Genomic DNA, 461,373 nt, shown 5'->3' with positions numbered 1-461,373 from the left:
CCAAAAGGATAATAAAGATCTTTGGTATTACGAAAATTACCATAATTTGGCTGTAGAGTATTTAGAAAATAGCGATGATATTGTTGACTTGGAAGGCGAGCAATCTTCTGCTCAGGTGCTATTAACATCAGCCGAAAATAGCAAAGAGATTGATGTTGCTGTTGATACGCTTGAGGGCGCTGTTAGCGGTTGGCAAAAGCTTAATGATAACTTTGCTCATATCGATACGATATTGGACAATGCACAAAAAGTCGATTCTGTTATAAATGAATGGAACAATCATTTAGATAAATATCAAATTCAAAATATACCTAGTTCTCTAAATGAAGCTGACTTACTTAATCAACAAGCAATGGAGTCTATTGCAAAAAGTGAATTTGTAGAAAGTATAGATTTATTAATTCAATCACAGGAAAAGTATCAGCAAGCGATCGATGATACAAATAAAGAAGTAACCGCTACAAAAGCTAAATGGAAAAAAGCGGCAATGGCTAAAGCGGCGAATGAAGCAAGAGAGAAAAGACAAAAGGCAATAGATACCGCTTTAAAAAATTTACCTAAATCTTTTTCTGAAACAGACTATGATTCCGACTCTAAAAGTGTTTATAAAGGAAAGTTAACTTACTCATCATCTTTCAACCAGAACGGCCAATGCGAACTGACAGTAAAAGCTGCAGGAAGTCGGAAATACTATTCGAAATATTATAGTACCTACACTAGAGAGGGAACAACAAGATGTGCATCTGGAGAACAACGATTAGATTGGGAGCCAATTAGACGTGGTGATTATTTTAATAGTCCTGCTTATGCCGAATGTCGACGAACATCATACTCGAGTGATGGTAGTTCCAGTATAAACAACACTATAACTGTACTTGTTTCGAAAAATAATCCGGTAACGGTAAAAAAACAGTCAGACTGGTTAAAGTTAACAGCGAGTATTTGCGGATCAAGGAATTGTAAAAAGGATTCTAAGTCAACTTATTGGGAATCATCTGATTTTTCAACTGTGGACAAAAACTTAGATATGTATGCACAAGCTTGTAATACGGTGAATTAGAATGGAACAAAAATCTGCGTTTAAAATTTTAAGTGTTAAAGAACATGCAAATGAACAAGAAATAGTTAATGCTTACCGTGATAAAAAATCAGACTTAGATAAAAAAATAGCGAATGCTGCAACACCTGCATTAGCTAAGAAATTTGCTATGGTGTTAGATAAAGTTGAACAAGCTTATTTAACCTTAACTAGTTTAACCGCTACAGCATCACAAAATAGTATTGTAACGACAGATCTTAAAAGCGCTTACAAAACATTTAATCTACCAGAAAGCGCACGCTTAGAAGACGTTACGCGAGAATATCAACAAAAGAAAAGCTCTGTTCTAGCCAAAATGGAAGCGGCTGCCACACCAGCGTTACAGAAAAAATTCGCTAAAGTGCTAGATAAAATTGAACAAGCTTACCAAGTACTTAACCAGCAAAGTTCCGACAACAGCAAAACACTAGCTCAACAAATGGATAATTTGGATGATTTGTTTGGTAAAGGAAAAAGCTCACAACCTGAAAAGTCTCAGCCAGAACCAACTAAGGCGAGTGTAAGCAAGTCATCTTCGGTTCTTTCGCAAACTAAACTTGCAGATTTACCTGGCTTATCACCTAGTGATGTTCCTCAGGTTGAATTACAGCCAGGGCAAGTTATTGCAAATCGCTATGAAGTGAAAGAGTTAATTGGTCAGGGCGGAATGGGCGTAGTCTATCGTGCCTTTGACAAAAATCGTGGCGAAGATATAGCGATTAAACTATTACTTCCGAGTTTAACCAAAAATGAGCGAGCGTTAGAACGTTTTTTAAATGAAGCCCGGGTGAGCTCGATGTTGAGCCATCCAAATATTGTAAATGTGTTTGACGTACAAACCCACCAACATGACGATGGTGATACCTTATATTTTCTAACAATGGAGCTGTTAGAAGGGCAAGACTTACGTCAGGTTATGGACAATCAAAGCACAGTAGGTCGACCATTTGATATTGACGATGTAAAAGAATACATCGATGCTATTTGCATTGGCCTAAAGAACGCCCATGAAACAACGGTGCACAGAGACATAAAGCCAGAAAATATCTGGATTGGTAGCGATGGCAAAATTAAGTTGATGGACTTTGGTATCGCTCAGTTACAATCGAGCAGCCAACGCACTCAAACCGGTGCGGCAATGGGCACCGCATACTATATGGCGCCAGAGCAACTAAAAGGCCTAGAAAATATTGACGGCCGAGCTGACCAGTACGCTGTTGCCGTACTTGCATACGAGCTATTAACGGGAGAAGTACCAGCAGGTGCAATTGAACCGATTAGTGAGGTAAGAGCCGATATTCCTGCAGCTATGGCTGATGCCATCATGCAAGCATTATCGCCACGGGCAGAAAAGCGATTTTCAGATATATCAGCGTTTAATCAAGCGATTCAAAATGGAAAGGGCACTTCACCAAAAAGCAAAAAACGAGTTCAGAATAAAGCGAGTTCAAGCAGTAGCCATCTACAAACAAAAGGTCCCAACAAATTTGCCATTGTTATGTTTGTTTTAATGTTCATAGGTGGCTTAGGATATGCCGGTGTAAATGGTCATTTAGACTTTTTGAAGCCAGTAGATAAAGAGCTGATTGCCTCACAAAAAGCAGAAGCAGGAAAGTTACTGGGTAAAATTAAGGTGCTAAGAAAGCGTTTTGATGAATCGATACGACAAGTCAAAGCTAATTATCAACAATCGCAAAGAGACAATGTTGATACCTGGTATCATGAAAGTTACCACGTTTTAGCGGTTGATGGATTAGAAAACGGTCAGCTAATAGTTGATATTGAAGGCGAGCAGTCTTCAGGCGAAACTCTGTTGAAATTAGCTAAATCTGAAAAGGAAATGGAGTCTGCCCTGAATACATTAAGTGAAGTGGTCGATTCTTGGCAGAGTTTAAATTCAGAATTTGAAAATATTGATGTTATTCTTGAATATCTTCCAATAATTCAGGAAGCTCATACCAAATGGGAAGCGCATAAAAATAAATATGGCTTAAAAAACACCCCTAACTCTGTAACACTGGGTTTGTCTCAATATGAGAATGCAACAGCGAAGTTAGATACTGCGGAATATAGTGAGGCCCGAACGTTATATGAACAATCATATGAAAATTATAGTCAGGGCATATCTGATTCATCCCCTGAAGTGAATCAAGTTAAAGCTCGATGGCAACAGGAAGAAAAGGAAAGACAAAAGGCTAAACGCAAAAAAGAAAGGGAAAAGGTAATTGCGAATCGAAAATCTAAAGCTAAAGACTATCTATATGACTTGAATCGAAGTGGTAGAAGTCAAAAGATAGTTAGAACAGACGAAGGGTCAAGAACAACGACAAGATTTAACCGTAACTTTACACATAAACTCGATGAGAACGGTCAGTGCATTTTGGAGGGCTGGGGTGAAACGGGATACGATTATGCCGATAAAAAAATCACATCAGTTTATGACACATGGGACGAAAGGGATGGAACCGCACGAACTTGGCACTGGAAAACGTACAGAACCACCGATTATTTAGTCGGCTACAAAATGTTATTAAAAGAAGGGCGCACTGTTAAATTAGATTATAAAAGTGTTAGAGATAGCCTTCGACTTATATTTGACTATGACGTTTATTCCTATTCTGTCAAAAAGAGCGATGGTAAGCCTAAAAATTATTCTGTAACTAAAAAGATTGATTTCAAAACAAAAGATAACTTCGTTGAAACAGTTCCTTTTCAAAACTACTTAAAAATGTGTGGCATGGTTGTAGTGAAATAGTTTATAAAAAGGTTCAATAAAGTGAGCCAATTATAAGGTTAATGATGTTGACGCGAATTGGTGTCGTATGTGTTATTGAGAATTTATACTGCAACTAATTTTGCCAGAGTGATCCTCGTCAATTTGGGCCAATTTTGAATTGCATTCTTGGCATTGAAAACTTAGCTGGCTTTGCCACTCGTTTTCTTGTTGAAACTGTGGAAAATCATTAATTAGCTGTACCGCTTTGAAAGTATCATTTTTGCAGTTCGGGCAGGTAAGTGAGAAACGAGCGACCATGATTATCCTTAGAAATAAAGTATTTATAAAACTATTTAAACAGAAGTTATGGTTAGTAGTCTAGGAAAATATCGACACAGTATGATGTTGCTCACGAGCAAAGGTTAATTAGCAAAATGTATATGAAGTGCATCGCAATTAAAGCTACAAAGGACACTCAATGAAATTTATTCTGTTATCTTTATTAGTGGTCGTATCATTTGTTACGGAAGCCTCTGGTAGTCGAAGCTTGCATATTAGCATTAAGACAATTGAGAAACTTAAACAAATAGGACCAACTCAACTTACCTCTAATATTCGCTATCTCGGCAGCACAGATCATTGGCATATTTTTAGCAAGACAGAGACTTATCTTAGTAAAGGTTACCCAAACGATCATACCGTCGGCATGAAGATTAAATTTGAGCAATTAGTAGTGGAGAATTATTGGATTTTAGATGTTAATAAGCAAAACTACTTGATCAATACTACCCGTTGCCCTGCATCAAACATAATTAAAGCAAAGCCAGTACCCAAGATTGTCGTATCCGCTGAAGGAGAGGGATTCTGCATAGGTTCAGTAAATGAGCACTAGTTATATAGGATATGTTTATTGCTATTAAAGTTGAACGGGAACAGTAGGTGATATCATGGATAAAGAAAAAACTACTGAAGTAGCCATTCGAAAATATTACGCCAAAATTTCTATAATCATAATTATCTATTGTTTTATCATGACCTTAGTCTTTATTGATGATTTGGTTTTGATAGCCGTATCGTTAATTATTTCGACAATGCTTTGCTTTTTTCTTTACCGGATTAATATAAAAAACAATGGTCATAAAAATAGTAAGAAAAAAAATAATGACGTATCAATCTATAATTCTTTTTGTAACAATATGATTAGAGACCTTTCCGATAGATTTAAACTCCAATATTTAGAAAGTAATACTCCTTGTGACGAGACAAAATACATTGAAATTATAACCTGTCCTTGGCGGGGAACACCGATGTTTAAGTCGCCACATCGTTCAGTATTCGAAGCGATAACATTAGTGATAGCTCGGGTATATCGAAACGTAGGCGAGAGCAATTTATCTGGTCACTCTCCTCGTGGCGCAATTATTAAAGGTAACTTGCGAGTAATATCGACGTTGGAAAAAGTCTCTATCGCTACTTTTCCATTATCGTATATGGAACAATGTTACTTGTCTCTAAAAGCACTCCAAAATAATCAAGGTAGTATTATAGATGATAGGGACGGTTTTGAGTCAGGAGTGTTGACAACATACGTGCTAGCCTTTGAATCATATATTAAAAATATCTGTAAAAATGGAAACTGAACGACAGGATTAACCTTATCTCAAGTCAAGCAGGCTAAAGAATTGATAGGCACTAACTTTTTCCTTAACCCTAAGCATACTAAATCTAATTAAAATAATTCTAAGTAAAACTAGTGCCAAGAGATGATCATCTCAATCTTTAAATAACGTTTATTCGTTCACTAATGTATGGTCGATCCAATCTTTCTGGTTTACTAGTTCATCGTCTAAAGCTGCGCCATTTTCATCCATCACTTGCTTTAGCTGAGTGCCTGTTTTCGGATTACGGGCTGTTGCTGTAACTAATCCTTCTATATCGTAAGCAAGAGTTATATCAACGGCATAACGAATAGCAGCATTTTCGGGTAGCGCAAAAATAAAATAACCTAAGCTTTTCTCATCTTCATTACTGTCTTTTTGCTGTACCACTTCAATAACCATACGTGGCTGATTTTCGCGGGTGGTGTTGAAAGTGACTGTTTTATTGGCTGGCACAGGCTGGTTTTTATCAATCATTACCTGTACACAAGGCTTACCATCTCTGCCTGCGACTCTTATGCCTAGTTGCCAACTAGTAGCCCGTTGTAACTGTTTTTTATTACTCGAATCACTAAATAGTTGGTTGGCAATTAACGCTGCGCCAAAAGCAACAGCTTGATGCGGCTGTTTTAACATTAAACCGTCTTTTGGTCTGTCTGTACGTTGTGCTAGCTTTTCTCGAACCAAGGGTAATAAACTTGAGCCGCCGGTAAGTAGAATATGATCAACAAAATCCCAGTCCATGCTTGCTGCACTTAAACAACGTTCACATACGGTTATGGCTTGTTCTACTAATTTATCTACTAAACGATTGAACTGCGCTTGGGTAAGTAAAAAATCAACAGTACGTTTATTAATCAATAGTGTTTTACGAACTTGGTTAACACCAGGTTTGCACAGTTCTAGCTTTGCTTCGGTAGCAAACTGGCGTAGCTGTACTAGTGCGGTACTGTTTTGCCTTGGATCATCGCCATGCAATCGTTCGTATTCATCAGCTACTTGTTGCATTATTGCTTCATCGACGGTTTTACCGCCTAAGTCATGTTGACCGTCAGTTGCTAGGACAAATAGTCCATCGTCAGCTGCTTGTAAAAGTGTGGCATCGAACGTGCCGCCTCCTAAGTCAAATACGAATAAAGTTTGATCGCCCGAGATATCATTCATACCATAAAATGTAGCAGCGGCAATAGGCTCTTCTATCAATGTCGCTCTAGGAATTCCAGCTAAAAGAGCAGCTTGCTTTGTAGCCTGACGTTGATTGTCTGAAAAATTAGCTGGAACGGTAACAACAGCACCTGCTAGGTTTTCGGGTAGAAAACTAGTGGTATCGTTAATGAGCTTTTTAAGTATCAATGCAGAAATTGCTTCAGGTCGCCATTGGCGTTGTTGATGATCAACAAAATGCTGTTCTTCACCCATAGCTAGTTTTACAAACCGAACATGTTCTGAGCTTGGGTTCTCTTGCAATTGTGCTTCAACTGCATCACCTACAAAGCAGCCATTGCTGCCTATTTGGACAACAGACGGAGTGCGGAAGTTATTGGTGTCATATTTATCTGGTATTAATGCAACTTGGTTGGCCGCATTTATATAAGAGGCTAACGAGAATGTGGTGCCTAAGTCGATCCCTAAATAAAGCATAATGTCTTTGAGTATATTATTAGTTGTTTTATACCATTATCATACTGTATTAGCTAAATACATAGAAGTGGGTACTTTTAATTTTTGCTTAGCTTATATCGATGCATATTGCACTGCAATTATCTAAAGTGTCATTATCAATTGCTTGTGATGTAAGCGCATGCGCCGATATTTTCGCGGCATTCATTAACTGAGCTTGAGCCATATAGCCGTATACACCGTCTGTACACAATATAAGTCGGTCATTTTTTTTAAGTTTGATGGTTTCGATACCAATATGTTTTAAGCTATTGGTGCTACCTCCAAGAGCAGACGTAATTAAGTTTGCTAATGAATGCTCCTCAGCTTCCTTTTCTGTAAATACTCCCTGTGCAACCTTTTCGGCAACAAAACTATGATCTTGACTTAGTTGTATTAATTTGTCATTTCTTAAAAGGTAGGCTCTACTGTCGCCTGCCCAAGCAATGGTGGCATTTTTTTTATGTCGAAAAGCGAGTACAAGCGTTGTTGCCATGCCTTGTGTTTCTTTATGGAGTTGCATGTGTTCAAGTAAATACTTATGGCAACTCTTTAGCATGGATTTAAGTTGAATCTGTTTAAGCTCGGTTTTACTACTTTCGGCTTTATTGGTTAACGCATTAGACAAATATGTACATGCCATTTTTGAAGCAACTTCGCCACAACGATTACCACCCACGCCATCACATACTATTGCGAATTGATGATTATTATCAATTGCAATAGAATCTTCATTGTGTTGTTTATTTGGACCAATTTCAGTACTGCCTGAAAAGGACCAAGTATTTTTGAAAAATAAACTAGATGAAAGTAACAACGTTTCTTTTCCTTTGTGCGCGGTGTTAGTTATTAATGATGGCAGCCAAAACTATTAATATATAAACAATTTCTAGCAAGATTAAAGTACTTTAATCATTTTACTTATAGTTAACTTAGAAACAATCAAAATTATTGTATTAGTGACGTTTTATTACAAATATTTATACCAGTATTTTTTGTAAATTATCTCGGTATTGAATTTATAAATGATAGAAAGGGAGTATATGTAATGTGACAGTGGTGTAGAAAATTTGACATGCAAGCTTATATCATTAGAGTGTTTAATTAATCATTTATTAAGTGTGTTTAAAGAACGTCATAAGTGATTGACGGATTATGATGTAGCGTACCAATATAATTTTTGTCAATTTAACCAAATAAAAATAAGATTTTAAGGATAAAACATTGAAAACATATAAGACATTTGCATTACCTTTGTTATTAATTTTTAGTAGTTTCCAATCAGCAGCTAAACCAACAGAGAACGTACAGGAGCAACTCGATGTCACAAAATACCCAACTAATCCTCACTTTCCAATTGTAAGGGTTCAACCAAACTATCCGGAAGAAGCATATAACGATGGCATAACGGGCGTTGTCATTCTTAGATACTCTATTACCACGACAGGTAAGGTTGAAGATGTACAAGTTGTAGAATCTAGCCCAAAACAAATTTTTGATAAAGCAGCAAAAAAAGCACTATCGAAGTGGAGATACAAACCTTCGATTGAAAACGGACAACCAGTTAAAATTAAAGACCTGTACCAAACAATAGAATTTACAATTGAAGACGATTGTTGATAAACAACGAAGCCTTATTTTTAAAAAATACTCTGTTTAATAAAATTATTAAACAGAGTGGGGAAATTCTAAAACACTTTTTTGGGCCCAAAAAAGAAGTTTTCTTAGACTTTATGTTAACAAGTGCTGCTAAATACTATTTTATGAATTGATTACATCTGAAATGTGTTTTTCTACTTCTTCAACTATGTCTGTAATATTTATATTGGTTTTGTTAGAAGACTTTTCTTATACAATGATCATTGTTTCTATGCTGGTATCACTTGGCTTATGGCTTGGTGCTCGGGACAGTTTCGAAGTGTCGGTTATTAAAGACAGAAATGTGCTCTATCGGACGTTATATTCTGGCGAAACTGAGAATTCATTTACTTTGAAGTTGCTTAATAAAACGAATAAAATTTCACACTTTCATATATCGACAGATTTAGGCGACGGGTTTAAAATTATTGGCACAACTGAAGTATCACTAAAATCCCAAGAACATAAAGAAGTAACAATAACGATAAGATCTCCTAAAAATTACGATAATATTTTTAGAAAATTTCATTTTAATATAAGCGGTGATACTAATGTTATAAACTACAACTCTGTTGTAACCCTCCCTTAAAATCAGAATCGCTTTAATAGAGTTTTCCGTTTATTGTTAAATAAGCGGAGAACAACAAGATGAAAAACAAACGATTTAGTGAAGCCCAAATTTTTGCCATTTTAAAAGAAGGTGAATCAGGTGCAATGACCGTGCCTGAGCTTTGCCGAAAATACAATGTAGGGCAAAGTACCTATTACAAGTGGAAATCCAAATACGGCGGGATGGAGGCATCCGATTTAGCCAAGTTAAAGGCACTTGAAGACGAGAACCGTAAGCTGAAGAAGTTGTTTGCCGATGTCAGTTTGCAAAACATGGCATTGAAAGACATTGTAGAAAAAAAGCTGTAAAGCCATCAGAACGAAAGCAGTTAGCCAAGTATGCCGTGATGGAGCTAGGTCTAGGTGTTGTGCTGGCATGTCAGGCCTTAAACATTAGCCGATGTACGTATTACTATCAGCCCAAATTAGTGGATGACTCGGACATCATTAATGAGCTAGTTCCACTCGCTGAAACACATACTGGCTATGGTTTTCGTAAATTATTTAAAAGACTTCGAAACCAAGGCTTCGGCTGGAACCACAAACGTGTCTATCGCGTGTACTGTGGTTTGAAGCTTAACCTTAAGCGCAAAGGCAAGAAACGTTTACCTAATCGAAACCCTGAGCCATTGGCCGTACCAACCAGTGCCAATGATTGTTGGTCGATGGATTTTATGCACGACAGTTTATATCAAGGCCGACCGTTTCGTACGTTTAACGTAATTGATGATTTCCAACGCGAAGTATTAGCCATTGAAATTGACCACAGTTTGCCGTCTGAGCGCATCATACGCGTGCTTGATCGCATTGCTGCCTATCGAGGTTATCCGAAAGCGATTCGTCAAGATAATGGTCCAGAATTTATCTCACAGGCGTTAGAGTTTTGGGCTGAAGAACATGGCATAAAGTTAGATTTCATTAAGCCAGGTAAACCAACACAAAATGCCTATATTGAACGATTTAATCGCACTTACCGAAACGAAGTGCTAGATTGTTATTTGTTTCAATCATTGACTGAAGTAAGAAATATCACTGAAACTTGGATTGATGATTATAATTATGAGCGACCACATGAATCGCTCAATGATTTACCACTCAAAGTATACGAGAAGTTAGTAATGGAAAACTCTATTAAAAACTGATCTAAGAATGGGAGGGTTACACTGTATTCCATAGAAAGACCTAATAACACTCTACTTTTGAATAGTTTTCTTTGCTATGCTAACAATTTTAAATTTAAGCAAATTGCGAATAGTCGCAGAATTGATAGGCTTTATATGTGTTTTTATATTTCACTCAAAGTGAAAACAGGTAATATGACATGAGAGATCCGATTCCTCATCTAACAAAAAGAAAAAAATTTATTCTCTTTACTAATTCTAAATGTGCGGGGACCGTACTCAAATCTTGGTTTATTTCTAGTTTAGAACCAGAAAAATATTTTACTAGTTTTTTCTCTTCAATAAAACTTTTAGGGTGGCGTTTTTCTATACGTTGGTATAAAAATTACAAAAAGTTTCATGGTAAAGATTTACCTAATGAAGATAACAAGATTTTAAGAAAATTCGTTCGATATCACGGCAAAAGAAACCGCGTAGAGATTGAATAAGCAATTCTTGATGATTCGTATTATAAAATCCTTGTAGTACGAGAGCCGTACTCTCGGTTAGTCAGTGCGTTTGTTGATAAATTCTGTACTGAAGAAATCAAACAAAAATGGGTTCAACATGTAATAAAATCGGTAAGACAAGAAGATGGCTGCGAGCAACCATCAATTACCTTTAGGCAGTTTGTTGATTATTTAAGTACCGTTGAAGTGAGTCAACTTAATCGACATTGGCGCCCACAAAGTCATACAGTACAAGGTATAGATTTAGATATTGTTATTGATTTGAAATATTTGGCACAAGGATTAAAATATTTAGAATCAAAATTTAATTTTGATTCCAGTATTGATAACACTCAACGCCGACAACATCATCAGTATGTAAATGTAGACGAGTCTACTGATTGGTCAGATACTAAAAATATCGACATCATGCAATATAAGAATAAAAATGGTTACTTTCCTGATAAAGAATTATTTTACGATGACGAGATAAGAAAAAAGGTTAAATTATTTTATGCTGAAGATTTCAAATTATGTGAAAAAGCTGCTCAAACTTTTAGCGTTTAACTTTTGAAACATTGCTATTAACAATCGCCAAATAAATCCATTATTGAGAAGCAAAATGACAGGTTTAAATAATAATTCTGAAATAACTAGCGTACTATTCGTCTGTATGGGCAATATATGTCGCTCACCGACAGCGGAAGCTGTTTTTCGTCATAAAGCTAATGAATTGGGACTGGAAATTAAAATAGACTCTGCCGGCACGTTGTCTGCGCATACTGGTGAAAGGCCAGATCGTCGCTCAGAAAAAGAAGGCGTTAAGCGTGGCTATTCCTTTGATGGTTTAAAGGCACGTAAAGTGTTAGTTGAAGATTTTGAGCGGTTCTCGCTTATATTAGCAATGGACGATGACAATGTTAGAAACTTACAAGCGATAGCACCGGATGAACATGCTCATAAAATAAAGCTATTTTTAGAATACTCGGAAAGCTTTGATGAAACACAAGTACCTGATCCATATTACGGTGGAAGCCGGGGTTTCGCATTGGTTCTAGACTTGATAGAAGATGCAAGCGAGGGATTAATAAAAAAATTGCGGTAACTTATTTCTCATTTTCCAGTTAATAAAACAATTAAAGGCACCATATGGTGCCTTTATAATTCGTTCTACTACGTTTAACTATGCTATTGCTTAGCAGTTTGCAGAATATCGAGTATTTGTTCACTCTGTTGTAGGTTCACACAAGCATCAGTAATACTTTGTCCATAAATTAAGTCGTTAACATCAACAACTTTCTGGTTTCCTTCAACCAAGAAACTTTCAATCATTACGCCAAATACATGAGTAGAACCGTCGTTGATTTGTTTGGCTAATTCTTCGGCAACAAGGATCTGTTTATTATGATTCTTCTCACTATTACCATGGCTACAATCAACCATTACGCTTGGGGTTATTTTCGCGTTATCTAACTGCTGACAGGTGCTGTCGATGTCTGATTTTGAGTAGTTTGGCAATTTGCCACCACGTAAAATCACATGCGCATACGGGTTACCTGAGGTTCGGTAGATACACATCTGTCCTGTTTTATCAGGTGAATATAAAACGTGAGGTACACGCGAAGCGTGAATCGCATCAATCGCAATCTTGATGTTACCATCGGTACCGTTTTTAAAACCAACAGGGCAAGATAGAGCGGAAGCTAACTCACGATGTACTTGTGATTCGGTAGTGCGAGCGCCAATTGCGCCCCAGCTAATAAGATCTGAAATGTATTGACCCGTAACCATATCCAAAAACTCAGTCGCTGCTGGCAAGCCCATTTCATTAATTTTAACCAGTAAATCACGGGCTAAATGCAGACCTTTTTCAACATTAAATGACTTATCAAGATCAGGGTCACTGATTAAGCCTTTCCAACCAACGGTTGTTCTTGGCTTTTCAAAATACACACGCATTACAATATAAAGTTCATCTTTATATCTTTCTTGTAAAACCTTAAGCTTTTGCGCGTAGTCAAGCGCTGCTTCAGTGTCATGTATTGAGCAAGGGCCGATCACAACGAGCATGCGTTTATCTTTACCACTAATTATATTTTCAATATCTTTACGAGATTGAATAATAAATTCTGCGGTTTCATCCGACAAAGGGATGTCACGTGCAAGTTGAGCAGGTGATATTAAATGCTCAATTAAGGATGTGCGAAACTCATCTGTTTTCAAGGTCATAGTGTTCTTTAACCGTTTTACGGTAACCGTGTTTATAATGGGGCTAACATAACGAAAAACGGTTCCTAGTGGAACCGTTTTGTTGTAATTATTAGCTATATATTAGTATTTATATCGTTGTAATCCCATTTCTCCTAGTATTTTTGCTGATATTTCTTCGACAGAAAACTTAGTGGTGTTGATAAAAGGTATCTTTTCTTTCTTATACAGCTTCTCAACTTCTCTTATTTCCATGCGACATTGACGCGCAGAAGAATACTTAGAATTTGCCATTCGACCGTCGCGTATTTCATGTAAACGGGTTGGGTCGATGGTTAAGCCAAACAGTTTCTTTTTATGTTTCTTTAAAAAGTTTGGAAGTTTTAATTCGTCCATATCGTCATCAGTAAACGGGTAATTCGCTGCCTTAATGCCGTATTGCAGAGCTAAGTATAATGAAGATGGAGTTTTACCTGAACGCGATACACCAACTAGGATAACATCTGCATGCTCGTAATCGGTAACCTTAGAGCCGTCATCATTGGCAAGGGCAAAGTTAACCGCATCAATACGATAGTCGTAGCTGTTTTCGTGAATCGAGTGCGTACGGTGAGCTTTTGGTTTGGCTTCAATACCGAGTTCTTGTTCTACCGGGTTTATAAAGTGCTCTAAAAAATTATAGATTGTGCCGTCACAACTATCGATGATTTCTTTGATTTCTGAATTTACAAAAGTGTGAAAGACAAATGGCTTTTCGCCTGTTCGCTTATGGGTAAGGTTAATTTGTTGTTTAACTTGTTGTGCTTTCTCAACCGTTTCAACAAATGGAATTGTAATGTGTTCAAATTCCATAGGAAATAACGATAATAACGCATGTCCAAAAACCTCAGAAGTAATGGCTGTACCATCGGAAATGTAAAAAGCTGCACGCATTTTGTAATCTCTTATAAAATAATTCTAAATGGGTTTTAGTTTGATATTACTCAGTGTAGAATATCGAGCAATCATATGGATGTCTAACCTTACATTCATTTATCACAATAAGTTTGTTCTTTTTAGGAGAATAGTGTGCAAGAAAATGTTCTTTGGTATCAAGATCTTGGGATGGGCGATGTAGACCGCGTTGGCGGTAAAAATGCATCACTTGGTGAAATGATTTCTAACCTAGCCAATGTTGGTGTTCAGGTTCCTGGAGGATTCGCTACAACGGCGTTTGCTTTTAATCACTTTCTAGAACAATCCGGCGTTAACGATAAAATTTATGCCGAACTTGATAAGTTAGATGTTGAAGATATTCACGCACTAACTGAATGCGGCGCAAAAATCCGTCAATGGATCATCGATACGCCATTCCTTCCTGAAATGCAAAAAGACATCGAAGACGCATACAACGCTCTTGCAGGAGAATTCGGTGAAGAAGCATCTTTTGCTGTACGTTCTTCTGCAACCGCTGAAGATATGCCTGATGCGTCTTTTGCTGGTCAACAAGAAACTTTCCTAAATGTACGTGGCTTAGACGCAGTAATGACTGCAATCAAACACGTATTTGCTTCGCTATTTAATGACCGAGCTATCTCTTACCGTGTTCATTCAGGTTATGAACACCACGGTGTTGCGCTGTCTGCTGGTATTCAACGCATGGTTCGTTCTGACATCGCATCTTCTGGTGTAATGTTTAGTATTGATACAGAATCAGGCTTTGAAGATGTAGTATTTATCACTTCAAGCTTTGGTTTGGGCGAAATGGTTGTTCAAGGTGCTGTAAACCCTGATGAGTTTTACGTTCATAAGCCAACATTAGCAGCAAACAAACCAAGTGTTGTACGTCGTAACATAGGTTCAAAAGCAATCAAGATGGTTTATGCAGCAAACCAAGAACACGGAAAACAAGTTGAAATTGTTGATGTTGAAGAAAGTGTATCGAATACATTCTCTATTAATGATAAAGAAATTCAAGAACTTGCTAAACAAGCTGTGATAATTGAAAAGCATTACGGTCGTCCGATGGACATCGAATGGGCCAAAGATGGTTTAGACGGTAAGTTATATATTGTTCAAGCTCGTCCAGAAACGGTTAAGAGTCGCGAAAGTGCCAATGTAATGGAACAATTCCAATTACAAGACAAGTCAAAAGTCATTTGTGAAGGTCGCTCTATCGGTCAGAAGATTGGTAAAGGTAAAGTACGAATCCTTGATTCAATCGATGAGATGGATAAAGTTCAAGTTGGTGATGTGTTAGTGACAGATATGACAGATCCTGATTGGGAGCCTATCATGAAGCGTGCATCGGCTATCGTAACCAACCGTGGGGGCCGTACTTGTCATGCTGCAATCATTGCTCGTGAAATGGGGATTCCAGCGGTTGTCGGTTGTGGTAATGCAACAGACTTAATTGCAGATGGTGTTGATGTAACGGTTTCTTGTGCAGAAGGTGATACCGGTTTTATTTATGAAGGTCAGCTGGATTACTCAGTAACGACATCAGAAATCGACAACATGCCTGATATTCCTATGAAAGTTATGATGAATGTTGGTAACCCAGACAGAGCTTTTTCTTTTGCTCGCTTACCACATTCTGGCATTGGGTTGGCCCGTGTTGAATTTGTCATTAACAAAATGATCGGTGTTCATCCAAAAGCACTGTTAAATTTTGAAAATGAATCTGCTGATTTACAAGAAGAAATTAAAGACATTATTGCGGGTTACGAATCTCCTCGTGAATTTTACGTAACTAAGCTTACTGAAGGCGTTTCTACATTAGCTGCAGCGTTTAACCCTGAAAAAGTTATCGTCCGTATGTCTGATTTCAAATCAAATGAATACGCTAACTTAGTAGGCGGTGATATCTACGAACCTGAAGAAGAGAACCCGATGATTGGTTATCGTGGTGCTTCTCGTTATATCTCTGAAGACTTCCGTGCATGTTTTGCGATGGAATGTGAAGCGATTAAACGTGTTCGTAACGACATGGGGCTAACCAACGTAGAAATTATGATCCCATTTGTCCGCACATTAGAGGAAGCTGAGCAGGTTATCGAAATCTTAGCTGAGAATGGCTTAGTTCGTGGCGAAAACGGACTAAGAATCATTATGATGTGTGAATTACCGTCAAATGCACTTTTAGCAGACCAGTTCTTAGATCACTTTGATGGTTTTTCAATCGGATCAAATGATTTAACTCAGTTAACACTTGGTTTAGACCGTGACTCAGGCTTAATCGCTCATTTATTTGATGAACGCAATCCTGCAATCAAGGCGTTATTATCAATGGCAATAAAAGCCTGTAAAGCACGAGGAAAATACGTTGGTATTTGTGGCCAAGGCCCATCTGATCATAAAGACTTTGCGGCTTGGTTAGTTGAACAAGGTATCGATTCTGTTTCATTAAACCCAGATTCAGTGCTTGATACTTGGTTATATCTTGCAGAGCAAAACAACAAGTAATTGCCTTGTATACTGTAGCTAGGTATTAAAATCTAGCTGCGAACAAGAGAAAGTTATTCTTAAACAAAGGATCTATTTTAAATAGATCCTTTTTTATTTGCCCCAGTTTAACCAAAGTCACAAGCTAAAGACTATGTTTCAACCTAAGGGTTAATAGCTACGGTTATTGACAAGTTATTGTTTTACAGTTGATTAATGATTAACTATCCCCATGTTTTATATAAAGATCAAAAATATAAAATGTAGGAGACACTATCTTTAAGCCTTTAAAATATTTATTCATTCCCATCTTCTTAGTATTGGCAGTTTGGTTTTCATTTGATGATGAAGCTTACGTATTCGAAGAAGTTGTCGGTCTTGTAGAGAATAGTGGCGCTGCGTTGCATCAGATGGGACACACAAGTTTTCTGTCAGTAAGGTTATCCGATCTAAAGGTACCTATTAAAATTGAGGTTCCTCGCGGCGCGAAAATCAAAATTGGTAGTAAACTTTTACTGTCGAAAGCAACATTAAAATCTTCAGATAAGTCAACATACACTTTTGTTCGCTATGTAGATCTATGAGTATTGAGTAATAAGTGTCAGTAGCAGGAAAGGTTAGAACACCGTTTGTTGTTTATTTTAAAAGGGTAAAGCGCAGATGAGCTCGAAATTTACTTATTCTAGTTTTTATCCCTTTATGCCAATAAAGCATTTGTTTTTGAAGCCTATTTTTTGCATCATAGGAGTATCTTAATTTTAAATTGTTAAACACTTCATACAAATGACCATGTTACCAGCGCTAGATTACAGCGACGTTGTATCGCCGACCTATAAAAAGTACCTAAAAGCACTACGAAAATCTGCTTATAAGGGCGAAGTTTCATGCCAATATAGCGCTCGTTTAGCGGTTGCTACAGACAACAGTGTATATCAACAAATTCCGCAAGCGGTTTTACATCCAAAGTCGGTTGAAGATATTAAGCTTATTACCAGCATTGCCAGCCAAAGTTTGTTTAATGAAATACAGTTCAGTGCTCGTGGTGGCGGTACTGGTACCAATGGTCAATCGTTAACGCCTGGTATCGTTATTGATTTATCAAAGTTCATGAGAGAAATCATTGAAGTTAATATCGAACAACAATGGGTTCGTGTTCAAGCCGGAGTTGTGAAAGATCAATTAAACGAATTTTTAAAGCCTCTTGGCTACTTTTTCTCACCAGATTTATCCACCAGTAATCGAGCGACAATTGGCGGCATGGTAAATACCGATGCCTCCGGACAAGGCTCTTTAGTTTACGGTAAAACATCGGATCATGTATTAGGGTTACGTTTTGTATTAGCAAACGGCGACGAGCTTAGTACGCAAAAACAACCTGTCGATAAAATACAGGCGCTCATTGAGCAACAAACTAATGAAAGTAAATTATATAAGACGGCTTTTCAAAGTTGTTTTGATAATCGCGATAAGATTCTGGCTAAATTCCCACGATTAAATCGTTTTTTAACCGGTTATGATTTAGAAAATGTCTTTAATGATGACCTTAGCGAGTTTGATTTAACCCGACTGATTACCGGGTCTGAAGGTTCGTTAGCGGTTGTTGCTGAAGCAAAATTAAATATCACGCCAATCCCGAAAGCCCGAGCGTTATTAGTAATTAAGTATGACAGCTTTGAATCGGCTTTGCGTCATTCACCAAAATTGGTTGAAGCAAATGCATTGTCAGTAGAAACAATAGATAGTCGAGTATTGAACTTAGCCAAGCAAGACGTCGTTTGGCATACGGTGAAAAATCTGATCACTGATGTTGAAAACAAAGTAATGGATGGCTTAAATATTGTCGAGTATGCCGGGGACAGTATCGAGCAAAACCAAGAAAAAATTGACCGATTATGTCAGCAGCTAGATAAAGATATCGGCGAGGAAGTAGGCGGTGTCATAGGCTATCAGCTAACCGATCAGTTAAGTGAAATTAACAAACTTTATGGTATGCGCAAAAAAGCAGTGGGCTTATTAGGAAAATCAGAATCAAAAGCTAAACCACTGGCTTTTGCTGAAGATACCGCTGTTCCACCTGAAAATTTGGCCGATTACATTTTAGAGTTCAGAGCATTGCTTGATCGCTATAAATTAGATTATGGCATGTTTGGTCACGTCGATGCCGGTGTTTTGCATGTTAGGCCAGCCTTAGATATGTGTGATCCTAAGCAGGAAGTGATCTTAAGAGAAATATCAGACCAAGTCGTTACTTTAACCGCTAAGTATGGCGGTTTAATGTGGGGTGAACACGGCAAAGGTTATCGCAGTGAATATGGACCGCAATTTTTTGGTGAAGAGCTGTTTAACGAATTACGAAAAATAAAATCAGCTTTTGATCCGAAAAACAAAATGAATCCAGGCAAGATTTGTACACCACTAGATTCTGTTGAAAAGTTAGTTAGTGTCGATGCGAAAAAACGGGGCGGATTTGATAGACAGATCCCGGTTACTGTACAAGACACTTTGCCCTCGGTAGTCAATTGTAATGGTAATGGCCTGTGTTTTAATTTTGATCCTAAATCACCTATGTGTCCATCGAGCAAGATAACAGGGGATAGAAGACATTCACCAAAAGGTCGAGCTGGTTTAATGAGAGAATGGTTGCGCTTGCTAAGTGAGAAGGGCGTTGACTTTGAATCACTTAAGCAACATAAACAAATCAGTGTTAAACAACTTGCTTTGAAAACCATAAATACGGTGAAAGTTAAACTCGGAAGTTATGATTATTCAGTTGAGGTTATGGAAGCAATGAACGGTTGTTTGGCTTGTAAAGCCTGCGCCAGTCAATGTCCTGTAAAAGTTGATGTGCCAGAATTTAAAGCTCAATTTAGTGACATTTATTATTCACGTTATCTCAGACCGCTAAAAGATCATATGGTTGCTAATGTAGAGCGTTTAACGCCGTTATTAGCAAGAACACCATCGTTAACCAATTTTGTGATTAATAACAAAGTCTTTGAAAAGTTCAGTAAATGGGTATTAGGTTATGTTGATACACCATTGCTTTCGTCGCCAAATTTGGCTCAGCGGCTAAAACAACAAACGCTAGAATCATTCGACTTAGAGAAACTATCAGCATTAACTGATGAACAGCGTAAAGACTACATCGTTGTAGTTCAAGACCCATTTACATCATTCTATGAAGCTGAGCTCGTTGAAGATCTTATCTCTTTGATCAGAAAGTTAGACAAGAAACCTTTGTTGTTGCCATTTACGCCTAACGGTAAACCTCAGCATGTTAAAGGATTTTTGGAAAAGTTTGCTAAAACGGCCAAAACGGCAAGTGATTTATTAAATCAGTTAGCTATGCTAAATGTACCAATGGTTGGTGTTGATGCGTCGTTAGTTCTTTGTTATCGAGATGAGTATAAGCAAGTTTTAGGTGAACAACGTGGTGACTTTAATGTGCAATTAGCCCATGAGTGGTTATTATCCGAAATTGCAAACCAAACTCCGACAGAGCCTAAGTATTTACCTGTCTATCAGTTATTCAGTCACTGTACTGAAAAAACTGCATTAGTAGAGTCTGAACAACAATGGCAGCAGATTTTTAAATTCTTTGGATTAAAACTTGAAGGTATCAGTGTAGGTTGTTGTGGTATGGCCGGAACCTATGGTCACGAGAAGCAAAATCAACAAAATTCACAAGGCTTATATGATTTGAGTTGGCGTAAAGCGGTGGATTCTGGCGATGGTGCTTATCAGCTTGCAACAGGGTTCTCCTGTCGTTCGCAAGTCAAACGTTTAGGTCAGAAAAACCTTAAACATCCAATACAGGCGTTAGTAAAGCATATTTAACTATAAGACTTATAAAAAAGCTCGTATTCTATTGTAGAAAACGAGCTTTTTTTAATATTTTTTTATCTAAGCATTTGAAGTAAAAAGATTAAAGCATGCACTTAAAATATAAGACTTAGATTGAAATAGCTTAACCGTGACCGTTAATAATAATCTCTCTCGCCATTTGGTCTGCAACAATACCTGTTGGTAAATTATCATCACCTGCTTTTTCAAACACTTTCATTAATGTGTCATAAATATTATGCACTAAGCGAGTCGCCTCATCTGCATTATAATCCTGAGGATAAATTTCAAGGGCAACATTGATGATACCACCAGCATTAATTACGTAATCTGGTGCATATAAAATGCCTTTATCGTGTAAAACTTGGTCGTGTTTTGCTTGCGCTAATTGATTATTTGCACAACCAGCGACAATAACTGCAGTTAATTGCTCGATTGTTTCATCGTTTATTGAAGCGCCTAGAGCACAAGGAGAAAACACATCGACATCTTGACCGTATATTTCATCTAAACCAACAACAGTCGCGTTAAGCTCAGCTTTTGCTTTGTTTAATGTGTCTTCATTGATATCAGTAACGATAAGCTCTGCGCCTGCGGCATGAAGTTGCTCACATAATGAATAACCAACGCTGCCAAGACCTTGCACTGCAACTTTAATACCCGTTAAGTCATCTTTACCAAGTTTAAATTTTACCGCAGCTTTTATGCCAAGAAATGTTCCTAGAGCGGTAAATGGACCGGGATTACCACTTCGACCTTCCAATCCAGAGACGAACTCAGTTTCTTGATTTACAATGCCCATGTCAGCGGTTGTAATGTTTACGTCTTCTGCTGTGTAATAACGACCACCAAGGTTGTTAACAGCGCGACCAAACGCTTTAAACAGAGCATCCGATTTTAATTCTTTTGGGTCACCAATAATTACTGCTTTACCGCCACCAAGATGTAAGCCAGCCATAGCATTTTTATAGGTCATACCTCGAGATAGTCGCAATACATCCTTTAATGCGTCTTGCTCGTTATCATAATTCCAAAATCGACAGCCGCCTGCTGCAGGGCCTAAATTTGTATTATGTACTGCAATGATTGCTTTTAATCCACTTTGCTCATCTGAGCAGTATACAACTTGTTCGTGGTGGTCGAAGTCGACTAATTCAAATAACGCCACAATTTTCTCCGATATATTCTTTCTTATTGGTAACTGTTCGGTGCCATATTCTAGACGCACGAAACATAGCACTTAAGTGCCAGCTGAGCTAGTGATTTTGACACATTTATCACTGAATATTTGTGAAGAAATAATTACAGTATATATTTCCAAAATGATCAGTAATAGCCTTGTTATTCGAGCTATTTTCAGAGAGTATAGTCTTTTTCGTTCAATAGAGAAGTATGATGTCGACAGAAAATGCAATAACAGAAGAACAGACACAACAGTGGGTTCGCGAACAATACCTTAATGCTACAAAATATTTGGCAGAAAAAGGGGTTGTAACACAATCAGTTGAAGTACAAACCAGTCGTTACTTAGCTCCTATTTTTGCCGTTTGGAAACTTAAAACAATTGATAACGATGCAATTTGGGTGATCAGTGGTGATTTGCCATGTGATCATATACAAGCAGAGGCGGCTGATACTGTTCGCGACTCGTTACGTCATTTCTCTATGAAGTGGCAACTTCAAGCGCAAAATATAGCAGGGACAACAACCGAACAAGCTCAATTTGCTAAATTTTTAGTAGGGCGTGCGGAAGGTTTGTATCAGTTATTTGAAAATGAAAACTTATGGAAAGAAGGTTAAAAAAGACTGGAACTAGTGCGATAGGTAAAAGCGTTTAAAATCTATTTTGGACAAGGAGCACACCATTCTTTGACGTGGTAATCCCGCTTCCATAAAAACGGCACCAACTGGAATAAAGTGGTGCCTTGCAAAATAATCAACCGCATCTAAAGAACTATTTATATAGACTTCTTTTAAATTGTTATTTCTAGCGATGCCTAAGAGTGTTTCAATTACTTGCCTACCAGCAGGAGTCTTTCTCTTTGAAATGACGACAGCGATGCGAGAAATTTCGCCTTGATTCGTTATTCTGCCAGTTGCAATTGGTTCATTACAATTTTCTTCCGTGACTAAGACATGATGCGCTTTGCGATCATGTCTATCAAATTCTACGTCATAAGGAATGCGATATTCACATACGAATACCTTTTCACGTACTGTCTTTAATTGTTGCTTAGCCTGTTGCCAATTTACAACGGTTACTTGATAAGGCAAACCTATCCTCACTCAAAACTCCATAGCCCCTTATTAATAACATTAGTTAATAGTTGTTTATTTTTCAAACAATCAAGTGAACTTTTTAATTGTTCTAAAGTCAAAGGTTGTTTTCTAGCAAGCAGATGTGCCAAGGCTTTGGTGTCATCTTCTAGTAAAAACTCTTCACCATTTGCGAATAACGCTTTGTAATTATTAGTGTTTATAACAACCGCTTTTAATCCAAGCACTGCGTTGATTGAATTTCCGTCTTCTAAAAAGCCATAAATCTGTTTAAATGATAGAGGCTCCATAGGTACAAGTAAATTTAGAGGGTGATGCACTGTCGTTAGATATTTACCCATAAAATGTTTCATTAAAGATTCATCATTTAATGATTCTTTCATTTCATTGGTGAGTAATTGTATATCTTCCATTGAAAGCTCTTCAGGAGAGTTGGTTGCTTTACGATTTTTATCGTCAAAACGGTTTTCAAATAGTTGGTTATCAAGCTGGTGATCGGCAAAAGCGGAATAAAGCTCTTGAGCGTTAGGGGCTTGGAAACCAATAGAATAATTCAATGAATTATCAATAGCGATACCATCATGAGGATGATTAGGTGGGATATACAATAAATCTCCAGGCTCTGTTACTTCATCTATTACTGCTTCAAATTCTGATACTTGTTTAAGATCTTCATGAGGAAGCAATGTTTCTAAACTAGGATCAGGATTACCCACACGCCATCGACGTTTACCTTCACCTTGGATAATAAACACATCGTATTGATCCAAATGCGGACCAACACCACCACCTGGCGTTGAAAAACTAACCATAACGTCATCAATTCGCCAACTAGGGACAAATTTAAATGGTTCAATCAAGGCGTCTACTTCTGCAAACCAATTGTTTACAGCTTGAACTAATAACGTCCAATTAGCTTCACCAAACTCGCTATAGTCTACAAATGGACCGTGTTTTACTTGCCAATTATTTTTAGTTCTATTAACGATCCTTGATTGAATGAATTCCTCCATCGCAAGTCCCGCAAGCTCATCAGCTTCTATAGGATCTTGAAAATCTTTAAAAGCTCCTTTTATTAACAGTGGCTGTTTCTGCCAATATTTTTCTAAAAATTGCTCAGCGGTTAAATCATTAAAGTGTATTTTCATAGGAATCATTATTTTGTTTGATATTCGGATTAGCTCAGCTAGAGATTAGCTTTATCTTAGTTTAAATGAGCCGTATTGCTATATTTGATAAGAAAAAACCAGTGACGTTAACCACTGGCTTTTTGTTGTTAAAGATCTAGCTTGTTAATGCTTAGTCTAGATTTCATTGATAAATTCAATTGCTCGACCGATATAGCTTGCTGGTGTCATTGCTTTTAATTCATCTTTAGCAGATTCAGGCATTTCTAGAGTATCGATGAACGCACGCATTGAATCAGCATCAACGCGCTTACCACGTGTTAACTCTTTTAATTTCTCATATGGTTTTTCGATACCGTAACGACGCATAACTGTTTGGATTGGCTCAGCTAAAACTTCCCAGTTTTTGTCTAGTTCAGCGAGTAACGCTTCTTCGTTCACCTGTAGTTTGCTAATGCCTTTTAATGTCGCTTGGTATGAAATTAATGCATGCGCAAAACCAACACCTAAGTTACGTAAAACTGTAGAGTCTGTTAGGTCACGTTGCCAGCGAGAAACAGGTAGTTTTTGTGCTAAGTGTGAAAATAGGGCGTTTGCAATGCCTAAGTTACCTTCTGAGTTTTCGAAATCAATAGGATTAACTTTATGTGGCATGGTTGAAGAACCAATTTCACCAGCAATAGTTTTTTGCTTGAAGTGACCTAGGGCAATGTAGCCCCAAACGTCACGGTCAAAGTCAATTAGGATAGTGTTAAAACGTGCTACCGCGTCAAATAATTCAGCAATGTAATCGTGTGGCTCAATTTGAGTTGTAAAAGCATTCCATTGAATACCTAATGAGTTTACAAAACTTTCTGAAAATTCATGCCAATTTACTTCTGGGTAAGCAGAGATGTGAGCGTTGTAGTTACCAACGGCACCGTTGATCTTACCAAGCATATCAACTTTAGCAATTTGGTCACGTTGACGTTTCAAACGAATGTAAACGTTAGCCATTTCTTTACCCATTGTACTAGGGCTAGCAGGTTGACCGTGAGTACGACACATCATTGGAATTGTTTGATACTCAAGCGCTAAGTTTTTAATTTCAGTAAGTAATTCATCCATTACCGGTAAAATTACTTGCTCACGACAATCGTTCAACATTAATGCGTGAGACAAGTTATTGATATCTTCTGAAGTACAAGCAAAGTGAATAAATTCAGATACTGCGTTTAGTTCAGCGTTATCTGCAACTTTTTCTTTTAGTAAGTATTCAACCGCTTTAACATCGTGGTTTGTCGTAGCTTCTATTTCTTTAACACGAGCCGCGTCAACTTCTGAAAATTCACTAACAATTGCATCTAACACTGCGTTTGCTTCTGCAGAGAATGCTGGTACTTCTGCAATTTCTGCTGTTTGAGCGAGCTTTTGTAACCAACGAACTTCAACCGTTACACGGTATTTAATTAGACCAAATTCACTGAAGATAGGACGAAGTGCTTTAACTTTGCTGCCGTATCTGCCGTCAACCGGTGAAATAGCACTAATGCTTGAAAGTTCCATAGATATTCCCTAGTAGTATAAATTTTAAGTTTAAGTTTGAATCTTTTGTCAGCTTACTTTAGTCAACTGACTATATTTGTTTCAGTATGGTTTGCGCTGTTTCGACAAACTTTCGTCTGTTAAATAACACGTGTCGGCGCTTTCCACCGACTTGTCGCCAAAGTACTGTTGCTCTTACACCGGCAAGTAATAACGCTCTAATGCGATTTTGATTACCTACCTGTTTTAAAATATTTGGGTCACCAGCAATCTGAATCTTCGCTGATAGTGGACTAATAATATCGGTATAAATACTTGCCAGAGCACTGTGCATATGATCAGAATCAATATCGAAATGCTCAAGCTGTCTTTGACAATCTTCAATACGTTGGCCTAATTGAGCCATTACCTTTGGATTTCGTTTAAGTCTACGCTCAAGATTCATTAAACTAACGATATAGCGTGTGACTTCTGGATCTTTGGTTGCTGTGGTATCACCCAATTGCGCAGTCATGGCCAATAGTCCATCACTTAAATTTGCAATTTCTCCGCCGTACACGTCTATTGTGTTGGCAGGATTGATATTAACGATTGAGTTCATCATCACGTCAAATATCTGTTGATCACATTGGTTTTTGCGCGCGATATTTTGTACCAATTGAGCACATTGGCAAATTCCGGCAAAAGTAATGGTTTGTTCGTTTAAGCTCATTTTTTTAATTGAATCTATATTATTTTGTTATTAATAAATTAACGTGATTGTTAACGGATCAGCGTGTCAATTATGCCGCCACCTAAACAGACTTCATTTAAATAGAATACAACTGACTGTCCTGGCGTTACCGAGCTTTGTTGTTCATTAAACATTATCTGATAATTTTCGTCGTCTAAACGAGTTACTGTACAAGCAACGTCTTCCTGGCGATAACGAGTTTTAACGGTACAGTTAAAAGCTTCATTTATACCAATCTCTTCTCGATTAACCCAATGTAATTGACTAGCAACTAAGCCTTTAGAAAACAGGCGAGGGTGATTATTTCCTTGACCTACAATTAGAACGTTTCGCTTTAAGTCTTTCTCAACTACATACCAAGGCTCTTCACCAGAGTCTTTCATGCCACCAATGTGTAAACCTTTGCGCTGACCTAAAGTGTGATACATCAAACCTTGGTGTTCACCTATGACTTTACCTTCGGCAGTTTCAATAACTCCTGGTTGAGCCGGTAAATATCGACCTAAAAAGTCTTTGAATTTTCGCTCACCAATAAAACATATACCAGTTGAATCTTTTTTGTTTGCTGTAACTAAACCTTCACGTTCGGCAATCGCTCTAACTTCCGGCTTTTCAATGTTACCAACAGGGAATAACGTTTGACCAACTTGCTTATGACTTAACGTATAGAGGAAGTAACTTTGATCTTTGTTTGAATCTAAGCCTCGTAACATTTCAAATTTACCGTTATTTTCCCGTCTTTGAACGTAATGACCGGTAGCAATATAATCTGCGCCCATATCTTCACAAGCAAACTCTAGAAATGCTTTAAACTTTATTTCTTTATTACAAATAATGTCGGGGTTAGGCGTACGACCAGAACGGTATTCTTCTAAGAAATATTCAAATACATTGTCCCAGTATTCGGTAGCAAAGTTGATGGTATGCAATTCGATGCCTAGTTTGTCACAAACCTGTTGAGCATCTTTTAAATCATCTGCAGCGGCGCAATATTCTTCGTCATCGTCTTCTTCCCAGTTTTTCATAAACAGGCCTTCGACCTGATAACCTTGCTCTTTTAACAAGTAAGCAGAAACGGATGAGTCAACACCGCCAGACATGCCGACGATTACTTTAATATCTTGATTAGCTTTAGGATTTGATGCTGTCAACGAAACTTAATTCCATAGAGGTTTAAAAATGGCGCGATTGTAGCACGATTTATAGGCTCTGGCATCTATTTCTAGCGTAGAAATAGCTAAAAATAGTAACAAATGTTTATTCTTTTTTTGTTGGTTATATATTTTAGCAATATTAGGCTGTTAAATTGCTATGCAGGCAAGATAATGGCAGTCGGTTTCCTTTTACAAAATCAGCTATACAGTCTAGTACCAGGGGACTACGAATTTGATTTCCTTTTTGTTTTAGTTCGTCTAAAGTTAGCCAAATTGCATCTATAATGTCGCTATCTTGCGGACTTGTGCTGCTAAATTCTGATAGTTCGGTGACAAAACAAAATCTTAAGTAATACAAATTCAGTTCCGGTTTGTGGTAATAATAAATACCGCTTAGATATTGTGGTTCCACATGTAAGCCAGTTTCTTCTAATACTTCTCGTTGATAGGCACCGATCAAATCTTCACCTGCTTCTATGTGGCCAGCGGGTTGGTTGTAAACGACTTTACCCTCATCAATTTCCTCAACAATAAGAAATTTGTTTTTATGATGGATGATCCCTGCGACAGTAGTATTTGGTTTAAATTGTTCACTCATAATTTACGCTCTCTAGTGGTGAGTTTTGACGTTTCGATATGGTTTTATAAATGCGTCACTATGACTGAAATAGTTTATGCTCGCCGGGTAGTAGGGCACCAATATTATATTCACCAATGGCATATCTGATCAGACGTAAAGTCGGAAAGCCAACATGGGCGGTCATTCTTCTGACTTGCCTGTTTTTACCTTCTGTTATCTCAATTTGCAACCAGGTGGTTGGGATATTTTTGCGCTCTCTTATAGGGGGAGTGCGTTGCCAGACATTAGGTGTTTCGATTACTTTCACTTTTGCAGGTTTGGTTAATCCATCTTTTAGTTCAACACCTTTTTCTAACATGATGATTGCGCTGTCGGTGACTGCACCTTCAACTTGTACCCAGTAAACCTTTGCCTTTTTATGCTTAGGATCAGCTAGTTGGTTTTGTAATTTGCCATCATTAGTTAATAATAATAACCCTTCAGAGTCTTTATCAAGGCGACCTGCTGCGTAAACATGAGGAATATCGATATAATCTTTTAAGGTTTTACGGTGTTGATCATCGGTAAATTGGGTGAGTACATCAAAAGGTTTATTAAATAAAACGATCTTAGTAGGTCCGCTATCAACAGTCTTCTTAACTCTAGGCTTGTAACGAGATTTAGAATTTCCTCGTTGCACCTTTTGGTCGCTGCGCTTCGTTAATTTACCTGGAGTTTTAGCTGAGCCATTTTTCTGTTTGTTAAACTTATTTGCTGACAATTTAAGACCCTTAACGTCTATGTGTTTATTCGTTCTTGTGTGGCGTCGTGATGCGATTATATAAAGAACTACTAGGGGTATTCATCAAATTTATAATGACTATAAAGACAATGGTCATCAAAGTCATCGCTATTCGCTATTTATATGGCCCTAGTGCTGATATACTACGCCGCGATTTAGTACAAAGTAAATCAAAAAATTTTAAGTTATTGATCATTATCTATGTCGAATTAGTGGATTGCAATGATTAGTAACTAATGTGCCATCGACATGCAATTTGCAACGTCGAAATAATTACAAAGCGGACTTTGGTTAAAACCAAAGCTAGCATTAAATTAGGAAAAAATATGACAACTGATAAAGCAAAAATCATATATACAATTACTGATGAAGCTCCAGCATTAGCAACTTACTCTTTATTACCAATCGTTGAAGCTTTTACAGCGACAGCAGGTATTGAAGTTGCGACTAAAGACATTTCATTAGCTGGACGTATCATTGCTAACTTACCTGAGTTTTTAACTGAAGAGCAACGTATCGGTGATGCACTATCTGAGCTAGGTGATCTTGCCAAGACGCCTGAAGCTAACATCATCAAATTACCAAATATCAGTGCATCAATCCCACAATTACAAGCTGCTATCAAAGAATTACAGGCGAAAGGTTACGCACTTCCTGATTACCCAGAAGACGCACAAACTGCTGAAGAAGAAGCAATTAAGGCAAAATACGCAAAAGTATTAGGTAGTGCTGTAAACCCAGTATTACGTGAAGGTAACTCTGACCGTCGTGCTCCAGGTTCTGTTAAGCAATATGCTCGTAACAACCCACATTCAATGGGTGCATGGTCTAGCGAATCAAAATCTCACGTTGCTAGCATGACCGATGGCGATTTCTACAGCAGCGAACAATCAGTAACGATTGGCGATGCAACTTCAGTAAATATCGAACTAACAGCTGAAAACGGCGATGTAACTGTTCTTAAACAAGGCTTAGCGTTACAAGCTGGCGAGATCATCGATTCTTCACGCATGAGTGCATCAAAATTACGTGCATTCTTAGCAGAACAAATTGTTGCAGCGAAAGAGCAGGGAATTTTGTTCTCACTACACATGAAAGCGACAATGATGAAAGTGTCTGACCCAATTATTTTTGGTCACTGTGTATCTGTATTCTACAAAGATGTATTAGAAAAACATGCGGCACTATTCGCTGATTTAGGTGTAGACGTTAATAACGGTATTGGTGATGTATTCGCTAAGATCGGTAGCTTATCAGCTGACAAGCAAGCCGAAATCGAAGCAGATTTCGCCGCAGTTTATGCAAATAGCCCTGATTTAGCTATGGTAAATTCAGATAAAGGTATTACTAACTTACACGTTCCTTCAGACGTTATTATCGATGCTTCAATGCCAGCAATGATTCGTTCTTCAGGTATGATGTGGAACAAAAATGACAAGTTACAAGATGCAATCGCTGTAATTCCAGATCGTTGTTACGCTGGTGTTTACCAAGAAACAATTGACTTCTGTAAGAAAAATGGTGCGTTTGATCCAACAACTATGGGTAGTGTTCCTAACGTTGGTCTTATGGCTCAGAAAGCTGAAGAATATGGATCTCACGATAAAACATTCGAAGTTCCTGCAAACGGCACAATGCGTGTAGTTGATGCTTCAGGTACTGTATTAATGGAACATACAGTTGAAGCGGGCGATATCTGGCGTATGTGTCAGGTTAAAGATGCGCCAATCCAAGATTGGGTTAAGTTAGCTGTTAACCGTGCTCGTGCAACAGGTAGCCCAGCAGTATTCTGGTTAGATTCAAACCGTGCACATGATTCTCAAATCATCAAGAAAGTTGAAGCTTACTTACCTAACCATGATACCAATGGTTTAGAGATCAGTATTCTTTCTCCTGTAGAAGCAACTCGTTTCTCATTAGCGAGAATCATCGAAGGTAAAGACACTATCTCTGTTACAGGTAACGTATTACGTGATTACTTAACAGATTTATTCCCTATTTTAGAATTAGGTACTTCTGCTAAAATGCTTTCAGTTGTTCCTCTAATGAACGGTGGTGGTTTATTCGAAACTGGTGCTGGTGGTTCTGCGCCTAAGCACGTTCAACAGTTTGAACAAGAAAACTACTTACGTTGGGACTCATTAGGTGAATTCTTAGCGTTAGCTGCTTCTTTAGAGCACGTAAGCAATTTTGCTAACAACCCTAAAGCACAAGTTCTTGCTGATACACTAGATGCTGCTACTGCAACATTCCTAGCTGAAAACAAATCACCAGCACGTCGCGTAGGTCAAATTGATAACCGTGGTTCTCACTTCTACCTAGGATTATACTGGGCTCAAGAATTAGCGGCACAAGACGTTGACGCTGAACTGAAAGCTAAGTTCGCTCCATTAGCACAAACTTTAACTGCTAATGAAGAAGTTATTGTAAACGAACTAAACTCAGCTCAAGGTGTTGCTAACGACATTAACGGTTACTATTTAGCGTCTGCTGATTTAGCTGAAAAAGCGATGCGTCCAAGCGCTACGTTAAACTCAGCAATTAGTTCACTTTAATCGTTGACTACTTGCGCTAAAATAATGCAGTAAATTAAAAGCTGCATTGCATATTTAAAGAAAACCACGGCTTGCCGTGGTTTTTTTGTTACATAACTTAGCTTAATCTTTATTCTAAAATCGACTATGCTCTTGATATTAAGGTAGAAACTAAGGGAATATAAATGAAGTTTGAATACAAAATGATTGATACAAGAGACGTAGATGCCGCAGGGATATTTAAAGGGCGTAAACGAGAAGATATAGAAAGCTATTTGAATCAACTTGGAAGTGAAGGCTGGGAGTTGGTTAATGTCGATTATAGAGAGTTAGAGGGTGGTTCTGAGTTTGCAGGCATAATGAAACGCGTGAGTAAATATTAGTCTTAAGCCTTTAAACCTATATCTTTAAACCAATACCCGTAAGCCTATATCCTTAATCAAAGAAGTGAGTTAGCAAATTAAAATCTTTTAGAATCTAATTTGCTAACTCACTTTCTATTTTAGTGCTTAACTAATATTCAATTAGTGCTTTATTGGTGCCTAATTGTTACTTTCGTTAATGCTATTTTATTCGCCGACCGGCTTTACACTAGATGCATGACAGCCCTTAGGACCTTCATGTAGCTCATAATCAACAGGTTGGCCTGCTTTTAATGTGCGATAACCATCCATCTGTATTGTTGAATAGTGAGCGAAGATATCTTCACCACCTTCTTCTGGACAAATGAAACCGAAACCCTTGGCGTTGTTAAACCATTTAACTGTACCGTTAGCCATACTTCTTACTTCCTTCTTTCTGAATCGGTAATTTGTTATATTGTACCTTTGATCATAATGATAGGTTTTAACTACCTAAATCATTATGTAAATTGGTATAATCATCAAATCAATATTTTTACTTCGTATTATTATTTTTATTGAGTATTTTTAATTTTCTAGTGTCTAAAATTTAGTCACATTTAAAAATTTAGATAAATTTATAGAATAGTCAAGGTAAATTATTGGTTTTTTTTACAATTTTTTAACAAAAGAAGTTCTACAGAACGCCAATTAAGGGCTATTATTTTATTATGGGTAAGGTTAAAGACGCGATAGAGAGCGATCAGCAGACAGCGATCGACGATAAAATAAAACGTCCAGCGATGTTTCGCGTGATACTTTTGAACGATGATTACACCCCAATGGACTTTGTTGTTGAGGTTTTATCGAAATTTTTTCAAATGAATACTGATCAAGCGACGCAAATTATGCTAACAATACATTATAAGGGTAAAGCAAGTTGCGGAATTTATACCAGTGACGTTGCCGAAACCAAAGTAGATCAAGTATGTCGATTTGCTCGAGAGCATGAACATCCATTGATGTGTACCATGGAACAGGTCTAAAGGTACAAGGTTGTTAATTAGTAAGTAGTAAGTTTTCCGGAGTGTGCCTATATGTTGAATAAAGATTTAGAAATTTCCTTAAATTTAGCTTTTCGTCAGGCGAAAGATTCTCGCCATGAATTTATGACGGTAGAGCATCTGTTGTTGGCGTTACTAGAAAATCCAGAAGCCATTGATGCCATCCACGCCTGTGGTGGTGATTTAACTAAGTTAAAAATGGAATTACTAAACTTTATCGGTGATACCACACCAGTAATTTCACAAGACGATGAAGAACGGGAAACCCAACCTACGTTAGGTTTTCAACGGGTGCTGCAACGCGCCGTTTTTCACGTACAATCTTCTGGTAAGACAGAAGTTAATGGCGCTAATGTACTGGTCGCCATCTTTAGCGAACAAGAATCACAAGCCGCATACTTTTTGAAAAAATCCGATATCACTCGTCTCGATATCGTCAATTATATATCCCACGGCATCGCGAAAAATGAAGAAACAGAATCTGTACAGCCTTCATTAGAGCAGCCGCAAGCGGCAGAAGAAGAATCTAAAACCGTAGACACTTACGCGACAAACTTAAATAAAGCGGCGTTAAATGGAGAAATAGACCCTATTATTGGTCGAAGCCTTGAAATTGAACGTACCGTTCAGGTTTTGAGTCGTCGTCGCAAAAACAACCCGTTATTAGTTGGTGAAGCCGGTGTTGGTAAAACAGCGATTGCAGAAGGACTAGCGAAGCTTATCGTTGAAGATAAGGCACCAGAGGTTCTTAAAGAAGCAACGATATACTCATTAGATATGGGCGCGTTACTCGCTGGCACAAAATACCGCGGTGATTTTGAAAAACGGTTTAAATCATTATTAAAAGAATTAGAACAAGATAAACAAGCAATCTTATTTATTGATGAAATTCATACCATCATTGGCGCAGGTGCTGCATCAGGCGGCATGATGGATGCTTCAAATCTTATCAAACCTCTATTATCAGGAGGTAAGCTACGTTGCATGGGATCTACGACGTTCCAAGAATTTAAAACAATCTTTGAAAAGGACCGTGCATTAGCGCGTCGTTTCCAAAAGATTGATATCCACGAGCCTAGCATCGATGAAACCACAAAGATCCTACAAGGCTTAAAAGACAAATACGAAGAACATCACAGCATTAAATATACAAACAAAGCGTTAAAGGCTGCTGCCGAATTGTCAGCCAAGTATATTAACGATCGCTTCCTACCGGATAAAGCAATTGACGTGATTGACGAAGCAGGGGCTAAACAACGTTTAGTTGCGCCGTCAAAACGTAAGAAAGTGATTAACATTGGTGAAATTGAGACGGTAGTGGCAAACATTGCCCGTATTCCTGAAAAGTCAGTGTCGTCTACAGAAAAAGATAACTTGATGAATATAGACCGTAACTTGAAGATGGTAGTGTTCGGTCAAGATGAAGCAATTGAAGGATTAACTAGCGTTATTCGTTTATCTCGTGCCGGCCTTGGCACGGAAGATAAGCCAGTAGGTTCATTTATGTTTTCAGGGCCAACAGGTGTTGGTAAGACAGAAGTTACAAAACAGCTTGCTAAACAGTTAGGTATCGAATTATTGCGCTTTGATATGTCTGAGTACATGGAAAAGCACGCTGTAAGTCGATTAATTGGCGCGCCTCCAGGTTACGTTGGATATGAGCAAGGCGGATTGCTGACTGATGCGGTTATTAAACACCCACATGCTGTGGTATTGCTTGATGAAATTGAAAAGGCACATACTGATATTTACAATATTTTGCTGCAAGTAATGGATCACGGTACGTTAACCGATAATAATGGCCGTAAGGCGGACTTTAGAAATGTTATCTTAGTTATGACAACTAACGCCGGTGTGCAAGAAACTGAGCGTAAGTCGATTGGTTTTAAACAACAAGATCACAGTCATGATGCAATGAGTGAAATTAACCGTGTATTCTCACCAGAGTTTCGTAATCGTTTAGATTCAATTGTCTGGTTTAATCATCTGAGTACGCAAGTGATTGAGCAAGTCGTTGATAAGTTTATTGTTGAATTACAAGCACAATTAGATACTAAAGGCGTTTCATTAGAGTTAACGAATGATGCTCGCAGTTGGTTAGCGATTAATGGATATGATAAAACTATGGGCGCTCGTCCAATGTCACGTTTAATTCAAGAGAAACTGAAAAAACCGCTAGCGAGTGAATTGCTGTTTGGTGAATTAATGCAGGGCGGTACAGCAAAAGTAGCGTTGAACAAAAAGAAAGACTGTTTAGCGATTACGTTTGAGAGCAAAGAAGAGTTAGTTTCACAGAGCTAATTATTGCACTCTAATTCTTAAGGACGTGTGTATCGATGCTAAATAAAAAGTGACTTATGGTCACTTTTTTTATGTTTAAAACAATCGTTTTCGGTTACGCGTTACATTCTGATTAAAGATATAGGATTGCCTAAGTTACTGTTATATCAGTACTATATGTTAATTATCTATTACTAGTTTAGAATTAAACCGTTTTAAGTTCCAAATTAGGTAAAGCGGAAAAATTGATAGCATTAACAGTGAAATCTGCTGAATTATAGTAATGTTAAGACTCTGAATTATCAGCACAACTATCGCTGAACCACTCATTTGCATCACACCTAGTAATGCTGACGCAGTACCAGCTTTATTAGCAAAAGGCGCAAGAGCTTGACCAGCTGAGGTTCCCATAATTAATGAAAAACCAATGCTACTAAGCATAATTGGCAACATAAAAGCGGAAGCTGTTGCGACATCTTGAGACACGAACATAAGTAATCCTCCTGCCACTAGAATAGTCATACCAATATTAATTGTCTTAAAGGCGCCATTTTTTTGTAAAATCTTAGGCGCAGATAAACATGCAAAGATATTAACAACGGCGTTTATGCTAAACCAAAAGATAAACTCATCTTGATTTAAACTTAGCGCTACCATTAACCAGGCAGGCGAACTGCTGACATAGGCAATGATCACAGCCATCGATAGCATTACTAATATGCCATGAAATAAGAACACTCGATTAGTAATAATGCTCTTGTATCGACTGAGAGAGACTAATTTGATTTCTTCATCACTACTATGCGGATTTGATTCTTTTAGAAATACGAAGATTATAACGCCAGCGAATAACGAAAAAAGCGACATAAATAAAAAGTTAGATTGCCATCCATAATTGGTCGTTAGCCAACCACCAAGAATCGGTGCGAGGGCAGGTATACAACAGATCACACCATTGAGATAGCTGTACATCATTCCGCTTTGCACGGCGTTGCAGTGGTCTCGTACTACAGCGAAAGCTGCAACAACAATACCACAAGTGCCAAGCCCGGTTAGTAATCGAGAAAACAAATGTAGTTCCACACTATTAGCGTAGGCACAAAGTAACGACGATAATAAGTAAATACAAATGCCGACTAAAGCGACTGGTTTTCGGCCAAACTTATCCGCTAATGGCCCACTAAAAAACTGACCAAAGCCCATCGCTAACAAAAAAATAGTAACACTTGATTGCATGGTTGTCAGAGATGTATCAAGCTGCTCAGCCATTATCGGTAGTGCGGGCAGGAATATATCAATTGCTAATGGGCTGAAGACCACCATTAACATAAGAACTGATAATAATTTAATATTTAACATTAATATATTCCAAGGAAAAATTGATTGTACGAAAAATAAACATTATTTCAGTCGGTATTATACAGACGCTTTAAACAACAGGGTAAGGATAAATTGTATTAAAGCGTACAGCCTATTGTGATAGTTAATAAATATTCAGAGCAAAAAAAAGATCTCATCAGAGATCTTTTAAAAATTTGTTTTGTCGGTATCGAGTTTTGAAACCCGATCACCTATTTAACAACTATCTGGCGCGGAAAATAATGCGACCTTTTGATAAATCATAAGGTGTTAATTCAACAGTTACTTTATCACCAGTTAAAATACGGATGTAGTTTTTACGCATTTTACCGGAAATGTGAGCAGTAACAACGTGACCGTTTTCTAGTTCTACACGGAACATAGTGTTTGGTAAGGTATCTTGAACGACACCTTGCATTTCAATATTTTCTTCTTTCGCCATTGGGCGTTAAACCTCTATAAAATTGTGCATTAAAAATTGCTGCCGAGATAATGCCCAAAAGTAAGCTATTTGTAAAGACAATTTACTGACCAATGGCTAATTATTATGACTTATTGATGCGAATCCACTGATCTTGTATTAAACGCTCGTGGGGATAGTAACTTTTTTTGTAATTCATCTTTTGGCAATCATCAATTTGATAGCCTAAGTACAGGTAATTTTTATTTAATGATTTTGCTACTTGTATTTGCGTTAGAATTGAGAATTTACCTAGGGAGCGTTTACTGAGTTCAGGATCGTAAAACGTGTACAAAGCTGATAATGAATTCGGTAAGTTATCACATACCGCCACCGATACCAGTTGTTTGTCGTGATAAATTTCAATAAATAACTGGTCAATTAATTCATTAAAGATAAAACCTTTATATTGTTCTTTGTTTGCCGGAAACATTGATCCGTCTTGATGCACGGTATTGATGTAACGCTGGTATAAATCATAGTAGCGCTCATCGGCTTCTAAACTTATCTTGATGGTAAGATCTTTATTGGTAGAGATAATACGTTTTTGACTTTTTGAAGGCTTAAACTCGTAAACAGGTAATCTTATCGATTCGCAAGAATTACAATCAATGCAATGAGGTCGATATACCTGGTTACCACTTCGTCTAAACCCAGCCATTAACAATCGCTGATAGTTTTCGTTGGTAATGTCTTCACAATTGGTGACGACAACAAGGCGCTCTTGTTGCTCAGGCAGATAGTTACAAGCAAAGTTATGTGTTAATCCAAATTGGAAATACTTTTTCGACTCACTCATTAAACTGAATTTCTCTTGGTTGCCAAAAATGTTCGCCTAGTTGTTGTTTAATCGCATTGTTTTTTAACTCTATAAAGTCGTCACGTTTGACTTCTACGGCTCCCATACTCGATAAAAAAGGATTTTCAATCTGACAATCTATAAAGTTTATACCATTTAAGTTTAGCAGTTTAGCAATAGAAACAAGTGCTATTTTTGATGCGTTAGGCTTTAGATAAAACATAGATTCGCCGCTGAAATAGCCATTGATAGCAATACCGTAAAGGCCGCCAACTAATGTTGAACCTTGCCAAACTTCAATAGAGTGAGCATATCCAAGAGAGTGCAGCTGCAAATAGGCGTCGATCATTTCTGGTAAAATCCAGGTATCATCCTGTCGAAACGGTGCATCTGAACAAATATTGATTACTCTTTCAAAGCTATTATTAATGGTAACAGTGTAATCACATTTGCGAATGAATTTCGCTAAACTTTTATTGATATAGATTTCATCAGTTTTGATGATGCACCTAGGATCTGGCGACCACCACAAAAAAGGGTCTAGTTCGCTATACCATGGAAATATGCCATTGGCATAAGCGTTTAAAAGTCTTTGAGGGTGTAAATCACCGCCAACAGCGAGTAGGCCATTTGGTTCGGTTAATGCGGTTTTAACTGATGGGAAAGACATGTCACTAGCAAGCTGTAAATCAAGGTTGACTAGTGACAGGTTCATTTTATGCTTTCGAGAGGCTAATTATTTACGCTATTAAACGTTCGAATTTTTAGCATCTAAGTAACGCTCTGCGTCAAGTGCAGCCATACAACCGGCGCCAGCAGAGGTAATCGCTTGACGATAAATATGATCAGCAACATCACCAGCAGCGTAGATACCTTCAACACTTGTTTGTGTTGCATTACCTTCAGTACCACTTTGAATTGTTAAATAACCATCTTTCATGTCTAATTGACCTTTAAAGATATCAGTATTTGGTTTGTGACCAATGGCGATAAAACAACCGGTAACGTCGATTTCTTCAGTCGCATCGCTCTTAGTATCTTTTAAACGCAGACCAGTAACACCCATGTTGTCACCTAATACTTCGTCTAATGTGCGGTCAGTGTGTAAAACGATATTACCGTTTTCAACTTTATCCATTAAGCGTTTCGTTAAGATTTTTTCACTACGGAAAGTATCACGACGGTGTACTAAATGTACTTCAGAGGCAATGTTTGAAAGATACAATGCTTCTTCAACTGCCGTGTTACCACCGCCAACAACCGCAACTTTTTGATTACGATAGAAGAAACCATCACACGTTGCACAAGCTGAAATACCTTTACCCATGAACGCAGTTTCTGATTCTAAACCAAGGTACTGTGCAGAAGCTCCGGTACAAATGATAAGCGCATCACAAGTATATTCATTGCTGCCTTTCAATTTGTAAGGCTTAGAAGAAAAATCTACTTCTTCGATGTGATCGAAAATAATCTCTGTGTCAAAACGTTCTGCATGTTGTTGCATACGAACCATTAAGTCAGGTCCAGTTAAACCTTCTGCATCGCCAGGCCAGTTTTCAACTTCAGTAGTCGTAGTAAGCTGACCGCCTTGTTGCATACCAGTGATCATAACTGGATTTAAGTTTGCGCGAGCAGCGTATACAGCTGCAGTGTAGCCGGCAGGGCCAGAACCCAAGATTAATAAAGGGCAATGTCTTACTTCACTCATGAAGAACTCCTAGAATTTTTGAGGTTACGTCAATAGCCAATAACATGGCACAACAACGTGGAATATTATAATGATTGGGATTCTAAGCAATTAATACAAGGGGAACAATAGATAATTTATTCGATTAAACACTAAAATATATTTATCTGTATTGAAACCGATACATTATTAAAAAGCAGCTTAAACAAAAACTGGGGTCAGAGTCAGATTAGAAAACCTGACTCTGACCCCAGTTTAAAGAGGTGTGTTGAATTTATTACGCTAAAGCAACTTTAGGCTCTACAAATTCAAAACCTAAGTTATCAGCAACTTCACGTACAGTTACTTGACCGTTAATTACGTTAAGACCATTTAAGAAATGCTCATTACTTAATAACGCGTCTTTGTAGCCTTTGTTAGCCAAGTTAATGATAAATGGTAATGTTGCATTGTTAAGTGCAAAGGTAGAAGTGCGTGGTACAGCACCTGGCATATTAGCAACACAGTAGTGAACAACGTCATCAACAATGAACGTAGGTTCTGCGTGAGTTGTTGCTTTAGAAGTCGCAATACAACCACCTTGGTCAATAGCAACATCAACGATAGCTGAACCTGGCTTCATGTTTTTAATGTGTTCTGCTGTTACTAATTTAGGCGCTGCAGCACCTGGAATAAGTACACCACCGATAACTAAGTCAGCTTCTAGAACGTGTTTTTCTAAGGCGTCAGCAGTAGAGTATACCGCTTTGATCTTGTTGCCAAATTGAGCATCAAGACGACGTAAAACATTAATGTTACGATCGAGGATAACAACGTTAGCACCCATACCAACTGCCATTTGTGCAGCATTGTTACCAACCATGCCGCCACCGATAATAACTACTTTCGCTGGCTCAACACCTGGAACACCACCTAATAGCATACCGCGACCAGCATTTGATTTCTCTAATGCTTGTGCGCCAGCTTGAATAGACATGCGACCAGCAACTTCTGACATAGGAGCAAGAAGCGGTAAGCCACCCATGTGGTCAGTAACTGTTTCATAAGCAATACAGATTGCTTTTGATTTTACTAAGTCTTCTGTTTGTGCAAGATCTGGTGCAAGGTGAAGGTAAGTGAACAAGATTTGACCTTCACGTAACATTGCACGTTCAACTGCTTGTGGTTCTTTAACTTTTACAATCATTTCTGCTTTAGCGAAAACTTCTGCTGCTGTCGCTAAGATGCTTGCACCCGCAGCAACGTAATCTTCATCAGTAAAACCAATACCTGAACCGGCATTTGTTTCTACAAAAACTTCGTGGCCGTGGTTAATTAACTCACGTACGCTTGCTGGAACCATACCAACGCGGTACTCATGGTTTTTAATTTCTTTTGGTACACCAATAATCATAATAATTCTCTTGTAAAAGGATTGTTGTAATATTTTGCGCTATTATAGAGACAAATAAGCAGATTAACTTGTTGTATATTTGTAATTATTAGTTAAAAATATTGCAGAATGTACATATTTTAGAGAAAAAATCTAAACCATGAATGAAAGTAACCGAAAACTCGATCGAATCGATAAAAACATCCTAAATGAGTTACAAAATGACGGACGTTTATCTAATGTAGAATTATCCAAACGTGTAGGATTAAGTCCTACACCATGTTTAGAACGGGTAAAGAAATTAGAACAAGAAGGAATAATAGAAGGCTACAGTGCTAACTTGAACCCTATTTTTCTCGATGTTGCGCTGTTGGTGTTTGTTGAAATCACCTTAAGTAGAACATCACCAGATGTTTTTGAAGAGTTTTCAAAAGCAGTAATGGAACTTGATGTGATTCAAGAGTGTCATTTGGTTTCTGGTAACTTCGATTTTCTACTTAAAACCCGAGTATCAGATATGCAGGCCTATCGAAACTTACTTGGTGACACTTTGCTGCGGCTTCCAAGTGTAAGTGAAAGTAGAACTTACGTGGTGATGGAAGAGGTTAAATCGGGCAATAAATTACCAATTAACTACTAAAGCGCAATTATATTGCCTTAACAGCTGAAAATTAACGGCTTTGCATATTTTATCCGAGTCAAATTTCTGTTATTTTGGTATTAAGTAAATTACGCAGAGAGTAGACCTAGCATTGGAATAATGCACAAGCCTGTGACAAGCGTTACAATTGGCCTTGAGTCAACTCACTAATAATAAAAATAACTTTATGGATTCTACTTTGTCTGAAACTGAATCAACTAAATTAAGTGGTAGCCAGCGCCTGCTAGAAGCGGGGCTGATATTTACTAGCATTTTTTCCCTCTATATCATTGTCGCATTAATTACATTTGATCAATCGGATCCGGGTTGGTCACAAACTGCGTATCACGCAACAGTCAATAATGCCGCTGGGGCGTTTGGCGCCTATCTATCTGATATTCTATTTTTTACTTTTGGCGCAATTGCGTATCTGATCCCGTTCTTTATAGCGTTTGTTGGCTGGCTTTTGTTTCAAAAATTTCATGTGCTATTAGAAATTGATTTTTTTACTCTCGGGCTTAAGTTTATTGGCTGCATCATGTTTGTTATTGGTGTTAGTTCGATATCAAGTATGAATGTAAACGACATTTATGACTTTTCCGCTGGTGGCATTGTTGGCGATTATATTTCTTTGACATTGATGCCTTATTTTAATTATATCGGCAGTTCGTTGTTATTTATTGTATTAACATGCTCGGGTTTTGTATTGATCACTGGCTTATCTTTTTTCACCATCATTGATTTTATTGGTGAAAAGGCCATTGTTAGTGCGTTGTTTATTAAACGTAGCGCAATACAATTTAAACAACACTTTAGTTCAACCCCTTTAAATGCCACAGACAATGATTCTAAAAAAGAGAAGAACCCGTCCAAATCGTCAAAATCTAAAAGTGAAGTAACAGCTGAGAATGAAGATCTGGCTGAGACCAAAATAGACGAAACTATTATTGAAGAATTCGAACAAGAAGACTTAGCATCTCAATTATTTGGCTCCGCAATTGATAACAGTACTGTTGAAGAACTTGATGAAATAGAAGAATTCGTCGCAATTGACGATTTGATGGGCGATGAACCTAATATAGGTAATATCGACGATGAAATAAGTGATAGTGCATTAGATGCAGCATTAACACCGGTTAAAAAGCCTGTGGTTGAAGATGATAATACTGATTCCACAAACTCTAGCGCACCAGCACCTAGTGAGGAAACTTATGAAGGTATGCCCACTATTGAGTTACTTGACCGACCGGAGCGCACTAAAAACCCAATTAGCCAAGAAGATTTAGACCAAGTAAGTCGCTTAGTAGAGGCTCGTTTACTTGACTACGGCGTACAAGCAAATGTAACGGATGTTTTCCCTGGGCCGGTCATCACTCGTTTTGAATTAGACTTAGCTCCTGGTGTTAAGGTGAGTAAAATCACTAATTTAGCAAAAGATTTAGCTAGAGCGCTTTCAGCTGCAAGTGTTCGAGTTGTTGAAGTAATTCCTGGTAAATCTGTAATTGGCTTAGAGATCCCAAATAAACACCGTGAAATGGTGCGATTAAGTGAAGTTATAGAGAGTGATATCTTTAATAATTCTAAATCACCATTAACCATGGTTTTAGGTAAAGATATCGCAGGTGATCCTATTGTTGCCGATTTAGCCAAGATGCCGCATGTATTAGTTGCTGGTACAACAGGCTCGGGTAAATCCGTTGTTGTTAACGTGATGATCGTATCCATGCTATACAAGTCAACACCTGATGACGTTCGTTTTATTATGATAGATCCAAAAATGTTGGAACTTTCTGTTTACGAAGGTATCCCACATTTATTATCTGAAGTTGTAACTGACATGAAAGACGCTGCAAACGCATTGCGCTGGTGTGTCGGAGAAATGGAACGTCGTTATAAGTTAATGTCGGCATTAGGTGTTCGTAATTTATCAGGTTACAACCAGAAAATTAAAAACGCCAAAGAAAATGGCGAAAAAATTATTGACCCATTATGGCAAGCATCTGATGCATTTGATCAAACTCCGCCAGAGTTAGAGAAGTTAGCCAGTATCGTTGTCGTTGTTGACGAATTTGCTGACATGATAATGATTGTTGGTAAGAAGGTAGAAGAACTTATTGCTCGTATCGCTCAAAAAGCACGTGCAGCTGGAATTCACTTGATACTCGCAACGCAGCGTCCATCGGTCGACGTTATTACCGGTTTAATCAAGGCGAATATACCAACACGTATGGCGCTAACGGTACAATCAAGAATTGATTCTCGTACTATTTTGGATCAACAAGGTGCAGAGCAGTTACTAGGTAACGGTGATATGCTGTTTTTACCACAAGGAACAAGTATTCCATTACGTGCTCAAGGTGCCTTTGTTGATGATCATGAAGTTCATGCGGTAGTTAATGATTGGAAAGAACGCGGCAAACCAAATTATATTGAAGAGATATTATCCGGTGATACTACTGAAGATAATATGTTACCTGGGGAAGTAGCCGAAGGTGAAGGTCATGAAATGGATGCGCTTTATGACGAAGCTGTAGCGTTTGTAACACAAACACGACGAGTATCTATTTCTAGCGTACAACGTAAGTTTAGAGTTGGTTATAACCGAGCGGCAAGAATAGTAGAAGATATGGAAGCTAGCGGCGTCGTAAGTGCCGCTGGACATAATGGTAGCAGAGAAGTATTAGCGCCTGCGCCACCAAAAGATTAGGATAAATCGTTTACATGTTAAAAAAATTAGTAATCACTTCAGTGATAAAATCAGCGTTAGCGCTAAGTGCATTTGCAACACCGGCAATTATATTTTCGGCTTATGCGGCCGACAAGGTTGAGACTCAAACCAATGTTCTACAACAAGATGCCGCAATAAAATCAGAATTACAGTTAAAACTTACCGCGGTAAAAGGTTTTAGCAGTAGCTTTGAGCAACAAGTAATTGATGCTGATGGCAATCATATTCAAACGGCAACGGGTAAACTTGCGGTCAAACGTCCAAATCTAATTTACTGGGAAACTTTGGCACCGGATGAGACCTTAGTTGTCAGCGATGGTAAAACACTTTGGTTCTACAATCCGTTTGTAGAGCAGGTATCTGCATTTAACGCCGAAAACGCGGTAACGAATACGCCAATTTTATTATTATCAGGTCTAGCTGATGAACAATGGGCACAATATCAAGTTAAAAAAAGTAATCCAGACGAATTTACCATTGTGTCTTTAGATCAAGACGCTCAAGTTAAAAAGCTACACCTTAAGTTTGTACAGCAAGATCTTGTGCAGTTTACGGTTGAGGACGTAACAGGGCAGTTAAGTCACTTTAATTTGGAAAATATAGAATCCAATACTTTACCTAGCGACGATTTATTTAAGTTTGACTTGCCTGAAGGCGTAGACTTTGATGACCAGCGATAACGCTTCATTATCTTTAGATATAGAATTTGAACAAGGTTTTGCCCCGCTCGCAGCAAGAATGCGACCACGAAAGCTTGATCAATATATTGGTCAAGAACATTTGTTGGCTGACGGCAAACCGTTAAAAACTGCGATAGAACAAGGTCTTTGTCATTCTCTTATTTTCTGGGGACCGCCTGGTACTGGAAAGACAACACTGGCAGAGCTCATTGCGACCTATGCAAATGCCAATATTGAGCGCATCTCTGCGGTTTCCTCTGGTGTTAAAGAAATCCGTGCATCAATTGAAAAAGCCAAGATGGCAGCGCAAGGACAAAATCGTCGAACAATTTTGTTTGTTGATGAGGTCCATCGTTTCAATAAGTCTCAACAAGATGCATTCTTGCCCTTTATCGAAGATGGAACCATTACTTTTATTGGCGCAACAACAGAAAATCCTTCCTTTGAGCTAAACCAAGCCTTGTTGTCGCGCTGTCGAGTCTATCTGTTAAAAAAACTTAGCGAAGAAGATTTAGATAATGTACTCAATCAAGCGTTAAACGATAAAGAACGAGGACTTGGTAAGCTTGAGGTTAGCCTTAGCGAAAAAGCCAAGTTATCATTAATGGCGCTCGCTAACGGTGATGCCAGACGATTATTAAATTTGACCGAGAATTGTGTTGATATTAGCCCTGAACAAGACAACAAGGTGAATATTGATGTTGATATTGTTAATCAAGTCGCTGGTGAAAAACAGGCGCTATATGACAAAGGCGGTGATCACTTTTATGATTTGATCAGTGCATTTCACAAATCCGTGCGCGGCTCAGATCCAGACGCAGCGCTGTATTGGTACTGTCGCATTTTAGAAGGTGGCGGCGACCCGCTTTATGTTGGCCGTCGTTTGTTAGCTATTGCCAGTGAAGATATAGGTAACGCCGATCCAAGAGCAATGCAACTTGCAATTAATGCATGGGACACGTTTCATCGTGTGGGTCCAACTGAAGGCGAGCGAGCTATTGCACAAGCAACTGTGTATATGGCGTTAGCGCCGAAATCGAACGCGGTTTATAATGCATTTAAACAAGCTAGGGCGTTTGCCAAAGAAACTGGCCATTTGGAAGTACCTTTGCACCTTAGGAATGCCACATCTCCATTAACTCAAGGGTTAGGGCACGGTAAGGATTACCGTTATGCACATAATGAACCTAACGCCTATGCCGCCGGAGAAAATTATTTCCCAACAGAGACCGGCGCGGTGAGCTTTTATCAGCCAACCGAAAGAGGTTTGGAAAGAAAGTTAAAAGAAAAGATAGAGTACTTACGAGAATTAGATCAACAAGCGGCTGAGAATACTAAGGGCAAATTGCGATGAATAATGCCTATTATTACTTGTTTGTCGCAATCGGTGGAGCCGCTGGTGCTTGTTTACGGTTTTTTATTGCAAATATTGTGCTAAATTTGCTAGGAAAAGGATTCCCTTTTGCCACCTTGATCGTTAATATATCGGGCTCCCTTATAATGGGAATATTATACGGATTAATTGAACAAGGTATTTTAGAAGTTACCGTTTACAGAACGCTGATTGGTATTGGTTTTCTCGGCGCTTTTACAACCTTTTCTACGTTTTCGTTAGATACATTGTTGTTAATGCAACAAGGTGAGATAATGAAAGCTATGTTAAATGTTCTATTAAATGTGGTGCTATGTGTTTTTGCAGCAGGTTTAGGAATGTTTTTAATAACAAACAAATAACAAGTGACAGATCATGCTTGATACAAAACTGCTTAGAGCAGACATAGACAATGTTGCAGAGCAACTTGCTAAACGTGGGTTTAAATTTGATACAGCCCAATTTAATGCGTTAGAAGAAATGCGTAAGAAACTTCAAGTACGCACTCAAGAATTACAAAACGAACGTAATACACGTTCTAAATCAATTGGCCAAGCGAAAGCACGTGGTGAAGATATTCAGCCGTTGCTAGCTGAAGTAGGCCAGTTAGGTGCGCAATTAGATTTAGCTAAAGAAGAGCTAAACGTTTTATTGACTCGCATCGACGATATCGTTTCTGCTTTACCTAACTTAATGCACGAATCAGTGCCTGACGGTCAATCTGAAGATGACAACGTTGAAGTTCGAACTTGGGGAACACCAAAAACCTTCGACTTCGATGTTAAAGATCACGTTGATTTAGCAACAAACCTTGATAAAGGCCTTGATTTTGAAAGTGGCGCTAAATTGTCAGGCACACGATTTGTTGTGATGAAAGGTCAAATTGCTCGATTAAATCGTGCAATTGGTCAATTCATGTTAGATCTTCATACCGATACTCACGGGTATACTGAGGCTAACGTACCATTATTAGTTAATCATGATTCGCTATTTGGTACTGGTCAGTTACCTAAGTTTGGTGAGGATTTATTTCATACCGATTTAGGTAGCAAAAAATTCTCTTTGATCCCAACGGCTGAAGTTCCACTAACTAACTTAGTGCGTGATGAAATTGTTGATGAAGATGAGCTACCGATCAAGTTTACCGCGTTATCATCATGTTTCCGTTCAGAAGCAGGTTCTTCAGGTCGTGATATTCGTGGTTTGATCCGTCAACATCAATTCGATAAAGTAGAATTAGTTCAACTAGTTAAACCAGAAACATCATTTGCAGCGCTAGATGAGTTAACTGGCCATGCGGAAAAAGTTCTACAAGCACTTGAATTACCATACCGTACGGTAATTTTATGTTCTGGCGATATTGGCTTTAGCGCAACTAAGACTTTTGATATTGAAGTTTGGTTACCTGCACAAGAAACATACCGTGAAATTTCTTCATGTTCGAATATGGGTGATTTTCAGGCTCGTCGAATGCAAGCTCGTTTCCGTAATAAAGAAACCAACAAAACAGAATTGTTACATACATTAAACGGTTCAGGTTTAGCAGTAGGGCGCACATTGGTAGCAATCTTAGAAAACTACCAAAATGAAGATGGTACGATCAATGTTCCAACAGTATTACAGCCGTATATGGGCGGTTTAACCAAAATCGGTTAATAGTGTTTGTATAAGTACATACCTAATAACGTTCAAAACTATCTAAAAATGGCACCTTAAGGTGCCATTTTTGTTTGAAACTTAAACAAAGCAATAATATAAGTGACTTAATCAATGGTATCTATAAAAAGAAGAGAGTTTATACAACATATTGCCAAAGCTTCTGTTTTAGCAACAATTAGTGGCTGTTCAGCTTCGAGTAATATTCTTAAATCGAAAAACAGTTTAACGCTAGACCAAGGCAAACTTTATATCGACGGCTTGTCTTTTGTACCAGATGATCCGATTGACGTTAAAGCGTCACAGTTAAATAGCTTTATCGCTGACATCTCTGCAATAGAGCAAATAGAAAACAGTGACGGTAGCATTAACTATAAACGCACTTATAAAGCTTGTATGAAAAGCATTAAAGCAAAAGCTGCGTTAATGAATTCTCACCTTGACACTTATCTAATTGCCAATAAAGGCTCTGATATCGCTATCGCGAAAGCTGAAGATAAATGTGCGGTATTTATGCAAATTCAAGGTGCCGATTGTGTTGAATCTAATCTTAATCAGGTCGATGAATTCCATGACCTAGGGTTAAGAGTTCTGCAATTAACTCATCATTACAATAACCTTTATGCAGGTGGCGCGTTGAGTGTTGAAAAACGTGGCCTTAGCCAAAGAGGATTTGAGCTAATCGAAAAGTTAGAAAGCAAAAACATACTCATCGATTTATCTCATTCTAGTGTCGAAAGCGCTACAGATACATTAGCTACTGCCAAAGGACCGATAGTGCAAACACATGGCGCAGCACGGGCACTAGTAAATAATGCTCGTTGTACGCCAGATCACATACTTAAAGGGATAGCTGATAGCGGCGGAGTATTTGGAGTGTTTATGATGTCTTGGTGGTTAACGAATGAAAAGATACCAAGAGCAGAGCATTATATCGAACACCTTAAACATATACGCAACGTTGCCGGTATTGATGCTGTTGCCATTGCTAATGATTATCCACTTAGAGGCCACGAAAAAGCGTTGATGTCGGGTAACAATAACCAGGTAGCGATTGAAGGATACGATAGTTGGTGGAAAAGTGTTGGCGACAAAGGAGTGCTTGGCTTTGATAAAGAGGTAAATCACATTGTAGTACCAGAGCTTAATCATATTAAACGCATGCGCTCTATCGAATACCAATTGTCTAAAGCAAAATTTAGCGCAGCTGAAATAGACAAAATAATGGGTAAAAACTGGCAACGCGTACTTATTGACGTGTTAGGTTAAACCTAATGCGCAGTTTAGTGATTAGAGTTTAATACTAAAATTTTGTGCTTAGAGCCTAGTAAAATGAAAAACATTTTAAAACCAACCAAGTTCTTAATAGTCACTACTTTGCTGCTGACAGTGATATATCAAATGTATTTTTGGTTAATGCCGCAAGTATCAATTAAAAATGAACTAACGATAGAGATAAACAAAACAACAATTAACTTACCAAATAATAAAATTGTGTTTTCTTCTATTACGAAAGGCGCTACAGCAGCTATTTATTATGCATTAGAGCAGAATAAGGGGAGTTATCAATACCACTTTAAACTAGAAGACGGTGACCAACTAACTGGACAATGCGGCAGTGTAAAAAAGAACGAATTAACAAAAGCAATATTGTTCACAGTTACAATAGACAAAACTGTCATTTGTTCTGAAAATTGAAGTAAACACTTAAAGTTGAATCAAGAAAGTTAAAGCGAAAAAAAGCCTGACTAAGATGTATTATCTTAGTCAGGCTTTATTAGTCAGGATTAATTATTTAGTGGCTTGAAACTCTTTATTGTCCCAGGCTTACACCGGCATAGGTTTCATTGGCAAGTCACGATAGCGTTTACCACTTGCTGCAAAAATTGCATTTGATAACGCTGGTGCAAATGGTGCTACACCAGGTTCACCTAAACCAGTTGGTTTTTCATCAGAATCAATAATATGCACTCTAACATTCGGCATATCGCTGATCCGCATTACAGGGTAATTGTGGAAGTTTGAATTTACCACCGCACCGTCTTTAAATGTGATTTCAGTCGCTAGCGCTAGAGACATGCCCATTACCACTGCACCTTCCATTTGCGCCGTTGCTCCATCAGTATTTAACGTTTGTCCACAATCAATAGCACAATCAACATTTAATACCTTAATGTTATCACCATCAACTTTAACATGTACTGCCATCGCAACGTAACTTTGGAAGCTGTGATGAACTGCAATACCAATCCCTTCACCTGCAGGTAATTCTTTTCCAATACCAGAATGCTTAGCCGCGAGTGCTAATACCGCTTTCGAACGATTAACTTGCGCTTTATGTTTGCGACCTTTTTTGTTTTGTTTCTTGCTAAGATTACTGTCGTAAATATTATTTAAAAACTCAACAATCGGCTTATTTGCTTTATGAGCTAATTCATCGGCAAAGGTGCCATAAGCAAAGCCATAAAATATTGCATTTACCGCTCTATACCAACCAATACGAGTGTGGGCTTCAGCTTTACCTGATTCACTTCGCATATTTGGAATATTAAAAGGGTGGTTTTTAATTTCACCAAGAGCATTAGCAGGAGCTCGATCTAAACTTGGATTAAATAGTGACGCAATCGGCGGGAAAGCCGCTCTGTGTAACCAACCCGTTACGTTGCCATTTTCATCCAATGACGCTTCAATATGTTGCGCGTTCACAGAATGATAGTAGCCAGTACGCATATCTTCTTCACGGCTCCAAATTAGCTGTACTGGTGCTTTAATTTGTTTAGATATTACCGCAGCTTCGTGTACGTAATCACATTTAAACTTACGACCAAACGCACCACCAGACATCATTACGTTAACTTTAATACTCGCTGGCTCGCGTTCAAGGTATTGGCCTAATACTTTCTGTATATCACCAGGACTTTGTGTTGACGCCCAAACTTCACATCCAGTATCGGTAACTGAAACGACACTGGCATTTGGTTCCATTGGCGCATGGCATAAATGACCACCCGTATATGTTGCTTTAACTACATGCTTAGCATTTTTTAATGCAGAATCGACATCGCCACGTTCAGCAGCTAATTGCGCCGGTTGTTCAACGCTTTTTACAAGCGCTGCTTTATATTCTTTGGTGTTATAGACTTTGTTGTCGCCATCTAACCATTTTATTTCTAATAACTTAGCAGCTTTTTGAGCAGTCCAGGAATTGTCAGCAACAACAGCTACAGCGCCGACAGAGCTAAAAGGGTGTGCAATTGGTTCGATAATAACGACATCAGTCACGCCTTTAACTTGCATAGCTTTGTTTTTGTTTACCGATTCTAGTTTGCTACCAAAAACAGGACAATGAACAACGGCAGCGTATTTCATGCCAGGAAGTTTTGTATCGACACCGTAAGTGCGTTTACCAACGACAACTTTACCCTGATCATGTCGATCTAGGTCTTTACCAATATACTTAAATTGATCTTTAGTTTTTAATGTCGGTGACGCTGGAACTTCAATATTTGCAGCTAAACTTGCTAATTCACCATAACCTAACTTTTTATTGTTTAGTTTGTTGATGACAAAATGATTTTCGGCATAACAATCACTAGCTTTAACGTTCCACACTTTTGCCGCAGCTGCGATTAACATTTCTTTCGCACTTGCACCGGCAATTCGCATTGGTTCATACATTTTTCGAATAGAAGCAGAGCCACCGGTAGCTTGTGAACCAAACTTTTCTTCATTACCTTCAGCTTGTTCAATAGTCACTTTGTTCCAATCGGCTTCCATTTCATCAGCAACTACGGCAGGAAGTGCGGTTGAGATACCTTGACCCATTTCACATCGAGCACAGTAAATAAGTAAATCGCCATTTTCACTAAGGTGTATAAACGCATTTGGATTAAATTCAGCTGCCGTTGTCTTAGCTATAGTAATATTTGGAATACTAACGCCAACGACTAATCCGCCAGTTGCAATGCCAGCCGCTTTCAAGAAGCTTCTTCGACTAAATGTATTAGCGACAGTTTCGATAACAGCAGCTTCATCTTGCTGTGTTTGGTAATACTCATGGAGTAAATCAGATACATGCTTATTCATCTTATGCCTCCTTCGCTAAATCGTAGGCCGCAGACTTAATGGCTTTTTTAATTCGTTGATAGGTACCGCAACGGCATATATTGCCTTGCATAGCTTGGTCAATATCGTTATCAGAAGGTTCTTTATTGGTTGCAAGGAAACTTGCAGCGTTCATTATTTGTCCTGCTTGACAGTAACCGCACTGCGGCACATTATTTTCAAGCCATGCTTTTTGTAATGGGTGATCGCCATTTTCAGAAAGTCCTTCAATAGTGGTGATTGATTTTCCTGCGAGGGTGCCAATTGGCATGATGCATGAGCGAGTTGCTACGCCATCAACATGCACAGTACAAGCGCCACATAATCCACTTCCGCAACCAAATTTTGTCCCTGTTATCTCTAATCTATCCCTTAGAAACCATAACAGTGGCATATCTTCTTCAACGTCGATATCAAAACTTTGATTATTAATTGTGATTGTTTTCATAGTCTTCCTGCGTTTTATTAACAAAGCGTTGACATACAAGATAGCAGCTATTGTTCTGAAACAGAAGAAATGCAGCGATGTAATCCATCACTTTAATTGTTAGAAATTATGAATTTATTGGATTTTTAAAAAATGCTAAATGCATCGAGCTGGTTTTGGTAAACCAGCGATTTTAGTTGCTTGTTTTGCAGGGCCTTTTGGAAATAGACGATAAAGGTATCGACTGTTGGCTTTCTCTTCACCGTATTCTGCTTTTAAAGCCTTAGTAAGCGCTCTGATAGCGGGTGATGTTTTGTAGGTTAAATAGAAATTTCGAACAAACATGACGACTTGCCAATGATTCTCGGTAAGCTCAATATTTTCTTGTGCAGCAATAATTGGCGCTAACGCTTCACTCCAATCGTCAACATTGGTTAAGTAACCTTGTTTGTCGGTAACGATATTTCTATCTTCAAAGTTTATTGCCATGTGATTACTTTAGTCGCCTGTTCAGTGAGTTCAACCATTTTTTGATACCCGATCACATTTTCTGCTGTTGACGATAATCCTCTCGCTTGCATATGAGAAGATAGTGCAAACCATTGATTATCTATTGTAGCGATCGAACTATGAGCGACATTATACACGCCATCGTCAATCAACAACAAGATGTCTTGTTGCTGTAATACACTAAGGCACTGATCAAGTTTGCTGCAGGTAAAGCCATTACTTCGAATTAAATGTAGAGTAGCCATAAATTAAAATGTCAGTACGATATCTGCCTGGTTAAGTTTTTCTGTAAAGTGATTTTTATCTAAGACGTTTACGTCTTCTAAGCTAAAATCTTGAGCTAGGTTTCTAGTCTCAAGAGATCGTTTGCAAACATTGATATCCTCAATATCGTAAAATCCTAACGCTTTAAATGTCGCGATAAAGTCTTTCATAGAAATAAGTTCTGGATTTTGATTATCTTGAGTTTGATACACACCGTCAGCCATAAAATAAATCGATACTTGCATTTCATAACTGGCCAATATTAAAGCAGCATCAAGTGCCTCTTTCGCACTTAATGCATCAAAACTCGCTCGTGTGTTTACTATCGCATAATGTTTAACAACATGACTCATAACTGCACGACCTTATCAGCATTTGCCGTTAATACCGCCAGTTCACCTAAGCCTGAGATAGTAAACGCTTGATGAATATTATGACTTAATTTCTCGTCGTTACTATCCGTTAAACCCCTGCGCTCCGCTGCAGTAATACACAAGTGTAGGGCAGTGTTAGTTTGTGCGCTAAACTCAGCCCAGGCCGTTAGTAAGTTTTGTTCGTCACTCGGTGTTTGAATATATTGATTACCATTTAATACGCCATCTTGATAGAAAAATATCCCAGTTATACTATGGCCAGCAGCGACCAATGCACTAGCATATTGCAATGCAGTGTTAGTTCTATTTTCCGTCGGTGCTGTCGTTACAACAAGGGCATAACTGCTCAAGATATTCTCGCTTATCTTTACTTATAAAAGGGCTTTAGTTCAATTTTAGTTTGGCTCAAAATATAACTCTATGATTTACCATTAAAAAAGGCTCCATTAGGAGCCTTTTTAGTATAACGAACTTTTTACCAATTATTAATCATCATTACCTGATAAAACAGCTAATAAATGTAATAAGTGAACAAAAATATTATAAATGTTTAAGTATAACGATACTGTAGCGCGAATGTAGTTGCGCTCACCACCGTGAATAATGCGGCTTGTATCAAATAAAATCAAACCAGACATAATCATAATAACTGCAGCACTGATTGCTAGTGATAGTGCAGGGATAGCTAAAAATATGTTTGCGATCATTGCGATAACAGCAACAACTAGCCCTACCATTAAGAACCCACCCATAAATGAGAAGTCTTTCTTAGATGTAAGTGCGTATGCTGATAAAGCGAAGAAAATTAACGCTGTACCGCCTAGGGCTTGCATAATTAATGCACCACCACCTGGCATACCAGCATAAACATTAAGCATTGGTCCAAGAGAAGCGCCCATTAAACCAGTAAAAGCAAATATCCAGTATATACCGCTTGCTTGGTCTGCTTTTTTGTTTACAACAAATAATAAACCGAAGGCCACTAAGGTCATTACTAGAGCCGCAATATGAGATAGTCCCATCGCCATTGAAACACCAGCAGTTACTGCACTGAACGCTAGCGTCATACCTAATAACATGTAGGTATTGCGTAGAACTTTGTTGATTTCAATTGCTGAACTTTGACTAGCAGCAGTAAAACCCATTTGAGATTGCATAAAATTTCCTCTGAAAACTTAATTACTTATGTTTAGATGGGGACGAATTGCACAAGTTCAATATTTCGATAATACTTTTTTATGCGCGTTTCCCATTACGTTTACTTTTATAGCCTATAAATTTAGCTACGTAAATAGTTAAACGTGACATATTATGACATCGTTTAAATTACTTTTCCACGAAAAGCCTCGTATTAATTGCTAATATTGCTCAATTATTTGTAAGCGCCTGTAACAATCAACACTATGATCATTAATGATACCGCAGGCTTGTAGGTGCGCATATACGATAGTTGACCCGACAAACTTAAAGCCTCTGTTTTTTAAATCTTTACTTATAATGTCAGATAGACCGCTAGTAGCAGGGTAGTCAGAAAGTTGATGCAGTTCATTAATGATGGGTTTATTGTCGACAAAACCCCATAGGTAATTACAAAAGCTGCCAAACTCTTTTTGTACCTCTATAAATAGTTGAGCATTGGTGATTGCAGACTTTACCTTTAATCTATTTCGAATAATCCCAGGATTTAACAGTAACTCTTCAATTTTTGCATCATCAAACTTAGCTACTTTCTCAACGTCAAAATCTTCAAATGCAGTACGATAGTTTTCTCTTTTCTTTAATACTGTGTACCAACTTAAACCGGCTTGGGCAGATTCAAGCATGAGAAATTCAAACATCGTTTTATCGTCGCGAACAGGGACACCCCATTCTTTATCATGGTAATCAATATAATCAGGCTTTGTTTCATCAAGCCAAGGACATCGACAATTAGGTAAGGTCATGTTTATTCTCACTATCATTAAACGTTTAAACTTATAAAACAACTATGGCACAAGCAAAACTGATATGAAATAGCAGAAAAATTATGCGAACTGTTTATTTTTTTTGCAAACAAACTAAAAAATGAAATTAATACTTTACAAGCCTATAAAGAGTCCTTAATATTCGCAGCACATTCAGGTGAGATGGCTGAGTGGTCGAAAGCACCGGTCTTGAAAACCGGCATGGGTTTGTAGCCCATCTAGGGTTCAAATCCCTATCTCACCGCCATATAAAGAGAAAGCGCTAACCGAAAGGTTGGCGCTTTTTCGGTTCTAGAGTTTAATTTATATCTGGGTTTGTAGCCAACTCATACCTAAAGGGTTCTAATCCCTATCTCACCGCCATATAAAGAGAAAGCGCTAACCGAAAGGTTGGCGCTTTTTCGGTTCTAGAGTTTAATTTATATCTGGGTTTGTAGCCAACTCATACCTAAAGGGTTCTAATCCCTATCTCACCGCCATATACAGAAAACCCAGCCTCGGCTGGTTTTTTGCTTTTTAGCGGTTCGATATCTCCTGGTTTTTATCACATCCATGTGAAAACCACATAACTTCATCCTTGAAGTTTATCGAAAAACGCTCCTGCATTTTCGATATTCACCACATCCCTGTAGCTTACCGCCATATAAAGAGAAAGCGCTAACCGAAAGGTTGGCGCTTTTTTCGGTCCTAGAGTTTAATTTATATCTGGGTTTGTAGCCAACTCATACCTAAAGGGTTCTAATCCCTATCTCAACTCCATATACAGAAAACCCAGCCTCGGCTGGGTTTTTGCTTTTTAGCGGTTCGATATCTCCTGGTTTTTATCACATCCATGTGAAAACCACATAATTTCATCCTTGAAGTTTATCGAAAAACGCTCCTGCATTTTCGATATTCACCACATCCCTGTAGCTTACCGCCATATAAAGAGCAAGCGCTAACCGAAAGGTTGGCGCTTTTTTCGGTCCTAGAGTTTAATTTATATCTGGGTTTGTAGCCAACTCATACCTTTATAGGTCAATTGCTTAACTCACTTTTTAGTTTTTAATCCGCTCTATAATTTGGACTATTGCTAAATAGCTTGTTAGTCTTTTTATTATCTAATAATAAATATTATTCACTGCGGATTGTTTATGTCTGAACATATTGTGATTTTAACCATTGCACTTGTCGTGTTGTTCTATGGCTATATCTCAAAAGCGTTAGCTAACTTTAATATTTCTGGCCCAATGGTATTCACCGGCCTTGGGTTGTTAATTTCTCCGTTAGGACTCGATGTCAGTGATGTAAATATAGACGCTGAATTTGTCACACTAATCGCTGAAATAGCGCTGGTATTAGTATTATTTAGCGATGCAGCGTTATTAGATTTAAAACTATTACGACAATCTTGGCAGTTACCTACACGATTATTACTATTAGGCCTGCCACTAATGATCGTTTTTGGAACTATAGTAGCGCAATTTATATTTCCAACTGAACCCACACTTCATTTATTACTATTAGCTTTATTATTAGCACCAACAGACGCTGCGCTAGGTAAAGCTGTTGTTACTGATACACAAGTTCCTAAGACCATACGTTCGACTATTAATGTAGAAAGCGGCCTCAATGACGGTATTGTTTTTCCAGTGGTAATCACGGTCGTTGCAATGATCACAAGTGGCTTAACAAACGCTGCGGATACCAGTTGGATTGGTTTTGTCATCAAACAAGTTGGTTTTGGTGCTTTAGTTGGTGCTGGTATTGGCTATGCTGGCGCAAAACTTTCTCTACTTAGCGTAAACAAGAGTTGGATGACTGAAAACTACCAAAACTTAATTCCAATAGCACTGGCGATTATTGCTTTCTATTTAGCTGAAGCAATTGGTGGTAACGGTTTTATCGCCGCTTTTTTCGCTGGTTTATACGCCGGCAATACGAGTAGTAAAACTCGTGAACACATAGAGGACTTTGCAGAAAGCGAGGGGGAGTTATTAGTATTAATTAGTTTCTTCGTCTTCGGCGTTGCGTTTATTCCAGCACTTTATGACTATGTCACTTTCGAAGTATGTGTGTATGCAATACTTAGCTTAACCTTAATTCGCATGATTCCTGCTATGTTCTGTTTATTAGGAGTTAAAGTAAATGGAGTAAGAATTGATATATCTACCATGGGATTCATAGCTTGGTTTGGACCAAGGGGGATCGCATCTATTCTTTATGCGTTGATCGTTACCAAGGAAATAGGAACAATAGAGGGATTTGAGACGGTGTATGCTGTTGTTATGGTCACCGTAGTATTAAGTATTATCGCTCATGGCCTCAGTGCCCAACCTTTAGCGAATCGCTACGGAAATAAACATAAAAAAGTTCTTTAACTAAGCGTTTAATCTTAGCGTTAGCTAAACCTTTGAAAAACCAAATCTAATACCAAACTTTTACCGTTTAAATGTTGTAATAAAACTACATAAAGACGTTAAAGAGCATCTTTATCTTGCTATTTCGTTTAAAACCACGTAATAATATTACAAACGAACAAGAAAGAGAGAAAAATAATGGAAGAACAAAACCAAGTAAACGAAACAAATTCGGCATTAAATTCAGACAGTTTTGATTTTGACAATAGCGGGTGGCCACGAGACTTTGATATTAGAATCGAAGTAGCGGAGCAACGCGAAGTACTTGAAGACTAAAAACATTAAAGGCTAAGGCTCAACAACAGCAAAGTTTTTGAGCGAGCTCATGAAAATACCAAGAAACCGCATATTCAATGCGGTTTTTTATTGGCTTAAACTTTTTCAACCCTAACAGAATATACAGTTCTCGTTGGAAAAGTTAAATTTATTCTTAAATAACATATACAAACCACTGTCATTATCGCAAAATAAAGCTACGATCATATTTAACCAACAAGAACGGTAGTTAATGAACGAAAACATCACGCCTCTAGAGCTTCGACAAAAAATCAGAGCAGGGAAGTTTAAAGAAAACACTTCTGGCTTATGTCATGGCTTCGTTCAGTGTAATTTAGTGATGTTACCAAAGGACTGGGCTGACGACTTCCTCAAATTCTGCGAGTTAAATGACAAACCTTGTCCACTTATTGCAGTATCAAACTCGCCAGGAGACACATTTCTCGAAGGGATTGCCGAGGATCTTGATTTACGAACTGATATACCGAGCTATCGAATTTTTAAAGATGGGCTATTAACAGAAGAAGTTAACGATATAACCGATTATTGGCGAGATGATTTAGTCACTTTTGCATTAGGTTGTTCTTTTTCATTTGAAGAAAGCTTAATTGCTGACGGTTTAGACGTTAGAAATATAAGCGAAAGCGTTAATGTACCTATGTATAGAACCGATATCGATTGTACACCGGTAGGACCTTTTAAAGGCAAAATGGTTGTGAGTATGCGGCCATTTGACGCAAAAGATACCATTAGAGCAATACAAATATGTACCGGTTTTCCTTCAGTTCACGGCGCGCCGATACACTTTGGCGATCCAAAGTTGATAGGTATTAGTGATATCGAAAAACCAGATTTCGGTGATCGGGTAACAATAAAAGAAAATGAACATCCTGTTTTCTGGGCCTGCGGCGTAACACCGCAAGTAGCACTAGAACAAGCAAGGCCTCCTTTTTGTATAACCCATAGCCCAGGCTGTATGTTGGTAACGGATTTAACTAACTCTTCGTTAGCAGAATAGTAGACTAAAAAAAGCCTATAACAACTATATAAAAATAATAATCAAAGATGATTAGAGAGAATTAATTATGTCATTGCTACTAAATTGTGATCTTGGCGAAAGTTTCGGCTCTTGGACGATGGGCCTAGATGAACAAGTAATGCCTCATATTGATCAAGCGAACATTGCCTGCGGTTTTCATGCTGGTGACCCGCTAGTTCTTCAGAATACATTAACTTTAGCTAAAAAACATAACGTAATGGTTGGCGCTCATCCTGGGTATCCGGATATTGTCGGTTTTGGTCGTCGTAGCATGAATTGTTCAACTGAAGAAATAAGAGCCATGATTCATTATCAATTGTCGGCAATTAGTGGCATGGCAGCAACACAAGGACTTAGCGTTAACTATGTAAAACCTCATGGTGCGCTTTATAACGACATGATGGCAAAGCAAGACGTTAGGCTAGCGATTATGTCAGCGGTTGCAAGTTTTCATCAAGATGTCGTATTAATGTTACAAGCAACACCAGAGCACAAAAAACATACTGCAGAAGCAAATGAAGTTGGCATTGAACTTTGGTTCGAAGCATTTGCCGATCGTTGTTATGACGACAATGGCAAACTGCTATCAAGAAATAAAACGGGAGCAGTGCTAAGCAAGGAGAAAATGCTCGCGCAAGTAAAACAGTTAAAAGAAAGTGGTACGGTTACTACTGTTAGCGGCAATACAATGGAGATTATTGCTGATACTTTGTGCGTTCACGGTGATAATATCGAAGGCGTGAATGCCATTGAAGCGATTAGAGAGTGCATCTCTTAAATGAAGATATCGATCGCAGGGGAAAACTCTTACATCATTTACTTTGCTGATTCCGTATCTACAGAGACTTCAGCACAGATACAAGTATGTGCTACTCAATTAAAAATGACATTGGCTGAAAAGCTTATTGATTTAATACCATCCTATGCGTCTTTATTAGTGATATACGATCCATTATTGATAGATCCTTTTGCGGCAAAAACAGCCATTAAAGAAGTGTTGTTATCACTGTCAGATACCTCAATTAAAGAAGGGGAGTTAATTACCCTGCCAGTCTATTATTCTGAAGAATCAGGGCAAGATTTAGCGCTAATCGCTGAAAAATCAGGGTTATCGGTAGAACAAGTCATTGATATCCATCAACAAACCGAATATCGAGTCTATGCCATAGGTTTTGCCCCAGGTTTTGCTTATTTAGGAGAAGTTGACGAGCGTATCGCAATGCCTCGATTAGCATCACCTCGATTAAAGGTTCCTAAGGGAGCAGTTGCAATAGCAGATCGCCAAACCGCAGTATATCCCGCTCAATCGCCTGGTGGCTGGAATATTATCGGTCTATGTCCAATTCAAATGTTTGACCGCAACAATAATCCAACAATGCCAATTTCTTCTGCAAACAGAGTAAAGTTCACAGCCATATCTAGGGAGCAGTTTTTAGAATTAGGTGGAGTGCTATAGTCATGAATTCGTCTAGTAATAAAGCAAATAGCGAAATGCACCTTGGATTTAGAGTAACTTCACCAGGGATGTTATCGTTACTGCAAGATTTAGGTCGATTTGGCCAACATCATAATGGACTTACAACTGGCGGTCCTGTTGATTGTAATGCTTTCAAATTGGCGAATTTACTTTGTACAAACGATGAAAATCTAACAGCGATAGAAATCTCGTTAGGTGGATTAGAGTTTGAATCAAATATAGACACAATAATCGCTGTTACCGGTGCCGATATGCCGTTTACCATCAATGGTAGAAAGCAACCGTTATGGCAAAGCGTAAGCATTAATAAAGGCGATAAAGTAGCGATTGGTTTTGCGAAAACAGGTGTTCGAAGCTATCTAGCAGTTAAAGGTGGTTTTAAGGTAAAACCGATGTTTGGTAGTACCAGTACGGTTGTTAGAGAACATATTGGTGGTATAAGAGGTGATAAATTAGCAGTTGGTGATTTGTTGCCGTGCAATTCAGATAAAAGCACAAGTGTTGAAACAGCGATTAAAAGTGAAAAAGAAAGTCAAAACCAAAAACAATGCCAAAGCCAAACTCATAACATAGTTAAAAACAAACCAAGTTATCATAATGAGGTTACTTTAAGGGTGATCTTAGGCTATCAACAAGATGCCTTTAGCAACGTACAAAAACAATTGTTTTTTTCGAGTGAGTACCAAGTAAGTGATAGCTTTGATCGTATGGGATACCGGTTAGAAGGGCCGACAATAAAGCCTAATATTAACGGGATATTATCAGAAGGTATATGCCTTGGAGCGATTCAAGTCCCACCTAATGGTCAGCCTATTGTATTACTCAACGATCGGCAAACAATTGGTGGTTACCCCAAAATAGGGTCAGTATTTTCCATTGACTTAGCAAAACTTGGACAGTGTAAAACTGGTGCTAAAATTATGTTTGAACAAATCAGTATCGAAGATGCACATAATCTATTGCACTTAGAGCGGTATAAACACGAAAAAATTGGTATTAAAACGATACCGTTTCTTAGCTCTTAATCTCTAACGACTGATTATTTTACTAATTTCATTTAGATCAAGGCCATTAATTTGCAACATATAGAACAACAAGAAATCGAGCTAAGCAAGAGCATTGAAGATTTAATGGTTGCTTTAAATCCGCGAGGTATGAAGCTAATGCAAAGAGCATTAGAGTCTGGTTATTACTATCGAGCGGCCAAAACCTTGTTCTCCAAGAAAGGAACAATATTAATTGGTACAGGTTTTCCTGTTGCAGATACGTTTGAAACAGATGGACCAGTGGGCGCCATCGCTTTATACAATGCATTAAAATCACTTGGTGCAAACCCTGTGCTGGTTTGTGGTAATCCATTTTTTAAAGCAATAAAAGACGATTTTAAATGTGAACAAATGTCGATTAATGATATTAAAAACGGTCGTCAACAAGCAAAATTAGCTTTACAAAAATACCAACCGGATGTGGTTATCTCAATCGAACGTCCAGGGTTAACAGCACAGGGCCATTATGCAAACATGCGAGGTGAAGATATCAGTGCACGCTGCGCCTGTTTTGACTACTTTGTTATTGATGCAAGCTGTCCTACCATTGCAATAGGTGATGGAGGTAACGAAATTGGCATGGGTAAGATCAAAGACACGATCAAGCAACTAGATATTACGCCATCGCAAACAAGTTGTGACGAACTATTGATTGCCGACGTGTCAAATTGGGCAGCCTATGGCATCATTGCCTTTCTTGGAAAGTGGTCGAATAAAGATTTATTAGCCGATGTTGATTCATTGGCTTTATTAAAATTTATCTCCAAGCGTGGCAGTGTCGACGGAGTAACAAGACTAAACGAACTTACCGAAGATAGCCTACCAGCTTCTGCCGGTAGAGAGATAATTGAAACGTTACGCAAGTTAACTGGCTTTGCTTAACGAATGCAAGATTAATAAGTAAATAAAGAGACCTAAAATGTCGATAGTATTTTTAAATAATGAATTTATGCCGATGGAAGAAGCAAAAATATCACCTATGGATAGAGGTTTTTTATTTGGCGATGGCATATACGAAGTTGTACCTTCTTATGATGGTAAACTTGTCGGTTTTGGCCCTCACGTTGCTAGAATGCAAGAAGGCCTAAGCTTAATAGATATAAAGCTTAACTGGAGCACACAACAGTGGCGAGATGTGGTAGAACAGCTTATTGAAAAAAATGGCGCTGGAAATTTGGGAATATACTTACATGTTAGTCGTGGTACTGACAGTAAACGATATCATGCGTATCCAGAAAATGTGACACCGACAGTCTATGCTTTCACCTTTGAGATACCGCAAGCAGCAGTAGCAGATAAAACTAAAGCAAAGAAATACAGCGTAAACTCAAATACGGATTTGCGTTGGAAACGCTGTCACATTAAATCAACAGCTCTTTTAGGCAATGTAATGCACTTTCAACAAGGTCACAGTGCAGGTTGTAATGAAACGATATTATTTAATGATAACGATGAATTAACTGAAGCCAGCAGTTGTAATGCATATATCGTGAAAGATGGTATTATCGCTACACCGCCACTAGATCATCAAATTTTACCTGGTATTACGCGGCTAATTTTACTTGATATTTTAGCCAAAGATGGAAGTTTAACAGTCGAAGAACGAATAGTAACTCGTAAAGAAGTTGAAAGCGCTGATGAAATTTGGTTAACAAGTTCTAGCAAGGAAATTGCTCCTGTAACCATATTAGATGGCAAACCTGTAGGAAGCGGTGAAATAGGGGATGTGTGGCTTGCAGCGCAATCACTATATAGTTTAGGAAAATATAATTACTAATGGCTCGTCCAACAAAAGCGCTGATCAGTAAAAGCGCAATCATCCATAACTTTAATGTGGTGCAACAGTTTGCACCGCATTCTAAAAACTTAGCAATTGTAAAGGCAAATGCTTATGGTCACGGTTCCATTGTTGTTGCCAATATTTTAAATCCTCTAGTCAATGCTTTTGGTGTTTCCTGCATCGAAGAAGCACTTGAAATTAGAAACGCTGGTGTTGATAAGCCAATACTTTTGCTAGAAGGTGTGTTTAGCAAAGACGAAATTGCTGTTGCTGCAGACAATGACTTCTGGATCATGATAAGTAACCAACTACAATCGAAATGGTTAGTCGAATCTAGGATCTCAAAAGCGATTAATGTTTGGCTTAAGGTCGATACGGGCATGCACCGTCTTGGTTTAATGAATGAAGAAGCCATAAAAGTTTATGCTGAGCTGAATAATAGTAACAATGTAAACGAAGGTATTGTTTTAGCAACTCACTTTTCATCGGCCGACGAACAAGATTATCAAGATACAAAGATTCAAATACAGAAGTTTAAGCAGGTACAAAGTTCATTAATTAATCACTTAAATAGCGATGCAAAAATACAATGTTCCGTCGCTAATTCAGCAGCAATCATGGCTTGGCCAGACAGTCGCTTAGAATGGAATCGACCAGGGTTTATGCTGTACGGTAATTCACCACTTTTGTCAGAAAGTAATTACGCAGATAAATTAAAACCAGCGATGACAATGCAGTCGGAAATCATTTCAATTCGCTCCATAGAAAAAGGTGAATCGGTTGGTTATAACAAAGTTTGGACTGCAGAAAGACAATCAAAAATAGCTACTGTTGCCATAGGTTATGGTGATGGCTACCCGCAAAGTGCTAAATCTGGTACGCCGACGTTGGTAAATGGAGTGATAGCACCACTGGCAGGCAAGGTTTCAATGGATATGATTACAATCGATGTAACCGATATTAGTAACGTATCGGTGGGTGCCACTGTAATTTTATGGGGTGAAGGATTGTCTGTTAATGAAGTTGCTAAGTGTTCAAATACTTCCGGTTATGAAATATTAGCGAGACTACCTAATAGAACACCGACGGTTTTGGTCGAATAGATTGTCTGTTATAGATAAGTGAATCATAAACAACTCATTTATTTTTTTAAATATAGATAAATTTGCACTGATACAGCTTAGATTGTTGTTTTTTTCAACAAACAAACATTATTTAACAAATTAATTAAGAATTTTTAGAATTAGCCCTTTACAACTGGCTCAGCAATCTTTAATATTCGCGTCATTGGTGAGATGGCTGAGTGGTCGAAAGCACCGGTCTTGAAAACCGGCAAGGGTTTGTAGCCCTTCTAGAGTTCAAATCTCTATCTCACCGCCATATATAGAAAACCCAGCCTCGGCTGGGTTTTTGCTTTTTAGCGGTTCGATATCTCCAGGTTTTTACCACATCCATGTGAAAACCACATAACTTCATCCTTGAAGTGTATCGAAAATTGCTCCTGCATTTTCGATATTCAATACTTCCTTGTAGATTAAAAAAATTGTAAATATGTATGTATATAGAGCGCTTTAAGGTTACTTTTTCTACAATAAGGATTATATTAAATGAAGACGTTAATATATTTGAGGTTGGGTTATGAAGATTTATTTGATGTTGAGTGTCGTTATGTTTACTGCTATCTCAGGTTGTTCTTCGACTCCTGAACAAACAGTAAAAACAGATAATGAACTGTTATATATAGATAACGCGTTCGCTCAATATCAAACATTCGACGTACCCACAGAAGAAGAAATCTTTGCTCTTGACGAAAGTATGAAAGATTTCGTAACTAACAGTTTAATAGTTGAGGAAGATCCTAATATTCGAGCGACACTACTTCTTAACAAATTATTTAGTCGCACAACCTATAATCTTCAGTACCGTTATGGTGCGAACTTGACTGCTTCGCAGGCTTTTAAACAATATGAAGCCAATTGTTTATCGTTAACAATTCTAGCATATGCATTAGCCCGAGAAGCGAATTTACAAGTAAGATTTCAAGAGATATTAATTCCAGAGTATTGGGTAAGAGAGGGCGGTTATAATATGTTAACTCGCCATGTTAATCTCAAGGTTATAGGAGATAGTAAGACACCATATAGAGTACTTGTTGGCCAGAAAGAAACAATTATCGATTTCGACCCATATACTACCAAAAAACATTTTCGTAAAAAAATAATCGCCAGAGACAGGGTCGTCGCTATGTTTTACAACAATATAGGTGCTCAAGCTCTTGCAAATGGTCAATATGACGAAGCCTACGCATACTTCAAGGCGTCTTTACTCAAAGATGATGAGTATTCTGCCGCTTGGAGTAACTTAGGTTATTTATATAAATCAGTCGGTCTAGATAAAGTTGCAGAGCAAGCCTATCTGTCGGCAGTAAATTACAATCATAATAACTTTAATGCATGGAGCAACTTGGAAATTTTAGTCAAGAGTCAAGGAAGAATTGAAGAATCGGATAGCATTAAGAAATTTCTGTATAGTCATCGCGTTCGAAATCCGTACTACCATGCTTTGCTAGGTGAAGAAGCCTACTTTAATGGTAATTATAAGCAGTCCATTAAGCATTACAATAAAGCAAAACGCATAGAGCCTGAAGAGCACGAGTTCTATTTTGGCCTGTCTCGATCTTTCTATATGCTGGGTGAGTACGATAAAGCGGAATCTAACTTGGCTAAGGCACAGAACAAAGCAAACTTTAAAGATATTAAAGAAAAATATCGAAGCAAACTAAACTTGTTGAGTAAATTATAGGCTCTAGTGAATATACTACATATTGCTCTTTTAAGATTATTTTCAATTGGCTTGATATCGGTTGTTTTAATGTTTGATTGCATTGCTTTAGCTTCACAAGAGGGCGAAAATGCGACGCACAATCTAAAACTTACCAGACAACTTGATTACGAAACTAAAGAAAACAAACAACTGATTTCTCATTTAGAATTCTTATCTTCTAAAAGGCTACAAGGACGAAAAGTTGGCACTCCAGGGCATATTGATGCGCAAAGTTATATTGCATCATTTTTTACCGTTAAAAATACAAATCAACGATACCAAACTCAAGAATTTACCTACTCAAAAGGGGTCACCTCTAAAAAAGGGGTTAACCATATATTTACCCAAGTTGGTGATAAATATCCTGACCAGGTAATCGTTGTTACCGCTCATTATGATCATCTTGGGAAGAAAGGTAACAAGGTATATGCTGGTGCAGATGACAATGCTTCAGGTACCGCAGCTTTACTTGCTATTAAATCTTGGTTAGACAACACCTCAATTAGCAACACCATAGTGCTTGTAGCCACAGATGCAGAAGAAGAAGGATTGAAGGGCGCTACAGCGTTTTTAGACGATCCCAGCGTTAATTTAGAGAACATTAAAATTAATCTAAATCTAGATATGATTTCGTATGGTTACCGAAAAAAAGGCTTAATATTAAGTGGTGCTAAAAAACAAAAACAGCTCGCGCCATTAATCGATATCCTAATAGATAGTGATAATAAGTTTAAGTTCTATAAAAAACGATATTTACAAGACACTTTTATTTCATCAGTGAATAGTAAAATTGACCTCCATAAAGCCAGCGATCATTACGAGTTTTATAAAAAGGGGATCCCTTATATCCTGTTAACTTCTGAAAATCATCATCGTTATCATCAACCAACAGACAAATTTGAAAATGTCGATTTAGAGTTTTTTCAGGAATCTTTTGCAGCAATTAAGCAAGTGATTGTTAAGCTTGATCAATATTATGCAAAATAAGCACAATTTAATGACAATATTGTCTAAATATTACGTTATAATTTAGTTAATTTTAAACAACGCTAGTGCTTCTAATAGCTTGAGTTAATAATCGCTTAATTTAATAGGTTTCCTGCAAATGAAAAAGAATTTTATAACCGCACAAGAGTTACTTGAAGACTCATTTCGTGTCGCACATCAAGTATATAAAGATGGTTTCAGACCTCAGTTTATTATCGGTATTTGGCGAGGTGGTGCACCAATAGGTATTGCTGTACAGGAATTTTTTGATTTTAAGGGCGTAGAAACGGATCACATTGCGGTGCGAACGTCGTCATATTACGGTATTAACCAGCAAGCGAAAGAAATCAAGGTACATGGATTACATTACTTAATTGAAAACGCGAATGCTGATGATGCTCTATTAATTGTTGATGACGTTTTTGATTCAGGGCGCAGTGTCGTTGCTCTTATTGAGCAGATTCGCACTCAAATGCGATTAAATACCCCAACAGATATTCGTGTTGCAACGCCTTACTATAAACCGCAAAACTCTAAAGTTGATTTAGTCCCTAATTATTACATTCATTCTTCAGATGAATGGTTGGTGTTTCCACATGAACTTTCAGGGCTAACAAAAGAAGAGTTATTTGCTGGCAAACACGATATTAGCAATATTAAAGATATTCTATTCGATGAAGAATAAACAACAAAGGGAGCTATACGCTCCCTTTTTTAATAACTCTTCATCATTAACTCAAGTTACAGGAAAAGTAGTCAAAGGCTTTCAAGTAGCTTCAGGGCGCTCCAACAATACTCCTTTTCAAGCTGGCACTGTCAAACTTCAGAAACCTTTCTTTAAAGCGTTGGGCTTAGATCTCGAATCTTATTTTATGGCTACCATAAATCTAACAACGGCTAATCTACACATTAACATTAAAAAGCCAGATTATTTATTTACTGACATAAAATGGCATAAAGATATCGCAGCGGAAACGTTTTCTTTTTGTGCTTGTGTTTTAGAGTATAAAGGCAAACAATATGAAGCTTTATTTTATTATCCACACTTAGAAACTAAACCCGATCATTTCCAACCACCATGCACCATAGAAATTATTTCGCCGTATATTGAATCGTTAAGATATGGAAGTGATCTGGGGCTTATATTGAATAACGAGAATGTCAAAATAGAAAAGACTTCTAAGATTACTAAATAAAAGCGGTAAAAGAGATAATGCAGAATAGGGTGTTTGCCATTACCTGTTATAAGCAACGGATACAAAAAAGGCCTCAGATGAGGCCTTTTTTCTTATCAAGTTCTAAAATTAGAATTTGTAAGTAGCACCAACAAACGCTGTTGTGCCTGAATCTTCTGCGTTACCACTGAATTTTTGAACGTCAGTGATTGAATCATCGTAAGAGGTGTTTAATACAGCACCTAATAGAGTCCATTTAGGAGCAATTGCATAAGTACCAATTACACCGAACGAAACGTTGTTTGCAGCATCTGGAGTGTAAGTATTATCTTGAACGTTTCCGCCGTAGTAATAGTAATCAACAGCGTCTTCAGACACCGCTTCAACTTTAACTAATGCTGTTAATGTAGCTTTTTCAGATAGAACCCAAGTGTAAGTACCTTGAACTCGAACCTCACCGCCCGAGTCTTCTTCAGCTGAACCTAGCACTTGTGCATCAAGGGCAAACATACCGCTTTTCCAGTTTACTCGGAGACCCGCTAATGTTTGATCGTCTACTTCATGGCCAGGGAATGGACCATCGCCTTTGTCATAACCTTTTTTAGGTGTTGCAACAACACCTAAACGAAGACCTGTGTCATCTGGTTGCCATAACCAAGCACCTAATTTGTTATATTCAAAATATGCCCAATTATTATAAGAAACGTTAATCAATGGCACTGCTGTAGTTTCTGTTTCGTCAGAACCTGCAAACTCAGGTGCGCTTACTACACCTAAACCTAATTGTACGCTCCAACCAGAACCTGCTTCTTCACCTTGTGCTGGAACATTGTCAACACTACCTGCAACACCGGCTTTTGCAAAAGCAGAACCTGATGCAACGGTTAATAATGAAGCTAATAATAATTTTTTCATTTTAATTTCCTTAACGACAAATACAAACCTAGGTATAGGTTGATTGTTTTTTTATTTTAAATTTAGCAGACACAAAACTGCCTACGTGAGTTAAGTATTAGTTTAATTTGCTCAGTATGCAAGTAATTATTTGTATTGAAATAGCACTTTTCTAATAAAAATCATCAAGTTGTAATATCAAAATTACATTGTTGTGCAATAAATAGCCACTCAAGATGGTTAATAACCGTACATTTGGTTGACAAGGTCAGATATTACTTGCCTTGTGAGCAAATATCTTTAAAAATGGTTGTTATAAGAAAACGTTATGTATATTAACAATTTATTACATTATTTTGAGAACAAAAATTTGAAGCAAAAACAGTTTGCTTGTCATGAATGTGACGCTTTAGTAACAATTGACTCTATAGATGAAGGGCAGGTAGCTAAGTGTCCACGTTGCAATCATGGCATTGTAGAGCGAAAACATGACTCTATTAATAAAACATTAGCGGTAAGCTTCGCTGGTTTGATGTTTTTTGTTCCAGCTGTGTTTAGTCCGTTGATGACAATGAAGCTGTTATCGGTTGAAAGCTCGGCGAGTCTTTTTTCAGCAATTATAGCGTTGTGGAATAGCGAATTGTTTTTCGTTGCAACTTCGATATTTTTATTTTGTTTTCTAACACCATTAATTAAGCTATCAGCAAGTTTTACGATTTGTTTAGGACACAAGCTGAATCGACATAGCGAACCTTGGTATAAAAACCTAATGCTGTTTTATCATCACGTAGATAGCTGGGAAATGCTTGAAGTATTTTTAATTGGAATTCTTGTTTCTATAATAAAGCTTAAAGACATGGCGGATCTGTCATTCAATTTAGGCTTATTGTGTTTTTCTGGTCTAATGCTTTGCGTACTTTCACTAAAGATAACGTTAGATAAACAACTAATTTGGGATGACTTCGATGAGCGATAACGAAGTAAGTGTGACTACAGCAATGGAAAAAGGCTTAGCAGCTTGTCCCGCCTGTCATTTAGTTAGTCAGTATCAGCAAGATGTAAATAATTATTGTCCGCGTTGTGATAGCAAAATTGAGCAGCGAAAGAATAACTCACTGCAGCGCTGCTGGGCATGGACCATTTGTTCATTAATAGCGTTTTTTCCAGCAAACATGTATCCGATAATGACGATACTCTATTTCGGAAAAGGTCAGCCAGATACAATATTGTCTGGCATCGTATTGTTACTAAAGTTTGGCATGTACCCGATCGCTGCAATTGTTTTCATTGCCAGCTTTGTTGTTCCATTGGCTAAAATTATTGGGTTATTAGTATTGCTATGGTCTTTACGAAATCCATCTAAGTTAACTAAACTTCAACGAACTAAAATGTACCGATATATCGAGATTTTCGGTCGTTGGTCTATGTTGGATGTATTCGTAGTCGCATTACTTGTTGCCTTAGTTGAAATTGGATCTGTGGTTGAAATAATCGCAGGACCTGGCGCTACTGCTTTTGGCGTAATGGTTATACTAACTATATTTGCCGCAAACTGTTTTGATCCTCGTTTAATCTGGGATAAAGATACTCCTGATAAACCAATAAAAGAAAAATAATGTTATGAAAGATGCTGAAGTAGTTTTAACAAATAAATCGCCAATATCTTCAATTTGGCTATTGCCGGTTCTCGCGGTATTAATAGCTTTGTGGCTTGTATTTAAGTCTTTTTCTGAGGCTGGCGTCGATATTATTATAAAGACCACGAGCGCTGAAGGCATTGTTGCGGGTAAAACTGAGGTTCGTTTTAAAGGTTTTCCTATCGGTTTAGTAACCGATCTTGATATGACTGAAGACTTGCAAACGGTTTTAGCCACGGTTGAGCTTAAGCAAAGCACAAAACAATACCTTACGGAAAACACTTTGTTTTGGTTAGTAAAGCCAGAAATAAGTTTATCAGGCGTTTCTGGATTAGATACAGTTATCACTGGTAATTATTTTGAAATGCTGCCAATGGAAGGTGAAACTCAAGTTAGAGAATATACTTCATTAAAACAGCCACCACCAAAATCAGAAGATGCGGCTGGTTTGCACATTACCTTGCACGCGAAAGAGCTTGGTTCAATTACACACGGCAGTAAAATATTCTATAAACAAATCCAAGTAGGTGAAGTATATTCGTACGAGTTCTCTAAAGACAAAAGCCACATAAAAATAAACCTTTTAATTGAAGAAGAATACCGTGATTTAATTAAGCTTAATACGCGTTTTTGGAACGCCAGTGGCATTGAAATGACCGGTGATTTATCTGGTTTTAAGGTTCGCACACAATCAATGGCATCAGTTATTGGTGGCGGTATAGCATTTGAAACACCGGAGTTAGGTGATACAACAACTATTGTTCAAAACTTTACTGAGTATCCGTTATATGAAGGTTTTGATGAGGCAAAATCAGGCATAACCGTTAAAATGCACTTTCCAAAGAATTCGGGTATTAAAGCTGGTATAACTAAAGTTATTTTTGAAGGCGTTGAAGTTGGCGTAGTTGAAGATTTTGTATATAACCAAGCCCGTGGCGGCGTTACGGCAAGCGTATTAATCGATCCAAGATTAGAGCCATATTTATTATCAGGAATGGACTTTTGGTTGGTTAAGCCGTCTATAAGCTTAGCTGGTGTGTCTAATATTGACCGATTACTTAGTGGTTCATACGTTGCATTTAGAATAGGGGATGGTGAACCATCTCGAGAATTCGATGTTTTACCATCTGCGCCGCCTCTTGATTTCAAAGAAAAAGGTTTACACCTTAATATTACCGCCGATAATGTCGATTCTTTAAGTTTTGGTGTACCTGTATTTTACAAAAACTTACGGGTAGGTTCTGTTCAAGATCATAAACTTGCTGCTGATAAACGAAGTTTTGATGTACACATCTTCATTGAGCCAGAATATGAGTCGTTAGTTAACTCTTCGTCAGTGTTTTATGAACAAGGGGGGATTGAGGTTAATGGTTCATTAAAAAGCTTTTCTATTCGTACCTCACCAATACAAGCATTAATGACTGGTGGTATTTCATTCCATACCATTGATTTTGAAAACTCATCTTCTGTAAAAGACGGACATCGATTTGTTATGAACCGTAATTTGGAAGAAGCACTAAATACAGAAGTTGTGACTATTATAGCGCCTTTAAGTTATGAAATTATTCCAGGTTTAACAAAGTTAAAATTTGGCGAAAAACATATTGGTACCGTTAAGTCAGTAAAACCGAGTTCAGACTTTAAAAGTTCAATTGTAACAATCGGTTACCAATCAGATTACAATAACTTATTTAAAGAATCCTCGAAGATTTGGATTGTGGAACCGAATTTGACAGCAGGAAATATCGCAGGTTTTAATGCTTTATTGACGGGGATGTTTCTACAGGTTAAACCTGGTGAAGGTGCTCTTAAAAATCACTTTACTTTGCTAAGAAAGGCCCCAGAATCTGAAGCTACAGACGAAGGTTTACAATTGAGGTTGCATGCAAAGTACGGCACCTCGGTTGAGAAAGGTTCACCTATTAGCTATAAAAAAATGGTTATCGGTTTTGTAGATACCGTTAACTTGAATAAAGATGGTTTAACCGTTGATATCTCGGCAACAATTGCTGAAAGATTTAGATATTTAGTCAGTAAAACATCTAAATTTCACCAAGCAAGTGGCTTTAATGTTAAAGCAAATTTAAAAGGACTAAACGTTCAAACAGAAAGCTTGCAAAGTATCCTTAGAGGTGGCTTAGCACTTAATAACGACTATGCAGATTTCAATAATTTAGCTGAAGAAATGGATATTTTTGAATTATACGAAAACAATGAGGTTATATTTCAAACTGGTAAATTAATTACCGTTACGTTTAACGAAGTGATTGATATTCAAAGGGGCGCTAACGTTGATTATAACGGCCATACCATAGGCTCGGTAAAGAATTTAGAAGTTACTAGCGATCTAATGTCAACAAAATTAACCCTTGATATTTCAGATAAATATAGCCAATTCACTCAGACAAACACGCAGTTCTGGTTAGTAAAACCTGAAGTAAGTGTTGCCCGTGTAGCCAATGCTAAAGCCTACTTTACCGGTAATTATATTGGAGTAATGCCAGGTAACGGCGAACAATCTGTTGAATTTAAAGGATTATTGCAGGCTCCGGCACTAAAACAAGTACCGTCCGGAACTAACTTAACCTTAACGACTTCAGTTAAAGGCTCAATTCAGCCGGATAATCCAGTGTTATATCGCCAAATCAAAGTTGGACGTGTTCTTGGTATAGAGCTTAACGAGAATGCTAATGGTGTAAATGTTTATCTAAATATTGATGAGCAATATAAACACCTAGTATCTAAGGACTCTAAGTTTTACAACGCTAGCGGCATTAAAGTTGAAGCTGGGTTATTTTCTGGGATGAATATTGAAACTGAATCGATGGACACAATTCTTGCCGGCGGTGTTGCTTTTGTAACACCAGAATCGAATAAAGAAACATTAGCAACTGATGGAGACCAATTTCCATTATACGATGAAGCTGATGAAAGTTGGTTAGAATGGAATCCAACGTTAACTAAACCAATTGAAGAAATGCATGAACCATTAATTCATCAACCTGGTGAAGATTCAAAAGGTTAACATTCAAATAGATCGGTTCAAGAAACAAAGTAAAAATTAAAAAATAGCAGTTAGAGATATCTGCTTTTTTTTGATTTAAATTTTGCAATGCTAATTACGAATATAGTCGGCAATTAGAAACTAAAGAAACTAAGAGTTTAAAAACGTCGTGTAATACAATTAGAGAAACCATTCGTGATAGTTTTAGCTAGTTATGTATATTTAATTAAAGTGCGAACAAATACGTTAAATTTAACGTACTAGGATTAACAAAGGCCGATATCTCCCACTCAAATGTCCGTTAATGTTAATTAGTGGACATTTAATATTATAAACGATAGCATAGACTAATCCTTGTATTGATTAATAAAATCTGGAATTACTGGTTTTCAGTGATTTTAGCTATTTATCCAATATCTTGGTTCAAACAGCTTAATTGCTCGTATCAATGAATCTTTAGTTTTAAAAACATTGGTATGAACAAAACATACAAACAACAATAAAAGCGAATTGATAAGTTATGTCCGAACTCTTTAATGCCGAACCATTATTTGACTCTCACCGTCATTTTCAGCAACTCCACAAAAACCAATTATTTTCAGATGATAATCCTAACGTAAAAATATTTGTTGAATCAGTCACCGATGATGTTGATGATGCAGTCGACGACTATAAGTACACCAAAGAGTTTTTACAATCTAAAGGACGTCGTAATGAAGCTACCTATAATTTGTTTCGCGGCGAAACTGAAAAATTTTTACTATGGGCTTGGCTCGTTGCTAAAAAATCTGTAGTGCAATTAAAACGCAGAGATTTAGAGTCTTATATTGATTTCGTCCATAAACCTCCACACCAATGGATAGCTACTAACGTCTACGCTCGTTATGAAAACCGTAATGGCATTCGGTCGGTTAACGAAAACTGGCGTCCTTTTACAATCAAAATCCCTAAAGCGCAACGCCTTGATAACATCGACTTTCAAAAGAAAAAGCAAAACTATCAGTGTTCCCAGGATAATCTTAAAGCGACATTTTCAGTACTGAATGTCTTTTACGACTACTTAGTTACTGAAGATTATGCCTTTGGAAACGCCATTGCTTCAGTTAAAAAAGATTGCCCGTATCTGATCAAAGATAGCTCTTTTACAGAAGTTAAACGTCTATCGAGCTTACAGTGGGATTATATCTTAGAAAGCACCACTAAAATGGCCGATGATAACGAAGATCATGAGCGCACTTTATTCATCATCGCTTCGCTAAAAACGCTATATTTAAGGGTTTCAGAGCTTTCTGAACGCAGTAATTGGTCGCCAGTAATGGGACATTTTTGGCAGGATAAAGATAAAAACCATTGGTTTAAAGTATTCGGTAAAGGCTCTAAACAGCGTGATGTATCAGTCCCCGACTCGTTTTTAAAATACTTACATCGTTACCGTGAAAGCCGTGGTTTAAATGGCTTCCCTTTATCGAGTGAAACCGATCCCTTGATTAATAAAATTAAAGGCTCTGGTGGACCGACGTCACGGCAGTTAAGACGTGTAGTACAGCAAGCCTTTGATTTTGCTTATCAGCAAATGGTTCAAGAAGGTTTTAACGATGAAGCGCAAACGTTAAAAGAAGCAACAACTCACTGGTTACGACACACTGGCGCTTCAATGGACATAGAATCTAGACCGTTAAAACATATGGCAGATGAACTGGGCCATGCGAGTATGGGCACAACAGACAGAGTTTATGTACAGTCTGATCACTTAGAGCGCGCTAAGTCTGGTAAAAAACGTCTTATTGAAAGTCGTTGAACAAAACCAAAAACCATTACAAATAAAGGGCACCGAAGCGCCCTTTTTTTATGTCTATGTCACTGAGTATGCTTTTATTCTCTACTCAGCGCTTTGCTGCTTTTTTTGTTTAAAAGTTTTCATATTCTTTAAGTTAAGCACTAATGCGGGGTCTAAACGAACGTTATGCCAATTGATTCGCCAATCTAAATGAGGCCCTGTTGACCTTCCTGTAGAGCCTATCATTGCAACATCTTGTCCTTGTAATACACGATCACCAACTTGTACTTTAGAATCACTTAGATGTAAAAATGTTGAGGTGATGCCATGACCATGATCGATTACTAAGGTACCGCCTGAATAAAACATTGCAGGTTCCCATAATGTGATAACTCCTGCTGCTGGAGCAAATACTGAAGTCCCTTTAGGACCCGCATAATCTAAACCATAATGAGGGTTTTTGGGTACGCCATTGTATATTCTTTGACTTCCATATACGCCAGTAATACGACCGGTTGCTGGTGCTTTAAAACCATGGGCAAAATCAATGTTATCGGATGCAATCGCCCTTGCCGCACGGATCTTTATTCCGTCGCTTTTGATTTGAGCCAAAGCCTCTTTACTTGGCGACATAATTTTCTTATCTATGCCTTCGATTCGTTGTACATTATAAGTACGAGATTTAGGTTTCAAATATTGCACAAGTTTTTCATTATTCTCATTAACGATCAATAACTTATGGTTACTTTCATCATCACGAGAAAAACCAAAAGTAAACAACCCGTGTCTTGAAACTTTTAACGGATCATCATCGAAAAAGACTTTACTATTAGGTGTCGTTTTACCAACGACCATCGAACCTTGTAAAATGTCGCCATCAAGTTTCAATTCAACTTTCGCTAATGCACTATGAGTAAAACCTAGTGCGAAAAGTGAAGAAATTATTGGTAACAATAACTTTTTTGATGCTTTGTGTTTTAGTATTTTTTGTTTAGACATGTTTATTCTAAGCATTAGCGATAGCTCCTTTTCCTACACCTTCGTAGGCGACCACTTGTATTTGGGAGTCTTGTTTTGTTTTCTTAATTTGTCTGGCAATATAATCAGCCAAAAGTTCAACCGTAGAATCGCAATCGACAACTTCTAAAATATTAGTCGGCACTGCGATATCAAAACGTCCTTGCGGAGCGTAATAAGAAAAGAATTGATGATCGGGTGTTAAATTTGATTTAGCACTCTGTGATAACTCAACTTGGTCCGATTCAATTCGATCGGTTTCACTTGCCAAATAGATATCTTGCCAACGATTCGCCCAATTGTCTTCTAATTCTTTCGAACGATTACCATTTTCTAAAATCGTAATTTTTGAACGATGACCATGGGCTATACGTTGACAATTACCATCATGTTTCTTTAAACCGTGGGTATAATGATAGAAAGCACCGTCAATTTGTTCAGCTCTTAGTGTTAAACTAATACCTTGAACGTTTTCCGGAAGTTGTTGTTTTATAACAACTTCTAAGTAACGCGTTACCGACTCTTCTGTGATTTCATCAGTATCTATTTGTGCAAATGCTTGTGCAGGAGATTGCAGGTAGATTGCTTTGTCTGCAATAGCAAAATCGACAAATAAATGCTCTGCTCTCGCTGATTGACTAATGGTTAGATCACTATTTCGTGTTGGTAGTACCAACTTGTGATCGACACTTTCATCAATGATTGCCTTAATTTGTTTTTTAACAATTCCAAAATCAAGCACCATACTTTCAGCGTTAAGATCGCCTGCTAACAGCACGTCAACAATCCAACTTTCTCCTACAACGCCCCTGTTCGAGCATAAATAGGAAAAATCTATTACGGTTAAATCGTTAACGAATAGCTGCATATTCTTCATTTAGTTGCCCTTTCGCTTACTTTACTTGCCAGTGAATTTGTTCACCAGCTCTAATTGGCACAACCTGGTCACTGCCAAACGGCATAGTAGCTGGCACATCCCAACTTACTTTATCTAATGTAATAGTATCGGTATTACGTGGTAAATTGTAAAAATCAGGACCGTTAAAGCTTGCAAACCCTTCAAGCTTATCAAGAGCATTCTCTTGTTCGAATACCTCTGCGTACAATTCAATCGCTGCATGAGCAGTATATGAACCAGCACACCCACAAGCGTTTTCTTTATTTTCTTTGGTATGAGGCGCTGAATCAGTACCTAAGAAGAACTTCTTACTACCACTTGTAGCAGCTTCAACCAATGCATGTTGGTGAATATTGCGCTTTAATACCGGCAAACAGAAGTAATGCGGTCGAATCCCGCCAACTAGCATATGATTTCGGTTAAATAATAAATGATGAGCAGTGATCGTTGCAGCAACGTTATCACTCGCACTGTTTACAAAATCCACAGCATCTTTAGTGGTGATGTGTTCTAAGACAATTTTCAAATCAGGGAAATCGTTAACAACTGGCGTTAAAATTCGATCAATATACTCTTTTTCACGATCGAAAATATCAATATGATTGTCTGTAACTTCACCGTGTAATAGCAGCAACATTTCTTGCTTTTGCATTTCTTTTAATACTGGATAAATGTTGTTGATATCCGTCACACCTGATGCTGAGTTAGTAGTAGCACCTGCAGGATATAGCTTAGCTGCAACAATTAAACCAGTTGCTTTTGCATCAATGATGTCTTGAGCTGTAGTATTGTCCGTAAGATAAAGCACCATTAAAGGTTCAAAATTATCATTAACATTTACCGCTTTAATGCGCTCGTAATACCCTGTTGCTTGCTCTGCATTCATTACCGGCGGCACTAAGTTTGGCATAATTATCGCTCGGCCAAAATAACGGCCTATGTCGCGTGTAGTATCAACTAACACATCGCCATCGCGGAGATGTACGTGCCAATCGTCAGGTCGGGTAATTGTTAATGTTGTCATTATCTAGCTCTTTTAAAATGATGTTTTGTATAAAATATGGTTCTGCGTTTAAGATCCTACCTGTACCCTTGATACAAGGCAAAAATTAACGCCATGTTTTTGCTAAAATCAGTAAATAAACTGATATTTAGTTGCTTAATCTTCGTCAGTTTCCGCTTGAGCCAACAATTTCATTAGCTGATCTTTTAGATTAGGTGGAACTTTATGTATGGTTAACGTGCTTTTTATTGGGTTATAAGTTACGTCACTACCAAAATGTGAGCGCTCAAAACTAACACTAATACCAGCACCTACACCTGAATACTTAGTTACTTTATTAACTACCGCTTGATCGTGTGGAAATTTCTCTTCTATGTCTAAGTCATTTTCTTGGCAAAACTTAAAAAAGTTTTCGCCATCATCGTGATGAGGCATTACTTGCGACAATTCAGTCATATCGAGTTCACGCCCGGTTTGTTGCTGCTCTTTACAATACGAAAGCAGTTCTTTACGAGTATTTTGTTTTTCTTCAGGGTTTAATTGCTGAACATTAACGTATTCTTCTACCGCTTCGACCAATTGTTGAGTTTGCTTCTTAGGATCAGAGCCTTCTTCACATCCTAGAAAATCAAGGAAGAAATCAGCTACTTTACGACCAGCGCGACCTTTAATGAACGAAATATAACGGCCTTTTTCTCGGTTATCTATATAATCAAACAAATCAATACGAGCTGCTAATTGCAATTTTGACGTATCGATGTGCTGATCATTGGCAATGTTTAATTCACCGTCTACGTAGTAATGTTCGCTAACTGGTAATAATGCAACTAACAGAAAACGACCACCTAACATTTCGTAATGACATGTCACAAGATAACCTGTTTCTGCCAGTTCATATTTTTGCAATTCTTGTTTTAAACGAATCGTAGCTTGATTCGAGAAAGGAATAAATTGTTGTTCATCATCTAAATAATCTTGCATTAATTTAGAAAACGGTTGTGTTTCACTGTCTTCATTTTCTTCTTTAAATGCGCCAAAGGCCTTTGAGCCTTTACTGTTATAGATATTGTGTAATGATTCAACAAAGGCAGAAATTTTTTCGTTAACTTCTATTAACCCTTTGCTGGCAGTAACTTTTACGTCACTGTTGTTCTCTGCCTTAGTTAAATAGTGCAGATCGATATTGGTAATATTTAAGCTCATAGTAATTGGTCAGTTTTATCTTTGGTTAGCTTTTGATAAACTATTATTAATTAACAATTATTTTTAGTTTTTTCGTTTAAATTGTGTTTTTAATCTAAACTTAAGGCTATTAAATAACCATTAAAAATTAATTCATTTCAAACAGGATGTAATTTTAAAAAATAATGCCTATTGTATCTAAGTATTCTAACGAACGTGTAGAAAAAATCGTCCAAGACCTTATCGATGTTCTCGTTAACGAAGAAGCCTCGACAGACCTTGCCCTAATGTGTTTAGGTAACTCTTTATCTACAATAATTAATAATCAAGTTCCCGAAAATCAACGAGAATCTATTGTTAAAAATTTCGCTGCTGCGCTTGCGCAATCAACAAAACAATAAAATAACAAAATTTAGCGATTAATTATATGGTTAGTAAAGAAAATAGTTCATATAGCAAACGACTACTGCATTTAGTGAGCTGGGGTCATTGGTTTACATTTTTTAATATTGGTGCCGCTTTAGTGATCGCGCTTATATTTATTGATGCTGAAGGTATTGCTCCTGGTTTTATTGGAAAAGTCTTTATGGTAAGTAATTGGCTTGCTCATATGGCGTTTTTAACTTTTATTTGCTTTGTCCTTACCGTATTCCCGCTAACTTTGCTTTACCCTAAAACTAGAGTAATACGCGGCGCAGCATCGTTTATATTTACTTTTCTGTTAACTCTACTCGTTATAGACGGTTTTACCTATTCACAACTAGGTTATCACTTAAACTTTGATTCTTTAGCAAGAATAATTGACCTAGTAAAAGAACAGATGGCGTACAACAGTCTTTCTTTTACTGCTCTTGCTGTAATGGCGTTTATTGCGATATTAATGTTTGAATTGGTAATGAGTAACTATGCGTGGAAACATATGCGTGAATTGCAACAACGTAAGTTTCCAAAAGTAATCGTTGCTATCCTTGTTGCTTCGTTTGTTACTAGCCACCTTATTCACGTGTGGGCAGATGCAAAACTAGAATATGACGTTTTAAGACAAGACACCGTTCTACCTTTATCTTATCCGTCTACAGCTAAAACCTTGTTGACCAAATACGGTTTGTTTAATCAAGATGATTATGAACAACGAAAAAATTCACCTTTTTCAATTAAATCAAAAATCCCGGACTATCCAGAATTAGAAATGAAATGTTTAGAATTAGAGCAACCTAAACAATCCGTTTATATAGTTCTAAGGGATCAGGAACTAAACACTAGGTTATTAAAAAATTTAAACACTTACTCTCCTATTAAAGGAACCACGTTTTTAAACTATATTGATAATTCAAATGCTAAGGACGCTTGGTTTAACCTATTTTATAGTTTACCAAATGTCTATCAAATTGAAATGATTGAGAAAAAAGAAACACCTTTATTATTTCAATTAGCAAAAAAACATAAGCTAACCACGAGTTTAACGGTGATCTCAAAGTCTAGTGACAAGAATAACGCTGAAACTAACCTCGAAACAATTGACCAACAAAATATTAGCCCACAATGGATTTCAAACCTAGTCGATCATCAAGCACACCATACCGATATATCGAAAGTGATCGCCGAGGAAACCTTAACAACGATTCCTCAGGGTATCCATATATTTTACTTTAGTGGCCAATCTGACTATCAATATGAGTTATTTGTAAATGCCCTGCTACTCGCTCAGCAGCAACTTGATATCAAAGACGTTATTTGGTTGGGTTCACTTGGAAATAAGGACAATACGACGGCATTCAAGACTAAACCTGCATTATTAATATGGCCAGGAAAAACCGAGCAAAAAATAAATGATTTAGCCAATGTTATGGATATTCAAACGACATTGATGCGTTATTACTTTGAATGTCGAACTCAATATAAAGCCTATTCTAACGGTAAAAACCTATATCGATTAGATGAAGACAGAATGGTTGCCAATATCACTGAGCAAGGACTAATCGTCACGAAGAAAGACAAGAACTTACTAATCGATCAGCAAGGTAATTTTTCTAGCTACTCTACTCAATTAGAAACAGTTATTAGCGAAGACTCTGATTTCCCAATGCTCATTGACGGGGTTAATTTGATTAATCAGTTTAGTATCAATAATGCTGAAACCTCAGGGAAAGAAGAAGAGAATCGAGAAAACTCTGATCAATAACCAATACTTTCAGTATTAACTTTAAAAATTCATTGCAAACAGCGAACTATTGATTAAAGATAAAGGAGTGTACATCAACACTCCTTTTTGTAGTCGGGGTATAGCGCAGTCTGGTAGCGCGTGCGTCTGGGGGACGTGAGGTCACAAGTTCGAATCTTGTTATCCCGACCAAAAATCTATTTTCAATTACCCGTTAAGCTCAAAAATTGGCTACTCTAACGCTCAGTTATTCAAATCCAAAACCGTCACTAAATATACCTAAAATCATCTAAGTGCTATAATTAAGCTTTACAGGACATATTCTATTTCTTTGGGCAAGCCCATACAAGGAACGCGTGGCAAGTCCTATTACTTGCATAATGGAAGTGCTTGGAGGTTAACTATGGTGCGCCACTACTATCTTTCAAACGACCTTAAAGAGCTCGTAAGCGTTGAGCAAGAGCTTCTTGATAATGGATTTAAAAGACCACAAATGCACGTTCTTAGTGATCAGGATGCTGAAGTGCAACTTAATCATCTGCACGAAGTTGAATCAATACTCAAAAAGGATATTGTACACTCTACAGAAGTAGGAGCCTTAGTTGGCGTTATAGCGGCAACCTTAGTATTGCTTACAGCTTATCTTCTTAACTGGACTAATACCGCGGCAGGTTGGATGCCATTTATCTTTTTAGCTATCGTACTGCTCGGGTTTTGTACCTGGGAAGGTGGCTTCATTGGTATACAACGTCCAAATGTAGAATTTGAACGTTTCCAAAAAACATTAAATAACGGTAATCATGTATTTTTTGTCGATACCGACCCTTCTCAAGAATCTACTTTAGAGAGAGTTATCAATCTACACCCTGCACTTGTTGTAGAAAGTACCGGTGAAGCAACACCAAGTTGGGTCATTCGCGGACAAGAAAAATACCAAAGCTTCATGAAGATGATGCCCTAATTACGAAAAAATAAAACAAAAGTTAGAAACGATATAGGTCTATTTCACAAAAACAATTCACTGCGGAATGCGAATAACATTCCGCACTATTACCTCGTATTTAAAATCAAAACATCAGTTCAATTTTTAAGATCAATTACATTTTCTAATCTCTAGTCTACTGATAAATACTCAAACTCAGTCTCTAGCGAAACCTATGAGTTGTCTAAATTTATAAAACCTATCCTATTTTTTTACAATCAGTAAAGGCACCCTATAACTCCAATTATTAACTAACTGCATAATGCTGTGGATAACTAGGGGAATAACTTGTTTGTTAATTTGCTACATTCCCCTTAAAACCTAAGACAAAACAAATCCACAACATTGTTAACAAGTCTATCGTAAGCAAGTAATTACTACATACACTAACGGAGTTACCAGAGTTATGAATAGCGCAATACAAAGAGTTATCAGGGTTATTACAAGTTTTTCTAAAAGAGTTATTAGAGTTATATTGTATTTTTGAGTTAGAGTTGTTAGAGTTATCAAGTATTTGTAATTTAACAGCCAAGGATATAACTCAATGCGCTTCCCTATAGTCTTACTTTTCAACCCAGAATCTAACGATTACAAAGTAAATGTACCTGACCTTCCTGGTTGTGATTGCCGAGCAAAAACCATGGATAACGCTCTTAATGAAGTGTTAGCTGTAATTGAATCTCACCTGTCATTGTTGGCGGAATATGGTGAAGATATTCCCTCAGCATCAAGCTTTGAGAATCATGTAAGTAAAATGGAATTTAGAGGTGGTGTTTGGGCAGTAGTCGATATTGATATCAGCCCTTTCTTAGGAAAGAGCCACAAGGTTAACGTTACCCTTCCAGAATTGTTAATTAAGAAAATTGACGATAGAGTATCAACTGATCCTGCATACACTACTCGATCAGGTTTTTTAGCAACCGCTGCAATAAACGAATTAAAACGCTCAGTTTAGTTTTTCAAAACTATCGCTAACAAGTGATATGCCAGGGTTTATTTACTTGGTATGTTTTTTAAGTGTTGGCGACGAATGTCCCACATAAAATACAGACTAACAACTATGCCGCCAGAGCCAAGAGCAAACATATAGGGAACCCAGAAACTACCGCTGAACAGTAACATTCCATCTAGTACATTAGGGGTTTGTTCTTTTATTGCAAACATAGCCTGTATATAGGCAGTTTCAGCGAGAACAGAACTGCCAGCGGAAAAGATAAATAGACCACTTGCAGCAATAGTTTGAAAGGTTGTGAGTTTGTGCCCAACATAAAATGCGGTGGCAAGAAAGGCAAACGTAAAAGATATGTATACAGTAAACGCTGTAATTGAGTTTCCACCGTATAATGCAATTAGTTCTAATACTTCTGATTCAGTCATACAAAACTCCGTTTCGCAATTATGACGGTAAGTATATGTTAAGAACCTATTCCTTGCTTAAACTTTAAAGAGAATCAATATTTAGGGCAATTGCAGCTTGCTCAGCAGAGCTGACATTACCGACTACTCCTAGAAAGCAGGTATCTAAATTCTTTCTCAAATATTCTATATTCTCATCTAAGTAATCCATAGGCTCTGGTGCATTAGCAATCCAACCGACAACATTAAGGCCGTCATTAACAATACTTTCAAAACTAAGAACGGCATGATTTAAGCAACCAAGTTTCATACCAACAACGAGAATAACTGGCATATTTCTTTGTCTAGGAAATTCAGATAAGTAACCTCCATTGCCAAGTGGTAAACGCCATCCTCCTGCTCCTTCAACGATGCAATAGTCTGCTTTTAGTTTCTCTATATCTGCAAATATATCGTCAATTTGTGAAATTGAAATTGTGCTATTGGTTTGTTGTGCTGCTATATGCGGCGCAATAGGTGGTAAAAATGCAATAGGGTTAACTTGGTCTATTGTTTGCCCGCCATTACTTTTTGCCAATAACTGTGCAGCATCGTCGTTAACTAAAGTGCCGTCAATATCTGTACACCCAGCAGAAACGGGCTTAAATACACAAACCTTGTGCTTTTTACTTAGCGCAGATACTAAAGCCGTCGCGATCATGGTTTTGCCTGCATCAGTGTCGGTTGCAGTGATAAAGAATGATTTCATAATCTTTATTGAAAGCCTCTAGATAATTTATTCTTTTATAAGAACAGCACTAAGTAATTGATAAGTAGCTGGATAGCTGCCCTGTTCGCCCTTAAACTGCTCATAAGCAGCTGTCATTTTTTGCCAGCTTGTTTTTCCTGCAAGACCTTTTTTAGTTTTGCCGCTAACATGATTTGCACCTAAGCCTTTAAGCTCTCCGGCTAAATGTCGAACACTATGATACTCAAGTACCACTGAGGACTGTTTCAAATCTGCAATCATCAAGCCTGAATCAATCGCATCATTTTTTATCTCATCAAATGTTTTAAAATCAATAACGTGCTGATCATTATCCACTTGCTGCCATGAGTTCTTTAATTCAAACAAGGTACCATCAAGCAAGCTAGTGAACACCAAAGTGCCACCTGGTTTTAATACTCGCTTAATTTCTTTAAGCACATCGGTTAAAGGATTACACCATTGAATGGCAAGATTAGAAAAGACGACATCTAAGCTATTATCTTCAAATGGCAACGCATGAATATCTCCTTCAATCCAATCTATTGAAGAATTTCGGTTTTCTTTTGCGAAAGACAGCATTTGTGAAGAAATATCTAAGCCGATTACTTTTTGATATTTGCGACTCATGATGTTGGTAAAAAAGCCTGTTCCACACCCTAAATCAGCAATTGAATAATCACTATCCAATGGCAAAAATGACAACAAAGCCTGACCAGAATAACGCTGTAATCTAGCTGAATTGTCGTAAGATGAGCTCGCTTTACCAAATGTTTGAGCGATTTTTTGTTTTGCTAGTTTTGTAGGCATTTGCCTAACACCTCATTAATAGAGTTAGCTAAGTTATTGATATCTAATTCATTATGGTTAGCAGTAACAGTAACGCGTAACCTTGACTTACCCTTTTCAACCGTTGGAGGTCGGATTGCAGTAAGCCAAAACCCTTGTTTCTTTAACTCGTGTTGACACTTTAATGCATTTTCTTCACTACCAACGAGAATGCCAAGGATGGATGAGTCAGAATTAGTTGTTTCGATTGTTGAATCGAGCTTAGTTTTAAATAACTTAGTTAATGTTTTAATTTTTTCGCGTCGCCAAACTTCTTTTTGGCAAACGTCAATACTGGTGACTGTGGCAGCGGCATTAGCAGGTGACATAGCCGTAGAGTATATATAATCTCGACAGTGGTTAACTAAATAGTCAATCACATCTTTATTTGCAGCAATTGCTGCTCCGTGTGTGGCTAATGCTTTGCCAAATGTGATCATAGTGGAAACACTGTCACCAGTTGCATTACTAAAATTAGCCAAACTGCCGTTGCCTTGTTGGCCTAACACACCTATACCGTGAGCATCATCAATGAGCACATTGGCACCATGGAGTTTTGCTAATGTTAGAATATCTTGTATTGGTGCCCTATCGCCATCCATGCTGTATACACCTTCGGCAACGACAAGCTTATCTAATGCATTTGATTTAGATAATAGTGCTTCTAAATGTACTACATCGTTATGTTTAAAGCGCTTAGACTTAGCATTGGATTGAAATGCCCCATCAATTAACGAGGCATGAGACAATTTATCAAGAAAGTAATCACTACTTGTATTACCAAACGCTGACAAAAAACCATTATTGGCGCTAAAACCTGTTGAAAACAACATGCAAGACTCTGTTCCCAACCAATAGGCGACAACTTGTTCAAGTTGTTGATGCGTTTTGGTATACCCGGTGACCAGACTCGATGATGCCGACGTACAACCATAATTATCTAGTGCTTGCTTGTAGCTAGCAATTATTTGCGGATGCTGTGACAACCCCAAATAATCGTTACTCGAAAAATTAATAAATTGCTCACCGTCAAATTCAAGCAAGCGTCCGGTACCTTTGGTCAACGGATTTCGCTGACGGTATAGGTTACTTGCTTGTTTTTGTGCCAATTGCTGTTTAATAAACGAAAAAGTCATTTATTGAATACTTACTGTTTAAACCAACAAGCTTATTGCGCACTGGCGTCGTAAAACAACTCTTCGTTTTCTTTATTGACGATAGCAGTACGAATTTCTTGTTCTTCGCTTGCAGCTTGTTCTTCTGTGCGGGCACGAATACGTTCGGTATTGATACCCAATTTTTTGAACAACATCATGTCTGCATCAGCTTCTGGGTTATCCGTGGTAAGTAATTTACAGCCGTAGAAGATTGAGTTAGCTCCGGCTAAGAAACACATCGCCTGCATTTGTTCATTCATCGCGTCACGACCAGCAGATAAACGTACATGTGATTTAGGCATCATGATACGGGCAACAGCGATACAACGAATAAAGTCAAAATGTTCAAGATCGTCAACGTCAGCTAATGGTGTGCCTTCGATTTTAACAAGCATGTTAATTGGAACACTCTCTGGGTGCTTATCGAGATTAGCTAACTGAGCAAGAAACGATGAACGGTCCGTTGCTTTTTCACCTAAGCCCATAATACCGCCGCTACAAACCTTCATACCTGCGCTTCGCACGTTAGTTAAGGTATCTAATCGATCCTGATAACTACGAGTAGTAATAATTGAATTATAGTGTTCTGGAGACGTATCAAGGTTGTGGTTGTAATAATCTAGGCCGGCATCACTTAGTGTATTCGCTTGTTCTTCATCAAGCATACCAAGCGTCATACACGTTTCTAAGCCTAACTCTCTTACACCTTCAACCATTTTTACAATGTGTGGCATATCACGTGCTTTTGGATTTCTCCAACCAGCACCCATACAAAAACGTGTTGAACCCTGGGCTTTAGCAATTTTTGCCGCCTCTAACACGTTTTCAACTTCCATTAATTTTTCTTTTTCAACATCAGTACTGTAACGAGCACTTTGTGAACAATACTTACAATCTTCCGGACAAGCACCTGTTTTGATTGACAATAAGGTACTTACTTGCACTTCGTTCGGGTTAAAGTTTTCACGATGCACAGTTTGTGCTTTAAACATTAAGTCATTAAATGGTAATTCAAAAAGCGCATTTACTTCTGGAATAGTCCAGTTATGGCGAATTTGGCCTAAAGTTGTCATAGAGTTTCTCGTTTGTACTTATTTGTTATATTGGCTTGCCATATTGCAAGATTTTTCATTAAGCGGTAGTCTAGCCAGCTTACACACTCTGTCAACTAATTAAAAGTGCATTTGTTTACCTATGGTTAAAAAACATACAGATATTTTAGAATATGACCAAAACCACATTTGGCATCCATATACCTCAATGACCAACCCTTTACCGTCTTACATAGTCACTCACGCTAACGGCGTAAAACTCACGTTAGGTGATGGCGAACAAGTTATCGATGGTATGTCTTCATGGTGGTCAGTGGTACATGGCTACAATAATGATGTATTAAACCAGGCTATTAAAGAACAAGTCGACAAATTTTCACACGTTATGTTTGGTGGTTTAACCCATGAGCCGGCAGTAAACCTAAGTAAGAAATTAATTGATATTACGCCTCAAGGTTTAGATAAGGTGTTTCTTGCGGATAGTGGTTCTGTAGCTGTCGAAGTCGCGTTGAAAATGGCTATTCAATACCAACATTCACTAGGTAATGTGAATAAAAACAAGTTCTTAACGATTAGAAATGGCTACCATGGTGATACGTTTGCAGCCATGTCTGTTTGCGATCCTGTAAATGGGATGCATCAACTATTTACTGGTTTTATGGCTGAAAACTATTTTGCTGATGCGCCAAAATCAACGTTTAACGATGCCTTTGATAAAAGTGACCTAGAGTCTATTTCACATCAACTTGAGAAAAACCATCATAATATAGCAGCCCTAATACTTGAGCCTGTTGTACAAGGGGCTGGTGGAATGCGTTTTTATCACCCAGAATTTCTCAAAGCGTGTCGACAACTTTGTGATCAATATAATGTACTGTTGATTGCAGACGAAATAGCGACTGGATTTGGGCGAAGCGGTAAATTGTTTGCCTGTGAACACGCGGGTATTAGCCCCGATATTCTATGTTTAGGAAAAGCGCTTACCGGCGGTTATATGACATTAGCGGCAACATTGTGTACAACCGAGGTAGCTGAAACCATCAGTAAAGGTGACGCTGGCGTATTCATGCATGGACCAACGTTTATGGGTAATCCCCTAGCCTGTGCCGCTGCAAACGCGAGTCTTAAACTACTTGAAGATAATAACTGGCAGCAACAAGTTCAAAACATTGAAACGATCCTTAATGACGAACTGTTAGAGCTGTCCGATCACCGAAATGTTAATGACGTCAGAATACTTGGCGCAATTGGCGTGGTTGAAGCAAAAACTTCAGTGAATATGGCAGAGATCCAAAAACAATTCATTAAACGTGGTGTTTGGGTTCGTCCATTTGGAAAGCTAATTTATGTTATGCCACCATTTGTTATCTCTGAGACAGAGCTGAAAACTCTCTGTAAAGCGATTGTTGATGTGGTAGATGACGACTCAGTTTTTAATTACTAGTTCGACTCAAGTCAAAAGGCTAGATGCTAAAAGCTAAATCCTAAAATTGAGGCTAAAAAACTGCCTAACAAACGAGCAAAACACCAAGTTTGTTCGTTTCTCGTTAAAAATTGACAAAAATAAACAAAAATTTGTGTTTATTTGCAGTTATTACTTGAGTCTGTCTATGGCAAAGGTAAACTACTACCTTTACAAATTTACGCTTGCTAATAAGAGCAAAAATCTGCCTCGATATTACCAAGCAATAACTAAATAATTATTTAATGAGGTCTATAATGTCAGTTGCTTCTATTACTGATGTCCTAGCAGGCAAATCAGCTGTTGGTGAAACAGTTACAGTAAAGGGTTGGATCAGAACCCGCCGCGATTCTAAAGCCGGTATTTCTTTCTTAGCCATTCATGATGGTTCGTGTTTCGATCCTATCCAAGCAGTTGTACCTAATGAGTTAAATAATTACGAAGAAGAAGTATTAAAATTAACTACCGGGTGTTCTGTTGCAGTTACAGGCACGCTAGTAGAGTCAATGGGTAAAGGACAATCGTTTGAAATCCAAGCGACCAATGTTGAAGTACTAGGCTTTGTTGAAGACCCAGATACTTACCCAATGGCAGCAAAACGTCATTCAATCGAGTTTTTACGAGAGCAAGCTCACCTACGTAACCGTACAAACATTGGCGGCGCGGTAACTCGTGTACGTAACTGTTTAGCTCAAGCTATTCATCGCTTTATGCATGAAAAAGGTTATTTTTGGATCAGTACACCGCTAATTACCGGTTCTGATACTGAAGGTGCTGGTGAAATGTTCCGAGTAAGTACACTCGATTTAGAAAACTTACCGCGTGATGACAAAGGTGCGGTCGATTTCGCTCAAGACTTCTTCGGCAAAGAAACCTTTTTAACCGTATCTGGTCAATTGAATGCTGAGACGCTTGCCTGTGCGATGTCAAAGGTTTACACCTTCGGCCCTACTTTCCGTGCTGAAAATTCAAATACTTCTCGTCATTTAGCAGAGTTTTGGATGATGGAGCCTGAAATCGCGTTTGCTGATTTAGGTGACGCCGCGACGCTTGCAGAAGAGATGTTACGTTACGTATTCAAAGCAGTTTTAGAAGAACGTCCAGACGATATGGCATTTTTCCAACAACGTGTTGATAAAACCGTTATTGATCGTTTAACTTCTGTAGTTGAATCTGACTTCGTTCGTATGGATTATACTGACGCGATTCATATCCTGCTTAACAGTGGCAAGAAATTTGAAAACAAGGTTGAATGGGGCGTGGATTTAAATTCTGAGCACGAACGTTACCTTGCGGAAGAACATGTTAAGGGTCCATTAGTTTTAATGAACTACCCGAAAGACATTAAAGCATTCTACATGCGATTAAATGAAGACGGAAAAACAGTTGCAGCAATGGATGTATTAGCACCAGGTATTGGTGAAATCATCGGTGGTGCACAACGTGAAGAACGTTTAGATGTATTAGATATGCGTCTTGAAGAAATGGGCTTAGATAAAGAAGATTACAGCTGGTACCGTGATTTACGTCGTTACGGTACAGTTCCTCATGCTGGATTTGGTCTAGGTTTTGAACGTTTAGTTGCTTACGCTACTGGTATGGGAAATGTTCGTGACGTTATTCCATTCCCACGTACACCGAATAACGCTGATTATTAATCACTCGTTATAACAGTAACAAAAAAGGTGCAATATGCGCCTTTTTTATTATCTTTAAAACCAACAAATTATTGCTTTAGCTTACGTTGAAACATCTCTTCAATACGCTCAAAAATAACTCTTCTTTGGCTTGCTGAAAAAGCAAAATAATTAAACCGAACTTTTGCTCCAATTAACTGCGACAGAACAACATTATAAGGAAAGAATCGCCCTATCTTATAGTGACTAAAGTGTTCCCATTCAAGTTTTTGAATTCTATCTTGAGCGTTAATTTCAAGCCCTACACTATCAATCTTGATCCGTGTCATTGGCGTTTTCGATAAGTGATGATAAACCACTTGTATTACGAAAACTGCAATCGTCAATATAATAATCAAACCGACACCAAAATCGCTGTTTGAATCAGAGCCTAAATTGAATAAAATGGCAGGAATTATTATCCATATCAGTTGACTTAACAGTTCAATTGCATGTACAAAAAAGAATTGAAAGCGCCTTTGTTCAAACTCTATAACATCCATTTTCAGAATTTACCTTTATAGTCATTCCATTGATTATTGTTTAGCGTTTATTCTCAAAACGAGAACGTTTTACCCAATGAGAACCTAAATAGTCTTTTGTTGTTGAGCTTGCTGTATTTTGCCAAAACTCAGTACGGTTAAACATATATGTAGGCTTGTAATGTTTACTAAGACTCGCTAATGGATAATGACTCCATGATTTACCAACTCGTTTACTTGTAGCCTCTAGTAAGTACATTTCATCATTGTATTTAGCGACAACCCAGGCATGACCCGAGTCTTTATAATCCCCAATAGCGACACGCGCATCGATACCTTCGGATATTAGCCAATCTGCTAATGCTAAAGCATGATCTTCGCAATCACCTCTTGGAAATTCAAAAGCCTGAGCAGAATTTTGCCACATTTCTTCATAACCATACTGATCTTTATCGAATTGATAAGTTTTACGTTTAGACAACAGGTACAAAGGTAACCATGGATTTTCAACCTTAAATGGATGAATACCAACTAAGTAGCTGTTGACAAAATGATGGTTGAAGTCCAATCCATTAGCCGTTGCCGTCGCATAGTTACCCCCGCTATCTTTCCACAAAAACATATTTGAATATTTTTGCACTGGATAGAAACGATTTATCTGATCTTGTATCGTTTGTTCTGATAGATGCCTAGAATCAATGGTAAATATAACATTACCTTTTTGATATTCTGACAGACGCTGTTGCCTTGGTAATCGATCACTGGCATTTTGCGCCATTTCAAGCATTTGCTGATCGAATTTACTTTGTCGTTTGGGTTTATCTAAAGAGCTTATAATGACTATCGCAACAATAAAAATCACTACGTAACGCATATTATGCTTTCATTCCAAAGCAGATAATTAGCGCGACAAATATAAGAATAGACGAAGCAAATATTGCGACAGAAACATTATTGGCTTTTAACTCTTTTTGGATATCGACACCTTTTAGTAACTTTTTATCGATTGCTAACAGTGCCATTACTGCAATAAATAGCGCTACAATTGTATAGCTTAAGTTAATTATAAGATTGATAAGACTGGCTGAAATAAAACCCCATTCCATGATTAGATCCTTGATTGTTTTAGTTTTTATTCGGAGGTTCTATTTTTACCAGAGTCGGTGCAGATACTAAAGTGTTTTCTTTCAGTATTAACAAGATTTTTCTATGATTATTTGTGCTGCACGTTCTGCCCAATACCCATAGGTTGACTTTGATGGATGGAAACCATCACTGGCAATATCTTCTAGATTTAGTTTTTTTGTCTTAGCAAAATCTAAATAACTAATACTGTTACTAATATTGAGTTGCTCACAATACTTTTCCATTACCGTATTGAACATCCTTGCCCTAAAGCCCATCACAGCCCGCAATGGTTGTGGCAGCAATGGAAATGAGCCCATAGGCGGTAACGCACTAAAGATTATGTGCTTACAACCAAATCTATCTTTTAACAAATTCACTAAATGTTCGAGTTGTACTTTCCATGTTCGTTTAGAAATAAAAGACGTTACGTCATTGACGCCAAGGGAGATCAAAGCAACATCAAACTGGTTAGAACCTGTTTCCTCACTTTTCCTAGCAGTATATTCAATACCATCTGTGGCTATAGTTTTCTCTGCTAATTTAACTAAGCTGTCTATTGTATTTGATGTATTAGCCCCATTTTTCGCATGTAACTTCCATCGTACTTTATATTTACTAGCCAACTGTTTTACTAACTGCCCACTTAATGCCTGGTCTTGAGTTGTTACCCCCACACCAGCAGCGGCTGAATCACCAATAATAAATAGTGAAAGTTCATCGCCATCACCACGAATCCCCTGTCTTTCCCCTGCAGGCTCAGATAATCGTGTTGCAGTTTTTCTGAGTTTTTTAGCTTGCCAGAATATTAACGGTGAAAACAGTACAAGTAAAAGTCTATCCATTGAACGCTACCACTTGAATGATTATCGAAATGATATGAGGCCTACTTTAAATAACGAACAAAGTTATTTGCTGGTTTTCTAGGTTTTTGCGGTAAAACTTTGCTGGCGCTACCAACATATAAGAAACCGACAATATCATTGCCTTCTGAAATACCCAACCTACTTTTCATTATACTACTTTCAGTAATGTCGCCTGTTCGCCACATTGCCTGGTAACCTTGGGCAACAGCCGCCATTTGCATTGCTTGAACCGCACAACCGGCAGTGATCATCTGCTCATGCTTTGGCACTTTAGGATGTTCTTTATAGTTTGTCGCAACAATAATGGTGATCGGGGCACGATATGCCATTTTTTTCGCTTTCTCTAGTTTAAAGTCATCATCAGTAGTCGCACTTATCGATTCAACATAGAAATCAGTTAATGTATCTAAACCGCTACCTTGTACCACGATAAATTCATAAGGATTTAAATTCGCATGGTCTGGCGCTGCAACACCTGATTGTAATATGTTATTTAGTTCATCGGAATTTGGGCTAGGTAATTGTAGAAAGCCATTCGATTGTCTGTTTAAAAGAAATTCAATATTTGTCATGGATAATATATTCGACTTAAGGTGCTTTTAGTTATGTTTATAGTTATGTTTAAAGTACTGTTAAAAACAACGAGCATTGAAAATACCATAAATGTAAAAGTGGCAATAGCCTAATATAAAAAAAGCCTGATAATAATCAGGCTTTTCAATTAATTTATTATTTATTCCATATCTTGTATCTTATTAGGATCTTTTTCACGCTTAAACAGCCAGTAATCCAAACTTACGTACCTACCAGCCCCAATAAAGAATAATGCCATCAACATAATAAAATACGTTGCTGCGAATTCTATACCGTTGTTGAGTAATACCACGTTACCTTTTTCATAAAGCCAATCAGGATTACCATTCTCTTCGACGATTTCTCTTATTTTATTTAATCTAACACCAGCCCCTTCACTATTTTCAAGGCTCTTGTCAGCGCTATCAAAGCCTAACCATGAAAACACTTTAGCAGAGCTAGTATCAGCATTAGTTGGCGTTACTGCGTACCAGCCATTTTCTAGGTGAACGGACGTTGCTGCAATAATCATGGTAAACATTAATGGAATGCTCATTAATCGAGTAGCAAGACCAATTAATATCAACCAGCCACCAAAGAACTCTGTCCACGCAGCTAAATTGGCAAGCAAACCAGGTAACGGCAGTCCAAGACCCCACTCACTATTTCCAAACCAACTGACAATACTAGGATCAGCAAACAACTGTTGCAGAATATTTAGCTCATCATTACCAAATTGCATTTTATTGTAACCAGCAATAATAAATACCGGAGCTAAAAACAAACGCAGCAAAATAGCAGGTATGGCATCAAGGGTTAGCAATTTATCTATCGTATTGTTATATACATTAATGATATTCATAAAGTTCCAGTGTAAATTGGTGTTATCTATAAGAACATTGTAGTTCAATATTTCTTTCAATGAATTTTATCGAATCCCGACCATAAACAACTAAATTGTAAATAATTTTTAATATTTAACAATTACCCCTGCTTTTTTCTCAATTGCTGTGTATTATTTAGCTGATAGTAGTAAAGACGTGAGGATATATGTCTGAAAAACCAAGTGTTATTAAAAAAGTATTTTCTAAACTTTGGCGAATTATAAACACCGCCAGAAAAATTATAGTTAACCTTATATTCTTTGGGTTACTGTTCTTCATTTTTAGCGCATTATTTGATGATTCTGATCAAGTAGTAGTTCCCGTCAACACAGCATTAGTCCTTGACTTAAAAGGTGATATTGTTGAACAAAAACGTCGTGTTGACCCACAAGAAGCATTAATGCAAGAAGCATTGGGCGGCGAAGAAGAAAACCCTGAAATATTGTTAGCTGATATTATTAATACGTTAAACAACGCTAAAGATGATTCAAATATCAAAGCGCTTGTGATTTACCCGCAAAACTTAAGAAGTGCTGGCTTACATCATTTACAGGAAGTTGGTGCTGCCATTAATCGCTTCAAAGACTCAGGAAAACCGGTCTTTGCCTACGGTGATTACTTTAACCAAAATCAATTCTATTTAGCGTCTTACGCAGATAAAGTATGGATCAACCCAGAAGGCGCGGTTATGCTTGAAGGTTATGGTAGATACCGTACCTATTTCAAATCTGCACTAGAGAAACTAAACGTTACGCCTCATATATTCAAAGTTGGTACATATAAGTCAGCCATAGAACCATTTATTCGTGATGATATGTCTGAACCTGCCAAAGTTGCTAATCGAGCATGGCTAGACCAGTTATGGGCAAGTTATAAAGAGGATGTTTCTACCAACCGAAACCTGAGTACCGATCAAATTGATGAAACAGCACAAGGATTCTTAGCAAAACTTGAAAAAGCAGAAGGCAGTTTCGCCCAATACGCTCTAGACAATGGTTTTGTTGATGAACTCAAGACTCGTGAAGAAATCCGCTTGACCATGATTGGTGAAGTAGGAAAATCTAAAAATGGTAGTCATTATAGCCAAATTGACTTCAGTGCTTACTTAAAGGCAACTAAGAACCCTTACCCAATGGTTAATCCAATGACTGACAAAGTTGCAGTGATTATTGCTAAAGGTAATATCTTAAACGGCCATCAACCACCGGGCACTATCGGTGGTGATTCAACGGCTAAACTACTTCGCAAAGCTCGATTAGATGACAAAGTTAAAGCTGTTGTATTACGTGTTGATAGCGGTGGCGGAAGCGCTTATGCATCAGAAATTATTCGTCAAGAAGTAGAGTTAATCAAAGCGTCAGGTAAACCTGTAATTGCTTCAATGGCAAACTACGCGGCGTCTGGTGGTTACTGGATCTCAGCTTCAGCTAACGAAATATGGGCTTCTCCAAATACCATTACTGGCTCTATTGGTATCTTTGGTATGTTCTTAAGCTTTGAAAATGCGCTTGATAAAATCGGTATTCATACCGATGGCATTGCAACAACTGATCTAGCAGGCATTTCACCTACGCGACCATTAAGTAAAGATGTAGGTAATATAATTCAAACTAGCATCAACCGTGGGTACAAGAGCTTTATTACTATGGTTGCTGAACAACGAAATATGACCCCTGAAGAGGTTGATAACATAGCACAAGGTCGAGTGTGGACCGGCGCTAAAGCACAAGAACTAGGACTAGTTGATAAACTTGGTAACTTAGATGATGCGATTGCGGCTGCTGCGGAACGTGCAGGACTGTCAGTATATGACACTTGGTTAATTGAAAAGGAATTAAGCGCCCGAGACTTATTTTTACAAGGATTCCTTGATAACGCTATGGCTTATTTACCAGAGCAGGAAAGTGAATTAACTAAGGTTCATCCTTCTTTGAAACAGCAAATTGTTAAACTGGTTAATGAGTTTGAACAAATTAATCAATTAAACGATCCAAACGGTATCTATTCATTCTGTTTAACCTGTGAATTAAATTAATCAATTCACTGATTTCAAAGTAGTAAATTAGAAAATAAAAAAGCTCCCTTAGGAGCTTTTTTATTATATATATATTGATTTAAAAATGTGAGCAAGTAACGAATCACTCTAGCGAATAAATATGCCCTTTACTCGCTCTAAGAGCTCTAATTGATTTCCAATAGCGCCGCACTCAAACCACTGTGCTAATTTGTCTTCTAGACTTTGCTTACTACCTTGATTAAGCTTTTGCGTTAGCAATTGAACCTGCACTTGCATTCGCTGCTCTTGATCCTTTTTTGGAGATTCAGTGTTCGATAAAATTTCCAGCTCCAAGGTAATTATTTCTCGCTGCTTATCATCTGCCGTCTTACAACTATTGCTCAGAACTTTTTGCCACTGTTTAGATACATTGGAAAACTCTTCAATGTTAGTTAATTCTTCAAATGGCGTGTCATGTTTTATTGCACTAAATAGATTAAACAAAGACTGTATTTGTAAACGAGACTTTTCCACTTTCAGAGCATCTAATTTGTTTTCTGAATGCTTTATCGAACTCGTGATTTTATTAAGCAACCCCTTATCCTGGACTTTTTCAGTTTTGACAGTCACAAGTAATTGTTTAAAATCTGCTAGTGTTTTAGTTAACTCTTGTTTCGTATTCGCGGTGTTAAGCTGAGCTTCTATTATAGAAAATTGCTCGTTTAACTGGCGTATTTGTTGTTGTTCTTCTTGCTGCTGTTGTTTTACAACATCATCTCGTTTATTAAATACTTGATCATTTACTTTACGAAATGATTGCCATAAAGAATTATCTTTATGAGGACCTGCGAAGCCTATTGTCTTCCACTTGCTTTGTAAATTCTTTAGTTCATTTGTTGCACTAAATGTATCGTCCGAATTTACCAGCCCCTTTGCCTTATCGATAATATTTTGCTTAAGCTCCGCATTAGTATTTTGATACTGATGGATGCCCTGTTTTATTGGGTTTATTAGCGCCTTATATTGCTCTTGTAACGATTCATATTCATCCCTATCGACTTCTCCAACTTTTCGCCAAGCGGTTATTAATTTATGCAATTTAGTATCAATTTGACGCCAATTGATTGATTCATCATTTTCTAATTTAGTATCGTTCAGCAGCGCCTCTATCTGTTGCAATAATAGTTTCTTATCTGCTAGATGTTGCTTTCTGACTTCACCTTGCTTCGCATAATACTCACGACATGGTGCAAATGCCAGTTCACAAAGCTCATTAAACTTAGCATTTAACTCGTGCTCTAATGCTTCATCGGCATGCCCTAAGCTATTCCAGATACGACGAAATTCTTTAACTTTATTCGATTGCTCAGCTATATTGGTTATTGGCTTCTCCACCAACATTTGAACGTCTTCTATTACCTGTTGTTTTCTTGGCGTGACAACAAAAGATTCTAGTTCATGAAGTTCCTTAATTTTGTCACTAACAACAGAAAACTCTTTTTCAATTTTCTGTTGTTGTGATGCAGAAAGGTCAAGTATCGTAAATGTGAGTTTCTTGTGTAAACCAAACGCAGATTTATATTTTCCACCGTTAATCAAACGCTTTAATTCCGCTATTTTCCGGCATACATGGTCAAATAATTCATGTTGTTCTTTCGATAGAGGCTTTAATGCTTGTTGCCAATTTTTAATTAATTCATCGCGGGCAGCCGTAATTGAAACCGGTAAAATTTCGTTTGCCAGTTCATTGATCTTTTTCCATTGAGCTTTCCATTCATAAAATACTGGCGCTCGTTGATTTAACTCTTCCAAGTTTTGAGGTAATGCAAGCGTTGATAACTTAGAGATCAGTGACGTTGCTTGACTCACTGATTCAGCAACTTCAGGTAACTGATTCAGCTTTTTAATAAGTTGTTTGGTCTGTTCTAATATCGTTTTTTTGGCCGCTTCATCTAATGTAGATCGGCCAATATCTTTTTCTAATTGCATTAACTCATCACGTACAACACTTTGATCTAAATCTGTATTTTTAAATACTGCATCGCTTATCTGATGAGAAATTGATTCAATTTTACTCGTAAATTGTTGTTGATACTGTAATTGTTTTTGTTTCTGCTCAGCAACGGCTTGTTGGTGTCTATAAGCCTCTTCAAGCGGGGCAAAATGTTTATTTATTTGTTGCTTAATATTTTCATATTTATCAAAAATCAGTTGCTGTTCGTCAGTACTTAAACAGTCGATTTCTTTATTTGCTGTTTGCCATTGTTGTTCAATTTCATTACGTCTAGCAACGACGAGTTCATAGTCATGCTGCTCTTTTAAAGCCAAGAATTTAGATAACAACAACTGTATTTCTTTTGTTAATTTTTCTGGTTTTTCTGCTTGCTCTTTCAACCGTTTCGCGATGGTAGTTAATTTTGAAACTAATTTATCATCACTTGCTTTCTTAACTAATTTTTCAACCAAGTTTAAATCTGTTAACCGAGATAAAAGTTCGTCTTGTAAATCAAAATTGCTAGTTTTTAATAGATACTGACCTAATAAGCTTGGCTTATTTACTTTGTTCAGTATGCTTTTTATTAGTTGATGATCATGCTCAACCATCAACCATTGTTCGATAAATCCTGATTTATTACATGACTCTAGGTAGGATTTCTTTTGCTGAAGATTAGCTTCATTGTTTAAGATACATTGTTCGCTTCGCTCACGAGCAAACTGCTTTATCTGATTGTTACTATTGTTGTGAGCTGCATCTATAAAAACATCAAACTGGTTTAGTTTAATGAGTCCTGTTCGACGTACTAGTTCACTCGGATCATTAGCAATTAACTGTTTGATTATTTCATTATTTTCTGCGGTTAAGCTGAATTCATTTATGGCCAGAACTCGCACATTAGCGTCTTTACTCTGCCATTTTGCTTTAAAGAATTTATCTAGAATCATAAATCAGTAAACCTTGCGATATTGTCGCTAGTTTTACTAGCATCTGTACTGTCTTGGCGTGCTACACTAGACTTCTTAAATTGTTGTTTTAATTCAGCTTTAGATTTATGAACAATCTCGCCATCACTACCTATCGTCAGCATTTGGTCACTATCTAGTTTTCTCGCTTGATACGCCATCGACAATTGCATCGCAGAATCACGTTGAGCTTGTTCTACTGGTGTACCTTCTGGCCACTTGCCGGTCTCAGCTGCATGTTTCAAGCGAAGGTACATTTCTTCACTCATATTATCGACTAATTCAATTACATTCATTTCGTTCTACTTACGCTTTAATAAAATAATACGAGCACGGTTTACGATATACCACACGAAACCAACAACAGCAGTTCCCATGGCAAGACTTGATTGCAGTGAATCAGGGGCAGGATCTCCCCAGTACATAGAACCGATACCGCCACAAAATATAAACATTGCAATCATAGAATGATTAAGTAATTTTTGTGACTTTTCTAGCTTAGTCATCTGTTGAAGATTGTGACGTTGCTCTTCATTCATATCAGCTAAAACAGTTTGGCAGTTAGTGCATACAGCTGCTTTTGACGAAATACGAGTTGAACATTTTGGACAATTGATTAATGCCATACGGCCCTCTTTTAAACCCGAACATAATTATTAATTGGTATAATTAGCTAATTTTACCAATATATGAAAAAAAAACACCCTGTACGGGTGTTTTTTAAGATAATTTTTACTAAACGCTAAAAATTACTATTTTTTCCAAAAATCAGCGTTTTTAATACCAAGCTTTTCGGGATCAAAGCTATACTTTTCAACGCCAGCTTTTCGTTGTTGCTCATAATCTTTCAAAGCTTTCATGGCAGGTTTAGCCATGAAATATATGATCAATATACCAACGATATTTAACCATGCCATTAAACCAACGCCGATATCCCCCATGCCCCAAGCAATATCCGCCGCTTTTACCGTTCCGTAAAAAGTCGCTGACATAATCATTACTTTAAGAGCAAAGATTAATCCTGGTACTTTAATCGTACGTTTTATATAAGCGACATTGTTTTCAGCTATAAAGTAATAAGCCAATATCGTTGTAAAAGCGAAGAAGAATAATGCTAAAGCGATAAATGGTTTACCAACACCTGTAAATACACTATCAACTGCCATTTGAGTAAATGCAGGACCGTTGATAACAACATCCGCAGAAAGGTTTTGAACTAAGAATACTTGACCCTCTGGGTGTACATTGTATGCACCAGTGATCAAAATCATAAACGCAGTAGCTGAACATACGAATAAAGTATCAATGTAAACAGAGAATGCCTGTACTAAACCTTGTTGTGCAGGATGATCAACTTCTGCAGCTGCGGCAGCGTGAGGACCTGTACCTTGACCTGCTTCATTAGAGTAAACTCCACGCTTAACACCCCAACCTATCGCAGCACCAACTCCGGCCATTGGCGTAAATGCATCACCAACGATTAACATGAAAACACCTGGTAACTGGTCAATGTGTAAACCGATGATCACCAATGAAATCAAGATATAAGCTAGCGCCATAAATGGTACAACAACTTGAGTGAAGTTAGCGATACGCTTAACACCACCAAAAATAATAAAGCCTAATAAAAGTACAATACCTGTCGCAGTATAAATTTTAGCATAGCTTATCACGCCTAACGCAGTGTCCATTGTACCGCCACTGCCAAACGCAGTTTCAATGGCTTCACCGATACCGTTTGATTGGACCATAGGTAACAGTAAACCACAGGCTAAAATCGTTGCGATTGCAAATATCCATGCGTACCACTTTTGCCCCATAGCTTTTTCAATATAGTAAGCTGGACCACCGCGGTATTGTCCATCATCATCTTCTTTGTATATTTGCGCTAATGTAGATTCTACATAAGCTGTCGATGCACCTAAAAAGGCTACAACCCACATCCAAAATACGGCGCCTGGACCACCAAAACCTATTGCTGCGGCAACACCTGCTATATTACCTGTACCTACTCGGCCAGACAGTGAAACAGCAAGTGCCTGAAAAGATGAAATACCTTTTTCAGAGCTTTTCCCTGACAAAAGTAATTGATACATTTCTCTAAAAAATCGAATTTGTACAAAACGTGTTTTAATAGAGAAAAATAAGCCAGCAGCCAAACAACCATAAATTAGGGCTGGGCTCCAAATGATTCCATTTAGAAAATTAACAATTTCTTGCAAAATAGACCTCGAATATTATTTTTATTTTTTGTGATACCTAGCGACTTCAACAGTACAACTTGTCAATGGTATAAGAAAAGCACATAAATAAATTATCTATGTGCTTGTATGTAGTTAGTTATATCAAACCTTGCGTTTAAGGTAAAACGTTAAGGTAAACGGATTACTTAATTAAACCTTGATAAAACTTTTGTAATACCTCGGCTCTAACGTAAATCGTCAACTAAATGATAGATAGCTGATAAAGTATCGCGCCCAAAGATCGCACTACGTTCACCTGACCAGCCTACTTGAGGATCTGGCAATAAATCATTATCTTTAAACGGCATTTCAACTGTATAAGCTAAACATTTAAATGCTTCGCCTACCCAATTTGAACCAACAGTTAAGTTTGCTTTACCAGGTTCGTCTTTGTCATAACCGCGAATATCCTGAAACTCTGGAGTAATCGAAAGTAAAATTGATTTAAATTTCTCTTCAAGCTCTTTGTGTTTTGCATCATAGGATGGAATACCTTCACAGCCTGCAACAAAGTTAACTGGTAGTGCTTCGTCACCATGAATATCTAAGTGCATATCAACACCTACTTGTTCCATTTTCTGACGTACTAAAAACACCTCAGGGCTTTTTTCCATTGATGGCTCTTGCCATTCTCGGTTTAGGTTAACACCAATCGCATTAGTTCTTAAATGACCACGAACGCTACCATCTGGATTCATGTTAGGTACAACATAAAATACGGCTTTGTTTAACAATGCTCGAGCAACACCATCATCTTCATCTAACAAACGGTCAAGGAAACCTTCCACATACCATTCTGCCATTGTTTCACCGGGATGTTGACGTGCAGTAATCCATACATTCGGCTTACCCTCTCCAGGTTGACCGATACGTAACAAGCTCATATCACGGCCATCTAATGTCTGACCTAATACTTGTAATTGACAATCAAGATCAAGTTGAGCGTGATGAATTAAGTCTTGGTGGCGTTCATAACTGTATGGCGTAAAGTAGGCGAAATACATAGAGTCACATTCTGGCGTTACTGTAATAGTAAGGTTTTGACCATCAAATGAGGTTGGCACTCGAAACCATGTTTCTCTGTCATACGACGCCACTGCTTGGTAATCAGTCCAGCCTTCAACATACGCAGATTGACCTGCATTAGTAATTGTCATCACATGTTCGTGATGCTCAGTATTGTGTAATTTAAAGTGAAACCATTGGTAAAACTCTGAATCGTTATCGTGTTTAATTTCTAATTGAATGTCATTAGCTGATTCGGCTTTAATAACGCGAATGTTACCACTGTCAAAATTTGAAGTAATTTGCATATATTTCTCGTTGGTTTTAATATCTTAACTTTTGTTTCGCTGTACATGTTGTTAACTGTACTTTTGTAGAGCTAAGTGTACTAGAGCTTTACTCAGATAAAAAGGTGAATTGATTTATTATCATCACAACGGTTTTTAATCTTTAATATAAACCTGTGAATGCGCAATATATAGACTATATCGCCGTACTTTTAGAGGTCAGTAAATATAGAGATTTTTACTATGACGATATTATAGCGATCGAATGAGTAAACCTAGCTCAGTTGAATAGCCCATTGAACGGTGTTCAATGGTATTATCTTTATCAATCACATAATAACTTGGGTATGCCGACACTTGATAAGCAGATTTAACCGATTCATTACCCAACACTATCGGAAATGATAACGACAAATCTTCGGCAAACTTTTCAACTTCTTGTTGGTCTACAAAATCTAACGCTATTGCGACAATCTCAACATTATTATTTCGTTGGTATAAAGATTCTAAGTTAGTGATACTTACTCGACAAATACTGCACCATGGCGCGAAAAAGTAAAAAATTTTCTTCTTATCAGACGCTAGTAGACTGATTGGTTTTTGCTCTAGGTTATTAAGGACGAAATTTGGTGCAGATTCTTGTGTCCAACTAGACAACATTGATGACTCTCTAAACATTGACACTATATTAAAAACTAATATTACGATTAATACCTGTAAAACTACGCTCTTCAAAGGTTGTCCTTAATTTATAGACGTTACTTGTTGATTACCTTACTAGACCTTCAGTCATTAATCTTTATTTCAATTATTTATAGATAAGGCTAGTTTAGGACAGTCTAAAAACAAAAAGCCAGCACCCTATCGGTACTGGCCTAATCAAATTTATAATACAGCTATCTTGGTAAAATAGCGCGTTAACAGATTATGCTTTTGGTAAGCTTAATACGTCAACACCAGCCATCTTATGCATAACTTTTACTACCTGACAGCTGTAACCAAACTCATTATCGTACCATACATATAGTACAGCTCGGTCTTCATCAACGATCGTTGCTTGTGAATCAACAACACCAGCAAAACGTGAACCAACTAAGTCGGTAGATACGATTTCTGTAGACGCTGTGTAATCAACTTGCTCACGTAAGTTTGATTCTAATGATACGCCACGTAGGTAATCGTTTAATGCATCACGATCAGTCGTAGTCTTTAAGTTTAAGTTCATGATCGCCATTGAAACGTTTGGCGTAGGAACTCGAATTGCGTTACCAGTTAGTAAACCTTTTAACTCTGGTAATGCTTTAGAAACCGCTTTAGCAGCACCTGTTGATGTAATTACCATGTTAAGTGGACCACTTCGACCACGACGTGGTGATTTGTGGTAGTTATCAATCAAGTTTTGGTCATTGGTGTATGAGTGAACAGTTTCAACGTGACCATTCTTGATACCGTACTTGTCGTTGATCGCCTTCAATACTGGTGTAATAGCGTTCGTTGTACAACTTGCTGCAGAGATAATTTTATCTTCCGCTAAGATATCATTATGGTTTACACCGTAAACAACGTTTTTGATATCGCCTTTAGCTGGTGCTGTAAGCAATACCTTAGCAACACCTTTTGATTTTAGATGCTGACCTAAACCATCTTCATCTGACCAGATACCTGTGTTATCAACAACTAATGCATTGTTAATTCCGTATTCAGTGTAATCAATATCACTTGGAGATTTTGCATAGATGACTTTGATGAATGCGCCGTTTGCTTTAATTGCATTTTCTTCTTCATCAACAGTAATGCTACCGTTGAATGCGCCATGAATTGAGTCACGACGTAATAATGAAGCACGTTTTTCTAAATCACCATCTTTACCAGGACGAATAACGATTGCGCGTAAACGTAAGTTAGCCATAGGGCCCGTACGTTCAATTAATAGACGCGCCAATATACGACCGATACGACCGAAACCGTATAATACGACATCTTGTGGTTCAGCAACGTCTTGTTGTTTAAGTGGTGCTAATTCTTTTTCTAAAAATTGCTCAACACTTAAATCGTTTGCTTCACCCAAAAATAAGTAACGGTAAGCTAATTTACCAATATCAATATTAGCCGCATGTAAGTCCATTTTGCTTAATGCTTCTAGGAATGGGAAACTCTCACGTAAACGCAGTTTAGATTCTTCATGAATACCAACTGATTTGTGCGCTTTAATAATATCGATAGCAGAAGCATTTACTAAAGGACGACCGTACACTGCTACTTCCACACCGAAATTACGGTATAGTTGACCAATGATTGGTTGCATTCTTTCAGCAAAATCTTGACGTTCTTGCCAGCTTTTTTGATATAGTTCCTCATTTCGAGAAGTCATTTCGTAAACCTTATCCAGTAAGTTATTAATACAGACGCAAGGCAAAAACCCCCTGCTGTCCCAAAATTCGCGGCTATTGTAATCGTTTTTGAAACATTTCTCTAGCGCTTACAAAACGAATTTAAAAATTAATTAAAGCATTTTCAACTAATTGAAAAGAAAAATTTACAGCGTTAAGTTTTGTTAATCAAGACTACTAAAGTCTAGACTGACTGAATTTACACAATATCGCTTGAATGTTGGCTCTGGACCATCGTCAAATACATGACCTAGATGAGAGTCGCAATCACTGCATTTTATCTCAGTGCGGACCATATGGTGGGAATGATCGGGTAGATAGTTGATTGATTTATCGATGCTTTGAAAAAAGCTTGGCCAGCCACAGCCGGATTGAAACTTATGTTCACTTCGAAACAAAGGTTTATCACAGCACGCGCAATGATAAACCCCTTGTTCGAAATGATCACAATATTTTCCGCTAAACGGATGTTCAGTAGCACCAAGACGACAAACTCTATAAGCGTCGTCGGACAGTTTATCTTTATAATACTTGTCGTTTTCGCTCATTGTTTGCCTCAAGTCTCTACTGTTCGTTTATATTTAAACCCTAATTATTTTAGGATTTTCAGATGACCACTCTACATGGTACTTTTCGCACTCTGGTTTATCAATACGAGAAAACGTATGTGCACCAAAGTAATCACGCTGTCCTTGTAGTAGGTTCGCAGGAAGAACTTCACAGCGCATAGAATCATAATAGCTTAAAGAAGCAGATAGTGCGCCAATAGGGATCCCCATTAATGTCGCCTTCGCAATTGCTTGGCGCCAGTTTTGTTGGTATTTACTCAGTTGTTCAGCAAAGAAATCATCGACTAATAAACTGTCTAAGTCTGCTTCACGTTCGAATGCATCAGTAATTGATTGCAAAAATATTGCACGAATAATACAACCTGCGCGCCATATTTTCGCAATTGATGCAAAATTTAGTTGCCAGTTATGTTCTGCTGAGGCGAGTTTCATTAGTTGGAAGCCTTGCGCATAAGCACAAATCTTAGAACAATAAAGTGCATCATGAAGCTGTTCGATAGCTTGTTGTTTTTCTTCTTCACTCATTTGTTCAGCTTCAGGGTTAGACAACACAGACGACGTTACTTTACGTAATGACTTAAACGATGAAATTGAACGAGCGTAAACTGCTTGAGAAATTGTTGGTGCCGGACAGCCAACTTCCAACGAACTTACCGCAGTCCACAGTCCTGTGCCCTTTTGTCCAGCTTTATCTAACACTATATCAACTAGGTGTTGTTTAGTTTCAACGTCTTTATAACGCAATACTTCAACAGAGATTTCCATTAGGTAGCTATCGAGCACACCTTTATTCCACTGTTCAAAGATATCTGCTATTTCATCGCAATCCAAACCTAAGCCTTCACGAAGTACATGATACGACTCACAGATCATTTGCATATCGGCATATTCAATGCCGTTATGAACCATTTTCACATAGTGACCGGCACCTGCTGGGCCAATATAATCGGCACAAGGTTCTCCTTGCTCAATTATTTGTCCAGGTTCTGTGCGCTCTAATGGCTTTCCAGTTTCGTTATCAACCTTTGCAGCAATTGCACTCCAGATTGGCTTAACTCTTGTCCAAGCGTAAGGAGAGCCACTTGGCATCAAAGCAGGACCAAATCTAGCACCTACTTCGCCGCCTGATACTGCTGAAGAAAAGAAGATAAAGTTATCTTTGTAGGTTTTCTCTCTTTCTACAGTATCAGTCCATAAACTATTACCTGTATCAATAACTATATCATCTGCTTGAATACCAGCACCGATTAAGTTTTGACACACATTGTCAACCACTTCGCCTGCTGGTACTGAAAGAACGATTAAATGAGGCGCTTTTAGTTTTGCTAATAATTCAGTGTAAGAAGAACAACCAACAATTCGAGGTTCTGCATTATTGGTTTCTGCAGCGTCTTGCGCTATTGCTGCATTTACTTTTTCATCGTCAAGATCAAAAGCTGCTATACGATAGCCATTATCAGCCAAATTGAGAACTAAGTTCTTGCCCATTACACCAAGACCAATAAAGCCAACATCGCAATCATTCATATTTTTAGACATTTTCTATTCCGTTGCTTAAACATGCTAATTTTAATTGTTTATTTAAACATGTTTTAAATTAAGGTTTTAATTGGCGCTATTGTGCCATAAACAGTATCAATATGTAACTTAAGTAACAAAATTCCCTTTTTTATCTAATTAAATTACATTTACAGGCGATTTTAACTTGATATTAACTGAAATTCGTGTAATTTTATTACATATATTGAATTCCAACTAAGTTATGAGGCTTAACATGAATAACATAGCAATTAACGGCTTTGGTCGCATCGGACGACTAGTACTAAGAGCAGCAATGAAAAGAACAGATATCAATGTTGTTGCTATTAACGATTTAATCGACATCGATTATATGGCCTACCTTTTAAAATACGATTCTACCCACGGTCGTTTCGACGGCACAGTTGAAGTGCAAGGCGACAACTTAGTAGTAAATGGAAAGAACATTCGCGTTACTAATGAACGTGACCCAGCTAAATTAAACTGGTCTGGCGTAAACGCAGAAATCGTTGTTGAATCTACTGGCTTATTCCTTACTGAAGAAACTGCAAACAAACATATCGAAGCTGGTGCACGTAAAGTAATTATGTCAGCTCCTTCTAAAGATGCTACACCAATGTTTGTTGCTGGTGTTAACTTCGACGAGTACAAAGGTGAAAACATTGTTTCAAATGCATCTTGTACAACAAACTGTTTAGCACCGTTAGTTAAAGTAATTAACGATAATTACGGTATTGAATCAGGTTTAATGACTACGGTTCACGCAACAACGTCTACACAGAAGACTGTTGATAGCCCTTCTGGTAAAGATTGGCGCGGTGGTCGTGGTGCTGGTCAGAATATCATTCCTTCATCTACAGGTGCTGCTAAAGCAGTTGGCCGTGTATTACCAGCATTAAATGGTAAATTAACAGGTATGGCATTCCGTGTTCCTACTGCAAACGTTTCAGTGGTTGATGTAACACTTAACTTAGTTCAAAGCGCAAGCTATGAACAAATCTGTGAGACGATTAAAGCAGCATCAGAAAATGAACTTAAAGGTATTTTAGGTTACACGGAAGATGCAGTAGTTTCGAACGACTTTATTGGTGAGTCTTGCACAAGTGTATTTGACGCAAAAGCTGGTATCGCAATGACTGACAAATTCGTTAAATTAGTATCTTGGTACGATAACGAAATGGGTTATTCAAACAAAGTATTAGATTTAGCAGAACATATCTTTGCATACGAGGAAGCAACCTCTGCAAAAAAGTTTAAAAAGGCTAGCTAGAAAGCCTGTCATTTTAAACTAACAAACAAAGCCCTGTTCTCCCCAGGGCTTTTTTATGTCTTTAATAAATGTAAATATCATCAGAATTAAGAGCAACATTAGATTGTTCTAGTTCTGGTTTGAGCGATTAGGCGACCTAAATAATATCCGATAAAGAGCATCAAAGATGTACGCACATAATTAGAAAGTGCGCACCGTCATTGCGTTGCAGAACGCAACCTCCTCCAGTAATAGCGTGCCGTTAAAAGCGTATATTATAAAGCCACTTCGAATCTGAAGGGGGTTACGGCCTGCGCCGTAATGACGGTATAATTTTTCTGATAATGTGCGAGCTGCTTTGGCGCGTTTTAACCGCTTTATTAACTGTCTCTGATTGGCGCTTTTCAGCCGGTCACAGCAATACCAAAAAGATCCTGAACCAAGCTCAGGAAATCGAGTTTTTCTATCCTCATCAGGTTTAATGAGCTCCTTCATTTCGGTTAAGTTTTTGGGGGAAGTCGACATCGCAGACATAAAAAAAGCAGAATTAAGAAATCTTAATTCTGCTTTTTGCTTACTTGTATAAATCTATATAGCTTTAGTACTTGCTAGCTTGCGCTACAGCTTCTTTAGTTAGTTCAGTGATACGAGACCAGTCTTTAGACTTGATCGCGTCATCTGGCACTATCCAAGAGCCGCCAATACATACAATACTATTTAAGCTTAAGTAGTTACCCATATTATCTAAGTTGATACCACCAGTTGGGCAAAACTTAATGTTTGGGAATGGTCCGGCAATTGATTTAATCGCTTTAGCGCCGCCAATAGCTTCCGCAGGGAAAAACTTAAAATGATCAAATCCTGCATCAATACCAGTCATTAATTCAGAAATAGACGCTATTCCTGGGATCAAAGGGATCTTAGTTCTAACAGATGCAGCTAATAGCTCTGGTGTTAAACCTGGACTGATCGCAAACTTGGCACCTGCATCAATTGCTTGATGTAACGTTTCAGCATTAGTAATGGTACCTGCACCAATCATTGCTTCTGGTACGTTATTTGCAATTTCTCGAATTACATCAAGTGCGTTTTCCGTTCTAAGCGTAACTTCTAATACCTTAATACCACCTGCCATTAATGCTTTGGCAATTGGTACAGCATCTTCTACATTTTCTATTACTAGTACAGGAACAACAGGACCCATAGCGAAAACTTCACCAGGTTGTGTTTTCCATTGATTTGTTAACGACATAAACCCTCATTAATATTTTGTTGTGTTAGATACGCACTTGCTCCTAATAGTCCTGGTTGTGATTCTGTGATCACATACGTAGGAATTTTGGCATTAAAGTGTGTAAAGCGTCCTTTTGCTTCAAAGCGTCTACGAAATCCGCTTTCTTCAAAAAATTCTAAAAATCTTGGTACGATACCACCAGCAATGTAAATTCCACCGAAAGCTGATGTATGCAGCGCCATATTACCGGCAAAACTACCTAATGTTTTACAAAACTGCAGCATTGCTTCTAAGCAAATATCGCAGCTTTTATCGATAGCTCTTTTTGATATATCCGCCGCACTATAATTGTTAGTTTCAACATCACTGACATGACATAATGCTTGATAAATTTGCTCGATACCTAGACCAGATAAAACTTGCTCATAGGATACTCGAGAATATTTTTCTCTTAGATAAGACAAAATAGCCACTTCTTGATCGTTGGTTGGAGCAAAGTCTGTATGCCCTCCTTCACCATCAACACTTATCCATTGGCCATTGCCCCAAATAAGGTTTGCAACTCCAAGTCCTGTTCCTGGACCACAGATACCAATAGGCTTATGTTGAACAGGTTCACCGCCACCGATTTTAACTTTTTGCCACTCATCTAACTCATTGATTGACCACGCCATCGCAGTGTAATCATTGATCATGTGTAGCGCATGTAAACCAAGATCATTTTTAAGCTTTGCCTTAGAAAAACTCCAAGGCAAATTAGTCATATGGATCAAATCTTGGTCAACCGGACAGGCAATTGCCAAACAAGCATTAACTAAGCTCTTGCTACTATCGATTTCAGATTTTTTAAGATAATCTTCGATCACTGAGCGTAAACTCGGATGTTCTTTACATTGATATGTCTGAATGTATTGACACTTACCTTCACTATCCAAACTCGCTATGCGCAAGTTGGTGCCGCCTATGTCGGCAACAATATTTATTACCGGCTTTGACATTAGGTGTTGTCCTCAACAAATAGTGAACATGCACCTAATTCAGCACCACTTAAATTATTTCTCATAAAACCAAACATTTCACGGCCCATGCCGACGTGTTCGTTTTGAGCTGTAAATTGCGCTTGTGGTCTTGCCGCGAGTTCACTTTCAGGAACATCAAGAGTTAATTCACCAGTGATACCATCAACGATGATCATGTCACCAGTTTGAACTTTACCGATCAAACCATTATCGATAGCTTCAGGTACTAAGTGAATTGCAGCCGGAACTTTACCTGACGCGCCAGACATACGGCCATCAGTCACTAAAGCGACGTTGAAGCCTTTATCTTGTAACACACCTAATGGCGGCGTTAATTTGTGCAATTCTGGCATACCGCGACCTTTAGGGCCTTGAAAACGCACAACCGCAACGAAATCTTTATCTAACTCACCTGCTTTAAATGCAATATCCAAATCATGTTGGTCTTCAAAAACTACTGCTGGTGCTTTTATAACTTCTTGGCCAGGTCTTAATGAACTGGTTTTTAATACCGAACGACCTAAATTACCTTTAAGAACTTTAAGGCCACCATCTTTCTTAAATGGTTGATCTGGATGAGCAATAACTTCTAAGTCGCCTGATACGTCAGTGCCATCAACCCATACAAGTTTACCATCTACCATAGTTGGTACTTGGGTGTACTTGTCTAAACCAGGACCACAAATTGTTTCTACATCTTGATGCAATAAGCCCATGCCGATTAACTCTTTAAATAACAGTGCCATACCACCAGCTTCTTGGAACTGGTTAATATCAGCGAAACCGTTTGGATAAATACGAGTCATTAATGGCGTAGCATTTGATAAATCACCAAAGTCATCCCAATTGATGATAATGCCGGCTGCACGAGCAAATGCAATAATGTGCATTGTTAAGTTGGTCGAACCACCCGTTGCTAATAACGCAACGATGGCGTTAACGATAGATTTTTCATCGATCATTTTACCAACTGGCGTATAGTTGCCATTTTGCTGTGTTAAACGAGTAACTTGAGTTGCTGCAGCTTTGGTTAATTCTTCACGTAATTCAGTATTTGGCGCAACAAACGAAGCACCTGGTAGATGAAGACCCATGATTTCTACAACAAGTTGATTCGAGTTGGCTGTTCCGAAGAAAGTACAGGTACCTGGACTGTGATAAGACGCTGATTCAGCTTCTAATAACGTATCTTCGCCAACTTCGCCTTTTGCGTATTGCTGTCTAACACGCGCTTTTTCTTTATTTGGAATACCTGAAGGCATTGGGCCTGCTGGTACAAATACTGTTGGTAAATGACCAAACGTCATCGCCGCAAGTAATAGACCAGGAACAATCTTGTCACAAATACCAAGCATCAAGGTACCATCAAACATATTGTGAGATAGCGCAACTGCTGATGACATTGCAATAACGTCACGACTCATTAAGCTCAAATCCATGCCTGGTTGGCCTTGAGTTACACCATCACACATTGCCGGTACACCACCAGCAAACTGAGCGACACCACCAGTTTCATTAACTGCTTTTTTAATGATCGCTGGATAAGTTTCGTATGGTTGATGAGCTGAAAGCATATCGTTGTAAGCTGAAACAATCGCGATATCGCTATGATTCAATTGTTTTAAAATTGCTTTATCTTGCTTCGAACACGCAGCAAATCCATGGGCTAAGTTACCACAACTCAATTGAGAGCGGTGAACTTTAGAAGATTTTGCTTGTTCAATTTTTGCTAGATACTCACCACGTGTCTTTTTGCTACGTTCGATAATTCGATTAGTGATCTCTAGAATTTGTGGATTCATTTTTACAGAAGAATTGGCCATAATTATTTAGTCCAGTATATTTCGCAGGTTTTCTGCGGGTGACTTAAAAATGCACGTATTGGCATTTCTAACGCGTTATCGCTGGCTAGAGCTTGTTCTAATACTTGTTTCTTATTATCTCCAACAACATGTAGATACAAACTAGAGGTATTGATTAACGCTGAAAAATTAAAGGTAATGCGCTCATATGGCGCTGTAGTAGGGACAACTTTCATCAGTGCAGGTTGTGCAGTGTCACTTAACCCTACCGAAATTTGTTGGCTGCACGGGAACAACGACGCGGTATGACCGTCTTCGCCCATTCCAAGAATAACAACATCTAAAGGTAACACTTGCAGAGCTTGTTCATTCAAAGCTTCAAGACTATTATCGTCTAATTCATCGCCTTGCTTTAAAACAAAAAACGATGCATCTTTTGCTTTATTAACTAACAAGTTTTCTCTAATTAGCTTAGTGTTACTATCGTTATGGTCAACATCAACCCATCGGTCATCTGCCAAAGTTACAGTAACTTTTGACCAATCAAGATCTGTGTTAGACAGTGCTTGAAAGAAACCTTTCGGTGTACTGCCGCCAGAAAATGCGATGCTAGCTTTGCCATTTTTCGCAATTGCTTGTGATAAATTCGCCGTAACAACGTCGGCAAACTGATTGTCTAATTCAGCTTTTGATTGAAATTCATTTAAGTGATGCATTATTCCTCCCAACTTCTATCGTCACGAGCAATTAATGCTATAGAGCTTACAGGCCCCCATGACCCAGCGCTGTATGACTTAGGTGGTTCATTTGATGCTTCCCAAGCGTCTAACACACCATCAGCCCATGTCCATGCTGCTTCAATTTCGTCCCGACGAATAAACAATGCCTGGCTACCGTGAATCGCGCTTAATACCAGACGTTCATAGGCATCAATAACTCGTTCATTGTCGTGGACATCAGAGAAGCTTAAATCGAGTTTAGTTTCACTGATTTCTAAATTCTTTGTCATTCCTGGTACTTTATTCATTACCGTTAATTCAACACCCTCATCAGGCTGTAGACGGATAGTCAGTTTATTAGCTGGTAATTGCGAAAAACTATGACCAAAAATGTTATGTGGTTGATGCTTAAATTGGATCACAACTTCAGAGTGTTTACATGGCATTCTTTTACCGGTACGCATATAAAAAGGTACACCAGCCCAACGCCAGTTATCAATCTCAGCTTTAATCGCGACAAATGTTTCGGTGGTACTTTTCTTATTTGCACCTTCTTCTTCCAGGTAACCAGGAACAACACCACCATTTAAATGGCCTTTCGCATATTGACCACGAACTGTTTTCTCATGAATGTTTGTTCTATCAATAGGGCGAAGCGCTTTTAAAACTTTTAATTTTTCGTCACGTATGTTTTCAGAGGACAAATCTGTTGGCGGCTCCATCGCTAACAACGATAATATTTGCAATAAGTGGTTTTGCACCATATCTCGCATTTGCCCAACGCCGTCATAAAATCCCCAACGACCTTCGATACCAACACTTTCAGCTACGGTGATTTGTACATGATCTATACAATTATGATCCCAGTTAGTACTAAACAATGAATTAGCAAAGCGCAATGCAAGGAGGTTTAATACAGTTTCTTTACCTAGGTAATGATCTATACGATAGATTTGTGACTCTTCAAAATACTCATTAACTTGATCGTTAATAACTTTTGATGATGCTAAATCATGACCAATTGGTTTTTCCATGATCACGCGTGCGTACTCGTTATCTAGTCCATGTGCATTAAGACCTTCACAAATCAAGCCATACACTGACGGCGGAGTAGCTAAGTAATATAACGTTTCTGACTTACTTGGTATTAAATCTTTAATTTTTTTGAACGCTTTTTTATCAGAGAAGTCCACTTTGGCATAGTCAAAACGGCTAATAAAACGAGTAAGCGGCTTTTCTTCTATATCTTTGGGAATAAACTCATTAAGGCAATCGATGACAAACTGTTGAAATTGCTCTTTATCAAAGTCGTTTCTGGCTACACCAATAATTTTATTTACTGTAGCTAATTGATTTTCACGTTCTAATTGGTATAAAGCGGCAAACAGTTTACGGCGTGACAAATCACCCCCAGCGCCCAGTAAAACAATGTTTTCTGCATTTTTTAAATTTTGTTCTGGCATATTATTCTCGTTAAAGCTGAATGAAAACAAATTACATTTAGGGACTAATTTAAACACTTTTCAACAATAGGTAAAGCACTAAATGTAATTTTATTACACGGATTATAAGTTTATTCCGTTAAATTTGCTAAATTATGCAATATTTTAACAATATATGTTTCAAATTTACTGAAAAATGGTTACTATCGGGTAAATATATGAAATAAATTTTCATAATTAACTTGCTGTCTAATAAAAATAACTTTCAATACCAGCAATTTTAAAGGGTTTAGTAATGAACATTTTAGAAAAAATTAACAATGAATTTGAAACGTTTAGTAAATCTGAACGTAAGGTGGCGGAGGTTATACTCGCCTCTCCTTCTACAGTAATCCATGCAAGTATAGCTGCTTTGGCTAAACAAGCTGATATTAGCGAACCTACTGTCAATAGATTTTGTCGTCGTCTAGATACTAAGGGTTACCCTGATTTTAAACTACATCTTGCACAAAGTCTTGCTAATGGTACTCCATATGTAAACAGACATGTAGATGAAAATGATAGTGCCGACGAATACACGACTAAAATATTCGAATCAACAATGGCCAACCTTGAAATGGCACGTAAAAGTTTGGATACAAGTCTAATAAACCGAGCTGTTGACGTGTTAACTCAAGCAAAGAAGATATCATTCTTTGGATTAGGTGCCTCAGCTATTGTTGCCCATGATGCCCAAAACAAATTTTTTCGATTCAATGTTCCTGTTGTTTATTTTGATGACATATTGATGCAACGCATGAGCAGCATCAACAGTATTCAAGGCGATGTAGTGGTTATGATCTCTCATACAGGTCGTACAAAGCCACTGGTAGAGGTTGCACATATTGCTCGAGAAAACGACGCCATTGTGATCGGTATTACCGATGCTGGTTCTCCGTTAGCGAAGGAATGTAATATTGTTCTTTCTCCAGTTGTATCTGAAGATACCGACTTGTACATGCCAATGGCGTCAAGAATTGCTCAATTAACACTCATTGATGTATTAGCGACCGGATTTACTCTGCGTCGCGGTGATAAATTTAGAGATAACTTGAAAAAAGTTAAAGACAGTTTACGTAGTTCACGATTTGATATCGTAAATAAACATTTATAAAAGGTTAGAAAATAATGCCAAGAAGAACGAAGATAGTAGCCACACTCGGCCCTGCAACAGACGATTATAATGTACTGCGCGATGTTATTGCTGCAGGAGTTAACGTTGTACGCTTAAACTTTTCACACGGTGTACCTGCGGATCATATCGAACGTGCAAATAACGTCCGTAAAGTTGCCAAAGAACTAAATACTTACGTAGGTATTTTAGGTGATTTACAAGGGCCTAAAATCCGCGTATCAACGTTTAAAGATGGTCCAATCACATTAGAAATCGGTGACAAATTTGTTTTAGATGCAGATCTTGGCAAAGGTCTTGGTACTAAAGACTCTGTCGGAATTGATTATAAAGAGTTACCTAATGATGTAACAGCGGGCGACATCCTATTACTTGATGATGGTCGTGTTCAGCTTAAAGTTGAATCAATCGAAGGCAACAAAGTTAATACAATCACCACTGTTGGTGGTCCACTTTCAAATAATAAAGGGATTAATCGCCAAGGTGGTGGCCTTTCTGCTGCTGCACTTACAGACAAAGATAAAGAAGACATTAAATTAGCTGCAAAAATTGATGTTGATTTCCTTGCGGTTTCCTTCCCTCGTGATGCTGCTGACATGCGCGAAGCTCGATTGCTAGCTAACGAAGCAAATTGTAATGCTCGTTTAGTTTCAAAAATAGAACGTGCGGAAGCTGTGAATGACGAAAAAGTTTTAGATGAAATTATCTTAGCTTCTGACGTTGTAATGGTAGCTCGTGGTGATCTAGGCGTTGAGATTGGCGATGCCGAACTTGTTGGTAAACAAAAGCATATTATTGCTCGTAGCCGCCAGTTAGACCGTGTTGTTATCACAGCGACACAAATGATGGAAACTATGATTTCTCAACCTATGCCAACACGTGCAGAAGTTATGGATGTAGCAAACGCTGTATTAGATGGCACAGATGCTGTAATGCTTAGTGCAGAAACTGCTGCTGGTAAATATCCGGTAGAAACAGTTCAAGCAATGTCAAAGGTTTGTTTAGGTGCTGAAAAGCAGCGCTCTGTGAATAAATCAGGTCACCGTAATGAATTAAACTTTACTGACATTTCTGAAACATTAGCAATGTCTGCAATGTATGCCGCTAACCACTTAGAAGGTGTTCGAGCAATCATTTCACTGAGTGAATCTGGTAAGACTGCGAAGTTAATGTCTCGTATTACTTCAGGTCTTCCGATTTTCTGTTTATCACGTCACGTAAAAACTCTATCAAAGTCAGCAATTTATCGCGGCGTATACCCTGTGTCATTTGATTCAACAGTTTCTAATGCGTTGTCAAAAGATGTTTTACAAGCAGTAAGAACTGCTGGTTTAGTGGACTTTGCTGAAGGTGATTTAGTGATATTCACTCGTGGTGACGCGATGGAAACTATCGGTGCCACAAACACCTTAAAAGTATTAACTATGTAATTACTGTTTTAATTCGATTTAACGGCTATGCTAAAAATAGGGATAGCAATTTAAATTGAAGTAAAACAATGACTAAACAGGTTAAAAATAAAACTATCGCGGTATTATGCAGCGGTGGAGATGCGCCAGGAATGAATGCAGCAATTCGTGCAGTCACCCTGGCGTCTTTACATTTCAACCATCGAATAATTGGCTTCCAGCATGGATACAATGGCTTAATCGATAATGATTATATTGAACTCGATGAAGCTAAAGTCAGAGATATTATCCATCTTGGTGGTACAATTTTAAAAAGTGGCCGCAGCAAGGAGTTCCTTACTCAAGCAGGTCAAGCCAAAGCTGCCGAAAACCTCAACGCAAATAATATTGATGCTTTGATTGTCATTGGTGGTGATGGTTCATTTAGCGGTTTACTAAACCTTAATAAGATTTACCAAGGCCAACTCATCGGTATCCCCGGTACAATCGACAACGATATAGATGGTACAGAAAACACCATAGGCTTTGCTACCGCAGTAAATACAGGGCTTGACGCTATCGATAAGATTCGAGATACCGCAGATGCATTTGAGCGGATATTTTTGGTTGAAGTTATGGGCCGTCATAGTGGTTTTCTGGCCCTAAACGTTGGAATTGCGAGTGCAGCTGAACAAGTCTTAACATTCGAGAGCTTTACTAACCCAGGTAAAGAGCTAAGAAATATCAGTGAACATATTCATGCTTGCCGCGAGCAACGTGGTTTATCGAGCTACATTATTGTCGTGGCCGAAAACCTATGGCCTGGAGGTTTAGATAAACTGGCTAGTGATTTGAAAGAATATGCAAATATCGATTCTACCCCCTGTGTATTAGGATATATTCAACGCGGCGGCTCACCTGTTGCAAAAGATAGAATATTGGCGACAAAGCTGTCTATAGCGGCTATTAGCGCAATCAATGAAGGTAAGCATATGGTAATGACAGCTGAATCTTCAGGAAATGTGCTTTTTGTCGATATTAATGACGCGATTCAGCACAAAAAGCAAGTCAACGGTAGTTTACTCACCGCGCAAAATTCAATACTAGATATTGCAGAGATTGTAAAAGCCCATAAGCTTTAAAACATAACGTGATTTAACAACCGCTATAACTATCTTTATCCTAAAACCGCGTGTTTAACTTTATCTTTATAACTGCGACTTACTTTAAGTTCTTTTAGATTAGTTAATACCACGTAATACTCACCATTAACGTGGTTGCCAAACTTATCTATAAAGCCTTTATTGATAATCGTCGAACGGTGAATGCGAATGAACTTCTTAGGATCAAGAATCTCTTCAAGTTCCTTCATCGTTTTTCGAAGGATATGTGTTTCGGTATGCGTGTGAACCACCATGTAGTCACCGGCGGCATCGATACATAATATATCTTCGGTAGGTACGAGTTTTGTTTCGCCAACGTCCTTAATTGCAAGAACGTCTGAATATTGGGTGATATTCACTTCACTATTTTGCGCTAAGTCTTGTAGAATTTGTTCGCAGTCTTGACCTGTCACATGACTCACTAGCTTAACTAATTTGCCCTTGTGTTCGCTGTCTTTATGTCGATTTAACCTGCTAGACACCTTATTTAAAGCAAGCTCCAAACGCTCATGGTCTACCGGTTTAAGTAAATAATCTAGTGCATGTACTTCAAACGCTTTTATCGCATATTGGTCGAATGCGGTGACAAAAACAATCATCGGCATTTCTATACCACGTTCGTTTAGTTGCTTTAAAACTTCAAAACCATTGGTTTGTGGCATCTGAATATCCAAAAATACCAGATCGGGGCTAATATTTATTATCGCTTCTATCGCTTCTCGACCATTGGTACATTGGGCAACTATATCAACCTGTTCAAACGCACCTAACCGGATAGCAAGACCTTTTCTTGCTAGCGGTTCGTCATCAACGATGATGGTTTTGATCGTTTTTTCCATTAACTATTATCTACTTGAAATGGGATCCTAATGTTTATTTTAACGCCTGATGGAATATTGTCACTAACTACTAGCGAATAATTATTGTCGTAGAGTGTTGCAAGTCGCTCTTGAGTATTTGCTAAGCCAACACCATTCTCTCTAGATAGGCTGCCATCTTTAATATCTGCACCTGGCCCATTGTCAGCAATTTCAAGCTGTAAATCATTAGCAAAGCGAGACACACTAATCGATATACATCCTCCCTGCTCTTGCACTGCTATGGCATGCTTAATTGCGTTTTCAACTAACGGTTGAAATATCATGCTCGGAACCAACGCGTTTTGGCAGTTGTTCTGAATTTCAAATTTTAACGTTAACCGCTCTTCAAACCGAACTTTTTCGATTTCCAAATATAAGCTCAATGCTTTTATTTCATTGGCCAACGTAACTTTTTTCATTGGGTCCATATCTAACGAATAGCGCAGGAAGTCACTAAGCTTAGTTACCATTGAATTGGCGGTTTTATTGTCATCAATCATAACTAACGTTGAAATTGCATTAAGTGTATTAAACAAGAAATGAGGATTTAATTGATAACGCAACATCTTAAGCTGTGCTTGGTTTGCCATGCTATTGGCTTTAAGAACTTTTTGTTTTTCAGCTTCGAGCATTTGGTAATACTTGATGCCAAAATACAATAAACTCCAAGACAGCATTATATAAAATGACCAAACCGCTGATTGGGTATAATAGAGCAAGTTGTCTGGTCTAAAGCCGTGTTTATAAATTTCCCAGTGAGTAATATTTTTCACTATTTGCCATAAGAGCCCCGACATATAAGACGCAGCAAAGACCACTAAGGCGATATAAATTGGTTTAAAACTCCAGGCTTTTTTGTAGATATAACGAAGTGGTATCGAGAACAGCGCTCCAGCATATGCACTTAAGAAAATCATCCATGTAAATAAGTCTCTGACATCATGTAACAGTGAGCCAAGATAATTAACCAAGGCAAAACCGAGCCAGCCACCTAAATGTAGCAACCAGAAAAAACGATTACGGTTTTCTATAAAGTCTTTCCAATTCAAAATGATACTCTTAATTAATGGAAATAGTATTTGTACCATTAATTATCTGTGAAATTTGTATTAATAACACTGTAGTTAGTCCCGACGAATCGGTTATTTATCTCAAATATAGCGCTAAAACTCAGCTTTATGATTGATGGAGAGTAGTTAAAATAAATTTATAAATGGCGAATCCGCTAATACTTGAATCCGACTCAGCATTATCCAAATCATACAAACAAAACCATAAGTGGTTGATTATGTTGCAAATCACCAAGTAACGCGTTACCTTGTTATTATCTAATTTAACGGTTGCAACTCCGTTTATACTGGATAGTTGCTGATAATAATGAACTAAGTCTGCAGTTTGTGATCGGGATAGTTGATTTATTGAAGCGCACATAGCAACCTCATATTCTCTCTCTGCTAAGCATGCATATTCCCAATCAACCAACTGAATTAGATTACTTCCAATGTGACAATTTGTATGATCGGTTAGCAAAATATTATTTAAGTTAATATCACCATGACAACTTACCAAGTTGCTTTTATCGATAGCGATCTCATCTACGATTTGATTAACGCGGCCTAAAATGTCGGAGTTTTGTTCATCACTTAAATTAACCGCACGCAAAAGTTGCTGTATCACTTTTTGTAATTTAATAGCACTGACTGGTAAGACTAACTGATGAGTTCGATAAGCACACTCTGCCAATATTTTAATTGTCTGTGTGCTTTGCTTATCAGCTTCCTTATCGGCTTCGGTATCAGAAGCAGTTAATTTAGGCGACTGCCCTGCAACATACTCATTTATTAGCAACCGGTGCTCTTTATCAACATCGATAAGTTTAGGGCTAAGACCACAATCCCCGGTTAGTTTTGCAATCATCGCTTGTTGCTCTATAAAGCTATGATCGTTTACTGATGCATTTCGCTCACTAAACACTTTAACGAATAATGTTTGCTTGTCAGCAATAGCTCTAAAGCAACAGTGCGATAGGCCTTGTGTAATTTCGCTAAGCAAAGGTGAATTAGACAAACCTAACCTTTGCGCTACGATTTTTCCGACCTTCGCTTTGTCGACCAGCATGAGGAAACTAAAGCCTTAAGTTAAAATAGTAATATTGATTAGAGTTCATCTTCAATTTCTGAACGATCACCACCAATAAACTTACAAACAAACACCGCTGTACCAACGGTTTCATGAACAACTTTAATTTCATCCATAACGGTTTTTACGGCGATGTCATAATCACCAAATACCTGAGTACTCATACCATTGGTAATTACTTTTAACTGTTCGTTATCTCGAAGTTTATAGATAAAATTCCAAATTTCTTTTTTAAACTTTTCTTCTGCTAACGGGTACAAACTGATTTCGATTGAGATCTTCATTTACGACTCTTTTTGATTTAAACGATTAATGTCTTTTCAACGTATTAATGCTCTGACCTCTGTCAGGCTTGTTATTGTTAATACTACTTAATAGATAGCATTCGACCTAGCGGCTGACCGCCTACTAAATGCATATGAATATGATACACCTCTTGGCCGCCATGACTATTGCAGTTCATTATCAAACGATAACCATCTTCTGCTATACCTTCATCAGCAGCAAGCTTCTTGGCAACGGTGATCATGCGTCCAAGGGCTAATTCGTCACTTTCCTGTACATCATTAACCGTTGGTATTAGTTTGTTTGGAATAATTAATATATGCGTATCTGCTTGCGGTGAAATATCTCTAAACGCGGTCACTAAATCATCTTGATATAAAAGCGGTGTCGGTATTTCTTGACGAATTATCTTAGAGAATATAGTTTCTTCAGCCATAGTGTTTTACCAATTAAATTATTGTTGAAAGTTTAAATGATTATAGAGGCTGTGGCACAAACAACAATCCTTTATTAGCGCTTTTTCTCTAACATTTTAATAAATGACTCAGAATCTTCTATTGCCTTATTCATAACCGACATTAAAACGGTTATATCTCGCTTTATGGTTTCAAATTCATCGGCTATTGCACCAATAGCTTGTGCATTTAAATTGTGTTTTAGGTACAGTGTATTATCTTTTAGCGCCGCTAAAACAGGTTCCATTCTTGAATGAGCCTTATCCATACTGCGTATCAACTGCTCGTAATCATGTTTGGTAGTGGCTAATTGCTTTTCGCTTCGACGTTTTAAATCTTTATTCGTGTATTGTTCAATTTCATCTTGCCATTCAATAAATAAAGCAATAGCAACATCTTCAATGTCATCTATTCGTTCTTCAACTTCATCTGCCGCTTCTTGGCTGGCCTCGTAGTTATCTTTAGTTTCTTCATATTGCTGTTCAAGATCGCCCCCTTCAAACTGAATAAGCTCTGATAACTGTTCCTATGCCGATTGAAATTGCTTTTGTGCGTCTTGTTGAGACTGCTGGGCGTCTTCAACACGTTCTACCATGATATCTCGTTTATGATAGCCCATCATTTCCATGACAGAGTAATAGCTCGACTGACAACCAGCGATAGAAATAGACAATAAAATTAAAACGGTTTTGAACAGAGGTTTGAACGGCATAATTATTAACTATTGTTTTAGTTCGATAGTTATAAAGAATATGAAACTTATCTGGATTTAACAAACGCTAAGCGAATATATTGTTCGAATAAAAACGGGTATGAGCAATAACATTGTGTCATTGATTAGGTTTAATAAAAGAATTGTAAAACAAAGAAATTGGAGCGGCTAACGAGACTCGAACTCGTGACATTCACGTTGGCAACGTGATGCTCTACCAGCTGAGCTACAGCCGCTTCATATAGAGCCTTTGCTTTTTGTACATTGATGAAATGGTTAATACCATGAATGTTACCTGAAGCTGGACTTGAATCACCACGTCTCGGTATAAAGAGTACGAGGGATTTTAAATCCTGATTAAGGCGAACACCATAAAATGGTACCCGGGGCCGGACTTGAACAACCACGTCTCGGTATAAAGAATACGAGGGATTTTAAATCACAAGATCACAAATTTCAGTCGCTAAATAATTTATGACTGATATTTAAATTCTATAATTTAATTGGAATTGTAAAACAAAGAAATTGGAGCGGCTAACGAGACTCGAACTCGTGACATTCACGTTGGCAACGTGATGCTCTACCAACTGAGCTACAGCCGCTTCATATAGAGCCTTTGCTTTTTGTACATTGATGAAATGGTTAATACCATGAATGTTACCTGAAACTGGACTTGAATCACCACGTCTCGGTATAAAGAGTACGAGGGATTTTAAATCCTGATTAAGGCGAACACCATAAAATGGTACCCGGGGCCGGACTTGAACCGGCACGTCCGTTAAGACGAGGGATTTTAAATCCCTTGTGTCTACCAATTCCACCACCCGGGCACTGTGCTCTCATGATAAGAGTTATGCCTTTCATTTCTCAATGAACAAGTAGCAAAATGTAGATTGGAGCGGCTAACGAGACTCGAACTCGTGACATTCACGTTGGCAACGTGATGCTCTACCAGCTGAGCTACAGCCGCTTCATATAATCTATTGCAAAATCTAAATTGGAGCGGCTAACGAGACTCGAACTCGTGACATTCACGTTGGCAACGTGATGCTCTACCAGCTGAGCTACAGCCGCTTCATTTAGTTTTACCTAACTATTATAAATAATAGATTTTTTTCTTACAACCCTTACTTGCCTTTGTAAGGTACCCTTATCCGTGCCTAGCGGTACGCTCTTCCTAAATGGATTTGCGCGGGATTTTCTTTTCTAACACCCCAAACGTGTACGATGAAAATGGTACCCGGGGCCGGACTTGAACCGGCACGTCCGTTAAGACGAGGGATTTTAAATCCCTTGTGTCTACCAATTCCACCACCCGGGCAAAGTGGAGGCGGGTCCCGGAGTCGAACCGAGGTCCACGGATTTGCAATCCGCTGCATAGCCACTCTGCCAACCCGCCAATTTTCATCGTCAAGCTGGTGATGTACTTCCTTAGAAATTTGGAGCGGCTAACGAGACTCGAACTCGTGACATTCACGTTGGCAACGTGATGCTCTACCAGCTGAGCTACAGCCGCTTTCCAATGTTGACTCCTTGTCAACGGATGTGCATTCTACATCGTTCTATTGATGAGTCAACACTTAAATATCAATTTTTTTCTGTTTGCTCAAAATTCAACTAATCTGCTGCATTTTTAGCTAATTTCTGTAATTGTTTGGTTACTTTTTACCCGACAATTGTGGCCAAGAAGCTTTAAGATATTGAAACATTGACACAAAAGCGAATACCGTTGCGAAAAAATAAAACATCCATGCTGCCCAAATGATCACATCAGCTGGCAAATCAAACAAAATTAAAGGAATTGGATAGTTTGGCTGCCATATTAATCCCATCAACGCTAACATCTGAGCGGCAGTTTTCCATTTTCCTAATTCAGAAACAGCAACATCCCCTCTTTTGCCAAGGTCTGCCATAAACTCTCGCAGCGCAGAAATAACAATTTCTCGAGCAATCATAATTACAGCAGGAATAGTTACCCATATATTGCGATATTCTGAAACAATCAAAACTAATGCGATTGTTACCATTAATTTATCAGCTACGGGGTCCATAAAAGCACCAAAACGACTTGATTGTTTTAATCGTCTTGCTAAATAACCATCTAGCGCATCACTAACTGATGCAACCCAAAAAACACCAAACGCAGCAAAATTTGACCAGTTCTTGGAAAATAAGTCGGGCATCATGTCATGCATGTAATACACAACGATGAAGACTGGGATTAAAATAATCCGAAATAATGTTACTTGGTTAGGAATTGTCCACATAAATTTTACAACTAGCCTTAATAGCTTTTTATTTTGGTTTTATTGTACTTGATAGATTTCATATGTCACGCAGATGAAACGATATAAATTCTATTTGATACACTTTTTTTTATTATCAACGTATACAGCTTATTTTACTTACGCTTGAAAATGTTGATGAATTGTTTTGGCGAGCTCAGTACTGATCCCTGGCACCTTAGTTAATTCATCAACACTGGCTTTTTTCACTTCTTGTAAGCCACCTAAGTACTTTAAAAGTGCTTGTCGTTTTTTTGCTCCAATGCCTGGTATATCTTCTATCGTAGATTTTTTCGCCACCTTACCGCGCTTTGCTCTATGACCTGCAATAGCAAAGCGATGAGACTCATCTCTAACGTGTTGCACCAAATGCAAAGCGCCAGATGTTGCTGGTAACGAAATTAATTGATGCGACCCTGCCATTATTAGGGTTTCTAATCCTGGTTTACGTGACTCACCTTTAGCAACACCAATTAACATCGGTGTTTTGGTCAAGCTCGATTCGGCAAAAAAAGCTTCAGCTCTCGCTAACTGCCCTTTACCACCATCTATAAAGATAATGTCAGGCATATTCTCGCCATCTTTCACTTTGCCGTAGCGTTTATTTAACGCAAACGACATGGCCGCATAATCATCTCCAGGGGTGATGCCAACGACGTTGTAACGACGGTAGTCACTTTTTAACGGCCCTTCTGTATTAAATACCACGCAAGAAGCAATTGTTTGTTGCCCCATGGTATGACTGATATCAAAACATTCAATTCTTTCGATCGGTTGGGTTAACTCAAACACTTTATGTAATTCTGCAAAACGAGCTTGCATCGATTCTTTATGAGCGTTTTTCACATTTAATGCGTTCTCAGCATTAGTCGTAGCAAGTTTTAAATAACGTGAGCGTTCACTGCGAACATTGACTGATAACTTCACGTCATGCTCCGCCTGCTCACTCAGCAGCTTAGCTAATTCAGCTTGAGACTCTATTGCTATTGGCAATACGATTTCTTTCGCTATATGGCTTTGCTCAACTGCTTGACCGAGATAATGCTGACTGATAAAAGCTTGCACTATCTCTTCATCACTAGTTTGTGCAGGAATATTAGGGAAATAACTCTTACTACCCAAAATCTTTTGATCGCGAACAAACAGTAGATGGATACAAGCTTGGTTCTTTAAACGATAAAAACCAACCACATCTAATTCAGCAGTAATACCCGTGACAAACTGTTGTTGTTGAACTTTTCTAAGCGTTGCTATTTGATCACGAAAGTTGGCCGCTTGCTCAAATTCTAAACCGACACTTGCTTGTTCCATCTTAGAAACTAACGTTGAAATCACTTGTTCGTTTTTGCCTTGTAAAAACATTCGAGCAAGGTTTACTTGTTGTTTGTAATCTTGTTCTGATATTTTATCGACACAAGGCGCACTGCAACGTTTAAGTTGATATTGCAAACAAGGGCGAGAACGTGCGCGATAATAACTATCTTCGCACTGCCTTATCGGAAATAGCTTTTGCATTAAGCGCAAACTTTCCCATACTGCTCCTGCCGTTGGGAATGGGCCAAAATACTCACCCTTAATTCGCTTTCCACCTCGATGAGCGCCAAGTTTAGGGTGCTTATGATCGGTGATGACAAGGTATGGATAGGATTTGTCGTCTCGTAATAAGATATTGTATTTAGGCTGATACTTCTTAATGTAGTTGTTTTCAAGAATTAGCGCTTCGCCTTCAGTATGAGTAACAGTGACATCTATCGCTTGAATTTGATTTACTAATGCTTGTGTTTTAACGCTTCCTAGATCTTTTCTAAAATAGCTTGATAAACGTTTTTTTAGATCTTTTGCTTTACCAACATAAATGATTGTCTGTTGTTCATCGTACATTCGATATACACCGCTTTGCGCGGTAACAGACTTTAAGAACCCTTGATGGTCAAAGACCGTCTTAGGATCTATCGCTGATTTGTTTTCAGTTTCGTTCATATTAACTAAATGCTTTCGCTATTTAACATTCCGTAACGAATCGCTAAATGGGTTAATTCTACATCATTGCTAATCGATAGCTTTTCAAACATGCGGTAGCGATAGCTATTAATTGTTTTGCTACTCAAGTTCAATTGTTTAGAAATGTCGACCACCTTTTCACCTCGGGTGATCATCATCATGATTTGTAGCTCTCGTTCAGATAAACTTGCAAACGGTGATTCATCCGGCGCATTAAATTGACTTAACGCCATCTGTTGGGCGATTTCCGGTGTCAGGTATCGTTGCCCTGCTTTTACCGCTTTTATCGCATGGACCATTTGTTCAGGACCCGCATTTTTAGTTAAAAAGCCTGAAGCGCCAATTTGCATTACTTTAGTTGGAAATGGCTCTTCTACATGTACGGTTAACACGATTATTTTAATGTCAGGGTGATAACGTATAATTCGTTTAGTCGCTTCCATACCGCCAATACCTGGCATATTCATATCCATAAGAACAACATCAACGCTTTGTTCTTTACAATAACTTATCGCTTCCTCACCGGTAGCAACTTCAGCAACAACTTCAATACCTTTAGCATCGGCCAGCAATCGACTCACGCCCATTCTTACCAAATCATGATCATCCACTAATAACACTTTGATCATTGTCTATTCCTTATTTTTATTATTGCTTAAAGTTTATTTTCGTTTAACCAACGATTCAATAAACCAATCTGTCCATTTTTATACGCAGCATAGGTAATTCGAATGGCATTAGAAAGAACGGTGCTATCGGTCCAATCCGTTTGCGAGCATATCTTCTCGTAACACTCCATGGCTTCATTAGATAAATAACCTCTAACTTCTTTCTTACCCTGGTCTTTTTGTTTATCTCTGTATCTTTTTTGCTTTTCGGCATTGGTTAATGCGATTTTTTTGCTAGGCTTATCATTCATTGCGTTAACTTATAGTTATTATTTATTTGGTTATGGTTACGCATAACTTAATTAATTGCAATTTATTTAAAAATAAGTTGTTTAGTGTACAAGTGTTCGCTAAAGTACACACCCTAGAATTTTGCTAAAATAATACGTTTATTTATATATGAAAAATTTTTTATATAGACGACCGTACAAATAGCAACCGTCTTTACTTAAATTGAGAAAAAAGACTCATGGAACAAAAAAACTCATACGATAAAGCTGGCTTGATCCAAGCTGGTACAGGTGAATTATTCGGTCCGGGTAATTCAAAACTTCCTTCTGACAATATGTTAATGATGGACCGTATTATTAAAATCACCGATGAAGGTGGTAAATATGGTAAAGGCGAAATCATTGCTGAATTAGATATCAACCCAGATCTTTGGTTCTTTGATTGTCACTTTAAAGGTGACCCAGTAATGCCTGGTTGTCTTGGTCTTGATGCTATGTGGCAATTAGTTGGCTTTTTCTTAGCATGGTCTGGCGGCCCTGGTTTAGGCAGAGCGTTAGGTGTAGGTGAAGTTAAATTCACTGGTCAAATTCTACCAACGGCAAGCAAAGTGACTTACCGTATCGATTTAAAACGTGTTATCAAGCGTAAACTGTTTATGGGTTTAGCTGATGGTACTGTAGAAGTTGATGGCCGTGTAATCTATCAAGCAACTGATCTTAAAGTTGGTCTGTTTGAAGATACTAGCAAATTCTAAACTGCTAAAATATTGAATGATTAAGGGAAGCTAATGCTTCCCTTTTTTATGCGCAGCTAACTACGTCCGTACATTTTATCAAAGTTCGGAATTCTAGTTTCCCAAATTGGAACATTTTCACCGACGATTTCTTTGATAGTATCTAAGAACAATTTGGTTTTTAACGGTGCATTTCGATGTGGGTAAACCGCATAAAACGTACCATAATCCGTTAAATTTATGTGGGTCATGATAGGAACAAGCTTTCCTTCCAATATCTCATTTTCAACCATTTGCGCAGTTATTACCGTCAACATATTTCCATCAAGCACTGTATTAATAAGCATTTCAACATCATTAACCTTGTAACTAGGATTCAATTGAAAATACTCTTCATTACCTGAATTGTCTAAATATTGGAATCTGTCAATCAACAACCCCTGAGCTGAATATACTACTGCAGGCATATTCTCTAATTTAGGGATGGTTGTCGCTAAGCCATATTTTTCTATAAACTCTGGCGCAGCTACTATCAATAAACGATTTCTCGCGATCTGCTTAGACATGAGATTAGATTCTTTAGGTTTGCCAATACGAAAACCTAGATCAAAGCCCTCTCCAACTATATCGACCATTCTATCTTCTAAAAGCAACTCAACTCTAATATCCGGATATAACACTTGAAACTTTAATATCGCTTGTTGCACGTATTGACGACCAAATAACGTCGAACTGGAGATTTTCAGCTCACCTCTTGGTTCACTGTGATAATTTTCAGCTAAACGTATTGAGTTATTCAGTAAGTCTCTTAAATGAATTGCCTGGCTAACCATTTCGGTTCCGGCAACCGTTAATGATAATGCACGTGTTGTCCGATTAAGGAGTTGCACACCTAACTCTTGTTCAAGCCGAACAATTTGTTTTGAAATAGCAGACCGATTGACATTTCTATGCTCTGCTACTTTTGTAAAACTGCCCAATTCTGACACCTCTAACAATAGTAACAATCGACTAGCAAGATCCATAAAACACCTATTCTCTGTTTTATTGTTTCCATTATGGAAACATTATAATTCTCTTTAGTCTGTTTATCTATACTAACAAACAGATTAAATTAGCACCATAAAGTTGACGTGACCAATACCGAGTTACGTGTTTTAAATAGAGAGGAATCGACAATGAACAAATTAATCATCACTAAAGAAGCAGGTATCGCAACGGTTTTAATTAAAAATCCACCAGTAAATATTTTAACAATTGATCTGATCAACGAGTTAAACCAGTTCATTTTATCGTTAAAGGATGACAGAGAAACAAAAGCTGTGGTGTTTAAATCATTCCATCACGCGTTTTTTATTGCTCATCTTGATCTTAACGTTATAAATGGAACACAAGGTGGACAAGCGGCTTCTATAGAGTTTAATCACATGATAGCTAACATCAAAGCGATGAAGCAGCTTTCAATCGCTATTGTTGATGGTGTTGCTCGAGGCGGCGGTAATGAGTTTGTTATGGCCTGTGATTTAGCCTATGGCACAGAAAATTCAGCGTTTGCACAACCAGAGCTATTTATAAATATTCCAACTGGCGGCCAAGGTGCGGTGCAATTTGCTCGTCGTTTAGGCAAAGGTAAAGCTCTACAAGCATTATTAACTGGTGCCGATTTTACTCCGCAGCAAGCAGAGAGATTAAACATCATTACTCAGTACGTTGCTAAAAATGACATGGAACGTTTCTTAGAACAGCTACTATCAACGGTTACGGCATGGGAAGTACGCGATATTGTCATGTATAAAGAAATCATTGCCGCTTCTATAGTTGACGAAAATGTTGGCGCTGAATTAGAGTTGCGATACTTTTTAGACAGAGCTAAAGAAGAAAAAACTCAAATGATAATCGCAGCATTTTTAAAGCATGGCGGCCAAACTGAACGAGAAGCAAACGACATTCAGGGGATTTTTGTTGATACTGCAAACGAACTGTCTGTGTAGAAATTATATAGTACCAATTAATAATCTCTAGGCATTGCGTGACCTTTAGAATTTCAGTTTACATTCATCCATAAAACAAAAAAGGAAGCTTATGCTTCCTTTTTACTTTATCGATAGAGTTAGTGTTTAGTAGTTTTCTCAATAACTATTAACTTAAACGTCTTCTCCAACCTGCGACCATAAAGGCAAAGATACCAAGAAGTCCAAAGCTTGCGCCTTTACGTTCAACGTTTTCTTCAAGTTCTTCACCACAATCTTCAATCTCGCCTTCGGCAATGGGATCAAGATAAACAGCTCGTAATACGTTTTCGATTACTGGCTCACCATTTTCATCGTAAATTAGTTCACCTTTTGAATCACGTCTTGTTTCTGTGTACCATGCTGTACCAAGAATTTGATCGCTATCGTTTATGCTTCGTGCTTCGATAATGGTATAGGCTAACTGATCTTCACAACTTAATAAGTCATTAACATCGGCAAACACGTCCGTCTCAATATCATAAACAAAACCATGATGACGACGAGGGTTACTGTCAGTATTGTGCTCACCACGACCAACTATTTTACCATTATTATTAATATCAAATGGTTCACTGTTAGACGAGTTGAAAAAGTCATCAGGATAAATTGGCTCAAACGGTGTTTTATTCACATCAACGTAATAAAACTTTGAAGGGTATGGATAAATGGTACGACTATAAGCCAAACCAATCATGATGCCCTGATCACTAATCTTAACGGCTCTAGATTGGCTCCAATCGTCTCGGTCAGTAAAATCGTATACCTTACCATCGGCAAATATCGCCGCAAACAGGCCAACACGTTCATTTTCACTTGGCGTAGTTTCGTCTTCATCCCACCAAAAATGTGACATTCCGACTGCAATGCCTGAACTGTTGATACTAACTGCTTCACTTCTAAATACGCGTTCGTCATCTTTGTCTTGATTTACGATACCTGTACCAAGTACCTCAGTATCAATGACATTACCACTTGCATCTAAAGTCCACTTATAAGCCTGAGCATTATATAAATTAGCACGAAATATTGAAATACACGCTTCTAATGGCATATTACCAGGGTCGTCAGGATCACCATCTCCTGTTTGTTTATAACACTCTTCATCTTCGTCGGTGATTTCTTTCAAAATTTCTGGATTCATTTCGAAACTCGCTGAACCAACAGCGATACCGTTACTCAAATCATTTATCGCAGATAAGCCACCATAAGTTGCTTCGGGAGGCATGATACTAACAACAGGTGCTCCATTAATACTTACCCAAGCGCGTTGATTGAATTCACGTATCCAATGGACGTAAGTGTCGCCTTCGTCATCAACAAAAGGTTCCAAAGGCATTGCTGGTGCTGGCGATGAACCATAGATCCAACCATCATCGGTTATACCTTTAGGTAAATCTCTTACCGAACGGGTAAGTTGGTCAGTGCCAGGAATCACCTGGTCGTAAACGATAAATTCTTCAGTAGTTTGGCCATCAAACAGGTAAACTTGAGCATCACCAACTTGTTGATATTCAGTATTTCGCGTTGTTAACCAAAGTTTGGTCCACTCTAACGCGTTTGCGTCAGGTTGACCTGCGCGCAACATATCTTTTTGATCACCCTTTATCTCTTCTAAATAGAAGTAAGACTCGTCATAGCGCTCAGAAAAGTTAATGATATCGTCATAATTATCTTCATCTAAATCTAGATTTTCAAACTGAACAGGGAAGTTATAGGTGGTATTTCCAGACAAAACAACTTGGCCTAAGTTATTGTATTCAATACCATATATATGTTTAACTTTATCAATTAAACCTAAATCTTGTACGCTATATGTTGCTGCATTAGCACTTGGTGATAATAATGTTGCTGTAATGCTCAGTGCTAATGTTGTTTTTATCAAGCTTCTCATTTACTACTTTTCTCTTGAAGTTCTTCTAGTTCTTGCCAACGGTCATACGCTGTTTCTAAGTCATTTTCGGCTTTTTCTAAATTCGATAATACATTTTTAGTGTAGTCACTGTCTTTACTAAAAAATTCAGCACTATTTACTTCTTGTTGTAGTTCATCAATCTTATTTTCTAATTCTTCAACTAGAGCCGGTAATAATTCAAATTCACGCTTTTCCTTATACGACAATTTCGATTTATTATTCTGTGTTTTTTCTACAATTTTTTCTGGTGCTTTCGGTTTGACGTCAAATTGTTTCTTTTGTTCCGCTTTATACGCCAAATAATCTTCAACATCTGAATAGCCACCAACAATTTGTTCTATTTGACCACTTCCATTGAAATAAAGACAACTATTTACGCAATTATTTACAAAATCACGATCATGACTCACCAATAGTACCGTACCTGGGTAATTACCTACAACCATTTCTAACAATTCTAAGGTTTCTATATCCAAATCATTAGTAGGCTCATCGAGAATAAGTAGATTACTCGGTTTCAAAAATAATTTTGCTAGCAATAAACGGTTGCGTTCCCCACCACTTAGCGCTCTAACGGGAGTGCGCGCGCGTTTAGGGCTAAACAAAAAGTCTTGTAAATAACCTAACACGTGACGAGTTTTACCATTAACCGCCACTTCTTGCTTACCATCAGAAACCGCATCTTGAACAGTCATATCGACGTCAAGCTGCGCTCTATGCTGGTCAAAGTAAGCTACTTCTAAGTTAACGCCATGACGCATCTTGCCAGAAGTTTGTACTAATTGCTCAGTAATTAATTTTAATAATGTTGATTTACCAGTACCGTTAGCACCAATGAGTGCCAATCTATCGCCACGATTTATCAATAGATCTAGATCATCAATAATGGTTTTATCGTTAAACGACATATTTAAATTAAAACATTCGAACACTAATTTGCCGCTGCGCTCGCCCTGCGACAATACCATTTCGCCCTGCTTCTTAACGTCACGTCGTGCTTTACGTTCTAATCTTAATTTTTCTAATGAACGAACACGGCCTTCATTACGTGTACGACGCGCTTTAATGCCTTGACGGATCCATACTTCTTCTTCCGCTAAGCGTTTATCAAAAAGCTGATTCTGCTGCTCTTCAACTTGTAAATCATGCTCTTTTTGTTCGAGATATTTATCATAGTCGCCTGGGTAACTTGTTAGTTTGCCTCGGTCTAAATCTACAATACGCGTCGATAACGAACGTATAAACGCCCTATCATGGGAAATAAATACAATCGTTCCACTGTATTGTTTTAAAAATCCTTCTAGCCAAAGCACACTCTCAATATCCAAATGGTTAGTCGGCTCATCAAGAAGCAATACATCAGGATTGGTTACTAACGCCTGTGCTAACGCAATCTTACGGCGCCAACCACCTGACAGTTCGCCTATGTTTTGATCAGCGTCTAATGATAATTTACTTAAAACCTGTTCGATTCTCTGCTCGTCATCCCACGCATTATTTTGCTCTAACTGAGTTTGCACACGTGACATCTTTTCAAGGTTAGCTTCACTCGGATCTTCAGCAACAAGGTGAATGATTTCATGATACTGTCTGATCAATTCTCCATTTGCTTTCAAACCATCGGCTACGTAATTGAAAATGGTTTGATCGGAGGATTGCGGAGGATCTTGCGCAAGCATTGCCACTTGTACATCATTTGAGATCACAAGTTGGCCGTCATCTAAGTTTTGCATTCTCATCAATATTTTCATTAAAGATGATTTGCCGGCACCATTTCGGCCAACTAAACAAACCCGTTCACCGGTTTTAATTCTTAATTCTGTATTGTCTAATATTTTGCCTTCGCCAAAAGCGAGTTCAGCATTGGTGATTCTAATTAGTTCCACGAATAAACTCTTGTAGTTGTTGTAGATTAAATGGCCAATAAAGCGCTGTGTGACTTTCGATATGCTCCAGCACAGGAATACTTGTCGAATAAAGTTCTACTAGAGTATCGTCACTGACGATATCTACATTACGATAGTCATCTTTATTTAGAAGTTGTTGGCACAGAAGCTCGGCATCATCGCACAGATGACAACCTTCAGTACCGTAAAGATTATAAATTACATTTTCCATAATTACTTGCGAGTGATCACCCAGCTATTATGGATATGTTTATTGCGTTTAAAATCGAAATCTCGAGTGACTTCAGTTAAACACTCAGCGTTTAATCCTAATCGCTCCAGTGCTTCGAAATCCATTTTAAAACCACGTTTGTTGTTAGTAAAAACCAACTCGCCGTTATCCGCGACCGACTTCATTCCAATCGTTAACAAATCAATATGATCACGCTGCACATCAAACGTTTTATCCATGCGCTTAGAGTTAGAAAACGTCGGAGGGTCAATAAACACAACATCATATTGTGTACGATTTTCGTTTAACCACTGTAAACAATCTGCTTGTACAAACTCATACTTATGACCACGTAACTTATTAAGTTCAAAGTTATCTTGTGCCCAATCTAAGTATGTTTTAGACATATCGACGGTAGTTACTTTCTCTGCGCCTGCCAATGCAGCTTGCACTGATACAGAACCCGTATAAGCAAATAAATTCAACAACGATTTACCCGTAGATTTTTTAGCAACAATTCGGCGCGTTTTACGGTGATCTAAGAACAACCCGGTATCAAGGTAATCCCAAAGGTTAACTTTAAATAGTGCATCATACTCTTGAACAGTTAATGCTTTCTTAGATTTAGATAACGCTTGGTATTGATTCTTACCCTTTTGTTTAGAGCGAGTCTTTAAACTAACTTTATCTGTTTCTATATTTAGTATACGCGGCGCAAAATAAACAACTTCCTGCAAACGAGACGCGGCTTTAGTTTCGTCTATATCTTTAGGTGGCGCATATTCAAAAATAACAATATGGTCGCCATATACATCAACAGCAACGTTATATTCAGGAATATCTGCGTCATAAATTCGATAACAATTAACGTTATTTTGCTTTAACCACGACTTCATTGCTTTAACGTTCTTTTTAAGACGGTTAGCAAATGCAGAGTTTTCCTTACCGCTAAAGTCAGCTTGAGCTGGTGTTCGGTCAAGTTGCTGCTGATCGATATGATACAGCGCTAATTGACAATCGAGCGGTCCATTTTTAAATTTGTAGCGTTTGTACGCAGACAATTTCAGTAGCGCTAACATTTCAACGCTTGAAGTGATCAAGCCAACATTCCAATCTAAAAAGTGCTGTTTAAATGCTTTGCCTAATTCCGTAAATGTGGCGACCAATTCAGGCAATGTACCTAAACGTTCACCGTATGGCGGGTTAAATAAAATCTGTCCAGCCTTACCGAATTGATTGGTTAACTCTTCGGCACGTGCTTGTTTAAATTCAACTAAATGCCCTAAACCAGCGCTTTTAGCGTTTGCTTTAGCATTTTTAAGTACACGTCCATCGATATCAAAACCAAACACTTTAGCAGTACATTGCTCTAGGTTTTTGTCACTTATTTGTTTCTGTTCATTAAGAACTTGTTCGAATACACCTTGTTGATGATGCTTCCAACGTTCAAAGCCCCAATGCTGTCTATCAATACCAGGACTAATGCCTGCTGCCATCGACACAGCTTCAAGTAACAAAGTACCTGAACCACACATAGGATCGACTAATGGTTTACTGGTATCGTCTAACCAGCCACTTCTAACAACCAATGCTGCTGCCAAGTTTTCTTTAATCGGCGCAGCCCCTGTACCTTCACGGTAGCCACGTTGAAATAAAGCACGTCCTGAAAAATCGATATAAAACTTAACTTCGTTACGAAGTAAACGAGCTTGAATGCGAATATCCGGTTGGTATTTTTCAACAGAAGGTCTATCTAGGCCAGCATCTCTAAAACAATCAACGACGGCATCCTTAACGGTTAAACCGCCGAACTGAGAGTCGCGAATATGTTCATTCTTACCAACAAAATCTACGGCAAAAAAGTCTTCACTATTAAAATGCTCGGTCCAATCAATTTCTTTAGCCGCTTTATATAGAGCATCTTTATCTTTTACTGGTGAAGGTTCAGAAATACTGATCAGTACCCTACTCGCTAAACGAGACTTTATACAAATTAAGTACGCTGTTTTGAAATCTGCTGAAAAGTAAACGCCTTCAGGACGTTGCACGACATCGCTACCACCAATTTCGGTGATTTCATTCGCTAAAAGTTGTTCGATACCAAAAGACGTTAAGGCTAAAAATTGATTCATGGGCATTCTCAAAGAAATTATTGCTCGAGATTATAAACGACCTACAACCATTTGTCTTACATCAATGACTTACAGAGTTAAATAAATCAGCGAATTATTAAAAAAAATGTAAAATTTGAAGACAAATTGAGTACATAAAAAAACCAACTGTTTAATAATCATTCACATAATGAAATTAATTAAAGAAATATGATAATTGTACTTGCAATTATTAGGACCAATCCTTATAGTACGCATCGAATTCAGGCGCGGGATGGAGCAGCCTGGTAGCTCGTCGGGCTCATAACCCGAAGGTCGTCAGTTCAAATCTGGCTCCCGCAACCAATTCTCATTTTAAATGTCTAACATTTAAGGCGAAAATTAGCTGAATTCAAACATATTACAGGCGCGGGATGGAGCAGCCTGGTAGCTCGTCGGGCTCATAACCCGAAGGTCGTCAGTTCAAATCTGGCTCCCGCAACCAATTTCTGTAATATGACAATTAGTTTGAGAGAACCACGGACGCGGGATGGAGCAGCCTGGTAGCTCGTCGGGCTCATAACCCGAAGGTCGTCAGTTCAAATCTGGCTCCCGCAACCAATTTTCAACAAACTACGAAGAAAAAAGAAGCCCTTATGGGCTTTTTTCGTTTCTGGCGTTTGAGAAATCCCCTACCCCTTAATTCCTTTATAGTTCCGTAACCCGAAGGTCGTCAGTTCGCTCTTCACAACATAAGGGCTCCCGCAACCAATTCTCAACAAACTACGAAAAAAAAGACCGGAAGGTCTTTTTTCGTATCTGGCGTTTGAGAAATCCCCTAACCCTTAATTCCTTTATAGTTCCGTAACCCGAAGGTCATTTTATCTACTTTATCTTTTGCCGAAATTTAGTTGGTGACTCTCCCTGCCATCGTTTAAACGCTCGTGTAAAATGATTTGGATTAACATAACCCAATCGCTCAGCAATTTGGTTTATTGACAGTTGTTCTTCAGTTAGTAATCTTTTAGCCATACTAAAACGCATATCTTGAATTAATTGCCTATAAGTCATGTTATTTTGTGCAAGATTACGTTGCAACGTTCTTTTACTTAACCCAGTAATTATCGCCGCATCATTTATGGTTGGTATTATTCTTTTAAAGTGCGGCCACAACAAAACAGTAACACTATCGCAAAAATCCTCAATATCAACGGTAGATAATTTAGGAAGATTCTCATTGTTGTCGTACGGGTTTAACCGAAATAAGTCGGCCTGTTTGATAAACACTTTAACGCAAGGTTGCCCCCTAAACACTTGCGCCCCTTTAACATAATCGGCGCAGTCAATATCAGGATTTACGTCTTCATAGCAGATGATTGTTGGTCGCCAATCAGGAGTTGTAAATAAACGCACAAACTCGATAATAACAGCTATAACATATTGCTCCATGACGCGCTTACCTAACGGCACTCGTTCCGTCATTTGATGGCAAAACCACGCTCCTTCTGGAGTTTTTTCTATCCAATTTTCAGCTTCATTAACAATCGTATTAATTTTTGATACAAATACCTCTAATGCATCAAGTAAGGTTAAAGCTTGCTGCTTTGTTTCAGCAACAATATTGTCCAGATGCTGCAAACCACCAACTTCTATTATTTTAAAGCCCAAACCACTTACCTTATAGTCGCGTTCGATGTTTGCCATCAACTGTCTTAGCCCAACTCCTGATATAAGCAACTCTTCTTGTTGTAATACTTGCATTGGAATATGTGCCCGCTGCAATGTTTCACTAACAGGAATATTTAACTGTTTCATTACCGATACAATCGGATGAATTAATTTAGCTCTTACAAGATGTATCTTTGGCAAAGGTAAACCTTTCTATAAGTATTTGTAGATTATAATTAAGTGTAACCACTATTAACATTCTTGTTACAAAACGTAATGGCGCATAATGGTAGCTTGTTTTGAAATTTTTATCTTATTATATATCCATATTAAATCAATCTTTAACTTTCTAAGGATATACCATGAACATAAACAAAACTGTTTTAGCATCAACGCTAACTACTCTTTTATTTGCTTGCAGTGCAAACAGTGAAACAGTAAATAACGAACCATCGGCAATGGGGCCAGCACCAACGATTGAAATGCGTGATCGCCCTACTGATAAACAAGAATTTGACAGCTATGTGGAATACTTAATCGAAGTAGCGAATCCTCGTACAGAGCAACAACAAAAAGAAGACGATTACATTAAGGCACGTTATAAAGACACCATGGTTGTTGACAGCTTATGGGTGGGTGCGCCGAACTTCCCTGCAGGTTTTGGTACAGAAATGTACGAAGAAAGTACACAACATTCTATTGACAACAAATTTAATGTTATTTCTGCCACAGTTACAAATGCAGGTAAACCAGATACAACTGAAGTTGTCCGTGAGCGCATGATTGCAACAAACAAGCACTGGCAAGAAAACAGTGATAAGTACCTACAAGTAAAGTCAATTGAAGATTTTGATCGCGCAAAAGCTGAAGGTAAATTAGGTATTTTCCATAACTTCCAAGGTATGATGCCACTTAGCCAAGAAGGCGACGCTAAAGAAGCTGTGAAAAATTTAAATGAGTTTTACGACCTAGGTTTACGTCAATTAATGTACTCATACAACGTGGATACGCCTTATTCTGACGGCGGTGTATCAAACTCTGATGGAACTGACACTGGTGTTCAAGAGGCTGGTTTTGCTGTACTTAAAGAAGCGAACCGTTTAGGCATTGCCATTGATTGCTCTCACTCTTCAAATAAAACATGTATTGACGCAGCTATAGCAAGTACTAAACCAATTATGGCATCACACTCTAATCCCACAGCCATCCGAGGAATCGACCGTAGTATATCTGATGAAGCAATTAAAGCAATTGCTGCAGGTGGAGGTCTAATATGTATTAACTTTATCGGTGGTTTCCTAAATGAACAAGGAGACGCAACACCATTTAGTATTGCTAAACATGCTGAATATATCCGTAACTTAACAGGCCCAGAGCACGTTTGTGCAGGTTCAGACTATGTTTGGAACTACGGTGATACGTTACATTGGATCTTAAACAACCCGAAAGATTTTCCTATTGAAATGGGTTATGCAACACCATCTCACATGGGTAAACCGAGCGAAATGTGGGGAGCTGCTCGCGTTCTTGAAGAAGTATACGGTTGGACTAAAGAAGAAGTTTCAGGTTTCTTAGGTGAGAACTTAAAACGCTTTTATGGCCAAGTTTGGGCTAAGTAAGCGTAATCATAATTAAGGGCGAAGCCAGAGTCGCCCTTAATAATTATATTTTCCCTTTTGTTTTTATTTACCTAGATAGAACGACCCGCAATCTAGCCACTATTGGAGCTTGTCATGATTAGATTTATCTCAAAGTGTTTTGGTGTTTTTTTTATTTTTATTACCACGAATGTCGTTGCGGTAGAGCCGCAAAAAATCACATGGCAAGATCTCAACTCACATGTTGACGCTTCACCAATTAAAACTGTTTTTACTTCGTTAACTCGAGAACAGCTTAGCTTGTTACAGCGGGTTCAAGCGGTCGAATACGGGCAACAAAAAGGATATAAATTAAAACCTGAACACATAAAGTTTGGCCAAGATGCACGTAAAGCACTTATCAAACAAGGCCTCGATGTCGATTTTTTATTGGCCGAGCGCGTACGTTATATGAATGCTCATAAGTTAAAATTTGAATCAATTAATCCCTTGTTAGATCAAAAAACAGTAAAAATTGAAGGCTTTATGTTACCACTGGAATTTGAAGGCAAAAAAATTAAGGAGTTTCTAATTGTACCTTATGTCGGAGCTTGTATTCACGAACCAACACCTGCGGCTAACCAAATTATTTACGCTATTGCAAACCAAGCGGTTGATACACCAGTAATGGACCTCTTTAGTAAGATTAGTATCACCGGTTATATGAAAGCACAAAACTCTGCACCTACGCTAAGCTTGGTTGACGGTTCGAAGCCTATTCAGTCAAGTTACTTACTTAATGTGGGTGATATTGAATGGTTAGAAGCTGAGTAACTCTATAAATCAGAAAATAAGACTGATTATTTACGTTCTTGTATTCATATGACGGTGCTTACAATGAAAAAGAAGACCTTACGGGCTTTTTTCATTTTTGGCGTTTGAGAAATCCCCTAACCTTTTAATTAATCCAGGCTAAAGCTTCATTACGAAGGTTAAATATTTTTATGTTAAGTGCTGCAGAACTTGGAATATTGGCTGAAAAGTCTGCGCTTAAGTGAGCCATTTTATTGGGTGCCAAAATTGCAATTTTGTCAATATTCTCAATTTTTCCGAACGCAACCAAAGCCTCTAATTGTGTAGAGTACGAATTTGATTTATTTACTAATATTGAAAATGAGACATCGAACAATTCACAAAACAATTGTTTTATTTCGTCAATCATTTCAAGGTCGACATTAGCACCTTGATCTACTGCTATTTTTACAATCCTGTTACTTAAAACCGTAACTTGGGCGAATGATAATTTATGTATATCCATATTTGTTTAAATCCCTAACTTCATTCAACTATTTTCTTTAAACGATTATTTTGTATTGGGTTTACTCAAACTAACTATTTGAATACACCGATAAAATAGGAAACTTACTATTTCCGAATGATACAGTGATTGACTGTACCTCGTTTCCTTCAAAGTTTAATTTTAATAATGTTGGTACTTTGCGCTCACCATCTGCAAACAATGCCATTAATTGATTATCCTCTAATGTCCTGTTGCCAGACGATAAATTTCGCAGTGTAATGACCGCGAAACGCTCCCCTATTTCATTACTCATTAGCACGTAGTTTAGAACTTCAAAGTCACTTTTCTTTGGTTTAATACTTTCATCGTTTGGAAATGAAAGTTCAATATCATTATTTATAGCGCGATCTACATTTATGATGTCACTGTCTTTTGCTTGAATTGAACAAGAAAACATAACAAATATTAACGATACGAATTTATTGATGGTAACTACTCCAGTATTAGCTGTCTTATTCAAGTTAGATTAATCTCAGATACTTAAGACTTTATTAATAATTACATTAGGTTACGTTACAATCAATATCTAGGAAACCTTATGCTCTGACTTGTTTATTCCGAAAAGTTCTATTTTATTTTAGCCTGTAATTATTTGAATAACTAAAGTTGACCCTGCACATTAAATCTACGACACTTAATTAAATCAACTGGCAATAATATTCTACTTACATGCTGTTCATTAAAAACAATTCCAAGCAGTCCTATTTAATTAACAAACTAGCGAGCTTAGGTTTGTTATTTTCTATGTTAATTTGTATTTCCTCAAAGGCAGACGAGCGACGCATAGAAGATTTCGAAATATTATCGATGCAACAGCGGAGCGTCGTAATCGACAATATATTAGAAAAGCGCGTCAACAAGTTGATGCCTAAGTTAATGCGTCGAGAAAACATTGATATGTGGATATTAATTAGCCGTGAGTATAATGAAGATCCAATATTGAAAACCATGCTTCCTTCAACTTGGATGGGGGCACGAAGAAGAACCATCTTAATTTTTACTGATCTAGGCGACGAAGGCGTTAAAGCTCAGGCTATGTCGCGTTACGACGTTGGTAATGTGTTTACCAAAGCGTGGGACAAAGAATCAGAACCAAACCAAATGAAAGCATTGGTTAAGCTAATTAGTCAATATGATCCAAAAAGAATTGGGGTAAACCAATCTAAAGATTTTGAATTAGCTGATGGATTAGTCGCTACAGAGCGTGATTTATTGTTTTCATATTTACCAACAAAATATCGCGATCGAGTAGTTAGCAGTGAACCGTTAGCGGTAAGTTGGTTGGAAACCCGCATTGATGAAGAAGTCGAGATATATAAAGACTTGGTCGCTTTAACCAAAGCAGTCATCAAGCAAGGCTTCTCTAAAGATACAATAACGGTTCGTAAAACAACGGTTGGCGATTTAGTTTGGTGGTTTAGAGATACGGTTTCACAATTAGGCTTGCAAACCTGGTTTCAACCTTCAATAAGGTTGCAACGAAACCGTAAGACAATGGGTGTCAGTGAAGATCCAAAAATAGTAATCCTACCAGGCGATTTGCTACATGTTGATTTTGGCATTAATTATTTACGTTTAAATACTGATATCCAGCAACATGCTTATGTTCTAAACAATGGTCAAAACGACGCTCCTAAATTCCTACAAGATGCCCTAAAAAAGGGAAACCGATTACAAGATATACTCACCTCGCATTTTAAAAGAAATCGTAGCGGTAACGAGATATTGTCAAAATCAAGAGAGCAAGCATTACTTGAAGGTTTAAATCCAATGATTTACTCGCACCCTATTGGTTATCATGGCCATGCAGCAGGAACAACTATTGGTAAATGGGATTCGCAATTTGGTGTTCCGGGGGACGGTGACAGAATATTGCATGATAGCACCGCATATTCGATTGAATTAAACGTGACTGTTCCGGTTAAAGAATGGAATAAAGACATCATGATCATGCTTGAGGAAAATGCGCTCTATAAAAATACAGATCTAAACTATCTTGCGCCAAGACAAAAAGAACTGATACTGATTAATTATAGATAGTGGTAAATTTTGCTTGAAAGCTTTAGCGTCAATTAAAATGTTAATCTAAAGCTTATGTTCATATTTAGTTTTTACTGCGCTGCATCACGCTCTTTAATATTAAAATAGACACCAACAGCAATAAATATAATACCTATAACAAAATTAAAGCCAGCTAAGTTAAACGCAGCACCTCCGGCAATAACAATGTTGCCGAACACTGAATACCCTACTTGTTTACTTGGTTTTGCTTTCTTAGTAAATAATAGTGCCGCGGCAATCAAGCCATATAAACATATCAGCGCCCATAGAATAATCATAATTTGATACATTAATCGTTACCTTTCAATTTCGAGTTGTGGGTTTAAACACCTAACATCACCATTTGGCATTATAGAGTACTGTATAGTAATGTATTAGGAAAAAGTAAATAGGATGAATAATGATCAAGGTATATAGTCACGAAAATATCGTACAAGTGCATCACATCAAAAATTTGCTTGAAAGCAACGGCATTGAATGCGCTATTAAAAATGAAGCGATTAGTTCTTTAGCCGGTGAAGTTCCTATGACAGAGTGTTGGCCGCAGATTTGGTTAACTGATGACAACGAAACGCAACGATCTTTAGATTTAATATTCAATTACCAAGAACAAGTCCAAAACAACGAAAATTGGGCTTGTACAAGTTGCAAAGAAAATATTGAAAGTGAATTTGATATCTGTTGGAATTGCGGCGGTTCGCGCTAGTTTGTTTGCCAATAAGTGAAGACAAAAGCGTTTATAAAGTCCTAATGTTAAAAAACTAATATTAAAAACTAATATTAAAAACAGTGTAAAAATAATGAGTAGTAAGAATGATTAAACTAGGTAAGTATCAGCATTTCAAAGGTAACTTTTATCAGGTATTACATGTTGCTAAACACAGTGAAACTGAGCAATATCATGTGGTATATCAACCTTTGTATGGTGATAGAGACATTTGGATCCGACCTTTAGATATGTTTGATGAAACCATTGAACGAGACGGTAAAACATTGAAGCGTTTTACCTATGTTTCAGCGGAATAACTTAAACAGATAGCTGCATTGGATAGCTGATTAAGATAACTACATTGGATAACTGCAACTATTTCTAAACAGCAATCAATTTACCGTTAATATGTATTTACCAATATTTTCGTTTCTCGACATTTTTTGATGCGCTAAATCAGCGTCTTGCCATGAAAACACGGTATCGATAACCGGCTGCAGTTTGCCATCAATTAAGCTTTGATAAAACTGTTCGGTAAAATCTTGCACCAGTTGCTGTTTATATTGGTCACTACGATTTCTTAAGGTGCTGGCGTGAATATTAACCCGTTTAAGTAACATCTTTGCGACATCGACTTGTTCACAAAAGCGGCCGCCTAACATTGCTAACGTTACTAGTCGCCCATCTTGTGCTACAACGTCAATATTCTTTTGTAATTCATTACCACCAACAATATCGATAATGACATCAAAGCCCTGCTTTAAATGTTGCTTTTTCCAATCAACTATATTTTGTTGTTTATAATTAACGACATTATCAGCGCCGAGTTTTATACAAGCCTCAGCCTTGTTTTCACTACTTACCGTTACGGTTACAAAAGCGCCCGCAGCTTTCGCTAATTGAATGGCTGCTGTTCCTACACCACTTGCTCCGCCATGCATTAATACCTGATCGCTCTTTTGCAACTTAGCGATGGTAAATAAACTTTGATAAGCAGTTAAAAACACCTCGGCAATTGCAGCGCCTTGTTCAAAAGAAAAGTTTGATGGAAGTGGGATCAGATGATTGGCTTTCACCTTAACGAATTCAGCGTATGCACCACCTGGCACTAATGCAAAAACATTATCGTTAACATCTACATTGCTAACCTTAGTGCCGACTTTACTAATGACGCCACAAGCTTCGATACCAAGGATCAGCGACTCGCCTGCTGGTGGTGGGTATTTGCCCGCGCGTTGCAACAAATCAGCTCTATTTATACCGATTGCTTTAACCGCGATTAAGCATTCATCTTCATTTATTTCAGGAATATTAGCGTCAGAAAACACTAACTCTTGTTGTTCATTTACATTGATTATTTTCAAAACTATTCCAATACTGCTAGGACTGCTTAAGGTTGACTACGAATAAGAAGGATTATCCAATGGAAAAATGATTAACGTCTCTAAAGTTTGTCGGCTCGGCTGTAACCGCCTCTACCTCTGCTTCGTCAGGTCCCGTTTCTAACCAACTCAGCATCTGTTGAACGTTCGCTTCATCTCCACAAACCATAAGTTCAACACTACCATCTTCTTGGTTATTGGCATAGCCACTTAAACTAAGATCGATAGCCATATTTTGCGCCGATGCACGAAAATATACGCCTTGTACAACTCCTGTAACTTTTGCAATATAGCAAACTTTCATACCAGTACCTTTTTTATTGTCGTTTCAGATTGAGATAATCAACTTCACATTGTTTACTTAGCTTGCATTGATTACAATCAGTACACTTTTCACTTATATATAGAAATATAGTATGTCTGCACGAATAATGTTAAATCCTAAGCGAGAAAAATCACTTTTACGTCGTCATCCGTGGATTTTTTCAAAAGCGGTCAACAAAGTTGTTGGCAAACCACTACCTGGAGACACCGTTGATGTGTTAGATAGCAAAGGTAATTGGCTAGCAAAAGCTGCTTATTCTCCAAGCTCTCAAATTAGAGCTAGAGTGTGGACTTTTGACCAAGATGAGCACATAGATAGAGAGTTTTTTAAGAGCCGTATCCTTGCTGCACAAGCATTACGAGCAAAACCTATTATTGATGGCGGCCTTACCGGTTACCGGTTAATCGCTGGAGAATCTGACAATCTTCCGGGATTAACCATCGATGTCTATGACAATATTTTAAGTTGCCAGCTTTTAAGTGCTGGTATCGAATTTAATCGTCACATTTTATTTTCAGTACTTGAAGAAATATTTCCAGACTACGCAATTTATGAACGCTCAGATGTTGAGGTTCGTAAAAAAGAAGGTTTGGGGTTATCTAAAGGTTGGATCACAGAGCCGCTTGACTCTACAGAGGTCGTTATCGAAGAGCACGGCATTAAGATTAAAGTAGACGTTGATAAAGGCCATAAAACTGGATTTTATTTAGATCAACGTGATTCTAGACTTGCTGCGGGACGTTATGCAAAAGGTAAAACCATCTTAAACTGTTTTTCTTACACAGGTACATTTTCATTGCATTGTGCGGCAGCTGATGCGGCAGAAGTAACTAACGTAGATGTCTCTCAAACAGCCCTTGATTTAGCAAAAGAAAATATCGCTCTAAATGGTTTAGAAGATAAAAACGTGAATTTTGTAAAACAAGATGTGTTTAAGTTATTAAGACAGTACCGTGAAGAGAATCGTAAGTTTGATATGATCATTCTCGATCCACCAAAATTTGCTGAATCTAAGGCACAATTAAATGGTGCATGTCGAGGATATAAAGACATCAATATGTTAGCGATGCAACTGTTAAACAAGAACGGAATTTTACTGACATTTTCATGTTCAGGGTTGATGGAGTCGAACTTATTCCAAAAGGTAGTGGCTGATGCTGCATTAGATGCTAAACGTGAAGGTCGTATCATTGAGCGCCTGCAACAAGCGGCCGATCACCCTATTTCACTTAATTATCCAGAAGGATATTATTTGAAAGGCTTAATTTGTCAAATGGACTAGTCGGTATAAAGGATATTGCGCTAAAGCGACTTTTATAGCGGTCACAATTCTTTATTTAAAAGCTCAGTTGTTGATTCTGAACTTTTAGCTATTAATTTCCGCTATATTTTAGATTTCAGCTTTGTTTTAGCGCCGCTTTATTTCGAATCAATAATTTCTATCGCCAGTAAAAATAAATCTTTAGATTCCTCTTCACAACGCAATACACGACCTAAACAATCGGTTAGTGGTACCGATATTTGATCATCACAATCTAAATGAATTCTGATTTTTGTACCGACTTCGACTGGGTGTTCTATTTCTAATGCGATACCGTTTTCACTGATATCACGGCAATTTGCCAATACATCGCTATTTGTTTCATCATCAAGCAAAGTAATGCTTACCTGCTGATTAATCATGGTCCTGAAACAGTTTCGGCTCTCATTGAACCCTTGTTCAAAATTGACCATACTTACCTCTTTATAATGTGACTACAAAACACAAACCTGAGCAATCAAAGATCGCTGCACACCCTTTATAGAAAGTTGTTGGACAAATGTCAATTAAATCAGCTAGCTGGAATTACAAGGTTAATCTTCTAATTCGGCGATTTTTTGCTTTAAACGCTTAAAAGAAATCGGCGTAGCAGTACCTAAGTTTTGAGCAAACAACGACACTCTAAACTCTTCGATCAGCCAAAATATGTTTTTAACATCATCAGAGACTGGTAAATGACTTGGTCTTGTTTTCAACAAGGCATTATATAAGTCTTCCGCTTTAGCCACTTCCAGCATTTTTAATCGGTCTTGGTTTGGATCGATTGGCAGCTTTTCTAATCGTCGAACAATGGCTTTTAAATAACGAAGAATATGATCTAATTTACTCACTTTTGATTCTCTTAAGAACCCCTTGAAAACCAATTTATCTAACTGACTTTTGATATCAGCATGTGCTTGAATAACGTTTAAACCTAAATTCCCTTTCATTTTCTTGGCTATTTCGTGACGAAGTGAAAGCACTTGCTCAAGTTTAATCGCATTAGCCAACACATAATCGGCAATTTCTTGCCTAATTAAATCACGGGCCTTATCAAAGCCAGCTTTATCGTAAGGTAATTCGCCACTATCAATGATTAACTGCTCTGCGCACGCTACGATGCAATCATCAAGTAAATCGGTTATTTTACCAAAAGGATTAAAGTACAAGCCAAGTTTGGCTTTATTAGGAAGCTTGTTTTCTAAATATTTAATTGGCGATGGAATATTTAAAAGCACTAAGCGAGTGACCCCTTTGATCATTGCTTGTTGTGCTATATCTTCTCGTTCAAATAGCTCAATTGATACATTTTTACTATGATCAACCAACGCAGGAAATGCTTGAATAGTAATGTTTGCAGCTTTCTTTTTATAAGAATACGGAATTTTTTCAAAGTCCCATTCAATAATATCTTTGCGCTCAATCCCTTTTTCAGCAACCGACTGAATAGATTCTTTAACCTTACCTTGCAGCTGAGCTTTTAGTGCTGTTAAATCGCGACCTTGCTTTAACACTTTGCCTTTATTATTAAGGATTTTAAAATTCATTCTTAGATGAATTGGCAAACTTTCAAATGTCCAACTGCCTTCGGGCAATCGCACGCCTGTCATTCGCAATAATTGTTTTTCTATGGCATCGGTTAACTTCCCCTGGTCAGGGGATATTGTAGTAAAACAGGCATCAGCGTAATTTGGCGCTGGTACAAAGTTTTTGCGCTGCTGTTTAGGTAAAGAGCGTATTAACGCAGTGATCAACTCAAGCCTCATTGCCGGAATTAACCATTCAAAACCAATGTCTTCTACTTGGTTAAGAATACCAACCGGAATATTTACGCTAATACCGTCGTCATCGGTACCTGGTTCAAAGTTATAAGTTAATGGCAAAGTAATATTATTTTGTTGCCATAACTCAGGGTAATCATTTTTACTTAGCCGATTATCCTGTTTTAACAGTTGCTCTTTGCTAAACGTTAACTGTTTAGCATCTTGTTGTTTTGCTTTTTTCCACCAACTTAAAAAGCTGGCCTGATTGTTAATTTCTTCAGGTATTCGCTGATTATAGAAGTCGATCAAAACCTCTTCTTCTACAAGAAAATCTTTACGACGCGCTTTATCTTCAAGATGTTCGATTTCTGCCACGAGACGTTTATTTTCGCTAAGAAATTTCTCATTAATATTGCTATCGCCTTGCACCAACGCTTCTTGAATAAAGATCTGGCGACATGTTTGTGGTTCTATATTGCTAAAATTTATTTTGCGTTTAGCAACAATAACTAAACCGTATAAACTGAGTTGTTCAAATGCAGCAACCGTACCGCGCTTTTTCTCCCAGTGAGGTTCACTGTAGCTACGCTTTATTAAATGCCCTGCCATTGACTCTAACCAAAAAGGATCAATCTTGGCACACATACGAGCGAACAAGCGGCTTGTTTCAACAAGCTCTGCTGACATCAACCATTTAGGCGTTTTCTTAGCTAATCCTGAACCAGGGAAGATAAAGAAGCGACTGTTTCGAGCGCCCTTGTATTCTCTATTTTCATCAAGGTTACCAATATGGCTTAGCAAGCCAGGTAGTATTGCTTGATGTAATAGATCATAGTTCAGCTCTTCTTCAACATCATAGCTATCCCAACGCCATTTATTTTCACTAAACGTTTGTTTTAGCTGTGAATATATATCCTGCCACTCGCGAATTCGTAAATAGGAAAGAAACTCTTTTCGACATAGCTGACGAAATTGATTGTTACTAAGCTCTTTCTGTTTCTTGCTAATGTAATGGTAGAGATTCAACAGGCTAATAAAGTCTGAGCTTTTATCTTTAAAGCGCTGATGACATTGATCGGCTGCTTGTTGTTTTTCCATAGGTCGCTCGCGCGGATCTTGAATGCTAATGGCAGCAACGATAATGGCGATTTGCTGAGGGCAGCCAAGCTCTTTCGCACTAAGCAACATTTTTGACAATCTAGGATCAATTGGAAATTTAGATAAATTACGCCCAGTATCGGTCAATTGTGGTAATTGCTGCGGTCCTTGTTTTACTGCTGCTAGTTCTTCGAGCAAACGAATACCATCATTGATATTGCGATTGTCTGGTGGCTGCACAAAAGGAAACTTACTAATTTCACCTAAGCCAAGAGACAACATTTGCAAAATTACCGTGGCTAAGTTGGTTCTTAGAATTTCAGGATCAGTAAATTCTGGACGCCCTAGAAAGTCTTCTTCGCTATAAAGGCGTATTGCGACACCCGCAGCGACACGTCCACAACGTCCAGAGCGCTGATTAGCACTCGCCTGCGAGATAGGCTCAATTGGTAATCGTTGTACTTTAGTTCGATAGCTATATCGAGAAATACGTGCAGTACCAGTATCGATAACATAGCGAATGCCAGGTACAGTTAATGACGTTTCAGCAACGTTGGTACTTAATACGATATTGCGACCACGATGCGGCGCAAAAATTCGATTTTGTTCAGCGACGGTTAAACGAGAAAACAAAGGTAAGACTTGGGTGTCACGAAAATTTTCCGCTTCTAATGCACTGGCAACGTCTCTTATTTCTCGCTCGCCATTAAGGAATACTAATATATCGCCCATCGGTAATGCATCGATTTGCCCTACCGCATCAATAATACCGGCAATATAATCACCGTCTTGTTCATCCAAGGGGCTGTAAACAATCTCTACTGGGAAGGTTCTTCCTGATACCTCGATAACCGGGGCGTTATTGAAATGTTTAGAAAAACGCTGAGGGTCGATGGTTGCAGAGGTTATAATCACCTTTAAATCGGGGCGTTTCGGTAATATTTGTTTGATATAACCTAAAATAAAATCAATATTGAGACTGCGCTCATGGGCTTCATCAATAATAATGGTGTCGTATTGACGCAACAAACGGTCTCGTTGCATTTCCGCTAACAAGATACCATCAGTCATTAACTTTACATAAGTGTTATCAGAGACTTGATCGGTAAATCGAACTTTATAACCTACTTGCTCTCCGAGTTTACAGTTCAACTCTTCGGCTATTCGATTAGCGACAGTACGCGCAGCGATTCGTCTAGGTTGTGTATGACCTATAAACCCCTCGATTCCACGCCCAAGCTCCAAACATATCTTAGGTATTTGAGTGGTTTTACCTGAACCGGTTTCACCTGCAATGATAACGACTTGATTATTTCTAATCGCTTCGCTTATTTCATCTACCGCTTGGCTTACCGGCAATTGCTCTGGATAATTTGGTTTCGGAGTACCAATCGTTAGCGCTTGTTTTTGCACTATCGATTTTTCGATGCCGTCGGTGATCTTTTCTAAGGCGATAAGTTTCTTTTCAAGCTTTTTAACTTTATTAAGACCCTGCAGTCTTTTTTTCAATAAACCGTGATGACAGCCTCGAGTTTTCGGTAAACTTTCTAAGGCAAGTTTATATAAACTTTTAAAATCAGACTCTAACGCGGACAAAATACTCTCGAAAACAATGTTTATTAATAAATTTTTCGCAATATTAGCAGTTTAAAGGTTTGATTTCAGCCATAGATTCCCTTCTGTTTATACAAATATGCTAGCTAACCAAGACCAAGTTTTAAATTGTGCACAAAAAAAAGCAGCTTATTGCTGCTTTTAACCTTAATTCGACTGCCTTGTTCTGGAATGTGTTTATCCAGTTTTTGTAGTAACATGAAAGCTTGATCGAATATGACTATCTATTGCTCTTAATACGTCATTGCGACAAATTGTTCCACATAATTGTCCGTCATCATCGACTACAGGATATACCTTAGGTTTAGCTTGTAACATCATTTGCGCCAACTCAACGATGCTATCGTATGGCTTTACTGATAATACCTCAGTACGCATTAACTGCTCTACAGAACTCACATGTTCACTGTAATAACTAGTTTCTAGCATCTTAGCCAAAATATCTGACTCAGACAAAAAGCCCACTAACTCACTGTTCTTACCTATTACAGGGCCACCTAATTCATTGGTTTTGGTGATTAACTCTGATGCTTCTTCGATCGCCATTTCAGGTGTAAATTTAACTGGGTGAGGATTTAAGTAATCTTTCACAAGTAATGATTGCATCGGCACTCCCTATTTTTTATGTTGTTCTTTACAATGTTTCGCCATATTTACTTTGTAAATAGTGCTATATCGATTTAAAAAAATGTAACAACGTTATAGCCTTACAATTCTAGATTAGTCTATAAATCCTTGTGTGAAAACTATTTATCAACAAAATGCACGATTTTGCCAATAAAAAATTACTGTAAAGCTAAAACCGCTTGTCGATCTCTCTCCAATAGTAATTGTTTTTTTATTCACTAAATATGAATTTATTCACATTGTGTTACATTTTTATAAAAATCTAATATTTTGCTCTACATTTCCTAACAGTCCTTATATATCCGCCTAAAAAAGCCCTTAATCCCCCTAATTAACTAACATTCCTAATTTATATAATTTTTTATAATCATATTTTCCTCAGGTTTTTCTGAACGCATTTGCTTAAATTATTATTGTTCCAGACGGATATCTAGTCATAACAGATTTAGGCTTTAAATACTAAATAACGAACATTGAATGATTAGATAAACGAAGCAACTTAACAAGAGAACTTAAATTGCAGTCAGTTAGCCTCGATATTAAAAAAGCTTCAATTGGACACACTACATGAAGTTAAACAAAGCAAATATAAAACAAACAATATTTAGAGGAAATCACCATGAACATTAAAAATACTATTACAGCAACTACTACTACCACTTTATTAGCATTAACTATGTCAGCACCTGTTCAAGCTGGTAACATGCCTAGCTATATGGAAAGCGCATTAATCGACGTATGTAAAGCAGCTAAATCAAACAATACGATTCGTTTTAGAAATACCGTGGATAGCCACCGCCTAAAAACCCAAACTGTTGCACTGAAAGTTGTGTGTAATGGCGACAACATTGCTGATTTTGCGGCAAACAACGGTGCGAACAAAACTGCAGACCATTTAAACCAGTCGTTAGGTGACATCTCAATTGAAGATGTTGCGTTAAACTCTAACGATAAAATCTATGTAAACTTTTAAGCATGACTTAAGATCTACTAATAGATAAATCGAAATACTCGCTGTTATCTAAAACACAAAACACCAGCTTTTGCTGGTGTTTTTTTTAGTGACTATCTAATTTATTTTCTCTAAATTTTTGTCATTGCGCGTTCAACTTTTGCCGCGTATTTATGTGTCTAAACATCAAGCTCTTTTAACAAACTTTGCTGTAACCATCATCTCTCCAACACCATCAACTTTACAGTCTAATTGATGATCTTTACTTTCAACGATACGCCGAATAACCGCTTTAGTACCAACTTTGATAACTTGTGAGCTGCCTTTTATTTTTAGGTCTTTAATCATGGTGATTTTATCACCTTCGATTAATCGTGTTCCGTTGCTATCTTTGACAGTGAACAAATCATCATCAACCTCTTCTGATGGATTCCATTCGTGCGCACATTCGGGGCAAATAAGAAGATTTTGATCTTGGTAAGCATATTGAGAATTGCATTTTGGACATGGTGGATGTGACATAATTTTCTATTTTCCTTTATTCTCAGTCCGAATAGCTCGCTAAATAGATTAGAACTGACCTTAACGACGCTTACATATTTAGTAATTAAGTTCGTCTCTTATAACATAAGTTAGCCAAATAAAGTTGAACCGTGTTAACAAGAGTTGAAGAATATGCAGTAGGAAATACTGAGTTGAGTTAGATTAAAATTTGGCTGCCAACTGGCAGCCAAAAATATCAGTTTTTTGATTCATACAAATGGATATGTGTTATGCAGTTAACTCTTTTGGGTCATCACCATACTCGTTAGCGCCACTATTACCATTTGAGACCATAAAAAATAGTATCACTAAAGGACCAATTAATGGAATAAGGAGTAATAGCAACCACCAGCCAGTTCGTTCAGTGTCATGCAGTCTACGTACAGCAACGGCAATCGATGGTATTATTATGGCTAAAGTATAAAAACCACTAAGCATACCAACCCCCGAATTAGCATCGAAACTACCGACCATACCGTCAATAAAAGCTAGTCCGAAACTAATTAATACATTAAATAAAGTGAAAAACCAATATTCAGATCTACGAGATCGACCTCTGAAAGTGGCGTACCTTTTTAACACTGTAATGTACCAGTTCATTTTTTTTCCCTTTTTTTATTAATATAACCACATTCAATAAATGTGTTTTAAGTCATTAAGAGTAAATTTTACCTATAGTAAAACTAAATTATCAACGATGATGAGCTTAACTAGATATATTCCGCTCTAATGATTCGTATAATTTGTATAATAGAACGAGTCTTGAAGTAACTTTTTCAAAGATTTAGTTCAACTAACAATTTCCTTCGTAAGTTTATATTTACCAAAATCATTAATTTATTGAGTAACTACAAACTTGTATTACATTATAATTTTCAGTCAGATAGGTCAAATTTTTCAGAGCGAAAACCTTAGGTTACAACCTAATACTTATTGATAATCAACCAGTGAATTACTCAGATAGGCTTGTTAACATTTTGCGTTGATTAGATAAAGACTCATCAATGTACGATTGCCATTGATTAAAATCTATAGAATTTGTAAGTTCTACTAATGCAGGATGAGGTCCACCATAACGCCAGTCGTTCCAATGTAGCCAACCATCTTCTAATGCTTTTTGATATTGTTTAAAGGCCCTGTCAGGCTGTTTAATGGCTAAAAGTAAAATAACATCCGCAATACCATAACCGTTGTATCCCATTCTCGGTGTGCTTTCTAATTTTGCTAAGAGTTCATTCGCTATAGTTTGTGCTTTGTCGAGTTCACCTGTTTTTGATAACAGGAATACATAATCAGTTTTTTCATACAGCAGTTCATTTGGTTCCCCTGCTCTAAAGCGATCTTTCAAAACCTCAAAATTAAGCTCATACGCAGCTTTTGCTAACTGATAGTCGCCTTTTAACATTAACAATCGCGCCATATAAAACCGTGCTAGTAGACTACTTTTATTTTCTTTTGCTAATTGACAAAATTGCGAAGCTTGCACTAAGTCCTTTTTCATTATGTTAACCACACATAATCGCTGGTACTGCAACATAGGATTGCCGTTAACCGCTATTTTATCGTAAGCGGCAAAAGCACTTTCATTAAGGCCTAAATAATAATAAGAATCGCCAACAAGTTCATGACTTTGGTTTAATTTAGATTGTTCTATTTTGTTGACTATATTCACTGCTCGATTGAATTTTGATATACCAATATAATTTTTCAGCAACAGTCGTAATATATTTTGATTTGCAGGATGTTGATTTAAAAATGACTCAAGCAACGAAATAGATTGTTGATGTTCACCTAGTTCATTTTGAATTCTAGCCAAAGTATACGTGGCGTATGCGTAATTTGGATTCTTGCTAACTGCGGTTTGTAACAAGCTACGTGCCGTATATAGATCTCCACTTATACGATATAAATTTCCTGTTAACGCTTGAGCTTCAGCATTTTTATCAATATTAGATATCTGTTCATTTATAATTGTTAGCGCTTGTTGCAAAGTGATTTTTGCAGTTTTGTATTTAAATAAAGCTTCTGTTAGCCAATATGAAGGATAATTATTGTCATGGTTATCGGCGAGTTTTAATAATTGCTCTACTCGATCAAAATTTCCTTCTGACGCTGAATTTACATTTTTAATGAAGTGGCTTAATGCTAATTCGCTGATTAAAATAGTTTCGCCAGGAAAAGCATATAATGAATTTTCAAGCATGTTGATAGCTTCATTTAAGTTCTCATTACCGCCTGCAATACGCAATTGGCGAGCTTGGTGTACGACAATTGCCGCCTGCAAGTTCTGTAAGGTTAATGAATGCAAGTCTAGGGAGTCTTGAATGGCAACTTCAAGAAAATAATCAATAGTATTGCTAATATTAGTAACAAGTTCATGCCATTGACTTTTATCGCCGGCAAATGATTGACTCCAGATTACAATACCAGTTTCTGCATTGATGAAATGCAGGTTAATTTGAAATTCTAAATCGATTTGTTGTACGACGCCTGCGATCTTAAATACGTTTTCACTAATAACCTCAGGTGTATCAGTTTGACCTACAGTAACCCGGATATGTTCTGAATTACTTAGTGTCGTGATCAGCTGCTCAGTAATTGAATTTGCCACCATCTCTGTATTTTGAGAGCCATCCAATGCCTCAAATTTATTAAGAGAGATATAGATTTTATTGTCTACAGGATGCGCCTTATTTTGTTTAACTAATACCACCGAGGTTAGTCCAATAACGAGAATTATTGTCAGGATCCCTAACAAGACTAATTTTTTATGGATGACAATCGAACTCTTTTCTACGTCAAACAAATTCTGTTGCAACGACTCTTCCTGTCTAGGATCTAAACCGACATCATCACACTCAAGAATGTAACCGTGTTTGGGAATGGTTTTAATAAAGTGATGTACTTTGCCCGTATCATGGAGCTTTTTGCGAAGAATCGATATTGCTCGAGTTATAACCTCATCCGAGGTATGTCTTGATTGCCATACATTGTCGGTTAATTCTTGACGAGAAATAACTCTATTTGAGTTTTTGATAAGATAAACTAAAACCTCCATCACTTTCGGTTCGAGATGGATAAGTTCACCGTTGTTTGTTATCGTCGACTGCTCTGGATATATAAGCCAGTCTTCTAATCGATAAGTTAAATCATTGTTGCTCACCACTCTATCCTTGTAGGTAAACTAAGCCGTATAGACATTATTGAAAACCTACACTTAAGTTTAGTGCTTTCTTTCGGTTTTACCAATCAATCGTTGAGGGACAAACTTACTTTAAATTGTAGGCAATATATAAAAGAATTTATTGAGCTCTATGTTAATATTTTTTCAACGTTTCGGCTTGATATTGCTGTTCGCTCAGATTGAGTTGATGCTCATCTAAATAGCTCTCTAAAGCAGCTTGCTCTTTGTTTAACGTATCGATAGTAATAGTATTGTCATCAAGTGTATAAAGCTGGTGACAAGCTTTGTAATAAAAGTTAAGAATGACTAAGGCATCAATGTCACCATGTTGTAATCCTGCAAACTTAATTTTTGTCAATTTACGATAGATGAAATTGATTTGCTTTTTAAGCTCCCATACGTAAAGTACTTCGCGCATATAATCTTTGTTTTTAATACTATTGATGGCGCTTAGGCAACAGACTAACGCAATCACCACACCGGTGAAGTTTAACCAGAAATTATCAGCATTTGGCTGTGACAATAGCGCAATGAGTATTTGACCAAATACAATCGCTAATACAGCAAAACTAATAATAAAAGCGACAATGACTTTATTGAGCATTTGTCGGTAAGCGCTCTTTTCTATTTTTTGAAGTTTCATTTTTTGTTGATACTTATTTTTTAAGAGCCAATTTGCTATGGCCCGATCTATTGATATTTATTGATGCTTATTGATGTTTGACCATATTAGCGGTCTAAAATTCGCTATCGTTCATTCTTTTGGTTAAACCAGATGCTCGACTCACTTTCTGACTTACGCCCTGCTTCCACACATTGGACTGACAAAATATTTGCAAATGTTTTTTCGCTCTCGTTACCCCAGTGTAGATTAACTCTCTCGATAACAAACGCTCTCCGCCACTTGCCGGCAATACCAAAGACACTGTTTCAAATTCCGAACCTTGAGTTTTATGTATGGTCATCGCATAAACCGTATCAAAGGATGGTAAGCGACTAACAGAAACCTGCTTAAAACCATCTTGCTGGGGAAAATAAGCGACAAGTCGGCCATCTTCATTAGGCCATAACATACCAATATCACCATTAAATAGATTAACGCCGTAATGGTTTTGGTTGATCATTATTGGTCTGCCAACATAAAGCGCGTTATCAGTTGTAATACATCCTAATTTCTTTAGCCGTTGCTCAATCATTAAATTGAGATTTTCAAGTCCATACTCACCGCTTCGAGTCGGTGCCAAAATTCTAAATTTACTAAACTGCTCAAAAGCTTCGCTCACCGTTTTACTTGCAAAAACATGCTTGTAATACTTATCCGTTGTTGCCGAGATATAACGATCTAAATCGGCGTCATCAATATGACTTAATTCAGATTGACTTTGCTCAGTTAAAAGCTGCCAAGATGCTTCTACATCGCCTTTTATAACCAGTTTGGCAATTTGACCGATGCCACCGTCGCCACTAAAGCGACGACTAAATGTTAGATAGGTCAAGTAATCAAAGCTATGTGCTTCGAGCGCCGTTTCTGCTTCCACTGACGGCCTCAAGTCATTTTCTAAATAATTACAGACTTGGCTTAAATAATGACAATTTTGCTCACTATAATGTGTTGTCTTAATTGGTGCTAAATCTGCCAAAACGCTACCTGTTGCAACCGAAGGCAGCTGATCTGCATCACCTAACATTATCAACTGACAGTGTGCTGGTAATGCTCGAAAAATACGTGTCATCATTGCCAAATCAACCATTGATACTTCATCAATAAGCAACACATCAGCGCTAATCGGGTTGGTTTCGTTGTGTCTAAAATTAGGACTATTAGGGATAACACCGAGTAATCGATGAATTGTTGATGCTTGTTCGGGTATTCTTGCTAACGTATCTGGTGCAATCATGCCTTGCTCAGCAAACTTAGCAACCGCATCAGTAATAGACTCTGATAAGCGTTGCGCCGCTTTACCTGTTGGTGCGACCATTTCGATATGTAAGTCACTATTGTTCATTAACAACCCGGCAAGTAATTTAGTTACGGTATAGGTTTTGCCTGTACCAGGACCACCAGCGATAATACTAAATGTTTTATTTAATGAATTGGCGACTGACAGCTTTTGCCAATCTGGATGAGGCGGATTGTTTGGGTTATTACTGCCTTTCTCACCTCTATCACTTTCGACATTGGGAAAAAGAGTATCAATAATATGTCGACATTGATTTAAATCCACTGATGGTTGTTGCACCAGTTTTATTTTAATAAAGTCGGCCAATTGACATTCAAATTGCCAATATCTGCGCAAATACAATTGACCATATTGATGCACAATCAAATCACTAACACTGTTACTGTTATTGTTATTGTTATTGTTATTGTTATTGTTATTGGCAGTAGCGTCTTTATCAATCGTGATTTTTTCAAGCAAACCATCTATTAGGTCTTTGTTTGCAAAGCGATAGCCTGTTTGCTCTTCGTCGGCATTGAGCCCATTTATATTTTTCTCTTTACCATCTATAGAAGAAGAAAACAGAGTTTGGTTATAAATCTGAGTTAAATCTAGGCAACTATGACCATTACGCTGACTTTCACTTAAGGCAATGATCAAATGAAACAAAAGCTTTGCTTCTTGCTCGCTGAGCACCACGTTGATTGTGTATGAAGCGACAATGCGCTCTGCGAGAAAGTAATCTATTGCTTCAAGGCCTGAAAGCTTTCGTTTGGCTTGATAATAATCAGCATACACACAGGTAGTATTATTTAACAACATGGTTAGTTACCTCCATGTTAATCGGTTCAGGCAATGATTCACCGCGAAATACGCTATCGAGCTGCTCAAGAAAGCTGGCGCTGATATTGTCATAAAATACACCTTGAAAATCTTTGTTTCCAGCGCTCATCCCTCTTAAATATAAATAATACACGCCACCAAAGTGCAGCTCAGGATCATAATCATCGACTCGTATTTTTAAATAGCGGTGCAACGCTAACGAATAGATCAAAAATTGTAAATCATAGAAATTTTCGCAGACATGGCGGGCAACCTTATCTTGTTGATAATGGCTAAAGCTATCCCCTAAGTGACTCGATTTATAATCACAAACGTAATATTTATCATCTGCGCAAAATATTAAATCGATAAAACCGTGCATCATTCCCTTTAACTGACCATAATCCGGCAATTGAACTGGCAAGTTGCCATACCCTATTGACTCTCTATAGCGTTGAACCAACTGCTTCAAGGCTGAGATACTTACTTGCTCCATTGGGAAATAAAACTCGGCTTCACGTAAGGTATTGGCGCGGCTCAGTGACGATAAACTTAAACCATCACTGTTAAGCGGAGACTTTAAACAGTCATCTAACCAATCATAAAGGTGCTCTGCTTGATACGGTTTTACAAACTCTCCAAACTTAGACACCAGTGTACTGCCATATAACGGCCAATTAGGCTCTAAAAAATCTTGATATTCAAGTAAATCGTGAAGCAAATTACCTGTCTTAGCGCCTTTGGTAAAATCGAAACGAATACTATCTTTCAACAACGGTATTTGATTGACGTTTTCACTAATTGCTTCATTGTCTCTATCTGGCTCAGTGCGGCCACCATGGCGATGATTTCGAGTTAATGCAGAAAAGGAACTCAACCACCAATCACGCTCTATACGTCCATCAAACTGAGCAATATGATATTGCTTTTGGTCTAATTGCGCTTGATACGGATCTATCGCTAAGTGCTGCGTATCAATAGTATCTATGCCAATATTAGAACAAACATTAAGCAAGCTTTGTACACCCGAGGTGATATCAACACCATCAGTGAATCGGCAAACTTGGCCGATGGCAGATAAATGGTATTCAGGGAAATTAACTAAGCCAAGATAACAACGATGTTTTGCCCGTGTTATCGCCACGTAAAGTAAACGTATGTCTTCTGCATATCCTTCACTAGCCATGCGTTGCTTAGCGTTTTCATCTTCGCCCAGATGTATTTTAAAGTCGCCACCTTCATTGTGATAACGCAATACTTCTTTGGTTTTTGTACCAAACTTAACTGGATTTTTGTGCCTTGTGGAAAATGGTGCAAATACCACCGGATATTCTAAACCTTTTGAACCATGCATGGTAACGATCTGAATTAAGTTGGCATCGCTTTCTAATCTCAGCTCAGCTTCATCAGCAAATAAATGCTCTACTTGATGCTGTAAATACGCTAGTAGCTCCTGTGGCTGTTTTAATTGCTGACTTGCCGACTGTAGTAACTCAAACAAGTGAATAATATTGGTTAAATCACGTTCATTGTCTTTATTTTTATTCGGATAATGATCATGTAACAACTTAAGAGCCATCGCCATAAAACCACGCTTTGACCATAGGCTAAGCAATCGATTAAATTGCTCACGTAATCGTTCCCATGCAAGTTCATCGTCTTGCAGTTGTAATAATTTATCGACGCCGAAGCCAAAAAATGGTCCAGCAAGTGCACAAACAAACGCCCTATCGTCTTGATAGTTAATCACCGCATTGAGTACTTTAATAAATTCGCTAGCGATGTCGCTTTCAAATAAATTAGAGCGCTCCGATTTATAGACACACGGTAAATTAAAGCGATTTAGCGCCTGTTTAATATCCGCTGCTTCTTTTCCGTCTCGCACAAGTATCGCAATATCTGCTGCAGCTAGCGCGTTCTGTTCAGTATTAGTAGAGTCGTTTTTAGATGTGTTGCTTTGCAATTGTGCAGTTGATAGCAAGCGGCTAATTTCAGCAGCGCACCAATTTGCCATTTCAGTTCTAAAATCTACTTTGGCGCGATTGCGATACAGGTTATCTTCTGGTACCAAAAAGTTAACTAGTTGCAAGGCTTTATAATCTTTCTCATCAAGCAACTGTTCTTTACCGGCGTTTACCGATGCTTTGACCGGTGAATAACTAATATCAAAGCCGAACACATCGTTGCCTTCGCCCTCAATATCTCCGCCATAAAATAAATGATTGTATGCATCAATCATCTCAGCAGAGGATCGCCAATTGGTATCCATCATCCACTGCCAGTCAACGAGCTTACTAGCAGCAAGATAAGTAAAGATATCGCCACCACGAAAACCATAGATTGCTTGTTTGGGATCGCCAATCAAATACAGTGCCGGTTGAATATCATCGACGATTAACTGGCCTTGCATAGGCTCATCAACAACGCTTTCTTCATTAGTGTCAGCAAAATACAAAACTCGCAATATATCAAATTGCTTTTTATCGGTATCCTGAAATTCATCAACCAAAGCGACCGGGTATTGGTTTAATAAAGCCTGCTTTAACGTGGCTGAAGTGGTTGCACCTTGGGCAGTGTTATTGTTTTCGCTATTGTTTATGTTCTCGCTTACCAATGCATTCGCTAACGTTGAAATCAAATCATCGAAGTTAAGCATACTAAGTTGCTGTTTTTTAACTACTATCGATTGTTTGATCACTGCAACGGCGCCTGCCGCTAAACTATATGATTGCGCCTTATCTAACGCCTTATCATAATCACTTTGCAGTTTTTTAAGCTGTTCGCACGACTTAAAACTATCGACCAGTTGCTGTTTAATATCAGCTTTATCTGCAGACTTAGGCATTCTGCCTTTGCCAATAAACTTATAATCTACTTTAGTTGCAATAAGATGATTAAATTGCGACAAGTAATGACAATTACTATCATCTGACAAGTTGTTAGTTAATGCAGCGAGCGCTTTTGCAAATGCTAATAACTCTTCAAACTCTTTAATGCGATCATCACGGGCTTTGTTTTTCTTGTTATCTATCAACTCTTGGTAAATTACGCTTTCAGCATGATGTAAATCATCTACCACCCGAGAAGCGATTTCACTCACGCTAATCGCTAATGACTTTTCATCATGAAAGGTGGGCACAAGTTCATCTTTAATGAGATCTTTAAAGCTTTTAATAAATAGCTCTGGCGTCGCCCAATGCTCAACAACTCTTTGATAACGTTCTAAATTTTCTGATTGACTATCGGCTGCAATCAAACGATAGTAATCTTGCACAGCTTCTAGCAATAACTCGCTATCATCGGCCTCCATTTTTGCATTGAAGCTAAGCCCGCTTGCAAACGCTTGCTGTGACAACACTCTTTTGCAAAATCCATGTATGGTAAAAATCGCTGCTTCATCTAGGTTAATTAGTGCACTTTTTAGGTATATTCGATAATCTTTTTCATGGGCTTTAACATGATTATCTAAGGCGACAAAATATTCATCCCCCTGTTCAACATAGTCATCCCAGTTTGCCAAAGCTTCTCTTAAAAACTGGTCGATACGACCGCGTATTTCTTCCGTAGCAGCTTTGGTAAAGGTCATCACCAATATATTCTCTACGCTCAATTCACGCTCAATCAATAACCGTAAATATATCCGAGTGATATTAAAGGTTTTACCGGTACCAGCACTTGCTTCGATCAAATGACTACCAAATAGCGGTAATGTATGGGCGATTAATGCTTGGCTTTCATTTTGGTTTTCACTTTGACTTTGGCGATGAAACTGTTTGACGTTATTCATTAGAATCACCTACTAAATTGGTATTAATACCTAATCCAGACTCTTCTAATAGAGACTCATCTAAATCGATTGTTTCGAATGCCACGATGGCAAACAACTCTCTAAATACTGAATCAATAACCTGGTTACAGTCATGCATTGATGCACCTTGGGGATAAAAGTAGCTTATGTAATCATCGTCACCTAAACCAGGTACGAAATCATTGCCTTGCCATAATTTGGCTAATTCTTTTGGCTCGTACTCGCTGTCTCTAAACTTATTCTTTTTCCAGCACTGATCAAATGTAATATCAGAGTGGATCAACGTTGGTTTTTCCAGGCCTAACCGATAGGTTTGGATTAAGGTATTCAATAGTACTTTGGCATTGTCTACATTTGCTAAAGAAATCACTTGTAAACATTGCTCTTTTTCATCAATAAAGTAACCATAACTTTCTACTTTTTGCTCATCGCATAGGCTTGCTTGCGCACATAGGTGTTGCACCATCAACGTGATAAAGTCCTTTGATTTTGCTTTAGCTGGTCGCTTAACAATGATCACGTTACTCTCATTTATCGACATATGTTCACCAGATAAAGCTGCTTGATTGATGTAAACATCTAATTGCCCACTCACCTCTACGCTACTGTTTGAACCGCTGTCGTTCGTCAGGTACTGATAAAATCGTGGCCCATGTATTGATAAGCCTAGTTGCTTCATATGTGACTTGATTTGAGCACTAAACATAGACATGTTGTTTTGCCATGTATCTATGGTCTCTTCTATCAAAGGTGAATCAGGAAAATCGCCAGAGATCCTAGCGACTGTTTTCGCTTGTATTGGATCATAGTTGTCGCTATTTAGCAGTATACTTTCGACACTATGTTGTTGAAATAGATACTTATCTAAGTGATTCGTGGCAAATGGTTCACTGTCATCAAGAGTTAATTGTTGCTTATTAAAAAACAGCTTTAAGCGCTGCTCAGCATAGACCTTTAACGAATGATTATAAAACTGACTGAACTGCGAAATACTGATCACCAAAACGTCGTTTGGTGAGTCATTTTGAGGCGCAGTTGCAAGTTCAGGCAATGTGCTATTCGCTTCTGCTTCTACTTCTGCTTTTTCAATATTAGCCAATTTAAACCAATTTTGATCAAAACTTGCAAACGCTTGGGTCGAAACATAGTTTTGTCGACTAAACACTTGCAATGGCAGCTGTCGAAATTGTGTTGAAGACTCGTCGACAGACTCAAAAGTCCAATTATAGCCATGCTGCAAATAATCCATTAATTCTCGAAGAACGATGGAAGGTTGACGCTCATTATTGTTTTTTATGTCCCTTCCCTGATAGCTTAAATAGAGATTCTGTCGAGCTGAAATTAACGCCTCAAGGAAAAGGTACCTATCATCTGCGCGACGCGATCTGTCACCTACTTTTGCTTTAACGGAGGACATTAAATCAAAACCAAGTGGTTGTCTTTGACGTGGGTATTGTCCATCATTTAAACCTAACACGGCGATCACTTTAAATGGGATCGATCGCATTGGCAGCATCGAGCAAAATGTGATTTGGCCAATCAAAAACTGCCGCCCCGGATCAGGCTGAGAAAAATGACTGTTTAAAAAGTCACGAACAATTTCTATACCTATGTCACTTGAATAACTTGCTTGTTGACAATATTCACCTAACGATTCGATGGCATGAGTGATAATTGAATAACCTTGATCAGAATCTTGCTCACTAAACAACTGTTCAACAAATTTGAGTAAACTCTTTTGCCAGTCTTTCGCCAACTTTTCTTTTGAAAATTCAATCGTTAAAATCTGCAATTGTTTAATTAACAGGATGAGCTTGCCCAATACAATTGAATTATCGCCTTCCACCCAAGGCAGATATAGCGTATCACCATCTAGGACTTGCTGATCACCATAAACAAAACCAAGCAACAACCGGTCTAAACCCTGTTGCCAAGTAAATTGTGAACTCGCGTTGTTTATACCAAGTTGTTGGTTTTTATGTTCGTCATCCAGTCCCCAATGTATATTCGCTTTAACTAGCCAATCACAGATCAATTCGACTTGCTGTTCATTTAAACCAAATCTCATTTGCAACGGCAACAATCGAAGATAAGACATTATTTGTGATATTGAAAAACGACTATCTGGCATTGACAGTAATTCACTAAATGCAGCAACTAAGGGCTCAGAATCTTTGCTGACACGGTCGGCTATCGAACAAGGTAACGGCGGTACTCTGTCACCAACATCATCCCAGCCTCTAACAAATACAGAATCAATATACGGGGCATAGTCTTCAATTTGAGGGCACATCACCAATACATCTTTTGGCGTAAGGTTTTTATCCTCATTAAATAAATGCAGTAGATAATCATGTAAGCCTTGAACTTCTCGCAGTGAACTATGAGCTGATGTAATGGTAATACTACTATCAATCAGTCCTGTCTCTGGTTGCTCGCGTTGATCATTTAAGGTCAAAATATCCTGCTGAATTTTATCAAGCAAGGTATACTCCGCCGCACCACTGTCTTCAATAAGATTGTCATAAAGCGGTATTTCAATATTTTCAATACTGTGTAATTGCGATAAAAACTCTCTTCCCTGTTGGCCTAGATTCGCAAGTAACGGGTTAACGCCCTCATTGTCTAACTCAACTGGCCAACGTGAAACCTGAGCCATATACGCCTGTTTAGCTTGTGCTTTATCAGTTTTAATATCGCCCCAATACTCGTAACATGGATTGAGATGATAGATGTGAACATCTACGACATCAGCGAGCATATCTAAAAACTCAACCCACATAGGAGCCATAGAATTGATACCAAATAAAGACACTCTTTTAGGTAACAATTCTTTCTTACTTTCAATGTTACTCTTAGCCAATTCGATTAAAGTTAGCGGATCATATGGGATATTTTGATTAAGCAAATACCATATTGCCGATTGCCATTGTTGTGTCTCTTTATTGGATTTGTCTAATTCTTTAACGGTTTTGCCATTAGACCAAGCATTGATCCACTCTGGTCGATAAATTAAGTATTGTTCATATAGATCAGCGAGTTGAGTAGCAAGTTGAAATCGTTTGAGAGGGTCTTTATCACCACCAGGTTGCCAATATTCATTTGCCAAACGACATTTAGGCTCCATCAAAATAGTATCATCCTGCAATAAAGCATCAATACGCCACGTTAATACTTCTCGAGAATACGGTGATTGTTCTGGTGCTTGTGAGCCAGCAAGTATTTTGAGTTGTTTCCATAAGAACTGTGCTGGCAAAACAAAATTTGCATTCATGCTAATGCCACTGATTTTTGCCTGTTGCATATTTAACCAGTGTTGCATACCCGGATTTTGAACTAGCACTGTTTCTTGTTCGAGTACATTGAGGGGAGATTTATTTTGCACGGCATCGAAAAGTAACAACAAATCTTCCATGCGATTTGCAGGATAAATATAAATCAAATCAATGCCTCAAATAGATTTTGGTATTAAATTGATTTAATCACAAAGACGGCTTTTTAACTAGCTAAAAACGACAACAAATATCTGCCTGCTGATTATTCAATCAATGAATTGAAGCTTTGCTGAAAAAACTCACCAACATAAGGCAATTCTTTTTCCTGTGATTCAATTGCGCCATATAATGCTATAGCCCACAAAGCTATTATTGCGACTGCAAGTAGCCAACCTATAACAGGAATAAAACTTAGAATCACCCAGGTAAGAAAAAGCCCTAATGATTGGCGCAAGTGAAATGCACCTAAACGGGTCGGATTGTTACTGTGTAATATCAGCGCCGCAATCCAACCAACAATAGTGAAATAGCTTAAAATTGCAATGGTTCTACCTTCAAACTTAAAAGTTTTATCATCAAAATGCGCTTGAGTCATAACTACTCCTTTTATGCTTTCACTACTTTAAATAGTAGATTTTTTTTCCATTTTTTCAAGTTTACAACCGCTTTTCGGTGCTATGATATAGCGCTCTAGACGCAATTTCACTACGCGACATTGTCCAATCCATCGCTCTACTAATGTTTAGCTAACATACTTCTGATACAGGTGTATTCACGAGCTTTCGCAATGTAGGTACAGAAACATCTAGTAAGGTACTAGCAAGCTTCATCGTAAGTCCTGCTTCTAGACTATGGTTTGCTAATACTAAATTCATGCGATTAATCTTCGAAAACTCACCTTCTTCTTCTAAAATCAAATCCGCCAGTTCATAACTTAATTGCAAAATCTTAAACTGTTGCGGCTCTTCTGCAGTCTGAAGTTTCTTCCAACGTCGCCTAAACGTACTTTCAGCAATATTCAATGAATTAGATGCTTGCAGAGCAATATCATTGTGAGTGACAAGTGCTTTCTTATACAACAAAAACTCTACCCATGGTGCTATAGGCGTTAATGCCTTTATACTACTTTGATGAGAAATACATAGCTTAACTAGCTCCATACTCTTCGCCGAAATAGCTTCTTCAGAGTTGGCAGTCTGATCCTTAAAATAACTTAGCTTATTGCCTTTATCAGACATTAATTTCGAACTGTCAATAGAACTACTCAATCCCGCTGAATTTTGGACTTGTTCAATAGCATAGCTATCACCCATAAACGAATGATGTCGATTAAGAGAATGTTGATTCGAAGGTTGTCTAATTGCAGGGTACAAACCAATATGTTCACAACTTAATTGGTTTTGCTGACACAAGATAACAGCCTTATGTACGAGGTTTTTTAACTCTCGAATATTTCCAGGCCATTGGTATTCAATTAACGCTTGTTTCGCTTCATCGCTAATTCCCAATATCACTTTGTCATACTCTTCCGCATAGACATGTAAATATGATTCTGCAATGAGTACAATATCTTCGATACGGTCGCGTAATGCGATATTTTTTATATTGAATACATCGAGTCTAAAATAGAGGTCTTCTCTAAATAGACCTTGTTTGATCTTTTCTTTTAAATTTACGTTGGTTGCGGCGACTATACGTACATCAACCTTTTTTAATTCTCCACTACCAACTGCCGAGTATTGCTTTTCTTGAACAAACCTAAGTAACTTCACCTGCATATCAAGAGGCAATTCTCCTATTTCATCAAGAAATAAAGTACCACCGTCAGCTTTTGCAACACTACCCTCAGACTTCTTATCAGCACCGGTAAACGCGCCTTTGGTATGACCAAATAATTCACTTTCAATTAAGTTGTCGACCACGGTACCACAGTCAAAAATAATGAATGGTTTATCTTTACGGTTACTGTGCTGATGAATATTTTTAGCAAGAACTTCTTTACCCGTTCCTGACTCGCCAGTAATCAACACCGTCGCACTGGTTGGAGCAACCATTTTCACTTCACTCATCAATTGATGCATGTTCTTAGATTGATACCAGAAATTATCCCCATTGCTTAACAATGAAGAACTTGTTGATGATTTAGGGTTTAAACGCTTTAACGTAAGCGCTATAAAGTCAGCAATATTAAGTAATACATGGTGATCGTGAATACGTACAGAATTATCCTGCTGAGTAATAAAATATAAGAAATGACTAATTTGATCATGCTTACGGATAGGAACAACAACTTGCAATCCACCATTTGCTACCATTGAGGTAAACACTTTGCCGTATTCATTATTTTCACAGATTGAGTTTAAATAGCTCAGTTGATTCTCTGAGAAACTTACATCATCATTGGTTTGGGCTTTGCCATTTTTATCAATGGCTTGCGATAACTGGTAACAGCCATCATTTATATTAAAAAATGCAGCCGACTCTAGATCAAAACCTTGAAGACAATGTTTCAAAATCTGCTCGATAAAACTGCCTTTATCGTTAAGCGTATTTAAGTTATTGAGAATGTTCCATTGCATCAACATTTTTTGATAATCTTGATCGCCGGTTTGGGTCACCTTACCGCTTAATTTATCGAGATTACCTATTTGTTGTAAGGTGTTTTGAAATAACCATTTTTCTAAGCGATTACCGCCCGACTGTCCGGCTTGAGATAACGAAAAATTAGCAAAGTAAAACAGTTCAATTGGTGAATAATTTATATGTTCGTTATTCACTGCGAGACCGAAACTAAATTTTAAATTTAATGATTGTTGATTAAATCGATACTCATTTAGTAACTCACGTAACTTATTGGTAATGTTAACAATTTGCTCTTCACTTGCACTAGAAAACATTAACAAGAACATGGTTCCACCATAATGTGACGTCATATCACTTGGGCGAACAAAATTACGTAAAAGCTTACCAATTTGATACAACACTTGATCGCCAACTTCACGACCATATTTCAAGTTTATTTTGTTAAAATCATCTGGGCTAAACAGTAATATCCCTGAAACCCTACTTTCTTCATTGGCGTTTTTATGAGTCAACGGTTTTAATTCTAAAACCTTAGGTAAATTATCTAAACTTGTGAGTTTACGTAGCATTATTATTGAGCCACTGCGAACGCCTCGTTGTTTAATTGGTCCAATAATACCGTCGACTAACACACTAGAATTGCTTATAGTCTTGATCGCTATAGGTTGTAGCTTAGTCACCGCATTAACTTTAATCGCCGCGGCAATAAATTGTTGTGAATGCTGTGACGTAAGATCTTCACGAGAATTGATTACTTTGTACCAAGGCTGACCGATATACCATGGCGCACCATCAATCAAGCTATGCTCATTATCATCAAAAAGAACTTGCGCAGCATTGCTCAGCGCGGTAACCGCTCCTGTATCATCAAGATAAATAACATAATCGCTAATACAGTCTACAGCTTGAGTTAACAAATTATTTTGCTGGATATGAGTTTTACTAAAATTCGATTTATAAATGCCAAATTTAATCAGTGCGCTGATTTGTTCGACAGATTGGTGAAGATTTAAATAGGTATATATTGATTTAGTATTCTCTTCGATTTGGTTTTCGAGATTGCTTTCAAGATCTGTCTCAGTATGATTATTAACGATATAAACGACACCATCAATTGATTGACAAAGTGTTGACTTATCTATCGATTGTTCAGCTAATAAATTGTTGTCAATAAACAGTAAATGCCCATTAATTCGATGATTATCGTCGATAAAACTTAAATTTAGATTAGCTAATACTTTTACTTGGTAACCCAGTGTTGCCAATAAATCTAATAGTTTTCCAAAATGCTCATTTTCACCATAAACATAAGCATGTTTGTTAGCTTGAACGTCACTATTTTTTATTATTTTTGTTATTGTCATTAATTCAACTTACTACTTACTAATATCTAAAACGCGATCGTTAATCAACAGCGCTTCACAAGATTGTGCATCTAACGGCTTGCTAAACAAATAGCCTTGTATGTAAAAACAATTATTCTCGTTTAAAATTCTCAATTGTTCTTGGTTTTCAACACCTTCAGCGACGACATCTAAACCGAGCGATTCCGCCAGTGCTAATATCGCTTTGACTATAGCAATATCGTTATTACGGTTAATGTCAGCGATAAAAGAACGATCTATTTTCAACGTATCAATTGGAAACTTCTTCAGGTAACTCAACGAAGAATAGCCAGTACCAAAATCATCAACGGCAATGCCTACTCCTAAGGTTTTGATCTGTTGCAAACGAACAATATTTTCTTCTACATCAGTCATTACCGCACTTTCAGTTATTTCTAATTTTAGCATCTGTGGTGGTAAACCCGTATTTTTTAATACCGATTGTATTAATCCTACCAAGGTTCCACGTTTAAACTGCACTGCTGACAGGTTTATTGACATTTGAAAATCTGAAAAACCTTTATCGAGCCATTGCTTAGCTTGAAAACATGCTTGTCTTAATACCCATTCACCAATTTTTATTATCATCCCGGTTTCTTCAGCGACTGGTATAAACTCCGCTGGTGAAACAATACCGAGTTTTGGATTATTCCATCTAATTAACGCTTCTACACCAGCAATACTTGAATCGCGAGTATCCATCTGCGGTTGATAGTACAATTCAAACTCATCGTTTTCGATGGCACCTCTGAGCGCCTGTTCTAGATGTAATCGCTCTTTCGCGCGACTGTTAAGTGAATCAGAATAGAACTTGAAACAACTGCGCCCTTGTTCTTTTGCATGATACATAGCGACATCAGCATTTTTCATTAAATTGGTAACTGTATGGCCATCATTTGGATAAACTGAAATACCAATACTCGGCGTTACTGAAACCTCGTATTGCTCAATCATTATCGGCTCTGAAACTTCTTCGATGATGCGCTGTGCTACCTGGGCAATATCATCAATACTATCGACACGAGATAGAAATACGGTAAATTCATCGCCGCCAAGACGAGCAACTTTAGTTTCAGGAATTTGATCTGGTGATCGGGCGATTAAATCGCAATTCCTGATATTACTGTCTAGGATCTTGGCGATCTTTTTAAGCACTTTATCACCGAAATTATGGCCTAGGGTATCGTTGATTCGTTTAAAACGATCAAGGTCAATAAACAAAACACCAACATGGTATTCGCCTCTATTAGCCAATAATAAGAAACGCTCCAGATGTTCGTTAAAGTTTTGCCTGTTAGGTAAACCAGTTAAACTATCGTAATAAGCGAGGTACTTTAATCGATCTTGAGATTCTTTTAGATCGCTAACAGCATTTTGACTACGCAACATATAGCGCACTCTATGGCCAATCATAGGCCAACGAATAGGCTTAGGTAAAAAGTCAGTTGCACCAATATCATAAGCTTTTAAAATCGACTGGTAATCATCGGCACCAGTAACCATTAAAATTGGCACATCATGGCCTTTTTTATGATCGCGAATGCGCTCGCACACCTGATAACCGCTTAAGCCTGGCATTTCGACATCAAGTAAAACGATATCAGGGATAACATGCTCAAATTGCAAAATTGCTTGATCGCCGTCAGCTGCTTCGTATACAACAAAGCCTTCTGCTTCAAGTGTATCTCGCATTAACATTAAATAGGTAGGATCATCGTCGCAGACCAATACTTTCGCGCCACAAAAATCTTTTAATTCTTCATTACTCATACTAGTTCCCTAGCAACATCTTCAAGTATTATTTTCGTTTGTTGAAACACTGTTTCCAGCTTTTCTACAATTCTTACGCACAAATGCAACTCGTTAGAATGCGCGTACTGCTCAATTTGAACTGATAATTGTGAAAGCTCTTTTGCTCCAAGATTCGCCGCTAGCGACTTCATTCCATGGGCAAGTTTACGTACTTCTTCATTATCATTTATAGCTAAGGTTTCTTTAAGCTTTACCAGCTTACCTGAAAACTCTGCTTTGAATTTAACAAATACTTTTGGATAAATTGATTTACCCGTAAGTTTTTCGATCTCTCTGATTGCATCTATTGCCGCTAAATCAATTAACTCATTCTCTTCAATATTTGTCTCTTCAGCATATCCTTGTTGATCGACATCTTCAATTTGAACTTCATCATCAGGAGCAATTGCAACGATAAGGCCAGATAAATAAGTTTTTAAAACTCTCAACAATTGTTTAGTGGTAAAAGGCTTATAGGCATGTGAATTCATTCCTGCTTGAAGGCATTTTTCTTCGTAGCCTAATCCGACGCCAGCAGTCAATGCGATGATTGGCGTATCTTCTTGATTCAAAGATTGTTGTAGTTTTCTAATTTCTACGGTTGCTTCAAAGCCATCCATGACAGGCATCTGACAATCCATGAAGATCAAATCGTAATAATTGGCTTTTACCAGCTCAACTGCAATAGCGCCATTATCGGCAATATCAACTTCACAACCAAACAAGTGTAACATTGCTTTAGCAACTTCTTGATTGGTAACCACATCTTCTACTAACAGTATTCTAGCCTTAAATTCCACTATATCGGCAAACATTAACTCCGAATTTTCTTCAGTAGAACTCTGTTTTCCATGTATACAATCTTGTAATATTTCAAGTAGTACATTTTTACGCAATGGTTTCTCGATGTAGTAGCCATGATCAAGTAAACGATTTTGAGACATCGTCGTACCCATCACTATCACTTGCTTCTCTACCGTTTTGGCAAACTTATAACACGGTGTAGCGGACAATTGCTCGTTATCTATCAAAAAGATGGCATCATCATATAATGCGTGTACTTTCTCAACCTCTGCAACATTAGTTGCTATTGTATGGTCAAGCTGTAAACGATTTAAAGCATTTGAAGCCATACGCTTTACGACGTCACTTTCAGTCATCACTACCACGTGTTGTTCAACGTCAACCGAATTAATAAAGACTGTATCCTTGAATGTCGGTAATGGCAGTGAAATAGTAAACGTAGAACCTTGGTTGACTGTAGATTTTAGTGAAATCTCACCGTCCATTAGTTTAACTAAACGCTTACTAATCGCTAAGCCTAAACCTGTTCCGCCAAATCGTCTTGTAGTAGAACTGTCTTCTTGCTTAAAAGCATTGAAAACTTTGTTTTGATTTTGGTCCGATATACCACAGCCGGTATCAATCACGTTTATTTCTATATTGCCTGAACGTACAAAACAACTAACTTCTACACTGCCACTTAAAGTAAATTTAACTGCGTTTCCTATGATATTAGTGATAACTTGTCGGATTCTTAGTTCATCCCCTAAGACCATTTGAGGTGTATCCATCGAAATAGAAACGGTAAGTTCAACACCACTTTTATGGGCTTTATTAGCAAACAAAAATGCCGTTTCTTCAATTAGTTCATGAAGATTAACTTCGGCAATTTCTAATTCAACTTTTTCAGCATCTATCTTTGAGAAATCAAGAATATCATTGATTAGCTCTAACAGCATTTCACTTGCTCGTTGCACTGATTGCGCGTATCGATTTTGTGCTCGATTTAAGCCTGTTTTCATTAGTAAATCACTCATACCAATAATACTATTCATTGGTGTACGGATTTCATGACTCATTGTCGCTAAGAAATTCGCCTTAGTTCGGGCTGCTGTCTCTGCTTGTTCTTTAGCACTATTTGTTTCAATTACAGCATGTTCTAATGCGACATTAGCCATTTGTAATTCCGCTGTTCGTTGGGCGACCTCAGATTGAAGTTGGGCTTGATATTCTAATTGTTGACGTTGTTTTTGTTTGGCTCGTGATATAAATAAAACGATCAATAAAAATGACAAAAATAGATAAAACACATAAGCGCTGTTGGTAAACCACCACGGAGGATTTACTTTAATTGGTATTACTAGTTCTTGTTTACTCCAAACTCCGTCGTTGTTTGAGCCTCGTATTCTAAACTTATAATCACCATAAGGTAAGCTAGTAAACATGATGCGGTTATTCGTTCCCGAATCAATCCACTCGTCTTTCCACCCTTCCATTTTGTATTGATACTGATTATCTTCTGGTTTTGTGTAATCAAGGGCCGCGAATTCAAATATCAGAAACGATTCAAAATGATCTAACTCCAAAATTTCATCTTTGTTAAATATTTGATGTAAAGGGATAGATTCGTTAAATTTTGAAAAGTTAGTTAAGCGTATCGCTGGTTGATGATTATTGATCGGGATATGTTTAGGATTAAAAGTATTAAAACCATTTGGGCCGCCAAAAAAGATCCTGCCATCATCAGCCTTAAAATATGCACCGCTATTAAAGTCTTTACCCTGTACACCATGGGAAGTATTAAAATTATCGATTTCAAGTGTGTCTGCAGACAATCGAGTTAACCCCTCCGTATGGGTTACCCAAATAAAGCCAAAGTCGTCTTCAACTAAAGCGTAGGTGAAATTGCTAGGCAAGCCTTTCTCTATTCCAATAAATTCAAATTTAAAGTCTGTTGATACAATAGAATCACGTGCAATTCTCGCTAATCCCGAATCTTGAGTTGCTACCCAAATGTAATGTTCAGTCTTTAGTAAACTTACTGTTTTATTGGTTTTCATCCCATCAAGGCCACTATCTTCTACTCGAAAATAGTCGACCAGCCCAGTATCTATGTTGTAACGATTTACGCCACCACTGCGTGTAGCAATCCATAAATCATTTTCATAGCCTTCTATTACGTCAAGGACTTTGTCAGAAGATAAACCATAAGGCCCTTTGTTTTGAGTAGATACACGCTTTATTTTACCCTTGCTATCAATCAAATTAATACCACCACCAAACGTTGCTATCACGATAGTACCGTCGGATAATTCAATGATTTTACTAATTGCATTGCTACTGATGGTTGTTTTGTCAGCTTCATCATGGCTTAGAGTTTTGAAAATATTGCTGTCGGAACTTTTAATTTGTATGCCCTCAGCAAACGTACCCACCCAAAGGTTTTCTTTACTGTCGATTAGCAAACTCATTACGCGATTATCTTGTAATGCGCCTATATCACCTTTACTGGAGTTGATAAAACTTGTCTCGCCAGTTGTTGGGTTGATTATATTTAACCCTCCGCCCCATGTACCGACATAAATATTGCCATTATTATCTTGTTCAAATGCTGCGATGATGTTGGATGAAAGGTATTTCCCCTCTTCAAAGTTGGTATTGATATGGTTAAACGGAATTAAATCAGCGTTCCAGCGGCTTACACCAGCATAGGTACCAACCCAAAGAACACCACCCGCGTCTTGATATAGCGCTTGAACCCTATCATCTACTAGGCTTCTTGGTCTTGCTGTATTATTAACAAAACGTTTAAATTCATTCGTCGATTGGTTTAACTTGCATAGCCCTTGTCCTGTGCCAAACCACAAATTTAAATTGTTATCTTCTATGATGTCTCTAACATCATTAGAACATAAACTTTTCGAATTATTTTCGTCAAAAGAAAACGATTCTAATACACCGATTGTTAAGTCAAATTGAAACACGCCTGCATCTTTTGTCGCGATCCAATTGATACCATTACTATCTTGAAAAACGGCATTGAGTTTCGTTGACGGTATGCCATTATCGCCTTGAGTTTCATAGCTAACAATTTGTTCATCATTATCTTTAATAAAAAGACCAATATTGGAAGTGAGCCAAAGTTTTCCATCGGCAGCAAACATCAAGTCAGTTACCTCAAGTTCTTTGTTTGTTGATATTTGAATACGGCTAATAGCCGATGTTTTGGTGTCTAACCGGTATAAATAATGGGACATACCTGCAAACCAGATATTACCATCGCTATCTTCTGCGATAGCTTTATATAGATCGGTCAAAACGTCGCTATATTTTTTATCTTGGTTAAGATTTTGGAAGCCATCTATTTCTGGTAAATAAAGACTTATTCCGCCGTTTCCAAGAACCCACAAACGCTCTTCTGAGTCGACAAATACTTTATGTACCCAATTACTTTCTAGGCTATTTGGCTGACCGGAGTTTTTAGTATAGGTTTTTGAATTAATGCCATCAAAACGATTTAGGCCAATTTGGTTTCCTAACCATATAAATCCCAATTTGTCTTGAACGATAGTATTTACTGCGGGTTGCGATAAATGCTCTGTTAAATCGGTATAATTGGAAAAATCTACGTCTCGATTGGTGTGGCTAAATAGTTGAGCTTGCTGAGTTACTGCTAAAACATTTGTACTTAACATCAATGCGCCACCACAGAAAACAACATAGCACATCTTTTTTATTAATACTTTCATAGTATTATACATCTTACCGACCTACTTCTTATTATTATCTCGGTTTAGCTTAAATTAAAGCATTTGTAGTGCTGAATGTCATCCACAAATTCACTTATCTTTCACAGACAAAAAGACGCCTAAGGCGTCTTTTTATTCGGCATCAATTACTGCTGTTCAACCCAACCATTAACGAAGGTAACTGTTGACAAAGTTTGAGGATTGGTAACAAAAACATTGTTATCTGGCCATAGGTGCGCTTGCTTCCAAATAGCTGCATCAGGCCATAAATGTGCATCAGGCCATAAATGTGCGTCAGGCCATAAATGCGCGTCAGGCCATAAATGCGCGTCAGGCCATAAATGCGCGTCAGGCCACAAATGCGCGTCAGGCCATAAATGCGCGTCAGGCCATAAATGTGCATCAGGCCATAAATGTGCGTCAGGCCATAAATGCGCGTCGGGCCATAAATGTGCTTTTGCATATAACCCATTCCACTCAAAACCTGGGTTACCTAAAATAAAGTATTGTTTAGTTTCTGCATCATATCGAGCAGGACCAACATGATGTACATCACCATATAAGTCTTGTTCAATATCTAGACCAACATTACCACAACCGGTTTCCATGCTGTTAACTGCCCGTGGCGCGTTAATAAATCCAGCGCCTTGCTGAAAAACACTGTAAGACAAACCAGAGTTGGTAGCGCCTGCTACAGCCGATGACAGTAGACGACACTTCACATCATCTGGTGTTAAAGATGGATCATGCTGTAACATCAACGCTGCGACACCTGAAGTAATAGCCGTTGCTTGTGAGGTACCAGAAAGAACAAAATACTTGCCACCGTCAGCAATACTAGGATGCGCTTGGTAGATTTTTGATTTTCTGCTCATTAACCCTTGAACATGGCCACCGGGAGCTACCAACTCAGGCTTAATAAAACCTTCAACGGTAGGTCCAGCACTAGAAAACGAAGTAACAAAGTCATCACTAGGATCATACGGCGTATAGTTATCAGAAGAAGCGCCTACAGTGATCACATAAGGATTATTACCTGGTACACCAATCGACATTGCCTCAGAGCCCTTATTACCAGCCGATGCGATTACAGTAATACCTTCATTCCAAGCAACCATAAGCGCTTGGTTAATAGGATCTTGCCAATAAAACGATTGCGGTCTTGCCCCTAGAGATAGATTTAACACCTTAATATTATGCTTTTCTCTGTTAGTAACAACATAATCGATACCTTTTAAAACTTCAGTATATGAAGCATGGCCTTTACTATCGAACGCTTTTACAGATATAAGATCAACATCTGGTGCAATACCGTTAAACGACTCTAATCTATTACCGTTTTTATCAAAGGCATAAGAACTATTCGCGATAAGGCTAGTTACGTGTGTTCCGTGGCCATTACCATCAAGGCTAGAACTTTCATTAGAAACATTGATACGCTCTATGTGTCTTTTGCCGCCATTGCTACGGAATTTAATTTCTTTAAACTTTCTGACACCACTATCAATTATCGCTACACCAACACCTTTCCCGGTTATTCCCGCATGATGCATCTTGTTAGCACCAGTCAACGTTGCTACATAGGTATCGCGTCTATTGCTCATATTTTTAATGTCATCATTTAATGACTGTACAGAAAAATCTGAGGTATTAACTACATCCATTGAGCTTAACTTTACTTTCTCATCAGCAAACAATCTGATCATCGGATGACTATGATTTACTTGTGTAACTTGATCATCAGTAAGTAAAGCTGAAATCGCTTGGATAACGGTATATTTGTGAACGACTTCACCACCTACCGATTCAATCGCAGAAACCAATGTTGGTTTGCTTGCGCCTTGAACTATGTATGATCCTTTATTAGCGACTTCAGATTTTTGAATAAAAAGAAATGCTGCCGATACTGCTAGCAGCACCCCAAGGAGAGCTGTGGCGATTATTGTTATTGTTTTAGGATGAGCTAAGTTTAGTTTCATAGTTTTTACCACTTGAGTTTTATCGCTTGGTTTGGACCAATAATTATTATTATTTATTCCTTACGTAGCGAGAACTGTGCCAACTTTTGAAACTTCATTTTTAGTACAAATTTCGTACAAATATTCAGGGTTCAGTTCGATTTAACATCATTTAGTCATTACATATTGATACACAATGAAACATGACGAAAACAAATGGCGCAAAGCAGAAATATATGACTCGCCACTTTTTTTGCCAGCCAAAGATTTGACGAAGAAAACTGAGATGAAAGATTATGGCGAAAAACAATGAAACAAGGAAACAAGGAAACAATGACTTTATTAAATGCCCCAATTGATAAACAATGTATTTTAATATCAACTTGATTAATCGACTTAGCCTAGGAAAAAAACGTAGGAATATCTTTTGCAAAACAAAGTATTAAACATAAAGCCTATTAGCAAACGCAACAGTTTGTTCTTAATCACCTTAGGAACTTTGCTGCTAGGCATATGCTTTACTTTAAATTATTGGTTTTGGGCTGACTTTAAAATCCAGCTAACTCTTATTATGTTGGCAAGTGGTGTCGTGTTCTTTATTGGGGTTTTAAAAAAATTAGAACCTAAGGTTTCCATCAAGCTCACGCCACAAATGATGATCTATTATCACCGCTGCGGTTCATGGCAAGTACGATGGCAAGATATCACTCGCTTTGGCCGAGTAGGCTCTAACATGCTGACTCAAAGAGTCGAACTATCCTTTATAGGCATTAGATTAAATAACATCCAATGCATTGCCGATAACATATCACCAAGGTTAGCAAATCGATTGCTGCATGAACAAAAAGAACTTCTCGCTGTGGCAATTCGCAGTCAGGACATAACGCTGCAACAAGCTATTATAGATTTTTCGCCATATACTTTGGACAATAAGCAATATAAAGGGCCTGTAGCCGCATGGTTATATAGGACTGAGGTATTGCTAAAGGCATATGGTTATCACCTATATTTGCCTGAAGATAGTTTAGATAGGGAAATAGCAGAGTTTATTACTCTGCTAAATCAATGTAAGAATTACAGTGTTGTTCACGATTAAGATTGCGGTGCCATTTTAGCTTTAGCTTCTTCAACTTTAGAGAAGTCTAAACCTAATTCGTCAACTGCTTCTTTGATTAAATCTGGATTTGTCATAATCGTCATGATTAATTGTTGTAGCTTTTCTTGTGGAATACCTAGGTCTTGGATCAATGCCATCGCCATCATCGGGTTATCTGTTAGCGCTTTAAAAAGCTCGCTAACCTTCTCGTCACTTACGTTATATTCTTTTAATGTAGTTAAAATTGGGTTCATTTTAATTCCGAGTTGATTTTAAAAAAGTATTTATATTAGCTGTTTATATTAGCCGTTTGGTGGCTGTTAATATTAGTTTAAGGTTAGCTAGGCGAATCGTTAGGCACAGGTAAAACGATCATCTCTTCAAAGTGTTCTTTACCCTGCTCTACTATCATATGTAGTACCGCAAAATTCGATGACAAAGCCAGTTCTTTAAATTTGTCAAAGTCGATTAGGTAGGTAAACAATTCTTCGGCTGAAACGTCGACGCCGAGGATGTTCATCAAATTTCCGATTACTTTATAGGAAAAATCAATTCTGTCTTGCTCTGTTACAGCGTTAGATTTATTGTTCACAACAAATAGCTCAATTTAAACGATTATATATCTATATAAGGGCACAGATCACATTTTCAATGCCTATTTGAGCTATTTATTTGATTACCTTCAGCTGCTTTGCACTAGCTAATTTTTATTTTATTGTTTAGCGTTTTAAATGTTTTGCATGAAATGCAATGTGTTCACCAATAAAGGTACTGATAAAAAAGTAACTGTGATCGTAACCTTCTTGCAAGCGCAAAGTTGCTTCATAGTTTGCTTGCTCACACGCTGATTTAAGACGTTCTGGTTGTAGCTGTTCTTGCAAAAAGTTATCGCTAGTACCTTGGTCAACAAGCATTGGAATATGCGTCTGAGCTTGGCCAAGTAAATAACAACTATCATATTGCAGCCAGTTATCTCGATTTTCGCCAACATAACCAGTTAACGCCTTTTCACCCCACGGACAATTTAGTGGTGAAGTGATTGGCGAAAATGCTGACACTGACTTAAACATTTGAGAGTTCTTAAGGGCTATTGTTAACGCGCCATGGCCGCCCATCGAATGGCCAGAAATTGAAGCCAAACCAGCATTTACAGGAAAGTTTTCATTAATTAGCTGCGGCAACTCATTTACCACGTAATCGTACATTTGATAATGCTTAGCAAAAGGCTCTTCCGTTGCATTAACATAAAAGCCAGCACCTAAACCAAAATCATAGGCACCATTTTCATCGTCAGCGACATTGTCACCTCTAGGACTGGTGTCTGGACAAACGATTGCAATGCCATGCTCGGCAGCATATTGTTGAGCACCAGCTTTTTGTACAAAGTTCTCGTCAGTACAAGTTAAACCAGACAACCAATACAAAACAGGCACCTTGTTTTGCTGCGCTTGTGGCGGTAGGAATACCGAGAAAATCATCGAACAATCTAAAGTTGAAGATTGATGTTGATAGCGTAATTGTCGCCCGCCAAAACAGCGGTTTTCAGATAATAATTCAATGCTCATAGTCAAACGGGTTCTCATTTAAAATAAAAAAGGTGAATTGCTTCACCTTGTGTACAGACAATAATTAATGTTATTCGTCAAATAAAACAACTGAACGAATCGATTTACCTTCATGCATTAGGTCAAAAGCTTCATTAATTTTTTCAAGCGGCATCTTATGGGTGATCAACTCATCAATCCTGATCTTACCTTCCATATACCAATCAACGATTTTAGGCACATCAGTACGACCTCTTGCACCACCAAAAGCAGAGCCTTTCCATGAACGACCAGTAACTAACTGAAATGGGCGAGTAGAAATTTCTTGGCCAGCACCTGCAACGCCGATGATCCAAGACTCACCCCAACCTTTATGACAACACTCTAAAGCTTGACGCATGGTTGTGGTGTTACCGATACATTCAAAACTGTAATCAGCGCCGCCACCAGTTACTTCAATAATTTTAGCGACAACATCATCAACGTCTTTTGGATTAATAAAATCAGTCATACCAAATTCTTTAGCTAGCTCAACTTTACTTGGGTTTAAATCGATACCAATGATCTTATCTGCACCAACAAGTTTTGCGCCTTGTATAACATTTAAACCAATACCGCCAAGACCAAAGACTACAACGTTTGAACCTGGTTCTACTTTGGCGTCAAAAGCAACAGCCCCAACCCCTGTAGTCACGCCACAACCGATATAGCAAACTTTATCAAACGGTGCGTCTTTGCGTATTTTGGCAACAGCAATCTCAGGTAATACCGTATGATTAGCAAAAGTTGAACAGCCCATGTAATGCAACAATGGTTCACCATCTACTGAAAAGCGCGAAGTACCATCAGGCATTAAACCAGCACCTTGAGTTTCTCGAATTGATTGACAAAGGTTGGTTTTAGGATGCAAACAGAAATCACACTGACGACATTCAGGTGTATACAACGGAATAACATGATCACCAACTTCCACCGAAGTAACCCCTTCACCAATTGCGATAACTACGCCAGCTCCTTCATGACCGAGAATAGCTGGAAATGCACCTTCAGGATCATCCCCTGACAAGGTAAAAGCGTCGGTATGACAAACACCTGTGGCTTTTATTTCAACTAATACTTCACCGGCTTTCGGTGCTTCTAAGTCCACTTCCATTACCGTTAATGGCTCGCCCGCTTTAAGCGCAACTGCTGCACGTGTTTTCATAGATTTTCCTTATATTTACAATAAGATGTACGGGTAGATTTTAAGATAATACTCTTAAATTATTTATTTAATATAGTTGATCAATGTAACTTCGAGTAATAATAGGCTTGTTAAAGGCAGTCATGCTTAGATTCAAACCAGTCATCTCCCAACTTTTTCTATCGGTAACTATCTAATTCTAAACAAATTAAAAATAGAATTATCTCTGTATTTTTCCATTTTTAGTGTACGAAACAAACTACTTTTACTAGCGCACGCTGCGAACAAAACGGTGTAAAATCATTTCTATTTCTCCAGAGTAACGCGATATGCTTTAACGGATTGCTTTAGTTCTACTAAGATGTCTTTTACTGAATTGGCTAGTCCAAACATATATTCTTGGCGCTGAATATGTAAAATAAGGTTTTCTCGAAATTCGGCATCCTGTGATAATTTTTGCCAGTCTATAGCCGTTCTATTGGAGATTGGAAAACCTGCAGCAGATAATCGTTCATTTATTTCTGGTAAGTAAACGCTTTGATGGTAATCTGGCGTAGCTTTTATTAAAAATTTACCGGCGCCATCAATATAGAATGGGATGATTTTTTCAGACCATGTGCGGAAAGCTCTGATATCGTCGACAACACCTATAATTTGACGCCTTAAACCTTCATTCTGTATCAAGGAAAATTTACCGCCATCCGACATCTGATTAAGGGATGACATTTTTACACGAACGCCTACTGCCTGCATTGCCTGGTCGATCAAATCATCTTCCCCACTCCATATGGGAGGCTCTTTTCCGTCTGTCTCTTTCCATGCAGCTCTTCTTAGTATCCAGTAAGCTGCATAGTGACCATTATCGCCGTTGACTAATGCATGTTCTAAAGAAGCAATTGATTCGGTTAAATCGGTTTCTAATTGTTTTAAAAGAAACACTTCTTGCGAACGTTCTTTTCTCTCTTCATTCCAGTTTGTTACCTGCATACCAAGAAAGATACCGGTTACGACAACAAGTACATCGAGACCAACAGCAAACCAATTCTGTTCGCTTACATGTTTCATAAAACGACGTAATATCATCGATAACTCCTTATATTTGCTTAATCCATTATGATTGTTCGAATACTTATTTTATTTATATCAGTAATCTAAATAAAATCATAACTATAGCTCATATTCAATAAACGACAGTCACTATTCCAACATCCTATTTTTAAGCCTATAAACAAGGATTTCTTTTATTTAAGAGACTGTTTAAATTCAAGGATTTTATATTTACACTATGTTAAAGTTACTTTTAATCACTGAGCCATGCAAAATATTTTTATAAAATATATATGAAACAAAATAGCCCAATCACGAGCACTTCCAATCAACCAACTATTTTCTGGCACGATTATGAAACCACACTATTTCTAAAGGGTTAGCCCCACTTTTGAATTGTGGGTACCCTTTTGGGTACACATATATTTTTTAACGATAAACAAACTACAAATATTGTTGATATAGAAATATAACTACATTGAGAAAATGTGAAAGACGTTAAATGGAATGGTACCAAATGGTTTAAGTTTAGATAGATATGTACTGTTTGATCAGAACAAAAGTAAGCGTCTAGCAAACAACACCTGCCTCTAACGTTTGAACTCAGCTATGCTATTTCCAAATTAATTTAAGGAGATAACTATGAGAGTTATGCGTAGCCAAGAGCAATACATGTATGCTCTTGACTAATTCTTACCTGTTACGTTAATTATAGGGCTCTTTTGAATATAACCCCACTAATAATCTCCATAATATTCATTTATAGCAATATGTGGGGATTCACAGTAACTTGGATCTTTACCAGTCTTAACAGTTTTATAAGTAGTGATTTTTTGGGTCATCGATTTACCCAATATATTTACATTCCATTCTTGAACTGATTCTTTAAAACAATATGTACTTTCTGAATACACAGTATCCGTTACTACAGTAAAAGAGAAATCATTATCGTCCAAGTTTGTTTCAACCCAATCATAGTTAGCAAACTTGAACTCTCCGACACCATCAACATTTGTTTCTCTAATCGATAAATTCCAGCATACATCGTTTACGACCAAACAGAATCTATAACTGCCCCACACTGTTTTCTCTAAAATATAAAAACTTACCTGAGCAGTTTCTGATTCTAATAAATCTTCATTTTTCGTCTTAAAGGTAAACTGATCTGTCTTCCCGTGAGAATCTGAAAAGGCAGTATACGTGAACTCACCAGTTTGGCTATTCATTGCCAGTGTGCCTGATGACGGTGTATTAACAACTTCAAAATGAGTGTGATTAGCGCCAGTGACAATTCCTGAATAGCTAAAGCCAGCATCTACATTATGACTACTGCCATATGCTTCAGGTGCAAGCAACCCAATTATATTTACTGTTATTAAAGCTTCAATAACTTCACCATTGTCCAACTCTGAAGCTATTTTAAAGGTATCGAAAGATAAAGGTTCGGTTAAGTTTTCAGCATTTGGAGTATAAATAAGGCCAAACTCTTCGAAAGTAACCTTCCCCTTAGAGGGTTCTTGTAAAATGAAGATTCCTTTGTGTCCATTACCTGCGGGGATAAAATAGGTCGACTCTAATTGGTTTACGTCTAACTCCATATCTTCAAGGTATAATGGTGGTAATAAGTTTACAGTAATGACTGCGGGCTCTGAATAATCTCTTGAACCATCATCCCATTCATAATAAGCTCGAATGGTAAATATATCCGCAGCAGGGGCATTTGAACACTTTTTATCCGAACAGTTTGATCTAAATGACTCGTAGATTAAGTTGTAACCATCTTGAGCAGCATTATTAGCGCTTAGTTCTCCGAATGTACCACCGCTATTAATAACTTCTAAAAAATACTTATCCGATTCTAAAGGATAATATAAATCCCATGCTTCACCGACCTTTGATTCATATGTTCCCTCTGTAATAATCGGCACATTAGTTTGAGTCAAAAGGACTTTAACGGTTCCTACTGCATTTGTTACTACGTTTTTAACTGTTAATAACGCTTCTAAAACTTTATTAGTACTCTCTGGTTTATTCTCGAAGAGCTCATCAGCACTAATTTCAATATAACCTTCATGCGAACTAGCATTTAGCCATTGAGATGCTTCACCTGAAACGCTAACTTCAATCATGGGTTCCGGCTGAAAGTCTTTTTCGTTTGGTTTACCAACTTTGCTCAGCCAAGTTACTAATTCATCTATACTTTCTTTAATCTTTCCTAAAGCATTTTCACTTGCTTTTTTCGAATCTTGTAACTTTTTTTGAACTTCCTGAATGTACTTATACGAAACCAAATACCCCAACCTAGCTTTGTTACCGACCTCAATTATCAACTCATCTAGTTTTGCAACAATATCAAGGTCATTATCTGAATTCATTTTTCCTGTATAAGCCAATATTTGAGGTTTATTTGCTTGCGTAGTAAGTTGTTCGAAAATGTCTACCGATAAGTTCACATAACAATGTTCCATTAAAGTATTTTGTGCCGAAATATGGTTTTTGGTCTCGTAGGCTAATATCGCAAGCCCAGCTATAAATGCAGGCCCTGCAGCAACACCTCCACTAGTTGCTGCAGAAACAGCCACAATCCCCACCACATAGGTAAGAGTGCCTTTGAATTTTAAAGCGTCAATAGTGAAGGTGTTTATAGAATTGTCACATTGCTGATAGATATCCTCTTTATTAGATAATCCTACTGCTTGTATTCCCGAATGCAAGGGAGCACCAGAGGTAGTTTTTTTTACCCTCCAATTAGCCTTTAATATTTGAGCAACTTCCAACTGCTCTTCCTCATTTAAGTTACTGATTTGCTCTTTAAGCCTTTCAATAAAATCAAGTAAGCCTTCTAAGTCCTGAATATTACCCTGATCAGTTGCAAAATTAAGATCGCTCAAAACCTCTTGTGAAAAATCGTCCAGTAATGACGTTGTAAAGTCTTGTGGTGCAGCAATTACAGGTATATCTTCAAGAAAAGTGAACGAATATGCAATTGAGTTTTCACCGTCAGTAACTATAAATACATAATCCCCAACATTTAATGCTGGAAGCGCAATACTTAACGTTTCTTCATTACTAAAAACATCAATATTTAACTGTTCATTAAAATTAGCAACAAGTGGCATATCAGTGTTTAAATTGCCAGATTCTAAAGATAATATCTCATGTTGACGGACAGTACCTAGAGATATCAACTGATGGCACTCAATAGCTAAATCAGTTACGTTTGAGGATTGAAATACACCTGCACCATTATACAATTGACAGTGTAATCCCTGTGGCTGACTCATTATCTGCACGTCATAGCTATCTTGCCCAGCAAAGTCACTAGTGAATTCAAAAGCTTCCTGATCCTGGCTAATCGATAGTGTTTCATCGCTATTCAATGAAATAACTAAACCTTCAGTAGCAACGCCTTTAGCATTACCACTCACATTATATTTTGTAGTTTCTTGAGTTGATGGTTCAGCCTTATTGGTGTCACTTCCATCACCTCCACACCCAATCAGTAAAGTAAAAAGAACAATCGCAATGGTGCCCTTTTTTATTTTGTAAATTCCCATCTATTCATCCTTGGCTTTTTGTACAAAAAACAAACTATAATATAACGGTTATTTTGTAAAAAACAAATCGGGCTTATCTTCAAGAAACATTTTCATTAAACAAACTCACGCAATAAATGACTAAGATAGGTGGCCGACGTTGTTGCAGGCAAACTGACACTTGCCTTACCAACCATGATCATAATTGGCGGCGTCTCTTCAATTACTTCCACTTTCTGCGTAATTTTTGGCGCGAACAAAGCTTGTTGACGACAAGCCGAGCTTCTTTCTTACAGCGTAAAAAGTCGTTGTTGATAATTGATTCTGTTCGTAGTATTCCACGATAGTTAAACCGCTAGCTTGTTGCTCTTTAATTATGGATTGCCATTGCTCTTGGTTTCTCATAATTCTCATAGTTATCTCCTTAATTTAATTTGGAAATAACATAACTGAGTTCAATTGCTGGGTGAGTTAGTTACTCTCCCCAAATCTATAAGTCTCAACTTGAACTATCAACCACGAACAACACACCTTAAACAAATCTGAAAGATCATACTAATCGTAGGTGTTATAAATAGGCTAAGACCATTCATAGTGCCACAATCCAACAATTGAAAACATATTTGTAAGTTTGTTACGTATATTTCTTTATTAAAGCTTTATGCCATCCCTTGTTGTTTTTCATATCTGCAATATAAGGGTGTTCTTTATGATATTCTAGGTACCAAGAGCATAAACCGTCCCAACTCCCTGCATTTCCAGCGGGGTATAACTTCCAATTTATTTCCTCTAGCGTAGCTGAAGATTTAGCTAGGTTGTTTGTCATCGACGTTGTCATCCAGTTTTCCATATTGTCTTGGCCTCCTCTAGACACTGGATATAAATGATCTACTGTTGGAAAAAGCTCCCAATGAGCGCTATGCGAATTAGATCTTCCTCCTCCCATTGGAAACTGTTCAGGAAGAGCATCTGATATGGCGTATAAAACAGATGGGTATACTAATTTTGCACCTGAATATCGGTCAATAAATCCATCCTTAATAAAAACTTCTAGCGATTGGAACTGCGTATATGAACGCTTGATTTTTGTACTAGGAATAAAAGGATAACTTTCTTTTAATATTTTTGAGGCGTCATTTTTGTTATTTTCAAGAAGGGCATTTGTGACTTGCTGTAATGTTGATAAATGATTCATATTAATACCTAACGTCTGATAATTAACGGTAAATGTTACCTTTAATTGTATTGCTATAAGCAGTTTAAGCTGTGTTACAAGATATATTTTTTAAGTAACTCTTTATTTTGCTTAGAAAGTTTTGGTGTGCTCCATGAGCCTGTTGTAATGTATGTCTGGTCTGAAATACGATGCTCCATTAAATCTAAAATTTCATCATGCGGATAAAGGTAAATATAGTTATCCTCTATAAAACACATATAGATATTTTTTCCTACGTATTTTTTACTAAGCGAAAGACGAGCTTTTAATTGGACCTTAATATCAGTAACTCCATCAACATGTACGCCAATAAAGTCAGCACCTTGCCAATCATTACTAAGCCACATTGTAGTAAAGCCATAATCAGCCAATTTAGCGGATGCTTTTTGGAAGTTGTACATTTCCTTCGCTTTAGAATTTAATTCTGAATAGTTAATTTTTTTTAATATCACGGTATACTCCAGTCATACATGGCTTTATTAAGCGTCTAAAAAATTAGCTATTATAGCAAGATTCGAGCGCAGTCTGCTGTTTTTTAGGTTTAAGCAACTTATTATTTGTCGATTGGATCGAGTTTTGGTTTTTGTCCAAACAGGTCACCATTACGACCTTTAATTTCTAATACATATAATTCTGAACTACTCTCAACTAAAATTATACTGTTACAAGCATAAAGTCGACTTTGCTGCCTGTCAGGTTACATCTCCCCTGCCAATTACAAGTGACAGAATAGATATGAGTTACTTATCTAAAACAATTGATTCCCATTACTCATAAGCTGCTCTTTGCTCTTCAATCCAATGATGCTTATTATACACAGCTAAGATCCCGCCTAAGTTATGACCTAACATTTTTTCTGAAACATGCAGTTCGACGCCTTTAGACGACAAAATTGTCGAAAGTGAGCGTCTAAAGTCATGACTACTCCAAGGCGCCATTTTCGCTCTTGCAACAACATGTCGACTAAGCTTATTGATAGTTTGCGGCGAAATTTGTTTCTTATAGCTGCCCGAAGGAAAGACGTAATCAGTTATTTCGCCAAACGTATCTAATTGCCATTTAATGATCTTAAATGCCTCTGGTGCGATTGGTCTTACGATTGTTTTGCGTGTTTTGCTTATTTCTTTAGGTACTGTCCATATTTTGTTTTTAAGATCTAAATGATCCTTTTTCATATGTCTGATTTCACCAAGCCTGGCACCAGTTAAAGATGCCAGTTTTATAGAGTTTGCGGTTGTTGGATAGCATTTTGATTTATCTAACTCACGCCAAACCGTTCTTATTTCTTCTGGTGATACAACCCTCTCTCCTATGGCAGAGTTACTACCAATATCCTTGGTCGCAATCGACAATAACGGTGTGCTTTCTATAATTCCTCGCTTAATCGCAAAGCGCATACAAGTTTTCATTCTAACTAGCATATCGCGGGCTGTAATACTTGAGTGCTGATCTTCGATACGGTCAAAAAACTCAAACCATTCGCTCATAGTAATTTCTTCGGCTGGAATCTCACACTTTCCTAAAACGTGCTTGTTAAACGTATACTTGTATAAGTATTGCGTTTTAGGGCTAAGTCTTACTACATGTCGTTCCATAAATGCCTTTATGCAATCATCAATCATAATTTTGTTATCAAATCGCTTTCTTTTAAGCTCAGCTATAGGATCTTTACCCTCTTGAAGGTACTGTTTAATTTCAGGGATTTTCTGCCGACACTGTGATAAGGTGACTCCAGGATATTGACCTAAAGATAAACGCTTTGCTTTACCTTTAAATCGGAAACGATATTGGAAGGTTAACGTGCCGGTTATTGATACACGCACACTTAACCCATCTCTATCAGATAGCTCAAATCTTTTTTCTTGAGGTTTGTTCAATAGCGATTTTAATTTTGCGTTACTTAATGACATGTGTCCCACTCCTTTGGGTACACAATAATAGGAGTTTTGGGTACACATAAGGGTACACAAACCGTCTAAAACTAGGTTTAATTTGATAAAACAACATTCGACAACAAAACATTATAACAAATCCAAGTGATTGTTTTTAAATAATAAAATGAATCAAAATACAACTAATCAAAACACTGCAAATCAGCCGTCGATTTTCTGGCACGATTATGAAACTTGGGGCGTTAGCCCAAAGCTCGACAAGCCATCACAGTTTGCCGGTATACGCACCGATTACGATTTAAACATCATTGGTGAGCCTGAAATGTTTTATTGTCAGCCTCCACAAGATTACTTGCCAAATCCTGGCGCAGCACTTGTCACTGGTATTACTCCACAAAAAGCGCAGCAAGAAGGCTTATTGGAATGTGAATTTGCGGCTCGAATTCATGCACTGTTTTCTGTGCCTAATACCTGTGTTGCCGGCTATAACTCAATTCGTTTTGATGATGAAGTAAGTCGTTATTTGTTTTATCGAAATTTTTATGACCCATATGCCCGTGAATATAAAGATGGTAATAGCCGTTGGGATATTATTGATATGGCAAGATTATGTCATGCAGTAGCACCTGAAGGGATTAATTGGCCAATCAATGAAGATGGTAAAGTTAGCTTTCGTTTAGAACTATTAACCGCTGAAAATGGTATAAGCCATGAAGCCGCTCACGATGCAATGAGTGATGTATACGCAACGATTGCATTGGCTAAGCTTATTAAAGAGAAACAACCTAAGCTATATAACTTTGTGTTTTCTATTCGCACTAAAGCTGAAGCGGCTAAACAAATTAATTTGTATGAATTAAAGCCTTTTTTACATACTTCATCAAAAATTGGACCCGAGCAAAAATATACCAGCTGGTATATGCCAATTGCTGCCGACCCAGTAAACAAAAATGCCATTACCTGCGTTGATTTAAGTAAAGACATATCACCACTATTTGATTTAACCAGCGACGAAATAAAAGATCGTTTATACACCAGGCACGACGAGTTAAAAGCGGAAGGTAAATTGCCAATCCCCGTTAAACAGGTTCACATAAACAAGTGCCCTGTCGTTGCACCAGCAAAAACATTAACGCCAGAGCGTGCAGAATCTATCGGCATTGATCGAGAGTTTTGTTTAGCAAATTGGAAATTACTCAAAGAAAAGCACCAACAAGTAAATGAAAAACTAACACAAGTATTTGTTCGAGATTTTGGCGACGTTAAAGATGATCCTGAGCATGCGCTATATAGTGGTAGTTTCTTTTCATACGCCGACAAAGATAAAATGGCGCAAATTCATCAAATGCCTGCCGAGCAACTAGGTATTACCCCATTTAACTTCAGTGATAAACGCTTAGATACGTTATTGTTTCGGTATCGTGCGAGAAACTTTCCTCATACACTAGATGCAAATGAGCAACTTGAATGGCAACAATATTGTCATAACAAACTTAATAATGGCGAGTACGGTTTAACCGCAGATAGTTACATAAAAGAAATTCAAGGATTTGCGATAACACACGCGCAAAATGAAGAAAAAATGGCGGTATTAGAATCGTTAGAGGCTTACTTGTTTGAACAGCAATCTCCTGACTTTAATGAACCAAAACAAAAGCCACAAAAATTACCCGGTATTGATGCCTCATTTATGGAAAAATTAGAAAAGCTATCGGAAAATTCAACCAATACTCATAGCCAATCAACTCTTAATGAGTTACATAGTTTGTGTTCTGAAAATAAAAAAGAGCAAAAATAATACGATTGATTATTTTTGCTCAATTTATTGTATTTAACAGTCTTTAACTTTTATCTTTAGCTTTTTTATTAAATTCTTGTTCTAGTCTTTGGCTTTCAGTAGAGAAATCAGACTTGACGTATCCCAACGATTGCCGCCGTTTTGTTGGACTTGCTCATAAAATCCATCAACCATTTCAGTCATTGGTAACTCTGCGTCATGTTTTTTGGCTTCGTTAAAAGCGATTGATAGGTCTTTACGCATCCAATCAACAGCAAAACCAAAATCATATTCGCCGGCATACATGGTTTTATAGCGATTCTCCATTTGCCAACTGCCTGCAGCGCCTTTTGAAATAGTTTCAACCAATTTATCTGCATCAAGACCTGCTCGCTGTGCAAAATTCAATGCTTCACTTAAGCCCTGAACAACGCCAGCAATACAAATCTGGTTTGCCATTTTCGCGATTTGACCATTGCCGACAGGCCCCATTAATTGACTAAACTTAGCAAATGCCGCCATAACCGGCTGAACTTTTTCAAAGGTTTCTTGCTCACCGCCACACATAACCGTAAGTTGGCCATTTTCAGCGCCTGCTTGACCGCCTGACACTGGCGCATCAATAAAGTGTTTATCTTGTGCGATGGCAATATCATTTAATTCCCGTGCAAGCTCTGCCGAGGCTGTTGTATGATCAACAAAAACACCACCTGGTTTTAAGCCAGCAAATATACCATCTTCACCTAACGCGACTTGTCTAACGTCATCGTCGTTGCCAACACAAGCAAAAACAATATCAGCATCAATTGATGCTTCTTTTGGTGTGTTTGCAAAATTTGCCGAACACTCTTCTGCCCATTGCTTAGCTTTAGTAACTGTTCGATTATAAACGGTTACTTGATAGCCATTGTTAACTAAGTGTTTCGCCATCGGGTAACCCATTACACCAAGACCAATAAAAGCAATTTTTTTCATAATTCATTCCAGAGCGTATATTTACTAATAATATGCTGCTAGTCTAACAATAATATAAATAATAAATAAGGCTGTTATGACAAATATTTATGACTTTAATGTGGTTAATAATAAAGGTGACAATATCCCCTTAGCTAACTACCAAGGCAAAGTTTTATTAATCGTTAATACTGCCAGCGCATGTGGCTTTACTCCTCAATATGCCGGTATAGAAACACTTTATCAAAGCTATAAGGACCAAGGATTGGAAGTGTTAGCATTTCCGTGTAATCAATTTGGTAAACAAGAAAAAGGTAGTGATGAAGAAATTAAAGGATTTTGTGATCTAAACTTTAATATAAGCTTCGATCTTTTTTCGAAAGTAGATGTTAATGGCCCGAGTGCCGACCCGTTATTTGATTACCTTACTAACCAAGCAAAAGGCGTATTAGGCAGCAAATCAATCAAATGGAATTTCACTAAATTTTTGGTTAATCGTGACGGTTCTGTTGTCAAAAGGTTTGGCAGTATTGATAAGCCTGAAAAGATAGAAAAACACATAGTAAAATTATTAGGCTAGGAGTTATTTATGTTGGAGTACTTTGCATTATTCTTGGTTTTCTTTGTATTTATTTTTATTTTTTACGGCATCATCGTCATTCATGATATTCCTTACGAAATTGCCGTAAAAAGAAATCACCCACAACAAGATGCGATTCATGTCGCTGGATGGATAAGTTTATTTACATTGGGCGCTATCTGGCCGTTTTTATGGATATGGGCAACCCTTAACCGTAAAGCTTTTCATGGTGCAGATTTAAAAAAAGAAGAAGAATTTAACAAATTGAATAAGAAGATTGATGAATTGGGAGCTGAACTAAAGTTGCTGAAGCAACAATCAACGGACAACGTAGATTCGGCTAAATTAGAGAGCGGAGACAAATAATGGACTTACTTATTATTCTTACCTATACCGCTTTTTGTATCGCCATTTTCAAAATATTTAAATTGCCTTTGAACAAATGGACAGTACCTACGGCAGTTCTTGGTGGCATTTTTATTCTCGCCGGCCTGCTTTTATTGATGAATTACAACCACCCTTACGCGAAATATGCGAAGGATGTTTTTGTCACTATTCCTATTGTTCCGCAAGTAACTGGAACCGTTGCCACCGTTGATGTACAGCCAAACATTGAAGTGAAAAAAGGCGAACTGTTATTCACTCTTGAAAACACAAAACAAAAAATTGCATTACAACAAGCCGAAGCTGCCCTAGCTGAAGCCAAAAATGCAGTTTTGCAAAAAGATGAATCATTAGTCGCAGCTACCTCGCAAGTGCAAAAAGCACAAGCCGAATACAATAGAGCAAAAACTGAAAATGATCGAGTACAGCAAGGCCATAAATCAGCCGGTGCAAATTCGCCTTTTACCCAACAAGAGCTTGATAACAAACTAAGTCGATTTAAATCAGCAGAAGCAACATTAGCTACCGCAAAATCTGAACAACGTCGCCTAAAATTAGTGACCGAATCAAAAATACTCGGCGAAAATACCGCCGTCGCGCAACTGCAAGCGGTAAGAGATGATGCAAAGCTTAATTACGAGCGTACTTTCATTCGTGCACCAGTTGACGGTATTCCAACTCAAATTGCTATTAGACCTGGTACCAGAGCATCGCAACTACCTTTAGCGCCAGTAATGAGCTTTATTCCGACAGAAAAACGTCAAATTGCTGGTGTGTTTTTTCAAAATTCATTATTGCGTTTAGAAGAAGGTATGCCAGCTGAAGTCGTTTTAGACGCGGTTCCTGGAAAAGTGTTTACCGGTACTTTTGTTAGCTTGTTACCTGCGATGGCTGAAGGTCAAATTCAGGCTTATGGTTCGTTGATGCCTGCGAGTATGATTGCAAAGCATGGTTTCGTTATTGGTATAATCGAATTGGATGAAGATTTAAACGATTATAACTTGCCTCTTGGTGTACAAGGGCAAGCCGTTGTTATTAACACCGAAAATGACATATTGCATGTTTCAGTAGTACGTAGAATTTTAATTAGAATGATGGCGTGGTTGAAATACGTCTACCCAATCAAGTAATAAACCTATTTCAGGGCGGGACATATCTAACTAAAAAGCCCTGATAAATCAGGGCTTTTTTTTCAAGTGCTTTTAACTAAACAAACAGTTTATCGTGAAGAGTTTCAACGACATTATTTGCATCGTTTTCATTCACCAAGAAACATAAGTTATTGGCACTTGCGCCATGACATATAAGACGGATGTTAATGTCTTCAATGTTGTTAAATATGCTGCTACCTAGACCCGACGAGCGATCTAAACCATTACCAACAATCGCGATCAAACTTAGCCCATGCTCTACCGAAACTTCACAAAGCTGTTCGAGCTCTTCAACAACCGCTTTATTAATTAGCGCTTGTGTTGAACCTGTAGGATTATCAAAAGTTAACGCAACTGAAATTTCAGAAGTCGTGATTAAGTCAACGCTCAGCTCATGCTTAGCTAAGATTGAGAATACTTTTGCTAAGAAACCGCTAGCATGTAACATCGCAGGGCTTTTAACGGTAACAAGAGTCTGTTCTTTTCTTACCGCGATCGAACGATAAGTCGGTTTAGAATCAACCTGTTGACGGATCTGGGTACCACCAGCTTCAGGCTCGCGAGATGAGCCAACAAAAACAGGAATAGAACTACGCATCGCAGGAATTAGCGTTGCAGGGTGTAAAATCTTCGCACCAAACGTTGCCATTTCGGCTGCTTCACCAAAGCTTATCTCAGGGATAGCACGCGCTGAGCTTGCAATACGTGGATCGGTTGTAAAAATACCTACGACATCGGTCCATATTGCTAGGTTTGTTGCGCGAGTAGCTTCTGCTAATAGAGCTGCAGAATAGTCAGAGCCGCCGCGCCCAAGTGTTGTTGTGTTACCTAGACCATCACGGCCGATAAAGCCTTGAGTTACAATCACTTGCTTTGCTAATAACGGGCTTAAAAACTGTTCACAATTATTTGATAACTCGTCTAAATCAACAACAGCTTTTCCATATAAGCTGTTAGTGCGCATAACGTCACGGACATCAAATGCAGCGCCATCTACATCAATACTTCTTAACACTGCGGCAAACAGTATAGAGCTCATTTGCTCACCACAAGACAAGATAGCATCGCCTATTTGCGCAGTTTGTAGCGTATTTTGTTGCGTTGCCAAATCCGTTAAATTGCTTAACACGTCTTCAATTTGAACATTTAGAGGCTCTTCATCCGCTAAATGTTGGGTAATATTCTTTTGGATTGTGCGGATATTTTCAATAATATCACTGCGCTCCTCTAAAGAGAGCGATTGTTGTGACAAGGTAACTAAATGATTTGTTACCCCGGCACTTGCTGAGACGACAACCAAACGGGTTTCTGGTTGTGATTTAATAATTTGTGCACAGCGAAGCATGGCTGGATGATCGGCGACACTGGTTCCACCGAACTTAGCAACTGTAAGCGCAACATTTGACATTGGATATTCTCCCTAAAGCATATAACTTCTAATACCAATACTTTTGATTAATTTAGTAACTTGGCATAATACATAAGGAAGAGCGTGACTGATAGGCAGTAAAACAAATAGCTTTAGAACAAAACCATCTATCTAAGTGTTTCTTCAGCCAGAAGCTCTCCACCATTTGGTGACAGTCATTAGGATTCAACCTAACTGACCGAACGTTACAACTCCACAATTGCACATTCTCGGCATTAGTCCCCCTCCATAGTTGTCTTAGGGTGTGGCCCTCAAACTATTTACCTGGCTAATGCAACCTCTTCTGGTGTTGTATGGTAATGCTGAAACAGTTAAAACACCTGTTTGAGCAAAAACTCTAATAACAACGGAGCCATTAAAACTTATTTCAATATTAAAAGCAACAGCGATTGCACGCTTAGTCATTAAATTTTGCTAATTATTTGTTAATTTTGGTAAACGAAAGAAAATTATGACTGACTGCGTTTAGACTTTATTCTAAATTTTACAGATTACCCTAATAAATCGACTGTTTAAGTATGCTGAGTAACTGTTTATAATTAGTGTGATATAGCCCCTTAAACTAATAATTAAAAGAGATGGCAATGGACTTATTTTTTCTGAAAAAGTTAATCGGGCAATTACTCATGCCTTTACCCCTTGTATTATTACTGATGGTATTGAGTTTATTGCTACTTAATCGATTGCCTAGAATTAGCCGAATAGCACTTGTCACTGCGACAGTGATATTATTTACGCTTTCGTTCGCTCCTGTTGCCGATAGGATAATAGAGCCACTCGAATACTACCCTGTGTATGACAAAAGCGCTCAGCGCAATACCAACGGTAAACTCGATTACATTGTGGTTTTAGGTTGTGGCCATACCACCGATATTACTCTTAAACCAACGCAACAACTTAAAGTTTGTTCTTTGCAGCGATTAACCGAAGGCCTGCGTATCGCTAAACTTCACCCTGAAGCGATGATAATCACTTCTGGTGCGGCAATATACGATCAACAGTCTAATGCTATGGCGGTTAAACAAGCGGCTGTAGAGCTTGGTTTTGATCGCCGCCGTATTATCGCTGACGATAGAGCGTATGACACTGAAGACGAAGCATTGTTTTTGTCTATTCGACTTAAAGGTAAACGTTTTGCTTTAGTCACTAATGCCAATCATATGCCCCGAGCTATGACTTATTTTGAACAACAAGGGTTAAACCCGATTGCAGCGCCTACAGGCTTTTATGTTAAGCATGCGATAGATTCTGGCAGCTGGCAGGACTATTTTCCTTCCCCAAGCAATTTACATAAGAGTCAAACCGCATGGTACGAATATCTTGGTAGACTGTGGCAGTGGTTAAAATCATAGAGATAAATAGCATTTATCAGAAACTAAAAAAGGAATGACTAAATCATTCCTTTTTTATTGAGTAAAATTATTCTAAACCTCTAATTTAAGCCTTGCTTTAAGGTTTAAGGGCTAAGCTTTAAACTGGATTGTCTATGTCAACAAACTCAACATCAAAACCGTGATTATCACTAAGGTATTGACCTAACGCTTTTGCGCCATAACGCTCCGTTGCATGATGACCTGCGGCGAAGAAATGAATATCCATTTCCCGGGCAATATGTGTAGTTTGCTCAGATACTTCGCCACTGATAAATGCATCAATACCCTGCTCTGCAGCAAGTTCAATATAACCTTGGCCGCCGCCAGTACACCAAGCAACTGTTTTAATAGGCTTGTTGCTCGCACTTGCAATATGTAAGCTAGGACGGTTTAGCGCTGCACTGATACGTGCGTTAAAGCTGTCAGCTGAAATTGCTGATTCTAGCTCGCCCTGTATCGCCACCGACACTGGGTTGCCTAATTCTAATGGCCCGGTAACATCAATTTCTAATAACTTCGCTAATTGTACGTTGTTTCCTAACATCTCATGGATATCTAATGGCAAATGATAGGCCACTAAATTAATATTGTTATCTAGTAATGCTTTGATTCTTTTATGTTTTATTCCAGTGATACAATAAGATTCATTTTTCCAAAAATAGCCATGGTGGACTAAAATCGTATCCGCACCTTTTTCGATAGCGACATCTATTAACGCTTGGGATGCGGTGACTCCGGTGATAATTTTATTCACCGTATCACTGCCCTGCACCTGCAAACCATTAGGGCAAAAGTCTTTAATGCGATCGGGCTGCATAATCTCATTTAAAAGTTGAACAAATTCTTGTCGTTGCATATTCACTGTTTTACTTATGGTTGTTGGACTAGTTGTTATGTTTGTATTTAGCTGCCAGGCAAACACTAGCAGTACTAACATTGAAAATAAAATGTTGATATTACGTTTAATCGCTATAGCTTTCAATGAGCGATCGGTGAATTATCGCGTTAAACGACCTTGTTTAACAAAATAGCTAAGGCGATATCATTTGTTCAATTTCAACCATATTATCGATGGCTTCACTTTGACTTGAATAGATCCCTTCGCTCACCGCCATGCATACTGCAGCGCCTAACGCACTGGCTTCCGTGCACTTAGGTTTAACAAGTTGTACTTGGCACTTAGTCGCTATTTTTTGCAGTAATATCGGCGACTGAGCGCCTCCGCCACTAACATAGATGCGAGTTTTAGCTAGCTTAGTACGTTCAAAAACCTGACTTAGGCATTGCTCTATTTCTTCCACAATATCATCTAATAACGCGTTATAAGAGCTCACAATCGACGGCTCTATTGAGGGTTCAACTGAAGCTTCATTCACATCTTGCAATATACGATCAAACTGAGTTTCAATTGATAACTTGCCTTCATCATTATTGCCAAAAAGTGCTTCAATATCGTTTTTATTTCGGTTAATAAACGTGCTTATTTGCGACATGCCATTATCAATAGCCTGTTCCGTTATAAACAAACCTTCAGTAAGTGAAGGATAAGCAGGATAGAATCTTTTAGGGCCTATAAACTTGCGGTTTAACTGACTGACAGATATTGCCGTACCTAAACTAATATGAACATCACCATGGTTAATGCAACCGGAGCCTAATAACTCACAGGCTTTATCTGAGCCACTAGCAATGACACTTACGTTTTCAGCTAGCTTAGTTGATTGCAGTGCATTTGAACTTAATGTACCAATGTTAGTGCCAGGTTCAACTAAAGGATAAAGCCAGCTCGATTTAATCGCTAGCGCCTGAAACTTCCAGTGCCAAGGTTGATACCAACGACCCTTTTTATAATCAAAAGGTAAATAAGCAATGGTACTTGCGGTTGAATCAATCAACTTTCCTGTTATCGACATATGCAAAAAGCTAGACAACAAGGCCACTTTATTTATTCGCTGCCAGTCATTGAGTGATGAAGCCCAAACAGTATTTATGGCAGCACGTTTTTGCATTTCCTGTAAGCTCGGTGTAATTTTGACAAATAAGTCACCAAGGGAAAACGCCAGTCGCCAATACCATTTAAGTCTTGGCAGCTTTACGGCATTAAAACCACTGCCCCAAGGTAACGCGTAACCTATGGACTCCATGTTATTATCCAATAATAACAATGTATTGCGAATAACAGTGAAAGATATAGCTTTTACTTTAGTTATGTCTACATTTGATTGATTTAGCTTTATAAATAACGCATCAAGTTGCTCTAAATACCACTGATGAGAGCGTTTAACGGCATTGATTTTCTGATTATTTTCCACTGAATTTTTGACCACTTCAATGGCTACAACTTTGCCGTCAGGATCAAAAATTACGCCGCGTAATGACTGAGTACCGAAATCAATGGCTAATAAATAATGCTGTTTTTTCAATGCTTGCCCAGAGGAAGTAGAGTCAATATTAAGTACGATGACTGCCGCCCATTGTAGTCACTTTTACCGGCCTAAATTTAGGACGAATTTGCCATTTAGGACGAATTGGTGTTAATGGATGAACTCGCTTTTTGGCGATAATGACATAAACCGAACCAAATCGAGAAAGATATTTACCGGCAATTTTTTGCCAAGTTTTGAACCACCAACCATCTTGGTTTACGGACGTATGAAGCGACGAATGCAAGAAACGCGTGTCTTCAAGAATTTCATAACCAAGTAAATGCAACCAATCTTTCACCCGCATGGGGGTGAAAAAGCGACCATGCCATGGCAATTCTTGACGTCGAAAAGGCACAATTTTATTTAAACCTGACAAACTTATTGGGTTAAAACCAGAGATAATAATATGGCCATTAGGGATAAGTACCCTATCGGCCTCACGCAATAAATGATGGGGATCAACGGAAAACTCTAATTCATGATGTAATAAGCAGGTATCTACCGAATGTTGCAAAAATGGTAAATCATCAATTTCAGCAACGACATCAGCGTTTTTATGGCGACCAGCTACGACCACTTGGTGACCAACCATCGACTTTTCCGTATTGATAGCACCGCTAAGCATGCCGAGTTTTAATAAATGATAACCAAATATGCGCTGCCACCATGGCGCAAGCGCAGCTTCTATTTGAGTAGCAATAAGCTCACCATTAGGCATATCGCGCCATTGCGATGGTTGCTTGGGTTTGTCAAATGCTAGTGCTGGTTTCATCGTTGAAATATAGCCTATTGTGTGTTTTTATCGTTCAAATTGCGTGTACTGCGATGTATACTCAGATTAAAGGTCTATTTTAGCAAGCTAGAAAAAGGTGCCACATGCTGACAATTACAGCAATTCCTGCTTTTAATGATAACTATATATGGTGTTTAACATCGAGCGCAAGTTCAGATTGTGCTTTAGTCGATCCTGGTGATGCTGACGTATGTATCGAATTTATAAAGAAAAACAAGCTTAACTTAACCACTATTTTGATCACTCATCACCATCATGATCATGTCGGCGGTGTAAAACAGCTTAAGCAGTTTGCAGAGCACCATAATCAGTCTTTAACCATTTATGGTCCAGCAAAAGAAGCACAATCAACTGTGGAAATAGCAGTCAATGAAGGCGATAATATTGAAGTTCTTGATAAGTATACGTTTAACGTTGTTGAGCTTCCAGGACACACTCTAGGCCACATTGCATATTATGATGATAAGCATCTGTTTTGTGGTGACACTATGTTTTCAGGTGGATGTGGCCGCTTATTTGAAGGTACACCGGCGCAAATGTTATCTTCACTAAACAAATTGGCCGCTTTGCCCGCTCAAACTAAAGTGTATTGTGCCCATGAATATACATTGGCAAATTTGAAATTCGCTCGAACTATTGAGCCAAATAATAGTCAATTAACTGATTACTATGAAAAAGTGCTCAGTGATAGAGCGCAAGGCATCTCAACGATTCCGACGACAATTGAGCGCGAGAAACTAATTAATCCATTTGTTCGCTGTCAGCATCAAGAAGTTATTGCCACTGCACAGCAAAAAAGTTCTAAATTATTGCAAAATGACGTAGATGTTTTTGCTATAATCAGACAACTAAAAGATAATTTTTAAGATCAACGTGTAAGCCTCCTTAATTTGTACATATAACTATTATAAGAGCGTTCATGAAGAAACTATTATTTCCCCTTTCCTTTACATTATTGGTCGGTTGTCAAAACCTAACGGCAGAGCAAGACGAAGTTGCAGAGTCGAACATTGACGAAGAACAAGCATTAGATATCGCGCAAAATGGTGACATTTATGAAGCGTTATTAGCCGATGAAACAGCCAATGTCATTCATCCAAAAGCAGACGTACAGGTACCTCTATCCGATAACGAAACCTTAGTCATTTCTAATGATATTTGGCAGCGTATTCGAGATGATTTCACTTTTGAAATTCCACAAAATAGAAAAGTAATCGCCCAGCGTAACTGGTACGCAAAACACGGTGCTTATATGGATCGTGTCGCAAAACGAGCGGAGCCTTTCATTCATCATATTGTTGAAGAGATCGAACGATACGATATGCCTATGGAACTTGTTTTACTTCCAATCGTAGAGAGTGCCTATGACCCATTTGCTTACTCGCACGGCAGTGCATCGGGAATGTGGCAATTTTTATCAAGCACCGGTAAGCAGTTTGGCTTAAAGCAAGATTGGTGGTACGACGGTCGTCGAGATGTCGCTGCATCAACTCAAGCAGCAATGAAGTTCTTACGTTATTTACATAAACGTTTCGATGGAGACTGGTTGTTAGCACTTGCAGCATATAACTCTGGTGAAGGCCGAGTAGCTCGCGCTGTTAAAGATAATGCTCGTAAAGGCAAACCAACTGATTTTTGGAATCTTAGCTTACCTAGGGAAACAAGAGACTACGTGCCTAAGTTACTTGCACTTGCTGATATTGTTAAACGCCCGAAAGATTTTGATGTTAGCTTATACGCTATTGATAACAAATCAGTGATCAGCAGTATCGATATTGGTTCACAGTTAGATTTAGCATTAGCCGCTGATTTAGCGGGTTTAACTATTGATGAATTGCACGCATTAAATCCTGGTTTTAATCGTTGGGCTACAGCACCAAATGGCCCGCATAATCTTCTAATTCCAAACAATAAAGTAGAAAAGTTTAAGCTTGGTCTATCAAAATTAAAAGACAACGAACGATTATCATGGCAGCGTTATCAAATTAAAAACGGTGACAGCTTAAGTGTTATCGCCAAACGTTTTAATACCACGGTTACCGTTGTAAAAGAAGCCAATAGCTTAGCCAATAATAATATTCGCGCCGGCAAATACTTATTAATTCCAACGGCAGCACAATCACTCGATCGTTACAAAACTTATGAACAAGTACGCAAAACTAAACTGTCGAAAAAAGGCAGTGGCGATAAGCTCATACATGTTGTTAAAAACGGAGATAACCTTTGGGATTTAGGTCGTAAGTACAGAGTTAAATCGACAGACATAGCTAAATGGAATGGTTTCGCGCCAAAAGACATGCTGCGTTTAGGTCAAAAGTTAACGATTTGGAAAGGTAATAAGCCGGTAACAGTCGCTCAAACACCTACTAACACGCAAGTATCTACCAATAAGGTAATGCGCAATATTAACTATAAAGTACGCTCTGGTGACTCGTTAGCGCGTATTGCCAATAAGTTTAAAGTTAAGATTTCCGATATTGAAAAATGGAACAACTTAAATAGAAAGACCTACCTGCAACCAGGTCAGTTATTAAAGTTATCAGTAAATATTACCAGTATCTAGTCAACTTTGTTTAGAGCAATGAAAACAAAGGCCGCTTTATTGAAGCGGCCTTTTATATTTTTACTACATATAGATTTTCTTAATGCGTTAAAACATTAGTCAACAGCTTTTACAAGCGGGATCAAGCGGTAGTTTCTAATGCGCACTCTATCTGATGGAATGTAGTGTCGCATCGCTAAGTTAAATACACCTGAATCATTTTGAGTAGGAATATTATTAATCGCGTCTACACCACAACCAAAGCTAACCGTATATGTTCCATCATCATTTCTTTCCGCAGTATTTGAACTGATATTCGCTAATTCACCGAACATAAAACCTTGTTTGTTATAAACAGTTACCGACCAGAAAGCTTTGTTTTCCGGATCTTCAAACGTCATTTGGTGACATTTATCCATTGGATAGTTACCGGATACTTCATAAACATTATCAACTAACTGTGCACCACCCCAACCAATTGCAGCACCTACCGCATATTTTTCTTTAATAAATAGCTCTTTAGATGAATCTGTTGGCGCGGTAAACATACCAAAAGTTGCTTCCGGCCCACCTGTTTTTAATAGCTCAGGCATTTTCGCTTTTAAGCTTTTTTCAACCGCATGAAAAGATTCTTTATCAACATGAACGGTTGTGAAAGGCGTGTCAGATTTTGCAACCACCTTCATTTGGTCTTGATATTTATACACATCCTCTTTGCTAAAAGTAGCATCAAGACGAATAACTAAAGCAACATGGTTACCGGTATGCGTTGTTAAGTTGAATTTACCTTCACCGTAGAACATTGGTTGAATGCGGTGATCTTCAGTAATCACTTCCACAGACATATATTTGCCTTCTGGTATTTTAGGCATTTGTATATATGCGCCCTTTGATACATCAACGGTTGCAAATGAATAAAACGTATCACGGTTCATACGTACGACTGGTTGTTCGTCTGTCGGAGTTAAAACTCGTTTATGACGAATATTGTTAACACCTGCAATATCCTGGTTTTTAACCATTTGACGTGCCGTTTCAAGTGTTGGGTAGTTATCCATCGTTGCGATTGTGCCGTTGTCAGAGTAGAAATCTTTTAGACTGCTAGTCACATCTTCAGATGCATTTGCTGACACGGATAAAAAGCTTAATCCAATTACTGAAGCTAAAATTAATTTTTTCATTTTCTTTACCTAGTTTAAATAGAACATTACATAAGATTGAAGTTAAAAGTTGCCTTGATTAACTTTATGCTTAAATTTTATGCTTATTTAAAAATACCTCCAATGAATATTACTTATCAAGCAAAATGCACTTAACGCATAAGCACTATTTTTTTTCATAAAAAAAACGCTGCAGGTGCAGCGTTTTTATTTGGCTTGTTATCGCTTGATGTTAGTCAATCAAGTTGTACTCTTTACGTAGTATTTCGATAATTTCAGCTTTTGGATCATCAGAGATAACAATTTTCTCGCCGGTGATCTTTTCAGCAATTCCAGTATAAGTGTCAGACACCGCCATTAATACCGATACTGGCAATGCATTATCTCGCGCTAAACCTTCACGCTCTTCCATACGATCTTTATTCAATAAGATGTCAGGATCAGGGAAGTGATTAAGTAATAATTGACGGAAGCCTTCTTTAGAATTTTCTACAATGTTGCCTGCTTTATATTGCTGCTCATCCCAAATACGCGACGAATCAGGCGTACCGACTTCATCCATATAAATCAGTTTATCATTGCCCGCTACGTCTTTTACGTAACCAAATTCAAATTTGGTATCAACAAAGATTTGTTCGATTTTTGCAAGTTCAGCAGAAATCACATCGAAACCCTGCGTTAATAACTTTTCGTAAAGTGAGATATCATCGGCAGATTTGAAGTTAAAGGCTGCAAAGTTATCTTCAATATTCTTACGGGTAATATTAACGTCATCTTGAGCAGGTACGCCAGGGATACCTTCTAAAATGCCTTTCGTTGATGGTGTTTGTAAAAGCTCTGCCAATTTGCTGTCTTTAGCTAAACCTTCTGGTAATTGAATACCGCAGAATTCGCGTTCACCTTTTTCATAGGCACGCCACATAGAGCCAGTAATGTAATTACGACAAATCGCTTCGATCATCACTGGTTTAGCTTTTTGTACAATCCATACGAACGGATGAGGAATATCAAGAATATGACTATCTGCTAGGCCCTGCTCTTTAAACAGTTTAAACCAATGATTTGAAATAGCGTTTAGCGCAGCGCCTTTACCAGGAACACCTTTTAGGCCGCCTTCTCCGTGCCATATACAATCAAAAGCTGAGATTCGATCAGAGATAACCATAATGGCAAGTTCTGTCGTTAAAGGAACGTTATAGCCTTTTTCTTCAATTAAGCGTTTTGAATCTTCAGCAGTTAACCAGTATACAGAACGTACTTTACCGCTATGCACAGGTAAATTGGTTTTAATTGGAAGGTCGTTGTTTACAGCTAATACTTTGTTAGCAATGGTCATAGTTGATCCCAGCAGTTTATCAGTTTTCCATAAGCACGGTGTTTATGCTTATCGTCAGTTTCAAAAATAATTAGTGAAGCTAATTATTATTCTATTTTCTTCTTTTACAAAAGCACTAATTTATTTAATTTGAGTTTAATGCACTTCTAAAAGAAGAAAAGGACGCTAACGCGTCCTTTTCTAAAGTCTTTTACTGAATTATAGAGAAGCTTGCGCTTTTTCTACTAATACAGTGAAAGCTGCTTTATCGTATACTGCGATGTCAGCTAGGATCTTACGATCGATTTCAATCGAAGCTTTTTTCAAGCCATTGATGAAACGGCTGTAAGATAAACCATTTTGACGAGCTGCTGCGTTGATACGAGCAATCCAAAGTTGACGGAATTGACGTTTACGTTGACGACGGTCGCGGTAAGCGTATTGACCTGCTTTGGTTACAGCTTGGAAAGCAACACGATAAACACGTGAACGTGCACCGTAGTAACCTTTCGCTTGCTTTAAAACTTTTTTATGACGTGCGCGTGCTACAACACCGCGTTTTACTCTAGCCATTGTCTATATCTCCTATTAATTAAGCGTAAGGCAACATTGCAACTACTGATTTAATATCAGACGCAGCAACCATTGATTTAGCACGTAAGTGACGCTTAACCTTAGTACGTCTCTTAGTTAAGATGTGACGTAGACCGGCTTGTTTGCATTTAAAACCACCAGAGGCAGTCTTTTTAAAGCGCTTTGCAGCACCTTTATTGCTTTTCATTTTGTTCTTAGGCATGGATATAACTCCGCATTGTTGATGCCTTAAATTAAGTAACATGGGGCGGATCCTTTCGAATCACTTGCTAAGCCTCTGCTACCGGTTAGTTTATCAAACTGCAAAACGTTTGATAAAAAAGATAACAATGGTGAAAAAGACCTGATGTTTTCACAAAAGGCCTTTTTACTTTTAGACCAGAAATTATCTTTTAATTGGAGCTAGTACCATAATCATTTGTCGACCCTCAACCCTTTTCGGGAATGATTCGCAACTTGCGATTTCTTCTAAATCCTTTTTAACACGATTTAAAAGTTCGATACCTAACTCCTGGTGGGCCATTTCTCGACCGCGGAAACGTAATGTTACCTTTGCCTTGTCACCACCTTCTAAAAAGCGCTTCAGGTTGCGTAGTTTCACCTGATAGTCGCCTTCGTCAGTTCCAGGACGGAATTTAATTTCCTTAACCTGAACCTGTTTTTGCTTCTTACGTTGTTCTTTAAGTTCTTTCGCTTTCTCGTATAAGAACTTACCGTAATCCATTACTCGACAGACTGGCGGTTTGGCTGTTGGACTGATTTCTACCAGATCAACACCTGCTTGTTCAGCAGCGTCTAATGCTTCATTTAATGAAACTATGCCTAACGGCTCACCTTCCAAACCAACTAAACGAATTTCTTCAGCTGTGATTAATTCATTTAATTTATGTTGCGGTTCTTTTTGACCGCCTCTTTGACCACCTTTAATAGTCTGTTCCTCCAAAGAACTAAATGGGCATTCGCCCTAATTACGCCCGTGTTTTAACTTCTTCGCTAAGTTTAGCGATAAAATCATCCACCGACAATTTTCCTAAATCTTCACCAGAACGTGTACGAACAGCAATTTCACCTGCTTCCATTTCCTGATCACCTACTACAAGTAAATAAGGAACACGTTTTAAAGTATGCTCGCGGATTTTAAAGCCTATTTTCTCATTACGCAAGTCCGCTTTTGCTCTAAAGCCGTTTTCTTTCAATTTTTTTACAACTTGGCTACAATATTCGCCATGTTTATCAGTAATATTCATCACTGAAACTTGAATTGGCGATAACCACGTTGGGAACTTACCAGTATATTCTTCGATCAATATGCCAATAAAACGTTCTAATGAACCTAAAATCGCTCGGTGGATCATAACTGGCGTATAACGTTCGTTATCTTCACCAACATAAGTTGCGCCTAAACGCTCTGGTAAAGCAAAATCTAGTTGTACTGTACCACATTGCCACGCTCGACCTAAACAATCCATTAATGTGAATTCAATTTTAGGGCCGTAAAACGCACCTTCACCTGGTAAATATTCGAATTCGATACCGGCATCAGATAATGCTTTGGCTAAGCCCTGCTCCGCTTTATCCCATACTTCATCACTACCTATACGGTTTTCAGGACGAGTAGAAAGTTTTACAACGATATCTTCAAAACCAAATGAACCATATACGTCATAAACCATATCGATACATTTAGTCACTTCCGCTTGTACTTGATCTTCAGTACAGAAAATATGTGCATCATCTTGAGTAAATCCACGAACACGCATTAAACCGTGCAAAGAACCCGATGGTTCGTTACGGTGACAACAGCCAAATTCAGCGATTCTAAGCGGTAAATCACGGTACGATTTTAAACCTTGGTTAAAGATTTGTACGTGCCCTGGACAGTTCATTGGTTTGATAGCGTATTCACGCTTTTCAGACTCAGTCGTGAACATGGCGTCTTTATACTTACCCCAGTGACCTGATTTTTCCCACAAAGTGCGGTCCATCATCATTGGCGCTTTAACTTCGTCGTAGTCATATTCGTGCAGTTTTTCACGCACAAACTTTTCTAATTCAGTATAAATCGTCCAACCATCATTGTGCCAAAACACCATGCCAGGTGCTTCTTCTTGCCAATGGAACAAGTCTAACGTTTTACCGATTTTACGGTGATCGCGTTTTTCAGCTTCCGCTAAACGTTGGATATATGCCTTAAGTTGTTTCTTATCAGCCCATGCTGTGCCATAGATACGCTGCAACATCTTATTGTCTGAGTTACCACGCCAGTATGCACCGGCAACACTCATAAGCTTAAAGTGGTGACAATGACGCATGCTTGGTACGTGAGGACCACGACACATATCAATATATTCTTGATGATGATATAACGCCGGCGTATCTGATTTGTCGATGTTCTCGTTAAGAATTTCTAATTTGTACGGCTCATCTCGTTCCGTGAACGCATCAACTGCATCCTGCCAAGAACCCGTTTTCTTAACAACTTCGTAGCCAGTGCGTGCAAGTTCGGTCATACGCTTAGAAAGTTTTTCTAAATCGTCATCATTTAATTTTTCGTCTAAGTCGATGTCGTAGTAGAAACCGTTTTCAATTGTCGGTCCAATCGCCATTTTTACATCAGGATAAAGTTGCTTAATTGCATGACCTAATAAATGTGCGCAAGAATGACGAATGATCTCTAACCCTTCAGCATCTTTACTAGTGATAAGTTGTAATTCAGAATCTTCGGTGATTAGTTCGCATGCATCTTTTAATTCGCCATTAATACGGCCTGCGATGGTAGCTTTTGCTAAACCAGGGCCGATATCTAATGCAACGTTCATGATAGAAACAGATTCTTCGAAACTACGCTGACTGCCGTCAGGGAGAGTAATAATTGGCATAATAATTCCTCAACAGTGGTGACACATACGAGATGTCACTTGTATTTGTGTATAAATCCCTGCAAGTTTTTCAAGCAGGACAATAAAAAATGGGGTTCAACCACATTCATAAAAGCGTGCAATTTTAGGATATCTAAAGGCAATTTGCAATCAATGCAAAAACAATACGTTAGCGAAAGTTTAAATTATGCCAACAAAAGTATTTTTATTGTCTTGTGAGTCACATTAGTTTTACCAATATTACTCATTTAGTGCTTTTATAAAGTTTATTATTTAGTGCCAAACTCCCTGTATTTGTGTTCATCTGTTCATCATCTATAATTACTTCGATAACGCATCATTTAGTGTTTTAGTTTATCAGAGGGAACTATGTTCAAAGCCATCGCCGATGACATCAGCAAGGCCATAAACACACCATATAACATTACCAGCAAGGTCAAAGTAACTGGTGGTGACATTAATCAAGCCTATAGAGTCTCGAACGGCGAACAGTACTTCTTTGTAAAAATCAACGAAAAACATTGTCTTGAAAATTTTCAAACAGAAGCTTTCTCTCTCGATCATTTAATCAACAATAGGCAACTTAAAGTCCCTAAAGTAATTTGTTATGGAGAAACACTCGACCATAGCTATTTAGTTCTAGAGTTTTTGGAAATGCATACTAGCGCTTCTAGTAATACTGATAGTGATTTTTTTGAACTCGGCAAAGCCATCGCTCATTTGCACAATGACAATCAGCAAGCAGAATTTGGTTGGCCGGAAGATAATTATATTGGCACAACGCCACAACTTAATAATTATAAACAGAACTGGAGTGTTTTCTTCTCTGAAAATAGAATTGGCTATCAGCTACGATTATTGGCCGACAAAGGTGTGGTATTAGGCGATATCGACGAATTGGTCCATATATGCCAACAGTTTTTAGCGTCTCATCACCCTATTCCATGTTTAGTTCATGGCGACCTATGGCAAGGTAATGTGGCTTTTGTCGATAAATTCCCTTGTCTATATGATCCTGCTTGTTATTACGCAGATAGAGAAGTTGATATTGCAATGACTGAATTATTTGGTCGATTACCGGATAGCTTTTATCAGGGCTATAACAGCACTTACCCATTAGATAAAAACTATAATTTACGTAAAAATTTATATAATGGATACCACATTCTTAATCACGCAAACCTTTTTGCAGGTATTTATATAGATCAAGCAAAAACCTTCATTAAAGAAGTTAAGAAAATTAGCTAAACAAATACAAACGCTTAGCCAAAAGAGTCCCAAAAACGTAAAATTAATTCAATAAAACGCGTCGATTTAACAGGCAATTTTCACTAAAAACAGCCATACTAAAACTATACACAATAACAATAAGAGAACTGTTTAATAATAGCTAAATAATACGGAGGCAATCATGCCCCAGAGTGTCAGTAGAAAAACAATAGAATGCCCACATTGTGCTCACCACTTGCATATCGACTTAGACACCACGCAAGGCGATCAAAACTACTACGAATCATGCCCTGCTTGTTGCAATGATATTCATATGACAATGCATATTGATGAGTATAATCAAGTAATACAGTTAGCCGTAGATGCCGACGATGAGCAGGTGTTCTAGTCTTAGCTTGCGGTTTACTTAATATTAAATACTGTTTAGTGATTAACTGTTATACATTAATTACTTAATGCTTGTTCTGACATAATGCGTTCAATCGAATCAACAATCGTCATCGTTTGTTGATCAATCTCGATATTAACTAACTCACCGAGTTTCATCTTACCTAAATTGGTACGATCTAATGTTTCCGGGATCAAATGTAAATTAAAGCTACCTTGAACAACATCACCGAGCGTTAAGCTACAACCATTAACCGCAATAAACCCTTTCGCAAACAAATATTTTTGCCATTTTTTATCAATACCAAAAGTCATCTGGCAATTGTCTTTACTATCAATTCGATTAGTTAACTTAGCGGTAGTGTGAATGTGACCGGAAACCATGTGGCCGCCTATTTCATCGCCAGCTTTCATAGAGCGTTCAATATTTACAGAAGAACCAACATCAATATCGTTTAGATTGGTTAGACGTAGCGTTTCATCGATAACATCAAATTCGATCTGGCCATTAACCGAATCAACTTCTTTAAAGGCGACAGCTGTTAAACATACACCGTTATTTGCCACACTTGCACCTATCTCTAAATTTTTAAGCAATTCAAGCGGCATTTCCATAACGAAATGTTTGAAGTTCTCACCATTTAATATTGATTTAACGGTTGCTGTTGATTGCACTATTCCAGTAAACATATATCATCTATCACTCATATTTATTTTAAACGTATTATCTGATCTTTAACGCCATGACACTAGATAAATTTTTCATCGATACCAAAGCTCTGTTAAAGCTCGCCTATCCTATTTTGATTGCCCAGCTTATACAAACGTTAATGAGCTTTGCAGATACGGTTATGGCAGGTCGAGTCAGTGCCACAGATCTCGCTGCAGTTGCTGTTGCCAGTTCAATTTGGTTGCCAATTATTCTAACCATTGCTGGCGTAGTCATGGCGCTAAGCGCAATTGTGTCGCAATACGCAGGCTCCAATCAATCAAAAAAAATCGGCCATTCAACGATTCAAACCGCTTGGATAGCGCTGTCTTTGTCTATCTTAATTATTATTGGCTTTTACGCGGTTGCACCATTAATAATTGAACACGTGACATTGGAGCCCGATTTAAAGCAATTAATGCTCGATTATCTAGGTTACATTATTTGGGGCGGCCCAGGCTTTTGCCTGTATTTGGTATTAAGAAATTTTGCTGAGGGTTTAAGCATTACTAAACCGACCATGATCATTTCAATCATTGGTTTGATTATCAACATCCCTGCTAACTACATCTTTATTTATGGTGCCTTCGGGGCCCCAGAGTTTGGCGGCGCAGGATGTGGTATCGCTACCGCAATTGTCTATTGGGCGATGTTTATTGGGATGCTTATTTACGTATACATCTCAAAACAATTAGCCCATGTAAAACTATTAAAAAGCCTTTCCTTGCCTGATTTTAAAGAGATTAAAACTATCTTGGCATTAGGCGTACCTATTGCATTATCGCTGCTATTTGAAGTTTCGCTATTTTCGGTCGTTGCAATAATACTCGCGCCATTTGGTGCCGAAATTGTTGCCAGTCACCAAATCGCACTCAACTTTTCAGGTTTGGTGTTTATGGTGCCGTTATCAATAGCACTAGCAGTCACCATTAAAGTGGGCACTGCAGTGGGTAAAAACCAGCTCCAACAAGCAAAAGATATGTGTACTAATTCAATGATATTAGGTTTTATCATTGCCATCGTTACCGCCACAATTACTATCGTATTTAAAGAGCAAATCGCGTTAATTTATACCACCGATGAAACGGTAATCGAATTAGCTGTGCAACTAATGTTCTTAGCGGCGTTGTTCCAGTTTTCAGATTTTATCCAAGTTATCTCCGCCGGCGCACTGAGAGGCTACAAAGATACTAAGTCAATTTTGTATATTACTTTTGTCTCATACTGGCTAGTGGGTTTAACGGTAGGTTTAATTTTGGGACTCACGGATTGGGTTGGCCCGCAAATGGGGCCAGCTGGTTTTTGGATTGGTTTTATTACCGGTTTAACCACTGCGGCGGTATTTTTAGCATGGCGTTTAAAGATAATTCAAACCCGCGCAGAGCTAGGCATTTTACCCTCATAATTAATAGATACTGCATTATAGGATTGAAAATTTTTAACACCAAAAGTTGCGAGATAAACGAATGACTTATTTATAATAATATCGTATTAGCTCCCCCTCAGCGCAATAGTACCTATCGGCAATTTTTATCTAAGAAATGTTGTTAGTTAGGAACTACTTGAACAATACTTAACAAGTAGAAATTTAGTATTTACATTCTAACCACAACGTAGTTAAAATATATTGAATTTTGGTCTAATTTAGAGATTCCAAAACAACAAAAACAACAAAAACAATAAATATAAGGATATAAAATGTCAAGAACGGCAATTGCAATCTTAATGGCATCAATATTATTAACCGGCTGTGGTGCTGACGGGGATGATGGTATTGATGGTATAAACGGTACAAATGGCATCGATGGTACAAATGGCGTCGATGGTACAAATGGTGTCGATGGTACAAATGGTGTCGATGGTACAAATGGCATCGATGGTACAAATGGCATCGATGGTACAAATGGCGTCGATGGTACAAATGGCGTCGATGGTACAAATGGCGTCGATGGTACAAATGGCGTCGATGGTACAAATGGTGCTGACGGCGCTGACGGCTTTGACGGCTCTGACGGCTCTGACGGCCTAAATGGTGCTGATGGGCTGCAGGGTCCGCAAACACTCGATGTTTTGCTTGAAACGGACAAAAACACAGCAAAAACGATCAATTTATCAGACTATGTAAGCTCTCCTGACGGTTTGGATATCACTCTCACTTCGATAGGAACAGCAAAAGGTGAAGCTGCTATTGCGTTAGTTGACGCGACGGACGCGGCAAACTTAAATGTTACCTACACACCTAATGGGTTTGTTGGCACAGATATCATAACTTACACTGTCAGTGATGGTACGACTTCTCGCTCAGATAGCATTTTTGTTAACTCTGTAGGGGTAAATGCTGACATTACTGAGCTTGATATAACCGGTAACAATGGCATCTTAACTGCAAACATAACTTGTGACGAATGTGACCTAAATGCGCATCAATACAAGTGGTTTAATGATGGTGTTTATGCATCGTCTACAAATACTCTTGAGTATAGCGTCGAAGATCACGGTAAAACGATAATCACAGAGGTTTCATCAACTAATGCCGAAGCGTTATCCGACTCAAGTTACGTAGAATTTACTATTGAGACTGCTGAAAGTTCTATTCAAGATATTTATACCGCAAATCATTCTTATGCAGCGCTAAAAACTGATGGAACAATAGTAACTTGGGGCGGTAACTTAACACGTTACCCATCTCACACTGAATCGCACAATGTAATTTCTGTTACAAGTAACAGTCTTGCTTTCGCTGCGCTAAAAGGTGATGGTACTGTTTTAACGTGGGGACACAATAGTTATGGTGCAGATAGCTCGGGCGTAACGTTAGAAAATGTGGAATCGATATACTCAAACTACTATGCATTTGCCGCTTTAAAAGAAGATGGCAGTGTAATCACATGGGGCTATGACATCTATGGTGGTGATAGTTCCACTGTGACGCTAGAAAATGTGGAATCGATATACTCAAACCACTATGCATTTGCCGCTCTTAAAGACGATGGCACGGTTATTACTTGGGGTAACGCTTCCCATGGTGGTGATAGTTCCACTGTGACGCTAGAAAATGTACAAACCATTTATTCAACTCAATATGCATTTGCCGCTTTAAAAGAAGATGGCACGGTTATTACTTGGGGTAACGCTTCCTATGGTGGTGATAGTTCCACTGTGACGCTAGAAAATGTACAAACCATTTATTCAAATCAATATGCATTTGCCGCTTTAAAAGAAGATGGCAGTGTAATCACATGGGGCTATGACATCTATGGTGGTGATAGTTCCAATGTGACGCTAGAAAATGTACAAACCATTTATTCAACTCAAAGTGCATTTGCCGCTTTAAAAGAAGATGGCAGTGTAATCACATGGGGCCACGACATCTATGGTGGTGATAGTTCTGGCGTAACGTTAGAAAGTGTAAAAACTATATTCCCTAATCAATATGCATTTGCCGCTCTTAAAGAAGATGGCAGTGTAGTTGCTTGGGGTGAGCCAAATAATGGTGGCTACACTCCATATTTGGCACTAACTAACGTTAAGACTATTGTGGCAAACAGCGGCGCTTTTTCTGCAATAAAAAATGATAACAGCGTTATTAGCTGGGGAAATAATACCTACATTTTAAATTATCAACCCGAACTATTAACAAACGTTAAGTCTATTTACGCAAACCTTACTTCATTTGCGGCAATTACAGATTCTGGTGAAATTATAACTTGGGGCGACCAATGGTCTGGTGGCGACAGTTATAGTGTCAAAGAAATTCTAAAACCTTTATTGTTAGACACGCCTGTAATTACAATACTTGAAAAAGATTTAGGGCATTAATCATTATCACGGCTATCGTGCCAAGTTATTGGTGCGCTAGCCGTCAATTTAAGCAAGCATTATTTTTTTATACATTAAATTTATAACCTTTACTATAACGAGCTTAAGGTTTGATATTGATTGTTATAGGTGCAATTTATATTGACAACTAAAAGTCCCATCGCCCCATGATAATATTTAAACTAGCTAAATACATTCCTTATTAGAATTCAGATTAAAATTAATTTAACAATTAGAAATTATTTATAAATCAGGTGAACTTGGTATTTTCTCACTATTCTTACTAATTTTGTCTAAGAAATAATCAGTTAGCATAAAGATTCAGATTAAAACCACAAAAGCACTTGCATCAAATAAAGCATCTGGCTAACATAGCCCTCGTTGATTCATTCAACACCTCAAAAGATACGCTCGCTTAGCTCAGTTGGTTAGAGTACTTGCATGACATGCAAGGTGTCGCTGGTTCGAGTCCAGCAGCGAGCACCATCTTCAAATTAAGTGTTACCCTCTCCTTGAAAATTTATAAAAATCCTTAAATTCTATAATTATCAATTACTTGAATTGGTATTCTAAGCTATATGAGTCTTGGCGGTATTAAAAGTTAAGCAGCGCTTTTACACTTGCGGCTTGTTGTTCGGAAAGTTTTTCTGCGGTGGTTCGTGCATCTTCTTGCGCTGACGTAATGGTATTACGGCGGTTATCGTTAATAAACTGCAAAGCGATTCGATTAATTAGCGCCGGCTCTTCTTCTTTAATAAGATCGATAATGCCTTGTAAATTTTTCAATTCAGATTGTAATTTATTAATCAATTGTTGATTTCTTTCATGTTCATCTTCAGTCACACCATCAACAATAGGCTCAGGCTCTAAATGCCAGTTATGAAACTCGGTGGCAATTTTTTTAAAACCCCATACTAGTGACAGCGGACAATGATCAAAAAGGAAGGCCGCATCTTTTAAGTCAACGCGGTTACGAATAAGCCAAACACCATTAATTAACGCTTCTTGGTTAGAATACTCTACTTTATCACCAACGTTTTTTTGTGGTCGTAAAATTACATCACCTTTCGTTTTGGCAACGTTAAAATATCGAATTAGATCTGTGAGTGCTGTGCTTGTCATAAAAACTCCATGTTAATAGAACGTTAATAAGAATAAATTATCGACAATTTAAAAACAATCTATTTCTTATCAGAGTCGTATGGGATTTGCTCCCAAACGACTCTAAACAGTAGTTTTTTTTCCAATTTATGACTGAGTGGCTTGAATTGCTGTAAGCGCTATGGTGTAAATAATGTCATCTACCAGAGCTCCCCGGGACAAATCGTTTACCGGTTTATTCATACCTTGCAGCATTGGACCAATGCTGACTAAATCTGCCGAGCGTTGTACTGCTTTATAGGTTGTATTACCAGTATTAAGGTCTGGGAATACGAATACCGTGGCTTGACCCGCAACTTTAGAGTTAGGAGCTTTTTTCTTCGCCACATTTTCCATTACCGCAGCATCATATTGCAGTGGCCCATCAATAAGTAAATCTGGGCGTTTTTGTTGCGCTATTTTGGTCGCTTGTGCGACTTTTTCAACATCTTGGCCAGCGCCTGAACTCCCCGTTGAATAGCTGATCATCGCCACTTTAGGTTCAATACCAAACGCCGCAGCAGAGTCTGCAGATTGTATGGCGATATCGGCAAGCTGTTCGGCATTAGGGTCTGGGTTAATGGCACAGTCACCGTAAACAAACACCTGATCAGGCAATAACATAAAGAACACAGATGAAACTAATGAGTTGCCTGGCGCTGTTTTAATTAATTGCAATGCCGGTCTAATGGTATTTGCCGTAGTGTTAACTGCGCCGGAAACCAAGCCATCAACTTGACCAAGTTGCAGCATCATAGTGCCTAACACCACATTATCTTTGAGCTCTTCTCTAGCGACTATTTCAGTTAAGCCTTTGTGCTCTCTTAGTTTCATTAATGGTGATACATAGTTTTCAACTATTGATTCTGGTTGGGTGATTAACACGCCTTCCGGTAAAGTAATGCCCTGTTGTTCGGCAATTAACAAAATTTCTTCTTTATTACCGAGTAACTGACAACGTGCAATACCGCGCTCAGCACAGATTGCAGCAGCTTTAATTGTGCGGATGTCATTACCCTCAGGTAGCACGATAAACTTATTCGCTTTTTGCGCCAATGACGTGAGTTTGTGTCTAAACGCAGGCGGCGACAATAATTGCCCTCGAACTTTAGAATCAAGATACAAATCGAGTAAGTCTTGATTTAAATGATCGGCAACATATTGCTTGATCCTATCTTGGCGCTGTATGTCTTCTTCTGGGATCTCAGGATTAAATGCCAGTAAATGACGAGATGTCTCCCATGTATCCCAAGGCACTGATAGTACAGGTAAACCCGTTTTAAAGGCCTGCTGACATAGCTCCATTACACTTTCATTAGGCAGATAACCATTGGTCAATATCAACGCCCCTACTTTTGTACCGTTTAACGCTGATAGACAAGTGGCAATAATAATATCGGTTCGATCACCTGGAGTAACGATTAAACGACCTGGGACTAAATGACTCATGAGGTTGGCAACACTTCGAGCACAAAAGCTAATACTACGTATACGGCGATGCTCCATATCCCCTTCATTTAATACTTTGGCATGCAAATAACTTTTAATTTCAGTTACTCGTGGCGCAACTAAATCCATTTCCCAAGGTACAGCCCCAACTAAATGAAAGTTTCCTTTCTTAAATATAGGTAAATCTTGCCATTGCTCTATATCTTGAGTTTCTTCTTGCTCAAATTCTCTCGGCAGTAAACCGATAACATCTTTATCCGGCGAATTTATTTTATTAATAATACAGCCTTTGATGCGTTTATTTTTCAGACCACCAAAGGTTCTAGCACTTACTTCCAATCTATCTTGAAACTCTTCAGTAGTATCACCATCAGGAGTTGCGACAAAGATTATATCTGCTGACAGAGCTTGCGCTACTTCACTATTAATTTTTGCGGCATATGGCTGCCGAGTAGTTTGGATCAGGCCTTCAATAATAACGATATCATTACCAAAATCTTCACAATTACCGACGATAGTTTCTAGCACAACATCAAGCAAATCATCACCGACTTTTTCTTCAACATAAGATAATGGGATTGAATTTCGATTCACTTCACTAAATTCTGCTTTGGTATTTCGATCATTAGTTAACACGTTACGCGATGGCTGACTGATAGGCTTGAAATAGCCAACATCAACACCGAGTTGTTGCAGTTTGTGATACATACCAAAGGAAGCACTTGTTAAACCCACGCCAAAACCGATTGGCACTAACATTATACGACGTGACATTTATTTGCCCTCTTGCAGTAATTGATAGCTCTGCTCTGCTATCACTAATTCTTCGTTTGTTGGGATCACCAAACATGGTGTTGAGCTAGCCTGTGCGATGTTGCCTGATTTACCAAAGCATATTTCTTGGTTTTTAGCGTCATCAATCACAATATTTAATAATTTAAGACTAGCGACCACTTGTTCACGCACATAGGCCGAGTTTTCACCAATACCGCCGGTAAATACTAACGCATCTAGGTTTGTTAAAGAGGCTGTTAATGATGCTATCGACTTAGCAATTCGATAGCTAAAGATATCCATCGCCAGCGTTGCTTGTGGGTCATTGCTGTCGAATATTGCTTGTTCAATGGTGCGACAATCGTTACTCATTTGCGATACGCCCAACAAACCACTTTCTTTATTTAACATGGCAGAGACTTGCTCAACACTATAATTGAGTTGATCAACAAGATGGAAAATAATACCAGGGTCGATATCGCCACTGCGAGTGCCCATCATTACCCCTGCTAATGGTGTAAAGCCCATAGAACAATCAACACTTTTACCGTCCTTAACGGCAGTAACGCTACAACCGTTGCCTAAGTGAGCGGCGATAACGCTGGTGTTATTAATCTTTTTACCAAGCATTTGAGCAGCTTGATTACTGACATAATAGTGACTGGTACCATGAAAACCATAACTGCGAATGCCATGGTCTTTATATAATACGTAAGGTATGCCATATAAAAATGCTTTTTCCGGCATGGTTTGATGAAAAGCGGTATCAAATACTGCGACTTGAGGTAATCCTGCAAAGGCACGTTCTGCCGCTTCAACACCAATTAAGTTCACCGGGTTGTGTAACGGCGCGAGTTTCGACAACTCTTTAATCGTTTGTTTAACGTCACTATTAATTAAAATTGGTTGTGAATACTTTTCGCCACCATGAACGATGCGGTGACCGACTGCAATAACGTCTTGTTGAAGGTTGTTTTGTTGTAAATAATCAACCAGCGCAGCCACGGCGGTTTGGTGATCAAACGGAGCCGGTAAATCAAATGTTTGTTTTGTGCCATTTGCTTTAAATTTAATGACTGCATCATTTGATAATAATCGTTCACCGATGCCGCTAACGAGCTCTTCGGTAGTTTTAGGGTCGATTAATGAGAATTTAAGTGACGAACTGCCACAATTTATCACCAAAACTATATTTTTATTCATTATGAAACCATTATTTAAATTTATTGATAATTGTTATTAATAACGCTAGCCAATAGTATAGTGGATCTTATTGAAATGATTGATTTAGATTAAAAAAATTTAACATCATTTTTTCAATTGCTCAATTTTCACTCACTTACTATTACTTACTACTGTTTACTTTTGTTTACTCACTGATAAATGATTGATAAGCCCTACTAATTGGGTAATTTTAATATTACTCAACTGCCGATAATCAAAGTACGGGCAGATGATCAACTTTTTTGACTGACATATGGCAAATTCAGCTGTCGCCCAAAATAAACTTATTTCTTTACCTGTACGATCAAAATATTGTTCGCGCAATTTAACCCCGTATGTTTTACCCATAACGATGTGAATCGCCTCAGATTTTAGTTCTTTGTCGGATTCGATTTTATTGCATTCGAAAGAGTTATCAAAAGAACTTGGTTGAAACAACAACGAAACATTACAGTTTGCTTGCAATAACCAGTCATCTCGAAGTTGCTGCCAAGTTGCATATTGTTGCGGCTCTAACTCAAATTGAAGTTTGGCATAAACATTAAATATCTTACGCCAATGATTTGACGTCGAGTCACCGATATCTTTTAACTCGCCCGCTTTAACCGATTCTACTTTTGCTAGCTGTTGGTAGCGACTCAATGGCGGTACATGTTCGCAATATACGTTAAACCTAGCCTGCTCGTCGCCCAGTCCTTGAATTTTAGGATCTCTTTCAATCGTCACTTTGCGTTTACTCATGACAGCAACTTTAACAATTCAGCTTTGCTACCGACATTTAATTTTTTATAAATTCGATATAAATGATTCGATACCGTTGACGGTGATAACTCTAGTTGTTTCGCAGCTTGTTTAAAGGTTAGCCCTTGTTGCAATGTTTGCACTACTTGTTGTTCTCGCACACTTAGTTGGTCGAGTGGCCCCTGCGGCCAAACTTCAACTAAGTAGAGTTCGTCAATGGCTTTAATGTACACATTAAGATGGTGATGAGAAATGGTTTGGTCATTAACGATATCTATCGGCAGTCTACTAAGCCCTTCTTCTCCCCAGCTTTGCTCAACCAGATCGGCAAAAGAATCTTGCATTTGATGATAGTAGCCTTGCTGGTCACAAATCGCTTTATGACTGTGTTTATTCAAGCCTCTTTGATGCTCAAGTTGCATAAACAACGCATGCTTGTCACTGCGTAATAAGTGAAACAATGCCTGCCTATGGATTTGTTTAGCGTTTTGACTAAATGCCTTGTCGCGTTCAAACCGATATAAAGTTAGTAACGTAAATAAACCGGTTCGTTCATCAAGGTGCATCGATGATAATATCCGCTGTATGCCGAAAGGTTTAAAGCATTTGAGGTAAATTTCAGATTGATAAAAGTCGTTGTCTTCTATTAGATCTTTCATATCGATTGGCGAGCCAAGGTTCTTAAGAAGTACGTCAGCCAATGGATTAATCGATAAGTAATCAAGTAATTTTTGAGTAAAGCTTTGATCAATATTAAATAACGTATGATTATGGAAACTCATCGTTTGTTGGTGGCCATTACTCCATAGCGCAGCATCGAATTGAACTTGATTTTGCAATTGAGTAAGTGCCCAATGGCGATACTCTGTCAGCTCTATTTTGCCCGTAGCCGTATAAATATCAGCAATAAATTCAGCAAATTGAGTGTTGTCTATGGTCATTTCAGACATTAGGTAATTTTTACTATAGCTAAGAACGGTGTATTAGCTATGATAATGCTATGACAATAAATTTGTGTAAAGCATATTTCGAATAAACTTAACTACATATACAAATAAATAGAAACGCTAATTCAAAATATCTAACGTGATTAGGTTATCGAAACTGATTAGGAATAATTAAACTATGGCAACTGTGTTACACGACAATTCTTTAGACGCAATTATTATTGGCGCTGGTATTGCAGGGTTAACCTGTGCCATTGAGCTCGTTAAACATAATAAGAAAGTGCTGATCCTCGATGCACAAGCAGAATCTGAAGTTGGCGGATTAGCAAAATGGGCTTTTGGCGGTATGGCATTAGTTGGTACGCCTGAGCAGAAACGAAATAACATTGTCGATAACAGCGACATTGCGTTTAAAGATTGGTGTTCATTTGCCAACTTTGACGATGCAGACTTTTACCCTAAACAATGGGCAAAGCTATATTGCGATAAAAGCTACGACGATGTTTATCGCTATGTAAAAGACGAATTAGGCATTAAGTTTTTACCAGCGGTTAATTGGGTTGAGCGAGGCTTATTCACACCTGGTAATAGTGTTCCGCGCTACCATATTCTTTGGGGGTCATCGCGCGAGTTAGTGATAAAGTCAATGCAAAAACTCACTCCTTATATCAATAAAAACCTAAGTTTTAAATTTGACCACAAAGTCTCGAGTCTGATCCAACAAGACGATAAAATCATTGGCTGTAAAGTTATTCTCGATGATGGCGAACTTGAGTTTAAAGCCGAACAAGTGATTGTTGCTTCCGGCGGGTTTACAGGTAATTTAGAAAAAGTTAAAGAAAACTGGCCAGCGCATTGGTCGCCCGCACCAAAGACTTTGTTAAATGGCACTCACCCTAGTTGTGATGGTTTACTCCATGATGAAGTAAGCAACAACGGCGGCCAAGTTACGCACTTAGATAAAATGTGGAATTATGCTGCCGGTATTCCGCATCCTAAACCTAAATTTAACAAACAAGGGCTAAGTTTGATCCCTTGTAAATCAGCGCTTTGGTTAAATTCTAAAGGCGAAAGGATCGGTCCAGATCCTTTGGTTACCGGCTTTGATACTAATTATTTATGTCAGCGCATGGCCGATCAAGATGATGGTTATGGCTGGCAAGTATTAAACTGGAAAATAGCTAGCAAGGAATTTGCAATTTCAGGCGCAGAGCATAACCCAATGATCCGCGACAAAAAACTCTTTACTCTGCTTAAAGAAACCTTGCTTGGAAATCATCGTTTAGTAAAGCAAATGGAAAACGAAAGTGAGCATTTTATTGTCGCAAATTCGGTGACAGAACTAGTTGATAAAATGAATAAGTTAACCCGAGAAAATAAGGTTGAATCACACGTTCTACAACAAACATTGGATGATTACGACGAAATGCTTATTCGCGGCGACGCACTATTAAATGACGATCAGGTTCGTCGGATCGAACATTGCCGAAAATGGAAAGCGGATAAGCTTAGAACATGTAAGCCACACCCCATTCAAGATAAAAAGCATGGGCCATTGATTGCGATTAATATACGTTTGATCAGCCGTAAAAGCTTAGGTGGTATTCAAACTAATTTAAATTCACAGGTTATTAGCAACGCTAATCAGCCGATAAAAGGCCTTTACGCTATCGGTGAATGCGCCGGATTTGGTGGTGGTGGTGCAAACGGTGAAAAATCATTGGAAGGTACATTTTTATCCGGCTGCATATTAACAGCACGACAAGCAGCTAAACATATAAATCAATAGGGATAGCTAGGAAAGATTATGAAAAAGACAGCAGCATGGTTAACTCGATATGCATTAGAACAAGTTGGCGTTAAATACACTTTTGGTATTCCTGGCGTTCACAATACTGAAATTTATGATGAATTAAACAATTCAGAGATCATAACCCCCTACCTTGTGATGCATGAAGGTCATGGTGGTTTTATGGCTGATGCAATAAGCCGCACCACCGATAGTATTGGGGCAATGGTAATAGTACCAGCTGCAGGCGTCACGCATGCAGCGAGTGGCATTGCTGAAGCATATTTAGATGGTATCCCTATGCTAGTCATTTCTGGCGGCATCCGTAACGATTCGAAATTTAATTATCAATTGCATCAGTTAGACCAGCTTAAACTAGTTGATGGTATAACCAAAGCAGCCTTTAAAGTTGAAAACCATGATCAGATCATTGAAACGATTTATAAAGCGTACGATATTGCCACCTCTGGCGAGCCAGGCCCTGTATTCGTTGAAATTCCTGTAAATTTACAACTTGATAAAGGTGACGCAGGAGAAATACTCCCTTATCAAGCATCCGCATCACTTGGTTTAAGTAGTGAAATTGAAAACCAAATTAATAATGCTGCTGAACTTTTAATTAATGCTAAGAACCCTGTTATCTTTGCTGGTTGGGGCGCAGTTCACGCCAGTGATAATTTACAAGCAATTGCCGAGCATGTTGGCGCCGCAGTATCTACGACTTTGCAAGGTATTAGCGCTTTTCCTGCAAATAACCCACTGCATGCAGGTTTTTGTTTTGGTCCAGCTGCAGCCCCTGCCGCGCAAAATGCATTTAATAATGCCGATTGCGTTCTTGCTATTGGCACTCGCTTTGCAGAAATTGCTACCGGAAGCTTTGGTGGTGAATTACCTGATAATTTAATCCATATCGATATCAACCCTAAAGTGTTTGATTGCAACTTTAAAACTAAAATTAGTGTTGAAGGCGATTCTAAATTAATAACAACAGCCTTATTAGATAGATTAAGACAACAATCTCCAATAGCCGACTCTGCGTCATTAAGAGCATCGATATCAGCAGATAAGAAGCTTCACAAACAATCTTGGTATGATCACGACAGTAAAGACAGAGTTAACCCAGCCTTATTTTTCGATGAGTTAAGAAATCAATTAAGTGATGATGCAAAAATTGTAGTTGACGACGGCAACCACACTTTCTTAAGCGCTGAGTTGATGCCAATACATAAAGCTCGTGGATTTATCTCACCTACTGACTTTAACTGTATGGGTTATGCTACACCAGCAGCCATCTCAACTAAGCTCGCATCGCCTGACAACGATGTTGTGGCGATAGTTGGCGATGGTGCATTTATGATGACTTGTATGGAGCTCGCTACTGCCGTTGCGAACAACATAGGTGCCGTTATTGCAGTGTTTAATGATGGTGAACTTTCACAAATATCCCAAGCTCAACAAATTCCGTATAATCGAAAAACATGCACCGTTTTGCCACAAACTAAATTACAAGGTATCGCTACGGCGACAGGTTGTGAGTATATTCAAATAAATAGTAATGATGAAATTGCCAAAGCTATTTATGATGCTCGTAGTTTAGCTGATCAGGGCAAGCCAGTTATATTAGATATAAAAATTGATTACTCGAAACCAACAGCATTTACTCAGGGGATAGTTAAAACCAACCTTAAACGAATGCCCTTTCCAACTAAAATAAGAATGATTGGTCGAGCGATATATAGAAAAATAACCGATTAAAAGCTCAGTCTGCTAATATAAAAACCAGCGTTATGCTGGTTTTTTATTGCCGAAATTTAACGTTCGAACCCGCCTCTTTCCACTTAAACTACGCCTTAACCCATGCCTTAATCTATGCCTCAAATTAATTACTGTATAAATATTCAGTAAAAACTTGACCTGGTTAAAAAATGAGTATACTGTTTATTCATACAGTAGTTATAAAGAACACCGAAACGGCACTGGAGAATGAACATGATTAACTCAATGACTAACCCAACAATCAATCCTAACAATGCAACTAATGTTAGAAATAACAGAAACTTAGTTGTAACTAAAAAGGTAACGAACGGCTTAACTCATGCATTGAAAAATCCTTGGGTTAAAGTTGAACAAGCTCATTCTTCTTCTTTTTATCGAGATACATTGGCTAAAGTTTGCCTTAAAAATCAACAGCAAAAACGTTGGGTTTTATGTGTAGATGGTGACGATGATGATGTATTGACCCTTGCCGACAACATCGACAAAAGCAAATTTTTACGAGTTCAAGGCCATCATCAACCAGTAGCGTTTGATAAAATTGCCAGAGCACTTCTAAAAGGAAATTGTTCTACCGTAATTTTAAATAACCCGCAGTTAACCGATAGCCAGATTATTATCTTACATTCGTGTGCTAAACAAGGTAATACAGAATGCATTATCGTTAATAAGACGCAACCGAACTTACACTAAAGAACTGACACTAAATTAAGTGCATGTAACCTGATTCGCATCGGTTACATAATTAGACCCTAGCTGCTCCCTAGCATTAGGCAAAGATAACAAAAATATCTCCAGTATTTTGTAGTTCCACCTGCGCTAATTGTTATCTTTGCCGTTTTTTATCTTTCCTTAGTATGTATTGTGTGTGACTTACACATCTTTTCTATCTAATTACTTTATTCTTAACTTGCCATTATTCTTTGTTGAAGACACTTTTCTATAATGACGGAATATTGATACAATCGCACTGTGTTCAATTTAAATCATAATTAAACGCTCAATTAAATCCTCAATTAAACGAAATACTCTAATGAAATGTCCTTGTGGTTCAATTAAAAACTTTGATGCTTGTTGCCAACCAATTATAAATGGCGATAAAGAAGCTGATACTGCTGAGCAATTAATGCGTTCTCGATATAGTGCTTATCAACAAAAAAACGCGGTGTATATTCAGCTAACTTATGCTAAAGAAAAGCAAATCGACAATTCTATAAGCGACATTCAACAATGGATGGATGAAACAACCTGGTGCAAACTAGAGATCATTAGCACTGACAAAAATGTAAATAGCTCAAACAATAAAAATTCTGATATAAAAGCTAGTTATGACTTTGTTGAATTTTGCGCAAACTACTTTGCAAATGACGAATTATGGCAATTACATGAGAACTCTAGATTCATCAAAGAAAATGGACTTTGGCGCTACTTAGATGGTGATATCAAGCAGCATAAACGCCTACAAAAGGTTACGCGTAACTCACCTTGTCCATGCGGAAGCGCCCGTAAATACAAGCGTTGTTGTATGTTAGAAGCTTAAATAAGATTGATAAACAAAAAAGCCAGAGTATAGACTCTGGCTTTTAAATTTTGCTACTTAGAGCGACATATTCACTAACAGTATTGTCCACAATAACTTTTTTATTGATGCTTGATTGGTAACTTCAAAATGAATTTAGCGCCACCTAATGAACTGTCTTCAACTGCGACACTACCGTTATGCCAAAGCATAATTTTACTCACAATTGCCAACCCTAAACCAAAACCGCCAGTGTCTTTACCACGAGATTCATCAAATCTTGAAAACGCGTTAAATATAATTTCTTTAAAATTATCATCTACGCCCTGGCCGTTATCTTCTACAATAATTTCGGCGTTCGTTGCAACCTTTGCAACGCTTACGTTAATAATGCCATCACCGTACTTTATCGCATTGGTAAGCAAGTTACTTACTGCTCGATTAATAAAGTGGGCATCACAATCACAATTCAATGTTTTCAGTTTAGATAAACAATTAATATTTACCGTTTCATTTGAAAACCCTGAGACCTGCTTATCAACCAGTGTTTTAACATCAACGTTGGCAAACGATATGTTTGGCTGTTCACTTTCAAACGCTGCGTATACTAGCAACTCGTTTACTAACGACTCTAACTCATCGACATCCGTAGCAATTTTATCGATATAACGTTGACGGGTTTCATCATCTTGGGCGCCGCGAAGCACCTGCAATGCAAACTTACTGCGAGCTAACGGAGTACGTAGTTCATGAGAAACCGCGTTGGTTAATTCTTTGTGAGCTTCGATTAATGAATTAATACGACCCGACATCATGTTAAAAGTATCTAACATTGGTTTAACGATAACCGAAGAGCCTTTATCAACCTTGGTTTTAAAGTCACCTTGAGCAAATTCCTTGGCAGACTTATTTAACTTATCAAGATCTTTAGAAATCGGCCATATCCATACAAACACACCAATACCTAACAACACCATGATCATTGTACGATATAAGGTTTCTATTCTTGGTCTCGTAGGAGATTCAACTGCACCTAATACCAAGTAACTAGAGCCGTCAGCTGTTGGCATAAATAAGGTTATATATGTATCTTTGTTATAAACAGTTATATCACTGCTGTTATCCACCTTAAAACCTGGAGCAATAGCTTCTGCATTCTCTTTTGGAATAACTTTAAGTGGTAGATTGAAACGTTCTGTCGCGCTTTCCATTCGAGTTGACCATTCCTCTTGAGGAAAGTCAATCAAACGTTCATTAAGCGCTCTAAGGACTGTTTTATAGCCTGTATATGATTCAACGTTTTGTTTAACATTAAAACTCCAATATTGATCTAGTAACCAATTTGAAGCCGCAAAACATACAACAATAAAAAAATACAGGCTAAAAAAGGAGCGACCCAATTGCATTATTTATTCCCATGCATCTGGCACGAATAAATAACCTTGTCCCCAAATAGTTTTAATACGGAACGGTGTCTCGTTACTGTCATGTAACTTTTTACGTAAACGAGAAATGCGTACATCGACGCTTCGGTCCATACCATCGTACTCACGACCAACTACTGCCTTGTAGATGTAGTCACGATTTTGAACTTCACCGGCACGAGTAGCTAGCAGCCATAATAAGTCAAATTCCTGACTTGTAAGCTCAATACTTTCGCCTGCTAACGTCACTTGACGAGAGTTGCGATTTACATGCAGACCACCACAAGTGATTTCTGCTTTCTCACTGCCACCTTTAGGTAATTGACCGCGACGTAATAACGCATTAACACGCGCTAATAAAACACGAGGTTCAACTGGCTTAGCAACGTAATCATCAGCACCAATTTCTAAACCAAGTACTTGGTCAAAGTCCGTGCTTTTTGCAGTAAGCATTAAGATAGGGTTACTAAATGACGGACGTAAGTCACGACAAACGGTAAATCCGTCTTTACCAGGTAACATCACATCGAGAACAATTAAGTCTGGAGAGAAGTTTTCAACAGTTTTAGAAACAGTATCGCCTCTAAACTCTTGTTTAACATGGAAACCTTCACCTACTAGAAAATCCTTGATCAAATCAGATAACTGACGATCATCTTCTACAAGTAATATTTTTTTCAAATTTGGTTTGTTTTCTGACATTTAATATCGCTCCATCTATTAATAACCAACTTAGCTTTTTATTTGTAAGTTACTGTAAAGTTTAGTAGAAAAGTTCACTTCTCGTACATATGTTTATAGTTATAACAAAATAACGTGACAGTTAATAATGTTATTTTACAAACACCTTTACATTAAATTTACACATCAAATCAATATAAAACAATAACTTAGACTAATTTTTTAACATTTTTTTAACAATTCTTGATAACAAATCAATACTCGCGTTTACAGTCAAGTTACAAAACAGCTCAAAAGTACCAAAAAAAGTCTATTGTCATTGCTTAAATTTTAATCTCAGTTACATTTTAGTTAATTGATTTATAAAGACTAAATTAAAAAGTCATTTTTTTTGTTTTTCTTCTGTTACCAACTTCATTTCAGCGATAAAATAGGCCGATAATTTCCCTAGTTTTCAATCTATGACTGAGCTGCAGGCGAGAAAATCGCTTTATACCCTTTTACTAATTGTTTTATTAAGTTGTGCTGGCATTGCCCTGCCTTATCCGATATTAGCGCCATTATTCCTTAATGAAGTAAATGACTTTACGACTTTTGCCAATTTAAACCCTAAATTATTGTTAGGTTTCTTATTAGCAATTTACCCTCTCGGTGTTTTGATAGGTAGCTCATTTATTGGCGCAGCGTCTGATATTTATGGTCGTAAAAAAGTATTAATGATCACCCTAACAATAAGTGCGATAGGTTATTTGTGTTCAGTATGGGCATTGCTCAGTGAAAACTATCTATTGTTTGCCTTAACTCGTTTCATTACTGGCATTAGCGAAGGCAATATTGCTATCGCGAGAGCAATTGCTATCGACCTTTCACCGCCATTAGACAGAACACGAAGTTATTCCTTGGTTAGCGCAACAACGTATGCTGGTTGGCTGGTTGGCCCATTAGTCGGTGGTTTACTCCAGCCTTATGGTAATCATCACGCGTTTGTTGTTGGTGCAATTGCAATGGCTTTGACCATTGTATTGGTTCATTTTTTACTCACAGAAACCAAATCCCCAGCGCAAGTGGTAACATCTAAACTGTCGTTAAGACGTTTAATTTATCAGCAAAACTCGTTTACTTTACTAAAACATCAACCAATCAGACGTTTGTTCTACGTATTCTTATTTTCAACCTTAGCAACAAATGCATTCTATGAATTCTATCCGCTATGGTTAGTAGAGTCGTTTAACTTTGAAGGTCCAGGTATTGGCTTCATCACCGCAATTTTAACGACCGCAATGATACTTTCAAGCGTAAACCTTTTACCTTACTTAAAAAGGCGTGTCGGTAGCGTTAACGCCTGTTTAATTGCCATGACCCTGTTCGCAATTTTCATGCTTTTCCACAACTTGATTAGTGAACAAGGCGTCTGGTATATATATCCACTTATCGGTGTAGTTATTGCTATTTATAACGCTCTATTGTCAGTTTATGCATCGGAAAAGTTTGACCATGAAGACCAAGGTAAGTTGATGGGTTTAATCACCACGACATTCAGCTTGTCTAATATGCTCATGGCGATTGTAGGCAGTTTGATTGCGATATACGGTAGCGTATATGCAATTATGACTGGTGGTATTTTAATGATAGTTGCCGTATTAAGTTTGTATTATGGTTTTGCTGGTCACCCCCGCTTGTCTGAAAATACAAGTCCGAACGATAAAGAAATTAGCGCTGATGACAGGCAACTCAATGATTAGCTTTGGTTGAGCAACTAATTTAGGTTATACAAAAACACATTAATCAAAGATAGTTATTCATCTCTAACCACAGTTTTGCTAGCATTAGCCCATCAAAACTTAGACTGAACAAGAAGAAGATTTATTTATGAAAGTCATTTCGTTTAATATCAATGGCCTACGTGCCCGCCTTCACCAACTGCAAGCGATCATCGATAAGCATCAGCCAGATGTTATTGGCCTGCAAGAAATCAAAGTACATGACGAAGCGTTTCCACTAGCCGATGTTGAAGCCATGGGCTATCACGTATACTTTCACGGCCAAAAGGCACATTACGGTGTAGCCATGCTTTGTAAGAAGGAAGCGATTAGCGTTCAAAAAGGTTTTCCAAGTGACAATGAAGACATGCAAAAGCGCATGATCATGGTAAAAACCACTGATTCGTTAGGAAACGAAGTAACTGTACTTAATGGTTATTTTCCACAAGGCGATAACATAAGTCATGAAACCAAATACCCATATAAGCGCCAATTTTACAAAGATTTGATGGGATATTTAAACGAATATCACACCAATGAAGAGAACGTTATTGTGATGGGTGATATTAACATTTCACCTACAGATTTAGATATCGGAATTGGTGAGCCTAATCGTAAGCGTTGGTTAAAAACCGGTAAATGTAGTTTTCAGCCAGAAGAGAGAGAATGGTTGTCTACACTATTAAACTGGGGCTTTAAAGACACATTTAGAGAGTTACACCCTGACACTACGGAACGTTACTCTTGGTTTGATTATCGTTCGCGTGGTTTTGATGATAACCGTGGATTACGTATTGATGTGGTGTTGGCAACTCCTGCTTTAGCAAAACGCTGTATTGAATCAGACGTTGATTATGAATTGCGAGGTATTGAAAAGCCTTCTGATCATGCGCCAATTTGGTCGACATTTGAATAATTTCATTTATCGATAAAACATCAGTATAGAGAATATAAAATTTATGGATAATCCCCTTTACCTCTGTCCAATCTGTCAGCAACCTTTAAACCTTGCTGATAAAGTTTTTCGTTGTGACAACAATCATAGTTTTGATAAGGCTAAAGAAGGATACGTAAACTTATTACCGGTGCAATTTAAGCACTCCAAAGATCCTGGCGATAACAAACAAATGGTTAACGCCAGAAGACAATTTCTCGAGTCTGATTTCTATCTTCCTTTGAGAAATCGCCTGGTAGAGCTCTATCACTCTTTCGGGGCAAAACCGACTGTGCTCGATGCAGGCTGTGGTGAGGGTTATTATACCAATGGTCATAAGACCGATAACAATCAGGTCTATGGCGTCGATATCGCGAAAAATGCCATCAAAATCGCCGCTAAGAAATATAAAAACTGTGCTTTTAGCGTTGGCTCTATTGCACAACTGCCGTTTTCAGATGGCTTTTTCGATTGGTTATATTCTATTTATGCGCCAATCAAAGCAGAAGAATTTAGTCGACTGCTAAACAATGATGGCTATCTAGTTACAGTGACACCAGGTAAAGATCACTTGTGGGAATTGAAGCAACAAATCTATCAAACACCAAAACAACATAATATTGAAAAATACGATATTGACGGCTTTGAGATGATTGAACAAGAGCATTTAAACTACACGATGCAGTTCAACAATGAACAATCTTTAAGTTTATTGGCGATGACGCCGTTTGCTTTTAAGACCTCTGAATCTCTTTTAGACTATTTACAAAAATGTGAAATATTTTCTTGTCAGGCTGATTTTCTGATCAGAGTCTACAAAAAAGCTGACGCTTAGTTTATATAAGCATTAATTTATAGGTTGCGTCAGCAATTGCAAAAATGCGTATACAAACGCCTACGCAAAAGCTTATACAAACACCTATGTAAACCTCAGATAGAAAGGTAATTAAAAACGTTTTGATTGGTAGCTAATATTTAGTAATTTAGCCAAATCTAGAAACTTAGGTTGACTAACAGCAAGTGATTGCTCAGACATTGGCTCTTGTTGTTTTATTTTCTCAACCCCTTCTCTATACCAACTGGCAAGTGACGGAGGTAATTTCTCTTCCGATTTTTTATACATCATAAATAATGCTTGAACCGGCAGAGTAGCCATAAACAAACCATAGACGATGCCCTGTTTAATTTGTTCTGTGCCTATGGTTAAAATTGGCATTAATAAAGCAACAAGTGCTAACGGTGCACCATATTTAAATAAAAATCGGCTTACGATTACTGCACGGTACTCAGAAAAATAATTGTTTAACTCTGGCTTTTGCGGCCAAAGATCAACATATTCTTTTCCTTGTTTTACTTGCTGTGCTAGTGATTTTTGCATAGTAAAGTCCAATGCCTTATTAAATATTTACCCTATTGACTACAGGTCGTGAATTTGGTCAAACACTTAAGCAGAGTCAATACTATAAAGATAACACAATATCGCGGATTATATAGCCATACAATCGAAAAAAGGTTACAAAATTTGTCATTGTAAACCGACGCTGCTAATCGCTTAAAGAGTGCACTAATCATTATACTACGGTCGTGTTTCGAAAAAGGATCCATTCAAGATCTTTTCAACAATAACTTGTGACTCTATTTTTATATGTTTGAATGGCCCCTAAAAATAACACTTTAATTCACTTTATATGCTAGATAACTAGAAGAAAACTGTTGGAAATATCAGTTTTAACTCTTATAAACATGATTCTTTAAGTGACAGCATATAGTGTATTTATTAACCACAAAGTTGATGCGTCCGTTTTTTGAACTACACCATATTAACATTAAATAACAAAGACTTATAAACATCAACACGGGTTATAAACATAGTTACCCACAACTATTGTGGATAATGTTACAGTTTCTTTTTATTTAAATTTACTGAAATAAGGCACTAAATACTCACTAATCATACAATTATAACGGCTCTATCGTCTTTTCTGGTTTTATAACATCTAATTTTAAAAAGTCGTCACTGGTAACGAACCTGAAACGATCAAGTTATATTCTCTATACAGCCATCATATAGTGCATTGTTATTGATAATTGCATGGTAAATACTGCGTAGCTATACCAAAGTAGGAAGTGCTGCGGTATAGTATTGCTACTCTTAATCTCTTTGAAAGTCAGAGATATGACCAAACAAACATTACAACTTCTTGAACAATATTTTGATATTCATAGTTTTACTCCTGAAACAAAAGTACCTGCAGAGGTATTTGATGCCAGTGTTTACTTTATTAGTAAAACCCATGATGAATTATCAATTGTTGTCCCTGCAGATACGCAACTCGATAGTTTAGAAGTAGAAAGAGAATGGAGAGCACTAGAAGTATTAGGTCCATTAGGATTTTCATTGACAGGCATTTTGTCTAACATCTCCGGGGTATTGGCTCAAAAGAAAATTAGTATTTTTGCGATTTCGACCTTTGATACCGATTATATCCTTGTTAAACAAGACACTGTAACACAAGCAATTAAAGCATTACGAGCAGATGATTATATGATCATTAATGACTAATGTTATTAAGACTCTCAATATCGATTGCGACAACAATTAAAGCAAATACAACAATTATTAAACTTATAAAACATAACAAAGACAGTAATAGAGTAACAAAATGACCACGATTTACGGCATACATAATTGCGACACAGTAAAAAAAGCACTTAAATGGCTTGAAAACGAAAACATAGATTACACCTTCCACGATTTAAGAAAAGATGGCTTAAGCCAAGACCAACTAAATAAATTTTTTGATGCCGCTAATATTGAATTACTAATCAATAAACGCAGCACTACATACCGTAGTTTGGATGAATCGATTAAAAACGATCTCACTCAAGCATCAGTGAATAACTCTGTACTTGAACAACCTACTCTTTTAAAGCGCCCTTTGCTTGTTATTAACGATCAATTACACCTTGGATTTAAGCCAGCACAATATCAAGAGATTTTTAGCTCATGAGTTCTTTAAGTCCAGTTATCGAATTAACTAAAGAGTTAATTTCAAGAAAGTCTGTCACTCCACTCGATGAAGGTTGTCAGCAATTAATGGGTGATCGCTTAAACACAGCAGGCTTTACACTCGAATCAATGGTTTTCGAAGATACGACTAACCTTTGGGCACGAAGAGGCACTGAACATCCGGTATTTTGCTTTGCTGGCCATACCGATGTAGTTCCTGCGGGTCCATTAGAAAAGTGGTCGACACCACCGTTTGAACCGACGATTAAAGATGGCTGGTTATACGGTCGCGGTGCGGCTGATATGAAAGGTTCTTTAGCTGCAATGGTCGTCGCTACTGAACGATTTGTTGAAGATCATCCCGACCACAAGGGATCAATAGCTTACCTAATAACTTCAGATGAAGAAGGTCCGTTTATTAACGGTACAACAAGAGTGATTGATACTCTAGAAGCACGAAATGAGAAAATTGACTGGTGTATTGTAGGTGAGCCATCGAGCACCAATAAATGCGGAGACATTGTCAAAAATGGTCGTCGAGGCTCCATTACTGGAGATTTAACCGTTAATGGCGTGCAAGGTCATGTTGCCTACCCACACCTAGTGAAAAATCCAATTCACATGGCAGCGCCGGCACTTGCCGAACTTAGCCAAGAATTATGGGATAATGGTAACGACTACTTCCCGCCTACAAGTTTTCAATTGTCCAATGTTAACTCAGGTACTGGCGCAACAAATGTCGTACCAGGCGAGTTACATGCAATTTTCAATCTAAGATACAGTACTGAAATTAACGACGATATAATTATCGATCGTGTTTATTCTATTTTAGACAAACACCAACTTGATTATGAAATAAAATGGACCTTTAACGGCAAACCTTTTATCACTGAACCAGGTTTATTACTGTCTTCGGTAGTCGATGCAGTAAAAGAAACCAATGGCGTGACCTGTGTACCATCAACATCGGGAGGCACTTCTGACGGACGTTTTATCGCACCAACTGGAGCGCAAGTCGTTGAGCTTGGTCCAACGAATGCCACTATCCATAAAGTTAATGAAAGTGTTAACTGCGAAGATTTAGAAGATTTAGTCGAAATGTACTATCTCATTCTGAAAAAGATGCTGACTTAAGCGTTAGAGTGAATTTAGATGAAAGTAACCGCTCAACAAATAACAGGACAGTGTGATGACCATATTCATTACTTCAGTGATGCGTTGGGGATCCATAAGGATATGGTTGCGGCTTGGGAGAAGTTCACCCAAGCCGCAGCGAAAGACGGTTTTAAATTAGCCATTGTCAGTGGCTTTCGTAATTTCGAACGTCAGCTCGCTATCTTTAACGGTAAACTGGACGGCTCGAGAGCCGTTACCGATATCAATAACCAAACAGTAGAACTAGCGACTTTACCAGTGGCTGAGAAGCTCGATGCAATATTGTTATTCTCAGCATTGCCTGGCGGCAGTCGCCATCATTGGGGCTGTGATATTGACGTTTATGATCCAGAACTTATCAGCAAGCAAGAACTCGCTTTAGAGCCTTGGGAATATGAGCAAGGTGGGCCGCTGTATAAATTAAATAAATGGCTTGATAATAATATGCAAGAATATGGGTTTTACCGCCCCTATGATAGCTATCGAGGTGGCGTCGCAGCTGAGCCTTGGCATCTTTCTTATCAACCTGTTGCAAAGCATTTTGAACAACAATTAACTCTAAACGTTATTAATGAGTGTTTAAGTACAAGCAAGATTGAATGTAAAGATGATATAATCGCTAACCTCGAACAGATATATCGTAAATACATCATTAATGTAGGAAGTATTTAAATGGAAACTTGGGTCATTGTCGTTGTTATATTTCTAGCAATTGGCGCAATTATTGGTAACTTATCAATGCTCAAACGCAGCGCACACCCGATGCGCCGTAAAAGTTTAAATGATTTGGAAGAGACACTACCTCGCTCTGGCGACCGCCGTAAGGAACAAATGGAAAAACAGCGAAAACAACGTCAAGAAAACCGATAGGCAAATTACATTTCAAAAGATAAAGTCAGATAGTTAGAGCTATCCGAGCACTTAACGACTATCGTGAATTGCTTTTAGCTTAACCAACAACTGGCAAGTAACTTTTAACTGGTGTTGGTAAAATTTTAAACATCAATACCCTACTGCGATGCCAAAATGCTGATAACATCAATAAGGCGCTACCAATGATCACTCCGGTCAATGCAAAACTGTAATCTAATCCACCAAATACTTCTAATAGGTTAGAGATCGCATACAATACATAAATTAACGACGACACCATAAACGCACGTCTATCAACCGCGACCGAAATCATAGTCATCAACAAATAAAGTAGTATTACCAGAGACATACCACCAACAGTAGCACTACCGTCGAAAATACCAAGCGAAGAAAATACCGGGTGAATGATTAACGGCGCAGACAATAAATGAAGCCAAAATGCTACATCAGAACGTCGTGTCGTGCGCGTTGTATCCGAGGAATCCCAATACATCGCAAAAGCAAAAGTACAAACACCTAAAACAAATGCTAGGGTCCAAATCCAAGTGATCGATGCAGGCACGTTGGATAGAACAATGGCAATTATCAAAGCAATCAAAGAAGCTGCGCCTGCGGCGACAGTGATAGGCACATGAAAACGTTGCCAATGTAACCAAGCAGCAATTGCAGATACACCAGCAGCTAAACTTATTACCCATGGTTCAGGGTTTGCTGACGTTAACATAAATATTGTGCTAGCAAATGTACCACCGACAAATGTTAATAACAGTACTATAGCGGGTAATGCCATTTTACGTTGACGGACAAAAAACTCAGCTAAGCCCCAAGAAATCGCGGTAAATATTATGGTAGATAACGCCGGTCCAAGGCCATTTAATACCCATAAAGCAGAAATCAATAGCAAACCACAAGCGATAACGACGAAAATATCGTTAAAGCCAGAAATCAGTCTAAAATTTTCTTCATCTACAATTGGTGAGTTTTTAGTACTAGAAATATACTGACGAAAATCATCAACCGACTGCTTACTGAAAATGCCTTTTTCCACTGCATTGTCTAAATCTTCATTGCTATACATGTTCTATTACTCGTTCAAATTAACGTTCTCTTGATTAAACTTAGCATATCAATGTGTTATTAGGTGAAACAGACATAAATTATTACACTTGTTCAATTATCTAACTTTACGATAATTGATTAGAAGTTAGATTAAATTTACATTTAGTGTTATGAATAATGTTATTGCTAAATAATTGCTGCTCTTAAAATAAAAATAAAGAGAAAAGTATGGATATCAAAAAAGTTATTGCTCAGTATGACCCAACTAATCCTCTGTCAAAAGCGTCAACCCCACCTAGCCTATGGTATACCGAGCCAGAGATAGCAAAACTTGAGATAGATACCGTGTTTAGCAATAACTGGCTAATTGCTGCTCGTATCGACCAGTTAGCCAAAAACGGCGACTATGTTGCTACCGAAATCGCCAAACAACCAATAGTGCTGGTAAAAGGCGAATCGATAAAAGCTTTTTACAATGTCTGTCGTCATCACGGTGCACAAGTTATGGAAACAGGCACTGGCTGTACTCGCGCCCTTACCTGTCCTTATCATGCTTGGAGCTACAAACTAAATGGCAATCTCTGTTCAACCCCCAAATTTGATGGTGTTGAAAATTTCAATAAAAGTGAAAACGGTTTAATCGAAGTAAGATGCGAAGTGTGGCAAAAGTGGGTATTTGTTTGTCTTAACGACAATGCACCATCATTAACAGAATTCTTAGGCAGTCTAAATAGCGAAATCAGTGCATTACAACCGGAATCAATGAGCTTTCACCAACGCGTGAGTTACCAGTTAAACTGCAATTGGAAAGTCTATGTCGATAATTATCTTGATGGTGGTTATCACGTGCCGATCCTACATAAAGGTTTAAACAGTGCTCTTGATGGCAAATTGTATAAAATCGAAACTAAAGATAGGTTTTGTCTGCAATCTTGCCCAACCAAAAAAAGAGATAACGAATTCTCTAACGTTCGCACAGGTACCGCTCGTTATTACTGGCAATATCCAAACTTAATGCTGAATTTATATGACGGTATTATGGGGATTATGATTGTTGAACCGATCAGCGTCGATAAATGTGTGGTTATTTTTGACTATTTTTTTGACAACAGTAACCCTAAGTTTACCGCCGAATTTAGAGATAACAGTGTAACGGTCGCCAATAAAATTCAAGATGAAGATACCTATGTATGTGAATCAGTGCAACGAGGTTTAGCATCAAAAGGTTATGATACTGGTCGATTGTCGGTTGAAAAAGAAGCTGGTGAACACCTTTTTCACAAATTACTGTTCACAGATTTAAGCAGCTAGTATACCTGCAGCTATCGCTATAATTTCGCTGCTGAATTAGCTCTCATTTTTCGTTTTTCGTTTTTCGTTTTTCGTTTTTCATAAGCGTAGAGCGGAATGCCGATTAGCATTAAAGTTGTGCCCCAGAACAATGTTTCTGCGCCCATATTCAAAATAATCCATGATGAATATACCGTTGCAATAAACGCGACCACCATATCGATCACAGAAATTTTTACCGCCTGAATTTTTAATAACTTTATGTTCGCGAATGAACATATCAGATAAGGAAAGACTGAGGCTAACGTTGATAGAAGTATGATAAACGTAAATTGTTCAGTCATTTTTTGGTTAAAATTCATCAATACCAATACAGAGACTAAAAATGAGGAAATAACCACACCTTTTGCTGGCACACCGTTTTTAGAACGTTCTGAAAACACTTTGGGAAACAGCCCACCTTTAGAGGCAGACATCGCAATTTGGCCAACACATAAAGTCCAGCCATTAAGTGCGCCAAAACATGAGATAACAGCAACTGCGGCAACCGCATAATATGCCCAATCCCCCCAAAGAATTGCTGCAGCATCTGCAAATGGTGCATTAGATTGTGCTAAAACGCTGGGTTCTATTAATCCAAAAATCGCTATCGTTCCTGGGATATATAACGATGCAGCGATTAATGTGCCATACACTGCAGCTTTAGGTACATTGGTTTCAGGCTCATCAACTTCGCCGGCAGCATTGTTGGCAGATTCCATTCCTAAAAACGCCCAAAGCGTTAAAACTGCTGTCGAAGAAATAGCAGACAGATCTGACTCTGCACTTAAATTAAAAGGCGTAAAGTGTGACACATTTATATAAAACAGTGCCACTATGACGATGATAAACATCGGTATGACTTTAAGTAACGTACTGACAACTTGTACATTGCCAGCAGCCTTAACTCCTTGTAAGTTGATCAACACTAAAAACCAAACAAACCCTATTGTCACTGTTGCTGCTAGTACATTGCTTTCGCTTAGCATTGGAATAAACACCGACAAATAGCTTACCAAAGCGATCGCGATAGCAGCATTAGCAGTAAACACACAGATCCAATAGCCCCACGCAACCAGAAAACCAATAAAATCCCCAAACATGGCTTGTGAGTAGATGTAAGGCCCGCCAGACCCTTTAATTTTTCCGGCTAAGTTAGCAAACATATAGGCTAAAGCAATAGCGCCAATAGCCGAAACAGCCCAGCCCCAAAGGCTTACTCCACCGTATAATGCCAATGACGCAGGTAACAAAAATATGCCACTACCAATCATATTTCCGGTAACTAAGGAAGTTGCCGCCAACAGCCCTAATGGCTTTTTAGCAATTTTAGATGCTCTAGTTTTAGCATTGTTTGAAGTATTTGAAATGAACTCTGAATTTTTTGACATAAAGCCGGAAACTATTGCTTAGTATATTTATTGTACATTTACACTAGCAATAAAAAAGGTTCATCGCGCCTTACCGGGAAATGCAGCTTTTATCTTTAAGAAAAAGTATTCTGAATCTCGATATCCATAGGCCATCCTTTTTATTAGTTTGATTTTATTATTCATACCTTCAAGTGTGCAGGTGTTTAATCGATATTTAGCAGATGAAACAATGCCATGAATGTATGGCTTTAGTTTGCGAGCAAAGTCTAACAGTGGTTTGAGCTTGCTATCCTGAACTTGCTGCCACCATACTTCCCATAGGCTTTGTGACTGTTCAATTGATTCGCAATACCATAGCTCTTTGAGTTGTTCACCAAGAATGTACGCTGTCATCAGGTCTTTGTTCATAGCTAATAAGGTATCTAGATGGTTTTCTTGTCCAGCCGTTAGATTCTCTCTGTTTTTAAGTAATACCCAGCGAGAGCGTTTTACCCATTTTCTCGCTTTCTTGTCATGCTTGAGCTTATTGGCTTGGTCAATACGAACCCTGTCGATGACTTCTCGGCCATACTTCGCCACAACATGAAATAGGTCATAGACTATCGTAGCGTTGGGACAGTGCTGTTGAACCTCCAAATCAAAGGCTGTATTCATATCCATCGCGACTGCTTCAATGTTTTTGCAATGCTCGCCAAGCATTTCAAAAAAGGGCCTAATTTGTTTGCGGCTACGCCCTTCACCAATCCACAACACTTGATATGTGTCAGCGTCCACAATAACGGTTGCGTAGCGATGACCTTTGAAAACTGCGAACTCATCCATGACCAGCTTCGTGATGGATGACCAGTCAGGCCCCTTAACCTCTCTAGCTAATCGTCGTTTATCGATTTCTTTTATCGTATGCCAATGTAGGCCTGTGTGCTGAGAGATATGCTTGATTGGTAATACTCTAAGCAAGCCTTCTACATAATTTCTTAGTCTGGCGGTCATCCGAGAATGAGGCTCTAGCCATTGAATTTCTTCAGTGATAACGCCACATTGAGGACAATTTATGCGACGAGTAAGTACGTTAAGTCTCACTCGATGATTAAGAAAGTTGGCATCATTAATCGTTCGCCAGGTTGAATCATGAACGGAATTACATTTAAGCCCGCAATGACAACGTCCGTCCGAGCTTGGTTCAAGGGTAAAAGTGACAAGTGAATCAGTTTTTTGAGTTTGGGTTACATTAAACCCTTCCCAGAATTGAGATAAGAAAGTAAAATCGGTCATAGAAACGGTGTTTGTTATTAGTTTTGGTTTGGCGATTAAAACTTTACAACTTACACCGTTTTTTTTTCAACTATTTTTTATTTCCCGCTAATATGCGATGAACCATAAAAAAGCGGCATGGCGAATATAATTCACCATGCCGCTTTCTATGTATTGGCTACTTCATTTGTTTTTCGCTATAAACGTATCACCCGAGCTCTAAAAGACTTACCTTTCATCTTGCCGCGTTCTAATTTTCTCAATGCAGTTTTTAATACTTTACTATTTACCGCCACATACGAGCGAATCGCAGTAACTTTCATTTTACCTACGTCTTTACCTGCCACACCATTTTCTGATGTTAGTGCGCCAAGAATATCACCTGGTCGTAGCTTTTGCTTTTTACCACCATCAATTTGAATAGTGGTCATAGGTGCTGACACTGGTTTTTTGCTTAAAACGCTCATATCAGGTAAGGCTTCATTAACGATCGTTTGCTCTAAATAATCTTCAAGAAGTGCAATCTTGTAGCCTTCACTGTCATTGTGTAATGAGCAGGCATAACCTTTAGCGCCAGCTCGACCAGTACGGCCGATTCGATGCACGTGCACTTCAGTGTCTAGCGCAATATGATAATTTACCACCATATCTAAATCGTCAATATCTAAACCACGGGCTGCGACATCAGTAGCAACTAACACGGTTATGCTTTTATTGGCAAAACAAATAAGCGCTTGATCGCGCTCACGTTGGTCTAAGTCACCATGTAAAGCAATAGCATCAAAACCATAATTTATTAGCTTATCGGCAACACTTTGAGTTTCTTTCTTGGTGTTACAAAACACGACACAAGACGAAGGCTCTTTTTCCAGTAATAATAACCGTAATGCCATTAATCGTTCATCATTGTCATCAACTTTGAAGAAATGCTGAGTAATGGTCGAGTGATCGTGAGTTGATTCCACTTTTACCATCACAGGATCACGCATAATACGTTGTGATATCTGTTGAATCTTTGCAGGATATGTCGCGCTAAATAGTAATGTTTGTCTGTCTTTAGGAGTAAAGAATACGATATTATCTATCGATTTTTGAAAGCCCATCTCTAACATACGGTCGGCTTCATCAAGCACTAGCATATTAAGTTCTTCTAAATTAAGTCTGCCCTTTTCTAAATGCTCTTCAATTCTACCTGGCGTGCCAACAATGATGTGAGCGCCATGTTCTAGTGAGCCAATTTGCGGGCCAACCGGCGCTCCACCGGTAAGCGTCAGTACCTTAATATTATGAATGCCACGGGCAAGTGTGCGAATTTCTTTTGCTACTTGGTCGGCCAACTCACGAGTTGGACACAAGACTAACGATTGCACACGAAATCGTTTTACGTTGAGTTTTTGCAATAAGCCTAAACCGAAGGTTGCCGTTTTTCCTGAGCCAGTTTTACCTTGGCCGATGACGTCTTTGCCGTTAATTATCTCTGGCAAACTATCCTGTTGGATCGCTGTCATATCATGGTAGCCAAGAGAATCTAAGGTATGTAATAGTTCAGGCTTAAAATCTAAGGTAGAAAACTTAGTGGTTTGCAAGAGGATATCCTTTTAGGTAATGACGAAAAACGCGCGCATTGTTTCAAACTGATAGCATTAAATCTAGTGCAAAACGATGATATTACTACTTATTTAACATTTTAATCAGCGATGTGAATCGACCCAAGCTAGTACATCGCTATAGCGATAGTGTTCAAATCGTGCAAAACCTGGCACTTGGCGAACTTTCAAACGGGTAAATAATGGCGTAGTCAGGCCACATAAGAATCTAGCGATCATGATAGCAGAGCTATGTTCGCCTAGTTTTTCATTGATTGGCAAACACACTTCATTGAAATTGAAATTAGTTAACTCAACAAGCATTGGTACAGCGGGCATTCTTGCTACTTCGCCTTGACATACCGAACAATGGGCGCAACTTTGTTGTAATTGATAGTCGGCAAAGTACTCTGCCATCTGCTTAGTCAAACACTGATCACTGGTAAAAAAGTTCAGTAATCGATGAATACGATCGATTTCACTTTGTTCTTTGTCAATAAAGCGACGATAAATGCGTTCACTTAATTGTGCTTGATCATGCTGTCCACGATTGACCTTAAATACTTCGGTCATCTGCTTGGTTTGTAATTCGATATACCCTTGTTGCTCAAAGTATTCTATGGCAGCAATGACTCGGGAGCGCTCGCTTGGGTAATGTTCATTGAGTCTATCAAAATTAATGCTATACCAAATTTTGGCTTTATCAGAAGAATTTAATAACGCTCGAACAAACTGCTGACGTTCACCGCTAAAGGTGTCGATTAGCTCTGTCTCGCTGCGCTGTAACTTAAACTTATAATCGGCATAATAACTGTATGCAGGCTTTACTAAGCCAACTAATTCTAGATAAACTAACAGCGTTTTTAAGGTCAAGATTCGAATATTAGAATCCCTTGATAACGCGTTTAGCATTACTTCAAATTGCCCCTGATTAGTGCTAGCTTGATTAGTCACCTCATTGAGCACATAAGCAATCGCCTGTGGCTCTGGCGTGTCACCATAAACAAAGTTTTCCAACACATTCAAATTATCGCCATTAGCTAATACTAAGCAATCAGCAGCGTCGCCATCGCGCCCTGCACGGCCGATTTCCTGCGCATAGTTCTCTATCGACTTAGGAAGATCAAAATGAACAACAAAACGAATATCACTTTTATCGACGCCCATTCCAAAGGCAATAGTCGCGACTATGATATTAATTTGTCCGCTCATAAACCGTTGTTGTATCGAGGCTCTAATGTCACTATCCATACCTGCATGATATGCACTTACGTTTAATCCTTGCTCTGATAATTGTTGTGCAACTTGCTCAGCAGTTTTTTGTAAGGTTACATAAACGATCCCTGATAAACCTTGTTTGGGCTGCAACCATTGGCTAAGAAAATTCACTTTAGCTTCACTGCGAATACCGGTAACAGCCAAATTTAGGTTGGCGCGGTAAAATCCTGTGGTAACTATGTTTTCCTTGGCAATAGCAAATTTTCTGCCCATATCCTCAATAACTTGTTCAGTAGCCGTGGCAGTAAGTAATAAGGTTTGATGGATATTAAATTGCTTTTGATAACTCGGTAATTTTAGGTAATCAGGTCTAAAGTTGTGCCCCCATTCAGATATACAATGAGCTTCGTCAACAACCAACAATGAAATTTCAATGCCTTGTAAGAATTGTCGAAAGCGTTCATTATTTAATCGCTCTACAGATATCATTAATATTTTAATACGGCCATCGCGAACGTCTTGCATCACTTGCTGACCTTGCTCTCGCGACTGACTAGAATCAATGCTTGCCGCGGCAATGCCTTTGTTTTTTAGAAACTGCAATTGATCTTGCATTAACGCCAATAAGGGCGACACCACAAGTGTGAGATTAGGTAAGGCAATAGCCGATAACTGATAACATAATGACTTACCAGAGCCAGTTGGAAATATCGCTGCACTGCTGCTGCCTGATAAGATGGTATCAACAACCTGCTGTTGACCCTGACGAAATTCGTTAAATCCAAAATAAGATTTTAGAAGCTGTAAAGATGTATTCATATGCCTACCTATCGTTAATCCGTTAACACATTAAGTATGTAATAAGATACCGACTTTGCAATTGACCCGTTTGGAGATTATAAAAGTGAAATTTAGGGCGTGTTAAGGTAGTATATTGCCACAAAACTCTCCACATTATTAATAAACTTGATGCAAATAATTTCACCGCAACAATATACCGCCAGTCCATGGAAAAATGGCAAGGGCGAAACCATCGAACTCGCCATAAGCGATAACTCAAGTTTGGCAGAGTTTAGTTACCGTTTAAGTATTGCTACGGTTAGCGAAAACGGCTTGTTCTCTAATTTCAATAACTTACAAAGAAACTTATTTCTATTATCGGGCAATGGCATCGTGCTAAAACATCAACATCCGGTGTCTAAAAATAATACTGAAGATCGGTTAGTAAAATTACTTAGTGTGGCAAAGTTCGATGGCGGTTTACGCACTGACGGTATTTTAGTTGACGGCACCATTACCGATTTTAATGTCATGCATAATCCAACTAAGTATCACGGTGACATTTATAGTATTGATCGTTTTATCAATGTTGAAATCAAAGTTTGTGATATATGCTTTATTTACGCTGTTGATGATATTGAACTAGTGAATTTGAACGACCAAACAAGCAGTAAAATAACTAAGCATCACCTAGTAAAGTTAAGCAACGTAAAAAGTAATCAATTTCAACTTAAAGCGACAAGCGCTATTGTTGTGCAATTGACTTTAATACTTTAGTACTTTAATTAAACAGCTAACGTAATTAGCCTGAGAAAGCTGGGTGATAAGTGACCACACCGAACTCACTAACGTTTTCGCCGTTTAAGTTAAGCGCCATAAAATATTGTGCAGGAACACCTTCAAGTATCAATTCTGCATAGTTTCTAAAACCAAAACGTTGGTAATATTCGGGCTCACCAAGCAATACAACTGTACGGCCGCCAATACTCTTTATCCTTTCTAACCCTGCTTCGATCAATGCTTTACCAATCCCTCGTCCTTGCTTTGATGGCAACACAGTTACCGGCGCTAATCCAAAATACTGCTTATCCTGACCGTCGACAAGTACTTTTGAAAAAGCAATATGACCAACAATATTATTATCTTCGACTGCCACTAAGGAGACCGTTAACCCATCATCTTTTCGTAATTTATCAACGATAAACTGTTCTTTATTATCGGAAAATGGATGACCAATAAATGCTTGTTCAATAACATCAAAAATTTGCTGATGTTCATCTATTTTTTCATTTCGTATTTTCATATAATTTATTTACTTATTTATGTTAATCATTTGTTTCATCACTCTAATTATATGGTATTGTCGATACATGTAAAAAATAATCAATTGTTTTACAAATCTACGAACAATAATTGAAAGATAAGGTCGAAAAATGAGCGAACCAAAACGCGATGTCACGTTAAGATTTTTAGCCGAGCCGCAAGATGTTAATTTTGGTGGTAAAGTACATGGTGGAGCGGTTATGAAATGGATCGATTTAGCCGCTTATGCTTGTTCAGCTGGTTGGAGTGGTCGTTACTGTGTCACCGCTTATGCTGGTGGGATTCAATTTGTCGCGCCGATCCATGTCGGCAACTTAGTAGAAGTGTCGGCAAAAGTTATTTACACAGGAAAATCGTCAATGCACGTTGCAATTGAAGTTAATGCTTGTGATCCTAAATCGCTCAATAGACGTCATACCACTCACTGCATAGTGATTATGGTTGCAGTTGATGAAAGTGGTCATCCAATAAATATACCGCAATGGGTACCTGAAACCGATGAAGATAAAAAGCAACATCAAACAGCGATAAAATTAATGGAAATGCGCAAGCAGATCAGCGAAGAGATGCAAATTTATATTCCTAAGAATAAATAGCTAATTTGTTTTTTACTCAATTTTGTTATTAGTTGTCGTTGCAGCTAAACAACATAATTCTTTATCTAGCGACAGAAAACACATAACTAATTCTGTGTTTTCTGTTTTACTAAATCAATAAACCAGTGATAACGAACTGGCAATTTCCTATGTTGTTTGTATACCACATAGAGTTTATCAATGATCGGGTTAGATAATTTCGCTATGGTTAATTTATCGGTAGCTGCAAATTGGCTTACTGCATACTCTGGTAAAACGGTAAAGCCTAGACCTAACACCACTGGCTCCAAAATTTGCGTTAACTGATTAATAAAGCCCTTTTCTTTAATTTGCTCCATCGTCGAAAACTGTTCACTAAAATTTGCCGCGAGTACTCTTGATGCGTAATGATGGCCATCAGGGTGATTGATAAATCCCAAATGTGCTAATGCGTCGTAATCGACGTTTTCACGCTGTGATTTAGGCAATACTAATCGTAGCTGCTCTTTGCCAACTTCCTCATAAACAAGCTCAGTTTCATCATGTTTCTGGGTAACAATACCAAGGTCAATCTCATTATTAAGAATTTGCTGTGTAATAGCATGATTAGGTTGCGCTCGAACACTAAACCTAAGGCCGCTATGTTTAGCTTGTCTAGCTAAACAGTCTTTATAGATAAGCATAGCAAGCGAACCCGAACAGGATATTTTACATTCCCCTTCCGTTTCGCTATCTGTTTGCAATGAACTAAGAGTTTCTGACTCGATTTTAGCTAGCTGCTTTCCATGCTGATATAACTTGGTACCCGCTTCCGTTAATTCAAATCTTTTACCAATACGCTGTAACAAAACAACGCTAAGTTGTTGTTCCAATTTTTTAATGTGCTGCGACACGCCAGGCTGAGTCATATATAACGACTCAGCTGTTTTGGTAAAATGCCCTGTTTCGACTAGCCTTAAATAGGTGTTTAGCCAAACATGATTAATAGACAGGTTAGAATTCATAAGCTCTCATAACTGTTAATCCTATAACAAATAATTATCATTTTTATAAAGTTTAATAAATAAACATTCAAAATGATAGCACTTAAAATAACCCAAAAAGGAATACACAATGACCCCATATCCTCGTACATTTTCCCATATAGGTATATCGGTTCCCGACTTAGAGAAGGCGGTAAAATTTTATACTGAAGTATTAGGCTGGTACTTAATTATGCAACCTACCGTCATTACAGAAGATGACAGTGCTATCGGAGAAATGTGTACCGATGTTTTCGGCGCTGGTTGGGAACACTTTAGAATTGCGCATTTATCAACTGGAGATCGAATCGGCGTTGAATTATTTGAATTTAAGAACCAAGAAAATCCCGAAGACAATTTCGAATATTGGAAAACAGGTATATTCCATTTTTGTGTACAAGATCCTAATGTTGAAGATCTTGCAGAAAAAATCGTAGCCGCTGGCGGTAAGTACAGAATGAAAAAACCACGTTATTACTATCCTGGCGAAAAGCCATACCGAATGATTTACATGGAAGACCCGTTTGGCAATATACTGGAAATATATAGTCATTCTTATGAATTGCACTATGCTAGCGGTGCATACACAGGTTAATTTAGAACAGATGTATCTTAATTTAAACTAGCTTCAGTGGTGGCGATTTGTTGAATTTTATTGACAATAGCCATCACTCCATTCCCTCTCGATGGGCTTAAATGCTGCATCAAACCTAATTGTTGAAAATAGCTGTCAATATCAAAGCTTAAAATTTGCTCAGCAGTTCTACCTTGATAGATAGATAATATTATTACCATCAATCCACGAATAACTTTGGCATCACTATCTGCAATAAAAGATAAATTGTCATTGTTTTTCTGAGTTTGGATCCAAGCCTTTGACTCACAACCACTGATTAAATCGTCATCATCGCGTTGTTCTTTCGACAATCTAGGTAATAGCTTACTCAATAACATGATTTCACGATGTTTTAAGTCCCAAGATTTTGCTTTAGCAAACTTGTTAAGGATCTCTTCGCTAGTTACAAAGGTAGATTCGGCGACAGAACTAACCGTGCTCTCATTGACACTAGCGGCATTAGCATGGTTATCAGCGCTCTCCCCTTGGCAAAACAAGGTGAGTTGTTTGATAAAATAATCTATTTCTTCAAATGTATTATAAGCCGTTGCTGATACTCGAATCGAACCATCAAGGTTAAGACTTTCTAATAACGGCATGGCGCAATGATGTCCACTTCTTACTGCAATACCTTTGCTATCAAGAAAAGTGGCACAATCTTGATGATGTGAATTCTTGAGTGTGAATGAAAACAACGGAATATCAGAACAATCATCAACCAAGAATTGAACATGTTGTAAGGATTGTAATTGTTGAAATAAATATAAATTTAACTGCTGTTCCCAATGCCAAATGGGTTTCATATCCGTTTGATTAAACCATTCCAAAACTGCCAAAAATGACACTACGCCTGCAATATTGGGGGTTCCGGCTTCAAACTTAAATGGTAATTCATTAAATGTTGTAGCTGCAAAACTTACCTTTTTGATCATTTCACCGCCAAATTGATACGGTGGCATTTGTTCAAGTAATTCTTGTTTGCCATAAAGTACGCCAACGCCAGTTGGTCCGTACATCTTATGTGCAGAAAAAATATAAAAATCACAGTCCAAGGCTTGAACATCGATCTGCACATGCGCAACGGCTTGAGCACCATCAATCAAGGTTTTAGCACCATTTTTCTTGGCAATGCTAATCACTTGCTTGATTGGGTTTACCTTGCCGATGACATTAGATATATGGTTAATCGCAACGATTTTACATCGATTGGTGATTAATAATTTTGCTTGTTCAACATCAATAATACCGGTTTGAGTCAGCGGTAAAACAACTAACTTTGCTTTATAAGCTTGAGCGATTTGTTGCCATGGCACGATATTGGCGTGATGCTCAGCAGTTGATATCACAATTTCGTCACCTGCTGAGATAAAGCGACTCGAAAAACTTTGAGCAACTAAATTTATAGCGTCTGTTGAACCTTTCGTCCAAATAATTTCTTTTATGTTTCTCGCATTAATAAATTGCTGTACTTGTTGTCGAGCTCGTTCAAATTTTGATGTAGCTTTTGAACTTAAATAATGCGATGAACGATGCACATTGGCATTAATTTGCTGATAAAACTTAGATGATGAGTCGATCATAACGTTTAACTTTTGTGTGGTCGCTGCATTATCAAAATAAACAAGCTCGCGGCCGCCAACAAGTGTTTGTAATATCGGAAATTTCTTCCTCAAAGAGGAAATATCGAAGTCTTTCATTAACTCTTTTTAAACTCTAACATTATGAATTAAAAAGATTATACCTCAGTAATAGCGCTTTTATGTAGATAAATAAGTGAATTAATTTCAATTAAACATTAGCTTTTTTCTGAGATTTAGCTATAAATAGTGTTACCCGTAAAATAAAGGGGTCTTAACAAAGGATTAATAATGACATTATTTTCATGGTTTTCTGATAACGAAAAAGGAACTCGAGATAAACTTCAGTTAGTAGATAATAGTAAATCTCGACTCAATATAAATAGAAAAGCAATGTGGCCAACAGCTGGAGTTCTAAATAACACACACGCTTTCCAATCGGAAAAAGAAAGCGAAACCACACACTTTGAACGTACTACTATCTTAAATGGTGACTAGAATAAAGCTAGTATAAAAACTTTTTTATCCGTTCTATTCGTTTATGGTCTTTTTCAAACGTTACTGCTTTATCTTTCCAAACATATGCCATGTCATGCATGGCTAATTTGTATCTCAATGCAATGTTATAGTGATACGACGGCATCAAATAATCCTGTTTAGCTGCTAATTGTTGATACACTTCTGGCAAGTTTTCTTCATAATATTGCATTTGTGTTGACGACATTTGCGGCTTAAATGTTCTAATATTTTGAGCTCGGCATGTTTGTGCAGCATATACTCCTACTTTTTCTCTATAATTGTCCGGTGTGCCTATCACTAACTGCCCATCTACTACTTGTGTTAACGGTGTCGTGTTTTGTATTTGCTCTCGCCATGGTAAAACATCTAAAATTGCCTTTCTTAACCGATGACTATCATTACCATTTTGTTTAACTAACCGCTCTATATCCAGTTTTACAATGTTGTTAGCCAATGCTGTATTGTCATCTCTTTGGCACACACTATGAATCGGCGATAAAGAATACTCGTCGATAAAGCCAATCAAGTGCAATAGTTCATGCTCAATCACCAAACGATCATCTTTATTATCGATGAATAACATACCATGATCGACGTATGCCCCTCCAGACGGTGCGACGAGGCCTAGATAACGAACGTTGTCAGCGATATCCACATCGCTGAAAGCCAATTGCTTACAATTAATGCGTTCATTACTATTGTGATCGCATTCAAGCGACCGTGGGTTTATATATTTAGGAGTAGTAAAACAAAATTGTTGCTTAAAGAATGGATTTTTAGAAATTTCCGTTAAGTTATCTTCGATTTGTACTAAGTCTTCAACATTGCTTGCAAAGAACTGTATCGTATAACGGCAATTTGAATGTGTTATTCCAGATAACAATGAAACGTTTTTTCGCTGAGTAAGAACTTGATAGCGATTTAACTGTTCTAGTATTTGGCCGTGTTCAGTTTGCGCTACACTGCTATTTAGCTCGGACAACATTGATAAATTTTTCTTTGCTTTATTTAGATAGCCAAACTTAATTTCAAATAATATTTTTTCAATCAATGCAGTATGTTGATCAATGCGCTTGAACAGTAAACTTGCTTGTTCATACTCGTTTATTGCGGATAACCTATGGGCCTCAAAAAGCAAAGCATCTTCGTCATTTAAAGTAATAGCTCGTTGTAACCAATAAAGATGATTTCGATGACTGATAGGATGTTTTTTAGCATCAAATTTATAGTAATTAGCCAGTTGCCACGCAATAGCACCACTTCGTCTTGCCAAAAAACGAGCACTTTCTATCCAATATTTACTGCCATATTGACTATGCTTTAGACGCCATTGATGTGCTGAACTGAGCTGAAGTTTAATACCCCATCTAATTTCCATTGCAGAAACATCTTGAGCATTAAATTTGGTTTCTAAAAACGTAGGCAAAGAAAAAGAGCTTGTTGATAACAACAAGCTCAGCATAATTATGAAAATATTACGAAACACTTAACGTTCTAATATTTTAGCTATTAAGGTGTCGCAACTTTTGTGCGCATTAACTCTAATTCTAATTTTGCGTATCTATGTTCAATATACTCATATACATTTGTGCCTAGTGCAAATTTAAAATACTGCTGAGACATTTCTCGATTGTTATGAATTTGATTATATTTTCCTAAATAGAAATACACTTCACAAAGTCGCTTCGCTAATTCATTATCATCATCTGCGCCTTGGGATGCATATTTTATAAACTCATCTTCACTAATATCCCGTAAAAATAGACGCAAAATATTGTTCGCCCATGAGTTATGTTGGAGAGAATTTAAATTGTTACGCAAATTGACTAACGCTAGTTCATTATCGATATCATGCTCAATCAAATATAACCAAGCGATTCGATAGGGATCATTATTTTGTTGAGATTGAAAGCGTTTAACATCTAATACTGCTAAGTTAGGACGAGCGCCATAATAAAGAGCGATAGCACGATTTAAGTAGGCATATTGATGTTTATCATCAAGTTCTATAGCTGAGTCAAATGCTTCATAAGCCAGCAAGAAGTCTTGCCTTTGAGTGTAATGAATACCGATGAAATTATAGGCTTCGACTAAATCTGGTTTAATGCGCAGCGCCATATGAAAATCGTATGAAGCTAATCCTCTCAGGCCAGCACTGTCATATCTAACGCCACGGTCATAATAAAGCTGGGCTCTTTGATCTGGAGTGATCTCAACCTTATTAAGAATTTCCGTTAAACGTGCAATATTAATTTCAGTTTCTTGGTCGATTGATAATGGCTCTGCAACCACGACATTAGCTACTGCTTGTTGAGACGTTGTACTACAGCCTTGTAGTAACAAAAACATAGATACAGCTGAAATAATTAGTTTATTTTTCAAAGGGGAACCTAATTAAAATTTGATGGTATGACTATAGTATATAAAAAAGGGAGCCATTCGGCTCCCTTATTTACAGTTTTTATTGATTTGCATTGAAATAAGATTCTTTAAATTAAAAAATTCTTATTCTGCAGCTGGCTCTTCGCTAGATTCGCTTGGCTTCTCAATAGCTTCTTTCATACTTAAACGTACGCGACCTTGACGGTCAACTTCAAGAACCTTAACCGTAACTTCTTGACCTTCTGATAAGAAGTCAGTCACGTTATTCACGCGCTCTTCAGCGATTTGTGAAATATGAACTAAACCATCTTTACCTGGTAATACGTTTACGAATGCACCGAAATCTACGATACGTACAACTTTACCTGTGTAGATTGTACCAACTTCGATTTCTGCAGTGATTTCTTTAATGCGGTTAATTGCATCATCAGCTTGCTCACCAGAAGTTGCAGCGATTTTAACTGTGCCGTCATCTTCGATTTCGATTGTTGTACCAGTCTCTTCAGTAAGTTGACGGATAGTTGCGCCACCTTTACCGATAACGTCACGAATTTTGTCTGCACTGATTTTCATTGTATGAATACGTGGTGCAAATTGTGAGATATCTTCACGAGCTGTGCTGATAGCTTCATCCATCGTGCCTAAAATATGGATACGAGCGCCCTTTGCTTGTACAAGCGCAGTTTGCATAATATCTTTAGTAATACCTTCAATCTTAATGTCCATTTGAAGAGCAGTGATACCATCTTTAGTACCTGCAACTTTAAAGTCCATATCACCTAAGTGATCTTCATCACCTAAGATATCAGAAAGAACTACGTGGCTATCACCTTCTTTAACTAGCCCCATTGCAATACCAGCAACAGAATCTTTAATTGGAACACCAGCATCCATAAGAGCTAGAGATGTACCACATACTGACGCCATTGAAGATGAACCGTTTGATTCAGTGATTTCAGAAACAACACGAATAGAGTATGGGAACTCTTCGATTGTTGGCATAACAGCTAACATACCGCGTTTAGCAAGACGACCGTGACCGATTTCACGACGTTTTGGAGAACCTACAAAACCAGTTTCACCAACACTGTATGGAGGGAAGTTGTAGTGCAACATAAAGGTGTCAGTTTTCTCACCTAAGATTGTTTCAATACGTTGTGCATCACGTTGCGTACCTAAAGTAGCTGCAACTAATGCTTGAGTCTCACCACGTGTAAATACTGCACTACCGTGAGTACGAGGAAGAACACCAGTCATAACGTCTAGTGCACGGATCATTTCAGGATCACGACCATCGATACGAGGCTTACCTGATGTGATACGTTCACGAACAACTTTCTTCTCTAAGTCGTGGAATAAATCTTTAGCTTCTTGAACGTTTAGTTCTTCGTCTTCAGCAAATAATTTTTCAACAACTGAGTTTCTGATCTCTGCAACTTTTTCGTAACGTTCCGCTTTCTCAGTGATTTGGTAAGCTTCGTTTACATCGCTAGCAGCGATTTCAGCAATCTTAGCCGTTAACGCTTCATTTTTAACTGGTGCTTCCCAGTTCCATGATGGCGTATTAACTTCAGCAGCAAATTCTTTAATTGCATTGATAGCAATTTGAGATTGCTCGTGGCCGTATACAACAGCACCAAGCATTACTTCTTCAGAAAGAACGTCAGCTTCTGATTCAACCATTAATACAGCGGCATCAGTACCAGCAACAACTAAGTCTAGTTTGCTTTCTTCAAGTTCAGATTGTAACGGGTTTAAAATGTACGCATCGTTTAAGTAACCAACACGCGCTGCACCAACTGGACCACTAAATGGCATACCAGTGATTGCAAGTGCTGCAGAAGTACCTAATAATGAGATAATGTCTGGGTTAATTTCAGGGTTAGCTGAAACTACAGTGATAATAACTTGAACTTCGTTATTAAAGCCTTCAGGGAATAATGGACGGATTGGACGGTCGATTAAACGGGCTATTAATGTTTCTTCTTCTGAAGGACGACCTTCACGCTTGAAGAAACCACCAGGTATTTTACCTGCTGCATAAGTTTTTTCTTGGTAGTTTACTGTAAGTGGGAAAAAGTCTTGGCCTTCTTTGGCATCTTTCTTTCCTACTACAGAGACTAATACGCATGTATCATCCATGCTTGCCATTACGGCTGCGGTTGCTTGACGTGCAATAACACCTGTTTCTAGAGTTACTGTATGTTGTCCGTACTCAAATGTTTTAGTAATTGGAGTCACTTTTTTTTCCTTTTATAGATAGGACCCATGCCCTATTTCATTTCATATATAATTTCGCGACTAATTATACGCACTTCACCTCGTAAAGCTAGTCGTTATAGGCAGTTAACTGTGAAGATTGTATGTAAAAATAAAAAAAAGTGTGATTGGCACAATGCACAACCACACTTTTTTATCTAAGAGGTTAATTTTATGGCAAATATTCGTAACTTGATTGCAAACCTAACGGAATGCCTATGGTCCAGTAGACAAGTAAGAATATTGTCCAAAGTACGAGAAACGAAATCGAGAATGGCAGCATCATTGCGGTCAAAGTACCAATACCAGCATCTTTAACGTAGCGCTGACAATATACCACCACTAATGGGAAATATGGCATTAACGGAGTAATGATGTTAGTACTTGAATCGCCGATTCGATAAGCCGCTTGAGCTAAGTCTGGTGAAATTCCTAACTGCATTAACATCGGAATAAATATCGGTGCCAATAATGCCCATTTAGCCGACGCTGAACCAACAAACAAGTTAATAAAGCCGGTAAGAAATATAATTCCGGCGATTGTAACACCGCTAGGTAGTGCCATTGCTTTTAAAAACTCTGCGCCTTTTACAGCTAACAAAATCCCTAAGTTTGATTGACCAAAAGAGTAAATAAACTGAGCGATAAAAAACATGATCACTAAGTAATAGCCCATTGTTTCCATGGCTTTACTCATGCCGGCAATGAACTCTTTACTACTTCTTATTTTTCCTATCGCAAAACCATAAACTAAGCCAGGGATCAGAAATAGCATAAATATTAAAGACACGATCGACTTCATTAAAGGCGCGGTAAACGCGGTAAGAGTGCCATCGTCTCCTCGCCATGCAGAGCCGTCTGACAAAGATGTTAATGTTAATATCACCACGAACAGAAGAATCGACAATAGCGACCACCTAAGCGCCTTTTTCTCATCATCTTCAAGCGGCTCCATAGTTGGCAAATCTTCTAAGTCACCATCTAATGCATTTTCCTTTAACTTAGGCTCTACTATTTTATCGGTAATAAACCAACCTAAACAGATAATCAAAATTGATGAAATTGCCGTAAAATAATAGTTATTGAGCGGGTTTAAAACGACATTGGGATCGAGTAATTGTGCACCGGCTTGTGTGATCCCTTGTAACATTGGATCGAGAGAAGAAGGTACAAAGTTAGCGGAGAAACCACCTGATACACCGGCAAACGCCGCCGCAATACCAGCTAACGGGTGACGGCCAGCAGCATAGAAAATAATACCACCTAGAGGAATAACCAATACATAGCCTGCATCAACGGCTGAATGGCTGACGATACCAACCATAATGATCATTGGTGTCAGTAACCACTTTGCGGTGACCGCCATAAGCGCTCTTAATCCGGCATTAATAAAGCCAGAATATTCCGCTACACCAATACCAAGCATTGCTACCAATACAACACCAACAGGATGGAAATGAGAAAAGTTAGTGACAACAGAAGAGAAAAATTGAGTTATTGCCGAGCCCGAAAGCTGATTATGGATAATTAGTGCTTCGCCGGTTCTTGGATCGATTGCATTAAAGTCGATTCCGGATAATGCAAAAGAAAGGGCCCAAACAAAGGCCAATAACAAGATAAATAACGCGGCGGGATCCGGTAACTTGTTTCCCCATACTTCGACGCTATTGAGCAGTCGTTGTACTCTAGTTGAAGATTCACTCATATGAATTCCTTATTATTATAATTGAACATATTCCGATTTATTCTAGCAGGAATTTATTAGAGTAAAAAATCGGTTTGTAATATAGCGATAAAACAATTTTATTCTTATTTAATTTTAGAATGCTTTAGTCGCGCCTCAGTTAATCCTTCGAAGTCTACGTAAACGCATAGAGAATAAATGAGCCAAAGATTATTGCGAGGATCCCCATCAATCTTGCATAGCCCATTGCCGAGTTTATTAGCCATGTTAAAAGCAGCGTAAATTTAGCTCGCCCCATTACTAAAAACGCTAGTGCGGCAACGACCGCAATCCAACCAATTACAGTTATGGCGGCAGGATAAATTGAATGTTTTGCAAATACAATAAGCAAATAACCAACAATAACGCGTACTATAATTGCAGATAAATAAAGCCATAAACTGTCTTTATGTGATTTAAGGTACCCGATTATAATCAATGGTTTAATTACTAACAAAACTCCTGCAAACACGATCAAAGCGCCAAGAATGCTAATTACTATCATCATAATTCAACTCCCGTTTATATAAGTAAATTAATTCTCTATCAGCGTTTCTATATTAATTTTAATGGCTTTGGCCAGATCTAAGTTAAGTTGAAGATTATATTTTGCAATTGCAATAATACTCATCAAATAGTTCAAATCGTGCTCTAGCTCCTTATAACTTAGCAATGCAGATAATTCTTTACTGACAGTTTCTGGGTCAAATTCAATAATACAGGTTTCAGGTAAGGATATTTCGTATGATGTGCGATCATCATTAAAGATTTCTTGGTCGCCACAATGTTCTCGTATCTTTTTTTGAGTGCTCGCTGATAACAATCGCCTAATTTGAATACGATACGGCGTTGTTTCAACATACATAAAATCTTCAAATTTTGAATTGATATAATAGCCCGATAACATTGATTTTATTTCACTATTTTTAATGTTACGAATGAATCCGGATGATACTAATTCGCTGTATGTATATTCAAGAAAGCCATTGGTTGTTATTTGAGTGGCCTGATAAGCATTAATGACAAATTGACTATCAGATTTTTGAGATGAATTATTGTTCAAAGAGCTATTATTCGATTCACGTTTGTGAATATAGTCAATGGTGTTCGATGCATACTGCTCAACCGTAGTGTAATAATCTAATGTTGTTTGAAAAACATATATATCGGCATTTAAATCAGCAACTAATCGGTGGTAATACTGCTGAGTAGTCGCTTCGTAGGAACGATTTTGGCTCCAATTAGTTACCTGCAAACCTACGAAAATACCAACAACCACAATTAAGAAATCAATAAAAACGGCAAACCAATTCTGTTCTTGAATATGCTTAGTTAATTTCCGTAATAACATTGAATTCTCTCAATTTAATTGACTTATAATTGCTCTAAACTTGCTAATAGCTTAGCTCATATTTTTCTTATCGATGACAATAAACTCTTATTTCTCTCGTTCGACTCATAAATCGCACTTATTTTTTCATACAAATCAAAAAGATAACTATTTCAATGTAAAGATAAAGGCAGGATAAAGCAAATAGGAAGTGGTTATGCGATAAAATACGTTGGAAAATGACAAAGCCATATAAAATAAGCTTGCTTCTAAATTTCAGGCAATAAAAAAGGAGCCATAAGGCTCCTTCTCTCGATTAGATAACGCGTTATTAACGACGTAGACCTAATTTAGCGATTACAGTAGTGTAACGCTCAACGTTTTTACGCTTCAAGTAATCAAGAAGTTTACGACGTTGTGAAACCATACGTAAAAGACCACGACGTGAATGGTGATCATGGATGTGCTCTTTGAAGTGACCTTGTAAGTGGTTGATTTGTGTAGTTAACAAAGCAACTTGAACTTCAGGAGAACCAGTGTCACCTTCTGATTGTGCGTATTCTGCAACGATTGCAGCTTTTTCAGCAACTGATAAAGACATAATAAATACCTTAGTGTTTAATGTTAATAAATTCGTTAAGCCAAACACTAATTCAGCAAAACGATAAGAGCGCGTATTCTAACAGCAAAAATGTACTTTGCAAGGTTTATTTTAGAATACGCAATATTGTATTATCAACGACAATTAAAGGGCTGTAGAGCAACTTAACCGCGTTAGACAAATGACAATTTTAGTTGTTAAGCGCTGCGCTATGATCGACAACGATGCGTTTTGGTGCTACAAGTCCATCATCGTTAATAATACCGACACCGATAAACTCTTCATTTTCACCTTTTGTTACCTGGACTAAGCCTTCAATTGGCGCACCCGCAGCTTGTACAGGGTTGCCCAAACGCAAGTACTTAGCCGAAACGTCATCAACATTGACTACCGGTAATTCATAACACGCAGTATTCATCGGTAACAACAATTCATCAAGCAAATCATAAGGGCTAGCATCTTGCTCTTGCGCACTTTCAACTATCGACCTTAACTGTTCCATAGTAACCATTTTATCGACGGGATAATTTCCGACGGTCGTTCGTCTAAGCATTGATACATGAGCTCCGCAGCCAAGTAACTCACCTAAATCGTCAACAATGGTACGGATATATGTACCTTTCGATACGTGTATTTCCATATCGACTTCGTCACCTTCAAAGCGCAACAGATCCAAGCGGTAAACTTCGATATCTCTAGCTTCCCGTTCGATGGTAATACCTTCACGAGCGTACTTATACAACGGCTGACCTTGATGTTTAAGTGCTGAGTACATCGAAGGAACTTGCTTGGATTTACCTCGAAAAGACTCGAGTGCAGGTAAAAGCTCAGCATCAGTAATAGTAACTGGCTTTTCAGCAACTACTTCACCGGCAGCATCACTGGTTGTTGTACGAATACCAAGTTTTGCGGTAACAATGTAAGTTTTATCTGTATCAAGTAAAAACTGCGAAAACTTAGTACCTTCACCTAAACATATTGGCAACATACCCGTTGCTAATGGATCAAGCGCACCGGTATGCCCTGCTTTATTGGCAAAATACAAACGTTTAACTGCTTGCAAAGCATGGTTTGAAGACATTTCATAAGGTTTATCAAGTAATAAAACGCCGTCTATTTGACGACCCTTTCTACGCTTTGCCATCGTTAGTCTTCCTGGTTCTCGTCTTTATGCGCTTTTCGCTCATCATCACGGATCACTTGATCAACTAATGATGTCATTCTAACGCCTTCTACTAATGATTTATCATATTCAAATCTTAGCTGTGGCATGATGCGAGCTCGCAATGATTTGGCTAAGATTGAACGAATAAAGCCCGCCGCATCGTTTAAAATAGCGATTTGCTCTTTCACATTGGTATTATCATCATTAAAAAAGGTTACAAAGATTTTTGCGTACGCTAAATCGCGTGTAACTTCCACTGCAGATACAGTGATCATTCCAAGGCGTGGATCTTTGATTTCACGCATTAGAATCACAGAAATTTCTTTCTGTATTTGTTGTCCTACTCGGTCAGTACGAGCATATTCTTTAGCCATTTTGACTCCAATTTTATAGTTATACCAAATGAAATAACTTTCTGCTCATTTTGACTGGTTAAAACAAACAACCACTTCGGTATAAAATATCTATATAGAACAACTAGATAGAAATTTTATCCTTGTGTTTATTGATTTTTCCTCAGCCAAAAGTAGATCACATATTTATCTCAATTGGTATTAGTACAAGTTTAGTCGTAACTTTCTCAGTTGATAAACCTATACTGAACAAAAATGGGAGCAAAGCTCCCATTTTTCAATTTTAATTAACGCTTATTGGTAATGAAATTAGTCACTCTAGATTATAGAGAACGTTTCACTTCAACCGTTTCGAATACTTCGATTTGGTCACCAACTTTAACATCGTTGTAGTTCTTAACACCGATACCACACTCTGTGCCATTACGAACTTCTTGTACGTCATCTTTAAAGCGACGTAGTGATTCTAATTCACCTTCGTAAATTACAACGTTTTCACGTAATACACGGATTGGTGCGCTACGTTTGATGATACCTTCAGTAACCATACAACCAGCGATTGCACCAATTTTTGGAGATTTAAATACGTCACGAACTTCTGCAAGACCAATGATTTCTTGTTTGAATTCAGGAGCAAGCATACCGCTCATCGCAGCTTTCACTTCGTCAATCAATGCGTAGATAACGCTGTAGTAGCGTAAGTCTAAGTTCTCAGATTCAATTACTTTACGAGCCGATGCATCAGCACGTACGTTGAAACCAACAACAATAGCATTTGACGCTGCTGCAAGTGATGCATCAGTTTCGGTAATACCACCAACACCTGAACCAACGATTTTAACTTTTACTTCATCAGTTGAAAGTTTGGTTAATGAATCAGAGATAGCTTCAAGTGAACCTTGAACATCTGACTTAAGTACAACGTTAACTTCAGAAACATCGCCTTCAGACATGTTCGCGAACATGTTTTCTAGTTTCGCTTTCTGTTGACGTGCTAGTTTCACATCACGGAATTTACCTTGACGGAATAGCGCTACTTCACGAGCTTTCTTCTCATCTTTAACAACTGTCGCTTCGTCACCTGATTGTGGAACACCAGAAAGACCTAAGATCTCAACTGGAATTGACGGGCCGGCAGTAGTAATTGGCTTACCATTTTCATCGCGCATTGCACGAACACGGCCATACTCTAAACCACAAAGTACAATATCACCTTGGTTCAATGTACCTTCTTGAACAAGAACTGTCGCTACTGGACCGCGACCTTTATCAAGTTTCGATTCAACAACTACACCACTCGCCATTTTATCAACAACAGCGGTAAGCTCTAATACTTCAGCTTGAAGTAATACAGCATCAAGTAAGTCATCAATACCTAAACCAGTTTTCGCTGATACAGGACAGAATTGAACGTCACCGCCCCACTCTTCAGAAAGAACGTCATGTTGAGAAAGCTCACTACGAACACGCTCAATGTCGGTTTCTTCTTTATCCATTTTGTTAATGGCAATGATAATTGGTGCATCAGATGCTTTCGCATGCTGAATTGCTTCAATTGTTTGTGGCATTACACCATCATCGGCAGCAACAACAATGATTACGATATCGGTTGCTTTAGCACCACGAGAACGCATAGCAGTAAACGCCGCGTGACCTGGAGTATCTAAGAAAGTGATCATACCGTGACCAGTTTCTACGTGATAAGCACCAATGTGCTGGGTAATACCACCCGCTTCACCGTCAGCAACTTTTGCTTTACGAATGTAATCTAGTAATGATGTTTTACCATGGTCAACGTGACCCATGATTGTTACAACAGGAGCACGAGTGATTGATTCACCAACATGACCTCTGTCTTCAAGTACGGCGTCTTCTAGTGCATTTTCATTTACTAGTACAACGTTATGACCCATTTCTTCAACAACTAATGATGCAGTTTCTTGGTCGATAACTTGGTTAATGGTTGCCATAGCACCCATTTTAAACATTACTTTAACAACTTCAGCACCTTTAACCGCCATTTTGTCGGCAAGTTCTGCAACAGAAATTGTTTCGCCTAGACGAACTTCACGCTCAACCGCTTTCGCAGGTTTTTGGAATCCGTGTTGCATAGTTGTAGGAGCACTTAACGTACCTTTACGATTGCCTTTACCACGAGCGCCTTTAGCGTTTGCGTCTTTTTGACCGCCTTTCTTCTTCTTACGACGACGTCCACCGCCTTCATCTTGGCGATCAACTTTATCTTCAGCTTCCTGTGCGTACTTAGAAGAGGTTACATGAACAACTTCTTGTTCTTTCTTCTTACGCTCAGCTTCTTGCTCTTTCCAACGAGCTTCATTTTCTTCAGCAAGCTTTTTCGCCGCTTCAGCGGATTTCATGGCTTCTTCTTCAGCTTTTGCAGCAAGTTCTGCTTCCTGTGCTAAACGAATCTTTTTCTCTTCTTCGTTTTCAACTTTTACAGGTGCTTCTTTCGCTTTTGCTTCTGCTTTCGCTTTCGCCTTAGCTTTTGCTTCGGCATCAGCTTTTGCTTTTGCTTCTGCTTTGGCTTTATTTTCTGCATCGCGTAATGCTTTCGCTTCTGCTTCTGCTTTCGCGTTTGCTTCTGCTTCTATACGTGCTTGTTCTTCAGCTTCTGCCGCAGCTTTCGCTTCTGCTTCTGCTTGTGCTTTTAATTCAACATCACTAGCTTTTACGTAAGTACGTTTTTTACGAACTTCAACTTGAACCTGTTTCGCCTTAGAGCCTGAACCAATAGAAAGAGTTGATTTCTTCTTACGGTTTAGTGTCATACGAGTTGGTTGTGTATCAGACGTGTCGCCATGGGCTTTGCGTAAATGTTCAAGTAATGTTTCTTTTTCTTGATCAGTTACACTTTCGTCTGCGTTCTTTTTAATACCGGCGTCAGCCAACTGGGAAAGCAAACGTTCTTCGTCTGTTCCAATTTCACTAGCAAGTTGTTTTACTGTTACATCTGTCATTAATTCTTATCTCCTTGCTGCGCTTATTCTTCGTTAAACCAACAAACATTACGGGCAGCCATAATAAGCTCACCAGCTTTTTCTTCAGTTAGTTCTTCGATATCGGCAATTTCATCAACACCTTGCTCGGCTAGGTCTTCAAGTGTAATTACACCGCGACTTGCTAATACGAATGCTAAGTGTTTTTCCATGCCTTCAAGATTTAATAAATCTTCAGCAGGTTCTGCGTCTTCTAAAGACTCTTCAGTTGCTAACGCTTGCGTAGTAAGTGCAGCTTTAGCTCGTTCACGTAACTCATCAACGATTTCTTCATCTAAGCCGTCGATTTCAAGTAATTCATTTACTGGAATGTATGCAATTTCTTCTAATGTAGAGAAACCTTCATCCACTAACATTGAAGCAAAGTCATCATCTAAATCTAGTTTTTCAGTAAATAACGTGATTACCTTGTCATTTTCTGCCTCATGCTTAGCTTTCATGTCTTCCACAGTCATTACGTTTAATTCCCAGCCAGTTAACTGACTCGCTAAACGAATGTTTTGACCGCTCTTACCGATAGCCATTGCTAAGTTACCTTCTTCAACAGCGATATCCATAGCGTTTGTATCTTCATCAACGATGATTGAAGCTACTTCTGCAGGCGCCATTGCGTTAATAACAAATTGAGCCGGGTTATCATCGTATAGAACGATATCAACACGCTCACCAGCTAATTCACCTGAAACAGCTTGTACACGTGAACCACGCATACCAACACAAGCACCAACAGGATCGATACGCTTATCATTAGACTTAACCGCGATCTTAGCGCGTGAACCTGGGTCACGAGCAGCGCCCTTAATCTCTAGCATTTCTTCACCAATTTCTGGTACTTCAACGCGGAACAGTTCAATAAGCATCTCTGGTTTTGCACGTGATACAAATAATTGTGCACCACGAGCTTCTGGTTTAATTTCAAATAACAAACCACGTACACGGTCACCAGGACGGAACACTTCACGAGGAAGCATTTCATCACGGAAAATCACTGCTTCAGCGTTGTTACCTAAATCTAAGATAACGCTTTCACGGCTTGCTTTCTTAACCACACCAGTGATGATCTCGCCAACTTGGTCTTCATACTCACCAACGATTTTCGCGCGTTCTGCTTCACGAACTTTTTGAACTATTACTTGTTTCGCAGTTTGTGTAGTAATTCGGTCAAATTTAACTGATTCGATTTGATCTTCTACAAAGCCACCAACTTCAGCTGTTTCATCATCGTATTGTGCTGCTGCAAGACCGATTTGACCGTATGGGTTTTCCATTGGCTCATCAGAATCTTCAACTACTTCCCAACGACGGAACGTATCGAACTCACCGGTTTTACGGTCAATCTCAACACGGACAATAATATCGCCTTCGTACTTTTTCTTAGTTGCAGTTTCTAGTGCAGTTTCCATTGCTTCAAAAATGCTTTCGCGTGGCAGTGCCTTTTCGTTTGAAACAGCATCTACTACTAGTAAAATTTCCTTACTCATCTGAATCTTGCCTCACTTAAATTCTTATCAAATTAAATCTGTTTAAGTTAATGATTGCTATCACTAACAATTAAAATTTTGCTATTAAATTGCCACGTTCTATGTTGGCAATTGGTAATTCATAATCTTGGCCATCAACAACAACGATAAGGTTGTCACCTTCGATAGCTTCTAATTCACCTTTGAATTTTCGACGGCCATTCAACGGCATGCCTAATTTTACTTCAACGGTTTCGCCGACTACTTTTTCGTAGTGGGCTTTTTCAAATAATGGACGATCTACACCAGGAGAAGAAACTTCTAGGTTGTATTCCGTACTAATAGGGTCTTCAACATCTAAGATTGCGCTTACTTGACGTGAAACTTCTGCGCAATTATCAACATCGATACCATTTTCATGATCGATATATAAACGTAAAACCGAATGATTACCTGCACTAACGTATTCAATACCTAATAATTCCAAACCCGTCATTTCAACTGCAGGACGTAACATCTCAGTTAATTTTTGTTCAAACTTACTCAACCACTTTCTCCAGCAACAAAAAATGGGCATTACTACCAAAACCGTTAACGAAAACATTGTTTCATCGACATGGTATAAACCCAGTAAACTATTGACCTATGCCAATATATTGATTACAAGTTGGTGTATCATGCTGTTGGCAATAAATACCTAAACCGCAGATACAAAAAAGCCCCTATTCACGCGGGGCTTAAAGTTACAACCCTTTGTGTACAAGTAAAAGAAATCAGTATCAAAATACGATGAGAAAATCTTATACAGGCACGTGAAACTTGGAAGTTTTTACCTTTAGAGTTGTAAGGTAAAACCATTTCACGTCAAAGCTAAGCGAAGTATATAACCCATCACTAAAAAGAGCAATACAATCCTTTGATTGATTAACAAAATATTACCATTTCAATGTTTATCGCTGGTCTATTTTGCAATTTTCGGTTGATTTTTATACTTATCTAAAAACTCTAAAAGCAATTGCTGATTACCAACATCATTAAATGTTTGGATATGAGCGCCGTTATAGCTAAGCATCGCTTTCGGTTGCCCGGCCTTTTTTACTAATTGTTGCGAATGTTGATATGGAATTATTCTATCTTGCTTGCCATGGATGATAAGTAATGGTGTTGGACTAATATTAGCGATTACATCAATAAGATCATAGTCACTTGGCATGGACCAAGCCACAGGGTATTGAAACGCCCAAGTTAGCCAACTTCTCGCCGCAATAGTTTGACTTATGTCCGAATATGAAGTGAACCCTGCATCTAAGACAACTGCAGACAAGCGTTGGTTAATCTCAGAATTAGCACCAACCACATAGCCGCTCATGCTTGCCCCCAAACTTTGGCCCAAAACATACATAGGTTTATTGGCGACGTCCGCTCTTGTCTCTAAATAGTTAAAACCGGCGATAATATCATTAAAAACATCTGGTATAACTGGCGTGCCAGTCGAGCGACCATAGCCGCGGTAATCGAGCATAAAGACTTGATAACCGGCCTTTGGCAACCAATAAACACTGGCAATATGATGTGAAATATTTTGTGCATTACCGTGTAAAAAGTAAATAGTCCCTTTTGCTTCGATTCCTTGTTCAACCTTTAAGAACCAGCCATTGAGTCTTTCACCATCAGTAGAGTCAATGTAGACGTCTTCATAAGCCAAACTAATTTCTGCTGGTGTTCTCACCAATTTGCGCTCAGGATAAAAAAACATTCCAGAACAACCACTAACAATGCTGACTAACAATAATAGTACAATATACTTAAGGTGAAATGGTTTAGTTTTATTCATTTAAATTCGCTTTTCCATGCTCTAATTTGTTCCTATTTAGTATTAAAAATAGTGACGATAAGAAACCGCAAACTCATCGTAATCAACATCATCGTTTATATTGCGCATTAAGTGAATACGCAGGCCTGATTGATTATCGATTGCCCAATTGTGCTCGAGTTTAATTTCACTACGAGTAATATCATCAATAAATTGGTATTGGGATACACTGAATAATGTTTTTCCATGCTGCCAAGTTTTTAAATAACCGCTGGTTATTCCAGGCGCTACTGCCCAGATATTTTCCAAACCTTCGTTATATTCAATGCGCCCTGTCGCCATTAAAAACAATCTATCATCGGCAAACACTTCATAACTCAAACCACCACCACCTCGGGCTTGCACCACTAATTCATCTTTACCTTGCGTCCACTGTCTTTCCATTCCAATATTGGCAAGCCATGACCACGGTGCAAGATAATCTTTGCGCGGTGATAATGAGGTGATATCTAACAATTCAAGATTTTGTAGTTGCAATGATTCGTCACGGGCACGCAAAGTAATTCGCCCCATGTTTAAAGACATACCGTTATCGTAACCATCGATATTGTCGATTAAATCGTGATAACTGGCTCGATAGGTAAAATCTACAAATGCTTTATTATGACTTTCACCCGCCTTAATTGAAAACAAAGTGGTCTCATGGCCAAGATCTGGACGATATGGTCTTTCTGGCTCTGGCGGTTGAATAGCCGCATGTGCGCGCATCATTCTCAGTAACTGAAAACTGCGTTTGGCAACGTCTTTGCTACGCTCTTCTTTGTTGGTTAAATAACGGATTAAGCGATAACTGGCATGAACAATTTTGGTTTGTTGCTCAACACTTAACTGCTTAAAATGTTCACTATCACGCACCGTAATATCATTTGACAATGCTATTGCCATTTGTCGCTGTTCTACCGGCAACTTATTTAACTGATTATCTAAATGTGTTCTTGCCGATGGGCGATAGTGTACATCGGTGATCATACCTTTGTCGCGCACTGCCCTAACCGTATCGATAGGTATGGATACACCCGGAAAATCATCGGTAACATTCAGTCCAGGTCTAGCTATATCAAGCAGCTCAAGTAATCGATAAGAGCAGTTTTCATCGAAAAAATAATAATCAAAATTAATGCCTCTAAGCTCCCAAACGTGAGCAAGCATGATATCGATTTCTTGTTCATTTAAGTCAAGTTTATACTCCCAAAGATCTCGGTTTTCGGCGCGATTATATTCTTTTATTTTTTCAAAATATGGATTCGATGCGAAATTACCAGGGTAACCTCCGCCTAAGCCCCGTATGGCATAAACTAAACCGTTTTCATTGGCAGGTATGTTGGCACCAAAATTAATCGCATGAGAAAGTAATGTTGAATTGTTCTCAACGTTTTTAGGATCAAAGCGTATAAATGTATGGCCATACATAGAAGAAGGCGAGTTTAATTGACTAGATGCATAGACAAGTACCACAGTCTCAGTATTTAAATCTTTACGCCATAGTGTGTATTCTTCACAGTTTGTTTGCGGGAGTTTGTTGTATAACTCAGGTAGCGCTTCACGCAACCACATAGTGCGCGCTGGAAACAAACATTGATTATTTGGTTCCCTTATAAAAGCATTTACCGTCGCAGAGAGTTCTAATCCAGGGTTTGTTTTACCCTGCTCTGCAAAAAAGAATCGACTGTCATCAACAAAACTTTCGTATTCGTCACCGTCTTGTTGGTAATACAGTAACGTCAGCCAATAATCATCAAAAGCATGACTTAATTGTTGTTCATTCAATGACACCACAACATCATCTTGTTTTGCAGCAACCGGCGCTGCAACCATTAAGCTATTAACAATACACAATGAGGCAATTGACGTGATTAAAGCGTTAGCTCTGTTCATAAATATACGACTACTTTTATTATTTACGTTTATTATTACTATTGAAGATCTGTATTTATCACTGCTCGACAAAGAGTGATATTGTTTATTGACTATTAATACATGTTTTATTCAAAATTAAAAGTACAATCAACTAGTTGCGGAAACAGGGAGAACCGTTTTACTTTGATTACTGCAATAAAAAGGGGCTAAAAAGCCCCTTATTACATTGTTTGTATAGCTAGTCCGCTACAGTGTATTTTGCTAATTGTTCATCGTTTTCAAGAACGCTAAACATAGTCGCAACTACATGCTCTGTAGTAACATCTTCAGATGGAAACATTTTGTCAAAGTTGGTGTGAAGTTGACGTTTGAAGTTAGCGCGATCTTGCTCTTCTACGCCCATTGATACTGCAACAGCAGTAATTGCTTCACCATCACCGCGAGCTACGTCTTCTGAAAACTCATCCATGATCAAACTTACGTCGATCATTTCTTTACCACCGTAGGTCAATGCCCCACTTGTTGAACAACCGTTAGTTCCAAAAGTCATACCAAATGTCGCATTACCTGTAGAGCCATTAGTTAATGAAGCCATTACATGAGATGGCGTACCTGATTGACCTTCAAACAACATATTACCCCAACCACAATTTGGACCGCCAGGAGATGAAGCCATTGCAGTTGAAGATACAGTTAATAGTGCCGCTGTAATTAATAGTTTTTTCATAATATTTCCCTGTAGAAATGGATATTTTTGTTTATTTCTTAATTATTATCGTAAACGAAAACAAATTAAAATAACTGCTCCAAAACAAGGCAGTTAAATTAACTTTAGCAGCAAATATTGAAAAGTGTAAATAAATACAAAATAAAGTTAACTTTTGAATAACTAGCTTCTACTATTCAAGTAGTTAAATGAATCTATTGGCTTATAAAAACAACTCAATTATTGGTCATATTTGAGCTTAAAGATAACAAACTACTGACAAAATACAGGCAAAATACAGGCAAAATTACCTGCACAATACTTTGCAATGAATAGCTATTCTGAGAACAAAATAATGTAAAGGAATATAATAGGTAAAGTTAAATCGAAACTAGCGCCTAATTAAATCTAGAATGACTTATTTCAGCCAATAATATCGTGGCTTTAGACTGACGTTAAAATCGGTAATTCATACCTATGTATGCCATAGAAAAATTTTCTTCGATATCAAATTCATTAAAACCTTGGTTATCCTCATCAGCTTCCATTTCTGCTTCAAGCACTTCATAGCCAAGTCTGAGGTCAACTTTCTCAGATATTTTAATTTCAAGCCCAAGACCAGCAGCTACACCTATTCCATACCAAGCTTCCGAGTCTTCGATATCCCAGAAACCTATTTCTTCATCATACTCTTCCATATAGACAAGTGCACCTAAACCTAATTTGGCAAATACACTAAACTGATCATTAAACGCATAGGTATAACGAGGTGCCATAGTTATAGTGGTCAGGAAAGAATCTTCGATATTAAAGGACGAAGACCTTGTTGCATCTAACTCCATAAACGCCGCACTTAACTCTACAGACCAGGTGCTATTATATTTGTAACCACCATATATGCCTATTACCCCTTGCTCGCCTTCTACAGACTTTTCAAGTTCTGTACCCTCAAGGTATATTTCTTCTGTGTCTGACTGACCGATCAATCCGCCTAAATAAAATCTGTAACTTTGATCTTCAGCATAGGCCGAGACCGAAAAAAATATTAGTATTGAAAGAACTACTCTGTATTGGTTCATAAATATTCCATTTTTTACGCTTCTAGCTTAAGTATACATATAAAATAATATTCTTGATCAAGAATAAATTAGATATGAACACACAAGGTAGAGTTTAGGACCTTATTAAACGGCAGGATACGACCCAATACTTGTAATTTTATTAATTATAGTTTTCAGTTCTACTTCTCTACAAAAACTAAGTTTTAATCCAGCAATTATAATATTTAAAAGCAAGTATTTGTTTTTCTTATTAACCTCGTACCTAAAACCAGCTAAAGCCACTTTTAACCTTGCTATTTGATCTTAGTAAGAACGACATTGTCAAAATAAAATTTCATAACAATTACCGAGAAAATATTGTGATTATTTTGTGATAACTTTGTGATCTTACCGCGATAAATGCTGTTCATACTGACCTTACTTAAACGAGTTTCAAACCGCTAACATTGCCTTTTTAACGCTCTGTTATTAACAACTTTTTATAAGTAAAAGAATGACTAACAAAATACTATCAAGTAAGGAACAACTATGAAAACTATCAACACAAACATCAAACCTTTAGCTGCATTAGCCGCGACCCTTGGTATGGCTACTAGCCTTACAACCAATGCGGCAGAGCTAGAAATTACGGTACAGAACTTAACACAAGGCATTTATTACACTCCAATAATCATCGCTGCTCACACAAGTGATGCGGCAATGTTTCGAAGTGGTGAAATGGCAAGTTCTGAATTACAAGCATTAGCAGAAGGTGGGGATATTTCATCAATGTCGACTTTATTAGCTAGCGTATCAGCTGATATTAATGAAAACCCTGCTGGTGGTCTGTTGGGTCCGGGCATGTCTACTTCAACTATGCTTTCTACCTCAGATAGCAATATGTATTTATCAATGGCTGCGATGATATTACCAACTAACGATGGCTTTGTTGGTTTAGACAGTTGGATGATCCCAACTGAAGCAGGTACATATACATTCACTCTCAATGCCTATGATGCAGGTACCGAAGCCAATGATGAGATTATTAACGGTGCTGGTGCTCCTGGTATGCCAGGTATCCCTGCTGCCCCTGGTATGGATGCAGGTACAGGTGGTAGTGGTGTCACTGCGACAGAAACGAATAACTACGTACATATCCACCGTGGAAATTTAGGTGATAGCGATGATATGGGAGGAACCAGTGACTTAAATAATACAGTTCACCGTTGGTTAAATCCGGTAGCAAAAGTAACAGTTGTAGTTAAATAACCCGAATATAAGGAGTAGATCATGAATACCAATTTAAATCGACTACTTGTGAGTCTATCGGCAGCAGCGTTACTTACAGCCTGCGGTGGTGATAGCAGCAATGATGCTATGACGACCGATGTTACCCCCGATCCAGTGACTACCGCCCCAATGACCATTAGTTATGATGTCTCTGTGACTAATTTGACCTACGCACAACCCTTATCACCAATTGCTGTGGTACTACATAATGAAGGCAATCTTTGGCAAGTTGGAGAAAGTGCATCAGTTGAATTAGAAAATTTAGCTGAAAGCGGAGCCAATGACATGATACTTGGGCTTGATGTCGTGCTCGCTAGTGGCAGCGGCGGTGGTGTATTAATGCCAGGCATGAGCGAAACTGTGATGGTAAGCATTGTCGACGTCGTACCGACCAGCTTATCTTTACTTTCGATGTTAGTGAATACCAATGACGCATTTACTGGCCTTAATGCGATGCCTTTGGAAAATTTAGACGTAGGTGAAAGTATTTCTTTAGTAACTGGTTCTTATGATTCAGGAACTGAAGGAAATTCTGAGTCTATGGCTACTATTCCAGGTCCTGCAGCGGGAGGTGAAGGTTTCAATAGCGCGAGAGATGACGTTGACTTTGTCGCAATGCATCCAGGCGTTGTCACAAGTGACGATGGACTAGCTAGTTCAGCGCTTACTTTTGAGCATCGTTTTGATAACCCCACTATACGCGTGACAATAACACGCACGGAATAATGTACACAAAATAGTTGAGCTGCTGTTACCCTGCCTCAACACTTTGTGTTGAGGTGGAGTAATGATTAATAAAGTACTAGTCATCGAAGATGACCAAGATATTGCACAACTAATAACCGTTCAACTTCATGAATTAACGTTAGAAGCACACCATTGTGATTGTGGTCAATCGGGCTTGGATGCTGCGTTAAAAAATGACTACGGTTTAATCATTCTCGATTTAATGCTACCGCACATTTCAGGATTAGATATCTGCCGTGAACTACGAAGTAAAAAGCCAGAGCAAGCAATTATGATATTAACCGCGAAAGGTTCAGAAACTGACCGAGTGCTAGGATTAGAGCTCGGCGCTGATGATTACATGACCAAACCCTTTAGTGTGCGTGAATTGCAAGCAAGAGTGCGTTGCCAACTAAGAAAAGTTAAATTACTGCAAGGCTTACACGAAGACACCCGACCAATTGAAGAAACGGCGGTCAATATTGGTGATTTACAAATTGATCAATCTACGCACCGTACTTGTTTAGCTGGAAACAATCTTGAATTAACCTCAACTGAATTCGACTTATTGTTGTACCTTGCCTCCCACCCTGATCAAGTATTTACCAGAGCTCAGTTATTGAGTTCAGTATGGGGATATCATCACAGTGGCTACGAACACACAGTAAATTCTCATATCAATCGACTGCGTAATAAACTAGAAAAAGATGCTAATCACCCTGAAATTGTACAAACCGTATGGGGTGTTGGTTATAAGTTTAATCGTCAAGGCGTTTTTGCGTGAAACTTTCCTTATATCAAAGATTATCGCTGTCATTAAGCGTAGTCTTTGTCGTTATTGCCAGCATATTCTATTTATGGTCAGAACAAGTAAGTGAACAATCTCGTTATATATCGCAGCAACGCCTACATTTATCTTTAGCTGCGAATTTAGCTCGTGATAACCCTCTTCTTCAACAAGGCGTTTACGATCAACATGCATTAGAAAATCTTTTTCACACTCTGATGGTGCTTGGACCAGCATTTGAGTTTTATTTTCTCGATGTCGATGGCAACATCCTTACCTACTCAGCTGATGATTCATTAATTAAGCGTAACCGAGTCAATATAGAACCACTATTAACCTTAATCAAAAACCAAGCAACATTACCTGTGTTTGGCGATGATCCTAGACATATAAGCAAGCAGAAAATATTCTCTGCCGCGCCAGTATTCAATAACGGTGTACTACAAGGTTATTTATATGTCATCGTCGCTGGAGCGAGATATGACAATGTATTTGATGCCAATCATTTAGACAAACAATCAAAAAGCTATTTAATGCTAATTATCTCTACAATTAGCTTTTTGTTTATTTTGCTATTAGGCCTATTTTGGTTTGTTACTAACCCAGTTCGTCGACTGCAAAAAGATATTACTATCTTTATTGATTCTGACTTTGATAAAAGTAAAATCAATTTTTTTCGCTGGCAAAAGAATACCAACAATGAAGTGTATAAGCTGGGTTCAATGTTTGAATTAATCGCCGATAAAATTACCGGTCAGCTGCAGTCTTTGGCAAAAACCGATCAAGAAAGGCGTGAGCTTCTCACCCATATTTCCCATGATTTACGAACGCCCCTTGCGTCTATGCAGGGATTTTTAGAAACCATATCTATTGCTAACTCATCCCCCAATAAAGCAGAAATAGACACTCAAACACAACAGCAATACTTACAAACGGTGTTACGAAATTGTCATCAATTAAACCAACTAATTGATCAGTTATTTGAGCTCGCACATTTAGAGTCAGGGCAAGTATCTGTCAATCTAGAAAGCATCAACCTCACAGAAATTGCCTATGATGTAGTGGCTAAGTTTTCGTTATTAGCCAAAGAAAAACAAATCTCATTAATCGTGGATACAAGCAATAACACTATATCCATTAATACCGATATCGCCAAGTTAGAACGGGTGTTAAGTAACCTAGTGGATAATGCAATTCGCCATACCAATCACGGCGGAAAAGTGGAAATAGAGATAAAACAAGATCAACAGAAAAAGATCAGTATTTCAGTTATAGATAATGGCAATGGCATTAAAAAAGAAGAGATAGGTTATATTTTTGATGCCCGCTATCGTGCCAGTAATTCGGTTAACGACGATAAAACCCATAATGGCTTAGGTTTAGCAATCACTAAAAGGTTATTGGATTTGATTGATGCCGATATTAAGGTTGATAGCACACTCGCAAAAGGCAGTACGTTTACCGTATTAATATAAAAGGCGCTTAGTTTAAGCCCCTTTTATATGTGGTTTGCTGTTTATACAGAATGAACTAAAACCCGAACTTCCAAACATCGTTTTCTACGCGGTCAAAATTAAATGTCGCAACACATTGCAATAGTTCTTGATTACACTCCGTATCGCCAAATTCGCATTGTTGCGGACAAAAAGGTGTAAAGAATACTTCTCTGTCACCGCCAAAGGTATATATACTTTGTTCGCCTGTGCGCCAGTTTGTATCTCGAACAACATCAAAATCATACTTAATTGCTTCAGAAGCGAAAGGTAGAGAATCAAAATCAGTTAATGCGCCCCATGCGCCTATACTTAAAGGCGTCCACTTTTTCCCTGTTCGACTTTGCCATACTTGGGTCGGATTAAATGGTAAACCAAAACCGCCAAAGCAAACCATCTTATTATAAATTACTTCACATTGATGACCTGGTCGTGGAGACCATTGTGCTGCAGCCGTTACTCTTTGCCATTTACTACCGTTTCGAGTTCGCCATACATCATTTAAATAAGGCAAATTTCCTTGTTCATCAGGTAAGAAGCCAAATTCTCCACCGAGTAGATAGATAAAACCATTTTTTACTAATGTTGCGCCTCCGGCTCTTTTAGACCATTTTGCTTCAGCTGTCTCTTTACGCCAATGTTTGCCATCTTTTGAACTCCAAACATCGTTATAATAAATTCTAGCAGGCGCTCCTTGAACGACTGCCGAGTCGTCATTTTTAGACCCCCCGAACACATAAATTCTGTTACCAAGAACTTCAGCCATTAACCCCGCACGACCTACCCATGGAGCGTTTGCAGTCATACGTTTCCAATTTTTGCCGTTTTTACTTCGCCATACATCATTAAAAAATTCTGATTGTGGCTGATAAGCAAAGCATTCTGGAAAACCTTGTGGTACTGGATTAGGCGCGACGCATACTGGCTTAAAGTTTTGACCTCCAATCACATACATATACTGACCTTTGGTGACAACTTTAAAATAAGCTCTTGCTGGCCAATGACTGTTTTCATCGGAATCTAACAATTTACGCCAGGTTGAGCCTTTATTGCCACTCACCCAAACATCATTAAATAATGTACTTTCGTTATTAAACCTAGGGTTTAGTAAAGGCTTTCTACCGCCCATTAAATAGAACTTGCCGCGCAGATTAACAACCTGTAAACCGGCGCGCTCTGCCCACTCAGTTTTATACTGGATTTGTTGCCAGGTGGCGTCATTAAGGGATTTTGAGAATTTTTTAAATCTATTTCGCCAATGTTTTTCGCGGTAACTGTGTTTCCATCGATAAACACTCGCTTTAGGACTATTGTGAAATAAAGAAAAGTCATTACTACGATATTTTTGCAAATATTTAGAGGTAGTATTAGCTTCGCTGACATTGATAAATGAACTAGCGAAATACAATAAAAACATCACTAGGTAAGTTAATAGGTTTTGCATTTGTTATTCCCTCTTCTAAATCGAGAAAAACAACATAATGACAAGCTTAATACAGCTCTAACAGCTTGAAAACAACTTATTATTGTTCAGGTTAAAAACAGTTAAGTAGTTAAATTTAGTTCACAACTGCCAAAATATCTAATGTATCGAAACGCGTACAATTGTTAAATTAATAATTGTACGCTCTAACTTGGTTATATTTATTAACCAAAATGATTGAATACGATTTTATTTCCATCTAAATCACGAAAATAAGCACCGTAGAATACATCAGGAATTCGCTGTCCTGGCTCACCATCACATGTGCCGCCTAACGCTAACGCTTTATGATACATCTGTTCACATAACTCTTTTGAGCCCGGTGCAAACGCTAACATATTTCCATTACCACAGTGTTGAGGACTTTCATTATAAGGAATGCATATAGCGAGCATTGGCTCTTGCATACTTTTGCCGATGAATATAATACGCTCCATTTTAATCAATGTTTTAGCTCCCATTGGTGCTAATAGTTCATTATAAAAAGCTTCTGATTTTTCTAAGTTGGTAACTCCAATAGTTGCGTAACTAAGCATATTTATTCCTATTTAAATAAGTTTGATAAAAACAATAGCAGTAGTGTTCTGCCTTCTAATAAAATGGCATTTTTATTCTGCACTTGATTGACCATGCAAAATAAATTGATAAAGCAGTTCTATATTTGACAAAAACTGCGATTTGATTTTATCTTCCATAATAGCAAGAAGATGTTTTTCTTGATCAAATCCCGTGTGCCAAATTTTGCCCCAATGCTTTTCTTTAGACTTATCACAAGTCGTTTGTTTAGTATCATCAAAACAAGACCATAATTTGGGATTAACTGATTGAGAATAACCGTCGTACCCAGACTCACCATCAATCATAAAGTTAGTAGCTTCAATATAGGCTATTGCTACGCCATTACAAGAAAATGGAGCATGATCAGACCAATCCCCTGTTTCGCCTGCAGCATAATTAGGGGTATCTGGATGCAAAGAATAAGGTTCAATATTGGTTAATTTTTTAGATGTCGATAGTAACGAATCGCGTAACCAAACGTCTGAGTTATATTTTTTATCACTCGATTTTGCTGTTTGTTCACACTTATAAGGGCTTGAATGAGCACTATGAATATATAACTTATCACCGCCAATCACCGTATCTAAGTTAATCATGCCAATAATATTTTTCTTATCTATATAGGGGGATGAAAGATAGCTTCTTGACCCCTGTAAACCAACTTCTTCAGCGCCAAATGATACAAGCCTTATAGTATAGTGATGTTCTTGCTCTTTCAGTCGTTTAGCTAAAGCAAGTAACGAAATGGTTCCCGACGCATTATCACTAAGACCTGCAGAGCCTATTTGATGACCGATTAAATCGTAATGGGCACCGATCACTAATGTTTTAACAGATTTTCCTGGCAATTCAACTTCAATGTTTTTTGACTCTAGTACGTTTCCATTTAAAGAAAAACTAAACTCATGTTGCTTAACCTTAAATCCTAACGATTGATATTGAGCAATTAACCATTGCGCGGACTCGGATTCACTTTTACTGCCGGCAAAGCGCTGATTAAAGTCTTTACTGAATTTCAACAATAAACCCCAATCACTCTCTTTTGCACTAGCAGATAGACTTAGTAATGAAAGTGATAGAGATGTATAAACTAAACTGCTTAAGATGGATTTCATCAATATTCCTGTATAAAGTTAAATATTTGAAATAAATTTCCAGTTTATCAACATTAGCACTATGTATTTATAATCGCTAGAATTTGATTTTTAAACCTTTATATGAATTGCAGGCATAAAAAAACCAGCTTTATAAGCTGGTTTTGATATTGGTGCGGATGGAGAGACTCGAACTCTCACGCCTTGCGGCACAGGCACCTCATGCCTGCGTGTCTACCAATTCCACCACATCCGCAAAGATGTGCGAATTAGTTTGGTACGTCGCTTTCTTTTTGTTCTTCAGAAACTGGAACGTCAGAAGCTGGAGCCATAGACTCAGTTTGCTCTGCGTCGCCTAAGTTGTTCCATTGGTCAACTTGCTCAGTACGTTGTGACGTTAAGTTACCTAAGAATAAACTAATAACGAAAAATAGAGTCGCTAGGATACCGGTTGTTTTAGTCATGAAGTTACCAGAACCACTTGAGCCAAAAATTGTATTTGATGAACCTGCACCAAAAGAAGCGCCCATATCGGCACCTTTACCTTGTTGGATTAAAATAAAACCAACTAAAACCAATGCGATAATTAAATAAGCTACGATTAATATTTGATACAACATTCTTTCTAAATCCTATACTGCCAGGCAGATTTTTTTAAATTCTTCAACGTTTAAACTCGCACCGCCAATCAGACCACCGTCGATATCAGCTTGTGCGAATAATTCTTCACAGTTTTTCGCATTGACACTACCACCATATAAAAGCGGTACTTGTTGCGCTACATCAGCGTCAAAACTCGCTAAATAGCTACGAATAAACTTATGGGTTTGCTGAGCAATTTCAGCAGATGCAGTCTTACCGGTACCAATAGCCCATACAGGCTCGTAGGCAACAACTACATTTTTAAAACTTTCGATACCAACTTTAGCAATAACGGGAGCAAGCTCGTAACTAAGTCTCGACTCAGTTTGACCTTCTTCGCGTTCTTCAAGAGTTTCACCGATACATAAAATCGGCGTTAAACCACTTGCTAAAGCGTAAGCAACTTTTTCGGCAACTAATTCTGTACTATCGTGAAACATTGCACGACGCTCAGAATGACCAAGAATCACGTATTGTACCTGTAAATCTTTCAGCATTAAAGCTGAAATCTCACCTGTATATGCACCTTTTTCGTTTTCGCTTATATTTTGTGCACCAATAGCGACTTGATTGTTACTTATATTCGCTTGTAACGACGCTAAATAAGGGGCTGGAGGGCAAATAATAACTTGCTGTTCAGCATTGAAACTTTCTTGGTTCAAACCGTGATACATCTGTTCAACTAGTTCGCGATTACCATTCATTTTCCAATTAGCGGCAACAATTTTTTGTCTGCTCATAATGATACCCTTTATTTATCCGGCGAGATATTAGCTAAATCGTTCAAAAGATACAAGTGAATACGTTACAACAATGTTTATTTGCTTAATTTAACATCAACTTAGCAACAATTTTATCACTTACACTCGCTTAGTTATTAACTCAGTCAATATTATTAATTAATTTAACCTGCAACTTTCACTTGATCTGCAATGACATTAGCAAGACGCAATACTTCAGATTGGTCAGGCCCTTCAACCATTACACGAATTAAAGGCTCTGTACCTGACTTACGCAGCAGTACTCGTCCTATACCGGCAAGTTCTGCTTCGACGTCTTTCACGCTTTGTATTACGGCGTCTGAGCTTAATGGATCGTGATCGCCTTCAAAGCGTACATTAACCAATACTTGCGGCAATTTATTCATGCCCTTTTTCAATCGAGCAAGGGTTTTTCCTGATTGCGCTAGCGCTTCAAGAACGTTCAAGGCGGCAACAATACCGTCACCTGTCGATGTGCAGTTTAAGTTAATAATATGGCCAGAGTTTTCAGCACCTAACTGCCAGCCTTTTTCTTTCAATTGTTGCATTACGTAGCGATCACCAACATTGGCGCGAGAGAATTCAATGTTTAATTCTTTTAATGCGAGCTCAAGACCCATATTACTCATTAATGTACCCACAACCCCACCTTTTAAGCGGCCATGATATTGAGCATTTTTCGCGATGATATAAATAATCTCATCACCATCAACAATGTCACCATTATGATCAACCATCATTAAGCGGTCACCATCACCGTCTAAGGCAATACCGACATCTGCTTGATGTTCTAGCACTAATCGTGAAATATTCTTCATTGACGTAGCACCGCAATCATCATTGATGTTAGTGCCGTTTGGCGTTGATGCAAATTCAATAACTTCAGCGCCTAACTCTCTAAATACACTTGGAGCGATGTGATAAGTTGCACCGTTAGCACAATCAACCACCATTTTGATGCCATTTAGTGAATGCTCTGACGGGAAGTTTGACTTACAAAACTCGATATAACGACCTGCTGCATCATCAATACGCATTGCTTTTCCAAGCTTCGCTGAATGCACACAATCCATCTCTTCATCGATCATTGCTTCAATAGCAAGCTCAACTGAATCCGGTAATTTTTCACCTGTGGTTGAGAAAAACTTTATGCCATTATCGTAAAACGGGTTATGTGAAGCACTAATTACAATGCCAGCTTCAGCACGAAAAGTTTTGGTTAGGTAGGCAACAGCAGGTGTTGGCATTGGTCCCATTAAACCAATATCGATACCAGCAGCAGAGAAACCTGCTTCTAATGCAGATTCAAGCATATATCCCGAAATACGAGTGTCCTTTCCAATGAGTACTTTTTGTGTACCTGTCGCAGCTAACACTTTACCGGCGGCCCAACCGAGTTTCATTACAAATTCAGGTGATATAGGCGCTTTACCAACTAATCCGCGTACACCATCAGTACCAAAATATTTTCTGTTCGACATGTTTATATTCCTTGGAACACTTTTAAATTAATTATTGTCTGCAATTAACTCTAGGATTTATTGCTTTAGTTTATTGCTTTAGTTTATTGCTATAACTGTGCAAACGTTGCGTTTAAAACCTTTAATGCATCAACGCTTTCTTTTACATCATGAACTCGTATAATTTTAGCACCATTTACCGCGGCTATTACAGCAGCGGACAAACTCCCTGCTAAACGTTGTTCTACATCTCTTTTAAGAAGGTTTCCGATCATTGACTTACGCGAAATTCCGGCTAATAACGGTAATCCAAGTTCTAATAATTCATTTTGATGAGCAAGTAATTGATAATTTTGTTCAAGCGTTTTACCAAAGCCATAACCTGGATCTAATATCAATCTATCTTTATCGATACCAGCTCGCTCACACTGAGTAATTCTTTGTTCAAAAAACTGTGCTACGTCGGCTACCACATCATCGTATTGAGGGCTGTTTTGCATGGTACGTGGCAAGCCTTGCATATGCATTAAGCAAACAGGGACATCAGTATTTGCCGCCGCTTCTATACAACCTTCATTTTGTAATGCCCGAACATCATTTATAAGCCCTGCTCCGCTCTTTACCGCCTCGGTCATCACCTGTGACTTACTGGTATCAATCGACACGACGGTATCGAAACGTTTTTTGATTGCTTCGATGACCGGTATCACTCTATCGAGCTCCTCTTGCAAAGCAACGTCTTTAGCGCCTGGACGAGTTGATTCACCACCAATATCAATGATAGAGGCACCATCAATAATCATTGCTTCAGTTTGTGTAAGAGCCAAATCAATATTATTAAAATTACCGCCATCAGAGAAAGAATCTGGAGTGACGTTTAATATTCCCATTATTTGGAAATCATTCAAATCGAGTGTTTTATTGCCAAATTGCATAAATGCGCTTATGTATCGGAGCCCAAAATTGAACGCTAATTATAAGTAACTAGAACAAATAAATACAGAAAAGACAGTGATTTATAGGATTTTAATTATTTGCAATGGTTTGCATGGAAATATTTAATTGGTAGAAACAAAAAACCCGTACTAAATAGCACGGGTTTTGGTCATTGAAAAAATAGCGCGATTAGCTAGCAGATTCGTCCGCAGGCTTATTAACATCAGCTTCAGGTTTTGCAGAGCTTGCTGGTGGTGTACCAGAATTAGCATCTGAATTACCTTCATCGCCATAACCTTTTGGCGCTCTAACTTCAACGCGAGCCATTAAATCGTCAATTTGGTATGCATCAATAGTTTCGTATGTCATTAATGCGTCTTTCATCGCGTGAAGGATATCCATGTTGTTTTTCAAGATATCTTCTGCACGTTTGTAGTTACGATCAATAAATACGCGAACTTCATCATCGATTGCTTTCGTTGTTTCATCAGACATATGTTTATGCTGAGCAGCCGAGCGACCTAAAAATACTTCACCCTCTTCTTCTGCATATAACATTGGTCCCATCTTTTCAGATAAGCCCCATTGAGTAACCATTTTACGAGCAATTTCAGTAGCACGTTCAATATCATTTGAAGCACCCGTTGAAACACGATCTGCACCGTAAATAACTTCTTCTGCAATACGACCACCATACAATGATGAAATCATACTTTCTAAATGTAGTTTAGAGTGGCTCACTCGATCTTTTTCAGGCAGATACATCGTCACACCTAATGCACGACCACGCGGAATAATACTTACCTTATAAACTGGATCATGCTCTGGCACCATACGACCAACAATGGCATGGCCGGCTTCGTGATAGGCAGTCATTTCTTTTTCTTGCTCACTCATCACCATAGAACGACGTTCTGAGCCCATCATTATTTTGTCTTTTGCCTTTTCAAATTCGGTCATCGACACTAAACGACGACTGGTTCTTGCTGCAAATAGTGCGGCTTCATTAACTAAGTTTGCTAAATCAGCACCAGAGAAACCAGGCGTGCCACGAGCAATTGTTTCTGCATTTACATCATCAGCAATTGGTACTTTACGCATGTGTACTTTAAGAATTTGTTCACGACCACGAATATCAGGAAGACCTACAGTAACCTGACGATCAAAACGTCCTGGACGAAGTAATGCCGGATCTAGAACATCTGGACGGTTAGTTGCAGCAATAACGATAACGCCTTCATTACCTTCAAAACCATCCATTTCAACTAACATTTGGTTAAGTGTTTGTTCACGCTCATCGTGACCACCACCAAGGCCTGCACCACGTTGGCGACCTACCGCGTCAATTTCATCGATAAAAATGATACATGGAGCAGATTTTTTCGCTTGGTCGAACATGTCACGAACACGAGATGCACCAACACCAACAAACATTTCAACAAAGTCTGAACCAGAGATTGAGAAGAATGGCACCTTTGCTTCACCAGCGATTGCTTTCGCTAATAATGTTTTACCAGTACCTGGTTGACCTACCATTAAAATACCTGAAGGAATACGACCACCAAGTTTTTGGAACTTACTCGGATCACGCAAGTAATCAACTAATTCTGATACTTCTTCTTTCGCTTCATCACAACCTGCTACGTCAGCAAATGTGGTTTTAATTTGGTCATCAGATAATAAACGGGCTTTAGATTTACCAAAGCTCATCGCTCCTTTACCCCCGCCGCCTTGCATTTGGCGCATAAAGAATATCCAAATACCAATAAGCAATAACATCGGGAACCAATTCGCTAAGATGCTTAATAACATACTAGGCTCTTCTGGTGGTACACCTTCAACTTTTACGTTATTGGTAATTAAATCACCTAACAAGTCCTTGTCATATTGAGTCGGGATCATTGTCGTGAAAGGTGTGCCATTACGCTTAGTACCATTTATGATGCCTGAAGATTCAATTCGAACTTCGCTCACTTGGCCTTGCTGTACATCAGTAATAAACTGGGTGTAATCCAATTTGCCATCAGCCGTACTATTTGGCGTAAAACTTTGGAAAACTGACATTAATACGATGGCTATCACTAGCCATAAAATAAGATTCTTTACCATATCACTCAATTTGAGGACCTCATGTTGAAAAAATTTCTGCGATTTCTATTTAAAAATGTTCTTTAAAATCGTGTTTACTGACGGTTTAAAAGAACAGATAAACTATATAATCAGAGCTATATAGTCCATTATACGCTTTTCTAACCTTTACTCTACTACAGTTTGTAACAGAATATCTATAACCGATTGCTTTAAACTTTGTAGCCAGTAGCAACGATGTAAACCTCTCGAGAGCGAGCTCGAGAAGATTCTGGCTTACGAGTTTTCACAGTAGTGAAACTTGCGCGACAATCTTTCATAAATTGCTCAAAGCCATCACCTTGGAAAACCTTGACTACAAAAGCACCATTTTTCTTTAAAACTTGGTGGCACATATCGAGTGCAAGCTCCACTAGGTACATGTTTCTCGCCTGGTCTGTTGCTTCGTTTCCGCTGAAGTTATGTGCCATATCAGACATCACTAGATCAACGTTACGACCACCTATTTTATCCAACAGTGCGTCAAGCACAGCGTCCTCTCTAAAGTCACCTTGTAAGAATGCTACGCCAGGCAAAGGCTCCATCGGTAAAATATCACAGGCAACAACCATCCCCTCATCACCTAGAACTTTTACTGCATATTCTGACCAACCGCCGGGCGCAGCACCTAAATCAACAACATTCATACCCTTTTTAATGAGCTTGTCTTTATTGTTAATTTCTTCAATTTTAAATACAGCTCGCGATCGTAAACCAAGCTTCTGCGCTTTTTTTACATATTCATCGTCAAAATGCTCTTGCATCCAACGTTGCGAACTTACTGTTCTACTTTTTTTAGATTTACTCATAAAGTTACGATTTAAATTAGTATTAATCACAAGATGGCGTTAAAATGTATGTAATTCAAGTCACTTGCAGAAATTTTTTACATGAATCTATCAAAAAAACAAATTCAACACCTTCGTGGTTTAGCTCACAGCTTAAAACCTGTTGTTCTTTTAGGCAGCAACGGCCTAACTGAAGGCGTAATTGCAGAAATTGATTCTGCACTTAATATCCATGAACTGATTAAAATTAAAATTCCAACTGATGATCGCGAAGTTAAACAGCTTATCGTTGACGCGATTGTTAGAGAAACAAACTCTACTAAGGTTCAAACTATCGGTAAGACGTTAATCATTTATCGTCAATCAGAAGAAAAGAAAATTAGTGTTCCAAAAATTTAAAGGTTAAATTTCTTTAATAACGAACGCGGCCTTGGCCGCGTTTTTATTCCTAATAACTTTAATGTTATTAAAACCATAATTAGAAAACCAACAAAGCCCTCATACCCGTCACCTAATAAACCTAATGCGAGTATTTATTACCGCTAAACACCGTTACATTAGGTTAACAAACTAAAACAATGCATTACTTGTCTATCTATTAACAAAGCAATAACATTGCGCTAATTTTTTTTACACATGAGAAATTAGTATGTCAAACAACAAGGGCTTCACATTAATTGAAATAACAATAGTTATCGTTATTCTTGCGGTACTTGCTGCTACTGCCGTACCTAAATTTCTAAACTTAGAAAGCGATGCTCGCGCTGAAGCTGTCACTTATGTTGAAGGCGTTTTAGTTTCTGCTAATCGAATTATTGAATCTAAAGCGACCGTAAAGGGCTTGACTAAAGAAGCAAATTTAGATGCTAGACATCTCGATGATCAGTTTAAAGGTAAAAAAGCAAAAATTCGCTACGGTCAAATGCGCTCACAAGAAGATACTATTTTGGCGTTTATTGAATCAGATGACTATACCGTATATCAAGATGGTAATAGAGGTAATATCAGAATTTATCCAAAGTCGGTATATGAAGAATATGGTCATGACATTAGATGTTATACGCAATATACCGAAGCTTGGCTTTCTGAAACCCCAGATGGCACAAAATACCCCCACCATGCTCAAACAGCTCTATATACTCAGGACTGCTAATCATGAAAAATTTAAACGGTTTTACCTTAATTGAACTGACTATTGTCGTGGTTGTACTAGCAGTGCTATCAGTAGTTGCGGCGCCGAAATTTATTGATTTACCGCGTGATACCAGAATAGCTCATTTGGAATCATTCGCAGGTACTTTAACGGAAGCAAACAACATCGTATTTAGTAAAACTTTTATCAAAAACTTGCATTTGGAAAGCGATATTCCAGCGAGCGATATTGATCCTGAATTTTTCGTTTATCCAGAAGCAAGACTGGCATTTGGTCAGGCACAATCCTGTACAAACAGTATATTGGCACATATCGATACTGATAACTATGATTATAGTTATTACGGTGCTGAGAAATGTATAAACGAATATTATGCTAAAGACCCTGACGATCCAGAAAACATAGGTGAAGTACCTTTCTTACGCATTTATCCGCAAGGTTGGTTAAATTCAAACCGAACAGACGTTAAGTGTTACGTTGAATATACACAAGCATTTAAACTTGACGGTGAGATTATTCCTGCGTTTGTTTCAGTAAAAACTGAAGAGTGTTAGTTATACTAGGTTATTGTCTTACTAACGTTATTAAAGAAAATAAAAAACCCAAGCATGAATGCTTGGGTTTCTTGTTTAATCGATTGTAACGTTGAAATATTATCTATGTTCTACAGAAATAATTTCAAACTCTACTTTGCCACCAGGCGTAGTCACTTCAACTTCTGAATCTACTGATTTACCAATTAAAGCACGAGCTATAGGTGAGTTAACGCTGATACGGTTATTTTTAATATCCGCTTCATCATCACCAACAATTTGGTAAGTCACTTCTTCGTCAGTATCTATGTTTAAAATAGTCACTGTTACACCGAAAATAACCTTATTGTTATTTGGTATCTTAGTGATATCGATAATTTGAGCATTACCCAATTTACCTTCAATCTCTTGGATACGACCTTCACAAAAGCCCTGCTCTTCGCGCGCAGCATGATATTCAGCGTTTTCTTTTAAATCGCCATGTTCACGTGCTTCAGCAATTGATTGTACGATTTCAGGACGTCTTGTTTGTTTTAAATAAACAAGCTCTTCTCTTAAGGCATCAGCACCTTGTATGGTCATTGGAAACATTGACATTATTGACACCTTTTATGTAATTCTTGGATAGAGCTTACAGTTTTTCTATCGTCCGCCGCATGCGCCATACAAGCTGCAAATGCTGCGTTTAATGTTGTTGTATAGTTCACTTTGTAACGTAATGCGCTGCCACGAATCGCTTTCGAATCTTCAATCGCCTTACGTCCTTCAGTAGTGTTTATAATATAACTATATTCACCATTTTTGATTCTATCAACAATATGAGGACGACCTTCGTGTACTTTATTTACTAAGCGAGCTGGAATGTTCGCTTCGCCTAAAATAACGGCTGTACCATGAGTTGCATCTAGATCGAAACCTAAATCAACAAGTTTGCGAGCTAAATCAACAACACGCTCTTTATCTGAATTACGAACAGAGATTAATGCGCGACCTGCTTTTGGTAATGAAACGCCGGCGCCTAAGTTTGCTTTAGCATAAGCTTCTTCAAACGTATCGCCTGTGCCCATAACTTCACCAGTTGAGCGCATTTCAGGACCTACTAAAGGATCTGAGCCGTGGAATTTGTTAAATGGAATTACCACTTCTTTAACAGAGAAGTAATCTGGAATAACTTCTGTTGTAATGCCTTGTTCTTTTAACGAAACACCAGCCATTACACGAGCGGCAACTTTAGCTAATGGAATGCTTGTCGCTTTCGAAACAAATGGTACTGTACGAGCGGCACGAGGGTTTACTTCGATTAAGTAAACTTTACCGTCTTTTACTGCCATTTGCGTGTTCATTAAACCAACAACACCTAGCTCAAATGCTAAGGCTGTCACTTGCTTACGCATTACGTCTTGAATGTCAGCTGGTAAACTGTATGGAGGTAATGAACATGCAGAGTCACCAGAGTGAACACCAGCTTGTTCGATATGTTGCATAATACCGCCAATAACCACGTCTGTACCGTCACAAATAACGTCGATATCTACTTCAATCGCATCATCTAGGAAGTGATCAAGTAATACTGGCGAATCATTTGAAACACTTACTGCTTCTGTCATGTAACGACGTAAATCCGCTAAGTCGTATACAATTTCCATTGCTCGACCACCAAGTACGTACGAAGGACGAACAACTAGTGGGAAACCAATTGCTTCCGCTTTTGCCATTGCTTCATCTAATGAGGTAACTGTTGCGTTTTCTGGTTGTAATAACTCTAAACGGTCAACCGCTTGTTGGAAACGTTCTCTATCTTCTGCTCTATCGATTGCATCAGGTGATGTACCAATAATTGGAACACCTGCTGCTTCAAGGCTACGAGCTAATTTAAGAGGAGTTTGACCACCGTATTGAACAATTACGCCTTTTGGCTTTTCAACACGAACAATCTCTAATACATCTTCAAACGTTACTGACTCAAAGTATAAACGATCTGAAGTATCGTAATCCGTTGAAACCGTTTCAGGGTTACAGTTAACCATGATTGTTTCGTAACCATCTTCACGTAAAGCAAGTGCTGCGTGTACACAACAGTAATCGAATTCAATACCTTGACCGATACGGTTAGGACCACCACCGATAATCATGATCTTGTCATTGTCTGTTGGGTTCGCTTCACATTCTTCATCATAAGTTGAGTACATGTAAGCTGTGTCTGAGCTAAACTCTGCCGCACACGTATCAACGCGCTTGTATACAGGGAAGATTTCAGCATTGTGACGCTTCTTACGAATTTCGCTTTCTGCTACGCCAATTACGTCTGCTAAACGCTTATCAGAGAAACCTTTGCGTTTTAATCTGCGTAAGTAATCAGTATTTAAACCAGACATACCCACTTTGTATACGTTTTGCTCTTCTTTAACGATATCTTCGATTTGTACTAAGAACCAACGGTCAATCTTAGTTGTTCGGAATACATCTTCTAAGGTTAAGCCTAAACGGAAAGCATCTGCTACATACCAAATACGGTCAGCACCAGCTTCTTGTAATTCGTGCATGATCTTAGTTTTAGCACCAGGTTTGGTAACATCAACCACAGGGTCGAAACCGTTCATGCCTACTTCTAAACCACGTAATGCTTTTTGCATTGATTCTTGTTGGTTACGGCCAATCGCCATAACTTCACCAACAGATTTCATTTGCGTAGTAAGACGGTCTTCAGCGCCAGCGAACTTCTCGAAGTTAAAACGAGGGATCTTAGTTACTACGTAATCGATTGTTGGTTCAAATGATGCAGGAGTTGCACCACCAGTAATGTCATTGCTCAATTCATCAAGTGTGTAACCTACTGCAAGCTTGGCAGCGATTTTAGCAATTGGGAAACCCGTTGCTTTTGATGCTAATGCAGATGAACGCGAAACACGTGGGTTCATTTCGATAATAACCATGCGGCCAGTATCAGGACAAATACCAAACTGTACGTTTGAACCACCCGTTTCAACACCAATTTCACGAAGTACCGCAACTGACGCGTTACGCATGATTTGGTATTCTTTATCCGTTAATGTTTGTGCTGGTGCGACAGTAATTGAGTCACCTGTGTGAATACCCATTGGGTCGAAGTTTTCAATCGAACAAATAATGATACAGTTATCATTTTTGTCGCGAACCACTTCCATTTCGTATTCTTTCCAACCGATCAATGATTCATCAATCAATAACTCAGACGTTGGAGATAAATCTAAACCACGTGTACAAATAGTTTCGAATTCTTCGCGGTTATATGCGATACCGCCACCGGTACCACCCATAGTAAATGATGGGCGAATAATACAAGGGAAACCTAGGAATTCAGACGCTTCAATTGCTTCGTCCATCGAATGAACAATTTTCGCTCGTGGTGTTTCTAAACCAATTTTCTTCATCGCTGTATCGAAGCGAGAACGGTCTTCCGCTTTATCGATTGCATCAGCTGTTGCGCCAATCATTTCAACGTTGAATTCTGCAAGTACGCCTTTCGCTTCAAGTTCTAGCGCACAGTTAAGCGCCGTTTGGCCGCCCATAGTAGGTAAAACTGCGTCTGGACGTTCTTTTTCAATAATGTTGCGAACAACTTCCCAATGAATTGGTTCGATATAAGTCGCATCGGCCATTTCTGGGTCAGTCATAATCGTTGCAGGGTTCGAGTTTACAAGAATTACTCGGTAACCTTCTTCGCGTAAAGCTTTACAGGCTTGTGCACCTGAATAGTCAAATTCACAGGCTTGACCAATTACAATTGGACCTGCGCCTAATATAAGAATACTTTTTATGTCAGTACGTTTTGGCATTTTATTTACTCTATCTAATAAGTCTATTGGGCTTTGCGTGCGTTAATCAAATCAATGAAATGATTAAACAATGGGGCTGCATCGTGTGGACCAGGGCTAGCTTCCGGATGTCCTTGGAAACTAAAAGCTGGTTTATCAGTGCGATGAATACCTTGCAATGAACCATCAAATAATGATTTATGAGTTGCAGTTAAGTTTGCTGGTAAGTTACTTTCATCAACTGCAAAACCGTGGTTTTGTGAAGTGATCATTACCACATCGCGTTCGATGTCTTTAACTGGGTGGTTAGCACCGTGATGACCAAACTTCATTTTTACTGTTTGTGCGCCACTTGCTAAACCTAATAATTGGTGACCTAAACAAATACCAAATACAGGGATGTCTGTTTCAAGGAATGATTTAATTGCGGTAATTGCGTAATCACACGGCTCTGGATCACCAGGTCCATTTGACAAGAATATTCCGTCTGGATTCATTGCAAGAACTTCACTTGCAGGAGTTTGCGCAGGAACGACTGTAAGTTTACAGCCTCGGTCTACTAACATACGAAGAATATTGCGTTTAGCACCAAAGTCATAAGCAACAACATGATGAGGGAATTCATCCGGTGTAACATGACCTTTACCTAACTGCCAGCTACCCTCAGTCCATTCATAGGTTTCTTTAACGGTAACTTCTTTCGCAAGATCCATGCCTTTAAGACCAGGAAACGCTTTTGCTTTTGCTAACGCTTCATCAGTATCTAAGTTGTCACCAGCTAGAATACAACCGTTCTGTGCGCCCTTCTCGCGTAGTATACGAGTCAGTTTGCGAGTATCGATATCGGCGATACCTAATATGTTATTAGCAACAAGGTATTCGCTTAAACTTTGTTCATTTCGAAAGTTGCTTGCTAATAGAGGCAAGTCACGAATGATCAGGCCTTTAGCCCAAACGTCTGCAGACTCTTCATCTTCAGAGTTAGTACCGGTGTTACCGATATGTGGGTAAGTCAAAGTGACAATTTGTTCTGCGTAAGATGGATCCGTTAAGATCTCTTGATAGCCAGTCATTGCTGTATTGAAAACAACTTCACCAACTGATGAGCCTTCAGCACCAATCGCTGTGCCTTTAAAAATAGTACCGTCTTCCAGTACCAAGATGGCAGATTTAGTCAATTTAACCTCCATAATGAATCAAAGTATTAATAACCGCTGTTTATACATGACTTATGTCGTACTTAAACCATAATATCGAGCAATTATTAGTTATATTTCACGCCAAAACTTATTTTTTGGCAAAATCGGCGTATTTTACGCGTTACAGACCGTTTCGTCCATAACAATTTAAAACAATTTAGACGTTTAATTACAATTTATGCATTAAGCCGCCAAAAGCATACGTTATCTATTAATAATAAATCGCGATAACTTATTTTAATCCAAGCACATCTTGCATATCGAAAAAGCCCGGTTGTGCATTGCCTAACCAGCTTGCAGCGCGCATTGCCCCCAATGCAAAGGTCATTCTTGACGTTGCTTTGTGAGTAATTTCAATACGTTCACCAAGATCAGCAAAAAATGCCGTATGTTCGCCAATAATATCGCCAGCACGTACCGTTGCAAAACCGATGGTTTCTCGATCACGCTCTTCGGTAATACCTTCGCGTCCATAGACTGCACATTTATTTAAGTCTCGATCAAGCGTATCGGCAATTACTTGACCCATTTTCATTGCTGTACCTGATGGTGCGTCTTTTTTGAAACGATGATGAGCTTCAAAAATCTCGATATCTGTCTCATTACCGATTGCTTTAGCGGTAATTTCTAACAGTTTAAACATCAAATTCACGCCAACACTGGTATTAGGTGCTAAAACTACAGGAATGCCTTTACCCAAGTCCTGTAATTTAGCAACTTCATCATCGTTAAAGCCCGTGGTTCCGATAACGATGGCTTTATTGTTCTTTTGACACCAAGCAACATGTTCAAATGTCGACTCAATCGCAGTAAAGTCGATTAATACATCGGCTGCTAGTAAATCGTTCATGTCTGCACTAACGGCAATATTCTTGTGCCCTAAGCCACAAAGTTCGCCCGCATCAACGCCGTTTAGTGTTGATGATTCACGTACATAGCCAGCGACCAGTTCAATGCTTTCATGCTCAAATGCCGCTTGTAATAAATTTCGGCCCATACGGCCGCCGCAACCTAAAATGGCAACTTTAGTCATTGTTGTTATTCTCTTAAAATTAAAATTACTTTTAACTAACTTCTAAACTGCCGGTTTAAAACCTAACTAAAAACAATTTATTATTTAACTACTCAACATAGATAACTTTATGTATAAAAAAGCCGGGAAATACCCGGCTTCTTATAACATTAAACGATCGCTAATAACTCAACGTCGAATACTAACGTTGCATATGGAGGGATTGCACCCTGTGAGCCACGCTCGCCGTATGCTAAGTTATAAGGGATGTGTAAACGCCACTTAGAACCAACAGCCATCATTTGTAATGCTTCAGTCCAACCAGCAATAACACCACCAACTGGGAACTCAGCCGGTTGGCCACGTTCTACAGATGAATCAAATACTTTACCGTCAGAGAAAGTACCGTGGTAGTGACAGCTAACAGTGCTTGCTGCTGTTGGCTTTTCGCCTTCGCCAGCAACTAATACTTCATACTGTAAACCAGATTCAGTAACAGTTACTTCTTCACGCTTTGCATTTTCAGCTAGGTAAGCTTCGCCAGCTGCAGATGCTTCTTTAGCTTTTTCAGCTTCTTGAGCTTGTAACTTTTCAGATACTACAGTGAAAGCAGCTTGTAAGTCTTCTTGACTAACTTGGCTAGCAGCATCTGATAAAGCATCAGCGATACCAGCTTGTACCGCTGTAATATCAAAATCTTCAAATGGGTTGTTACGTAACTGCTCACCTAATTGGCGGCCAACGCCGTAACTTACGCGTTGTTCAATCGTTGTAAAATCAGACATGTTAAATTCTTAATTGTATTAAAATCGGGCGCAAGTTTAGCACAAACAACTTTATATCAGTAGAGGGTAAAGGCAAAAATTTAGACCTTTTCTACAAAAAAAATCTAAATTTATTTTGATATTACCCCTGCTATTGCGAATTAGCTTTTAGCCAGATTTTTTGCTGCTTTGGGTGCAGGTATCACTGGTTTAACGCAATTGCTATTTTGCTTACTCGCCGCATAAATTGGGTTAGTTTTAGATAGGTGCTTAGTTAAGGTATTGATACGTGTCTTATGTGAAGGGTGTGTTGACATAAATTCAGGTGGTGAACCGCCACTTGCTTTTGCCATATTTTTCCATAAATTCACGCTTTCTTTTGGATTAAAACCAGATTCAGCCATTAGATCTTGGCCGATGATATCAGCTTCGGTTTCATGTGCTCGTCCATAAGGCATTAATACACCGTATTGTATACCTACACCTAACCCGGCAAGGATAAGCGCTTTATTATCAACATCTTTAGCAGCCATAGTGACACCAGCAACAACTAACACACCTTGTGATAATTGATTTGATGACAACCGCTCGTTTGAATGTTGAGCGATAACATGACCTACTTCATGGCCAATGATAGCCGCTAATTGGTCCGCATTCTCAGTAACATTCAAAATACCGGTATAAACGCCGATCTTGCCGCCAGGCAAAGCAAATGCATTAATTTGTTCTGAATCAAAAACAACAATTTCCCAATCGCCGCTATGTACTTTAGAGTTCACGTTGGGGGTGATTTGATCTGCGACGCATTGTACAAACGCATTCACTTTTTTATCAGTACTGATCGCTTGTTCAGCTTTCATTTGTTCAAATGACTGACTGCCCATTCGGTCTAACTCTGAAGAAGAGTGCAGTAATACTTGTTTACGTCCTGTAGGAGATGTACTACAAGCAATGAGAGTCAGTACTGATATCGTGGTAACCAAAAATTTCTTCATTAAAACGCCTTACTTATTTTTAGCGAAACAACTTTATATTTATTAGTGTATGACAACTTTGCTTTAAATTTAATAACTTATTTCAAATAATCGGTTACACTGTTAGATATTGCCAAATCCCCACTCTATTATTGATTTGCTATTGGATTAAATATGAATAAAAACACAACTTTAGCCATTTCTTTGTTACTTTTATTGTCAGCCTGCTCAGATCAAGAACAAACCATTACCGTAGTCAAAACTAAACCAAAACCGGTGCTTGACGTATTAGGTGTTAACGATCAAACCAACCAAGCATCATTAGACGATTTAATTAATCGTGGCAGTAAAGAGTTCTTTCAATTTAAACCACAATTTGCTTCATTAACTGGTGTTAACGAATCTGAAATCGGATTTTATTACCAAGACAAGCTTGATACTTATCAAGCAACTTCAATTCAAAACTTTCGTCAACAAATGCAAAAGGTTTCCAACCAGCTTATACAATTAGAAAACAGCGAAGAGCAAATCGACGAAGATAATCGCGTTATTATGGCCAACTTGTTTCAGCATTATGCCGGCCACCCAGAATTTCAAACAGGTTTTATCGACTCCTATATGGGCCACCAACCGTTTATTATCAACCAGATTAATGGCCCCCTTATCGACACTGTATTTACCTTCACTGATGGTAAAACTATTGAAAACTTAAGTGATGCCAAAGATTACGCACAAAGAGTCGCGTTGTTATCAACGCAAATTAATCAAGTGAACCAAAAATTTATTCATGATGCGAATCAAGGATGGATGCCACCAAAAGCAATATTTACATCGACCATCAGTTATTTCGATACACTTATCGCGACAAAACCTGAGGAATTGCTCATCTACAGCCACTTAAAAGATAGTTTGGCAAAACTGCCAAATATAAAACAACAAGATAAAAACAACCTGTTAGCGAGCGTGTCTGACGATTTAAAATCACAAGTATTACCTGCCTATAAAAAAGTAAAGGATAGCCTGGTAAAGTATATCGATAAAGCGCCAAATGGAGACGGTATCTGGGCCCAAAAAAATGGTGATAAGTTTTATCAATACAGCATTAAACAGCAAGGTGACACTCGTTTATCTGCAGAAGAAATTCATCAACTTGGGTTAAAAGAAGTATCGCGCATAAGCGCTGAAATGAATTCAATTTTAGAGCACCTTAATTACACCGAAGGGAGTATTTCACAGCGCATTAACGCGTTGGCAAAAGAGCTTCGATTTAGCTACCCTGCGACCGAAGCTGGTAGAGAGCAAATAATTTCTGATTTGAACCAACAAATCTTAGATATTAATAAAAAGATGCCTAGCCAATTTAATACCGCGATTAACTATCAAGTCATGGTAAAAGCATTTCCAAAAGAAACAGAGCAGAGCGCTGCGTTCGGCCAGTATTTACCACCACCATTTGATGGTTCAAAACCAGGTGTCTTTTGGATCAATTTACGTGATATTGAAAACATCGCAAAATTTGATCTGCCAACCTTAACATTTCACGAAACCAATCCTGGTCATCATTGGCAAGTTTCATTAAATATGGGCATTGATGAGCTTCCAATTATACGTAAATTAGCAGTATATAATGCTTATATCGAAGGTTGGGCTTTGTATGCAGAACAAGTTGCTTACGAAATGGGCGTATATGATAACGACCCATACAGTAACTTAGGACGATTGAAGGCTGAAATATTCAGAGCGGTTAGATTGGTTGTTGATACCGGAATTCACCATAAAAAATGGAGTCGCGAGCAAGCGATAGATTATATGATGGCAAATACTGGCGCCCCCTACTCTGAAGTAAAAGCAGAAATAGAACGATATATGGTATGGCCAGGTCAAGCTTTAGGCTATAAACTTGGTATGCTTAAGATTCTAGATTTGCGTAAACAGTCAAAAAGATTGTTAGGTGAGCGGTTTGATATTGGTGAATTTCACGATGCTGTATTGTTAAATGGTGCTGTTCCAATGGCAGTGTTAGAACAAAAGGTTAATGATTGGGTAGCAAGTAAATAACGTTTTGAAAGTAGTCGGGTTATAACCTTAACTATGAAAACTATTTTGAAATGATAAAAAGCTCACTTTGATGGGTGAGCTTTTTAATCAATTACAAATAGATAAATTGGTTAAGCTAAGACTCAGCGTACAATGGCAATATCATTTTCAGCGTTATCTATTAAGCTACTAAAATTATCAAGAATCTCTTTGGCTTTATCTTCACCGCCGGCGATGTCATTTAATGCTGCGCGCCACTTTTTATTATCAGGATGATCTTCCCAGGTCATGTCGTTGACACCGCCTGGCATATGCCACACCACCAATAAATCATAATCACCAGTGCGGAATTCCATCACAGTTTCAGGACCTCTAGTACCCGCCTTTTCGGTTGCTTTTTCATAATAATTTTTAATGATTTTTAGCGCTTCACCACGCTTTCCATTTTTAAAATTAATTTTGACCACATTTTTCCAAGTAACGTTTTTATCAAACCGTTTACCGTCCTCAGCCAAAGCAACATTAACATTGCTAAAAAGTAACACTGCTACTGTTGTGCACGCGATTAATATTTTTTTCATCATAGTTTCCTTGTTATTAGTATCACAAGAGCATTCCATACTGCATTGCTACAACCTCGTGGTAATTTACAACTCACGCCAAGTGTTTAGACTTGCTATAAGTTATAATCAGTAACAATAGTATAGATTGCTATATAAGCAATAATTACACGAACTGAAGGTTCGATTGATGTCTCAATGGAATAGAAAAAGAGGAAGAAAGCTTTACTATATCTAGTTATGTCAAAATACGGTCAAGTAAGACGTTTAAATTTAAATGCACCTACTGTATTGGTAGAGCATAACCTAAATGATTGGATTGCTAATAAATAGTTGCTGATATGGCATTAATCATAAATACTATGGCTTCACCGTTTATAACAAATTAACGACTTTAACAATTACTAGACCGCCTAAATATTTATAAGGAATGCCATTGAACTCAAAAGTTTATATTGTTATATCAGCTTTGCTGGTGGCTTCACTCACATTAAACATCTATTTATTGAGCGAGCTAGGCACATTTAAATTACAACAGATTGCGAGCAATTCTTCCAATGATAATGCCGTAAATAATTCACATTTAATCACTAAAACATCAAGCCCAAATGCTAGCACAAAGAACAATACAGGCGCCTATACCAACCATAAAGTGAGTATAAACAATGATCTCGATAGTGTCACAAGCAGCGATACAGATATACAACTTTTAATCGTAAGTGCCGAACAATCATTCAAAGTAAGCCAATATCAAACTGCAATTGAGTATCTACAAGAAATTGAACAGCTCGATTTAGGTATCGCACAGGCATTAAAGTCAAATTGGATAAATCAAGGTTATCTGTGGATAGAACAAAACAAGTTAACATCACTTAAAAATTTCCTAAGAATATACGCGGATTACTACCCATATAATCTTGAGTTTTTAGAACTATCTGCTCAGTATTATCAACATAATCAAATGTTCAATTCAGCAATTAGCACATATGGAAAGCTAATAAACGAAGCAAATGATTACAGCCAACAAGAAATCTACATCAACCAATTAAAAAAAATGGCTAGTGCATTAAATCAATCTCTACAGCAACAACAACAATGGCAGCAAATTATTGATGTTAATGAGCGGCTATTGGCAATAGATAGCAATTATCCACCTTACATCCTTTCAATAGCAAAAGCGTATATTCTTGTTGATGATAAGAGAACCGCTCTTATCTACTTAGATAGCATTCGATACAATGATGAATATCAAAGTCAAATAAATCAGTTGTTGGCATTAATTGAGCAACGAGAATTGCAAAAGGATGGCATTGAATTGCAGCGCACTGGCGACCACTTCATTGTTCAAGGATACATTAACAAAAGGATAAGTACTCAGTTAATGATTGATACCGGTGCGTCATTTTCTGTGGTTTCTGAAAGCTTTTATCAGCAATTACAAAACCATACAGAGGTTGAAATACTCAATGATGTGCAAGTAAATACTGCTGGAGGGACGAAGCAAGGCTTTGCTATTCGAGTAAATCAATTTTCAATTGGTCCTTATCAATTAAATGATTTTACTTTTGTTGTCCTAGAGCTGGAAAACTTTGACAGTGGTGATGGTTTACTCGGCATGAACTTTCTTAAACATTATCAATTCAATATTAACCAAGAAAACGCGTTATTATTTTTATCGGCGAAATAAAGTAAAGCTGGACTTTACCTTTTATTATCGCCATAACCTGTGCCAGTTAATAGATAACTAGGCCGCTTTTTGATTATCCTTAATCTGTATGCCTGACAATTTTTCTGAATTATCATTGATAGAATATCTAGACGTTTTATTATCTATAGTGCCTTCTATGCTACTCACAAGCTCTTGTTGAGCAGCTAACAGCATTGCACCAACAATATGAAAATCGATGTACTTAGCGATTGCCGCGAGTATTAAAGATAACAGAGGGAAAACCATAAATGATAGCGCTATTGACCATTGTGCACTGTATGAAATCGCTATTGGTAACAAAACGATAAATGATGAAATTACTCGGAATAGTGTAATATTTATTTGCTTAATTTTTAAGTTCGTCATGTTGTTTACCCCTTTATCAATTCCGTCCGCTGTTTGCAGAATCAATAATAGGTAAACAAAGGCGTTCTTACAAAAGCAAAATACTCACCTCATAGTTGAATTAAACTAACCTATAAATATTCCATAGATCAAGTTGATAACAGCGATTGCTTTAACCAGTCAATAAAACAATGAATTTCATGTCGCTCTTTATCCACCTTACGATATACCGCATAGAGTGATTGTGGGTATGGCGCCGTAAGGTTAAACGGGTCAACTAACAAGCCTCTTTGAATTAAGTTAGCTTCTACCGGCAGCATTGCGAGTGTTAACCCAAGTCCCTGCTCTGCTGCGGTCAGTGCCGAATCATAACCGCTAAAACTTAGGTTATGTTCAACTTTAAAATCGTCATAACCAAAATACTTCATCCAAGTAGACCAAACTTGTTCCATATTGGCTAAGTCAATTAGCGCCACGTCACTAAGTTGAGTGATTGATTTTAGTTTATGTTTTTGTTGAAAGTCTTTTGAGCACAGTGCCGCTATGTCGATGTTGATCAGCTTTTCAGCTTCAACCCCATCCCATTTCCCACCGCCGACGCGAATCGCTATATCAAAATCCTCATAGCGTAAATCGGCTGTCGTCATTCCGGTCTCGATTCGTATTTCAATACCATTATGAGCGTTTTGAAAATCGTTTAATTTAGGAATTATTACGTTGGTAGCCATGGTAGGAAACGTAGATATTTTTAGGGCTGGCGAACTGAATTTGCCTTTAACTTTTTTAGTTCCTTGCTCTAATAATTGCAATGATTGTTGGATGTATTGTAAGTACATCTTTCCCGCTGAATTTAAGTCAACGCCGCGAGTACGTCTGGTAAACAAATCAAACCCGACAAATTCTTCTAGCGCTTTAATTTGATGACTTACCGCGGATGGAGTAATAAATAATTCTGCACTAGCTAATTTAAAACTTTGCAGTCTAGCGGCAGCCTCAAATACGCTAAAAAGATGTAGTGGAGGAAGAGCCCTAGCCATAATTTAATTCCCAAACAGTCACTTATAGATGAATAATAATGACCTATAGTTTGTGAATTGCAAGTCAATTCAATACAAAGTTAATCGTGAGTTCTATTTATTCTAACTTGTTATTTAGCAAGTTCTAAATCACCTAGCCCTAAACTAAATTTATTAAATTAAAGTTCTCTAAATTAGATTTTACTAAATTAGAAACCTCTAATATAATACTCAACGTCTTTAACAGGAGTTAAACAATGGATAAAGAACAACTTTCACAAAATGCAGAGCAAGCAGAACGATTTTTAAAACTTCTCGCCAATAAAAATCGACTGATGATACTTTGTGCCCTACTAGAAAAAGAGCTTTGTGTAAGTGATCTTAACGAGCAAGTGCAACTAACGCAGTCGGCGTTATCGCAACACTTATCACATTTAAGAAATGCCAATATGGTCGCTACCCGGCGACAATCACAAACCATTTTTTATCGAATAGATAACCCTGATGTTAAAGCTACTCTCGATCAACTCTATAAAATATTTTGCAACTAATGCTAACTTTCTTCATTAAGGAACACTATTTATGATCACTGAATTCACCCCTATCACTTCACTTATAGGCGGTTTGTTAATAGGTTTAGCGTCTATTTTGACGCTGATAGGATTAGGTAAGATTGCTGGTATATCAGGGATCTTTTTTCAAGGCCTACGCAATGCGATAACTAAACGCCAACTTAATTGGCAAATATATTTTATTGCCGGGCTAATTATAGGTCCAATCATCGCCAGCCTTATTGGCTTTTCAATACCATCGAATATCGACTTATCCTGGTCACAGATAATAATCGGCGGGCTATTGGTCGGTTTTGGTACCCGTTATGGTTCAGGTTGTACTAGCGGCCATGGCATTTGTGGAATCGGTAGATTCTCCCCTCGTTCAATTGCTGCAACCATGATCTTTATGCTAACTGCAATAGCGACAGTATTTATCATACGTCACGTAATAGGAGCTTAACCATGAGTAAGATTTTTGCATTACTATGCGGCATATTATTTGGTATCGGATTAACAGTCGCACAAATGGTTGACCCTAATAAGGTGATAAACTTTCTCGACCTTTTTGGATATTGGGATGCAAGCCTAGCGTTTGTCATGGGCGGCGCACTTGTTATTTATATAATCGGTTATCAATTTATCGTCAAAAACCAGCAACAGCCAAAATGCGCCGCAGAATTCGATTTACCAACAAACACCAAAGTAGATAAAAAACTGATAATTGGCTCAGCCACTTTTGGCCTTGGTTGGGGAATTTCAGGAATTTGTCCAGGCCCTGCAATTAGCAATCTTACCTCCGGTGACTTAAAAATCTTTGGTTTTTTATTCACAATGCTTATAGGAATGCTTGTCGCTGAAAAATTGTCGCAAAAAAGCGGCTAAAATCGCTAAATGTCGGGAAAAACGAAACAAAATAGAAACTGTTGATAAGTTGGACAAAATGTCCAACTTTTTTTTTACACTAACGATTAATTGTTCAAACAACTCACAGTACAATTTATTGTACATAAGTAAAATAAAGTCATTAGTTACTGATATCACTGGTAATCGTTAAGTTCATTTGCAAATTAACAATAGTTTTGAGCATATTTCAACTACCTCTTTAAGCATAAATTAAAACTAACAGCGAAGCCTTTAGTTATATTGGCCTGCAGCGCTCCCCTTATTTAGCTTATAAATACTATTTTTGCTCATATTTGGTGCAACCTTTAAAATATTAAGCTAAACAATCAGCTTTTTGTATAAATTTAAAGAATTCACTTTGCGTAAACTATCAAGCTAAAAAAGTTGGCATATTTTTCGCTACAATGTGATTTTTTGAAAGATTTACGGTCGCAAAATCCTGTGGATAACTATGTTAATAAAAAGTAAAGTTCAATGATAATAAACCTTTGCAAGGAGCTAGCATAACTTTATTACAAAATTATGAAATGTTTCACCGTAGTTTCACAAGTTTTCTAGACAAAAAGCAGAGTTTTACACAGAAACGGTGGATAACTTTTCTGACCCCTTATTTTTACTAGGCTAATTTTTTGCAAGCTCTTTTTTTAACTTTTTTTTAAATTTTTTTTACAAATAATTTTGCAGCTTTTTTGATAAAAATTTATGATGAGTGTAATTATCTAAACAACCAAATATGAATATGAAAACAGCGTTAGTTTTTGGTGCATCGGGGTTAACTGGTCAGCACTGTTTAATGCAATTATTGGCAAGTAGCAAATATGAGTCGGTTACTATTTTTGTGCGAAAGAAACTTGCGATATCTCACCCAAAACTGGTTCAGCACGAAATTAAATTTGATGATTTAGCATCTGTTTCATCAGCTTTTAACGTCGATCACGTATATTGCTGCTTAGGCACAACCATAAAAAAAGCAGGGACTAAATCAGCGTTTAAAGCAATAGATTTAGACTTGGTAGTTCAGATAGCTAAGCTATCGAAGCAGCATGCAGTTGAATGCTTTAGTGTCATTTCAAGTATAGGCGCAGATAAAGGCTCATTGTCTTTCTATACTTCAATTAAAGGGCAAATGGAACAAGCGTTAATTGCAATTGGGTTAAACAAGTTAATTATCGCTAGACCTAGCTTATTATTAGGTGAACGAAAAGAACAACGTCTTTTAGAACATCTATCCATTAGATTGTGTAAGGTACTTAGTTGGCTTTTTATCGGCTCTTTGGCTAAGTACAAAGCAATCGAAGCGAAGTCAGTAGCAAAAGCCCTGATTGTATACGCAAATAAAGAGAACAACAGCAATGAGTGCGTGCATATCGTTGAAAATGATGAATTGATGTTAACAGGCAATCGTTAATATTAAAAAGTCAGAGCCAGTATTTTAATAATGAGGCTCTGACTTTTCTATTTAGTGTTGCAGTATGTGTAACAAGCCCCTTTAAGCGCAAACTATAAAGAACTTATATCAATACTAGGCGTTATGCTCAGCTAACAACGCGATCATATTGTCTTCGCTAAGTATGTTAATCCCGAGATCTGTTGCCTTAGCTAATTTTGAACCTGCTTTTTCGCCAGCAACAAGGTAATCGGTTTTCGCAGAAACACTGCCAGACACTTTTGCGCCAAGTAATTGTAATTTAGCTTTCGCTTCACTTCGGCCCATCTGACTTAAAGTCCCGGTTAATACGAAGATTTTGTCTTTTAGCGGTAATTCATCATCGGCCTTAACTTCAATTTCAGGCCAGTTAACACCTGCACTAATCAAGTTATCTACGATCTGTTGATTATGCTCTTCAGCAAAAAAACTAACGATATTTTTAGCGACAATAACACCAACATCACTAACATTTTGCAGCGCTTCTACATCTGCTTGTTTTAACGCCTCTATGGTTAAAAAATGCATCGCTAGGTTATTGGCGGTCGCTTCCCCTACTTCTCTAATACCAAGAGAATAAATAAAACGTGGTAGCGTTGTTCGTTTCGCTTTTTCTAATGACGCAACAACATTTTGAGCTGATTTAAGCCCCATGCGTTCAAGTGTTGTTAGTTGCGTTTCATTTAGATGAAATAACTCAGCAGGTGTTCTGATCAACTTCTCATCAACCAATTGTTCAACGAGCTTATCACCAAGGCCATCGATATCTAACGCTTTACGAGATGAAAAATGCTTTATTGCTTCTTTACGCTGCGCTTCACAGAATAACCCTGCTGTACATCGTAATACCGCTTCCCCTTCCTCTCGTTTCACCGTTGAATCACATACAGGACAAGAATCAGGAAAGTGGATATCAACCGCGTCATCGCCACGGCTATCGAGTACCACGCTAACAACCTGTGGGATCACGTCACCCGCTCGGCGAATGATAACGGTATCGTTAATTTTTAAGCCCAAACGATTGATTTCATCTTGATTATGCAAAGTCGCGTTACTTACCGTTACACCACCAACAAACACAGGTTGTAAACGGGCAACTGGCGTAATCGCTCCGGTTCTACCAACTTGAAATTCTACATCAAATAATTTAGTAAGCTCTTCTTGCGCTGGAAACTTATAGGCTGTTGCCCAACGAGGTGCTCTAGCAACAAAACCAAGGGTTTCTTGGTCGGCAATATTATCGACTTTAAGAACAACACCGTCTATTTCATAACTAAGCTGTTCGCGACGCTCTAGAATATCTTTATAGAATGCATCACAGTAACTTTGGTCATCGAGTAACTTAATTTCCGGACACATAGGCAACCCAAGTTCTTTAACTTGAACTAGACGCTGATAATGACTCGCTGCCAACCATTGTGGTTCGTTTACAAATCCTAAACCATAAGCATAAAAAGCAAGATTTCGCTTGGCGGTGATCTTGGAATCCAATTGACGTAAGCTACCAGCGGCGGCATTCCTCGGATTAGCAAAAGCTTTTTCGCCTTTTTTAATTGCTTGCTCGTTCAGTGCTTCAAAGCTTGCTTTTGGCATAAACACTTCGCCGCGCACTTCTAGAATACTTGGATAGTTTTCCCCACGAAGTCTTAACGGGATCGAGTTTATTGTACGAACATTTTCAGTAATATTTTCGCCAGTTTTACCGTCACCTCGAGTAGCGGCTTGCACTAACACACCATTTTCGTATCTAAGACTTACCGCTAAGCCATCAAGTTTGGGTTCAGCACAAAATTTAATAGCCTGACTATCACTTAGCTTATCGGTTATACGTTTTACAAATGCTTGCCACTCGTCCTCACTAAACACATTATCTAGCGATAACATTGGCATTTGATGCTCTACTTGGGTGAATGACTTTAACGCTTCACCGCCGACCTTTTGACTTGGTGAATCAAGCTGCATTAATTCTGGGTGTTGCTGCTCCAACGCCTGCAATTCACGCATCAAACGATCGTAGTGTGCATCTGGAACCGTCGGTTCATCAAGCACATAATATTGATAATTATAATCGTTTAGTTGTTGGCTTAAACTAGAGATAGACTGCTTAATTGATTCAAGATCATTATTTTGTTCAGACATAGTAATTACATTCACAATAGAAGATTCACTAAAGAAAAAGCCTCAGTAAAGAGGCTTCATATACTTTAAAACGTTTTTAATACCCTGCGAGACGACACTTACGGTCAAATTCACGGATACGGGTAAGGTAATGTTGTTCAGTTTGTTTGGTCATCACACTGCGCTGACCATCTAATACTTGTCCGCCGAATTCATCAGCAACTTGCTTAGCAGCGGATAGCATTTTCTTAAACACTTTCGCCGGCTCTTGTGCATTTGGCAAAGTCATAAACAAAGTTATGCCTTTGGTTGAAAAGTTTTCCATATTATCTAAATCAAAGGTTCCTGGATTGACCATATTCGCCAATGAGAAAGTAATTTTGCCATTACCAGCATTATCTTCATGGCGATGGAAAATATCCATATCACCAAACTTTAAACCTAATGTTAATAATGACGGCAATAACGCTGCGCCAGGGATCATTTGATTATCAGCAACGACAACAGACAGAGCTAACACTTCCTGCTCTATCTCTTTTTTAGATATTTCATCATCAAAATCTAGTGCCATCTGATCACGCTTTAATTCTGCTTTGGTTGGACGTTTGGCTTTAGGTTTAGGCTTTGCTTTACTCTCGGCTTTTACTAGTGCTTCTCGTTCAGCAACAATTGGCTCTGTAACAGGTTCTTGTGCCGCTGCTTCGTCAATAACAGGCTCTTCAAAGACAGGTTCAATAAACACAGGCTCCTCAAATACTGGCTCTTCGAATACTGGTGTGTCTATTGTAGGTGCTTGTTGGCTTTGCTCTTCTGCATTAGAAACTTCAACGGCTTGTTCAACAACAGGTTCGCCGGCAACGACTTCACCTAACGTCGGCTCTATAGAAGGCTCTTTATCCGGCACACTTAAATCTACTACTTGCTCTACTTGCGTGTGATTTTGTTCAAATTGAGCAATATCTTCTTTGGTTACGATTTCTTCATCGTCTAAAACTGGCGGTGGTGTTTCTTTAAAGAAAGGCTCTTCGTCTGGCTCAACAATACTTGGCACAGGGCGAGGTTTACTCACGCCAACTTGATCAAAACCTTGAGGATCGAAATTTCGTTCAAGTTCACTTTCGTCAATTTCATTGTCAACTTTTCTAGATTTCAATTTTATTGGGTTTTTGCCGCCTTTATGAATTTTTGAGCGACCATGAAAATAGATACCAATAATAACAATGGCACTTATGATGATTAAAATGAGTCTAAAATTTACTTCCATTACCAAGCCTGCTTATACTGCTTCTGCCATCGCGACTGCTTCATCAATATCTACGGCTACCATGCGTGAAACTCCAGGTTCAAACATAGTGACACCAGTTAAATGTGAAGCCATCTCCATAGCTATTTTATTATGACTTATATAGATAAACTGAACGCTTTGAGACATTTCTTCGACCAGTTTACAAAAACGATTCACATTTGCGTCATCAAGTGGCGCGTCTACTTCATCAAGCATACAAAATGGCGCCGGATTCAAACGGAAAATCGCAAATACCAATGATAATGCGGTTAGCGCTTTTTCGCCACCTGAAAGTAGGTGAATCGTACTATTTTTTTTGCCTGGCGGTCGAGCCATGATTGTTACACCGGTATCGAGTAAATCTTCTCCGGTTAAGTCAAGGTAGGCGCTACCACCACCAAACACCTTTGGAAACAGTACTTTTAGATCACTGTTTACCTGTTCAAAGGTATCTTTAAATCTTTGTCTGGTTTCTTTATCTATTTTATTTATTGCAGCTTCTAATGTACTTAGCGCTGCTTCAAGATCGTCATTTTGACTATCTAAAAATTCTTTTCGTTGTGATTGCTGTTCAAACTCATCAATCGCCGCTAAATTAATCGCCCCTAATTGCGAAATGCTTTTATTCACTCTGGCTAATTTAACTTGCCATTGCGACTCTTTTGCACTTTCAGGCAAACATTCAAGAACCTGTTCAAGAGTTTGCTGCATTTCGGACAATTGCTCAAGTATTGTTTTACTACGAACACGATAATTTTCAGCTTCCACTTGGATTAATGCCAACTTATCACGGCAATTGCTTATACTTTCGACAACATTATGCTGACCAATATTAAATTCATCAATTTGCGCATTGGATTTAGCCATACTTTGATGCAGTAATTGAATATCATTATCAAGCGTTGTCGATTGTTCTAATAATTGTTGTAACTGCTGTTTTTTGCTATCAAGTGGTTGCTCGATTTCATCTTGCTGTTTAAGCAGTTTTTGCTGCTGTTGACTTAGCTCATCTAACTGTTGTTGCTCACGGGTAATGCTGACTTCTACAGAGTGTTTTTGCGTGCTCGCGCGCTCTATGGCAAGTTTGAATTGCTGAACACGCTCTTGTATTTCGCTGCGTTGCTCTACCTTTTGACTATTCTTCGATGCCAGCTCTTGTTTTTGTTTCAGCAGTTTTTCTTCTGCTGATGAATTTGGTTTCTGATTTTGAAAGCGTTTTTGCTGCGTTAACAGTATCTCTAGCTGGGCGCTATCGCTCACTAGTGACTGCTCAATATCAGAAAGTTGTTGAGCCAATGTTTTCGATAGGTTTAACTTTTGCTCTAATTCATTTTCTAAGTAACTTACGTGTTGTCGTTGTTTTTCCGCATCAAGCTGGCTGGTTTGTAGATGCTGTCTAAGATGACGATTTTCACTTTCAACAGCTTTCAATTCAATCTCTCGCTGTTCAAGCTGTCGTTGATAAAGCGTTAGTTCATTGCTGACATTAGATTTTTCAATGGCGATAGTTTTAAGTTCGTTTTCTCTTTCTAACGCACCACTTTGCTCATTTAAACTACCTTTGCGATACCACTTTTTGCTAAACCAAACCCCGTGTTTACAAATTACTGATTGCTCTGCCGTTAAGCTCGGTAATATAGCTCTAGCACTGGCTTCATCTTTGGCTACAAATATATTGTTTAACAAATAATTAAATGGGTGTTGACCAGAGACTTGCTCAGCTAAAGTACCTGGTTTAATTGCTTTTTTATCAGGGTTTTCGGACATTTTATTATCGACAGAAATAATAGCTGCAGACGCTAACCCTATTTGTTCGAGCATTTGAGCAGACAGCTGCTCAATACAGTTAGCATTGAGCCAATAGCCCAAAGCCATCTCAACAGCTAACTCCCAACCCGATGACACCGTTAACTGTTTAAGCAGTGTTGTCGAATCATTAAAACCTAATTGCTGCAAATGCTGCTGTTGCGCAACTTGCCAATCAGCCTTTTTGTCATTTAGCTCAGTTAATAAATCTTGTTTTGACTCAAGATTTTGATGCATCATTTTGCCGTCATTAAATGATTGAGTCGCTACTTCAAGTGCTTCTTTTGCCGTTAAAAGGTTTGCATCACTTAGTGCCAGTTGTTCATTAGCATCACTAACTAAAATATCTTGCTCGTCTAAAATGTTTCTTGCCTTGCTCAAATCATCAGACAATTGCTCAAGGTCAATTGCTTGCTTTTGTTGTTGCAAAGCGATGCATTGCTGCTTTGTCTTAGCCAGTAAATCTTGCCCGAGTTTGATTTTTTCAGCGATTAAACTGCGTTCATTTTCTTCCGTCATCTGTTGTTGCAAAAAGATGTTGTAATCGGCTTGCCATGATTCCAGCTTTAGCTGCAACTGTGCAATATCTTGTTCACATTGAGCTAATTGTTGTTCACTAGAGCTTAACTCAGGAGTTACTTGTAGTAATTTCACCGCTAGCTCTTTTTGCGTTTGTTGGTGTGAATTTAAATGTTGTTTGGTACTGTTATAATTCGACGTTATCCGCTGTATATCGTCCTTTATCGATAATTTTCGTTGTTGGCTGTGTTTAAGATCTTGCTCAATGTGCGATATTTTTGCGGTAATCGATAATTTTTGCTGCTGTTGTTTGGCTAATTGATCGCCATCTTTATCTTGATTTTCACGCGCCTGAACAATCGCCAGTTCGGCCTCACGCTGCTTTGCAACCCACGACTCTAATTCAGTGTTTAGTTTGAGCTGTTGTTTATTAAAGCCATCTACTTTGCTTTGATACTTTAAGTATTTTAATACCGCTAATTCGGCTCTTAATTTACGCTCTTCCGCTTTTAGCGACTTAAATCGAATTGCAGCTTGAGACTGACCATGTAAGTGCTCTAGTTGAGTTGCAAGTTCTTGTCTTATATCTGCTAAGCGAGTCAAGTTTTCTCGGGTATGACGAATACGAGTTTCAGTATCTCGACGACGTTCTTTGTATTTAGATACACCGGCGGCTTCTTCAATAAACACTCGCAGTTCTTGCGGTTTAGATTCAATTAATTTCGAAATAGTGCCCTGCTCAATGATTGCGTAGCTTCGTGGACCTAAACCAGTGCCTAAAAATATGTCGGTAATATCTTTACGGCGACATTTTGAACCATTGAGAAAGTAAGTGTTTTGCGAATCTCGATTGACCACACGGCGAATGGATATTTCATTTCTATCAGCCATCGAGCCGGTGATTCGATGGTCGCTATTATCAAACAACAATTCGACACTCGCTTGGCCTACCGGTTTACGGGCCGATGAACCGTTAAAGATAACATCGGTCATACTATCGCCACGCAGGTTCTTAGCGGAGCTCTCACCTAACACCCAACGCACAGCATCGATTATATTAGACTTACCACAACCATTAGGCCCGACAATAGCCGTCATCTTCTGTGGAAATGGCACCGTAGTGAGATCGACAAAAGATTTAAAACCAGCAAGTTTGATTTGTTTTAAGCGCATTTATTCAATGAGTAATCGTATTAATTAGTATTGTTATTTTATTGACCAAACCAGCGGCTCTAAGAGACGATAACGATGTGTTCTGGTCTTAGTTATTACCATATCAAATATATTCATGGTTTGTAACATAAAAGCAGTAGGTAATTATTGGCAAATTGCTTACAATTATTCATTATCTATATTACTTGTAATAAAGTTTTATACTTTATATAAAAATGGAGTTTTAAATTGCGAGACGATTTAGTGTATACATCATCAACAAATTTACATGAACCAATTGCTAAAAGCGGTGCGGGATACTTTGTTAAAGGGTTTTCATTAATCAAAACCAAGGGAATTCGTCGCTTCGTATTTATCCCTTTAATGGTAAATTTAATATTATTCTCTTTCGCATTTTATTATCTAACCTTATACATTAACGAATGGGTAGTAGCGTTTGAGAATTGGTTACCAGACTTCTTCAAATGGCTCACCTATATTGCCATCCCAGTATTATATTTTACTGCCCTAGTCTGTTTTTCATTTTTATTTTCTACCGTCGCAAATTGGCTTGCTGCGCCCTTTAACGGTCTACTTAGTGAAAAGATGGAACGCTTATTAACAGGAAAATCTATTGATGACGGTGGTTTTATGGATGTGATAAAAGATATCCCACGAACCTTAGCCAGAGAATGGCGAAAATTAGTTTATTACTTACCGCGCGCTATTGGGTTCTTCATTATATTATGGTTTATCCCTTTTGTTGGCCAAGTCATATGGTTTGCATTTGTGGCTTGGATGATGGCAGTACAATATTGTGACTACCCGTTTGACAATCACAAAGTAGGCTTTGATGAAATGCGACTCAAATTGGCCGAACATAAAGGCAAGAGCTTTAGTTTTGGCTTAACCGTAACCTTATTTGCCATGATCCCGGTGATAAACCTAGTTGTAATGCCTGTCGCTATATGTGGCGCAACAGCGATGTGGGTTGATCATTTAAGAAAAGACTATACCTAGGTCGCCACCTTAAATATAAGCCTTTTATTGCTAACTATTTGTACCGGTTAAACCCGGTACAAAAATCAATTACCTCAACAAGATTACCTAACGGCCTTATACGGGTTATTTAATGTTATGTTTTTCTGCCATACGTTTAGCAAATAAGCGGGCAAAAAGTGGTGCGGCATTTTCATCCATATTAAAATACAAAGACGGTTCAATAAGCTCAGCTTCCATCATCGCAAATTCGTCACCCAATCGAACAAAATCGACTCGCGCATACATAGGTATTTCATTAAGCTGCTTTATTGCGTGGCTTGCTTGTTGCTTTAACTTACTTTCTGGCTCAATAAGAGTTAAGCGTCCACCATGTTCCTCTTGTACTCTAAAGTCACCGTTTTTAGGCGTTTTCAAAATACTGTGGCTATAAACACCATCAAAGTAGAAACAGGAGAACTCTCCTTCAGTGATAACACTTTCAATAAAAGGTTGCGCCATGAACTCTCGACGTTCAAATGCTTTGCTTAACTCAGTAGTAAAATCTTTATAATTTTGTTTTGTTAACCAAAAGGTATTATCGGCATTGGCTGATACATTTGGTTTCAATACGATTTGATCAACATTAAAATGTTCAAAGTAGCCTGCTACATCGGCACTGTTAAATTGCGTTAAAAATAAGGTTGGCACAATCGTAACGCCTGAGGATTGTAATTCTTGCAGATAGTTTTTGTTGATATTCCAGCGAACGATATCAATATTGTTTTCCAATATCGCGGTTGAGTCTTCAATTTGCTGCAACACGTTTAAAAATAGCGTAGCATCTTCTTGGTAATCCCACGGTGTGCGGATCAGTACGACATCATAATTATCCCAACACACACCGTCTTTTCGCCAAGAGACGAGCTCTGTTTGCCAGCCGAGTGTCTTAAGAGGTTGATCAAGTAAGTGATCATACGCTTCAAAATCATCGAGACAATCCATAGTAAGCACTGCGCATTTTTTTAAATTAGACAAAATAGTTCCAAAATTGATAATAAACTTGACGTTATAGTACGAAAAACTTTAAATTAAATGAAGAAGATAACAAAAAGAAACTATTCATGACTGTTAAAAAATCAATTATCGCCATTAGCTTGTGTTGTTTATCAACAATTGCCTTCGCTGAAACCGCAAATACACCCCCTGAAAATGCCAACGTGGCAGAGTCGGTGGTAACTGTCGAGTTAGCAACCGTTGAAGGTGCGCAAGTATTTTCAAAATTTGATGACAAATACCCAGCGATGGTCAACTATTTTACTAAAAATAGTTTTGCCCAAATCCAAGAGTTTTATCAAAACCAATACGGCGCGCCAGTATCGGAACAAACTCAATACGGTCGTTTAGAGCTAAAATATCAGCACATGAACCATAACATCAGAGTAATTGTGGCCAAGCAAAATAACCACCGAGAAGTTGACGTTATTGTTGAACAGGAAAAAGCGGAAGAAGCAAATACAGTTGCTGAGCAATAGCGTTCAAATAAAACTCATTAATTAAGAAACTGTTAGCAACAGTTTTTCTTTTCGCAGTGACTCCAAAGGTGTGATAAAGGAATTTGTGAAACAAAAAGGGACTCATAGTTTAACTATGAGTCCCTTTTTACGTTAGCTGTTTACTCTAGCCATTTAAGTTAGCTTTAAACTAATTTATAAACTAGGCAACTATTACTTAGTAGGATATAGAATATCGCCAACGGTACCTTGTGCTAGTGGATGATAGCCCGGTTTTGCGACCGTAAACACTTTTTGCGCGAATGCTAACCCTTCTTCACTTTCTGCTAATTTTCTATATAGCGGCACAATCAGCTTGCGACGGCCTATTGAAATTAAGTACTGCTCTAATTGTGGTGTGATTACATCATAACCAGTGTTTAATGCTAGTAGATACCAGGCATGGGCAATTTCCGCATTTGTACTTGTGGTTAGTTTAAATGCCTGGTCAAGGTCAGCCATCTTACTGTTATCTAAATCGCGGTCTAAACCATTTATAAAGTATAACCACTCATGCACAGTCCAATTACTGGTAGGGATATCAGTTAAGCTAATGTCACCTTTATTCCATTGTGCAGAATAATTATCTACTTTAGTAAACACATCCGACTGAGGTGCAGGTACAGACTCTGGTAATCCTTGGCCAAATACCCACTCGTTGATTTCTTCCTGACTAACAATACCAGGGTATTTATTAATTAGGTGTTGATTTAAATACGTTAAAAAATCATCTGTGCCAATTGACTGAAAACTAAAATGATTAAAGTAACTTAAAACAAATGGATCAAACTTATCACGACCAAAACTCTGCTCTAAGAACATTAGAAATAACTGACCTTTGACGTACGGTACACCACTAAACGCAGCATCAGGATCGCGTCCTTGCAGGTCGAGGAATAAAACAGTGTCATTGGCAGGCAAATCTTCAATGTCGCCATGTAAATCGGCAACGCCTAACACTTGCTCCATTACCGCACGCTCGTCGCCAAATACTTCTTCCATAATGCGATTTTCTACGTAAGAGGTGAAACCTTCATTTAACCAAAGGTCACGCCAGCTTTCATTGGTCACTAAATTACCTGACCATGAATGTGCTAATTCATGGGCAATAAGGTTAACTAAAGATTTATCGCCGGCAACAACTGTTGGAGTAATAAATGATAGACGTGGGTTCTCCATACCACCGAATGGGAAGCTTGGCGGTAGAATTAGTAGATCATAACGCCCCCAGCGATACTCACCGTACAATTTTTCAGATGCAGTGATCATCGCTTGCGTATCATTAAATTCTGCGGCTGACGCATCTAAAATATAAGCTTCCGCATATACGCCAGTTTGTTCGCTCATAGCCTTAAACTCTAGGTCTCCAACACCAATAGCGATCAAATACGGTGGGATTGCTTGTGGCATTGAGAAGAAATAGTCACCATCTTTCTTTGTGTCAGGTTCATTGTTTGCGCTCATCACCGCTAATAACGTTTTATCAGTGCGAATGCGAGCTGTATAGGTTAAACGAACTGCTGGTGTATCTTGGATAGGTATCCAACTACGAGCGTGAATAGCCTGATTTTGGCTAAACATGAACGGATGCTTTTTGCCAGCAGTTTGAGCTTCGGATAGCCATTGTAAACCTGATGCTTTTTCCGTTGACTGATAATATACTCGTATAGTCTTAGCTTGGAAACCTGGGTCAATGGTTAACTTGGCCCCCATTACATCATCGCGTTTAGCCAAATCGTAATTTACTGCTTTCCAAGTATTGATAGATGTTTTCACCATCACTCGCTCGATCACAAGATCGCGAGTATCTAACATCACTTTGGTTGTGTCCGCAGTTAACCAATTTAATTCAAGATCAGCAAATCCAACCAATGCCTTATTGTCAAAATCAACGTTCAGATCAAGATAAACGTGTTTTACTTTCACTTGGTCATAGTTAGCATAAGTTAAGTCATCGTTTACTTTAGCGCTAACCAATGCACTGCTCAGTAGTGCACTACTCATTAACGTAACGGCAATCATTAAACGTGCAAATGATTTAATCATAAATTTTCCTAAAAAATTAAAAAGCAAATTTGTTCAATTGATATTTGTGTTAATAAACATAGTAAAACATCAGTAACTGAACAAAGATTTGTTATTATATATCGCGGCTAAGTTTACAGTGCTGCATGGATGAGTCAATCATCGCTCAAATAATTAATCTAACATTTGGCGCAACAGTAACCACAAGAAGGTAAATATTTCATTACAGACAAATTTTACCACCATAAACATTATTTCAGTTTGGTATCGTTAGAGAATTCTGCGATAATCGCCCCACTATTCTTGAGTAAAGTTAAAACATGACCGACGTTAAAACAGAAAATACTAAATCTATATTTGCGCAACGATTTCGCGGCTATTACCCCGTCGTCATTGATGTTGAAACAGCAGGATTTAATGCCAATACAGATGCTTTATTAGAGATGGCCGCGAGTGTCTTACATATGGATGAAGATACCGGCTTATTATCTATTAAAGAAACGATTCACTTTAACGTCTCGCCGTTCGAAGGTGCTAATTTAGAACAATCTGCATTAGATTTTACTGGAATTGATCCTTATAACCCATTGCGTGCTGCGGTCGAAGAAGATGAAGCATTAAAAACAATGTTCAAACGAGTACGCAAAGAAATGAAGCACTATGGTTGCCAAAGAGCTATCATGGTAGCCCATAATGCCGCCTTTGATTTAGGCTTTGTTAATGCAGCGACGGAGCGTTGCAATATCAAGCGCAGTCCTTTCCATCCATTTGCCAGTTTTGATACAGCCACCCTTGCTGGGCTTGCTCTTGGTCAAACTGTATTAGCAAAAGCCTGTATGAGTGCAAATATAGATTTTAACAATAAAGAAGCGCATTCAGCGCTTTACGATACCGAAAAAACGGCAGAGCTATTTTGCTATATCGTCAATAAATGGCAGCAACTCGGTGGTTGGCCATTAGCAGCTAATGACGATGAAAGTGATCTTGCTATGAATGATAAAGAAAGCTCGAAAAGCGTCGAATAACTCATTTCAATCAAAAGTTTATTAACTTAAAAAAAGAAAGGCTAGTTGTTTTATAAACAACAAGCTTTTTATTCTAAAAGTAAAAGTCGAATTCAGTCAGATTTATGGGTGAAATTTTTTCCTAGCTTTACCGGGTTAATTCTTGCTTGGTGTCGCATTATCAGGTTTTTTATTGCGATTAAAGCAAGCAGTAATCCTACTGCTAACACCCAGGCTTGCTGGCTGTATTTAATTATTGCGGCAAAAATTGCTAAGAACAAAAACGGGTAAAACTCGTAGATTAGCTGCGGTATCTTGAAATGATTTAATGTCTGTAAAATTCTATTTTTACGGCGATGATCAGAACGTTTTATCCAAATTACGGCGGCAGCTAGATAGAGTATGGAAGATGCAAATATCGCGATGAATGAGTTTTGAGTATAAAAGACATATGCAGCAAGTGCTACATACAAAAACGGCGTTTTCTCATATAAAGATTTACTTAGGTACATTGCTTCATTCCGTCGAGCTAATTAGTTTTTTATCCAGTGTCAGAGTTTGCTTGATTAAGTAGTTTACAAAACTTTCAAACTCATAAAAACATCCCATTCCCTCATTATATCGATTAAATATAATGAAAGTTGATTATATAAAACTATGGCAAAATTTCAATCTAAAGCCACAAATAATGTTAAACAATTGTTAATGAATTTCTGTTTGAACTATGAGCATTTACTTAGCGATACCTATACCTATAGCATCATCACCCTATTTCACATTGAGGCATAAAAAAAACGCTCGATACAAGTATCGAGCGCTTCAATTATAAGTGACTCACCGGTAAATGATGGCGAGTCCAATCAACGTTAACGAGTATTATAACTTGTCAGCGTTGTCGTTAAGGTAAGATGCAACACCATCTGGGCTAGCAGTCATACCTGCATCACCTTTGTTCCAACCAGCTGGACAAACTTCGCCGTGATCTTGGTGGAATTGTAATGCGTCGATCATACGTAACATTTCGTCAACGTTACGACCTAGAGGAAGATCATTTACTACTTGGTGACGTACGTTGCCTTCTTCATCAATTAAGAATGAACCACGAAATGCAACGCCAGCACCTGGATGCTCAACATCGTATGCTTGACAGATTTCATGTTTAACATCAGCAACTAAAGTGTATTTAACTGGACCAATACCACCTTCGTTTACTGGAGTGTTACGCCATGCATTGTGTGAGAATTGAGAATCAATTGATACACCAATTACTTCAACGCCGCGGCTTTTGAATTCTTCAATACGGTGATCGAAAGCTATTAACTCTGAAGGACATACGAAAGTAAAATCTAGTGGGTAGAAAAATACTACCGCTTTTTTACCTTTAATTGTTTCAGTTAAGTTGAAGTTATCAACAATTTCACCAGTACCTAATACTGCTGCTGCTGTGAAGTCTGGTGCTGGACGACCTACTAATACACTCATATTTTTCTCCGTTATGGTTTTGTATTTATTGGAGTAATGGCTTTGCCATTACCTAACATTAATTTTTTGTTAAAGCGTTTACTTATTCAGCGTCTTTAAATTTATCTGCCGTTTCTTTTATAAGAGGTTGCAATTCACCTTGTTGGTACATTTCCATTATGATGTCACAACCACCAATTAGCTCGCCTTCAACCCATAGTTGAGGGAACGTTGGCCAATTAGCATACTTTGGTAATTCGGCTCTAATTTCCGGGTTTAATAAAATATCAACATAAGCAAACTTTTCGCCACATGCCATTAATGCCTGAGACGCTTGTGATGAAAAACCACAGCTTGGTAATTTTGGAGAACCTTTCATGAAGAGAAGGATTGGGTTTTCAGAAATTTGTTGCTTGATTTTGTCAATTGTTTCCATAGATTCCTCGATTATTCGATAGGCAGACATACCGTTATATATCTAGATTGGGCATTTTACGTTTATTTCAACATTAAGAACAATAAATTTATCGTAATGTTTATCAGGTTTTTTCGATTAGTTGCAATAATTTTTTCGATTAGGCTTATGCTGCTATTAATTAACGTCTTTCTTTGAGCCATAAAATAAGGAGCCTAATGGCTCCTTATTCACTAATTAATTATATATTCGGTTTATATTAATTGGCGAGCTCGCTTAAAACATCACCTTTTAGCTCGTTCCATACTTTTGCTGACTCAACACCGTAATTACGCACCGCAACAACCGATTCATTAAATTGATTATTAGATGCAAGTTCGATTAATGACTTATAAAACTCTAATGTTAGCGCTCTCGCTTCTTCATTAGCAAAATACAAACCGCCTAAACGTGAGTATAAATTTTTAAAACCATTTAAAACCAATACATATATAGGGTTATTCGACGCTAATGCTAAATCGTGATGTAACTGATAATCATTTTCCGCAAACTCTTCGCCATCTTCACTTGCATCCAAACACTTTTTCAGAAGTTCAACTACTTTTTCTGGGTTTGCTTTCACAGCTGCACGGACATAAATAGCACTAATATTAGTACGAGCGGAAAGTAAATTATCTACTAAATCAGGAATACCGGATTGATCCAATTCAGCTAACTTACCTAAGATACTTAATCCACAAGTTTCCCAAAAATCATTAACTTTAGTTGGCTTTCCATGCTGGATAGTTAACCATCCATCTCGCGCTAGACGTTGTAAAACTTCGCGTAACGTAGTTCGTGTAACACCAATGAGTTCCGATAACTCTCGTTCTGCGGGTAAAATCGAACCTGGAGGAAATCCACCATTCCAAATCGACTCTACAATGTATTGTTCGGCAAAACCTGCCGGACTCTGTGCTTTAATTACCATTAATTATTCCAATGTTGGAAGTGTCTGAATTAAGTAAAATTTTTCTTGATTGTTTTCGCTTACTTAAAACTGAGGAAACTTACTCGTTTTAGTAATATAAACTGATTGTACCAGAGTATGTCAAGTAATTATCGAGCAGTTGTAATCAATTAGTCGTAATTAGGCGTTTTTTATCGTAATTAGCTATTTACCGAACGTTGTATAAAGCATAAAATACGCCGCAAAATATTACACATAGAAAAGTTTCAATCAACTTACTCTCAGGGTCACACAATGCAACAGTCATTTTTAGACGCAACTTATCGTAACTTTTTAGGTCAAGCACCTAAATGGTATAAGTTAACAATCATTGGTTTTTTAATCTTAAATCCAATCCTGTTTTTCCTTATTTCTCCATATATAGCGGGCTGGGCTCTGGTACTAGAATTCATTTTCACCTTGGCTATGGCGTTAAAATGTTACCCATTACAACCCGGCGGTTTATTGGCGATACAAGCTGTCGCCATTGGCATGACGTCATCTAAAACTGTTTTGCATGAATTAACTGTTAACTATGAAGTGCTATTACTGCTTATCTTTATGGTTGCCGGTATTTATTTCATGAAAAACTTACTTTTATTCTTGTTTACCAAAATCATTACAAAAGTACAGTCGAAAATTGTCGTGTCGTTGCTTTTCTGTTTTTCAAGCGCATTCTTATCGGCATTCCTAGACGCGTTAACTGTAATCGCCGTAATCATAAGTGTTGCCGTTGGTTTTTATTCTGTCTATCACAAAGTCGCTTCTGGTGCCCCGAGTCATGGCAGCCATGATCACACATCAGATCATGAACTGCCTGATTATTCTCGTGAAGATCTACAAGATTTTCGCGCGTACCTGAGAAACTTATTAATGCATGCAGGTGTAGGTACTGCACTTGGCGGTGTAATGACCATCGTCGGCGAACCACAAAACCTTATTATTGGTCAACAAGCCGGTTGGGAATTTGCAGAATTTGCAATCCGTATGTCACCAGTAACGATACCGGTGATATTTTGTGGCCTGTTAACCTGTTTCTTAGTTGAAAAATTCAAGGTGTTCTCTTATGGCGTTGCATTGCCAGATAATGTTCGTAAGATACTTGTCGATTTTGATGCTGAAGAAACCAAAAATAGAACCATGGCTGACAAAGCTAAGTTAGTTGCACAAGGTGCAATTGCAATATGGTTAATTGTTGGTTTAGCGATGCATTTAGCTGCTGTAGGGCTAATTGGTTTAACCGTTATTATTCTTGCAACATCATTCACTGGTGTTATCGAAGAACATCAAATCGGACACGCGTTTGAAGAAGCACTGCCATTTACAGCATTACTAGCAGTATTTTTTGCGGTCGTTGCGGTTATCGTCGACCAACAATTATTCACACCGGTGATCAGTTGGGTATTAACTTTTGAAGGAAATATGCAATTAGTGATGTTCTACCTAGCAAATGGCGTATTGTCGATGGTAAGCGATAACGTATTCGTTGGTACTGTTTATATCACTGAAGTGAAAAAAGCATTACTTGAAGGTCAAATCACTCGTGATCAATTTGATATGCTTGCCGTAGCAATTAACACAGGTACAAATTTACCTTCTGTAGCAACTCCTAATGGTCAGGCTGCGTTCCTATTCTTATTAACTTCAGCTATTGCTCCGTTAATTCGTTTATCGTACGGTCGTATGGTTTACATGGCTATACCTTACACAGTAGTATTAACCTTAGTTGGCTTAATTACGATTTATTCAGGTATGTTAGTTGAGTATACCGACATGTTTTATGACATGGGTTTAATTCACCATCATGCCATTTCTGATGGCGGCGGCTCTAGCAGTCATTAGTCGGATTGATGAAAATCGAATAACTAGCGCTCATTTGAGCGCTTTTTTATGGAAGTGAAAATGTTAAAAAAATTAAATGATTTTGCCCTAACCCCATTATCTTGGTGGTTACTAGCAGCATCAGCGCTAGGCTTAGAGTTGATCGCTTTGTACTTTCAATATGGAATGGGTCTAGAGCCTTGCATAATGTGCATTTACCAACGAGTGGCCATATTAGGTATAATCATCGCAGGCGTTATTGGCGCCATCGGTAACAAGTATATGCCGATACGTCTGGTTGCTTTCACTGTATGGGCAATAAGCGCTATCTGGGGATTACAGCTCGCCCTTGAGCACGTCGAAATCCAAGCAAATGCAGGATCTTTATTTTATACTTGTGATATTTTTCCGAACTTCCCAAGTTGGATGCCCATCCACGAATGGTTTCCAGCCGTATTTGAAGCTACCGGCGATTGCGGCAAAATTAATTGGTCATTATTAGGCTACTCAATGCCACAATGGATGATTGTTAATTATGGTGTTTATGTTTTGTTATTTGCTATTTTCTTTATCGCTCGTATAGTAGGAATAGTTAATAACAATAAAAGCACCTAATACATTAACAACTAGTAAGTTAATAAAGACGAAGTTAATAAATAACAACAAAACCTATCTAGGTGCTACAGGAGAATATTATGAATAACTCTATAGCACCTAAATGGTTCGTTTTTGTCGCAGTATTTGCTCTTATATGGAACCTACTCGGCGTTGCAGCCTTTTTCTTTGGCCCAACAATGAATGCAGATGCCATGGCAAGTCTGCCACAAGCGCAACAAGACATCTACGCGGCCACACCCTTTTGGGCAGTCGTTGCCTTTGCTATTGCTGTTTGTGGTGGTGCTTTAGGATCGTTATTATTGGTACTAAAAAATGCCTTAGCAAAACCGGTATTGATGGCTTCACTTGCTGCAATTATCGTGCAAATGTTTCATGCTTATTTTCTTGCAAATTCATGGGAAGTCTTTGGCCCCGGCGGTACGATAATGCCAATAATGGTTATTATTATTGCAATTGGGTTAGTGTGGTTAAGCTGTAAAGCAAAGGAAAATGACTGGATTTCTTAATCCAATATAATCAAAACTAAAACACCATCATATTTGATGTTTTTTTAACTTTAGGTATTTACGCTAGGCTAAATAATTAGATAGCGCTTTTGTTGTCTAATACTCTCGTAGATAATTCACCAGCGCTGATTTTTAAGAATATTTTTTTCAAGTACTCTCTCGCTAATTCAATGCGTTCGCTAAATTCCTTAAGTAAATTATTGAAACACATTCCTTTTTTGTTCACTTATTAAGTTCCTTAAAAGTGAGGCACATATTTATAACGCAGAATAATTTCAACTACCATAAGCAATTGAAATTATATAAGTATCATTGATTAGAGGAATAAAATTAACGCTATTTAGGTAAGTAAAGCGTAACAAACGATGGCAACAATTGAAGAGACCAAGACACTTAATATCGCGCCTTGTTTAACCATATCTTTTATTTCTATTTCACCTGTGCCAAAAGCAATTGCATTTGGCGCAGTAGCTACTGGTAGCATAAATGCACAGCTGGCACACATCGCAGCTGGCACCATAAACATTTTGGCGTCAAACCCTGATGCTACGGCTGCAACAGCCAAAATAGGCATAAGCAGTGTCGCTGTCGCGGTATTACTGGTAATTTCCGTAAGATAAGTGACCACTAAACAGATAATCAATAGTGTTAGCAGTAATGGCATATTGGCTAAATCGCTTAACCAATTACCAAGCATATCGCTCAAGCCAGAGGCAACAAAGCCCTTAGCTAAAGCAATACCGCCAGCAAATAACAATAACATGCCCCAAGGGATTGTTTTTGCCGTATCCCAATCAAGTAACCTTGAGCCTTTACCATTTGGGATCATAAACATTAATACAACGGCCGATAGAGCTACGGTGCTGTCCCCTGCGATATTGATATCAAAAAAACCGCTCCAACCGCCAAATGGTTCTTTTCTAAATATCCACGCCAATGCCGTTAATCCAAATACCAACAATGTGCGTGATTCCTCTTTACGCCAACGGCCATGTTCAGGCAAGACGATTTTGTCGTTTAAATGGATATTACGTGTTAGCCATAACGCCATTATAGGAATAGCAATCATCACCACAGGAACGCCTATTTTCATCCATTGTAAGAAACCAAACTCTACGCCAGTATACTCTTCATAAATACCTGCAAAGATTACATTGGGTGGCGTGCCAATTAATGTGCCAATACCGCCGACACTCGACGAGTAAGCGATACCTAGGATGAGTGCTACTTTAAGTTTTTGATTATCAATGTGTTGCAGTATTGCCAGTGCAATTGGTAGCATAATTAAAACTGTAGCAGTATTAGAAATCCACATACTCAAGATAGCGGCTGTTAGCATAAACCCAAATACCAGTCGTTTAGCGCTGTGAGCGCCTACAATTCGTACCATATAAACCGCAAGTCGTTCGTGAGCACCACTTTTTTCCAGTGCCTTAGACAGCATAAATGCGCCCATCAGCAACAGGATAACGTGCGAGCCTAACGATAAAGCTACCGTTTTATGATCAACAATGCCAAATAATGGTAAAAGCGCAAAAGGTATAATTGAGGTTGCAGGAATAGGAATTGCTTCTGTTATCCATAATAAAACAGTCAGCACGGTAATACCGGCAGTGATTGCTGCTTTATCAGGTAGTCCCAAAGCAAGCATCAGTAGGTAAAAAATAAAGGCTACAATTGGAGCCAAATAAATAAACTGATGCTTTTTCAAGGTATGTCCTTAATTTATAATTATTAAATGCTTTTATTAGAAACTACTATTAGCTATTGAGAAAACGCTGACAATTTTGCCATAACGGCTGTTGTTGTAACTTCACCATTGATAACTCATTGGCATTTTTACTTAGCATCGACTGTACACGCTTATTACTTTGTTCGCATGAAGTCAGCTTAGCCTGTTCGATCGCTTGTATTTGTCCAACTCTATCATTACAAACCAACAACATATCACAACCAGCTTTGTCTGCAGCCTCACAACGCTCGGCGTAACTACCGGCACTGGTCGCCCCTTGCATAGACAAGTCATCGCTAAAAATAACACCTTCAAAACCAAGCTCTTGGCGCAATACTTGTTGTAACCAATACTTAGAAAAACCGACAGGTAATGCATCTACATCTGGGTAGATCACATGTGCAGGCATTATCGCGTCTAACTTTCCGCTGGTAATGATATCTTTAAAAACCTGCATATCATTGGCAAAAATATCAGCCTTCTTACGGGTATCATTTGGCATCGCAATATGAGAATCTTCTTTAACGCTACCATGCCCCGGAAAGTGTTTTCCCGTTGCCTTCATTCCCGCTTTGTTCATCCCTTCAATAAACGACAACGCTAAATCCGTAACGATCTCAGGTTGACGATGAAACCCTCTATCAAGGATAACATCGCTAATATTATCAACATCTAGTACAGGGGCAAAACTAATATCAATACCAACAGCTCTAACTTCGGCAGCCATTAAATAGCCCATATGCAAAGAAATTTTCTTTGCTAAAGCTAAGGTTTCTTCCGCTGTATTGAAATGCTGCGCGGCGTATTTATAGATACTCCCCATCGCTGGTATTTTACTAAATCCATCGCGAAAACGCTGCACCCGACCACCTTCATGGTCTACGGCGATTAAAATATTCGGGTTATGAGATTTGATTTGTATATTGAGCTCAGTCAACTGTTCAACAGACTCAAAGTTACGGGTGAATAGAATTAGCCCAGCAACATTAGGATGACGAATTAACTCTTTATCTTCTTCATTTAACGATGTGCCTTGCACATCTATCATTAATGATGACATCTGAATTAACGCGAAATTGGCGCGCCGACGCCGGCTGCAACATAAGGAATTATGCGAGTTATCACCCCCTCAACATTAACATCTGCATCAAAATCATTCTTGGCAATGTCAATTAGGGCACCAGTAGAGGACATGGTAAATACTGCTGTCCCCATGGTGAAGTGTAAGCGCCAAAATATATCTTCAGATGTTAATTCTGGATAAGCTTGATGAACAGCCTTTACAAAGTTATCGATAATACCAGGGTAATTAGTAGTGATAAACCATCTTAAAAAACCCTGCGAATCAGTATAGCTTCGACCTAACAACTGTAAAAATATTGCCGTTCCGTTTTCTCTAAATTCATTTAGCGCCAATAAAGGTTTAACAAATGCATCGAATACATGCTCAAGTTCATTTTTATCCTCATCTGCCATAACATCTTCCAGCGCTTTGGTTAACAACGGAGACAACTGATCTAAATAGCGCTTCATAAGGGCTTTAATCAATTCTTTCTTTGAGCCAAAATGGTAATTAACCGCGGCCAAGTTAACTTCTGCGACACTAGTTATTTCTCGTAATGATGTGGTTGTAAAACCTTTATCGGCAAATAAAAGCTCCGCCGCATTCAATATTTTTGTTTTCGTATCCATGACTTTTCCGTCTACAGCTTAAGGTAATCAAACATGCGTTTAAAATGACAGGTCAAAATAAAAGTGTCAAGTATCAAGCCATTTATTGATTAATAAAACGGCACTTTGAACAATTTATTATTGCCGCAAAAATACTAACAAAAAAACCACCAAAAAAACTAAGAAAAAGCGGAAAAATTATGGTTTATAAACCATACTTAATTTCATACAAAACGATTCTCCCTGGACCCACTAGCTCGATCTGTCAAAAGGCTTTTGGGTCTTTTTTTGCTTACCGCATTTTAGTCTTTGTTCTCTTAATAAGATTGACATATACTCGTACCAGATACGTTTAATCACAACAATTAAAAGAAATACTCTATGAAGTTAACTAAATTCAAATTATCCGCTGCGGCAATAATAGTAGCAGGTTCGATTGCAGTTACTGGTTGCAATCAAGAACAAAACAGTACAGTTTCCAACGGAGAAAAAAGCGCTGAAAAGCAATCTTATTCGCAGGCAGATGTGACCAATTTTTTGGCACAAACTGCACAAGAACTTGAACGCCTTAACAATGAAGGCTCAAAAATAGAGTGGATTTATCAAAACTTTATTACTGAAGACACTGCGGCGTTATCGGCTAAAGCAGCACAAGAGTATTCTGAAGCAGGTGTTCGTTTTGCTCTAGAAGCGGCAAAATTCGATGATGTTGAAGTAACAGCTGAGCAACGACGTCAGCTTGGCATTTTAAAACAAGCATTAGTGCTTCCTGCGCCTCAAGACTCAGCCAAAAGTGCTGAGCTCGCGGAGATTGCTGCAGAGCTTGGTGGCATGTATGGCAAAGGCTCTTATACTAACGCTAAAGGCGAAAAACTAAGCCTTGGCCAAATGTCTGCAATTATGGCTAACTCAAAAGACTATGACGAGCTACTTGATGTCTGGCAAGGTTGGCGTCAAATCAGCCCAGATATGAAACCATTGTTCGAGCGCGAAGTTGAGCTTGCTAATGAAGGTGCTCAAGGTTTAGGTTACCCTGATTTAGGGGCTATGTGGCGGTCTAATTACGATATGCCCGCTGATGAGTTTGGTGTTGAATTGGATCGTTTATGGGGTCAGGTAAAACCGTTATATGATGCCTTACACTGTCATGTTCGAGCTGAGTTATCAGAAGAGTATGGTGAAGACAAAGTACCTTTAGATCAGCCAATCCCTGCTCACCTACTAGGTAATATGTGGGCGCAAAGCTGGGGTAATATCTATGACGTTGTTGCTCCAGAAAATGCAGATCCCGGTTACAATGTTACTGACCAACTGATCAAACACGAATACACTGAAATTGACATGGTTAAAGGTGCAGAAAAATTCTTTACATCATTAGGTTTCGATGAGTTACCAGAAACATTTTGGCAGCGTTCATTATTTACTAAACCGGCAGACAGAGACGTTGTTTGTCATGCATCTGCATGGAATTTAGATGCTAAAGATGATATTCGTATAAAAATGTGTATCCAAAAAACTGGCGAAGAGTTTTCCGTCATTCACCATGAGCTTGGACATAACTTTTATCAACGTGCATACAAAGATCAGCCGGTTTATTTCCAAGGCTCAGCAAATGATGGATTCCATGAAGCGATTGGTGACACGATTGCCCTTTCAGTAACACCAGGTTACTTAAAAGAAATCGGCTTAATTGACAAAGTGCCTGATGAGTCGAAAGATATCGGTTTATTGATGAAAATGGCTTTAGATAAAATCGCCTTCATCCCATTTGGTTTATTAGTTGACCAATGGCGTTGGAAAGTATTCAATGGTGAAATTACACCAGAGAATTACAACACAGCTTGGTGGGAGCTTCGTGAGAAGTACCAAGGTGTTACAGCACCTATTGAACGTTCTGCAGAAGATTTCGATCCAGGTGCTAAATACCACGTACCAGGAAACGTTCCTTATTCTCGTTATTTTTTAGCTCACATTTTGCAGTTTGAGTTCCACAAATCGTTATGTGAAATCGCTGGTAATGAGGGTTCGATCCATCGCTGTTCGATCTACAATAACAAAGAAGCTGGCGCTAAACTTAATCAAGTACTTGAAATGGGTGCAAGCCAACCTTGGCAACAAGCGCATAAAGTTATTACTGGCTCTGAGCAAATGGATGCAAGTGCAGTCCTAGACTACTTTGCCCCACTTAAAGTATGGTTAGACGAGAAAAATAAAGATCGCCAATGTGGTTTCTAATTACAATTAAGTAATTCAGCCATATAGATAAAAGCCTGAGTTCACTCAGGCTTTTTTATATTTAAAGCAAATTTATACCTGATTTTTTTATAAGGGCAAACTAATCAATAAAAAAATACCATTTAATATCAGCAACTTAAAACACTAATAAGAAATAACTTAAACATTCTATATTCCTTAGTTTAATCATTTGTTTCTATAAGCCTTCTCTCCTACTCTCTTCCTATTCCTAGAACATTTTGCGTTAAAGACTTTGAGCTAAAGACTTTGATAAGTTTTGGTATTCAAATCGTAGTTAATTCACAACTCTATAGCAGATTAGCGTCAGGAGGTTAACGTTATATTAGGTTAAAGGAATAAATAACTATTCATCATATTTTTTAAGGATAAATCATGAAAAACATTTCACTAATGATTAGTGCTGCTGTGTTCTTACTTTCTTATTCACAATCAATTCAAGCTAAGTATGTTTTCATCGCTAAAGACGACTCTCAAGCAACAAAATTGTGTGTAGCGACTGGCAATAACGACTTAAGCCAGGTAAAAAAATCGATAAAGAAATTATACCTTGTATCGACAGAATCTAATAAACGCGCAAGAGTAGCGACCCTTTCTATACAATGCAACGATTTGAACTTAGTGGAGTTTGCTGCAAATTTTGATGCTAATGATACATTTGATTATTTCAATAAAAAAGCCCCAAAACACATGCGTCTACCAAGCGACGAAATTAGCATTGAAGACATCAATGCCAGAGCTAAGGCTCCAATACAAACTATTATTGTTTCGGCGAATTAAAATCATTTTAAACGGCAAACAAATAGGAGCATCCAAATGCTTAAATTAATATGTGCTGTGATGGGTCTTTTCACCTTATTGATTATATTCACTAATAAAGTATACGCACAATATAGCTTTATCGCTGATGATGACTCTCTCGAAACTCAAATTTGTGTTGCGGCGGCAAGTAACGACCTTTTTGCATTAAAAGAGGCAATTAGCAAAATATCGACTAAAGCAAAAAGCATGAAAGGAAAAATACGCCAAGTCATATTAAAAATTAGTTGCAACAATATGGATCTCGTAAATTTCACCGCAATTTACCAAGCAGTTGATACGTTTGGTTATTTCAATAAAAAAGCGCCAAAAAAAATGCGTCTACCAGTAAATGAAATAAGCATAAAAAAACTGAATGCAAGTCGAGATTCTGAACTACAAACCATCTTGGTTGCGGCAAAATGATAGTGTGATTTTAACCGCCAAGTAAAAGCAAAAAGCCTGAGAAAAATTCTCAGGCTTTCTTAATTTAACCAGCTTTATAATAACAAGCCTATAAAATCTAACCGTTTATTTTTGCCCACGTATCACGCAAGCCAACGGTGCGGTTAAACACTAACTTATCTGCAGTTGCATCTTTATTATCTAGGCAAAAATAGCCTTGACGTTCAAATTGGTATGCTTTTTCGGCTTCAGCATTTGCTAAAGCAGGCTCTACACGAGCGTTATCGATTACAACTAATGATTCTGGATTCATTACCGTATGGAAATCGCTTTCAGCACTAGGGTTTGGCACATTAAACAAGCGATCATACAATCGAACTTCAGCAGTAATACTTTGCGCAGCGCTCACCCAATGAATAACACCTTTTGGTTTGGTTCCATCTTCTGGATTTTTACCTAAGGTATTTTTATTGTAAGTACAGTAAACCGTAGTCACATTACCATCAGCATCTTTGTCACAACCGGTCGCAGTGACAACATAAGCACCACGAAGACGTACAGCCTTACCTGTTACTAAACGCTTGTATTTCTTATTCGCTTCTTCACGGAAATCTTCCGCTTCAATAAATAATTCTTTACTGAACGGTACTTCTCGTGCCCCTTGTGATTCATCACTTGGGTGGTTTTTAACTGATAATATTTCTACTTTATTATCGTCATAGTTCTCAATAACTAGTTTAATTGGATCAAGAACTGCCATCGCCCGTGGTGCATTGTCATTTAAATCTTCACGAATACACGCTTCAAGAACGCCCATTTCCACGGTGTTATCCATTTTTGTCACACCAATGCGCTTGGCGAATTCTCTCAACGACGCGGGCGTGTAACCTCGACGTCTAAAAGCAGCAATCGTTGGCATACGAGGGTCATCCCAGCCATTTACCAAGTTTTCTTCTACTAGTGAGTTAAGCTTACGCTTGCTCATCACCGTATACTCTAGATTTAAGCGAGAAAACTCGTATTGACGAGGCGTAGATTCAATTGAAATATTTTCAATCACCCAGTCATATAAACGACGGTTATCTTGGAATTCTAATGTACAAAGCGAATGGGTAATATCTTCGATGGCATCAGATATACAATGGGTAAAATCATACATCGGATAAATACACCATTTGTCACCAGTTTGATGATGATGGGCAAATTTAACTCGATAAATAACAGGATCTCGCATACACATAAAGCTAGAACTCATGTCTATCTTTGCACGTAAAGCACAAGTGCCCTCTTCATATTCGCCATTTTTCATTTTGTCGAAATGAGCTAGGTTTTCTTCAACAGACGTATCTCGATAAGGACTGTTTTTACCTGGCTTGTTTAACGTGCCACGGTATTCACGCATTTCATCAAAAGATAGGAAGTCAACATAAGCTAAACCTTTTTCTATCAATTCTACTGCGTAGCCATACAAACGATCGAAGTAATCTGAAGAATAACGAATCTCTTTATTCCACTCAAAACCTAACCACTGAACGTCTTTTTGAATAGCTTCTACGTAATCAATGTCTTCTTTTTCAGGATTGGTATCATCAAAACGTAAGTTACATGTTCCTTGATAATCTTGAGCAATACCGAAATTCAAGCAAATCGACTTTGCATGACCAATATGCAAAAAACCATTCGGCTCTGGCGGAAAACGGGTATGAATTTCGTTGTGCTTGCCGCTATCAAGATCTGCGTCAATGATATTACGAATAAAATTGCTAGGACGGTTTTCAACTTCCGACATCTAGTGAACCTCTGAAAAATAGAAAAAATAAAAATTAATGGCGCATTATATCAATAGTTATAAAGAACGAATAGCGCTTAAGATAAATAAGTTAATATTATCTTGGGTTGAAGGAATCGAAGTGATATGGCTACAAACATAATTTACTCTCGTAGCCATTTATTTAGGTACTTTTATATTCTAGTCAATTCTAGCCGCGACAATCTCCTGAAAGAAACTCTTTATCAATATTGGTTTTGTTCTCGCCCATGGCAATTAACCCGTTTACAGGTTGATCATAGCCGCATAACCAAGAGGTTGGGCTCGCCGGACTGCCTTCCACCATAGCGGGTCTAAAAGTTAGGTACTTACCTTGCAGCGGCGCTGGTGCATCATGACCAAGTAAAATATGAAATGCTCCATCTTCTATGGTCACACTTTTGATTTTATTGGTCATCATTTTGTCCGCGGCAGGGATGCCCGCTTGTTCATTGTTTTCAGGGAATTGCAAATTATGGGCATAATACTCATCAATTTTCGGTTTTAGATTGCCAGCATACATAATTGGGTCGACCATTTGAGCTTTCATCACATAGGTTGAGTACGCAGGTAGAGCGACAGAAGCTAATATTCCTATGATAGCCACGACTATCATTAATTCGATTAAAGTAAATCCTTTTGTTTTCATTAAATTATTGCTCCTAGTGAGAAAATTGGTAGATACATTACTGTGATTAAAAAGCCAATCATCGTATACAACAATACCTGAATAATCGCATGGCAACGGTCAAACGTTTTTTTAACATTACGTTCTAATTCGGCTTGAGTCACAGTAATAAAAGTGCTGTATTCTGCGGAAACGGTCATACCTTGGCTTTCTAATTCATAAATTGCTTTGGTTTGATCAGACAAATTTTGTCCTTTGGCTAAATTAATTGGCGCTAAGAAAAGCTGTCTTAAATTAGTCAGGTTTGAATCTATAAGTTTAGGGATAAAGAATTGGCGCTTTGTTGGCGCAAAAACCAAATAACGATCAAAGTTTGCAAATTGTCGATAAATTAAAAATTGTAATAAAATTAAACCTATCAACAATATATTCGACAACAGAAATACATTATCGAAGGCTAAAAACTGTCCTGGCAATTCACTATCAAATAAGTCATAAGTATCTTTAAACGTTGGAAATACTTTATGTTTAAACAGTTGTGCAATGATGAAATAGATAACGTAAAGACTACAAATATAATTTAGAGCACGTTTTTGTTTGTCGACGATGTCATTGTTTAGTTGAAAATTATGGCTATCAATCGAGCTATAACTTTGTAAACAAGTCAATAACTTATCAGGTTGCGTGATCGATAAAATATCGTTAAACAGTTTGTTAGCTGCATAATTTAGTGTTTGTTTACCAAATAAGGGCTTAGTATCGAATGCTTCTAACGCGGACAAAGCGCTTTGCTTTGAATCCCCTTGCACAAGTCTATTGGCAAGAAACCGGCATTTAAAATGAAAAAGTGACCAGCTCATAAATCCATTTACTTTTAGGTGTATTGAATTATTTAAACTAAAGTAAATCGCTGCTATTTGCAACCAAATAAAATGCTAACCCTTTGTTCTAATTTGATAAAAAGCTTAAATTAAAAGTAAATAAAAATTTCGACGAATTAAACTCAACTTATATAACAACTAAAACAACAACTAAAACAACAACTAAAAAATTACATTTCACCGTAATTTTATGTGCAGTAACCGAATCGGCATTTACTATCGTTAAACATTTCAATAGTCTATCGACAAATTAAGTTATATCCTTGATGTAACAAAACAACTTATTGGGAATACTATGTTCAAACACACCATCATTGCCTTGGCTATCGCATCCATTACCGCTTGCTCACAAGACGCTAATGTTGAGTCACCTTTAACAGGAAAAGAGCTTGCAAAAAAGTATATCATTCTCGATGGTCATATTGATGTGCCATATCGTTTAGAAAACAATTGGAGTGATGTAACTAAAGCTACTGAAGGTGGTGACTTTGATTATCCTCGCGCGGTAGCCGGTGGATTAAATGCTCCTTTTATGTCGATTTACATTCCCGCAGCACTTGAGTTATCAGGTGGTAGTAAAGAGCTTGCCGACAAGCTCATTGACTCAGTCGAAGACATCGTCAACCGTGCACCGGATAAATTTGCAATTGCCACGTCTGTCGCCGATGTAAAGGCACAATTTGAGCAAGGACTAATTTCACTACCTATGGGAATGGAAAATGGTAGCCCTATTGAAGGCAAAATGGAAAATCTGAAACATTTTTATGATCGTGGCGTACGCTACATCACTTTATCTCATTCTAAATCTAATCACATTTCAGACTCATCTTATGATCCATTGCGCCCGAGCAAAGGTCTAACTGACTTTGGTAAAGATCTTGTCGTTGAAATGAACAACATGGGCATGCTTATTGATGTATCACATATTTCTGATGATGCTTTTTATCAAGTGATGGATATTACTAATGTTCCGGTTATTGCGTCTCACTCGTCAGCTCGTAAGTTCACGCCAGGTTTCGAACGTAATATGGATGATGAAATGTTAAAACGCTTAAAAGAAAATGGCGGCGTTATTCAAATAAATTATGGCTCAACTTTTATTTCGCAAGAATCTCGAGCTTACTATGATCAATATTCCGCCGATGAAAAACAGTTCGCTATAGACAACGCGGCAGTGCCTGACAGTGAAATAATGAAAGAGTTTAAAAAAAGCTATCGTGATACGCGCCCGTTCCCATTTGCAACACTTGAAGACGTGCTCGATCATATCGATCATGTAGTCGAAGTTGCTGGTATTGAACATGTTGGTATTGGCTCTGATTACGACGGTGTTGGCGATTCACTGCCGACCGGCCTTAAAGATGTTGCTAGCTACCCTAATCTTATCGACGGATTACTTGCTCGGGGTTATAGCGAACAAGATATCGAAAAGATTTTGTCTGGCAATGTGCTTCGTGTTTGGCAAATAGCCGAAGACTACGCTAGCTCACATTAAGCTTTACAGTCCTAAATTATATTAGAAATTAACAATGAAAAACCTCTATTTGGTCTCCGCTGTCTCGTTAAACCCAATAAAAAGGTTATTAACCGAGCTTGGTGCACCAATAGAGGCACTTTATGAACAAGCACTAATTCCGAAAAAAGCGCTTACAGATGAAAGTATTCAAATATCTTGGATGCCAGTACGTAACATTTTTTCCATTGTCGCAAAAAAGTATCACATAAAAAATATCGGATTTTTGTTGGCTGCAAAAGATGCCTTACAACCGGTACTGCCATATTTCGATTTTGTTACCAAAAACACCAATGATATAGAAAGTGCATTGCAGCTATTTTGCGATATCAATAAGTTTACCGTGAATAATGTCAACCTTTGGCTAGAAAAAGATAATGCAGGAGTGTGGTTTTGTTATGCGCCATTAGAATACTCATTTATCGGTAATGATATTATTGAAGAATATTCGTTAGCAATAATGATCGAGTTTATTCGTTATTTAACGAAACCTTCATGGAATGCAACAACAATTGGCTTATCTAGAGCTAGTATACATTACGAAGATAATCATTATTTGCAAGGCGCACAACTATCATTCTCTCAACCTGCAACACGCATATTAATCGAAGAAAAAATATTAAAACAAAGTATAAATAAAAATAATGCTGCGTCTATTAATAACGCCAAAACGATTAATATCGATAACTTTACCCCATTAATGGTCGAACAATTGACGATGATATTACTCCCCTACTTTGAGCAGTTCATTCCCAATATTGAAAATGCAGCCAAAATAACAGGATTAAGTAAACGAAGTTTGCAACGATACCTGAATAAGGAAAAGTTAAGTTATCGTAATTTAATCGAACAACTTAGGTTTGAAAAAGCAAAAACGCTACTTATTGATACCAATTTAACTATCCATCAAATCAGTGAAAAACTGCACTACAGTAACTACCATAATTTTTCCCGTGCTTTTTCACGATGGGCAAATTCTTCACCAACAAACTTTCGTTTAAATCATCGCTAACCGATCCAATAGTATTGTGATTGTTCGAAAATGTTTAAACTATTGAATAGTAGCCGAAAAGTAGCTATTTGTAATCAATTGCAATGGCGCCAAATGATATATACCGAATAAAAATAGTTGATTAATATCTGCTCATTAATTTTTGTCACACAATTAGAAGCGAGCTTCTAGGGGTATATCATGAAACTATCAAAATCTGTCATCGCAATAACGGTTTCTACTGCATTAGTAGCTACAACATCATATGCAAAAGATGACGTTTCGGCGGATGAAGCTGCAAAAGAGCTTGCCAATCCAAATACAGCCTTTGCCAGCCTGTCGCTTAAAAATCAATTTAAATCTTTCGACGACGGCACTGAAGTTAAGCAGACTTTATTTCAACCGTCATTGCCATTTGTTTTGAGTGACGGTGATAAAGCTATTTTCCGCCCCGCGGTTCCTATCGTTTATGATAATCGTAATGGTGAATCAGGCATCGGAGATATTGGATTTGATTTAGTCTATGCACCAAAATCAGCGGATCCGAGCAATTTATTTGCTTACGGTGTGGTTGGTTCTTTACCTACCGGTAGTTCTGACATTGGTGGCGGTGAAGTGACTGCTGTTGGTCCAGCATTATTTGTCGGTAAAATGAAAGCTAGTGGTTTAATTGGTGCTTACACTTCTCACCTTGAAAGTGTTGATGAAGGTGATTTAGGTGATGCTGGTAAATTAAGCGTAACCTCTTCACAGTTAATGTGGATTAATTTAGCCGAAGGCGGCTGGACTTGGGGTAGTGCGCCAAAAATTGAGTATAACCACGAGCTAGAAGAAGATAAATTAACGGTACCAGTCAACTTTACTATTAGTAAAACGACATTCATTGGCGATCGTGCTTGGAAATTTGGTGTTGATCTTGATTATTACGTTGAGAAAAACGATATGTACACGCCTGATTACATGATTACCTTTACCATTACACCTGTAGTAGAAAACATGCTTAACACTTGGTTAAATAACTAACCTAGCAGTTAAAAAAGGTTTAAATTAAAAAGACTCCAGTTGGAGTCTTTTTTTGTTTTAGAATAACTGTAATTAAAGTGAATCAACGATGTTTTTAATTAACTCTGGGCCTTCATAAATAAAGCCCGTGTAAACTTGTACTAACGATGCGCCTGCATCTAATTTTTCTTTCGCTGATGCCGCAGAGTTAATACCACCAACGCCAATAATTGGCATTTTACCATCTAAGTGTTTCGCTAATAACTTAATGATTTCAGTACTTTTTTGTTGTACTGGCAATCCGCTCAGGCCGCCCATTTCACCGCCATGCTCTAGATTTTCAACACCTTCACGACTTAATGTCGTATTGGTCGCGATCACTGCATCGATATTATTGGCAATTAAGCTTTCGGCAATACCAGCAATTTCTTCTTCGGTAGAGTCAGGTGCAATTTTCACCGCAACAGGGACATACTTACCATGCTTTTCTGCGAGTGCAGTTTGCTCTTCTTTTAGAGCTGCTAATAGAGTATTTAACGCATCACCGTATTGTAAGTCTCTTAAACCTGGCGTGTTAGGCGATGAGATGTTTACTGTTATATATGAAGCAAATTGGTAAACCTTGCGCATACAGTGAATATAATCATCTTTAGCATTTTCTTCAGGGGTATCTTTATTTTTACCAATATTGATCCCTAAAACACCTTTAAAATTGGCTTTTTTTACTTGATTTACTAAGTAATCCACACCGTGATTATTAAATCCCATTCGATTAATAATTGCGTTTGCTTCCGGTAAACGGAAAATACGCGGCTTATCATTGCCTGGTTGTGGACGAGGAGTTACCGTACCAATTTCAACAAAACCAAAGCCCATCGCACCAAAGCCATTGATACACTCACCATTTTTATCAAGCCCTGCGGCTAAACCAACAGGATTTGGAAAGGTAATTCCCATAACCTCAACAGGCTTATCTTGTACTTTAGCTCCGTAAAGGCCTTTTAAGGCAAACGATGCAGGGAGCTTCAACATGTTAATAGTTAGTTCGTGTGCTTGTTCAGCTGATAGCTTAAACAATAGATTTCGGGCAATTGAGTAAAGCATGATGTCCTAGATTATTGAATTCAATGTATATTGAGTTAAATGGAATTAGTTTGAATTTGTCAAAATAGCTTCAGATATTTTCTTTTTACAAATAAAAACTCCCCTAATGCGGGGAGTTTATCATTAATGACTTAGACAATAAATAAGCGTTTTTTAATGGTTGTGATCATTGTGATGTGACAACATCATTAATTCACGAAGTGCTACTGAGAATTTTGCAAATTCATGTGTTTTGCTTGTTCTAAAGTCTGCCAATACTTGCTGCCATCTATCAAGTGGCTGACCAGAGACTTCCATCCAATCATCTATCATTGCATCGATATCATTAGTATCAGGACTCGCTTTAAGGATCACCGATGTTAATGAACGCTGTTGCCAATCTAGCTCTTCTCTAAATGACGCCCTAGCCAGTGCTTGCCAATGGTTGTCTACTGGCTGATTGGTAATTTGCGCCAAGAACCAATGTAGATCTAAACGCACACCCAATCTAAAGTATAACTTGGCAACGAACTGGATTTGATGGGCATCTTGGCAGGCAACCTGTGCGATATCCATTGCTGAGAATAATGTAGAGAACTGAGAAACACGTTCAGCAAGTTTCGCTGGTACTTTTTCTTTCTTCAATTTCTCTTTAATGTCATTAAGTTCTTTCGCTTCAGCATCAACTAAGAAAGTACTTAATTTAGCCGTTAATACTTCAAACGATGGACGGTAGAAATCCAGTGATTGCTCAATCGTCAATGACTTATTGCGATGACGTAAGAACCAACGTGTAGCACGGCGAACCGTACGACGTAACTGGAATAACATTTCAATTTGAACATCGGCAGAAATTTTATTATCTAACGCTTCAATTTCAGACCATGTTTTTTCCATTTCAAAAATATCGCTAGCAATAGAAAAACATTTAGCAATTTCAGCAACGTCTGCGCCTGTTTCTTCGCGCATACGAACGGCAAAGTTAGCGCCCATGTAGTTACATAAATTATTGGCTAAACGAGTAGCAATAATTTCGGCTTTAAGAGGATGCGTTTGCATTTGCTCTTTGTAGCTCTTTTGTAATTGAACCGGGAAAGCATTAACAAACAAACCGTTTAAATAGGTATCGTTAGTAATTGAATCAACAACTAACTCTTCTTTTAGTACCATTTTGCCATAGGCAACTAGTACAGACAGCTCTGGACGAGTCAAACCACGGTTACTAACCATACGTTCCGCAAGCTCTTCGTCATTTGGAATAAACTCTAACGCTCGGTCGAGTTTGCCTTCACGCTCTAAATTGTGAATAAAGCGTTGATGTTCTTTAAGCTTAGATACACCGCGAGACTCAGAAATTGAAATAGAGTTAGTTTGTGCATAACAATCTTTTAATACGATTTCTTCAACTTCATCAGTCATATCGTATAACAGTTTATTACGTTGCTTGATGGTTAGATCACCATTTGCCACTAAACCATTAAGTAAAATTTTGATATTTACTTCGTTATCCGAACAATCAACACCACCAACGTTATCAACGAAGTCAGTATTCATACGGCCGCCATTGGCAGTATATTCAATACGACCAAGTTGTGTACAACCTAAATTACCACCTTCACCAATAACTTTAGCTTGTACTTCATTACCATTAACACGTAATACGTCGTTAGCACGGTCACCAACTTCCTGGTGAGACTCGGCAGTGCCTTTGATGTACGTACCAATACCACCATTCCAAATCAAATCAACCTTCATGCGCAACATGGTTTGAATTAATTCGTTAGGCGCCATTGATGCTTTTTTAGTGCCAATCATCTTCTTGATTTCTGGCGTTAAAGTAATTGATTTCGCTGCTCGAGAGAAAATACCACCACCTTTAGAAATAAGGTCGGTATTGTAATCTTCCCAGCTCGAACCAGGTAAATTAAATAGACGCTCACGCTCTACATAAGTTTTCGCTGAATTTGGCGTTGGATCGATAAAGATATGCATATGGTTAAATGCCACCTGCAAACAAATGTGTTTTGATAACAACATACCGTTACCAAATACATCACCGGCCATGTCCCCTACCGCTAAACAGGTAAAGTCTGTGGTTTGACAGTTAATACCGATTTCTCGGAAATGACGTTTAACTGACTCCCAAGCACCTTTCGCTGTGATCCCCATTTTCTTGTGGTCATAACCAACACTACCACCAGAAGCAAAGGCATCGCCTAACCAGAAACCATACTCTTCGGCAATACCATTGGCGGTATCAGAGAATGTCGCTGTACCTTTATCAGCTGCAACAACTAAGTAAGTATCATCTTCATCTAAACGTACAACGTTTTCAGGATGAACAACTTCACCGGCAACTATATTGTCAGTAATATCTAATAAACCACGGATAAATGTTTTATAACATTCACGACCTGCTTCAAAGATTTCTTGACGTGTACCACCTACTGGTAATTGTTTACAGTAGAAACCACCTTTTGCACCAACAGGAACAATAACCGTATTTTTAACTTGTTGCGCTTTTACCAGACCTAAAACTTCTGTTCTAAAGTCTTCACGACGGTCTGACCAACGCAAACCGCCACGAGCAACTTTACCGCCACGTAGATGCACACCTTCTAATTGAGGGGAATAAACGAAGATTTCAAATTTTGGCAATGGCTTAGGCATTTCCGAAATAAGTTCAGGCATCATTTTGAATGAAATGTATGACTTTTCGTCATTGCTTTCATTTAGCTGGAAGTAGTTAGTACGCACTGTAGCGTTAATAATCTCTACGTAACGACGTATAATACGATCGTCATCTAAGCTAGCAACATTATCTAACGAGCTTTCAATCGTTGTTAAAACCTTGCTGATTGCTTTATCTTGATCTTTCTCACTTGGCGTGAATTTAAGTTCAAATAATTCCACCAATAATTCAGCAAAATTTGGATAACGTGAAAACGTCGATTCAATATAAGTTTGTGAGAAGGTACTACCAATTTGTTGTTGGTATTTTGCGTACGCTCTTAGAATAGCAACTTCACGACCGGCGAGACCAGCGCCCAAGATCAAACGGTTAAAACCGTCATCTTCTAAATCACCGTGCCATACGCGGGCAAACGCATCTTGGAAAAGCTTTTGTACTTTCTCTAACTTAAATGCTTTATTACCTGTAAGTAACATTGAGAAATCGAGGATCCAGCACATTTCGCCTTCACTGTTACGTACCATATACGGGCTTTCACCAATAACACGCAATCCGAAATTCTCTAGAATAGGAAGAACATCAGACAAATGCAGTGGTTCGCCTTTGTGGAATAGTTTTAACTTCACAAAACGCGAGTCCGACTTTTCTTCCAATGGTTGATAGAACAACATTTCAAGCGGATTACTGTCAGTAACCGATTCTAACTTTTCTATATCAACAATTGCCGTACCCGGTAGCACTTCATCTTTGTATGATTGTGGAAAACTACTATATTTACGGCTCAGTTTTTTACCTAGTACTTCGCCTTTATTGATATTTAACGCATCGGCAAACTTATCGTCCCAGCTGCGTGCTGCTTGGTTTAGGTTACGTTCGATTTCCTTCACATTAATATCTGCTTTAGTTGAGTCTACACGGACTATATAGTGAGTTCTTGCTTGAACAGATTCAGAGAAGAATGTATTAAATTCAACTTCACTTTCACTGCCAAACGCTTTTTGTAAAATTTGCTGTGTTTCAATTCTAAGTTTCGTGTTGTAACGATCTCTTGGTACATAGACCATACATGAATAAAAACGATTAAATGCATCACGACGAACGAATAGACCGGTAACATCGCGTTCTTGCATTTGTAGCACACCTTTAACGGTAGCGACTAACTGTTGCTCATTCGATTGTAATATTTCGTCACGCGGGAAGGTTTCAAGAATATTAATCAATGTTTTATAAGCATGTGAACCCGGCGCAAATCCAGAAGCATCACAAACGCGCTGCACTTTATGGCTAATTAACGGTAGGTTTAATGCGCTATTGTTATAAAAAGCACTACCAAATAAGCCTAAATAGCGTTCTTCGGCAATAATATTACCTTCATCATCAAACTTCTTAATACCGATATAATCGAGCTGAGCTGGACGATGAACACGAGACTTTGAGTTAGTCTTGGTTAATATGAGAATATTTTTACCTAACGCCAGTTCACGAGCGCCTTCTGAGAATTCAGAAATAACACGCTGTTTTGGATTTTTCGAGTTTTTCATCAATCCAAGGCTAGAGCTAATATCTGCAACTAAAGCGATACTGCCTTTCTCTTTTTCAACGTTATATTGACGATAACCCATAAAGGTAAAGTTGTTATTACTTAACCAAGTTAAAAATTCTTTTGATTCTTTATATTCAGTTTTATCAAACAGCTTTTTAGAGCTGTCTATTGAGGCAATAGTTTGCTCAAACTGATTGCGCATTTGTTGCCAGTCAGTAACCGTAAGATTTACATCTTCGTAAACTGATTTCAGTTCATTAGAAAGACTATCGATATCTTCTTGCTCTGTTAGACGATCAATCTCAATAAAGAATACCGTTTCAGCAACTGAATCTTTCAATTTCTCATTTGAGTTAACCATCGCATTAATCGAACCTTTGTAATCTCTTACAACATTCATCGGACAGTTAAGGAAAATGTGTGGCGATAAGCCTAAACGATTTAACGCGATACGTGTAGAGTCAACTAAAAATGGCATGTCACGGCTGATAACCTCAATTACCGTGTGGCTAGATTTCCAACCGTTTTTAGATACTTCAGGATTGATAACACGAATAAAGGCTGATTCACCCGCATTTTCGTTGAACGCTTTAAACAAACTTAATGTTGCACCATATACGTCACTTTCGTTACGTCCGGCTAAATCATCAGTAGAAATATTGCTATAAAGCAAGTTAGCAAATTGCTCAAGTAGAGGCGCGGTTTCGCTAGGCACCTTGTCATGAATAAGTCTTGCTACATTTGTCAAAAGTACAGAAGATTGATTATCTAATGACGCCATTGTTATTACCCTCTGGATTAGGCGATATTACAAGAATTATAGTAGACACTGAATTTTTCACTAACTATATAATTCTTATTATTTATTTTTATTTTTCAATGCAATGTTATAGACATTAAAAATAGTGCTGAGTTGGCGCGAATTTTAGTAAGAAATAACAGCTTTTGCGAGAACTATTTTAGAGTAAAAATACCAATTTTTAATGACTTAGAAGTGAGTTATAGTAGTTTATTCAAAGGGATTAAATAGAAAATGGCCTTTCGGCCATTTTAGTGACTAAATATGCAGTTTTAATTTAGATAACTGCATAATTTTTTTTTATGATTAAGAGTGTAATGCTTGTTGAAAACGACTTTAATGTCGAATTCAACAAGTTTAATTGTAGATTATTTTTTCTCTCGCCATAAGAATGTTGAAAGCGCCGGTAAAATGATGATCGCTGCCAACATATTTACTAAGAACATAAAGGTAAGTAAGATTCCCATATCTACTTGGAACTTTAGATCTGAGAAGAACCAAGTTGATACACCTATCGCCAGCGTAACACCGGTTATCAGTACCGCACTACCACGCTCTTTTAACGCAGATAGATACGCCTGTGCCATGGTCTCACCTTGTTTCAATTTCAAACTCATGGTCGATAGTATATAGATACCATAATCGACACCGATACCGACACCTAGTGCGATAACTGGCAGAGTTGATACGGTCAATCCAATATCTAAAAACGTCATTAATGCCTGTGCTAAGGTAGATACCACATAAAGTGGCGCAACAACGACTATCGTTGCACGTACAGAGCGGAAACTTATCAAACACAACAAGGTTACCGCACCATAAACATAAATCATCATTGGCAATTGTGCTTCTTCAACCGCTTCATTGGTTGCCGCCATAACACCAACTGGGCCTGATGCTAATTTGAACTTGATTTTATCGGTATTAAGTAGCTCAGCATTTTCTTTAACTGCTTTTACAATGCCATTAATGGTTTCCGCTTTATGATCTTGTAAAAATAGGATAATTGGCATTGCCGAACAATCGGTATTCAACAATCCGCTAGTTGATGGCACTCTAGCAATTGATTGCACTAACGATTGCTGATTTCTAGAAAGTACTTGCCAGCGCTTATTACCCTCGTTGTAACCTGAGTTAACTATCTTAGCGACACTTGCTAAGGACACTGCTGACTGAACACCTGCAATATTTTCCATGCGCCATTGCATTGTATCTATCCTATCAAGCACCTCATGATAGATACATGAACTTTCATAGGTTTCAACAACGATCGACATATAATCAACGCTAATCGCGTATTTCGAAGTAATTAAGAACGTATCTTGGTTATAACGAGAATCCTCATGGAGCGCAGGTGCTCCTGCATGTAACTCCCCTATTTTCAAGTCGTTTGATTGATAATAACCCCAAGCAAATAACAATGCTGTAAATGCTAGAATGATTTTCGCAGGTTTTTCTCTTGTTACGATATCAGCCTTTTTCCACAATAATCGGTTCATCAATTTGTGATCGGCGTTTTTTGCAATTTGTTGCTGCTCTTTAATATCGAAGCGCACAAATGACACTAATATTGGTAACAGCAGTAAATTAGTGAAGATAATTAATCCAACACCTAAAGACGCAGCAATAGCAAGTTCGCGGATAATACCAATATCAATCGCCAGTAGTGTCAAAAATCCTACTGTATCTGATAACAATGCAATGCCGCCCGGCACTAATAAACGTCTAAAGCTCAATTGTGCTGCCTGATGAGCAGTGTTTCCTTTAGCAACTTCTTTTGATATCGCATTGATCATCTGTACACCGTGGCTGACGCCAATGGCAAAGACTAAAAATGGCACCAATATCGACATCGGATCGAGACCAAAACCTAGCTGATTTAACATGCCTAATTGCCACACAACGGCAATTAACGAACAACTGATTGGCAGTAACGTTAAAGTAATGGAGTTACAGAAGAAATATACCATTATGGCGGTAATTAAAATGGCGATAGCAAAGAAAGTGACTACGCCTTTTGCTCCGTTGGCGATATCACCGACCATTTTCGCAAAACCAATGACATGAATACTAATATTATCTTTTTCAAAAGTACCGCGAATTTCATCTTCCAATTGGCCGGCTAGCTTTAATGTATCTAATTTCTTACCAGTATCAGGATCGATTTCCATCAATGATGTTTTCACCATCGCACAACTGTAATCATCAGAAACTATGCTACCGACAATACCCGCTTTTTCGATATTGCCTTTTACAATCGCCAAGCCTTGTTCATTTGGCTGAAAGTCCGCTGGAATCACCGGACCACCAGCAAATCCATCTTCCACCACTTCAACAAATCGAGTTGATGGTGAATACAAAGAATTAACCAAAATTCGGTTAACACCGGGGATAAAGAATAACTGATCGTGAACGCCTTTTAAGGTATTAAAAAAGCCTTCATTGAATATATCGCCATCTGTATTACATACCGATATCAAAACATTGTTGGCACCACCAAAATTAACTTGGTGCTTTAAATAGGTTTTCATATAACTATGCTGTAGAGGAATATTTTTCTCAAACGAGGCGTCTAACTTGATGCTTAATGCTTGTGCAAACAAATAACCAGTAATAAATAAAAAGATACCTAAAACGGTAAAACGAAAACGGAATATGTTTCGTTCGATATGAGTTAAAAATTTCTTAATCGCCATTATTGAAGCTCCACTACTTTCATGCCAACTTCACTGGCAACAATCAACTTGTTGTTAAACCAAACACCAGCAATTAAGGCTTTACCATCTTCTTCTACTTGAGTGGTAAAACTTGTACCGTTGTCACTCTTTAAGATCACGCCGCTATTGGCTAACACCACGACATTGCCTTTGTCATTTACCACAATATCGTTCATTAACGCGATGGTATTTGTTTCGATTTCTTGCCAAGACTTTCCGCTATCACCACTGTAAAACAAGTTACCACGCAGCCCCGCAACCAACAGATTTTTGCTGTTTATGGCATTAATATCAAAGAAAGAACCAAAATATATCTCGTCCATTAACGACCAGTTCTTACCTTGATCATCACTTGTCGCCATCATTCCTAACTCACCAACTAAATACCACACATTTTCTAAGCTCATAATTCGATTAAAGTGTGGCAAGATGCTGGCAATTTCTTCCTGATAAATTTCTGGATCGTATTCTTTAGTTTCTTCTAAATATAAGCGATCATCTTCATTGAGTAATTCTAAGTGATACTCCTGTTTCCAACTTTTCCCGCCGTCGTTAGTCCGATAAAATAGTCCGTATGCGCCAACGGCTACACCGTTATTTTCATCGCTAAAGTGCAAATCTAAAAAAGGACGTTCTTTTGAAGGTTGATAATTTTGGACCTGCCAAGTTGTTCCGCCATCGTTAGTATGAATAATTGCAGAGTCGTGACCGACGGCCCAACCTAACTGTTCATTGATAAAAAATACTTTGGTCAACGTCGAGTTTACTGGTGACGCTTTTTGTTGCCACTGCTGACCATCATCTGATACCAATATATGCCCCCTCTCACCGACGGCAACTAAACGTTTATCAGCGATGGAGTAGACATCAAGCATAAGTGACTTAGACGATAAAGCATGTAACTCTGCTGCAACGGGCTGCAACTCTGCTTTGGCGGGCATTAGCATCATTGCTAATATAAACAGTAAATTTTTTTTACTTTGCATAAACTCTCATTACCAAATATTCAAAATGAAAACGGTTGGCAAGGCCAACCGTTTTTCTGTCTACGATAGTCTCGCTATCAAAGAGCTGTTAACGACGACCTGCGCGACGTAATGCCGACGAGGTGAAATCACGCTCGCGTAATTCCGTTTGAAAATCGTACATTTTATGTTCATTATCTAAGCCAATTGCGATATAACGTCGCGACTGAAAATCATGATATACTTCAAGTGTAGACCACTGTGTAGGAACTTCGTAATAATTCACTGCATGAGCCATAGCTACACGGTAAAGTTGATCACGGTTGTCATACATATCAGTGACCGAAACTTGCCAGCTATCTTCGTCAATATAGAACGTACGAGTTTTATATACATGACTAGTGCCAGATTTTAATTTCGCTTCAACAACCCAAACACGATGTTTCTCGTATCGAACTAATTCAGGATTAATATGACCCGCTTGTAAGATATCGTCATACTTAACTTTATCTGAATGTAAACGATAATCATTGTAAGGAATTAGTAATTCTTGTTTACCTTTTAGCGTCCATGTATATCTATCTGGCGCGCCGTTAAACATATCGAAATCATCTGTAGTTCTTAAGCCGTCAGCTGCTGTACCTGGTGCATCATAAGCAACGTTTGGTGCACGACGAACACGTCGTTGCCCGGTGTTATATGTCCATGCTTGACGAGGTGTTTTAACTTGGTCCATGGTTTCATGTACCAATAATGCAGTGCCAGCTAAACGTGCAGGTTCTGAAACCTGTTGTTTAAACTTAAATAAAATATTGGTCTTTTCAAGTTCATCGTAATTTGCTCCTTTAACGCTGTATGGCAGCATTAAAGATTCAGCAAAGCCAATATATGTATAACTACCAGAAGGCGTCGGTGCCGCTTGACCACCCTCTCGAGCGACCTGCTCACCACGATAGCGTAATGTATGGTTCCAAATAACTTCTAAACCATTAGCTGGAATTGGAAAAGGTACACCAACTGCCGCTTTAGTTATACCATTACCGTTTTGAATCAACTCAGTGCGAGTTGCATTATTCAATGTTTCATCATAAACGTATTGTGGGTATGAAGCACTGCGACGAGTTTGATAAACATTCATTTTAAACGTTTCAGGGTATGTCTTGAACAACTGTTGTTGCCCAGGGCTTAACAGATCAGCGTATTGCTCATAATTTTGTGCAGTTAAGGTCATTTGAACTTTGTCGTTAGGGTATGGATCAGGATGATGATCGCCAACTTTATAACCGTCAACAGGTTTAGTTATCCCACCTGTCCATGCCGGAATTGAGCCGTCAGCATTACCTGCCATTTCAGAGCCCATCGGTGTAAGCTCTTTACCAATTTTTGCTGCTTCTTCTGGCGTTACTTTTGCCGATACACTCACTGCTGAAACAGCTAGAGTTATGGCAAGAGATAGCGTTGTTATTTTATTCATGCGATAGCTCCTAGATTGAATATTTAAAGTTGAATGAAACGAAATCACGATCTTCAAGTTGGTTGGTCGTACCAACACCGTCAAAGAAGCTGTTGTAGTTAATGTCGAATGACATGGTGCTTTGATAATCAAAGGTTAAACCAAGAGATATTGACTTACGTTCTTCAACAAATAAGAACAATGGATCTGGCGTAATTCCTTCAACATCGTGCGAAAATACTATACGCGGAGATACATTCAAACTCCAAAACGCATCACTGTAATCAAGTTTGACTAAAACTTTATAGCCCCAAGCAAAATCATCTGGGAAAGGATTAGTTTCAGGGCCATCTTGAACAGCTTCCATAATTGTTCTAGAAGAACCAGAACGATCAGTAGCAGGTCCATTTAGTCTTAGTTCATCATGACCTGGCATATCGAGAATATTGATACCACCAATTTCAAATAAGCCAACCATTTGCCCTGCTCCTAAGCTAGGACCAAAAAGATGAGTTAAAGTTGTTTGGTATTGCACAGTATCAAGTTCAATATGTCCTTGAATGTTTCTGCTTTCAACGTCGCCATTCATTTGTGGCAATTGATAAGGCATTTGCGAAAGTCGCAATACTTCTGGGGTACCAACAGCTCTTAATGCCTGGTCAGGTATCGCGGCAAATAACAACTCCACATCATCGATTTGTAACGGTTCATCTTCTCGGTAAGATACTTCACCAGCAACTGATGTTAAGCCAATTGCGGTGTTAAAACTTAACCCGTATAACTTAATGTCTTCTTTGTAGTTTAAATATGCTTTGCCAAATAAATTAAGATCTAAATAATTATCTTCGGTAATTGCACCTTCACTAATCATTCCTATATCAGCACCTACAGCAGTAGGATCCAAATTTGCAGAGATTCCAGAAAACGTAGGACGACGTGAATGGTAATTTATATAATAAAGTGCAAGCTCTGTGTCATTAAGTTCAGGGAAGAAATATGAGAACTTTAAGCCGTATTGGCCACCATCGTCCGGCGTATTTTCCCCGCGACTACCATTACCTTTTAAACCTTGGTTAGTAAGCATCCCCGTATAATCTCCAACTGCAGTTAAATCACCCGCTCGAAGTCGATCACCAATTCCGTTTAACTCACTAATAAACTGTTCTAAATTTCTATCTACTAATCCACCAAAGCCCAATTGCACGTTGTTTAAGTGGCCACCGGATCCCGCAAAATCATTGGTTGAAAAATAACTACCAGGCGCAGGTAATACTGTTTTTTCCCAACGATATTGATAAAACGCTTCAATGTTAAAGTTTTCCGTTACACCAAATGATGCCCAAATCGCACCAAATGGTATAAATGCTTCTTTTAGCTCAGAGCCAGGTGCTCGTAGAGCCGCAATATCAACCGGGTTTATTTCACTGATACCGTGTGATATCAAGGTACTTTCACCCCAACCAATCACTTGGTCACCAATACGGATACTGACTGGCGTATCGCCAATATAAAAGTCTGCAAAAACAAATGCATCAAGTAAACGCACGTCACGACATACTTCTTCTTTAGCATCATCGTCATCACAAGGATCCATGGTTTTACCGGTGACAGGGTGAGTATAAGGACGTTCACCATCCATCATTTCAAAATCGTAAAAATACATACCACGACCAAAAAATCCTATATCACCCCAATCGGCTGAGTATTGAATATCAAGTTCGTGAGAGCCTTTAAACATGCGAGAGAATGCTTCACCGGAGTCGTAATTTAAATTACCTAAATCACCATTAGTAGAATAGCTACCCTCTCCTAACAACCAAATATCACCTTGTTCAGGCCCGCCATTTGACCAATCAATATTGTTGCGTAGATTATTTGACTTACCGATTGTATCCCAGTTTCTATTTTCGGTACGCCAGCTTTCGCCGTATGAAAAAGTCGAATCGATACTTCCGCTTATGTTACCCCATTCGAATGTAACTGCGTTAGCCTGCGTTGCACTAAGCATTAACAAACCGGCAGTGACACTTTTTGCGATGCTGCTTTTACCAAATTTGGCAAACGTACTTGGTTTCATGTTTTTCTCCCATGATTTAGAAAAACTCTTAATTTTATTGTTGATGTTTTTCTAAGCTATCTATTTTTTAAGCGATGATTACATTTAGGTTTTATTATTATTTTTAATTTTTGATATAAAGCTGTTAATTAAAACAGTTATATAAAGTCGTTATAAATAGTAATTATTTATAATTATAGCTAAAAACATAATTACACCAATTTAACCGCATAGCAACAACTAATAACTTGCTATAAACCTCATAAAATTAGGCACTTGTCCTATTATTTAGGACAGAAGACCTGTGCGTGTTTAAAACAAGCGTTTGAAATGTAATAAACAAATACGAATAGCCCTAATAAGCGCTAGCCCGCTAAATATCAGCTAAGGGAAAGTCATACAGCAATGGTCAGACCAGAGTGTTTAAAGTGATTACTCTAACCATTATTTTCTAATGAATAAATCGTAAAAAAAATAATAAAAAAAGCCAATGACTAGGCATTGGCTCTGGTTAATCTACTACCGAAAGTTGGTTAATTTAACGTCGCTGTTAATTTTTCCTGTAAATCACGGCACAAATTAGGCATGTCATTTAATCGCTGTAACTGAGTTAACATTTGCTGCTGATGCTCTTTAGCAAACGATTTGTATTGAATTAATGGCGTCAAAATACGCGATGCTACTTGTGGGTTTATGGTATTTAGTTTGGCAATTTGATCGGCTAAAAATTGATAACCTTGGCCATCGTGTTGATGAAAGTATTTACCATTGCTAAAAGCAAAAGCACCGATAAGTGATCGTGCCCTATTTGGGTTATCTAAACTAAATTTAGGATGAGATAACAGTTTCGTCACTCGATTGATAACATCAGGATGATTATGTAATGCATTTACGCTAAACCATTTATCCATAACTAAAGTATCATCTTGCCATTGCTGTTCGAAGCTGGCCATAACCTGTTCAAAGCAAGGTAAGTCATTTAACGCAGCGGCTTTTATCGCAGCAAGTTGATCGGTCATATTGTTACTATTGTTAAACTGCCCTATGACCACAGAGTCGAATTCTTTTGCTGACGCCAAATAATTTAAACAAACATTCTTTAGCGCACGCTTACCAATTGCCTTTCCATCTTTAGCAAACTCAGTGCTACTGCATTGCTGATACGTAGCGAACAAAACATCGGTGAGCTTGGCTGCAATATTAATCTTTAACCTAGATAGAGCATTGGCCAATTTGTCAGCATTTACTTTGTCCAGACTATCTGCCATCTCATCAAAACTAGGTAAAGTTAACTGCTCTGCTTTCAGTGCTTCATCTGCACCAGAATTTAATATATCGGCAATTGCATCATAAACTTGTTGTGGCACTTCTGTCGCTTCATCATTGACTAACATTTCGATGTAACGAGCAAACAGTTTTTGGCCTGCATCCCAACGATTAAATGCGTCAGAAGCATTAACCATGATGGCAAGCAACTGTTCATCTGTATAGTCAAACTCAAGTTTCACTGGCGCAGAAAAATTGCCAAGCAGTACAGGGATTGGTTGTTTATCAATGTTGCTAAATGTCCATGTTTGTTCTGTCTCTTTTAAGTGCAGAAGTTCATTAACAACATTTGCTTTGGTGCTACCTTCTGCATTAATCGCTTCAGTGGCTAGCAACTCAAGATTAATTGGAATGTGCAGATTCTGCTTCTGCTGTTTATCATGGGCTTGTGGATGTACTTGTTTAACGCTAATTTGGTATTGATTGTTCGATTGGTCGAAGCTATCTGTAACAATCAATGATGGTGTACCAGATTGACTATACCAATTCTTAAACGTCGATAAATCAACATTGCTTGCATCACTCATTGCAGCGACAAAATCATCACAAGTCACTGCTTGACCGTCATGACGGTCAAAATACAAATCTATACCGGCTTTAAATCCTTCTTTACCTAAGATGGTATGCATCATACGGATTACTTCTGCGCCCTTTTCATAAACCGTCATGGTATAAAAGTTATTCATCTCAACCACTTTTTCAGGACGGATCGGATGAGCCATCGGGCCGGCATCTTCAGCAAACTGCAAAGAACGTAAAGTTCGAACATTTTTAATGCGGGTTACCGCAGCACTGTTCATATCGCCACTAAACTGTTGATCACGAAAAACCGTAAGCCCTTCTTTTAAGCTTAATTGAAACCAGTCGCGACAGGTGACTCGATTACCTGTCCAGTTGTGGAAGTACTCGTGTGCAATGACAGCTTCAATATTAAAGAAATCTTCATCGGTTGCTGATAAATCATCGGCCAATACGTATTTAGAGTTAAATACGTTCAATCCTTTATTTTCCATCGCGCCCATATTAAAGAAATCAACGGCAACGATCATGTAGATATCTAGATCGTACTCTAAATCGAACACCTGCTCATCCCACTGCATTGACTTTATTAGTGAGGTCATTGCATGCTCTGCTCGAGATAGATTACCTTTGTCAACGAATAGCTCTAATGCGACTTGACGACCAGAGCGTGTGGTGTAGTTTGATGTCAACAAATCGAAATTACCGGCAACCAGTGCAAATAGATAACATGGTTTAGGAAACGGATCATGCCAGGTAACAAAATGCTTATCATCATCCAATTCGCCAGCATCAATCTTATTACCATTGGCCAACAAATAGGGATATTGGCTTTTATCAGCGATCACTTTAGTTGTGTAGATGGCCATAACATCAGGGCGATCTAAAAAGTAACTGATACGGCGAAAACCTTCCGCTTCACACTGCGTACAATATGCTTCGCCAGATTTATATAGACCTTCAAGCGCAGTATTAGCACTTGGATTTAATTCGGTAATAATGGTTAATTCAAACTGCTCTGCATTTGGAAAAATAGTAAGCGCAGAATCGGTAACTTGGTAATCATCAGAGCTTAACTCAGCGCCATTGATAGCAACTGATTTTAGAACCATATGTTCACCATCTAAAACCAGAGGCACGTTGGTTGTAACCATACGTTGAATACTCATGCTATTAGTAACTAAAGTAGCACTATCATTCAATGCAACTTCTAAATTAACGGTGTTTATTTGATATTCTGGTGCGCTGTAATCTTTTAAATAACGAGGGGCAAATTCTGTCATAGGAAATTCTTATATCGATAATGGGATTAGTTTTTATTTAGTTAAGCTTTATCTGTTTTGTTAATAAACATCACCAACAATTTAATAATTCTACCTAGCATTGAATTATATGCAATAAAAAACCCGACAGGGTCGGGCTTTATTAATTACATGAAACCTAAAAAATCGATTAGGCGAACCGATAGAGTAAACTATGCAACTTTCGTAGCTAACATCTTAATTTTGTAACCCGCATAGCCGTATATACAGGCCAGTACAGGGTTTATTAAATTGAAGAAACAGTAGAAAATATATTCCAGCGGATTGACTGCAAGCACCGAGTACATGTACGCACCACAAGTATTCCAAGGGATCAGTGGCGAAGTTAAGGTACCAGAGTCTTCTAACGTTCGGCTAAGTACTACAGGATCTAAACCACGGCGTTCATATTCTTCTTTATACATGCGACCTGGCATTACAATTGCCATATATTGATCGGCTGTGATCACGTTAGTACCAATACATGTTGCAACGGTAGATGTGATTAATCCACCAACTGACTTTGCACCTGCCAATATTGATTCCATTATTTTACGTAACATACCAAGATGCTCTAAAACAGCACCAAAGGTTAAGGCACAGATAATAAGCCAAACAGTATTTAACATGCCAGCCATACCGCCGCGGCTTAATAGACTATTTAGCATCTCACTATCCGATGACACACTGACACCGTCAAAAAATGCAGTCCATACAACGGTGATATTAGCCCATACTTCTGTTGAAACAAAACTAAGTACAAAAGCTCTTAAACCATCTAATTCGTCTACATTCGGCATCTCTGCAGCCAGGCTCATAATAAATTCTTGCTGGAACAACATAGCCCAAATAGCACCTGCAATGGCACCTAGAGAGACAGCCAAAAATGCTGGCATTCTTTTTACTGCCAAAGCTAACAATATAACTAAAGGTACTAAATTGAATACACTGATATCAAAGTGCTTATCCAGTAACTGATTCAACGCTAAAGCATTTTCTGTCGTTCCTGCAACATCTTCATTAAAACCTAAAATTACAAACAATATAAGAGCTGTAGCAATAGAAGGAAGCGTGGTGTAAAGCATATAACGAATATGGTCAAACAACTCAGAACCCGCTACTGCTGGTGCTAAGTTTGTGGTTTCTGACAATGGCGAAATTTTATCGCCAAAATACGCACCAGAAATTACCGCGCCTGCGGTAATTGCAGGATCAAGACCAAGACCATTGGCAACGGCTAACAACGCGACACCAATGGTTGCAGCGGTTGTCCATGAACTGCCGATAGCCATTGAAACTAATCCACAGATAATACAAGTTGCGGCATAAAACCAAGCAGGGTTAAGAATATTCAAACCATAATAAATTAGTGTTGGCACTGTACCTGCAAGTAACCAGGTACCTATCAAAGAGCCTACTGCTAATAGAATTAAAACCGCGCCCAATGAAATTGAAATACCATTGGTAATCGCTTTTTCTATTCCAACCCAACTATTACCATTTTTTAAGCCAATAATAATTGCAACTCCAGCAGAGAGTAACAACGCTATTTGATTCGGCCCATAAGAGGAATTGTCACTAAAAAATGATACTGCTGCGGTTAACAATGCAATCATTACAATGATTGGTGTTAATGAATCAAGTAAACTCGGCGTCTTGACCACGTGTTTTTCTGACATAAATATGTACCTAAAGGATAATAATTTTTGTTAAATAAATGTTAACACTAACTTGAGTAAAAGCGACATTTAGTTGAATTTATTTTTTACGACTTTGATTTAACAATATATGAACAACACTATTTGTTAAAGGCGCTAAATCTTGTATTCTGAGTATATCTGAATTAATGCACAAAAAACGAATACTTAAGCTCAAAAATAACAAACTAAAACACTTGCTAACCAATCATTTACAACAAAAAATTTGTTTATTAAGAGTTAATTTTCTTACCCTCTATAGCCAAATCTAAGACAAAAAAAACCACCTTAATCAGGTGGTTTTTAGTTAGTATTTGATTACGATTATTTCTTCGCTAATTTGCCAATATCAAGAAAATCAAAGGCAATTTTTGCCGTTTCATCTAAGAACGGGTCCAATTCATCTAGTTCATCAGGGATATCATCCACTGATTTCACTTTCTCTTTTCCCATAGCAAGCAGGCGTTTATTCGCTCTATCAAGGCGTTTAGCTTTGTTTTCTTCACGTTCAGCCTTACGCTCTTCGTAATTTAACGATGCCGATTTCTTATCTTTGTTTTCACGATAATAAGCAATGTCTTCTGCCAAATAACTAAATTCAGGATCCGATTTAATACGCTCTTTATGCAACGAATCTAAATACGAAATATCATCAGTAAAATCATTAATGCGACCATAAGACGCTTTATTGATTTTATCCCATTCTAAAGCGTTCTCTTCACGACTCTCGCCCCACTCACTTGGCTCGATTGCCGAAGGGAACGGAATATCTGGAGTAACACCTTTGTGTTGAGTACTACCACCATTGATTCTGTAGAATTTTGCAATGGTAAATTGAATACTACCTAAAGCATTATCGTATAAGTCGTAAACACGACCTAGGCCACGATGTTGCTGAACAGTACCTTTACCAAAGGTGTTTTCACCAACGATAATTGCACGACCATAATCTTGAAGAGCTGCAGCAAATATTTCAGAGGCTGAAGCACTATAACGATCAACCATCACAGTAACAGGGCCGTCGTAGTAACTTAAACCATCAACATCTTTATTCACTTCAACGCGGTTAGCGCCATCACGAACCTGTACAACAGGACCTTTATCAATAAACAAACCGGTTAACAATGTTGCTTCAACTAACGAACCACCGCCATTACCACGCAAGTCTACAATGATACCTTGCACACCTTCTTCTTTTAACTTGCCAATTTCTTTGGCTACGTCTCTAGAAAGTTTGTTGTAAAAACTTGGGATAGTGATCACACCAAGTTTTTTCGTGCTTGCTGTATCACCAGCATCTGTTTTTTGTTCGTAAACTTCAGATTTAGCAGCTCTATCTTCAAGTTTAATGGTGTCACGTACAATGGAAATTATTTCGATTGTAGGATCATCTTCACCCTTCTCTACTTGCAAGCGAACTGTGGTACCTTTAGGTCCTTTGATTTTGTCTACTACGTCATCTAAACGCCAGCCAACAACATCTTCAAACTCACCATCACCTTGCGCTACGCCAACGATTTTATCTTTTGGTTTTAGCTTTTTGGATTTGTCAGCAGGTCCGCCAGTGACAATTGACTGAATTACAGTAAAATCATCTTCCGCACGCAATACAGCACCAATGCCTTCTAGAGACAAATTCATTTCCATTTGGAAACGTTCAGCATTACGCGGTGACAAATACGACGTATGAGGCTCAACTGTATGAGCAAAAGCGTTCATAACCACTTGAAAAACATCTTCACTTTCGCCTTGGCTCAATCGCTTGATTGCATAGTTATAACGTTTCGTTAATACTTTTTGGATTTCTTTCCAATCTTTGCCTGCAAGTTTTAGGTTCAGTGCGTCTGATTTTACACGTTTACGCCATAATTCATCCAATTCTGCTTGGGTAGATACATAAGCAGCTTCTTCACGATCAAATTCGTATTCTTCTTTAACCGAAAAATCAAACTCTTTTTCTAACAAGCTCAATGCAAATTTATAACGCTCAAAACGTCTTTGCACGTTTGCATTATAGATTTCAAAGGCACCAACTAATTTTCCACTGGCGACCATATCGTCAAAATTGTAACGATATTTTTCAAACTCTTTAATATCACTCTGTAAAAATACATTTCGAGAATAGTCGAGTTGCTTCAGGTATAAATCAAACACGTCTGACGATAAGTCATCGTTAAACATGAACTTCTTATAATGATGACGCGAAAATGTTGCCGAAACTCGCTTACTCGCGGCTTGATGCTGGACTTCCTGTGTTAGCACAGGTAAATCATGCTGTTCAATGCTGCTGTGGTCAGCCAGTACCGTTAATGACGATAAAGAAAGAGATACGGCTATGGCAATTTTGCAAATACTCTGCATACAACTACTCCAAATTTAATTATTTGGTAAAGATTTTATCGGCCTGGGTTTTAACAACCATACCTGAGCTCAATTGAACGCTTACATCTTTACCCGCTACTTCAGTAATAGTAGCATCTAACGGGGAATTACCAAGCTGAACTAAAACCTGCATACCTACTGATAATGCTGTTGCATCCGCTTGCGTCAAAACAACTTTCGCTTTTGGCTTCGCTTTTGCTTTATTAGGTTTCGTTTTAGGCTTGCTACTCATAGTAGAGCCAAATTTGTCCGCTTTAGTTCCTTTATAAGCTTTATTTTCTTTTTTGTCTTGCGTTTTTTTGTTAGCAAATTTGTCTTGGCTCTCTTTAAGCGTCTTCGCAGCGTAATCAGCTTGCTCTTGATCGATAAGTTCAGCGTCAACACCTTCTAAGTTTACGCGGTGACTACCAGCTTTAATCGACTTAAGGTAACGCCAGCTTGACGTGTAATGACGAAGGGCTTGACGAAGTTGAGTTTTACTTACTTTTTCATCGCCTTCTAACGCAGTAGCCAACTCTTGAAAAATCCCCACTTTTAAAGGTTTTACTTTACCTTCAACAGTGAAGCATGCTGGAAATTTTTCGGCTAAATGCGCGATAATTTCTTTGCTGGTAATACGTTTAGTTTCAGTTTCCATAATATTTACTTTTTAATAATCTAATTGTGTTGTTCAAGAAATTGGTCTCGGTTTTCCAATAGATGGCGACACCAATCATATATTTCGTCATGCTCAATCTCGACTATATGGTCTTGACCTATCCAGGTATCCCATACTAAATCGAGTAAGAGTGTTAATTCATCCGGGCTTATATCATCTTCCGCCAATTGGTATATGGTGTGATAAAACTCGTTAATATTTTCGGCAACAGTTTCTTCTTCGCCTTCCCAGTCACCAACAACTGCTTCAGATACGAGAAAATCATGTATTACCACAAATTCTTTCATGTATGTTTGTTCACTTAAGGTTAATCGTCTATTTTAATTGATTTTCAAGCGCATGAACAATGTTTTGCAAGCCGCGAACATCTTCTTCATCAAAATAAGCGACTTCTGTGCTGTCGATATCAAATACGGCAATAATTTTACCATGCAGATACACAGGGATCACTACCTCACTGTTGCTACTTGCATCACAGGCGATATGCCCTTCAAATTGATGTACATCGGTCACTAATTGGGCAGTTGCTTCGCTAACCGCTGTACCACAAACACCTCTGCCAACAGGGATCCTTATGCAGGCTACTTGACCTTGAAATGGACCAAGTACTAATTCATTATCAATTAAGCGATAGAACCCCGCCCAATTTACTTTATCTAACGAATTAAAAACGATGGCACTGATATTTGCCATATTGGCAATCTCGTCATGTTCATCACTAATAATCGCTTTTACTTGTCCTAACAAGCTTCGATAAAACTCAGTTTTCGCCATTAATTATAAAACCGCTTAATAAAAACGCATAACATACATTGATGCGTCCTTAAATTAAAGCACTGAAAAGCAATTTTTGACATTAATTAGAGATTAAACGATGAAATTAGTGGTTAATCAGGTAAATCACTTTAATTTCAGCTGTTATTTGCTGATTTCCAGGATTTGATTGTAATGAGGTGGACTTAAGTTCCGCACTATCTGACATCATTAATCTAGGAACATTATGAGCTGTTTCCGCGAAATATGACACTTCACCTAATGTCACGTTTAACTTTTTGGCAATATCAGCAGCCTTGTTTTGTGCATCTTTGATTGCTGCGTCTAACGCTTGTTGATAATACAAATTAGCGTTGGTTGTTTCATACCTTAATGTTGAAATGTTTTTAACATCTAAACCTAAAGACAAATCAATAATTGCATCGTAGTGCTCTATGCTGGTTAAATTAAAACGAAGGTTTCTAGATACTTCGACGTAAACCGGTTTTTCACTTTCAAGTTTATTGTGTTGACGCTCAAAGATAGGTCGAATGTTTATTTGCGCAGTTTCAACGGAACCAGTGTCTACACCTATTTCTTTTGCTTGTTCAAGTAAGTGTTTTGCTTGTTTATCGACAACATCTTTAGCCTGTTTACTCGACTCTGCTCTATTCATAAGAGTTACAGTAAACACAAAAATATCTGGTTTAATCGCAATCGCACCTTTACCTGTTACCGATATACCATGTTGTTGGTTACTTTCGGCGTTTGCGGTAAATGCAGATAACCCTATTAGCAGTAGCGCGGTATAGATTCGAATGTTCATGTTATTTATTTTCTTTTATGTGTTGTAAAAATAATTGTTTATCCTGCTCACTCGCTTGCTGCCACCAATACTTAAGCATTGACAATTCATCAGGGCCAATTGCTTCAAACTCTTCACCATCTTTGTCTGCCAGTGACTTTTTTACAATCTCTTGACGTCGATTTAACGTCTCTTTCATTACCGAATCGTTATAGCTAGAAAGTGATTGATTTATCACTCCAAGAGCCCTATTTTGCGAGTCAAGAATCTTTATATCTGGTGACTTAGCATATACTCGAGCCAATTCACCATCTGTTTGTTTTGGGTAACTAAAAGTTAAACTTTTCTCATTTGACACTGAAAATAACAAGATAAATGGTTTAGATTTGATGGTTATATGGTGATCTTCCATGTCGTCATCAAACATTTGAGAATACTTAAGTACCAGGACGTTTTGACCAGGAGGTAGTTCAAGTGTGGTTGATTTGGCTAAAAGCGAGGTCGAAAACTCTTCACCGTTTAAACGTAATACTTCAAAGTCCTCAGGGACGACAAGCTGTGCCGCACTTACAACTGTAGAAAACACTAAAAGTGTGAATGATAGATAAAATGATTTTATTGTGAATTTATTCATCTTGATGACTTAATCCAATCGTTAATATGGTTATTGATAAGGCAGTAAACTTTTCAGTTAACTGGAAGTATAATCTAATTATCTGAAAACCCTATAAAATTGTGAATTTCTTTTATCACTATTTTCAGCCTTTAGACTTTCGCTTCAGCGCCACCTTTTATACTAGTCAAATAAATTAATCTCGTTCCAATCAGCTATTCAAACCAACTATTCAAGTCATATTTCAATTAAGTTATTCGATTAAACCGCAGGATTTGCGCAGTTTCCTTTTACTGCCTATCCTTTTGTATTCTAAAAAGAATAGACAATGCGTTCCAAAAATGGGGTTCTGAATACAAATGAAAACACATATAAAAACAATCATATTAATGTTCTGTACTATGTTGCTGACATCGATTATCAGCTGCACAAAACAGTCCAACTCTATAACCTCTGAAAACACTCCTCCTGCCAATCAAGAAAAGTTTAGATTCTTATTAGGTGGAACCGATGTCGGAACCATGACCGTCAATCGTAAAGGTAAAACTTTGAATATTGACTACTCATATAGTAATAACGGTCGTGGAGCTAGTAGCAACGAAGTTTTACAGTTATCCGATAAAGGCTTGCCAATTGATTGGAAGATCACCGGTAAAACCGTATTCGGTAATGAGGTTGAAGAGCAATTTAGTGTAAAAGATAGTGTTTCGCACTGGAAAAACACTGCTGAAAGTGGCAACGCTAAATATGATAAATCAGCATTATATATTGCTCAAAATGCGAGCCCCTATTCACTATATATCTATGCAGTGGCTCTTCTAGAAAGTAAAAATAATACGCTTACAGCACTACCGTCAGGACAACTCAATATCTCAACGGTAGAAACCATTGAACTTAGCGAAAATAACGGTAAAGCAGTCAATGCGACTATTTACGCGATTAATGGTATCGAACTTGATCCTAGCTATATTGCTCTTGATGATAACTATCATATGATTGCCTATGTATCGCCACGTGCAGTTATTATTCGGGAAGGGTTAGAACAACACAGTAAGTCTTTTAGCGATATTGCCGCCAACTTAAATGCGAGCCGATTTGACAAAATAGCGAAAAATGCAACGCACAATTACAACAAACCCGTGCGCATCAATAATGTCCGAATTTTTGATCCAATAAACATGCAACTCACTCCTGCTCAATCGGTAGTTGTTATTAATGATAAAATTAGCGCAATCGAAGCGTCAGTTGAAAATGCCCAAGATGGTGAAGTGCTAATTGACGGCAATGGCGGAACCTTAATTCCAGGTCTATATGAAATGCATGGTCACATGAGCGATAACCAAGCATTACTCAATGTAATGGCAGGAGTAACATCCGTAAGGGACATGGGTAATGAAATAAAATTACTTGATCCGTTGATTAAACGAATTGACAGTAATCAAATTATTGGTCCACGAATTACAAAAAGTGGCTTTATCGAAGGTCAAAGTGAGTACTCTAATGCCACCGGAGAATTAGCAGCAACAGAACAAGAAGCCGTTGATTTAGTTAATATGTACGGTGAAAAAGGTGGCTACTTTCAAATTAAAATATACAGTTCAGTGAATGGCGAATGGGTACCTGCCATGGTAAAAGCCGCTAAACAGCATGGCATGAGAGTTTCAGGTCATATTCCAGCGTTTTCCACAGTCGATGAGATGATTGCTGCTGGTTACGACGAAGTGACTCATATAAATCAAGCCATGCTTAGTTGGGTGCTCGATAGAGATGAAGATACTCGAACCTTATATCGAATTACAGGCATGAAACGTTTTGCTGACTTAGACCTTAATGATGAAAAAGTGCAGAACACTCTAAATACTATGGCTGAGAAAGGTATTGCCGTTGATCCGACGATGGTGATTCATGAGTTTGGTCTTTTAGCTCGAAACGGTAAAACTCGTATTGGTACTATTGATTATATCGGCAATATGCCTGTAGGCGTTCAGAGGCAAGCTAAAGTAGCTTTACTCAATATAGCCGATGACGCAGAAGATAAAGCTTACCAGCAGGCATTCAATAAAATTGTAGAAACACTTACGTTAATGCATAAAAAAGGCATTTTTATTGTTCCTGGTACAGACTTAGGTGGTGCTTTTGCTCTGCATAGAGAGCTCGAATTATTTAATAAAATTGGCATGTCAAATGCAGAGGCTTTACGAAGAGGCTCTTATGATATGGCAAACTACTTAGGGTACGGTGACAAGCTCGGTAGTATTGAAGTAGGCAAACTTGCTGACTTTTTCTTGGTACCCGGCGACCCGGTAGCAGACATTCGAGCAATCAAAACCATATCATTAGTTTCAAAAGGCGGTATGTTCTACTACCCTAGTGAGGTTTATCCTGAATTTGGTATTAAACCATTCACTGAAATACCAAACGTCACCAATGGCGATTAAAAATTTAAATAGATAGAAGTGAGTAAGTAAAAAGACTATTTATCTCTGTTCAATATACTAAGCGTCATAGGCTGTTTATGACGCTTAGGATATTCTAAAAAGTTAATTACAATTCTCACACAAGGTATTTTCGAAATTTCACTTTCAAAAAGTCTGAGTTTGGATTCGGTTCAATATCATAAATTTGATAATGGTTACTTATTAGCATTTGTAGCATAGATGGATATCGGTTCATTGATTTCACCTGTATTTCGCCAACATTCTTTGCCGCTAAAATTTGCTCTTGTTCATTCAATAGGCTTTGCGCTAAGCCGAGCAGACGAAACCTAGGTAATACGCCGCCAAGCCAACTATAAAAAACTTTATCATTTAAAAAATATCCAAGCTTAACCGCAACAAGTATGCCTTCAACTTCAACACCTAAAGCAAGGTATTGTTTGTCTAAAATTCGTTCCTTAATTTTGGTAAGTTCGAACCTTTCGTCAAACTCAGGGATATAATTGAGTACATCGATAGATTGACTAAGACTAATTTGACGAATATGTGGTCTCATATGTTGTTCTCTCTACAGCGATAAACTCATTAGATAATCGTCCATAACAAAAGAATTACCAATGTCAAAAACAGCTTCACCAGTTTTAACAAAACCTATTTTTTTATAGGCCGCTATGGTGTCAGTATTATGTTTATTTACGGTAAGCGATATTGCCTCACAGTTGAGTGATTTTGCTTGTTCTTTGATGAACTCCATTGCTTGTTTACCGATTCCTTTACCGCGCATTGATGACAATAAATAGATTTTACTTAAAAACAACTCTTGCTTACGTTGCTGTATCGCCAAATAACCAACATTGTTTCCTTGATACTGAATGAGATAATACTGAAAATTTTGTTCGTGGATTTGTTCATTGACTGCAGTAGCAGTATGAAATTTGTCCAGCATATAAAGTACCTGTTCTCGACCAATAATAGGCGTGTAATGCTGGTGCCAAATCACATCTGCAAGATTTACCACGGTATTGATATCTTCAGCACTGTATACCGCGTTATATTGGCTTGTAATTAGCAAAGTATTGCTCATAAATAAATTTTTAGTATCTAGTAATGTTCTATTACTAAATTACTATTATTCTTACCGGCAAAGCAATAATAATTTCTCATCATTGAATAATAAAAAAAGCCTGCTAATGCAGGCCTTTAGCGAGTACTTAATAATTATCTGGCTAGAAACAATCACCTGGAATACGAACCCAGCCTTCCATAAGCACACGTGCACTACGACTCATGATAGCTTTATTTACTGTCCAATTGCCGTCGATTTGTGATGCTTCAGCGCCAACTTTTAGTGTGCCTGATGGGTGCCCGAAGGTAACTGAACCACGTTCACCACCACCAGCAGCTAAATTAACTAGCGTACCGGGTATCGCTGCAGCGGTGCCAATGGCAACTGCTGCAGTGCCCATCATCGCATGGTGTAGTTTACCCATAGACAATGCACGAACATTTAAGTCGATGTCAGTATCATTAATGTCTTTACCACTTGATGAGGTGTAAGCTTTTGCCGGAGACACAAAGGCAACTTTAGGTGTATGCTGACGAGCTTTCGCTTCTTCAACATTGCTAATTAACCCCATTTTAATCGCACCGTGCGCTCGTACGGTTTCAAACCAGGCAAGGATTTCATCGCTACCATTAATTGCTTCTTGCAGCTCTGTACCTTGGTAACCAATTTCATCTGCATTTAAGAAAATTGTTGGGATCCCTGCGTTGATCATCGTTGCTTTGAATGTGCCAATGCCTGGAACTTCTAAATCATCAACAATATTTCCTGTTGGAAACATTGCTTCGCTAGGGTCAACTGGGGCGATAAATTCCACTGGCACTTCTGCAGCAGGGAACGTAACGCCGTCTAATTCAAAACTACCCGTCTCTTGTACTTCTCCATTAGTGATTGGTACTTGTGCAACGATAGTTTTTTGAATATTTTTTTGCCAAATGCGAACCGTACAAACACCATTTTCTGGAATTCGAGCTGGGTCAACAATACCTGACATAATCGCAAATGAACCAACCGCAGCAGTCAAGTTACCGCAATTACCTGACCAATCAACAAAGGCTTTGTCTATCGCCACTTGACCGAACAAATAATCAACGTCGTGATCTGCTTGTTCAGATTTCGCTAAAATTACAGTTTTAGAGGTAGATGACGTAGCGCCGCCCATACCATCAGTTTGTTTACCGTATGGATCCGGTGAACCAATAACACGAAGCAACATATTATCTCGTGCTTCACCAGGTACCTGACAGCGCTCGGGTAAATCAGTCAAATTAAAGAAAACCCCTTTTGATGTGCCACCACGAATATAAGTAGCCGGGATCTTTACTTGAGGAACGTGAGCCATTGCTCTCTCCTTTTATTATTTGTTTCTTATAACAAAATTTAAACTATCCATAGTCAATCTGTGTTAATTCATCCATGAATTAAAAAGCAGTAAATAGAAACTATTTACTGCTAATAATTAAACTCGAGTTTGATACATAGACGAATTATTTTTAAGTGAGAGCAAGGCGGTCGCGCGGAATGTGTACCTACACATGAGCACGTCCAACACAGCTACCAATAAAAATAAAAGTTTAGGCATTAGACTCCAGGAAGTCGTTGGCGAACTTTTGTAATACCCCGCCTGCGGCGTAAACAGAAACTTCTTCTTGCGTATCTAAACGGCACTTCACTGGAATTTCCACTACTTCACCATTTTTGCGAGTCATAACCACTGTCATCGAGGCACCTGGCGCAGTCGTTCCAACAACATCGTAAGTTTCAGTACCATCGATGTCATAAGTATGACGCGTTTCATCATTAGTAAATTCTAAAGGAAGTACGCCCATACCGACTAAGTTAGTGCGGTGAATACGCTCGAAACCTTCCGAAACAATCACTTCAACACCAGCCAGACGAACACCTTTGGCAGCCCAGTCCCGTGATGAACCTTGACCGTAATCGGCACCAGCGATGATAATCAATGGTTGTTTGCGATCCATGTAAGTTTCAATCGCTTCCCACATACGTGACTCAGTACCTTCTGGCTCAATACGAGCTAAAGAGCCTTGTTTAACATTGCCTTCTTCATCACGGCACATTTCGTTAAACAATTTCGGGTTAGCAAACGTTGCGCGTTGCGCCGTTAAGTGATCGCCACGGTGTGTTGCGTATGAGTTAAAGTCAGCTTCAGGTAAGCCCATTTTATCCAAGTATGCACCAGCAGCACTGTTCAATTGAATCGCATTTGATGGCGATAAATGGTCTGTTGTGATGTTATCACCAAGTACTGCTAATGGACGCATGCCTTTCATCGTGCGCTCACCCGCTAGTGCACCTTCCCAATATGGAGGGCGGCGAATATAAGTACTGGTTTCATCCCAAGCATATAATGGGCTTTCAGCAGGTTCAAAGGCTCCTAAGTCAAACATTGGCGTGTAAATTTTCTTAAACTGTTCAGGTTTAACAGCTGAGTTTACAATTGCATCAATATCGTCGTCACTTGGCCAAATATCTTTCAGAGTAATATCATTTCCATTTTGATCTTGGCCTAATACGTCTTTTTCGATATCAAAACGCATGGTACCAGCAATTGCATAAGCAACAACAAGTGGTGGTGACGCTAAGAATGCTTGTTTGGCATGTGGATGAATACGACCATCAAAGTTACGGTTACCTGAAAGCACAGCCGTAGAATATAAGTCTCGCTCGATAATTTCTTGTTGGATTTTAGGATCAAGTGCCCCTGACATACCGTTACAGGTAGTACAAGCATAACCTACAATACCAAAGCCTAGTTTTTCCATTTCTGGTAATAAACCTGACTCTTCAAGGTAAAGTTTTGCAACTTTTGAGCCTGGTGCAAATGATGATTTAACCCAAGGCTTGCGCACTAGGCCTAATTCGTTGGCACGCTTTGCGATTAAACCCGCGGCAACAACGTTACGTGGGTTAGAAGTATTAGTACAAGATGTGATTGCAGCAATGATTACCGCACCATCAGGCATTAGACCATCATTTTCTTCCGCTTTACATGCATCTAAGTCTTTTGCAATACCAGTTGAAGTAAGCTCTGATGTAGGAAGACGACGATGAGGGTTTGAAGGGCCCGCCATGTTGCGTACAACCGTTGATAAATCAAACTCAAGAACTCGCTCATATTCAGCGGTTTCTAGGTCATCAGCCCAAAGACCAGTTTCTTTTGCGTATTGCTCAACAAGTGCTACTTGCTCTGGCTCTCGACCCGTTAGCTTTAAGTAATCAATGGTTTGTTCATCGATGTAGAACATACCTGCAGATGCACCAAACTCTGGTGTCATGTTAGAGATAGTTGCTCTATCACCTATGGTTAAATCTTTAGTACCATCACCGAAAAACTCTAAGTAGCTTGATACTACTTTTTCGTTACGCAAGAACTCAGTAATTGCTAATACCATATCAGTGGCAGTAATACCTGGCTTGCGCTTACCCGTTAACTTAACACCGATAATGTTAGGCAGACGCATCATTGATGGACGACCAAGCATTACGGTTTCAGCTTCAAGACCACCAACACCAATCGCAATAACACCTAAAGCATCAATGTGAGGCGTGTGTGAATCAGTACCAACACAAGTATCAGGGAAAGCTACACCGTCACGGTTTTGAATAACTGGCGACATTTTCTCTAAATTAATTTGATGCATAATACCGTTGCCGGCTGGAATTACATCAACGTTTTTAAATGCGGTTTTGGTCCATTCAATAAAGTGGAAACGGTGTTCGTTACGACGGTCTTCAATATCACGGTTTTTGTCGAATGCTTCTGGATCAAAACCAGGTGCTTCCACTGCTAGTGAGTGATCAACAATAAGCTGCGTTGGAACAACTGGGTTAACTTTCGCCGGATCGCCGCCTTGATCTGCAATGGCATCACGAAGACCGGCAAGATCAACTAAGGCTGTTTGACCTAAAATATCGTGACATACCACACGCGCTGGATACCAAGGAAAGTCTAATGTGCGTTCAGTATTGATGATTTGCTTTAATGAGTCGGTAAGAGTTTCCGGGTCACATTTACGAACAAGTTGCTCGGCTAATACACGAGATGTGTATGGTAATTTCGCATAAGCGCCTGGCGTAATGGCTTCTATCGCTGCACGAGTATCGAAATAATCGATACCAACACCAGGTAGCGGTTTACGGTATTCATAGTTCATAATTTAATCCACTATGTTTTTGAGGTTGAAGCACAATGCATTGCAATTATGCTTCAAATATAAAAATTAAAATTTTAACTAATAAAAGCTTTTGGCTGATATAAGTTATTGACGACGGAATTTAATTCTATTTCAAGGCAGAAAATCTGCGCATATAAGTATATGTAATGATTTTCAAACGATGAAATAGGATTAAATAACAAGTCAAATTATCTATCTGCAATAGGACCGACGGTACGAGGTTCAACACCTGTGTAGTCTGCACTTGGACGAATAATACGGTTATTGTCGCGTTGTTCCATCACATGTGCTGCCCAACCCGTTAAACGTGAACACACGAAAATCGGTGTGAACAGTTTCGTTGGAATACCCATAAAGTGGTATGCGGATGCGTGGAAGAAGTCAGCATTACAGAATAACTTCTTGGTGTCCCACATATACTCTTCACAAGCTACAGAAATATCGTAAAGTGAAGAATCACCGAATTCACCGGCTAACTTCTCAGACCATTTTTTGATAATCACGTTACGAGGATCCGATGTACGGTATACCGCGTGACCGAAGCCCATGATTTTTTCTTTACGCTCAAGCATGCCAGCCATTTGAACTTTAGCATCTTCTGGTGAGTCGAATTTCTGGATCATTTCCATTGCCGCTTCGTTTGCACCGCCGTGAAGAGGACCACGTAATGAACCGATTGCCGCAGTTACACAAGAGTACATATCTGAAAGCGTTGACGCACAAACACGAGCTGTAAACGTTGACGCATTGAATTCATGCTCTGCATAAAGAATAAGTGATACATCAATTACACGGCGATGTAATTCAGATGGCGTTTTACCAGTTAAAAGACGTAGAAAGTGACCACCGATAGATTCTTCATCAGTTACACAGTCAATTTCAACACCATCATGGGAGAAACGATACCAGTAAGTCATAATTGCAGGGAAAGCCGCTAATAAACGGTTTGCAGCGTTGTTTTGTTCAGAGAAATCATTTTCTGGTTCAACGTTACCTAAGAACGACGCACCGGTGCGCATAACATCCATTGGATGAGCATCGGCAGGAATACGTTGTAACACTTCTTTAAGCGCTTGTGGTAAATCACGCATACCATTTAATTCTGCTTTATACGCGTCAAGTTGTGCTTGATTTGGTAATTCGCCGTTAAATAAAAGGTAAGCCACTTCTTCAAACGTCGCGTTATCCGCTAGATCTGATACATCGTAACCACAATAAGTTAGACCTGAGCCTGATTTACCGACTGTACATAATTTCGTTTCGCCTGCACTTTGACCACGTAAGCCTGCACCACCTAATTTCTTATCAACCATAATTTCTTCCTATTAATTTCTTAAATTTTTTATTTGATTTCTTATTTGATCTAAATGTAATAACTCGATAAATAACTAATTATTTATTTTTACCTTCTGAGAAAAGCGCATCTAGCTTTTGCTCGTAATCGTGATAGCCAAGGTAATCGTATAAATCCATACGAGTTTGCATGTTTTCGATTTCTGCTTTTTGATCGCCATCGGTTAATAAAGTACGGTACACAGATTCTGCGGCTTTATTCATTGCTCGGAATGCACTTAGCGGGTAAAGCACCATGGCACAACCCCACTCACCTAACTCTTTCTTATTCCAAAGTTCAGTTTGGCCAAACTCAGTAATGTTCGCTAATACAGGCACGTCTAAGCTTGAAGTAAATGCACGGTAATGCTCTTCTGTTTTAACTGCTTCGGCAAAGATACCGTCTGCACCTGCAGCAACGTATGCTTTAGCACGCTCTAATGCAGCTTCTAGGCCTTCTTGAGCAAAAGCGTCTGTACGAGCCATGATGAAAAAGTCTTTATCGGTACGTGCATCAACTGCAGCGCGAATTCTGTCAACCATTTCTTCCGTAGAAACGATTTCTTTATTTGGACGGTGACCACAACGTTTTTGTGCAACTTGGTCTTCTAAATGCACGGCTGCAGCGCCAGCTTTTTCCATATCGCGAATTGTTTTAGCGATGTTAAAAGCACCACCCCAACCGGTATCAATGTCGACTAATAAAGGTAAGCTTGAAGCAGCAGTAATACGTTGAACATCTGCAATAACATCATTAAGTGACGTCATACCCAAATCAGGCAAACCATAAGAAGCATTAGCAACACCACCACCCGATAGGTAAATAGCTTGATGACCTATTTGCTCAGCCATCATTGCAGCATAAGCGTTAATTGTACCTACAACCTGCAATGGCTTGTTGTTTTGTAGCGCTAACCGAAATTTAGCACCCGGTGATAATTGAGTTGTCATTTTATTCACTGTCCTTTTCTAATTTTCTTTCTATATTTTTTCGCGAAGCAGCAATATGACGACGCATTAGCATTTCAGCTAACTCGGCATCTCTATCAGCTATCGCATACATTATTGCTTTGTGTTCATCAAAGGCGCGGCTTGCACGAGGACTATTCATACCAAATTGAAAGCGGTACATTCGTACCAAGTGGTATAATTCGCCGCACAAGATATTAATCAATTGTTGATTGTGGCTACCTAAGATCACACGGTAATGGAAGTCCAAATCCCCTTCTTCTTGGTAATAAGAAACACCATCTTGCAGTTGTTTTTCATTGCCATGTAGTTCAAGAATTTTTTGTAATTCAAAGATTTCTTCGTCTTTCATGTTCTGCGCAGCAAGTCGACAGGCCATACCTTCGAGTGCTTCGCGCACTTCATAAATTTCAAGTAGTCCACGCACAGAGCATTCAACGACGCGCGAACCAACATTGGCTTTGCGTTCAATTAAATGACACTTCTCTAAACGATTTAATGCTTCTCTTAATGTAGAGCGGCTAACTTGATATTTTTTGGCGAGTTCTGGTTCACTAATTTTACTACCGGCTTTAATTTGTCCTTCAACAATTTCATGCTGCATGGTTTCAAATATCTTGTCCGCGGTGGTTACCGGTGCTTGTCTTGCAGGGTTTAATGAATTCATATCTTTTGATTTATGTTAATAGTTATATTGTAAATCGACAGAAACTAAAATTTTATTCAAACGTTAACAATTGTCGACAATCTAAAGCATGATGGCAATAATACGCCGATTTAAAATCAAGTCAATACTTAAACACTCAAATTGTCGACAATCAGACCAAAGTATGACGAAATAAAGCAACAATAAGCAATGTCGAACAAATATTGTCCGACATACACTTGTTTGAATTTGTTATTTTGAGAGAAAAGCTTTACTGCGTGATAAAGGCGTTCTTAATAAACTGCTATTGAGCTATTAATGGACCCGTATCAAGATACTAAGAAATAGAAGTGTTGTTAGCCGAAGAACCAATAACATACGGCGATGCCGGCGCTAATGCCGGCAACATCGGCTATTAAACCACAAGTTATCGCATGTCTAGAATAACGGATGCCGACGCTACCAAAGTAGACAGCGAGTACATAAAAGGTGGTTTCTGTTGAACCTTGCATTATTGATGCTAAACGTCCAGCAAAAGAATCTGCACCATGGGCATTCATTGTCTCTATCATCATTGCTCTTGAGCCAGAGCCACTTAATGGCTTCATGAATGCGGTCGGTAATGCATCGACAAAGCGAGTATCACCGCCAATTATCGCCACCAATGTGCGAATACTGTCGACAATCATATCTAACGCACCACTGGCTCTAAACACCCCAATACCAACAAGCATAGCCAAAAGATAAGGGATTAATTTAATACTTACTTCAAAACCTTCTTTAGCACCGGTGATGAATGTGTCATAAACGTTTATCTTTTTTAGATGAGCGATCACTAAAAAACAAACCAGAACCAAAATGATCAGAAGATTTCCCATCAGCGACGATTGTTCACTTAATTGCTGGGCACTAAGTTGCAATAGATAAACAACAAGTGCGGCGACAACGGCAAATGCACCAGCAAGATAAGCAAGTATTACGCCTTTATATATGCTAATGCGCTGAAACATAGCGACACTAATTAAACCGGCAATGGTGGATGCGAATGTAGCAAGTAAAATAGGAAGAAACACATCGGTTGCAACCGCAGCTCCCTGCTGAGCTCGATAAACAAACACGCTAATTGGAAATAGCGTCACTGAAGAAGTATTTAGTACTAAAAATAAGATCTGAGCATTACTTGCGGTATCTTTTTTCGGGTTTATTTCCTGCAGATCTTTCATTGCTTTAAGACCAAGAGGCGTTGCTGCATTGTCTAAACCTAAGAAATTGGCCGAAAGATTCATGGTAATTGAACCAAAAGCCTGATGATTCTTCGGTACCTCAGGCATTAATCGACTAAATAACGGCGAAATTGCGTTGGCAATCCAATTAACAACACCGCCTGCTTCTGCGATTTTCATCATACCTAGCCAAAAACTTAAAATCCCGATAAGACCAATAGCTATTTCCACGGTGACTTTTGACATTGAAATAATGCTATTTAGCAACTGTTCGAAAATACCAATATTGCCAAATACAAGCCATTGAACGAGCGATACAATAAACGCGATGATGAAGAAACTTAACCAGATCAGATTTAACATGATAAAAATCTTTTTTATTATTATTAGTCGATTTAATTAACGAAATACAAGTCGATATATGGTTCGTTAATATTGAGTAATTTTTATAACCATAACACAAAAATTAAGTGAACTAGATAAGGTTATATCCGCGCACCTGAACAATCTGTTGATAAAGTGTGCAAAGACTGTACAGAAGCACTGCACAAAATGTGCACATAAAATCAAAAACACTCAATAAACCATTGTTTTAATTAAATATAAAATCATTTTAAAAATCGACTAGATTTTAATCAATTTTAAACTACAATTATTAGTTCATGTAGTGATTTTCTTTGAGGTTTTTAATCAATATTTAGACAGATTGATAAAGACTCTGACCTTGAATTTATTAGCGCAGGCTCAACCTATTGAGCCATTCCCCTGAGCCTGGAGCGATTAGCTTCAGGCCTTTTTTTGCCTACATGGAAGTAGGTATGTCGCGGTCACATGGATGTGAAAGAGCGACGCCCTCTCTTGTTTCCTAATTATTGGGGTATGCCGAAACACCATGGATGGTTTGTTCGTGTGCCTTACCCGAAACAGTGGCCGTTCCTTCACAAGCACGAGACCACGGCTTTACTGATTCCATTCACGTCAGCGACGTCTTCTATTGTTTCCTAATTATTGGGGTATGCCGAAACACCATGGATGGTTTGTTCGTGTGACTTACCTGAACCAGTGGCCGTTCCTTCACAAGCACGTGACCACGGCATTAGTGAATCCATTCACGTCAGCGATGGTGTTTTGTCTTTAAGAAATCGTAGAGAATTATATTAATTAACTTTGAACAGTCTCTTGTAGTTCTCTGTACTTAGCTGAGCAATTTCTTCGACTGTTTGACCACGCACATCTGCTAGCATTTTTGCAACTTCTACCACATAGGCAGGCTGGTTTTGCTTACCACGATGTGGCACAGGAGCTAAATAGGGAGAATCAGTTTCAATTAAAAACTTATCATTAGGGACTAAGTGCGCCACGTGTCGTAACGCTTTTGCGTTTTTAAAGGTAACGATACCTGAAAATGAAATATAAAACCCCATAGCAATCGCTTGTTCAGCCATTTCCCAGCTCTCGGTAAAGCAATGCAATACACCACCTACTTCTTCTGCACCTTCTTCACGCATGATGTTTAGCGTATCTTCTTGGGCATCACGGGTATGAATAATAATCGGCTTATTAAGCTGTTTAGCGACTCGGATATGTTTTCGAAATGCGTCACGTTGCACTTCTTGTGTTTCTGGGGCGTAAAAGTAATCTAGGCCAGTTTCACCAACTGCGACAACTTTGTCATTATCCGCAAGTGTTAGCAATTCTTGCTCATCAACTAAATCATCTTGATTTAACGGATGAACACCACAAGAAAGATTTACATTGTCATAATTACGGGTCTTTTCGACCATAGACGGAAATTCTTTTAGTGTTACTGACACGCACAACATTTGCTCAACATTGGCAGCTTTAGCTTGTTGCATAACATTATCAAGATTGTTATCAAATTCGGCTAGATCTAATCTATCCAGATGACAATGGGAATCAATAAACACTAACGTCTCCGGCTATTTTTATAGGAAATTAAAGAGTGGCAAGTTTAACACAATAGAGATTAATTAAAACATTTAGTAATGGCAGTCTAGCGTCTAATATGAACAGCTAAAAATCATGCTCCAAAACGAAATAATCCCGAATAAATTCAGGATTATTGCTATTGGATTAGTCGTACGTTTACATGGTAAATGTCGCGTCTTTAGAATTAAGTAAACGTCCGAGTTCTTTCTCAATTTGACTACAGACATTATTTTCATCTTTGCCGAAAGCAAGGCCAACCCCCTGCTCAGTACCATTTTGAGCCCCTGGAGGCGTTATCCAACATACCGTTGTTTGCATTGTTGTGCCGTCGATTTGACCTGGCAGGGTAATTTCAAGCTCAATTTCATCGCCTATTTCATAAGGCTCATTAGTTTTAACAAACATTCCACCTTGCTTTAAAAATGGCATATAAGCCATGTAAATTTCACGTTCATTTTTAAATGATAAGACATGTCGATTCATGATGAATTCCTAATACCGTATTATTATTCTTGTATCTGTAATACTTGTTCGATATCAAACAATAAAGATTCTATAGTAAAACCTTTATTGGCCTGAGTTAAAAGCTTTAATTGCTTATTTGCTGCATTTATTAACATTTGGCACTGCCATAATTGCTCGCCATTAAAATTTTGAGCGAATTTAAATTGCGGCATTGTTTGCAAAGATTCTCCCCAATCAGCTTGGATCCGAATTAGATGAACAAAAGATTGTGCTAACCAACGCATCGCATGTATGTTTTCAACCAATACTTTAGCAAACGTCAATTGATTATCAAAACTTAGCAAAAATTGACTCAATTGCTGATTAAAGTCGTCAAATTGCTCTCTTACCTCGCTATTTGTTAATTCTGCAAAGTGATGAATATTACTAAAATCGTTAATACTGTCAGCTGACTGGACCATTTCAGCAAGTTCTTTGCCCGTCGGCGGCTGAATATTTAACACTGAGCTGCGACTAATGATGGTCGGTAATAATAATTCTTGGTTATTACAAACTAACAGTAAAAAGCTATTATCGGTTGGCTCTTCTAAGGTTTTGAGTAATGCATTGGCAGCCGATTCAGTCATGTTTTCAGCGCTACGTATAACAACGACTTTAGCACCGCTTAACTGCGCCGTTTTTTGTAAAAAACCACCTGCTTCTCTTACTACATCAACACCAATATTTTTCTCTTGGGTATCAATCACGAACAAATCGGGATGTGAGTTAGAGCTGACCAACAGACAGGACTTGCATTGACCGCAACTATGTTGCTGAGTATTTTGCTCGCATAACAATAACTTACTTAACCAGTCACCCAGCTCATCTTGCCCAGCTAAATAGCTGCCAAGTAATAACAATGCATGGGGCAACAAGCCTTGCTCTATTTTGCTGTCAATTTCCTGCTTAGAGTCAACTAACCAAGGCTTTTCCGCTAAATTAGCCACTCAGTTGTTCACCTAATATGTTTTGGATATCGCGATGGACTTGTTCCATGGTTTGGCTGGCATCAACGATAAAAATACTATCATCTAATGTTGCTAACGAAAGGTATTTATTACGAACGCGATGAAAGAAATCAATCTTTTCTTGCTCAATACGATCCAGCTCCCCTCTAGCCTGAGCTCGAGCTAAACCAAGTTCCGGCTCAATATCAAGATAAAGCGTTAAGTCAGGCTTAAAACCTTTCAAGGTTATATCAGCAATGGTATTGATGGTATCGTCATTAAATTCTCGACCACCGCCTTGATATGCTCGAGAGGATAGATCATGACGATCACCAATCACATATTTACCGCTATCTAACGCTGGCTTTATTTTATTATGCAATAACTGACTGCGGCTCGCGTACATCAGCAATAACTCACACTCAGGTGTAACTTGCTCATCACTTGGCTCTTTAACTAATGCGCGAAGCTTTTCAGCAATCACAGTACCGCCTGGCTCTCGTGTTTTTTCAAACGCAACGTCGCGCTGCTGTAAAAAGTTCTCTATTACGCTTATTGCCGATGACTTGCCCGCGCCTTCAATGCCTTCTACAACGATAAATTTCCCTTGTACCATGACCGTTTACTTACCTCTAATGTATTTGTTTACCGCATTATTGTGTTCACGTAATGTGGTTGAAAAATGATGTTCACCATTGCCTTTGCTGACAAAATACAAGTACTTTGACTCAGCAGGATTCAAACTTGCTTCAATTGCAGATTTTCCTGGCATCGCAATTGGCGTCGGTGGCATACCGTCGATACGATAGGTATTGTATGCTGTTTTTTCTCGAATGTTTGCATAGGTAATATCACCAGTATATCTATCACCTAATCCATAGATAATCGTTGGGTCTGTTTGTAAGCGCATTTTTTTGGCAAGTCGATTAATAAACACTGCCGCAATAATTGGTTGCTCAAATACTTGCCCGGTTTCCTTCTCAATCAATGACGCCATGATCAATGCTTCGTAGGGTGATTTATAAGGTAGTTTAGGTTGTTTATTTTCCCAACTCGATTGCAATTCCACCTGCATTTTCTTAAATGCTTGCTTAAGAATATCGATATCGGAAGTATGAGCAACGTATTGATAGGTACTAGGGAAGAACAACCCTTCTGGATGCTTCACAGTTGCGTCGATGCTCTGCACAATATCTAATGGTGTTTTGCCATCAAGCGTTTGCTTTATGTAAGGTGTGTTGGCTAATTGTAGGAGCCATTCTTTGAATGTCGAACCTTCCACAAAGGTAATCTTAAATTGATATTCCATTCCTGATTGAACAAGACCAAGTAGTTCGATCATTGACATGTTAGGTTGAAATTCAAAGGTACCGGCTTTCAATCGTACTTGCGTAGGGTTTAATTTTGCATGTAAGCGATAAGAAAATCGTGAATTAATGTAGCCACGCTTTTTAAAATCACTCAGTAGATGATTATATGATTTACCCGGTTTAATGGTATATAGGGTTGCAGTATCTATATTTAACGGCTTATTTACTGTTGAATTAGCATTAAAAACCACCACGACAACAGCAATTGCTAATGCCGCTAATATAGCAATAATTACTCGCCACATTTATCAAAATCCTTAAGTTGTTGTTGCAATGAGTCTATATACTCATGATCGATATGCAACGTCCGTCCATTATAATTTTTAACCGGTGCAATGGCCATTAAGCAATTACACAATAAAATAATATCAGCACTATCTAATTCACTGATTCTAGCATGACACTCAACAACATTAGGTAAAAGTGTCATTAATTTTTGTCTGATAATACCATTCACGCCCGCCATCGATAAGTTAGGTGTATACCAGATATTATTTTTACGCCAAAAGATATTCGCTGAGTTACATTCAACGATACAATGTTCGTAGTCACATACGACTACTTCATCGACAGGTAACTGATCTAGTTCTTGTCTGATCATTACCTGCTCTAGGCGATTAAGATGCTTGATGCCTGCTAAGCTAGGGTTTCGGCCTAATTGTGTCTTACTTACGCCTAACGTTAGACCACTGCTATGCCAGCCTAAATAATGTTTTGGATACGGTGAACAAGTAACAATAACATTAGGTTGTTCAATCCCATCTCGGGAATATCCTCGTTTAGAGTTTCCGGCGCTAATAATCACTTTTAGCGTAGCAAGTAATTGCCCTGCAGCCGCTTTAACCATTTCCGCTTTAATTTGATTAAAATCCGGTTGCGCTAAACCTAATTTAAGCACACCACTGCGCAATCGATGAATATGATCATCAATATGCTCTATGTCGCCATCAACAATTTTGGCTGTGGTAAAAATACCATCACCAAAAGCTAAGCCTCGATCACTGATATCGACACTATCGCTTGCTTTAAAATTAACTGATTTATAAACCATATTGTTTTTATTAAGTTTTTAATTGGCTATTTAAATTTGGTGTATTCGTGTATTTTATATGCAAATATAAAAAAGCCTGAATACATTTATAGTATTCAGGCTTTTAGCAATCTTATCAAGCGTTCAGTTAGACTTTTTTAAACAGTAAAGAACCGTTTGTTCCACCAAAACCAAAAGAGTTACATAGAGCATACTCTAAGTTTGCTTGGCGAGCTTCACCACGAATATAATCAAGATCACAACCTTCACCAGGGTTATCTAAATTAATTGTTGGCGGCACTTCAGAATTTTGTAATGCTAAAATTGTGAAGATTGCTTCCGCAGAACCCGCAGCACCTAACATGTGACCAGTCATAGACTTAGTCGAACCCATCATTAGTTTATAGGCATGAGCGCCAAATACTGATTTTGCGCCATTAGTCTCGGCAATATCGCCTGCAGGCGTTGAAGTGCCGTGAGCATTGATATAACCAATTTTGTCGCTGTCGATACCAGCATCTTTAATTGCATTTGACATCGCTAAAGCGCCGCCTGCACCGTTTGTTGGTGGCGAAGTGATATGATGTGCGTCGCCGCTCATACCAAAACCGCTCAATTCTGCGTAAATTTTAGCACCACGAGCTTTTGCATGTTCATATTCTTCAAGAACAACCACCCCAGCACCATCACTCAAAACAAAGCCATCACGATCTTTATCCCAAGGACGAGATGCTTGTTGAGGAGCGTCATTGCGAGTCGATAATGCTCTAGCAGACATAAAGCCGCCAATACCTAATACGGTAGACGCTTTTTCTGCACCGCCAGCAACCATAGCATCAGCGTCGCCGTATGCAATCATACGAGCCGCGTGACCAATATTATGAACACCAGTAGTACATGCTGTCACTATCGCAATATTAGGTCCTTTAAGACCGTGTGTGATAGAAAGATGACCTGAGATCATATTTAATATGGTTGATGGACAGAAAAATGGAGAAAGTTTACGCACACTTTGATTTAGTGCTTTTGTATGACCTTCTTCAATTAATGTTAATCCACCGATACCTGAGCCAACAGCAACACCAATACGTGCAGCATTTTGCTCAGTAACTTCTAAACCAGAATCAGCTAACGCTTGGTTACCTGCTGCAATCCCGTACTGGATGAATAAATCCATTTTACGAGTTTCTTTTTTGGCAATACCAAAACTTTCTGGATCAAATTCTTTAACCATACCAGCAAACTTAGTTGTAAAGTCTGTGGTATCTAAATGTTCAATTAGGCCAATACCGCTTTTTCCGGCAAGCAAAGCATCCCAAGTAGATTGAGGATCATTTCCTAACGGACTTAGCATTCCTAGGCCTGTAACTACGACTCGTCGCATGACAATCAATGTCTCCGCATTAAAAGTTGAAATTTTTCAAAAAACAAAAACAAAAAAGGCGGTAATTAAACCGCCTTGATTGATTAACTCGTTATTAGCCGTTAGCTGTAACGTAGTCGATCGCTGATTGAACAGTTGTGATTTTCTCTGCTTCTTCATCAGGGATTTCAGTATCGAACTCTTCTTCAAGAGCCATTACTAATTCAACTGTGTCAAGAGAATCCGCACCTAAATCATCTACGAAAGATGCTTCGTTTTTAGCTTCTTCTTCTTTAACACCTAACTGTTCAACGATGATTTTTCTTACGCGTTCTTCGATAGTACTCATTATTTTTCCTTTACTATATTAAGCAATTATATAATTGCGTGTAGTTTATTCGTCATCAAGTCGCCTTGCAAGCTTTTAAGTCACTTTTCTGGTCCAACCTCATGACTAATCTCTTATTTATGGCTTAAAACCGGTATTTTTGCAAGAAATCTACTTAAATTACTGTGCAATAATTAACCAGCGATATAAACCTTAAAAAATAGATTGGTTAATTTACCAAAAGACAGCTTAGTTCTGCCTTTTAATAATTTTGCCAAATTGGCATTAAACCATGTACATGCCACCATTAACGTGAATAGTTTCACCGTTAATGTATGCAGCAGCATCAGAAGCTAAAAAGCCTACTGTTGCAGCGATTTCTTCTGGTTCACCTAAACGATTTGCCGGCACCTGTGAAGAAATAGCACTGCGCTGTTCATCATTCAAAGCTTTAGTCATATCTGTATCAATAAAACCTGGGGCAATTGCATTTACTGTGATGCCACGAGATGCAACTTCTTTTGCTAATGATTTAGTAAAGCCAAGTAAACCCGCTTTCGATGTTGCGTAGTTAACTTGGCCAGCGTTGCCCATAGAGCCAACCACTGAACCAATGTTAATAATACGGCCATTGCGATTTTTCATCATCGGACGCATTACTGCTTTACTGATCTTAAATAAAGAATTCAAGTTGGTGCTGATAATATCATCCCACTCGTCTTCTTTCATGCGCATCATTAAGTTATCGCGTGTGATACCAGCGTTATTTACCAAGATATCAATTTGACCAAATTCAGCTTTAATCGCTTCAAATAGAGCCGTAATTGAGTCGCTATCAGTAACGTTAAGAGCAAAGCCTTTACCGTTATCCGCTAAGTAAGCACTGATATTGTCTGCACCACCTTGTGATGTTGCCGTACCAATTACTGTCGCTCCTTGGCTAACTAACTGTTCCGCGATTGCTTTACCAATACCACGACTTGCGCCAGTTACCAGTGCAGTTTTACCTTCTAATGAAAATAAAGACATTGTCTATCCTTCTAATGCAGTGTTTAGTGTGTCAGCAGTATTTACCGATGCACAGCTAAGTTGTTTGTTAATACGTTTGACAAGACCTTGTAATACTTTACCAGGTCCTGCTTCAATTAATGTTTCAGCGCCTAATTCAGCAATTTTTTCAACTGATTCAGTCCAACGAACTGGCGAATATAGTTGACGAACTAACGCATCTTTAATTGCCGCTACATCACTTGTCGCTTCAACATCAACGTTATTGATTACTGGAATGCTAGGCGCGTTAAATTCGATGCTTTCTAAGTCAGCTGCTAATTTATCAGCTGCTGGCTGCATAAGAGCACAATGCGATGGCACGCTAACAGGTAATGGTAAAGCACGTTTTGCACCAGCTTCTTTACATAAAGCCCCGGCACGTTCTACCGCATCTTTATTACCAGCAATAACGACTTGACCTGGTGAGTTAAAGTTAACAGCAGAAACGACTTCGCCTTGGGCTGCTTGCTCACAGGCATTGATAATAGCGTCATCTGCTAAACCAATGATTGCATACATTGCACCTACACCAGCAGGAACAGCTTGTTGCATGTACTCGCCACGCTTTTCCACAAGCTTAACGCCATCTTCTAAGCTGATAACGCCAGCAACAACTAGTGCAGAATATTCACCTAATGAATGACCTGCTACAACACTAGGTACAGCGCCACCTTTAGCAATCCATGCACGATATACAGCAACACTTGCCGTTAATAATGCTGGTTGAGTGTAATTTGTTTGATTTAATTTACCCTCACTGTCGTTTTGACAAAGGTCCCATAAATCGTAACCTAACGCAGCAGATGCTACTGCAAATGTTTCCTTTACCGCTTCAACGTCAGCAAGATCAGCAAGCATACCTACCGATTGTGAACCTTGACCAGGAAATACAAAGGCTAAATTGTTGTTCATTGTTTATTACCTAAATATTAAAAATTTATCTATTACTATGTGAATTAGAATTTAACTAATGCACTACCCCAAGTAAAACCACTACCAAAGGCTTCCATAAGAATTGTTTGACCACGCTTAATACGCCCATCACGAACGGCTTCATCAAGTGCTGTTGGAATCGTGGCAGCTGAAGTATTGCCATGTTTGTCCAATGTCACAACGACTTGCTCCATCGGTAGCGAGAGCTTTTTAGCTGCCGCAGCGATAATACGTAAATTTGCTTGATGTGGTACTAACCAATCAATTTCAGATTTATCCATATTATTGTGTTCTAAGGTTTCAGTCACAATTTCGCTTAAACGTGTTACAGCAAACTTGAAGACTTCATTACCCTTCATATATATATATGCTTTTTCTTCTGTCATTAACTCACCACGCTTAGGCGAGTCAGCACCAAGTAGCGCCCCATAATCACCGTCAGAATGAATATGAGTTGAGATAACGCCTGGTTCTTCACTAGCTTCAATAATAACTGCGCCTGCAGCATCACCGAATAAGATATAAGTACCACGGTCACTTGGGTCGCACATGTGTGAAAGCGCATCTGCACCCACCACAAGGATACGTTTAGCCATACCTGATTTAATGTACTGATCAGCAATACTAAGACTAAATATGAAACCGGAACATGCCGCAGCCACATCGAACGCAGGAATAGTTGGTACACCTAAATATTTTTGTAAATGACATGCCGCACTTGGTAAATCAACGTGCGAGCTAGTAGACCCCATCACGATCATATCAATCGTTGATTTGTCGATACCTGCCATTTCAATCGCTTTTTCAGCAGCTTTAGCGCCCATATAAGCAACATTTTCATGCTCTGCAGAAATACGACGCTCTTTAATACCAGTTCGTTCAGTTATCCACTTATCGGTGGTGTCCATCATTTTTTCAAGATCAGCATTGGTTCTTACTTGCTCAGGAAAATAACTGCCGGTACCAATAATTTTAGAATTCATTTTTTTTAAGACCTTTTTAATAATCCCAGTTCAACTTTGCTTTTTATTTTATCAGGAACTTGCCTTTCAACTTCTTTTACAGCTTCTAATATCGCATTGTAAAAAGCTGAACTTGTCGCATTGCCATGACTCTTCACAACAATACCGCGTAATCCTATCAAACTTGCGCCGTTATACTGGTCGGGGTTCAGTCGTTTTACGATTTTTTTTAGCGTTGGATTCAATAGAACCCCCAATATACGGGTAAACTTGCTGTCTTGAATAATCTTCATTACTTTTGACATAACAAGTTTTGCAACACCTTCACATGTTTTTAAAGCAATATTTCCAACAAAGCCATCACAAACAATGACATCAGCTTTACCTGAAAATATATCATTACCTTCGATGAATCCAATGTAATTTAGTTCCTCGGATTCATTGAGTAATGTTGCTGTTTGTTTAATTCGATCACTGCCTTTAATATCTTCTTCACCCATATTGAGCAAAGCAACACGAGGCGATTCTTTACCATCGACTTCTTCAGCCATCGCTGCGCCCATTAGTGCAAACTGAAATAAGGTATCAGAATCACAAAAAACGTTAGCACCTAAATCAAGCATTAACGCATGGGAATTAGAGTTGGTTATTGGTAAATGAGAGATCAATGCAGGACGTTCAATGCCTGACAGTTTCTTAAGCACATAATGAGAAATAGCTAGCAAAGCTCCGGTATTACCAGCACTCACAACAGCATCAGCATCACCAGCTTTAACTAGCTCGATAGCTTTGCGCATCGACGAATCTTTTTTGGTTCGTAAAGCCGCAGATGGTTTTTCATCCATGGCAATAGATTCACTTGCATGTAATACAGTGATTCTTGGATGTTCGAAACAATTGTGTTGTTTTAGCAATGGAAGGATTGCAGCTTCATCCCCGACAAGGGTGAGCTTAAGTGTTGGCAAGTTATTAATTGCCATTATTGCAGAAGGGATTGTTACTAGGGGGCCAGAATCGCCCCCCATAACATCTAACGCAACCGTTAGACTATGCAAAGTTAAGTCGCTTATTTAGCGATAACTTTTTCACCTTTGTAAAAGCCATCGGCTGTTACGTGGTGACGACGGTGAGTTTCACCAGAAACGCTATCTACTGATAAGTTTTCTGCTGTTAATGCATCGTGTGAACGGCGCATGCCACGTCTTGAACGAGATTTCTTACTCTTTTGTACGGCCATTACCCTACTCCTAAATTTAAAAAAGTTACTTGAGGTTTTTTAAAACATCAAATGGATTCGGTTTCTCAAGCGTATCCGGTAACTCACCCCAACTCGTATCAGCTTTAGCTGAACACTCGCTTAGGTTATGTTTCGGTATTAATGGAATCGCAATGATTAATTCGTCTTCCACTAATTCGCGTAAATTTACTTCACCATTTTCATCTAATACTACAGTGTCATAATGCGAAGGTAGTTGCTCGGCACTATCCTCATCTTTAACAGGACTATAGCAATACTTTACTTTTAGTTCCTGTTGAAATGGTTCATTACAACGCTGGCATGTTAAAGCTACTTGAGTTTCTGCGCTACCACTGATTACTATCAGTCCTTGCTCATCCACATCAAAGTTGACTACAACATTGATTTGCTCACTTTCCGCTTTATCAACTTCGGCAAGCAATCTTTCTAATCCAGACATCTCAAAATAACCGTTACACTCAAGACGACGCTGAGCGCTTTTATACGGATCTATTGATATCGGGAGCTTAAGATTCTTCATAAGGCGCGCATATTAAATGGTGTCGAGCCTTGTGTCAAAAGAAAATTAGCTAAATTAATTGTAAAAGCCAATTTAATCACAAATTTTAACACAAGTGCGCTATATATGAACACTTTTCGTCATTTAATAATCGTTAACATTATTATCATCAAAAATTAATATTGTTAATATAACCAATAAGTTTTAGATAATAACAGTAAAGTTAAGTAAAATAACCCTAATTTTTTCAGTGTTCATTTGGTTTTTAATTTCATAGCTTTATCTAAGTCTTTATATTAGAGCATAAACTGGACATTCGTTTTCGATTACATGTAATCACGTATTTTGTAAAAATAAGAGTATTATTTATGACCCAACTCGTTTTAGGCTCAACCTCGCCATTTAGAAAGGCTTTATTAGAGAAACTTAATGTACCGTTTGATTGTGCCAAACCAAACATTGATGAAACAGCTATCGATGGCGAAACACCTGAACAACTTGTCGCTAGACTCGCTGAGCAAAAAGCAAAGGCCGTTGCTGAACAGTTTCCTGAAGGACTAATTATAGGTTCAGATCAAGTAGCAGTTTGTGACGGTAATATTCTTGGTAAGCCTCACACCTTTGAAAACGGCGTTAAACAACTAACGTCATTTAGTGGCAAATCTGTAACGTTTTTAACAGGACTTTGTTTATACAACGCAATTACCGATAAGGCTCAAGTCATAGTTGAACCGTTTCATGTAAGCTTTAGAGAATTAACGATTGATGAGATAAGCCATTATTTACATGCAGAACAACCATATAACTGCGCGGGAAGTTTTAAAAGCGAAGGTCTCGGTATCTGTTTGTTTGAAAGTTTAAACGGTGACGATCCAAATTCATTAATCGGTTTGCCATTAATTCGATTACATCAATTACTGAAAAATGAAGGTTTCGACGTCTTACAATATCAGTAATCCATCTACTGTGTCACAAAGAGCGGTTCAAAATAACCGCTCCGCTTGCTTCTTTTCCAAGTTCGTCATTGGCATTGTAAATAGGACAATTGGTCATCGATAAGCAACCACAACCTATACAACCAGTTAATGAATCTCGAAGATTCTCTAAATAACGGATACGTTGTTCAAGGGTTTCTTGCCAAATTTTGGCCAGATTCCCCCAATCATTTTTGTTTGGCGTTCGGTTATTTGGTAATTGTTCAAAAACAGTTTTTACTTCACCTAAACTGATGCCCATCTTTTGCGCCGCTTTGATCACCGATATACGTCGCAGCACATCACGCTTATAACGACGTTGATTGCCTTGATTACGCCAACTTCGAATTAGCCCTTTTTGTTCATAAAAATGTAAAGCAGAAACCTTAATACCACATCGCTTTGCCACATACCCAACGGAAAGTGTTGCTTCTTCTATCACTGACATCAATTAGTTTCCTCTACACACGGTTTTCATGCTAACCGTTAATAAAATTTTCAAGTATTAGGTAAAAAACGCTTTACCTCAAGTTAAGTTGAGGTTTTATAGTACTCCCTAAATCAATGTTAGCCAACATAAAAACAACCTAAATCTAAACCAAAACTTAAACCAAAACTTAAACCAAAACTTAAACCAAAACTTAAACCAAAACTTAAAACAAAAACTAGAACCAATACTATTAAGGGACCCTTATGCATTTAGAACACATCAACTTATTCGTTAAAGATATGGATGCCACACTCAAATTTTATCGAGCAGCATTTCCACATTGGCAAATTAGAAGCCAGGGGCGAGCGTCATGGTATGGAACACCACGAAATTGGATTCACTTTGGTGACGAATACCAATACTTAGCTTTTAGCGACAGTGCCACAGGAGAAAATAGAGATTTAGAAAGTATGAATGTCGGTTTATCTCATTTCGCTTTTGTTACCAATAACATCGAATCTACCATAAAACGACTCAGGCAAGCTGGCTACCCGGTTGCTAAAGATGGCGCGACATCAAAATTTAGAAAAAATTTCTATTGTATTGATCCGAGTGGTTATGAAGTTGAGTTTGTAGAATATTTAAGTGATATACCATCAGAACGCAATCAAGATGAGTAGCAAAGGTCAATGATATTAAAACCTAACGACTAGTACCAAGTGGTAAAAAACAAATAAGCCAGCAAGTTGCTGGCTTATCATTTCAAGGTATGAAGTAATTTTTATGAGCAAGATTAATAAGTCTTAACCGTCTGTTTTTTCAATATAGCGGTTAATGCATCGTCATAAGGTGCCTCAAACTTTACTCGTTCCTCAGTTTTAGGATGAGTAAACTCGATGCTCGCAGCATGCAAAAATAAACGCTTTAAACCTTGTTTATTCATTAATGCAGTAAAATCTTCGGCTCCGTATTTCGCATCACAGCCAATTGGATGACCTGATACTTGACAGTGAACACGGATTTGATGAGTTCTCCCGGTTACCGGAAATGCCCTAACCAAGGTACAACCTTCATAATGTTTTAGTACTCGATAACGAGTTTCTGATTCTTTACCATTGACATTGTCAACGACGACAACTCGCTCACCTGATTTGAGATCATTCTTTCGTAGGCCTTCAGTAACACGAGTTAATTTTGCAGACCAATGACCTTTTACTAAAGCATGATAAAATTTCTGGACATTCTTATGACGTAATTGTTCGTGCAAATTCCTCAGTGCCGAACGTTTTTTAGCAACCACTAAACAACCCGAAGTATCTCTATCAAGTCGGTGCACTAGTTCTAACATTTTTGCTTTTGGTCGCAAAGCTCTAAGCGCTTCGATCAAACCAAAACTTAATCCACTTCCACCATGAACTGCCATGCCGGTTGGTTTGTTGATAACAATTAGACTGTCATCTTCAAAAATAATGTTTTGCTCTAGAGACGAGACTTTTTTAAGAGAGGTTGAAACGGGTGCCGCCTCTTCCGAAACTCGAATAGGACAAATACGTACAATATCTTCGGTTTGCAATTTATATTCTGGCTTAATACGTTTTTTATTAACTCGTATTTCACCTTTACGTAATAATCGATAAATCATGCTTTTTGGAACACCTTTAAGTGTTTTTAACAGGAAATTATCGATACGTTGACCATCGGTTTCTTCATCAATGGTAACAAACCTTACTTTTGGTCTTTCACTAGTTTCTGTCTGACTATTAGCCGAGCTATTTGCAGAATTATGACGGGCATTTGGCCCTTTATTTGGTTTTTGATCGTTCATGGCGCGATTTTAGCACAGTTTTTTGCAGTTTTGCGTAATAAAACATAGCAAATTTATTGCCTTATCCTATTATTTAGTGGGATAATGCTCGAGTTATTGTATTTGTCATAAATACTTAACAGAACATTACATAACATTTGCATCGCCTAAGTGCCCAATTGGCCAGCGAACAAATGTAGAAACGTAAAAACGAAGCTCTCGATTGAATCGTAAGAGGTTTGTTGCGGCAACATCACTGTACAACGAATTCGTGTTTGATTTAACCATTACCAATTATGGACTGACAATCCGGTAAAGAGTTAAACGACACCCGATACATTGACTGAATTGCCTATTGTTTGCACCGGCGTATGTAACTTGCCAGTGTTTAAAACATAAACAACAAATCCAGCTATAAAAGAGCAAATTAAATTATATAAAAGTAAGCACAGCTGAAGCTGAGTGCAAAAATTAATTAGGTTATGGTCGATATCAATCTGAAAACAGATTGAATAAAGGTAAAACAAACCGTAATCTTTTGAAAATTAAATTAAAAATAAACAGGCCCAAATTTTTAGGGAATGACATCCGTGAGGCTGCCAATTCTCTGTTTGCTATTAAACAGGTAGTATTTTACCTGATGTATTTTCGCACAAAGCAGCGTTGTGACTTATTTAAACAATAGAGTCACCTATTTATGAAACGCATGTTAATCAATGCAACACAGTCGGAAGAATTCCGCGTAGCACTTGTTGACGGCCAAAGCCTTTACGATTTAGATATCGAAAGTCCAGGTCATGAACAGAAAAAATCAAACATATACAAGGGTACAATCACCCGCGTAGAACCCTCTTTAGAAGCCGCATTTGTAGACTATGGTGCAGACCGACACGGTTTCCTACCAATGAAAGAAATTGCGCGCACGTACTTCCCACAAGGATACAGTTTCCAAGGCCGACCAAACATCAAAGATGTATTGCGTGAAGGTCAAGAAGTTATCGTTCAAATCGATAAAGAAGAACGTGGTCAAAAAGGTGCTGCCTTAACGACGTTTATCTCTCTTGCGGGTAGTTACTTAGTATTAATGCCAAACAACCCAAGAGCCGGCGGTATTTCACGTCGAATCGAAGGTGATGAGCGCACTGAACTAAAAGCAAGCTTGAACAAATTAGACTTACCTAAAGGTATGGGGTTAATCGTTCGTACAGCTGGTGTTGGTAAAGCTTACGAAGAGTTAGAATGGGATTTAAACGTTCTTTTAACTCACTACAAAGCAATTGAAGAGGCTGCTTCATCGCGCCCTGCTCCGTTCTTAATCCATCAAGAATCTAATGTTATCCTTCGTTCAATTCGTGATTATCTACGTCGTGATATTGGCGAGATTGTGGTTGATCGTCCAAAGATTTTTGAAAGTGTTAAACAACACATTCAACTTGTACGTCCAGACTTTATCAATAAAGTTAAACTGTATAAGGGTGACGTACCATTATTTACTCACTATCAAATCGAGTCACAAATTGAATCAGCATTTATGCGTGAAGTACGTTTACCTTCAGGCGGTTCAATTGTAATCGACCCGACAGAAGCATTAACGTCAATCGATATCAACTCGGCGCGTGCAACTAAAGGTAGCGATATTGAAGAAACTGCTTTCAATACTAACCTAGAAGCCGCAGAAGAGATTGCTCGTCAATTACGATTACGTGACTTAGGTGGTTTAGTGGTTATCGATTTTATCGATATGACACCAGTTCGCCACCAACGTGAAGTTGAAAACCGCATGCGTGATGCTGTACGTCCAGATCGTGCACGTATTCAATTAAGCCGAATCTCTCGTTTTGGTTTGTTAGAAATGTCTCGTCAACGTTTACGTCCTTCAATCGGTGAAACCAGCCAAGGTGTTTGTCCTCGCTGTAGCGGTACCGGTAATGTTCGTGGTGTTGAATCTTTAGCACTTTCTATATTGCGTTTAATGGAAGAAGAAGCCATTAAAGACAAAACATCACAAGTTCACGCTCAAGTACCAGTGCCTGTAGCAACGTACTTGTTGAACGAAAAACGTAATGCTGTAGGTCATATTGAAAAAAGCCATGATGTTAAGGTGTTAATCCTAGCAAATATGGATATGGATACACCGCAGTATGAAGTTGTTCGTGTACGTGATGACGAAACAATGGCAGAAGCAAGCTACGAAATGAAGCTTAAAGAAGCGGCTGTTGAAGAAGCCGTAATGCCGAAGTTCCAAAAAGAAGTGGTTAAACGCGATGAGCCGGTTTTACAAGGTATGTCAGCACCAAAGCCTGCGCCTGAAAAAACCAATACTCAAGCACAACCTAAGCATCAGAAACAACAGCAGACGCAACAGAAATCTGTTGGTGTTATTGCTTCTATCGTTGCATTCTTCAAATCAATGTTTGGTGCTGAAGAACAACCGAAGAAGAAGCCGCAACGTAATAACAATAGAAAACCACAACACGAACGCAATGAGAGAGGCGATCGTCGTAAGCGTAAACCACGCAATCAGCAACGTCGTGGTAAGCAGCAAGACCGTTCTCAAAACGATCGTTCACCACAAAACCGTGATGATAAAAACAAAGATCAGAAACAAGCTCAAGCTAAGAAGCAACCTAATAAGCAGCCTCAACATAAACATGCTGACAAGCCTAAAGAAGAGAAAGTTGCTGAACGTCGTCAACGTCGTAATACTCGTAAGAAAGTACGTGTAAACGATCAAAAGAGCGATCAAAATAACGAGCAGAACGTTCAAAGTCCGAAAACTAACAAAGCTCCGGCGAAATCAACTAAACAACAATCTGAAAAGAAAGTTGAGAAAGTTGAAAACGTAAATGAAACACCTGTAACAACTGATAATAAGCAAGATGGAGAGTCGAAGCCAAGAAATCGTCGCTCACCTCGTCACTTAAGATCTCACGGTCAACGTCGTCGTAAAGAAAAAGATGATGCAGCACAAGTTGAGAATAACGTGATTGAGCAAAATATTGTTGAAAATCCAGTTGATGCACGTTACCCAAGTAATGTAGAAAGCCAAGGTTCATTTGATTTAGAAGCACCTGAAAGCAATGAAGCTGCTGTTACGACTTCTGCGCCTGCCGCTGAAACAGTAGAGCAAGTAGCGAACGAAGCTGTTGAAACAAACAAAGCTGAAGTTCAACAAGACTTACCTCTTGCTGAAGAAACGCCTACTGCTGAAGAAGCACCAGTTGCTGAAGAAGCACCAGTTGCTGAAGAAGCACCAGTGTCTGAAGAAGCACCAGTTGCTGAAGAAGCACCGGTTGCTGAAGAAGCACCAGTTGCTGAAGAAGCACCAGTTGCTGAAGAAGCACCAGTGTCTGAAGAAGCACCAGTTGCTGAAGAAGCACCGGTTGCTGAAGAAGCACCAGTTGCTGAAGAAGCACCAGTTGCTGAAGAAGCACCAGTTGCTGAAGAAGCACCAGTTGCTGAAGAAGCACCAGTTGCTGAAGAAGCACCGGTTGCTGAAGAAGCACCGGTTGCTGAAGAAGCACCAGTTGCCAAGAAAAAAGCACCAGCTAAGAAAAAAGCTCCTGTTAAGAAAAAACCAGTTGCTGCTAAGAAAACAGTAGTTAAAGGTAAAGCTCGAGCTGAAATGGCTAAACCTGCTCCAGTTGAAGTTTCGACAAATGAAATTCCAACAGCAGCGTTAAGTAGCGCAGATCGTGCAAGTGTTGCTCGTTCAGAGAAAACAGCCGCCGTTGCTTTTGCAACGAGTAGTAGCTCTGCAGGACCAACTAAACCGCAATCATAATTAGATGTGAGCGATAAAGTAAAAGCAAATAAGCCAGTCAATTGACTGGCTTATTTATTTCTAGTAATTGGCTAATAATTGGTCTACTAATTAAAGGCTCAAATAAGCTGCATTCTTTTCAAGAAACTTACTGCCAATACCTTTTACATTAGCTATATCTTCAATTCGTTTAAACGGACCAAACTTATCTCGGTAAGTGACAATAGCCTCTGCTTTCTTTAAGCCTAAGCCTTTAAGTTGAGTTAATTGCTCTACCGTTGCCTTATTCACACTGATAGGCATTTCTACAGCGATTGAGGACTTATCAGGACTGGTTTTGGCATGTGATGGATTTAACGACGGTATAAGAGTCAACGCTAAGGCTAATAGTATTAATAAAATGTTTTTCATAAGTAATTCCTTTACATAAAGTTGATACCACACCTTGTGGTATTAACTTTAGCTTAGAACACTAATACTCCCTGTCAAGCCTTATAAAATGGGCCATAGAAGAATCCCTACTTACATACAGACATAAAAAAGGCCCACGAACGGTGGGCCTTATTAAAAGAGTTAGAAAAGTATTATTTGTCTGCTCTACTCATATATTTCTTTTCTTCAGTATTTACTTTTACTTTATCACCTGTAGAAATATATTCAGGTACTTGCACAACAAGCCCTGTTGAAAGTGTCGCAGGTTTCGTACGTGACGTTGCAGAAGCGCCTTTAATTGAAGGATCGGTTTCAGTTACTTCTAAATCAACACTCGATGGTAATTCAATCGCTACCGGTGAGTCTTCGATAATAATAACCGTTAAATCTTCGGTTTCTTCAGTAATGAATGGCACTTCATCAGCAATTGCTTCTGTGTTTAAGTTATATGGTGTGTAATCTTCGTTATCCATAAACACATACTCATCACCGTCGATGTATGAAAACATCACTTTACGACGAGATAAGTCGGCTAAATTTAGCATATCAACATCTTTAAATGTTTCATCGATTTTTTGACCTGTCACTACATCGTATAATCTCATACGGTAAAGACTTCCGCCTGCACGCCCTTGTGGTACAGAGCGAGTGATCCCTCTTACTATACAAACTCTGCCATTGTGCTCAATCGCAGTATTCTTTTTAACGTCACTTGCCTTAGGCATCTTAATTTCCTATTTTTCTTAGCTTACTTATTCTTAAACGGTTTTTTATGTTTTGATTATCTAAACAATAATTTTCTATACGAGAATCTATACAAGAATCGACTGATTGATATCTTGCAATACTTGGTGTGGATCTGCAGATTTAGTGATTGGACGACCAATTACTAAGTAATCTACGCCTAAATCTATCGCTTGCGGTGGTGTCATTATGCGTTTTTGATCGTCAACGCTGCTGCCTACAGGTCGAATACCCGGTGTTACCAACTTAAAGTCTTTGCCTAAGTTAGTTTTAAGCATTTCAGCTTCCTGAGCTGAACATACCACACCATCTAATCCTGCTTGCTGAGTTAAGCGAGCAAGGTTCATCACATGTTGTTCAGGCGTCGCATTAATGCCTAGCTCAATTAAATCATCCGCCGACATACTCGTTAATACGGTAACAGCAATCAATAACGGCGCATCTTTACCGTACTGCTCTAGCCCTAACTTAGCTTGCTGCATCATTTTTGAACCGCCACTGGCGTGAACATTTACCATCCATACACCTAAATCGGCTGCCGCTTGAACAGCTTTAGCAACGGTATTAGGAATATCATGGAACTTTAAATCTAAAAACACATCGAAACCTCGATGGGTTAAACCTTTAACAAACTCAGGACCGAAATGAGTAAACATCTCTTTACCCACTTTTAATTTTGCATCACTTGGTTGAATTTTATCAACAAATGATAATGCATCTTTTTGATTTGCAAAATCTAGCGCCACAACTACTTTGGCATCAGACATCTTATTCTCCTTCAAGGCCCCTCACCGGTTTTATCTGCTCCCAATCATGACAGGAAGGACAAGACCAGTAATGGACAGTACTATTAAACCCACAGTGACGACAGCTGTATCTGGGTCTGATATTTATATATGCGGCAACCAACTCTTTTATCGCATCTAAGCTTTGTTGAGTTTTTCCTTGTTCGCTTTCGGTTAATTGCATTTTAATAAAGTGCTTAAACCCGCGAATAGTAGGACGCCTATTCAATGCCGTTAAAATATACTCTTCGGCTTTTTCTTTTGATTGCGTTGATTCAACGAAATCAAGGTATTTAATTAATGCTGTGGTACTGCCCGTTTTTTCGAATACTTTCTGTATAAACGGGTAAAACTCGTCATTAATATCGCTATGTTGATAACAGTGCTGCATTTTATCAATAACGTCAGGAAAAAACTCGCTATCTTGATAAAAAATTTCCTGATAGCAACGACAAGCATCATTATATTGTTCACTCTTCTCAAAAACCTGGGCCATTAGGAAGTTTGCACGGCTTGATTTCGGATGAAGCTCTAATGCTCGTTGCAATAACTCTAACTCTTTTATGTACTCTTCATTCAATATTGCAATACTTGCTAACTCACAATAGAAATTTGCTAAGACTTGTTTGAGCTTTTTATCTTTTGATTTAAGTACTGACTTCTCAAGACCTACACCTTTTTGCCAATCTTTCGTTGATTGGTATATTTGCATTAAATAGGTAAGCGCTTTGATGCCGTATATGTCTGATTTCAATAGTTTGTGAAACAATTTTTCAGCTCTATCGAATAATCCGGCACTATGAAAATCTCGGCCTAATTCAAAAACCGCTTGTTGTTTTTGTTTATCGCTAAGCATGGGTTGGCGCACAAGGTATTCATGAACTTGCAATGCCCTATCAAGCTCACCTCTTTTACGGAATAAGTTAGCCATAGCAAAATGGGCTTCAGCGGTATCATCTTCAACGGTAAGAGCTTCGAGCAGATATTCCATGGCTTTGTCTTGTTGATTAGACAATAGGTAATTTAAGCCTGTCGAATATTTTATAGTAAGGGAGTCTTTATCATGCTGATCTTTTTGCTTAATACTATTGCGCCCCATAAACCAGCCATAACCAGCAGCTACAGGTAACAATAGAAAGAGCAACTCAGTCATATGACTAGCTATTCAAATGTGGCGCTTGAGCGGGCGCGTTTGTTTTATCTTTAAAACGTTTTATTTTGCGAGAAATCGAAAAACTCAGCATCGCAAAAACGCCAATGATAAAACCAATAAAAGTAAAAATACTTACTGCCATGGCGACACTAATATTGCTACGAGCAATAATATAATTTAATTCAATAATTTGTTCGTTCTGGCTACCAAATACAAAGGCAATAGCCAAAAAGGCAAATAATACTAAAATAGATAAATAAAGTTTCAAACGTTTGTTCTCTTTGAAGTTTTCGTTTGTTTTGTTAAGTATATTGCTAAAACGCGTGTATTTACAGTAAAAAAATGGACTAAATTCTGTTAATCGCGCGGTAAGTTTATGTCTATAGGTATTGAAGATTATCGAATCATATCAAGTAAAAGAGCTTTGATGCGACACCAATACATATCTTACGTTACGTTCGATAATAGCATTAATGATAATTCAATATTCAGAGCATTCAATTCGGCACTAAAACCAGATTAGATCTTTATTAGACCGTGTGAAATTCTTGGGTGCCGAACTTTAGACATTTCAGTGAAACGTTTAATAAGTTAATCGTGCTCTATATACTACCGTTTACGCGTTCACGTAATTCTTTACCAGGTTTAAAGTGAGGTACGTATTTTCCACTCAATTCAACCGATTCCCCAGTCTTAGGGTTACGTCCTGTGCGTGGTGCACGATAGTGCAATGAAAAGCTACCAAAGCCTCGAATTTCAATTCGATCGCCCTGCTCAAGAGTATTAGCCATCATCTCTAGAATGTCTTTGATTGCCAGTTCAACATCTTTGGCAGACAAATGATCGAGTTTATCAATTAATCTTTCTATTAGTTCAGACTTGGTCATTTTTTCAGCTCCGTAAAATTTTGTCTTTAATAACAAGTACTTTTTTACTACTATTTTTATCAATACATTAATTTAAGCACAAAAAAGCCGCTAGTGTTAGCGGCTTTCTTAATTTTTACAAAAAACTTTGTAATTTAACGTAAATTGTTAAATTTCAATTAGTTTTTAGCGTTTTTGAATGCTTCTGCCATTGCGCTTAAACCAGTGTCTTCAGCTTGGTTTAAGTTTTCCATTGCAGAACGTTCTTCAGCTTGGTCTTTCGCTTTGATAGAAAGGCTGATAGTGCGGTTCTTACGATCAACACCAACAAACTTAGCTTCAACGCTGTCACCAGTCTTAAGAACTGTTGATGCATCTTCAATACGATCAGTAGAGATGTCAGCTACACGTAGGTAACCTTCAACGCTTTCTGCTAATTCAATCTTAGCGCCTTTAGCGTCAACTTCGATAACGGTACCAGTAACGATAGCGTTTTTCTTGTTGTCTGCAAGGTACATGTTGAATGGATCGTCTTCAGTTTGCTTAACGCCTAAAGAGATACGCTCGCGCTCTGGGTCAACTTGTAATACAACAGCGTGAATTTCATCACCCTTCTTGTATTCACGAACTGCTTCTTCACCGCCATTCCAAGAAATGTCAGAAAGGTGAACAAGACCGTCGATACCACCGTCAAGACCGATGAAGATACCGAAGTCAGTGATTGACTTGATCTTACCAGAAACTTTGTCACCCTTGTTGAAGTTCTTAGCGAACTCTTCCCATGGGTTCGGGATACATTGTTTAAGACCTAGAGAAATACGACGACGTTCTTCGTCAATTTCAAGAACCATAACTTCAACTTCGTCACCTAAGTTAACAACTTTAGATGGGTGGATGTTTTTGTTAGTCCAATCCATTTCAGAAACGTGAACTAAACCTTCAACGCCTTCTTGGATTTCAACGAAACAACCGTAGTCAGTTAAGTTAGTTACGCGACCAGTAAGCTTAGCACCTTCTGGGTAACGGTTAGCTATAGCTGCCCATGGATCTTCGCCTAACTGCTTCATACCTAGTGATACACGAGTACGGTCACGGTCGAACTTAAGAACTTTAACTGGGATTTCATCGCCAACATTAACGATTTCACTTGGGTGCTTAACACGCTTCCAAGCCATATCAGTGATGTGTAGTAGACCATCGATGCCGCCAAGATCAACGAACGCACCGTAGTCAGTAAGGTTCTTAACGATACCTTTAACTTCTTGACCTTCTTGTAAAGACTCAAGAAGTTGATCACGTTCAACGCTGCTTTCAGTTTCGATAACAGCACGACGAGATACAACAACGTTATTACGCTTTTGATCAAGCTTAATAACTTTAAATTCTAAATCTTTGCCTTCAAGGTGAGCAGTGTCACGTACTGGACGTACATCTACTAATGAACCTGGTAAGAAAGCACGGATGTTGCTAACTTCAACAGTGAAGCCGCCTTTAACTTTGCCGTTGATAACACCGACAACAGTTTCTTTTTCTTCGTACGCTTTTTCAAGGAACTGCCATGCTTCGTGACGTTTCGCATCATCACGAGAAAGAATAGTTTCACCGAAACCATCATCAGTTGCTTTAAGAGATACATCAATTTGGTCACCAACACTAACTTCTACTTCACCAGCAGCGTTTTTGAATTGGTCAATTGATACAACTGATTCAGATTTAAGACCAGCGTCAACTAGAACGTTGTCTTTTTCAATACGTACAATAGTACCTTTGATAATTGAACCAGGGCGTGTTTCTACTTCTTTTAAGCTTTCTTCGAAAAGCTGTGCAAAATTTTCCATCATAACTTGTATATAAACTCAGTTATTAGTCCAATCCACATCATGTGTCATGGGTAAGTTAAATTCGTTTCGTGCTTCCATGCAGTAAACGCTATAAAAATTAATAATTAATAATTAATTACGCTAAACAACTAAAGTCGCAATCAGTTCACTATATAAGTAACCAATTACGACAGTTTTTCATTGGCAAATGTCAGAATATTTTCTACCACTTGATCTATGGTTAATTCAGTAGAATCAACGATTAACGCTCCTTCTGCAGGGACTAATGGCGCGACCGCTCTATTCTGGTCTCGCTCATCCCGTTGACGTATGTCATCCAAAAGGCGCCCGATATTAACATCAACGCCCTTTTGTTGCAACTGAATCATGCGTCTTTTTGCTCTCTCTTCTGCGCTAGCCGTTAAGAATACTTTCACTGGCGCATCAGGAAATACAACGGTTCCCATATCTCTACCATCTGCAAGTAAACCTGGGGCTTCTTTGAAAGCTCGTTGACGTCTTAATAACGCTTCACGTACTCGTGGAAATGCTGCTACTTTTGACGCTACAGCACCAACTTCTTCGGTACGTATATTGTCGGTAACATCTTCACCTTCGAGCATTACTCGCGGCTCTGAATGTTCAACAATTTTAAATTCAACATCTAAATGAGAAGCTAACGGTATTATTGCTTCCTCTTGCTCAACATCAATATTGTGATGCTGAACTGCCACAGCTAAAACGCGATATATCGCGCCGCTGTCTAATAAATTCCAACCAAGTTGCTGTGCTACTTTTCTTGAAACAGTTCCTTTACCAGCGCCACTAGGTCCGTCTATGGTAATTACTGGAATGCTTTCCGGCATACAATATGTCTCCTAAATAGAAATTCGGCTAGATTATACGGCATTTATTTTTCAAAATCGCGTAAAAAATAATTTATGTAGACACCTGCGCTAACTTATCAAAATAATCTGGGAAAGTTTTCGCGGTGCATTTAGGATCATTGATAGTCACAGCCGTATCACTTAAAGCAACAAGAGAGAAACACATCGCCACTCGATGATCATCATAGGTATCTATTTCAGCATGTTTGAGCGAACTCGGCGGTGTAATAGTAATGAAATCATGACCTTCAATCACTTCAGCGCCTACTTTACGAAGCTCTGTTGCCATTGCATTTAATCGATCAGTTTCTTTTACGCGCCAATTATAGATATTTCGAATGCTCGTCGTACCTTCGGCAAATAGTGCTGCAGTAGCTATGGTCATCGCGGCATCTGGAATATGATTCATATCCATATCGACCGCTCTTAAAGGTTTACCGATAACGGTAATAGATTCGTCTTGCCAGTGAACTTCCGCGCCCATTTTTTCAAGCACATCAGCAAAATGCTTATCACCTTGAACACTTAATTTACCAACACCATGAACCGTGATCTGGCCGCCTTTAATTGCGCCAGCAGCCAAAAAATAAGAAGCAGAAGAAGCGTCGCCTTCAACCATATATCTATCTAGCGCTTTATATGACTGATTACCGTTAACAGTAAACGATTTATAGTCATTGTTTTGAACCTCAACACCAAATCGTTGCATAATGTCCAATGTAATATCAATATAGGGTTTAGAAACTAATTCACCTTCAATATTAATGTTGGTGTCTGTTTTCAATAACGGCGCAATCATCAATATCGCGGTTAAGAATTGGCTCGAAATAGAACCATCGATAGAAACTGAACTACCCGTTAAATCTTTACCTTTTATTTTCAAAGGAGGGTAGTCTTTGTTTTCCAAATATTCTAAGTCAGCGCCAAGCTGCTCTAGTGCATCACCTAGATGACCAATTGGTCTTTCTTTCATTCTAGGTTCGCCCGTTAAGATAAACTCACCTTCACTTGCAGCAAGCGCCGCACATAAAGGACGCATGGCAGTTCCTGCGTTGCCGAGGAATAGCTCTAATGGCTCAGATGTATTTGCGGCAACGTTAAAAAAACCATTGTTACCAACAACGCGACACTCAGTACCACAATCACTTAACGTATATTCAATACCAAGGCTTGTTAGAGCATTGAGCATATGATTAATATCGTCACTGACTAATAAATTGGTGATCTTAGTTTCACCATTGGCTAAAGCAGCAATTAATAAGGCACGGTTAGATAAGCTTTTAGAACCAGGTAAAAAAACTTCTCCGTTTATTTTACTGATTGGGTTTAATGTTAATTGTTCCACCTTATTTCGCCTTCTCTTCAAACTTTTTCATAAACTCTACAAGGGCTTTAACCCCTTCCATTGGCATTGCGTTATAAATGCTCGCTCGCATGCCACCAACCATTCTATGCCCCTTCAACGCAAGTAAACCAGCGTCTTTCGCTTCACTTAAAAATTGTGCGTTTAATTCTTCATTTTTAAGGTAAAACGGTACGTTCATTGTACTGCGGTTAGCAAATTGAATACGGTTAAGGTAAAAATCACTGTCATCAATATAGTTATATAAGTATTGAGCTTTATCGTGATTTATCGCGCCCATCTGTTCAATACCGCCAAGCTCTTTAAGCCATTGAAATACTAGAGATGCCAAATACCAAGCATAAGTTGGAGGAGTATTAAACATTGAATCATTATCGGCAGTTACTTTGTAATCTAAGATCACTGGTGTTGCTGCTTGTTGATTACCAATCAAATCATCTCGAACAATAACAATCGTTAAACCTGATGGACCAATGTTTTTTTGCGCACCCGCATAGATTAAACCAAACTTAGATACGTCAATTGGGCGAGATAAAATGGTCGAAGACATATCAGCAACTAGAGGAATATCGCCAGTATCTGGAATATCAAAAATTTCAATACCATCAACAGTTTCATTTGGACAATAGTGAACGTAAGCGGCGTCTTTATTTATGCGCCAGTGTTCACTCGGTAATACTGACTTATTGCCGTTATCATCGATTACCGCATCAATTACACGAATATCACCAAACTTTTGTGCTTCGGCTACCGCAGCTTTAGACCACGAACCAGTGACGACATAATCTGCTGACTTGCCTTCAGGTAATAGATTTAAAGGAACCGCAGCAAATTGCCCACGACCACCGCCATGACAAAACAAGACTTTGTAGTTATCTGGAATGTTCATTAATTCGCGCAAGTCATGCTCGGCATCTTCTGCTAATTGCATAAACTCAGCACCACGATGAGATAATTCCATCACCGAACAACCGGTATTATTCCAATTTAAAAATTCGCTTTGCGCTTTTTTCATCACCGGTACAGGCAGCATTGCAGGTCCTGCACAAAAATTAAATACTTCGCTCATTTTCCAAAAACACTCACATCAGTTTATTTATTTTTATCCATTGCCAACCTAGTGTTAGCAACAATACGTTATAGATATAAGCTCAATCGCATAATCTATAAAGACAAAAAGAGCGGTAAAAACCGCTCTTTTTTATTTAGCTAGAAGAACTTATTCTTCTGTTTCAGCGTCACCTTCAGCGGTTTCTTCCGGCGCTGCTTGTTCAGGCGTTTCGCTAGCTTCAGTTTCAGGAGCATCTCCTTCCGCTACGACTAACTCTTCGTCTTCTTCTATCTCTTCGATTCGTTGTAAGCCAACTACGTTTTCGTCGTCTGCGGTACGAATTAAACGAACACCTTGGGTATTACGTCCAATGATACTCACTTCATTAACACGTGTTCTTACCAAAGTACCGTTATCAGTGATCATCATGATTTCATCATTCTCATCAACCTGAACAGCACCAACAACACTTCCGTTACGTTCACTTACTTTAATCGATACAACACCTTTAGTTGCACGAGACTTAGCTGGATACTCATCTAGCTCAGTACGTTTACCGTAACCATTTTGCGTTACTGTTAAGATAGCGCCGTCTGATTTAGGAACGATTAAAGATACAACTTTTTGATCGCCTTCTAAACGAATACCACGTACACCTGTTGCTGTACGGCCCATGGCACGTAATGCATGCAGTTGTTCACCAGTTTCTGGATCAATCTTGATTTCGCCAGTTTCACTGTCACGTTGCATTTCGTTAAAACGAACTACTTTACCTTCGTCTGAGAACAACATAATGTCGTTCGTACCGTCGGTAATATCGACACCGATTAAGGTATCGTCATCACGTAGATTCAGAGCAATAATACCGTTCGCACGAGGACGCGAGTATGCAGTTAAAGGTGTTTTCTTCACAGTACCTGATGCGGTAGCCATGATGATAAACTTGTCTTCTTCATATTCACGTACTGGCAGTATCGCAGTGATATGCTCATCATTTTCCAACGGTAAAATATTAACGATTGGACGACCACGAGCGGTACGTGTTGCAAGCGGTAATTGGAACACCTTCAACCAGTACATGCGACCACGGTCACTGAAACATAATATTGTATCGTGAGTATTCGCGACTAATAAGCGTTCGATGAAATCTTCTTCTTTCATCTTAGTTGCCGCTTTACCCTTACCACCACGACGCTGCGCATCATATTCACTTAGTGGTTGATACTTACAGTAACCTTCGTGAGAAAGCGTTACTACAACGTCTTCTTCGGTAATCAAATCTTCGAGTGATAAATCAAGAGATTTCAATGAAATTTCACTACGACGTTCATCACCAAATTCTTCACGTATTGCTTCAAGCTCTTCACGGATAACTTCCATTAAACGCTCAGGCGAACCAAGAATATGTAGTAATTCAGCAATGATGTCTAATAACTCTTTGTACTCATTTAGAATCTTTTCGTGTTCTAAACCAGTTAACTTCTGTAGTCGTAAATCAAGAATTGCTTGTGCTTGTTGAATCGTTAAGAAGTACTTGCCATCGCGAATACCGTATTGCTCTTCTAACCATTCAGGACGAGCAGCATCAACGCCAGCACGTTCAAGCATGTCTGCTACGTTACCTAACTCCCAACCTTGCGAGGTTAGCTTCTCTTTGGCTTCTGCAGCTGTTGGAGAGCTTTTGATTACCGCAATAATTGGATCGATATTTGATAATGCTACCGCAAGACCTTCAAGGATGTGAGCACGTTCACGAGCTTTACGTAATTCAAAAATTGTACGACGTGTAACAACTTCACGACGATGAAGTACGAAACTTTCTAGCATTTCTTTTAGGTTGAATAATTTAGGTTGGCCATTATCAATAGCAACCATGTTCATACCAAAAGATACTTGCATTTGAGTTAGCTTATATAAGTTGTTTAAAACAACTTCACCAACTTCGCCACGTTTTACTTCGATTACCATACGCATGCCGTCTTTATCAGACTCATCACGTAGTGCAGAAATACCTTCTAAACGTTTTTCTTTTACAAGCTCTGCCATTTTTTCAATTAGGCGAGCCTTGTTTACTTGGTATGGCAACTCATGAACCACGATGGTTTCTTTACCAGAGCTTTCATTAACTTCAATTTCAGCTCTAGCACGGATCATTAATTTACCACGACCTGTACGATACGCTTCTTGAATACCTGCAACACCACTGATAATACCCGCTGTTGGGAAGTCTGGTGCTGGAATATATTCAAATAATTCATCAATAGTAATATCGTTATTATCGATAAGCGCGATACAACCATTAATAACTTCGGTTAAATTATGCGGAGGTATATTAGTGGCCATACCTACGGCGATACCAGATGAACCATTAACTAAAAGGTTCGGTATGCGCGTCGGCATTACTGCTGGCATATATTCCTGACCATCATAGTTAGGAACAAAATCAACAGTTTCTTTTTCTAAGTCTGCGAGGATGGCATGCGAGATTTTCTGCATGCGGATTTCCGTATAACGCATAGCCGCGGCAGAATCGCCGTCAACAGAACCAAAGTTACCTTGGCCATCAACTAGCATGTAGCGTAAGGAGAACGGCTGAGCCATACGAACAATGGTGTCATATACAGCAGTGTCACCATGTGGGTGATACTTACCGATTACGTCACCAACAACACGGGCGGATTTTTTGTAACCCTTATTCCAGTCATTACCTAATGAGTGCATTGCAAAAAGTACACGTCGATGAACTGGTTTTAAACCATCGCGTACATCTGGTAATGCACGGCCTACGATTACACTCATCGCGTAATCAAGGTAGGAATTCTTTAATTCATCTTCAATATTGACAGGAACTATTTCTTTAGCCAGATCGGTCATAAAACGATGCTTTCCCTAAATGTCAGCAAAAATGCTCAAAATTATTATTATCGAGGCAGAATATTAGCACAGAAGCTAATAAGACTGCACTGCTTTATTGTGATAAAAGCCGATATTATTTGTCTGCTATGCAGAGATACATTGTGCGGCTTTTATCAATAAATTTCTAGGACATTGCCGTTAAATTCTTTTGATAAAATGTAACGGTTAATAAACCTACTAAGTACACCTGATTAAACAATAAAGGAAAGCAAAAGTCACTTACTTTTAACGTAAAAATTTAAGTTTGTTTACATTACCCTCAGACTTCGTTATAAATAATCAAAATAAGCTCTCTTTTAAACTAATAATAAGAATAATCATGGCCGAAACTAAAGATCGCAAAGTTACCATCCTTTATTACGATATAACCTCACTTGAGTTAAATCATGAAGTTGCTTTATTCCCGCAAAAAGATGGTGGCCGAGTAATCATTTCCGATGAATTTAAAAAGAACAAATCAATTATTGCCGTTTGTGATGGTGAAATTACTATCCTAAATAAAATCGGTGACCGAGTTGATGATTAATTGTTAGCCAATCTCAATTGACTAACCTTTAACCAAATCTTCTTCTTGGTATAAAAATTTTATAAAAAGCACGATTTAAACGTGCTTTTTTTTGTTTTCAATGTCTGCTTTGTAATAGAATCAATTCAGAACATCATTATGTGAATAAAACTCATGTCAGAAACTAAACAACCGTTAAACGTTAATCCCGAAGAAATTGCAAAGTTTGAAAAAGTTGCAAGCCAATGGTGGGATTTACATGGCGACTTTAAGCCTCTTCATCAAATAAACCCATTACGTCGAAATTTCATTACCTCTCATGTTGGTGATCTTTTTGATCTAAATATTATTGATGTTGGCTGTGGGGGCGGTATTTTAGCCGAGAGTTTAGCTAGGTTAGGCGCCAAAGTAACTGGTATCGATATGGGTGAGGAACCTTTGAATGTAGCCAAACTGCATGCCCTAGAGGCAGGTGTTGAACTCGATTATGAGAAAATCCCTGTAGAACATAAAGCTGAACAATGCCCACAACAATATGATGTTGTAACGTGTATGGAAATGCTTGAGCACGTACCTGATCCATCTTCTATTGTTAACGCTTGTGCGCAAATGGTAAAACCTGGTGGATACGTATTTTTCTCAACATTAAATAAAACGACTAAATCGTATTTATTTGCCATTCTTGCCGCTGAAAAGATATTGAAACTTGTTCCAGATGGTACTCATGATTGGGATAAATTTATTCGTCCTAGCCAATTAATCGGCTGGGCTGAAGAATGTGGATTAAAATGTTTTGATACAACCGGTATACATTACAACCCTATTACCGAAAACCACAAGCTTGCACCGGGGTTAGACGTGAACTATATCTTAGCGTTTAAAATGCCAGAGCAAGACTAACAATGACTATGAAGCTAACCAATTTTAATGCTGTTTTATTTGATCTCGATGGCACCTTGCTAGACACCGCTGACGACTTAGGGGCAACGCTAAATCATCTATTACAGCATTATGGATTTGAAACGGTACAATCGCAAGAATACCGTATGGTTGCTTCCGATGGTGTCTACCCTTTATTAGACTTGGGGTTCAAAGAAGAATTGGTTAATTTCGATCGAGAATTATTACGTCAACAGTTTCTTCAATACTACGAAAAAAACATCGCCACACACACCACATATTTTGATGGTGTTGAGCAATTATTAATAGAATTAAATCAGCAGCAGATGCCTTGGGGTGTTGTCACCAATAAACCAGGTTTTCTGACCGACCCTTTGTTGTCTCAATTTGAACTTTTTCAGCATTCAAAAACAAACATCAGTGGTGATACGACGGCGAAAAGCAAACCCCATCCAATGCCGATGTTTTTAGCCAGTCGCGAAATAAATGTAGCACCAGAGCAAATACTATATATAGGGGATGCGAAAAGAGACATTGAAGCAGGTCACGCTGCTAGTATGACCACAGGTATTGCCAAATGGGGTTATATAAAAGACTATGACGAACTCCCTTCATGGGCGGCTCACCATACCCTAGAACACCCACTGGATATACTGTCGCTCACGAAATAATCAACTCGCACAAAGATCGTACAGGCGTTTTAAGTTGTTGTATTTATTAGGTATTTCAAATGCACCAAAACAGTGATTTTTGCACTACGAAAATAACCCAAAATTTTATTAAATTATTTTTTTTTCGATAAATAAATCTTGATCTTTTGTTAATAGACAGAAAACAAAGGATACTAAGTTAGTTGCTACTAACCTAATTACGGTAAGTAAAAATACCGATGGCCAAACACTATATATAGGGGTTGCAATAAGTCCTAAACCTCATTATCTTGTGTATATCAACAACAAAAATTATAAACGATGAACAGGAAACTGGCACCTATGAATGCCCCTGAAGCTAAGCTAAATATAAATAAAGATAATCAACCAATGAATAACAACCTTTCTGTCACCAAACGCAACGGTGAAAAAGAACCTATTGATCTCGACAAAATCCACCAGGTAATCGACTGGGCTGCTGAAGGCCTAGACTCTGTATCTGTTTCACAGGTCGAAATTAAATCACATATACAGTTTTATGACGGCATCAAAACCGAAGATATTCATGAAACGATTATTAAAGCCGCAGCGGATCTAATTTCAGAAGAAACACCTGATTATCAGTATTTAGCTGCGCGTTTAGCGATCTTCCATTTACGTAAAAAAGCTTATGGCCAATATGAGCCACCTGCACTTTACGAACATGTTCAAGCGTTAGTGGGCTCAGGTAAATACGATAAGCATTTAACTGAAGACTACACTGCTGAAGAATTTGCACAAATGGATTCGTTTATTGACCACGAGCGAGATAAAACATTCAGTTACGCTGCGGTTAAGCAGTTAGAAGGTAAGTACTTAGTACAAAACCGTGTAACTGGTGAAATATATGAAAGTGCACAGTTTTTATATATGTTGGTTGCGGCATGTTTATTTGCAAAATACCCTCAAGAAACTCGTTTACAATATGTAAAAGGTTTCTATGACGCTATTTCGACGTTTAAAATTTCATTACCAACGCCGATCATGGCCGGTGTACGTACACCTACTCGTCAGTTCTCTTCTTGTGTATTAATTGAAGCAGGCGACAGTTTAGATTCAATTAACGCGACTACGAGCTCAATTGTAAAATACGTTTCACAACGTGCTGGTATTGGTATCAATGCTGGTCGCATCCGTGCATTAGGTAGCACGATTCGTAACGGCGAAGCATTCCATACAGGTTGTATTCCATTCTATAAACACTTCCAAACAGCAGTAAAAAGTTGTTCACAAGGTGGTGTTCGTGGTGGCGCAGCGACTTTATTCTACCCATTATGGCATTTAGAAGTCGAAAGCTTACTGGTACTTAAAAATAACCGAGGTGTTGAAGAAAACCGTGTTCGTCACTTAGATTACGGTGTGCAGTTTAACAAAACTATGTACCAACGTTTGATCAAAGGTGGATACATCACGTTATTCTCTCCTTCTGACGTACCTGGTTTATATGACGCATTCTTCCAAGACCAAGACAAGTTTGAAGAGCTTTATGTTAAGTACGAAAACGACGAGTCGATTCGTAAGAAACGTATTAAAGCAATTGAATTATTCACTTTATTTGCACAAGAGCGTGCAAGTACTGGTCGTATTTATTTACAAAACGTTGATCACTGTAATAATCACAGTCCGTTCGACCAGAAAGTTGCACCGGTTCGTCAATCAAACCTTTGTTTAGAGATTGCCCTACCGACTAAGCCTATGGAAGATGTTAACGATCCAAATGGCGAAATTGCCCTTTGTACATTATCTGCATTTAACTTAGGTAAAATTGACAGTTTAGATGAACTTGAAGGACTTGCTGATTTAGCGATTCGTGCCCTAGATAGCTTATTAGATTATCAAGACTACCCAGTTCCAGCAGCATTTAATGCCACTATGGGTCGTCGTACTTTAGGTGTTGGTGTAATCAACTACGCATATTACTTAGCTAAGAATGGTGTGTTCTACTCAAACGGTAGTGCAAACAACCTTACACATAGAACATTTGAAGCGATTCAATATTACTTATTAAAAGCCTCAAATCAGTTAGCAAAAGAGCAAGGCGCTTGTCCACTGTTCAATGAAACTAAGCTAGCACAGGGTATTCTTCCTGTTGATACATACAAAAAAGATGTAGATAAGATTTGTACCGAAGACTTACACTTAGATTGGGAAGGTTTACGAGCGAGTATTAAAGAGCACGGTGTACGTAACTCTACGGTATCTGCACTTATGCCATCTGAGACCAGCTCACAGATTTCTAATGCGACAAATGGTATTGAGCCGCCTCGTGGTTTGATTTCTATTAAAGCATCGAAAGATGGTGTACTTAAGCAAGTTGTACCAGAGTATGAAAAGCTTAAGCATAACTATGAACTACTTTGGAATATCCCTGACAACACAGGTTATTTAGAGTTAGTCGCAATTATGCAAAAATTCGTTGACCAAACAATTTCTGCAAATACTAACTACGATCCAATGAAATTTGAAAACGGTAAAGTACCAGTAAAACAAATTTTAAAAGATATTCTATTAGCTTATAAACTCGGTGTTAAGACCATGTATTATCACAACACTCGTGATGGTGCAGATGATAGCCAAGGTGATATGGATGACGGCTGTGAAGGCGGTGCATGTAAGATCTAAATAGGTCTTATAAGTATTAATTTAGACATTAGAAAAGAAGGCTGCGGCCTTCTTTTTTACTTTAAGGGACTAATGCCATCCATAGCATCACGGCACTCGTAATTCCATTTACAGCGTTTGTCGAAAATACAGGGACTACTCTTGTTCATCCATGAACTCGTAGCATTAATACATCCTTGTATGTCATGTAACACTTTTCTACGCTTTAAGGGAAAACTATAATTAAAACAGTAAATTTAACGACAAACCGTCACTGCTGTAATCTCTGCCGCCATTAGCAATATATACAACTTCTCGATGATACGCGCTTACCGCAAAATGTTTGGTGAACCTTAAATCAATTCCCAACTCAGCTGTTGCACCAAGATGCATACGGACATCTTCATCAAAACATTCCGCACAGCCTGCCTCTAAAGCAAAATAAGTCAAAAATGCATCAGTAAATAAACTCAAACCAATATAAGGGGTTAAAAACGATTCATTGTTAAAATCATATTGGCCGCCAAGCTCCAACGACACCGCATAATCAGAGTAGCCATCATCGTTGTGAATAGACTCGAATTGACCACTTTCATTGGGAAAATTGCTCTTAAGGCTATTGTCATCTTGTATCAGCGAGCTGAAATACTTGTCACGTGTTACAACTAAGCCAGCTTTAAATGTGAAGTTTGTCACCTTATCTTTCTGCATCACACCGACTCTTAATGCTTCGATATTATCTTCATCATTTCTATCATGGGAAATATAGAATATATCTGACGTACTTTTGGCAAAACAGTTAACACTTAAACTTGCTAAAAATAGTAGAGAGAATAACTTAGTTTTCATGAAAGCTTCCTTTTTCAATGAGTGACAATTAATAATGGCTAAACTATTGTATTTAGTCAAAGATTTACCCTTTGAACACATACAGCTCAGTGATATTCGACCTTAAATTAACTGTGAAGTTCAAAGCTAAAATTCAAAGCTTAAGCTCTTACCTAAAGCGCACAGTATTAACAGACAGAACGCTATTTTGTACATTAACCCATTCAAGCATATACTAGCGTAATGACCTTCACTAACATTGGAAACGTAGGAAATGAAATCCCTCTCTATAATAATAAGTCTTATGTTGTTATTCAGTTTTAACGTATCTGCAAAACAAGAATTAATCGATCCTGAACTATCGGATCTAAAGAATTTTCAGATTAATACCGATACTATGGTCAGTTCAGGATTACCTAATAAGAAGCACTTTCAAGCGTTACAAAATATGGGCGTCACAAATGTCATAGATCTTATCCCAGGGGACAGAACAGAAGAGTCGATGTTATTAAAAGAGCTAAAGCTAAATTATCATAATATTGCGGTAGACTGGGACAACCCAACGTTAGAAAACTTCAAAAAATATGTGGCATTAATGGCGAAAGCGAACGACAACGAAGAGATGACGCTAACCCACTGCAAGCTAAACTGGCGCGGTGCGACGTTTACTTATCTATATCGGGTAACTCAACTGAATGAATCTGAACAGCTGGCTGCAAAAGATATGTTAGCAATATGGCAGCCTAATGAAACTTGGCAAGCATTTATTGAAGACGTAAAAAACGAATACAAATAGGACAATACAAAAAGCTAAACTAGAAACTAAACTAGGGTCAGATCCTAGTTTATAGAAATAAAAAAGGGTAAGACCGAAGTCTTACCCTTTTCTTTAAATCTTGTGTTGATTAATTGATTGCTCAATTAATCAAAGCAGACATCAAATTATAATGGTTTGATGTTTTCTGCTTGTGGGCCTTTTTGACCTTGAGTTACAGTGAACTCAACTTTTTGACCTTCAGCAAGAGTTTTGAAACCGTCACCAACGATTGCACGGAAGTGTGCGAAAACGTCAGGACCATTTTCTTGTTCGATGAAACCAAAGCCTTTAGCTTCGTTAAACCATTTTACTGTACCAGTTGTAGTAGACATAATAATATCCTATTTAATAAAGATTAATTTCGACCTTTCCAATGAAGGCCATAAAGTTAAAAGCAAACTATCCTTTATTTAAAACAGGCCGATGTTAATAATTAATATTAATAACAACGAATTATTGTGCATAAACTATAGGTCGAACTTTCAAGCTGAGAGAATTATATACAATATTGAGAATTAATCGAGCGGTTTCTTGTGTCTGTTTGTAATAATTTGTTCAAAGCATTGTAAATAAATCGTTAAAAAACCCAGAAAATCAACTTAACGCATTGATTGTATAGACTTTTAATTAAAAAACCCGACGTTAGATAAAAACAAATTAATTTCAAATTAATTTATTTAAATTGCGTTAGCCAGTCTATTTTGACCGTAATCACCGTATATTCAGGCTCAATAGCTTTTTTAGCCGGCTCCATGAACGTAACTTGTGAGGGCTTTCAGTAAAGCTTTTAAACTACAAATACATCCAACTTAACGTGAACGATAAAATTACCCACATTAAAATTATCAGCGGGATACCAACTCGCATAAAGTCAGAAAAATGATAACCACCGGCGTTCATTACTAATAAATTGGTTTTATAAGCCATTGGCGTGGCATAGCTTAAGTTAGCACCAAATAATACCGCGAGGACAAACGGCTCTGGCGGAGCGCCAAGTTGAGTTGCTACAGATATTGCTATTGGCGTGCCTATAACCGCAGCAGCATTATTGGAAACAATATTAGTCAGTACCGCAAGTAATAGCATTAATGCCGCTAACACGCCGCCAGTTGGTAAATCCTGAGCTAAAGCAACAAACACCTGAGCGATATATTCTGCGCCGCCTGTAACCATCATCGCAGAGCCAAGAGCAAGCGATGCAGCAACAATTAAGATAACTTGCGTAGAAAGTGCGCCAGCAACTTCTTTCCAATTAAGGCATTGGGTTAATAACAATAAGAACACGCCACAAATAGCACTTATTGCAATTGGAACGATACCAAATACTGGAATCGCAACAACGCCCAATAAAATAGACAGCGCTAAAGGTGCTTTTTTCGACTGTACTAATTTGGCGATACCATCGAGTACCAAGATGCCCTGCTTTTGTTTTAGGCTTTCAACTTGAGAGACTTCACCTTGAACAAGCAGGATGTCACCTATCTTTAATGGTACATTACCAATTTTTTGGCGGCCAACTTCCATAGCTTTACCATCTCGGTGCAGCGCGATCACTGATAAACCATGGCGAATAGCAAAGTTTGCCTGTTTTAATGTACGGCCTATTAAGCCGGAGCCTAATATAACAACTATTTCTGCAAGCATTTGGTTGTCGGCTTTAAAAGGGTGCTCTTCATCGGCTTTATGTTTACCAGAATAAAGCTCGGCACCTAATACTGTTTCATATTCTTTTAATTGATCAGGCGTATCCTTAACATGCAGTCTATCCCCTACTCTTAATTGCGTATCAGGCAAAGGTACAAGTCGTCTGTTATCTGGACTGCGTTGAATACTTTCTATTTGAATTTGATTTTGTGTCAGAGCTTTAACTTCACTAATGGATTTACCATTAGCAAAACTGGTTTCGTTTATATGTAAATAAGCTCCAAATAAACGAGGTGAAGTATCAGGTAAACTCGCTGCACGTGTTGGCAATAACCTTGGTGCCACAAGCCATAAATAAATTACCGCAACACTTGCAGCAATTAGCGCAGGTTTAGCGAAATCAAACATACCAAAACGCTCTAAGCCCATATCGGCTGCAACGCTGACAACAAGTAAATTGGTTGATGTACCAATCGTCGTTACCATACCGCCAACTAAGGTTGCTAGTCCCATAGGTAGTAACATGCCTGTTGCATCCGTTTTGGTTCTTAACGCGACACTAATAAGGATTGGCAACAACAACACCACGATTGGTGTATTGTTAACGAACGCACTTAATGTTCCAGCAATAATTAAAGTCAGTAATAATGACAATGCAGGACTATACTTCCAGGCTTTTGCAAGCGACCGCCCAATGGGCTCTAACGCACCTGTAGTTACCAAGGATTGACCTATGATCATTAACGCACACACAGTAACGAGTGCTTCGTGACCAAAGCCCGAGAAAAACGAGATTGGTTCTAGCAATTTGCCATCAACCTCAAATGGAAAGACAGCAAACATTACAGTAAGGATTGCAATAACCGCGAGAGATGAGGTTTCAAGAGGAATGTCTTCACGACGGAATAAATAAAGAGCTAACAAAGTTAACAGTAAAATTGCCAGTGCGTGGTAATTTGGCAAATCTGGGAATGTCATATTCAGCATCTATTACAGCTACCTGTAGTAAAATTTAACGGCATTTATTGACTTTTATTATGTTAATTAGATATTTAGCCAGTGCCTTTAGTTAAGAATTAACAATAGCAAAGTTAAGCAACATTGCGAACATTAAATAACGATCAAAGTGTAAATATTTTTTCAGTAAAAAATATTGAATTTAATCTCATTTGAAGAAAATCTGAATATAATTTGTACGTTAACTTAAGGTGCAACGTGGCGCTAAAGAAGAGTCACTATAGCTTTCGTTAATGGCTTTCATATCTGCTCATTAAAATCAACAAATATAGTTGCATTTTTACCAAATTAATTGCTAGAAATAATCGGATATTTGGTGCTATTATCAAATTCAGACACAAGATGTAGTGACATTACTCAATTAGTAACACTAGTTAGACATGTTTAATGTCATTGCAACAAAAATACGCCTTTGGCCTAGATAATAATAACAATAACTCAGGCAGACACGATAGATAAACGCTGCCGTTATCTTGGATAAACGCACTTCAGTAAGTAAGTTACTGATAAACAAATTATTTATAAAACTTTAAGCTAATAATTCAACAACACCGCCCAAAAAATGATAATTAAAGCGGTTTGTAAAGGAGAGGTAATGACCTATTCAACCTTTAATCAAGGAAAAAACGATCCGTTGTTAGAGCCTATGTTCTTAGGACAAACAGTAAACGTTTCTCGTTACGATCAACAAAAGCACCCTATTTTTGAAAAGTTGATTGAAAAACAATTATCGTTCTTTTGGCGTCCTGAAGAAGTAGATATCTCTAAAGACCGTGCCGATTGGCAATCACTAACTAAAAGTGAACAGCACATTTTTATTTCAAATTTGAAATATCAAACATTGCTCGATTCAATCGCGGCACGCAGCGTAAACGTGAGCATGTTACCGCTAGTATCTATTCCAGAGCTTGAAACTTGGATTGAGACTTGGGGTTTTTACGAAACCATCCACTCTCGTTCATACACACATATTTTACGCAACTTATTTACCGATCCAAGTGAAGTATTTGATGATATCGTGATCAACGAAAACATCTTAAACCGTGCAAGTGCTATCAGTGTTTATTTTGACCGTGTTATTTTATTAACACAGTTATACCAATCACAAGGCGAAGGTACTTATACAGTTGAAGGTGAAGAAGTTGTTGTTACACAACGAGAAATCAAAAAAGCCTTATATCGTTCAGTTTGTTCAACAAACGCTTTAGAAGCGATTCGATTTTATGTTTCATTTGCTTGTTCATTTGCCTTTGCTGAGCGTGAGTTACTTGAAGGTAACGCAAAAATTATCAAGCTAATTGCTCGTGATGAAGCTGTTCATTTAACTTCTACTCAACATATTCTAAATATCTGGGCTAGTGGCAAAGATGATCCTGAAATGAAAGAGATTTCAGAAGAGTTACATGAAGAAGGGTTACAGTTATTCCTTGATGTAATTGAGCAAGAAAAAGAATGGGCTGAATACCTATTTAAAGATGGTTCAATGATTGGCCTTAATGCTGAAATCTTAAAACAGTACATTGAGTATCTTTCAAATCAACGTTTAACAGCGATTGGTTATGCGCCACAGTTTGAAATTAAGAGTAACCCGCTACCATGGATTAATTCTTACCTTTCAAGTGATAACGTGCAAGTAGCACCACAAGAAACAGAAATTTCATCATACTTAGTTGGTCAAACTGATTCGGCAGTTGATGCCAGTGACTTTGAAGATTTCGATCTTTAATTATAGATATTGACTCACTCAACTCCACATGAGTTTAGATATCAATGAGTAAAAAAGTCACAATCGATGGTAAGGTTGTCGAACAACAGTTCGACAACCTTATTTTCAAAACCACACTCGAATATCTCGAAGCAAATAACATCGAAATTCACTATCATTGTCGTGATGGGTTTTGTGGTGCTTGTAGAGTTACATTAAATAAAGGTGAAGTTGAGTACATTAATGGTGAACCTTTAGCCTTTATTCGAGAAGACGAAATATTACCTTGCTGCTCAGTCCCTACTACAGACATTGACATTACTAGCGAATAAAAAAACCAGTTCATATTGAACTGGCCTTCATCAACTGCTCTCATTATTTACACATAATAAGCTAGTCCGTTTCTTCTAAACCATGTGCAGATCGCAGTAATGTTTTCTTAGACGTATTTAAATGCGTTTCCATCGCTGCAATCACGCCAGAAGTATTATGAGCTAATAATTGCGTCATGATTTCTACGTGCTCTTTTAATGCAACAACGTTACGCTCAAACTCATCACCCTTGTTCCATTGATAATGGTAATGACATATTAAAGATACAACGTCAAAGAACTGCATAAAAAATCTGTTTTCAGATGCTCGTTGAATAATAAAGTGAAATTTCCTATCCAATTCACTCAATTCTGTATAGCGGTTTTCTACATCCGCTAACACTTCATTGTGCTTATCTAGTAATATAGAAATTTCTTGCCAAACTTCATCATCGCTTGGCGTTGCAAGCAATTTAGTAATAGAACTCATTTCCAATATTCGGCGAAACTCAACCAGTTCTAAAGCAAATTTTTCATCAAACTCGATCATCTGCCACTTCGCTCTAGGTTTTTTATCAATTAAACCAAAGCGTGAAAATTTAATTAAAAACTCTCTAACAGTTATTGTGTTACAACCAGACGATTTAGCTAACTCTAGTTCTGAGAACTTATCACCGGGTAATAGTTTGCCGTGATTGATTAAATCCAAAAAGTACTTTTCAATGATTTCTTCCTTTGAAGAAACACCTTGGCTGGTATCAAAATAATCGTCTTGATTAGATGCTCGAAGGACACGTTTTTGTGAACCATTGATCGATACAACACCTTTCTTTTCAAGTTCAATTAATGCTGTTCGAATCGTTGTTCTACTTACATTAAGTTGTTTCGCTAAGGTATTGTCTTTGAGAAAGACTTCACTGCCTTTAGAATAGTCAGTTATTGTTGCTAAAATACCGTTTACGGTTTCTTGAATAAGGTGACTTTGAGCACTCACATCAATTTCCTTTTTATGATTAGTATTAGTTAAAACTAGTATATAGCAAAGTGTTGTTTATTTATAGTATATAAGAATAAAATGGGAAAATTGATATTTTGATGTATTTACACAATAAAAACATTAATGTTAGATGTTTTTCATCTGATAAATTTAATCATTGCCTAGATAACCTAAATTTAACAACGATTAAGTAATATTATCCAAATCAATTGAAATTAAGCCTTGTTCACGCATCGCTAACCAAAATGACTTAGGTACTTTGGCTTGTGCTAAGGAAATGTTACTTTTTACTCTTTTAGGTGAGCTTGAGCTTAGCGCAATTGCTTTAATCTCATCAAATAAGAATGAAAACTGTACGCAAACCTCGGCAGGCATCACACAGAACTCTTCACATAATGCATTAAACTTGTCACGCCATAAAAACTCTTGTGGATGGCTTTGTCGATTAATTTTTTTATAATCGAAATTGTCACTACCTAACAAAAATCCAGCATTGAATACCGCAGAGTTAATCACGCCAACCCCTTGATTACCTAATTTCTTTAATAACGCTATTGTTGACGCCTTGTGAGTATATGGAGTTACCGAGCAAGCAAACATTGCCCAATCGAGTTGTATATGATCACTAATGAAATCAATCACATTAACATCTTTTGCGCCCACGCCTACCGACTCAACTTTACCTGCATCACGAAGTTCCATTAATGCTTTATAAGCGTCAAGTATGTCTTGTTTACGTTTGCATAAATCTTCATCGTCAGTTGCAGCTGCTAAATACTCATCAGGATCATGTATAGACACAATTTGGGATTCGTACTCACCTAATAGCTCATTACCCTGATGGTAACAATCTAGAATACCTTGATAAGAAATATCTTGTACCGCGTCATGTTGCAAATTTATCCATGCGCCAGGTTCAAATGTTGGTTCAGCGGTCGTTAACGGCACACGTTTCCAACCAAGCTTGTTGCTAATTTTAACGTCTTTGGGATCAACATTTAGTGCTTTAAGGCCAGCAGCTAAAGACTCTAATGCTAGTCCAGCTCCGTATTTACCAGCGCTATCGAATAGTGGCGTTGTTGGGCTATTTTCAACAGCCGCCTGAACTAGTTGATTTTTTGTTGAGCTATCGAGCTCAACAAACAAATTACCTAAACTACTTGTACCAAAGACAATCTTAGGTAAAGACACTGATTTTCTCATACGTTCCTGCTTTTTATTTTGCTTTCTCATAGCGATTCAAATAAAGAGCTTGAAAGTTAGCCACCTTCAAGCCATAGCATCAGCTAAATTATTTTTTTTTGGCGGCTTTTCTTTGTTCCTTCATATAAGCCTTCACTGCTTTCATTTTATCTTCACCAATAATAGCAACTAGCTCTGTTTCAGTGGTATCTTTAATTGGTTTTGTCGCTGCTCTAAAGGCCTTTTTGTCACCTTTGTGTTTTACTTTCGCAGCATCTACTAACTGCTGACTTTGCAAAAGTATGTCATATACTTGCTTTTGTTGGCTTTCAGTAAGATCTACTGCTTGCGAAAATGATTGTGCTTTCGTTTGAGCAACCTTTGCTGATTTATCTTTTGACGCTGCAAATGTAGATGCTGATGTAACTAATAAAAGGCCGATTAAAATCGTTGCTATGTTTTTCATGTTAATCCTTATAATTTTTCGAATAGTTAACTTTTATGATATTAAACATTTCAAAGATAAGGTACTTTAACCACACGGTCAAAATACCTAACCTAAATGAAAATTTTATTCTTCGGTGAACTCAGCAAACGTGCCAACACGTTGTTTTAATTCCATCGATAACTGTTGCTTCAATTGTTCTACAATCTCTTTATTTTCAGGGTTGTTTATTACGTTGTTTTTTTCTTTTGGATCATCTAAATAGCGGTATAATTGGTCGGTTGAGTAGTAATTTTCTTCACCATAAGTTTTCACAACTAAATGTTCTAAACCACGACCACCAGGTGTCCCGCCCATATGCATCCATGGTAGCCCTTTAGAACTTTTACCTTTCGACTGGGCTAATTTTTTACGTTCTGATAATGGCATATCCAGCTTTTCTTGAGGAACACGGTAAGCAATGTATTTCCAACCATCTTTGATAATAGCTCGGGTAACACCAATTTCAGACACAAGATAATCGCGCCACTTACTATTATCACCTTTAAATAGAGGCACCATGCTTACACCGTCAGTTTTTGGCGCTTTCTTAACATTTGCAAGTTCATAAATAGTTGGTGCTATATCGATGTTGGCAACAATATCGGTGCTGCGTCTTGCACCCTTAAATTTATCACCAAACCAAACAAATGAAGGTGTTAATGCGCCGCCTTGGTACATGCTGCCTTTACCGCCCTCAACACCATGATCATTAAAGTAAAATATAATAGTGTTATCTAGTTCATTGGTGCTTTCCAATTTCGTAAGTAAGGCACCAACAGCATCATCTAACCATAAAACATCTGCTGCGCGTTTTTCTAATCCGTGTTGTTTGATTCTTTCAGTAATACTGTCACGTGAAGGTTGTACATTTGGAATATCTTTATCAGCAAGTAAACCAATTGGCGTCATACGCGGATCACCTTTGTACTTGCTACCTTGCTTATGAGGCCCATGTTCAAGTGTTGTTGCAAAATAAAGAAAAAACGGTTCGTCTTTTTTACTGGCAAGGTCAATAAAGTTAAGACCACCTTCGGTAATCCAGTCTTGGTTATGCGCTTCCACGGCTTTAGGATATTGACCTGGAACATTGCCAGTGTATATGCGGTCAGCAAAGTCAAAGCCATTATCCTTGTATGCTTGGATTTGAGCTTGCTGATTTTCAACAAGCTTAGCGATTACGTCCGATTTAGTAACATCTGATTTGCGGTTTATTTTATGAATGATTTTACTTTCAAATACGTGATTCTTACCCACCCCACCAGTGAAGTAACCATTTTGTTGCAATACTTTAGCAATGCTATTGTCATGTGGTTCAATATGGGTATTAAACGCAACATTCGCTTGTTTATATTTATTTAGATCGTTAGTAAATCGGCTATTTTTGGCGCGACTCGCAAGATTCCCGGTAAGTACTGAAAAACGGCTCGGCGTACACACTGTACTTGTAGCGTACATTTGATCAAAAATAATACCTTCATTCGCAAGTCGATCAACATTTGGAGATAAGTTAAGTGGCTTTCCTTGCTTATCGCGACCTTCTTTTAAAAAATTAAAATCAATTCGGTGCTGATCATCTGTTACGATCACAACGATGTTAGGTTTTAAATCAGTGTTTGCTAATACGTTACTGGTAGCGAATAAAGCTAGCAGCAAGCTAGATACTTGGTAAAATTTACGATACATATTATTCTCAATAATTTATTCATAACGGCCAAACAAGCCAAGTGTATATTAACGATAATATCCACTCCAAAACAGTTTAGCAAATATATTTACGTGCTCTTTACATAAAAAAAAGACCAACCTTTGAGCAAAGCATTTAAAACCGAACATTTAGAGCTGTATTAAGCCATTAAATTTATTCTCATCAATAGTTCTTTACATAGATTTTACACAATAAGATTTGTCAGATTAGATTATTAAATGTACATTAAATGTACTTTAATTATAATAACCACACGTAACATTAGTATTGAGTAGCTTATATTGAGCATAATTTAAAAAATAAAATACAACATAGAGAGTCCTAATATGAAAAAATTTTCCCTAAATCTGTTAACTCTGGCGGTAATATCTGCATCCGTTTTAGCAAATAACGATAAGCAATATATTTATACCGACACCAACGTTGCTCAGTTAGGGACAGAAGAAGCTGCTCTATTAAAAAAACATGAAGGTAAGTTCACTAGACCAACTTATCAAACAGCCGTAGCTGAGTACCGCAAAGATTGGGATAAAATAGCAGAAAATAAAATTCCTGAATGGATCATTGATGCAAAATTTGGAATTTATACCCACTGGGGCGTTTACTCTGTACCGGCTTTTGAAACAAACGTTTATCATCGTTATATGTACGACAAAACTAACCCTCGTGGTATCTATCAATATCACTTAGAAAACTTTGGTAAGCCCGAGGATTTTGGCTACAGCAAATTTGTAGATATGTTTAAAGCCGAAGAATACAACGCTAAAGACATGCTCGAACTAATGATTGACTCTGGCGCTAAATTTGGCGGTTTAGGGACAGTACATCATGATGGCTTTTTGATGTGGGATAGTAAAATCAGTCGCTGGAATGCTGGAAATATGGGCCCGAAACGTGATTTATATGGCGAGTTTGTTACCGAGGCACGCAAGCGTAATTTTAAAGTTGCCGCAAGTTTTCATCACGCAAGAACTTGGGATATGGTGCACAAATCAATTGATGAGAGTAGCTTTACAGCAGAAGAGAAAAGTAAGCTGGATATTTACGATCAACAGTTTGAAGACTTTTACCCAGGACGAAACAGCAAAACCACCACCATTGATGTCTTTGCTCAGCAATGGCATGACAAAATAATAGAAGTGATTGATAAATACTCGCCAGATTTTTTCTTTTTTGACGGCATAAAACGCACCAACCAAAACTCACCAGAAAACTTAGTTGTTGATGCATTAGATTACTATTACGAGCATGCTAAAGCAGAAGGAAAAGAAGTTGTCGTTGCCAATAAACTACCCGGTGGTGCTAACTTTAACTTTCCTGAACACATAGGTATTCCAACCTACGAAGGCGGTCGTGATATGCCGGCCGATGTTGGAGGTTATTTCTTAGTGGATCGAGCAATTAGCTATCCATGGACTTACGTTAAAAACAAGAACTACAACCTTAATGCCAATTACCATATTGATGCACTGATGGACATGGTTGCTCGTGGCGGTATCTATTTATTGTCACTAACGCCAATGGCATCTGGTGCAATTGATCCTACTGAAGAAGCAATTTTCCGTGAAATTGGTCAATGGTTAAAGGTGAACGGTGAAGCGATTTACGATACTAGACGCTGGACCATTCCTGCTGAAGGTCCTATTTCTACTTGGAAAGTAGCAAAAAGTGGTAAAAATAAACAAGTTATGCGAATGGTTTGGAGCTACAACAAGGTAAAAGACGGTGAAATACGCTTTACCCAAAAAGATGGGCAACTCTATGCCATGTCGTTAACTTGGCCTAAATCTGGTGAAGTGCTAATTAAGAGTTTAAAAGATAACTCTGAATATTACCCACAAGCTATTAATAAAGTATCAATGCTTGGCTTTGGCGAAGTTGAATTTACTCGCACAAATGAAGGCTTGAAAATCAAACTACCAGCGAAAAAACCATCGGCAATATTTAACCATGGTATGTCATTTAAAATAAACTAAACATCTGGTTTAATGTTAACGACTAACTAGAAAACAAAAAAAGGTTGAATAGAATTTCTATTCAACCTTTTTTACGTCTGATAACTGCTGCCCTATTCCCTTAACTTCAATGCAACTAAATGATAAAAAAGCATTGCAAATAGATATTACAATGCTTAAATGTTAACAATAGGTGGTTCGCTTATTTAGTTGGCCATGAGTCAACAGGTTTATAATTAGGGTCGCTATAATCTGCCCCACTATGACTCTTTTCTGCTGATTTTAGAAACTGCTTAAGCTGCTTTATCATTGCTGAAGCTCGTTCTGGATGCTTAGCAATAATATCGGTCGTTTCAGCTCTGTCATCGCTCATATTGTATAATTCAGCATTATCGGACTTCTTACCGACAGACATCACTAGTTTATAGTCTCCATCAATCAAAGTTGCTGAATTGCGATGACGAAATGGAATCGGTTTACTTCGTTTGAAGTTAGTATCTTGGCCGCTTAGTAAAGGTAATAAACTGACGCCATCAATTGGACGCTCGTCTGGCATATTGTAATTTACTAAATCAGCCATTGTAGGTAAGTAATCAAGTGTAGAGCTCTGCTGTGGCATTATTGTGCTCGGCTTTATCTTACCTGGCCACATAACAACCGTTGGCACTCTAACACCGCCTTCATACAATGAACGTTTACGACCACGTAAGCCATCAGTGACGCCGGCATATCTCTCCTTACCTTTTTTCACTTTATCAGTTTCAGCCGATGACGCTTTACCTTCTGGACCATTATCACTGGTAAAAGCAATCAGTGTATTATCAGCAACACCTAATCGTTCTAGCTCGCTACGAAGACGACCTATTTGCTGATCCATCTCAGTAATACTACCGTAATAGTGCGCAACACCATCTTTTACACCTTTATCCGTGTAAAACTTATGAAGTTCGGGGCTAGCTTCCACTGGGGCATGAGGCGCATTAAACCAGATAACAGTAAAGAATGGCTGTTTATTAGCAACTGCTGATTCCATAAATGGTAGTGCTTGGTCCATGACAATGCGGCCTGCTCCACCTTTATACTGGGCATCATCCATATCAACTGCAACGCCATTTATATAAAATGGATTTTTGCCTTTCTTTTTGCCTTTCGTTTTAGAGTTTGGATTAATATAAGTCGCAATTGACGACTCTACGACAAATGATTGGTCATAGCCATGCCAAGATGCAGGTGAATAGTTTTCCGCCGGTTTACGTTTAGCACCTTTAGAAGACTCTGTTTTGCTTAAAGTGCCTAGGTGCCATTTACCAAAATGCCCCGTTGTATAGCCTTTTTCTTTTAACACTTCAGCGATAGTTATTTCTTGCTTAGGTAAATGACCTATATTTGCGCTAAAAATACCATAGCGAAAATAATGGCGTCCCGTAAGGTAAGTGCCACGAGTAGGCGAACATACTGGCCCTCCGGCATGGAAGTTAGTCATGATCGCGCCATCTTTCGCTATTTGATCTAAGTTAGGGGTTTGAACAACTTTGTGGCCGGTAAAACCGGTATCACCATAACCTAAGTCATCCGCCATCATTAAGATAATGTTAGGGCGATTTTCATCCGCAGTTGAAATGGCTTTATCACTTGCAAAAGCTGCTGTACTAGTAACCACCGTCACCATTGTAAGTAGGCTTTTAAAACATTTATTTATATTCATTGTTTTTATTTCTTCGTCACTTTTGTAGGAGCTAAACATCATAGAGTCACTTGTTCCCCTAATAAGCTTTGCCATTTATTTTTCAGTTTTTCATCAATATCATCATTACTGGCTGGCGCATTGCCATTACTTCGCCCTTTAACAATATACTCTTTAAGTAATTTACTTAAATTTGCGACTACTTCAGGGTGTTGTTTATGAACACTCACTCGCTCCGAAGTATCATTTTTCATATTAAACAGCTGAATATTTTCAGCATTTTTAACCGGGCTATTTTTATCTTTCGGGTTTAAACGGCGTGTACCGCCCTTCTTATCCAATATTAATTTCCACTTGCCTTGGGCTATGGAATAGTAACCTGCGTCGGAATGATAAACGACACCTCGTTTACTATCATCTACGCTCTTTCCCTGTAATACAGGTAAAAAGCTAACACTGTCTTCGCCAGTATTATCAGCAAGTGACGTACCTGTAATGTCTGCAGCAGTTGCCATCATATCAACTAACGAGCCATGGTAATTAGTAGTGCTACCAGCTTTAACCGTATTTGGCCAGCGGACAATAAATGGTACTCTATGACCACCTTCATAAAGCGATCCCTTTAGGCCTCTATATTCCATACTTGAATAATGACCTTGAGCTTGCATTTTATCTAGCTTAGCTGCTGGCGAAGTGCCATTGTCTGAGGTAAAGACAACCATAGTATTATCGGTAATGCCCAATTTATCTAAGACATTTAATAAGCGACCAATTTCATAATCCATTTCCATGGTAAAGTCACCGTGATCTGATAAACCACTTTTACCGATAAAATCTTTGCTAGGAACAATTGGTGAATGAGGTGAATTCAACGGAATATAAACAAAGAAAGGTTTTTTACTGTCTGATTTTTGCTGCTGTTCTATCCAATCAATGGCTTTATTTATAAAGGTCGTTTGCACTTGGTCTTGTTTAAAATCCTTTGCCATCCACCCTGTTTTAGCACCGACTAAGCCAGCACCCTTAACCGATTTTTTGTCTTTTAAAAAAACAAGTTCCCCTTGTACTTTATCGTTCTCTATATACGCATGTGGTGACATATTTAATGAGGCTGAAATTCCATAATAATAATCAAAACCCACTGCATTAGGGCCATTTTTAATAGGCTTGCTTAAATCAGCATTTTCACCATAACCTTTATGAATTTTCTTACCATCACTACTAGCCATATCCATGCCTAAGTGCCACTTGCCTGTCACAGCAGTAGCGTAACCTTGCTTCTTAAGTAATGATGGAACCGTTTCTCGAATCGTTGGTATAAGATGCTGGCTGTAACCGCCATAGACACCATTTTTTAAAGTGGTTCGCCACGCATAGCGCCCAGTCAAAACACCATAGCGAGTTGGTGTACAAACACTAGAATTTGAATGGACATTGGTAAAAGTCATTCCTTCTTCGGCCAAACGCTTTAAGTTAGGCGTAGGTATTTTACTGTTTGAATTATAAGCCGTCGTATCACCTTGTCCCATGTCATCGGCAAGAATATAAATAATATTAGGTTGCTGCTTAGCCGTTATTTCCGTTGCATTTAAAGGGGCTAGGATGACACTTAAGCCAGTTAAAGCAGTTAATAATATTGCTTTAAAATAAATTTTATTTATCTTCTCTATTTGCTTAGATAGATTCACACTATTACCTTTAATATTTTTAATATATTCATGAGTTCATCAAACAAACTACAAAGTGACTTTTTACTATAATATTCACAATAAGTTATTAAGCATTTATCGTCAATAAAAAGCGGTATGCTTTACATACCCTTTACAATTTTTAGTTCACTGATAAATACGACCGGCAAAAAAAATGGATAAACCACGTTTCATCATGATTTAACCATTTATAAAAGAGCTTTAACCGCTACACCAGCTCAAAATTTATGACTAGTTATCAGTATATGTTTCATCATAACGTTTATAATCTCGATGATTATAAAGGTGTTTTTCTTTAACAGCTGGTTTAGCTAAACTCTTTAATACTTTTTTACCTGTTTTAGTTTTCCAATGTGGATGCTCTTTGGTTATTGCCGGTAGTTGTGCCATAAATGAGTCAAACTTGGCACGGGCTTTTGCATGTTCAGGATTTCCATCGGCCAATATATAGCCATGACCAAAACGATTATCAGCGGTATAATAAAAACGTCCATTTGGCATGCCCATCACAGGATTAACCACTTCAAGCATATAGTTTTTAGTACGAAATAGTTGCGAAGTAGCGGCATAACCATAAATCCAATCACGGTGCTCGTCGGTTTTTCCAGTATAAAAATTTTTCAGGCTTTTACCGTCAAATTTATGTCCTTCAGGTACATGGTCCCAAGCTTGGGCTAAGTCAATTAACGTCGGGGTAATATCTGATAGGTCAGTTAATTCATCGGTAGCACCACGTTTTATAACCCCTGCGCCAGCGGCAATATGAACAACATGTGAGCCTCTTTCAACGCCACGGGTTTTAGCCGTAACCGCAGTACCATTATCAGAGGTAAAAATAATAATAGTATTATCACTAATGCCTAATGACTCTACTTTAGCGACTACTTCACCAACTTTTAAATCTAAATATTCGATCAGTGATTTAAAACGCACTTCGTCTTCGTTTTTCTCATCACCTTCTTCTGCAGCTAAACTCCCTTGCTTGCCCCGTAATGGGTTGGTAGGCATTCCGGTTCGAGTTCCATGTGGTGCAACCGTTGGCCAATAGGCTAAAAACGGCTTATTCGCTTTCACGTTTTTTTCCATAAACTCCATTATAAAGTCAGCTTCAATATCTAAGCTGTAATCGGAAGGTTTAGTCGCCATTAACTTGCCATTTTTTACAAAGCCAGGGTGCCAATAACGTGATGTGGTTTTATGATCTTCCATTAAACCTGTAAATTTAGGTGACCCAGCTAAAGCGGCAATGTATTTCGAACTTTCCCACAGCGCATACTCATCAAAGGCAAGCACATCCTCATAGGGCATTTGTACTCCAGCATGCCATTTGCCGGTAATCGCAGTTGCATAACCTGCATCTTTAAGCATCTTACTAAAAGGAATGTTATCGGAATATACATTGTGACGAGAATCTCCCATCCAAATCTCATTAACGTATACACCAGTAGTGTTAGCATAACGCCCGGTCATGATTTCCACGCGACTTGATGCGCACTTGGCCGTGGCATACGCCGTTTTAAACATAACGCCTTTTGCGGCCAACTTATCAATATTTGGGGTGCTTGCTGCTCCCTCTTGGCCAAATGCACTAAACATATCTGGACTAACATCGTCGGCCAAGATCAATACTATGTTAGGTCGAGTTTGTGCTGCTTGTGTAAGCATACTAGTGATAAATATGGCCATAGCCAATGAGGTCTTGAGAAAACTCATTTTATTTCCTATCGTCTTTTCATTATTATTCAGCGTTAATGAATAACACCCGAGTGTATTTTTACTATAATATACAACACAAAATAAAAACAAGTACAGTAGTATTTACACAACTTTACAACAGTTTTGCTTTTATACTTAAGTCATTCCGATTAAAGTTATATGACTACTGTAGTGCCAAAGAGCCGCAACCCAAGCAAAAATAAAATAAGAGTACCCAAATGGAAATAGAAAACTCTTCCGAGCAGAACTTGATGACTAATATTGGCAGGCTTCGCGAAGAAATAAGCAAGGTAATTGTTGGTCAAGATGCATTAGTGCAACGATTGATTATCGCTTTAATGTGTCAAAGCCACGTTTTAATAGAAGGTATACCAGGTTTAGCTAAAACTTTAACCGTAAATACTTTAGCGCAGGCACTAGGTCTAGATTTTAGCCGCGTTCAATTTACACCAGATTTATTACCAGGTGATTTAACTGGTACACAAATTTATAACCCAAGTAGTGGCGAGTTTGACACTCAAAAAGGACCTATTTTTGCAAATATCGTATTGGCAGATGAAATCAATCGCTCCCCCGCTAAAGTACAATCTGCATTACTTGAGGCTATGCAAGAAAAACAAGTTACCTTAGGCAAAACCATTCACCCACTGCCGCAACCATTTTTGGTATTAGCAACACAAAATCCAATTGAACAAGAAGGTACTTACCCATTACCTGAAGCACAAGTAGATCGCTTTATGTTCAAATTAAAAGTGGATTATCCAGAGTTTGATGATGAACTTGAAGTATTGCGACGTATGTCAAAACCAAGCAAGAAGAAACCAACCGTTTCAGCGATATTATCGAGTGCTGATATAGAGCAACTATGCCAACTTATGAGTGATGTTTATCTTGATGCAACACTTGAAAAGTACATTTTGCATTTAGTTACAGCAACGAGACACCCCGAACAATACAATTTACCATTGTCAGACTTAATACGTTTTGGAGCATCTCCCCGTGCAACAATTAACTTAGCAATGGCAGCACGAGCCCTAGCGGTACTAGAAGGTCGAGATCATGTTCAACCTAGTGATATCCGATCATTGGTGCCTGACGTATTACGCCACCGTATTGCCCTTAGCTACAAGGCTCAAGCTCAACATATTAGCTCCGAGCAAATCATTGAACAGATACTTGCGCAAGTAGCCATTCCAAATGAATAACCAGAAGTTATTTTACAAAACCAATGATTGATCAATTTGAACAACGCTTGCAGCAATTACAGCTGTATTGTCGACACAAATCAACTCACTTGTTAAGCGGGCACTACCATAGTGCCTTTAAAGGGCAAGGCGTCGAGTTTGATGAAGTGCGTCCGTATGCTCTAGGTGATGACGTTCGAACTATTGACTGGAATGTTACGGCTCGAACCGGCGAAGTTCATATAAAGCGATTTCATGAAGAGCGTGAACTTAATCTTATTTTCATTGTAGACAACTCACCCTCTTTTAATTTTACTACAGATAAAACCTCCCGTTCATACGTTGCAGCACAGTTTTGCGGCTTACTTGGCAGCGCTGCTTTGGCCAATAATGACCGTATTGGTTTATTGCAATTTAGTCATAGTATTGACGAGTACTTGCCGCCTGCTAGAGGCAGAAGTCAATTAATGCGCTGCTTAAGCACACTGTTAATGCCAGCAAATGACACTGTCAAAACTAATATTAAACTAGCGCTCAAACATCTTAATGAACTTAGTCTTAAACGTTCAATTATCATTTTGATTTCTGACTTTTTCAGTGATGATAGCTACCAACAAGAATTAGCTATTTTAGCTCAACAACATGAATTACTTGCTATTGCAATTGACGACCCGAAAGAGCTCACATTACCGAAACGAGGCCTGTTTCAATTTTCCGATAGTGAAAATAAACAGCAAAAGACTATCGATTGTAATAACGATAATGTTCGCCAAACATTTAACGAACAAATGCAACAAAGGATTAAACAACGCGATCTGCAATTTTCTCAAAGTGGTGTCGACTTGTTGTCTCATACGCTCGTTGATGATCCTGTTGCCACATTGTTAGAGTTTTTTGAAACAAGAAGATTAAGAACCGAGGGTGAAACGGGTGGTTAAAACACTATTATTATCTGCTTATGTTGCTATCACTTTCGTTGTCAACGCCTACTTCATTAGCGTCGCAAACGCCAAGGTCAGTGAATCTCCCCACTTAAAGGCGACAATGACAGTCCTACAAAAGCAATTGACGCCAGGTCAACAAACGAGTATTGAGATAGATATTGAGTACCGAGATGGTGTTGATATTTACTTTGAACCAAGCCAATTTGATTGGCAGCCTTTTACCCTGATTGAACATAAAAAAAGTCTGCCTTATCTATTAACAAGTGAAAACTCAAAAACAGCTCTTGCATGGAAAGTTACCTATAATATAGAGCTTATTGCACCAATCTCTGGTATTTATAATTTTGAGAATATGCTTATCCAAAGCTATTTAGGCAACCAGCACAGTAGTCAATTAATTGTCTCACCAGAGATAGAAGTTTCTTCAAGCTTTGATTCTACTGATAACATGAATGACTTCAATACGTCAGCTAAACCGTCTATTAAACCAAGACTGCAGGGGCTTGAACCTTTCCATCAGTTAGAGGAAGTCAATAGCGACAAGCCAGTATTGGTGGCCTTAGCGTTAGCCTTGATGGCTATAGGTATTACTTTTATAGCATTTCGCATGCAACAGAAAATAGTGGCACAAAAAGATCATAAAACATTAATAAGTAGCAATTTGACTTCGCCCCAAATACTTATCGACAATGCCAATAATGATGACAATTACGACTGGAAAATGCTCCAACAATGCATACAAGATCACCTTGGTTTCGATCCATTGTCAGTAGAAATAAAAGTGCAAAATTTGGCGTTGAGTAAAGAGTTTACTTCCGCTCGATTTAGCAACAACAATAAACAAAAATATATCGAGTTATGTGAACTGTGCCTAAATATTAAAAACAAAGATGTTAGGGATACTAACAATGCCTAATTTCGAATATCCTGCGTTACTTTGGTTATTAATACTCATACCTATATTTTGCTTAAGAAACTTTAAAGAGAATTCAAAAGTCAGCAGCAAACATCAGTACTCAAATACTGAATTGCTAACAAGCTTGCCGAAAAGCTCTCGAGAAAAGTTTTTATCGTTCGTTCCTTGGCTGCATATATTTGCTTTAACAGGGATGATTATTGCAATGGCGCAGCCGTTTGTTAAAAAGCAACGACTATCGGAGCAATCACAAGGGATCGCAATTTCTATGGTTGTTGATATATCCACCTCGATGGATTTTTATATGGAAATCGATGGCGATAAAAAGCCGCGAATGGAAGTTGCCAAGAAAGCACTAATGCAGTTTGTACTTGGCGATAATGACAAATTAACAGGACGACCTAACGATCTTATTTCGGTGATCACCTTTGCCCGTTACCCTGACACACTAGTGCCTCTTACCAATGCTCATGACGCATTAGTGGATATGACCAACGCAATTACGACTTCGACAAGACCAAATGAAGACGGCACCGCATTTGGCGATGCTACTGCCCTTGCTGCTGCACAATTAAACCATTATGAAACCTCGTTAGGGCTAGAAAATGACACGATAAAAAGTAAAGTGATCATATTACTTACTGATGGCGAAAATAACAGTGGCAGTTATGACCCATTAATGGCTGCGGCCATGGCAGAGCAATGGGGAATAAAGATTTATACCATCAGTATTGGTGATAATGACACAAGCAGCCTTGTTAATGATGAAGGTAAAACAATTCAGTTTCAGCAAACGATTGTATCCACCGATTGGACATTGCAGGCAATGGCACAAAGCACCGGCGGTGTTTTCCAAAAAGCGCACAACTTTGAATCACTTCACAAAATTTATCAATCAATTAATGAACTAGAAACGTCTAGCCTTCAGCGGGTTATTTTTGAAGACAAACAGGCCGTTTTTCACTGGCCTGTATTACTATCATTATTATTCATTTTCTTAGCGAATATTGCCAACGCAACATGGCTAAGGAAACAAACATGAGTTATTTTACATTTCTTCAGCCGCACTGGCTGTGGCTATTATTATTGCTGCCTTGTTGGCTTTTGATTAATCGTTTTCACCAACAGCAAAGTGTCCTCGATTTAAAAAGTTTTAGCGCCGTAGACATTAGCCAACAGAGGCTTTATCTTCAACCAACGTTAATGTTGATTACCATCTCTATGCTTGTATTGGCATTAGCAAGACCGGGGTGGGATCCACAGCCTCAAGGTGGTGAAAGTAAAGGCCGAGATTTGGTATTTGTACTTGATGTTTCCCGTTCAATGTTAGCAAACGATGCAAGGCCTAATCGACTTGAAGTCGCACGGCAGGCAATTCAAAATACAATTAACGCCAGTAAAGCCGACCGTTTTGGTTTGGTGGTTTTTGCCGGCTCTACTTCTATCCAGTCGCCATTAACCAATGACAAGACATTTTTTAACTTCTTACTTCAACAGGTCAATACTGACACTGTTGCACAAGGTGGTACTCGCATAGAAGATGCCCTCTTTAAAGTACTCGATAAGATGAGTGAGAAAAATCAATCTAGCGCAATGGATATTATCTTAATAAGTGACGGTGAAGATTTAGGCAGCCAACCACAACGAGCACTAACTAAACTCAATGAACTGGGAGCCCGCCTTATTGTCATCGGTTTAGGTGATAGTGAGTTTGGTGCTCGCATCCCTACTCGAGATGGCAACGGATGGCAGTTCTATCAAGGTAGTGAAGTATGGAGTCGCATGCACACTGATAATTTACGAAATTTAGCTGAAGGTGCCGAACAAGGAATGTTTATACCGGTGGCCACTGCAACATTTGATTTAGTTAAGATTATTGAAAAACTAAAGCAAGTTTGGCCAAGTAAAGAACAAACTAAAGGCCAAGTTCTAACCTACCAACAGGGCTACCCTTATTGTTTATTTATCGCATTATTAGCACAAATTATATGTTGGTTACGAGGTACAAAATTTTGGCTAACCGGATTAGTCTTACTATCTTTTAATAGTCAGGCTTTACCTAACCAAGCAAATACCAGCGAGATAGCTGCGATAGAACACTTTATCGATACATCACAAGAATATTTAGCAACACTTAAAATAAACGAACAATTTGCTTTTGCCCGTTCGTTATTTGATAAAACTCCTGAGCGTGCTGCAGAAGTTTACCGCTATATAGCCAATCACACGAACAAATCAAACGTTGTAATAACCGCCAACTATAACTTAGCGACAAGTCTCATTAATCATGCTGAAGATTTGACTCAGCAACTCGATAGTTATTTGAATACGGAGGAAGAAGTTTTTGACGAGTACGATGATAGCTCTTATGAAAATCGTCTTGATGGTTATATGGACGATGAAGAATACATCGATCCTGAAATCTATTACTCGCAAGCTGCCGACCTTTTGAGAGGAATATTACTGTATGAGCCGAATCATAAGGCCAGTCAGCAAAACTTAGAATGGTTAGTGATGCGACAAATCGAGGAAGATAACAACAGTGACGAACAACAAACTCAAGATCAACAATCTGATCAAGAGCAAGAAAGTAAAAAGCAACAAGAGTCTGAATCAAAAGACAATGAGCAACAAAATGATGAACAAACTAATGAATCAGAACAAAGTAAAGAGCAACAGTCCAAGCAGAGTGACAGTAGCAGTGTAGCGCTCGAAAATGTTGAGCTACCACCGCCAAACGCAACAGCCGAAGAAATACTTAAACAAGCTGAGCAACGGAACTTAACTGAACGTGCACCGCATAATAAAAAACAAACGAAAGTCGATCGTGACTGGTAAGGCAAAAGATACATGCAACATTTTAATCAATTACATTTATTGTTATCACGTATAAACGTTAATCGTCTTTGCTTTTCATTGCCTTGCGTTTACATTGTGTTATTTGCCTTAATGCTCTGTACGATTGGCAACGTTATCGCTTCGCCTTTAGCTGCCAATACTAAAGTTAATGCTAAGGAAAGTACTGGAATAGATAATGAAACTGATTGGCAGTTATACTTACAAGCCCCAAAACAAAAGTTATGGCAAGGTCAAAGCAGTCAATGGCTGTTAATTTCACTAAATCCACCGAGTTCGAAACCACAGTTAAAGCTGCCTCAATCATCTGATTTTGAAATGGTTCAAAGTTCTCCTATTGCTATTAACCAAGATAACCAAACCGGTTGGGCTTACCCAATTAACATCACAGCAAATAAAGCAGAAACATTAACGATTCCTGCTATTACATTGAGCTACCCTAACCAGTCATTATCAACACCGATAAAAAAGGTAAATGTTAATGCAGCAAAACTTACAAACAAAATAAAGCTTGAGGTAACCAGCAACAAGCAAGATATTTATCTTGGCCAAAGTATTCGCCTAACGACGTCAGTTACCCTTGACTATCCAGTTGCCGCACTCGTTGCGGTTAATTTACGACTACCCGCATTGGTCGATGAAGATTTAGTTGTTACTCAGCCTTGGGATAAAGCCGACGACAAAGACAACAAGAGTATTGGCTTACCAGTTAATGGTCAAAGACAAATTGCAAAATGGCAATCGTTAGAAGGTAACAAAGTAAAAATACAATTTACCACGATTATTAAGCCGAAAGTTGCAGGCACTTATTCTTTAGCACCTGCCACTTTATATGCAAATGTAATAGATCATTTACTGCTTAAGCCTAAGAAGAAATTTAAAGGCACTCAATACGTAGCTTATTACAACAATAATTTTTTCGAAGAAATTGATAGTAATAAAAATTCTCATCGAGTTTTTACCAGCAGTGAGCCGTTATCTCTAAATGTAAAAGCATTACCAAACAATGCACCTAGTAATTTTTCAGGCATTATTGGCCGCCCAATTATTGAAGCAAGCGCAGCGCCAACAAGTGTAATGCAAGGTGAACCATTGAATTACTTACTTAATATCATTCACCCTGATATTGAAACGTTTGATCTACCGCCGCTGTCAAAAATCCCAAGCTTTACACAATCATTTAACTTACCTGGTGACGCAAGCACTTTGCTGACTAAAACAGGTACATTGACGGTAAACCAAAGTTTATTCCCTCGCCGCCCCGATATACAAGTCATACCGGAATTTACACTAACTTACTTTGAGCCTAAAACAGGTATTTTTAGAGACGTTGTGATCAATAATGTTCCTATTCAAGTAACTGAGAATAGTCGCTTTACATTTTCAGACATTGAAACGAATGATGGTGTTTCATTAAAAAATAAAATTATTGTTGATGAGCAAGGGATTTGGGCGTTACGCTGGCAAAAATCCTCAGAAAATAACGGTTTCAATAATAGCAAACCACTATTAGAACAAACTTGGTTTATATTGGTTTTATTATTATTACCTCCAGTTGTCGCACTCATAATGATGTTAAGGCCGATGCGAAATCGTCTAAATCAACGCAGAGCTCTACAACCAGCTTATCAACTTAAAAAAGGTTTAACACAAGCTAAAACCATAAAAAGTTGTGATGCACTGTTACTCCTTAGCCGTTATTGTGAGCAACGTTTTGCGTTACCTCCATCTCAATTTGATGCAAACAATGTTAAACGCTCCATTACCTTATGTTTAGACAGTGGTTCTAGAAGCGCTAACATTCAGAGCAATAGCGAAAGTAAATCGATAATTGAAAGCTTAACCGCATGGATAGAAGATTATCAACAACGATACGGCGAAGTTTCAACACCAGCAACACAACAACAAAATACCCAATTACTCGATATTATTGAGCTTTTGGAAGGAATTTTACCCCCTTATATTGCTCAAAGTGTTGCACCAACTGCGGAATCACAGCAAATAAGAAAAACACCATCAATTAGTAACTCGCTAATCGTATTATTAGTGTTCAGCCTTACTTTTTTAGGTCATGACAATCAAGCTATCGCAGATGACATGGGTTCAGCTGACTCCGTCAAAAAAATCAATATTGAAGAATTACATCAAGACCATCAGCGAGCCTTACAACTCGATATTGATTCTCCTCATAAAGGCAATCTGGCCCATGCCAAAATAGCGCAACAGCTCAGCACATTTATTGGCGATGAGTCATTAAACCAGACTAGCTTAATGTATGATATTGGTACAAGTTGGTTTCAAGCAAGTCGTTATGGTCAAAGTATACTTTGGCTGCGTCGTGCAGAAAATCAAGCGCTAAACGATGAGATTATATCTCACAATTTAAATCAAGCTCGATTAAAGCGACTTGACCAACTGCCTAACGATTTTGCTCCTCCTTGGTTGAGCAAACTGCATAGCATGACAAATCACCCGCTATGGCTGGCCTGTTGTTGGTTTACTTATTGTTTCGCCTGGCTATTAATCTGGCGTCGATTGAGCAATGAAAATAATATTGTTAACGCAAAACACATACAACTAGCGGTATTATTATTGTCGATTGCTATATTGAGCCAGGTAGCTCGTTTCAATTTCAAACCTGAGCAAAGTACTGCCGTGGTTACGAGCCAAGAAATCACCAGTAGAAAAGGTCCAGGTCTTATTTTTGCGCCAGCGTTCACTACGCCACTGCATGCAGGTACGGAACTGAGAATATTAAAAACGGATGGATTGTGGAGCGAAGTGAAGTTAACAAATGGCGCTATCTGTTGGCTACCAAATAGAGCGTATACGAAAATATAACGAGACTAACTTAACCAGCAAGCTTTATTCTCCCGCTTAAAGCTTGCTGTTTTGTTGCTACGTATATCAACCTATTTGGATTGTTAAGGCGTAATAGCATAAATAGCTTTCAAACTGCGCTGATATAACATGCCATTTGCGTACGCCATCGAACTTAACGAATAGGTTTCACTTTTATTGCCTAAATCATTCACAGCAATCAGTGCTTTTTCGTTAAAAGGCACGTTAGTATCAACAACATAGGTTAAACCATGAGCATTGGTAAAATAAATATTATTATTAACAACGATAGGAGACGCAAGAAACGCTTTTTGGGTACCATCACCTTGCGAACGTGACTCTGTATTATGTCTTTGACCACGAGAATTTAGCTGGTCTGTCTTATGTGTTTTTTTCCAAATAAAATTAGTCAAACTGTCATTTGTATTGCTTACTTCTGTTGGGATTTCTAGTTGTAAATGTTCGCCTGTTGCTAAATTCAAATAACCAATAAAAGGCTCATAGCGTACTAAGTAATACAGTGCGTCATCAATCAGCACAAGCGTATATGGTTGCCTCTCAAAACCGAGCATTTCCTGTTGTTGTAATTGATGGGTTTTAGTTTGCTCATTGTAAATATAGCGAGATACTTTACTCAAATCGTAGGTTTGCTGTGTTTTTCCTGTGCGTGAATCAATACTGAATAACTTTTGCTTTGTTTTACCTGCAATCCATATCGCTCTATCTTCATTCCAAATTTGAATATCTGTCGCCCCCCAAGGTTCTAATTTCCCTAAAGCTTCTGAGCTTGGCTGCCAATTCCAAAGCGTTTTTCCAGTTAAGTCTATTAAGCTTAATCCGGGTTCTTTTTCAGGGACTCCATGCGGTCCACCTCGACCTATAAGGAGTGCTTCTTTTCCTGATGCAGTTGTTCCTAACATTGGCGTATTATAATGAGTTAAAGCCTCTGTGCTTACCCATTTAGTCTCACCGCTGTATTTATCAATCGCGTGAATATAGTTCCATTGTGCATTTCGATTTTGATCATTCTCTAATGGCGGCTGCACATTAAACAGAAAGTCTTCCGATACTAAGGTATCGTATTGTTTGTTAAATGGTCTGCCAGTTGACGGCATCCAATGTTTTGACCACAACTGTTCACCTGACATGCTAAAACTCGCCATGGCGCCTGTCGCATTTACAACCCAGACCTGCTCACCATCGGTAACAGGTGTTGGCGACGTTGCATCACTGAACGCATAGTTGTACATGGTATCAATAACGCCAGAAATAGTTCGTTGCCACTTTATTTGACCGTCGACTGCATTGGCACAATACAACACGATATCTTTACCCATACCTTTCGCAGCTAATTGTTTTTTAGCTGCGATATAGTGTTTAAGTGATGCTGTAATTTGTGGATTTTGCTGATGAATATAATCATCATAAGCCTTTTGAGCTGCCGCTACCGCTTTTGCTTTAGGGCTTTCTCTGGTAATTTTTTTGACGGCACGTTTTAACCTTATATCGGAGAGTTGTTTTAATTTCGTTTGCTTATAGTTTAATAAAAATTTTGACCAGATTTCTTCACTTGTAGCCACATTAACTACTAGCTTTTTGTATTTAGGATCATCTACCAGAGTTTTTATAACATTGTCGTAGTCTGATTGGTATGCCGATTGAGTTTGTTTGAGATCAGCTTCAAGTTGTTCAAGTTTAGGTGTATCAAGTGGCTTATTGGTGGTAAAAAACACATTATCTCCCCAGACGCTAATACCACTTTGTCCACCCGCGGGTAATTCAGTTTGCCACAGAATATTTCTATTACTTCTGACCGACCACGTATAAGGCACCGACAGCTCTGTTGTTGTTTGCCCTGAAGTCTTTGGTCCTGAAAACATTGGCCACTGCGACTGTGCAGCTATTGCAGAATTCACTTCATTTCCTTTAACCGCGTCATTAACTTCACTTTGATTACATGCACTAACAATCATTGCCACAGCAATTACGGGTGCAACGCGTGCCTTTAGTTTAATTTTATTATTATTCATCGGCCTTTTCATACTAAAGAAATTATTATTTATAATGTACACCCATAATTTCAAAAAACAAGAAAAATACCTTTTTGCCACATTTCCCTCTCATTATTTTAATTAAAATGAACCTTTACACTCCTTTACATTAACCACCAACATCACATTTAACCCTTCTACATCATGAGTTAACAAGATTTATTGAAAATTAACAACTAACAAAACGATAAATTTTCATGATAAAAGGTTTTAATTGTTGCTCGGGTTTTATATGATGTTTTAAATATATAAAAATCATACCCATTATAAAAACGAATAAAGGTAATCAGATATGAACTCACAAGTAACGGCTGCTGACCCTAGCCAAATCGAATCATCTGAACAAGGTGCTAATACAAATAGTGCTAGTTCAGCAATAATTGATAAAGGCCTGCTCATCCCTTTTATTTTAATTACTGCTTGTTTTGCCTTATGGGGCGCAGCCAATAACATGACTGACTTATTGGTACCTGCATTCCAAAAAGTTCTGAGCATGAGTCAATTTGAATCTTCATTTATACAATCTGCTTTTTATGGGGCTTACTTTTGCATGGCGCTCCCCGCAGCTATTCTTATTCAAAAATACAGCTATAAAAAAGGTGTTTTAATTGGCTTAGGCATCTATGCCCTTGGCGCAGCACTTTGTTTTCCAGCTAGTCAAGCGATGAGCTTTTACTTTTTCTTACTGGCTTTTTATGTGTTTGCTGCCGGCTGTGCCATTTTGGAAACCGTTGCTGCACCTTATATTCTTTCAATGGGCCCAGAAGCGACAGCTACTCAACGTATCAACCTTGCTCAAGCATTTAACCCTATTGGCGTCCTTTTGGGCGTTTACTTAGGCAAAGAAGTTATCCTGAAAGGATTAAATAGTGCTTCAGAATCTGAACGAGCGGCGATGGCCGCGGATGAACTCGCTAAAATTCAAGGTATGGAACTTTCAAATGTTGTTACTGCTTACATTGTAGTAGGACTAGTTAGCCTATTGCTCGCTACGTTAATTTTCTTCAAGCGTTTTCCTGATGGTAAATCTGGCGATAAATTTGGTAGTCTTGGAGAGTCTTTCAAACGGTTAAAGAAAAACAGCAACTGGAAATTTTCCGTTGTTGCGCAGTTTTTTTATGTAGGTTGTCAAGTAGGCGTGTGGACCTATGCGGTGAAATACATAATGGTTAACTTAACCGGTGAAAATACTGAAGCTGAAGCAGCACAGTTTGTTTTCTATGGCCTGTGTGTTTATACCACCTTCCGTTTCCTTTGTACTTTCTTAATGACTTACATTAGACCATCACGCTTACTATCATTGATGGCAACGTTGGCCATTTGTTTCGTTAGTACCGCAGTATTTGTTGGTGGAGAAGTAGGTACTTATGCCCTATTAGCAAGTTTCTCATGCATGTCTTTAATGTTCCCTACTATATATGGCTTAGGACTTACCGGTGTTGGTGAAGATCGCAAGTTAGGTGGTTCGTTTATCATTATGGCAATTCTAGGCGGAGCTATCATAGTGCCATTCCAAGGTTGGATTATCGATCAAACGAATGTAAATACTAGCTATTTAGTTCCTTTAACCTGCTTTGCAATCGTATTAATTTATAGCCTATTTGCACATAAAAAAGAGGCGGCACTTGGTATCGATTAAACACTAATAGATATTATTGATTAATAAATAAAGCAATAAAAACTAGGTGCCTGAATCTATATTTATATTTTTTGCACCTACGTCATTTTAGTTTTAGCAGTGATTAACACTAGTAGTTTTTAAAGAAGTAATTAGCAGTAGAGAGAAATATGATCTTAACAAAAGTATCATTAAAAAAATTATGGGCAGGATTATTCCTTATCGCATTAGCAATTCTTTTTGCGGTGGTTGCAGCTCCGATTGATAATGAATCAGGTAGCGGTCTATTTAGGTTTCTAGGTCGTTTTCATGTACTAGTATTGCATTTTCCTGTGGTGTTGCTATTACTCGCCCCTAGTGTTGAGTTACTTTCTCTTAAAAAGAATTTCAAATCGTTAAAACCTATTATTCCTTTGCTTTGGTTAGTTGGCGCCATCAGTGCCATTATTACCGTAGCATTAGGTTTAATGTTAGCCGCAAACGAAGGATTTAGAGCCGAACAAGTCCAATCTCATCAGTTAGGTGGCATGAGCGTTGCTTTACTTGCTCTGTTTACTTTAGGCCTTCAAATAACTCGAGACCGCCTCAATAAATCATGGATAAGTTACACCTATACTGCGTCTAGTGCGGGTTTAGTTGTTCTTATTATGGCGGCTGCACATGCTGGGGGCAATTTAGTTCATGGTGATACGTATTTAACTCAGCATACACCGGAACCGATTAAGTCTATATTAGGTTTACATGAACAACCTGTTGTTACCGAAGTAGTTGATGACCCAGTCTTTAATCAACAAGTAAAACCGGTAATGCAGGAGTACTGTATTGGTTGTCACGGCCCAGATAAACAAAAAGGCAATGTTCGCTTCGATACTTTAAATCCAGATATGGTTAATGGTCATGACGCTGAACAATGGCATGCTGCATTAGATATGATCAACAGCGGAGAAATGCCTCCTGCAAAAGAACAACAGCTGAGTAATGAGCATAGACGTGTTGTTGTAGACTGGATGACAGATAATATTAAGTTAGCCTCGTCAGCTCGAAAATCTGCTCTGCAACACCCAATAAGACGTTTAACTAAACAGCAATATACAAATTCATTGCAAGATTTATTAGGCATTGAAATAGATTTCGGTAATATTTTACCCGATGATGGCAAGTCTGAAATGGGTTTTACCAATGATGGCGAAATCCTACAAATGACATCATTACACGGAGAATATTTTCAGAGCATCGCCAAACAAGCATTGTTAAAAGCGATCAACTTAGGTGATAAGCCAGAGGTATTTCACTACCGTATTAATTTCGGACAAAATATTAGTGATGGCAAATATACTACTGAACTTGACGGCTATAAAGAGGTGCCTCTTGATAACAAGCATTTCGATATCGAAATGCTTGATGAAAATGGCGAGGTTGTAGTCGCACAAAGCGAAGAAGAGAAAGCTAAATTTAACGCTCTTAAGAAGAGATTTAGCATCAGTTTACGAGGTTCATCCTATAATCGCTTTGATATGAGTAAGGAAGGTATTGTTCTGGCTTCTGCCCTACCTCATATAGAGAAACAACCATACTCTAGTATGGGGCCTTCACCCAATTTAAAGGTGCAAATTAAAGATTTATTACCAAAAGAAGGTTCGTTTCAAATGCGTGTTATCGCCAATAAAGGCGAATTATCCGCGTCTGGAAATGGCAAGTTACAAGGTCTGAAGAGTAATAAAACCCTCGCTAAGGTTAATGCCAGTACCCAAAGCGCAGTAGCAAATAAAGACAACATTATCGTTAACGCGTCGACGAGTAGCAAACTTATAAACCTAAAACAAAAAGGAAATTTTTGGTTACCAGAGAACGTAAAAACTAAAAAGTCAGTGGCGATATTAAAAGCTAATATTCCAGAAAATGCTTATTATCAGATTGACTTAGTTCACCCTGTAATCTCAGATGTGGATGTTAACCTACCAAGAAACCGACTTAAGTTGACCGTTGGTGGCAGAACCATAAAAACACAGCTTAATGTCGGCCCTAAAAACAGCCAAGTATCAGCATTAGCGTTAATTTACCTTAACAAAGGTAAGCAGAATATTAAGTTACAAGCGAACAACTTCGTTGGTTTTAACGATATTGTGCTAACCAAGGTGCCCAACAACGACAAGTTATTAGCTGCGGCGAAAAAAGCACAAGCCGTGAATGCACAAATATTTTCCGATGACGCTCCTTCAATACAACCTTTTGTTGGTACTCGATTAGATGATGGTATGGACTATCAAACATTTTCGACTTCAACAGAAGTAAGTCAAAACAATAAAAAAGCGACCAGCTATACGTTTACTGGTCGATTAGAAAATTTGCCAGTACCCACTTCCACAGATAAAAATGACCGACTATCTGGTATTGCATTAATAGGCTTGTGGAATAACTTTTTAGTTAAAGAAAGCGACCATATAGGCCCGCCATTGCAAGTTAAAGCAATTGAATTAGAAGCGCCCTACTTTGAGCAATGGCCAACTAAAAGCCATACAAATATTTTCTTCGAATCTCCAAATAAAGAAAATTTAGACGTTTACACTAAAGAAGTGATTAGTCAGTTTGCCGAGAAGGCTTTTCGCCGACCGCTAGACGGTTCAGAACTAGACTTATATCTTAATTTTTGGCAATCAATTAAAGGTGACTATTCTCAATACGAAGAAAGTGTTGTTGAAGTGATGGCAGCTATTCTTACCTCGCCTAACTTTCTTTATTTACCTGAAGAGCCTGTAGTCGATGATAGCCAAAGCACTAAACTACTTGCTAATTTCAGCCGTTTATTTGGCATTAGCTCTGCCAATGCTAGTAGTTATCAAGCAACACCTATTTCGGAATTCGCACTAGCCAATCGCTTATCATACTTTTTATGGAACTCTGCGCCTGATCAAACATTGTTAGACTTAGCAAAAACAGGACAATTGAGTGATCAATTATCAACACAAGTTGACCGAATGTTAGAAGATCCGAAAGTATGGCGTTTTATCCGCCCATTTGCGTTTGAATGGTTACGGGTAGACAGACATCAATCAATGAAAATGAACGTTGATCAGCATCCTAGATTTACCCGCTTTGTTAAGGCAGATATGGCTGAAGAAACCTATCAATTTATCCATCATGTACTTGTGGAAGATAAAACTATCTTCAATTTAGTTGATTCAGACTTTGCTATGCTTAATCAAAACCTTGCCGAGTATTATGGCGTAAATGATGTTAAAGGAAATGAATTTAGAGCGGTAGATATCTCTCCTGAACAACATCGTGGTGGTTTATTGTCGCAAGGAGCGTTTTTAGCAGGTCATTCAGACGGTGAGCAAGCCCACCCAGTTAAAAGAGCTGTTTGGTTTAAAGAAAAAATATTAGGTACACCGCCTCCGCCTCCACCACCTAATGTGCCGGCGTTAGACCCAGATACTCCAGGATTTGAAAAGCTAACCTTAAAGCAACAATTAGAAACTCATCGCAATAAAGAATCTTGTCGTGATTGTCATGCAATGATTGACCCATATGGCATCGCTTTTGAAAACTTTGATGCTGCAGGTATTTATCAAACGATGAATAAAGAACAACCCGTAGATGCTTTGTCAGTATTACCTGACGGTGTTGAAGTAAACGGTATTGATGATCTTAAAGCTTACGTAATTAAGCAAAAACCACAGTTATTTACCATGTCGCTAGTAAAACACCTTTATAGCTATAGTTTAGGTCGCGAAGTACGATTTAGTGATGAAGAAACGTTGCAGACATTAGTGAAAGAAGTTAAAGAAAATAATTATAGTATGCGCTCATTAATTAAGAGTATCGTTAATCACCCAACATTTAAGCAATTATAAGGAAGAAATTTAATGGCTATTAAATCGATAAAACTTAATCGTCGTACTTTCCTTAAAGGATTGGGAGTTACCTGTGCCCTGCCTTATTTAGAATGTATGGCGGGGACGTCAGCACAACCAAATTTAGCTGAGCAAACAGCAAAACGTTTATGTTATGTTTTTATCCCTAATGGTGTTTGTCTACCTCATGAGTCTGAAACAAAATATCAAAAATGGCATTGGTTCCCGAAAGAGCCTGGTGCTAACTACAAGCTAAACCAGTCACTTTCATCGTTAGCGCCATTTCGCGACAAAATGTCAATATTGGGCGGTTTAAGCCACCCTAAGAGCCGAAAATTAGTAGGTCATATGACGGCTGATACTTGGTTAACAGGTGGCGACATTGGCGGCAGTGCCTATAAAAACACTATTTCAGTTGATCAACTCGCAGCAAAATCTTTAAAAAAATATACTCGCTATCCAAACCTTGCTTTATCAAGTGATGGTGGTATTGGTTTTAAATCTAGAGTCGCGACTTTATCGTTTGATAACGCTGGTAAACCGATCCCAACTGAGCATCGTCACCGTCAAATTTTCGAACGTTATTTCTCGCCGACAGGCGGTGCAACGTCAACAGAACGCAGAAAATCTTTGCAGCAGAATCAAAAACTTGTTGATTTGATTCTGCAGGACTCTAAAAGATTGCAAGCTCGGTTAGGTGCGCAAGATAAACATAAAATGGATGAATATTTAACCTCGTTAAATAGTATGGAAGAACAAATTCAGCGTAGTGAGCAGTGGCTTGATATTCCAATGAAAGAGTTTAATGTTAAAGATCTAAACTTAGACGTTGATGCCGCAATAGATCCAGAAGCATATATACGTAGTACCTTTGATCTAATGGTATTAGGTTATCAAATAGATATGACACGTGTAGTGAGTTACATGATCGCACGAGAAGATGGTATGGGCTTTGGTGAAAACTTCCCTAAACTCGCCTTAGGCCTGAGCAAAGGCCACCATAAAATGACCCACGACAAATCCAAGGGTCATTGGGCTGAATGGGGAAGTTATGATGAATGGCTAACGAAACAATTTAGTTATTTTGTGCAACGCATGAGTGACACCCAAGACGAACATGGTTCGTTGCTTGATAACACGTTAATTTTATACGGCAGTGGCACAAGTAATACCCACAATGCTAGAAATTACCCACTTATATTAGCAGGTGGTAGTAACTTGGGTGTTAATCATGGTAGTTACCATGTATTTGATGAAAAAGAACCGATGTGCAACCTATTTGTCAGTATGCTCAACGCCGTTGATATACCCACTGAAAAATTCGGTGATAGCACGGGGCCTTTATCAGCCATTTTTAATCAAGCAACCTAACTGTAAATGCACAAACCTGTATTACTCATAGTTACTGTAAGCATACTAACCGCAAGTTGGTATGCTTTAAATTTAAGTAATAATAAGGTTAAGCAAAGCGTAACAGTTGCAATAGATGCAACAAACAAAAGCTGTAATGATTGCCATACTCCTTTGGGAATAAGTTACAGCCCATCTAATGGCTTACTCGCAGGTCAAGGTGATTTGTACCTAACAAAACAATTAACCGACTTTGCAAAAGGCGCCCGAAAAATTGATCACCTAAGTACGTCAATTCATAAATTAACTTCGCTGGATATTCAAAAATATAGCAAACAATATGCTTTGCAAAATAGATATTCAATGAGCAGTGAGGGCTCAAAAACTGGCAAGCAACTATACAATAGAGGTGACGATGAACGTCAAATACCTGCCTGTATGTCTTGCCATGTCATAAACGGGCATGGTATTAGTGATGCAACACTACCAGCACTAAGTGGTCAAAGCTTTGAGTATTTAGTCCGTCAATTAGAGCTTTTCAGAAGTAGTGTACGCAAAAATGATACAAACGATATGATGCGAAAAATTGCAGTTCGACTAACCGACGAAGACATAGAAGCCCTCGCCTTACATATTACCTCTCTTAAATAAATTACCTAACCGCATTGTTCGTTGAAAAGTATCACCCTATTAATTTTCTAATGATAATTAATAGGGCTTAAACGATGAATCGAGATTTATAGTAATTCTGGATAAGTCTCTTCTAACTTTAATTTATCACCCAATAGTACTTGCTCTTGGCGAAGAGAAGCGAATAATGACTTTATTTTGATTTTCATATCCGCTTTTTTAGCTAAATTATTAACCTCATTAGGGTCGTTAACTAAATCATAAAGCTCAATTGATTTCGCTTTTGGGTATAGCACTAATTTATAGTTATCTTGAATTATTGCACGCTGAGTATTTAAATATGCCCCGTAAATAGTGCTATAACTAGTCGCTTGCTTATCTGCAACTAATGGTAAAACACTCTTAAACTCTACGTTATCAAGCGCTGCCCCAGCAAGGTCAAGAGAGGTAGCCATCGCATCTTGTAAATAGATAGCCGCATTTCTTCGCTGCCCTTTTGGCATACCTTTACCGGCAATAAAGAATGGTGCGCGCATACTATGCTCATATAAATTTTGTTTGCCCAATAGACCGTGTTCGCCGATTGCTAAACCATGATCAGCAGTGAAGATTATCACAGTGTTTTGCATTTGTTTATTTGCTTCTAATTGCGCCAATATGCGGCCTATTTGACTGTCTAAATGGGTAATTGAAGCGTAGTACTCTTGACGATTTACCAACGTAGAATACTCGGTTCTTGGAAGTGGCCCTAAGTTTTCATCCCTTAGCATTTTTTTCTTTTTCGCTTTAGGCGATAACAGCCCCATATGTTCCATTAAAGGATGTTGCTCTTGATAGCTTGCAGGTAGATTAATATCTTTTAATGGATACATATCTACAAACTCCTTTGGCGCTTGCCTTGGATCATGCGGTGCGTTAAAAGAAACATACATAAAAAACGGCGTGTAAGATTGTTTTTTAGTGTTTAAAAAGCTAATAGCTTCGTCTGCTAAAGCCTCTGTCCAATGTTGCCCACCAGCCCAGAATCCGCCCATACTTTTATCAAAAGGACTCCAACTATCATTAATCTCATCAAACGTTCTTTCATAACGCTGTTTCGTTTGTTTTGGCATACCTGGTCGTATAGTACCAACTTCATCAAAACTTGCTTTTGCAGGTGCACTGACATGCCACTTACCACTAATGTATGTGTCATAACCGGCAGCCTCCATTCTTGTAGCCCAAAAGTTATCCATAATAGTTTGTTTTTTCTGCTGCAAAGCCGGTATTACTTCAGAATTTTTTTTGCTTTTTTTCGTCTTAAAAAGGTTATTAACTTCGTGGGCTCTCCACACTGAAAAACCAGAATTAAGCATAGTACGCGATGAAATACATACTGCACCTGTCCAGGCTCCCATATTATAAGCGCGATTAAATACCACCCCGTCATTGGCAAGCTTGTCCAAGTTGGGTGTTTTTACCACATCATGCCCCATAAACCCTGCGGTTTTGTAGCTCATATCATCGGCAAAAATAAATACTATGTTGGTTTTCTCTGCAAGTGCTAAAGAGCTTATTAAACTCATTGCTGCAAAAGCTAAAATTCGTAATATCATTGTTAATTCCTAATACAAGATAAATAATAAACATTGGGTAAAAATTTTTAATACCTTGGGTTATATTCTACTCCACCCTTTTGCAATTAATCATAGAGCAGATTAAGCAAGCTCAATTAAATTTACCAATGCTTTTTGCGAATCGCCATTAGTTCAGCATTGTTTTCGTCGGTATCACCTAATTCTTCTTTTAATGCCAATAACTGAACTTTTAATCGTTCTCGAACGGCTTTATATTTTTCATCATGATAAATATTGTTCATTTCAAGTACGTCATTTTTCATGTCATACATTTCCCAATACGGTGGTGTAGGTTTGGTTTTCTTACTCCCCTCTTTTGCCGGTAGGCCGTAGAAAAACACTAATTTATATTCAGGAGTTCTAATACCATAGTGTGCAGGGTTGTAATGATGTGCCATATGCAACCAATATCGGTAATAAATAGCATCATGACCTTCAGCTGTAGATGTGGATTTCAGGCTTGCAGCAAAGCTCTTACCTTGCATATAAGTGGGCGTGTCTTTACCGGCAAAGCTAAGCAAGGTTGGTGCGATATCGGCATTGGTATATAGTTTATCAATACTCTTATCTTGTTCTATAACGCCAGGGTAACTAACAATAAATGGCATACGGCTAGACTCTTCATAGATCCAACGTTTATCACCATAATCATGTTCTCCAAGCATCATACCTTGATCTGAGGTATAAACGATTATGGTGTTTTCCTGCAAACCATTTTCTTCTACATAATCAAGCACTCGGCCAACGTTTTCATCAACCGCGGTAACGGTAGACAGATAGTTTTTAAGATACATTTGATAAGCGCGTTTTGTTTCATCTATTAATTCAGCTTCGTTAGATGGAGTAACCTTTTTCTTAACACCTTTTTGTAAAAACCGCTTAGCAAAGCTTCTTTGCGTCCAACGTCTTGAAATAGATGAGCCGAATTGAAAGCCTTCAATTCCATTAACAACAACCTCATTGCCTGGACCGTGATTACCGCGTTCCAATAAACTTTTTGGTTCTGGAATTTCAACATCTAAAAATTGATGTTGATGACGTTTTGCTGGCTCCCAAGGACCATGTGGTGCCTTATTGTTTATCATCAGCATAAAAGGTTTGCTTTTATCGCGCTTGTTAAGCCAAGCGAGACTTAAATCGGTGGTTATGTCGGTAACATAACCTTTTATCGTTTTACCACCACCTTTTGCATCCACCCAAAGGTTACCTTTTTCCTTAAATTTAGGATTGTAGTAATCACCCTGACCCGGTAATACATTGTAGTAATCAAAACCAAATGGTTCAGTTTTAATATGCCACTTACCAATTATCGCGGTTTGATAACCTAAGCTCTGCAATTCATGTGGAAGCGTAGGTGTTTCTTTAGCAATTTTTCCACCTAATGTTTTAACGCCATTTGTATGAGAGTATTGGCCGGTTAAAATAGTTGCCCGGCTAGGCGTACAGATAGAATTACTCGCATACAAACCATCAAGCCTAACGCCACTTTTTGCTAATCTGTCGATATTTGGTGTTTGAAACACACGATTAAGACGACCTTGATAAGCCGATATGGCGTTAGTTGCATGGTCGTCAGACATAATAACAATAATGTTGGGCGATTTGGGTTCAATTGTAGCTGTCGCCAAAGCATGTACACTAATAAGTATCAAGCCAAATAAGGGGAATAATAGTTTACTGACCAGTCGTTTCATGGGGTTCCTTCGATAAAAAAGCACTCATCGAGAATTCAATGAGTGCTTATAATTAAGGCTATTTAACTTCAATGAGCATATTTACTAGAAAGTAGCAGTTACACCAACTGAGAATCGACGACCGTTACTATTGTAGTATTTAAGTCGTTCGGTAGTGCCAATTTGTTCCCAATACGGCAATTGGTCAAAGTAAGCAGTTTTTTCTTCATCTGTTATGTTAACGGCTTTTACTACCATTTTAACGGTGTCAGAAAACTTATACGAGCCAGACAAATCAAACTGTTGGTAGTCATCAACATATTGGGTATTGTTTTGCGAACCAAACGCCGAATTTAAATACTCTGAACGGTAGTTATGAGATAAACGAATACCAAAGGTTTTGGTTTCATATGCCAAAGTTGCATTAGTAGTATGTTCAGACAACCCCTCTAAAGGAAACTCGGTTCCCTCAACTACCTTACCAGTACTAGGGTCAACAATTTCGGCGGTACTATCGTTGTAGGTATAATTAAATTTGATTGAAAAATTAGACCAAAAACTTGGTAAAAAATCTAAGTCACGATAAACATTTACCTCGGCACCAACGACTTCCGATGACGGACCATTTATAGGACGTGTTACTTCGAATAACTTACAACCATTTTCATCGTTATCTGAGCCATCACCACCTAAATAACAGTCTCCATTATCATCATAATATGGAGAAACAACCGTAGTTTTTAAGATGTAATCTTCAATATCTTTATAAAATAACCCAAGAGAAATCATCCCTGAGTCTCCCATATAATACTCTAAACTTAAATCCACTTGATCTGAAAGATAAGGGTCTAAGTAAGGGTTACCACCTTTGATTTTACCTGTGGAGTCTGCAGTAGAAATACTTAATCTTGGTGCTATTTCACCAAATGATGGACGTGCCATAACGCGACCTGCAGCAAATCTTAAAATAGTGTCTTCAGTAAACATGTAGCGTACGTTTAAAGACGGTAATACATTATCGTAGTCGTTTTCAAAGTCGGTAATAACAATTTCATCACCTTCTTTTACGCCACCTGTACTTGTGGTTTCAGTACGAACAAAACGCACACCAATATTACCAGCTAAAGCACCAGAATCATTTTCAAAGTTGGCCATAACATAAGCAGCTTGAGTCTGCTCTTCTATTTCATAGCCATTAAGTTTATTTGGATCTGACAATTCACTGTTTTGCAGCTCTTCTTTGGTTATTCCAAAACCGGCTAGTGAGGCGTCTAAGTTAGCAATCGGCCAACGTTTAATGGTATTACCTGAAACACCATCATAAAAGTTATCTACCGGGAAATCTTCTTCAACGCCTTCATCAGCTAAGGTCAGGTCCCAATTGTACTGATTAACGCCTTCAGCATTTGAAGTAAAACGAGGGGAATCTGAAATTCTATCTTTATTACGTTTAGTTGCTCGCACACCAAACTCTAACGTTTGAATCCAATAAAAATCAAGGTCGTAGTCAAGATCAAACTGTGCGGCAATTTCATCATCTTCAGTCATATCTGTTGTTGATGTAACTGCTTGAATGGTATAGCGAGAAGGGTCTAAATGAGCATCTTCTTCCCCCCAAAGTATCGACGGCATGTCCCCTAACCTTGTGTCGAAGCTATATGGAGTGCGCACACCAGCATGACTGGTATTAAATGATAGGCGAAATGACTCCGGAGTTTCCAATTCTGTGTATGAATAACCAATAGAGCCTGAAATTGCCAATCTATCAAAGTTTTTAGAAGCCTCTAAACCAACAATGTAGTTCGTTTCCTCTTTAGTACTCCAAGCGTTATTACTAACCATGTTGCCCATATAATCTGGGTCAGGTACGCCATTTTCATCAGTTAAATAACCATCACCATAAACCACGGTATTATTGTCATTTAAAATCATTGTATTTGGATCGAGATAATTAGGACCTAACGATAATTGATAACGGTCTTGCTCTACGTCAAATGTTGAGGCACCAATATCGAACACAAACTCAGTGGAGTCATTAGGGCGATATTCTAAGCTCACTGAACCACCTATGCGCTCACGGTCTTGTTGGTATTGGCGGAAATTAAAGTTATTTGGACGAGCGGCACCATATGGTCCTAGATCTTCGCCATTAAAAAAACGATCAGGGTGACCTTCCGGTAATGTACGAATTACCCCTTCATTAGGGTCAGTAATCGTATCTGGTGCACCTTTTTTACCGCCAGTAACAGACGTTGGCATAATATAACCAAACACTTCCATACCATCTTGGCGATTTCGACGTTTTTCATAGTTTAGGTTGGCAGCTACACCAAATTTCTTATCAAAAAATTGATCGATATAATTAAGTTGTAATTTAGGGTCAACTTCTTCAGATAAATCTGAGTAATCGGCATTAGCACTAACCACTATTTTACGATTTTTAGAATCAAGTGCTCTACGTGTTCTCAAGTTGATAGTCGCCCCTAAAGAACCTTCTACCATACTAGCACCTGGAGTTTTAAATACTTCTACTCGTTCAAGTAAGCCTGATGAAAATGCCTCTAAACCAACTGCCTGATCGTCTCCTGCAGAGGTCAAGGTTTTACCATTAACAACTATTCTATTTAGATTAGGAGCCATACCGCGCACGCTCACTTGTGAACCTTCACCATTTTCACGAGTGATCGCTATACCAGTAATTCGCTGTAATGCTTCCGCTACGTTTTCATCTGGCATTTTACCGATGTCTTCAGCAATAATCGCATCTACTACGCCTATAGCTTCTTTTTTTATATCACGAGATTTTTGTTCTGAAGCTCTAAAACCTTCAATTTCAATGATTTCGATTTCTTCATTAGCTGTATTGCTTGTTGTGTTCTCTTCTTCAGCAAACGCTGTTGAATTAAGCATTAACATTGACGACGTACCTAGCAATGCAATTTTGCATGCTTTGGTTAACGCAGCGACTTTAAAAGATTTCATTGTTTACTCTCCTAACCCTAAATTCGTTATTTGGTAACTTTTGTTTGTTGTTATTTAGTCATTGGCAATGTAAACATCGCCATAAATACTTCTTTTTATGTAATTTTTTGAACAAAGATAAAGCCGAAATCACTTTCTTTGTTAATATAAATTAGTCAATTTTAGATTTAGTAATGTTTTTATATTTATTTTTATATTTGTTTTTATTTGGCTGTGTTAGTACCGCCAAAGGTTTAAAACAATCGCTTCAATAAGCGCTGAACAAGTATTAAATAATGGGTTTGTACGACTTTTAACCACTCCGCTATAAAATCATGTTTTTACTTTATAATAAACACTAACATAAAATATTTGCTAAATCTTTACATTTCTACATTTTTATTTAAACAGTAACACTAAAACTCGCCACACCCCACGTTACACATAAGAATAATAAAAAATAAATATCATTAAATACTCTGCTTTTAGTTTGATTAAATTTATATAAAAGACACGACAAAAGCATAAATCTTAAAAGTCGAAGAGTATTGCAGTGTTACTCACCTACTACTACTGTAGTGATGCTTGCGGTTAACGCTCAATTTTATGCTTTAAACGATCACTTAACCGTAAACTTCCATACGGTTCCTTTAATAAGGCGATCATTAACTTTAGCATCGACTCGCCAGTAATAACTATTGCCAGAAATGAGTGTTGATTCACTTTGGTATATATTGGCTTCGCTAGCCATAAAAGAACCTTTAAACAAGCTACTATCGATATCTCCTGCAGCAGTATTTTCTAATGTAGAAAGCTGTGTTGCCAAATAAACGTAGTGCTCTGCACCTTGATAAGCTTCTCGCCACATTAAAGTCACTGTAGGTAGTACATCTAAAGCTTGCGCATCGCTAATTTCATCTCTTGGAATTGGAAAGCTTGCACGTGGACCACGAAATCCTGGGATCCAGTAATAAGGCGAATCAAGCTCATAGGCACCTAGGTCAAGTGCTTCTCCATGCACTGTGGTTTCAGTATATTGCGGTATCGGTGCGCTACCAGAGTAATTTGAAAAACTATTAGGACTATCGATTACCTCGCCTGCATCGTGAAGTTCGCCTCCACGTTTTGGCCTAAAATCACGATTATGAATATCAATAAGTTGTGCTTCTAATCGCTCAGACAAATCAATACCAACACCATCAATAACTACGCCATTAAAATTTTCTCGATGTGTTTTTAAAGGGCTAGTATCGCTTTTTTGGCCAAGATATAAAGAAGATATATCGGTGATTTCATTTCGCTTTGAAGAAATAGAGTCACTGGCATTATTCGCCGCAATAGAACGCTCATGGCGATAGTAGATATTTGGATCAATTAACATTCTTAGGTCAACATCATCATTGTTCCAAGTGGTATTGTGATAAACACGATGATCATCGCCTTTAACCATTATTCCTTTGGCATTCCACACAACATTATGATGAATCATTCCCCATTGGCCGCCCCAGCTTTCATTGGTTGTATCGAAAGGAGCATCAAAACGAATGCCATATTTCTCAGAGTCATGAGCCCAGTTATAGGACATGTTTACTGCAGCTTGCTGAGCTTTACGAAGTTGAAAGCTAGCTCCGTCGTTTTGAGCAAAACCGCCCGTTCCCATATCATTATAGGTAGCATGTAAACTGCCCCCTTCAGGTACAAACATACTGGAGTTACCAATAGTGTCCATAGTGTTATAGCTAAACTCTACTTTTTGGTTAGTCATATCTAACGTCATAACCGTTGCATGTGGAGCTAACGTATCAGCGCTTGACCAATCGAGGCGTTCAAATAAATTATTGCTCACAATGGCCTGTCCTCCAGATACAATCAAAGATTGAACGCCGCTGTCAGTAATTTTGTTGTTTCTGAAAATGATGCCACTATCGTTGCGCTTCCCTGTTGCTGAATAAAGTTCGATGTATTGATTGCGACCATATCCGGTGTCGTTATTACCGTAAATTTTTAATACACGACGATCAGCAGCGCTGTATTTAAAACTGTTATTCTCAATGGTAATGTTATTACATGGATTACAACGCAAAGAGCTAGCTAGAAAGTCAAATCCTGAAATTTTAATAAAGTTACTGTTTTCCAAATTAAAACTGTAACTAATATCACGTACCTTTACATTATTCTCAGGTGCCCCACCATTTGGGTGCCATAAGTAGACAAAATGTTTGCCGTTTTCTTTTTGATAATGCCATTCACCTGGTTGGTCAATAAGTTCAACTTTTGCCTCTAGAAAGAAACTTAGTTTCTTAGACTTATAAGCCTTTAGGCTTGGTTCATGAGTGAATACGTTAGTCCCAGGAACATGTGCAACATCTTTATTTTGGTAATTATAAAGTGCACCGGTATAAGGGTTATAAGTAGTAAAAATTGGATCCATGTCATTGTACGCTTTAACCATACGCGAATAAGTATAGAAGCTTGCAGTATTAGCTACGATTATGGCACCACTTACATCAAGCAAATCACCTTTATAGTCTTTTGCCGTTGCTAAGTTATGGTAAGTAACGAGTTCATCAGAGCCGGAAACATCATTGGTGATGATACCGTCTTTTTTAGATCCTCTATTTGATACACTAGTGCCTTTACTACCGCTATCTTGTTCACCTTCAGCCCAAACAGCTGCTGAATATACCGATTGTGAATTGCTCGATGAAGGCATCGAAAAGTTTGCATTTGGCCAGCGCGCTAACATTTGCATTTCATCATCAACTAACAATTTCCAGATAGGACGATCTACTTCGACCTTATAAATGTCACCATGAAATTGCTTCCAGTCATCTATTTTTATCTCATTAACCGAAACAGCTCCCGTTAGCGTAACTTGCTCACAAGGGTATGCCTCAATAGATAAATAATTTTCCGGTGAACCATTAAGAGCGATATTTTCGACTTCAGAATGATATTCACCCTGTCTTACATAAATAGTCTTGCCTGCGGCATTAACGACACCATTGGCAGCGAGTGAGTTTAAAGCTGCAGAAATACTGGCAAACGGTTGTGTTTCTGTACCAGAATTCGAATCGTCACCATTCATAGCAACGTACAGCGCATCGCTCGCGATGCTGCTTGAATTTACCGTACAAGCTATTTCAGGCTCTGGCTGAGGCTCAGGTTCGGGCTTTGCGTCATTTTCATCGACGTCAAAAACGGTTACGTTAACCGCCTTACTCGCCGAATTATTGCCAACATCAACAGCTGTTAATTGAATTTGATAAGTATTATCAGCATTACTATCACTTGGCCGCTCATAATCTTTAGCCGAAAGTGTAAAGACGCCATTTTCAGTATTTAGCTCAAACAAAGGAGCATCGTTACCGCTAATTGACCAAATTAAATCGCCTTGCGGACTATCTCCACTTGTTGTAGGCACAGCACTAGAAAACTCTGTGTTTTCAGCGACATTGACATCCGTTATGCCCGCGATCGAAAACTCAACATTTGTCGATTGAGGTGAATTATCCTCGCTCGTACCGCCACCGCCGCCACAGGAAATTAATAAGCCACTCAATGTTAATGCTGTTAAAGGTAATTTTGCATTCATAATTTTTTCTTTTCAGGTTGTAGTCGAAACGTTTAATAATGCCGCTGCTATCAATAACAAGGCACTAAGAACGGCTTCCTTTGCATAGTTTGCTGTATACTTTTTATTCATTCAGTATGTTATTTTCTTAATATAAAAGTCAACCAAAATTAATGATTATTATAAATTTAAACCACTTATTTCTGATTAAATATATTAATAAACACTTATAATTAGTATTTAAACTATAATAATCACGAAAAAACAAAGAAGGGACAAAACGAGAAAATGAGAATTTTAAATGTATTAAATGTTGACCAAAGACCACTATACATAGGCCATCTCAAAAGTTAGACATGCTCCTAAAAGTCTTATTTTTTAAAACTACTTAACTAGAGTTAACGATTTTATTCGAAAAAAAAACGCTGTAGGATTACAGCGTTATTTATTAGGTTTGATTTGTATCTTAAGACTTTTTAATATGCTCAGCGTCCGGCTCAGTAACGATTAAATCACCTTCTACTTCAATTTTAAATGAATAGGCAAATTCACCTACTTGTTTTTCAGGATATACTATATGCAAACCTTTGCTATCTCGTTTCCATTCAATCTTTTCATCACTGCCAATAAGGCTGATGTTTTTGATCTTATCTGAACTTGAAATTGCGTAGTCATTATTTAGCGTTTTAATCGTTAACTTACCATTTTCAGGCCAGCCTAACGCGATAGCATATAAAGTATTGTCTTTTTGAGTAAAGCGAACATCTTTTGCACCAAGTTTACGATGATCCCACTTAACCTTTTCTTTGCCTTTAATTTTAACAAACTTAGTTACTTTAGTTGGACCTTCACCATAGACACTGTAACGACGCGTACCGTATATTGCCTCGCCATTAACTTTCATCCAACGACCAATACCCTTCATAATTTCAACTTCTGCTTCAGGAATTGAACCGTCGCCTTTTGGCGTTAATGATAAAAACATAATACCGCCACGGCTGGCAAAATCTATAATGCTATCAACCTGATAGTCAGGACCGTCACGGTAAGTCTTATTATTAACATAACTCCATGGGTAACCTATAGCTCTATCAGCTAACCAATAACCAGGTTGATGCTCTGGCATATCTCTACCGTTCTCATAACTTTTTAAACCCACATGGTCGGGAAAATTAAAATTGGCAGCTAACTTATTAGCCACGACTACGTCTTGATCGCGTGCCGCTGATTCGTTGTAATAGTACGAGATAGCTTTAGTAACATTCTCTTCAGTTGGGTGACCACCTTTCATTGAAGTAGATAAACCATCAAACCAAATAAAATCAGGCTTGTAGGTATCTACAACTTCAGTAATCTTACCGTACCAATCTGAGTTAAATTGCTCTTCTGAATCACGACCTTTTTTCCAGAAAAAGTCACCTAATTCAGGATCAGACAACTCCCATTTAGGGTTGATCTTAGATGCATCAGCACCTTTATCTTTTAGTTCTCCATAAGCATAGTTAAACGTTCTACCATGATGGAATGTTGCTGCAAGTTTCATATCTGGGTATTTAGCGACTTCTGCAGCGATTTCGCCGTAGATATCCTTCTTAGGACCCATATTTTTAGAATTCCAACGGCTGTACTTAGAATCCCACAATAAGAAACCATCGTGATGTACTAAAGCGATACCACCAAATTTGGCACCTGCTTCATTCATTAGGCCGACCCACTCGCTGGCATTAAATTTGGGTGCAGTAAACTTGGGAATAAAGTCTGTATAGCCAAACTCTTCTAAAGAACCGTATTTTTTCGTATGGTACTCATACACTCCTTTACGATTTTTTGGTGAATACATTTGACGTACGTAATCTGGTCCACCATGTGCAGGAACTGAATAAATTCCCCAGTGTGTATATACGCCAAATTTTGCGTCAATTAGCCATTCTGGAATTTGTTTTGTTGCGATTGAATCCCAATCAGCTTTTATCGTTTCAGTCTTTTCTGCAAGCGCCGAAGGAGCGCTTAAACTCAGCACTGCTATAGTTAAGGTAGATAGTGGTAACTTTATTGCTTTAATCATTTTTGTTTCACTTTTTATAATTGAAAATTGCGTTTAACTCAAACTACTAAATGTTTTTAACCTATAAAATACACACCTACAAGTTTCTTTGCATAATCTTTACAATTAAAAGGAGATTAAAGAACAAAAAATTAATCGCCTTTCGTTAATCTATACGACTAATTTTAAATTTTAGGAGGCTGCCATAAAGGTAATGGACCGCTTGCTATGGCTTTCTCATACAGTTCAACAAATGGCTGATGCTCTGCCAATGGAACATCTTCATTTACCATAAGAGGCACAGTCTCGTTCCACCAAGAATCAAACTTTTTCCTTAATTGCTCTACGACCTCTGGATATTTGTCAGCAACATTCACGTCTTCAAAAGGATCATTAATGATGTCATACAGTTCTTTATTATTAACTAATCGCCAACGCTGGGTGCGAATGGCAGACCTTTTGTATTTGCTGTGTTCAACATTACTCCCATTTGCCCAGCGGCCTCTGTGAACAAAAATTTCTCGATCCGGCCAATCAGACTTTGGATTTTCTAATAATGGCAAAAGCGAGCGCCCATCGATTTGTTGAATATCACTTGGAATTTTTGCGCCAGCAAGCTCAGTAAACGTTTGAAATAGATCTATATGTGCCGTTAGCGCTTTAACGTCTACATTTTCAGGTAATACGCCTGGCCAGCGCCAAAAAGCAGGTACATGAGTACCACCTTCATGGGCGCTTCCTTTACCCGTTTTAAAGCCTGCCATATGCATTTTTTTATTTTTGCCATTAAGTTTACCGTTTCGACCGGCTTGACCATTATCAGTCATAAAAATAACTAAGGTATTGTCAGTTAACTGCCATTGTTCCAATTTTTGCACTAGTAAGCCAAAGTTATCGTCGATGTTTTCGATCATGCCGTAACGACCTTGCGTTTTTCCATCCCAGCCCATGTCCTTAAATTTTTTCTTATATTTTTCAGGGGAAAGCATAGGACCATGAGGCGCGTTTGTAGAAATATAGGCAAAAAATGGTTGTTTAGCGTCATGTTGTTGCTTTATCCATCCTAACGCAGCCTGAAAAAACACATCGGTACAAAAACCTTTGGTTTGTACTACTGTGTCATTGTGCAGAATTACATTATCAAAATACTTATTATCTTTTTTCTGATTGGGCGGAAAGTCAGCTGCACTGCCAGGATATGATTGACCAATACCACCAGCACCGTGCATAAACACTTCACTAAATCCTCTGTTTTGCGGCAAATATTGTTGCTCATCACCTAAGTGCCACTTACCAAATAAGCCGGTTTGATAGCCAGACTGCTGCAATAATTGCGCAAACGTTGTGGTAGATAACGCCATACGTTCTCGCTCACGTATGGTGTGTGTAACGCCATTTCTAAATTCATGCCGTCCACTCATTAATGCTGCTCGGGTTGGAGCACAGGTAGGACTGACATGAAAGTCAGTAAATCGAGTTGAACGCATATGAAAGGCATCAATATTTGGGGTTTGCAATACTTTATTACCCATTACCGATAAATCGCCCATGCCTTGATCATCCGTCATTACAAGAATGATATTTGGCCTACTCCCTTTTAACTGCCCTGCACTTACATTATGTACCAAACAAACAACAACGATTGTTGTCATTAGTGTGATAACGTTAGAAAGTTTCATAATTTTAGTTCGCCAATATATATTATTTTGTTAGTTAAGACTTTATTAACGCTTGTCTGATCGCAATAAGGCTTCTTCAGTAAAACGAATATTTTCTCGCTTGAATTTACGCTCTTTATTACCTGTTAAACTGGTTTCAAAACGAATTAAATGTGGCCAAGGTTTATTTTTACGTTGAGCAACATGCGACAATCCCCAAGTGATCCCTACACCGTTATCAGTATTTGTATATGCGTCAGGTACATAAGGTCCTGCAGCATCTGGTGGCAATACTACATTTGCCATAATTTCAAAATTTTCGCCATCTTCAGACCATTGAATAGTATTCTTTTCTGGGCCATTAGCCGTTACGAGAGCCGCAATACCAGTTTTATAAGGCCATAAAACCACCTCATGACCACTATTTAGTACAGGGTTTAGTTTTGATTTTATGAATGGACCAGCAGGATTTTCAGCGATGGCTAAACCACCTGAAAAATCAGGGTAGGACAGCTGTGTTTTACCAGCTAAGCCCATAGGGTGAGCCTTGTAGTACATATAAATTTTGCCATTTTTTACCAGCAAATATGGGTCATGCACTTTTAAACTATCAAACCCTCCTTCGCTCTTAATTTTAGAGCGAATTGCTGCATCACCATCCCACACGCCTGACTTTCCTGTGGTGAGCACAGGCTCAGGATGTCGATGCCAAGGGCCATTAGGACTATCAGACCAACTCATTGCTATTACATTCTTAGTGCGCTGATTGAACGGGCTTTGTACCGCTTGATAGTACAAATAATACTTCCCCTGCCACAGTAAAACTCCAGGAGTAAAAACACTGCGATCATCAAACTCACCTTTAGGACCTAATCCTACGGCTTTTCCTTGCTCTGACCAATTATAAGTATCTTTGGACGTTGCATAGTAAATTGATGCTAAATCCCAGGTATTAGCAGGTGTGTTGGTTTTCGGATTAGCTTTAGCGTAGCCTACAGGCGCCGGCCCTTTTTCAGTTTTGGTGTAATAAACATAGTAGGTATCGTCGACCTTGATGATTTGGCTAGGGTCCCTTCGACTCACCCCTTCCTCATAAGGCAAGCCTTTCGCTTTTTGGTAATTAAATGAACTATAAAACTCGTTATCAGCAGGGTTCTTTGACTGCCACATATCCTGATAGCGTTTCATTGCTGAACTAACGAGTTGTTCTTGCGCAACACTAACACCGCTGGTTGTTGCAATAAGAATTCCGGCAAAAGTTAAAAGCTTGTTTTTAATATTCATGTTGCCTCAGTTGGTTAACAGAAGTTCAAATAAAGCATGGGGAATTATTTATTCCCCATGCCTATTAGTCATTCCAATGTTTATCGATAATGGCTTGAATGTGTGGGTATTTTTCATCGGTTTCAGAATAGACTTGTCGTTGTTCTAACAATTCAGCTTTCATCTGTGCAATAACGTCCTTGTATTTTGGATCATTGTAAGCGTTATTATTTTCTTCTGGATCTGCGCTTAAGTCGTAAAACTCCCATGCAACGGGAGTGGCGACTGTTGAAGGTACAACACCATCTTTTCGAGCTAATTTCTTAGTAGATTTTTTTGAATTCTGCTGAGCTTGTCCAATGTCATAATGAACGCCGTAGAAAAATATTAGTTTGTGCTCTGCTGTTCTTAAACCGAAATGCGCCGGTACGTCATGATGGGCGCGATGCATCCAATAGCGGTAATATGAACCTGTGCGCCAATCTTCTAGCTCTTCGTTATCAAGTACATTGGTAAAGCTTTTACCGTGCATTTTATCTGGTGTTTCAGCGCCAGCAAGATCAAGCATAAAAGGAGCAAAGTCAGTATTATTGATAATATCGTCATTTACTTTTGGCGCATCAGGCTTTCCTGGATGATAAACAATAAATGGCATACGTAGCGAGCCTTCATACATCCAGCGTTTATCTATAAAGTCGTGTTCACCTAACATCATTCCTTGATCGCCGGTATAAATAATTACCGTATTTTCCCATTGGCCAGTAGCCTTTAAGTGGTCAAATAAACGTGCCAAATTATCGTCTACACCTTTAACTGTACGGAGGTAGCGCTTTAAGTAGCGCTGATAAGACTCTGCTGTATAGTCATGCTCAGATAAACTTTGATCAACGTCCATATGAATGCCCATATTTCGACGAGGGTTACGCTTTGACACTGACGTGCCTAACTCACTGATCATTGCATCATTTTCACCACGACTCGCGATTGAGCCAAAATTTTTACGATCGTATAAGTTATCTGGCTCAGGGATTGTAATATCGGCCAAATATCCATCATAGCGCGGTGCATTTTCAAACATATCATGCGGCGCTTTATAGTGATGCATCAAGAAGAAAGGTTTATCACTGGTACGATTGTTTAACCAGTCAATGGTTAAATCGGTAATAACATCAGATGAATGTCCTTTTACCTGAACTTTGTTGTTTGGCCACTTACCTTTACCATTAATATCTCGAAATACAGGGTCAAAATATTTACCTTGATTTGGCAGTACCTTGTAATAATCAAATGCAAGAGGCTCTTTTTTAAGATGCCATTTACCTATCATCGCAGTTTCATAACCCGCAGCAGACATCAACGTTGGCAAATATTGCTGCTCTGCACCAATTTTACCATCAAGATCTAAAGCACCATTGGTTTGACTATACTGGCCGGTAATAATTGATGCACGAGAAGGCGTACAGATAGAGTTAGTAACAAATACATTATCAAAACGCGTACCTTGCTTGGCAAGCGCATCAATCGTAGGTGTAGGGTTTAATGGCGCTAAATGGCCACCATAAGCTCCTATCGCTTGACGAGTATGATCGTCAGACATAATGAACAAGATGTTAGGCTTTGTATACTTAGCATAAGTCGTCGTTTCTTGCGCATGTTTATTTTCAGCACTACTGCAGGATGCCAGGGTCACAGCCATAGATGATGCAAGCATTAACTTATTCATTGTTATAATTATTTTAGATTTCATTGTTATTTTCTTTTAATCATTATTTCTGGAACAGTGTCAATAATCAGTCATTACATTTAGACACTACATCCAAATACCAACCAAGTGATTATTATAAACTATATACACCTTATGCTAAATTTTGATAAAAATAAAGCGCCAATGTAGTAATTTAAATGAATTTTTATCTTAAGATTTAATGGAAATAAAAAGGCCGAATCAATTGATTCGGCCAATGTTTACTGCGTTTATTTTATTATAGTTTTCGTCTCATTAACGCAATACCAGCGAGTAACATACCCCAGATGCCAAATGAACCACCACTGTCACTGCTGCTTTCGATATCAGCGTTAACAACAGAAACAGATTCTGCGCCTTCATGGGATTGACCATTAGATACGATTAATTTAATACCAATGCTTGTCGAGTGTTTGTCACGTTTTGGAACTTTAAAACTGGCGATACTTTTGTTTGAATTAACAATATTGATCACCGGACCACGTGTTTGCACCCATCTAAACGATAAATCAGCACCTAAATTATCAGTTGAAGCACTGCCATCAAGTTCAATAACGTCACCAGGCTTTAAGCTAATAACCTTATTACCGGCGTCATCTTCACTCGCTCTCGCTCCAATCAAATCGACACTCGAAGAAACAAAAGACGGTATCGCACTAAGCGTAAATGTTTTTAACACTGTAGTGGTATGAACGTCATTGCTAATAGTTAACTCAAATACGACTTCTTCGTCTACTTGAACATTAGGAAGTGCGGCAATATTGATTCCCGATTCAGTCTCAGTAAACTCTATAGTTGGACCTGAAAGTTGTTTCCAACTATGGCTTAACGTTGATTGACCTTTCGATAAGCCATCAGAGCCAATTATATTTACATTAAATGTTAATGATTCACCTTCAACGATATTTGTACCTACTTGTTCAGGCGATTCAACAAAACGAGCAATACTTACTGAAATACTTTGCTCATTATCTAATGGGAAACTATCAGTCTCATTTGGCACGCCGTCGTTGTCCGAGTCATCATCAGCATTGTCACCAATACCATCGCCATCAGCGTCACCACTTTCTGCAGGATCGTCAGGGAATACATCACCATTATCACCTACGCCATCACCATCAGTATCAATCCACTCATTTGGATCGTCCATAAATGCATCTTCATCATTTATGTAGCCATCTCCATCGTTGTCGCCAAGTGGGTCAAAAGTTACAACGCGTACTAATAACGGAGCTGATGCTACACCTGAAACACTAAAACTGTCTGAGGTGCTAATTACGGTAGTAAATGCCTCTTCTGATACCGTATATTTAAGAACGGGGAGTTTTGTTGTTCCAGGTTCTACTGGAACACTAACATCAACTAGCGTTGCGTCTAATGTTAACGGTAACCACTTAGACGGTTTACCTGGTCTTGCCCAAGTCGACCACTCGAAACCATTCAACTCGAAAAAAGCGTCTACATTTTCTAAATTACTGCCATCAAAGAAGCCATGTATTGCTTCATACTGTTCATTGGTAGCCCATTTCCAATCCGAATTCTCTGCT

At 38.2% G+C, this 461,373-nt stretch carries 388 protein-coding genes, 16 tRNA genes, 1 pseudogene and 1 riboswitch (2 of these 406 only partly in view); of the genes and pseudogenes, 146 read left to right on the top strand and 259 right to left on the bottom strand.

All coding sequences use genetic code 11. The features are described from left to right. The 4 genes from LT090_RS08770 to LT090_RS08750 form a co-directional block, all read left to right on the top strand. A protein-coding gene (locus LT090_RS08770; RefSeq protein ID WP_070795928.1) for a serine/threonine protein kinase crosses the window boundary here: on the top strand, positions 1-1,060 show its end. It extends 1,754 nt beyond the left edge of the window; the window shows 1,060 of its 2,814 coding nt (coding positions 1,755-2,814); its start codon lies off the left edge, out of view; its stop codon occupies positions 1,058-1,060. A gap of 1 nt (position 1,061) precedes the next feature. After that, positions 1,062-3,833: a serine/threonine protein kinase gene (locus LT090_RS08765; protein WP_070795926.1), complete on the top strand. Its 2,772-nt coding sequence runs from the start codon at positions 1,062-1,064 to the stop codon at positions 3,831-3,833. Positions 3,834-4,272: 439 nt separating this feature from the next. Beyond that, positions 4,273-4,686 (top strand): hypothetical protein, encoded by a 414-nt coding sequence (locus tag LT090_RS08755; protein ID WP_068546303.1) that lies wholly within the window; start codon positions 4,273-4,275, stop codon positions 4,684-4,686. Between the two features lie 55 nt (positions 4,687-4,741). Then, positions 4,742-5,434, top strand: coding sequence for a hypothetical protein (locus LT090_RS08750; RefSeq protein ID WP_068546304.1), 693 nt, complete (start codon positions 4,742-4,744; stop codon positions 5,432-5,434). Between the two features lie 150 nt (positions 5,435-5,584). Here LT090_RS08750 and LT090_RS08745 read toward each other — a convergent pair whose 3' ends face one another. Together LT090_RS08745 and LT090_RS08740 are read right to left on the bottom strand one after the other, a co-directional pair. After that, positions 5,585-7,093 (bottom strand): Hsp70 family protein, encoded by a 1,509-nt coding sequence (locus LT090_RS08745; protein WP_068546305.1) that lies wholly within the window; start codon positions 7,091-7,093, stop codon positions 5,585-5,587. A gap of 88 nt (positions 7,094-7,181) precedes the next feature. Continuing rightward, complete coding sequence (locus tag LT090_RS08740) at positions 7,182-7,928, bottom strand: PP2C family protein-serine/threonine phosphatase (RefSeq protein WP_068546306.1); 747 nt, start codon at positions 7,926-7,928, stop codon at positions 7,182-7,184. A 407-nt stretch (positions 7,929-8,335) separates the two neighbouring features. Here LT090_RS08740 and LT090_RS08735 point away from each other — a divergent pair, with 407 nt between their 5' ends. The 6 genes from LT090_RS08735 to LT090_RS08705 all read left to right on the top strand — a co-directional run bounded on the left by LT090_RS08735 (position 8,336) and on the right by LT090_RS08705 (position 12,072). Then, on the top strand, positions 8,336-8,731 hold the full coding sequence (locus tag LT090_RS08735; RefSeq protein WP_068546307.1) for an energy transducer TonB: 396 nt from the start codon (positions 8,336-8,338) through the stop codon (positions 8,729-8,731). 235 nt (positions 8,732-8,966) lie between these two features. Continuing rightward, positions 8,967-9,338 (top strand): FixG Ig-like domain-containing protein, encoded by a 372-nt coding sequence (locus tag LT090_RS08730; protein WP_068546308.1) that lies wholly within the window; start codon positions 8,967-8,969, stop codon positions 9,336-9,338. Between the two features lie 59 nt (positions 9,339-9,397). After that, positions 9,398-10,500, top strand: a protein-coding gene (locus tag LT090_RS08720; RefSeq protein WP_089153017.1) for an IS3 family transposase whose coding sequence is annotated in 2 segments (ribosomal slippage) — positions 9,398-9,662 and positions 9,662-10,500 — 1,104 coding nt in all. Because the reading frame shifts where the segments join, the coding sequence is not laid out codon by codon here. Between the two features lie 179 nt (positions 10,501-10,679). Further along, positions 10,680-10,967: a hypothetical protein gene (locus LT090_RS08715; RefSeq protein WP_068546311.1), complete on the top strand. Its 288-nt coding sequence runs from the start codon at positions 10,680-10,682 to the stop codon at positions 10,965-10,967. Between the two features lie 3 nt (positions 10,968-10,970). Further along, positions 10,971-11,534, top strand: a complete 564-nt coding sequence (locus LT090_RS16835) for a sulfotransferase family 2 domain-containing protein (protein WP_082897152.1) — start codon at positions 10,971-10,973, stop codon at positions 11,532-11,534. 55 nt (positions 11,535-11,589) lie between these two features. Beyond that, a complete protein-coding gene (locus LT090_RS08705; protein WP_068546313.1) occupies positions 11,590-12,072 on the top strand; it encodes a low molecular weight protein-tyrosine-phosphatase in 483 nt (160 codons plus the stop codon). 83 nt (positions 12,073-12,155) lie between these two features. Here LT090_RS08705 and LT090_RS08700 read toward each other — a convergent pair whose 3' ends face one another. Then, positions 12,156-13,196: a 3-deoxy-7-phosphoheptulonate synthase gene (locus LT090_RS08700; protein ID WP_068546314.1), complete on the bottom strand. Its 1,041-nt coding sequence runs from the start codon at positions 13,194-13,196 to the stop codon at positions 12,156-12,158. A 102-nt stretch (positions 13,197-13,298) separates the two neighbouring features. Further along, a complete protein-coding gene (gene ppsR, locus LT090_RS08695) occupies positions 13,299-14,108 on the bottom strand; it encodes a posphoenolpyruvate synthetase regulatory kinase/phosphorylase PpsR (protein ID WP_068546315.1) in 810 nt (269 codons plus the stop codon). A gap of 135 nt (positions 14,109-14,243) precedes the next feature. Between ppsR and ppsA the strand changes: the two genes are divergently transcribed. The 3 genes from ppsA (at position 14,244) to ydiJ (ending at position 20,435) form a co-directional block, all read left to right on the top strand. Next, a complete protein-coding gene (gene ppsA, locus LT090_RS08690) occupies positions 14,244-16,619 on the top strand; it encodes a phosphoenolpyruvate synthase (protein WP_068546316.1) in 2,376 nt (791 codons plus the stop codon). 299 nt (positions 16,620-16,918) lie between these two features. Beyond that, the gene (locus tag LT090_RS08685; protein ID WP_068546317.1) at positions 16,919-17,182 is read left to right on the top strand and encodes a hypothetical protein; all 264 of its coding nucleotides are present in this window, start codon (positions 16,919-16,921) and stop codon (positions 17,180-17,182) included. Positions 17,183-17,387: 205 nt separating this feature from the next. Then, positions 17,388-20,435, top strand: coding sequence for a D-2-hydroxyglutarate dehydrogenase YdiJ (ydiJ, locus tag LT090_RS08680; RefSeq protein ID WP_068546318.1), 3,048 nt, complete (start codon positions 17,388-17,390; stop codon positions 20,433-20,435). Between the two features lie 130 nt (positions 20,436-20,565). Here the strand turns inward: ydiJ and LT090_RS08675 are convergent, their stop codons facing one another. Then, positions 20,566-21,609, bottom strand: a complete 1,044-nt coding sequence (locus LT090_RS08675) for a Glu/Leu/Phe/Val family dehydrogenase (protein ID WP_068546319.1) — start codon at positions 21,607-21,609, stop codon at positions 20,566-20,568. Positions 21,610-21,833: 224 nt separating this feature from the next. Here LT090_RS08675 and LT090_RS08670 point away from each other — a divergent pair, with 224 nt between their 5' ends. Beyond that, the gene (locus LT090_RS08670; RefSeq protein ID WP_332452289.1) at positions 21,834-22,241 is read left to right on the top strand and encodes a DUF4826 family protein; all 408 of its coding nucleotides are present in this window, start codon (positions 21,834-21,836) and stop codon (positions 22,239-22,241) included. 12 nt (positions 22,242-22,253) lie between these two features. Here LT090_RS08670 and LT090_RS08665 read toward each other — a convergent pair whose 3' ends face one another. From LT090_RS08665 to LT090_RS08635, 7 genes are all read right to left on the bottom strand, one after another. Then, positions 22,254-22,715: a GNAT family N-acetyltransferase gene (locus LT090_RS08665; protein WP_068546321.1), complete on the bottom strand. Its 462-nt coding sequence runs from the start codon at positions 22,713-22,715 to the stop codon at positions 22,254-22,256. Positions 22,716-22,723: 8 nt separating this feature from the next. Next, positions 22,724-23,866, bottom strand: a complete 1,143-nt coding sequence (locus LT090_RS08660) for a cupin domain-containing protein (RefSeq protein ID WP_157726622.1) — start codon at positions 23,864-23,866, stop codon at positions 22,724-22,726. A gap of 156 nt (positions 23,867-24,022) precedes the next feature. After that, entirely contained in the window at positions 24,023-25,390 is a 1,368-nt protein-coding gene (gene purB, locus LT090_RS08655; RefSeq protein ID WP_068546323.1) for an adenylosuccinate lyase, read from the bottom strand. A 70-nt stretch (positions 25,391-25,460) separates the two neighbouring features. Further along, complete coding sequence (gene hflD, locus LT090_RS08650; protein WP_068546324.1) at positions 25,461-26,081, bottom strand: high frequency lysogenization protein HflD; 621 nt, start codon at positions 26,079-26,081, stop codon at positions 25,461-25,463. A gap of 50 nt (positions 26,082-26,131) precedes the next feature. Continuing rightward, on the bottom strand, positions 26,132-27,253 hold the full coding sequence (gene mnmA, locus LT090_RS08645) for a tRNA 2-thiouridine(34) synthase MnmA (RefSeq protein ID WP_226996457.1): 1,122 nt from the start codon (positions 27,251-27,253) through the stop codon (positions 26,132-26,134). A 142-nt stretch (positions 27,254-27,395) separates the two neighbouring features. Beyond that, the gene (locus LT090_RS08640; RefSeq protein ID WP_068546325.1) at positions 27,396-27,854 is read right to left on the bottom strand and encodes an NUDIX hydrolase; all 459 of its coding nucleotides are present in this window, start codon (positions 27,852-27,854) and stop codon (positions 27,396-27,398) included. Positions 27,855-27,912: 58 nt separating this feature from the next. Further along, on the bottom strand, positions 27,913-28,596 hold the full coding sequence (locus tag LT090_RS08635; RefSeq protein ID WP_082897154.1) for a pseudouridine synthase: 684 nt from the start codon (positions 28,594-28,596) through the stop codon (positions 27,913-27,915). Between the two features lie 347 nt (positions 28,597-28,943). Between LT090_RS08635 and LT090_RS08625 the strand changes: the two genes are divergently transcribed. After that, the gene (locus tag LT090_RS08625) at positions 28,944-31,172 is read left to right on the top strand and encodes an NADP-dependent isocitrate dehydrogenase (protein WP_068546458.1); all 2,229 of its coding nucleotides are present in this window, start codon (positions 28,944-28,946) and stop codon (positions 31,170-31,172) included. A 182-nt stretch (positions 31,173-31,354) separates the two neighbouring features. Next, a complete protein-coding gene (locus LT090_RS08620; RefSeq protein WP_157726623.1) occupies positions 31,355-31,534 on the top strand; it encodes a DUF4177 domain-containing protein in 180 nt (59 codons plus the stop codon). 186 nt (positions 31,535-31,720) lie between these two features. Here the strand turns inward: LT090_RS08620 and cspD are convergent, their stop codons facing one another. After that, entirely contained in the window at positions 31,721-31,930 is a 210-nt protein-coding gene (gene cspD / locus LT090_RS08615) for a cold shock domain-containing protein CspD (RefSeq protein ID WP_068546327.1), read from the bottom strand. A gap of 293 nt (positions 31,931-32,223) precedes the next feature. Between cspD and clpS the strand changes: the two genes are divergently transcribed. Continuing rightward, positions 32,224-32,538: an ATP-dependent Clp protease adapter ClpS gene (gene clpS / locus LT090_RS08610; protein ID WP_068546328.1), complete on the top strand. Its 315-nt coding sequence runs from the start codon at positions 32,224-32,226 to the stop codon at positions 32,536-32,538. A gap of 51 nt (positions 32,539-32,589) precedes the next feature. After that, positions 32,590-34,857 (top strand): ATP-dependent Clp protease ATP-binding subunit ClpA, encoded by a 2,268-nt coding sequence (gene clpA, locus LT090_RS08605; protein ID WP_068546329.1) that lies wholly within the window; start codon positions 32,590-32,592, stop codon positions 34,855-34,857. A gap of 159 nt (positions 34,858-35,016) precedes the next feature. On the opposite strand, the gene LT090_RS08600 is transcribed toward clpA, so the two are convergent. From LT090_RS08600 to ald, 6 genes are all read right to left on the bottom strand, one after another. After that, the gene (locus tag LT090_RS08600; protein ID WP_068546330.1) at positions 35,017-36,195 is read right to left on the bottom strand and encodes a multidrug effflux MFS transporter; all 1,179 of its coding nucleotides are present in this window, start codon (positions 36,193-36,195) and stop codon (positions 35,017-35,019) included. Positions 36,196-36,418: 223 nt separating this feature from the next. Beyond that, complete coding sequence (infA, locus tag LT090_RS08595) at positions 36,419-36,637, bottom strand: translation initiation factor IF-1 (protein WP_068546331.1); 219 nt, start codon at positions 36,635-36,637, stop codon at positions 36,419-36,421. 103 nt (positions 36,638-36,740) lie between these two features. Further along, on the bottom strand, positions 36,741-37,454 hold the full coding sequence (locus LT090_RS08590; RefSeq protein ID WP_068546332.1) for an arginyltransferase: 714 nt from the start codon (positions 37,452-37,454) through the stop codon (positions 36,741-36,743). After that, a complete protein-coding gene (aat, locus tag LT090_RS08585; protein ID WP_068546333.1) occupies positions 37,447-38,169 on the bottom strand; it encodes a leucyl/phenylalanyl-tRNA--protein transferase in 723 nt (240 codons plus the stop codon). Before aat ends, LT090_RS08590 begins: the two co-directional genes overlap by 8 nt. A 33-nt stretch (positions 38,170-38,202) precedes the next feature. Then, a complete protein-coding gene (trxB, locus tag LT090_RS08580) occupies positions 38,203-39,162 on the bottom strand; it encodes a thioredoxin-disulfide reductase (RefSeq protein WP_068546334.1) in 960 nt (319 codons plus the stop codon). 256 nt (positions 39,163-39,418) lie between these two features. Next, entirely contained in the window at positions 39,419-40,534 is a 1,116-nt protein-coding gene (gene ald / locus LT090_RS08575) for an alanine dehydrogenase (RefSeq protein ID WP_068546335.1), read from the bottom strand. A 139-nt stretch (positions 40,535-40,673) separates the two neighbouring features. Here ald and lrp point away from each other — a divergent pair, with 139 nt between their 5' ends. The 8 genes from lrp (at position 40,674) to LT090_RS08535 (ending at position 49,287) form a co-directional block, all read left to right on the top strand. Continuing rightward, positions 40,674-41,153, top strand: coding sequence for a leucine-responsive transcriptional regulator Lrp (lrp, locus tag LT090_RS08570; protein WP_068546336.1), 480 nt, complete (start codon positions 40,674-40,676; stop codon positions 41,151-41,153). A gap of 187 nt (positions 41,154-41,340) precedes the next feature. Beyond that, positions 41,341-43,860, top strand: coding sequence for a DNA translocase FtsK (locus tag LT090_RS08565; protein ID WP_068546460.1), 2,520 nt, complete (start codon positions 41,341-41,343; stop codon positions 43,858-43,860). 14 nt (positions 43,861-43,874) lie between these two features. Further along, entirely contained in the window at positions 43,875-44,561 is a 687-nt protein-coding gene (gene lolA, locus LT090_RS08560; protein ID WP_082897155.1) for an outer membrane lipoprotein periplasmic chaperone LolA, read from the top strand. After that, complete coding sequence (locus LT090_RS08555) at positions 44,548-45,915, top strand: replication-associated recombination protein A (RefSeq protein WP_068546337.1); 1,368 nt, start codon at positions 44,548-44,550, stop codon at positions 45,913-45,915. Before lolA ends, LT090_RS08555 begins: the two co-directional genes overlap by 14 nt. Further along, complete coding sequence (crcB, locus tag LT090_RS08550) at positions 45,912-46,295, top strand: fluoride efflux transporter CrcB (RefSeq protein WP_068546338.1); 384 nt, start codon at positions 45,912-45,914, stop codon at positions 46,293-46,295. The genes LT090_RS08555 and crcB overlap by 4 nt, the downstream gene beginning before the upstream one ends. 13 nt (positions 46,296-46,308) lie before the next feature. Next, positions 46,309-47,589, top strand: a complete 1,281-nt coding sequence (serS, locus tag LT090_RS08545; protein ID WP_068546339.1) for a serine--tRNA ligase — start codon at positions 46,309-46,311, stop codon at positions 47,587-47,589. A 114-nt stretch (positions 47,590-47,703) separates the two neighbouring features. Continuing rightward, on the top strand, positions 47,704-48,858 hold the full coding sequence (locus LT090_RS08540; protein WP_068546340.1) for a membrane dipeptidase: 1,155 nt from the start codon (positions 47,704-47,706) through the stop codon (positions 48,856-48,858). Positions 48,859-48,921: 63 nt separating this feature from the next. Next, positions 48,922-49,287 carry a hypothetical protein gene (locus LT090_RS08535; protein ID WP_068546341.1) on the top strand — a complete coding sequence of 122 codons (366 nt, stop codon included), beginning with the start codon at positions 48,922-48,924 and terminating at the stop codon, positions 49,285-49,287. Positions 49,288-49,416: 129 nt separating this feature from the next. On the opposite strand, the gene LT090_RS08530 is transcribed toward LT090_RS08535, so the two are convergent. The 8 genes from LT090_RS08530 to LT090_RS08495 all read right to left on the bottom strand — a co-directional run bounded on the left by LT090_RS08530 (position 49,417) and on the right by LT090_RS08495 (position 55,211). Continuing rightward, entirely contained in the window at positions 49,417-51,675 is a 2,259-nt protein-coding gene (locus LT090_RS08530; protein WP_082897156.1) for a xanthine dehydrogenase family protein molybdopterin-binding subunit, read from the bottom strand. 1 nt (position 51,676) lies between these two features. Beyond that, complete coding sequence (locus tag LT090_RS08525) at positions 51,677-52,159, bottom strand: (2Fe-2S)-binding protein (RefSeq protein WP_332452292.1); 483 nt, start codon at positions 52,157-52,159, stop codon at positions 51,677-51,679. 117 nt (positions 52,160-52,276) lie between these two features. Beyond that, entirely contained in the window at positions 52,277-52,609 is a 333-nt protein-coding gene (locus LT090_RS08520; RefSeq protein WP_068546343.1) for a TusE/DsrC/DsvC family sulfur relay protein, read from the bottom strand. Then, positions 52,600-52,875, bottom strand: coding sequence for a sulfurtransferase complex subunit TusB (gene tusB / locus LT090_RS08515; protein ID WP_068546344.1), 276 nt, complete (start codon positions 52,873-52,875; stop codon positions 52,600-52,602). Before tusB ends, LT090_RS08520 begins: the two co-directional genes overlap by 10 nt. Positions 52,876-52,878: 3 nt before the next feature. Next, positions 52,879-53,247 carry a sulfurtransferase complex subunit TusC gene (gene tusC, locus LT090_RS08510; protein ID WP_068546345.1) on the bottom strand — a complete coding sequence of 123 codons (369 nt, stop codon included), beginning with the start codon at positions 53,245-53,247 and terminating at the stop codon, positions 52,879-52,881. Beyond that, positions 53,244-53,618: a sulfurtransferase complex subunit TusD gene (gene tusD / locus LT090_RS08505; protein ID WP_068546346.1), complete on the bottom strand. Its 375-nt coding sequence runs from the start codon at positions 53,616-53,618 to the stop codon at positions 53,244-53,246. The genes tusC and tusD overlap by 4 nt, the downstream gene beginning before the upstream one ends. A 135-nt stretch (positions 53,619-53,753) precedes the next feature. Next, complete coding sequence (locus tag LT090_RS08500) at positions 53,754-54,425, bottom strand: Bax inhibitor-1/YccA family protein (RefSeq protein WP_089153018.1); 672 nt, start codon at positions 54,423-54,425, stop codon at positions 53,754-53,756. 201 nt (positions 54,426-54,626) lie between these two features. Continuing rightward, on the bottom strand, positions 54,627-55,211 hold the full coding sequence (locus LT090_RS08495; protein WP_068546347.1) for a DNA-3-methyladenine glycosylase I: 585 nt from the start codon (positions 55,209-55,211) through the stop codon (positions 54,627-54,629). 177 nt (positions 55,212-55,388) lie between these two features. Between LT090_RS08495 and LT090_RS08490 the strand changes: the two genes are divergently transcribed. From LT090_RS08490 to LT090_RS08425, 15 genes are all read left to right on the top strand, one after another. Next, a tRNA-Ser gene (locus tag LT090_RS08490) sits at positions 55,389-55,479 on the top strand. 886 nt (positions 55,480-56,365) lie between these two features. Next, positions 56,366-57,592 carry a cation:proton antiporter gene (locus LT090_RS08485; RefSeq protein WP_068546348.1) on the top strand — a complete coding sequence of 409 codons (1,227 nt, stop codon included), beginning with the start codon at positions 56,366-56,368 and terminating at the stop codon, positions 57,590-57,592. Positions 57,593-57,769: 177 nt separating this feature from the next. Then, on the top strand, positions 57,770-57,907 hold the full coding sequence (locus LT090_RS17075; protein ID WP_193408699.1) for a hypothetical protein: 138 nt from the start codon (positions 57,770-57,772) through the stop codon (positions 57,905-57,907). A gap of 232 nt (positions 57,908-58,139) precedes the next feature. After that, entirely contained in the window at positions 58,140-58,925 is a 786-nt protein-coding gene (locus LT090_RS08480) for a putative hydro-lyase (protein ID WP_068546349.1), read from the top strand. A gap of 73 nt (positions 58,926-58,998) precedes the next feature. Beyond that, a complete protein-coding gene (locus LT090_RS08475) occupies positions 58,999-59,724 on the top strand; it encodes a 5-oxoprolinase subunit PxpA (RefSeq protein ID WP_198360687.1) in 726 nt (241 codons plus the stop codon). After that, entirely contained in the window at positions 59,725-60,402 is a 678-nt protein-coding gene (gene pxpB / locus LT090_RS08470; protein WP_068546351.1) for a 5-oxoprolinase subunit PxpB, read from the top strand. Between the two features lie 2 nt (positions 60,403-60,404). Next, the gene (locus LT090_RS08465; protein ID WP_198360684.1) at positions 60,405-61,448 is read left to right on the top strand and encodes a 5-oxoprolinase subunit C family protein; all 1,044 of its coding nucleotides are present in this window, start codon (positions 60,405-60,407) and stop codon (positions 61,446-61,448) included. A gap of 51 nt (positions 61,449-61,499) precedes the next feature. Beyond that, entirely contained in the window at positions 61,500-62,351 is an 852-nt protein-coding gene (locus LT090_RS08460) for a DUF4392 domain-containing protein (RefSeq protein WP_226996455.1), read from the top strand. Positions 62,352-62,388: 37 nt separating this feature from the next. Beyond that, positions 62,389-63,246: an aminotransferase class IV gene (locus LT090_RS08455; protein ID WP_068546352.1), complete on the top strand. Its 858-nt coding sequence runs from the start codon at positions 62,389-62,391 to the stop codon at positions 63,244-63,246. Next, complete coding sequence (gene alr, locus LT090_RS08450) at positions 63,246-64,352, top strand: alanine racemase (protein ID WP_068546353.1); 1,107 nt, start codon at positions 63,246-63,248, stop codon at positions 64,350-64,352. The genes LT090_RS08455 and alr overlap by 1 nt, the downstream gene beginning before the upstream one ends. 186 nt (positions 64,353-64,538) lie before the next feature. Continuing rightward, positions 64,539-64,629 (top strand) — tRNA-Ser (locus LT090_RS08445). 258 nt (positions 64,630-64,887) lie between these two features. After that, complete coding sequence (locus LT090_RS08440) at positions 64,888-66,051, top strand: tetratricopeptide repeat protein (protein ID WP_068546354.1); 1,164 nt, start codon at positions 64,888-64,890, stop codon at positions 66,049-66,051. 69 nt (positions 66,052-66,120) lie between these two features. Beyond that, complete coding sequence (locus tag LT090_RS08435) at positions 66,121-67,059, top strand: M28 family peptidase (RefSeq protein ID WP_068546355.1); 939 nt, start codon at positions 66,121-66,123, stop codon at positions 67,057-67,059. A 118-nt stretch (positions 67,060-67,177) separates the two neighbouring features. Then, entirely contained in the window at positions 67,178-67,744 is a 567-nt protein-coding gene (locus LT090_RS08430) for a phosphoribosyltransferase (RefSeq protein ID WP_068546356.1), read from the top strand. Beyond that, positions 67,734-68,255 carry a hypothetical protein gene (locus tag LT090_RS08425; RefSeq protein ID WP_068546357.1) on the top strand — a complete coding sequence of 174 codons (522 nt, stop codon included), beginning with the start codon at positions 67,734-67,736 and terminating at the stop codon, positions 68,253-68,255. The genes LT090_RS08430 and LT090_RS08425 overlap by 11 nt, the downstream gene beginning before the upstream one ends. Positions 68,256-68,363: 108 nt before the next feature. Here LT090_RS08425 and LT090_RS08420 read toward each other — a convergent pair whose 3' ends face one another. Further along, on the bottom strand, positions 68,364-69,149 hold the full coding sequence (locus tag LT090_RS08420) for a MipA/OmpV family protein (RefSeq protein WP_068546358.1): 786 nt from the start codon (positions 69,147-69,149) through the stop codon (positions 68,364-68,366). A 307-nt stretch (positions 69,150-69,456) separates the two neighbouring features. Between LT090_RS08420 and LT090_RS08415 the strand changes: the two genes are divergently transcribed. The 4 genes from LT090_RS08415 to LT090_RS08400 all read left to right on the top strand — a co-directional run bounded on the left by LT090_RS08415 (position 69,457) and on the right by LT090_RS08400 (position 75,567). Further along, entirely contained in the window at positions 69,457-70,104 is a 648-nt protein-coding gene (locus LT090_RS08415; protein ID WP_068546359.1) for a paraquat-inducible protein A, read from the top strand. Next, the gene (locus tag LT090_RS08410; RefSeq protein WP_068546360.1) at positions 70,094-70,744 is read left to right on the top strand and encodes a paraquat-inducible protein A; all 651 of its coding nucleotides are present in this window, start codon (positions 70,094-70,096) and stop codon (positions 70,742-70,744) included. The genes LT090_RS08415 and LT090_RS08410 overlap by 11 nt, the downstream gene beginning before the upstream one ends. Positions 70,745-70,748: 4 nt before the next feature. Then, a complete protein-coding gene (locus tag LT090_RS08405; protein ID WP_068546361.1) occupies positions 70,749-73,790 on the top strand; it encodes a PqiB family protein in 3,042 nt (1,013 codons plus the stop codon). 499 nt (positions 73,791-74,289) lie between these two features. Further along, a complete protein-coding gene (locus LT090_RS08400; protein ID WP_068546362.1) occupies positions 74,290-75,567 on the top strand; it encodes a tyrosine-type recombinase/integrase in 1,278 nt (425 codons plus the stop codon). An 81-nt stretch (positions 75,568-75,648) separates the two neighbouring features. Here LT090_RS08400 and LT090_RS08395 read toward each other — a convergent pair whose 3' ends face one another. The 4 genes from LT090_RS08395 to yejK all read right to left on the bottom strand — a co-directional run bounded on the left by LT090_RS08395 (position 75,649) and on the right by yejK (position 79,667). Beyond that, positions 75,649-76,545, bottom strand: a complete 897-nt coding sequence (locus tag LT090_RS08395) for a M23 family metallopeptidase (protein WP_068546363.1) — start codon at positions 76,543-76,545, stop codon at positions 75,649-75,651. Positions 76,546-76,552: 7 nt separating this feature from the next. Further along, positions 76,553-77,431, bottom strand: a complete 879-nt coding sequence (locus tag LT090_RS08390) for a 6-carboxytetrahydropterin synthase (protein WP_068546471.1) — start codon at positions 77,429-77,431, stop codon at positions 76,553-76,555. 25 nt (positions 77,432-77,456) lie between these two features. Continuing rightward, on the bottom strand, positions 77,457-78,485 hold the full coding sequence (pyrC, locus tag LT090_RS08385; RefSeq protein WP_068546364.1) for a dihydroorotase: 1,029 nt from the start codon (positions 78,483-78,485) through the stop codon (positions 77,457-77,459). Positions 78,486-78,620: 135 nt separating this feature from the next. Beyond that, complete coding sequence (gene yejK, locus LT090_RS08380) at positions 78,621-79,667, bottom strand: nucleoid-associated protein YejK (RefSeq protein WP_068546365.1); 1,047 nt, start codon at positions 79,665-79,667, stop codon at positions 78,621-78,623. Between the two features lie 164 nt (positions 79,668-79,831). Between yejK and LT090_RS08375 the strand changes: the two genes are divergently transcribed. From LT090_RS08375 to LT090_RS08355, 5 genes are all read left to right on the top strand, one after another. Further along, on the top strand, positions 79,832-80,047 hold the full coding sequence (locus LT090_RS08375; RefSeq protein WP_068546366.1) for a YejL family protein: 216 nt from the start codon (positions 79,832-79,834) through the stop codon (positions 80,045-80,047). Positions 80,048-80,073: 26 nt separating this feature from the next. Continuing rightward, the gene (locus tag LT090_RS08370; RefSeq protein ID WP_068546367.1) at positions 80,074-81,828 is read left to right on the top strand and encodes a DUF3413 domain-containing protein; all 1,755 of its coding nucleotides are present in this window, start codon (positions 80,074-80,076) and stop codon (positions 81,826-81,828) included. Positions 81,829-81,922: 94 nt separating this feature from the next. Then, positions 81,923-81,999, top strand: a tRNA-Pro gene (locus LT090_RS08365). 211 nt (positions 82,000-82,210) lie between these two features. Further along, positions 82,211-82,768 (top strand): NAD/FAD-utilizing enzyme, encoded by a 558-nt coding sequence (locus LT090_RS08360; RefSeq protein WP_068546368.1) that lies wholly within the window; start codon positions 82,211-82,213, stop codon positions 82,766-82,768. A 565-nt stretch (positions 82,769-83,333) separates the two neighbouring features. Continuing rightward, positions 83,334-83,744, top strand: coding sequence for a type II toxin-antitoxin system HicB family antitoxin (locus tag LT090_RS08355; RefSeq protein WP_068546369.1), 411 nt, complete (start codon positions 83,334-83,336; stop codon positions 83,742-83,744). A 38-nt stretch (positions 83,745-83,782) separates the two neighbouring features. Here LT090_RS08355 and LT090_RS08350 read toward each other — a convergent pair whose 3' ends face one another. From LT090_RS08350 to bioB, 5 genes are all read right to left on the bottom strand, one after another. Then, on the bottom strand, positions 83,783-84,166 hold the full coding sequence (locus LT090_RS08350; RefSeq protein WP_068546370.1) for a hypothetical protein: 384 nt from the start codon (positions 84,164-84,166) through the stop codon (positions 83,783-83,785). Between the two features lie 64 nt (positions 84,167-84,230). Beyond that, on the bottom strand, positions 84,231-84,893 hold the full coding sequence (bioD, locus tag LT090_RS08345; RefSeq protein ID WP_068546371.1) for a dethiobiotin synthase: 663 nt from the start codon (positions 84,891-84,893) through the stop codon (positions 84,231-84,233). A gap of 27 nt (positions 84,894-84,920) precedes the next feature. Continuing rightward, a complete protein-coding gene (gene bioC / locus LT090_RS08340; protein WP_068546372.1) occupies positions 84,921-85,700 on the bottom strand; it encodes a malonyl-ACP O-methyltransferase BioC in 780 nt (259 codons plus the stop codon). Further along, a complete protein-coding gene (locus LT090_RS08335) occupies positions 85,685-86,854 on the bottom strand; it encodes an aminotransferase class I/II-fold pyridoxal phosphate-dependent enzyme (protein WP_068546373.1) in 1,170 nt (389 codons plus the stop codon). The genes bioC and LT090_RS08335 overlap by 16 nt, the downstream gene beginning before the upstream one ends. A gap of 32 nt (positions 86,855-86,886) precedes the next feature. After that, positions 86,887-87,948 carry a biotin synthase BioB gene (gene bioB / locus LT090_RS08330; protein ID WP_068546374.1) on the bottom strand — a complete coding sequence of 354 codons (1,062 nt, stop codon included), beginning with the start codon at positions 87,946-87,948 and terminating at the stop codon, positions 86,887-86,889. Positions 87,949-88,069: 121 nt separating this feature from the next. Here bioB and bioA point away from each other — a divergent pair, with 121 nt between their 5' ends. Both bioA and asnS read left to right on the top strand, forming a co-directional pair. Then, positions 88,070-89,371 (top strand): adenosylmethionine--8-amino-7-oxononanoate transaminase, encoded by a 1,302-nt coding sequence (bioA, locus tag LT090_RS08325; protein ID WP_068546375.1) that lies wholly within the window; start codon positions 88,070-88,072, stop codon positions 89,369-89,371. A 275-nt stretch (positions 89,372-89,646) separates the two neighbouring features. Continuing rightward, on the top strand, positions 89,647-91,047 hold the full coding sequence (asnS, locus tag LT090_RS08320) for an asparagine--tRNA ligase (protein WP_068546376.1): 1,401 nt from the start codon (positions 89,647-89,649) through the stop codon (positions 91,045-91,047). A gap of 68 nt (positions 91,048-91,115) precedes the next feature. Here asnS and LT090_RS08315 read toward each other — a convergent pair whose 3' ends face one another. The 6 genes from LT090_RS08315 to LT090_RS08290 form a co-directional block, all read right to left on the bottom strand. Then, complete coding sequence (locus tag LT090_RS08315) at positions 91,116-91,568, bottom strand: hypothetical protein (protein WP_068546377.1); 453 nt, start codon at positions 91,566-91,568, stop codon at positions 91,116-91,118. A 40-nt stretch (positions 91,569-91,608) separates the two neighbouring features. Continuing rightward, positions 91,609-92,421, bottom strand: a complete 813-nt coding sequence (locus LT090_RS08310) for a transglutaminase domain-containing protein (protein WP_068546378.1) — start codon at positions 92,419-92,421, stop codon at positions 91,609-91,611. 1 nt (position 92,422) lies between these two features. Further along, complete coding sequence (locus tag LT090_RS08305) at positions 92,423-92,653, bottom strand: DUF350 domain-containing protein (protein WP_068546379.1); 231 nt, start codon at positions 92,651-92,653, stop codon at positions 92,423-92,425. Between the two features lie 87 nt (positions 92,654-92,740). Further along, entirely contained in the window at positions 92,741-93,517 is a 777-nt protein-coding gene (locus LT090_RS08300; RefSeq protein WP_068546380.1) for an SGNH/GDSL hydrolase family protein, read from the bottom strand. Positions 93,518-93,558: 41 nt separating this feature from the next. Beyond that, positions 93,559-94,110, bottom strand: coding sequence for a nitroreductase family protein (locus LT090_RS08295; protein ID WP_068546381.1), 552 nt, complete (start codon positions 94,108-94,110; stop codon positions 93,559-93,561). 161 nt (positions 94,111-94,271) lie between these two features. Next, positions 94,272-94,973 (bottom strand): HvfX family Cu-binding RiPP maturation protein, encoded by a 702-nt coding sequence (locus LT090_RS08290; protein WP_068546382.1) that lies wholly within the window; start codon positions 94,971-94,973, stop codon positions 94,272-94,274. 188 nt (positions 94,974-95,161) lie between these two features. Here LT090_RS08290 and sppA point away from each other — a divergent pair, with 188 nt between their 5' ends. Beyond that, positions 95,162-97,030 carry a signal peptide peptidase SppA gene (gene sppA / locus LT090_RS08285; RefSeq protein WP_068546383.1) on the top strand — a complete coding sequence of 623 codons (1,869 nt, stop codon included), beginning with the start codon at positions 95,162-95,164 and terminating at the stop codon, positions 97,028-97,030. 108 nt (positions 97,031-97,138) lie between these two features. Here the strand turns inward: sppA and LT090_RS08280 are convergent, their stop codons facing one another. The 9 genes from LT090_RS08280 to gndA all read right to left on the bottom strand — a co-directional run bounded on the left by LT090_RS08280 (position 97,139) and on the right by gndA (position 107,985). After that, positions 97,139-99,934 carry a DUF349 domain-containing protein gene (locus LT090_RS08280; protein WP_068546384.1) on the bottom strand — a complete coding sequence of 932 codons (2,796 nt, stop codon included), beginning with the start codon at positions 99,932-99,934 and terminating at the stop codon, positions 97,139-97,141. Further along, entirely contained in the window at positions 99,931-100,248 is a 318-nt protein-coding gene (locus tag LT090_RS08275; protein ID WP_068546385.1) for a YeaC family protein, read from the bottom strand. The genes LT090_RS08280 and LT090_RS08275 overlap by 4 nt, the downstream gene beginning before the upstream one ends. 6 nt (positions 100,249-100,254) lie before the next feature. Beyond that, positions 100,255-100,578 (bottom strand): hypothetical protein, encoded by a 324-nt coding sequence (locus tag LT090_RS08270; protein WP_068546386.1) that lies wholly within the window; start codon positions 100,576-100,578, stop codon positions 100,255-100,257. A 126-nt stretch (positions 100,579-100,704) separates the two neighbouring features. Further along, positions 100,705-102,174 carry an alanine/glycine:cation symporter family protein gene (locus LT090_RS08265; protein ID WP_068546387.1) on the bottom strand — a complete coding sequence of 490 codons (1,470 nt, stop codon included), beginning with the start codon at positions 102,172-102,174 and terminating at the stop codon, positions 100,705-100,707. A 206-nt stretch (positions 102,175-102,380) separates the two neighbouring features. Next, a complete protein-coding gene (locus LT090_RS08260) occupies positions 102,381-103,508 on the bottom strand; it encodes a M14 family metallopeptidase (protein ID WP_068546388.1) in 1,128 nt (375 codons plus the stop codon). Between the two features lie 231 nt (positions 103,509-103,739). Beyond that, positions 103,740-104,222, bottom strand: a complete 483-nt coding sequence (locus LT090_RS08255) for a TlpA family protein disulfide reductase (RefSeq protein WP_082897158.1) — start codon at positions 104,220-104,222, stop codon at positions 103,740-103,742. A gap of 190 nt (positions 104,223-104,412) precedes the next feature. After that, positions 104,413-105,858: a glyceraldehyde-3-phosphate dehydrogenase gene (locus tag LT090_RS08250; protein WP_068546389.1), complete on the bottom strand. Its 1,446-nt coding sequence runs from the start codon at positions 105,856-105,858 to the stop codon at positions 104,413-104,415. Positions 105,859-106,041: 183 nt separating this feature from the next. Next, the gene (gene msrB / locus LT090_RS16830; protein ID WP_082897159.1) at positions 106,042-106,425 is read right to left on the bottom strand and encodes a peptide-methionine (R)-S-oxide reductase MsrB; all 384 of its coding nucleotides are present in this window, start codon (positions 106,423-106,425) and stop codon (positions 106,042-106,044) included. A 33-nt stretch (positions 106,426-106,458) separates the two neighbouring features. Then, positions 106,459-107,985 carry an NADP-dependent phosphogluconate dehydrogenase gene (gndA, locus tag LT090_RS08245; RefSeq protein WP_068546390.1) on the bottom strand — a complete coding sequence of 509 codons (1,527 nt, stop codon included), beginning with the start codon at positions 107,983-107,985 and terminating at the stop codon, positions 106,459-106,461. A 235-nt stretch (positions 107,986-108,220) separates the two neighbouring features. Here gndA and gap point away from each other — a divergent pair, with 235 nt between their 5' ends. Continuing rightward, positions 108,221-109,255: a type I glyceraldehyde-3-phosphate dehydrogenase gene (gene gap / locus LT090_RS08240; RefSeq protein WP_068546391.1), complete on the top strand. Its 1,035-nt coding sequence runs from the start codon at positions 108,221-108,223 to the stop codon at positions 109,253-109,255. A 577-nt stretch (positions 109,256-109,832) separates the two neighbouring features. Here gap and LT090_RS08230 read toward each other — a convergent pair. The 5 genes from LT090_RS08230 to zwf are packed head-to-tail and all read right to left on the bottom strand — an operon-like array spanning position 109,833 to position 115,471. Then, on the bottom strand, positions 109,833-110,486 hold the full coding sequence (locus LT090_RS08230) for a bifunctional 4-hydroxy-2-oxoglutarate aldolase/2-dehydro-3-deoxy-phosphogluconate aldolase (protein WP_068546393.1): 654 nt from the start codon (positions 110,484-110,486) through the stop codon (positions 109,833-109,835). After that, entirely contained in the window at positions 110,477-111,466 is a 990-nt protein-coding gene (locus tag LT090_RS08225) for a glucokinase (protein WP_068546394.1), read from the bottom strand. The genes LT090_RS08230 and LT090_RS08225 overlap by 10 nt, the downstream gene beginning before the upstream one ends. Further along, a complete protein-coding gene (edd, locus tag LT090_RS08220; RefSeq protein WP_068546475.1) occupies positions 111,466-113,289 on the bottom strand; it encodes a phosphogluconate dehydratase in 1,824 nt (607 codons plus the stop codon). Before edd ends, LT090_RS08225 begins: the two co-directional genes overlap by 1 nt. A 23-nt stretch (positions 113,290-113,312) precedes the next feature. Beyond that, positions 113,313-114,005 (bottom strand): 6-phosphogluconolactonase, encoded by a 693-nt coding sequence (pgl, locus tag LT090_RS08215; RefSeq protein WP_068546395.1) that lies wholly within the window; start codon positions 114,003-114,005, stop codon positions 113,313-113,315. Further along, positions 114,005-115,471: a glucose-6-phosphate dehydrogenase gene (gene zwf, locus LT090_RS08210; RefSeq protein ID WP_068546396.1), complete on the bottom strand. Its 1,467-nt coding sequence runs from the start codon at positions 115,469-115,471 to the stop codon at positions 114,005-114,007. Before zwf ends, pgl begins: the two co-directional genes overlap by 1 nt. A gap of 274 nt (positions 115,472-115,745) precedes the next feature. Here zwf and LT090_RS08205 point away from each other — a divergent pair, with 274 nt between their 5' ends. The 3 genes from LT090_RS08205 (at position 115,746) to LT090_RS08195 (ending at position 119,151) form a co-directional block, all read left to right on the top strand. Then, positions 115,746-116,603 carry a MurR/RpiR family transcriptional regulator gene (locus LT090_RS08205; protein WP_068546397.1) on the top strand — a complete coding sequence of 286 codons (858 nt, stop codon included), beginning with the start codon at positions 115,746-115,748 and terminating at the stop codon, positions 116,601-116,603. 14 nt (positions 116,604-116,617) lie between these two features. Continuing rightward, entirely contained in the window at positions 116,618-118,051 is a 1,434-nt protein-coding gene (gene pyk, locus LT090_RS08200; protein ID WP_068546398.1) for a pyruvate kinase, read from the top strand. A 68-nt stretch (positions 118,052-118,119) separates the two neighbouring features. Beyond that, complete coding sequence (locus LT090_RS08195) at positions 118,120-119,151, top strand: 6-phosphofructokinase (RefSeq protein ID WP_068546399.1); 1,032 nt, start codon at positions 118,120-118,122, stop codon at positions 119,149-119,151. 35 nt (positions 119,152-119,186) lie between these two features. On the opposite strand, the gene LT090_RS08190 is transcribed toward LT090_RS08195, so the two are convergent. From LT090_RS08190 to LT090_RS08105, 18 genes and pseudogenes are all read right to left on the bottom strand, one after another. Beyond that, complete coding sequence (locus tag LT090_RS08190; RefSeq protein ID WP_068546400.1) at positions 119,187-120,011, bottom strand: LytR/AlgR family response regulator transcription factor; 825 nt, start codon at positions 120,009-120,011, stop codon at positions 119,187-119,189. Then, positions 120,011-121,081 (bottom strand): sensor histidine kinase, encoded by a 1,071-nt coding sequence (locus LT090_RS08185; RefSeq protein WP_068546401.1) that lies wholly within the window; start codon positions 121,079-121,081, stop codon positions 120,011-120,013. The genes LT090_RS08190 and LT090_RS08185 overlap by 1 nt, the downstream gene beginning before the upstream one ends. 127 nt (positions 121,082-121,208) lie before the next feature. Beyond that, positions 121,209-122,099, bottom strand: a complete 891-nt coding sequence (locus tag LT090_RS08180) for a phosphotransferase (protein WP_162272306.1) — start codon at positions 122,097-122,099, stop codon at positions 121,209-121,211. A gap of 89 nt (positions 122,100-122,188) precedes the next feature. After that, positions 122,189-122,455: a hypothetical protein gene (locus LT090_RS08175; protein WP_068546403.1), complete on the bottom strand. Its 267-nt coding sequence runs from the start codon at positions 122,453-122,455 to the stop codon at positions 122,189-122,191. Between the two features lie 83 nt (positions 122,456-122,538). Further along, the gene (hinT, locus tag LT090_RS08170) at positions 122,539-122,892 is read right to left on the bottom strand and encodes a purine nucleoside phosphoramidase (RefSeq protein WP_068546404.1); all 354 of its coding nucleotides are present in this window, start codon (positions 122,890-122,892) and stop codon (positions 122,539-122,541) included. Between the two features lie 74 nt (positions 122,893-122,966). Beyond that, positions 122,967-123,623: pseudogene (locus LT090_RS08165) on the bottom strand (DUF2959 family protein). Positions 123,624-123,783: 160 nt separating this feature from the next. Continuing rightward, positions 123,784-123,859: transfer RNA gene (locus LT090_RS08160), tRNA-Gly, on the bottom strand. A 290-nt stretch (positions 123,860-124,149) separates the two neighbouring features. After that, positions 124,150-124,225: transfer RNA gene (locus LT090_RS08155), tRNA-Gly, on the bottom strand. Between the two features lie 141 nt (positions 124,226-124,366). After that, positions 124,367-124,453 (bottom strand) — tRNA-Leu (locus tag LT090_RS08150). Positions 124,454-124,517: 64 nt separating this feature from the next. After that, a tRNA-Gly gene (locus LT090_RS08145) sits at positions 124,518-124,593 on the bottom strand. A 28-nt stretch (positions 124,594-124,621) separates the two neighbouring features. Then, positions 124,622-124,697: transfer RNA gene (locus LT090_RS08140), tRNA-Gly, on the bottom strand. A gap of 160 nt (positions 124,698-124,857) precedes the next feature. Further along, positions 124,858-124,944 (bottom strand) — tRNA-Leu (locus tag LT090_RS08135). A gap of 4 nt (positions 124,945-124,948) precedes the next feature. Further along, positions 124,949-125,022 (bottom strand) — tRNA-Cys (locus LT090_RS08130). Between the two features lie 41 nt (positions 125,023-125,063). Then, positions 125,064-125,139, bottom strand: a tRNA-Gly gene (locus tag LT090_RS08125). A gap of 142 nt (positions 125,140-125,281) precedes the next feature. Then, a complete protein-coding gene (gene pgsA / locus LT090_RS08120; RefSeq protein ID WP_068546405.1) occupies positions 125,282-125,890 on the bottom strand; it encodes a CDP-diacylglycerol--glycerol-3-phosphate 3-phosphatidyltransferase in 609 nt (202 codons plus the stop codon). A 138-nt stretch (positions 125,891-126,028) separates the two neighbouring features. Then, positions 126,029-127,888, bottom strand: coding sequence for an excinuclease ABC subunit UvrC (uvrC, locus tag LT090_RS08115; protein WP_068546406.1), 1,860 nt, complete (start codon positions 127,886-127,888; stop codon positions 126,029-126,031). A gap of 5 nt (positions 127,889-127,893) precedes the next feature. After that, positions 127,894-128,538 carry a UvrY/SirA/GacA family response regulator transcription factor gene (gene uvrY, locus LT090_RS08110; RefSeq protein WP_068546407.1) on the bottom strand — a complete coding sequence of 215 codons (645 nt, stop codon included), beginning with the start codon at positions 128,536-128,538 and terminating at the stop codon, positions 127,894-127,896. Positions 128,539-128,564: 26 nt separating this feature from the next. Next, positions 128,565-128,828, bottom strand: coding sequence for a hypothetical protein (locus tag LT090_RS08105; protein ID WP_068546408.1), 264 nt, complete (start codon positions 128,826-128,828; stop codon positions 128,565-128,567). Between the two features lie 218 nt (positions 128,829-129,046). Here LT090_RS08105 and fabA point away from each other — a divergent pair, with 218 nt between their 5' ends. Further along, positions 129,047-129,562: a 3-hydroxyacyl-[acyl-carrier-protein] dehydratase FabA gene (fabA, locus tag LT090_RS08100; protein ID WP_068546409.1), complete on the top strand. Its 516-nt coding sequence runs from the start codon at positions 129,047-129,049 to the stop codon at positions 129,560-129,562. A gap of 56 nt (positions 129,563-129,618) precedes the next feature. Here fabA and LT090_RS08095 read toward each other — a convergent pair whose 3' ends face one another. Beyond that, positions 129,619-130,566: a LysR family transcriptional regulator gene (locus tag LT090_RS08095; protein ID WP_068546410.1), complete on the bottom strand. Its 948-nt coding sequence runs from the start codon at positions 130,564-130,566 to the stop codon at positions 129,619-129,621. A gap of 153 nt (positions 130,567-130,719) precedes the next feature. Between LT090_RS08095 and LT090_RS08090 the strand changes: the two genes are divergently transcribed. Continuing rightward, positions 130,720-131,532, top strand: coding sequence for an enoyl-CoA hydratase/isomerase family protein (locus tag LT090_RS08090; RefSeq protein WP_068546411.1), 813 nt, complete (start codon positions 130,720-130,722; stop codon positions 131,530-131,532). A 148-nt stretch (positions 131,533-131,680) separates the two neighbouring features. Here LT090_RS08090 and LT090_RS08085 read toward each other — a convergent pair whose 3' ends face one another. From LT090_RS08085 to rlmKL, 4 genes are read right to left on the bottom strand one after another with little or no spacing between them, the layout of a single operon-like run. After that, the gene (locus tag LT090_RS08085; RefSeq protein WP_068546412.1) at positions 131,681-133,444 is read right to left on the bottom strand and encodes a DUF3466 family protein; all 1,764 of its coding nucleotides are present in this window, start codon (positions 133,442-133,444) and stop codon (positions 131,681-131,683) included. Further along, positions 133,441-135,351: an ATP-binding cassette ATPase Uup gene (gene uup, locus LT090_RS08080; RefSeq protein ID WP_068546413.1), complete on the bottom strand. Its 1,911-nt coding sequence runs from the start codon at positions 135,349-135,351 to the stop codon at positions 133,441-133,443. The genes LT090_RS08085 and uup overlap by 4 nt, the downstream gene beginning before the upstream one ends. Next, complete coding sequence (locus tag LT090_RS08075) at positions 135,338-135,583, bottom strand: glutaredoxin family protein (RefSeq protein WP_068546414.1); 246 nt, start codon at positions 135,581-135,583, stop codon at positions 135,338-135,340. Before LT090_RS08075 ends, uup begins: the two co-directional genes overlap by 14 nt. A gap of 2 nt (positions 135,584-135,585) precedes the next feature. Further along, positions 135,586-137,715: a bifunctional 23S rRNA (guanine(2069)-N(7))-methyltransferase RlmK/23S rRNA (guanine(2445)-N(2))-methyltransferase RlmL gene (gene rlmKL, locus LT090_RS08070; RefSeq protein ID WP_068546415.1), complete on the bottom strand. Its 2,130-nt coding sequence runs from the start codon at positions 137,713-137,715 to the stop codon at positions 135,586-135,588. A 247-nt stretch (positions 137,716-137,962) separates the two neighbouring features. Here rlmKL and LT090_RS08065 point away from each other — a divergent pair. The 3 genes from LT090_RS08065 to LT090_RS08055 all read left to right on the top strand — a co-directional run bounded on the left by LT090_RS08065 (position 137,963) and on the right by LT090_RS08055 (position 138,294). Further along, positions 137,963-138,039, top strand: a tRNA-Met gene (locus LT090_RS08065). Positions 138,040-138,101: 62 nt separating this feature from the next. Then, a tRNA-Met gene (locus tag LT090_RS08060) sits at positions 138,102-138,178 on the top strand. A gap of 39 nt (positions 138,179-138,217) precedes the next feature. After that, positions 138,218-138,294, top strand: a tRNA-Met gene (locus tag LT090_RS08055). A 264-nt stretch (positions 138,295-138,558) separates the two neighbouring features. Here LT090_RS08055 and LT090_RS08050 read toward each other — a convergent pair. Beyond that, positions 138,559-139,542 (bottom strand): helix-turn-helix domain-containing protein, encoded by a 984-nt coding sequence (locus tag LT090_RS08050; RefSeq protein WP_157726624.1) that lies wholly within the window; start codon positions 139,540-139,542, stop codon positions 138,559-138,561. A 161-nt stretch (positions 139,543-139,703) separates the two neighbouring features. Here LT090_RS08050 and LT090_RS08045 point away from each other — a divergent pair, with 161 nt between their 5' ends. Beyond that, positions 139,704-140,960: a dipeptidase gene (locus LT090_RS08045; protein ID WP_068546417.1), complete on the top strand. Its 1,257-nt coding sequence runs from the start codon at positions 139,704-139,706 to the stop codon at positions 140,958-140,960. A gap of 114 nt (positions 140,961-141,074) precedes the next feature. Beyond that, entirely contained in the window at positions 141,075-141,752 is a 678-nt protein-coding gene (locus LT090_RS08040) for a DUF3299 domain-containing protein (protein ID WP_068546418.1), read from the top strand. 124 nt (positions 141,753-141,876) lie between these two features. Here the strand turns inward: LT090_RS08040 and LT090_RS08035 are convergent, their stop codons facing one another. Both LT090_RS08035 and LT090_RS08030 read right to left on the bottom strand, forming a co-directional pair. Next, on the bottom strand, positions 141,877-142,236 hold the full coding sequence (locus LT090_RS08035) for a hypothetical protein (protein WP_068546419.1): 360 nt from the start codon (positions 142,234-142,236) through the stop codon (positions 141,877-141,879). A 70-nt stretch (positions 142,237-142,306) separates the two neighbouring features. Then, complete coding sequence (locus tag LT090_RS08030; protein ID WP_415918829.1) at positions 142,307-142,705, bottom strand: hypothetical protein; 399 nt, start codon at positions 142,703-142,705, stop codon at positions 142,307-142,309. A gap of 317 nt (positions 142,706-143,022) precedes the next feature. On the opposite strand from LT090_RS08030, the gene LT090_RS08025 reads away from it, so the two are divergent. Beyond that, positions 143,023-144,318 (top strand): M24 family metallopeptidase, encoded by a 1,296-nt coding sequence (locus LT090_RS08025; protein WP_082897166.1) that lies wholly within the window; start codon positions 143,023-143,025, stop codon positions 144,316-144,318. A gap of 71 nt (positions 144,319-144,389) precedes the next feature. On the opposite strand, the gene LT090_RS08020 is transcribed toward LT090_RS08025, so the two are convergent. Then, positions 144,390-144,629, bottom strand: coding sequence for a hypothetical protein (locus LT090_RS08020; RefSeq protein ID WP_068546421.1), 240 nt, complete (start codon positions 144,627-144,629; stop codon positions 144,390-144,392). 110 nt (positions 144,630-144,739) lie between these two features. Between LT090_RS08020 and LT090_RS08015 the strand changes: the two genes are divergently transcribed. Together LT090_RS08015 and LT090_RS08010 are read left to right on the top strand one after the other, a co-directional pair. Continuing rightward, complete coding sequence (locus tag LT090_RS08015) at positions 144,740-145,045, top strand: putative signal transducing protein (protein ID WP_068546422.1); 306 nt, start codon at positions 144,740-144,742, stop codon at positions 145,043-145,045. Between the two features lie 107 nt (positions 145,046-145,152). Beyond that, on the top strand, positions 145,153-145,365 hold the full coding sequence (locus tag LT090_RS08010; protein ID WP_068546423.1) for a DUF1653 domain-containing protein: 213 nt from the start codon (positions 145,153-145,155) through the stop codon (positions 145,363-145,365). A gap of 75 nt (positions 145,366-145,440) precedes the next feature. On the opposite strand, the gene LT090_RS08005 is transcribed toward LT090_RS08010, so the two are convergent. Both LT090_RS08005 and LT090_RS08000 read right to left on the bottom strand, forming a co-directional pair. Beyond that, a complete protein-coding gene (locus LT090_RS08005; protein WP_068546424.1) occupies positions 145,441-146,412 on the bottom strand; it encodes an NAD(P)H-quinone oxidoreductase in 972 nt (323 codons plus the stop codon). Between the two features lie 52 nt (positions 146,413-146,464). Then, positions 146,465-146,734: an acylphosphatase gene (locus tag LT090_RS08000; protein ID WP_068546425.1), complete on the bottom strand. Its 270-nt coding sequence runs from the start codon at positions 146,732-146,734 to the stop codon at positions 146,465-146,467. A gap of 112 nt (positions 146,735-146,846) precedes the next feature. On the opposite strand from LT090_RS08000, the gene LT090_RS07995 reads away from it, so the two are divergent. After that, positions 146,847-148,037 carry a class I SAM-dependent methyltransferase gene (locus LT090_RS07995; RefSeq protein WP_068546426.1) on the top strand — a complete coding sequence of 397 codons (1,191 nt, stop codon included), beginning with the start codon at positions 146,847-146,849 and terminating at the stop codon, positions 148,035-148,037. A 137-nt stretch (positions 148,038-148,174) separates the two neighbouring features. Here the strand turns inward: LT090_RS07995 and LT090_RS07990 are convergent, their stop codons facing one another. The 3 genes from LT090_RS07990 to LT090_RS07980 all read right to left on the bottom strand — a co-directional run bounded on the left by LT090_RS07990 (position 148,175) and on the right by LT090_RS07980 (position 153,136). Continuing rightward, complete coding sequence (locus LT090_RS07990; RefSeq protein WP_068546429.1) at positions 148,175-148,489, bottom strand: PilZ domain-containing protein; 315 nt, start codon at positions 148,487-148,489, stop codon at positions 148,175-148,177. A gap of 120 nt (positions 148,490-148,609) precedes the next feature. Next, on the bottom strand, positions 148,610-152,515 hold the full coding sequence (gene hrpA / locus LT090_RS07985) for an ATP-dependent RNA helicase HrpA (RefSeq protein ID WP_198360688.1): 3,906 nt from the start codon (positions 152,513-152,515) through the stop codon (positions 148,610-148,612). 192 nt (positions 152,516-152,707) lie between these two features. Beyond that, a complete protein-coding gene (locus LT090_RS07980) occupies positions 152,708-153,136 on the bottom strand; it encodes a CBS domain-containing protein (protein ID WP_068546432.1) in 429 nt (142 codons plus the stop codon). A gap of 640 nt (positions 153,137-153,776) precedes the next feature. Here LT090_RS07980 and LT090_RS07975 point away from each other — a divergent pair. Beyond that, complete coding sequence (locus LT090_RS07975; protein WP_068546434.1) at positions 153,777-154,130, top strand: DUF3718 domain-containing protein; 354 nt, start codon at positions 153,777-153,779, stop codon at positions 154,128-154,130. 165 nt (positions 154,131-154,295) lie between these two features. On the opposite strand, the gene LT090_RS07970 is transcribed toward LT090_RS07975, so the two are convergent. From LT090_RS07970 to LT090_RS07915, 12 genes are all read right to left on the bottom strand, one after another. After that, entirely contained in the window at positions 154,296-154,631 is a 336-nt protein-coding gene (locus tag LT090_RS07970; protein ID WP_068546436.1) for a zinc ribbon domain-containing protein YjdM, read from the bottom strand. A gap of 249 nt (positions 154,632-154,880) precedes the next feature. Beyond that, entirely contained in the window at positions 154,881-155,252 is a 372-nt protein-coding gene (locus LT090_RS07965; RefSeq protein WP_068546438.1) for a DUF805 domain-containing protein, read from the bottom strand. 352 nt (positions 155,253-155,604) lie between these two features. Continuing rightward, on the bottom strand, positions 155,605-157,815 hold the full coding sequence (locus LT090_RS07960) for a winged helix-turn-helix domain-containing protein (protein WP_068546440.1): 2,211 nt from the start codon (positions 157,813-157,815) through the stop codon (positions 155,605-155,607). A 154-nt stretch (positions 157,816-157,969) separates the two neighbouring features. Further along, the gene (locus LT090_RS07955) at positions 157,970-158,479 is read right to left on the bottom strand and encodes a DUF3087 family protein (protein ID WP_068546442.1); all 510 of its coding nucleotides are present in this window, start codon (positions 158,477-158,479) and stop codon (positions 157,970-157,972) included. Positions 158,480-158,573: 94 nt separating this feature from the next. Further along, entirely contained in the window at positions 158,574-160,598 is a 2,025-nt protein-coding gene (recD, locus tag LT090_RS07950; protein WP_082897163.1) for an exodeoxyribonuclease V subunit alpha, read from the bottom strand. Then, entirely contained in the window at positions 160,585-164,385 is a 3,801-nt protein-coding gene (recB, locus tag LT090_RS07945; protein WP_068546444.1) for an exodeoxyribonuclease V subunit beta, read from the bottom strand. Before recB ends, recD begins: the two co-directional genes overlap by 14 nt. After that, the gene (gene recC, locus LT090_RS07940) at positions 164,378-167,848 is read right to left on the bottom strand and encodes an exodeoxyribonuclease V subunit gamma (protein ID WP_157726625.1); all 3,471 of its coding nucleotides are present in this window, start codon (positions 167,846-167,848) and stop codon (positions 164,378-164,380) included. Before recC ends, recB begins: the two co-directional genes overlap by 8 nt. A 95-nt stretch (positions 167,849-167,943) precedes the next feature. Further along, positions 167,944-168,276: a DUF4870 domain-containing protein gene (locus LT090_RS07935; protein ID WP_068546447.1), complete on the bottom strand. Its 333-nt coding sequence runs from the start codon at positions 168,274-168,276 to the stop codon at positions 167,944-167,946. Between the two features lie 151 nt (positions 168,277-168,427). Beyond that, positions 168,428-171,628, bottom strand: coding sequence for a sigma 54-interacting transcriptional regulator (locus tag LT090_RS07930; protein WP_068546449.1), 3,201 nt, complete (start codon positions 171,626-171,628; stop codon positions 168,428-168,430). Positions 171,629-171,640: 12 nt separating this feature from the next. Next, positions 171,641-173,419, bottom strand: a complete 1,779-nt coding sequence (locus tag LT090_RS07925) for a two-component system response regulator (protein ID WP_068546450.1) — start codon at positions 173,417-173,419, stop codon at positions 171,641-171,643. Then, positions 173,416-177,972, bottom strand: a complete 4,557-nt coding sequence (locus LT090_RS07920) for a two-component regulator propeller domain-containing protein (protein WP_068546452.1) — start codon at positions 177,970-177,972, stop codon at positions 173,416-173,418. Before LT090_RS07920 ends, LT090_RS07925 begins: the two co-directional genes overlap by 4 nt. 146 nt (positions 177,973-178,118) lie before the next feature. Then, a complete protein-coding gene (locus tag LT090_RS07915) occupies positions 178,119-179,951 on the bottom strand; it encodes a S8 family serine peptidase (RefSeq protein WP_070795918.1) in 1,833 nt (610 codons plus the stop codon). 406 nt (positions 179,952-180,357) lie between these two features. Between LT090_RS07915 and LT090_RS07910 the strand changes: the two genes are divergently transcribed. Further along, positions 180,358-181,026 (top strand): DUF2982 domain-containing protein, encoded by a 669-nt coding sequence (locus LT090_RS07910; RefSeq protein WP_068547548.1) that lies wholly within the window; start codon positions 180,358-180,360, stop codon positions 181,024-181,026. On the opposite strand, the gene LT090_RS07905 is transcribed toward LT090_RS07910, so the two are convergent. The 10 genes from LT090_RS07905 to LT090_RS07860 all read right to left on the bottom strand — a co-directional run bounded on the left by LT090_RS07905 (position 181,023) and on the right by LT090_RS07860 (position 191,462). Continuing rightward, positions 181,023-181,280, bottom strand: a complete 258-nt coding sequence (locus tag LT090_RS07905; protein ID WP_068547550.1) for a DUF2999 family protein — start codon at positions 181,278-181,280, stop codon at positions 181,023-181,025. The two genes, LT090_RS07910 and LT090_RS07905, sit on opposite strands and share 4 nt — an antisense overlap. 83 nt (positions 181,281-181,363) lie before the next feature. Further along, positions 181,364-181,618: a hypothetical protein gene (locus LT090_RS07900; protein ID WP_068547552.1), complete on the bottom strand. Its 255-nt coding sequence runs from the start codon at positions 181,616-181,618 to the stop codon at positions 181,364-181,366. A gap of 127 nt (positions 181,619-181,745) precedes the next feature. Beyond that, on the bottom strand, positions 181,746-182,591 hold the full coding sequence (fghA, locus tag LT090_RS07895; protein WP_068547554.1) for an S-formylglutathione hydrolase: 846 nt from the start codon (positions 182,589-182,591) through the stop codon (positions 181,746-181,748). A gap of 70 nt (positions 182,592-182,661) precedes the next feature. Then, positions 182,662-183,774, bottom strand: coding sequence for an S-(hydroxymethyl)glutathione dehydrogenase/class III alcohol dehydrogenase (locus LT090_RS07890; protein WP_068547556.1), 1,113 nt, complete (start codon positions 183,772-183,774; stop codon positions 182,662-182,664). 285 nt (positions 183,775-184,059) lie between these two features. Beyond that, positions 184,060-184,836 carry a hypothetical protein gene (locus LT090_RS07885; protein WP_068547558.1) on the bottom strand — a complete coding sequence of 259 codons (777 nt, stop codon included), beginning with the start codon at positions 184,834-184,836 and terminating at the stop codon, positions 184,060-184,062. Between the two features lie 701 nt (positions 184,837-185,537). Beyond that, positions 185,538-188,357, bottom strand: a complete 2,820-nt coding sequence (locus LT090_RS07880) for a hypothetical protein (protein ID WP_068547560.1) — start codon at positions 188,355-188,357, stop codon at positions 185,538-185,540. Between the two features lie 198 nt (positions 188,358-188,555). Continuing rightward, complete coding sequence (tnpA, locus tag LT090_RS07875; RefSeq protein ID WP_226996542.1) at positions 188,556-188,750, bottom strand: IS66 family insertion sequence element accessory protein TnpA; 195 nt, start codon at positions 188,748-188,750, stop codon at positions 188,556-188,558. A gap of 220 nt (positions 188,751-188,970) precedes the next feature. Next, positions 188,971-189,531: a hypothetical protein gene (locus LT090_RS07870; RefSeq protein ID WP_068547562.1), complete on the bottom strand. Its 561-nt coding sequence runs from the start codon at positions 189,529-189,531 to the stop codon at positions 188,971-188,973. A 74-nt stretch (positions 189,532-189,605) separates the two neighbouring features. Further along, entirely contained in the window at positions 189,606-190,004 is a 399-nt protein-coding gene (locus tag LT090_RS07865; RefSeq protein WP_083318484.1) for a hypothetical protein, read from the bottom strand. 315 nt (positions 190,005-190,319) lie between these two features. Beyond that, on the bottom strand, positions 190,320-191,462 hold the full coding sequence (locus LT090_RS07860) for a tyrosine-type recombinase/integrase (protein ID WP_068547566.1): 1,143 nt from the start codon (positions 191,460-191,462) through the stop codon (positions 190,320-190,322). A 148-nt stretch (positions 191,463-191,610) separates the two neighbouring features. Here LT090_RS07860 and sbcB point away from each other — a divergent pair, with 148 nt between their 5' ends. Next, positions 191,611-193,242: an exodeoxyribonuclease I gene (gene sbcB / locus LT090_RS07855; protein WP_068547567.1), complete on the top strand. Its 1,632-nt coding sequence runs from the start codon at positions 191,611-191,613 to the stop codon at positions 193,240-193,242. Between the two features lie 81 nt (positions 193,243-193,323). Here the strand turns inward: sbcB and LT090_RS07850 are convergent, their stop codons facing one another. Next, on the bottom strand, positions 193,324-194,199 hold the full coding sequence (locus LT090_RS07850; RefSeq protein WP_089153039.1) for an NAD(P)-dependent oxidoreductase: 876 nt from the start codon (positions 194,197-194,199) through the stop codon (positions 193,324-193,326). A 73-nt stretch (positions 194,200-194,272) separates the two neighbouring features. Here LT090_RS07850 and LT090_RS07845 point away from each other — a divergent pair, with 73 nt between their 5' ends. From LT090_RS07845 to LT090_RS07835, 3 genes are read left to right on the top strand one after another with little or no spacing between them, the layout of a single operon-like run. Next, a complete protein-coding gene (locus tag LT090_RS07845; protein WP_068547571.1) occupies positions 194,273-194,755 on the top strand; it encodes a glutathione peroxidase in 483 nt (160 codons plus the stop codon). A 9-nt stretch (positions 194,756-194,764) separates the two neighbouring features. Then, on the top strand, positions 194,765-195,121 hold the full coding sequence (locus LT090_RS07840; protein WP_068547573.1) for a DUF3302 domain-containing protein: 357 nt from the start codon (positions 194,765-194,767) through the stop codon (positions 195,119-195,121). Beyond that, entirely contained in the window at positions 195,121-196,269 is a 1,149-nt protein-coding gene (locus tag LT090_RS07835) for an HlyD family secretion protein (protein ID WP_068547574.1), read from the top strand. Before LT090_RS07840 ends, LT090_RS07835 begins: the two co-directional genes overlap by 1 nt. A 76-nt stretch (positions 196,270-196,345) precedes the next feature. Here the strand turns inward: LT090_RS07835 and lysC are convergent, their stop codons facing one another. Next, positions 196,346-197,698, bottom strand: a complete 1,353-nt coding sequence (gene lysC, locus LT090_RS07830; RefSeq protein WP_068547576.1) for a lysine-sensitive aspartokinase 3 — start codon at positions 197,696-197,698, stop codon at positions 196,346-196,348. 144 nt (positions 197,699-197,842) lie between these two features. After that, positions 197,843-198,010: riboswitch (Lysine riboswitch) on the bottom strand. A 293-nt stretch (positions 198,011-198,303) separates the two neighbouring features. Here lysC and elyC point away from each other — a divergent pair. Further along, positions 198,304-199,071 (top strand): envelope biogenesis factor ElyC, encoded by a 768-nt coding sequence (gene elyC / locus LT090_RS07825; protein ID WP_068547579.1) that lies wholly within the window; start codon positions 198,304-198,306, stop codon positions 199,069-199,071. Between the two features lie 118 nt (positions 199,072-199,189). Here the strand turns inward: elyC and LT090_RS07820 are convergent, their stop codons facing one another. From LT090_RS07820 to LT090_RS07810, 3 genes are all read right to left on the bottom strand, one after another. Then, positions 199,190-199,948, bottom strand: coding sequence for a Nif3-like dinuclear metal center hexameric protein (locus LT090_RS07820; RefSeq protein WP_068547648.1), 759 nt, complete (start codon positions 199,946-199,948; stop codon positions 199,190-199,192). A 175-nt stretch (positions 199,949-200,123) separates the two neighbouring features. Then, positions 200,124-201,515 (bottom strand): FGGY family carbohydrate kinase, encoded by a 1,392-nt coding sequence (locus LT090_RS07815; protein WP_068547581.1) that lies wholly within the window; start codon positions 201,513-201,515, stop codon positions 200,124-200,126. Between the two features lie 28 nt (positions 201,516-201,543). Next, positions 201,544-202,290, bottom strand: coding sequence for a methyltransferase domain-containing protein (locus LT090_RS07810; RefSeq protein ID WP_068547583.1), 747 nt, complete (start codon positions 202,288-202,290; stop codon positions 201,544-201,546). Positions 202,291-202,394: 104 nt separating this feature from the next. Here LT090_RS07810 and gloB point away from each other — a divergent pair, with 104 nt between their 5' ends. Both gloB and LT090_RS07800 read left to right on the top strand, forming a co-directional pair. Then, positions 202,395-203,177, top strand: a complete 783-nt coding sequence (gloB, locus tag LT090_RS07805; protein WP_068547585.1) for a hydroxyacylglutathione hydrolase — start codon at positions 202,395-202,397, stop codon at positions 203,175-203,177. A 53-nt stretch (positions 203,178-203,230) separates the two neighbouring features. After that, on the top strand, positions 203,231-204,874 hold the full coding sequence (locus LT090_RS07800; protein WP_068547587.1) for a LysM peptidoglycan-binding domain-containing protein: 1,644 nt from the start codon (positions 203,231-203,233) through the stop codon (positions 204,872-204,874). Between the two features lie 95 nt (positions 204,875-204,969). On the opposite strand, the gene LT090_RS07795 is transcribed toward LT090_RS07800, so the two are convergent. From LT090_RS07795 to thrS, 6 genes are all read right to left on the bottom strand, one after another. Further along, the gene (locus tag LT090_RS07795) at positions 204,970-206,034 is read right to left on the bottom strand and encodes a DUF1214 domain-containing protein (protein WP_068547589.1); all 1,065 of its coding nucleotides are present in this window, start codon (positions 206,032-206,034) and stop codon (positions 204,970-204,972) included. A gap of 211 nt (positions 206,035-206,245) precedes the next feature. Next, the gene (locus tag LT090_RS07790) at positions 206,246-207,349 is read right to left on the bottom strand and encodes a phosphoribosylaminoimidazolesuccinocarboxamide synthase (protein ID WP_068547591.1); all 1,104 of its coding nucleotides are present in this window, start codon (positions 207,347-207,349) and stop codon (positions 206,246-206,248) included. Between the two features lie 198 nt (positions 207,350-207,547). Next, positions 207,548-207,901, bottom strand: coding sequence for a 50S ribosomal protein L20 (gene rplT / locus LT090_RS07785; RefSeq protein ID WP_068547593.1), 354 nt, complete (start codon positions 207,899-207,901; stop codon positions 207,548-207,550). 19 nt (positions 207,902-207,920) lie between these two features. Continuing rightward, on the bottom strand, positions 207,921-208,124 hold the full coding sequence (rpmI, locus tag LT090_RS07780) for a 50S ribosomal protein L35 (protein ID WP_068547594.1): 204 nt from the start codon (positions 208,122-208,124) through the stop codon (positions 207,921-207,923). A gap of 183 nt (positions 208,125-208,307) precedes the next feature. Further along, positions 208,308-208,865 (bottom strand): translation initiation factor IF-3, encoded by a 558-nt coding sequence (infC, locus tag LT090_RS07775; protein WP_082897258.1) that lies wholly within the window; start codon positions 208,863-208,865, stop codon positions 208,308-208,310. Between the two features lie 25 nt (positions 208,866-208,890). Further along, a complete protein-coding gene (gene thrS / locus LT090_RS07770) occupies positions 208,891-210,801 on the bottom strand; it encodes a threonine--tRNA ligase (RefSeq protein ID WP_068547597.1) in 1,911 nt (636 codons plus the stop codon). 369 nt (positions 210,802-211,170) lie between these two features. Here thrS and LT090_RS07765 point away from each other — a divergent pair, with 369 nt between their 5' ends. Both LT090_RS07765 and LT090_RS07760 read left to right on the top strand, forming a co-directional pair. Continuing rightward, positions 211,171-212,049, top strand: a complete 879-nt coding sequence (locus LT090_RS07765) for a fructosamine kinase family protein (protein WP_068547599.1) — start codon at positions 211,171-211,173, stop codon at positions 212,047-212,049. Positions 212,050-212,212: 163 nt separating this feature from the next. Further along, complete coding sequence (locus LT090_RS07760; RefSeq protein WP_068547601.1) at positions 212,213-212,419, top strand: CPXCG motif-containing cysteine-rich protein; 207 nt, start codon at positions 212,213-212,215, stop codon at positions 212,417-212,419. Between the two features lie 56 nt (positions 212,420-212,475). Here the strand turns inward: LT090_RS07760 and LT090_RS07755 are convergent, their stop codons facing one another. Continuing rightward, positions 212,476-213,108, bottom strand: a complete 633-nt coding sequence (locus tag LT090_RS07755) for a riboflavin synthase (RefSeq protein ID WP_068547603.1) — start codon at positions 213,106-213,108, stop codon at positions 212,476-212,478. A gap of 53 nt (positions 213,109-213,161) precedes the next feature. Here LT090_RS07755 and LT090_RS07750 point away from each other — a divergent pair, with 53 nt between their 5' ends. From LT090_RS07750 to LT090_RS07740, 3 genes are all read left to right on the top strand, one after another. After that, positions 213,162-214,532 carry an MATE family efflux transporter gene (locus tag LT090_RS07750; protein ID WP_068547604.1) on the top strand — a complete coding sequence of 457 codons (1,371 nt, stop codon included), beginning with the start codon at positions 213,162-213,164 and terminating at the stop codon, positions 214,530-214,532. 293 nt (positions 214,533-214,825) lie between these two features. After that, positions 214,826-216,946, top strand: coding sequence for a hypothetical protein (locus LT090_RS07745; protein ID WP_070795913.1), 2,121 nt, complete (start codon positions 214,826-214,828; stop codon positions 216,944-216,946). Between the two features lie 409 nt (positions 216,947-217,355). Continuing rightward, a tRNA-Val gene (locus LT090_RS07740) sits at positions 217,356-217,432 on the top strand. A gap of 108 nt (positions 217,433-217,540) precedes the next feature. On the opposite strand, the gene LT090_RS07735 is transcribed toward LT090_RS07740, so the two are convergent. From LT090_RS07735 to LT090_RS07715, 5 genes are all read right to left on the bottom strand, one after another. After that, positions 217,541-218,068, bottom strand: coding sequence for a hypothetical protein (locus tag LT090_RS07735; protein WP_068547608.1), 528 nt, complete (start codon positions 218,066-218,068; stop codon positions 217,541-217,543). Positions 218,069-218,194: 126 nt separating this feature from the next. Next, positions 218,195-220,309, bottom strand: a complete 2,115-nt coding sequence (gene pta / locus LT090_RS07730) for a phosphate acetyltransferase (protein WP_068547610.1) — start codon at positions 220,307-220,309, stop codon at positions 218,195-218,197. Continuing rightward, positions 220,310-221,512, bottom strand: coding sequence for an acetate/propionate family kinase (locus LT090_RS07725; RefSeq protein ID WP_068547612.1), 1,203 nt, complete (start codon positions 221,510-221,512; stop codon positions 220,310-220,312). Positions 221,513-221,668: 156 nt separating this feature from the next. Beyond that, a complete protein-coding gene (locus LT090_RS07720; RefSeq protein ID WP_068547614.1) occupies positions 221,669-222,274 on the bottom strand; it encodes a DUF6942 family protein in 606 nt (201 codons plus the stop codon). After that, positions 222,271-223,224 carry a helix-turn-helix domain-containing protein gene (locus LT090_RS07715; protein ID WP_068547616.1) on the bottom strand — a complete coding sequence of 318 codons (954 nt, stop codon included), beginning with the start codon at positions 223,222-223,224 and terminating at the stop codon, positions 222,271-222,273. The genes LT090_RS07720 and LT090_RS07715 overlap by 4 nt, the downstream gene beginning before the upstream one ends. Positions 223,225-223,399: 175 nt before the next feature. On the opposite strand from LT090_RS07715, the gene LT090_RS07710 reads away from it, so the two are divergent. From LT090_RS07710 to LT090_RS07695, 4 genes are all read left to right on the top strand, one after another. After that, positions 223,400-225,010: an FAD-binding dehydrogenase gene (locus LT090_RS07710; RefSeq protein WP_068547618.1), complete on the top strand. Its 1,611-nt coding sequence runs from the start codon at positions 223,400-223,402 to the stop codon at positions 225,008-225,010. A gap of 18 nt (positions 225,011-225,028) precedes the next feature. Next, positions 225,029-226,765: a thiamine pyrophosphate-binding protein gene (locus LT090_RS07705; RefSeq protein WP_068547620.1), complete on the top strand. Its 1,737-nt coding sequence runs from the start codon at positions 225,029-225,031 to the stop codon at positions 226,763-226,765. 234 nt (positions 226,766-226,999) lie between these two features. Beyond that, positions 227,000-227,476 (top strand): hypothetical protein, encoded by a 477-nt coding sequence (locus tag LT090_RS07700; protein WP_068547622.1) that lies wholly within the window; start codon positions 227,000-227,002, stop codon positions 227,474-227,476. Positions 227,477-227,816: 340 nt separating this feature from the next. Further along, positions 227,817-228,323, top strand: a complete 507-nt coding sequence (locus LT090_RS07695) for a YchJ family protein (protein ID WP_068547624.1) — start codon at positions 227,817-227,819, stop codon at positions 228,321-228,323. A gap of 101 nt (positions 228,324-228,424) precedes the next feature. Here the strand turns inward: LT090_RS07695 and LT090_RS07690 are convergent, their stop codons facing one another. Next, complete coding sequence (locus tag LT090_RS07690) at positions 228,425-229,708, bottom strand: ATP-binding protein (RefSeq protein ID WP_068547626.1); 1,284 nt, start codon at positions 229,706-229,708, stop codon at positions 228,425-228,427. Positions 229,709-229,711: 3 nt separating this feature from the next. Beyond that, positions 229,712-230,407 carry a winged helix-turn-helix domain-containing protein gene (locus LT090_RS07685; protein WP_068547650.1) on the bottom strand — a complete coding sequence of 232 codons (696 nt, stop codon included), beginning with the start codon at positions 230,405-230,407 and terminating at the stop codon, positions 229,712-229,714. A gap of 461 nt (positions 230,408-230,868) precedes the next feature. Between LT090_RS07685 and LT090_RS07680 the strand changes: the two genes are divergently transcribed. The 3 genes from LT090_RS07680 (at position 230,869) to rlmA (ending at position 233,936) form a co-directional block, all read left to right on the top strand. Continuing rightward, complete coding sequence (locus LT090_RS07680; protein WP_068547628.1) at positions 230,869-232,149, top strand: MFS transporter; 1,281 nt, start codon at positions 230,869-230,871, stop codon at positions 232,147-232,149. A gap of 127 nt (positions 232,150-232,276) precedes the next feature. Continuing rightward, positions 232,277-233,083: an exodeoxyribonuclease III gene (gene xthA / locus LT090_RS07675; RefSeq protein WP_068547630.1), complete on the top strand. Its 807-nt coding sequence runs from the start codon at positions 232,277-232,279 to the stop codon at positions 233,081-233,083. Between the two features lie 43 nt (positions 233,084-233,126). Beyond that, positions 233,127-233,936, top strand: a complete 810-nt coding sequence (gene rlmA, locus LT090_RS07670; protein ID WP_068547631.1) for a 23S rRNA (guanine(745)-N(1))-methyltransferase — start codon at positions 233,127-233,129, stop codon at positions 233,934-233,936. A 111-nt stretch (positions 233,937-234,047) separates the two neighbouring features. Here rlmA and yfbV read toward each other — a convergent pair whose 3' ends face one another. Then, complete coding sequence (gene yfbV / locus LT090_RS07665; protein ID WP_068547632.1) at positions 234,048-234,479, bottom strand: terminus macrodomain insulation protein YfbV; 432 nt, start codon at positions 234,477-234,479, stop codon at positions 234,048-234,050. Positions 234,480-235,277: 798 nt separating this feature from the next. Between yfbV and LT090_RS07660 the strand changes: the two genes are divergently transcribed. The 5 genes from LT090_RS07660 to LT090_RS07640 all read left to right on the top strand — a co-directional run bounded on the left by LT090_RS07660 (position 235,278) and on the right by LT090_RS07640 (position 238,136). After that, positions 235,278-235,664, top strand: coding sequence for an ACT domain-containing protein (locus LT090_RS07660; protein WP_068547633.1), 387 nt, complete (start codon positions 235,278-235,280; stop codon positions 235,662-235,664). 100 nt (positions 235,665-235,764) lie between these two features. Beyond that, the gene (locus LT090_RS07655; protein WP_068547634.1) at positions 235,765-236,112 is read left to right on the top strand and encodes an ArsC family reductase; all 348 of its coding nucleotides are present in this window, start codon (positions 235,765-235,767) and stop codon (positions 236,110-236,112) included. Then, positions 236,109-237,245 carry a succinyl-diaminopimelate desuccinylase gene (gene dapE / locus LT090_RS07650; RefSeq protein ID WP_068547636.1) on the top strand — a complete coding sequence of 379 codons (1,137 nt, stop codon included), beginning with the start codon at positions 236,109-236,111 and terminating at the stop codon, positions 237,243-237,245. The genes LT090_RS07655 and dapE overlap by 4 nt, the downstream gene beginning before the upstream one ends. Before the next feature lie 18 nt (positions 237,246-237,263). Beyond that, the gene (locus tag LT090_RS07645) at positions 237,264-237,938 is read left to right on the top strand and encodes a M15 family metallopeptidase (protein WP_068547638.1); all 675 of its coding nucleotides are present in this window, start codon (positions 237,264-237,266) and stop codon (positions 237,936-237,938) included. Then, on the top strand, positions 237,939-238,136 hold the full coding sequence (locus tag LT090_RS07640) for a DUF2897 family protein (RefSeq protein WP_068547639.1): 198 nt from the start codon (positions 237,939-237,941) through the stop codon (positions 238,134-238,136). It abuts the gene before it with no gap. A gap of 79 nt (positions 238,137-238,215) precedes the next feature. Here the strand turns inward: LT090_RS07640 and LT090_RS07635 are convergent, their stop codons facing one another. Further along, positions 238,216-239,217: a hypothetical protein gene (locus tag LT090_RS07635; protein ID WP_068547641.1), complete on the bottom strand. Its 1,002-nt coding sequence runs from the start codon at positions 239,215-239,217 to the stop codon at positions 238,216-238,218. Between the two features lie 209 nt (positions 239,218-239,426). Here LT090_RS07635 and LT090_RS07630 point away from each other — a divergent pair, with 209 nt between their 5' ends. After that, positions 239,427-240,509, top strand: coding sequence for an aromatic ring-hydroxylating oxygenase subunit alpha (locus LT090_RS07630; protein WP_068547643.1), 1,083 nt, complete (start codon positions 239,427-239,429; stop codon positions 240,507-240,509). Positions 240,510-240,526: 17 nt separating this feature from the next. Here the strand turns inward: LT090_RS07630 and LT090_RS07625 are convergent, their stop codons facing one another. From LT090_RS07625 to LT090_RS07610, 4 genes are all read right to left on the bottom strand, one after another. Next, positions 240,527-241,918, bottom strand: a complete 1,392-nt coding sequence (locus LT090_RS07625; protein WP_068547645.1) for an amino acid permease — start codon at positions 241,916-241,918, stop codon at positions 240,527-240,529. Between the two features lie 60 nt (positions 241,919-241,978). Next, positions 241,979-243,172 carry an ISL3 family transposase gene (locus LT090_RS07620; RefSeq protein WP_083318483.1) on the bottom strand — a complete coding sequence of 398 codons (1,194 nt, stop codon included), beginning with the start codon at positions 243,170-243,172 and terminating at the stop codon, positions 241,979-241,981. Positions 243,173-243,348: 176 nt separating this feature from the next. Then, positions 243,349-244,737 carry an ATP-dependent RNA helicase DbpA gene (dbpA, locus tag LT090_RS07615; RefSeq protein WP_068545332.1) on the bottom strand — a complete coding sequence of 463 codons (1,389 nt, stop codon included), beginning with the start codon at positions 244,735-244,737 and terminating at the stop codon, positions 243,349-243,351. A gap of 105 nt (positions 244,738-244,842) precedes the next feature. Further along, the gene (locus LT090_RS07610; protein WP_068545331.1) at positions 244,843-246,774 is read right to left on the bottom strand and encodes a RecQ family ATP-dependent DNA helicase; all 1,932 of its coding nucleotides are present in this window, start codon (positions 246,772-246,774) and stop codon (positions 244,843-244,845) included. Positions 246,775-246,924: 150 nt separating this feature from the next. Here LT090_RS07610 and LT090_RS07605 point away from each other — a divergent pair, with 150 nt between their 5' ends. Then, positions 246,925-247,512, top strand: coding sequence for a HutD/Ves family protein (locus LT090_RS07605; protein ID WP_068545330.1), 588 nt, complete (start codon positions 246,925-246,927; stop codon positions 247,510-247,512). 25 nt (positions 247,513-247,537) lie between these two features. Here the strand turns inward: LT090_RS07605 and LT090_RS07600 are convergent, their stop codons facing one another. Further along, entirely contained in the window at positions 247,538-248,038 is a 501-nt protein-coding gene (locus LT090_RS07600) for a GNAT family N-acetyltransferase (protein ID WP_068545329.1), read from the bottom strand. 130 nt (positions 248,039-248,168) lie between these two features. Here LT090_RS07600 and LT090_RS07595 point away from each other — a divergent pair, with 130 nt between their 5' ends. Further along, complete coding sequence (locus LT090_RS07595; protein ID WP_068545328.1) at positions 248,169-248,654, top strand: acyl-CoA thioesterase; 486 nt, start codon at positions 248,169-248,171, stop codon at positions 248,652-248,654. A gap of 86 nt (positions 248,655-248,740) precedes the next feature. Here the strand turns inward: LT090_RS07595 and LT090_RS07590 are convergent, their stop codons facing one another. Then, positions 248,741-249,637, bottom strand: a complete 897-nt coding sequence (locus LT090_RS07590; protein WP_068545327.1) for a LysR family transcriptional regulator — start codon at positions 249,635-249,637, stop codon at positions 248,741-248,743. A gap of 109 nt (positions 249,638-249,746) precedes the next feature. On the opposite strand from LT090_RS07590, the gene LT090_RS07585 reads away from it, so the two are divergent. Further along, positions 249,747-250,250, top strand: a complete 504-nt coding sequence (locus LT090_RS07585; RefSeq protein ID WP_068545326.1) for a lactoylglutathione lyase family protein — start codon at positions 249,747-249,749, stop codon at positions 250,248-250,250. 17 nt (positions 250,251-250,267) lie between these two features. On the opposite strand, the gene LT090_RS07580 is transcribed toward LT090_RS07585, so the two are convergent. Beyond that, positions 250,268-251,968, bottom strand: coding sequence for a SufS family cysteine desulfurase (locus LT090_RS07580; RefSeq protein WP_068545325.1), 1,701 nt, complete (start codon positions 251,966-251,968; stop codon positions 250,268-250,270). 171 nt (positions 251,969-252,139) lie between these two features. On the opposite strand from LT090_RS07580, the gene LT090_RS07575 reads away from it, so the two are divergent. Then, complete coding sequence (locus LT090_RS07575) at positions 252,140-252,346, top strand: hypothetical protein (protein ID WP_068545324.1); 207 nt, start codon at positions 252,140-252,142, stop codon at positions 252,344-252,346. A 7-nt stretch (positions 252,347-252,353) separates the two neighbouring features. Here the strand turns inward: LT090_RS07575 and LT090_RS07570 are convergent, their stop codons facing one another. The 16 genes from LT090_RS07570 to LT090_RS07495 all read right to left on the bottom strand — a co-directional run bounded on the left by LT090_RS07570 (position 252,354) and on the right by LT090_RS07495 (position 272,172). After that, on the bottom strand, positions 252,354-253,853 hold the full coding sequence (locus tag LT090_RS07570; protein WP_157726596.1) for a hypothetical protein: 1,500 nt from the start codon (positions 253,851-253,853) through the stop codon (positions 252,354-252,356). A gap of 23 nt (positions 253,854-253,876) precedes the next feature. Beyond that, the gene (gene nlpI / locus LT090_RS07565) at positions 253,877-254,749 is read right to left on the bottom strand and encodes a lipoprotein NlpI (protein WP_226996539.1); all 873 of its coding nucleotides are present in this window, start codon (positions 254,747-254,749) and stop codon (positions 253,877-253,879) included. A gap of 123 nt (positions 254,750-254,872) precedes the next feature. Further along, a complete protein-coding gene (gene pnp / locus LT090_RS07560) occupies positions 254,873-256,990 on the bottom strand; it encodes a polyribonucleotide nucleotidyltransferase (RefSeq protein WP_068545322.1) in 2,118 nt (705 codons plus the stop codon). A gap of 190 nt (positions 256,991-257,180) precedes the next feature. Next, positions 257,181-258,713 carry an AbgT family transporter gene (locus LT090_RS07555; protein WP_068545321.1) on the bottom strand — a complete coding sequence of 511 codons (1,533 nt, stop codon included), beginning with the start codon at positions 258,711-258,713 and terminating at the stop codon, positions 257,181-257,183. A gap of 154 nt (positions 258,714-258,867) precedes the next feature. Then, on the bottom strand, positions 258,868-259,239 hold the full coding sequence (locus LT090_RS07550) for a hypothetical protein (protein WP_068545320.1): 372 nt from the start codon (positions 259,237-259,239) through the stop codon (positions 258,868-258,870). 27 nt (positions 259,240-259,266) lie between these two features. Then, complete coding sequence (locus tag LT090_RS07545) at positions 259,267-260,082, bottom strand: hypothetical protein (protein WP_068545319.1); 816 nt, start codon at positions 260,080-260,082, stop codon at positions 259,267-259,269. A 310-nt stretch (positions 260,083-260,392) separates the two neighbouring features. Further along, complete coding sequence (rpsO, locus tag LT090_RS07540; protein WP_068545359.1) at positions 260,393-260,662, bottom strand: 30S ribosomal protein S15; 270 nt, start codon at positions 260,660-260,662, stop codon at positions 260,393-260,395. A 190-nt stretch (positions 260,663-260,852) separates the two neighbouring features. Next, positions 260,853-261,806 (bottom strand): tRNA pseudouridine(55) synthase TruB, encoded by a 954-nt coding sequence (truB, locus tag LT090_RS07535; RefSeq protein WP_068545318.1) that lies wholly within the window; start codon positions 261,804-261,806, stop codon positions 260,853-260,855. A gap of 2 nt (positions 261,807-261,808) precedes the next feature. Next, positions 261,809-262,201, bottom strand: coding sequence for a 30S ribosome-binding factor RbfA (gene rbfA / locus LT090_RS07530; RefSeq protein ID WP_068545317.1), 393 nt, complete (start codon positions 262,199-262,201; stop codon positions 261,809-261,811). Between the two features lie 302 nt (positions 262,202-262,503). Continuing rightward, entirely contained in the window at positions 262,504-265,158 is a 2,655-nt protein-coding gene (gene infB, locus LT090_RS07525) for a translation initiation factor IF-2 (protein WP_068545316.1), read from the bottom strand. Between the two features lie 23 nt (positions 265,159-265,181). Then, on the bottom strand, positions 265,182-266,678 hold the full coding sequence (gene nusA / locus LT090_RS07520; protein WP_068545315.1) for a transcription termination factor NusA: 1,497 nt from the start codon (positions 266,676-266,678) through the stop codon (positions 265,182-265,184). Positions 266,679-266,748: 70 nt separating this feature from the next. After that, positions 266,749-267,204, bottom strand: a complete 456-nt coding sequence (rimP, locus tag LT090_RS07515) for a ribosome maturation factor RimP (RefSeq protein WP_068545314.1) — start codon at positions 267,202-267,204, stop codon at positions 266,749-266,751. Between the two features lie 414 nt (positions 267,205-267,618). Then, positions 267,619-268,491 carry an alpha/beta hydrolase gene (locus LT090_RS07510; RefSeq protein ID WP_068545313.1) on the bottom strand — a complete coding sequence of 291 codons (873 nt, stop codon included), beginning with the start codon at positions 268,489-268,491 and terminating at the stop codon, positions 267,619-267,621. Between the two features lie 42 nt (positions 268,492-268,533). After that, complete coding sequence (locus LT090_RS07505; protein WP_068545312.1) at positions 268,534-270,405, bottom strand: Lnb N-terminal periplasmic domain-containing protein; 1,872 nt, start codon at positions 270,403-270,405, stop codon at positions 268,534-268,536. 220 nt (positions 270,406-270,625) lie between these two features. After that, on the bottom strand, positions 270,626-271,114 hold the full coding sequence (locus LT090_RS07500) for a DUF3015 domain-containing protein (protein ID WP_068545311.1): 489 nt from the start codon (positions 271,112-271,114) through the stop codon (positions 270,626-270,628). 434 nt (positions 271,115-271,548) lie between these two features. After that, positions 271,549-272,172, bottom strand: coding sequence for an outer membrane protein (locus LT090_RS07495; RefSeq protein ID WP_068545310.1), 624 nt, complete (start codon positions 272,170-272,172; stop codon positions 271,549-271,551). Positions 272,173-272,682: 510 nt separating this feature from the next. Here LT090_RS07495 and LT090_RS07490 point away from each other — a divergent pair. From LT090_RS07490 to LT090_RS07475, 4 genes are all read left to right on the top strand, one after another. Then, positions 272,683-273,402, top strand: a complete 720-nt coding sequence (locus LT090_RS07490; RefSeq protein WP_068545309.1) for a spondin domain-containing protein — start codon at positions 272,683-272,685, stop codon at positions 273,400-273,402. A gap of 21 nt (positions 273,403-273,423) precedes the next feature. Next, positions 273,424-274,149, top strand: coding sequence for a spondin domain-containing protein (locus tag LT090_RS07485; protein WP_068545308.1), 726 nt, complete (start codon positions 273,424-273,426; stop codon positions 274,147-274,149). 61 nt (positions 274,150-274,210) lie between these two features. Continuing rightward, positions 274,211-274,933, top strand: coding sequence for a response regulator transcription factor (locus LT090_RS07480; RefSeq protein WP_068545307.1), 723 nt, complete (start codon positions 274,211-274,213; stop codon positions 274,931-274,933). Continuing rightward, complete coding sequence (locus tag LT090_RS07475; RefSeq protein ID WP_068545306.1) at positions 274,930-276,411, top strand: sensor histidine kinase; 1,482 nt, start codon at positions 274,930-274,932, stop codon at positions 276,409-276,411. Before LT090_RS07480 ends, LT090_RS07475 begins: the two co-directional genes overlap by 4 nt. 55 nt (positions 276,412-276,466) lie before the next feature. Here the strand turns inward: LT090_RS07475 and LT090_RS07470 are convergent, their stop codons facing one another. The 10 genes from LT090_RS07470 to rlmE form a co-directional block, all read right to left on the bottom strand. Then, positions 276,467-277,873, bottom strand: coding sequence for a Kelch repeat-containing protein (locus LT090_RS07470; RefSeq protein WP_068545305.1), 1,407 nt, complete (start codon positions 277,871-277,873; stop codon positions 276,467-276,469). Positions 277,874-278,076: 203 nt separating this feature from the next. Beyond that, positions 278,077-278,448 (bottom strand): VOC family protein, encoded by a 372-nt coding sequence (locus tag LT090_RS07465; RefSeq protein WP_068545304.1) that lies wholly within the window; start codon positions 278,446-278,448, stop codon positions 278,077-278,079. Positions 278,449-278,520: 72 nt separating this feature from the next. After that, entirely contained in the window at positions 278,521-279,585 is a 1,065-nt protein-coding gene (locus LT090_RS07460; RefSeq protein ID WP_068545303.1) for a M28 family metallopeptidase, read from the bottom strand. Positions 279,586-279,735: 150 nt separating this feature from the next. After that, a tRNA-Leu gene (locus LT090_RS07455) sits at positions 279,736-279,820 on the bottom strand. Positions 279,821-279,833: 13 nt separating this feature from the next. Then, complete coding sequence (secG, locus tag LT090_RS07450; RefSeq protein ID WP_068545358.1) at positions 279,834-280,181, bottom strand: preprotein translocase subunit SecG; 348 nt, start codon at positions 280,179-280,181, stop codon at positions 279,834-279,836. 15 nt (positions 280,182-280,196) lie between these two features. Beyond that, a complete protein-coding gene (gene tpiA, locus LT090_RS07445) occupies positions 280,197-280,946 on the bottom strand; it encodes a triose-phosphate isomerase (protein ID WP_068545302.1) in 750 nt (249 codons plus the stop codon). 164 nt (positions 280,947-281,110) lie between these two features. Further along, on the bottom strand, positions 281,111-282,448 hold the full coding sequence (gene glmM, locus LT090_RS07440; RefSeq protein WP_068545301.1) for a phosphoglucosamine mutase: 1,338 nt from the start codon (positions 282,446-282,448) through the stop codon (positions 281,111-281,113). Positions 282,449-282,537: 89 nt separating this feature from the next. Further along, complete coding sequence (gene folP, locus LT090_RS07435; protein WP_068545300.1) at positions 282,538-283,362, bottom strand: dihydropteroate synthase; 825 nt, start codon at positions 283,360-283,362, stop codon at positions 282,538-282,540. A 190-nt stretch (positions 283,363-283,552) separates the two neighbouring features. After that, on the bottom strand, positions 283,553-285,481 hold the full coding sequence (ftsH, locus tag LT090_RS07430) for an ATP-dependent zinc metalloprotease FtsH (protein WP_068545299.1): 1,929 nt from the start codon (positions 285,479-285,481) through the stop codon (positions 283,553-283,555). Between the two features lie 182 nt (positions 285,482-285,663). Further along, positions 285,664-286,299 carry a 23S rRNA (uridine(2552)-2'-O)-methyltransferase RlmE gene (rlmE, locus tag LT090_RS07425; RefSeq protein WP_068545357.1) on the bottom strand — a complete coding sequence of 212 codons (636 nt, stop codon included), beginning with the start codon at positions 286,297-286,299 and terminating at the stop codon, positions 285,664-285,666. Positions 286,300-286,380: 81 nt separating this feature from the next. Between rlmE and yhbY the strand changes: the two genes are divergently transcribed. The 3 genes from yhbY (at position 286,381) to LT090_RS07410 (ending at position 287,985) form a co-directional block, all read left to right on the top strand. Beyond that, entirely contained in the window at positions 286,381-286,677 is a 297-nt protein-coding gene (gene yhbY, locus LT090_RS07420) for a ribosome assembly RNA-binding protein YhbY (RefSeq protein ID WP_068545298.1), read from the top strand. Positions 286,678-286,927: 250 nt separating this feature from the next. After that, positions 286,928-287,431 (top strand): type II secretion system protein, encoded by a 504-nt coding sequence (locus LT090_RS07415; protein ID WP_068545297.1) that lies wholly within the window; start codon positions 286,928-286,930, stop codon positions 287,429-287,431. 2 nt (positions 287,432-287,433) lie between these two features. Next, entirely contained in the window at positions 287,434-287,985 is a 552-nt protein-coding gene (locus tag LT090_RS07410; RefSeq protein WP_068545296.1) for a prepilin-type N-terminal cleavage/methylation domain-containing protein, read from the top strand. Between the two features lie 99 nt (positions 287,986-288,084). On the opposite strand, the gene greA is transcribed toward LT090_RS07410, so the two are convergent. From greA to LT090_RS07380, 6 genes are all read right to left on the bottom strand, one after another. Continuing rightward, positions 288,085-288,561 carry a transcription elongation factor GreA gene (gene greA, locus LT090_RS07405; RefSeq protein WP_068545295.1) on the bottom strand — a complete coding sequence of 159 codons (477 nt, stop codon included), beginning with the start codon at positions 288,559-288,561 and terminating at the stop codon, positions 288,085-288,087. Next, positions 288,561-291,779: a carbamoyl-phosphate synthase large subunit gene (gene carB, locus LT090_RS07400; RefSeq protein ID WP_068545294.1), complete on the bottom strand. Its 3,219-nt coding sequence runs from the start codon at positions 291,777-291,779 to the stop codon at positions 288,561-288,563. The genes greA and carB overlap by 1 nt, the downstream gene beginning before the upstream one ends. Positions 291,780-291,802: 23 nt before the next feature. Beyond that, on the bottom strand, positions 291,803-292,936 hold the full coding sequence (gene carA, locus LT090_RS07395; RefSeq protein ID WP_068545356.1) for a glutamine-hydrolyzing carbamoyl-phosphate synthase small subunit: 1,134 nt from the start codon (positions 292,934-292,936) through the stop codon (positions 291,803-291,805). Between the two features lie 253 nt (positions 292,937-293,189). Continuing rightward, positions 293,190-293,990 carry a 4-hydroxy-tetrahydrodipicolinate reductase gene (gene dapB, locus LT090_RS07390; RefSeq protein WP_068545293.1) on the bottom strand — a complete coding sequence of 267 codons (801 nt, stop codon included), beginning with the start codon at positions 293,988-293,990 and terminating at the stop codon, positions 293,190-293,192. Between the two features lie 149 nt (positions 293,991-294,139). Next, on the bottom strand, positions 294,140-294,754 hold the full coding sequence (locus tag LT090_RS07385) for an FKBP-type peptidyl-prolyl cis-trans isomerase (protein WP_068545292.1): 615 nt from the start codon (positions 294,752-294,754) through the stop codon (positions 294,140-294,142). Positions 294,755-294,894: 140 nt separating this feature from the next. Further along, a complete protein-coding gene (locus tag LT090_RS07380) occupies positions 294,895-295,728 on the bottom strand; it encodes a M48 family metallopeptidase (protein WP_068545291.1) in 834 nt (277 codons plus the stop codon). A 153-nt stretch (positions 295,729-295,881) separates the two neighbouring features. Between LT090_RS07380 and LT090_RS07375 the strand changes: the two genes are divergently transcribed. Further along, complete coding sequence (locus LT090_RS07375) at positions 295,882-297,765, top strand: DUF885 domain-containing protein (RefSeq protein ID WP_068545290.1); 1,884 nt, start codon at positions 295,882-295,884, stop codon at positions 297,763-297,765. Positions 297,766-297,887: 122 nt separating this feature from the next. On the opposite strand, the gene LT090_RS07370 is transcribed toward LT090_RS07375, so the two are convergent. Beyond that, the gene (locus LT090_RS07370) at positions 297,888-298,328 is read right to left on the bottom strand and encodes a hypothetical protein (protein ID WP_157726595.1); all 441 of its coding nucleotides are present in this window, start codon (positions 298,326-298,328) and stop codon (positions 297,888-297,890) included. A 412-nt stretch (positions 298,329-298,740) separates the two neighbouring features. Between LT090_RS07370 and LT090_RS07365 the strand changes: the two genes are divergently transcribed. Then, entirely contained in the window at positions 298,741-299,991 is a 1,251-nt protein-coding gene (locus tag LT090_RS07365) for a retropepsin-like aspartic protease (RefSeq protein WP_070795911.1), read from the top strand. 57 nt (positions 299,992-300,048) lie between these two features. Here LT090_RS07365 and LT090_RS07360 read toward each other — a convergent pair whose 3' ends face one another. Further along, complete coding sequence (locus LT090_RS07360; protein ID WP_068545287.1) at positions 300,049-300,378, bottom strand: hypothetical protein; 330 nt, start codon at positions 300,376-300,378, stop codon at positions 300,049-300,051. 128 nt (positions 300,379-300,506) lie between these two features. Then, complete coding sequence (locus LT090_RS07355; protein ID WP_068545286.1) at positions 300,507-301,394, bottom strand: LysR substrate-binding domain-containing protein; 888 nt, start codon at positions 301,392-301,394, stop codon at positions 300,507-300,509. A gap of 236 nt (positions 301,395-301,630) precedes the next feature. On the opposite strand from LT090_RS07355, the gene LT090_RS07350 reads away from it, so the two are divergent. The 4 genes from LT090_RS07350 (at position 301,631) to LT090_RS07335 (ending at position 304,238) form a co-directional block, all read left to right on the top strand. Next, complete coding sequence (locus LT090_RS07350; RefSeq protein ID WP_068545285.1) at positions 301,631-301,924, top strand: ArsR/SmtB family transcription factor; 294 nt, start codon at positions 301,631-301,633, stop codon at positions 301,922-301,924. A gap of 31 nt (positions 301,925-301,955) precedes the next feature. After that, positions 301,956-302,387 carry a YeeE/YedE family protein gene (locus LT090_RS07345; protein ID WP_193408721.1) on the top strand — a complete coding sequence of 144 codons (432 nt, stop codon included), beginning with the start codon at positions 301,956-301,958 and terminating at the stop codon, positions 302,385-302,387. A gap of 2 nt (positions 302,388-302,389) precedes the next feature. Beyond that, the gene (locus tag LT090_RS07340; protein WP_068545284.1) at positions 302,390-302,809 is read left to right on the top strand and encodes a YeeE/YedE family protein; all 420 of its coding nucleotides are present in this window, start codon (positions 302,390-302,392) and stop codon (positions 302,807-302,809) included. Between the two features lie 754 nt (positions 302,810-303,563). Then, positions 303,564-304,238, top strand: coding sequence for an NAD(P)H-binding protein (locus LT090_RS07335; protein ID WP_068545283.1), 675 nt, complete (start codon positions 303,564-303,566; stop codon positions 304,236-304,238). Positions 304,239-304,352: 114 nt separating this feature from the next. On the opposite strand, the gene ligA is transcribed toward LT090_RS07335, so the two are convergent. From ligA to smc, 3 genes are all read right to left on the bottom strand, one after another. Beyond that, on the bottom strand, positions 304,353-306,395 hold the full coding sequence (gene ligA, locus LT090_RS07330) for an NAD-dependent DNA ligase LigA (RefSeq protein ID WP_068545282.1): 2,043 nt from the start codon (positions 306,393-306,395) through the stop codon (positions 304,353-304,355). Positions 306,396-306,471: 76 nt separating this feature from the next. Further along, on the bottom strand, positions 306,472-307,638 hold the full coding sequence (zipA, locus tag LT090_RS07325; RefSeq protein ID WP_068545281.1) for a cell division protein ZipA: 1,167 nt from the start codon (positions 307,636-307,638) through the stop codon (positions 306,472-306,474). A 12-nt stretch (positions 307,639-307,650) separates the two neighbouring features. Continuing rightward, positions 307,651-311,157, bottom strand: coding sequence for a chromosome segregation protein SMC (gene smc / locus LT090_RS07320; protein WP_068545280.1), 3,507 nt, complete (start codon positions 311,155-311,157; stop codon positions 307,651-307,653). A gap of 228 nt (positions 311,158-311,385) precedes the next feature. On the opposite strand from smc, the gene cysZ reads away from it, so the two are divergent. Next, positions 311,386-312,156, top strand: a complete 771-nt coding sequence (gene cysZ, locus LT090_RS07315) for a sulfate transporter CysZ (protein ID WP_226996537.1) — start codon at positions 311,386-311,388, stop codon at positions 312,154-312,156. A gap of 105 nt (positions 312,157-312,261) precedes the next feature. Here the strand turns inward: cysZ and LT090_RS07310 are convergent, their stop codons facing one another. Further along, positions 312,262-313,152, bottom strand: a complete 891-nt coding sequence (locus tag LT090_RS07310) for an ATP-grasp domain-containing protein (protein ID WP_226996535.1) — start codon at positions 313,150-313,152, stop codon at positions 312,262-312,264. Between the two features lie 86 nt (positions 313,153-313,238). Between LT090_RS07310 and LT090_RS07305 the strand changes: the two genes are divergently transcribed. Then, entirely contained in the window at positions 313,239-313,649 is a 411-nt protein-coding gene (locus LT090_RS07305; protein ID WP_068545279.1) for a hypothetical protein, read from the top strand. A gap of 192 nt (positions 313,650-313,841) precedes the next feature. Here the strand turns inward: LT090_RS07305 and LT090_RS07300 are convergent, their stop codons facing one another. Further along, entirely contained in the window at positions 313,842-315,713 is a 1,872-nt protein-coding gene (locus LT090_RS07300) for a M1 family metallopeptidase (protein ID WP_068545278.1), read from the bottom strand. 299 nt (positions 315,714-316,012) lie between these two features. Between LT090_RS07300 and rnt the strand changes: the two genes are divergently transcribed. Beyond that, entirely contained in the window at positions 316,013-316,717 is a 705-nt protein-coding gene (gene rnt, locus LT090_RS07295; protein ID WP_068545277.1) for a ribonuclease T, read from the top strand. A gap of 92 nt (positions 316,718-316,809) precedes the next feature. Here the strand turns inward: rnt and LT090_RS07290 are convergent, their stop codons facing one another. From LT090_RS07290 to fadR, 4 genes are all read right to left on the bottom strand, one after another. Next, entirely contained in the window at positions 316,810-317,208 is a 399-nt protein-coding gene (locus LT090_RS07290; protein WP_068545276.1) for a hypothetical protein, read from the bottom strand. 364 nt (positions 317,209-317,572) lie between these two features. Next, positions 317,573-318,178 (bottom strand): peroxiredoxin, encoded by a 606-nt coding sequence (locus LT090_RS07285; protein ID WP_068545275.1) that lies wholly within the window; start codon positions 318,176-318,178, stop codon positions 317,573-317,575. A gap of 82 nt (positions 318,179-318,260) precedes the next feature. Beyond that, on the bottom strand, positions 318,261-318,593 hold the full coding sequence (locus LT090_RS07280; protein WP_068545274.1) for a Grx4 family monothiol glutaredoxin: 333 nt from the start codon (positions 318,591-318,593) through the stop codon (positions 318,261-318,263). A gap of 238 nt (positions 318,594-318,831) precedes the next feature. Beyond that, entirely contained in the window at positions 318,832-319,542 is a 711-nt protein-coding gene (fadR, locus tag LT090_RS07275) for a fatty acid metabolism transcriptional regulator FadR (protein WP_068545273.1), read from the bottom strand. A 273-nt stretch (positions 319,543-319,815) separates the two neighbouring features. On the opposite strand from fadR, the gene nhaB reads away from it, so the two are divergent. The 3 genes from nhaB (at position 319,816) to LT090_RS07260 (ending at position 322,505) form a co-directional block, all read left to right on the top strand. Beyond that, complete coding sequence (gene nhaB, locus LT090_RS07270) at positions 319,816-321,402, top strand: sodium/proton antiporter NhaB (RefSeq protein WP_068545272.1); 1,587 nt, start codon at positions 319,816-319,818, stop codon at positions 321,400-321,402. A 48-nt stretch (positions 321,403-321,450) separates the two neighbouring features. Beyond that, positions 321,451-321,996 (top strand): disulfide bond formation protein DsbB, encoded by a 546-nt coding sequence (gene dsbB, locus LT090_RS07265; RefSeq protein WP_226996533.1) that lies wholly within the window; start codon positions 321,451-321,453, stop codon positions 321,994-321,996. Positions 321,997-322,076: 80 nt separating this feature from the next. After that, on the top strand, positions 322,077-322,505 hold the full coding sequence (locus LT090_RS07260) for a hypothetical protein (protein WP_068545271.1): 429 nt from the start codon (positions 322,077-322,079) through the stop codon (positions 322,503-322,505). Positions 322,506-322,581: 76 nt separating this feature from the next. Here the strand turns inward: LT090_RS07260 and LT090_RS17015 are convergent, their stop codons facing one another. The 4 genes from LT090_RS17015 to psrA all read right to left on the bottom strand — a co-directional run bounded on the left by LT090_RS17015 (position 322,582) and on the right by psrA (position 325,929). Continuing rightward, a complete protein-coding gene (locus tag LT090_RS17015) occupies positions 322,582-322,731 on the bottom strand; it encodes a hypothetical protein (protein WP_157726594.1) in 150 nt (49 codons plus the stop codon). Positions 322,732-322,845: 114 nt separating this feature from the next. Continuing rightward, positions 322,846-324,216 (bottom strand): SLC13 family permease, encoded by a 1,371-nt coding sequence (locus tag LT090_RS07255; RefSeq protein ID WP_068545270.1) that lies wholly within the window; start codon positions 324,214-324,216, stop codon positions 322,846-322,848. Between the two features lie 49 nt (positions 324,217-324,265). Then, positions 324,266-325,297 carry a beta-N-acetylhexosaminidase gene (nagZ, locus tag LT090_RS07250; protein ID WP_068545269.1) on the bottom strand — a complete coding sequence of 344 codons (1,032 nt, stop codon included), beginning with the start codon at positions 325,295-325,297 and terminating at the stop codon, positions 324,266-324,268. A 5-nt stretch (positions 325,298-325,302) separates the two neighbouring features. Further along, the gene (gene psrA / locus LT090_RS07245) at positions 325,303-325,929 is read right to left on the bottom strand and encodes a TetR family transcriptional repressor PsrA (protein WP_068545268.1); all 627 of its coding nucleotides are present in this window, start codon (positions 325,927-325,929) and stop codon (positions 325,303-325,305) included. 360 nt (positions 325,930-326,289) lie between these two features. Here psrA and LT090_RS07240 point away from each other — a divergent pair, with 360 nt between their 5' ends. The 3 genes from LT090_RS07240 to LT090_RS07230 all read left to right on the top strand — a co-directional run bounded on the left by LT090_RS07240 (position 326,290) and on the right by LT090_RS07230 (position 329,385). Beyond that, entirely contained in the window at positions 326,290-328,143 is a 1,854-nt protein-coding gene (locus tag LT090_RS07240; RefSeq protein ID WP_068545267.1) for a M2 family metallopeptidase, read from the top strand. A gap of 393 nt (positions 328,144-328,536) precedes the next feature. Next, on the top strand, positions 328,537-328,941 hold the full coding sequence (locus LT090_RS07235) for a DUF3718 domain-containing protein (protein WP_068545266.1): 405 nt from the start codon (positions 328,537-328,539) through the stop codon (positions 328,939-328,941). A gap of 36 nt (positions 328,942-328,977) precedes the next feature. Then, positions 328,978-329,385, top strand: coding sequence for a DUF3718 domain-containing protein (locus tag LT090_RS07230; protein ID WP_068545265.1), 408 nt, complete (start codon positions 328,978-328,980; stop codon positions 329,383-329,385). A gap of 97 nt (positions 329,386-329,482) precedes the next feature. Here LT090_RS07230 and glnS read toward each other — a convergent pair whose 3' ends face one another. The 3 genes from glnS to LT090_RS07215 all read right to left on the bottom strand — a co-directional run bounded on the left by glnS (position 329,483) and on the right by LT090_RS07215 (position 332,659). Next, entirely contained in the window at positions 329,483-331,153 is a 1,671-nt protein-coding gene (glnS, locus tag LT090_RS07225) for a glutamine--tRNA ligase (protein ID WP_068545264.1), read from the bottom strand. Between the two features lie 190 nt (positions 331,154-331,343). Next, the gene (locus LT090_RS07220) at positions 331,344-331,820 is read right to left on the bottom strand and encodes a pilin (protein ID WP_068545263.1); all 477 of its coding nucleotides are present in this window, start codon (positions 331,818-331,820) and stop codon (positions 331,344-331,346) included. Further along, positions 331,820-332,659, bottom strand: a complete 840-nt coding sequence (locus LT090_RS07215; protein ID WP_070795908.1) for a hypothetical protein — start codon at positions 332,657-332,659, stop codon at positions 331,820-331,822. Before LT090_RS07215 ends, LT090_RS07220 begins: the two co-directional genes overlap by 1 nt. Before the next feature lie 316 nt (positions 332,660-332,975). Here LT090_RS07215 and LT090_RS07210 point away from each other — a divergent pair, with 316 nt between their 5' ends. From LT090_RS07210 to LT090_RS07200, 3 genes are all read left to right on the top strand, one after another. Beyond that, complete coding sequence (locus tag LT090_RS07210) at positions 332,976-334,175, top strand: dipeptidase (protein ID WP_068545261.1); 1,200 nt, start codon at positions 332,976-332,978, stop codon at positions 334,173-334,175. A 34-nt stretch (positions 334,176-334,209) separates the two neighbouring features. Then, positions 334,210-335,205, top strand: a complete 996-nt coding sequence (locus LT090_RS07205) for an AraC family transcriptional regulator (RefSeq protein WP_068545260.1) — start codon at positions 334,210-334,212, stop codon at positions 335,203-335,205. 180 nt (positions 335,206-335,385) lie between these two features. Further along, positions 335,386-336,207 (top strand): hypothetical protein, encoded by an 822-nt coding sequence (locus LT090_RS07200; protein WP_068545259.1) that lies wholly within the window; start codon positions 335,386-335,388, stop codon positions 336,205-336,207. A gap of 72 nt (positions 336,208-336,279) precedes the next feature. On the opposite strand, the gene pyrD is transcribed toward LT090_RS07200, so the two are convergent. The 14 genes from pyrD to LT090_RS07130 all read right to left on the bottom strand — a co-directional run bounded on the left by pyrD (position 336,280) and on the right by LT090_RS07130 (position 359,569). Then, complete coding sequence (gene pyrD / locus LT090_RS07195) at positions 336,280-337,290, bottom strand: quinone-dependent dihydroorotate dehydrogenase (protein WP_068545258.1); 1,011 nt, start codon at positions 337,288-337,290, stop codon at positions 336,280-336,282. A gap of 153 nt (positions 337,291-337,443) precedes the next feature. Further along, positions 337,444-342,285 carry an NAD-glutamate dehydrogenase gene (locus LT090_RS07190; RefSeq protein WP_068545257.1) on the bottom strand — a complete coding sequence of 1,614 codons (4,842 nt, stop codon included), beginning with the start codon at positions 342,283-342,285 and terminating at the stop codon, positions 337,444-337,446. A 386-nt stretch (positions 342,286-342,671) separates the two neighbouring features. Further along, the gene (locus tag LT090_RS07185; protein WP_415918827.1) at positions 342,672-344,993 is read right to left on the bottom strand and encodes an efflux RND transporter permease subunit; all 2,322 of its coding nucleotides are present in this window, start codon (positions 344,991-344,993) and stop codon (positions 342,672-342,674) included. Between the two features lie 5 nt (positions 344,994-344,998). Beyond that, the gene (locus LT090_RS07180) at positions 344,999-346,006 is read right to left on the bottom strand and encodes a WD40/YVTN/BNR-like repeat-containing protein (RefSeq protein ID WP_068545255.1); all 1,008 of its coding nucleotides are present in this window, start codon (positions 346,004-346,006) and stop codon (positions 344,999-345,001) included. 88 nt (positions 346,007-346,094) lie between these two features. After that, entirely contained in the window at positions 346,095-347,459 is a 1,365-nt protein-coding gene (locus LT090_RS07175) for a DUF1329 domain-containing protein (RefSeq protein WP_068545254.1), read from the bottom strand. A gap of 10 nt (positions 347,460-347,469) precedes the next feature. Beyond that, the gene (locus LT090_RS07170; protein WP_068545253.1) at positions 347,470-349,515 is read right to left on the bottom strand and encodes a DUF1302 domain-containing protein; all 2,046 of its coding nucleotides are present in this window, start codon (positions 349,513-349,515) and stop codon (positions 347,470-347,472) included. 512 nt (positions 349,516-350,027) lie between these two features. After that, positions 350,028-352,622, bottom strand: a complete 2,595-nt coding sequence (pepN, locus tag LT090_RS07165) for an aminopeptidase N (RefSeq protein ID WP_068545252.1) — start codon at positions 352,620-352,622, stop codon at positions 350,028-350,030. A 191-nt stretch (positions 352,623-352,813) separates the two neighbouring features. Continuing rightward, positions 352,814-354,319 (bottom strand): Na+/H+ antiporter NhaC family protein, encoded by a 1,506-nt coding sequence (locus LT090_RS07160; protein WP_068545251.1) that lies wholly within the window; start codon positions 354,317-354,319, stop codon positions 352,814-352,816. 342 nt (positions 354,320-354,661) lie between these two features. Then, entirely contained in the window at positions 354,662-356,698 is a 2,037-nt protein-coding gene (gene prc, locus LT090_RS07155) for a carboxy terminal-processing peptidase (protein WP_068545250.1), read from the bottom strand. A 19-nt stretch (positions 356,699-356,717) separates the two neighbouring features. Next, positions 356,718-357,356: an RNA chaperone ProQ gene (gene proQ, locus LT090_RS07150; protein ID WP_068545249.1), complete on the bottom strand. Its 639-nt coding sequence runs from the start codon at positions 357,354-357,356 to the stop codon at positions 356,718-356,720. Positions 357,357-357,376: 20 nt separating this feature from the next. Then, positions 357,377-357,664, bottom strand: a complete 288-nt coding sequence (locus LT090_RS07145; protein ID WP_068545248.1) for a hypothetical protein — start codon at positions 357,662-357,664, stop codon at positions 357,377-357,379. A 28-nt stretch (positions 357,665-357,692) separates the two neighbouring features. Continuing rightward, the gene (locus LT090_RS07140) at positions 357,693-358,151 is read right to left on the bottom strand and encodes a GAF domain-containing protein (RefSeq protein WP_068545247.1); all 459 of its coding nucleotides are present in this window, start codon (positions 358,149-358,151) and stop codon (positions 357,693-357,695) included. 106 nt (positions 358,152-358,257) lie between these two features. Then, entirely contained in the window at positions 358,258-358,956 is a 699-nt protein-coding gene (locus LT090_RS07135; RefSeq protein WP_068545246.1) for an SIMPL domain-containing protein, read from the bottom strand. A gap of 1 nt (position 358,957) precedes the next feature. Beyond that, positions 358,958-359,569 carry a DUF2057 domain-containing protein gene (locus LT090_RS07130; RefSeq protein ID WP_068545245.1) on the bottom strand — a complete coding sequence of 204 codons (612 nt, stop codon included), beginning with the start codon at positions 359,567-359,569 and terminating at the stop codon, positions 358,958-358,960. Positions 359,570-359,907: 338 nt separating this feature from the next. On the opposite strand from LT090_RS07130, the gene LT090_RS07125 reads away from it, so the two are divergent. Beyond that, a complete protein-coding gene (locus LT090_RS07125; protein ID WP_068545244.1) occupies positions 359,908-361,986 on the top strand; it encodes an amidohydrolase family protein in 2,079 nt (692 codons plus the stop codon). Positions 361,987-362,101: 115 nt separating this feature from the next. On the opposite strand, the gene LT090_RS07120 is transcribed toward LT090_RS07125, so the two are convergent. The 22 genes from LT090_RS07120 to yceD form a co-directional block, all read right to left on the bottom strand. Further along, positions 362,102-362,539 carry a hypothetical protein gene (locus LT090_RS07120; RefSeq protein WP_068545243.1) on the bottom strand — a complete coding sequence of 146 codons (438 nt, stop codon included), beginning with the start codon at positions 362,537-362,539 and terminating at the stop codon, positions 362,102-362,104. Between the two features lie 12 nt (positions 362,540-362,551). Beyond that, on the bottom strand, positions 362,552-363,067 hold the full coding sequence (locus LT090_RS07115; protein ID WP_068545242.1) for a GNAT family N-acetyltransferase: 516 nt from the start codon (positions 363,065-363,067) through the stop codon (positions 362,552-362,554). Between the two features lie 142 nt (positions 363,068-363,209). Further along, positions 363,210-364,388 (bottom strand): 2-methylaconitate cis-trans isomerase PrpF, encoded by a 1,179-nt coding sequence (prpF, locus tag LT090_RS07110; protein ID WP_068545241.1) that lies wholly within the window; start codon positions 364,386-364,388, stop codon positions 363,210-363,212. A 232-nt stretch (positions 364,389-364,620) separates the two neighbouring features. After that, complete coding sequence (acnD, locus tag LT090_RS07105) at positions 364,621-367,224, bottom strand: Fe/S-dependent 2-methylisocitrate dehydratase AcnD (protein ID WP_068545240.1); 2,604 nt, start codon at positions 367,222-367,224, stop codon at positions 364,621-364,623. Between the two features lie 209 nt (positions 367,225-367,433). Further along, positions 367,434-368,558: a bifunctional 2-methylcitrate synthase/citrate synthase gene (gene prpC / locus LT090_RS07100; protein WP_068545239.1), complete on the bottom strand. Its 1,125-nt coding sequence runs from the start codon at positions 368,556-368,558 to the stop codon at positions 367,434-367,436. 79 nt (positions 368,559-368,637) lie between these two features. Then, positions 368,638-369,528: a methylisocitrate lyase gene (gene prpB / locus LT090_RS07095; protein WP_068545238.1), complete on the bottom strand. Its 891-nt coding sequence runs from the start codon at positions 369,526-369,528 to the stop codon at positions 368,638-368,640. A 1-nt stretch (position 369,529) separates the two neighbouring features. Beyond that, on the bottom strand, positions 369,530-370,213 hold the full coding sequence (locus tag LT090_RS07090) for a GntR family transcriptional regulator (protein WP_068545237.1): 684 nt from the start codon (positions 370,211-370,213) through the stop codon (positions 369,530-369,532). Between the two features lie 335 nt (positions 370,214-370,548). Next, positions 370,549-371,778: a nucleoside recognition domain-containing protein gene (locus LT090_RS07085; protein ID WP_068545236.1), complete on the bottom strand. Its 1,230-nt coding sequence runs from the start codon at positions 371,776-371,778 to the stop codon at positions 370,549-370,551. 794 nt (positions 371,779-372,572) lie between these two features. Then, positions 372,573-373,343 carry a TatD family hydrolase gene (locus LT090_RS07080; protein WP_068545235.1) on the bottom strand — a complete coding sequence of 257 codons (771 nt, stop codon included), beginning with the start codon at positions 373,341-373,343 and terminating at the stop codon, positions 372,573-372,575. A gap of 178 nt (positions 373,344-373,521) precedes the next feature. Then, positions 373,522-373,848: a PilZ domain-containing protein gene (locus LT090_RS07075; RefSeq protein WP_068545234.1), complete on the bottom strand. Its 327-nt coding sequence runs from the start codon at positions 373,846-373,848 to the stop codon at positions 373,522-373,524. A gap of 23 nt (positions 373,849-373,871) precedes the next feature. Beyond that, positions 373,872-374,816 carry a DNA polymerase III subunit delta' gene (locus LT090_RS07070; protein ID WP_068545233.1) on the bottom strand — a complete coding sequence of 315 codons (945 nt, stop codon included), beginning with the start codon at positions 374,814-374,816 and terminating at the stop codon, positions 373,872-373,874. Next, the gene (gene tmk / locus LT090_RS07065; RefSeq protein ID WP_068545232.1) at positions 374,809-375,432 is read right to left on the bottom strand and encodes a dTMP kinase; all 624 of its coding nucleotides are present in this window, start codon (positions 375,430-375,432) and stop codon (positions 374,809-374,811) included. The genes LT090_RS07070 and tmk overlap by 8 nt, the downstream gene beginning before the upstream one ends. Positions 375,433-375,438: 6 nt before the next feature. Further along, a complete protein-coding gene (mltG, locus tag LT090_RS07060; RefSeq protein ID WP_068545231.1) occupies positions 375,439-376,431 on the bottom strand; it encodes an endolytic transglycosylase MltG in 993 nt (330 codons plus the stop codon). Continuing rightward, complete coding sequence (gene pabC / locus LT090_RS07055; RefSeq protein ID WP_068545230.1) at positions 376,419-377,237, bottom strand: aminodeoxychorismate lyase; 819 nt, start codon at positions 377,235-377,237, stop codon at positions 376,419-376,421. The genes mltG and pabC overlap by 13 nt, the downstream gene beginning before the upstream one ends. A 127-nt stretch (positions 377,238-377,364) precedes the next feature. Beyond that, positions 377,365-378,606 carry a beta-ketoacyl-ACP synthase II gene (gene fabF / locus LT090_RS07050; protein WP_089152995.1) on the bottom strand — a complete coding sequence of 414 codons (1,242 nt, stop codon included), beginning with the start codon at positions 378,604-378,606 and terminating at the stop codon, positions 377,365-377,367. 88 nt (positions 378,607-378,694) lie between these two features. Then, positions 378,695-378,928 (bottom strand): acyl carrier protein, encoded by a 234-nt coding sequence (gene acpP / locus LT090_RS07045; RefSeq protein ID WP_068545228.1) that lies wholly within the window; start codon positions 378,926-378,928, stop codon positions 378,695-378,697. A gap of 264 nt (positions 378,929-379,192) precedes the next feature. Next, positions 379,193-379,936: a 3-oxoacyl-ACP reductase FabG gene (gene fabG / locus LT090_RS07040; RefSeq protein WP_068545227.1), complete on the bottom strand. Its 744-nt coding sequence runs from the start codon at positions 379,934-379,936 to the stop codon at positions 379,193-379,195. Between the two features lie 3 nt (positions 379,937-379,939). Beyond that, positions 379,940-380,869, bottom strand: coding sequence for an ACP S-malonyltransferase (gene fabD / locus LT090_RS07035; protein WP_068545226.1), 930 nt, complete (start codon positions 380,867-380,869; stop codon positions 379,940-379,942). 44 nt (positions 380,870-380,913) lie between these two features. Continuing rightward, complete coding sequence (locus tag LT090_RS07030) at positions 380,914-381,873, bottom strand: beta-ketoacyl-ACP synthase III (protein ID WP_068545225.1); 960 nt, start codon at positions 381,871-381,873, stop codon at positions 380,914-380,916. Positions 381,874-381,878: 5 nt separating this feature from the next. Continuing rightward, on the bottom strand, positions 381,879-382,907 hold the full coding sequence (gene plsX / locus LT090_RS07025; protein WP_089152990.1) for a phosphate acyltransferase PlsX: 1,029 nt from the start codon (positions 382,905-382,907) through the stop codon (positions 381,879-381,881). A gap of 11 nt (positions 382,908-382,918) precedes the next feature. Next, positions 382,919-383,089 carry a 50S ribosomal protein L32 gene (gene rpmF, locus LT090_RS07020; RefSeq protein ID WP_068545224.1) on the bottom strand — a complete coding sequence of 57 codons (171 nt, stop codon included), beginning with the start codon at positions 383,087-383,089 and terminating at the stop codon, positions 382,919-382,921. 25 nt (positions 383,090-383,114) lie between these two features. Beyond that, on the bottom strand, positions 383,115-383,630 hold the full coding sequence (gene yceD / locus LT090_RS07015) for a 23S rRNA accumulation protein YceD (protein WP_068545223.1): 516 nt from the start codon (positions 383,628-383,630) through the stop codon (positions 383,115-383,117). Between the two features lie 347 nt (positions 383,631-383,977). On the opposite strand from yceD, the gene LT090_RS07010 reads away from it, so the two are divergent. Then, complete coding sequence (locus LT090_RS07010; protein WP_068545222.1) at positions 383,978-384,565, top strand: Maf family protein; 588 nt, start codon at positions 383,978-383,980, stop codon at positions 384,563-384,565. Positions 384,566-384,578: 13 nt separating this feature from the next. On the opposite strand, the gene soxR is transcribed toward LT090_RS07010, so the two are convergent. Continuing rightward, a complete protein-coding gene (gene soxR / locus LT090_RS07005) occupies positions 384,579-385,031 on the bottom strand; it encodes a redox-sensitive transcriptional activator SoxR (RefSeq protein ID WP_068545221.1) in 453 nt (150 codons plus the stop codon). Positions 385,032-385,276: 245 nt separating this feature from the next. Here soxR and LT090_RS07000 point away from each other — a divergent pair, with 245 nt between their 5' ends. Further along, positions 385,277-385,693: a VOC family protein gene (locus LT090_RS07000; protein WP_068545220.1), complete on the top strand. Its 417-nt coding sequence runs from the start codon at positions 385,277-385,279 to the stop codon at positions 385,691-385,693. A 113-nt stretch (positions 385,694-385,806) separates the two neighbouring features. Here the strand turns inward: LT090_RS07000 and rluC are convergent, their stop codons facing one another. Then, complete coding sequence (rluC, locus tag LT090_RS06995) at positions 385,807-386,838, bottom strand: 23S rRNA pseudouridine(955/2504/2580) synthase RluC (protein ID WP_082897067.1); 1,032 nt, start codon at positions 386,836-386,838, stop codon at positions 385,807-385,809. A 676-nt stretch (positions 386,839-387,514) separates the two neighbouring features. On the opposite strand from rluC, the gene rne reads away from it, so the two are divergent. Beyond that, on the top strand, positions 387,515-390,601 hold the full coding sequence (gene rne / locus LT090_RS06990) for a ribonuclease E (protein ID WP_070795905.1): 3,087 nt from the start codon (positions 387,515-387,517) through the stop codon (positions 390,599-390,601). 90 nt (positions 390,602-390,691) lie between these two features. On the opposite strand, the gene LT090_RS06985 is transcribed toward rne, so the two are convergent. From LT090_RS06985 to gyrA, 11 genes are all read right to left on the bottom strand, one after another. After that, the gene (locus tag LT090_RS06985; RefSeq protein WP_068545218.1) at positions 390,692-390,991 is read right to left on the bottom strand and encodes a ComEA family DNA-binding protein; all 300 of its coding nucleotides are present in this window, start codon (positions 390,989-390,991) and stop codon (positions 390,692-390,694) included. 173 nt (positions 390,992-391,164) lie between these two features. Next, positions 391,165-391,737, bottom strand: a complete 573-nt coding sequence (efpL, locus tag LT090_RS06980; RefSeq protein ID WP_068545217.1) for an elongation factor P-like protein EfpL — start codon at positions 391,735-391,737, stop codon at positions 391,165-391,167. An 87-nt stretch (positions 391,738-391,824) separates the two neighbouring features. After that, on the bottom strand, positions 391,825-392,523 hold the full coding sequence (gene pyrF / locus LT090_RS06975; RefSeq protein WP_068545216.1) for an orotidine-5'-phosphate decarboxylase: 699 nt from the start codon (positions 392,521-392,523) through the stop codon (positions 391,825-391,827). Position 392,524: 1 nt separating this feature from the next. Further along, the gene (gene lapB, locus LT090_RS06970; protein WP_068545215.1) at positions 392,525-393,694 is read right to left on the bottom strand and encodes a lipopolysaccharide assembly protein LapB; all 1,170 of its coding nucleotides are present in this window, start codon (positions 393,692-393,694) and stop codon (positions 392,525-392,527) included. Positions 393,695-393,698: 4 nt separating this feature from the next. Continuing rightward, the gene (locus tag LT090_RS06965; protein WP_068545214.1) at positions 393,699-393,962 is read right to left on the bottom strand and encodes a lipopolysaccharide assembly protein LapA domain-containing protein; all 264 of its coding nucleotides are present in this window, start codon (positions 393,960-393,962) and stop codon (positions 393,699-393,701) included. Between the two features lie 334 nt (positions 393,963-394,296). Next, the gene (ihfB, locus tag LT090_RS06960; RefSeq protein WP_068545213.1) at positions 394,297-394,581 is read right to left on the bottom strand and encodes an integration host factor subunit beta; all 285 of its coding nucleotides are present in this window, start codon (positions 394,579-394,581) and stop codon (positions 394,297-394,299) included. A 158-nt stretch (positions 394,582-394,739) separates the two neighbouring features. Then, the gene (rpsA, locus tag LT090_RS06955; protein ID WP_068545212.1) at positions 394,740-396,401 is read right to left on the bottom strand and encodes a 30S ribosomal protein S1; all 1,662 of its coding nucleotides are present in this window, start codon (positions 396,399-396,401) and stop codon (positions 394,740-394,742) included. Between the two features lie 164 nt (positions 396,402-396,565). Continuing rightward, positions 396,566-397,246, bottom strand: a complete 681-nt coding sequence (gene cmk, locus LT090_RS06950; protein WP_068545211.1) for a (d)CMP kinase — start codon at positions 397,244-397,246, stop codon at positions 396,566-396,568. Positions 397,247-397,319: 73 nt separating this feature from the next. Beyond that, complete coding sequence (gene aroA / locus LT090_RS06945) at positions 397,320-398,612, bottom strand: 3-phosphoshikimate 1-carboxyvinyltransferase (protein ID WP_068545210.1); 1,293 nt, start codon at positions 398,610-398,612, stop codon at positions 397,320-397,322. Between the two features lies 1 nt (position 398,613). Continuing rightward, positions 398,614-399,699, bottom strand: a complete 1,086-nt coding sequence (gene serC / locus LT090_RS06940) for a 3-phosphoserine/phosphohydroxythreonine transaminase (RefSeq protein ID WP_068545209.1) — start codon at positions 399,697-399,699, stop codon at positions 398,614-398,616. Positions 399,700-399,849: 150 nt separating this feature from the next. Next, positions 399,850-402,555, bottom strand: a complete 2,706-nt coding sequence (gyrA, locus tag LT090_RS06935) for a DNA topoisomerase (ATP-hydrolyzing) subunit A (protein WP_068545208.1) — start codon at positions 402,553-402,555, stop codon at positions 399,850-399,852. A gap of 361 nt (positions 402,556-402,916) precedes the next feature. Between gyrA and LT090_RS06930 the strand changes: the two genes are divergently transcribed. From LT090_RS06930 to nrdA, 4 genes are all read left to right on the top strand, one after another. Next, entirely contained in the window at positions 402,917-403,123 is a 207-nt protein-coding gene (locus tag LT090_RS06930) for a TIGR02922 family protein (protein WP_068545207.1), read from the top strand. Between the two features lie 153 nt (positions 403,124-403,276). After that, positions 403,277-404,002, top strand: coding sequence for a bifunctional 2-polyprenyl-6-hydroxyphenol methylase/3-demethylubiquinol 3-O-methyltransferase UbiG (gene ubiG / locus LT090_RS06925; protein ID WP_068545206.1), 726 nt, complete (start codon positions 403,277-403,279; stop codon positions 404,000-404,002). A gap of 2 nt (positions 404,003-404,004) precedes the next feature. After that, positions 404,005-404,673, top strand: coding sequence for an HAD family hydrolase (locus tag LT090_RS06920; protein ID WP_068545205.1), 669 nt, complete (start codon positions 404,005-404,007; stop codon positions 404,671-404,673). A 369-nt stretch (positions 404,674-405,042) separates the two neighbouring features. Beyond that, entirely contained in the window at positions 405,043-407,313 is a 2,271-nt protein-coding gene (gene nrdA, locus LT090_RS06915) for a class 1a ribonucleoside-diphosphate reductase subunit alpha (protein ID WP_068545349.1), read from the top strand. 222 nt (positions 407,314-407,535) lie between these two features. Here nrdA and LT090_RS06910 read toward each other — a convergent pair whose 3' ends face one another. Further along, positions 407,536-408,141, bottom strand: coding sequence for a hypothetical protein (locus tag LT090_RS06910; protein WP_068545204.1), 606 nt, complete (start codon positions 408,139-408,141; stop codon positions 407,536-407,538). A gap of 283 nt (positions 408,142-408,424) precedes the next feature. Here LT090_RS06910 and LT090_RS06905 point away from each other — a divergent pair, with 283 nt between their 5' ends. After that, positions 408,425-408,916: a protein tyrosine phosphatase family protein gene (locus tag LT090_RS06905; protein WP_226996532.1), complete on the top strand. Its 492-nt coding sequence runs from the start codon at positions 408,425-408,427 to the stop codon at positions 408,914-408,916. A gap of 146 nt (positions 408,917-409,062) precedes the next feature. Here the strand turns inward: LT090_RS06905 and LT090_RS06900 are convergent, their stop codons facing one another. Both LT090_RS06900 and LT090_RS06895 read right to left on the bottom strand, forming a co-directional pair. After that, complete coding sequence (locus LT090_RS06900) at positions 409,063-409,269, bottom strand: cold-shock protein (protein WP_068545202.1); 207 nt, start codon at positions 409,267-409,269, stop codon at positions 409,063-409,065. Positions 409,270-409,729: 460 nt separating this feature from the next. After that, positions 409,730-411,568 (bottom strand): SLC13 family permease, encoded by a 1,839-nt coding sequence (locus tag LT090_RS06895; RefSeq protein WP_226996531.1) that lies wholly within the window; start codon positions 411,566-411,568, stop codon positions 409,730-409,732. 625 nt (positions 411,569-412,193) lie between these two features. Here LT090_RS06895 and nrdB point away from each other — a divergent pair. Together nrdB and yfaE are read left to right on the top strand one after the other, a co-directional pair. Further along, positions 412,194-413,324 carry a class Ia ribonucleoside-diphosphate reductase subunit beta gene (gene nrdB / locus LT090_RS06890; RefSeq protein WP_068545200.1) on the top strand — a complete coding sequence of 377 codons (1,131 nt, stop codon included), beginning with the start codon at positions 412,194-412,196 and terminating at the stop codon, positions 413,322-413,324. A 44-nt stretch (positions 413,325-413,368) separates the two neighbouring features. Then, positions 413,369-413,635 (top strand): class I ribonucleotide reductase maintenance protein YfaE, encoded by a 267-nt coding sequence (gene yfaE / locus LT090_RS06885; RefSeq protein WP_089152989.1) that lies wholly within the window; start codon positions 413,369-413,371, stop codon positions 413,633-413,635. Positions 413,636-413,696: 61 nt separating this feature from the next. Here the strand turns inward: yfaE and LT090_RS06880 are convergent, their stop codons facing one another. From LT090_RS06880 to LT090_RS06865, 4 genes are all read right to left on the bottom strand, one after another. After that, the gene (locus LT090_RS06880) at positions 413,697-414,608 is read right to left on the bottom strand and encodes a GntR family transcriptional regulator (protein WP_068545198.1); all 912 of its coding nucleotides are present in this window, start codon (positions 414,606-414,608) and stop codon (positions 413,697-413,699) included. A gap of 189 nt (positions 414,609-414,797) precedes the next feature. After that, positions 414,798-415,844 carry an aldo/keto reductase gene (locus tag LT090_RS06875; protein WP_068545197.1) on the bottom strand — a complete coding sequence of 349 codons (1,047 nt, stop codon included), beginning with the start codon at positions 415,842-415,844 and terminating at the stop codon, positions 414,798-414,800. Between the two features lie 58 nt (positions 415,845-415,902). Beyond that, the gene (locus LT090_RS06870) at positions 415,903-416,259 is read right to left on the bottom strand and encodes a hypothetical protein (protein ID WP_068545196.1); all 357 of its coding nucleotides are present in this window, start codon (positions 416,257-416,259) and stop codon (positions 415,903-415,905) included. Positions 416,260-416,364: 105 nt separating this feature from the next. Further along, positions 416,365-417,963: a sulfatase family protein gene (locus LT090_RS06865; protein ID WP_068545195.1), complete on the bottom strand. Its 1,599-nt coding sequence runs from the start codon at positions 417,961-417,963 to the stop codon at positions 416,365-416,367. Between the two features lie 348 nt (positions 417,964-418,311). Here LT090_RS06865 and LT090_RS06860 point away from each other — a divergent pair, with 348 nt between their 5' ends. Continuing rightward, complete coding sequence (locus LT090_RS06860) at positions 418,312-419,961, top strand: alpha-L-fucosidase (RefSeq protein WP_068545194.1); 1,650 nt, start codon at positions 418,312-418,314, stop codon at positions 419,959-419,961. Positions 419,962-420,142: 181 nt separating this feature from the next. Here the strand turns inward: LT090_RS06860 and LT090_RS06855 are convergent, their stop codons facing one another. From LT090_RS06855 to LT090_RS06845, 3 genes are all read right to left on the bottom strand, one after another. Next, the gene (locus LT090_RS06855) at positions 420,143-421,645 is read right to left on the bottom strand and encodes a sulfatase-like hydrolase/transferase (RefSeq protein WP_082897073.1); all 1,503 of its coding nucleotides are present in this window, start codon (positions 421,643-421,645) and stop codon (positions 420,143-420,145) included. 38 nt (positions 421,646-421,683) lie between these two features. Beyond that, on the bottom strand, positions 421,684-423,312 hold the full coding sequence (locus LT090_RS06850) for a sulfatase family protein (protein WP_226996530.1): 1,629 nt from the start codon (positions 423,310-423,312) through the stop codon (positions 421,684-421,686). A gap of 252 nt (positions 423,313-423,564) precedes the next feature. Then, complete coding sequence (locus LT090_RS06845; RefSeq protein ID WP_068545192.1) at positions 423,565-425,046, bottom strand: sulfatase-like hydrolase/transferase; 1,482 nt, start codon at positions 425,044-425,046, stop codon at positions 423,565-423,567. Positions 425,047-425,267: 221 nt separating this feature from the next. On the opposite strand from LT090_RS06845, the gene LT090_RS06840 reads away from it, so the two are divergent. The 6 genes from LT090_RS06840 to LT090_RS06815 are packed head-to-tail and all read left to right on the top strand — an operon-like array spanning position 425,268 to position 433,790. Continuing rightward, positions 425,268-426,254: an AAA family ATPase gene (locus tag LT090_RS06840; RefSeq protein WP_068545191.1), complete on the top strand. Its 987-nt coding sequence runs from the start codon at positions 425,268-425,270 to the stop codon at positions 426,252-426,254. 23 nt (positions 426,255-426,277) lie between these two features. Beyond that, positions 426,278-427,171, top strand: a complete 894-nt coding sequence (locus LT090_RS06835) for a DUF58 domain-containing protein (RefSeq protein WP_068545190.1) — start codon at positions 426,278-426,280, stop codon at positions 427,169-427,171. After that, positions 427,164-428,093 carry a hypothetical protein gene (locus LT090_RS06830; protein WP_068545189.1) on the top strand — a complete coding sequence of 310 codons (930 nt, stop codon included), beginning with the start codon at positions 427,164-427,166 and terminating at the stop codon, positions 428,091-428,093. Before LT090_RS06835 ends, LT090_RS06830 begins: the two co-directional genes overlap by 8 nt. Next, a complete protein-coding gene (locus LT090_RS06825; protein WP_068545188.1) occupies positions 428,086-429,135 on the top strand; it encodes a vWA domain-containing protein in 1,050 nt (349 codons plus the stop codon). The genes LT090_RS06830 and LT090_RS06825 overlap by 8 nt, the downstream gene beginning before the upstream one ends. Next, complete coding sequence (locus tag LT090_RS06820) at positions 429,132-430,931, top strand: vWA domain-containing protein (protein ID WP_068545187.1); 1,800 nt, start codon at positions 429,132-429,134, stop codon at positions 430,929-430,931. Before LT090_RS06825 ends, LT090_RS06820 begins: the two co-directional genes overlap by 4 nt. 12 nt (positions 430,932-430,943) lie before the next feature. Then, entirely contained in the window at positions 430,944-433,790 is a 2,847-nt protein-coding gene (locus tag LT090_RS06815) for an SH3 domain-containing protein (protein WP_068545186.1), read from the top strand. 83 nt (positions 433,791-433,873) lie between these two features. Here the strand turns inward: LT090_RS06815 and LT090_RS06810 are convergent, their stop codons facing one another. After that, complete coding sequence (locus LT090_RS06810) at positions 433,874-435,820, bottom strand: PQQ-binding-like beta-propeller repeat protein (protein WP_082897063.1); 1,947 nt, start codon at positions 435,818-435,820, stop codon at positions 433,874-433,876. Between the two features lie 313 nt (positions 435,821-436,133). On the opposite strand from LT090_RS06810, the gene fucP reads away from it, so the two are divergent. The 4 genes from fucP to LT090_RS06790 all read left to right on the top strand — a co-directional run bounded on the left by fucP (position 436,134) and on the right by LT090_RS06790 (position 443,314). Further along, complete coding sequence (gene fucP, locus LT090_RS06805; protein ID WP_082897062.1) at positions 436,134-437,480, top strand: L-fucose:H+ symporter permease; 1,347 nt, start codon at positions 436,134-436,136, stop codon at positions 437,478-437,480. Positions 437,481-437,629: 149 nt separating this feature from the next. After that, complete coding sequence (locus tag LT090_RS06800) at positions 437,630-441,313, top strand: DUF1592 domain-containing protein (protein WP_068545185.1); 3,684 nt, start codon at positions 437,630-437,632, stop codon at positions 441,311-441,313. Positions 441,314-441,325: 12 nt separating this feature from the next. Continuing rightward, complete coding sequence (locus LT090_RS06795; protein WP_068545184.1) at positions 441,326-442,684, top strand: DUF1552 domain-containing protein; 1,359 nt, start codon at positions 441,326-441,328, stop codon at positions 442,682-442,684. A 6-nt stretch (positions 442,685-442,690) separates the two neighbouring features. Next, positions 442,691-443,314, top strand: coding sequence for a c-type cytochrome (locus LT090_RS06790; protein ID WP_068545183.1), 624 nt, complete (start codon positions 442,691-442,693; stop codon positions 443,312-443,314). 86 nt (positions 443,315-443,400) lie between these two features. Here the strand turns inward: LT090_RS06790 and LT090_RS06785 are convergent, their stop codons facing one another. From LT090_RS06785 to LT090_RS06745, 9 genes are all read right to left on the bottom strand, one after another. Beyond that, positions 443,401-444,888 carry a sulfatase family protein gene (locus LT090_RS06785; protein ID WP_068545182.1) on the bottom strand — a complete coding sequence of 496 codons (1,488 nt, stop codon included), beginning with the start codon at positions 444,886-444,888 and terminating at the stop codon, positions 443,401-443,403. Between the two features lie 122 nt (positions 444,889-445,010). Then, positions 445,011-446,603 carry a sulfatase family protein gene (locus LT090_RS06780; protein WP_068545181.1) on the bottom strand — a complete coding sequence of 531 codons (1,593 nt, stop codon included), beginning with the start codon at positions 446,601-446,603 and terminating at the stop codon, positions 445,011-445,013. 84 nt (positions 446,604-446,687) lie between these two features. Next, a complete protein-coding gene (locus LT090_RS06775; RefSeq protein WP_068545180.1) occupies positions 446,688-449,564 on the bottom strand; it encodes a TonB-dependent receptor in 2,877 nt (958 codons plus the stop codon). Positions 449,565-450,162: 598 nt separating this feature from the next. Continuing rightward, on the bottom strand, positions 450,163-453,138 hold the full coding sequence (locus LT090_RS06770) for a cadherin repeat domain-containing protein (protein ID WP_068545179.1): 2,976 nt from the start codon (positions 453,136-453,138) through the stop codon (positions 450,163-450,165). Positions 453,139-453,583: 445 nt separating this feature from the next. Next, a complete protein-coding gene (locus LT090_RS06765) occupies positions 453,584-455,182 on the bottom strand; it encodes an alpha-L-fucosidase (RefSeq protein WP_068545178.1) in 1,599 nt (532 codons plus the stop codon). Positions 455,183-455,346: 164 nt separating this feature from the next. After that, on the bottom strand, positions 455,347-456,840 hold the full coding sequence (locus tag LT090_RS06760; protein WP_068545177.1) for an arylsulfatase: 1,494 nt from the start codon (positions 456,838-456,840) through the stop codon (positions 455,347-455,349). A gap of 45 nt (positions 456,841-456,885) precedes the next feature. Further along, the gene (locus LT090_RS06755) at positions 456,886-458,103 is read right to left on the bottom strand and encodes a glycoside hydrolase family 117 protein (RefSeq protein ID WP_068545176.1); all 1,218 of its coding nucleotides are present in this window, start codon (positions 458,101-458,103) and stop codon (positions 456,886-456,888) included. Positions 458,104-458,167: 64 nt separating this feature from the next. Continuing rightward, positions 458,168-459,829 carry a sulfatase family protein gene (locus LT090_RS06750; RefSeq protein ID WP_089152987.1) on the bottom strand — a complete coding sequence of 554 codons (1,662 nt, stop codon included), beginning with the start codon at positions 459,827-459,829 and terminating at the stop codon, positions 458,168-458,170. A gap of 235 nt (positions 459,830-460,064) precedes the next feature. After that, positions 460,065-461,373, bottom strand: partial view of a thrombospondin type 3 repeat-containing protein gene (locus tag LT090_RS06745; RefSeq protein WP_068545174.1) — the 3' portion only. The gene runs 1,820 nt beyond the window's last position; only the last 1,309 of its 3,129 coding nucleotides appear in the window; its start codon lies off the right edge, out of view — the gene reads right to left on this strand; the stop codon is at positions 460,065-460,067.

The organism is Thalassotalea crassostreae, from assembly GCF_001831495.1.
GTDB classification, from domain to species: domain Bacteria; phylum Pseudomonadota; class Gammaproteobacteria; order Enterobacterales; family Alteromonadaceae; genus Thalassotalea_A; species Thalassotalea_A crassostreae.
This window is presented reverse-complemented; position numbering and strand designations above follow the sequence as displayed.

What these genes read in the sequence shown, in the direction of transcription:
- LT090_RS07695 (WP_068547624.1), top strand. Translation starts at nt 227,817, where the DNA reads ATGAAATGTCCTTGTGGTTCAATTAAAAACTTTGATGCTTGTTGCCAA.
- tpiA (WP_068545302.1), bottom strand. Translation starts at nt 280,946, where the DNA reads ATGAGCAGACAAAAAATTGTTGCCGCTAATTGGAAAATGAATGGTAAT.
- LT090_RS07905 (WP_068547550.1), bottom strand. Translation starts at nt 181,280, where the DNA reads ATGAACCCAATTTTAACTACATTAAAAGAATATAACGTAAGTGACGAG.
- LT090_RS07485 (WP_068545308.1), top strand. Translation starts at nt 273,424, where the DNA reads ATGAATACCAATTTAAATCGACTACTTGTGAGTCTATCGGCAGCAGCG.
- pyrF (WP_068545216.1), bottom strand. Translation starts at nt 392,523, where the DNA reads ATGTCTGATGCCAAAGTAGTTGTGGCGCTAGATTTTGCAAATCAAAAA.
- LT090_RS07655 (WP_068547634.1), top strand. Translation starts at nt 235,765, where the DNA reads ATGACCACGATTTACGGCATACATAATTGCGACACAGTAAAAAAAGCA.
- uvrY (WP_068546407.1), bottom strand. Translation starts at nt 128,538, where the DNA reads ATGATCAAAGTGTTATTAGTGGATGATCATGATTTGGTAAGAATGGGC.
- LT090_RS07800 (WP_068547587.1), top strand. Translation starts at nt 203,231, where the DNA reads ATGAAGAAACTATTATTTCCCCTTTCCTTTACATTATTGGTCGGTTGT.
- nrdA (WP_068545349.1), top strand. Translation starts at nt 405,043, where the DNA reads ATGAATAACAACCTTTCTGTCACCAAACGCAACGGTGAAAAAGAACCT.
- LT090_RS07680 (WP_068547628.1), top strand. Translation starts at nt 230,869, where the DNA reads ATGACTGAGCTGCAGGCGAGAAAATCGCTTTATACCCTTTTACTAATT.
- LT090_RS08765 (WP_070795926.1), top strand. Translation starts at nt 1,062, where the DNA reads ATGGAACAAAAATCTGCGTTTAAAATTTTAAGTGTTAAAGAACATGCA.
- LT090_RS06905 (WP_226996532.1), top strand. Translation starts at nt 408,425, where the DNA reads ATGTTGTTATTCAGTTTTAACGTATCTGCAAAACAAGAATTAATCGAT.
- LT090_RS08565 (WP_068546460.1), top strand. Translation starts at nt 41,341, where the DNA reads ATGGATTCTACTTTGTCTGAAACTGAATCAACTAAATTAAGTGGTAGC.
- LT090_RS07860 (WP_068547566.1), bottom strand. Translation starts at nt 191,462, where the DNA reads ATGTCATTAAGTAACGCAAAATTAAAATCGCTATTGAACAAACCTCAA.
- LT090_RS07370 (WP_157726595.1), bottom strand. Translation starts at nt 298,328, where the DNA reads ATGATGAAAAAAATATTAATCGCGTGCACAACAGTAGCAGTGTTACTT.
- LT090_RS06770 (WP_068545179.1), bottom strand. Translation starts at nt 453,138, where the DNA reads ATGAATGCAAAATTACCTTTAACAGCATTAACATTGAGTGGCTTATTA.
- LT090_RS08040 (WP_068546418.1), top strand. Translation starts at nt 141,075, where the DNA reads ATGATTAGATTTATCTCAAAGTGTTTTGGTGTTTTTTTTATTTTTATT.
- LT090_RS07555 (WP_068545321.1), bottom strand. Translation starts at nt 258,713, where the DNA reads ATGAGTGAATCTTCAACTAGAGTACAACGACTGCTCAATAGCGTCGAA.
- LT090_RS08395 (WP_068546363.1), bottom strand. Translation starts at nt 76,545, where the DNA reads ATGTCTAAACAAAAAATACTAAAACACAAAGCATCAAAAAAGTTATTG.
- LT090_RS06765 (WP_068545178.1), bottom strand. Translation starts at nt 455,182, where the DNA reads ATGATTAAAGCAATAAAGTTACCACTATCTACCTTAACTATAGCAGTG.
- alr (WP_068546353.1), top strand. Translation starts at nt 63,246, where the DNA reads ATGGCTCGTCCAACAAAAGCGCTGATCAGTAAAAGCGCAATCATCCAT.
- hinT (WP_068546404.1), bottom strand. Translation starts at nt 122,892, where the DNA reads ATGGCTGAAGAAACTATATTCTCTAAGATAATTCGTCAAGAAATACCG.
- LT090_RS07030 (WP_068545225.1), bottom strand. Translation starts at nt 381,873, where the DNA reads ATGAATTCTAAAATTATTGGTACCGGCAGTTATTTTCCTGAGCAAGTA.
- LT090_RS07380 (WP_068545291.1), bottom strand. Translation starts at nt 295,728, where the DNA reads ATGAAGAAATTTTTGGTTACCACGATATCAGTACTGACTCTCATTGCT.
- cmk (WP_068545211.1), bottom strand. Translation starts at nt 397,246, where the DNA reads ATGCCGGAAAGCATTCCAGTAATTACCATAGACGGACCTAGTGGCGCT.
- LT090_RS08415 (WP_068546359.1), top strand. Translation starts at nt 69,457, where the DNA reads ATGTATATTAACAATTTATTACATTATTTTGAGAACAAAAATTTGAAG.
- fabD (WP_068545226.1), bottom strand. Translation starts at nt 380,869, where the DNA reads ATGAACAACAATTTAGCCTTTGTATTTCCTGGTCAAGGTTCACAATCG.
- LT090_RS08440 (WP_068546354.1), top strand. Translation starts at nt 64,888, where the DNA reads ATGAAGATTTATTTGATGTTGAGTGTCGTTATGTTTACTGCTATCTCA.
- LT090_RS07760 (WP_068547601.1), top strand. Translation starts at nt 212,213, where the DNA reads ATGCCCCAGAGTGTCAGTAGAAAAACAATAGAATGCCCACATTGTGCT.
- LT090_RS06815 (WP_068545186.1), top strand. Translation starts at nt 430,944, where the DNA reads ATGCAACATTTTAATCAATTACATTTATTGTTATCACGTATAAACGTT.
- LT090_RS07280 (WP_068545274.1), bottom strand. Translation starts at nt 318,593, where the DNA reads ATGGAAACAATTGACAAAATCAAGCAACAAATTTCTGAAAACCCAATC.
- LT090_RS08355 (WP_068546369.1), top strand. Translation starts at nt 83,334, where the DNA reads ATGCGCTTCCCTATAGTCTTACTTTTCAACCCAGAATCTAACGATTAC.
- yejK (WP_068546365.1), bottom strand. Translation starts at nt 79,667, where the DNA reads ATGAGCTTAAATATTACCAATATCGATCTGCACTATTTAACTAAGGCA.
- LT090_RS07580 (WP_068545325.1), bottom strand. Translation starts at nt 251,968, where the DNA reads ATGAAAGACTTCGATATTTCCTCTTTGAGGAAGAAATTTCCGATATTA.
- LT090_RS07210 (WP_068545261.1), top strand. Translation starts at nt 332,976, where the DNA reads ATGTTCAAACACACCATCATTGCCTTGGCTATCGCATCCATTACCGCT.
- LT090_RS08275 (WP_068546385.1), bottom strand. Translation starts at nt 100,248, where the DNA reads ATGAATGTAATTGAATTAGTCGATAATATGAGTGAAGAAATGTACCTT.
- LT090_RS08190 (WP_068546400.1), bottom strand. Translation starts at nt 120,011, where the DNA reads ATGGAAAAAACGATCAAAACCATCATCGTTGATGACGAACCGCTAGCA.
- LT090_RS07385 (WP_068545292.1), bottom strand. Translation starts at nt 294,754, where the DNA reads ATGTCTGATTTTACAACGATTGAACAACGCGTAAGTTACGGCGTTGGC.
- rne (WP_070795905.1), top strand. Translation starts at nt 387,515, where the DNA reads ATGAAACGCATGTTAATCAATGCAACACAGTCGGAAGAATTCCGCGTA.
- LT090_RS08000 (WP_068546425.1), bottom strand. Translation starts at nt 146,734, where the DNA reads ATGAAAGTTTGCTATATTGCAAAAGTTACAGGAGTTGTACAAGGCGTA.
- LT090_RS08300 (WP_068546380.1), bottom strand. Translation starts at nt 93,517, where the DNA reads ATGGATAGACTTTTACTTGTACTGTTTTCACCGTTAATATTCTGGCAA.
- LT090_RS07115 (WP_068545242.1), bottom strand. Translation starts at nt 363,067, where the DNA reads ATGAGCAATACTTTGCTAATTACAAGCCAATATAACGCGGTATACAGT.
- fabA (WP_068546409.1), top strand. Translation starts at nt 129,047, where the DNA reads ATGGAACAAAAAAACTCATACGATAAAGCTGGCTTGATCCAAGCTGGT.
- sbcB (WP_068547567.1), top strand. Translation starts at nt 191,611, where the DNA reads ATGAATCAAAATACAACTAATCAAAACACTGCAAATCAGCCGTCGATT.
- LT090_RS08730 (WP_068546308.1), top strand. Translation starts at nt 8,967, where the DNA reads ATGATCATTGTTTCTATGCTGGTATCACTTGGCTTATGGCTTGGTGCT.
- pabC (WP_068545230.1), bottom strand. Translation starts at nt 377,237, where the DNA reads ATGGTTTATAAATCAGTTAATTTTAAAGCAAGCGATAGTGTCGATATC.
- LT090_RS08485 (WP_068546348.1), top strand. Translation starts at nt 56,366, where the DNA reads ATGTCTGAACATATTGTGATTTTAACCATTGCACTTGTCGTGTTGTTC.
- LT090_RS07735 (WP_068547608.1), bottom strand. Translation starts at nt 218,068, where the DNA reads ATGACAAGCACAGCACTCACAGATCTAATTCGATATTTTAACGTTGCC.
- elyC (WP_068547579.1), top strand. Translation starts at nt 198,304, where the DNA reads ATGGACTTATTTTTTCTGAAAAAGTTAATCGGGCAATTACTCATGCCT.
- LT090_RS07930 (WP_068546449.1), bottom strand. Translation starts at nt 171,628, where the DNA reads ATGACAATAACAAAAATAATAAAAAATAGTGACGTTCAAGCTAACAAA.
- LT090_RS08025 (WP_082897166.1), top strand. Translation starts at nt 143,023, where the DNA reads ATGTTAATTTGTATTTCCTCAAAGGCAGACGAGCGACGCATAGAAGAT.
- LT090_RS08295 (WP_068546381.1), bottom strand. Translation starts at nt 94,110, where the DNA reads ATGACAAATATTGAATTTCTTTTAAACAGACAATCGAATGGCTTTCTA.
- LT090_RS07465 (WP_068545304.1), bottom strand. Translation starts at nt 278,448, where the DNA reads ATGCTTAGTTACGCAACTATTGGAGTTACCAACTTAGAAAAATCAGAA.
- LT090_RS08420 (WP_068546358.1), bottom strand. Translation starts at nt 69,149, where the DNA reads ATGAAAAAATTATTATTAGCTTCATTATTAACCGTTGCATCAGGTTCT.
- LT090_RS08280 (WP_068546384.1), bottom strand. Translation starts at nt 99,934, where the DNA reads ATGATTCTAGATAAATTCTTTAAAGCAAAATGGCAGAGTAAAGACGCT.
- LT090_RS08555 (WP_068546337.1), top strand. Translation starts at nt 44,548, where the DNA reads ATGACCAGCGATAACGCTTCATTATCTTTAGATATAGAATTTGAACAA.
- rlmKL (WP_068546415.1), bottom strand. Translation starts at nt 137,715, where the DNA reads ATGAATCAATTTTTAGCCTTAACGTCTTTTGGTATCGAACAACTTTTA.
- LT090_RS08715 (WP_068546311.1), top strand. Translation starts at nt 10,680, where the DNA reads ATGAGAGATCCGATTCCTCATCTAACAAAAAGAAAAAAATTTATTCTC.
- LT090_RS08085 (WP_068546412.1), bottom strand. Translation starts at nt 133,444, where the DNA reads ATGAGAAGCTTGATAAAAACAACATTAGCACTGAGCATTACAGCAACA.
- LT090_RS06755 (WP_068545176.1), bottom strand. Translation starts at nt 458,103, where the DNA reads ATGAATATTAAAAACAAGCTTTTAACTTTTGCCGGAATTCTTATTGCA.
- LT090_RS07000 (WP_068545220.1), top strand. Translation starts at nt 385,277, where the DNA reads ATGCATTTAGAACACATCAACTTATTCGTTAAAGATATGGATGCCACA.
- LT090_RS08540 (WP_068546340.1), top strand. Translation starts at nt 47,704, where the DNA reads ATGGTATCTATAAAAAGAAGAGAGTTTATACAACATATTGCCAAAGCT.
- recB (WP_068546444.1), bottom strand. Translation starts at nt 164,385, where the DNA reads ATGAATAACGTCAAACAGTTTCATCGCCAAAGTCAAAGTGAAAACCAA.
- LT090_RS08480 (WP_068546349.1), top strand. Translation starts at nt 58,140, where the DNA reads ATGAACGAAAACATCACGCCTCTAGAGCTTCGACAAAAAATCAGAGCA.
- LT090_RS06820 (WP_068545187.1), top strand. Translation starts at nt 429,132, where the DNA reads ATGAGTTATTTTACATTTCTTCAGCCGCACTGGCTGTGGCTATTATTA.
- carB (WP_068545294.1), bottom strand. Translation starts at nt 291,779, where the DNA reads ATGCCAAAACGTACTGACATAAAAAGTATTCTTATATTAGGCGCAGGT.
- dapB (WP_068545293.1), bottom strand. Translation starts at nt 293,990, where the DNA reads ATGACTAAAGTTGCCATTTTAGGTTGCGGCGGCCGTATGGGCCGAAAT.
- LT090_RS08195 (WP_068546399.1), top strand. Translation starts at nt 118,120, where the DNA reads ATGACTAAACAGGTTAAAAATAAAACTATCGCGGTATTATGCAGCGGT.
- LT090_RS08225 (WP_068546394.1), bottom strand. Translation starts at nt 111,466, where the DNA reads ATGTCAAAGCCGGTAATAAATATTGTTGCCGACATAGGCGGCACCAAC.
- ydiJ (WP_068546318.1), top strand. Translation starts at nt 17,388, where the DNA reads ATGTTACCAGCGCTAGATTACAGCGACGTTGTATCGCCGACCTATAAA.
- LT090_RS08750 (WP_068546304.1), top strand. Translation starts at nt 4,742, where the DNA reads ATGGATAAAGAAAAAACTACTGAAGTAGCCATTCGAAAATATTACGCC.
- infA (WP_068546331.1), bottom strand. Translation starts at nt 36,637, where the DNA reads ATGGCGAAAGAAGAAAATATTGAAATGCAAGGTGTCGTTCAAGATACC.
- LT090_RS07980 (WP_068546432.1), bottom strand. Translation starts at nt 153,136, where the DNA reads ATGCAATCATTACTTGTGAAAGATTACTTAAATCCTCACCCAGTTAAA.
- LT090_RS06810 (WP_082897063.1), bottom strand. Translation starts at nt 435,820, where the DNA reads ATGAATAATAATAAAATTAAACTAAAGGCACGCGTTGCACCCGTAATT.
- LT090_RS08700 (WP_068546314.1), bottom strand. Translation starts at nt 13,196, where the DNA reads ATGACCTTGAAAACAGATGAGTTTCGCACATCCTTAATTGAGCATTTA.
- LT090_RS07835 (WP_068547574.1), top strand. Translation starts at nt 195,121, where the DNA reads ATGGACTTACTTATTATTCTTACCTATACCGCTTTTTGTATCGCCATT.
- proQ (WP_068545249.1), bottom strand. Translation starts at nt 357,356, where the DNA reads ATGGAAACTGAAACTAAACGTATTACCAGCAAAGAAATTATCGCGCAT.
- LT090_RS07605 (WP_068545330.1), top strand. Translation starts at nt 246,925, where the DNA reads ATGCAAATAATTTCACCGCAACAATATACCGCCAGTCCATGGAAAAAT.
- soxR (WP_068545221.1), bottom strand. Translation starts at nt 385,031, where the DNA reads ATGTCAGTGATAGAAGAAGCAACACTTTCCGTTGGGTATGTGGCAAAG.
- pta (WP_068547610.1), bottom strand. Translation starts at nt 220,309, where the DNA reads ATGTCACGTCGTATAATGTTAGTGCCAATCGGTTTTGGCGTGGGTTTA.
- LT090_RS06860 (WP_068545194.1), top strand. Translation starts at nt 418,312, where the DNA reads ATGAAAAAATTTTCCCTAAATCTGTTAACTCTGGCGGTAATATCTGCA.
- LT090_RS07915 (WP_070795918.1), bottom strand. Translation starts at nt 179,951, where the DNA reads ATGAAACTAAACTTAGCTCATCCTAAAACAATAACAATAATCGCCACA.
- LT090_RS08430 (WP_068546356.1), top strand. Translation starts at nt 67,178, where the DNA reads ATGAAAAAGAATTTTATAACCGCACAAGAGTTACTTGAAGACTCATTT.
- pyrD (WP_068545258.1), bottom strand. Translation starts at nt 337,290, where the DNA reads ATGCTTTACTCAATTGCCCGAAATCTATTGTTTAAGCTATCAGCTGAA.
- truB (WP_068545318.1), bottom strand. Translation starts at nt 261,806, where the DNA reads ATGGCAAAGCGTAGAAAGGGTCGTCAAATAGACGGCGTTTTATTACTT.
- LT090_RS08390 (WP_068546471.1), bottom strand. Translation starts at nt 77,431, where the DNA reads ATGCAGCTATTCGTTAACGATTTAACCGTAATAGATTTTTCCTATTTA.
- LT090_RS07965 (WP_068546438.1), bottom strand. Translation starts at nt 155,252, where the DNA reads ATGAACTGGTACATTACAGTGTTAAAAAGGTACGCCACTTTCAGAGGT.
- acnD (WP_068545240.1), bottom strand. Translation starts at nt 367,224, where the DNA reads ATGAACTATGAATACCGTAAACCGCTACCTGGTGTTGGTATCGATTAT.
- LT090_RS07750 (WP_068547604.1), top strand. Translation starts at nt 213,162, where the DNA reads ATGACACTAGATAAATTTTTCATCGATACCAAAGCTCTGTTAAAGCTC.
- LT090_RS08495 (WP_068546347.1), bottom strand. Translation starts at nt 55,211, where the DNA reads ATGACCTTACCTAATTGTCGATGTCCTTGGCTTGATGAAACAAAGCCT.
- LT090_RS06910 (WP_068545204.1), bottom strand. Translation starts at nt 408,141, where the DNA reads ATGAAAACTAAGTTATTCTCTCTACTATTTTTAGCAAGTTTAAGTGTT.
- LT090_RS07340 (WP_068545284.1), top strand. Translation starts at nt 302,390, where the DNA reads ATGAGTAAGATTTTTGCATTACTATGCGGCATATTATTTGGTATCGGA.
- LT090_RS06870 (WP_068545196.1), bottom strand. Translation starts at nt 416,259, where the DNA reads ATGAAAAACATAGCAACGATTTTAATCGGCCTTTTATTAGTTACATCA.
- ubiG (WP_068545206.1), top strand. Translation starts at nt 403,277, where the DNA reads ATGTCAGAAACTAAACAACCGTTAAACGTTAATCCCGAAGAAATTGCA.
- LT090_RS07300 (WP_068545278.1), bottom strand. Translation starts at nt 315,713, where the DNA reads ATGATTAAATCATTTGCACGTTTAATGATTGCCGTTACGTTAATGAGT.
- fabG (WP_068545227.1), bottom strand. Translation starts at nt 379,936, where the DNA reads ATGTCTTTATTTTCATTAGAAGGTAAAACTGCACTGGTAACTGGCGCA.
- LT090_RS06835 (WP_068545190.1), top strand. Translation starts at nt 426,278, where the DNA reads ATGATTGATCAATTTGAACAACGCTTGCAGCAATTACAGCTGTATTGT.
- LT090_RS08625 (WP_068546458.1), top strand. Translation starts at nt 28,944, where the DNA reads ATGACAACTGATAAAGCAAAAATCATATATACAATTACTGATGAAGCT.
- prc (WP_068545250.1), bottom strand. Translation starts at nt 356,698, where the DNA reads ATGCAGAGTATTTGCAAAATTGCCATAGCCGTATCTCTTTCTTTATCG.
- LT090_RS07480 (WP_068545307.1), top strand. Translation starts at nt 274,211, where the DNA reads ATGATTAATAAAGTACTAGTCATCGAAGATGACCAAGATATTGCACAA.
- LT090_RS07890 (WP_068547556.1), bottom strand. Translation starts at nt 183,774, where the DNA reads ATGAAAACACGTGCAGCAGTTGCGCTTAAAGCGGGCGAGCCATTAACG.
- infB (WP_068545316.1), bottom strand. Translation starts at nt 265,158, where the DNA reads ATGACAGATGTAACAGTAAAACAACTTGCTAGTGAAATTGGAACAGAC.
- LT090_RS08035 (WP_068546419.1), bottom strand. Translation starts at nt 142,236, where the DNA reads ATGGATATACATAAATTATCATTCGCCCAAGTTACGGTTTTAAGTAAC.
- LT090_RS07765 (WP_068547599.1), top strand. Translation starts at nt 211,171, where the DNA reads ATGTTCAAAGCCATCGCCGATGACATCAGCAAGGCCATAAACACACCA.
- xthA (WP_068547630.1), top strand. Translation starts at nt 232,277, where the DNA reads ATGAAAGTCATTTCGTTTAATATCAATGGCCTACGTGCCCGCCTTCAC.
- LT090_RS06855 (WP_082897073.1), bottom strand. Translation starts at nt 421,645, where the DNA reads ATGAATATAAATAAATGTTTTAAAAGCCTACTTACAATGGTGACGGTG.
- crcB (WP_068546338.1), top strand. Translation starts at nt 45,912, where the DNA reads ATGAATAATGCCTATTATTACTTGTTTGTCGCAATCGGTGGAGCCGCT.
- LT090_RS07705 (WP_068547620.1), top strand. Translation starts at nt 225,029, where the DNA reads ATGAAAAAGACAGCAGCATGGTTAACTCGATATGCATTAGAACAAGTT.
- LT090_RS07145 (WP_068545248.1), bottom strand. Translation starts at nt 357,664, where the DNA reads ATGAAAGAATTTGTGGTAATACATGATTTTCTCGTATCTGAAGCAGTT.
- lrp (WP_068546336.1), top strand. Translation starts at nt 40,674, where the DNA reads ATGAATGAAAGTAACCGAAAACTCGATCGAATCGATAAAAACATCCTA.
- pyk (WP_068546398.1), top strand. Translation starts at nt 116,618, where the DNA reads ATGCCAAGAAGAACGAAGATAGTAGCCACACTCGGCCCTGCAACAGAC.
- pyrC (WP_068546364.1), bottom strand. Translation starts at nt 78,485, where the DNA reads ATGACAACATTAACAATTACCCGACCTGACGATTGGCACGTACATCTC.
- LT090_RS07160 (WP_068545251.1), bottom strand. Translation starts at nt 354,319, where the DNA reads ATGTCAGAAAAACACGTGGTCAAGACGCCGAGTTTACTTGATTCATTA.
- fadR (WP_068545273.1), bottom strand. Translation starts at nt 319,542, where the DNA reads ATGGTAATTAAAGCACAGAGTCCGGCAGGTTTTGCCGAACAATACATT.
- LT090_RS07925 (WP_068546450.1), bottom strand. Translation starts at nt 173,419, where the DNA reads ATGAGTAATGAAGAATTAAAAGATTTTTGTGGCGCGAAAGTATTGGTC.
- LT090_RS08360 (WP_068546368.1), top strand. Translation starts at nt 82,211, where the DNA reads ATGGTGCGCCACTACTATCTTTCAAACGACCTTAAAGAGCTCGTAAGC.
- LT090_RS08175 (WP_068546403.1), bottom strand. Translation starts at nt 122,455, where the DNA reads ATGAAGATCTCAATCGAAATCAGTTTGTACCCGTTAGCAGAAGAAAAG.
- LT090_RS07175 (WP_068545254.1), bottom strand. Translation starts at nt 347,459, where the DNA reads ATGAATAAAATAACAACGCTATCTCTTGCCATAACTCTAGCTGTTTCA.
- rbfA (WP_068545317.1), bottom strand. Translation starts at nt 262,201, where the DNA reads ATGGCTAAAGAATATGCTCGTACTGACCGAGTAGGACAACAAATACAG.
- fghA (WP_068547554.1), bottom strand. Translation starts at nt 182,591, where the DNA reads ATGAGCATTGAATTATTATCTGAAAACCGCTGTTTTGGCGGGCGACAA.
- aat (WP_068546333.1), bottom strand. Translation starts at nt 38,169, where the DNA reads ATGAACCTGTCACTAGTCAACCTTGATTTACAGCTTGCTAGTGACATG.
- acpP (WP_068545228.1), bottom strand. Translation starts at nt 378,928, where the DNA reads ATGAGTACTATCGAAGAACGCGTAAGAAAAATCATCGTTGAACAGTTA.
- pgl (WP_068546395.1), bottom strand. Translation starts at nt 114,005, where the DNA reads ATGCATCACTTAAATGAATTTCAATCAAAAGCTGAATTAGACAATCAG.
- LT090_RS08335 (WP_068546373.1), bottom strand. Translation starts at nt 86,854, where the DNA reads ATGACTTTTTCGTTTATTAAACAGCAATTGGCACAAAAACAAGCAAGT.
- LT090_RS08090 (WP_068546411.1), top strand. Translation starts at nt 130,720, where the DNA reads ATGAACAAATTAATCATCACTAAAGAAGCAGGTATCGCAACGGTTTTA.
- yfbV (WP_068547632.1), bottom strand. Translation starts at nt 234,479, where the DNA reads ATGCAAAAATCACTAGCACAGCAAGTAAAACAAGGAAAAGAATATGTT.
- yhbY (WP_068545298.1), top strand. Translation starts at nt 286,381, where the DNA reads ATGAATCTATCAAAAAAACAAATTCAACACCTTCGTGGTTTAGCTCAC.
- LT090_RS07335 (WP_068545283.1), top strand. Translation starts at nt 303,564, where the DNA reads ATGAATATGAAAACAGCGTTAGTTTTTGGTGCATCGGGGTTAACTGGT.
- LT090_RS07600 (WP_068545329.1), bottom strand. Translation starts at nt 248,038, where the DNA reads ATGAAAATACGAAATGAAAAAATAGATGAACATCAGCAAATTTTTGAT.
- LT090_RS07840 (WP_068547573.1), top strand. Translation starts at nt 194,765, where the DNA reads ATGTTGGAGTACTTTGCATTATTCTTGGTTTTCTTTGTATTTATTTTT.
- LT090_RS08230 (WP_068546393.1), bottom strand. Translation starts at nt 110,486, where the DNA reads ATGTCGTTAACAAATCAATGGAAAACACAACCTGGTGAAGTTTTCGCT.
- LT090_RS08600 (WP_068546330.1), bottom strand. Translation starts at nt 36,195, where the DNA reads ATGTTAAATATTAAATTATTATCAGTTCTTATGTTAATGGTGGTCTTC.
- rpsO (WP_068545359.1), bottom strand. Translation starts at nt 260,662, where the DNA reads ATGTCTTTATCAGTTGCTGAAAAAGCTGCAATCGTTGCAGAATACGCA.
- LT090_RS08745 (WP_068546305.1), bottom strand. Translation starts at nt 7,093, where the DNA reads ATGCTTTATTTAGGGATCGACTTAGGCACCACATTCTCGTTAGCCTCT.
- LT090_RS07880 (WP_068547560.1), bottom strand. Translation starts at nt 188,357, where the DNA reads ATGGGAATTTACAAAATAAAAAAGGGCACCATTGCGATTGTTCTTTTT.
- LT090_RS17075 (WP_193408699.1), top strand. Translation starts at nt 57,770, where the DNA reads ATGGAAGAACAAAACCAAGTAAACGAAACAAATTCGGCATTAAATTCA.
- LT090_RS07590 (WP_068545327.1), bottom strand. Translation starts at nt 249,637, where the DNA reads ATGAATTCTAACCTGTCTATTAATCATGTTTGGCTAAACACCTATTTA.
- LT090_RS07490 (WP_068545309.1), top strand. Translation starts at nt 272,683, where the DNA reads ATGAAAACTATCAACACAAACATCAAACCTTTAGCTGCATTAGCCGCG.
- LT090_RS08305 (WP_068546379.1), bottom strand. Translation starts at nt 92,653, where the DNA reads ATGGAATGGGGTTTTATTTCAGCCAGTCTTATCAATCTTATAATTAAC.
- LT090_RS07955 (WP_068546442.1), bottom strand. Translation starts at nt 158,479, where the DNA reads ATGAAACTTCAAAAAATAGAAAAGAGCGCTTACCGACAAATGCTCAAT.
- LT090_RS07180 (WP_068545255.1), bottom strand. Translation starts at nt 346,006, where the DNA reads ATGCAAAGTAAAAAAAATTTACTGTTTATATTAGCAATGATGCTAATG.
- LT090_RS06825 (WP_068545188.1), top strand. Translation starts at nt 428,086, where the DNA reads ATGCCTAATTTCGAATATCCTGCGTTACTTTGGTTATTAATACTCATA.
- LT090_RS06780 (WP_068545181.1), bottom strand. Translation starts at nt 446,603, where the DNA reads ATGAAACGACTGGTCAGTAAACTATTATTCCCCTTATTTGGCTTGATA.
- LT090_RS06900 (WP_068545202.1), bottom strand. Translation starts at nt 409,269, where the DNA reads ATGTCTACTACAACTGGTACAGTAAAATGGTTTAACGAAGCTAAAGGC.
- LT090_RS07230 (WP_068545265.1), top strand. Translation starts at nt 328,978, where the DNA reads ATGCTTAAATTAATATGTGCTGTGATGGGTCTTTTCACCTTATTGATT.
- hflD (WP_068546324.1), bottom strand. Translation starts at nt 26,081, where the DNA reads ATGAGCTTAAACGAACAAACCATTACTTTTGCCGGAATTTGCCAATGT.
- LT090_RS07085 (WP_068545236.1), bottom strand. Translation starts at nt 371,778, where the DNA reads ATGTTAAATCTGATCTGGTTAAGTTTCTTCATCATCGCGTTTATTGTA.
- rlmE (WP_068545357.1), bottom strand. Translation starts at nt 286,299, where the DNA reads ATGAGTAAATCTAAAAAAAGTAGAACAGTAAGTTCGCAACGTTGGATG.
- LT090_RS06985 (WP_068545218.1), bottom strand. Translation starts at nt 390,991, where the DNA reads ATGAAAAACATTTTATTAATACTATTAGCCTTAGCGTTGACTCTTATA.
- gloB (WP_068547585.1), top strand. Translation starts at nt 202,395, where the DNA reads ATGCTGACAATTACAGCAATTCCTGCTTTTAATGATAACTATATATGG.
- rpsA (WP_068545212.1), bottom strand. Translation starts at nt 396,401, where the DNA reads ATGATGGAAAATTTTGCACAGCTTTTCGAAGAAAGCTTAAAAGAAGTA.
- LT090_RS08620 (WP_157726623.1), top strand. Translation starts at nt 31,355, where the DNA reads ATGATTGATACAAGAGACGTAGATGCCGCAGGGATATTTAAAGGGCGT.
- LT090_RS08660 (WP_157726622.1), bottom strand. Translation starts at nt 23,866, where the DNA reads ATGAAAATACACTTTAATGATTTAACCGCTGAGCAATTTTTAGAAAAA.
- LT090_RS08250 (WP_068546389.1), bottom strand. Translation starts at nt 105,858, where the DNA reads ATGACTTCTCGAAATGAGGAACTATATCAAAAAAGCTGGCAAGAACGT.
- LT090_RS07575 (WP_068545324.1), top strand. Translation starts at nt 252,140, where the DNA reads ATGACATTATTTTCATGGTTTTCTGATAACGAAAAAGGAACTCGAGAT.
- LT090_RS07640 (WP_068547639.1), top strand. Translation starts at nt 237,939, where the DNA reads ATGGAAACTTGGGTCATTGTCGTTGTTATATTTCTAGCAATTGGCGCA.
- LT090_RS06800 (WP_068545185.1), top strand. Translation starts at nt 437,630, where the DNA reads ATGATCTTAACAAAAGTATCATTAAAAAAATTATGGGCAGGATTATTC.
- serS (WP_068546339.1), top strand. Translation starts at nt 46,309, where the DNA reads ATGCTTGATACAAAACTGCTTAGAGCAGACATAGACAATGTTGCAGAG.
- LT090_RS07350 (WP_068545285.1), top strand. Translation starts at nt 301,631, where the DNA reads ATGGATAAAGAACAACTTTCACAAAATGCAGAGCAAGCAGAACGATTT.
- psrA (WP_068545268.1), bottom strand. Translation starts at nt 325,929, where the DNA reads ATGGATACGAAAACAAAAATATTGAATGCGGCGGAGCTTTTATTTGCC.
- LT090_RS07620 (WP_083318483.1), bottom strand. Translation starts at nt 243,172, where the DNA reads ATGACCGATTTTACTTTCTTATCTCAATTCTGGGAAGGGTTTAATGTA.
- greA (WP_068545295.1), bottom strand. Translation starts at nt 288,561, where the DNA reads ATGTCAATGTTTCCAATGACCATACAAGGTGCTGATGCCTTAAGAGAA.
- LT090_RS08015 (WP_068546422.1), top strand. Translation starts at nt 144,740, where the DNA reads ATGATCAAGGTATATAGTCACGAAAATATCGTACAAGTGCATCACATC.
- nagZ (WP_068545269.1), bottom strand. Translation starts at nt 325,297, where the DNA reads ATGTCATCATTAATGATAGATGTGCAAGGCACATCGTTAAATGAAGAA.
- glnS (WP_068545264.1), bottom strand. Translation starts at nt 331,153, where the DNA reads ATGTCGGAAGTTGAAAACCGTCCTAGCAATTTTATTCGTAATATCATT.
- LT090_RS08095 (WP_068546410.1), bottom strand. Translation starts at nt 130,566, where the DNA reads ATGGATCTTGCTAGTCGATTGTTACTATTGTTAGAGGTGTCAGAATTG.
- LT090_RS08350 (WP_068546370.1), bottom strand. Translation starts at nt 84,166, where the DNA reads ATGACTGAATCAGAAGTATTAGAACTAATTGCATTATACGGTGGAAAC.
- LT090_RS07845 (WP_068547571.1), top strand. Translation starts at nt 194,273, where the DNA reads ATGACAAATATTTATGACTTTAATGTGGTTAATAATAAAGGTGACAAT.
- smc (WP_068545280.1), bottom strand. Translation starts at nt 311,157, where the DNA reads ATGCGCTTAAAACAAATCAAACTTGCTGGTTTTAAATCTTTTGTCGAT.
- LT090_RS07125 (WP_068545244.1), top strand. Translation starts at nt 359,908, where the DNA reads ATGAAAACACATATAAAAACAATCATATTAATGTTCTGTACTATGTTG.
- LT090_RS07090 (WP_068545237.1), bottom strand. Translation starts at nt 370,213, where the DNA reads ATGAATTCATTAAACCCTGCAAGACAAGCACCGGTAACCACCGCGGAC.
- LT090_RS08370 (WP_068546367.1), top strand. Translation starts at nt 80,074, where the DNA reads ATGGTTAGTAAAGAAAATAGTTCATATAGCAAACGACTACTGCATTTA.
- LT090_RS08375 (WP_068546366.1), top strand. Translation starts at nt 79,832, where the DNA reads ATGCCTATTGTATCTAAGTATTCTAACGAACGTGTAGAAAAAATCGTC.
- LT090_RS07130 (WP_068545245.1), bottom strand. Translation starts at nt 359,569, where the DNA reads ATGAATAAATTCACAATAAAATCATTTTATCTATCATTCACACTTTTA.
- LT090_RS06795 (WP_068545184.1), top strand. Translation starts at nt 441,326, where the DNA reads ATGGCTATTAAATCGATAAAACTTAATCGTCGTACTTTCCTTAAAGGA.
- tmk (WP_068545232.1), bottom strand. Translation starts at nt 375,432, where the DNA reads ATGGTACAAGGGAAATTTATCGTTGTAGAAGGCATTGAAGGCGCGGGC.
- bioC (WP_068546372.1), bottom strand. Translation starts at nt 85,700, where the DNA reads ATGCCTACAAAACTAGCAAAACAAAAAATCGCTCAAACATTTGGTAAA.
- LT090_RS08270 (WP_068546386.1), bottom strand. Translation starts at nt 100,578, where the DNA reads ATGGCATTAATCAATTGTCCAAAATGTTCAACTCGTATTTCGTCAAAA.
- LT090_RS07920 (WP_068546452.1), bottom strand. Translation starts at nt 177,972, where the DNA reads ATGAAAGTATTAATAAAAAAGATGTGCTATGTTGTTTTCTGTGGTGGC.
- LT090_RS06750 (WP_089152987.1), bottom strand. Translation starts at nt 459,829, where the DNA reads ATGAAATCTAAAATAATTATAACAATGAATAAGTTAATGCTTGCATCA.
- ppsR (WP_068546315.1), bottom strand. Translation starts at nt 14,108, where the DNA reads ATGCGTGCAGCTTTTTACATTTCCGATGGTACAGCCATTACTTCTGAG.
- LT090_RS07585 (WP_068545326.1), top strand. Translation starts at nt 249,747, where the DNA reads ATGACCCCATATCCTCGTACATTTTCCCATATAGGTATATCGGTTCCC.
- LT090_RS06875 (WP_068545197.1), bottom strand. Translation starts at nt 415,844, where the DNA reads ATGAGAAAGCAAAATAAAAAGCAGGAACGTATGAGAAAATCAGTGTCT.
- LT090_RS07790 (WP_068547591.1), bottom strand. Translation starts at nt 207,349, where the DNA reads ATGACCATTGCTAACAAAGTATTAGCTGTAAACAACGACCTTCCAATT.
- LT090_RS08500 (WP_089153018.1), bottom strand. Translation starts at nt 54,425, where the DNA reads ATGCAATCTCAAATGGGTTTTACTGCTGCTAGTCAAAGTTCAGCAATT.
- LT090_RS07290 (WP_068545276.1), bottom strand. Translation starts at nt 317,208, where the DNA reads ATGTACCTAAGTAAATCTTTATATGAGAAAACGCCGTTTTTGTATGTA.
- LT090_RS06775 (WP_068545180.1), bottom strand. Translation starts at nt 449,564, where the DNA reads ATGAAATCTTTTAAAGTCGCTGCGTTAACCAAAGCATGCAAAATTGCA.
- LT090_RS08425 (WP_068546357.1), top strand. Translation starts at nt 67,734, where the DNA reads ATGAAGAATAAACAACAAAGGGAGCTATACGCTCCCTTTTTTAATAAC.
- LT090_RS07235 (WP_068545266.1), top strand. Translation starts at nt 328,537, where the DNA reads ATGAAAAACATTTCACTAATGATTAGTGCTGCTGTGTTCTTACTTTCT.
- LT090_RS07745 (WP_070795913.1), top strand. Translation starts at nt 214,826, where the DNA reads ATGTCAAGAACGGCAATTGCAATCTTAATGGCATCAATATTATTAACC.
- LT090_RS08045 (WP_068546417.1), top strand. Translation starts at nt 139,704, where the DNA reads ATGAACATAAACAAAACTGTTTTAGCATCAACGCTAACTACTCTTTTA.
- LT090_RS07240 (WP_068545267.1), top strand. Translation starts at nt 326,290, where the DNA reads ATGAAGTTAACTAAATTCAAATTATCCGCTGCGGCAATAATAGTAGCA.
- prpC (WP_068545239.1), bottom strand. Translation starts at nt 368,558, where the DNA reads ATGGTTGATAAGAAATTAGGTGGTGCAGGCTTACGTGGTCAAAGTGCA.
- clpA (WP_068546329.1), top strand. Translation starts at nt 32,590, where the DNA reads ATGTTGAATAAAGATTTAGAAATTTCCTTAAATTTAGCTTTTCGTCAG.
- LT090_RS07410 (WP_068545296.1), top strand. Translation starts at nt 287,434, where the DNA reads ATGAAAAATTTAAACGGTTTTACCTTAATTGAACTGACTATTGTCGTG.
- LT090_RS07120 (WP_068545243.1), bottom strand. Translation starts at nt 362,539, where the DNA reads ATGAGACCACATATTCGTCAAATTAGTCTTAGTCAATCTATCGATGTA.
- LT090_RS06785 (WP_068545182.1), bottom strand. Translation starts at nt 444,888, where the DNA reads ATGATATTACGAATTTTAGCTTTTGCAGCAATGAGTTTAATAAGCTCT.
- LT090_RS07810 (WP_068547583.1), bottom strand. Translation starts at nt 202,290, where the DNA reads ATGAAACCAGCACTAGCATTTGACAAACCCAAGCAACCATCGCAATGG.
- LT090_RS07355 (WP_068545286.1), bottom strand. Translation starts at nt 301,394, where the DNA reads ATGGCTAGGGCTCTTCCTCCACTACATCTTTTTAGCGTATTTGAGGCT.
- LT090_RS08010 (WP_068546423.1), top strand. Translation starts at nt 145,153, where the DNA reads ATGATTAAACTAGGTAAGTATCAGCATTTCAAAGGTAACTTTTATCAG.
- LT090_RS06865 (WP_068545195.1), bottom strand. Translation starts at nt 417,963, where the DNA reads ATGTATCGTAAATTTTACCAAGTATCTAGCTTGCTGCTAGCTTTATTC.
- LT090_RS07220 (WP_068545263.1), bottom strand. Translation starts at nt 331,820, where the DNA reads ATGAAAACAAAAGGATTTACTTTAATCGAATTAATGATAGTCGTGGCT.
- LT090_RS07500 (WP_068545311.1), bottom strand. Translation starts at nt 271,114, where the DNA reads ATGAAAAAACTATTAATTACAGCGGCACTATTAACTGTATCTTCAACT.
- LT090_RS07625 (WP_068547645.1), bottom strand. Translation starts at nt 241,918, where the DNA reads ATGTCAAAAAATTCAGAGTTCATTTCAAATACTTCAAACAATGCTAAA.
- LT090_RS06840 (WP_068545191.1), top strand. Translation starts at nt 425,268, where the DNA reads ATGGAAATAGAAAACTCTTCCGAGCAGAACTTGATGACTAATATTGGC.
- LT090_RS08455 (WP_068546352.1), top strand. Translation starts at nt 62,389, where the DNA reads ATGTCGATAGTATTTTTAAATAATGAATTTATGCCGATGGAAGAAGCA.
- zwf (WP_068546396.1), bottom strand. Translation starts at nt 115,471, where the DNA reads ATGCCAGAACAAAATTTAAAAAATGCAGAAAACATTGTTTTACTGGGC.
- yfaE (WP_089152989.1), top strand. Translation starts at nt 413,369, where the DNA reads ATGAGTAAAAAAGTCACAATCGATGGTAAGGTTGTCGAACAACAGTTC.
- LT090_RS07630 (WP_068547643.1), top strand. Translation starts at nt 239,427, where the DNA reads ATGGATATCAAAAAAGTTATTGCTCAGTATGACCCAACTAATCCTCTG.
- ald (WP_068546335.1), bottom strand. Translation starts at nt 40,534, where the DNA reads ATGATTATTGGTGTACCAAAAGAAATTAAAAACCATGAGTACCGCGTT.
- LT090_RS06760 (WP_068545177.1), bottom strand. Translation starts at nt 456,840, where the DNA reads ATGAAACTTTCTAACGTTATCACACTAATGACAACAATCGTTGTTGTT.
- LT090_RS08435 (WP_068546355.1), top strand. Translation starts at nt 66,121, where the DNA reads ATGTTTGATTGCATTGCTTTAGCTTCACAAGAGGGCGAAAATGCGACG.
- bioA (WP_068546375.1), top strand. Translation starts at nt 88,070, where the DNA reads ATGGTTAAAAAACATACAGATATTTTAGAATATGACCAAAACCACATT.
- nrdB (WP_068545200.1), top strand. Translation starts at nt 412,194, where the DNA reads ATGACCTATTCAACCTTTAATCAAGGAAAAAACGATCCGTTGTTAGAG.
- LT090_RS07755 (WP_068547603.1), bottom strand. Translation starts at nt 213,108, where the DNA reads ATGTTTACTGGAATAGTGCAATCAACAGCAACCGTTAAATCAATATTA.
- LT090_RS07495 (WP_068545310.1), bottom strand. Translation starts at nt 272,172, where the DNA reads ATGAACCAATACAGAGTAGTTCTTTCAATACTAATATTTTTTTCGGTC.
- rpmF (WP_068545224.1), bottom strand. Translation starts at nt 383,089, where the DNA reads ATGGCCGTACAAAAGAGTAAGAAATCTCGTTCAAGACGTGGCATGCGC.
- serC (WP_068545209.1), bottom strand. Translation starts at nt 399,699, where the DNA reads ATGAGCGAAGTATTTAATTTTTGTGCAGGACCTGCAATGCTGCCTGTA.
- LT090_RS07190 (WP_068545257.1), bottom strand. Translation starts at nt 342,285, where the DNA reads ATGGCGTCATTAGATAATCAATCTTCTGTACTTTTGACAAATGTAGCA.
- LT090_RS08705 (WP_068546313.1), top strand. Translation starts at nt 11,590, where the DNA reads ATGACAGGTTTAAATAATAATTCTGAAATAACTAGCGTACTATTCGTC.
- gndA (WP_068546390.1), bottom strand. Translation starts at nt 107,985, where the DNA reads ATGTCTAAAAATATGAATGATTGCGATGTTGGCTTTATTGGTCTTGGT.
- LT090_RS07990 (WP_068546429.1), bottom strand. Translation starts at nt 148,489, where the DNA reads ATGGTCAATTTTGAACAAGGGTTCAATGAGAGCCGAAACTGTTTCAGG.
- tusC (WP_068546345.1), bottom strand. Translation starts at nt 53,247, where the DNA reads ATGAGTCATGTTGTTAAACATTATGCGATAGTAAACACACGAGCGAGT.
- asnS (WP_068546376.1), top strand. Translation starts at nt 89,647, where the DNA reads ATGTCAGTTGCTTCTATTACTGATGTCCTAGCAGGCAAATCAGCTGTT.
- LT090_RS08405 (WP_068546361.1), top strand. Translation starts at nt 70,749, where the DNA reads ATGAAAGATGCTGAAGTAGTTTTAACAAATAAATCGCCAATATCTTCA.
- LT090_RS07710 (WP_068547618.1), top strand. Translation starts at nt 223,400, where the DNA reads ATGGCAACTGTGTTACACGACAATTCTTTAGACGCAATTATTATTGGC.
- sppA (WP_068546383.1), top strand. Translation starts at nt 95,162, where the DNA reads ATGTCTGAAAAACCAAGTGTTATTAAAAAAGTATTTTCTAAACTTTGG.
- thrS (WP_068547597.1), bottom strand. Translation starts at nt 210,801, where the DNA reads ATGCCAATTATTACTCTCCCTGACGGCAGTCAGCGTAGTTTCGAAGAA.
- LT090_RS07345 (WP_193408721.1), top strand. Translation starts at nt 301,956, where the DNA reads ATGATCACTGAATTCACCCCTATCACTTCACTTATAGGCGGTTTGTTA.
- prpB (WP_068545238.1), bottom strand. Translation starts at nt 369,528, where the DNA reads ATGACAACTCAATTATCACCGGGTGCTAAATTTCGGTTAGCGCTACAA.
- LT090_RS06930 (WP_068545207.1), top strand. Translation starts at nt 402,917, where the DNA reads ATGGCCGAAACTAAAGATCGCAAAGTTACCATCCTTTATTACGATATA.
- yceD (WP_068545223.1), bottom strand. Translation starts at nt 383,630, where the DNA reads ATGAAGAATCTTAAGCTCCCGATATCAATAGATCCGTATAAAAGCGCT.
- LT090_RS07660 (WP_068547633.1), top strand. Translation starts at nt 235,278, where the DNA reads ATGACCAAACAAACATTACAACTTCTTGAACAATATTTTGATATTCAT.
- LT090_RS07715 (WP_068547616.1), bottom strand. Translation starts at nt 223,224, where the DNA reads ATGTCTGAAATGACCATAGACAACACTCAATTTGCTGAATTTATTGCT.
- LT090_RS08260 (WP_068546388.1), bottom strand. Translation starts at nt 103,508, where the DNA reads ATGCAAATTACTTCAAATTTTGACAGTGGTAACATTCGCGTTATTAAA.
- LT090_RS07505 (WP_068545312.1), bottom strand. Translation starts at nt 270,405, where the DNA reads ATGAACAGAGCTAACGCTTTAATCACGTCAATTGCCTCATTGTGTATT.
- bioB (WP_068546374.1), bottom strand. Translation starts at nt 87,948, where the DNA reads ATGACAACTTTAGGCCAAATTCGCCATAACTGGACTATTCCAGAAGTA.
- gap (WP_068546391.1), top strand. Translation starts at nt 108,221, where the DNA reads ATGAATAACATAGCAATTAACGGCTTTGGTCGCATCGGACGACTAGTA.
- LT090_RS07725 (WP_068547612.1), bottom strand. Translation starts at nt 221,512, where the DNA reads ATGAATAAAAATATAGTTTTGGTGATAAATTGTGGCAGTTCGTCACTT.
- LT090_RS07415 (WP_068545297.1), top strand. Translation starts at nt 286,928, where the DNA reads ATGTCAAACAACAAGGGCTTCACATTAATTGAAATAACAATAGTTATC.
- efpL (WP_068545217.1), bottom strand. Translation starts at nt 391,737, where the DNA reads ATGCCTAAGGCAAGTGACGTTAAAAAGAATACTGCGATTGAGCACAAT.
- LT090_RS06845 (WP_068545192.1), bottom strand. Translation starts at nt 425,046, where the DNA reads ATGAGTTTTCTCAAGACCTCATTGGCTATGGCCATATTTATCACTAGT.
- prpF (WP_068545241.1), bottom strand. Translation starts at nt 364,388, where the DNA reads ATGGCTCACGTTCCTCAAGTAAAGATCCCGGCTACTTATATTCGTGGT.
- purB (WP_068546323.1), bottom strand. Translation starts at nt 25,390, where the DNA reads ATGGAACTTTCAAGCATTAGTGCTATTTCACCGGTTGACGGCAGATAC.
- zipA (WP_068545281.1), bottom strand. Translation starts at nt 307,638, where the DNA reads ATGGAAGTAAATTTTAGACTCATTTTAATCATCATAAGTGCCATTGTT.
- LT090_RS06920 (WP_068545205.1), top strand. Translation starts at nt 404,005, where the DNA reads ATGACTATGAAGCTAACCAATTTTAATGCTGTTTTATTTGATCTCGAT.
- LT090_RS07075 (WP_068545234.1), bottom strand. Translation starts at nt 373,848, where the DNA reads ATGAATCGACATGTCTTATCATTTAAAAATGAACGTGAAATTTACATG.
- LT090_RS08310 (WP_068546378.1), bottom strand. Translation starts at nt 92,421, where the DNA reads ATGCGTTACGTAGTGATTTTTATTGTTGCGATAGTCATTATAAGCTCT.
- bioD (WP_068546371.1), bottom strand. Translation starts at nt 84,893, where the DNA reads ATGAAATCATTCTTTATCACTGCAACCGACACTGATGCAGGCAAAACC.
- LT090_RS06895 (WP_226996531.1), bottom strand. Translation starts at nt 411,568, where the DNA reads ATGCTGAATATGACATTCCCAGATTTGCCAAATTACCACGCACTGGCA.
- nusA (WP_068545315.1), bottom strand. Translation starts at nt 266,678, where the DNA reads ATGAGTAAGGAAATTTTACTAGTAGTAGATGCTGTTTCAAACGAAAAG.
- LT090_RS06790 (WP_068545183.1), top strand. Translation starts at nt 442,691, where the DNA reads ATGCACAAACCTGTATTACTCATAGTTACTGTAAGCATACTAACCGCA.
- mltG (WP_068545231.1), bottom strand. Translation starts at nt 376,431, where the DNA reads ATGTGGCGAGTAATTATTGCTATATTAGCGGCATTAGCAATTGCTGTT.
- ihfB (WP_068545213.1), bottom strand. Translation starts at nt 394,581, where the DNA reads ATGACCAAGTCTGAACTAATAGAAAGATTAATTGATAAACTCGATCAT.
- LT090_RS07470 (WP_068545305.1), bottom strand. Translation starts at nt 277,873, where the DNA reads ATGCAAAACCTATTAACTTACCTAGTGATGTTTTTATTGTATTTCGCT.
- LT090_RS07545 (WP_068545319.1), bottom strand. Translation starts at nt 260,082, where the DNA reads ATGTTATTACGGAAATTAACTAAGCATATTCAAGAACAGAATTGGTTT.
- lysC (WP_068547576.1), bottom strand. Translation starts at nt 197,698, where the DNA reads ATGTCAAATGTTGCGCTTACAGTTGCTAAGTTCGGTGGAACCAGTGTC.
- pepN (WP_068545252.1), bottom strand. Translation starts at nt 352,622, where the DNA reads ATGACAGAATTTGCCCCTCGTTATTTAAAAGATTACAGCGCACCAGAA.
- clpS (WP_068546328.1), top strand. Translation starts at nt 32,224, where the DNA reads ATGGGTAAGGTTAAAGACGCGATAGAGAGCGATCAGCAGACAGCGATC.
- LT090_RS07995 (WP_068546426.1), top strand. Translation starts at nt 146,847, where the DNA reads ATGTCTGCACGAATAATGTTAAATCCTAAGCGAGAAAAATCACTTTTA.
- LT090_RS07170 (WP_068545253.1), bottom strand. Translation starts at nt 349,515, where the DNA reads ATGAAACCAAGTACGTTTGCCAAATTTGGTAAAAGCAGCATCGCAAAA.
- LT090_RS07260 (WP_068545271.1), top strand. Translation starts at nt 322,077, where the DNA reads ATGAATAACTCTATAGCACCTAAATGGTTCGTTTTTGTCGCAGTATTT.
- LT090_RS08410 (WP_068546360.1), top strand. Translation starts at nt 70,094, where the DNA reads ATGAGCGATAACGAAGTAAGTGTGACTACAGCAATGGAAAAAGGCTTA.
- LT090_RS07510 (WP_068545313.1), bottom strand. Translation starts at nt 268,491, where the DNA reads ATGAATAAAACTAAACCATTTCACCTTAAGTATATTGTACTATTATTG.
- LT090_RS07795 (WP_068547589.1), bottom strand. Translation starts at nt 206,034, where the DNA reads ATGAAAAAATTAATTTTAGCTTCAGTAATTGGATTAAGCTTTTTATCC.
- rlmA (WP_068547631.1), top strand. Translation starts at nt 233,127, where the DNA reads ATGGATAATCCCCTTTACCTCTGTCCAATCTGTCAGCAACCTTTAAAC.
- LT090_RS07285 (WP_068545275.1), bottom strand. Translation starts at nt 318,178, where the DNA reads ATGAGTGTATTAGTAGGTCGTCCAGCACCAGACTTCACAGCAGCAGCA.
- gyrA (WP_068545208.1), bottom strand. Translation starts at nt 402,555, where the DNA reads ATGACCGATCTGGCTAAAGAAATAGTTCCTGTCAATATTGAAGATGAA.
- LT090_RS08465 (WP_198360684.1), top strand. Translation starts at nt 60,405, where the DNA reads ATGAATTCGTCTAGTAATAAAGCAAATAGCGAAATGCACCTTGGATTT.
- rpmI (WP_068547594.1), bottom strand. Translation starts at nt 208,124, where the DNA reads ATGCCTAAGAACAAAATGAAAAGCAATAAAGGTGCTGCAAAGCGCTTT.
- lapB (WP_068545215.1), bottom strand. Translation starts at nt 393,694, where the DNA reads ATGACTGAGTTGCTCTTTCTATTGTTACCTGTAGCTGCTGGTTATGGC.
- LT090_RS08105 (WP_068546408.1), bottom strand. Translation starts at nt 128,828, where the DNA reads ATGAATGATAAGCCTAGCAAAAAAATCGCATTAACCAATGCCGAAAAG.
- LT090_RS08640 (WP_068546325.1), bottom strand. Translation starts at nt 27,854, where the DNA reads ATGAGTGAACAATTTAAACCAAATACTACTGTCGCAGGGATCATCCAT.
- cspD (WP_068546327.1), bottom strand. Translation starts at nt 31,930, where the DNA reads ATGGCTAACGGTACAGTTAAATGGTTTAACAACGCCAAGGGTTTCGGT.
- LT090_RS08290 (WP_068546382.1), bottom strand. Translation starts at nt 94,973, where the DNA reads ATGAATATCATTAATGTATATAACAATACGATAGATAAATTGCTAACC.
- LT090_RS07135 (WP_068545246.1), bottom strand. Translation starts at nt 358,956, where the DNA reads ATGAACATTCGAATCTATACCGCGCTACTGCTAATAGGGTTATCTGCA.
- LT090_RS07935 (WP_068546447.1), bottom strand. Translation starts at nt 168,276, where the DNA reads ATGACTCAAGCGCATTTTGATGATAAAACTTTTAAGTTTGAAGGTAGA.
- LT090_RS07610 (WP_068545331.1), bottom strand. Translation starts at nt 246,774, where the DNA reads ATGAATACATCTTTACAGCTTCTAAAATCTTATTTTGGATTTAACGAA.
- LT090_RS07690 (WP_068547626.1), bottom strand. Translation starts at nt 229,708, where the DNA reads ATGCAATTGGGTCGCTCCTTTTTTAGCCTGTATTTTTTTATTGTTGTA.
- dapE (WP_068547636.1), top strand. Translation starts at nt 236,109, where the DNA reads ATGAGTTCTTTAAGTCCAGTTATCGAATTAACTAAAGAGTTAATTTCA.
- LT090_RS07200 (WP_068545259.1), top strand. Translation starts at nt 335,386, where the DNA reads ATGAAACTATCAAAATCTGTCATCGCAATAACGGTTTCTACTGCATTA.
- LT090_RS07550 (WP_068545320.1), bottom strand. Translation starts at nt 259,239, where the DNA reads ATGATGATAGTAATTAGCATTCTTGGCGCTTTGATCGTGTTTGCAGGA.
- LT090_RS07460 (WP_068545303.1), bottom strand. Translation starts at nt 279,585, where the DNA reads ATGAAATCCATCTTAAGCAGTTTAGTTTATACATCTCTATCACTTTCA.
- rplT (WP_068547593.1), bottom strand. Translation starts at nt 207,901, where the DNA reads ATGGCTAGAGTAAAACGCGGTGTTGTAGCACGCGCACGTCATAAAAAA.
- uvrC (WP_068546406.1), bottom strand. Translation starts at nt 127,888, where the DNA reads ATGAACGAAACTGAAAACAAATCAGCGATAGATCCTAAGACGGTCTTT.
- LT090_RS08315 (WP_068546377.1), bottom strand. Translation starts at nt 91,568, where the DNA reads ATGGATGTTATAGAGTTTGAACAAAGGCGCTTTCAATTCTTTTTTGTA.
- LT090_RS07360 (WP_068545287.1), bottom strand. Translation starts at nt 300,378, where the DNA reads ATGACGAACTTAAAAATTAAGCAAATAAATATTACACTATTCCGAGTA.
- LT090_RS07970 (WP_068546436.1), bottom strand. Translation starts at nt 154,631, where the DNA reads ATGTCACATCCACCATGTCCAAAATGCAATTCTCAATATGCTTACCAA.
- recD (WP_082897163.1), bottom strand. Translation starts at nt 160,598, where the DNA reads ATGTTGTTAAATAATACTACCTGTGTGTATGCTGATTATTATCAAGCC.
- LT090_RS08530 (WP_082897156.1), bottom strand. Translation starts at nt 51,675, where the DNA reads ATGAATAAGCATGTATCTGATTTACTCCATGAGTATTACCAAACACAG.
- pxpB (WP_068546351.1), top strand. Translation starts at nt 59,725, where the DNA reads ATGAAGATATCGATCGCAGGGGAAAACTCTTACATCATTTACTTTGCT.
- LT090_RS07595 (WP_068545328.1), top strand. Translation starts at nt 248,169, where the DNA reads ATGAGCGAACCAAAACGCGATGTCACGTTAAGATTTTTAGCCGAGCCG.
- LT090_RS08075 (WP_068546414.1), bottom strand. Translation starts at nt 135,583, where the DNA reads ATGGAAAATGTAATTTATAATCTTTACGGTACTGAAGGTTGTCATCTG.
- LT090_RS07375 (WP_068545290.1), top strand. Translation starts at nt 295,882, where the DNA reads ATGAATAAAAACACAACTTTAGCCATTTCTTTGTTACTTTTATTGTCA.
- ligA (WP_068545282.1), bottom strand. Translation starts at nt 306,395, where the DNA reads ATGTCTGAACAAAATAATGATCTTGAATCAATTAAGCAGTCTATCTCT.
- msrB (WP_082897159.1), bottom strand. Translation starts at nt 106,425, where the DNA reads ATGAGCGAAAACGACAAGTATTATAAAGATAAACTGTCCGACGACGCT.
- lolA (WP_082897155.1), top strand. Translation starts at nt 43,875, where the DNA reads ATGTTAAAAAAATTAGTAATCACTTCAGTGATAAAATCAGCGTTAGCG.
- LT090_RS07700 (WP_068547622.1), top strand. Translation starts at nt 227,000, where the DNA reads ATGATTAACTCAATGACTAACCCAACAATCAATCCTAACAATGCAACT.
- pgsA (WP_068546405.1), bottom strand. Translation starts at nt 125,890, where the DNA reads ATGTGGACAATTCCTAACCAAGTAACATTATTTCGGATTATTTTAATC.
- fucP (WP_082897062.1), top strand. Translation starts at nt 436,134, where the DNA reads ATGAACTCACAAGTAACGGCTGCTGACCCTAGCCAAATCGAATCATCT.
- rluC (WP_082897067.1), bottom strand. Translation starts at nt 386,838, where the DNA reads ATGAACGATCAAAAACCAAATAAAGGGCCAAATGCCCGTCATAATTCT.
- nhaB (WP_068545272.1), top strand. Translation starts at nt 319,816, where the DNA reads ATGCAACAGTCATTTTTAGACGCAACTTATCGTAACTTTTTAGGTCAA.
- dsbB (WP_226996533.1), top strand. Translation starts at nt 321,451, where the DNA reads ATGGAAGTGAAAATGTTAAAAAAATTAAATGATTTTGCCCTAACCCCA.
- edd (WP_068546475.1), bottom strand. Translation starts at nt 113,289, where the DNA reads ATGAATCCACAAATTCTAGAGATCACTAATCGAATTATCGAACGTAGC.
- LT090_RS07720 (WP_068547614.1), bottom strand. Translation starts at nt 222,274, where the DNA reads ATGAGTAAACGCAAAGTGACGATTGAAAGAGATCCTAAAATTCAAGGA.
- tnpA (WP_226996542.1), bottom strand. Translation starts at nt 188,750, where the DNA reads ATGAGAATTATGAGAAACCAAGAGCAATGGCAATCCATAATTAAAGAG.
- LT090_RS07635 (WP_068547641.1), bottom strand. Translation starts at nt 239,217, where the DNA reads ATGTATAGCAATGAAGATTTAGACAATGCAGTGGAAAAAGGCATTTTC.
- LT090_RS08670 (WP_332452289.1), top strand. Translation starts at nt 21,834, where the DNA reads ATGATGTCGACAGAAAATGCAATAACAGAAGAACAGACACAACAGTGG.
- tusB (WP_068546344.1), bottom strand. Translation starts at nt 52,875, where the DNA reads ATGGCTACTCTACATTTAATTCGAAGTAATGGCTTTACCTGCAGCAAA.
- LT090_RS07820 (WP_068547648.1), bottom strand. Translation starts at nt 199,948, where the DNA reads ATGCAACGACAAGAATTTGTTCAACTTTTAAATGAGATTATGCAGCCC.
- LT090_RS08755 (WP_068546303.1), top strand. Translation starts at nt 4,273, where the DNA reads ATGAAATTTATTCTGTTATCTTTATTAGTGGTCGTATCATTTGTTACG.
- LT090_RS07975 (WP_068546434.1), top strand. Translation starts at nt 153,777, where the DNA reads ATGAACATTAAAAATACTATTACAGCAACTACTACTACCACTTTATTA.
- LT090_RS07205 (WP_068545260.1), top strand. Translation starts at nt 334,210, where the DNA reads ATGAAAAACCTCTATTTGGTCTCCGCTGTCTCGTTAAACCCAATAAAA.
- LT090_RS07215 (WP_070795908.1), bottom strand. Translation starts at nt 332,659, where the DNA reads ATGAGCTGGTCACTTTTTCATTTTAAATGCCGGTTTCTTGCCAATAGA.
- LT090_RS07305 (WP_068545279.1), top strand. Translation starts at nt 313,239, where the DNA reads ATGACTGTTAAAAAATCAATTATCGCCATTAGCTTGTGTTGTTTATCA.
- LT090_RS07645 (WP_068547638.1), top strand. Translation starts at nt 237,264, where the DNA reads ATGAAAGTAACCGCTCAACAAATAACAGGACAGTGTGATGACCATATT.
- LT090_RS08205 (WP_068546397.1), top strand. Translation starts at nt 115,746, where the DNA reads ATGAACATTTTAGAAAAAATTAACAATGAATTTGAAACGTTTAGTAAA.
- LT090_RS08400 (WP_068546362.1), top strand. Translation starts at nt 74,290, where the DNA reads ATGTCCGAACTCTTTAATGCCGAACCATTATTTGACTCTCACCGTCAT.
- LT090_RS08535 (WP_068546341.1), top strand. Translation starts at nt 48,922, where the DNA reads ATGAAAAACATTTTAAAACCAACCAAGTTCTTAATAGTCACTACTTTG.
- LT090_RS08590 (WP_068546332.1), bottom strand. Translation starts at nt 37,454, where the DNA reads ATGAGTGAGTCGAAAAAGTATTTCCAATTTGGATTAACACATAACTTT.
- LT090_RS08520 (WP_068546343.1), bottom strand. Translation starts at nt 52,609, where the DNA reads ATGGCAATAAACTTTGAAGATAGAAATATCGTTACCGACAAACAAGGT.
- LT090_RS07140 (WP_068545247.1), bottom strand. Translation starts at nt 358,151, where the DNA reads ATGGCGAAAACTGAGTTTTATCGAAGCTTGTTAGGACAAGTAAAAGCG.
- trxB (WP_068546334.1), bottom strand. Translation starts at nt 39,162, where the DNA reads ATGAGTGAAGTAAGACATTGCCCTTTATTAATCTTGGGTTCTGGCCCT.
- LT090_RS08020 (WP_068546421.1), bottom strand. Translation starts at nt 144,629, where the DNA reads ATGTATCAAATTATGATTATTCTATGGGCGCTGATATGTTTATATGGC.
- LT090_RS07885 (WP_068547558.1), bottom strand. Translation starts at nt 184,836, where the DNA reads ATGATATTACGTCGTTTTATGAAACATGTAAGCGAACAGAATTGGTTT.
- LT090_RS07010 (WP_068545222.1), top strand. Translation starts at nt 383,978, where the DNA reads ATGACCCAACTCGTTTTAGGCTCAACCTCGCCATTTAGAAAGGCTTTA.
- LT090_RS07870 (WP_068547562.1), bottom strand. Translation starts at nt 189,531, where the DNA reads ATGAATCATTTATCAACATTACAGCAAGTCACAAATGCCCTTCTTGAA.
- rnt (WP_068545277.1), top strand. Translation starts at nt 316,013, where the DNA reads ATGACCGACGTTAAAACAGAAAATACTAAATCTATATTTGCGCAACGA.
- folP (WP_068545300.1), bottom strand. Translation starts at nt 283,362, where the DNA reads ATGCAATTTGGCAATAAAACACTCGATTTGAATGATTTCCAAATAATG.
- glmM (WP_068545301.1), bottom strand. Translation starts at nt 282,448, where the DNA reads ATGTCGAACAGAAAATATTTTGGTACTGATGGTGTACGCGGATTAGTT.